This window comes from Ruegeria sp. S263 (assembly GCF_056780525.1).
Genome location: NZ_CM165558.1, coordinates 2,385,417 through 2,835,044, shown reverse-complemented (window position 1 = coordinate 2,835,044; position 449,628 = coordinate 2,385,417). Strand labels below are relative to the sequence as shown.

Below are 449,628 nucleotides of genomic sequence, written 5' to 3'. Positions count from 1 at the left end.
CGGTGCGGGCGGTTCAAAAAATCTCGGCACTCAACCTTGCTGCGCGCGAGGCTGAGTTGCTGGAAGTTCCCGAAGGTGCTGCCGGTTTGAATATCGAGCGCATCTCATTTCTCAAGAACGGGCGGGTCGCAGAACTGACCCGGTCGTTGTATCGCGGTGACGCCTACGACTTTGTGGCCGAGCTACGGTTGTAACCGGAAGGACCGGAAATTCATGTCAGAAACTACTTCGAAAATGCGCCAGGAGATTCTGGAAATCCCTGCGGCGGTTGACAGATTGCTGTCCCAAGGCGCGCAGGACATCCAGAATGCCGCTCAGGTTTTCAGCGAGGCTGATCCGCGCTTTCTGATCACGGTGGCGCGCGGATCGTCTGATCACGCGTGCAGCTACATCAAATATGCCAGCGAGCTGTTGCTGAACCTTCCCGTCGCTTCGGTCGGGCCATCGGTCAGTTCGATCTACGGGGTTGAGTTGCAGGCAAAAGGCGCGGTCTGCCTGTCCGTTTCGCAGTCCGGGCAAAGCCCGGATATTGTGGACCTTGCGCGCTCGTTGGGTCGGTCAGGTGCTGCTACGGTCGCGATCACCAACGACACCAGCTCTCGGTTGGCCGAGGTCGCCGGTGCCGTCCTGCCGTTGCACGCAGGCCCCGAGTTAAGTGTAGCTGCCACCAAAACCTTCGTGACATCGCTGGTTGCCGGGCTTTGGCTGCTGGCAGAGGTCAAGCGCGATGCAGACCTTCTGAAGGCCATACATGCCTTGCCGCCGCTGCTTGAAAAGGCCGCTCGTTGCGATTGGTCTGCCGCGGCTGACACGATCACCGGAAGGTCATTGTTTACCCTTGGGCGGGGCCCTTCCTTTGCAATCTCCAGCGAGGCAGCGTTGAAGATCAAGGAAACTTGCCAGATTCACGCCGAAAGCTATTCGGTGGCCGAAGTTCTGCATGGGCCGGTCTCGATCGTAGAGGAAGGCTTCCCGGCTATCGTGTTCGCCGCAAGTGACGCGGCCGAGCAAGCAACGGCTGAAGCCGCCGATGCATTGGCAGGGAAGGGCGCGGCTGTCTTTGCAACTACGGAAAAAGTCACGCAGGCCGGCCCGCTTCCGGTCGTCAAGACCGGCCATTGGATCACCGACCCGATCACCGCGATCACCGCTTTCTATGGTATGGTTGAATCCGTGGCCAGCGCCCGCGGGATTGACCCCGATGCGCCGCGGCATCTGAAGAAAGTGACTGAGACGGTATGACAAATAACACGGTAACCTTCCGTAACGGTCCCATCTTCGACGGTAACCGTTTGCTGTATGACCACGCGATCACCTTCCGGGATGGGGAGGAAGGTGAAATCCGGCCCGAGTCTGATGCCGTTGGTGGTGAAGTTGTCGACCTGAAGGGCGATATTCTAAGCCCCGGCTATTGCGACCTGCAAGTCAATGGCGGCGATGGGATCATGTTCAATGACAACCCCTCGGTCCAGACTGTTCAACGCATTGCGGCGGCTCACCGGCGTTTGGGCGTTGTGTCGCTGTTGCCCACATTGATTACGGATACGGCAGAGAAAACGCAGGCAGCAATTGAAGCGACCGTGCAGGCGGTTCGCGAAGGTGTATCGGGTGTGGCCGGGCTGCATCTGGAGGGGCCTCACTTGTCGGTAGCGCGCAAAGGCGCCCATGACGCGGATCTGATCCGGCCAATGGACGACACGGATTTGGCCGCGCTGATCGCCGCGGCAGACGCGCTGCCCTGTCTGATGGTCACGGTTGCGCCCGAGGCCGTGACCGAGCAGCAAGTCGCCGTGCTCCATGACGCTGGGGTGCTGGTATCTCTGGGTCATAGTGATGCGGATTTCGCGACGTGTCAGCGTTATGCGGCGGCTGGTGCGCGGTGCGTGACGCATTTGTTCAACGCCATGAGCCAGCTTGGAAACCGCGAACCCGGTCTGGTGGGGGCTGCGCTGGCAAATGGCGGGCTTTCCGCCGGTTTGATCGCTGATGGAATTCACGTGCATCCCGAAGTCATGCGGGCTGCATGGGCGGCCAAGACGTCTCCGGGGCAGATATTCCTTGTCAGTGACGCGATGGCTGTTGCGGGCACCGACCTGACCGCGTTCGAGTTGGAGAGCCGCAGGATCACGCGGACAAACGGGAAACTCACGCTTGAGGATGGCACATTGGCCGGTGCAGACTTGGATTTGACGACGGCCATTCGCGTTTTGGTCACGCAGGTTGGTGTACCCTTGCCGCAAGCTTTGGCTGCGGCGACGTCCTATCCATCGCAATTGATCGCGCATTCTGGTGCGCAGCAGCTTCGGTATGCGTCGATGATCCGTATCTCGGCCACGCTGGATTCGTGTGATTGGCTGCCGCAGCGGGATTGATCAACATCGCCCGGCACAGTCCGATTTCCGGGCCCACCCCGGCATGGATGACCCGATTGAACCTATATCGGATGAAATCGAAATCAGCCCAAGAACTGCGCTTGACGGCACCTTGCGCATCGCTTAAACCGACCTCCGCTGAGCGGGCGTCGTATACTGGCTATTACCTCAGCCTTCCAAGCTGATGAAGCGGGTTCGATTCCCGCCGCCCGCTCCAAATCAGCCCAAATCTCTGCGTCAAAAGGCCCTGTGAAGGCCCAAAATCTGGTGCTTTGCTTGACCCCAACTGTTCCTGCGGTCAAGAAGCGTTCACCCAAGTGCGAACACGATATAAGGCCCAGACATGGCAAGATCCGACGCCGCCAAGCCCGCAGGAAATTCCGCCCCCAGCGCGACCGAAGAGCGTGCGCGCTCACGGAAGATAGGCGTTCTTGGGTCTTTGTGGCCCTTTATGAAACCCTACCGATTGCTCATGGCGGGGGCAGGGCTTGCCTTGGTTTTGACGGCTAGCATGACCCTGACCTTGCCCCTGGCGGTGCGGCGCGTGGTTGACAATTTTCGGATCGAAGATGGCGAGTTGCTCGACTGGTATTTTCTTGCCGCGCTTGCAATTGCCGCTGTTCTGGCTGTCGGGACGGGCATCCGCTATGCGCTGGTTACCAAGTTGGGCGAACGCGTGGTGGCGGATATTCGCAAGGCGGTTTTCGACCGGGTAATCGGGATGAGCCCCGAGTTCTATGAACGTATCATGACGGGGGAAGTCCTAAGCCGAATTACGACGGACACGACGCTGATTCAGTCCGTAATCGGTTCATCGGTTTCCATCGCTCTGCGGAACATGCTGATGTTTTTCGGTGGGCTGGTCCTGATGCTTTTGACCTCGGCCAAGCTGACGGGAATGGTGTTGCTGTTGATCCCGCTGGTCGTGGTTCCGATTCTGGTGCTGGGCCGTCGTCTGCGGGTGATCAGCCGCGAAAATCAGGATTGGATCGCCGCCTCATCCGGTAATGCAGGCGAGGCGTTGACGGCCGTTCAGACTGTGCAGGCCTTCACCCATGAACAGGCCAGTCGCCAGCAGTTTGGTGAGATGACCGAGACCTCGTATATCGTGTCGCTGCGCCGTATTCGCACACGCGCCGTGCTGACCGTGATTGTGATCTTTCTGGTGTTCTCCGGCATTGTCGGGGTGTTGTGGATGGGGGCGAATGACGTTCGCAACGGTGTGATGACGGAAGGTGTTCTGATCCAGTTCGTTATCTACTCAATCATAATGGCGGGTTCGGTCGCCGCCCTATCCGAGATCTGGAGCGAATTGCAGCGCGCGGCTGGTGCGACCGAGCGTTTGGTTGAATTGCTGAACGCGCAGGACACCGTGACCGATCCCATATCCGCCTCTCACTTGCCGACGCCTGTGCGGGGCGAGATTAACTTTGATCAGGTTACATTCCACTATCCTGCGCGACCCGATGTCGTGGCGCTGGATCACCTGTCCCTTTCGGTCAAACCAGGTGAAACTGTTGCGTTCGTGGGGCCGTCGGGTGCTGGGAAGACGACGGTCATTCAGATGATCCAGCGTTTCTATGACCCGGATTCAGGCCGTGTCAGCCTTGATGGTGTTGACTTGCGCGATCTGGACAGGAGTGATTTTCGCAGCCACATGGCCCTTGTGCCGCAAGACCCGATCATCTTTGCGGCGTCGGCCCGCGAAAATATTCGCTTTGGGCGTCTGGACGCTTTTGACGCCGAAGTGGAATCTGCTGCCCGTGCTGCCGCTGCGCATGACTTCATCTCGGCCCTCCCGGAAGGGTATGACAGTTTCGTTGGCGAACGGGGTGTGATGCTGTCAGGGGGGCAGAAACAGCGTATTGCCATCGCGCGGGCAATCCTGCGAGATGCGCCAGTTCTGTTGCTGGACGAGGCAACCTCGGCGCTGGATGCCGAAAGTGAGCGTGCGGTTCAGGGGGCGGTCGATCAGATGCGCGCGGGTCGGACGACGTTGATCGTGGCCCACCGCTTGGCAACGGTCAAAAAGGCAGATCGGATCATTGTGATGGAAGCTGGGCAGATCGTGGCGCAGGGTACCCATGATGATCTGGTCGCCCAGGACGGGCTTTACGCGCGTTTGGCGCGGCTGCAGTTTACCGATGGAGTCGCCGCAGAATAAAATGACGTCGGGGCAGTATTGAACACTCCGCTGCGTCACGCTGCTTAATTGCACATTTTTTGGCTATGCGCCTGCTTGCGCGTACACGGTTTTGCTTCCATCCTACGGTGGACTTAAAACTCGTGCGTGACGCGGGAAGCAATCAGGGAGGTGCCGCATGGCCTTTGTCGGAGTGGAAGACAAGCTAAAACTGGAGCAGGAAATGCCGTGGGAGGATCGGGACGTTCCGGTCACATTCCACCAACTGCTGTCCCGGACTGCGGGTAAGTTTCCCAATAACAACGCGATCAGTTTTCAACTGATGTCCGGTCCGACGGACAAGGCCGAAACGCTGACGTGGTCTGAATTGCTTGGAAAGGTCAACCAGGCGGCGAACCTGTTCCGTTCGTTGGGTGTGGGTGAAAAGGATGTGGTGGCCTATATCCTGCCCAATTGTAATGAGACGCTGATCACTATGATGGGTGGTGCAGTGGCAGGGATCGTGAACCCGATCAACCCGCTGTTGGAACCCGAACAGATCGCGGCCATTTTGCGCGAAACCGGTGCCAAGGTTGTTGTCACGCTGAAGTCTTTTCCCAAGACGGATGTGGCGCAAAAGGTCGAAGAGGCCGTGCGCCATGCGCCCAAGGTCAACACCATTCTTGAAATTGACCTGAACCGTTATCTGACGCCTCCCAAATCATGGCTGGTTCCGTTCCTGCGCCCCAAGATGGGCGACAAGGAACATCTGGCCCACGCGAACTATAAAAATTTCAACAAAGAGCTGGCAAAGCAGCCCACGACCCTGACCTTCGAGGACAGCAAGGAAGACCGCGTCGCCTGCTATTTCCACACCGGCGGAACCACGGGTATGCCGAAGGTGGCGCAGCACAAGTATTCTGGCCTGATTTACAATGGCTGGCTGGGCGGCACGCTGCTGTTTACGGACAAGGACGTGGTGATGTGTCCATTGCCGATGTTCCACGTGTTTGCGGTTCACGTGATCATGATGTCCGCTGTGTCTTCGGGAGCGCATGTGGTGTTCCCGACACCTGCCGGATATCGCGGCGACGGCGTGTTCGACAATTTCTGGAAACTGATCGAGCGTTGGAAAGTCACGTTCATCATTACCGTGCCCACCGCGATTGCCGCAAAGATGCAGCGCCCGGTGGATGCCGATATCTCGACCGTGAAAACTGCGTTCTCGGGCTCGGCCCCGCTGCCGGTAGAGCTGTTCCGCCGCTTCGAGGAAGCGACCGGTGTGACCATCATCGAAGGTTATGGCCTGACCGAGGCGACTTGTCTGGTGTCCTGTAACCCGACAGATGGAGAGAAGAAGATCGGTTCGATCGGGATTCCGTTCCCCTATACGGATGTCAAAATCCTGAACGATGGACAGGATGGGCCAGCGGAAGCCGCCCCTAACGAGATCGGTGAGATCTGTATCTCGAACCCAGGTGTCTATGCCGGCAACACCTATACCGAAGCCGACAAGAACGTGGATCTTTACCACTTTGACACATATCTGCGCACCGGCGATCTGGGTCGTTTCGACGAGGACGGTTATCTGTGGATCACAGGCCGCGCCAAGGACCTGATCATCCGTGGCGGTCACAATATCGACCCCGCCGAAATCGAAGAGGCGCTGCTGGGACATGATGCCGTTGCCTTTGCCGGTGCCATTGGACAGCCCGATGCCTATGCGGGAGAGGTACCCTGTGCCTTTGTCGAACTAGTCGAGGGCGCCTCGGTTACCGAAAAGGAGCTGTTGGAATATTGCGACGTCCATGTTCACGAACGTGCGGCGCAGCCCAAGCACATGACCATTCTGGACGAGCTTCCCAAGACCGCAGTTGGCAAGGTGTTCAAACCCGAACTGCGCAAACAGGCAATCACACGTATCTATAACGGCGCGCTGGAAAAAGCAGGCGTCGATGCCCGCGTTGTATCGGTGATTGACGACAAAAAGCGCGGGCTGGTTGCACAGCTTGACGCGAACGGTTCCTCGGACGACGATGTCAGCAAAGTGCTGGGCTCTTTCACCCAGCCATGGGAATGGGCTGTCTGATCGCGGAGGGGACATGGATTATGAACGCCTGATTGACGAAGAAACCTGGGCGTTCATAAGACGTACCGCCGAAAGCTATCCCGATGACGCGGTCGAGCTGTCGATTGACGACCAGCGCCGCGTCTATGACGCGATGTGTCAGGACTTTCGCCAACCGCGTCCCGCGGGGGTAGAAACAGAAGACAGGCATGCCGACGGCGTGCCTGTTCGCGTCTATGCTGCAGGCGATCCCACACGAACGGTAGTTTACCTGCATGGGGGCGGCTTTGTCGTAGGCGGCTTGGACAGCCACGATGATGTTTGCGCCGAGATTTGCGCGCAAACTGGTTATCGGGTTGTCTCAGTGGATTACCGGCTGTGCCCGGAACATGTTCATCCCGCCCAATTTCAGGACGCCTGGACTGCAGTGAATTGGGCTGCAACGGAATTCGGGGATGCGCTGGTACTGGCCGGAGACAGCGCCGGAGGGAATCTGGCAGCGGCTGTCGCTCATCACGCGCGCGGACGTTTGGATATGATTCTGGGGCAGGTGCTGATCTATCCCGGTCTGGGCGGGGACCGGTCGAAGGGGTCGTATCTTGAACATGCCCATGCGCCGCTTTTGACGCTGGAGGATATCGTCTTCTATGAAAAGGTGCGGTGCGGCGGACCAGCGCCGCAGGATGATCCGACCTATGCTCCGTTGCACGATAGCGATTTCTCAAACCTGCCGCCGACTGTGGTCGTAACGGCAGACTGCGATCCGTTGCGCGATGACGGGCCAGACTATTGCGCCCGGATCACCGAGGCCGGCGGCAAAGCACACTGCATCAACGAAGCGGGGCTGGTGCACGGCTATCTACGGGCGCGAACCTCGGTCAAGCGTGCCGCGGACAGTTTTGAGCGGATATCCGTGGCGATCGAAGCGCTGGGTCAGCAGATATGGCCTTATGACTGATTACTTGAGGAATGGCTGTGCCTTCATGGTCTCGGCCACGGGCGTGCCCATCCGGGTCAGGATCGTAGGGGCAAGTTGAAGCTGGTCGATGACCACATCCGCCTCGGGGCCTTCTGCATCGCCGAAATAATACAGCGCCGTTTCCTGCTGCAATGGGCTGCGGCCTCCGTGGTGGCCACGTTCATCTTGGCCATGGTCGGCCGTGACGATCACCTCGTATCCTAGTTGCCGCCAACGGGGGATGAAAGGGGCCAGCATCTCGTCCATGACAAAACAGGCGTGGTCCATTTCCTCGCTTTCATGGAAAAAGCGATGTCCCATGCTGTCCAGCGTGCAGGTGTGCAGGATGCCGTAATCCAGCCCGAAGCGCAGGCACATGTTGGTGAGCTGGGCAAATAGGTCTACGTCGCAGGGCGTCATCTGGTTGGCCTTGCCATAGCCGGTCATGGTGTGAAACCGACCATGATTGATCGTCTTGCTGTCCGGTTCATCATATTCAACGTCGCGCACGTAATCGAACGGGTGGCGGTTGAAGAATTGCGACCAATAGCTGTGGGTGACGGCCCCGGTGATGCCCCCGGCCTCGCGCACCTGACTGAACACGTCCTTGTGACTCAGGCGGAAGACATTGCCGTTGCCGGTGCACCCATGTTCCTGTGGAGTGACGCCCGTGTGGATCGAGGCATAGCAACTGGCCGAGGTCGATGGCAGCACCGAACGCAGCTTCCAGACCCGCGCCTCACCACTCTCGACCCAGCCCTCAAGATTGCCGAACAAGCGGCGGAAATTGCGCCACGGCACACCGTCAAGAATGATGAGGAGGAGTTTGCGGTCCATGGTCCGGCCTTTTCGTTAGTTCTTTGGGTGAGCCTAGGGGATTCGCCCCGGATAAGCCGCCCATTCCCGTCCCAAATAGCAAAATCCCGACACCTGTTTGTGACACGTGCCGGGATTTCATGAGTGTTTTTTGCGGGATCAGTTCCCCGCGCTTTCCATTTTGCGGTGGGCGACAACCTCTTCCAACCAGCCCAGATGCATCTCGGGGACCGAGCTGAGCAGAAGGTCGGTATAGTCGTCGAACGGTGGGCTCAACACTTGTGACTTAGGGCCGTAACGGACCACACGGCCCTGATACATCACCGCGATACTGTCGCTGATCGCGCGGACCGTCGCCAGATCGTGCGTGATGAACAGATAGGCCACATCCTCGATCTTTTGCAGGTCCAGCAGCAGTTTCAGGATGCCATCTGCCACCAGCGGGTCCAGTGCCGAGGTCACCTCATCACAGATGATCATCTTGGGCTTGGCCGCCAGAGACCGGGCGATACAGACACGCTGTTTCTGCCCGCCCGACAGTTCCGCCGGATAACGGTCGATGAACTTTTCGCCCAGCTCGATCTCATCCAGCAGTTCGATGATCCGCTTGCGCTTTTCCGCGCCGCGCATGTTGAAATAGAACTCTAGCGGGCGACCGATGATGGTCCCGACAGTCTGACGCGGATTCATCGCAACGTCGGCCATCTGGTAGATCATCTGCAACTCGCGCAGGTCCTCGCGGGTGCGACCCTTAAGGTCTGCCGACAGCTTGCGCCCGGCAAAGGTGATCTCACCATCGCGCGGCGGCAGAAGGCCGGTGATCACCCGCGCCAGCGTCGACTTGCCCGAGCCGGATTCACCCACAACCGCCAGCGTCTGCCCCGGGTGAAGCTCGACATTGACGTTGTGCAGCACGTCGAAATTCAGCCCCTTATAGCGCGCGGTGATGCCGTCAACGCTCAGCACCGGTTCAGGTGTGGGTTTTTTCTCTTCGTGTTCGATCGAGCGGACCGAGACCAGAGCCTTGGTATACTCTTCCTGCGGGTTGTTGATGATCTGGTCGGTATTGCCGTACTCGACCGTATTGCCCATGCGCAGAACCATGATGTCGTCGCTGACCTGCGCGACCACGGCAAGGTCGTGCGTGATATAAAGCGCGGCAACACCGGTATCCGCGATGGCTTCTTTGATGGCCATCAGAACGTCGATCTGGGTGGTCACGTCCAACGCCGTGGTGGGTTCATCAAACACCACCAGATCGGGTTCGGGACATAGCGCCAAAGCAGTCATACAGCGCTGTAGCTGACCGCCTGACACCTGGTGCGGATAACGCTCACCGATATTGTCGGGGTCGGGCAGACCCAGCTTGGCAAACAATTCCCGCGCGCGTTTTTCGGCTTCTTTGCGGCTGAACTTCTTCTGTTCCACCGCAGCCTCGACCACCTGATCCATGATCTTCTTGGCGGGGTTGAAGGACGCCGCTGCAGATTGAGACACGTAAGTAACCTCACCCCCGCGCAGCTTTCGGATATCGCCGTATGAGGTCTTCAGGATGTCACGCCCGTTGACCCAAACCTCACCGCCTGTGATCTGCACACCGCCCCGGCCATAGGCCATCGAGGCCAGACCGATGGTTGACTTACCAGCGCCGGATTCTCCGATCAGCCCCAGCACCTTGCCGCGTTCGAGGTCAAAGCTGACCCCGTGCACGATCTCGATGTCATGGGGTTTTTCACCCGGCGGATAAACGGTCGCGCCGATCTTGAGGTCGCGGACCTTGAGAAGGGTATCACTCATCCCCGGCCTCCTTTCAGCGATGTGGTGCGGTTCAAGACCCAGTCAGCCACCAGGTTGACCGAGATCGCCAGCGTTGCGATGGCCACAGCCGGGTATAGCGCCGCGCCGATGCCATAGACGATACCGTCCTTGTTTTCCTTCACGATCCCGCCCCAATCGGCCAAGGGTGGTTGAACACCCAAGCCAAGGAACGACAGTGTCGACACAAAGAGAACCGCAAAGATAAAGCGCAGACCTAGTTCCGCAACCAGCGGTGACAAAGCGTTGGGTAGGATTTCGCGGAAGATGATCCACGATTGGCCTTCACCGCGCAGTTTTGCGGCCTCGACATAGTCCATCACAGCGATATCTACCGCGACCGCACGGGCCAGACGATAGACGCGGGTGGAATCCAGCAGCCCCATAACCAGGATCAGAACTGGGATGGTCACGGGGACCATCGCCAGAACGACCAGCGCGCTGATCAGCGTCGGGATCGACATGATCAGATCGATGGTCCGCGACATGACCTGATCGGCCCAGCCACCCAGTACGGCAGCCAGAAACCCAAGGATTGAGCCGGTTACAAAGCTGAGGATCGTCGCAGCCGTAGCGATAAAGATCGTCGTCCGCCCGCCATAGATCATGCGGCTGAGAAGGTCGCGCCCGATATTGTCGGTGCCAAGCCAGAACTGAGAACTCGAAGGCTCCCACACGTCGCCCACGACCTCGGCCATGCCATAAGGGGCCAGCAGGGGCGCAAGTAGAGCGATGATGAAGTAGAGGGCTGTGAAGGCCAGCCCGATCATTGCAGAGATTGGGATGTTCTTCATTTCGGATGCCTCAGCCTTGGGTTGGCAAGAATGGCAACGATGTCGGCAACCATGTTCAACCCGATATAGATCGCGGCAAAGATCACGCCGCAGGCCAGAACCACCGGAACGTCACGCTTGGTCACGTGATCCACCAGATACTGTCCCATGCCGGGGTAGACGAACACCACCTCGACCACGACGACGCCGACCACCAGATAGGCCAGGTTCAGCATCACCACGTTGACAATCGGCGCGACCGCATTGGGCAGCGCGTGGCGGTAGATGATCTTGAAATTCGTCAGCCCCTTCAGTTCAGCAGTCTCGACATAGGCCGACTGCATCACGTTCAGGATCGCCGCGCGTGTCATCCGCATCATATGCGCAAGGACCACCAGCGTCAGAACGATAACAGGCAATGCGATCGAGTTCAGCTTTTGGCCCAGCGTCATGCTGTCATTGATCATCGCAAGCGGTGAGAACATGCCCAGCTTCACAGCCACGAAATAGACCAGAACGTAGCCGATCAGGAATTCGGGGATCGAGATCGTGGTTAAGGTGACCGCCGAGATCAGCTTGTCGGGCCAGCGGTTGCGGTAGCGCACGGCCAGCAGGCCCAGAAAGATAGCAAGCGGGACGGATATAACCGCCGCCCAGAATGCAAGAAACAGGGTATTGCTCAGACGGCCGCCGACGGATTCGGCAATGTCGAGCTTGTTGGTCAGGGATTGTCCCAGATCACCTTGAACAAGGCCCCCCAGCCATTCGAAATAGCGGGTCAGCGCAGGCCGGTTCAGGCCCATCTCTTCGCGTAGGTTTTCAAGGGCTTCTGGGGTTGCGGACTGCCCCAGGACGGCTTGCGCGGCGTCTCCGGGAAGGGCTTCGGTCATGCCAAAAATCAGGGCCGAAGCGCCGAGCAGCAAAAGGAGTCCCAGCGCCAGGCGCTGGGAAACCAGTTTCAATATAGGATGCATAAATCCGTGACCCGTATCAGGCGAACCACATCTTACGAGAAACGTTGCCGTTCATCATCTCTTGGGTCGGATCGGAATCCCACCCGGCAAGCTGGTTGCTGATGCCTTCGACAAAGTCGTTGAACATCGGGCAGATCAGGCCGCCTTCGTCGCGGACCATCTGACCCATCTGGCTGTAGATGTCCTTACGCTTGTCGTTATCCAGCTCTGCACGGGCCTGGAACAGCATCTCGTCAAAGGCCGGGACCTTGAAGCGCGTGTCGTTCCAATCCGCTGTCGACAGATACGCGGTTGCGTACATCTGATCCTGCACCGGACGGCCACCCCAGTACGAGGCGCAGAAAGGCTGTACGTTCCAGACTTCGGACCAATAGCCGTCATTGGGCTCGCGCTTGATTTCCAGCGGGATACCAGCTTGCGCTGCGGTCTGCTGGAACAGCGCCGCCGCGTCGACAGCACCGGGGAAGGCGCCGTCTGCAACACGCAGAATGATCGGCGAGCCGTCATGGCCGGACTTCTTATAGTGCTCGGCCGCTTTTTCGAGGCTGAATTCACGCTGCGGGATCGAACCATCGAACAGCGGATAGGCCGCGTTGATTGGCATGTCGTTCCCGATGGTGCCATAGCCACGCAGAACTTTGTCCACCAGTTCCTGACGATTGATTGCGTGCTTAAGTGCCAGACGCAGCTCATTCTGGTCGAACGGTGCAGTGTCGCAATGCATGATGAACACATAGTGCCCACGACCGGCCGTCGAGTGTACGGTCAGGTTGGGCGCACGACCCAGCAGGTCTGCGACTTTGGGCTCGACTCGGTTGATCGCGTGAACCTGACCGGATTGCAGCGCAGCGGTACGCGCAGTGGCATCGTTGATGACGACCACTTCGACGCTGTCGAAATTGCCGAAATCCGGGTTCCAGTGGTTGGCGAACTTCTTGAACACGTGGCGCACGCCGGGCTCATCGACTTCCAACTGGTATGGGCCGGTGCCGATACCCGCGCCTGGGTTGTCCATGCCGCCATCGGGCTGAACGATCAGGTGATAATCGGCCATCAGGTAAGGAAGGTCGGCGTTCGGTTCGGTCAGCGTGACCTGGAAGTTGTCGCCATCGGCCTTCATCGACTCGATGCCCTTCATGATGCCCAAAGCACCAGACTTGGAGTCTTCGTTCGAATGGCGCTCCATCGTCTTCAGCACGTCTTCGCTAGTCATGGTTTTGCCGTTATGGAATTCCACGCCCTGACGCAGCTTGAAGGTCCAGACCTTAGCGTCGGCGCTGCCTTCAACGCTTTCAGCAAGGCGCGGTTCGATCGAGCCGTCAGGCGCAACTTCGACCAGTTGGTCGCCGAATTGCTTGCCGTTTTGGAACGGAACCGAGCTTGCATAGGTTGCCGGATCAAGCGAGTTGGTCAATTCGCCGCCTTGCAGACCAAATTTCAGATCACCGCCTTTTTTCGGGCCTGCCGCGCGTGCAGCATCTGCGAACAGTGTGCTGGCCATCGCTGTCGATACACCCAAGGCCGCAGCTTTCCCCATGAATTCGCGGCGGGTCAGCTTGCCCGCTGTGACCTCTTTGGTCATGTGAGTGAGTTGTTCGTTCATCCAATGATCTCCCAATTGGTTGGATATTTTTGGCCCTTTGCGGGCTTTTATTGACGCATGAGTCAAGTTAGGCGCAATTCGCGCTTCTGAGCAAGGATAAATGTCTTACCTTTTCAGCCCGAAAAATTACATCTGGTTGCGCGGTATGGTATCCTCCAGTTCCTTCGAAAACACCTCAACCTCCCCCTCATAGGCTGTCAATTTCGCCCTGAGGAAGAAACTAGTGTGATCTGACCACATTAGACAGGATGTTTCGGTTCGCAATTCAATACCGTCCCGCTGCAATTCCTGCGTCCAGAGGCAATGCCCTTTGGCTGAAAGAGGGTCATCCGGGTGGATCGACCAGCATTCGTAAGCGGTTCCGCCATTTGTCAGGCCGTGGTGATTGTCCTTTGTCAGGCCAAAGTCATCTTCGATGATCAGGCGGGTCTCAACTGTGTTCATATCCGTTTCGACACGTCTGTTGTTTTGGGCCTTGCGTAGGATGGTGGCGTCACGCGGCGCCTCGGATTCGGGGGGCGGGAAAACATATTCATCTGTTTCTGTCGGACGAACAGGGATCGAGACTTCGCCCTTAGTCAGATGTAGTTCAACCGGCTCCGGCGACGGCCAGATCAAGGGCCAATAGGCACTTGAAACAGCCATGCGTAGGCGGTGACCTTTCGGAACCCGATAGGCGATGTGGTCCAGATCCAGCGTGACATCATACGCGACGCCGGGGGACAAGGGGGCAGGTTGGGCATGGCTGTCGCGATGGGACAGATTTAACACGCCATATGTGATGCGCGTAGAGGCCCCGTCCGGGTGCAGGTGATTCAGACGTATGGCAACCTGCGCCTGAGGTCGGTCTGCGCTGATCCGCAACCGAATGCGGGGTGCACCGACGATATCAAGATCCGCCCCCAATGGTTCGCCGTCAAAACAGGCGGACATGGCATCGTCTGTACGCTGGTCACCTGGCATGTCCGGACCAAGCCAGATGGCGCAATACTCACCGCTTTCCATGCCGCATGTCTGAGGCGAACGGACCCTGACATCCATAGGACCCGACGCGCCCATTCCGGAATCGGTCAGGTGCCAATCTTGCGTCGGCAAATGGGATGTGGCGCCTTCATTCTCAGCGATCCAGCGCCCGGGGCGGTCGTTGTACCAGCGTTGCGGGCGAACCCCGTCCATCAGATACGCGCGGTAATCCGGGTCGCTCTCAACCCCGGTATCTGCATCTTTCAGCCAGTGGTCCCACCAGCGCAACGCTTCTTGTAGAAACCCGATCCGGGGTTCGGGCACGGCGAAATGCGGGTACTTGTGGACCCAAGGCCCAACGATGCCTTTGGCCGGGGACTTCAACTGCTCAACCAGCAAGGGAACCGTGTTTTTGTACGCGTCGCCCCAGCCCCCGACGGCCAAAGTCGCAGCTTGGATCGCGCTGAAGTCCTCGCAAACCGAGCCATGCTGCCAATACGCATCCCGCGTTTGATGGCGGAGCCAAACCGAGGGCAGGAACGGTTCATTCTCAAGCCGGTCCAGCCAAAGTTGACGCCAATTCGGGCGTAAGGCCGGATCGGGCGCGCGCGAAGAATAGGACCACATTGTCGCGCCCCATCCGAGGTTTTCATTCAGCAGGCAACCGCCCTTGTAATGGATGTCATCCGCATAGCGATCAGCCGTCGAACAGAGCGTGATGATCGCCTTCAGCGCCTCGGGCTGCATGGCCGCGACCTGCAATGCATTGAAGCCGCCCCAACTGATACCCATCATGCCGACGCTGCCCGTGCACCAAGGCTGTTTCGTCAACCATTCGATCGTCGCGACTGCATCGTCCAGTTCCTGCTGGGTATATTCATCTTCCATCAGCCCTTCGCTGTCGCCATTGCCGCGCATGTCGACACGAATACAGGCGTAACCGCGTTTGGCAAACCAGGGATGGGTCAGCGCGTCGCGTGTCGCGGTCCCGTCGCGTTTGCGATACGGTAAAAATTCCAGAATGGCGGGAACGGGGGTCTCGGTAGCTTTTTCGGGCATCCAGATTCGCGCCGAAAGGCGGCAACCGTCCGGCATGTGAATGCCGACATCCGGCAGATCCTGAATATCGTACAGCGTATTGGGATTGGGCGTCATTGTCTCAGTCTCAGCGTCTTTGATTTTCTCGGTCCATTGAAAATCGTCAAACTATGTGCGGATTGCGACAAGCAAGTCCATTACGTTTGTCCCGGTCGGACCCGTAACCAGCAAGGCCCCAACCTGATCCAGATAGCTGCCGCTATCGGCGTTTTTCAGAAATTCTTCCGCTGTTGGATTCCAGGTGGCCCCATCAATCACGGCCCCCGCTGCGTTTGTCGGGCCGTCCGTTCCATCAGTGCCACCAACCACTATCGTTATGCCAGGAATGCCCGAAACCTCTTTGGCCAAGGCCAGCGCCAGCGCCTGATTGCGCCCACCGCGTCCGGGTTTTTTGGGCAGAACAACCGTTGGTTCTCCGCCAAAGACCATGACGCCTTTCGGCATGTCGCGCAGACGTTGTCCCAACTGACTTGCGACGCTCAGATAGTCATCGTGCAAGCATTCTTCATTCGCAATCACATCGCAGCCTTCTGACTTTGCGGCAGCAACCGCAGCAGCCCGGGCAATGGCGTTAGAGGCCACGATCTGAGTCGAGGCTTGAAACTTTGGCGCGTCGGGCAATGCACCAATTCCCGACCCGATGACATTCAGGTCATCGCCGGGCACGTCAGAAATCGCAAGTACAGTCGCCCTGTCGCCGCGAAAATGCGAGAGAAGCCCACCGCCCTTGATGCGCGACAGCTTGCGACGCTCGGCGTTCATGGCCGTTATGTCCAGCCCTTCAGACAGCAGCTTTTGGTTCAACTGCTCCAAATCAGCAAGCGTTTTGCCGGGGACAAGATCGTCGGCAAGCGAGGATGCACCGCCTGACACCAACAGCAGCAAATGCGAGGCAGGGCCCATCGCTTCTACCGCCTCACGTAGGGCGCGGCCCCCGTCAAGGCTGCGAGAATTCGGCACGGGGTGTGCGGCTTCTATAATCGTCACATGGTCAGGCAGATCGCGTCCGTGATCATCTTTGGTGACAACCAATGTCGGTTTAGGCCCAAAATGTTCCAGCGCGGCTCGCGCCATCGCTGCGGCGGGTTTCCCAACGGCCAGAATTTGATCGGGTGCCGCAATGCTGTCCAAGACTGCTGTGGTCGCCGCGTGCCCGCCGACTGCATCCACACCGGCTTGCCAGATGCGAATTGCACGTTGTTTTTGATCCATCAGCTTTCTACCCAAATCGTGACGGGGCCATCATTGACCAGCTCCACTGCCATATCCGCCCCGAACTGCCCTGTTTCCGTAGGAATCCCGAGACTACTCAACTTTGCAGCGAACACCTCGTACAGATGCTTACCAAGCTCAGGCGAGGCAGCTTCTGAGAACCCGGGACGATTTCCGCGCGATGTGTCAGCGGCCAGCGTGAACTGACTGATCACAAGAGCGGATCCGCTAATATCCAGAACGGACCGGTTCATCTTGCCTGCATCATCCTTGAATATGCGTAGCTTGGAGATTTTGGTCGCAAGCCGCTGTGCAGACGCCTCGTCATCTTCCTGCATTGCACAAACAAGCACCATGAGGCCGGGGCCAGTTCGACCAATCACGTCGCCATCCACCGAAACCTTGGCGTGAGAGACCCGTTGTAATACTGCGCGCAATCTGTTTCTCCAAAATGCTCTTAGCCGAGCCAGTCGACAAAAGCGTCCGGGCTGGCGCGATCCGTACGAAAACCGTTAGCCGGGTGGTCTTTGTCGGCATAGCCAAAGGATATCGCGCACAGGATCAGACGGTCTTCCGGGATGTCAAAATAGCGGTGCAGGAACGGGCCATAACTTGCAACTGCCGCTTGCGGAATGGTGGCCACGCCAAGGGCTTGGGCCGCAAGCGTAAAAGCGGTGACGAACCCGCCGCAATCCATCGCCCCATAAGGCCCAAGCTCAGCCGGGCTAGACAAGATCACACAGTGCGGCGCATCAAACAGAGTAAAGTTCTCCATCATTTGTCGTGCCGAAGCCGCGCGGTCGCCACGTTCCACGCCGACGGCTTCATAAAGGGCCCACCCGCATTCTCGGCGGCGATCCCGATAGACGCCCGAATAGGATGTGGGGAAGGGCAGGTCAGGGGCTGGCGCGCCGGACATTGCCTCCTCTCGCAGGGCATTGCGAAAACGCTCGGTTTCAGTGCCGCTGGTGACCACGACATTCCAAGGTTGTGCATTGCACCAACTGGGCACACGGCCTGCGCTGATCAGGATTTGCTCGATGTGTTCCCGTGGAACCGGATCGGGGCGGAATGCCCGACAGGAGTGGCGCGCAGCCAATAGCGTGTTCAGGTCCGATAACGTCACACTGGCCTCCCCATCGGCGTCGACGGGGCGAGGATGGCGTGTGGTTTGAGGATGTTCAAGCGCTTAAACGGCGAAACCGGTCCTGATGCCGTTCGCCCGATCACTGTTGCCCAGTCGCCAGCAGATACCCAACCCCTGCCGCGACCAGCAGGCCGACAACAACCGCGATCGTGATCTTGATCGCCGACCATGGACGCTCACCTTGAACCCGACCGGTACGTCCGTTGACAACAAACCGATAGGTCTGGCCACGGTACTTGTAGGCGGCCATCCAGACCGGCAGCAGAATATGCTTGAAGGTCACATCCCGAACGTCCGTATCGACCGAATGAATGCGTTGGCGATCACCACCAATATCGAACCGAACGTCACGTTCAATCACACGAGCCATATACCCCCGAGCCTCTGTATAACCTTCGTTCAGTTCGACGGTGTAAGCCTCAGCACGAAAGCCCGCCAGATACTCGGGTTGATAAGGTTCCAGCGCAGGTAGGTCCCAGGGTTCCAACGCATCGGTATAGCTTTTGGGCAGGGATCGAGAAGCCAGGACCAGAACGTCATCGAAAAAGCGCGCGACCTGTCCCGATTTTGGTGACCAGCGGATCTTGGCGACCTGCTGCTGCACCCGCTTTCCGTCGCGCATCACCGTGTGGGTTTCGTAATAAACCGTCCCGCGCTCGCCCCGGTAAGAGGATTGCGTATCCGCGTCGAATGTCCAGTAGGGTACGTAGATACCCTGCATCTTGCGCCCTTTGCGGGCATAGTCCTTGAGACCATTGGGCGCGAACCACAAACGACCAAGCCAATCCCCCATCGCTTTGTGCGCGGAACGCTCGTCCAGTGCAAAGGGCAGAACACCGCGTGGCTTGATATGTCGGCTGACGCCGGTACCTGTGACCACTGGGGTGGCGCAAAACGGACATTCCGCTGCATGGGTGTCGGGGTCAAACTCGACTTGGGCTGCGCAATTGGGGCAGGTCAGAACGCGGGTTTCTTCGATTTCACCTTCCGGCAGGTTTTCTGACAGGGCGGCGTTGAAATCCAGCTCCTTCAGGGTTGCGCCGCCCCAAGGACCGGCGGCGATGCTCTGGGAATGGCCGCAATGATCGCACGTCAGCGTTCCGTCGCCCGGATTGAACCGATAGTCCGCACCGCATTGATCGCAGGGAAATCTGTGCTCTTTGGTCATGTTGCCCCCTCGTTCATCAAAAACAAACGCGGACCGGATCAGGTCCCCGGCGGAGGTGGTGGCAGGATGGTGAACAACTGAGCAAGCTCCTGGACATCGCCGGCCTTTTTCCACCCATCCTGACCTGCTGTCCAAACGTGGGTGTCGCGTGTGACTTCACCCTCGGCGGCCATGCGTCCCATCTTAGCTTTCGAGAATGGTCCGCTGGTCTGCCCATCCACGGCGATATGCCAGACATGTTCGACGGGTGGCGGGGGCGGTGGTGCCGCGTGCGCCGACGGTTGCGGGGCAGCGGGGGCGGGGCTTCCCCACGGGCCGCTCTGTTGACCCGCTGCCATGTTCGACATCTGCTGGGCCATCGCCATTCCCATGCCCATTCCAAGACCTGCGCCCATACCGCCGCCCTGACCGGGATTGTTGGCAGCCGCTGTCATTGCCTCGGCCGCTGAATATTGCGTGAACTTACCCAGATCGCCCGCCAGCCCCATTGACGTGCGCTTGTCCAGCGCCACCTCGACCGCAGGCGGAAGCGAGATATTCTCAATGTAAAACTCGGGCATCTCCAGCCCGTAGCTGTCCAATACCGGTGAGACTTCGGCCGCGATCAGCTTGCCCAAATCCGCGGTGTTGGCGGCCATGTCCAAAACCGGAATGCCCGATCCGGCGATCACGCGGCTGAATTCCTGCACGATGATGTTGCGGATCTGAAAGCTGATCTCATCCATCGTGAATTCGCCATCAGTGCCGACAATCTCGACCATGAATTTCGCCGGATCTTTGACGCGGATTGTATAGGTTCCGAACGCGCGAATTCGGGTCGGTCCGAATTCGGGGTCGCGCAGCATGATAGGGTTCTTGGTGCCCCATTTCAGGTCGTTGAACCGGGTGGTGTTGACGAAATAGATCTCGGACTTGAACGGTGACTGGAACCCGTGATCCCAATGCTGCAGGGTTGTCAGGATCGGCATGTTGTTGGTCTCAAGCATATAAAGGCCCGGCGTGAACACATCCGCCAATTGTCCTTCATGCACGAACACGGCGGCCTGACCTTCGCGCACGGTCAGTTTGGCCCCGTATTTGATCTCATGACCTTCACGCTCGAACCGCCAAACCATTGTGTCGCGGGTGTCATCGACCCAGTGAATGACGTCAATAAATTCGCCGGTCAGAAAATCGAAAATACCCATTTGGGGTCTCCTTTCAGGGGGCTCAGAGCGGCTGGCCCATTAATTCGCGTGCAATAATCCGGACCACCGGGCGCGCGCTATCCACCGTCACGCCGGGTTCGAGGCGCGGATCATACAGCATGGTCAGAAGCTTTTCGTCATGGCTGGTCAACAGCGCAAATTCATCATCATCGTTGAAAATCGAAGGCCGCGCTGCAGGGCTGTCGTTCGACAATCCCAACCCTTGTGCAATTTCTTCGTGGATGCAGCTACGACGCAGCAATTCCGGCAACTCGGTTCGGATCAAGGTGACGGCACGCACGTATTTATATGGTGAAGAACTTGTGGCTGAGGCAAAGACGAAACAGTCGATATTCGCGCGCGGATTGGCAACCAGTTCCAGCGAGGCCTGACTGATATTCGGGATCAGTTCTTTCAGACGGGTCACGACGTAGGCGCTGTCATCCTTGCCTGCGAAAAAGACGTGAAAGTTTGCGCGGCGATTCACGACCGAGATCGGGTGCCCGGTCAGTTTTGCCAGCCGTGCGGTAAAGGATTCAACCTCGGTTGCATCTTGCGTGCGTGTGGCAGGCAAGACCGAGGGACCGAACTCTGTCTGTACCCTCACAGGCCCCGACCAGCGACTGAGTTGCCCGTCTGTCTGCCGGGACGATGCTGCGACCGCGTGATCGGGATATTCGCTGTAGAAAGCGATAGCTTCAAAGTTCCGCGCCAAGTCGTCTGCATCGAACGGGGTGTCCGGCCCGCCGCCATCGGTGCGTAGCAAACCGCGTGTCAGCAGATCACGCTCAACCCGTTCATAAAATCGCGCAAGGTCCTGGCTTGCGGCAGACGGAGCGACATAGGCATTCGCCGCAGGTGCTGGGGGCGCAGGCCGCGTTTCAGGGACGACGGAAGACGTCAGTGTCTCATCACAATTGGCCAGCGCCAACAGCGAAACAATGCCCAGAACAGCTTTTGGAAATCCCGGTCTCCGCATTCGGTTATCCCGGCACAGCGTTGCCGGCGTTGTCGCCAGTGCCGTCCTTGCGTGCTTTGGCCGAGGCCAAAGTATCGCGCAACTCGGCCTCCATCTTTTGCAATTCTTGTTCCGCGGCTGCGCGTCGCGCTTTGCCTTCGTCTGCAATTGCCAGGCTTTCGTTAATCGTCCCGATCAGGTCGGCATTGGCCTGTTTGACCGCTTCGATATCAAATACGCCACGTTCCATTTCCTCGCGGATCATCTTGTTCGATTGCCGCAGGTTGGCCGCGTTGGATGTCAGCAACTCGTTGGTCAGATCATTCGCATCCCGCACAGCCGAGGCTGCTTCCGCGCTGCGCTGGATGGTGACGGCCTGCGCAAGTTGAGTCTCCCACAGCGGGACGGTGTTTACCAATGTCGAGTTGATCTTGGTTACAAGCGACTTGTCGTTTTCCTGCACCAACCGGATCGAGGGCAGAGATTGCATCGTCACCTGCCGCGTCAGCTTCAGGTCGTGGACCCGGCGCTCCAGATCGTCACGGGCAGCGCGCATGTCGCGCAATTCCTGCGCCTTCATCACCTGTTCTTCTTCGGGCGCGGCGTTAACTTCCGCTTCCTTTTCAGGAATGTCATGGCTGTCCAGCTCGGTCAGCTTTTCTTCGCCAGCGGCGATGTAAAGCGCAAGTTCGTCATAGAAACTAAGCGTCTTTTCATACAGTAAATCCAGCGACTTGATGTCCTTGAGCAACGTGTGTTCATGCCCCAGCAAGTCGTCGGTGATCTTGTCGATTTGGCCCTGGACCTCTTCGTATTGCGCGGTGAACTTTGCAAATGGGGCCGCTTTTCCGATCAGCTTTTCCCACCAGCTTCTTTCACGGCGCACATCCAGTTCACTAACCGAGAATCCCCGGATCGTGGTGACGATATTGCGCAAGCTGTCTCCGGCTGGGCCGACGTCCTTGTTTCGTACGTCTGCCAGCATCGCCTGGCTGATTTCCTGCAACTCGGCCTGGGCGGATGAACCGAACGCGACAATCGAATTCGTGTTGTCCATGTCAATCTCGTCCATGCGTTTGCGAATTTCCGCGCTGACGGGTTCATCTGCTTCTTCCAGCGAAACCACTTCGGCTGCAGGTTCGGGCAGCGCGACGGCCGTTACTTCCTGCACAAGCGTTTCTGCTTCTACCGCCTTGTTCTTGATCTCATTGGACATTTGAAATCCTTTCTCAAAAAATGGCCGGTCAATCCAACCGAACCCCTTCGCGCTGCAACCTTTCGCGCAGCACGTCAATTTCAACAGTCAGGTCGCTGCGGTCATCCAAAAGCAATTTACGGGTTCGCGCCGCGAAATTCTGTTCAAGATCATCCAAAAGGGCCGAATAGTCAGCCAATGCCTGCGCGTCGCGGGTACGTGCATACACATCAGCAAACTTAATCGTCGCATCCCGCGCGCCCTGTAAATATACAGTCATGTATTTGCGCGCCCCGGCCAGATCGCGGGGGTCTTCTTCGACGGTTCGAAACAAATCTCGGGCGGTGTCCTGAAACTGTTCCACGCGGGCCTCGATCCTTCGGTCGCCAGCGCGCTTAATGGCGTCTGTCATCTCAGTCAGGTGCTGTTCGGCATCTTCTACAACCCGCGCAACGCGGTCTTGCTGGAATGTGTCGACGCCTTCCATCCCTTTGTCTGAAAGCGGATCAAACCCGAAGGAAACCGAATGCAATACCGTCGCCACACAGCCAAACAGGATTGGCGCGATCAAGCTGACCTCAGACGCAGAGGCCGCGTCCAAAAATTCGGAACGATAGGAGGCCAGCGCTGCGCCGAGGCCGGTGAGAATACTTGCGAAAATTTTTCGTGGAAATGCGGGCTTTCGCGCAACGCGGCGCGCGTTATACGCGGCTTCGGCGCGCAAGCCTTCACGCAAAAGGAACGCTGCCGCAGTCAGAACGCCCGCCGCGATCAATCCGATCGTCATTCCAACCGCGCCATCGTTGAGCGATAGGAACACCAGCGGCACGGCAGGCAGGAAAAGCAGGTTTGCGCGCGCGCCCGCAGGTTCTACGCGCGCGCCGTCGAATTGACCGCGCGCGGGTTGGTCTGGCTGAGAAGCGTCGCCCTGAGGACTAAATTTTCCGCCATAGCGTTTGGCCATCTGCTCACAAGCCCCCAAGTACGCCGGTGCAAACACCGAAGAGCAGTACAAGTAGGACCACATAGGCCAGTTTTTGTACTCCGGTACCGGACATGACGCCCCCCAAAGACTTTCCTACTGGAAAATCTAGGGCAAGAGACCCTGCGAAGCTAGGGGGAAGGTTGTTTAACTGGCGTCACTTGCGAGGTTTCTTGCCGATGGGCGCACGTTGTCTTTGCGGCCGCGCGGGGCGTTTGGCCGGAGTTGCGGGATCAGCGTCTAAACCAAGTTGATCGCGCATCACGCGGCGTCGGATTTCTTCGACTTCGCCGGGCTTTAGATTGCCCAGTTGGAATGGGCCATATGATACACGCAACAGCCGGTTCACGGCATAGCCGATATCCTCCATCGCGCGGCGAATTTCGCGGTTCTTGCCTTCACGAAGACCGATTGTCAGCCATGCGTTTGCGCCCTGTTGACGGTCCAGCGAGACATCCATCGGCAGAAACCGTTCGCCGTCGATCACCAGACCCTTGCGCAGGGGGGCGAAGTCTTCGTCCTTGGGGCGGCCATTCACCCGCACGCGGTATTTGCGCAGCCAGCCGGTCGAGGGCAGCTCCAGCTTACGCTTGATGCCGCCGTCATTCGTCAGCAGCAGCAACCCTTCTGAATTCAGGTCCAGCCGTCCGACACTCATGACGCGGGGCATGTCCTCAGGCAGGTTGTCGAAGATCGTCGCGCGGCCCTTTTCGTCCCGTGTCGTCGTCACCAGACCCGGTGGTTTATGATAAAGCCACAGGCGCGACGGCTCGGGTTCGGACACCGGCTTGCCGTCCACGGTGATCTTGTCTTTGCCGGTGACGTTCAGGGCGGGGCTGGTGATGGTCTTGCCATTCACGCTCACACGACCGGCTTCGATCATGCGTTCGGCTTCACGGCGCGAGGCAACGCCCGCGCGGGCAATCACTTTGGCGATCCGGTCGCCGGGAGGAGGGGTTTTGCTCATCCGCAGCCCATAGCGCATCCCGTTGCCTTGCGAAAGACGCGTTTCTGATGCAGTCAAAGGCATGGAGTTCAGATCATTCATGAATATCGCACTGCAAGAGGCACGCGCCGCGGCAGACCGGGGTGAGGTTCCAGTGGGGGCCGTGATTGTCGCAGGCGATCGCGTCGTGGCCGCAGCAGGCAACCGCACGCGCGAGATGAACGACCCGACTGCACACGCCGAAATCCTTGCCTTGCGCGCAGCCTGTGCCGCTGTTGGGTCCGAGCGTTTGCCGGATCATGACCTGTACGTCACGCTGGAGCCTTGTGCGATGTGTGCGGCGGCTTTAGCTGCGGCGCGTATCCGGCGGATCTACTACGGCGCGGCTGACCCGAAATCGGGTGGCGTGGCCCATGGTGCGCGGGTTTTCACCCATTCGCAGGCGCACCATGTGCCCGAAGTCTATGATGGTATCGCAGCGCAGGAAGCTGCCGAACTGCTAAAGGCATTCTTCGCGGCGCGTCGGGGGGATGTGCCGGGCTGAAGCCCAGCCTATAGGTTTTTTTATAACTTGATGGGCTGCATCACTTCGGGCTCGATTACATCGACGCCGGGCAAGCCCTCGACCAAAGGCCGCGCCGATTGTTCCAGAATCGGGAAAGTCTTGTAGTGGCAGGGGATCACGGTCTTGAAGTTGAAATAGCGCTTGGCGGCGTAAGCTGCGCCCTTCATGTCCATGGTAAAGTGTCCGCCTGCCGACAGAATGCCGATGTCGGGTTTGTAATAATCCCCCATCCAGTCCATGTCGGCCATGATACCTGTGTCACCTGACACATATAGCATGTGACCATCCCCCGCGATCATGAACCCGACCTCGCTGCCGCCGGTACGCAGTCCGTCGGGTGTGGAAAAGGTCGAGCTATGCGAGGCCGGAACCATCGACACCATCACCCCGTTCAAGTTCACAGTGCCGCCTTTGTTGAAGCCTACGGTCTCAATCCCCTCGTACTCGCTCCAGTACCCCATCAGGTCGTACTGACCCACAACCGGAACCTTGAGGTGTTTGGCCAGCGAGACTACATCGGCCACGTGGTCGAAATGCGTATGTGTCAGAAGGATATGCGTCGCGCCGTCAAGGGCCGCGTCGTGCTGATCCTCGGGCAGAACGGGGTTACCGGTCAGCCAAGGGTCGATCAGCAGCACTTGCCCTCCGGTCTCGATGCGGAAACTGCCGTGGCCCAGCCAAATGATATTCATGAAAAAATCCTCCGAAACAGACTGTTGGCATTAACCTAGCATCGGCTATGTAAAATTTCATGGATTGGTTTCGGGAAATTGACGGATATTGCGAGAGATTGTCGCCCGACTATTGCGCAGAGCCGATCAATGCGGTGACAAACGCCGCATTTATCGTCGCCGCTTTCATCATGTGGAGGCGGGTGCGCGGGCAGGGGATGCCGCTGGCAGTGGCATTGGTGGTGATTCTGGCCGCGATCGGATTGGGCAGCTACCTGTTTCACACCCATGCGCAGGTTTGGGCAGCACTGGCGGACGTGGCGCCAATCCTGCTGTATATTCTGGTCTATATATACGCGATCAATCGCGACGTCTGGCAAATGCGTCCGCTTTATGCCGGTGTCGCCACCGCGCTGTTTGTACCCTATTCCACTGCGACAATCCCGGTCTTTCAACTGGTGCCCGGTCTGGGCGGGTCGGCGGCTTACGCGCCGGTTCCGCTGCTGATCCTGATCTACGCAGTCTTCCTGCGCCGTAGATTTCCCGAGACGGCAGCAGGGCTGGCGTTTGGTGCTGTGATCCTGATTGCCTCAATTACGTTCCGCGCACTGGATGAACCGATCTGCGTTCAATTCGAAACTGGAACGCATTTCATGTGGCACATCTTGAACGCGACCATGTTGGGCTGGATGATCGAAGTATATCGCAGGCACCTGAAACGAACGTCTCAGGCCTGAAAACCAGTGGCAAGGTTTGCGGGCAGGTCAAATTCTTCCAGCACACGTGAGCGGCCTTCGGCTGACATCTTGCGGGCTGTCTTTTCGACAATGCTTTGAATTTTTTCAGCCGAGTGTTTGGCAGCGAAAGGGGCAAAATACCATTTTAGGAAAACGAAGCAGATCACGTCCTCAAGTGCCTGAACCTCGTCATCGCGCTTGAGTCCCTGTTTGCGCAGCATCCGACCGGCCGCTTCGGTATCTTCGGCGCCATATTCGCTCAGCTCCATCAGGCCCATGACAATCTCGGCATGATGCACGCCCTGCGCTTTTCGCCAGGCCAAATATCCTGCACGCCCTTCCGGGAATTCGGTACGCGCCAGTTTCCAGCGTTCAACGTGCTGACCGCGCGCGGCAATTGTCAGCGCATCCGAGGCGTCCGGAAATAACCTGTCCAGCTCGGCACTCATGCGCTGACCATAGAGCAGGGCGGCGGGCTGGCCGTCTTCCAGATTGGGGTCCTTGGCGTTGGCCGCATCTATTGCGTCCAGTACTGCTTGCTTGCGGGGGCTCATTGGGTGCTCCGTTGTTGTGCCGGTTCAGCGGTCATGTCTGGCCGTATATCCAAAGCTACCCTATCGAGTTGCCGCGTTGCGTGCAGCAGCCAAATGAATTTTCGGGCCGGGGAGAGGAGTACCCGGCCCGGACGAAGCGGGCAAACTAGCTGGCAGGCTTCGCCTTATCTTGTGATACCGGTTCCGAGACCTGATCGGGGAAGCTCAGATCTGGAAACATGCTGTCCATTGTTGGCCCAAACGCATGGGCTTGCGCGGCAAGAACCGTGTTTGCCAATACAAAGGCAGTCATGAGGGTTTTCATCGTCTTACTCCGGTGATGGCTGTGTTGTGCTATTGAAATGAACAGTTCAGTTTACTTTTTCAAGATCAAAAGTGAACTAATCGGTTCACTTCTTCACATACCCGAAATGCAAAAATGAATGATCACCCTGGAAAACTCTGCGCCGTAGTCTCAGATCAGCTAAGCGGTGCCCTTGCGACCGAAGCATCAGACAGGTAAACGCCCCCTAACGCATATGAGGTTTTCCGATGTCGATTGACCAAAGCACTGCCGCAAAGGTGGCTAAACTGGCCCGGATCAAGGTTGAGGATGATGCGCTGCCTGCGCTGGCATCCGAATTCAACACCATCCTTGGGTTTATCGAACAGCTTAACGAAGTGGATGTCGAAGGCGTCGAACCGATGGTCTCGGTCGAGCCGATGCGCCTGAAACGTCGTGAGGATGTGGTCACCGACGGAAATCAGCAGGACAAAGTTCTGGCCAACGCCCCCGACGCGCGCGAGGGCTTTTTCGCAGTCCCCAAAGTGGTGGAGTAAGACATGAGCGATCTGAATAAACTGGGTCTGTCCGAGGCCCGCGACGCGCTGCGCAAGGGTGATGTGACCTCGGTCGAGCTGACCGAATCCTGCCTGAAGGCCATTGATGACGCAGACGCGCTGAACGCCTTCGTCCACAAAACACCTGAGATTGCTCTGGAGCGCGCCAAGGCTGCGGATGCCCGAATCAAAGAAGGCGACGCGCCTGCCATGTGCGGTCTGCCGATCGGCATCAAGGATCTGTTCTGCACCAAGGGTGTTCCTTCGCAGGCGGCGTCGAAGATTCTGGAAGGCTTTAAGCCCGAGTATGAATCAACTGTTTCACAGCAATTGGCCGATGCGGGCGCTGTGATGCTGGGCAAGCTGAATATGGATGAATTCGCCATGGGTTCGTCCAATGAAACCTCGGTCTACGGCAATGCCGTCAGCCCGTGGCGACGCGGCAATGACGATGCGCAATTGACACCGGGCGGCTCGTCCGGTGGGTCGGCCTCGGCTGTGGCCGCTGATCTGTGTCTGGCCGCGACCGGTACAGATACCGGCGGTTCGATCCGTCAGCCTGCGGCCTTCACCGGGATCACCGGCATCAAGCCTACCTACGGGCGCTGCTCACGCTGGGGCATCGTGGCCTTTGCGTCCTCGCTGGATCAGGCTGGTCCGATGACAAAGAACGTGCGCGACGCGGCAATCATGCTGGAAACCATGTGCGGCCACGACCCAAAGGATTCCACCAGCGCCGAGCTGGCCGTGCCCAACTTTGAGGCGATGCTGACCGGCGATATCAAGGGCAAGAAAATCGGTATCCCGAAAGAATACCGCATGGACGGTATGCCTGCCGAGATCGAAAAGCTCTGGTCCGACGGCGCGGCAATGCTCAAGGACGCGGGGGCCGAGATCGTCGATATCTCGCTGCCGCACACCAAATACGCGCTGCCAGCCTACTACGTGATTGCCCCGGCAGAGGCGTCCTCGAACCTCGCGCGCTATGACGGTGTCCGCTATGGCCGCCGCGCGACGCTGGCGCAGGGCGACGGCATCACCGAGATGTACGAGAAAACCCGCGCTGAAGGTTTCGGTCACGAGGTCCAGCGCCGCGTGATGGTTGGCACCTACGTACTGTCGGCAGGTTTCTACGACGCATATTACAACCGCGCCCGCCGTGTTCGCACCCTGATCAAGAAAGACTTCGAAGACGTCTTTGCCGCAGGTGTCGACGCGATACTGACCCCGGCCACCCCGTCGGCCTCGTTTGGTCTTGGTGAGATGATCGAGGCCGATCCGGTGCAGATGTATCTTAACGACGTCTTTACCGTGACCGTAAACTTGGCTGGTCTTCCGGGCATTTCGGTACCTGCGGGTCTGGATGCGCAGGGCTTGCCGCTTGGCCTTCAACTGATCGGTCGTCCATGGGACGAAGGCGATCTGCTGAACACGGCTTACGCGCTGGAAAACGCGGCGGGTTTTGTAGCCAAGCCGGGCAAATGGTGGTAAATCTCGGTTCAGGCAAGACGACTTAAAACGGAGCAGCCGAATGCGCCTTACGCTTCTGATTCCCGCCATTGGCTTGGTGGCCGCCTGCAATACGGTGGCCCCGATACAGAGCACAAGCTTCAATACGCCGCAATATCAGGCGCAGCGCGAGGCTGAATTGGCTGGGCAAGGGCTGACTGGTAACCCCTTGCTGGGACCAGTTGATGTGACCGAACAACAGCTTGGCGCCCCCGGCGATCCGCTTCCACCAACCGGAGAGAACGCGGATATCGCGTCGGCAACTGCTGTGGCCCTGGCCAACACCTCGGTTCCTGCGACGACGCCATTCGCAAGCAATAACGCGATTTCGGACGAGCAGGATTTTGAGGCCGTGTCCGGGCGCCGTACCATTGAATCCGACGCGGCCCGGATCGAGCAAAATCGCCAAACCTACGAAGTTGTGGCACCGACCGCCGTGCCGCAACGGGGCACGGATGGTCAGCCCAATATCGTGCAATACGCTCTGAATACATCGAACCCGGTTGGCACACAGCTTTACAGCCGCGCGGGGTTTAACCTGCAGGCCAAGGCGCAACGTAATTGCGCCCGGTATCCGTCGTCAGATCAGGCACAGATTGAATTCCTCGCAAGTGGCGGCCCCCAGCGCGATCGCAAAGGGCTGGACCCGGACGGGGACGGCTACGCATGTGGTTGGGACCCAAGCGCGTTCCGCAGTGCCGTCAACAACTGACCTTAACCCAATCTGGCACCCGTCACCCAATTTCGGGGAACGCCGGGGCGGTTTGAAGCCGTCGATGGTGGTTATCCACTACACCGCAATGGACAGCGCGCAGGGCGCCTTAAAGCGCCTATGCGATCCGCAACACGAAGTTTCCGCCCATTTCCTGATCGGTTCAGACGGTAAACTTTGGCAGATGGTGCGCGAAAAGGATCGCGCCTGGCACGCCGGAGCAGGAGAATGGCATGGTCAGGCCGACATCAACTCCCGGTCAATCGGCATCGAACTCGATAATCGCGGCGACCACCCGTTCGCTGAGCCGCAGATGATGGTTCTTGAGCGTCTTCTGACCGCTCTTTTACACAGATGGAAGATCCCCCCCAAGGGCGTCATCGGCCATTCTGATATGGCGCCCGGCCGCAAGCTGGACCCGGGTTCCCGATTTGACTGGCAACGGCTCGAGCATCAGGGGCTAGCAAAGCCGCGCGGTAAAGGTCAGCCCCCACAGATCGCTGAAATGCAAGAGTTCATAAGCTCGGCGCGCGCGGCTGGTTTCACCGCAAACGTCGACGATGAGACACTTCTAAATACAGTTCGCCTTCGATATCGACCTTGGGCTAGGGGACCTCTGACACCCGACGACCTCACTCCGCTAATAGAGAAGACCGGATCAAGCTGATCCGCTCTTAATCTGGCCAAAAATATCCCGGGGTTGAATTGGCCGCAGGCCAAGAAGGGGCTGGCCCCTTCACGTCCTAACCCCTTGACGCCACCCAACCCAAAGCATACCCACCGCACTGCGCGGAGGGCCGGATGGCCGCTGGGGCCTAGGCCCGAGAGGAAAGTCCGGACTCCACAAGACAACGGTGCCGGGTAACGCCCGGGCGGGGCAACCCGACGGAAAGCGCCACAGAAATCAGACCGCCTGCGGCTTCGGTCAAAGGTAAGGGTGAAACGGTGGGGTAAGAGCCCACCGCGCCCCTGGTAACAGGGGCGGCACGGCAAGCCCCACCGGGAGCAATGCCAAATAGGGTCCCCGCGCGGGCCGGTCGGCGCAAGCCGATACCGCCGCTAAGCGCGTCTTGGCCGAGAGGGACCGGGTTGGCAGCTTGAGCCGCGCAGCAATGCACGGCCTAGAGGAATGGTCATCGAAGGGGGCAACCCTGGAACAAGATCCGGCTTACAGGCCCTCCGCGCGTATTTTTACTTTAAGTCCCCACAGCAATTGCGCTTCCAATCAGCCACAGACCCGCAACGATCAGGGCAATCCCGGTTGCGGGGCCTAGCCATCGCGCACGCGGCAGGAGCTTTTCCAGCCCCACATAAATAGCAATACCGACAATCCAGTAGAGGTTCATCACGCCTCCGACGAACAGCAGCAGCATCAACGCCCAGCAGCAGCCCAGACAATATGCCCCGTGCACTGCGCCCACGCGAAAGGCACCCGTTGCGCCGGGTCGGTTGTGCTCGGCCAGAAACTGGGCCGGGCTGCGGCAGTGTCGAAGACATGCGGACTTCAGACTGGACAATTGATACAGACCCGCTGCCAGCAAAACACACCCGGCAAACACCTTGGACCGGATCGTCATCATAGGACCGTCCGACAAACCAATCTGCTCCAGCCCCCATTGCCCACCAGTCGCAAGCGCGCTGAACACAGCCCAAGCGACGAGGTAGCCGCTTAGAAAAACCAGGCTGAGCCATGTCGTGCGCTTCTTATCCGGCCCCATACGCTTGATGGCGGCGTACAATAGCACGGTTGGGGCGGCGCTGGGCGTCATCATCGCGATCATCATGACCCACCACATGAGGAATATCAGGATGGTGTAGGGCAGGGACCAGACGACTGGTCCGCCCATCTGCATAGGTTCGCCAATTGGCCCGGCCATGCGGGTCATCTCGACGGCGGTCATGTTCATCCCGATGCCGACAATGGTGTACCACGCGGCCGCCAACACGATCAGGGTGACGCAAAGCAATACGACGCCGCTGTCCCGCCGCAGAACGTAATCTACTGCTCCTGCGTGCGATTGATTTGTCTCAGAGGTCATATCGGCTGGGTATCACGCGCCGATTACGCCGTGGCCAGAGATATTGAGGTGGGCCAGATGCGCGTGCGTCGCATCAAAGGTCAGGCTGATTTCCCCACCCGTGGTTTTTGTTGTCCCGGATGCGGACTCAGCGTGCCGATACTCAAAACCGTTGGGCAGTTGGATGGACGCTCGATGCGGCAGCCCGGAAACGATATGAGGGATCGGGTTCACCTCAAGATCGAAGATACCTTTTACCTTTGCATAACCCTTGCGGTCTTCGCGGGACCAATCCAACTCAATCGGAAGGTAAAGTGTTTCGTGTTTTTTCGGTGCCATCGCGCTGTAGACGTACCAGAAGGTCGCCATCTCGTCGGTGTCTTCGCCTTTCATGATGGCTTCCAAAGCAGCCCTTTGATCCGCCGAGGCGCTTTCGTCGATGATCAATTGCATCTGGCCATTGCCTTCGTGGATGGGGCCCGGCCAGTAGTAGACGCCTGCCGCGCGCAGCCCAGCCAGATCGGTGTCCCCGTAATGCCCGGATTGAATGTCATACGCGACGACCGCCTCGCAATTGCCGTGCGTCGGCAACACACTGAACTGGCACGGGCACCCGAAGTTGCAGTTGCAATTGGCCAGTTCTTCGCCCTGAATCGCCCATTCCGTCATGATGTCCCCCCAATAAAATATAGCTACAAACACCGCTGTCATTGGTGCTTGCCTGTTTTTGGTGCCTCGAAACCGAGCCGTTCGGGGGCTTCTTCGATTTTGGAACTGAGGGGAAGTTATCACGGTTAAGTGATTGCCACAAACTTTGGGGGTTTTCGCCATAAATCGTTTTATTGAGATGCCGCTTTTTCCGCGACCTCTAAGACTAAACGGATCGCCAAATCTGACATCCTGAGGGCAGGGCGCGATTCGGGCGGATACCGATCATGGATCATCGGATTTGATGCAGAAAGTGCTGCGGAGTGCGCTCCGTGCAGTTAATTCGGGTCAGATTCAGTCTTGTTTCAGCTCGCCAACCCGTCCGTCTGATGCCAATCCCGCTTAGGCTGGTTATCAGGTGCGATTGCGCTTGACATGGGCGGTGCAGGGCGTAAAAGCGCACGCTCATAGGAATTCAACCGAAAGGCCCTGCCTTTTCGGACGCAGGAGATAACCATGGCGAAGCCGACGACAATCAAGATCCGCCTGAACTCGACCGCGGGCACGGGCCACTTCTACGTGACCAAGAAGAACGCGCGCACCATGACCGAGAAGATGACCGTTCGTAAATACGATCCGGTCGCTCGGAAGCATGTCGAGTACAAGGAAGGCAAGATTAAGTAATCTGCCGTCCAGCTTGGACAAAGTTCAGGGGTCTGCTGCTGCAGGCCCCTTTTTCTTTGCAATATGATGGGGTGGTAGACAAAAAACGGACCCTCGATCGAAAAGCACGCGTTGCAACGAAGCATCAGCGGTCAGATCAATCGAATGGGGCATGGGTTGCTTTTTTGAATGGCTTGCCACTACGCTTCAACAACTCGTTCCAAAATGTTGGCCGTCATGAAAAAAATCTTGTTATCCACAATCACTGTGTTGGCCCTTGCGGCTTGTGAAGACCCTTACAACCGTCAGGGGGTCGGGTTCACGGGTATCGATGGTGAACCACGAACCTTGTCTGATGTCCCCGGAGCCGTGGCTTTCCTGCCTCGGGCAACCAACGTACCCGCAGAATTGGCCGTGTTGCCGCCGATCCGGGTGACTTCCGGTGAGACCGATCCGCAGAAACTTGCGCGGGTTGCCATTGATAATGGCGGACGCAGCGACACCAACTCGGTTGTTCTGACCGGATTGTCCACGAACATGTTCCTGAGCACTGTAAGCGTAAACGGCACGCTCTATGGCGTCCTGCGCACGGAAAACAACAGTACCCGGGTCGACAATCAAATTGGCGCAGCGTTCGGCCAGAATGCCGAACAGTTTACCGGATGCCTTGCAGCAGGTGACGTGTTCCGCAAAGGTTCGTCGCAGCGCAGCTCGGGCTTTGCGGTTCCTTTGAACTGTAGCTAAGAGCAAATCACATATAGCTGACAGAGCCTCCACCAATCGGTGGGGGCTTTTTCTTGCCCTGCTTGACGTAATGGGGGCAGTGCGCCACAGGAAAATCTTGCATCACTGGCCAAAAGAAAAGGGCGGACCCAACGGCCCGCCCCAAAAAGCCGAAGCTTGTTCGTCTGTTATTCCCGGTTGCCGAAGAGTTGCAGCAGGAACATGAACATGTTGATAAAGTCCAGATACAGGCTCAGCGCGCCCATGATCGCGGCTTTGCCCAACCATTCCTGATCGCCCGAGTGCGCCATCTGCAGGTAGGTGGTTTTGATGTTCTGCGTGTCATAGGCCGTCAGACCAGCAAAGATCAGAACGCCAATCACCGAAATTGCGAAGGCCACCGCGGAAGAGGCGATGAAGATGTTCACGATGGACGCGACGATCAGGCCGATAACGCCCATGATCAGGAACGTGCCCATTGCGGACAGGTCTTTCTTGGTGGTGTATCCGTACAGCGACAGACCGGCAAAGGCGATCGACGTGATCAGAAAGACCTGAATGATCGACTGACCGGTAAAGACCAAGAAAATCCAGCTGATAGACACACCCATGACGGCGGCGAACAAGTAAAAGACCGACTGAGCGCCCGATGCGGACAGGCGATTGATTCCGGCGCTGAAGCCAAAAACAAAGGCCAGCGGTGCAAACATGATGACCCACTTCAGGGGCGACGCGAAAAGCGTTGCGCCGAACGAGGTCAGGTATTTGTTGGCGCTTAGCTGAGCGGCGGCGGCCGACGGATCGGTTGTTGTTGCAAGACCAGCAATCGCCCAAGCCGCAGCAAAGGTGATCAGCATGCCAACGGACATTGTGCCGTAGACTTTGTTCATATGGGCGCGCAGGCCCTCATCAATCTCGGCAGCGCGAGCACCGGCCGCTGTCCGGATCGTGTCAAATTGTGCCATTAAAGGGTCTCCCTTTACTTATTCTTGTTGCGCCCTGAAATCAGTGCGCGTTCCACGCAAATATCGGCAAGTGCGAGCTACGTTTCAAGGGTTTAACACCGGAAACTGGCTAAAACACGCTACAAAAATGGCGGCCTGCTGACACGGGCCGCCATTCAGCGAAAAAAGATGCATTCTATGGTCACTTTTGCCAGAACTCCGGTGCGTCCCAAATATGACGGGTTGCCTCTGATTGGGCTTGTTCTCTTGTGATTCCAATATCCTCTAACGCCCGGTCGTCCAGTTGGCCAAGGGCGCGGCGTTGACGCATGAGCGACAGCGCGTCCCAAAGAGAAGTTACTGAAAAACGGCTGCGTGGATTGCAATTCGAAGCGAGTGTTAATTGGGTCATAGCTTATGTCCTTTCCGTGAATTTCGATGGTTTGCGTCGGTCTTATCAACTTCCTTGATTTATATGGCTCGATATGACACATTTTAAAAATGAATATTTATGAACTGATGCATAAGGAATCGTGAACATGCGAAATCTGGACATCACCACGTTGCGCTCTTTCGTGGCGGTTGCCGATCAGGGCGGTGTGACGCGGGCGGCAGGGTTTTTGCACCTGACGCAATCCGCCGTTTCCATGCAATTGAAACGTCTGGAGGAACTGCTGGGGCTTGAATTGCTGGACCGCAGCGGCAGAACGATTGCGTTGACCGCGTCTGGCGAACAGTTGCTGGCCTATGCCCGTCGCATGATCTCCCTGAATGATGAGGTGATTTCGAAGCTCACGGATCAGGCATTTGAAGGAGAAGTTGTTTTGGGTGTGCCCCATGACATCGTCTACCCGGCCATCCCTCGGGTACTGCAACGCTTCAATGCCGATTTCCCGCGCGTGCGTGTTCAGTTGGTGTCGTCCTATTCGCTGCAACTGAAGGATATGTACAAAAAGGGAGAGTGCGACCTGATCCTGACAACAGAAGCGTCTGTCGGCGATGGGGCCGAAACAATTGCCGAGCTTCCGCTGCGTTGGATAGGGGCCCCCGGCGGCTCTGCCTGGCGCAAACGCCCTTTACCCTTGGCGCTTGGTCGTCGGTGTTTGTTCCGCCCGCAAGTGATCGCGGCCTTGGACGAAGCAGAAATCCCGTGGGAGCTGTCGGTCGAAACCGAAAACGACCGCACGATCGAAGCGACGGTCAGCGCGGATCTGGCCGTTCATGCGATGCTGGACGGAACCGAAGCGGCGCATCTTGCGCAAATTGACGACGGGGGCGTTTTGCCGGAACTGCCGGCGCACATGATCAACCTCTATGGCGGTGAAGCCGGTCGCGGCGCGGTTGTTGAGGCATTGGCCTCTTTGGTTCGGCAGAATTTCCGTCTGGTTGGTGGGACGCAGTTGAAGGCAGTAGTGGGCTAGGGGGTTATCACGACTTTGCCTGTCGCGGTGCGGTCCCGCAAAAGCTGCAACCCTTTTTCGACCTCGGCCAAAGGCAGGGTGTGGCTGATGTGGGGCTTGATCCGGCCTTCAGTATGCCACCGAAACAAGGTGTCAAAGCTGTTCTGAACGATCTGGGGGCGGAATTTTAAGTATCCGCCAATGTAGAAGCCGATCACGGTCAGGTTTTTGACCAACATGTGATTTGCGGGGATTTGGGGAACATCCCCACCGGCGAAACCGATCGGAAGCAGGCGGCCCTCGGGGTTTGTCGCGCGAAACGCCGCTTTGAAAACCTCTCCGCCAATCGCGTCGTAAACAACATCTGCCCCGCCCAATTCCCGAACCCGCTCACGCAGGTCTTCCGATGCGTCGATCAGATGGTCAGCGCCAGCGGCCCGGGCCACTTCAAGCTTGTCGGCGCCGCGCGCCTGCGCGATGACCGTCGCCCCCATCAGTTTACCGATCTCGACAGCCGTCAGGCCCACGCCCCCAGCCGCACCGGTGACCAACAGCGTTTCACCGGGCTGAAGGCGCGCGCGATGGTCCAGCGCGATATGGCTTGTGCCGTAGGCAATCTGGATCGCTGCTGCGTCTTCAAAGCTCATCGAGTCGGGCAAAGAAATCGCGCGAGCGGCGTCGAAAACACCGAACTCAGCCAGTCCGCCTTGGCCAGAATACACCGCCACGCGATCTCCGGGGCACAGATGCGTGACGTCTGCGCCCAGTGAATCTACGACACCTGCGATTTCCATGCCCTGAGTGAACGGCGCATCAGGTGTGTCCTGATACGTGCCTTTCTGCATCAGAAGGTCGGCAAAATTCAAACCACAGGCCTTGATCCGGATGCGTATTTCGCCGGGGCCGGGTTCGGGCTGGGGCAAGTTGCAAAGTTGGGCCTCAGCCCCTTTGGATTGAATTCTATAGGCCAGCATGATCACGCTCCGTATTTTATGTGCATAGATTCGTTTTGGCCTGCGAATGTCAATCGTTTACCCCACGAGACAATTGGGGCGGAAATCTCAATATTGAACATTATATGTAATAAGTGCACGTGCAGGCTTTGGTGGACCCGTACAACCATAAACCTTTGTTACCGGACGAAGATTTAACCTTCTTGAAAAAATAACCAAAAGAAGCAATATTGCGCTATGGTGCTGATTTGGGGGCATGATCCAAATTAGGGAGTGGTTAAGCACAGCTCACTAGTGATGCGGCAGTGAAAGCGGTCGCGCGCCCCCTGTGGTTGTGTGTAGGAGAGGAGAATACCAATGACTCATCACGTCGATGTCCATGTGGGCAAACGCGTCCGGCATCGCCGCTGGCTGATAGGCATGACCCAGCAGCAGCTGGCGCAGCAGGTTGGTATTAAGTTTCAACAGATCCAAAAATACGAGACCGGCGCCAATCGGATCAGCGCCTCTCGTCTGTGGGATATTGCCGAAGCATTGGATGTTCCCGTCAGTTTTTTCTTTGAAGGTCTGGAAGAGACCGAGAAAGACACAGCCGGCAAGAAGTCTGTTCCTGCCGATCTGATGGGCGACAAAGAAGCGCTGGATCTGGTCCGGTCCTATTACGCGATCCCCGAAAATCAGCGCCGCCGTTTGTTCGAACTGGCGCGTGTCCTAAGCGATGTCGCGTAATTTGCCGGGTTGACTTCGGTGCGTGCGGGCCGCACGGGTAGCGCATGCAAAAAACTTCGCTGAATGACTTGGAAGTCGCTGAAGAAATGGCCGATGCAGCACGCGAGGCCATTCTTCCTTATTTCAGGCAATCCAACCTGGAAACATCCAATAAACTGTCTGGTGGGTTCGATCCCGTCACCATTGCCGACCGAGAGGCTGAAAAAGCCATGCGCGAAGTTCTTGCCCGTCACCGGCCCGATGACGGCATTTTCGGCGAGGAATTCGGACAGGTCCAAGGCAGCACAGGTCGCACGTGGGTTCTTGACCCGATCGACGGTACGCGGGGGTTCATCAGTGGCACGCCGACCTGGGGTGTTCTGATCGCGTTGAGCGGTCAGGACGGCCCGATAATGGGCGTCATTGACCAGCCCTATATCGGTGAAAGGTTTTTGGGTTCCGCAGATATCGCTCAGGCGGTCGGGCCGACTGGGACGATGCAGCTCAGCACGCGGTCGACGCGCACTTTAGATGAAGCGATTCTGTTCACGACGTTCCCCGAAGTCGGATCTTTGCAGGATCGTGCAGGGTTCGAGGCCGTCGCACAACACGTGCGCCTGACCCGGTACGGCATGGATTGCTACGCTTATGCCTTGCTGGCCGCTGGTCAGGTTGACCTGGTGATCGAGTCGGGTCTGAACGCCTATGACATCCAAGCCCCAATTGCGGTGATCCAGGCCGCAGGCGGTATTGTCACCGACTGGCAAGGCGGCGCTGCCCATAATGGTGGGCGCGCACTGGCTGCGGCAAATGCGGATGTCCATGCCGCAGCTTTGGAAATCCTGCGCAATTATTGAAACCTGTTGCCGTGGCGGAGCCGGTCGGGTAGGTTCTGCCCGGCTGGTTCTTATGCCCGTTTTCCGCCAGCCTTCGCACTCCATGCATGAAACGGGCTTGTGCAAGGAGGGCGAAATGACCGAAATCCTTATCAAAAATGCCGACACAATCCTGACAATGGATGACACGCGCCAAGAGCTTTCGGGCGCGGATATCCTGATCCGTGACGGCCAGATTGCCCAGGTCGGGCATGCGTTGCAGACGGGCGGCGATATCCACGATGCTTCGGGTTGCGTTGTGACCCCCGGACTGGTGAACACGCATCACCACCTGTATCAAACCCTGACGCGCGCTGTTCAGGGGGGGCAGGATGCGCTGTTGTTCGGCTGGTTGAAAACGCTCTATCCAATCTGGTCCCAGTTCGGACCGGAAGAGATGTTTGTCTCAGCACAGATTGGACTGGCAGAGCTTGCCCTGTCGGGATGCACCCTGAGCTCAGATCACCTGTACCTGTATCCGAACGGCGCCAAGCTGGACGACACCATTGCTGCGGCGGCTGAGGTCGGTATGCGGTTTCATCCCACACGCGGCGCGATGAGCATAGGTGAAAGCGAAGGTGGCCTTCCGCCGGATTCTCTGGTCGAGGCCGAACCCGCCATTCTCGAGGACATGATCCGCGTGGTTGATACATTCCACGACCCTTCTGACGGAGCCATGTGCCGGGTGGGGCTAGCACCCTGTTCACCTTTCTCGGTCAGCCGCGACCTTATGCGGGACTCCGCGGTTCTGGCCCGCGACAAGGGTGTAATGCTTCATACACATTTGGCTGAGAACGACGAGGATATCGCTTATTCGCAGGCGCAGTTTGGCTGCCGACCGGGGCAATATGCCGAAGAACTGGGCTGGACCGGATCAGATGTCTGGCACGCCCACTGCGTTAAGCTGGACGGGGCTGAGATCGACCTATTCGCACGTACACAAACCGGGGTGGCTCATTGCCCCTGTTCGAATTGCCGCCTTGGGTCCGGCATCGCACCAGTGCGCGCCATGCGAGATCGCGGTGTACCCGTCGGGCTCGGCGCGGATGGGTCCGCCAGCAATGATAATGGAAGTTTGGTCCTTGAGGCACGGCAGGCCATGCTGCTGCAGCGGGTCGCAAACGGGGCCGATGCTATGTCTTCGCGCGAGGCGCTGGAAATCGCCACCCGAGGCGGCGCAGATGTGCTGAACCGCCCCGATTGCGGACGGTTAGCGCCCGGCAAACGCGCCGATATTGCCATCTGGGATACGCGCGGCATCGAAAGCGCCGGCAGTTGGGACCCGGCAGCCTTGCTGCTGGCGGGGCCGATGAAGGTCAAGCACCTGTTTGTAGAAGGCCGCCAGATCGTGCGTGACGGGCAGATCACAACGCTCGACCTGCCCAGAACTATCGAAACCCAAAACCGCCTCGCCCGCGCTTTGGCAGGCTAGGTCAGGGTCCGCTCTTCATCTGGCTCAAAATATCCCCGCCGGAGGCATGGGCCGTAGGCCTATTCCCTTCAGCGCGATACGGCCCGCCCGCCGATCCAAACCTCGGCAATGGCACGGTCGTCGCCCATCATGATGGTTGGGAAAATGGCTTCCCATAGATCCTCGGCGCAGGCTTCACGCTGGGCAATCGCGGGGGTTGAGGCAAGGTCAAGTACGACCAAGTCCGCCTCCATCCCCGGTGCGACGTTGCCGATGCTGTCATCCAGCCGCAGCGAGCGGGCGGAACCGACGGTGCCCAGCCACAGCAGTTGCGCCGCGTGCAAAGGCGCGCCGCGCAGTTGGCCAATCTCGTAGGCCGAAGCCATGGTGTGCAGCATCGAAAAGCTTGACCCGCCGCCTGTATCCGTTGCCAAGCCGACGCGGTGGCCGTCCTGCATCAGGCCGGTCATGTCGAACAAGCCTGAGCCGATGAACGTGTTGGACGTCGGGCAGTGGATCAGGGCCGCATCCACTTCGCGCAGGCGATCGCGTTCGCGCGCCTCCAGATGGATGACGTGGCCGTAGACGCCGTACGATCCCAGCAGGCCGAATTTCTCATATGTATCCAGATAATCCCGCGCCTCGGGGAACAGCTCGCGAACCCATGCGATTTCGTCAGTCTGCTCGCTAAGATGGGTTTGCATCAGGCAATGCGGGTGCTCGGCCCACAGCGCACCCATCGCCTCAAGTTGTTCGGGCGTGGATGTAGGAGAGAAGCGGGGCGTGATCGCATAAGACAGGCGGTCGACTCCATGCCAGTTCTCCAGCAACGCTTGGGACTGATCATAGGCCGTCTGGGCCGTGTCCCGCAGCCCCTCGGGTGCATTGCGATCCATGCAGGTTTTGCCCGCGACCACGCGCTGATTGCGCTGCTGTGCGGCTGTGAAAAAGGCGTCGACGCTTTCGGGGTGGATGGTGCAAAAGCTGCACATCGTCGTCGTTCCATGGGCCGCCGTCAGATCGAGATAGCGGTTCGCAATCTCCGAGGCATAAGCCGGATCGCCGAACTTCATCTCCTCGGGGAAAGTATAGGTGTTCAGCCAGTCGATCAGGCGTTTGCCCCAACTGGCGATCATCGCGGTCTGGGGATAGTGCACATGCGCATCCACGAACCCAGCCATGATGACATGATTGCCGTGGTCAACCACGGCGGCCTCGGGATGTGCGGAACGCAGGCTGTCAGCATCCGCCACCGCCGAAATCCGGCCGTCTTCGATCAGAACGGCCTCGCTGATCTTGACGGCCTCGGTCGGCTCTCCTTCGAAGGGGGAACCTGTAAAGCTCAGAACACGCCCTTTCAGCAGCGTTTTTTGCGCCATTTTCATTCATCTCCGCCTGTATGGGACTGCGAAACAGCATAAGGGCGGGAAACTTGCCGGTAAATCGGCGCATTGTCATTGTTTTCCGGTAGCTGCTTCTTCTAATTAGGGGGCAATGACCGAACGGAACGGGGGCAGATATGACCACAGGCTTTGATGAACCCGTAATAGATACGCACAGCGACGAAGACGTCTATGCGCTGGATCGCAAAACCGTGGCTTCGATCCTTTACGCGGTGGATGTGGATGACCGCGACAAGTTGATCGAGTTGATGGAGCCGTTGCACCCGGCTGATATTGCGGACCTTCTTGAGCAGATCAACCCATATGATCGCGCCCGGCTGATCCGGCTTTATGACAAGGAATTCGACGGCGATATCTTGTCGGAACTCGATGAGGCCGTTCGTGAGGAGATCATCGGCATCCTCAAGCCGGACGTTCTGGCCGATGCCGTCCGCGACATGGAAAGCGACGATGTCGTTGACCTGCTCGAGGACCTTGAAGAACCGCAGCAAGAAGCCATTCTGGACGCGCTGGAGGATTCCGAGCGGATCGCGGCGGAACAGGCCCTGTCCTACCCCGAAAATTCAGCCGGTCGTCTTATGCAGCGCGAAGTCGTCATGGCGCCTGAGCATTGGACAGTGGGACAAGCCATCGATTTCATGCGAGCCAATGATGGTCTGCCCGAGCAGTTCTATCACGTCGTGCTGGTTGATCCCCGCCTGAAGCCCTCGGCTCAGGTCATGTTGGGTAAGCTTATGGCGGCGCGGCGCGACGTGCCGTTGCAGGACATCACCGAAGAGGAATTTCACACAATTCCCGTCGACCAGGATGAGGAAGACGTGGCCTATGCCTTCAACCAGTACCACCTGATCTCGGCCCCGGTTGTCGATGCTGACGGTCGGCTGGTCGGGGTCATCACAATCGACGACGCCATGGTGGTTCTGGACGAAGAGCATGAGGAAGACATCCTGCGTCTGGCGGGGGTGAGCGACGAAAGCTCGCTGTCCGACTCGGTGGCGGCAACCAGTAAGCGGCGTCTGCCGTGGCTGGCCGTGAACCTGTGCACAGCGATCTGTGCTTCGCTGGTTATCTCGCAATTCGAGGCGGCGATTGATCAATTGGTGGCGCTGGCGATCCTGATGCCGATTGTGGCGTCGATGGGCGGCAATGCCGGGACACAGTCGTTGACGGTTGCCGTGCGCGCACTGGCAACGCGCGACCTGACGCCGTCGAACGTGCTGCGGGTGATCCGTCGTGAGTTGCTGGTGGGTATGTTGAACGGCCTGTGCTTCGCCATCGTGCTGGGAACGGTCGGGATGCTGTGGTTCGATTCGCCGCTATTGGGTGTCGTGATCGGGGCCGCCTTGGTCGTGAACATGATCATCGCTGGTTTCGTTGGTACGGTAGTACCGGTGGTGCTGGACCGTCTGGGCGCTGACCCGGCGCTTGCGTCCGGCACCTTTGTGACAACCACGACGGATGTCATGGGGTTCTTCCTGTTCCTTGGACTTGCCAGCGTGGTGCTATTGTGACCGATCTGACCGAAATTAAGGCCGCAGCACGGAAAGAGGCGTTCGCCCGTCGAAAGGCCGCGTTTGATGCGCGCTTACCCGGTGCGGCCGGGCGCCTGTCCGAAGTTCTGGCGGGGCACCGGGGTGTGCCTCTGTCTGGCTATATGCCGATCCGAACCGAAATTGACCCACTTCCGGCAATGGCCGAGGCATCGGCTTATGGCCCGGTTGGTGTGCCTGTCATACAGGCCGCAGGACAGCCCTTGAAGTTCTCTCGCTGGATACCTGAGGGCACGTTGAAGGACGGGCCATTCGGGGCCAAAGTTCCCGAGGTCGATGACTATTTCGAGCCGGAAATCCTGATCGTCCCACTGGTCGCGTTTGACGCCCAAGGGGGACGACTGGGGTATGGCGGCGGCTTTTATGACCGCACGCTGGAAGGGCTGCGGGCAAAGCGGCCAACACTTGCCATTGGTTTTGCGTTCGATGCGCAACAGGCCGATCGGCTGCCTCTTGAGTCAACCGATCAACCGTTGGACATGGTCGTTACAGAAAGTCGTGTACTGACCTTTCCGTCGTGAATGGAATATTATCCCGAGTGGTTCTCGCGGAAATAATCCCAGGCATCGACTTCCTGACCGTCTGCCAGTTTGCAGATTCCGGTCTGCCCGTCGGCACCGTCACGGATTTCGTATGTTCCACCGCTTTCAACGCAGAATGTCGCTGCGGGATTTGCCAGTTCTGCTGATTGCTCAGGCACTGGGTCACAGGCGGCAAGCGGCGTCAGAATTGCAGCCAACAAAAGGAATCGGTTCATCAAGAGCTCCTTTGGAATAGGAATTTGCGGTTTATGGTGTCAGTTTAACCACTTGTGCTTGATGGATGCCACACTTAGGACGGTTTAAATGAGGATTCTGTTTTTGGGTGACGTCATGGGCCGGGCGGGACGCTCGGCCGTTCAGCAGCACTTGCCGCGTTTGCGCGACGAATGGCGGCTCGATTTTGTTGTGGTCAATGGTGAGAACGCCTCGAACGGGATGGGGCTGAGCGGGGATCACGCCAAACTGCTGCTGGATGCGGGCGCGGATTGCCTGACGTTGGGCGATCACGCGTTCGACCAGAAAGACATGCTGCAGTTCATCGAAAATGAGCCGTGCATTGTGCGCCCCGTGAACTTTGCCAAAGGCGCGCCGGGGCGGGGGCATCGTCTGTATACCGCGCCGGGGGGACGCAAGGTGCTTGTGGTGCAGGTGCTGGGGCAGGTGTTCATGAAGCGGCCCTTTGATGACCCGTTTTCGGCTGTTGAACCAATCCTGAAGTCACATCCACGTGGTGGGCAAGCTCAGGCGATCATCGTCGACATGCATTGTGAGGCGACCTCGGAAAAAATGGCGATGGGCCATTATTGCGACAAACGTGCCAGCCTTGTGGTGGGCACGCATACGCATGTGCCAACGGCGGACGCGCAGATCCTTCCGGGCGGCACAGCCTATTTGACCGATGCGGGTATGTGCGGGGATTATGACTCGGTGATCGGCATGGACAAGGTAGAACCCATGCGCCGTTTTATCACCGGAATGCCTAAGGCCAGATTTACTCCGGCCAATGGTGAGGCAACCCTCAGCGGGGTGTTCGTCGAGACCGACGATCAGAACGGGCAGGCAAAATCTGTTCAAATGGTACGCGTTGGCGGGCGGTTACAGCAGGCGGGGCCGCAGTAAGGCTTGCTCTGGCCCGCGCAATGCGGGAAACTGCGTGCCGGGCGCGTATGCCAAGCCAGGGTTCGGACAGAATACCAAGAATGCAATTCCTCCAACTGACAGAAACAGGAAGCGCGATACTGGCGCTGTTGGTCGTCGCAGGCATGTTCGTCATGTTCCTGCGAGAGGTCTATCCGACCGAGGTCGTCGCCATTGGCGGCGTGGCCGTGATGCTGGTGACAGGCATTCTTCCATACCAAAGTGCCTTGGCTGTCCTGTCAAACCCCGCGCCTTGGACCATTGCCGCGATGTTCATCATCATGGGCGCGCTGGTACGGACCGGAGCGTTGGATGCGTTCACCTCGACTGCCCAGAAACAGGCGCAGGTGAACCCGCGTATCGCTATCGGATTACTGATGGCCTTCGTGGTTCTGGCGTCGGCGGTTGTGTCGAACACACCGGTCGTTGTCGTGATGATCCCGGTATTTGTGCAGATTGCGCGGACGCTTAACGTCCCGGCCTCAAAACTGCTGATCCCACTCAGCTATGCGGCCATTCTGGGCGGAACGCTGACCCTTATCGGCACGTCGACCAACCTTTTGGTGGACGGTGTCGCCCGGTCGCAGGGCATGACTCCGTTCACGATTTTCGAGGTTACGCCGCTGGGGATCGCGCTGGTGATCTATGGTATGGTGTATCTCCGATTCATCGCGCCACGTTTACTGCCTGAGCGCGACAGCATGGCGTCGCTGTTAAGCGACAGGTCCAAGATGAAGTTCTTTACCGAGGCGGTTATCCCCCCGGAAAGCAACCTGATCGGCCGCGAAGTCACCGGTGTTCAGCTTTTCAAACGCCCCGGCGTGCGCCTGATCGACGTCATCCGGGGTGACGAATCGCTACGTCGGAACCTTAAAGGCGTTCAGCTACAGCTTGGTGATCGCGTGGTTTTGCGTACCCAGATGACCGAGTTGTTAAGCCTGCAGCGCAACAAGGAACTGAAGCGTGTGGATCAGGTTTCAGCGGTTGAGACCAAAACGGTCGAGGTACTGATCACTCCGGGTTGCCGCATGGTTGGGCGTACGCTGGGCGCAATGCGCTTGCGGCGGCGCTATGGCGTCTATGTGCTGGCGGTACACCGCCGGAACCAGAATATCGGGCGGCAACTGGATGAACTTGTGGTGCGTGTAGGTGATACTCTGCTGCTGGAAGGTTCGCCCGAGGATATTCAGCGTCTTGCGGCAGATATGGAGATGGTTGATGTCACGCAGCCCTCGGCCCGCGCGTTCCGCCGTAGCCATGCGCCCATTGCGATCGGCGCACTTGCAGGCATCGTCGTGCTGGCCGCACTGGGCATTGCGCCAATTCTGCTGTTGTCGGTTCTGGCCGTTGCCGTGGTTCTGCTGACACGGTGTATCGACGCGGACGAGGCTTTTTCCTTTGTCGAAGGCCGCCTGTTGGCGCTGATCTTTTCCATGCTCGCCATTGGTGCCGCGCTGGACAAATCGGGCGCAGTCTCGCTGATCGTCGAAGCTGTCGCGCCGGGACTTAGCGCGCTGCCGCCTTTCCTGATCATTTGGGCCGTGTACCTGCTGACCTCAGTGCTGACCGAACTGGTGTCCAACAATGCGGTCGCTGTCGTTGTGACGCCCATCGCCATTGGGTTGGCGCAGGCCGTTGGTATTGACCCGCGCCCACTTGTCGTTGCGGTAATGGTTGCGGCCTCGGCGTCATTCGCTACTCCGATTGGGTATCAAACCAACATGATGGTTTATGGTCCGGGCGGGTACAGGTTCGTCGACTTCATGAAGGTGGGTATCCCACTGAACCTGACCGTGGGCTTGCTGGCGTCGCTTCTAATCCCTCTGATCTGGCCTTTGTAAGATCGGCGTATTACCGCTGGTTTTCCGGCGAAGTCCTTGTAAAATCGACCTCTATTACAATGTTTCTGGAAATAATTTTGCAGGAAGGAGCAAACATATGCTCAAATCCGGATCTTCTGCCCTGGCTGCTGTCGCGCTGACCGCCGTTCTGGGGGGCGCTGCGAGTGCCGGAACGATTGAAGGCACGGCCACCTATCGCGAACGTATCGCAGTGCCGCCTGATGCAACCCTGTTGGTGCAGTTGCAGGATGTTTCGCGCGCCGATGCGCCGTCGGTGACGCTGTCTTCCAAGCGCTATGCATTGACCGGAGTGCCCGCCCAATTCGAGCTTAGCTACGACGATGCGCTGATCCGAGACAGGATGCGGTATGTGGTGCGTGGGTCGATCTTTCAAGGTGACAAGCTGCTGTTCACGACGGACACGGCGTATCCGGTTCTGACGAACGGGGAAGGAAACACTGTCGATCTGGTTCTGGTCCAAACCCAACCACAGGGGGTCGCCACGTTGGAAAACACAAAGTGGATGGCGACCGGGCTGAACGGAAAACCGCTTGAGACAGAAAAGCGCCCAGAACTTGCCTTTGCCGAAGGTGGGGCGTTTTCAGGCAGCGGCGGCTGCAACCGGTTCGCAGGCGAGGCCGAGATTACCGGAAGTCAGATTGACTTTCCGGACAACATGGCCGCGACCCTGATGGCTTGCCCGCCGCCGCTGGATGAGATCGAGCGCGAGTTCTTCAAAGCCCTGTCCGGCGTGGCGGCTTATGCGTTCAAAGGCGACACGCTTGTGCTGCTAGACAGCGCAGGGCAGGCCGTCATCCAGTTCGCACGGGCGAGTTGATAGCTGGGGCCGTCACGCGACGGCCCGAGACCGCCCGGCATTGCGGCCAGAGAAAATGCAGCCCCCAAGGAACGTGCCCTCGAGCGCGTTGTACCCGTGGTAGCCGCCACCACCGAACCCGGCGACCTCTCCGGCGGCAAACAGGCCGGGGACGACCTGACCGTCGGCTCCGACCATCTGACTGTCGAGATTTGTTTGCAGACCGCCCAGAGTTTTACGGGTCAGAACGTGCAGCTTAACCGCGATCAGTGGCCCATTGGCCGGATCAAGAAACTTGTGCGGTTTGGCGGTTCGGATCAAACGATCCCCGCGATAATTGCGCGCCGCCAGAATCGCCGCCATCTGCGCATCTTTGGTGAACGGATTGTCGATCTGTGAGTCCCGCGCTTCGATCTGGGCGCGAAGGTGGGCTTCGTCGATCAGACCACTGCCCATCTGATTCATGCCGCTCACCAGCTCGGTCAACGTATTGGCGACTATGAAATCCTCACCGTGTTCCTTGAACGCCTCAACCGGGGCTGTTGCCTTCGAGCCGGTTAAAATGCGCTGCAACAGAACTTCGCGCCAACCACCATCGGTCATGTCTGGGTTCTGCTCGGACCCCGAAAGCGCGAATTCTTTTTTGATCACCTTCTGGGTCAGGACGAACCAGCTGTATTCATACCCGGTTTTTAAGATTTCCTTCAGTGTGCCCAGCGTGTCAAACCCCGGCAGGCAGGGTGGTTTCATCCGATTTCCACGCGCATCAAACCACATCGAACTTGGGCCGGGCAAGATACGAATTCCGTGCGAGGGCCAGATCGGATTCCAGTTTCGCACACCTTCCGTATAATGCCACATCCGGTCGCCATTGATCACGTGCCCACCAGCCTTTTCACTGATCGCGATCATTCGGCCATCAACGTGAAAGGGCACGCCCGCAACCATATCCTTTGGGGGTTCCCCAAGCCGGTCGCGGGGCCAGTTCTTGCGGACCATCTCGAAATTACTACCGATCCCGCCGGAACTAACGATGACAGATGGTGCGTAAATCTCGAATTCTCCGACTTCGTCGCGGTTGGTTTTGGCCCCATGCTGGGCGGGGTCATCGGCCAACACCTCGCCAGAGACTCCTTTGGCGCAGCCGTTTTGCATGATGATGTGGCTGACCTGATGGCGGAACTTGATTTCGACCAGTCCGGTGGCGACATGCTCTTGCACACGGCGGATGAAGTGTTCCAGAACCCCCGGACCGGTACCCCATGTGATGTGAAACCGGGGAACCGAGTTTCCGTGACCGTCCGCATAGGACCCGCCGCGTTCTGCCCAGCCGACGATTGGGAACCACCGCAGACCCATATCATGCAGCCAGGGGCGCATTTCCCCGGCGGCGAACTCGACATAGGCTTCCGCCCATTTACGCGGCCAGGCGTCGTCGTCCCGGTCGAATTGGGCGCTGCCCAGCCAATCTCTCATGGCCAGTTCGTGACTGTCGCGAATTCCCATCCGGCGCTGTTCGGGCGTGTCGACCATGAACAGTCCGCCAAGGCTCCAGAACGCTTGCCCGCCAAGAAAGTGCTGCGGTTCCTGATCCAGTATGATCACTTTCTTGCCGCGATCCCCTAGTTCGGCTGCGGCGACCAGACCAGCCAGACCAGCCCCGACGACAATGGCGTCAGCAGTATTGTTGGACATGAAAACTCCTCTCAGCGGCGGCGGAACCAAAGGATCAGGGGAAGTGCGACCGCGTACATCGTGATCCCGTAAACGGCGGACGGAAGTGCAAGCGGACTGAACCCGCTTTCCGTGCCTGTAATCAAGGCGGCCAGTGTTATTCCCAAGGTCGAGTTCTGAATGCCGGTTTCGATTGAGACCGTCTTACTCTCATCCCACGACAGATTTGCGGCGCGCGCTAAACCAAGGCCAATCAGCAGCAAGGCGATATTAAGCGTGATCAAGCCTGCGCCCATAATGCTGAGATTGTCCACGAACAACTGCCAGTTACCTGCAAGCGCAGCAATAACGATCAGGACAAACAGGATCGTGGCAAGCTTTGATAACGGCGCGTCGACCCGATTGGCGAACCCGGTTGCGAAATGTCGGATGCTGACGCCGATGGCGACAGGCAATGTGGTGATCAGGAATAGGGCGATGGCCAACCCTGTGATCGAGACTTCGGGCGCGTCCTCTCCCATGAAATGAGCAATGGACCAAGCGGCCAGAATGGGAACGGTCAGCATGGACAGCAGGCTGATGACCGCCGTCAGGCTGACGGAAAGCGCGACATCACCCTTGGCCAGTTTGGACAGGATATTGCTTGTGACCCCGCCGGGGCAAAAGCTGAGAAGCATGAAGCCGACCGCGATTTCCGGCGGCAAGGCAAACAGCTTTACGGTCGCAAAGGCTGCAACGGGCAGCAGGATAATCTGCGATATGGCGCCGATCGCGAACGGGTAGCCCCTGCTTAGGACACGGCGAAAATCGGCGACTTCCAGCCCGATGCCCAATGACAGCATGATGATGGCCAGCGACAAGGGCAGGCCGACATTTATTATGAGATCCAAGAACAACTCCTCCCAAAGCCGTTCCGGGCAGCCTATGCGAGGGGCGCGCGATCAGGCAACAGCGCCGTAGGGTCATCCATACCGTTGTGCAAACCGCCGAAGGATTTTGCGCGGCTGGGTGACGTCCGCCGCATGGCAGATGTCGATCAGGCGCTGGGCATCTTCGGGCGGGAAATAGCCGTGATGCTTGTAGATGTTGATCCGTTCTTCAAAATCGCGCGCGTCGGCTTCGGGATGGAACTGAGTGGCATATACGTTCTGGCCCCAACGGATCATCTGAAACGGGCAGGGGTCCGAGGCCAACAGGTGCACGCAACCCTCGGGCAAGGCCTGAACCGCTTCCTTGTGGCCAACAAAGGCGTCAAAGCGTGGCTCTAGCCCCGAGGTCAGCGGGTCCTGCATTCCGTCTTCCGTCAGGCGGCAAGTAGATGGGCCGACGGGTTCGCCGAAGCGATCTTTACTAACTTCTCCGCCCAGATGGGCCGCCAGAATCCCCAAACCGTAACAGCACCCCATGAAGGGATGGTCCTGCGCGGTGATCTGCGGCATCAGCCCCATGATCGCCGCCTCAACCCGCGCATCGACCGCAGATTTTGTCGCCGGGTCGTCGCTGACACAACCGGGACCTCCGCCGACAATCACGCCTGCATAATCCGTCACGTTCAAACCTTCGGGCAGGTCTTCGCGGTCCAGCCGGAAACGATGCGTCTGGTCGGGTGTCAGCCCGGTCTTGTCCAGGATCGAGGCATACTCAGCGTCCGATGCATCGGTTTCAGGGCGCAGTTGCAGGATCAGAAATCGTTTCATACGCAGCCTTTACCCGTCACAGCGGCCAGAACACAAGGATTGCGGGGATCGAAACCGCAATGATCAGAATTTCCAGCGGCAGCCCCATGCGCCAGTAGTCGCCAAAGCGATACCCGCCGGGGCCCAGCACCAGCGTGTTGTTCTTATGTCCGATCGGCGTGAGGAACGCGGCCGAGGCTGCGACGGCGACGGTCATTAGAAACGGGTCAGGCGAAACCTCAAGCGTGCGGGCCATCTGGATGCCCACCGGGGCGGCAACGATCGCCGTTGCCGTGTTGTTCAGCACATCGGACAGCGTCATCGTGACGACCATCAGCACCGTCAAAATAGCCCAGGCGGGCATTCCATTGGTGAGTTGGATCAGCCCGTTTGCAATCAGTTCCGTACCGCCAGAGGTTTCAAGCGCGCTGCCCAACGGGATCATCGACCCCAGCAGAACGACCACGGGCCATTCGATATGGTTGTAGAGATCTGCAATGGGCATGATCTTGGTCAGCACGTAGGCAACGACCACCAGCCCCAGCGCAATCGGCAGGTAGATCAGCCCAACGCTGGCCGCAATAACGGCAGCAGCAAACAGGCCAATCGCCAGCCAAGCCTTGTCATTGGCGGTGACATTCAACCCGCGTTCAGCCAAAGGCAGGCATCCAAGCCATTCGGTGACATCCGCACTCCGGTCGCGTGGGCAGAGCAGCAAAAGGATATCACCGGCCTCGACTTCAGTTTTCCGAACTTGCTGGGTGATCCTGCGACCCTGGCGCGAGATACCCATAAGAACCGTGCTTTGGCGCCAAGCCAAGCCCAAACCTTGCGCGGTACGTCCAGTAATGCGCGCGCTCTCGGTGGCGACGACTTCGATCACTTCCAGCCCATCACCTTCGGCCGTCAGCAATTCCTGTCGACGCGTGTCCGAGAAATTCAGATTCAGCGCCGCGCGGAATTCGTCCAGTGCTTCGGGGCGGGCCTCCAGTACAAGCGCGTCGCCCTCGTGCAGGGTTGCATGTGCCGAACGGCCGTACCGCCGTTTGCCATCCCGGATCAGGCCGATGATGGCGACGTCCGATTTTTCGGCGACCTCGTACAGTTCGCTGACCCGTTTGCCGATATGGGCCGAATCCGGTGGGATCGTCAGTTCGGCAATATACTCGGCCAGTGCCTCGGAGCTTTCTTCTTGCGGTCCACGATTGGGGATCAGCCGCCAGCCAATCAACGAGACAAAAGCCAGGCCCGCAATAGCTGCCAGACCGCCAACCGGGGCAAAATCGAACATATGGAACGGCTCACCCAGTGTTTCCGCGCGGATCGAGGCAATGATGATATTGGGGGGTGTGCCGATCAGCGTGGCCATACCGCCCAGAATGGTCGCAAAGCTAAGCGGCATCAGAGTCAGCCCGACGGACCGGCTCGCTTTTCGCGCGGTCTGAATGTCGACAGGCATCAAAAGCGCCAGCGCTGCCACGTTATTCATGAACGCTGACAGAACAGCCCCGATTCCGCCCATCAGAGCGATATGAGCACCCAGGCCGCGCGACGCATCGACCAATGTGCGTGTGATCACGAAAACGGCACCCGACCGTACCAGCCCGGCGGAAACGACAAGAACCAGCGCCACGATAATCGTGGCCGGATGACCGAACCCGGCAAAGGCATCGTCCACTGGTACGACCCCAAGCACGACCCCGATCAACAGGGCGGAAAACGCCACGAGATCATACCGGTAACGCCCCCACAGCAGCATTCCAAATACAGTTGCAAAAAGGGTAAAAAGAATAATCTGATCTGTCGTCATGCCGACACCATACCCGCAAGTGGCCACCGGACAAGCCGCTCTCTTGATCCCGAGGCCCGCAAACGTCTATATGAGCGCCGAATACGCAATCACTATCACGAGGACGCACCATGGCAGGCCACTCCAAATGGGCCAATATCCAGCACCGCAAGGGACGTCAGGACGCCGCGCGGTCCAAACTGTTTTCCAAGCTGTCGAAAGAGATCACCGTCGCCGCCAAGATGGGCGATCCCGATCCCGACAAGAACCCGCGCCTGCGTCTGGCGGTGAAAGAGGCCAAGTCAAACTCGGTTCCCAAGGACGTGATCGACCGCGCAATCAAGAAGTCGGTCGCAGGTGAAGGCGACGATTACGAGGAAATCCGGTATGAGGGCTATGGCCCGAACGGTGTGGCTGTAATTGTCGAAACAATGACCGACAACCGTAACCGGACTGCGTCGACCGTGCGCTCGACCTTTTCGAAAAATGGCGGAAATCTTGGCGAGACCGGCTCGGTCGGGTTCATGTTCGAACGCAAGGGCGAAGTTGTTTACCCCGCGACCGTGGGCGATGCAGATACCGTGTTTGAAGCGGCGATTGAGGCAGGTGCCGAAGACGTCGAAAGCTCGGACGAGGGCCACATCATCTGGTGCGCCGATACCGATCTGAATGATGTGTCGAACGCATTGGAAGCGGCACTGGGCGAGACCGAGTTGACTAAGCTGGTTTGGAGACCGACTACGACCACCGAGTTGGGTTTGGACGACATGCAGAAGCTGATGAAGCTGGTCGATGCGTTGGAAGACGACGATGACGTCCAGCGCGTCACAACCAATTTCGAGGCATCGGACGAGGTTATGGCTCAACTTTGATCCGAACCTGAATTACTCTGCAAGAACCCGGCCATTGGCCGGGTTTTTTGTTTGCGTTTTCTGGATGCTTGGCCGGTGCTGTTAAACTCGGTAAGCTGCCATGAAACGCAATCGACCCCTAGCCTTAATTCAGGCCGAAAAAGGGGTGTCACATGATCGAGTGAATGACGAACAGCCCTTCTAATACTGCAAAACGGAACATCCCCGTTCTGACCGGGCAGAGCATTCTGTCTCAGGTCGCCTGGACACTTGGCAGCCCGTCCATCGTTTTGCCTTTTCTTGCCGTTTCGCTGGAACTGCCGATGTTCGTCGCGGGTGCGCTGGTATCGGTGCGCATGGTCGGCAGCATGATTTCCGATGTGTTCCTTGCCCAGCCGATTTCAGCCCGCGAGCGCAAGAAGCGCGGTATCGCAATTACGGAAATCGCAATAGGCGCATGCCTCGTTGTGGCACTTGTCATCGCCGCGACCGGAAAGGTTCCCCTTATCGCGATTGCCTTTGTGTCCGCGTTCTTTCTGATCGGTCTGATCGAAGAAATCCAATCGCTGATGTACACGGACCTTCTGGGCGATCACGTTCAATCAAAGTCGCGGATGATCATGCATTATCTGCAGCTTGGCGTTGGTGGGTTGGGTGCCATCGGGCTGGCGCTATTGGTTCACGAAATTACAAAGGAAAACCCACCATTTTCGCGCCATTCCGCGATTATTGCGGTGTCGGTGACTTTCTTTGTGTTGTCTGGTCTGTCCATTTTGGCGATGTCCGAAGGAACTTCGCGGCCACCGATCAGCGACCAAGCCTCTGCCGCGAAAAAACGGAAGTTCACCGAGAATTTCACGGATATCGCAGCCATGTTTAACGAGGCGTGGTTCCGTCGCTATATGATCATGCGCCTGCCGATTGTCGTGGTGTCCCTATCTGTGCCGTTCTTCGCCCTGATCGCAGCCGAAGCACACCACACCTCGGCCAAGGGTCTGACCGCGATGATAATTTCATCGGCGTCAGGCTATCTGGTCTCGGCTCCGTTGTGGCAATTGGTGAACATGAAATCGCATCGTGCGGTCATGGTTACGGGAAACCTGATGGTCGCCGTGACCGGAGCTGCCCTTTTGTCCGTTCACTACTTGGGTGTCGATCATGACGTCCACCTGCACGCGGTTGCGTTGTTTATTGTGACAGTCGCAGTTACGGGGATCAGCAGTGCGCGGAAGCTTTACTTTCTTGACGTCGCGCCCAAAGATCAGCGGGTAAAAGGTGCCGCCGCTATCAAGAGTATCTGCCGAATTTCCGGGGTTATTCTGTCTGCCGCACTTGCAGGGATTGCCCATATGCACGAAGTGGCCTGGGCGATCCTGTTCATCGTTATTATAAGCCTTTTTGCTGCCATCGCATGTTATCGCGTGGTTGTTCCGCGTTCCAAAGTTCCAGTTTAGTCTTGATCAGCGAGTTATGCGTCAGGCCGAAGGGCGCGCTGGGCGCATTTCAGGACAGCGGCGGTTAACGGCCTGAGCGCGGGGGCCAGAATACGCCCGACCTGCCACGTCATCGGGATATCCAGCGGCGCATCTTCAACCAGCAATCCCAGCCGTCCGTCCGATAGGGCTGTTTCCACCAGACCCACCGGGTTCATCCCCCATCCCAATCCTGCAATTGCCGCATCCACGAACCCCTGCGAAGAGGGCAGGAAGTGCGAAGGCGGAGAAAGACGGCGGCCCGTCTGCAGGGCGATCCATTCCTTTTGCAAGCTGTCCTTTCGATTGAAAGTCAGGCAGGGCGCGCGGGTTAAACTGGCTTCGTTTACACCGTTTGGGAACCATGTCCGCAGGTATTCCGGACTGGCCGTGGGAAGATACCTCAGCGCGCCCAAGGCAATCGCGTCACATCCGGCAATTGTTTGTCCGCCGACGGTTACCGCGGCGCTGACTTCGCCGCGCCGCAACCACTCGGCTGAGTAATCCTGATCGTCAATGACCAAATCGAACAGCAGGTCGTCGACCTGGGCCATCGCATCAATAAACCAGGTTGCCAGACAATCTGCCGGAACTGCGATACGCACCCGCGCCGGACCTGATTTGCGATCGAGGGTAAGCTCTCGTGCCAGTTTCGCCTCGAGCAATCCGATATCCTCGGCGTGTTGCGCGATCCGCAACCCCATTGGGGTGGCCGTACAAGGTGTGCCGCGATGTATCAAAGCCGCCCCGACACGATCTTCCAAGGCCTTGATCCGTTGAGAAATCGCCGACGGCGTTACAGACAGATCAGCGGCCGCGGCTTCGAAACTGCCGTGTCGCAAAATGGCCGACAATGCAGACAAGTGATGGGGGTCGATTATCATTAGTATAACTTAACCAGCATCAACATCTTTAATTTGATAGATCGCGAGGATGGGCATAGTCAACGTCCAAACACAGGAGGTTACATGTCCACATCTCTGATTGCAGGCTTTGTGCTTGGCTTTAGTCTGATCCTTGCCATTGGTGCGCAGAACGCATTCGTCCTGCGTCAGGGGCTGCGGCGCGAACATGTGTTTTCCTTGTGTCTGACATGTGCCGTTTCAGACGCAATTCTGATCGCAGCGGGCGTCGCGGGTTTCGGCACACTGGCGCAGATTTTTCCCTGGTTTGAAACGGCCATGCGCTATGGCGGTGCGATATTCCTGACGTGGTACGGGTTGCGCAGCCTCAGCTCGGCCTGGCGCGGCGGGGCCGTTATGGAGGTCGGGCAGGGGCAGACGGCCAGCCTGAAATCCGTTTTGCTGACAGTGCTCGCGTTTACGTGGCTCAACCCCCATGTCTATCTGGATACGGTTGTGTTGATCGGCTCGATTTCCGCCCAATACGAAGATCAATTGGCCTTTGCGTTGGGAGCTATGTCCGCCAGTTTCGTTTTCTTCTTTTCCCTCGGATACGGGGCGAGTCTTTTGTCGCCTGTCTTTGCTCGACCCAGAGCATGGCAAGTGCTGGACGTGGTAATCGGGGTCGTGATGCTGACGCTTGCGGCAAAGCTTGTTGCGATGTGAAGGGTTGTTCCCGGCGGCAATTCGGTATTGAATTGTTAACATGACAACTCAAGCCGCTTTGTATCGCCCTGTCGCGGGCATGTTCTGGATGTTTTCCGCCGGTTTGGCGTTTGTCGTTATGACAGCGCTGGTCAAATCGCTGGGGACGTCCATGAACCCTATTCAAGCGGCCTTTTTGCGGTTTGCCTTTGGGTTGGTCTTTTTGCTGCCCGCGCTGCGCCTGATCGTTACCACACATCTGACACGCAAGCATGTTGCGATGTTCGGAATGCGTGGTCTGGTCCATGCAGTCGCGGTCATGCTGTGGTTTTTTTCCATGACGCAAATCCCGTTGGCCGAGGTCACGGCCATGAATTACATGACGCCAGTCTATGTGACTCTGGGTGCGGCGCTGTTTCTGGGCGAGAAGCTGGCCATTCGCCGGATTGCAGCGATCCTTGTTGCCATGATCGGGGTTGCCATCATTCTGCGCCCGGGTTTTCGTGAAATCTCGGCCGGTCATCTGGCGATGTTGGGGACGTCCCTGATGCTGGGGGCGTCATACTTGTTGGCCAAAACGCTGGTGCGGGACCTGCCGCCCTCGGTCGTTGTCGCGCATATGTCGATTTGGGTAACGGTTGCACTGGTTCCCTTTGCCGCTGCGGTCTGGATCCCGCCCAGCCTGTATGATCTGGGCGTTCTCTTTCTAGTCGCCAGTTTTGCGACTCTTGGCCATTATTTCATGACGCTTGCGCTTCAGGCGGCACCTGTGGCCGTCACTCAGCCGGTGACGTTCTTGCAACTGATCTGGGCCACACTTCTTGGCGCATTGGTGTTCCACGAGAGCGTCGACATCTGGGTCGTTGCAGGGGGAACTTTGATTCTTGCAGCCGTAAGTTTCATTGCGTGGCGCGAAGCTGTTCTGAACCGCAGCAGCTTGACCACGCCCAGTATCGCGCCCAAACTTTAAGCGTGTAGCGGCCGAAAAATCGTTATTGATTGACGAGTCAATAAAAACCGCATAGCGTTTCCTTACCAGTAGCAGGTGAGGGGGCCGTGATGCCGAAACTCGGAATGGAGCCAATTCGTCGTGATGCTATCGTCAAGGCGACGATTGCCGAGCTTGGGTCCAAGAAATCCCTTGATGTGACCGTAAGCCAAATTGCGAAACGTGCAGGGATGTCCAGCGCGCTGGCCCATCACTATTTCGGTGGGAAGGATCAGATATTCCTTGCTGCGATGCGCCAAATCCTATCCGACTTCGGGGCCGAAGCGCGCGAGGAGCTCAAGTCCGCAGCACCCGATGAACGTGCGCAAGCCATCATCCGATCCTGCTTTGCGCCGTCCTGTTTCACGCCTGACGTGATCGCCGCGTGGATGACATTCTATGTCCTTGCGCAGACAAACGAAGACGCGCTTCGTTTGTGGCAGATTTATCAGGCCCGCATCCGGTCAAATCTGATATTTGCGCTGCGGCCGCTGCTGTCTGATCCGGTTGAAGCGGCGGAAAACATGATCGCGCTGATTGACGGGCTTTATATCCGCGCCGCGCTTAGTGCCCCGGAAGAACCGCAACTGGCGGTTAATCACGCCATTCGGGTGCTCAACACCTTTCTCGAGGCTGAAAAATGACACAACCGAACATTCTGATCCTGATGGTGGATCAGTTGAACGGGACCCTCTTTCCAGACGGTCCCGCGGAATGGCTTCATGCTCCGAACCTGAAAAAGCTGGCTGATCGTTCGACCCGGTTTGCCAATGCCTATACGGCATCGCCACTATGCGCGCCGGGGCGCGCAAGCTTCATGTCCGGGCAGTTGCCCTCTCGGACTGGTGTTTATGATAACGCGGCTGAATTTCGCAGCGACATCCCGACTTATGCGCATCATCTGCGCCGGGCGGGGTACTACACCTGTCTGTCCGGCAAGATGCATTTTGTCGGCCCCGATCAGCTACACGGGTTCGAGGATCGCCTGACCACCGATATATACCCCGCCGATTTCGGCTGGACGCCGGATTATCGCAAACCGGGTGAGCGGATCGACTGGTGGTATCACAATATGGGCTCGGTGACGGGCGCGGGCGTGGCCGAAATCTCGAACCAGATGGAGTACGACGACGAGGTTGCCTACAACGCGAAAGCCAAACTGTATGATCTGGCGCGAGGCAAGGATGAGCGGCCTTGGTGCGTGACCGTCAGCTTTACCCATCCGCACGATCCCTATGTGGCCCGCCGAAAATACTGGGACCTGTACGAAGATTGCGAGCACCTGATGCCCGAGGTTCCGGACCTTGGTTATGACAATCAGGACGCACATTCGAAACGGATTTTCGACGCAAACGACTGGCGCAGCTTCGATATCACTGAGGATGATATCCGCAAGTCACGGCAGGCTTACTTCGCAAACATCTCCTATCTGGACGACAAGATCGGCGAGATTCTTGAGGTGCTGGAAACCACGCGCCAAGAAGCGATCATCCTGTTCGTCTCGGACCATGGTGATATGCTGGGCGAACGGGGTTTGTGGTTCAAGATGACCTTCTTTGAAGGCTCGTCCCGTGTGCCGTTGATGATTTCAGCGCCTGACCTTGCAGTGGGCCGAATTGATACGCCTGTTTCAACCATCGACGTGACCCCAACACTGGGTGCGCTGGCTGGTGTGGATATGGCCGAGATCGCGCCGTGGACCGATGGTGAGAACCTTGTTCCGCTGGCGCAGGGATCTGAGCGCAAGGCCCCAGTTGCAATGGAATACGCAGCGGAGGCGTCCTATGCCCCGCTGGTTTCGCTGCGCTATGGCAAGTGGAAATACAACCGCTGTGCATTGGACCCCGATCAGCTTTTCGACCTTGAGGCCGACCCACACGAGTTGGAAAACCTTGCGGGCAAGCCCGAACACGCCGGCACCCTGCAAACCTTGCGCGCCAAGTCCGAGGCTCGCTGGGATCTGGACCGCTTTGACGCAGATGTTCGTGCAAGCCAGGCCCGCCGTTGGATCGTCTACGAGGCGTTGCGTCAGGGCGGCTATTACCCGTGGGATTATCAGCCGCTGCAGAAGGCGTCCGAACGTTACATGCGCAATCACATGGACCTGAATATCGTCGAGGAAAGCCAACGCTTTCCCCGAGGAGAATAACTGACTGAATTAGAAATACCCCCTTCAGTCTTGCTGAGAGTATTCGACAGAGATCTTGGCGCTGAAGCGGCAATGGAGACCCGAAAATGGAAGCAGATTTCGTCATCGTTGGCGCAGGCTCCGCTGGCTGCGCGATGGCATATCGACTGAGCGAGGCCGGGGCCTCGGTTCTGGTGATCGAACATGGCGGCACCGATGCCGGACCGTTCATCCAGATGCCTGCCGCTCTCAGCTATCCGATGAACATGGCGCGGTACGACTGGGGCTACCAGTCCGAGCCCGAGCCGCATCTGAACAACCGCCGGCTGGCCTGTCCGCGCGGGAAGGTGATTGGCGGATCGTCCTCAATCAACGGCATGGTCTATGTACGTGGCCATGCGCGGGATTTTGACACCTGGGCTGAGATGGGCGCGGATGGCTGGTCCTACGCGGATGTGCTGCCCTACTACAAGCGCATGGAAACGTGGCACGACGGAGGTCATGGTGGCGATACCGCGTGGCGCGGCACCGATGGTCCGTTGCACGTGTCACGCGGCCCGCGCGAGAACCCACTGTTCAATGCGTTCGTCGATGCGGGTCAGCAAGCCGGGTACGAGGTCACGGGCGACTATAACGGCGAAAAGCAGGAAGGCTTTGGCCCGATGGAGCAGACCGTCTGGAAGGGGCGGCGCTGGTCGGCGGCAAATGCTTATCTGAAGCCCGCCCTCAAGCGCGAGAATTGCGATATTGTCCGCGGTCTTGCCTCACGGGTCGTGATTGAGAATGGTCGCGCCACGGGCGTCGAACTGATCCGAGGCGGCAAGAAAGAGATCATCCGTGCGCGGCGCGAGGTAGTTCTGGCGGCGTCGTCGATCAACTCACCCAAGCTGTTGATGCTGTCGGGAATTGGCCCTGCGGCACAATTGGCTGAACATGGAATCGAGGTTGTCGCTGATCGCCCCGGTGTGGGGGCAAACCTGCAAGACCATTTGGAACTGTATATCCAGCAAGCGTCGTTGCAGCCGATCACGTTGTATAAGCATTGGAACCTGATCAGCAAGGGTTTGATCGGGGCGCAGTGGTTGTTCACCAAAACCGGGCTTGGGGCGTCGAACCAGTTCGAAAGTGCGGCCTTTATTCGGTCAAAGCCAGGGGTCGAGTACCCCGATATCCAATACCACTTCCTGCCAATCGCGGTGCGCTATGACGGGCAGGCGGCGGCCGAAGGGCACGGGTTTCAGGCACATGTGGGGCCGATGCGGTCTCCGTCGCGCGGGTCTGTAACCTTGCGTTCAGCGCGGGCCGAGGATGCACCTGTGATCCGCTTTAACTACATGAGCCACGAACAGGACTGGGAGGATTTCCGGACCTGTATACGACTGACGCGTGAAATATTCGGGCAGGAGGCTTTCAAGCCATTTGCCGGGAAGGAAATTCAGCCGGGTGAAGGCGTTCAAAGCGATGAAGAGCTAAACGGCTTTATCGCCGAGCATGCCGAGAGCGCGTATCATCCCTGCGGCACCTGCCGAATGGGGCGGGCGGACGACAGGAATGCTGTTGTAGATCCGCAGGGCCGAGTGATTGGGGTGGACGGGTTGCGTGTGGCTGACAGTTCACTCTTTCCGCAGATCACCAACGGCAACTTGAATGCCCCGTCGATTATGGTGGGTGAGAAAGTCTCGGATCATCTTCTGGGCCGAGATCCCTTGCCAAAGGCCAATGACCGGCCCTGGATTCATCCGCAATGGGCTACTGCACAACGGTAACTTGATCCGCGTCAAAGCGGGGTATGGGAATCATCTATAGTCTGAATCGCAACGACATATTCAAGGAGCGAACAGGAATGTCCCACACCCCGCATGAACTGGCCGAAGAGTTTCCGGACAAAGTTGACCTGATGAGCCAGCTCAAGCAGTCGGACGCGCATTTCGCGCGGCTGGCAGATGAGTATCACGAGATTAATCGCAGCGTTCACCGCGCGGAAACCAATGTTGAACCGATGGAAGAACTGGCCGAAGGCGAGCTGCGCAAGAAACGCGCAGCCCTGAAGGATGAGATCTGGTCGATCTTGTCGAAAGCCTGATCCAAAAGGGCGGGGGCTCTGCCCCCGTCGCGGCAGGCCGCGACTCCCCCGGGATATTTTCTTGCCGGGTGAAGATCAGGTGACTTCGTAGGGCAGCGTGCCACGTGAATGCGCGTCGATTGACAGACGGCGCTCCAGCGGTGGAACAGAGCGTTGATGGCAATTTTGACGTTCGCAGATGCGGCAGGATATGCCGATGGGTTCGTATGCGCTGGCGTTGTTGATATCCAGATTGTCTGCGTAAACCAGTGCCTCGGCATGGCGCACTTCACATCCAAGCGCTATGGCATAGCGGCGCACTGGCGCGCCAAACGATCCCCCCGATTTGGACACGTCCCGCGCAAGGGAGATATACTGGACGCCGTCTGGCGTTTCGGCAAGTTGTCTTAGGAAGTGGCCGGGCGTTTCAAAGGCACGGTGCACGTTCCACAGCGGACATGCGCCTCCGAACCGGGCAAATTGCAGTCGGGTGGCTGAGTGGCGTTTGGTAATCGTTCCGGCCTGATCCACACGTACGAAAAAGAACGGAATCCCCTTGGCTCCGGGGCGTTGTAGGGTGGAAAGTCGGTGGGCCACCTGTTCAATCGACGCGCCAAAACTGTTGCTGAGCAATTCCAGATCGTGCCTGTATTCCTGTGCCGCCGCTAGAAATTTGCTATATGGCATCAGGGAGGCGCCCGCGAAGTAGTTGGCAAGACCGATTTTCGCGATTGCGCGGGCCTCGTCACTTTGAAATTTTGCAAAATCCAGTGTCGCTTCGAGCAGCTTGTCCTGGTCGATCAGGGCGACCTGCAGCAACAGTTGGAACACCTGTGTCTGGGGCGCAATGCGTGACGACAGGAAAAGCGTTTTACTGTCTGCGTCGTATTTCCGCGTTTCTGCGATATCCGGAAACTGAACTCTGATACCGCGCTCGCTCAGGCTTTCTATGGCTGCCGTGCGAATATTGCCGGCGTCTGGAGCCCGGCTGGAAAATCTCTCGGCGGCGCGGTCGACGGCGTCGATGTAGTTGTCGCAATAATGAAAGAAGTCACGAACTTCTTCCCAGGGACTTGCTTGTATCTGGGCGTCCTCACGCCCCAGCGCTTCGTCAAGCGACGCCAGTCTTTCGTGGGTCTGCCGGTACGTGCGGTGTAGCGCAATAAACGCACGAGCAAGTGCGGGCGCATTTGATGCCGTCAGGCGCAGGTCTGCCAGCGGAGGGGTCGCGTCATCGAACACAGGGTCTGCCAAAGCCTCCCGCATGTCCGAGACAAGCCGTTCGCTGTCACCTGTGCTGAGTTCGGTCACGTCCATTCCAAACTCTTGCGCCAGAGCCAGAACAACCGTCGTCGATATCGGGCGGTTGTTGTTCTCCATTTGGTTTAGGTATGGCAGCGAAACACCCAGTTTGGTTGCGAATTCCTTTTGAGTCAGCGCCAGACGTGTGCGCATTTCGCGCAGTTTCGCACCAGCATATAGCTTTTGGGTCGCCATGGTCTGCCTTTGCAACTTTTCTGTCGCGCTAGGCTAACTTTGCAAACTATTGGGTGCAAGCCGTCTTATAGGCCCAATTGCCGCTCGCGTCGGATCACCGTTGCGATTGCGCAAACCGCGAGTGCAGCGGTGGCGAGCATTAGCCACAACAAGGGCATCGCGCCGGTCTCATGCGTCAACAAGGTGCCAGCCAGTGCGCTAAGGCCAGCGCCGCCGCCGAGCATGATGGCACCGCTGAGGCCAGAGGCTGTGGCGGCCAAATGGGGGCGAACGGACAGGGCGCCCGAGGTGGCGTTCGGTATCGTCATGCCATTGCCAACACCGACGAAGGTCATGAAGCCAAAAAAGCTGAGTGCAGTACCGAAACCGGCAAGGAACAGTATAGCGGACAGTAAGACTCCCGCGGCGTTCAATGCGCTCCCCCAAAGAACCATGCGGTTTACGCCAAATCGAACCGAATACCGCCCGCTGATAAAGTTCCCGAAGAAATACCCGATTGCGGGTGCGCCAAAGTAAATTCCAACCTCGGATGCGGTCAGGCCAAAAAGCTCGGTGCCGATAAAGGGCGCGCCGCCGAGATAGGCAAAAAAGGCACCTGATGACAGGGCCGATGACAGCGAATATCCCCAGAACCGTGGCGACGTCAGCAACTCGGGGTATTCCTTGAATTGCTGTCCCAACGTTTTGCCGCTTTTGGCGCTGGTTTCGCCAAAGTCGAGATATACAAGCAGCAGAGTCAACGCGCCAAGGACGAATGGCAGCCAAAAGTTTGCCTTCCAGCCGAAGCTTTCTTCCAGAAGGCCACCGACTGCAGGACCGATCATGGGAACGACGGCCATCCCCATAGTGACATATCCGATCATCGAGGCGGCTTGATCCTGATCATAAAGGTCGCGCACGGCTGCACGGCTAAGCACCATTCCGACGACAATGACCGCCTGACACATGCGGAAGGCCAAGAAAACTTCGACATTGGGTGCGTAGATGCTGCCGAGTGTGGCAAGCAAGAACAAAGATAATCCCCAAAGCAGGACTGGCCTGCGACCGGCCTTGTCCGCGATCGGTCCAATCAGAATTTGCAGAACGGCGTTGACCAGCAAGTACAGGGCGATTGACAACTGCATGACCTTGTAGTCCGCGTTGAAATACAGCGCCATATTCGGAAGGCTGGGCAGGAACAGGTTCAGGCTTAGCGCAGACAGCCCCGACAAAAGGACGAGCGTTGTAATCGTGGGCGGCGAACGTCGCGTCGAGGGTGAACTGAACTGCATGGTTCACATGTATAGTGAGCGGCGTCGCAATTACCATCCGTCTTGCCGAACTCGATACAATATTAGCAAATTTACAATTTTCCGAAAGGATATTTCCAAAGATTTGCAAATTTGCCGAATGGTGCTTTGGTCCTTGGTGCGATGCGTATAGTGTCCCGACAAATTTTAGAGGGGATCATCGTCATGAAAGACATCCTGACCGAACTAGAAAGCCGCCGCAACGATGCCCGTCTAGGGGGCGGACAAAAACGTATCGACGCACAGCACGCAAGAGGCAAACTTACCGCGCGTGAGCGGATTGAGTTGCTGATGGACGAAGGCAGCTTTGAAGAATTCGACATGTTTGTCAGCCACCGTTGCACTGATTTCGGGATGGAGAACCAAAAGCCCGCTGGCGATGGTGTCGTGACCGGATGGGGCACGATTAATGGCCGCATGGTTTATGTGTTCAGTCAGGACTTTACCGTTTTTGGCGGATCCCTTTCGGAAACCCACGCGCAGAAAATCTGCAAGATCATGGACATGGCGATCCAGAACGGAGCACCTGTGATTGGTATCAATGACTCGGGTGGTGCGCGGATTCAGGAAGGCGTTGCGTCGCTGGCCGGTTATGCAGAAGTTTTCCAGCGCAACATCATGGCCTCGGGCGTGGTGCCGCAGATCAGCGTGATCATGGGGCCATGTGCAGGTGGTGCGGTCTACAGCCCGGCGATGACCGACTTTATCTTCATGGTCAAAGACACCTCCTACATGTTCGTGACAGGCCCCGACGTTGTGAAAACTGTCACCAACGAGGTCGTCACTGCCGAGGAATTGGGCGGTGCTTCGACCCACACCAAGAAATCCTCGGTCGCGGACGGAGCGTTCGAGAACGATGTTGAAGCGCTGGCCGAAGTTCGCCGCTTGGTTGACTTCCTGCCGCTGAACAACCGTGAAAAACCACCGGTCCGCCCCTTCTTTGACGAACCTGACCGGATTGAGGCTTCTCTGGACACGTTGATCCCAGATAATCCGAATACCCCCTATGACATGAAAGAACTCATCACCAAAGTGGCGGATGAGGGGGATTTCTACGAAATTCAGGAAGACTACGCCAAGAACATCATCACCGGCTTTATCCGCTTGGAAGGCCAGACCGTTGGTGTTGTCGCAAACCAGCCAATGGTTTTGGCAGGCTGTCTGGACATCGACAGTTCCCGCAAGGCGGCTCGGTTCGTGCGTTTCTGCGATTGCTTCGAAATTCCGATCCTGACGCTGGTTGATGTGCCGGGCTTCCTGCCGGGGACCAGTCAGGAATATGGCGGCGTCATCAAACACGGTGCAAAGCTGCTGTTTGCTTATGGTGAGGCGACCGTTCCGAAGGTTACCGTGATCACCCGCAAAGCCTATGGCGGGGCCTATGACGTTATGGCGTCCAAGCACCTGCGCGGGGACTTTAACTATGCGTGGCCGACTGCTGAGATCGCTGTGATGGGTGCCAAGGGCGCGACCGAGATCATTCACCGTGCCGATCTGGGGGATGCTGAGAAAATTGCACAGCATACGCAGGACTATGAAGACCGTTTTGCCAATCCCTTTGTCGCTGCTGAGCGTGGCTTCATTGACGAGGTGATCATGCCGCAGTCAACGCGCCGCCGCGTGTCCCGTGCCTTTGCCAGCCTGCGGAACAAGCAGCTCAAGAATCCGTGGAAAAAGCACGACAATATCCCGCTGTAAGGTATTGGTGCAGAACAGGTTGCTTGGTTCGAGGGCCGAACTTGAACCGGGCAACTAGGCTTAATGAAAGTCAAGTTTGACTTTGAGGTCAAAGCTGTTAAATGAATGTGGTTATCAGAAATAGGAAAGCGCGGGCCAAAAGCCATGCGCGCACGATCCCGGAGAGAGGAGCTTGCCATTGGCAGGTCTGGGGTCGTGCCTTTATTCTGACCCTTCTTGCGCAGCCCGCTACGACTTTTGCCGAGACTTCGGCGCTGTTGCCGGTCCCGTCAGGTCAGCCCGTACACCTGCGCGATGTTCTTCTGGACAACAACCCCGGAGAGCTGTGGGTGCGGTTTCGGTTTATCGCGCCAAAGATCGGGTCTGATGTCGGGCGAATTGGCTATGACGTCGCTTCGGTTGATATGGAGCATCTATGTCAGACACTGGCTGTTGCCTACGTCGCGCAGTACGAGCTTGAGCCGGCTCGCGTCGTTATCTCCCTATCTGATCGTCCTACGGAATTTGGCCGCTCTGCTCCTGATGCCACGCAGTTTTTCGAGGCCTACCGGCTGGAACAGTCCCGGTGTATCTGGGAGGGGCTTTGACCATGATGACCGTGTGTAAACCAGTCAAAGCATTTCTGACCAGTAAAGACGCAATGGGGGTGTTTGAAATGGCTTCGTCCTGCAACGGATGTGCGTTTTGTTCTTATTTTCGCGAGGTGACAGCATGTTGAAACATCGCGGTTTCCCAGGCCGTCTGGCCGGAACGGATTTTCAGTTCACCATCCGTCGGGCCAATCCAAAGGGGGTGACCCCAATAACCTCCCGTGAACGGTTTCGTGACCGCAAACCGGCGGACAGGCGCGCAGATACAGCTTTCATGCAGGCGCTGTGGGAGCATTTCGGGGATCAACCATTTGAGCGTGGAAATCTGGATGCAGGGCGGCTGAGCTGGCTGTTCCAGCGCGAGGTGATCCCGGCCGAAGATCCGTTTGACCCCGCCAGCTATGATGCGCTTTTGGTGATTGACGTCAACGCTGCGCGGCAGTCATTTCCCGATATTTTCGATGGGGTGCGCTGAACGTGCCTTTGGCCGCCACATATCAGCGGACGTCAGGTCCTGACTGGTTGACCCCGCCTCGTGTGGGGCAGGGTCAGGTTCGTGCGTCAGAAGTTAAGCTGCGCGGCCACCTGAACACGGTTGGCGTCGAACGTCCGTCCGGTGGGGGCGTCGTTGCGTTCGCCAAAGATGTATTCGGCGCTCAGCGTCAGGTTGTCGGTCGCCTGATAGAAGGCGTTGACGTGGATCGTCTCAAGCTCGGTAAAGGCCAGCGTACCGGTCGAGGTCGCCAAGTCATAGTCTTCATAGCCGTAGGCGATACCCACATTCCATTTGGGGTTCAGCTGCTGACGCAGTTCGACGGTGAATCCGTCGACGTCGTTCGCCTCGCCTCCGACGACCGCATCGCCAAGGCCGATCAGCCACGGGCCAAGCGCCTCACCGGTGACGTAATTGACCTGGAACAGGCCGCCTTCCCACAGGCGCGCCGAACCCGACAGGGTCAGACCGGTCTGATCGACTTCGACACCGCCGCCCTCGGCCTTACCGTAAAGCAGGGCACCGCGCGCGATGAACCTGCCATCATTATACTCGGCCGAGGCCGTCAGTACCGGATCATCCGAATTCGACCCGCCGACATTTTCCTCGATGGACAGTGCGAATTCAGCGTTGCTGGAGAACGAATTGGTATAACGCACCTGTGGAACACGGGCGAAGGCAATACCAACCGGGCCGTTGAATTCGACCGAGGTCGGGTAGGTGTCCAGTGGCTGGAAGTTGGTCCAGAACTGACCGATCAACCATTGTTCGCCAATGCGGATGTTGGCGTGACGCAGGCGCAATTCGGCGGCACCTCCACCTGCGAACAGGTCAAGTTCCAGTTGCCCGCCGATATCGCCAATCGCGCTGGGCGTACTTGTCAGAAGCCCGAGTCGGGATTGCCGAACGGTTGCACCGAACGTCCCGCTGGTCGCGGCAGAGGGCTCACCCACGACGTTCACGAAGGCCGTGTCGCCCTGATCAAAGTCAAAGTCGTAGAAGAAATCAGCTTTGACATAGCCGTACAGGTCCAGGGTCGTGTTCCCAATCCGGAACTCGCCGGGGGTCGAGTTCGGATCCTGCGACTCCAGCGCCTCGACCCGGAGTCGCAGGTTCTCCAGTTCGGCCTGGGTTTCAGCATCTTGCGCCAAGGCCGGCATGCAAACCGCGCAGAGCGCGCTGGCAGCAAGCAGGCCAGCGTATTTACCCTTTGTTTTCATAGGGATAATTCCTTGTATGCGAGTGTGCATGGCCAAGGTTTCACGCAAGCTTTGCGGAGGGAAATCACCAAGTCGGGAGGATTTGGGCCGGATTTCTCATGCGACTGTGTTATTTCGCTCGCCGGTTTTCACGGCGGGGTGAACGCAAATATCAATGCGTTGCAAAACATGGGTTTTGTTGTATTCGCACCCGCAGCACGCCGTGAGGTCGATTTGGCGCGAAGTGTCGAATTGATAGCTTTGTGTAACGGCTATGTGACGGCTAGCAGAGCGTCTGTGAACACATGTCTACAAATTCCCGTCGGCGCATATTTGCGCGAGGTTTCGATGTATGGGCAGGATTCAGCCGGAAAATCAAAAGGAAACGATGAGTGGTTGGCGGCCGAATTGGTGGCGTGCATGGTTGATAGGCCGTGCGGCTCTACTTTGCCTGCGCCGCACATGCACCTACTATTCCGTACCCCTTCCTTCCGCGGGCAGGCTTGTGAAATTCACAATTCCCTGCCCGCGTTTTTCTTTGCGCATGAATTGCGCAAAAAGCGGCATAATTCTGCGCAAACGCCAAATTTGATCCGCCTGATATTGAATAACAAGGCGCAAATCCGACATGTGCCCCCGAATGCATCAAATAACCTGAAGGGGCAGATAACATGCGAATTTCAAAAGTCGTCCTCGTATTGGCGACCTGTGCGGGCCTTACGGCCTGCGGTGAAAACACGGGCGAACAGGCGCTGCTTGGTGGCGGCGCGGGCGCGTTGGGCGCGGCCGTCCTCAGCGCCGACCCGTTTGTCGGGGCTGCGGTCGGTGCCGCAGGCAACGTGCTTTTCTGCAAAACACAAAGAAACTGCTACTAACGTAGTCTTCGGGGCGCGCGTCGCCTCGACCGTCATCGCGCATCTCGCCGTCGTGGGGATTAGACCCTGCGGCGGCGTTTTGCGTTCCCAGAACACCAAGACAAAGGACGTCCCATGTTCAACAAGATCCTGATCGCCAACCGGGGCGAGATCGCCTGCCGGGTCATCAAGACCGCGCGTAAAATGGGTATTGGCACTGTCGCCATCTACTCGGACGCGGACAAGAACGCATTGCATGTGTCGATGGCGGATGAAGTTGTCCATATCGGCCCGCCCCCCGCGAACCAGTCCTATATCGTGATCGACAAGGTTATGGACGCGATCCGTCAAAGCGGCGCACAGGCGGTTCATCCCGGCTACGGCTTCCTGTCGGAAAACGCCAAATTCGCCGAGGCGTTGGAGGCCGAGGGCGTGGCCTTTGTTGGCCCCCCGGTCGGTGCGATTGAAAGCATGGGTGACAAGATCACCTCGAAGAAGATCGCTCAGGATGCAGGCGTTTCGACAGTGCCCGGCTATATGGGGCTGATCGAAGACGCCGATGAGGCGGTGAAGATTTCCAACGACATCGGCTATCCGGTAATGATCAAGGCCAGCGCCGGTGGCGGTGGTAAAGGCATGCGGATCGCGTGGAACGACGACGAAGCGCGCGAAGGCTTCCAATCCTCCAAGAATGAGGCTGCAAATTCCTTTGGCGACGACCGGATTTTCATCGAGAAATTCGTGACCCAGCCGCGCCATATCGAGATTCAGGTTCTGTGTGACAGCCACGGCAACGGCATTTACCTGGGCGAGCGCGAATGCTCGATCCAGCGCCGGAACCAGAAGGTTGTGGAAGAGGCCCCGTCGCCGTTCCTTGACCCCGAAACCCGCAAAGCGATGGGCGAACAGGCGGTCGCTTTGGCCAAGGCCGTGAACTATGCCAGCGCCGGGACAGTTGAATTCATCGTGGATGGGGAAAAGAACTTTTACTTTCTTGAGATGAACACCCGCCTGCAGGTGGAACACCCGGTGACCGAGCTGATTACCGGTGTCGATCTGGTGGAACAGATGATCCGTGTGGCGGCTGGTGAGAAACTGACCATTACCCAAGATGACGTGACCCTGACCGGCTGGGCGATTGAAAACCGCCTGTATGCCGAAGACCCGTATCGCGGGTTTTTGCCCTCGATTGGCCGTCTGACCCGGTATCGTCCGCCGATGGAAACGGCTGCTGGTCCCATGTTGGTGAACGGCAAGTGGCAAGGCGACGCGCCCGAAGGCGAGGCCGCGGTGCGTAACGATACCGGCGTTTATGAAGGCGGCGAGATCAGCATGTACTACGACCCGATGATCGCCAAGCTGTGTACCTGGGCCCCGACCCGCGATCAGGCGATCGAGGCGATGCGCGTGGCGCTGGACAGTTTTGAAGTCGAAGGCATCGGCCACAACCTGCCGTTCCTGTCTGCCGTGATGGATCACCCGAAATTCATTAGCGGCGACATGACCACCGCATTCATTGCCGAGGAATACCCCGAGGGGTTCGAAGGCGTGACCCTGCCCGAAGCGGACTTGCGTCGTATCGCAGCGTCTTGCGCGGCCATGTACCGTGTTGCTGAAATCCGCAGGACCCGAGTGTCGGGCCGTATGGATAACCACGAACGTAAGGTCGGCGCACATTGGAATGTCGCGCTGCAAGGGCACGAGTTTGACGTCAAGATCGAGGCCGACAAAGAGGGCGCGACTGTCGCCTTTACAGACGGAACGACGCTTCGCGTCGCTTCGGACTGGACGCCGGGTGATCAATTGGCCGTGCTGGATGTCGATGGTGATCCGCTGGTCATGAAGGTCGGAAAAATCTCGGGCGGGTTCCGCATCCGCAACCGGGGTGCGGACCTGAAAGTGCATGTGCGCCGCCCGCACCAGGCGGAATTGGCCAAGCTGATGCCTGAAAAGCTGCCGCCAGACACCTCGAAAATGCTGCTTTGCCCGATGCCCGGCCTGATCGTGAAGATCGACGTCGAAGTAGGTCAGGAAGTGCAGGAAGGTCAGGCCCTTTGCACCGTCGAGGCGATGAAGATGGAAAACATCCTGCGCGCCGAGAAGAAAGGCGTGGTCGCCAAGATCAACGCTGGTCCCGGCGACAGCCTTGCCGTGGACGATGTGATCATCGAGTTCGAGTGATCATGGTGGCGTTTTTGCCATATCCCTTTGTTGTCCCGGCGTTCTGTGCCGGGCGGCTTGGGTGTGGCGAAGACGCTCAACCGCCCTCGCGCCGTTCGCGAATTTCGCGTTCGCGTAAGGGGGTCTTGTCGATGGAGCGGCCAATCTCGCGCACGCTCCACGGGGACGGTTTGCGCAGTTTGACCACGCCGTCCTTGTCGACAAATACCATCTGGAACCCGCGCGGGCGCAACTGCGACCGGATCGGGGATCGGGCCGATGGGTCGGTGTCGGTCAATACCACGACGTCGCGGTCCCGCATGGCGGCTTCGCCCTCGACCAGCATGTCGATCTGCTGCTGGAAACGTGGATCCGCAGGGGTGTCGGCAAAGACGACGATGGGTCGGCTGACCCACAAAAACTCGCTGAGGTCGCTGTCACCAGCGGGGCGGACGAATTCGTCTTCGGCAGGTGCAGACCCGTCAGCGGCAAAGGCCGCCAGCGGGATTAGTGCCGAGAAAACAAGGGCAAGCGTTCGTGTCATTGGGCCTCCTGTCCCATCGAATATAGCCCCTGTGTCGATGAATGCGACCAGTGAAATGCACTGTGCGCTCAATTTGTTGCGCGCAGCCCGAATGGACCGGGCAATCCGAAACATAACTGCGGGCAGGTTCCTCTCTGCGCGCGATCCTAAATAGGAAAAGGAATTCGCCATGACCGATACCAAAGACTGGCAGGCGCTGGCCGAGAAAGAGCTGCGCGGTCGTCCGCTGGAAGACCTTACCAAGGAGACGCTTGAAGGCATCGACGTCAAACCTCTTTATACAGCCGAGGACACCGCCGATCTGCCGCATATGGGCACGCTGCCGGGATTCGGCCCGTTTACCCGGGGCGTGAAGGCCACGATGTACGCAGGTCGTCCGTGGACGATCCGCCAGTATGCGGGCTTTTCGACGGCTGAGGAATCGAATGCCTTTTACCGCCGCAATCTGGCCGCCGGTCAGCAGGGTGTGTCCGTAGCCTTCGATCTGGCTACGCACCGCGGCTATGACAGCGACCACCCGCGTGTGGTTGGCGACGTGGGTAAGGCTGGTGTTGCCATCGACAGCGTTGAAGATATGAAGATCCTGTTTGACGGTATCCCGTTGGACAAGGTCTCGGTCTCGATGACCATGAACGGTGCGGTGATCCCTATTTTGGCGAATTTCATTGTCGCCGGTGAGGAGCAGGGCCATGACAAATCCGTCCTGTCCGGCACCATTCAGAATGACATTCTGAAAGAGTTCATGGTGCGGAATACGTATATTTACCCGCCCGAGCCGTCGATGAAGATCATTTCGGACATTATCGACTATACCTCGAACGAGATGCCCAAGTTCAACTCGATCTCGATCTCGGGCTATCACATGCAAGAGGCTGGCGCGAACTTGGTGCAGGAACTGGCCTATACGCTTGCCGACGGCCGCGAATATGTCCGCGCCGCGACGCAAGCCGGGATGGACGTCGACAAGTTTGCGGGCCGTTTGTCGTTCTTCTTTGCCATCGGCATGAACTTCTTCATGGAAATCGCCAAACTGCGCGCCGCACGCACCCTCTGGCACCGTGTGATGACCGATTTTGGCGCGAAGTCTGAACGCTCCAAGATGCTGCGCACCCATTGCCAGACCTCGGGTGTGTCGTTGCAGGAACAAGACCCCTATAACAACGTGATCCGGACAGCGTATGAGGCGATGAGCGCGGTTCTGGGCGGTACCCAGTCGTTGCACACCAACGCGCTGGATGAGGCGATTGCCCTGCCCACCGATTTCTCAGCCCGCATTGCCCGGAACACGCAGCTTGTGCTGCAGGAAGAAACCGGCGTGACCGATGTGGTCGATCCGCTGGCGGGGTCCTATTACATCGAAAGCCTGACTAATGAACTGGTCGAAAAAGCCTGGGCCCTGATGGAAGAGGTCGAAGAGATGGGCGGCATGACCAAGGCCGTCGCTTCAGGCATGCCCAAGCTGCGGATCGAAGAAAGCGCCGCGCGCCGTCAGGCCATGATCGACCGGGGCGAAGAGGTGATCGTCGGTGTCAACAAGTACCGCAAGGAACAGGAAGACCCGATCGACATTCTGGACGTCGACAACGTCGCTGTGCGCGAAGCGCAGGTCGCACGTTTGGAGCGTATCCGCGCCACGCGCGACGAGGCCGCGTGCCAACAGGCGTTGGGCGCCCTGACCAAGGCCGCCCAAGAGGGCGGAAACCTGCTGGCTGCTGCGGTCGAAGCCGCGCGCGCCCGCGCATCCGTAGGAGAGATCAGCATGGCAATGGAAAAGGAATTCGGTCGCCACCGCGCCGAAGTGAAAACGCTGGCCGGTGTGTACGGAGCGGCCTATGAGGGTGACGAAGGCTTTGCCGCGATCCAGAAGTCCATCGAGGAATTCGCCGAGGCTGAAGGCCGCCGTCCGCGTTTGCTGGTGGTCAAGATGGGGCAGGACGGTCACGACCGGGGTGCCAAAGTGATCGCGACCGCCTTTGCCGATATCGGGTTTGACGTGGATGTTGGTCCACTATTCCAGACACCCGCCGAGGCGGCGCAGGACGCGGTAGACAATGACGTGCATGTGGTCGGTATTTCCTCGCAGGCAGCGGGGCATAAGACCCTCGCGCCGCAACTGGTGGAAGAGCTGAAAAAGGCTGGAGCCGAGGATATCATCGTGATTTGTGGCGGCGTGATTCCGCAGCAGGATTATCAGTTCCTCTATGATCACGGCGTCAAGGCGATCTTTGGTCCGGGGACAAACATCCCCGAGGCAGCGCAGGACATTCTGGGCCTGATCGGCAAGACCAAGGGATAATGCGGGTTTCCCGCCGAAACCTCTTGTGATCCCGCGTCTTTGACGGAAACATGCGACCAGATCCGCTTGGGTCTGGTCGTTTTTTGCAGGAGGGCGCGCATGTTGCTCGATCATCTGGCTGTTGCGGGAGAAACGCTTGAAGAAGCCACTGCTCATGTCGAGCAGGCACTGGGTGTTTCCCTACAGGACGGCGGAAAGCATGAGAAATTCGGAACCTATAATCGGCTTCTGGGTCTGGCGGATGGTCTGTACCTTGAGGCGATCGCGATTGACCCGTCTGCACCTCGCCCCGAACGGACGCGCTGGTTTGACCTTGACCGGTTTCAGGGAAGCCCGCGACTGACAAACTGGATTTGTCGTGTCCCGAACATTGAAGCATCGCTGGATGTGTTCCCTGACGGCGTTGGGCACCCCATTGACCTGACCAGAGGCGCGCTGCGCTGGCGTATGGCTGTTCCCCCAAGCGGGCGGCTACCGTTTGACAATCTGTTTCCCGCGCTAATCCAATGGCACGGTGACCTGCACCCGGCGCAGATGCTGCAAGATAGGGGATGCCGTCTGCGGCAGTTGATTGTGTTCCATCCCGAAGCACTGGAACTGGCAAAACTGCTGGGTGCTTTGGACCGCGTGGTATTTGATTCCGGCCCTGCCGCGATGCGTGCGGAATTTGAAACGCCCCATGGTCTACGCGTGCTGGAATGATCATCCGTCAGGCAAAAGTCGCGGACGCTGATGCCATTGCTGAGATCACCAATCAGATCATTCGGGATACGCTTGTGACCTTTACCACAGCCGAGCGGGATGTGGGCAGCATAGCAAGCGACATCCAAGCCCGTGGACCCGCTTTTCTAGTGTCCGAGTTGGAAGGGCAGGTTGTGGGTTTTGCCACTTACGGCCTGTTTCGCTCAGGTCCCGGATACGCCCAATGCCGGGAACACTCCATCCAACTGTTGCCCATGGCGCGTGGGCATGGCACTGGTCGCGCGTTAATGGCCGCGCTAGAGGCCGTGGCCAAGGACGAGGGCGTCCACGTTCTGGTTGCGGGAATATCGTCGGCAAACCCGGCGGCAATTTCGTTTCACGCGGCCGTCGGATTCGAAAAAGTTGGGTGCATGCCGGAAGTTGGGTCCAAGTGGGGCAAAAGGCTGGATCTTGTGCTGATGCAGAAAATTCTTGCCGCAGACCCATTGGTTGCACCTGACACCGGCGAATTGGGGCGCTAGGGTGCCCTCATGTCGATCTGGACCCGCATATCCGACGCGCTAAGCGCGCTTGCACAGGGCGAAAGCCTGACTGCTGTTTTTGAAATTCTTCGCACACCGCCTGAACGGTCGGTCGCGTTTACTATTGCTGTTATTGCGCTTGGTGCAAAAATGGCCAAGGCCGATGGGCAGGTGACGCGGGACGAGGTCACAGCCTTTCGTGATGTGTTCCAAATCGCGCGCGAGGATGAAGCCGATGCCGCCCGCGTTTTCGACATGGCCCGAACCGACGTCGCTGGGTATCAGGAATACGCCCGCAAGATCGCCGGAATGTTTGCCGATGACAGCACCACGCTCTGCGATTTGATGGAAGGACTGTTCCATATCGCGATGGCTGACGGGTTCTATCACCCGAACGAAAATGAGTTTCTGGAAGAGGTTAGCCGTATATTCGGGCAGACCGAAGCCCAGTTCCTTGCGCTGCGGGAAAGGTTTGTACCGGATGCGCCCAAGGATCCCTATACGGTGCTGGGCGTCCCGCGCGACATGCCTTTGCCCGATATCCGCAAGGTCTGGCGGCAATTGGTGCGCGAAACTCACCCCGATGCAATGATTTCCCGCGGGGTCCCCGAAGAAGCCATTCGCCTGGCCGAAAAGAAGATGATCGACATCAATCGCGCCTGGGATCAGATCAACGGCGCCCGAGCCTGATACCCATGCGGTTGGCGACCTACAATATCGAGTGGTTTGCCAATCTTTTCGATCGTAAAGACCGGTTGATCTGCGATGATACATGGTCAGGCAGACATGATGTCACGACCGCCCAGCAGGTCGAAGCGATTGCCAAGGTCCTGACCGCAGTAGACGCCGACGCCATTTTGATTGTCGAAGCGCCGAATACCGGCAAAACTCAGAATACAGTCCGTGCCTTGCAGCGGTTTGCCGAGGTTTTTAACCTTCGAACAAGTCATGCGGTCATGGGGTTTCCGAACGACACGCATCAGGAGCTGGCCTTGCTGTATGATCCGGCCTGTCTTTCGGTACGCCACGATCCGATCGGTGATGATGGCACGCGATCGGATGCACCCCGTTTCGATTCGGTGTTTGAAATTGATCTCGATATCGACGCGACCGAGGATCAGGTTCAATTTTCAAAGCCTCCTATGGAGTTGGCCGTCAAAACTCGGGCCGGTGCTTTGTTTCGATTGATCGGAGCCCATTTGAAATCCAAGGCCCCGCACGGGGCCGGCAGTCGGGATGAAGCGGTCCGAATTTCAATCGCCAATCGCCGCAAGCAACTTGCGCAGGCGGTTTGGTTAGCGCGGCGGATCAAGACCCATATCGCCGATGACGAAGACGTCATTCTTTTGGGTGACCTGAACGACGGGCCGGGGCTTGATGAGTTTGAGAACCTGTTTGGGCGGTCTTCGGTCGAGATTCTGCTTGGGGCGGGGATGTTCGACCCGAATGCAGCCACGGCATATGGGCCAGAGCCGGGTGTCGCGCCCTCGACCGCGCGTTTTCCAAGACCCAATACTGGTGGGCATCTTGAGGCGCTGCTGGACTACATCATGATCAGCGACAGATTGCGCGCGCACCGTCCCGAGTGGCGTATCTGGCACCCATTTCATGATCCGATCTGTAAAGCCCAAACAGACCTGCACGACGCGCTTTTGACAGCGTCGGATCATTTCCCGGTCACTTTGGATATAGACCTTTGATCTTTAATCAACTGCCTCAAACGCATATATCTTTTAGTATGAAAAACCTTGTTTCGATTTGTGCAGTCACACTGGCTCTGGCGACGCCTGCGTACGCAGAGGATGAAACCGGGCCGTCTTTGATGGAGCAGGGCGCAGAACTGTTCTTTGAAGGGCTGCGTCAGGAAATGGAACCGGCGCTGGAGGATTTGCTGGGATTGGCGGATCAGTTCGGTCCGGCCATGCAGTCGTTCTTTGAAGAAATGGGGCCGGCGTTGGCAGAGCTGGCGAGCGAGATTCAGGATTGGAGCGCATATGAAGCTCCGGAAATTCTGCCTAATGGTGATATCATCATCCGGAAAAAGCCGCCCGTGTCCGAAGATACTCCGGAACCAGAAATTGCCCCCGATCAATCCGAGGACCTGCCCGAAGGCGCGACCGATATCTGAGTTTTAGCCTTTTGTGATGACGCGCGTGTCAGATTTCAGCGCCGACGCTAGCGAATTCAGCCGGGCTTCGGCAACTTCGTTGAACAGCAGACAGGCCGATTTCGGCAGGTAAAGATCTAGCTGCCGCTTTTTGGGATAGAACCGCAATGTTCCCATCTTTGCGTTGCTTTGCATCCAGAGCATTGCGCCAAACCGCATGGCCTTGCCCAAAATTTCGGCCTGTTTCTGGTCCTTCTCGTTCAGCAATTCATAGAGGGGCGCGAACCTGTTGCCTTCGCGCTTGTTGCGGTACCTATGCTGCAGCGCAAGGCCGATGAAAACGCGTTCGGAATGTTTCAGCCCGCCTAGATTGGCACGTGTAACATTGTCAAAACAGACTTCCGCCCGATAGTCGGGATGGGCGCGCCAGCTTACGTCATGCAGAAGGCACGCAGCCTTGATCAGCCTGACTTGTGCAGGGGGGGCCGATTTGAAAAGCGGCATCACAAAGTCAAAGAGGTGTTTGCCAAACCCCGGAAGACGCGCGTCCTTGGCCTCGGAAAACCGGCTGGCTTCAATGAGCGGGTCGCGGTCTCGCAAGACTTGCGGCATTTGTTCGTAAAGCAGGCCCTCGCGGATACCATAGCTGGAAATGGCGATGTCTTTGGGTTTGAACGTCCGAACCAGCCGCGCAAGCACGTCCATCGCATAGGGGATCAGAGACATCCGAGATCCCGAAACCCCGGCCAGGCTGCGCAGTTTCTCAGGGTCGCCCTTTTCGATGAACTTAATGGTTTCGCGAACTTGCGACGTCGTCATGCGGTATTCGTGCAAGACGTTCAGCGGATACCCCCGGCGCAGCATGTCCAGACGTGCGAACGCCCGCCAACTGCCCCCGACCAGAAACAGACGGTCACGTTGCGGGCCCATCTGGGCGCGCAGGTCTTCCATTGTCTCTTTGATGTGGGCCTTGCGCGCGCGTCGACCGCCCTTGATATCCCTCAGTTTAAGCGGGCCAAGGGCCGAGGTGACACGTCGTCCGACCTCTCCTCCGCCGATTTCGGCCAGCTCCATGGAAGATCCGCCAATGTCACAGATCAAACCATAGGCACCTGGCCACCCCAACAGGACACCCTGCGCAGACAGGCGCGCCTCTTCTTCGCCGTCGATTACCGATACCGTCAGGCCAGTTTGGTCGTAAACCTCTGCGCAAAACTCGGGTCCGTCCTCGGCCTCGCGCACGGCGGCAGTGGCTACGACATGTAACCCCGGAAGGCCCAGATCATCGGCCAGTTGGTTGAACCTCTGCAAGGCAGACAGCGCACGCACGCGCCCACGCGGGTTCAGGCGACCGGTTTCAGAAAGGCCAGCGCCAAGTTCGCACATGACTTTTTCATTGTAGAAATACGCCGGAGATCGCGCGGCCCCGTCAAAGATCACCATCCTGACCGAGTTTGAGCCGACATCAACAACACCCACACGCGACAGGGCGCGGGCCTCGGGGTCATCGAACAGAGGTTTTCCGAAAGGCCCCCAGTCGGGGATGTCGGTTTCGACGGTCTGATCCATGTCTCTTCCAGATACTCCGGGCTTAGAATGCGAAATCGCCGTGTGCGGGTCAATTACCAGATTGGAATTCATCGCGCTCTGAACTTAGGACACGCACGGCCAAAGCCCGCGTAATTTCACGTTTTTCCGACAACGCCAATTGGTCCAGTTGCGCCACGACACTGGCGGCTGTCTCGAAGCGTCTGTCCATGTGCTTGACCAGATAGGCAATGACCTCGGGGCCGGGGTTCAGTTGCCTGTCGACAAATAGCTTGGCCAGAACCGCCCCCAACAGCGCGTCATCCGGCGGGTCTAGGGCGACATGATGTGCGCCTTCAATTCGGCTTTGCAGATCGGGCAGGGGCAATTCCCAGAACTTCGGAGCCATACGCCCTGTCATCAGCAGGGCATTTCCTTCGGCCAGAACCAGATTGTGCAGGTGAAACAGCGTTTTCTGCTGCTCGATATCACCAGCGATCATGGGCACATCTTCGACGGCTATCGCTGATTGGGCAAGGGTGGGCACGTCGTCGTGCGTGATGTCCTTCGCCTGTACAATGCGCCCGCCCGTTTCGGCAGCCCAGACATGGGCCAGATGCGTCTTGCCTGCCCCGGCGGGACCGCTGAGGACCAGCTTATTTCCCGGCCATGACGTTGCCGAAATCATGGCAACGGCCAGCGCGTTTGCCGGGGAAACGAAAAAATCCTCTCGCCCCAGCGCGGTCTTGGCCGGAAGATCAAAGCTCAGTTGTTGGGCCATTTATTCGTCTTTCTGGTCAGCCTGTTCGGCGCTTTCTAAACCGGTGTATAGCCGGCTTTCCAGATAGATCGACGTGGCAAACCGTGCCAGTACGCCCAACGCCGCCGCGACCGGGACGGCAATCAGCATGCCGACAAATCCGAACAAGGCCCCGAAGACTGACAAGGCCAGCAGCAACCACACCGGGTGCAGCCCGACTGAATTGCCGACCAATTTCGGGGTCAGAAAGTTGCCCTCGGTCACCTGACCCAACGCAAATATCCCGGCGACCAGGCCAATTTGCACCCAATCCCCCCAGAACTGAAACAGGGCCAATCCAATGGCCAGCATGCCGCCGATGAGCGCACCGAGATAGGGAATAAAGGTCACCAGCCCGGCGATGAATCCTACGACAAGGCCGAATTGCAATCCCACGGCCATCAGCGCAACGGCATAATATGTACCAAGGATCAGGCAGACCGTGCCCATGCCGCGCACGAACGAGGCAAGGACGTCGTCAATTTCCCCGGCAAGCCGTTTGATGGTGGGGGCATGATCGCGTGGCAGCAGTTCTCCGATACGGGCGACCATGCGATCCCAGTCCAGCAGCAAGTAAACAGCAACAACCGGCACGATCACCAGCAGAACAACCACATTGATGGCCGAGCTGAACGATGCGGCGACAGACTGCAGCACGTCGCCGGACTTGGATTTCAGCGTTTCCCCCAACGACACAAGAAATTGGTGCGAGCTGGATTCGCGGTCCAGAAGCGAGGGGAACTGTTGTTCGATGAAACCGCGAAGCTGCTTGATCAGGCTGGGCAGGACCTCGATCAATTCGATCAACTGCGTGACGAGCGCTGGCACGACCATCAGCACCATCAGGACAAAACCCAATACGCCAACGACCGTTATCAGTCCGGTTGCCGCGATCCGCGACAGGCCCCACCCCTCAAGCCGGTCGGCGACGGGATCCAGAAAATAAGCAATTGCACCACCGATTACAAAAGGCAGCAAAACGTCGCCAAGTGCCCATAACAGAAGCACAAAAATCGCCGCAGCAATGCCCCAGTATCTGAGTTGATCCTTCACGGGCAAAGCCATGCTCATCCCCTTTTTATCGGTTCTTGGACAAGTTATTGGCTTATGAACGCCTGCGATGCAAGCGTTTCATTTCTTTGGACTATTGGCGCGGTTAATCGCCTAGCGTGCCCAGTTCGGGCGTCTGATCGTGGGCTAATTCGTCGGGCCAGTTGGTGCGCCAAATTTCAGCAGACCAATGGCCGCAATGGACCGAGGGACGATCAAAGCCGTCGAGGGGGTCCAATAATGGCGAAACAACCACATCATGGCGTGGTACTGCGAAATAGGGGAACGAGTATCGCTCTTTTCCCGAGCGATTAACGACCCGGTGAGGCGTCGACTTAAGCCTGCCGCCTGACCACAGCTCCAGCATGTCGCCGATATTCACGATAAACCCATCCGGTGGGCAGTCCGGGGTGATCCATCCTCCGTCGCGGGTCTGCACCTCCAACCCGCCGACCGGATCTGGCGCGATGATCGTCAAGGCGTCAGTATCCTTGTGCGGATGAATGCCGTAACCGCCTTCGTCAGCGGCCTGGGGCGGATAGTGCAGTAGGGTCATATTGGTCATCGGAGTGTGAAATGCCTTGCGTAACACCTTGTCTTCCAATCCAAACCCCGCTTCTAGCGCGGCCAGCAATACGTCAGTGACATCATCCAGTTGGGCCCAATAGTCCAGAATGATCCCACGGGCTTCTGGCACTTCCCTAGGCCAGATGTTGGGGCCATACAGACTGCAATCCGTCCGGACAGTTGCGTCAGGGGCAACGTCATAGTGCAGCTTATAGCCTTCGTATTTGTCTGCTTTGCCCGTCCCGTCATTTGGGGTGAAAAACCCCATGGGGATATATCCCCTGTAATTCTCGCGCGTGATCGCCTGATCCCATTTCGAGGTTTCTTCGACAGCAAAGATTTCCCGGACACAGGCACGTACTGTCTTTACGGTCTCGGGCTCAATTCCAGTGCCGGTGATGGACAGAAAACCGATGCCGGTGCAGGCGTCGATGACTCGATCCACTGTTTGCCCATAGAGCGGGTGGTCCGGTTCAAACAGCGGTGCGATGTCTATCGTCGGGATGTGATCCATCAGTGTATCCTGACGCCCTGGCGGTCCAGTTCCTTGTGAACGGGGGTCAGGTTCATGTCGTGAACGTCCTGATTGCTTTTCAGTGATAGCGCGGCGGCAATTCCCGCGCCTTGCCCCATAACGGCGCAGCACGCCATGTTGCGTGTAGCCGCATGTGCCACCTTGTCTGATCCGTGCGAACGCCCCGCGACCAGCAGGCCCTTGATCCCCTTGGGCAGCATGGACCGGTACGGTATCTGCATATACCGCCCCGTCGTTGGCAGGATCAGGATGCCGTACCCGTCGATGAATTCGGGGTAGATGCCGATGGTATCTTCGAACCGACCCTGATGGCGGGCGTCATCCTCGGTCATGTTATAAAACGCGTCGATCTTGCGGGTGTCGCGGATGCCGATGGTCATACCGAAATTCCGCAGCCGTGCGTTTTCACAGCCCGGCATAAAGCGACGCAGCGCCTCGATGGCCAGCATGGATTGGCGGCGGCCCGCGATCTCACCCTTAGTCAGGCTGTCGGGATCGGTGCCGTCAATCTCGGCCAGATGGATGAGGTTCATATAGGTCAGCTCACCCGTATCGTGCATCGCGCCCCACGTGCCCGCGATGGTGTTCAGATGCGGTGGGATCATCCCCGCATCAATCGCTTGCTGGAACGGTTTGTGAACGAAGGGCGAGAACATGTCGTCTTCTTTGCCCGAGGTCTCGATGTTCCACTCACCGCCGCCGCCCCAGTCCTTGTAGGTCTGCGGATCGGCCTTCACGCCTTCCATAAAGGCGCGTTTGTCGACACCGGCCAGATGGAACATGACCGAGGCGGCCATCATATCCTCGCGCGCCGTTTTGTGGGTGGGGGCACCGGCGCGGTGGGCGACATCGGCGTCGCCGGTGGCGTCAATTACCACGCGGGCCAGAATCGCCTCGCGCCCGGCTTTGGATTCGGTGATGATGCCGGTGATCCGGTCGCCGTCCATGATGGGGGCGACGAACTGACGGTGCAGCATGGGGTGCACGCCCGCCTCTTCGACCAGTTTGTCAGCCACCAGCTTGAAGCCTTCGCTGTCCAGCTCATAGCTAAGTGACTGGCTTTCCGGCACTGCCGCGCCCATGTCCTTGGCTCGGGTCTCGAACTCCATACCGATACCGCCTGCCTCGACTGTTTGTTTATGGCGATACCACGCGAACCCCTCAACCCCCACGGCGGTGATATTGCCGCCCATGCAGCCGAACCGATCGACCAAAGACACCTCGGCTCCGGCACGCGCGGCGGCCAGCGCAGCGGCAAGCCCGGCAGGGCCGGAACCCACAACCAGAACATCCGTCTGGTGGACAACAGGAATTTGGCGGGCGGGTTCCGAGATTGTCTGCATCGCGGCCTCTTGCTTTTACATTCCCGTCACATTTGAGTTTCCTGACTGGCGGGTCAATAAAAAATGCGACTGACCCGAGGTCGCAAAAACACCAATGCGTGATTGCCCCCGGCGAGGCTTTGGCATAATCACCTTGCAGCGAAATTCTCACCTTTGAAGGTCACCCAATGCGCCTCAGCCGTTACTTTCTGCCCGTTCTCAAGGAAAACCCCTCCGAGGCTCAGATCGTCAGCCACCGGCTGATGCTGCGCGCGGGGATGATCAAGCAGGCATCCGCTGGGATTTATTCCTGGTTGCCGTTGGGCTTCAAAGTGCTGCGCAAGCTGGAAAACATCATCCACGAAGAGCAGGCGCGCGCGGGCCACATCGCGATCCAGATGCCGATCATCCAATCGGCAGACCTGTGGCGCGAATCCGGGCGCTATGATGACTACGGTCAGGAAATGCTGCGGATGAAGGACCGGCACGACCGGGATATGCTGTTCACACCCACCGCCGAGGAACTGGTGACCGATATCTTTCGTGGGCACGTCAACAGCTACAAAGACCTGCCGCTGACGCTCTATCAGATCCAGTGGAAATTCCGCGACGAAATCCGTCCGCGTTTCGGCGTGATGCGGGGGCGCGAGTTCTACATGAAGGACGGCTACAATTTCGACCTGACCAAAGAAGACGCGCTGCACGCTTATAACCGCCATCTGGTCAGCTATCTGCGCACATATGAACGTATGGGCCTGCAAGCCATCCCGATGCGCGCGGATTCTGGCCCTATCGGCGGCGATGATACCCACGAATTCCTTGTGCTGGCCGACACCGGTGAATCCGAGGTCTTCTATGACAGCGCCGTAACCGACCTGAGTTTTGGTGATCGTCAGATTGACTATGACGACCGTGATCAATGTCAGGCGATTTTGGAGGAGTTCACCTCGAAATACGCGCGCACCGATGAAACCCACGACGAGGCGCTGTTTAATCACGTGCCCGAGGACCGCCGCCGCGTGGCGCGCGGGATCGAAGTGGGGCAGATCTTCTACTTTGGCACCAAGTATTCGGAAGCCATGGGCGCAACCGTTCAAGGCCCCGATGGTAAACCGACCCCTGTTCACATGGGCAGCCACGGCATCGGCGTCAGTCGCCTGATTGGCGCGATCATCGAGGCCAGCCATGACGACAAGGGCATCATCTGGCCCGAGGGCGTGACGCCGTTCCATTGCGGGATCGTGAATCTCAAGCAAGGTGACGAAGAAGCCGACGCCGCTTGTGACAAACTCTACGCTGCGCTGACCGCTCTGGGGCTTGAGCCGCTTTATGATGACCGCAACGAACGGGCAGGGGGCAAGTTCGCGACTATGGACCTGATCGGTCTGCCGTGGCGCATCACCGTTGGTCCGCGCGGTCTGAAAAACGGTGTGGTTGAACTGACCTGCCGCCGCACCGGGGAAAGCGAAGAGCTTAGCCCAGAGGCCGCCGTTACGAAAGTTGCCGAAATCTATGAGCAAATCGCTTGAACAGCACCCCGGGCCGCTGATCTCGGTCGTTACTGTAACCAGAAACCTGATCGAAGCGGGGCGGGGTGACCAAGTCCTTGCCGCGCTTGACAGTGTGCAGGCGCAGACGTTCCGCAACGTTGAGCATGTGGTCTGGGACGGTCAGTCCACCGATGGCACGCAAGAGCTGCTTGAGGGCGCGATTCAAAAGATCGAAAAATCAGGCGATCTGATCCCGGTGCGGTATTTCTGTGAGGCGGACAAAAGCCTTTATGATGCGATGAACCAAGCGGTTGCGCGTTGTGCCGGGGAATATGTGCTGTTTCTGAATTCTGATGACTTGATCGCGGATGCAGACAGCCTAGCGAATGTCCAGAAAGCCATCGTGCCCGGGAAGCCTGATTTTGTTTATGGGGAAACGGTTTTCTTTGACGATGAAGGCAACCGGCGCCACGCGCGCCGACTGACGCCAAAGTCCATTCTTCAACGTCTGCCATTCGGTCACAATGCGATGGTCCTGAAAAGATCTCTGTTCTTGGAAATGGGTGGACATGACCTGCAGTTTCAGATTGCTGCGGATTACGACATGGTTTTGCGGATGATTTTGTCCGGCCATTCCGGTCATCGGTTACAGATGCCGGTGTCTCTGTTTCGGATTGGTGGGGTGTCTGCGGACACCGATGCCGCGGGTGCTGAAATGGCCGCGAGTTGGTTCAAGAACTATAGCCAGTTCTGCGATATGTCCCGATATACGGATGAAGATCGACTGGGGTGGTACAGACAAGGCCATCTGCCGGTTCGGGTGTCCGGTGCTATTTTGATGAAATCCCTGTCGAAGCCTGCGATCGCACGCGCTGCGCTATACAGCCTGTCAAAGACACTAAGACGCAAAGCTCAATTCTGGCGCAGCTACTAGCCGCGCTGTGCGTCCGGCCGTTCAGAAAGAATTTCGCCATCGGCGCTGTTGTTGCCACGTGCAACGACGATCGGACGTCCCAGACGTTTGACCAGTTCTTTGAACTCGAACCCTAGAAAACGAATCCCGCAAACACGTTCGTTCGTCGTGCGATCTGTGATGCACATCCGCCCTTCGCGAAAGGCGAGGCGGTAACCTTTATCTCTTAGGATATCGGACAAATTTGCCCAGCTTGCCGCAGTATCGAATATCGGGCGGATGGTTGCGCGCAATAGCGCAGCGGTTTCGCAATCCAACTCTGAAGATGCATTTCGGACCAATATCGGGTCCATCAATTCCGTACTACTCTTTACTAACATGAGCGTCTCCCGCTCTGAAAATGGTATCCCCCTTAAACCTAGGGTGACAAAGTTTCTGAAAATAAGCAAAAGGCGAAACAAAGTTGCTTGATGAATGTTGCATTTCGAGTTCAGTCGTTCACGCAACTGCCACATTAGCTTCATAGCTGAAACAATTGGTGTTTGTCTGTGAAGGGCGTCACAACCAAAGGTGTAGGAAGTAGCGTGACTCTCTCCTTTTGGCGGAGAGAGTGTTCTGGCTTCACGGGTGATTCGCGCCGGGTCAGAAGGCTCTGTTGCCCATCCGGGCCCAGGTGGCGCATAACGAACTTGACCATCGGGTGAAATGCCGAAAGGGTCGCGCCAAGTAATAAGAACCGGAGCAGACATGGCCACGACGCCCCCGCCCTTTGCCCCCTTTGAATGGAAGATCGCCTGGCGGTACCTGCGCGCGCGCCGTGCGGAAGGTGGCGTAAGTGTCATGACGTGGATCTCGCTGATCGGGATCACACTGGCGGTCTTCGCTCTGATCGCGACATTGGCGGTGCGGTCTGGTTTCCGATCAGAATTCGTGGGGACCATTCTGGGGGCCAATGCGCATGTCACGGTTTACTCGGCCGGAGAGATGGATGCGCAAGGCCGCTTGGACCGCACCATCGCGGATTATACAGACATGGCTGGGCGTATTGCAGAGGTCCCCGGAGTGAACCGAGCCGCGCCTTTGGTCAAAGGGCAGGTGTTGATCACCAACCGCGACCGCAGCAGCGGGGTCGAAGTGTTTGGTATTCAGCCCGATGACCTGCTTGATCTGCCGGGGGTGGCCGAAAGTGAGCAGGCCGCCGGCGATCTTTCGCAATTTCAGAACGGCGAGGATGTGATCGCCATCGGATCGGGGGTGGCCCGCAGCATCGGCGCGACCGTTGGGGACACGGTCAAACTGACGTCGCCCAACGGCGTGAAGACCGCGTTTGGTACGTCGCCGCGGGTTAATGCCTATCGCGTGGTATATGTGTTTTCGGCCGGGCGCTATGACATCGATCGCACACGTGTATACATGCCGTTCGAGCAGGCGCAGGGCTTTTTTAACCGCGAAGGTGTCGCTGACGAGATCGAAGTCATGGTGGATCAGCCCGAAGAGCTGGACCCGACCATATATCTGATCTTGCAGGCCGCTGGAGAAAACAGCCGCATCTGGACATGGCAGGACGCATCAGGCGGGTTTCTGCGCGCGCTTGAAGTCGAGGACAACGTCATGTTCATCATCCTGTCGATCCTTGTGCTGATTGCCGCGATGAACATTGTGTCCGGGTTGATCATGCTGGTCAAAAACAAGGGTCGGGACATCGGAATTCTGCGAACAATCGGCCTGAGTGAAGGGTCGGTGCTTAGGGTGTTTTTTATCTGCGGGGCCTTTACGGGGATCATCGGCACCGGGATGGGTGTGGCGTTGGGGTGTTTGTTTGCGATCTATATTGATCCGATTTTCAGTTTTGTGAACTTTGTTATGGGCGGCGGGGTCTGGGATCCATCCATACGCGGGATTTACGCTTTGCCCGCCGAGTTGCACTTGGTCGACGTGTTGAAGGCGGTTGGATTGTCTCTGGGTCTGTCCTTTTTTGTCACCTATTTCCCGGCCCGTCGCGCGGCGCGGCTGAACCCGGTAGAGGCGCTGCGCTATGAGTGATATCACGTTGCGGTTGGACGGTCTGACCAAGACCTACCTGAAAGGAACGCCGGGCGAGGTGCAGGTTCTGCGTGGTGTTGATCTGGACCTGCGCGCGGGTGAGGCGGTTGCGCTTGTCGCGCCGTCGGGTGCCGGTAAATCGACCCTCTTGCATATCGCCGGTTTGCTGGACACGCCCGATGCGGGGACGGTGGAAATAGCCGGGCAAAGTGTCACCGGAAAAGGCGACCGCACCCGTACCGCGCTCAGGCGGCAGGATGTCGGGTTCGTCTATCAGTTTCATCATCTGTTGCCCGAGTTCACGGCGCTTGAGAATATTATCCTGCCGCAACTGGCCAACGGCGTTTCGGAAAAAGTTGCTCAGAACAGAGCGATGACCCTTTTGGACCGCGTAGGTGTTGCCGCCCGCGCGGATCACCGCCCCGCAGCCCTGTCGGGGGGCGAGCAGCAGCGGGTGGCGTTTTGCCGTGCTTTGGCCAACAAACCCCGCGTTTTGCTGGCCGATGAACCCACAGGCAATCTGGACCCTGAGACATCGGATCAGGTGTTCGACGCGCTGATGGCGTTGGTGCGGGACGAGGGGCTTTCAGCCCTGATCGCGACGCACAATATGGATCTTGCGGCGCGGATGGACCGCAAGCTGCGGCTGGATGGTGGTGTGCTTAAGCCAGTTGAGTAATTGCGACCCCGGCCGCCATAACTGCGATGCCGCCCGCGCGAATCCAGGTCAAAGGTGTGACCTGCGCGCCAAACAGCCCAAAGTGGTCGATGGCGGCCGCGCTGATTAACTGCCCCACAAGCACGAAAAACACCGCGTTGCCAACGCCGAAATGTGGCGCGACATGGGTGATCGACAGGACGTAAAAGGCGATCAGGACACCGCCCAGCAAAAGGTGTTTGGGGGCGTCAGTGACTTTGGACAATGCGCTGACACCGGGAAACAACAGCATCACCAAAGCGGATGACAGAAAGGCGATGGCAAACAGGATCACTGCGGCGGTGGTGGGTGAGCCGATCAGCTTTCCCAACGCCGCGTTCAGGGCCGCAAGGATAGGCACACCAATCCCGGCTGCCAGCATAATAGCTGCGTATTGTGTCATCGCCCGAACCCTCCTGCTTCGTTGATCTGGATCATTGCGCCAAGCGGGCCTTCGGGCAAGCCTGCAAATGTCAATCGCGACAGGAGGATAGGATGACCAGACGGATACTCGGGGCTGTTTCTTTAGGGCTGATGGCGGTGGCCTCTCAGGCAGTCGCCCAGGACGTTGAGACCGGGGCCGAACTTTATCAGCACTATTGCGCGACCTGTCACGGGATCGACGCAACAGGTCATGGGCCTATGGCCGGCGTTTTGGTTATTCAACCGACCGACCTGACCCAGCTTTCCGGTGACGGCGGAGTGTTCCCGACGGCCCGGGTTGTTGCCCGCATTGACGGGCGCGACCCTCTGGTCAGCCACGGCAGCCCGATGCCGGTATACGGGCCTTACTTTGACGGGCAGGACACCTCAATGAAAACACCTGAAGGTCAGCCTATCTTAACCAGCCAGCCGATTGTTGATCTGGTCGCGTATCTTGAGACGATTCAGGGTGGCTGATTTTTAGCGGCAGATGCCTTCAACCTTTGCCTCGGACCAAGGGATAACCACGGCTCGTTCCCGTTCTTGCTTTGGCAATGGCGACAGGTCGAAATGCTGGCCCAGCATTTCGTGCAACCGCATTGTACGCGGAGCGGTCGGGTCCAGCGCCCGGCAGCACACATATTCCTCGACAATCGCGCCCTGTTGTTCAAACCCGTAGGAAAGGAAATCAGGCGAGGTATCCAGATCAAACAGGTAGGGGTCCTTGTTGCCGCCATGCTCGGCCGCCGCCCGCAAGGGGTGATATCCCGTTGTCTTGCGGTTCTGCCACTGCCAGACATGGGTCAGTTCGTGGGCCAGAAGCATCGCGGCGATCAGGTCCATTTGTTCCGGAAAGTCAGACATATAGTCTTCCAGATACCATTCGCGTGTGAAGTAGACGCGATTGAACAGGGCAACGGCTGCGGGTTTCGCTGTTACAACACCTTCCTCAGCCGGGGGTAGAATACGTTCCCGGCAGGCAAGGCGTGGTCGCTTTTCACGATAAAACGTAATTGGCGCGACCGGGGCGCCCTCGACCAGTCGCACGCTTTCAAGATTCAGCGTGTCGCCCTGAACAGCGCTGGCAAAGGCTACCTCCTGATCCGTCAGCGGCCGTCCACAGGAGGCAAACAGCAATAGAAACGTCATCAAAATAAGGCGCATCATGTTCAAAGCCTAGTGCGTTGCAATCACTCTGTAACCCGTTTTCATACACTCATTGCCAAAACACGGCTGATTTCGGTTAGCGACCGGCCCGATTGGTCCATCCAGACATTGAACGCATCCTGAACGGCAATCATCGCTTTCTTGGACGTCGGGGCCTTGTCCACAACCCCTTCTGCAATCAGCCGGGCGGTCACGTCCTGCGAAAGGATGAAACTGTCGCGCCCGGCAAACCGCATGGCGTATTGGGCCGAGGCCCCACCCAGACGCGACCCTCGCTTGCCCAGCATCGTTAGCAATCCGATGAAATCTGTCGAAGGCCATCCGCCCAGCACCTTGCCTGCACCCCCTTCTTGCCGCAGTTCAAGAAGAAAGGCCGCATTGTCTCTGACGGTCGCGATTTTTGTACCGTTTCGCACGATTCGGGTGTCTTGCAGCAGCGAGTCGAACTTTTCGTCATCCATGAAAGCACAGCGCCCGACATCGAACCCATCAAAGGCCGCTTCAAAGCCATCCCATTTGGCCTCAATGACTTTCCAGTTGAACCCAGCCTGAAAGATGCACTTGGTTATGATCGCAAGCCAGCGGTCATCCGAAACCGCAGCAAGTTCATCTATGGTTTTGGGTTTGCTGAGTTTTTGATCCAACGCGCCGTGACCGCCATGCCGTTTAGCTGCTATGGAAAAGATCTCGTCGAAATGATGCATAAAAAACGCCCTCCGACCTCAGGGTCGTGTTTATGTGCCGGTGATGCAAGGCATGTACGGAAGATCAATTCTTGGGCGAGGGTCAGAAAATCACTCAATACTTAAAAGAAATGCTCGACAAACTGTACGATTTTGGTTTGTGATTGACTCGTCAATCAACTTCCCGCCTCGATGAATATGGCGTAAACACAAGGGGTGGGGCGCGGCGCATAGTGAAAGGCGGGGAATCAGGTGGGATTTCGATCATGGCGACCCAGCCATGCATCAAACTGTTCACTTTCCTTTCCTAGCCAAATTTGTGCATGTTGCGACATGGTATTGTCATGCGACAAGCTTTCCGGCGTGCGATCGCGCCGGTCTGGGCAAAGAATAGAAGACAGGGAGAATGTCGATGAAAAAACTGAGTGTAAGCCTTTTGGCGATGACGGTAGCCGGATCTGCATACGCAGCCGATATGGGCGCTGTGGACGAACCGATCAAACTGGCGATCAATGAATGGACCGGCCAGCATGTCACGACACATGTTGCCGGTGAGATGCTCAAGGCCGCGGGCTATAACGTGGAATATGTCACTGCAGGCATGATGAACCAGTTCCAGGCGTTGGCCGATGGCGATATCGATGCAACGCTGGAGATCTGGTCGTCGAATGTCTCGGATGAGTATGCCAAAAAGGTTGAGGAAGGCACCGTCGTTGAAATCGGTGATCTGGGCCTCGATGCCAAGGAAGGCATTGCGTATCCCGCGCACGTGGCCGAACTGTGTCCGGGCCTGCCTGCCTGGGAAGCCCTGAAAGACTGCGCGCAGGTCTTTGCAACTGCGGAAACGCTGCCCGGCGGTCGTTTGGTGGATTACCCGGCCGATTGGGGCACCCCCGGCGCGGACCGGATGACTGGCCTGGAACTGCCGTTCAAAGCCGTTCCTGCCGGGTCTGAAGGCGCGCTGATTGCCGAACTGCGTGCCTCGACCGAGCGTAAATCGCCGTTGCTGATCACTTTCTGGCAGCCGCATTGGGCGATGTCGGCCTATGACGTGCAATTCGTCGAGCTGCCAGCAGGTGAAGAAGCGTGCTTTAACGACCCATCCTGGGGGCCGAACCCGAACGCGGTAAACGACTGCGATTTCTCGCCCTCCCGCATCTTCAAGGCAAGCTGGAGCGGCATGGAAGACAAATGGCCTGCTGCTTATGAGATCCTTACCAACTATCAACTGGCGGTCGAAGACCAGCAGCCGATGATGGGCGCGATTGACGTCGACGGCGGTAAAGTTGAAGAAGTTGTCGCGGCATGGATGGCCGAGAACGAAGGCAAGTGGCGTCCGGTCGTTGACGCAGCAACGCAGTGAGCCAGCCTAAGTGACTGACGCTAAAATGCCAGCCATCGCCTGCCAGAACCTCTGGCAGGTTTTTGGCCAAGGTGCTGACAAGGCCCTGACCGACGCGCTGTCTCGGTCAGGGAATGACGCCGACAAGGCCGCCTCGGATCTGAGGGAACATGGCTTCATCCCTGCCGTGCAAGACGCCAATTTCGAGGTCAAAGAGGGCGAGCTGTTCGTCATCATGGGCCTGTCGGGCTCAGGCAAGTCGACGCTGATCCGCTGTATCTCGCAATTGCTTCCCGGCACGGGTGGCGAAATCTGCGTGGATGGTGAGAATGTCATGGGCGCGTCGAAAAAGGTGCTGACGGACTTGCGCCGCAAAAAGCTGGGCATGGTGTTCCAGCATTTCGGCCTGTTCCCGCATATGACCGTTGCCGAAAACGTCGCTTACCCGCTGCGCGTGCAGGGCGTGGGTAAAAAAGAACGTCTGACCCGCGCGCAGGAAGTGATCTCGTTGGTCGGTCTTGAGGGGCGCGAGGACAGCTTCCCCCGGCAGCTGTCCGGTGGTCAGAGGCAACGTGTGGGCATTGCGCGGTCTTTGGCCGTGAACCCCGATATCTGGTTTTTGGATGAGCCGTTCTCGGCACTCGATCCCCTGATCCGTCGCCAGTTGCAGGATGAGTTCCTGCGCATTCAGGCGACGTTGAAGAAATCCATCGTCTTTATCACTCACGACATTCAAGAGGCGCTGAAGCTGGCCGACCGCATCGCCATCATGCGCGATGGCAAGATCGTTCAGATCGGGACACCGACGGACATCGTTCTGCGCCCGGTCGATGACTATGTGCGCGAATTCTCGAAAGACGTCGCCAAGGGCCAACACGCCAAGGTCGCCTCGGTCATGCGTGATGAATCCGAGCGTGGCCCGGATGATCCCGGTTTGACCACCAGTATGACGCTGGACGCCGCGCTGGCGCATTGCATGGAGCTGTATGAGCCCGTACCTGTGCGGGATGAGGCAGGCAATATCGTTGGCACGGTCCACCCGTCCGACCTGGCTGCGGCACTTCAGGTGGACGAGACATGACCGCGATGACCGACGTTCCCGCGCAGGCGCGTCTAACGATTGGGGCCAAGGCCGCGCTTATTACCGCTGTGGTCGGCGCGCTGTGCCTTGCGCTTGAGGGCATTGCCCCGTGGTTGGTCAAATGGCCCACCGCGTGGGAGCTGCCCGCAACCCAGTGGGTCGGAGCCTTTCTGGACTGGTTCCTGAACGGCATCAAACCGGCGATGCGATTGTTCTCGGACCTGATGACCTATCCAATGGATGCGGCCAATTTCGTGCTGGGGAATACCCCGTGGCCGATCCTGATCGGGCTTGTCACCGCGCTGGGCTGGTATCTTGGCGGGTTGCCCATGGCGGCGCTTGGATTTTTTGGCCTGACATTCGTACTTGCCTCGGGCTATTGGGCCGAAAGCATGAACACACTGGCGCTGGTTGCTGTCTCAGTTCCCGTGGCGCTGGTTGTGGGGGGCGGGATCGGTATTCTTGCCAATGAAATCCCCCGCGTGAAGAGTTTTGTTCAGGCCGTGCTGGATGTGATGCAGACGGTGCCGACCTTTGCCTATCTAACGCCGCTTTTGCTGCTGTTCGGCTTTGGCCCGGTGGTGGGTCTGATCGCCTCGGCCATCTACGCCGCACCGCCCATGGCGCGGAACGTGATGCTGGGGCTGGAACGGGTAGAGCCCGAAATCAAAGAGGCTGCCATCATGTCTGGCGGCACGCGGTTCCAGCAACTGTTTCAGGTGGAAATCCCGGCGGCGGCAACGCAGATCATGGTCGGTGTGAACCAGTGCCTGATGGCGGCGCTTTCGATGGTGATCATCGCGGCCGTAATCGGTGGCTTCAATGATATCGGTTGGGAGGTTCTGCTGACCATGCGCAAGGCGCAGTTCGGCGAATCCCTGATGGCCGGTCTTGTGATCGTGGTCTTCGCCGTCGTCATCGACCGGATGAGCGGGACGTTGGCGACCGAGCGCAAACGCTATGACCAGCGTGTCGTCTGGGCGGTTCTGGGCTTTACCGTGCTGTTCACGGCCGCCTTCTGGCTGTGGCTGCCGAACCCGTCCGAGCTGACCCTGCTGGACCCGATGGCCGAGGCGATCGACAGTGGCCTGACCGCCTTTACGCAGGCCAACGGCCCGTGGCTGGATGCGCTCAAGAACAATTCTCTGTTCTACGTGCTGCTGCCGCTGCGGATTGGCTTGGATCAAGCGGTGCTGCCCTTCACATGGGGATTCCAGTGGACGCCGGGCATGAGCTATGGCCTGTTCATCGTTGCCGCCGTCATCGCCGCGCTGATGGCATGGCGCGGGCATCTGACCGGAGGGTTGGTCGTGCTGATCCTGATCGGCATGTTGGAAACCGGCATCGCAAACCTTCCGTGGCCCTTCGTTCTGACCGGGGCTGCCGCGCTCAGCTATGTCGCGGGCGGCTGGCGACTTGCGGCGCTCTCGGTGGGGCTGCTTTGCACCATCCTTGTGTCAGGCCTGTGGGAGCGCGCTTTGCTGTCGCTCTACCTCAGCGGTGCGGCGGTGTTTTCCTGCGCCGTGGTCGGCGGGCTGATCGGTCTGGCCAGCGCCGTATGGGAACCCGTCTGGAAAATCGTCCGACCCGTTTGTGACATGCTGCAGACGATCCCTTTGTTCGTGTTCCTGATCCCAGTGCTGATGGTGTTCCAGATCGGAGAGTTCTCGGCCTTTCTTGCGATCTGCGCCTACGCGATCGTGCCAATGATCCGCTACACCCGGCATGGGCTGGTCAACACGCCCGAGGAAATGATGGAGGCCGCGATCTCTAGCGGCGCCACCGAGTGGCAGATCATGCGCGATGTTCGTGCGCCTTATGCTGCGCCGACCATTCTGCTGGGGCTGAACCAGACGATCCTTTATGCCTTTGCGATGCTGGTGATTGCGGCGCTGATCGGGACCACCGGTCTGGGCCAGTCGATTTATCTGGCGCTGGGGCAGGCGGATGTCGGGCTTGGCATCTCGGCTGGTGCTGCGATGGCGATTCTGGCGCTGATCGCCGACCGCATGGTGCAGGGCTTTGCCGAAGAACGCCGCAAGGCGCTGGGATTATAAAAGGGCAGGGGCAGCGCGACTGCCCCGCCCCCGACTTGATTTCGGACAAGTTTCGCCCAGCCGCGCTGCCGTAAATCAGGTGCAGAATATACGGAGTCTATGATGATGGGCTGGGGACCTTTCTTTGCCGCGCTGATTGTATTTCTTCTGAGCCATATGATTCCAGCCCGGCCCGCTGTGCGCGGGTATCTGATCTCATTGCTTGGTCGGCGGGGGTATTACAGCGCATATTCTGTCCTGTCTCTGGTGGTTCTCGTCTGGCTGATCGTCGCAGCCGCCCACGCGCCTTATGTTGAGGTCATTCCGCCACTCGCGATCCTGAGGTGGATTCCGCTATTGTGTATGCCCGTTGTGTGCTGGTTGGCTGTCAGTGGTGTGTCTGTGCAAAACCCGTTCTCTTTCGGTGGCTTGGGTCATCGTCCGTTTGATCCCGAGAACCCCGGCATATTGCGCACCACCCGCCACCCTGTTCTGGCCGCCCTGATGCTGTGGGCTGTGGCACATCTGTTGGCCAATGGCAGCTTGTCACATGTGATCTTGTTTGGTTTGTTCGCTGGATTCGCAGGCATGGGTATGGCTGTGATTGATCGCCGCAAATCTCGCGAGATGGGGCCGGAATGGGTCCGTTTGTCCCGCAACACCGCGCGGCTGTCTCTGCGGGTCCCGCAGCCATGGCCACGTGCTTGGGTTTGGGTCGCGTCGCTGGCGGCGTACCTGGTTCTGCTTGGTGCGCACGAGTCTGTGATCGGACTTTCACCGCTGCCATAATGCAAAGAGTGGTCCGAGGGCGACTTGCGTGCTATCTGGAATGTCACAGTTTTATCAAGGGGTCTTTGAATGTACCTGGCCTACGTAACCACGACAGAGCGTGGCGCAACCGATCGACTGCTTAGCGCGGCTGCTGAGCAGTTGCTGAAAACCGGTGCACAGCTAGCGGGTGTCGTGCAAACCAACACCGAATGCGCGGACAGCAGCAAATGCGACATGGATGTTCGTGTTTTGCCCGCAGGCGAAACGATCCGCATTTCGCAGTCGCTGGGCGAACAGTCGCGTGGATGTCGTCTGGACCCCGCCGCACTAGAGCAGGCCGTGGGGTATGTCACTTCTTCACTGGCCGATGCACCTCAACTCTTGGTCGTGAACAAGTTCGGCAAACACGAAGCCGACGGGCGCGGTTTTCGCCCTGTTATCGCCGAGGCGCTTGCGCTGGACATTCCGGTTCTGGTTGGAGTGAATGGGTTGAACAGGGAAAAATTCGAAGCCTTCACCGATGGGGCCGCCGAACAGATCGCACCCGAGGTCGACGCGATCATCGAGTGGTTCGCCCGCGTAACAGCAGAGCGCGCGGCGGCCGCCTGATCTTAGTTGCCGTTGGGTAACCTGCTGGAAACCTGACTTGTTTTGGGGTCGATGTGCTGCAATCCTTCAATTGGGAGGAGATTGCAGATGTGGACCAACTGGGCAGGTGGCCAAAGCTCAAGCGCACCCATATTGCGCCCTTCTACCCTTGCCGAACTGCAACACGCTGTCGCACAACCTGACGGTATGCGCGTTGTTGGTGCGGGGCATTCCTTTACGCCGATCGTGGCTGGTGCGGATCGCATTCTGGATTTGTCCAACTTGAATTTACCGACATTGGGACAGGTCAGCGAAGACCGTGTCTGGGTAAACGCCAACGCGCGTTTGCGCGATCTTTCTCCGGCGTTGGCCGATCACGGGTTGGCCTTTCGCAACCTTGGGGACATCAACGCGCAATCGCTGGCGGGTGCGGCCGCGACCGCAACACACGGAACCGGCCGGGAATTACCCTGCATTTCCGCCGAAATCACCGCGGCCAGTTTTGTCGGGGCATGTGGAGACATCCTGTCGACCGAGGATATCCCCCTTGAGATGGCTCAGGTCTCGCTTGGGTTACTTGGCGTACTGACCGACGCGCAAATCGCCGTAATTCCGAAGTATAGCCTGCGTCGTCGTGTAACCTTGGTACCGCTTGAAGAAACGATTGCCAGCATGCACCAAAAATGGGCGGAGTTTCGGAATTTTGAGTTTTTCTACATCCCCTTCACCGGAAAGGCCGTTGAGATTTGCCATGAAATGACAGACGCGCCCGAGACCAAGGCCCCGCGCGATCTGGACATGATTGCGGTCAAGGTGCTGAAGCTGGCTAGAAACGCAGGACGCTACAGCAGCGGTCTGCGCAGTGCGCTACTTAAGCTGCTGACTCTGGCCCAGTCGGATGAGGATTACGTCGGCGAAAGCTGGCGCGTGCTGTGCAGTGATCGCCACATTCGGTTCAATGAGATGGAGTATCACCTGCCGCCCGATGTCGCCGGGGATGTGCTTAGGGATGTGTTCACGCGTCTGCACCGTGACCATCCGGACATATATTTTCCGATTGAGGTCAGGCACACCGCGGGCGATACGGCCTGCATTTCTCCGTTTCAGGGTGGCCCGCGTGTTTCGGTTGCGATTCATACCGACGCCGCCGAAGATCACACGCGTTACTTTGCCGACATCGAGCCAATACTCCTTGAGGCCGGAGGGCGCCCGCACTGGGGTAAGATCCATAGTTTGACGTATAAAGAACTTTCGCGCCTGTATCCCGACTTCGACCGTTTCTGCGCGGTGAGAGAGCAATTGGACCCAAACGGAAAGTTTCTTACGTCCGCTTTGAACAAACTGTTCCGACCATGACGGCGGAATACCTACAAAACTTGTCCGCAGCGCTGCGTGACTATGGGGTGGATAAACCAGTGGCCGTGGTCGATCTTGATCGGCTCGACGCTAATTGTTCTCTGGCGGTTAGTTTGGCTGCTCAGGGCTTGGCAAGCCGTCTTGTGGCCAAATCCCTCCCATGTCTGCCGTTGCTGGATCACATTCGGGCGAAAGTTCCGGCATCAGGGCTCATGACCTTCTCCGAGCCTATGTTGTCGACGCTGCTGGACGCAGAGCCTGATACTGACCATTTGATCGGTAAGCCTTTGCCAATCAGTTCGGCGGCACGTGTACTGAAAAAGAACCCGACCGCGGCGGAACGTGTCCAATGGCTCATCGACACGGCTGAAAATCTGGATGCCTATCTGGGGTTGGCCCAAGCTCTCAATCTTCGGCTTCGTCTGTCGCTTGAGGTTGATATCGGCCTACACCGGGGCGGGTTGCGTCCTGAAGACATTCCTCAGATCGCGCAACGTATTGGCAGCCATCCCTATGCGACGTTGGCCGGGGTCATGGGGTATGAGGCGCATCTGGCCAAGCTGCCGCATGTTCTGAAATCCCGCGCCATGCGGTCCAGCGCAAGCGCATTCCAACGTGCAATAGTAGGGCTGCCAAATGCGGGTGAGGGGCTTTGCCTGAATACAGGGGGCAGCCTGACGTTCCAGTCCTATGCTGCTGGCAGCGCCGCAAATGAGGTCGCCTTTGGGTCCGTTCTGGTCAAGCCCACGGACTTTGACCACCCGACGACGGCAGCATTTCAACCAGCGGCCTTTATCGCCTCGCCAATCCTGAAGGTGATACAGGGCAACGCATTGCCGGGTTTGGACTTTCTGCCCAGATGGAAGACGGACTTGGCGATATTTGGCGGGCATTTTCTGGGACAGCCCGTGTTCCCAGACGGTTTTTCCTATTCGTCGATTTTCGGCCGATCAAGCAATCAGGAAGTATGGACCGGTCCCTTGGATTCCAGCGCGATACCTGGGGACATCGCCCTATTGCGACCAACGCAAAGCGAGGCGGTACTGAATCAGTTCGGGCCGCTTTTGGTTTTGAAAGGGGGGCAGGTGGTGGATGAATGGCAATGCCTGCCGAATTAACGGCCTGTTGAACTTTTTCACCATCTGAAGAAGATGGTGGGCGACCCTGGAATCGAACCAGGCGTGCGTCTCCGCGAGGGAGTTACAGTCCTGAGGATATCCCAATAAAATATGTGTCTTTACGCATCTGTTTCGGTAAGTATTCCGTATTTTCGCGTGCGGCACTTCGGTATCATGTTAAAAGTAGCGGGAGTACCGGCGGCGTTTACGGGAAAATAGCGGCACCTATGGCGAAAAACTCGACATCCTTCAAAAAGGGCGATCCTCGGACGATAGCAGCGGCCAAGAAGGGCAAACGTGGGCCTGCGTTGGGCCTCGATCCCGGCGTATGGGAGGGCATACAACGGTTAGCCCCGAAAGCATTGGTGGCCATCGAAGAACGTCTAGATGTCGATCAGGATATGACTGCGGCGCGTATGGTTTTGGATCGTGTTGCATCCACCGACCTGATCAAAGATGCGGAAATGAAAGAGGTCGTGTCTGCGCTTCAGGCGACGATTGCGGATCTGACTTCGGAGGTCGAAAGGCTTCGGACTGAAAACGCGCGTGTCACATCGGAAAGGGACTTACTGCATGAAGCGGTCAGCCAAACAACGAAACCTTCTGGAAAGCGCACGCCAAACACTCGCGCGAACTAAAGCGTTTCTAGAATCTGGCCAGGTAGCCGATCCTGTTCACTGGGCGGAAACGGCGCTGGGCTTCGATTTGGAGCCGTGGCAACAGCAAATCATGCGATCAGAAAGTCAGCGTTTGGTTGTCGTTGCAGCTCGGCAATGCGGAAAGTCCGTAATCTCGGGCGCATTGGCGGCACACCGGGCATTGACGCGACCGGGATACAGAATTGTTCTGGTGGCCCCCAGTTTTAGACAGTCGAGCCTTCTGGCCGACAAAATACATGACGCCCTCATCGGCTCCGATGCGGAAGTCAAAAGGGTGAAGGAAAAGTTGACCTTGCCCAATCAATCGACAGTGACAGTCCTTCACGGGGATAGATCCTCAACCCTGCGCGGGCATACGGCGGACCTCCTGATCGGGGACGAACTGTGCTTTTGTAAGCCTGAAATCTATCCGGCGATCTTGCCGATGGTTGGGTCGACACGCGGGCGGTTTATTGCAATCTCCTCACCAAACGGACCGTCAGGCATTGTTTATGACATGGCCAGTCAGGATGGCGTCGAGTTTATGCGCATTGCGGCGGACGACGTGGCGCACTTCAACCCCGATGTGATTAGGGAAATACGCGGTCGTCTCGGGCCTGCGTTGGCCCGTCAGGAATTGGATGCTGAATTTGTAGCGTCTGCGTCCTCGGTATTCGATGCGTCGGCGCTGGACGCAATGTTTGCCCCCGATGTGGATCTGAAGGTCGAGGGTGAGGATATCCCTGCGCAGGAGACGGCACTGGAACAGCGGTTTCGAAAACTTCAGCAGGACGAAGACAACGACAAACGTCGATCAATGGGGGGGCCACGGATATGAGACGACGCAGACAGATCAAACGGGATCGTATGCATGGCCGTATTTATGCGGTTTCAGGCGGTCAGCCTAACCAACCGTTGGTATGCATGGTTGCTGATGTTTTCTGGGGCGAGACACATGACGATTGGCAAACCTGGTTAGATCCACAGGTGGTGGCGGTGCAGAAATGCTGGTTTGCGGCAAAAGATCATGCGGCCCTGCGCAGTTGGATCAAAGCGGACAGGCAGGCATGGCGGGATGAAGTTCTGACGCGGGAACATCTGCCCGTGATCATTCTGTTAGATGTCAGCCAGGCACCGGCATCGGCGGAACTACTAGAACCCCTGCGTGACGGTCAGACCAATATCACCGCGATCATGTTGAATGCGGGCACTGACAATGCGCTGGTAAACACGAGACAGGCGCAATCGGCGACGACATCGGTGGGTGCAAAGTGGTTGATCTCGCACTTTGACGGGCGTGTCGCAAAAGATCCTGCGCAAGCACTTCGATACAGCCGCCCCTATGTACCGGATCGGATTGTCATGTCCTTCGACGATTTCATCGACGGAGATCCTCCGCTCATGGATCGTAAAGACATTAGATCATCCATGTCTGCGGCGGAAAGTTTGCTGAAAAAGGCTGCTAATGCGGATGGCGAGGCGCTGTTGTCCTTATCAGCCGATGAGGTCACCGCTTCGGCTGTTATGTTCACGCTTTTGGCCGCTGATATGTGTCGGCCTTCGGCGGACTATCAACCGCCAGGGTCCAATATCTATGACGGTATGCATCCGGAGGAACGGCGGCGTGCGGCGGCTAAGTTTACGTTGATCTGATGCGCATTGCCGCCACCGATGTTGGCCAGAAAATGGACCCAACGGCCCATGTGCAGCTTAGGTTTGAGGATGATATCTGGGTGGTCGAGTTGGTGCGGCAGTTGCCCCTTCAGGCATCGTTCCGGGAAATGGCGAACATGCTTCAACCCGATGTGGACCGCGTTTCGCACTGGGCATTCGATTCTGGCGGAACAGGACAAAGTTTTTCGGAGTTTGTCGACACGTCCGGCCTACGTGCTGCTGTTCCTATCGTGATATCCGGCGGAAAGGCAAAGCCCCATGTCGTGAAAGGTCGTGTAATTGCTTCAAAAGCTGGACTTATCTCCGGGCTTCAACAAATGATGTATCACCGCGAACTGGTCGTTCCTCAAGATTGTCCTGGTCGGTCCGTCCTTATGGCCGAAATGCGGAACTTTGTGCGCAAACCTCATGGTCGGCACACGAAAATAGAAGCCGCTGGCAATGCCCATGACGATACCGTCTTGGCATTGGCAATGGCGGCACTTTTGGCGCGAAGGGTGTAGTAATGCGGAAAAAGTATAGCATTGAGATTCCGTCGCGTCTCAGTCCGGAACAATATTTGTATCAGCGGGTGCCGTTCCTCCAGGTCACGGATGCATTGGGGCACACGTATGCGAGTTCACCGGGACAGCGTAGCGATTTGATCCGTATGGCGCGCAGGTGGTTGTGCTTTGGGCAGGACATGGTGTTGGTCGCAACCTATGCTGGTTTTGACGCTGACATCGTCAGGCTTTGGGCAGTCAAACAGCGTGATCGGGGATGGCCGGACGCAGTCGCACATCCACAACTAGACGTTGCTTAGGCGTTTTTACGGAACAGTTAGGGTTTGTGAGCGACCTCCACCCGATGTGGTGGGGAATGTCAGGGGATAGACCCTCCCACGGTAGGTTGCGAACAGTTACGAACTAGGGTCAAGTAAATGTTTACATAAGGTCGTTCACGTCGTTCACGTCGCTCACACGGTTGATTCTAAAGGCGAAATTTGTGAGTGACGTCTAGAAAGGTCACTTACACTGACTTGTTCGAAATTTGGCCAGAAGCCTCCCCTTAACCGCACCGCCGGTTCCAACATGTAGGTGTCTGCATCTAGCATTGAGGGAAAGCGGCTTAATTGGTCGTTCCAAAGACGTACATAGCCTATGAAACTACTTGGTAACATCAAGAGTCTTAGGGTTTGGTACCAAGAATGGGTCACGAGAAAATCGCCAAAATAGGTCATAGAGCTCATATTGGCGCAAAATGGGACGAAATGGCTGCCTTGCAATTTCAGTTTTAAAGTCGAAAAGGCCTTCAGCCTCATCACATTTGTTGAGGACCATAGTCTGATCGGCATCGCTAAAGTCAAACCCCTTTGTAAGGGATTCTACTACTAGTCTATTAGCTTTCCAATCCGAGCGGATTGCTGCATTGACCTAAGCTTTGCCTCAAATTTCGCCTCCGGCAAAGACTCGCGAAACAGTTTCGATAGCAAGATGTCCCCAGTATACAAATCTTCAATAGACCAATCATGGAGCCATCCAAGTGGAGCCTTCTTTATTCCAAGTTCTGGAATAGCCCTCGATGGACCACTAAAGGGTCTATGAAACAACATCACAGTCAATGCCCGATTGGTTAACACATCGCTAGGTTCTAGTGTTCTGGACATGAATAAGTGCTGTCTCTCTGCCACGATTGCATGTGCGTATTCTTCCGGAAGGATCAAACAACTGTCGGGATTTCGCTCTACAATTGGTGTCAGGCACCAGGCTCCAATTTCACCCCAACTAAAAAGAGTCCTTTCAGCCAAAGTCTCTTCGAGTTTCTTGGCATACTCAGTTATTATTGGGTTTCCTGGCATCGCTCCTAGCAGGCCAATTGAGATATGCCGTTTCGGCGCCGAGGTCCGCCTTACTGCCAAAAAACCATATCTCTCGATGGCCTCGAGGAATGGAGCCAGCGTTCCCATTGGTAAAGAATCTATATCCGAATACAGTCCACCGTAACGAGCTAACAGCATTGTACGTATGAAAGCTGTTTTGACAGCAAGCGTTGGTTTGTGGGTCTCGGTGTCCGTAGTGACCTTGGATATATTGGTGTGAAGATCGGGCAAAAGCTTGGGCAAGTCTTGTGGCGTGACGACCTGAACATCCAAGTCTTGACAATTGTGCCTGATGGCCATGTGACAAAGCACAATGTAGGGTGGAATGGTCTTGCCTTCCGGCGTTTCCCAATACAGCCAGAGTTTTTTTAAGGTAGAGTTTTCTCCAGTTGCACCCGGGTAAAGATCACCTTCCATTCCAGTTCCTCGTATCGACTTAAGTTTACATTGTGTTTCCAACTTCGTCATTTCGACTTGTTTTATATGAGTGAGTGCTTTGGGCGCTATCTATCTCTCGATAGCGCCCAAGCAATGCATCGCGAAAAAGCTGGTGTTGGCAAGACGCCGATTTAGTTGGCATAGCGGCCCTTATGCTTTGCTGCCCCCTTCTCCGTGCGACGTTCCCGATGATCGCCCGACCGTATTCATTCACGGTAACATCCTCAACCGCCAACTTGGAATGCTCGCTAGTTCGGTGCTTGCGCAGAGGTTCGGTTAAAGTCGCTCTGTCACCATTCAAAGGCAACGAATACTAAAAAAAATACCCCGCACTGGGGCGGGGACTGGGGCGGGGTTAGTCAACTCACGTAGGGTTTCAGAGGGGAAGCAGAAACCGTAAGTAATACGCGTTATATCGAAAGCTGGATTTCAAAAAAGAAGCTGCACCCCGCACGGAGGCGAGGTGCGGACACTCACGAGACGATCCCGGCTGGGTATCGGGATCATACCTACTACGGCAAATGTTTGAGATTGGATCAGATTGCCCGTGCCGCAGTTCAGGGCTACCAACCAAAGTACAGGCATTGTCCTGTCCATAATAAACCAGACGATACGACATACGGTTTTAAATCCTTGGCGGATGAACAACAGCATGCTGCGACCAAGAGGCTTGATCGGCGAGCGATACGACTGCTAAATCCAGCGGAGGATGTTCTACTGGAGAGTTTTAAGAAGCCAGTTCCCACGGAAATAGCAAGTGACGATGAAAAACTATTGTTAAGAGAGTTGTTTTTTGAGTTTTTGCTGGATAGTAGGCCGGTTAAGATTTTCTAAGATCGAAAAGAGGGAATGTCTTCGAGTTCGGCGACGGTCCAGCAGTGGTTGCCGCAGACGGGATGCGTGCAGTTGTCGTCTAGATGCGGGCCGTCGGGACAGCGATCACAGGGCGGGCGCGTGGACATGTGGACGGTTGCACGGCAGTCCTCGCATTCACCCCCGATGTAGTCGTCAGGGTTGCGCTTGAGGTAATGCTGGTCGGCGGCGTCCAGTTCGATCACGACGAGACTGCCGCAGGCGTGACAATCGGCAAAGCGTTTCATGCTTCCTCCTGTTCTGGGGTTATTTGCGCCAACCAGTCGTCGACGCTGTACTGAGTGCCCCAGGTCGGGCCGACTGTGGCCTCAACCAGTCCGGTTGAAGGGGCATCCGGAAATGTTTTGCGCCATGCGTCGTGCATGGCCTGTTCGACAACGGCGATTGTGCGCCTCACAAGGCCGACATCGGTGGGCGCCTGTAGGACCAGTTCGTCGTGAATGACGGCACACAGGAGGACATCAGATCCGCTCAGAGCGGCATCGGTTTTGATGGTCGCCCTGTGCATCAGTTCGGCGGCTGTGCCCTGGATCGGCGTGTTCAAGGCTTTGGTGAACGAGAATCCGCTCAGAGCGTCCCGGCGCTGATATGCGGACATAGCCTCGACCTCGCGGTCGGTGTGCGCTGAAACACCCCATTGCCAGTACCAACGACGCCCGAGACGAGTTTCGACATATCCTAGCTGACGGCATTCAGCGGCGTGCGTGCGTTGCCAATCTCGCACCCCGATGTAGTTATCAAAAAATGCGTCTCGGGCCTGACCAGCTTCATCAAGCGATAGGTGGACGCCATATCCGTTGGCGGCATAATCGCGAAACCCGGCTGGCCCCATTCCGAAACTCAGGCCGAAGTTCAACGCCTTTGCCAAGCTGCGGTCGTGCTTATCTACATCGGTTTTGCCGGTCACCGCGCGGGCGGTCTGCGTATGAATATCTGCACCTTCAGCAAAGGCTTTACGCAGATCCTCGTCACCGGAAATCTCGGCCAGAATACGCAGTTCGATCTGACTAAAATCTGCGGTAATCAGAACATGGCCTTCGGGTGCGCAGAATATATCGCGATACCCACTCAACAGCGGATTGCGCTTTGGCTGGTTCTGGATGTTTGGGCCTGATGATGAGGATCGGCCTGTGTTCGCTCCGGCAATCCAATAGCTGGCCCGAACACGATCATCTGCACCGGCTATGTCTGCCAGCGGTTGGCCATAATTTGACAGGGCTTTCTGCCATGTCCGCAAAAGGCGCAATGTGGACGCACCAGGCAAGACGCGCTCATACTTTTGCAGCACGTCTTTGCCGGTTATGAGTTTGCCGGTCTTTGTCCGTGGCCATTTGTGCAGAACATCATCGGGCACAGTCACCTCGATGTATGCCGCTATCTGTGCGGGTGTTGGTCGGTCACTGGTCAAATAGCCGCTGGTTTCTTGTACAAGTCGAGTGGCACAGGCATCGCGTTCCGTTTCCCAATCATGGGTTTTCTGGGCGTGCAGATCGCGGTCGAGCAGAAGGCCGTTGCTTTCCATCAGAGAAACAGCGGGCAGAACTTCATCAAACAGGTTTTGAACCGTCTCGGCCTGCGCATCGAATTCCCTGCGCTGAACGGCCCATATTTCATAGGCTAGAACAGCGTCGAGGGCGGCATATCTAATCTGATCCTCGGAAAGTTCGTCAGTGGACCAATCGCTGGCCCCTAGTCCCTTCGGAATTGCAACCCCGAGATGGTTTTTACATGCTTGTGCGAGGCCGACTTTCGTTTGCCCGTTCAAAAGCGTGCATGCGCTCATCGTGTCATAGACGCGGCAATCCGGCTCGATCCCTTCGCGGGCCAGCATGCGCAGGTCAAACTTTGCGTTGTGTGCGGCCAGGGCAGGGGCTTTCCGGAACAGTTCGGACAGCACATCCCATCCACCGTTCAGCGCGTCGAACACATAGATTGTGTCGCTTCCTCCGGTGAACACTGAAAGCAGTCTCGGGCGGGCGCGCAAAGGATCGAGGGCTGCGCCTGCGTCACCGGTCTTCGGTTGGTACACGGCGGGTGTACCCTTCAATGTCAGCTTTACTTCGATGAACGAGACATACTCGGGCAACGGCATGGTTTCGGTGTCAAAGCAGATCACACCCGTATTTTGCGCCTCGGACAGAATACCCCCGATGTGGTCCTGTGCTTTGTCTGCGGGCACGTAAACGATATCGAAAGGCTCCAGGAGGGCGTCCACACGTTTGCGGCCCTCGGGGTTTACCTGCGGGCGCACAATGTCATGCACCTGGACAGGGTGGGCCATAATCCAATCGGCGGCGTCAGGGTCGTTCTCACAGGTCGCGCGAATATCCCCGTTCGGGTGGCGTTCGAGCATGCCTTCGGCTTTGCGCAGGCGTTTGAGGGCCGTCGTGGGATCTGTTATCCGCAGGGGAGGCTTTGTTTTATTGGGCTTTCTGCGTTTAAGCACAGGAGTTTTCGGTAAAGTCATGCTGGACCCCCTGATTTGGATGGGTCGAGCGTCAAAATGATGTCGTCGACGTTGGACCGGTCGGGCCTGCGGCTATGGAACACGACACGAATGCCGGCGCGGTCGAGCAGACCTTCGCAACGGGACAGCTTTTCACGAATTGTGCGGTCGGTCGGCCAGTCCTTATCTGCCCGCACCGATGTGGTCACATAGGGGGCAACAGCGGACACCAAGTTATCTGCACCGCCCTGCCATACGATATTTCCGTCTGCATCGGTGGAAAGGCGAGGTCGACGGACAGCACCGGCGTGCTTTTGTTCCGGATCGTCCGTCCGACGTTCAGCGGCAGACCTGCGGGTTTTGGGGTCCGAGAACAGCGCAATGATAGCCCCGGCCACTGGGTTTGCATCCATAGCGGCACGACGTGAACTTTCCGTGTTCTGCTTCAAATCTTCTGCGACCGTACCGGCGGGCCATAGCCCTTGCATGGCAGGTTCACAGGCGAGGGCGAATTGTCCGAAGTCCGCCATGCGCGGCAGGGACGACAGGTCGACGGTGTCCATGTTGGCCAGCCCGATGGACATCATTTCCAATAGGCCACCCAATATGTGCGGGCGGTCCTCCTCCCAATCGGCCCAAACCGTAGCTTCGGGCAGGCGGTCGCCCTCCGAGACAAACGGAGGGCGGACAGTCAAAGTCCGGCTGGCCAGATCTGGGCGGGTGATAAAGGCCGAGATTCCGTTGGCAATCTGTGGACGCGCGGCGTGGAAAACAGCTTCATCCGCATCGGTGTAAAGCCGTCTCGACCCCAGGGAAGCCCCGGTTGCAACAGCGGCCATGTCGTCGGACAGTTCACCGCTCAGACGGGACACGTTTTCATAGTTGAGGAGATACCGGTTTTTCGCGGCGGCAACGAAGTCTCGGGCGGTCTTTGGTGGGCGCTTCAGCGGTGTCGCACTCGGATCAATGAGCGACGCCAACATCACGGTCATGGTCGATTTAAAACTTCCTTCGCCGCCAAGAAGCGCGAGGATCGGAAAGGGCTTTTTGCCGGACAACACAAATGCGGCAAACAGGAACATAAGCCGCGCCTCATAGGGCGTGCTGGTATTCATGTGTTTTTCAAACAGGCGGAACGCGGTTGTCGGCTTTTCCCAGACAGGCTCGGGAAGTTCCTGCATGTGGGCGGCGCGCACAAAGATCACAGGGCATTCGGAATATTGCAGGATCTTCCAACCGGTCGGCGCAACCTGGATAACGCGCCACGGATCACCCCCGATGTCGATATAAACATGGCCCTTGTGGCGGGCGGCACGGATATGAAAGTCCTGCGGGTCTGAACCGTCGGTGCTTATTAATGCGGACAGCGTGTCGGACAGTTCGGATAATTGATCCTTCTTGAGGACACTACGGAACCTGCGCAGGCATGCGGCCCTCGCAAACTTTGCGAATGCGGCACTATCCAGTTGATATGTGCGCATGTGCCCGAGGCGGTTTGTATGTATCAGGACGACGTCGTCGGATTTGTTGCGCGTAAACCCGAAACCGTTTTCCGGATTGAGGAGGAGGGCGACCATTTTGTTGACTTTGCCGCCGTCACCTTCTGCGTCTTCGGTCGAGTCGATCAGCATGTCTTCGAGCGGGGTTGTGGTCGTCTCGTCGTCTGGGGCGAATGGGTCGTTGGGCATTGGGATGTTCTCCGACGGACCCTGTGTCCTACGGGTCGGCCTTATTTATTGGGGTTAGACGGACCAGTTTCGCTAACCGGTCCGTATTCGTTATCTGGAACCCTGATTCAGGACGTATTCGGTGGTCCGTTCGATGTAATCGGGGTCGTCTGCGGGGCTGAGATAGTCGAGCAGGTCCGGCGCGAAGACGGACAGAACGTGCATCAACTCGTCGGGTTCTCGATCACATCGGGCGGCAATGTTCATCAGCGTCCAGAACGCGTCATGGCGGCCTTGCGCGTCGGCACAATTGGCTTCCTTGGCGATTGTCTTTGTGGCGATAAACCAACCCAAATGCTTCAGGTCATGCCAGCGGTCGAACCATGTGGATGCGGTAAGCCGCACATTCGCCGTCCGTGCCGCCCGATGCGCCTGGATAATCGGCATCATGTCGACCAGAGCACGGTCCAGAGCGTCTGCATTCACCAACGGCAAATCCGCAGAATCCGCAGGAATGTCCAACGGCGTCGGCCCCTCATAGTGGTATGGGCGTTGGGTCTTCGGGTGGATACCGAAACCAACGATCAAACCTGTGCCCGAAAATATCTCGACCGGGTTTTTCCTTTGCGACCGGATATCCCCGGCACTTCGGTACAGCGCCACAAACTTTGGAGCGGACCCATAGCGGACGATTGGCGTCACCCCGATGTGGGTTTCCAGTATTTGGCGCACCTGGTTGGCGGCGTGCCTGTCTGTGATATCAACATCTACGGCCAGATTGGTCGGTTGCAGGGCAATCCCGACATTGTGGTCGGGAAAGTCACGTTCCATGCGCAGGAGTTCAATTTCAGACCAGAAGCGCTTGTTTGCGGTGTTCCAGCCCCGCATTGCACCGCCCTTCCCGACGGTGGGTACAGGTGGCCAGCCCATGTCCTGCAACGGGCTGGCAATCTCGGCAATTGTATTCATGCCGAATACGCGTCGTTAGCTGGGTGTGCGTCGACCAGCACTTTTGTCGGCGTGCCCCTGATCAAACGGGTGCCCACCTCAATCGTGACGGTTTTGCCGACACAATCAGCGAGTTGATCGTCGGCATATTCGCCCTGTGCGCCGCAGGCCATGATCAAAGAGTTGACGATTGCGCCGTTCTGCATGTAGTAGCGTGCGCCCGAATCTGGCCCGTCGGTCACCAGGGGTGCGGGCAGGAAAACGCTGTTCTCGTCGATGGTGAACGAGACGTTCACCAGTTCGTTGCCATTCGGGTTTGTGTCGATGGTGGCGGATTTCACATCCAGCGTGTGCAGACCGTCTTCGAGGTCGACGGCTTTGACACGGCTTCCGAAGGCTTTGCGCTTTGCGGGTTTGGATTGGGTGGGATTTACAGTGTGGAGACGACTTTGGGGTTTAGGCATTTTATGCGGCCTCATCAGGTGTGATTGATTGGGATTTGAGGAATTCGTCGATAGCCGCTCCGTCGATAAGCAGGCGGTTACCAACACGGCGGACGCTATTGCCGAACGCACCGCTGTGGATCAGTTCCATCAGCTTTGTGCGGCTGCAGATGTAGCCGTCGCTATCGGGGTTTGTGAGTTCCGGAACGCGCCAATTGCGGTGGCCATATTGACCGTCGCGCAGGTGTGGACCGGTTTGGTCGGTTTTGGACACTGGTGTGTACCTCCTACTAGTTACGAACAGTGTCCTTCCTGCGTAACTGAGGTACGGATATGAAAAGGGCACACCGCTAGCGGTGTGCCCTAAATAGTGACGTTGTGAGTGACCCGACCGGACGTCACTCACAGATTATGCGTGTAAAAACAACGCTGTGAGCGACGTGAACGACGTGAACGACCTTTTGTAAACATTTACCCGAGGCGAGTTCGTAACTACCCGTAACCTACCGCATCGGGTGGTCAGTCCAGTTCGCCTGCATCCCTGCGACGGATGATTTCCTTCATCGCCCTAGCAATGGTCTTCAATTGCGGAATATCGCCCGTTTTGAAGTGCACGTCTCCGTTGCGGACAATGGCGTTCTGCACGCGCTGGGCGGCCCCTCGGCCACCGTCACCCCAGTCGTCGACGTACTTAATCCAGTAGGCATTGAATCGTGCGTCTTGGGTAGCGTTTGCCTTGGTTGCGCCCGTCTTTCTCGGGGCGACATACTTTGTGTCCATGTCGTCCAGCTTTTTCGTAAAGCCGAGGCCGTCTTCGACGTGCTTTTCGCGAAGATCACCATATTTGCTGTTAATCTCGGACAACGTGTTGCGGGTGTGTACATAGTCGGACGTTGTGCTTCCCAGGGCGTATTCCAGGCGCTCGATATGCTGACGATACACCCCGATGTGGTCGAGTGCTTCCTCAAACGTCTGCGGCGCGTGTGTGATCCCTGCGACCATTTTCCGGTAGCGGTTGGGATCGTGGTTATCTTCATCTTCGCCGACCAATACAAAGATTTTCGGTTTGTCCGTCATGCCACCGCTCCGTCGAATTTGACGACATTGTCGTCGGCCACGCCTGCCAGTGCATTTGCCCACCGTTGCCACGCAATGCGCGCCGGTTCCTTCAGTGTCGCATGATTGTAAACGGAGTCGATATTCGACTTTGCCGGTTTGTGGTTGGTACAGCGGTTGCGTACCTCCAACGGAATAGTCTGTTCCCCGGCCCATGTGGTGAAAGCGTGACGTCCGTCATGACTACGGTACTTTGCGTCAACACCCAGGGCGGCACGATTACCCCCGATGTTTTTGGACAAAGTGTCGGACGAAATATGCTCGTCAGGGTATTTCACGCTTGGGAATACCCACACGCCATCTGGATCGTCCGCACGGCGCTGTTCCAAAATCTCGACGGCCTGATCGCTCAAATAGATAATATGCTCCATACCGTTTTTCGTGCGCTCGGGCGGCAATTTGATCTGCCGCTGGTCGAGATTGACTTCGGCCCACGGCAAATCGGTGATTTCCGAAATCCGACAGGCGCACAAAAGCTGAAGGCGTGCGGCGTCACCGTAAAGCGGCCCCAATACATCGGGGGCACGATCATACAGATTGCGCGCTTCAAACACGTCCACCGCACGGTTGTTGGCTTCACGGCTTTCCAGTGTGCCGATGGTCAGCAAAGGATCGGGGTATTTGTCCAGATCCAACCACGGCTCGGGCAGGGCAATACGCTTATTCCGGCCAAACGCTGTGTTGTACATGGTTGTCACAACGGTCAGCAGCTTTTCGGCCTCGCGCGGTGCCCGTTGGCTCAGTTCGAGGATAATGACGCGCAGATCCGGTCCGGTAACCTCCATGACGGGCTTATTGCCGATTGCTGCGTCGATATACTTCATCAGCAGGCGGCGGTCGCCCTTTGCGGAACTAGGCCGCTTTTTGACGTCAACGTATTCCTCCAGGAACTTAGTCACGAGTTCGGACATGGTCATGACGGATTCAGCGTCGAGGTTAAGCAGGCGCTCGGCAGGTATCGCCCGATGTCTGCCGTCCTTCTTGATGCTGAAGCGGACAGTTCCCCTCCGGCGCAATTTCCGCAATTCGTTAGCAGTCTTCCTGGCGTCGTCGATAGATGTCTTCGGATAATCCCCGATGTAGCACTCAACCTGGCGTGTCGATCCTGGTCCGTCTGTTGTGCGGAAATACCAGCGGAATGCGTCCTGACTTCCCCGGCGCATGATCAGGCCGCGTGCGGTTGGGTCGGTGATACACTCACCTGGTTTCATGTTTAGATAATCTTTGTCTTCGAGTTCGGCGAGTTTGCCGTTCTCCCCGATCTCGATAGCGCGTCGGACTGCGGCGTATAGTGCGCCACTGGTTAAGGGCAGAATCTCGTCGCTCAGACGCGCGGTTGCTTCTGCGTTGTTGCGAATCTTGTCCGCTTTGTTACTTCCCTTCCTGGGCATGCTGGTTTTCTCCTAATGATCAGCGTGTCGGCCTCGGTGCGAGTACCAGTCGCATCGGGGCCACCGAATCGGCACATTCAAAGTAGGTGCTATTCCGTAAGTTTTCCAGACTCACACGTATAGTTGCGTGATTTTACGGTATTTTGCGAACAGTTGGCCAAATCCAACTCGATGTGATTGGACACAGGGCGGGTGTGCGTAAAGTGCTGATTTTGTTGGGAGTTGTAGTGGTGGGCGACCCTGGAATCGAACCAGGCGTGCGTCTCCGCGAGGGAGTTACAGTCCCCTGCCACACCTTGCGGCCTGTCGCCCACTGTCAGGCGTTGCACCTGACGTGGAGGCGTGATTACTAGCGCCTTAAAGGAGCGTCAACAGGAAAATATCGCTTTGGCGCAGGAAACCGATTTCCCGGCCCGGAGGCCCAAGAAATGAAGAAACCCAAGTGGGTCGTTGAAAAGGAACAGGCGCGCAAAGCTGCGGCGTCGGAAACCGTGTGGCTGTTTGGTTTGCACGCTGTGCGCGACGCCCTAATGAACCCGGATCGGCAGAAGCTGCGCTTGATTGTGACCCGAAATGCGCGGGACAAGCTGACCGAAGCCATTGAGTTTGCAGGGATTGAGCCCGAGATGGTCGATCCACGCAAATTCACCGCCCCGATTGATCCGGGGTCTGTGCATCAGGGCGCGGCATTGGAAGTGAAGCCCCTGGACTGGGGTGGGCTGGCCGAGAACTGTATCGGGCGAGAACATCCGCGCGTGATCCTACTGGACCGCGTGACAGACCCGCACAACGTCGGGGCGATTCTACGCTCGGCCGAAGTGCTGGGGGCCAGCGCAGTTATCGGAACGCGCCATCATTCGGCACCGGAAACGGGGGCATTGGCAAAAACTGCAAGTGGGGCGCTGGAAAGGCAGCCGTACCTTCGTGTTCGCAATCTGGCCGACGCAATAGTCGAGTTGCAGGGTATGGGCTTTATGGTGCTGGGGCTGGACGGCGAAGCGGACCTTACGATAGAGGCCACTTTGGACGGCAAACTGGATCGCCCGGTGGCGTTGGTGCTTGGCGCCGAAGGGCCGGGTTTGCGCCAGAAGACCAAGGAAACCGTTGATCATCTGGTGAAAATCGACGCAGCGGGTGGGTTCGGGTCCTTGAACGTCTCAAACGCGGCTGCGATTGCCCTATATGCCTCAAGGCACAGATAAACAGGAGAGCACCATTTCCACGCCCTCAAAAATCGCCACCTGCTGCTACTGTGGAACCCGCGCGGCGCTGGTTCTAAGGGGAAAGCAGCGTCATGAGCTAAGTTGTTCAAGCTGCGGCGCGCCTCTGCACGACCTGAAAATGGTGCCCAAGCGCAAACTTTCGGACAGCAAGCCGGTTCGTAATGCCGCGAAAACCCAGCACCCGTACAAGAACAAGAAGAAAAAGAGGAAGAAGGGTTTGTTTTCGCGCGTTCTGGATGAAGCCTGGGACGTGGTTGAAGATATCTTTGATTGAGGGGACGTATTCGCATCTCAGGCGATCACAAACTCGTTAATGGGGGTTTCGGATGTGTCAAAAAATTGCAAATTGATACACTGAACCCCAAACCATGACTTGGTGATTATGAACCGACGTTTCCTACTTGGCGCGATGGCCGCCACCCTGTTTGCTCCGGCGGCGTTTGCCCAGGACATGCCCGTCTTTTATCAGACGGACGGGGCAGTTATGGCCGGATATGATGCGGTTTCGTATTTCACCGAAGACACCCCGCGCCTTGGGCTTCCTGAATTTTCGGTAAAGTGGAAGGGTGCCGAATGGCACTTTGCCTCGGCCGAGAATCGCGATGCTTTCGAGATGAACCCAAGGGCCTATGCGCCCCAGTTCGGCGGATACTGCGCGTATGCCATGGCGATGGGAGAGTTGGTGAGTACAGACCCGAAGCTTTGGACAGTGATTGACGGACGGCTGTACCTGACGCACTCACCTGGGATCGAGCAAGTATGGAACACCGACACTGCAGAATACATCCGCATGGCCGAAGCACATTGGCCCACCGCGCTGTACGAGCAATAGGCGGGTTTCCGCTTTTTGTGATCTGTCATCACAAAATTGCGCACCCCCTCTTTTTTTCTCTCAACTTATGCCTAAATGTCACAGTGACCGCGGAACGGAACTGCCGCGGGTCATTTCACTGTCCCTCGTTCCAACAACTTGCGCTCAGGTTTTTACCTGGGCGCTTTTTTATTCTGTGTCGTCCGAATAGGGTGGGCGCATGACCGAATACTCTGATGCGTTTCTGAAAGACATCCTCCAGCGAACCAAGTCGATTGCCGTTGTCGGTGTTTCGATGAATCCGGTGCGGCCAAGTTACTATGTGGCGCGTTACCTGTCACTCAAGGGGTATACCGTTATTCCCGTGAATCCGGGCCATGCAGGTAAGGAGCTGTTTGGTCAAACAGTGCGGGCTTCGCTGTCTGATATTCCAGAGCAGGTGGATATGGTGGATATTTTCCGGCGCTCAGAAGCAGTTCCGCCAATCGTTGATGAGGCGCTTGGGGCATTTCCTGGTCTACGCACAATCTGGATGCAGATTGGCGTGGAAAATGACAAAGCCGCCGCCGTAGCCGAAGCACGCGGTGTTGATGTTGTGATGAATCGTTGCCCGAAAATCGAATATCAACGCCTTTTCGGAGAACTGCGCATGGGCGGCTTCGCGACCGGGGTCATATCGTCCAAGCTTTGAATGTTCAGGTGCCAGGCAGGGGCTTCAGTCGCGCGACCTGCTCTAGCCGTCGCTTTTCCAGAACGATTTCGCGCGGCACCCACTCGTATTTTGTATCTTCCGGCAGCGGAGACCAGAATAAGGTGCCACCGTACCGCCAGGGGTCCAGTACGACACCATCATACATAGTTTCCCCTTTGCGGCTGATGATGGCGGTACTGTGGTCGATGCGGAACGGGTTATCTGCATTGGCGATGGCGCGATGCATCTCCAGCGTTTGAAAGCCTTCCTGATCCAGCCGCCGTTCGATGTCTTCCGCCCAATGCCAGCACAACCCCCGGGGGCGCAAACCCTTGTTGACCTTGGCGTTGTGAATCAGTGGGGGATCGGTGATTTCGTATTCCTGTGCTAACTGCGCGGTATAGGAATAAGCGATGCGCGCCGCACGCTCTGCTTCTTCGGGGTCGATATCCGGGCCAAGGCTGCGAATTTCGGCCGCAAGCCGCTGAACCTCGTCTCCGGTTGACGGCGGTGCGACTGAACAGGCCCCCAGTATTCCAAGCGCAAATACAAACGCCAAAGCTTTGATCATATCCGCGCCTTCAATCCGTGAACCTTGCCGAACCACATTACGAGATTGCGAGGGCAGGCGTCACCCCTTTGGTCGCGCTGCCTTTTCTTCCAGGCCGCTGACGCCCTGACGCCGCGCCAGCTCATCCAACACATCGTCCAAAGCGACGTCACGCGCGGCCAGCATTACGAGAAGATGATACAACACATCCGCAGCCTCAGACGTCAGTTTTGCCTGATCGCCTTTGACAGCCTCGATAATCGCCTCGACGGCCTCTTCCCCGAACTTCTCGGCGCATTTTTCCGGGCCTTTGGCCAGCAGCTTGGCGGTCCAACTGCTGTCTGGATCAGTCTTTTTGCGGGCCTCAATGGTTGCGGCCAGATCTTGCAGGATGCTCATGTCAGCCTCATCGGAATACCTGCGGCTGCCATATGCTCTTTGGCCTCGCGGATTGTGTACTCGCCGAAATGAAAGATCGAAGCGGCAAGAACAGCGCTTGCGCCGCCTTCGGTCACGCCTTCTACCAGATGGTCGAGATTGCCAACACCACCAGAAGCGATAACCGGAACGTCTACGGCGTCGGAAATGGCGCGGGTCAGAGGCAGGTTGAACCCAGCTTTCGTGCCGTCGCGATCCATCGAAGTTAGCAGGATTTCCCCGGCACCCTTGGCGACCACGGTTTTCGCGAATTCAACTGCGTCGATACCTGTGGGCTTGCGCCCGCCATGGGTGAATATCTCCCACTTTCCGGGGCGGACAGTTTTGGCGTCGATCGCGCAGACGATGCACTGGCTGCCAAACTGATCCGCCGATTCCGCGATCACATCCGGGTTCGCCACAGCCGCCGAGTTGAAGCTGACCTTGTCAGCACCGGCCAGCAGCAGGGCGCGCACGTCTTCTTTGGTGCGCACACCGCCGCCCACGGTCAGAGGCACAAAGCACTGTTCGGCAGTCCGTTGGACCACATCGAACATGGTGCCTCGGTTTTCATGGGTGGCGTGGATATCGAGAAAACAGATCTCATCGGCTCCGGCCGCGTCATAAGCTTTTGCCGACTCTACCGGATCGCCCGCATCACGCAGGCCAACAAAATTGACGCCCTTGACCACACGGCCATCGGCGACATCCAGACAGGGAATGATGCGGGTTTTTAGCATGTGGTATCCTCTATAGCGGGCACCTCTAACGGCAAAGCCCCGCCGATGCCAGACTTGTGATTGCCGCACGGCGCAAAGCTGTGAAAACTGGTGTGAAATTCAATAAAGGAATTCCGATATGCACAAACTGATACTGGCAACGTTTCTGATTTTCGGAGGTACTCTGTCCGCTATGGCTGACGATATTATCAAAATCCCTACAGACAAATCTGTCGCTGAAGCACTGGATGCGCTCGAGGCAGCCGTTGGCAATGCGGGCGCAACCGTATTCGCCCGGGTCGACCATGCAGCCGGTGCCGAAAAAGTTGGTACCCCGATCCCCGCCAATCAGGTCCTAATCTTTGGCAATCCTGAGTTGGGCACACCCGCGATGCAGATCGACCCGAGGGCCGGCCTGTTCCTGCCGTTGAAGGTTCAGGCTTATCAAGACGCTGATGGTCAGGTTTGGCTGGCCTATGAAGACCCCAAAGAGACAATGGACGAGTTGGACGAGGTCGAGAATTCGCCGGTGATCGAAAAAATGCGCGGCGCATTGGCCAAGTTGACTGCTGCGGCCACGCAGTAACCTAGTTCAGGGCGCGGATGGCTTCGGCCAGATCAATCGCGCCGTCGTAAAGTGCGCGCCCTGAAATCGCGCCGTCCAGCTCCACGCCGCAATCACGCAGAGCGATCAGATCGTCCAAAGAGCTGACGCCGCCTGACGCGATCACTGGAATTGACACGGCCCGGGCAAGGTCGGCAGTTGCCTCGATATTGGGGCCCTGCATGGCTCCGTCGCGGTTGATGTCAGTATAGATGATGGCCGCAACGCCCGCGTCCTCGAAGCTGCGGGCAAGATCGGTTACTTGCACGTCCGTTTCTTCGGCCCAGCCTTTGGTGGCAACCATGCCGTTGCGGGCATCGATGCCCACGGCGACCTTGCCGGGGAATTCACGCGCCGCCTCGCGCACCAGGTCAGGGTTCTCTACTGCCACAGTGCCCAGAATAACCCGCGCCAGTCCTTTGCTGATCCATGTTTCGATGGTGGCCATGTCGCGGATGCCGCCGCCCAGTTGTGCGGGTACGTTGCAGGCCGCCAGAATCGCCTCGACCGGTGCAGCATTGACAGGCTCGCCCGCGAAGGCACCGTTCAGATCAACCAGATGCAGCCAGTCACAACCGGCATCAACGAAGGCCTTGGCCTGCGCCGCAGGGTCTTCGTTGAATACGGTTGCCTTGTCCATTTCACCGCGCAGCAGGCGCACGGCCTGGCCGTCTTTGAGGTCGATAGCGGGGTAGAGGATCATTTTGGGCGGCCCTATATCGGAGTTGTACGCGCGGGATATCGCACAAGCCGGATAGGGGATGCAACGCGACGTGGGGTTAATCTTGCCGGTTCGGTTGCTGCGCGACACAGTACCGCCATCTAAGGGAGAACATCATGAAACACTCAATCATTGCAGCGGCAGCCCTGTGCGTTTTTTCCACGGTAGCATCGGCTGACCCAGTTGACGGTCTGTGGAAGACCGAACCCGGCGACGAAGGCGGCTATCTGCACGTGACGATTGCACCGTGCGGCAGTGCGATCTGCGGTACCATCGACACCGCGTTTGATGGCAACGGCAATCAGCAACTTTCCTATGAGAACCTGGGCAAAAAGATCATCTGGGACATGGAGCCCGAGGGCAACGGCGCTTATGACAACGGCAAGATCTGGGCGCCGGACCGGGACAAGACCTATAACTCGAAGATGACGCTGGACAGCCAGAATGCGCTGACCGTCAAGGGTTGTGTCGCGGGTGGTCTGGTCTGCCGTGGTCAGACCTGGACCCGCGTTCAATAAGGGCTCAGGGGGCCCAGGTAAGGAAATTCCCGATCATACGCAGGCCCACATCCTGGCTTTTTTCGGGATGAAATTGCATACCAATCATCGTGTCGCGGCCGATCACGGCCGTGACTTCCTGACCATAATCCACATAGGCCAGCCGTTGCGCCGGATCGGTGACGCGAAAATGGTAGGAGTGGACGAAATAGGTATGGTCGCCCGACTTCACCCCGTCAAAGACCGGGTGATCACATTCGAGAACCAGATTATTCCAGCCCATATGCGGCACCTTTAGCGCGCTGTCAGAAGGGGCGATGCGCACCACGTCCCCGGCAACCCAGTTCAGACCGTCAGTCTCGGTGTATTCATGGCCTTTTGACGCCATCAGCTGCATCCCGACGCAGATACCCAGAAACGGTCGCCCCTTTTGCTCAACCGCCTCGACCATGGCGTCATAAATACCTTTGTGGCCCCGCAACTCGGCAGCGCAGGCGGGAAACGCGCCGTCGCCCGGCAGAACCAGACGATCCGCGCGCGCAACGACGTCTGCGTCCGAGGTCACAACCACCTCGCCCGCATTCAACTCGCTCGCCATGCGTTGAAACGCCTTCTCTGCCGAGTGCAGATTGCCGCTCTCATAGTCGATAATGGCTGTCAGCATTTACAGCGCGCCCTTGGTGGACGGAATCGCATCGGCCTTGCGCGGGTCGGTTTCAACCGCCAGACGCAACGCGCGCGCGACCGCCTTGAACGCTGCCTCGGCAATGTGGTGGCTGTTGAACCCGTGCAATTGGTCGATATGCAGTGTGATGCCGCCATGGGTGGCCAGCGCCTGAAAGAACTCACGCACTAATTCGGTGTCGAACGTGCCGATCTTGGGCGTGGGCAGGTCGACATTCCAGATCAGGAACGGACGGCCAGACAGGTCCAGCGCGCAGCGTACCTGCGCATCATCCATAGGCAGGTGGCATTCGCCATACCGGCGGATGCCCTTCTTGTCACCCAACGCCTGCGTCAGCGCCTGACCCAGCGCAATCCCCGTATCCTCGACGGTGTGGTGGTCGTCGATGTGGTAATCACCCTTGGCGCGGATCGTCATGTCGATCAGCGAATGGCGCGCAAGCTGGTCCAGCATGTGATCGAAGAACCCGACGCCTGTCTGGTTGTCATACTGGCCGGTGCCGTCCAGATTGACCTCGACCGAGATTTCGGTCTCGGCGGTCTGACGGCTGATCTTTGCGCTGCGCATGGGCGAATTCCTTTTGCTACAGCCGCGCTTATAGACGCGGAGGGGCAGCACTTTCCAGACCGCATCTGTCTTTCCCGCCAAACTGTTGCAGGGGATTGCACCCCGGCGCGGCCCGTGCCAGCCTGCAAGCAACCTGAACAACCAAGGCTCGGCCCATGTCCACCTGCGTCTTCATCCAAATCCGCTGCAAACCCGGCACAACATACAAGGTGGCCGAGGAAATCGCCCTGCGCGAAATCCATTCCGAGCTGTATTCGACCAGCGGCGAATACGATCTGCTGCTAAAGCTCTATATCCCCGAGACCGAAGATGTCGGGCATTTCATCAACGAACATCTGCTGGTGATACCGAATATAGAAAGGTCGCTGACCACGATGACATTCAAGGCGTTCTAGATCAGGCGACAGTCTCGGCGGGCGGGTCCATCGGTATGGTCCCGCTTAGAAAAACGCCTCCGCGCGATTGACGGTCTGTCGCGCCCGCACGCAGAAAGCGCTGACATCCAAAAAGCACCATGAGCGGAACCGCCAGCGTTATCAGGTAGTTCTGTCCCATGGCTGCGGACCAGACAATCCCGGCGACGCACAGCGCCAACATTGCCGTGGAATGGATGCGCGTTTGCTTGGCGCTTTTTGCGTCATAGGTCAGAAAGCCTTTGGCTGTGAACAGGGTCAACACAACGCCCGTTAAGAAAACACTGCCCAGCACAAGTGAGTTGATATTGCCGATCAATAGATCAGCTGCGTTCCGGCTGCCGGACAGCACCAGAATTTCGATCAAAGGTGTTATGACCACCATGAAAATATTGATCCCCAACAAGATGGGATGTGCGCGCAGAACCCGTTTGACATACGCCAGGCACACAAGGGTCGCGAGCACGGTTCCGACCCACCCGGCCAGACGCAAATCGTCAGTGGCACGGGACAGGATCAAAAAGCTGATCCCCGGCAGGTTCTCGAACATGTCCTGCAACAGCCGTTTTTGGTGTTCTCCCAGCATGCATAAAGTCCCTGCGCATAAGGTTGGACGTCGAAGCGGGGTCTCGAAACCTGGCGTTAGCCAAGTTCGAACGTGGTCACTCCGAAGATTCGGTTGAGGTCAATTTCCGGTTCGTGATCGGAATACATCCGGGCGGTTTCGAAGACTTTGGTCAACCCTAACTGTCTGGCCATTGCAAACGCGGCATCGTTGGGTTGTGGCATGTCGACAAAGACGTCGTGATCGTGATGATCTTGGGGTACAGCGGCCAGTAAGCTGGCCAAAAGTGCCTGCGCGATGCCAACCTCATCCGCAAAAAGTGGACCAACCTTGTAACCCGATCGGCAGGGGCGCAGGGTGGCATAGCCCTTTATCTGACCGTTCTCGGAATAAACGCGTGAAATATGATCCGATGCGCCCAGCCAGCTTTGCAGGAACGCGTCGCGCGGGGCAGGGAACAATTTACGATCATAGGCGCGCAGCGCGTTTGTGGCAGATTCCAGTGGTGCAACGCCGTTACCCAGCACCTGACCAAGTTCCGGTAGGACTTCACCGATGGTCCCGCCGAACCGATAATTGTTATAGGCAAAGGAAAAGCCTGACTTTCGGTAGTTGTCCTGCTGCTCGACCACGCCATCCAGCCCCATATTGCGCCCCTCGCAATGCGCTAGAGCATGCTGCGCGATCTCTAGCCCGTGACCGTGGTGACGAAACTCGGGGCGCACGATGTAAAAACCCAGGAAGGCAAACGCGTCATCGTAGTTCACCGCTGAGACCGAGGCGATCATGTCCCCATCAAGGAACCCGCCCAAGAACCCTTCCGGGTCAGTGGAGCGGAAACATTCCGCATCGCGCAAGCCCGGATTCCATCCTTCGCTGCCTGCCCAATCGACGGCATACTGCATCTCTACGGCCGAAAGGGGCCGGATAGAATAATCTGACATCGTTAAAATCCTGCAATCGTTAATGCCAATACAATGGCGCAACATTCGGCAGGAAACCAGAAAAGTTTAGGAAACAATCGTATCTGGAGCGGGCGAGGCGATTCGAACGCCCGACCCTAACCTTGGCAAGGTTATGCTCTACCCCTGAGCTACGCCCGCATCAGATACATATGTATCGGTCCTAAAGACCTCTCAATGGAGCGGGCGAGGCGATTCGAACGCCCGACCCTAACCTTGGCAAGGTTATGCTCTACCCCTGAGCTACGCCCGCGCCGTTGAGTGAGGAGGGATGTATAAATTCCCAAGCGGGGCTGCAAGCGGAAAAACGCATCTCTTGGAAAATTTCTTTTTTGGCGACGGAACTCTTCTGTGAATGCGTTGAAGGTTCAGAGAGTTGCAAAAAACGACGGAGGTGACAGGTGAAACCCAAAGAAAGATACAAAATCACGGCATTGGCCATTTTAATGACAATTGCCGCGATCTTATCGCATATTCCAGCAGAGCAGAGCGTCGAGCCAACTCAGGTCTGGACGTCGGCCCATACGATAGTGTCCAAACCTCTGACAGGTTGAACGCCTTTCGGCGTTTCAGCCCGAGAACAACTCAAAGCGCTAGAACAAGGTTGGCGACAGCAGCAATCAGCAAAACAGCGAATGTCAGAATCATGCCCATCTGACGCAGAATGACGATCTGCGGTGTTTTGCCGAACCCATAGGCGTGGAACACCCTGCCCGTCAGTAGGCCAAGGCCCAGAATGTTCACCAATACGCCCCCGGCACCCTGAAGCTCGACCATCGCGATCAGCAACAAGGCAAACGGCGCGTATTCCGCAAAGTTGGAATGCGTGCGAATGGACTTGAGCATACTGTCGTCACCAGAGTCGCCGTAGGAAATCTTCTGTGTCCGGCGCGTATTGATGACCCATCCGCTGAGAAAGACATAAACGATTGCCAGCAAAGCGGCGTAGATCGGTGAAATGGACAACATGGTTTCCTTCCTTAACTTACGAAAAAGGCCGCCCGGTTGTCCGAGCGGCCCGTCACTTGATCATGAAACTAGAGCGTTCACTCCAGTTCGACCAGCAGGTCCTTTGCGTCAATCTGGCCTCCGGGCTGGACATGAGTGGCCTTGACCACCGCGTCACGTTCGGCATGGATGCCGGTTTCCATCTTCATGGCTTCGATGGTTAGCAACAGATCACCTTCTTTGACCTCTTGACCGGCGGATACGGCTACGGTCGCAACAACCCCCGGCATTGGCGCGCCGATATGGTTGGGATTGCCCGCCTCGGCCTTGGGTTGGGCCTGTGTGGATGACGTCACCAGTCTGTTGGGAACCCGGATCACGCGGGGTTGGCCGTTGAGTTCAAAGAACACTTTGACCTCACCATTCTCGTCAGTCTCACCGATCGCCTGACAGCGGATTTCCAGCGTCTTTCCGGGGTCGATTTCGGCCGTGATCTCTTCGCCGGGGTCCATGCCATAGAAGAAGGTGCGCGTGGGAAGGGTCCGGACCGGACCATAGACCCGGTGGCGGCCCATATAGTCGAGGAACACCTTGGGATACATCAGGTACCCGTTCAGGTCCTCATCATCAACCTCTTTACCTTCCAACTGTTTGGACAACTCGGCGCGGGTGGCCTCAAGATCGACGGCGGGCACGTCCTTGCCGGGGCGTTCGGTGTTGGGTGCCTCATCCTTCAGCACCTTCTTGATGATCGTATCGGGGAACCCGCCCGGAGGCTGACCCAGATTGCCGCGCATCATATCGACGACCGAGTCGGGGAATGCCACATCCGTATCCGCGCTTTCCACGTCATCGCGAGTCAGGCCCTGGCTGACCATCATCAGCGCCATGTCACCCACCACCTTGGACGAGGGCGTCACTTTCACGATATCACCGAACATCTGGTTCACGTCCGCGTACGTCTGCGCGACCTCGTGCCAGCGTTCCTCCAGCCCCAAAGACCGTGCTTGCGCCTTGAGGTTGGTAAACTGACCGCCGGGCATTTCGTGCAAATACACTTCAGACGCCGGGGCCTGAAGGCCGGATTCGAAGGCCGCGTACTGACCGCGCACGGCCTCGAAATAATCGCTGATCTCACGGATCGCCTTGATGTCCAGCCCGGTGTCGCGATCGGTGTGGCGCAGGGCCTCGACCACGGTGCCCAACGTCGCCTGAGAGGTGTTGCCGCTGAAACTGTCCATGGCGCAATCCACCGCGTCCACGCCCGCCTCGGACGCCGCCAGAATGGTGGCGCTGGCGATGCCTGCGGTGTCGTGGGTGTGGAAATGGATCGGCAGCCCAACCTCTTCTTTCAGCGCGCGGATCAGAATCTTGGCCGAGGCTGGCTTCATCAGCCCCGCCATATCCTTCAGTCCCAGCACATGCGCGCCCGCGTCGCGCAGCTCTTTCGCCATGCCGACATAATATTTCAGGTCATACTTGGCACGATCGAGGTCCAGAATATCGCCGGTATAGCAAACGGTGCCTTCACAGATTTTGCCGTTCTCGACGACTGCATCCATAGCTACTCGCATATTCTCGACCCAGTTGAGCGAGTCGAACACACGGAACACGTCGATGTTCTGCGATGCTTGCCGGACGAACTCCTGCACCACATTGTCGGGATAGTTGGTATACCCAACCCCGTTCGCGCCACGCAGCAGCATCTGGGTCATCAGGTTCGGCATCGCCTCGCGCAGGTCGCGCAGTCGTTGCCACGGGCATTCCTGAAGGAACCGATAAGCCACGTCGAACGTCGCACCGCCCCAGCATTCGACGCTGAACAGTTGCGGCAGGTTCGCCGCGAAAGTCGGAGCGACCTTGATCATGTCGATCGACCGCATCCGGGTGGCCAGCAGCGACTGATGCCCGTCGCGCATGGTCGTGTCGGTGATCAGCAACTGCCGCTGGGCCTTCATCCAGTCAGCCACGGCGTGCGGACCTTTTTGTTCAAGCAGGTTGCGCGTGCCCATCTGCGGCTCGGCCTTCAGTGCGGGGGGCTTAGCCTCTTTAAGATCGGCGCGGGGTTCGGGGCGGTCCTTGGTTTCGGGATGCCCGTTCACGGTGATGTCCGCGATATAGGTCAGAACCTTGGTGCCCCGGTCGCGGCGGCGCTGAAAGCTGAACAAGTCGGGCGTCGTGTCGATGAATTTGGTGGTGTATTCGTTCGACAGGAAGGTCGGGTGTTTCAGCAGGTTGATAACAAAGTCGATATTGGTGCTGACGCCGCGAATACGGAATTCGCGCAGGGCGCGGTCCATCCGCGCTATTGCGGCCTGCGGCGTGGGGGCCTTGGCCGTCACCTTGGTCAGCAACGAGTTGTAATACCGCGTGATCACCCCACCTGCGTAGGCCGTGCCTCCATCCAGACGGATGCCCATCCCGGTGGCTGAGCGATAAGCAGTGATGCGGCCATAATCGGGGATGAAGTTGTTCTGCGGGTCCTCGGTGGTGACGCGGGTCTGCAGCGCGTGGCCGTTCAGATGCACATCCGACTGGCTGGCCGCTCCGGTGGCCTCGGCCAGAGTCTTCCCCTCGGCGATCAGAATCTGCGCCTGCACGATGTCAATGCCCGTGACCTCTTCGGTGACGGTGTGTTCAACCTGAACGCGGGGGTTTACTTCGATGAAGTAGAACTTGCCGGTTTCCATATCCATCAGGAATTCGACCGTGCCCGCGCATTCGTAGTTCACATGGGCGCAGATCTTGCGGCCCAACTCACAGATCTCTGCACGCTGTTCGTCGGAAAGATACGGGGCAGGGGCGCGTTCCACGACCTTCTGGTTGCGGCGCTGCACCGAGCAGTCGCGTTCATAGAGGTGGTAAATCTCACCATGCTTGTCGCCCAGAATCTGCACTTCGACATGGCGGGCGCGGGTGATCATCTTTTCCAGATAGCCTTCGCCATTGCCAAAGGCGGCTTCGGCCTCGCGGCGGCCTTCCAGAACTTTTTCTTCCAGCTCATCCTCGGATTCGATGGGGCGCATCCCGCGTCCGCCGCCGCCCCAAGATGCTTTCAGCATCAAGGGATAGCCGATCTCGGCGGCCTCAGCACGGATCGCATCCATGTCGTCACCTAGGACCTCGGTCGCCGGGATGACCGGCACGCCTGCCTCAATCGCAACGCGCCTGGCACTGGCCTTGTCACCAAGGGCGCGCATTGTTTCGGCCTTGGGGCCGATGAAGGTGATGCCGTTTTGCACACAGGCATCCACGAAATCGGGATTTTCCGACAACAGGCCGTAACCGGGATGGATCGCATCAGCACCGCATTCCTTGGCGACGCGAATGATCTCATCAATGCTGAGATATGCTACAACCGGGCCCATCCCTTCACCGATGCGATATGCCTCATCCGCCTTGAAGCGATGCAGGCCCAGCTTGTCTTCTTCGGCGAAGACAGCGACGGTGCGTTTGCCCATCTCGTTGGCCGCGCGCATCACGCGAATGGCAATCTCGCCGCGATTGGCGATCAGGATCTTGTTAAAGTCGGTCATGTCAGGTCCCGGTCCTACTTCTTTGGCCGTGTTGATAGGCGGACAATACGCGCACGTAAATCAGTCGTTCTGGGTAGAACCGGCATGTTAACGCTCGCAAACGCCTTCTGTTAGCGCTATCTTATTACACGCGCTGCGCTGCGGCATCAATCCAGTGTTAGGCTAGGTGGGATCTGCCCCAGATTTTCGGCGCCCAGTTGGCCCATATTCGCCTGTAGATCCTGCCGCAAAATGTCGATCACATGCGCTGGTCCATTCTGACCTAATGCGGCCAAACCGTACATGAAGCCACGGCCCAGCATGACAAAATCAGCCCCAAGTGCCAGCGCACGCAGTATGTCCAGCCCGCTTTCAACCCCGCTGTCGAAGATAAGGGGAAGGTCGGTCGCCGCCCGGATCGCTGGCAGGGCCTCAATACTGGATGGTGCTGCATCAAACTGCCGCCCCCCGTGATTCGAAATCCAGATCGCGTCAACACCGGCCTTCTTAAGGGGCTCTGCGTCCTCGGCCCGCATCACGCCTTTGACGATTAGGTTGCCATCCCATGCATCCCGCAGCCAGTGCACATACTCCATATCCGGCGATGTTCTAAGCAGATACCCGACATGCGCCGTCGGGGGCAGGTTGCTGGAGTTGTCGGTGTATTTGTCCAGTGTCCGCATCCTTGGCGGGCCACTACGTGCCATTGCCATGGCCCATGCCGGACGCTGCGCAATCTGCATTAGCAAGCGCGGGGTCAGTTTAGGCGGGTTGGTCAGGCCAGACCGCGTCTGGCGTTCGCGTCGTGACGCAACGGGAACATCAGCAGTCATCACCAGTGTCGAAAATCCCGCCTGTTTTACTCGATCCAGCAAGTCCCGGCGAATGTCGGGGTCTTTTGGCGGGTAAAGCTGAAACCACGCATTCTGTCCCAGATGAGGGGCCACATCCTCGGGGCTTTGCGTGGCGACGTTTGACAGGGTAAAGGGCAGGCCAGCCGTCGCTGCCGCCCGGGCTAACAACTCCTCGGCGTCGGGCCAGATCAACCCCGCCATGCCGATCGGTGCGACTCCAAACGGCAATGGATAGGTTTGACCCAAAAATTGACGCTGTGTGTCAAACTCCAACGGGCCATGCAGGATCGACGGCAGAAACCCCATGCGATCCAGTGAGACCCTGTTGCGTTGCAAAGTTGCCTCGGACCCGGTTCCGCTATCCAGATACTCCCACACGAAATGCGGAATCCTGCGTTTGGCGCGGCGTTTTAGGTCGGCAATTCCGGGATAGCTGCTGTGTAGGTCCATACGGATTGATCAGACCTAAGGCGCGATTCGGCAAGCACATTACCCTTTTGGCGCGTTTGGTTTCACTTTCTGGCACCCGTAAATCCGACGGTAAACAGCGCACACAAGCGTTGAAAGAAGGCCAACGGTCTGTCGGGCCACCATACCAATCCGAGTAGAATTGGTGTGAAATCAATGCGGAATGTCTTGTGAACAAGGCGTGAACAAACTCTTTCCCTCGCGGCGTAACCAGCGTAGTTTGACGATATGAGCAGTTTCGACGAAATGGACGCCTTCGAAGGCGCATCGCTGTCTGCGCGGGCCATGGCCGCGCGGCCTATGCCTTATCTGGACGAATTGAATCCAGCGCAGCGTGAAGCTGTCGAGCGGTTGGATGGTCCTGTGCTGATGTTGGCTGGTGCCGGGACAGGTAAAACCAAGGCGCTGACGGCGCGGATAGCCCATCTGCTCAGTACTGGACGCGCGCGACCCAACGAAATTTTGTCGGTCACTTTCACCAATAAGGCAGCGCGCGAGATGAAAGAACGTGTGGGCCGCCTGCTAGGACAACCCGCCGAGGGGATGCCGTGGCTGGGGACGTTTCACTCGATCTGCGTCAAGCTGCTGCGCCGTCACGCGGAACTGGTCGATCTGAAATCGAATTTCACCATTCTGGATACGGATGATCAGCTACGGCTGCTCAAGCAACTAATCCAAGCGGCCAATATTGATGACAAACGCTGGCCCGCGCGAATGCTGGCGGGGATTATCGACGATTGGAAGAACCGTGCTCTGACACCCGATAAGGTGCCCGCTGCAGATGCGGGGGCGTATAACAACAAAGGTATTGCGCTGTATGCCCAATACCAAACCCGCCTACGCGAGCTGAACGCGGTCGATTTCGGTGACCTCCTGTTGCACATGGTCACGATTTTTCAGACCCACGCGGATGTTCTTGAGCAATATCAACGCTGGTTCCGGTACATTCTGGTGGACGAGTATCAGGATACCAACGTCGCCCAATACCTGTGGCTGCGGCTGTTGGCCGGGGCGCACAAGAATATCTGTTGCGTGGGCGATGATGACCAGTCGATCTATGGCTGGCGCGGGGCCGAGGTGGGCAACATCCTTCGGTTCGAAAAGGATTTCCCAGGCGCGTTCGTGGTGCGGCTGGAACAGAATTACCGCTCGACCCCGCATATTCTGGCCGCAGCTTCGAACGTCATTCGCGGCAATGAAAACCGTCTGGGCAAAGAGCTGTGGACGGATGCCGAAGACGGCCACAAGGTCAATCTGATCGGCCACTGGGATGGCGAGGAAGAGGCCCGTTGGATCGGTGAGGAAATCGACGCCTTGCAGGGTGGAACGCGCGGAATTCGTCCTATGAATCTGGATGAGATCGCCATTCTTGTCCGCGCCTCGCACCAGATGCGCGCGTTCGAGGATCGGTTTCTGACCATTGGCCTGCCCTATAAGGTGATCGGTGGCCCTCGGTTCTATGAGCGGATGGAGATTCGCGATGCCATGGCCTATTTCCGGCTGGTGGTCAGCCCCGGCGACGATCTGGCGTTTGAGCGAATTGTGAACACGCCGAAACGAGGTTTGGGCGACAAGGCGCAGCAGACGATCCAAATGACCGCGCGTGAACACGGTGTTTCGCTGGTCGATGGCGCGCGGATTGCGGTCGACAATGGGCTAATTAAGGGTAAAGGTGGCAAGGCGCTGCGCGAGTTAATCGAGGGGCTGGCGCGCTGGAACGCGATGACGCGCGGCCCGAGGATTGAGGTCGAGGATGATACGGTCATCGACAACGGCGCACCCCTTCGTTTTGGTGAGCCTGAAGTATCGCATATCGAACTGGCGCAGATCATTCTGGATGAATCCGGCTATACGGCCCATTGGCAGAATGAAAAGACGCCCGAGGCACCGGGGCGGTTGGAAAACCTCAAGGAACTGGTCAATCAGTTGGACAATTTCGAGAATCTGCAAGGATTCTTGGAACATGTCAGTCTGGTTATGGATAACGAGCAGGACAGCGACGGCGCCAAGGTCTCGATCATGACGCTGCATGCGGCCAAGGGGTTGGAGTTTCCAGCCGTGTTCCTGCCGGGCTGGGAGGATGGCTTGTTCCCGTCACAGCGGTCAATGGACGAATCCGGTATCAAGGGGCTCGAGGAAGAGCGGCGCTTGGCCTATGTGGGAATTACCCGCGCCGAAGAAGTTTGCACGATTTCCTTTGCTGCAAATCGGCGGGTGTTCGGGCAGTGGCAGAACTCCATGCCTTCGCGATTCATTGATGAATTGCCGGAAGATCACGTGGAAGTTCTGACGCCTCCGGGTCTTTACGGTGGGGGGCAGGTTACGGCCAGCATCGAAAGCCGAGCAGCCGAAGCGAATGTCTATAATTCCCCGGGCTGGAAAAGGATGCAGGCGCGTCAGGGGCAATATGGGACGTCTCAGCCCCGCGAAAGCCGGAACACTGTGATTGATGCGACAGCGGTGGCCAGTTTCACCTTGGGTGAACGGGTTTTTCACCAGAAGTTCGGCTATGGCGCGGTGATTGGCATTGAGGGTGACAAGGTCGAAGTCGATTTCGACAAGGCCGGGGTGAAGAAGGTCGTCTCGCGGTTCTTATCTGCCAAGGATGACGTGCCGTTCTGAGTTATTGCGAGGCTCTGCCTCGCGCTCCGAAGTATTTTAACAGAAGAAGCAGGGGGCGTTTGCGTCCCCTTTTTTGTTTTTGGGCAAAGAAAAACGGCGGTTTCCAGGGAGGAGGAGAGGAAACCGCCGTTCTTTGCAACATCGAGACAGGGAGGAGGAGAGTCCCGATGTATCCGAACCCGGGTTTGATCCCGGTATGTGTAAGTCGCGACGACACCAGGGAGGAGGAGAGGTGTCGTCGCGCTCTTTCAACATCAGGGCAGGGAGGAGGAGAGCCCCGATGTATCCGTCTCCGGGTCTGATCCCGGTATCTGTAAGACGCGGCGACGTCAGGGAGGAGGAGAGACGTCGCCGCGCGCTTTCAACACCGGGAAAGGGAGGAGGAGTACCCGGTGTGTCGGTTTCCGGCAGGTTGGGCCGGTATTTGGTGCAGCGGCATCAGGGAGGAGGAGAGATGCCGCTGCTGTAATACAGGTCCTAAAGGGAGGAGGAAGGACCTGATCTCGGTTATGTCGTGCCGCGATTAACGCGCGGCGAATTCTTCTGCGGCCTGAAGTGCCAGCCGGCGGATCATCGAGCGGTGCAGGCCCAGATCGGCCAGTTCGCGGTTCGAAAGTTCAGACAGTTCATTTACGGTCTGACGATAGACGCGGTGACGCGCGTACCGGGCCTTTGCGGCCTCGATCAACGAAGCCAAGCCGGTTGCGGGCGCGTTCTTCAGCGCAGTATGATGTGTTGCTACAGCCATGTGCGTAACCCGGTTTGTATGTTGTCGCCGGAGTGTTCCAGCGCTTGCTTGGTTACAAAAATAGGCAAATGCTGCGCCTGCACAATAGCCTACGTAGTCATTGCTGCTATGCAGCAAACGCATGGATATCAACAAGTTGTAAACCTTGCGGTGAAAGTGCCTTTAAAATATGACTTTTGGCCGCTTGCGCATGAGGGGCATCGCCTCGGCGCGATTTCAGGGTGCATGGGTTTGCCCCTTGATTGGGCGGCATATTCCGAAATTTGTGCATATTGTAAATCCCGTCTTGAGAGTTGAGGCGCGGGCTGGGCGAAATTTAGAGCTATGGGAATTCGTGGGCGCGCCGTGGGCTGCAGTTGAATTTAGGTGGTGCAGCCATGTCTGAGGCTGGGTGATTCGACTAATTTTGTGCGGTGTTGCCGTGTGGTTGGGCTGGGAATCACAAAAATTGAAAAATTTTTGGGAAATCATGGGATAGATTGGGTCAACGTGACTTCAACTATATGTGGTGCCTAAATTCTGCAGGCAGACAATTTATGGTGCAATTAGTGGTCTTTCCTTTTGGTTGCGGCCTTATTAGGATGGGTCTTCAGTCATGAGCGGGCGAATTTTCCTATTGATTTCCATGAATTCCCATGTCATCCCTTATGCATCCGATGAGGACGAGGCACATGGGGCACCAAACGACCCCGAACCAATAAAATTCAGGTTTCATACAGGCATCTCGCTTTCATCACTCAAGAGATCCGGCGCGCGGGCGAGCAGACATCCCCCCAGGTGGCGCGCGCAGCTGGACTTCCCGCTCAGCGGGTCAATGCGGCGGGTTGATCAGTGGCAGCAGATCAACCCGCCGTTTTTCATCCGGGGGGAACGTGAATTTTAGGTGGGGCGCAAGCGAAAGGGACAGTCGTCTTGGCGCGCAGGTTTAGAGGTGAAAGCCACCATAAGGTGGACACGAAGGGCAGGGTCTCGATCCCGGCCTCTTTTCGCCGTGTGCTTGAATCCTGTGACCCCAATTGGCAGCCCGGCGATAATCCAGAGCTTGTTATTGTCTACGGCGATCACCGCCGGAAGTTTCTTGAATGCTATACGATGCGGGCGATCGACGAGGTTGATGACAAGATCGACGCGCTGCCGCGTGGTTCGATGCAGCGGAAACTGCTGCAACGCATGTTCCACGGTCAGTCTTTCCCGACCACGGTGGATGAGACCGGTCGTCTGGTGTTGCCTGCTAAGTTGCGCAACAAGATCGGACTTGAGGGCGAGGCGTTCTTTATTGCCGCCGGGGACACGTTCCAGATTTGGAAGCCCGAAACATATGAATCGGAAGAACTGGCTTCGGCCGAAGAATGGTTGGACGAACAGCCAGGGGACTTTGACCCTCTGGAGTTCCTAGACGGCACCGGGGATGCGTAACGGCATGGCCGGCGCTGAAACCCCCACCGAAAAACCCCACATCCCTGTCCTTCTGCGTCCGTTGCTTGCGACCGTGGCGCCTGTCTCGGGCACCTGGCTCGACGGCACCTTTGGAGCGGGAGGGTACACGCGCGGCTTGCTGGAAGCCGGGGCCGAGAAGGTTATCGGTGTGGACCGTGATCCGCTGGCATTTGAGATGGCCGCTGATTGGGTGGGTGGATACGGTGACCGACTGGTGATGCAGCAGGGTGTGTTCTCTCGCATGGATGAATACGCACAGAATCTGGATGGGGTGGTGTTGGACCTTGGGGTCTCGTCCATGCAGTTGGATCAGGCGGAGCGTGGTTTTTCCTTCATGAAAGACGGTCCGCTGGATATGCGGATGAGTCAGGAAGGCGAGAGTGCTGCCGATTTGGTCAACACAGCGACCGAGGCGCAACTGGCCGACATCCTTTTCCATTTTGGCGAGGAACGCGCTAGCCGCCGGATTGCCAAGGCGATTGTGAAGGCGCGGGCCGAGGCGCCGATTACCACAACACTGCGACTGGCTGAGATTATCGAATCCTGCCTCCCGCGTCCGAAACCGGGTCAATCGCATCCGGCGACACGCAGCTTTCAGGGCCTGCGGATCGCGGTGAACGCGGAATATGAAGAGCTTTTCCAAGGGCTTATGGCTGCGGAACGTGCTTTAAAGCCGGGCGGGCAACTGGCTGTTGTGACGTTCCATTCTATCGAGGACCGCATGGTCAAACGGTTCTTTCAGTCACGTGCTGGCAAGACTGGGCGTGCAAATCGCTATGCGCCTGAGGTGGAGCAGGACCAGCCGCAGTTTACGCTTAAGACGCGCAAGGCTGTTGGACCGGATGAACAGGAATTACAGGAAAATCCACGCGCGCGCTCGGCCAAGCTGCGTGTCGCTGTGCGGACCGAGGCACCGGCGGGGGAAATTGATGCCCGCGCCATTGGGATGCCGCAACTTGGGGGAAGGGCAAAATGAAAAGTGTTTTGTATGCGTTGACTGCCTTGGCCGTGTTCGGATTGGCGCTTTGGGCGTATCAAGAGAACTATCGCACCCAGCAGGTCGTTAAGGAAACGCAGAAGTTGCAGCGCGAGATTGGCGTGGCTCAGGTCCGGCTTGCGGTTTTGAACGCGGAATGGGCGTATCTTAATCGCCCTGATCGACTGCGCGAACTGGCCGATCTGAATTTTGAACGTCTGGGTTTGCTACCCCTTCGTGCCGAGCAGTTCGGGCGCGCTGACCAGATTGCATATGCAGAAGACCCTGACTTGCCGATCGTAGACCCGTTTGAGCTGCAGTCGCTGACTAACATTCAGGCTTTGGGCGAGGTGCAGATCCCATGACGCGCACGCCCCTCCGACCTCTGGCCCGTATCCTTGATGCACGCGCGCGGGGGGAAAACCCCAAGGCCATCGAACGTGAAAATATCAGGAAGCGCCACGAAGACATGAAGGATCACGCCCGCGCCCGTGCAGAAGGGCGGCTTCTGGTGCTTGGCCTGTTCTTTTTCTGTGCCTTTGCAGTGGTTGGGTTTCGCATGGGGATGCTGGCAACATCCGAGGCGCAAGAGCCGCTGGCCAGCGCCCCCGGTGCCGCGATTGCCATGCAGCGGGCCAATATCGTCGACCGCGAGGGGCGTATTCTGGCAACCAATCTGGACACCTATTCGGTCTATGCCCAGCCGCCCCTGATGATCGACCCGGTGGCCGCCGCTGATCAGTTGGTCGCGATTTTCCCTGATCTGGAAAAAGAACGTCTGGTCAAGGATTTCACCGGCGACCGCAAGTTCCTGTGGATCAAAAAGCGTATCTCGCCGGAACAGAAACAAGCCGTTCACGACATCGGTGATCCCGGCATTCTGTTCGGCCCGCGTGAGATGCGGCTGTACCCCAACGGCAAGCTGGCCGCGCATATTCTTGGCGGATCGGGATTCGGGCGTGAAGGCGTCAGCGCAGCCGAGGTGATCGGTGTTGCCGGGGTCGAGAAACAGTTTGATGACTATCTGCGCAACCCGGCCAATGGGAACAAGCCGCTGCAACTGTCATTGGACCTGACCATTCAGGCTGCGGTCGAGCAGGTTCTGTATGGCGGCATGAATATCATGAACGCCAAGGGTGCCTCGGCCGTTTTGATGAACGCGCATACGGGTGAAGTGATCTCGGCGGCGTCGTTGCCGTCATTTGACCCAAACGACCGTCCGCGCCCGCCGACCTCGGGGTTTGATCCGTCTGACAGCCCCTTGTTCAACCGCTATGTGCAGGGCGTGTACGAGCTGGGATCAGTTTTCAAGATCTTCACGGCCGCGCAGGCGGTGCAACTGGGGCTGGTGAATTCTGAGACAATCATCGACACGTCTGGGCCTATGCGGATCGGACGCTTTCCAATTGGTGAGTTCAACGGCAAGAACTACGGTAAAATCAGCGTCGCGGATGTGATTGTTCACAGCTCGAACCGGGGTACCGGACGGCTGGCGCTGCAAATCGGCGCGCAGCGTCAACAGGAGTTCTTGCGCGCGCTCGGCATGTTCGAACCCACACCGTTTGAGATTGTCGAAGCCGCAGGTGGCGAGCCCCTCAAGCCCAAGAAATGGGGCGAGTTGAGCACTGTGACCATTTCCTATGGCCATGGGCTGTCGACCAGCCCAATGCATCTGGCAGCCGGTTACGCGGCGATCGCCAATGGAGGGCACTATGTTAGCCCAACGGTGTTGCGTAAGAACGGCCCTCAGTATGGTCCCCGTGTGCTGTCACATGGTGCCGCGCTTCAGGCGCAAAAGATGTTGCGCAAGGTGGTCACGGACGGAACGGCGAGTTTCGGGGACGTGGCGGGGTATGATGTCGCTGGTAAAACCGGCACAGCCGACAAGCCTAAGCCACGCGGTGGTTACTATGATGACAAGGTTATCGCGACCTTCGCGACGATTTTTCCGGCCTATGATCCTAAATACGTTCTGATCGTCACGCTGGACGAGCCGTCCATTGTTGCCTATGGCGAAAAGCGCCGCACGGCGGGCTGGACAGCGGTGCCCGTGGCTGCCGAATTGATCGGTCGTGTCGCGCCTTTGCTGGGCTTGCGTCCCCGGCTTGAGCCTGAGGCGCGCGCTGCTATAACGCTGACCTCAAATTAGACTGTCCGGCAAGAGGTGGGCGATGGGCACAAGGACAAAGAAACTCAGCCAACTGGCCCTGACCGCCCGAGGTGGCGCAAACCCGGAAATTACCGGGCTAGCCGTCGATAGCCGAGAGGTTAAGGAAGGCTACTTGTTCGCAGCCCTTCCCGGAACGCGGGTTCACGGGGGCGAGTTTATCCAGTTCGCCCTGCGGATGGGCGCTGCGGCCATCCTGACGGATGCCGAGGGTGCTGTGATCGCGGCGGATGAGTTGTCGGGCTCGGATGCGGCGCTGGTCGTCGTTGAAGACCCTCGTCAGGCGCTGGCGGGATGTGCGGCGCTTTGGTTTGGCTCTCAACCGCAGACTATCGTTGCCGTGACCGGGACAAACGGCAAGACGTCGGTCGCGACCTTTGTACGTCAGATCTGGATGGAGCTGGGCCACGCCGCGGTCAATCTTGGCACAACCGGTGTCGAAGGTGCCTGGACCGCGCCTCTGGCCCATACCACGCCAGAGCCTATAACCCTGCACCGTTGTCTCGCAGAAGCGGCAGAAAACGGTGTGACCCATGCCGCGATGGAGGCGTCGTCGCACGGTTTGGAACAACGGCGCCTGGACGGGGTGAATCTGACTGCGGCGGGCTTTTCAAACTTCACGCAGGACCATCTGGACTACCACGAAACGTTTGAGGCCTATTTTGCGGCCAAGGCCGGTCTGTTCGATCGCGTTCTGCCGCAGGACGGAACCGTCGTTATCAACATGAGCGACCCCAAAGGGCTGCATGTCCGTAAGATCGCCGAAGACCGGGGGCAGGATGTGCTGACCGTTGGTTTGGGTGATGCAGACCTGTGTCTGATGAACCAGCGTTTCGATGCCACGGGTCAGGACCTGCGCTTTTCGTGGAAAGGAAAGGTCTTTCAAACGCGCCTGAACCTGATTGGGGGATTTCAGGCCGAGAATGTCCTTTTGGCCTGCGGGCTTGTGATCGCGGGCGGAGATGATCCCGAGCGCGTTTTTGAAACCTTGCCGCACCTGACAACCGTGCGTGGACGAATGCAACTGGCTGCAACGCGAGAGAATGGGGCGGCGGTGTTCGTGGACTACGCCCACACGCCGGATGCGGTTGCGACTGCGCTCAAGGCGATGCGCCCGCATGTCATGGGTCGGCTGATTGCAATCGTTGGCGCGGGTGGCGATCGGGATGCGGGAAAGCGCCCTTTGATGGGCAAGGCCGCGGCGAACAACGCCGATGTGGTATTTGTAACGGATGACAACCCGCGCAGCGAAGACCCCGCAGTGATCCGCGAGGCCGTGATGCAAGGGGCACCGGGTGCAACCGAAGTCGGAGACAGGGCCGAGGCCATTCTCCGCGGTGTCGATGCCTTGCAACCCGGCGACGCGCTGCTGATTGCAGGCAAAGGGCATGAAACAGGCCAGATTGTTGGCGATCAGGTTCTGCCATTTGACGATGTGGAACAGGCCAGCATAAGCGTCGCTGCACTTGACGGGAGGGTCGCATGACTTTGTGGACCGCATCCGAAGCCGCCGAAGCAACCGGTGGGCGTGCTACAGCGGATTGGACAGCAAACGGCGTGTCCATTGACACGCGAACCCTGCAGCCCGACGATCTTTTCGTAGCGTTGACAGCGGCGCGTGACGGGCACGAATTCGTTGCGCAGGCATTGGAAAAAGGGGCAGGTGCGGCGCTTGTGTCCCGTGTGCCCGAAGGTGTGCCCGAAGATGCGCCGCTGCTGATCGTGGACGACGTTCAAGCAGGGTTGGAGGCGCTGGGGCAGGCCGCGCGTGCGCGCACGGATGCGCGGGTGATGGGCGTTACGGGCAGTGTCGGGAAAACCTCGACCAAGGAAATGCTGTCTACTATCTTGGAAACGCAGGGAAAAACACATGCCAGCGTTGCCAGCTACAACAATCATTGGGGTGTTCCTCTGACATTGGCCCGGATGCCGCGCGACACCGACTACGCGGTAATCGAGATTGGCATGAACCACCCCGGAGAGATCGCGCCCTTGGCAAGGCAGGCCCATCCCCACGTGGCATTGGTAACGACCGTGGCGGCTGTCCACCTAGAGGCGTTCGAGTCCGTTGCCGGAATCGCCCATGAAAAGGCTGCGATTTTCGAAGGTCTGACCAAAGGTGGCGCGGCGATCGTCAACGCGGATGTGGAACACGCAGAAATTCTACGCGAGTGTGCAATGGAAAACGGGGCTGGGGTCGTAGAGTTCGGGCGATCCGCTGTGGATTATGTGCTGAAAGATGTCACGCAGGCCTCGGATTCGGTACATGCGTCGGCGACCGTGGGCGATGTCCCATTCAAGTTTGACGTACAATCTGCCGGCACGCATTTTGCGATGAACGCGCTGGGGGCATTGGCCGCCTGTGTAGAGATGGGCGTTGAACTGGACGACGCGATTACTGGGTTGGCCCGGTGGTCTCCGGTCAAGGGGCGCGGGGTGCGAGAGCAGATTGCGCTGATTGCGGGCGGTCAGGTCGAATTGCTGGACGACAGTTATAACGCCAACCCAACCTCGATGGAGGCCGCGCTGGATGTGCTGGCCGCGTCGCAGGGTGACCGTAGGATCGCGTTCTTGGGCGATATGAAAGAGTTGGGCGCACAAGAAGCCGAAATGCACGCCAATATGGCCCACGTGGATGCCATGCAACGTGTTGATCGTGTTCACTGTATCGGCCCACTGATGAAGACGCTTCACGACGCTTTGCCGGACGAAAAACGCGGCCTCTGGTTTGAAACCAGCACTGAAATGGTCGCGCGTTTGCCAGAGCTGATCCGAGCCGGTGATACCGTATTGGCCAAAGGCTCACTGAGCATGGCTTTGGCACAGATTGTTGACGGTTTGCGGAAAATGGGGCAAGGGAGCGCGCCTGACCCATGATCGCCGCACGAGAAAGGTTTTAAGATGCTTTATTGGTTGACCGGCCTGTCGGACGGGGGGGATTTCTTTAACCTCTTTCGGTACATTACGTTCCGTGCAGGTGGGGCCTTTATGACTGCGTTGATCTTTGGGTTCCTGTTTGGAAAACCGCTGATCAATGTGTTGCGCCGCAAGCAGGGCAAGGGTCAGCCGATCCGGGATGACGGTCCCGAGGGGCATTTCTCAAAGGCCGGAACGCCAACCATGGGCGGCCTGCTGATAGTCGGGGCGCTTGTGACGTCTACTCTGGTCTGGGCGCGGTGGGACAACCCCTATGTCTGGATGGTGCTGTTCGTAACTTTGGCTTACGCAGCCATTGGTTTTGCCGACGATTACGCCAAGGTGTCCAAGCAGAACACTAAGGGCGTTTCGGGTAAAATGAGGCTTGCTCTGGGGATCATTATTGCGGTTCTGGCTTCGCTATGGGCGACTTTGCACCATCCCGAGGCTTTGCAGAACCAGCTTGCCGTGCCGGTTTTCAAGGACACGCTGGTCAATCTGGGGATATTCTACATTCCGTTCTCGATTATCGTGATTGTGGGTGCGGCGAATGCCGTGAACCTGACCGACGGGTTGGACGGGCTTGCGATCATGCCTGCAATGATCGCGGCATCGACGCTGGGGATCATCGCGTATGCGGTGGGCCGGGTCGACTTTACCGAATATCTGGACGTGCACTATGTGCCGGGAACGGGTGAAATCTTTATCTTTACCTCGGCGCTTTTCGGCGCGGGGCTTGGGTTTCTTTGGTATAATGCGCCGCCTGCCGCCGTGTTCATGGGTGATACCGGGTCACTGGCCTTAGGGGGCGCGCTGGGTGCAATCGCAGTTGCCACCAAGCACGAATTGGTACTGGCCGTTGTCGGCGGTCTGTTCGTCGTCGAGGCACTGAGCGTGATCATTCAGGTCCTGTACTTCAAACGCACCGGGCGTCGGGTGTTCCTGATGGCGCCGATCCACCATCACTATGAGAAAAAGGGGTGGGCGGAACCGACGATCGTGATCCGGTTCTGGATCATTTCCCTGATCCTCGCGATGATTGGTCTGGCGACGCTGAAGGTCCGGTAGCCCTCCCGCCAGGTTCGGCGGACCTTCGGTCCACCTGCCACCTGTTGGGCCCGGCTCGCGCTGGCGCGCGAGCCTGTCTATCCCCTTGCCAATGAGGGGGTCTTCTGCGCAGGGTGACGCCCAAGCCAAAGTCAAAAAAGGGTGGGCAGCATGATCCCGGTCAAAGGGTTTTCAGGACATAAAGTTGCGGTTCTGGGGCTTGGTCGGTCAGGGCTGGCCGCCGCACGCGCATTAAGGGCTGGCGGCGCAGAGCCGGTCTGTTGGGATGACAACCCAGCGGCCCGCGAGAAGGCGGAAGGCGAAGGTTTTGCCTGCGCCGACCTTTTGCGCCATGGCGCGTTTGACGACATCGCCACGCTGATCGTCTCGCCGGGTATTCCGCATCTTTATCCTGACCCGAACCCTGTGGTGGCCGCTGCATTGGATGCGGGCGTGCCGGTAGACAACGACATCGGGCTGTTCTTCCGCTCTTTCGCGGGTGCGGAATGGAACAACTACGATATGCCTCCGCGCGTGATTGCGGTTACGGGGTCGAACGGTAAATCGACCACGGCCGCTTTGATCCATCATATCCTTACCGAAGCGGGGCGAGAGGCTCAGTTGGCGGGGAACATCGGGCGGGGTGTTCTGGATATTGAGCCGGGCGGGGATGGCTCTGTCGTGGTGCTGGAACTGAGCAGCTATCAGACAGAACTGGCCCGCGCTTTGACGCCGGATGTAGCGGTGTTCACCAATCTTTCACCGGATCATCTGGACCGACACGGCGGGATGGGCGGGTATTTTGCAGCCAAGCGCCGGTTGTTTGCCGAAGGCGGACCAGACCGCGCCGTGATCGGCATCGACGAAAAAGAAGGAGCGTTTTTGGCCGGTCAGCTTGCCGAGGGGCCCTCTGATGACCGGGTGATCCGCGTATCGGTCGCACGCAAATTGACGGGCCCCGGATGGCAGGTCTTCGCACGCAAGGGGTTTTTGTCGGAATATCGCAAAGGTCGGCAGGCCGGGTCGATTGACATGCGTGGGATCAAGGGACTGCCCGGTTCCCATAACCACCAGAACGCATGCGCGGCATACGCAGCCTGTCGTGCGTTGGGCTTAGCCCCCCGCGTGATCGAGGACGCACTGCACAGCTATCCCGGCTTGCCGCACCGCAGCCAGATCATCGCCGAAGCAGATGGCGTCACTTTTGTGAACGACTCCAAGGCCACCAACGTGGACAGTGCTCTGAAAGCGCTGAACGCGTTTGGAAAAATCCGCTGGATTTGCGGTGGGCTAGAGAAAGAGGGCGGATTGTCGGCATTGAACGCAGCATCGGACAGAGTCATCAAAGCCTATGTGATCGGGCGCGAGGCGGCCGGATTTGCCATGCAGCTTGACGCGGAAACGCTGGTTTGCACGACGATGGCCGAGGCCGTGGCGCAGGCCATGTCGGATGCGCAGCCGGGTGAAACTGTGCTATTGGCCCCAGCGGCGGCTAGTTTTGACCAATACGACAGTTTCGAGCGACGCGGAGAAGACTTTGAGGCGCAGGTTCGGCAGAGGCTGTCAGAATAGAGGTTTGCAATTGATCGCCGGTTGAGCGAAGCTGAGTTGCTATCAGCTTGACGCGCCAAGATTATTGGTTTTGCCTGCCTTCAAATTCAACGTGAGGTTATGATTATGCCATACCGTAAATTCTCTTTGATCCTGCCCGCTATTTTGGTGGTTGGAGCCTGCTCCAATGTCGGTGCCAATTACCAGCCGGTCGTCGATGGACCGGTTGGGCCAAACTACAACGCGGATCTGGCCCAGTGTCAGGCGCTTGCACGGTCTCAGCCGACAGTGGATAGCCGGACGGCTGGCGCTGCTGCCATCGGCGCGGCGGGTGCTGCCGGCACCAAGGCGATCATTGACGACAGCGCCAGCGATCTGGGGCGTGCCGCCGTTGCAGGTGCGCTTGTAGGTGCGGGTGCGAGCGCGATTAATAATACTCAAAATCAGGAAGTGATCGTGCGCAACTGTATGCGCGGACGTGGGTATAACGTCGTAGGTTAACGGCCCGCGATCGCAGTTCCGGCGGCGTGGCCCGATGACCACGCCCACTGGAAGTTGTATCCGCCCAGCCAGCCTGTGACATCCACTGCTTCGCCAATCGCATAGAGGCCGGGGACATCCCTGGCCTCCATCGTTCTGGACGAAAGGTCGTCGGTGTCGATCCCACCCAACGTGACCTCGGCGGTGCGGTAGCCCTCGGTGCCAGATGGGGTCAGTTGCCAGTTTGATAGGGCTTTGACCAGTTCAATCAGAGCGGCATCGGATTGGTCGGCCAGATTGCCTTGCATGGGGATGATGCGGCTGAGGAATTCCACCAGACGACTGGGCAGGTGTCGGGCCAGTTCGGTGGTCAGAGCTTTGCGCCCTCCGGCCTGCCGCTGATCGCGCAGCACGTCAAACAGAGCGAGATCAGGGATCAGATTGACGCTGATGTCTTCGCCCTCGCGCCAGTAAGAGGACAGTTGCAGGACAGACGGTCCGCTGAGGCCGCGATGGGTGAACAGCAGCGCTTCGTCAAAGCTGGTGCGCGTGTTCGACAGTCGGGCAGGCAGGGAAACGCCTGAAAGCTCTTTGAATTTTGCGTCCGAAAACGTGAATGGCACCAGCGCCGCCCTTGTATCAGTAATGCCCAACCCGAATTGTCGCGCGATGTCATAGGCCAGCCCGGTCGCACCCATTTTGGGGATCGACTTGCCGCCCGTGGCCAGCACCAGATTGGCGCAGGTCAGGGAAACGCGCTGTCCTTCGCGATCGACGTCAAGGGCGAACCCGCTTTCCGTCTTGCGAAGGTCCCTCAACTCGGCCCGGACCCACAATTCGGCCCCTGCATTCGCCATCTCATCCATCAGCATCTGAATGATCTGTTTTGAGGAACCGTCGCAGAACAACTGCCCTAGCGTTTTCTCGTGCCACGCAATCTTGTGCCGCCAGACCAGATCGATGAAATCCCACTGGGTGTACCGGGCCAATGCGGATTTGCAAAAATGCGGGTTCTGCGACAGGAAGTTGCCAGGCCCTGCGTACATGTTCGTAAAGTTGCAGCGCCCGCCGCCCGAGATACGGATTTTCTCACCCGCGGCCTTCGCATGGTCGATCGCTAATACGCGCCCACCGCAATGGGCGGCGCACATCATACCGGCTGCCCCGGCACCAAGGATGATCGTGTCAAAGTCCATGTGTTGCGCATGGCGCGGATTACCTGGGATGGCAAGGGGGACTTGGTGCATGCCATGTTTGTCGCGGCCCTTTCTTTGATGCTATGAGCTGTCGGGTATTCTCTGCACCGATGCGTGACGTATTCAGGAAAGGTCCAATATGCCCCAGACAATAACAAAGGGAATCAAGGCACTGCTGGCCGAAGCGAATGCCGTTGTTTCGTCGGTTTCGGTTGAGCAGGCCCAAGCCATGCTAGACAGTGACGACCACGTTCTGATCGACTTGCGCGACTTTCGCGAATTAAAACGGTCTGGCAAGATCCCCGGAGCATTCTCATGCCCCAGAGGGATGCTTGAGTTTTGGATCGACCCCGAAAGCCCATATCACAAGGACGTCTTTGATCAGGACAAGACCTACGTGTTCTATTGCGCCAGCGCGTGGCGGTCGGCGCTTAGTGCCAAAATCGCGATGGAGATGGGGCTAAAGCCGGTTGTTCATATCGAAGGTGGGTTTACCGCTTGGGCCAAGTCCGGTGCACCGGTTGAAGAAGTTGAGTAGTCAGATTTAGGCGAACATCATTCCGCAAACCCCCGTCCCGGCGGGACTTTGCTGACGGCGGTTTGTTTTTGCTCAAACCCCTCATTTTACTGGCCCAAAGGCAAAAACCGGGATAGACTCTCAATCAGATCCCGAAAACGGGACGTGAACGAGGCAGAGAGTGGCGGTATCTCATGACTGAGATGGTGTATGGCGCGGTCCAGGACCAGCGCGGCGAACCGATTCTACCAAAGTGGTGGCGCACGATTGACCGCTGGACGATGTCCTGCGTTCTGATCCTGTTTGTCATCGGCTTGTTGCTGGGGTTGGCGTCCTCGCCGCCGCTGGCAAGCCGCAATGGGTTTGATCCTTTTCACTACGTTGAGCGGCAGGCGTTGTTCGGCGGCTTAGCTCTGATTGCGATGCTGCTGACCTCGATGATGTCGCCGACTTTGGTGCGGCGACTGGCTGTGCTGGGTTTTCTCGGCGCGTTTGTGGCGCTGGCCTTTCTGCCTGTCTTCGGGACCGATTTCGGTAAAGGGGCGGTGCGCTGGTATTCGCTGGGCTTTGCCTCGCTGCAACCGTCCGAATTTCTGAAACCCGGTTTCATCGTCGTGGCTGCGTGGTTGCTGGCCGCGTCGCAGGAAATCAACGGCCCTCCGGGGCGGTTGTGGTCTTTTGCGCTGTGTATGGCGATCGTGGCGATGTTGGTGCTGCAACCCGACTTTGGTCAGGCCTGCCTGATCCTGTTTGGTTGGGGCGTGATGTATTTCGTGGCCGGTGCGCCGATGCTGCTGCTGGTCGGCATGGCGGGCGCGGTCGTTCTGGGCGGGATGTTCGCTTATTCGAACTCGGAACATTTTGCGCGCCGCATTGACGGCTTCCTGAACCAAGAGGTCGATCCGACCACCCAGCTTGGCTATGCCACCAACGCGATCCGCGAGGGCGGGTTGTTCGGTGTGGGCGTGGGCGAGGGGCAGGTGAAATGGTCGTTGCCAGATGCGCATACGGATTTCATCATAGCTGTTGCGGCCGAGGAATACGGCCTGATCCTGGTGTTGATCATCATCGCGCTTTATTCGCTGATCGTCGTGCGTTCGCTCCTGCGGCTGATGCGTGAACGCGACATGTTCATCCGTCTGGCAGGGACAGGTCTGGCCTGCATGTTCGGCGTTCAGGCGATGATCAACATGGGGGTGGCCGTGCGTCTGCTGCCCGCCAAGGGCATGACATTGCCGTTCGTCAGCTATGGTGGTTCCTCGCTGATTGCGGGTGGAATTGCGGTTGGCATGTTGCTGGCCTTTACCCGCACCCGGCCACAGGGCGAACTGGGCGACATACTGCGCGGACGAGGTTGATGACAGCACCTTATCTTCTGATTGCGGCGGGCGGCACCGGGGGTCACATGTTCCCGGCACAGGCGCTGGCCGAGGCAATGCTGCACAAAGGCTGGCGCGTCCGTTTGTCAACTGATGCGCGCGGTGCGCGTTATACGGGTGGCTTTCCTCATTCGACCGAGATTGTCGAGGCCAGTTCCGCCACTTTCGCGCGGGGCGGTTTGGCCGCCAAAGCGATGGTGGGCCCAAAGATCGCGGGCGGCGTGACCCGCATGGCAATGCAGATGATGCGCGACCGACCTGACGTGGTTGTCGGCTTTGGTGGATACCCCTCAATCCCTGCGTTGGGGGCGGCAACGTTGCTGAAAATCCCGCGCATGATCCACGAACAGAACGGTGTGCTGGGCCGCGTGAACCAGTTGTTTGCCAAGCGCGTGGCGCAGGTGGCTTGCGGTGTGTGGCCCACGGACCTGCCAGACGGCGCGCAGGGGGTCCACACCGGCAACCCGGTCCGCGCCGCCGTGTTAGAGCGTGCAGCGTCGGGGTACATCCCCCCCGGCGACTACCCGATGTCTGTGCTTGTTATGGGCGGCTCGCAGGGGGCACGTATTCTCAGCGACGTTGTGCCCGGTGCGATCGCGGCATTGCCCGAAGCCCTGCGCGCCCATATCCGCGTGGCGCATCAGGCGCGGAATGAGGATGGCGAACGTGTCACCGCGTTTTATGCCGATAACGGAATTCGCGCCGAAGTCTTGCCATTCTTCGATGACGTCCCACGACGCATGTCCGATGCGCAACTTGTCATAAGCCGCTCGGGTGCCTCCAGCGTTGCCGATATCTCGGTAATCGGGCGGCCTTCGATCCTGATCCCTTTTGCCGCTGCTGCCGGAGATCACCAAACCGCCAATGCTCGCGGGTTGGTGCAGGCCGGGGGCGCGATCATGATCCCGGAAAACCTGCTTGACGTTCCAGCGCTGACCGAGCAAATCACCGCAGTTCTGACAAACCCCGAAGCCGCGCAAAAGATGGCCCACGCCGCCCTCTCGACCGGCGCGCCCGATGCGACCGAGCGTCTGGTGCACCTCGTCGAACAGTTGGCGCAGAAGGAGACCACATGAATCCAGCAACTAAACTGCCGCAAGACGTAGGGTCGATCCACTTTGTCGGGATCGGCGGGATTGGGATGTCCGGGATTGCCGAGGTTCTGCTGAACCTGGGCTACAGGGTGCAGGGCTCGGACCTGAAAGCGTCCAAGATCACTGACCGATTGGCCGGTTTGGGGGCCGAGATTTTCGTGGGCCAGCGCGCCGAAAACCTTGAAAATGCAGCCGTTGTGGTGGTGTCTACTGCGATCAAGGCGGGGAATCCCGAATTGGACGGTGCCCGTGCGCAGGGCCTGCCGGTGGTGCGCCGTGCCGACATGCTGGCGGAGCTGATGCGCCTGAAGTCCAACATTGCCATCGCCGGAACCCATGGCAAAACAACCACCACCACCATGATGGCTGAACTCATGGTCGCCGGAGATTTCGACCCCACCGTGATCAATGGCGGCATCATTCACGCCTATGGCAGCAACGCGCGGATGGGGCAGGGCGAATGGATGGTGGTCGAGGCCGACGAATCGGATGGCTCGTTCAACCGTTTGCCCGCAACCATTGCTATTGTCACCAATATCGACCCCGAGCATATGGAGCATTGGGGCGATTTCGATAAACTTCGCGATGGGTTCTATGAGTTCGTCTCGAACCTGCCTTTCTATGGGCTGGCGGTCTGTTGCACGGATCATGCCGAGGTGCAGACGCTGGTGGGTCGTATCACCGACCGCCGCGTGCGCACTTATGGGTTTAACGCGCAGGCCGATGTGCGGGCGGTGAACCTGACCTATAAGGGCGGCGTCGCGCATTTTGATGTTCATCTGCAATATGAAGACACGGTGATCGAAGGCTGCACGCTGCCGATGCCGGGCGACCACAATGTCTCGAACGCATTAAGCGCCGTGGCCGTTGCCCGTCATCTGGGTATGAAAACCGCGGAAATCCGCGAGGCTTTGGCCAATTTCGGCGGCGTCAATCGCCGTTTCACCAAGGTTGGAGAGGTCGACGGTGTCACCATTATCGACGATTACGGCCACCACCCGGTTGAAATCGCCGCCGTACTAAAAGCTGCACGTCAGGCTTCCGAAGGCCGCGTAATCGCAGTGCATCAACCGCATCGGTATTCACGCCTGTCAAACCTGTTTGATGATTTCTGCACCTGTTTCAATGACGCCGACGTGGTCGCCATTGCCGAAATCTTTGCCGCCGGAGAAGATCCGATCGAGGGGGCATCCCGCGATGATCTGGTGCAGGGCCTGATCCGCCACGGCCACCGCCATGCCCGCGCGCTGCTGGATGAAAACGATCTGGAACGGCTGGTCCGCGAACAGGCCCGTCCGGGCGACATGGTCGTCTGTCTGGGGGCCGGTACGATCAGCGCATGGGCCAATGGTTTGCCGGAACGGTTGCTGCGCAAGCAGGCTGGATAAGGTAATGGACTCTGCCGACGCGCAACCTTAAAGAGCGTGGTCGGACTCGCCAGAAAGCGTCCTTGGAGGGGCGAATGGTTTATTCAGTGGTATTTGCAGGATTGTGGGTGGTGGCCTCGACCGTCGTGGCCATGCTGCCGATGCGTCTGCAATTTCCACCCGGCGTTGTTCTGTTCGTGGCGGCACCTGCACTTATCGTCTGGTTAGGCCATGATTTCGGCTGGTTCTTTTCAGTGCTGGCCTTTGCTGCCTTTGCGTCAATGTTCCGCAACCCCATCCGTCATTACTGGCACCGTTGGACCGGGCAGGAGGTAGAAGAGTGAACTTGTCTCTTGCCCTTGCTTTCATGTGGGGGATCGCTGCGAATGTGCTGGCGATGATCCCAAGCAAAGACAACCACTGGACCAGGGCTTATGTTCTGATTGCTGTTGGCATTCCGATCCTTGGCTATGTGACTTTGCAAAATGGTCCCTGGATTGGCTTGGTCGTTCTGGCGGCGGGAATGTCCGTGTTGCGCTGGCCGGTGATCTATCTGGGGCGGTGGGTGCGCAAAGTACTTGGCGCGACGCTCTGACCAATACAGCTTGCGTTGCAGGTTCAAATCCGCGAATTAGCAGGCATGACAGCTCTTCCCACGCCACGCGGCAAACTCTCTGAAAACCGACCTTTGAATGATCTGACATGGCTGCGCGTCGGCGGGCCGGCGGACTATCTGTTCCAACCAGCCGATTTGGAGGACCTGCGGGATTTCCTGCGGCGGCTTCCCGGAGACATGGCGGTTTTTCCGATGGGTGTCGGCTCTAACCTCATTGTGCGCGACGGGGGGCTGAGGGCGGTTGTGATCCGTTTGGGGCGGGGCTTCAATGGCATTGGCGTCGAAGGCAACCGAGTAACGGCAGGGGCTGCTGCGCTGGATGCGCATGTTGCGCGCAAAGCGGCGGATGCGGGGGTTGATCTAACGTTCCTGCGCACCATTCCCGGGTCTATCGGTGGTGCTGTGCGGATGAACGCGGGGTGTTATGGCAGCTACACGGCGGATGTCCTGCGCAATGCGACTATCGTGACCCGTCAGGGCGACGTTGTGGACCTGACCCCTGATGAGCTGAACTTTAGCTATCGCCAGTCGGACCTGCCCGAAGGTGCGGTGCTGATCTCGGCGACGTTTGAGGGGCCTTCCGCTGATCCGCAGGTCTTGCATGATCGCATGACCGCGCAACTTAAGAAACGCGACGAAACCCAGCCCACCAAGGACCGCAGCGCGGGGTCCACTTTTCGCAATCCGGCGGGGTATTCCTCGACCGGCCAAGCCGATGATGTGCATGATCTGAAGGCGTGGAAGGTGATTGACGATGCGGGAATGCGCGGCGCGGCCAGAGGCGGCGCGCAGATGAGTCCCAAGCATTCGAATTTCATGATCAATACTGGCACCGCAACCGCCGCCGACCTTGAAGGTCTGGGTGAAGAGGTGCGAAAAAAGGTTTACGAAACAAGCGGCATCACGCTAGAGTGGGAAATCATGCGGGTCGGTGATCCGCAGACAGATTAAGACCCCAACCGTCAGACCAAAACAGGCAAATTCAGGCGACGGATCAAGGGTATAAACGATTACGGACCACCAGATAAGGTCCGGGGACATTGAGGCGCTAAGTGGGTAAGTCGAGCAGGACACACCCCAAAGTGGCGGTATTGATGGGCGGCCCCTCGGCAGAACGCGAGGTGTCACTCAGCAGCGGGCGCGAATGCGCAGCCGCCCTCAGGGGAGAAGGCTTTGAAGTGGTCGAGCTGGACGCGGGTCCCGACCTTTACGCGCGCCTTTTGGACATCAAGCCAGATGTTGTTTTCAACGCCCTGCATGGCCGCTGGGGTGAGGATGGCTGCGTGCAGGGTCTGCTGGAATGGATGCGGATACCCTATACGCATTCCGGCGTGCTGGCCTCGGCTTTGGCGATGGACAAACAGCGCAGCAAGGAAATTTACCAGACCGAGGGTCTGCCTGTCGTACCCAGCGTGATCGTGCCCAAGGTCGAGGTTGTCGAAGTTCACGTGATGGAGCCGCCCTACGTGGCCAAGCCCAATAACGAAGGGTCCAGCGTAGGGATCTACATCGTTCACGAAGGGTCCAACGGACCGCCGAAACTGTCGGATGATATGCCCGAACATGTCATGGTCGAGAAATACGTGGCCGGGCGTGAATTGACGGTGACGGTGGTGGGGGATCGCGCCCTTACAGTGACCGAAATCATGACGGATGGCGGCTGGTACGACTATGACGCCAAGTATAAGCCGGGCGGTTCGTGGCACGTACTGCCTGCTGATATTCCGCAGAACATTTTCCAACTTTGCATGGAATACGCAATTAAGGCCCACAACGCTTTGGGTTGCCGGGGCGTAAGCCGTACCGACTATCGCTGGGATGACAGCATGGGCGCGGATGGGTTGTTTCTGCTCGAAACCAACACGCAACCGGGTATGACGCCAACGTCTTTGGTGCCCGAGCAGGCAGAACATTGCGGTATGACGTTCGGACAGCTTTGCGCCTGGGTGGTGGAGGATGCTTCATGCGACCGTTAAGAGCCACCCTCGCACCTGTCATACACCGGTCAAAACCGTTGTCAGGGCCGGATGCGGATTTCGCGTCGGGCGAACATCACGATGTTGAGCCGAAACTGCGTTTGCAGGGCGCAAAGCTGTTTGGCCGCAAGTCCCGTCGCTTTGACCCCGCGCCCTCGCGCCTCAGCTACCGGATGCAGCGTTGGATGCTGACACCGGGTGTGCGGCGCGGCCTGAAGGTTGGGCTGCCGATTATTGCGATCTGCGCGGCTGTTGGCCTCTATTTCAGCGCGGCAGAGCGGCGCGACGCGTTGGTGGCTTATGCCAACGATATCAAGACTTCTATCCAGCAACGCCCCGAATTCATGGTCAACCTGATGGCGATCGACGGGGCAGGCCCCGGTCTGGCGGATGATATCCGTGCAGTGGTGCCGTTGGATTTCCCGATCAGTTCTTGGGATCTGGATGCCGATCAGATCCGCGATACGATCACGGGGCTGGACCCTGTCAAATCGGCGACCGTGCGCGTTCGTCCGGGTGGAATCCTTCAGGTGGATGTTGTCGAGCGCCAGCCTGTTGTCGTCTGGCGTACGCGGGGCGGTATCGAGCTGCTGGATGACACCGGCGCGCATGTCGAACGAATTGTTTCGCGCAAGGACCACTCCGGCCTGCCTTTGATCGCGGGCAAGGGTGCCGATGCCCATGTGCCGCAAGCGTTGGAACTGTTGGCGACGGCGCGCAGCCTTGGCAACCGGGTGCGCGGGCTAGTGCGTATAGGCGAACGCCGCTGGGATCTGGTGCTGGATCGGGGACAGCGCATCATGCTGCCGACAGAACGCCCCGTCCGGGCGTTGGAGCGCGTGCTGGCCGTAAACGAAGTTCAGGATCTGCTGGAACGCGACGTGGCCGTTGTTGATATGCGTCTGGGTCAGCGACCAACCATCCGAATGACCAAAGCTGCCAGCGAAGACTGGTGGAATACAAAAGTAGATGTAAGTAGCGGGCAGTAACGATTATGATGACCGACCTTTATCAGTCTCAACGGGCCATGCGGCAAATGCGCAGACAGGCAATGCAGCGCGGTGTGGTTGCCATTCTGGATGTCGGCAGCTCAAAGATTGCCTGCCTTGTGCTTCGGTTTGACGGCGCCGGTCGCCTGAACGAAGACAGCGGGATCGGATCGCTCGCCGGTCAGTCCGGCTTTCGCGTGATTGGTGCTGCAACGACCCGGTCCCGTGGCGTGCAGTTCGGCGAAGTCACGGCCATGCAGGAAACTGAGCGCGCAATTCGAACCGCGCTGCAAACAGCGCAGAAGATGGCCGATATCCGCGTGGATCACGTGATCGCATGTTTTTCGGGGGCCAATCCCCGATCTTACGGTTTGGACGCTCAGGTCGATCTGGAAGGGCAGGTCGTGACTGAGGCCGAGGTTGGTCGCGTTCTGAATGCCTGCGACGTTCCCGATTACGGTGCGGGGCGCGAAGTGCTGCATGCGCAGCCGGTGAACTTTGCTTTGGACAACCGCTCTGGCCTGATCGACCCACGCGGTCAGATGGGGCAATCGCTGGCCGTTGACATGCACATGCTCACCGTTGACGCCGTTGCAATCCAGAACATCGTGCGCTGTATCAAGCGTTGTGATCTAGAGCTCGCCGGGATCGCGAACTCGGCCTATGTGTCGGGTGTTTCGGCCTTGGTCGAGGACGAGCAGGAACTGGGCGCGGCCTGTATTGACATGGGCGGTGGCACGACCAGCGTGTCGATCTTCATGAAGAAACACATGATCTACGCCGATTGCGTGCGTATGGGCGGTGATCACGTGACCTCGGATATCTCGATGGGGTTGGGTGTTCCCGCGCATGTGGCTGAACGTATCAAAACATTCAATGGGGGGGTTCATGCGACAGGCGCAGATGATCGTGACCTGATCGACATCGGTGGCGATACCGGCGACTGGGAGCACGATCGCCGGACCGTTAGCCGGGCCGAATTGATCGGGATCATGCGTCCTCGTGTGGAAGAGATCCTGGAAGAGGTCCGCATTCGTCTGGATGCTGCGGGGTTCGAACACATGCCCAGTCAGCAGATTGTTCTAACGGGCGGTGGTAGCCAGATCATGGGCCTCGATGGGCTTGCGACCCGTATTCTGGGTCAGCGCGTCCGCCTTGGCCGCCCCCTTCGTGTTCACGGGTTGCCGCAATCGGCAACCGGGCCGGGATTTTCCTCGGCGGTGGGCCTTAGCCTGTTCGCGGCGCATCCGCAGGATGAGTGGTGGGACTTTGAAATCCCGGTCGATACCTATGCGGCGCGCCCTTTCAAGCGCGCAGTGCGCTGGTTCCGTGACAATTGGTAAGGTCCTGATCGCGGCGCTTGTCGCTGCGATTCCCACTACCCCATCGGCCCAGACTCGCATCACGCCTGAGGCGTTTCTAAGCGCGGTCGAGGGCAAAACCGTCAAGTTCCACGACTACCCGAGCGGCGATCTGGTGGGGGCCGAAGAATTCCTCAGCCCGACTCTCTCGGTTTGGCGAATGGAGGGCAGGGGTTGTGTCTATGGTCAGATTACAACTCCTGACGGGCAGATCTGCTTTCTCTATGACGATGATGTCGACGGCATTCCGGTTTGCTGGTGGCCCTTTGCGCACGAGGATCGGCTGATGGTTCGTCTGGCCACATTCGCCTATACTGAAATCCAAGAAGTTCGTGATATTTCCGAAGACGGTCTGAACTGTCCAAGTGCCCCAATTGGCTAAAGAAATGTGTTGCGGACGCCGTTGAAATCCCGCAAAATATCCACAGGGCCCGTCAGAGGCCCCGCGGCAGGACCTGAGCAGTTTTCCGCACACAGAAGATGATGGATTTTTAGGTGACGCGCCCGCCAACTGCGGTGTGCCGGTCGCATTTTTCGTGGTGCTTTGAGTTCAATCCGCAACATCTGGCAATCAATGCAAAATACGGCGGTGATCCGCCTTATTTCCTCCATATTTTGTGGATTCTGGCGATTTTTGGCGTGACCTTTGGCGTTTCGGTCGGTAGGATTGTTGAAGGATAGGTAAGAAAAACACCGCTTTGGCGGATCATATAAACAGGCGGACAGAGCATGACATTGAATCTTTCGATGCCCGGGCACGACGAACTGAAGCCTCGGATTACTGTATTTGGCGTTGGTGGCGCAGGCGGTAACGCTGTCAATAACATGATTGAAAAACAGTTGGATGGCGTGGATTTCGTGGTCGCCAATACCGACGCACAAGCACTTCAGCAAAGCCATTCCTCGGCGCGGGTGCAATTGGGCGTCAAAGTGACCGAGGGTCTGGGCGCTGGCGCGCGGCCTACCGTTGGGGCTGCGGCTGCAGAGGAAAGCATCGAACAGATCGTCGATCATCTGGCGGGCGCACATATGTGTTTCATCACCGCCGGCATGGGCGGTGGAACCGGTACAGGCGCTGCTCCGATCATCGCTCAGGCTGCGCGTGAGTTGGGCGTTCTGACTGTTGGTGTTGTCACCAAGCCCTTCCAGTTCGAAGGGGCCAAGCGGATGCGTCAGGCCGAAGACGGTGTCGAGGCGCTGCAAAAGGTCGTTGACACGCTGATCATCATTCCGAACCAGAACCTGTTCCGTCTGGCCAATGAAAAGACCACGTTTACCGAGGCGTTCTCGATGGCCGATGACGTTCTGTATCAGGGCGTGAAGGGCGTGACCGACCTGATGGTGCGTCCGGGTCTGATCAACCTCGACTTTGCCGACGTCCGCGCCGTGATGGACGAGATGGGCAAGGCGATGATGGGTACGGGCGAGGCGACCGGCGAAGATCGCGCGGTTCAGGCGGCCGAGAAGGCAATCGCCAACCCGCTGCTGGACGAAATCAGCCTCAAGGGTGCCAAGGGCGTGCTGATCAATATCACCGGTTCGCACGACCTGACCCTGTTCGAATTGGACGAAGCCGCCAACCGCATCCGCGAGGAAGTGGACCCCGAGGCCAACATCATCGTTGGTTCGACCCTGGATACCGCGATGGAAGGCGGCATGCGCGTTTCGGTTGTCGCAACCGGTATTGACGCCAGTGAAAAGCACGATGACGTCCCCGTTGCCCGTCGTTCGATGTCAGCCCCACTGACACGCACAGTTTCGGCAGAAGAACCGCTGCAAGAAGAGACCCCCGTCGCAGCGGAAGAGGTCGTTACTGAGCCTCAGCCCGAAGTGAACCGCGAACCTTCGTTGTTTGAAACGACCGAGGAACCGACGGAACCACAGTACCAGCCGCGTGCTGAACAAGACGATGATGGCCTGCCCCCTCCGGCCTATCAGCCGCAGGTCGCTGAGTTCGAACCGACCCCCGAGCCGGTTGAACCTGCTCCGGAAAACTATGTCGCGCCTCAGCCTCAACCAGCGGCGGGCACCCCGTCGCCCGAGGCCCTGCAGCGCCTGCAAGCCGCAGTTCAGAACGTTCCGGCGTCCGAGCGTGGCCACCCAGCGCCGCGCCCGACGGCACCGCAGCCCGCACCTCAGCCGACGGCCCATACTGAGGCTGATCGTCCCCGGTTTGGCTTCAACCGTTTGATCGACCGGATGACGGGGCACGCGGCCGATACTCCGGCGCAACCACCGCGCCAACAGCCGGTTATGCGCCAATCTGACGCTACGGCACCAGCACAGGATGAGGCCGATCCCGAACAGGATCGCATCGAAATTCCGGCATTTCTGCGGCGTCAAGCGAACTGATCACGGTAACAATATACGTTTTAGGGGTCGCCACTTGGCGGCCCTTTTTAATTTAAATACAGTACCTTAGGTGGATATAAGCAGTCTTTTGCCGATCTGTTACATACATGTTTCATTCAGTTACAAAGAGTGAGTTGAGCCTTTTGCCCGTGTTCCTTAACTGAATGTCCAACACGGTCGGGATGGGCCGGACACCACTCACTGAGGTTCATTTTGCAACATACGCTCAAAACTCCGATCACGTTTACAGGCGTCGGGCTGCACAGCGGCAAACCAGCGACGATGGTCCTGAAGCCAGCGGCCGCGGGTCACGGCATCTGGTTCAAGCGGTCGGATATCGAACTGGGCAACGCGCTGATCCCGGCGATCTACGACGTGGTGGAACGCACTCCGCTATGTACCCGTCTAGTGAACGACGCGGGTGTGTCGGTGTCGACCATCGAACATATCATGGCAGCTTTGGCCGGGTGCGGTGTTCATAACGCTCTGATCGAGATTGACGGCCCCGAAGTTCCGATCATGGACGGATCGTCGATCGACTTCGTGCGCGGCATCATGACCAAAGGCGTGCGTCGGCAGGCGAGCCCGGTTCTGGCCTACGAAGTGCTCAAGCCCGTAACAGCGACCCGCGAAGGGGCAAGCGCCTCAATCGCGCCCGCCGATGGCCTGATCATCGACTTCCACATAGATTTCGAAGACGCAGCGATTGGCAGTCAGACCAAGACATTGGATATGCGTAACGGATCCTTTGCGCGCGAGCTGAGCGATTGCCGTACGTTCTGCCGCCGCACAGACGTAGAAGAAATGCGCGAGAACGGTCTTGCGCTTGGCGGAACATTGGAAAACGCCGTGGTTGTTCAGGGGGACGAAGTGTTGACCCCCGGCGGACTTCGCCACGCTGATGAAGCCGTGCGTCACAAGATGCTGGACGCTCTGGGTGACCTTTACCTAGCCGGAGGGCCGATCCTGGGTCATTTCACAGGCGACAAGTCGGGCCATGCGATGACAAACACCTTGCTGCGCAAGCTGTTTGAAACGCCGGGTGCCGTTCGTCCGATCCTTTGCACGCCCGAACAGGCCGCGCGCCTGCCGGGGCAAGGCCTTGTGTGGGACGAAATCCCCGAAGTCGCCTGATTGGATCAACTCTGTCGACAATTGCGCCAGAGGGCTTACTAAGGCGTTTTGCCCCGCAATTATATGTGCTAAACCAAGGCCAAATCCGGGGTTTGCCCCAATAATCAAGACGACAAGGATAGGCGGAATGGTTGGCACCAAAGCGGCAGTCAGATTCGCAGCGGCGATTCTTCTGGCAGCAGTTTTGACGGCTTGCGGCAGACAAGGCGCGGACCGCGATCAGAACCTGGAAGGGTTCACTCCGGAACAGATTTTCACGCGCGGCGAATACGAGCTGTCGCAGAATCGTTCGGATGATGCGGCGTGGTACTTCTCGGAAGTTGAACGTCTGTATCCTTATTCCGATTGGGCCAAACGCGCGCTGATCATGCAGGCGTTCTCATACCATTCGGACAAGAACTATGAAGAAAGCCGGGCGGCGGCGCAGCGGTATATCGACTTTTACCCCACGGATGAAGATGCGGCCTATGCCCAGTACCTGCTTGCGCTGAGCTATTATGATCAGATTGACGAGGTCGGGCGTGATCAGGGCCTGACATTTCAGGCGCTTCAGTCCTTGCGCACGGTCATCGAAGTTTATCCCGACAGTGAATACGCAACGTCGGCGGTGTTGAAATTCGATCTGGCTTTTGACCATCTGGCCGGAAAGGAAATGGAGATTGGCCGGTATTACCTGCGCCAAGATCATTATTCCGCAGCCATCAACCGGTTCCGTGTCGTGGTTGAGGATTTCCAGACCACGTCGCACACAGCCGAGGCGCTGTATCGTTTGATCGAAGCCTATCTGTCGCTGGGTCTGGTGGACGAAGCGCAGTCGGCCGGTGCGATTCTGGGATACAACTATCAGTCGTCCGAGTGGTACGACGCGGGTTACAAGCTGTTGACCTCGCGTGGGCTGGACCTGAAGAGCCGAGGAAATAATTGGCTCAGCCAGATCTATCGCCAGACGATCAAGGGTGAGTGGTTGTAATCGCCATGACCAAAGGCGTGGGACGCTAAGACCCGATGCTGCGCGCCCTCGATATCCGCGACATGCTGATCATCGACCGGTTGGAACTGACGTTTCAACCGGGTTTGAACGCGTTGACCGGCGAGACAGGGGCAGGCAAGTCAATCCTGCTGGATTCGCTCGGCTTCGTTCTGGGGTGGCGGGGTCGGGCCGAACTGGTGCGTCAGGGCGCTGTTCAGGGCGAGGTTGTGGCCGAATTTGAACTGTCCCCGGACCATCCGGCCCATGCAATCTTGGCGGAGGCCGGATTGCCAGCCGGAGAGGAATTGATCCTGCGCCGCGTAAACACAGCCGAAGGGCGCAAGACAGCCTGGGTCAATGACCGGCGCTGCTCGGGCGAGGTGCTGCGGGCGCTATCTGAGACTCTGGTGGAGCTGCATGGTCAGCATGATGATCGCGGATTGTTGAATCCGCGCGGTCACAGGGCCATGCTGGACAGCTATTCGGGCGCTGGTGAGCAGCTTGCCGACGTTCGCACCGCGTGGTCTGAAGTGTCGCGCGCCCGCAAAGCTCTTGCCCAGACCGAGGCTGCTTTGACAGCGATGCGCGCCGAAGAAGAGTTTCTGCGCCATTCGGTAGCCGAACTTGATCAGTTGAACCCGCAACCGGGCGAAGATGCTGATCTGGATGCACGTCGTCGATTGATGCAGGGTGCCGAGCGCATCCGTGACGACGTTGCCCGCGCTTTCGATTTGCTGGGCGGCGACGGCGCAGAGGGCGCGATGTCTGACGCCGTGCGTTGGCTGGAAGGTGTATCCGATAATGCTGGTGGGCAGTTGGAGGAACCGATTGCCGCGTTGGGCCGCGCCTCGATCGAATTGGGTGAGGCGCAAGACGGTGTCAGCGCCTGTCTTGACGCGCTTGAGTTCAACCCATCCGAGTTGGAGCTGACCGAAGAGCGTCTTTTTGCTATTCGCGCGCTGGCCCGAAAACACGACGTTGCCCCCGATGATCTGGGTGGCTTTGCTGAGACCTTGCGGGACCGTTTGAACCGCTTGGAAGCAGGGGACGCGAATCTGGCCGATCAGCGCGCTGCGGTTGCGGCCGCGCAGGAACGCTATGACGCTGCTGCTTCGGCTCTGAGCGCCGCTCGGCAAAAGGCTGCCGTCGAGTTGGACACAGCCGTAATGGCAGAACTGGCACCGTTGAAAATGGAGCGTGCGGTGTTTCGGACCGAAGTGACCCCAGGCGACCCCGGCCCCGAAGGTATTGACGTGGTTGCCTTCACGGTTGCCACCAACCCGGGTGCCCCGTCCGGTCCGCTGAACAAGATCGCGTCCGGCGGGGAACTCAGCCGATTTCTGCTGGCACTCAAGGTGTGCCTGACCGGGGAAGACAGTGCGCACACCATGATCTTTGATGAGATTGATCGGGGTGTAGGCGGTGCCACGGCGGATGCTGTTGGCCGTCGACTGGCGTCTTTGGCGGATGGTGGGCAGGTTCTTGTGGTGACGCATTCACCGCAGGTCGCCGCCCGAGCCGCGCATCACTGGCGGGTTCAGAAACATGTCACGGACGGTCAGACGCTTTCGACGGTGATCCCGCTGGCTGATCCTGACAGGGTGGACGAAATCGCCCGAATGGTTGCCGGCGATACCATAACTGACGAAGCGCGCGCCGCCGCCCGTGCCTTGTTGGACGCATAGCTGCTCACACCCGCGCGATCCGCCTTTTATATGTGCCCACCGTGGCTTAGTAAGGCATATGAATTGATCCCCGAGGGCACATGACTCAGTCGACCCGTACCGTTTTGCGCAACCAGCTCAATCAGGCTCTGGCCGCGATGAAGGATGCGTGGCGGGTGATGCGGCGTCGGGGCCCCAGCCAAATTCAGTTCTGGTTCATTGCTTTGGCCATCGGGATCGCGGCTGGCTTCATGGCGCTGGGATTTCGCAAGGCAATCCGGGCTCTTCAGGCCTATGTCTATGACACCGAAGACATCCTGCTGCTGCATAGCCATGCGGAAAAGCTGCCGTGGTTCGTGATCCTGATCACGCCCATCATTGGCGGTCTGGTTGTTGGCATCATCCTGCACAGATTCACCGATGACGGGCGCGTTCGTTCCGTCGCCGACGTGATTGAGGGCGCGGCGCTGACCGATGGCCGGGTTGAACGCAAGGCCGGGATCGCGTCCTTGTTCGCGTCCCTGATTACACTAAGTACGGGCGGATCGACGGGCCGCGAAGGTCCGGTGGTGCACATGGCCGGTGTCATCTCGACATGGGTTAGCGACCGTATTAACGCCGACGGCATTACCGGGCGCGACCTGTTGGGATGTGCGGTTGCGGCCGCAGTATCGGCCAGCTTCAATTCTCCGATCGCGGGTGCGCTTTTCGCGCTCGAGGTCGTCTTGCGGCATTTTGCGGTGCATGCATTTGCGCCGATCGTCATCGCGTCGGTCGCGGGCACGGTGATCAACAGGTTGGAATATGGCGACGTCACCGAGTTCGTTTTGGAAACGCCCGGCTCGCTGCAATTCTATGTCGAGTTACCCGCATTTCTGATCCTTGGCCTGATCTGCGGGCTAGTTTCCCTGCTGCTGATGCGATCAATCTTTTTCGCCGAGGACTTCGGCAACCACATTCAGGCCCGATTGTCCCTGCCGCGTTGGTTGCGGCCAGCCGTGTCGGGCGCGATGCTGGGGCTTCTGGCGATCTGGTTCCCGCACATCATCGGGGTTGGATACGAAACCACGGTCCGTGCCTTGACCGGAGATTTGGTGCTTTCCGCTGCTATTGTCTTTGCCGTGGTCAAAACCGTTGCGTTGGCCATTACGATGGGCGGACGGATGGGGGGCGGGGTGTTCTCGCCTTCGCTGATGATCGGCGCGCTGACCGGGTTGGCCTTCGGCCTTGTCGCGACGGGTCTGCTGCCGGATGTATCTGGCACGCATACTCTCTATGCGTTTGCGGGGATGGGGGCCGTTGCCGCCGCGGTGCTGGGTGCGCCGATATCGACCACGATGATTGTTTTTGAGCTGACCGGAGACTGGCAAATCGGTCTGGCCGTAATGGTTTCGGTGTCCATGTCGACCGCGCTGGCCTCGCGCTTAGTCGACAGATCGTTCTTCCTGACACAGCTTGAGCGCCGCGATGTCCACCTGGCCGCTGGCCCGCAGGCTTATCTGTTGGCGATGCTTCGCGCCGGATCAGTGATGCGCCCGATCGGTGATCCACGGTCAATCACCAAGGACGAAGCACAGGATCTGATAGAACAAGGCCTGTGCGTTCAGGCCAGCGCCACGTTAGAGGCCGCGATGCCTTACTTCGACCGGGTGGACATCCCGTGCATTCCGGTCGTCGTGGTGGATGAGGACGGCTGCGAAAACCCCGTTGGTGCCCTGTACCACATAGACGCGCTCAAAGCCTATAACCGGGCTTTGGCGGCGACGGCGGCCGAGGAACATTCTTAACCGGGATACACAGTCGCGGCGTCCCCCAGATAGTTATCCCACGCAAACCAGTACGAGATATGTCCCGCGACGCGTGGCAACCGGGTGCCATCAGGCCCGATCAAGGCCTCTTCGGTCATTGTCCATTTCCGGCCCGCCTGATCAACCAAACCGCTGTCAGACGCCGTGAATTGGTTTGACTTCCTCTCGTAGGCCCGGACCGCGCGCTTGTCTGGGTTTCCGACCAAAACCAGCGCCTTGTTGTCGATTGCGTCATTGATTACGCGGGTCTTGCTGAACGCGTTCAAAGGCCAAGCCCGCGCCGCGCCAAATTGACGAATGGCGAACACATAGTCCTTCTGCTGATGTCTGGATTGATCGACCAGCGCCGGGAACATCAACTCGGGCGATGCGAAGTAATCGCGATAGACTACGCCCGATCCATAGTTTCTGCGGTGCCCGGTTTTGAGGGACAGAACCTTGGTGTCCGGGTGCGAGGTTTTCCAGCTTTGCCATGTGGTGATCACAACTGGTCGCTGCTTCAGTTCAATCCCGCTGCTGACCAAGGGGCCAACAACCGGTTTGCCGGTGTACTGGTTCCATAACGAGTGTGTCTCGCGGTCGAACATCAGCTTGTTCGAGCGGTATAGAAAACCTGATGAGCCAAAGACCAGAGGCTTGCTCCGCCCGGCCACTTGCGTTTCAAATAGAATTCCAGAACCACACAACGTACAATAGGCCAGCGCGACAGGTACGCCGCCGATGACTTCATTGAACATTTCGTGCCAGCCCATAATCCGTAACGGATAGGCGCGTGTGTCTCCGTTGATCGAGACCCCGAAAACCAGATCGCTGTCTTTCAGGTATTCCGCCCGAGACACCGGCACCAGTGTCGGATTATCCAGAGATGGGATACCATCCTTGTGAACCCCACCCCATGTGATCTCTTCCAGCCGGATTTTCATCTTCTCGGGCTGAAGGTATTCAGGGCGCAGAAAATCGTCGAAATTCGGATCGATTCCCAATAGCACCTCGCGCTTGAATGGGATCAGCGACGGATGTGGGGTCAGTTGCGGGTTGTTCTCTTGCCACAGCATCCAATCGAACCAATCGGTTCCGATAGTCTCGCCCGTAAGATCGCGCATCACGCCGGTGATCTCGTTGCTTCGCTGCCGCCCGTACCGCATCGCGGTCAGCAGGGCAGGGACGACATCCGGATTTCCACGCGCGACCAGATAAGACATTCCTTCGGCAAACTCGGAATTGCTGCCATACAGGGTGGAACGCACCGCCTGCAAAACAGGATCGGATTGTGACCACAACGCTGTGGGCAGGGCAAGCCCGGCCCCAAATGCTCCGACGAAACTGCGGCGGGTGATCGACATGGCGTCCTCCGATGGTGTGTTGTGCCATTTTGCCCGCAAATCGGTTCACTTGCATTGAACAGGCGCGTGAGGAACGCGTGAAGTTTGTTCGATTTGGGGCGTGGTTGAAGTCTATTGACCGCAATCGTTCGCGGGAATTGGCAAGCCGGGTTGATACTGTTGAAGTTTCCGGTTTCTATGAGCCCGAGCAGCACCCGCAGTAATGGCGGATAACAAAAAAACTTGGTTGAGGTCAGGCAATGAGCATTGTGAAACGACTGTTGAGTAGCCCCGTTATCACGGTGACGTTGGCAGGTTCGCTGGGCCTGATGATGTGGGAAGTCCACCAACTGCGCACAAGTCATGTTGGGATAACTCATTCCGCTCCGATCTGGTCTGGGGATCGCGTTGCGCAAGTCGAAACCATTTTCACCGCCCTCAACATGAAAGAACTGGACGTCCCCGTGGACCGTGCGGGCAGCGGTGGTGCGTTGACCAGTTTGGGAAAAGACTTGATCGTCATGACCCATGAAGGCGGGTTTTTCGAAGTCAGCGGCGATGAAGCCGTGACGCTTGATATTGCGCCGCCGCCCAACGGGTGGGAGACCATGCTTGATTTCGAAGAGGCCAACCCGGATTACAACTTTGCGCATTTTTACTTTCGCTATAACGACGTAGACGTCGTCGACGGTAAGCTGATTGTCTCATTCACCGAGTGGGTAGAAGCCGACAATTGCTATCGCACGACCTTGTCCACTGCTCCGCTGAACGGCACCTCTGCCGATGCGGTTTCAATCAGTTCGGATGACTGGACCATTCTATACGCAACGGATCCCTGTCTTGCGCCCAACCCGGACGGGCGCGCGATTCAGGGCCATATGGCAGGCGGTCGGTTCCGTGTCGACGATGATGGGACATTGTATCTGGCCGCTGGCGACTATGCGATGGACGGAACCTATTCGCCGGTGGCGCTGTCGCAGGATCCTGACCAGATGTACGGCAAGGTACTTGCCGTCGATACGGCAACAGGTGAGCACCGCGTTCTCAGTCAGGGTCACTCGAACATGCAGGGGATCGCGTTTGATGCCGATGGCCGCTTGTGGACGGTCGAGCATGGCCGTCGCGGAGGGGATGAACTGAACCTTATTCGTGAGGGCTCAGATTACGGGTGGCCGCAGGTTTCGCTGGGTACGCGGTACAATAAGTTGCCTTTGCCGGATACGCTTGATTACGGACGCCACCCGGAATTCCAGCTTCCAGCCTATTCGTGGTTGCCCTCGGTCGCCGTAAGTTCACTAGCGCCGGTGGATGACTTCCATCCAGCGTGGGATGGTGACATGCTGGCGGGGTCCTTGGCCGGAAACAGCCTGTTCCGCATTCGCACGAACGGCGAAGGCATCCTGTTCGCCGAGCGCATTCCGCTCGGCTTTCGCATCCGCTATGTCCATCAGCATGGAGACACGATCGCACTTTGGACCGACCAGAAAAAGGTGCTGCATCTGACGGTTGGAGAGTTTGATCCAAGCTACCAGTTCGCTGTTGCCAAAATTGGCGATCTTGGATTGTCGAACAGAACCGTCGGCGCGGTCGAAACCGCGTTGGACGGTTGCGCCGAATGTCACGGTTTTGGCGTACTTCCTAGCGCAAGCGCCCCGTCATTGGGCGAGGTCTACGGCAGAAAGATCGCGGGTCTCACAGATTTTGACTATTCGCAGTCGCTTTCGTCGGTCGGAGGAGAGTGGACGCGCGAGCAGTTGGTAGCATTTCTGGACAATCCGCAATCTGTGGCCCAGGACACCTCGATGCCTGACCCAGCGCTGGACGACCCAGAAGTAATTAACGCCTTGGTGGATATCCTGATTTCTCTGCGCGAGCAGGCTGAATAACCTCTGATTTTTGTGTGAAGGAAGGCCTCGGGCGCGTCTGAAGCAGCACGGATTTTTGCTTGGAAACAGCAATCGCCGCAAAGTTGGGCTTTGGGCATTCTTGCGTGCTTAAGAACGCACCGAGCCAGCAGTGGAACTTGTTCGACGCCCATTGGAATGGCTTGTTTTCTTGATTCAAACAGCAAATTTCAGCTATTATCGGCAAAGTTGGCCCGGATAATTTATTGAGTTCAATTGGTATTCGTTCTTCTTAACCGGGTATCTGGCACTACGAATACACGTAATTTCAAACAACTAGACGACAAATATACGAACTTGCACCAAGGCTCATGAGATTTGGGGGCAACTTATTATGTTTTTACTGCGTCTCGCTTTGTGTACATCAAATTACACTACTGCCTCTGCGCGTGCATGGTGTCCGGCGCTTTTGGGGCCGCTTGGCAGAACTTGGGCCATCTATTGCTTGTGGAAGTTCCGAATACTCCGCTCTGAACCTTTCAGATGCGCAGAGTACCCTTTGGTTCACGCCCGTGTTCCGATGAATTGCCGGGGCGGAAAGCGAATTCTAAATCCGGTTTCGTGTAGAAAAGGGTCTTTGCATGCGCGTTTTTGATGCCGCATTGATCGGCGCTGGCCCTGCTGGTTATGCCGCCCTGACCGCGATGAAGGGTTATTCCGGATCGTTGGTTGTTGTTACGGGTGCGACGTCCCAACCCTTTGAGGGGGGGCCGGCCAAAATAGTTTCGGTTGCTTATGAACGGCGCGAGCCCGCCTATTTGGCCGAACGAACGGCAGTGTCCGGAGATGCCCCTCCAATGTTTGTTGCCGCAGAAATTGGTGGTTTGGCCAATTATTGGGGAAAACAGCTTCAGGTCTATGACAGGGATGACCCTTGGGGACAGGGACGATTCCTTGAAAACTGGCGGGCTTACCGCGAAGCGTGCGACGCAGTACAATCCGATTTTGAAGTGGTTGGCGGCGTTCGTCGGCAGAAACTGGAAAACGGATTTGAAAAAAGCGCACCGCGCCTTCTGACGGGAACCAAGGACGAGCCCGGGTCTGGATTGCGCGCTATGGCAAATGCGGTGGAAAAGCGCCTGCGTGAAATGCCGGATGTCGAAATCCGCAACGGTCGGGTACAGCGTATCGAAACCGAACAGGAACTTGTTCGGTTAGAGCTTGACGACGGTACCCGGATTAAGGCTCGTCGCGTGTTTCTGGCTGCCGGTGTTCTTGGCACGGCAACTTTGCTGGCACGTAGCCTAAGGGCAGCGACCGAGATCAGATTTCGTGATCATGCACCTTACACGATCAATTGCCTCAGGCTCGCCCGTATACTTGGGTCGCCCCGCAGCTATACGAACCGAGGGAATTTCAACGCGCTGACGCTCAAGTGGAAACAAGACGGGCTTTGTAAGCTGTTTGCCTCAGTCTACACGGTGTCCCAAGCCCCGCTGAGTATGCTAACGACCAGGTTTGGTCTGGGGCCTCACTTCCGTGGTCGACGCATTGGACGCATTATTGATTTTGTCCAGCCAGTGCGGATTTGGACACCGAAAACGCTGGTTCAGTTCCACCATTTACCGGGCCAGGACCGGATAGAGGCGATACAGACGCCGAAACCGGATATGGACGAATACTTGCAGCATCTTCTCGACTGGCTCGCCTCTCATGGCGTGCGCAGCGCATTGGGCATCACTGACCCCGGTCAAGGGTTTCACTATCACAGGCTGACCCTTGGGCAGCGTCATGAGCCCGTGGATCGGGTCGTGCGATCTGCTTTCGACGGGAAGGTCCGTGTGATCGACGCATCCTGCCTGCCTGAGATTGGCTGCCCTCCGCATACGTTGACCTCAATGGCGCAGGCGTTCGGACGTGTCCGTCATGACATGGCAACTGTCGAGGCGGTGAAAGAGGCGATCTAGATTTGTTCGACCTTGACCGACTCGATCTTATAAAAGGCAACGTAGCCCTTGATTTCCAGGGCTGATGGGATTGGGTCTTCGTAGCTCCATGCTGCGTTTTCAGTGACAGAGGATTTGTTCACAATCGAAAAATGCGTGGCATCGCCCTTGTGCGGGCAATGCGTGCGTTTTTCGGTGCGATCCAGAAACGCCATGGCAATGTCTGAGCGAGGGAAGTAGATTACAGGGTCAAGATCGCCTTCCAAAAGCTCCAGCGCATTTGTGCTTTCACCAAGGATAGCGCCTCCGGACCGGACGCTCCATTTGCCCGGTGCTTTACGGATTGTGATCTTGGTCATACGTATTCCATCCCTTTGTTCTGGGCTTCTCCTCTGCCCGGTGTTTGTAACAGTCCGGTGTCAGACCGGCCCGGTTGCGGCATCCAACCACAGCTGCGCCTCTGCGCCCAGCCTAGGCCTGATTTTTTCCGCAACGTCGCGGTGATAGGCGTTCAGCCAATCGCGTTCGTCAGTGGTAAGCATCTCGACCACAATCAACCGTTGGTCAATCGGGACAAAAGTCAGAGTACACCAGTTCAGCATCGCGCGTTCGGCATCACCACCGGGCAGGGCGGGCGCCTCTTGCACAGCCACCAGATTTTCGATCCGGATTCCGAAAGCGCCCTCGCGGTAGTAGCCAGGTTCGTTTGACAGGATCATACCGGGTTGCAGCGGGACAGAGCTGACACGCGACAGACGCTGGGGGCCTTCGTGAACGCTTAGATAAGCGCCGACCCCGTGGCCGACCCCGTGATTGAAATCCTGCCCTGCCGCCCAGAGCGGTGCGCGCGCGATACATTCAACGTCGCGTCCTGCCAAACCAACGGGCCAGCGCAACATGGACATGTTAATCATGCCCTTCAACACGCGGGTGAAGCAGGTTTTTTCCTCTTCGCCGACCTCTCCGACGGCGATGGTCCGGGTGATATCTGTCGTACCATCCAAATACTGGCCGCCGCTGTCCAGAACCAGTATGTGTCCGTCTTTTAGCAAGCTGTCGGTTTCTTCGGTCACGCGATAGTGCATGATCGCACCGTTGGGGCCGGTTCCGGCGATCGTGTCGAACGAGATGTCCTGCAGGGCGTTGTCCCTGCGTCGGTTTTCTTCCAGCCGGGTAACGACTTGGGTCTCGGTCACTGTGCCGGGGGTCTGTGCATCCAGCCAGCACAGGGTTTCGACAACCGCTACGGCGTCGCGCAAGTGCGCTTCGGCGCTGCCAGCGATTTCGGCCAGGTTCTTGCAGGCCTTGGGCAGGGCGCACGGGTCGCCGCCGTCAATCATCCGATCTGACAAGATATCCGCTACGGCTTGTGGCAACGTGCCCAGATCGACCTGTACCTTGCCATCAAGCGCAGCGAGGCTGTCCAAGAACGCGTTCGGTTCGTGGATATTCACCCTGTCACCCAGAGGAATGACCAGTTTTTCCTTGGCCATGAACAGATCCACCAGCCCATCGGCATGTAGAATCGCGAATCCGTGTGCCACAGGATTGTAGCCGATATCTGAGCCGCGAATGTTCAACAGCCACATGATCGAGTCCGGCAGGGTAATCACAGCGGCCGAACATCCTGCATCGCGCAGGCCCGTGGCCAAGCGTGTGATTTTGCTTTCTGCGGTTTCTCCAGCGAATTCCAGAGGGTGAGCCTTGACGGGATTTAATGGCGGCTCCGGTTGGTCGTTCCAAACACGGTCGACGAGGTTATCGCTGCGCATCAGTTCGATACCACTGCCGGACAGCTCTTTCTGGGCGGCTGAGATCTGCTCGGCGGCGTGCAACCAAGGGTCAAAGCCAACTTTTCCCCCGTTCGGCAGTTGTTCCTTCAACCACGCACTCAGGCCGACTTCGGGCCAAGGCACCGGGGTGAAGTCGGACGCGACCTGTGCCTTGACCTGAGTACGGTAGCGTCCGTCAACAAACACGCCTGCGATGTCTGACAGGGCAACACAAAATCCGGCTGATCCGGTAAATCCGGTCAACCACGCCAGACGCTCGTCCCGTGGGGCGACATATTCTCCCTGATGCGCGTCCGCGCGCGGGGTCAAGAAACCATCCAACCCCGCTTGCGCTAGCTCCGTCCGCAGCGCAGCCAAGCGCGGTGGGCCTTGTTCCGGACGTGCGGTCACGGCAAAGGATTGAAACATGTCTCACCTCATTCAGATCGGAGTGCACTCCGTTTAGTTTTAGGATTAGGCGCGTTAGCCCACTTTCCTCATCCCCATGACCCTGGCGCGCGCCCTTGGGTCGCTGTCAAACAGTGCTGCCAATTGTTCGGTCATCGCACCGGCCAGTTGTTCGACGTCCGTAATTGTAACCGCGCGGTCGTAATAACGCGTCACGTCATGGCCGATCCCGATAGCAAGCAGTTCGACCATCTTGCGCTTCTCAACCATTGCGATCACGTCGCGCAGGTGTTTTTCCAGATAATTTGCAGGGTTAACGCTGAGAGTTGAATCATCGACCGGCGCACCATCGGAAATCACCATCAAGATCTTGCGCTGTTCGCGCCGGGCCATCATCCGACGATGCGCCCATTCCAGCGCCTCGCCGTCGATGTTTTCCTTCAGCAGACCTTCTTTCATCATCAGGCCAAGGTTGGGGCGTGCGCGACGCCACGGAGCATCCGCGCCCTTGTAAATAATATGGCGAAGGTCGTTCAGCCGCCCGGGTTGCTGGGGGCGACCGTCGTTCAGCCACGCCTCGCGTGCCTGACCACCCTTCCAGGCGCGGGTGGTGAAGCCCAGAATTTCGACCTTAACATTGCAGCGTTCCAGCGTCCGCGCCAGAACATCAGCGCATATCGCTGCGATCGAGATCGGACGCCCGCGCATCGACCCGGAATTATCCAACAAAAGCGTCACGACGGTGTCGCGGAACTCGGTATCCTTCTCGATTTTGAAACTGAGCGGAGTTGTCGGGTTCGCGATGACACGTGCCAGACGTCCAGCATCCAAAATGCCTTCCTCACGGTCGAATTCCCACGATCGGTTCTGCTGCGCCTGCAGGCGGCGTTGCAGTTTGTTGGCCAGACGGCTGACCGCGCCCTTCAGCGGTTCAAGCTGTTGATCGAGATAGGCGCGCAGCCGTTCCAACTCGGCGGGTTCGGCCAAATCCTCGGCCTCGATCTCTTCGTCAAAAGTATTCAGGTAGACTTTGTAATCAGGGTCCGCCTCAGAGGCCGAAGGCGGGGCGGGCGGCTCTAGCGGGGCCTCGCCTTCGGGCATCTCTGCCTCTTCGCCCATCTCGTCGTCGGCCATTTCGTCCATCGAGACCTGAGCCTGAGATTGGTCCTGCTGCTCTTCCTGAGATTGCTCAGGGGTGGCATCGGCTTCTTGTTCATCCTGATCGTCCTGGCCGGTGCTATCAGGATCGGGCTGTTCTTCTGCGTCGTCCTCGGCCTGATCTTCCTGTTCTTCGTCCAGCTCGTCAGGGTCATCCCCCAATTGGTCGCCGTATCCCAGATCCTTGATCATCTTACGGGCAAACTTTGCAAACTCTGCCTGATCCGAGAGAATATCATCGAGGCTTTCAAGCGTTCCCCCAGCTTGTTCTTCGATGAATCCGCGCCAAAGGTTCATGATGTTATCTGCTGCCTGGGGCAGGTCACGACCAGTCGCCAGATGTCGGATCAGATAACCTGCCGCAACGGCCAAAGGCGCATCAGCAGGTTGTTTGCACTGGTCATACCCACGGCGGATAGCTTCGTGTTCAATTTTGACGTCGATATTGGACGCGGTGCCGGGCATGTCCCGTGCGCCCATCGCCTCGCACCGGGCGGTCTCCATCGCTTCGTACAGATCGCGCGCCATATCTCCCGGAGGGGCATAGCGTGCGTGCGTTGCATCGTCGTGGTATTTGCGTTGCAGCGCCAGTGCATCGGCGGTTCCGCGCGCCAGCAGAACCTCTTCGCGAGTCATGCGGCGGCTGACTTGCGGCAGGCGCATAGATTCACCCGACATGCCCGACGGATCGACCGTGTATGAGACGTTCAGCTCGGGATCATCGGCCATCACTTTCGTGGCTTCGGCCAAAGCTTTCTTGAACGGATCAGCGGGGTTATCGATTGGTTTGCTCATCGGCGGCAGGTCCGGTTGTGTTCTGTCCCGGCAACCTAGAACCATTCCGGGGTCTTGACCATAGGGCCAGCCCTGTTTTCATGCAAACAGGGTTACAACAGGACGGCGCGGCACTCGGATATCCGGTGCTCCAATTGGAGTTCAGCCCCAGCGGCGATCCGGGCATCAAAGCTGTAGTCCATATCGGCCAATAGATACGCGACCTCAACCCAGCCACGCACACGCCAGCGTTTGGGCTGATGCTCCTCAACGCCTTCGGACAGCGCCCAAGGCAACACCGCTTCGAGCATCTGGTCAAATTGAACGCGAAGGATCTCTGCCGAATTCGCTTTGCTACCCAAGCGGGCCTTTTGCCGCGCAGCCAATGCTTCGAGCCGTCCTGAACATACGGCAAACAACTCTGCCCGGTCAGTGGGCTTGGAAGGAAGGGCTGCAACCGGCGAGGAAAACGTAACGGCAATCGTGACCACGATTAAAAGAAATCTGAAACATGACATGTGGTGAATGTAGCATGGATATTAATTGTATATACTTTAATTATACAAAATACATCGCGCTACGTGATCAAAACACAACATTGATATATGGTTTTAACCAATGTGGTCGCTAAATCGGGGCCCGATAAGGCGGAAAATTTGACTAGGTTGCTCCCACAGAGGAGTTGTAGCCGTATTCCTCACAGTATTCATTCAGAAGCGCCCGGGCTTGTGGTCCGATCACTTCCCACTGTTCTGCGTCGATCTGAGGTTTTTCGTGATGCTTGCCCTTATACAGCTTCTCGGCGTTTACAGGGCCGATATCCAGATTGTCCTTGTGAACCTTGAAACCTTTGTCCTGAAGAAAGTCGATCAGGGCCTCAGAGTCGGTTTCAATTCGGAATACAAAGTCCGGGTTCTGCCCACGAATGATGGACGCCCACAAGCAAAGCGACGCGATAGCCCATTCGATATCAGTCTCAAAACCGTTCAGATCAATCCCTGTTTCCGCAAGAATGTGGGTCCGGCGAAACTCGTATGATGCAGGGGCATGTGCGTTTTCGCGAATAATCGAGGGAATGGCTGTGGCCGGATCCCGAACCGTCTGGATCATGAATTGCCACTTTAGGGCTTTGCGCGTTTGGGCGACCGGGTCAGCGGCCCAAGGGTTTTGCGCCGCGTCCACCGCAAACATCCACGAACTAATGCCGTCCTTACCGTCAGCTTCGTGACCGACATCCAAGCCGGACTTGGTACACAGTTCGGCCACGAAACCAGTTCCGGTTCGAGGATGACCTACGCATAAAATTGGTCGTTGATATACATGCTGAACATGGTGCTTCAACCGACGCTCAAACTCGGTAAGTTCAGTGCCCCGATTGTGTTTCTTCAGGTATTCCAAGCGGTTTTTCTTGGGGTGAATGTAGGAATCCGTTGCGCCTTCGGACCAGGACAAATCCGAAGCAACAGGCGGGAAAATCGTGAGAGAATCCTCGGGCGTCGCAACCTCGCCATGCAAAAACACATCCGACGTTGTGTCCACACGGTCGAAGCGATCAATGAGCTTTGCGGCAAACCCCGAAGTGAGCGCATAGCACGGGTTCGACATTCTGACCTTGTGATTTGTGCGGAACCGCTTGAAACGACCATGATCCTTGGACAATGCCCACCCAAGTCGCAACATCATTGTTGATCTTGGGGTGAAGTCGATGTTTCCACGCTCGATCCCGTGCCAGAGCTTTCGCAATACACGCGACGTCCAAGGGTGGAGCACAATATCATCTTCCATCACGAGGACCCGACCGTCCTGCTGACTGGTAAGCCGCCATATGTCCAAGTGACTGGCAAAGTTTGCGACCTGCTGAGGAAACAGCACGTTGTTAGGGCAATCGCAATCGTTCATCCCGCACCGAAAACACGGCGGGAACGTCGCTATGCGTTGTTCTTCATAGAGCGACTGAACGGTTGGATGATCCGGCGTAAAAGCGTCATGCCATTCAAATGCAGTGATCCCGTACTCTGCCAGATGAGAAGGGATACGATCGCGACGTTCCTGAGCCTCGGGAAGGCTCAAGACAATAATCCGGTCGATAATGCCCTCAAAGACACCGAGTCCGGTGGACGGACGCGGGTCAGATCCGAACAGCATTTACGACTTATCCCAATGAGGCGTTTGCCGCGCTTTCAGGCAGTTCTTCGTCAAAGCAGCGCTGGTAGAACTCGGCAACCGTCTGACGTTCAAGTTCATCACATTTGTTCAGGAAAGACAGGCGGAACGCGTAGCCGACATTGCGGAAAATTTCGGCGTTTTGCGCCCAGTTGATGACCGTTCGGGGGCTCATGACTGTGGACAGATCGCCATTCATGAAGGCGGTTCGTGTCAGGTCTGCAACAGTGACCATCTGGCTAACGATCTTGCGTCCTTCCGCCGTGTTATAATGAGGGGCCTTGGACAGAACGATCATCGTTTCAGCGTCATGGCTGAGGTAGTTCAGCGTTGCGACCAAAGACCAGCGGTCCATTTGCGCCTGGTTGATCTGCTGGGTGCCGTGGTACAGACCCGTCGTGTCGCCCAGACCAACGGTGTTGGCGGTTGCGAACATGCGGAAATACCGGTGCGGCGTCAGGATTTCGTTCTGATCCAGCAGGGTCAGGCTGCCGTTGGCTTCCAGCACGCGCTGCAGCACGAACATCACGTCCGCGCGCCCGGCGTCGTATTCGTCGAACACGATCGCAACCGGATTGCGCAGGGCCCAAGGCAGAATACCTTCGCTGAATTCGGTGATTTGAACGCCGTCGCGCAGTTTGATCGCGTCTTTGCCGATCAGGTCGATCCGGCTGATGTGGCTGTCGAGATTAACGCGCACGGCGGGCCAGTTCAGACGCGCGGCAACCTGTTCAATATGCGTCGACTTACCCGTGCCGTGATAGCCTTGGATCATCACCCGGCGGTTGTGGGTAAATCCTGCCAAAATCGCCAGCGTGGTATCAGGGTCGAACTTATAGGTCGGATCAATCTCGGGCACCCGCTCGGTCACTTCGTAGAAGCGTTTGACCTGCATGTCGGTGTCGATGCCGAAGACTTCGCGAACCGAAATCTCTTCTGATGGTTTTGCGTTTGCGTCAATCGGCCAATCCATGCCTGTCGTCCTTATCCTGATACCGCAGCCTCACGAGGGGCCTTCGACACTGTGTGTGGTGCAACATATTGAGAGCAAGGGCAAGGGAAAGCCGCCTGAGCAGTGGCGCAGGCGGGTGTTTCTTCGGTGCTGGCCTGAAAGTCGTGTATTTTTCGTCACTGAGAAATGTCGCTGAGGGCCTTTGGGGCTGTGTCGCTTCACCAGCCCAGGGCGAGTTTGACATGTTTCCCAACCATTCATTCTGAGCCGGTCATCGGTCGTCTGTCGGGACGTTTTAGCAGTTCTCGGATGGCTCTGCGGCAATCACCCGAATAGTCGCCTGCGCGCCTTTGATTTGCGTTAATTGACAATTAAGGTAATAATACATGGTGTTTTTTGTATGAGTGCAGAGTGTTGGTCATGGGTTCCAAGATCAAAGCTTCTTTTGATTGCTGCGTCATGTCGGGCGGTGGTCGGACTGTTTTGATACCTTGCAGGGCTAGGGGCGCGGTCCATGCCATTTGACGTGCTCCTTCATAATGTCGGGACCACCGGTGGTGGCGACTATATCGTTCGCAACTCGACCCAAACCGCGATCATTGATGGCCAGACAATTTCGTTTGATGGGGGAACGACCTTTCAGCCCTATACCTATCTTGGTCAAGGGAACTATCGGGGCACAGGGGAATCCGGTGAATTTATCCAAGTTGGCGGCAATATCTATGCCTGGGATACCGATGATCCGACTGGCCCAATGCAAACCGGAAATTGGAAGATTGATGAGGGCGATCTCGACCCAACGGACCCGCCATGCTTTGTGGCGGGAACATTAATCGAGACAGATCGGGGTCCACGCCCGGTAGAAGACCTGAAAATTGGGGAATGGGTTCGCGGGGCAGGGGGACAATCTCTACCCATTGTCTGGATCGGTCAGCGAACCCTTACTGCGCAGACCTTGCGTATACAGCCAAAGTACCGGCCAGTGTGGATCCAACGGGACGCGTTGGGTGCGGGATTGCCCAACCGGGATCTAATTGCCCAACCGGGATCTATATGTGTCACCCCAGCACCGGATCGTTCTCGAGGGGTGGCGGGCCGAATTGCTGTTTGGTGAAGAGAGCGTATTTTGCGCCGCTATTCATCTGGTCAACGGAGATACGGTTCATCAAGTGCAAGCAGATAAGCCGGTGACGTACTATCACATCGCCTGCGAGGAACACGCTATACTGACTTCCCACGGTTTGCACAGCGAAAGCCTGTATCTGGGGGATCGCGCGCTAAAGTCCTTTCAGCGCGAGGACGTCGCCGAATTGCTTGCGTTATTTCCCGAACTGGAAGGTACCAGATCAATGCTAAAAACGCGGCTGCGTTGCCTCAAGCGGGCCGAAGCCAACGCATTGCAAGGTTTGTTTTAGCGATGTGCCGAATTACTTAAAATTCCGGCTGTCCTTGATCTGATCCCAGGCCCAGACGACTTCTTGCAGTTGTTCTTCCTGGGACCGGTCGCCGCCGTTCATATCCGGGTGCAGTACTTTGATCAGTTTTTTGTAAGCCTTACGCACCTCGGCTTTGGTCCAACTGTCATTGGCTTCCAGAATCTCAATCGCGCGGCGTTCAGTGGGGGGTAGACGGCGGCCACCGCCGCCGGAAGTACGGCCAGGGTTCTTGGTGGCGTTTGCGCCCAGAACCTGATGCGGGTCTTCTATGCCCAAACGCGCCCATGCACGGGCTTCGGGGTCACCCATGGGCTTGGTTTCACGTTCCCACACTTTGTCCTTCGACCGCTGCGCGTTCAGTTCGGCCTCGGTCGTGCCGTCGAAGAAGTTCCATTTCTGGTTGTATTCGCGCACGTGTTGCTGGCAGAACCAGAAGAAATCATCCAGCACATCCGGCGCTTTGGGCGCGCGGAACTTGCCCGCCTCTTCACAGCCTTCATGGTCGCAGATTCGCACCGATGTCTCAGACGCGCCCGACATCCCTCGGCGCCCGCGCGGGTTCTTTTTCTTGGCGCTGGAGACGGACATATCGAATCCGAAAGGGTCTGATTTCGTCATGCTGTGATCCTTAAGAACGCATCTTCTCGACTCGGAGGCAGCAGTTTAGTCTAAGCAGCCGAAAGTAGAAGAGGGGGGCGGTAAAATTTTTACCGCTAGGCGTAAAAATGACTGTGACCGACGAAATCCGAACCTGCCTGCAAGCTGCCTTTGATCCGCATGAGCTTGAGGTAGTTGACGACAGCGAAAGCCATCGTGGGCATTCGGGGTATCAAGAGGGCGGTGAGAGCCATTTCAACGTCCGTATCCGCGCGGCCGCTTTCAAGGGGCAATCCCGAGTCGCGCGTCACAGGGCTGTGCATAAAGCGCTCGGCGATATCGTGCCACGTATTCACGCGCTGGCGCTGGATATTGGGGAGTAAATGCGCCAACTCGTTTATTGAGGAGGGGGAGATGGAAGACACAGAGACAACCATAATTCTCGAGTCGACTTTGACTTGTCCCGCTTGCGGACATGTCGAAACGGAAACTATGCCAACAGACGCGTGCCAGTGGTTTTACGAATGCAAATCGTGTCGTGAAATCTTGAAGCCGCTGGAAGGTGATTGCTGTGTCTATTGCTCCTACGCGACAGTGCCATGCCCGCCGATTCAGGCGGGGCAGGCGTGCTGCGGATAAGTTCGAACTTGGCTAGGGTTTCTCTTGTTGCTCGGGTGCTTCTGCCCCTTTTAGCGACAGTGGGGGTTCTTTCACCTCTTCGGCAATAGGGGCTGGGGCCACAACGGCCTCGGGTCCGGGCAAGGGCTGCGCCAGCGGTACACCCTCGGGCGTTTCGCTTGGGCCACGGGTTGAGACAAAGTTCACTTCAATTTCGCGCCGAAAGACCAAAACATTGCGCCAGTTCACGGTAGAACTGGTCAGGCCCGAACGCTCTTCGCTGGGCAGTAATTCCGCGCGCTGGTATTCCCAGCCGTCCTGACCCATCTGGTTCAGCACCTGTTCAATCGAGACGGCAAACCGGTCTTCGGCGGTCTTGGCCCCTTTCGCCTTGCCGCCTTTTTGCGGGGCGGGGACAACTTTGTATTCGTAGCGCGGCATCGGTTCTTCCTACCTGTTCGTTCCCGGCAATCTAGCATGTTGAGGCTATTGGGAAAGTCATCTTCGCGCAGTCCGCAGCGTGTGTTGCCACGCCACAGCGCAAAAGAAAGGCGGCAGAGGGGATGCCCCTTGCCGCCCTTGCACTAATTTTCGATGACTTAGTCGCCTAGTTTCTTGCTCACCAGCTCGTTCACAGCTTTGGGGTTGGCCTTGCCGCCGGTGGCCTTCATCACCTGACCGACGAACCAGCCCGCTAGTTTCGGGTTCACCTTGGCCTTTTCAACCTGAGCGGGGTTGGCGGCGATGATCTCGTCCAACGCAGCCTCAATCGCGCCGGTGTCGGTGACCTGCTTCATGCCGCGCTCTTCCACGATCTGCGCGGGGTCGCCGCCTTCGGTATAGACGATCTCGAACAGGTCCTTGGCGATCTTGCCTGAGATGTCTCCCTTTGCCATGAGTAGTTGGATAACCGCGAATTGGGCCGGCGACATTGGACATTCGCGTATGGTCTTGCCGTCTTTGTTCAACCGCCCGAACAGTTCGTTAATCAAGAAGTTCGCGATCTTCTTAGCGTCAAAGCCGATACCTTTAGTTGACTTCGAGTGTGGTTTAAGGAGAGGGAATCCTCCTTCTTCAAACGCTGCAACACACCCTTCGAAATAGTCGGCTGCTTCAACTTCGGCGGTCAGGACCGAGGCGTCATAGTCGGTCAGGCCAAACGCCTCGATGAACCGCGCTTTCTTGGCGTCGGGCAGCTCGGGCAGTTTGGCGGCGATGTCGTCCACCCACGCCTGCTCGATCTCAAGCGGCAGCAGGTCGGGGTCGGGGAAATAGCGGTAATCATGCGCTTCTTCCTTGGATCGCATCGAGCGTGTCTCGCCCTTGTCCGGGTCGTACAGGCGGGTTTCCTGCTCGACCTCACCACCACCTTCGACAATGGCGATCTGACGGCGGGCTTCAACCTCAATGGCCTGTTGAATAAAGCGCATCGAGTTCATGTTCTTGATTTCGCACCGTGTGCCCAGATGCGAGAAATCCTGTGTTTCCTGATATTTCTCATACGCACCCGGCAAACAGATCGACACGTTGACGTCCGCCCGCAGGTTGCCGTTCTGCATGTTGCCATCACAGGTGCCCAGATACCGCATGATCTGGCGCAGCTTGGCGATATAGGCGGCGGCTTCTTCGGGGCCACGGATGTCGGGGCGGCTGACAATCTCCATCAGGCAGACGCCGGTCCGGTTCAGGTCGACAAAGGACATATGCGGGTCCATGTCGTGGATGGATTTACCCGCGTCCTGTTCCATATGGATGCGCTCGATCCGAACCATGCGCGCGGTGCCGTCGCCCATTTCCACCAGTACTTCACCTTCGCCCACGATGGGGTGGTAAAGCTGGGAGATCTGATAGCCCTGCGGCAGGTCGGGGTAGAAATAGTTCTTGCGGTCAAAGGCCGATTTCAGGTTGATATCCGCCTTAAGGCCCAGCCCGGTGCGCACCGCCTGTTCAACGCAGTATTCGTTGATGACCGGCAGCATCCCCGGCATCGCGGCGTCCACAAAGGCCACGTTCGAATTCGGCTCCGCCCCGAATTGGGTCGATGCACCAGAAAACAGCTTGGCGTTGGATGAGACCTGAGCGTGCACCTCCATCCCGATGACCAGTTCCCAATCGTGCTTGGCCCCGGCAATGGTTTTGATTTTGGGCATTTCGTATGTCAGGTCGAGCATGGAGCGCCTCTATTTCCGCAGAAGTCTAAGCCTGCGTATTAGGCGCGCTGCGCCAAAGGAGCAAGGGGGAATCAGTGACCTGACAGGTGCAGACCCGAAGGCGTAAAGGTGACGTCCATGCCGCTGCGCAATTCTTCACGGAACAAATCGCCAATCGCACGCAGGGCATCGCGGTGACCACGCGCCGCAAACCTCTCGGGCGAGTTGATGCGGACCGAGTTGTTGAACCCATTCGCAGCATGCGCCCAGATCAGCGGATGCAGCTCGGTCATGTGGTCACGGATCAGCCAGTTCGCAGCCTCATGAATTTGCGCGCGTACTTCATTGGCTTTTTCGTTCAGGCCAAGCCCGTTCTGAATGGTGATGGCGCAATAAGCGGCCAACATGTTGACGGTTTCCTGATCGGGGCGTTGACGCAGGATGTCACGCAGCCCTTCCAGGAAATATTCCACGTCCAGCCGGGCACATGCCTCTGGATCAAGGGCAATCGCGTCGAACTGCGCCCAGGTATACCCGCCAGCACCCCAGATTTCGTGTGTCCGTGCGGCGTTGCGAAGGGCCTGAACCTCAAGCTCTTCATAGCTGCCGAACCAACGCGGCAGCAGGTGGGTGCCCATAGCACGCATGTGACGCTGATTGTGCGGGTCCAGAGTAATCAGACGCTCGTATTTGTCGGCCACCCGGATGTTCGACTTACGTTGCCCGGCCAGCAGAGCGCAGTCGGCCGCAGCAACAAGCGGGCTTTCGGGTGCGGCCTCGCGGCATTTCGGAAGGATTGCTGCCGCCCGGTCGAAATGTGCAGCGCAGCGCGATTGGTGCAAGGGCGGCAATTTCGCGTCTACGGAGGTCCCGCGCCATGCCCAGGCCAAATCAATATGTGCAAGTGCAACAACCAGTGCGATCATCGGATCGCCTTCGTGCTCTCGCATTTCGTCTTCCAGTTCGGAAATGCCACACAGCACGTCATAATCAGACAGCGCTTTCCAATCAGAAAGCGCGTGCTCAACCGCCAGAACAACGTCGGCGCGGGCACCAAACGCCAGAAGGTCTGCAATCGGCATACCGTCAGGCGCAGACTCCCGAGCCTCGTCCGCGGCCCGCATTTGCCGCGACAGCTCGGACCAGCGGCCCTGACGCGCCAGATGACGCCCGGCTTCGATCGTCTTGCGACCCACCAGATCCTCGGCCTGAAGCTCTGCTACAGGGATATTCAACTGCCCCTGATCAGGCATTGCCGCAGCGACCTCAGGCGAAAGCGCCAAGTCGGACGGCATCGGCAGAGAAGAAGCCTGTGCGTTGGATGAAGAGGTGCGGAACAACCGGAACATGGTGAAACTCGGAACTGTAAAAACTGGAAACTTAGGAACCAAGTTTCTCTGGAATTTGCATCAAATTCAAGATTTGGGGGGGTATTTGTGTCGTTTTGGTGAACAGTGAGACTTTTTTCCCGGCATTGCCGTCAGAATACACTGAAGTGATGCCGCTCCACTCGGATCCCGGCCCGCTCAAAGATGGACTCAAACTCTGCGTGTGGGGGGATCAACTCATCCGGCAGCCGAATTCGTTTTCCCGAGATCGTAATCAACGAAACGCGCACGGAAAAATCCCAGCGGGTGTCAAAGCGGACATAGTCAATTTCCGACAATTTCACCTCGGCTGTTCGATTGCCGGTGAACCAATTCAGCTTGTTCTGATCAAGCGACAGGCCCGCGCTGGTCTCCCGTACAACGTCCCAAAGGGCCGGCAGCGTAGGAAGCGCCAGCAACCCAATCAGCCACCAGACGGCGTCAAACAGGATCACCAGCGAAATCAACGCCGCATACACAAGGATCAGAATCACGACCGTTCGGGGTGTTCGGTTATGACGTGTATAAGTGAACGGTGTCATGCGCCCAGAATACGCGAGACCATTTCGGTCGTATCACGCGACAAGTCCGCTGTATCGGCAATGCGCCTCAGGTGCGTGCGGATCAGGTCCTGACGGCCCGCGTCATAGCGTTTCCAAGTCTGAAAGGCCGAGCACATCCTTGCGGTGGTTTGCGGGTTGACCGGATCCAGCTTGATCAACCAGTCGGCCAGCAACGCATACCCAGCGCCGTCTTCGCGGTGGAAGCCAGCGTGATTCATCGCCAAAGACCCCATGACCGCGCGGAATCGGTTTGGGTTTTTCCAGTTGAAATCTGGATGCTCAGTCAGTTTGCGTGCTGAATCCGCAGCGGATTCAGGTGCGGCCATCGCGACCTGTAGGCCGAACCATTTGTCCACCACAAGCCGATCGTGCTTCCACTGATCGTAGAAGGTGGTCAATTCAGCCTCACCTTTGCCAGCGCGCAGTAGGCAGGATAGGGCGGAAAGTTGCAGGGTCATGTTGTCAGCGGTCTCATAGCTGACAGCGGCCTTGGCTCCGCCATCCAATCGCGTGGTCAGCGCCAGTGCCGCCCCACCCAGCGCACGCTTGCCTGATTGATCGGCGTCAGGACTAAAGGGCGCATCAATCATGGTTTCGCTGTGCAGGCGCGGTAGCAAGTCCTGCACGTGTTGCGCCGTGACCTGCCGCAGGGTTTCCACTGCGGTCCAGATCGCCATTGGATCAGGTGTTAAACCGCGTTCGTGCAGAGCTGCCGCCAGTTCCGATTGTGTCGGCAGGCCCAGCATCAGTGCACGATATGCCGGGTCAAGATCACGATCGCGCAGCACGGCCAGCAGCCCGTCAAGATAGTCGGCATCAGGCGACGCGCCGGCTTGGATCATCGCCAACAGAGTGTCTTCGGCCAACGAACGCCCGGCCTGCCAGCGGTTGAACGGGTCCGTGTCATGGGCCAGCAGGAAGGCGCGTTCGGTGTTGCTCTGATCTTGTTCAAGAATGACCGGGGCCGAGAAATCCCGCAGGATCGAAGCCGTCGGTTTGGCGGCCAGCCCTGTGAAGGTAAAGCTCTGGCTGGCCTCTGTCAGTTCCAGCACCTCGGTCGCGCGGACCTCATCCCCGTTGGGGCTCAGCAGGCCCACGGCCACCGGGATCACCTGCGGCAGTTTCTCATCCTGCCCCGGGGTCGGTTCGGTGCGTTGCGACAGGGTCAAAGTATAGGTGCCGTCTGCCCAATCCTCGGCCACGGTCACGCGGGGGGTGCCGGATTGGCTGTACCAGCGTTTGAACTGTGACAGATCACGGCCCGTCGTATCCTCGAACACTTTGATCCAGTCTTCGATGGTGCAGGCCTGACCGTCGTGACGATCAAAATACAGGTCCAGCGCCTTCGTGTACGCCTTATCCCCGACCAGCCGTTTTAGCATCCCGATGACTTCGGCGCCTTTTTCGTAGACGGTGGCGGTGTAGAAGTTGTTGATTTCCTGAAAGCTTTCGGGTCGCACCGGATGGGACAAAGGCCCGTTATCCTCGGGGAATTGCCGCGCGCGCAGGTCGATGGCATCGTGGATACGTTTCACCGGGGCCGAGCGCATGTCGGACGTGAACTGCGCATCGCGGAACACGGTCAGCCCCTCTTTCAAACACAGCTGAAACCAGTCGCGGCAGGTGATGCGGTTGCCGGTCCAATTGTGGAAATACTCATGGGCAATGATCGCCTCGATCCGTTCGAAATTCATGTCGGTTGAGGTCTCGGGGCTGGCCAGAACGGCGGAAGAGTTGAAGATGTTCAGCCCCTTGTTCTCCATCGCGCCCATGTTGAAATCGTCGACGGCCACGATGTTGAACACGTCCAGATCGTATTCCCGGTCATAGACGTCTTCATCCCATTTCATAGATTTTTTCAGCGCTTCCATACCAAAAGCGCATTTACCTTCGTCGCCGGGACGCACCCAGAGGTTCAGTTCGACGTCCCGGCCCGACATGGTGGTGAATCGGCCGGGATGCGCGATCAGATCGCCCGCGACGAGCGCGAACAAATAGGCGGGTTTAGGCCATGGGTCGGTCCATTCGGCCCAGCCTTCGCCTTTGCCGCTTGGGTTGCCGTTGGACAGTAACACCGGAAGATCGCCGTTGATGCGCACGGTAAAGGTGGACATCACATCGGGACGGTCGGGGTAGTAGGTGATCTTGCGGAACCCTTCGGCCTCGCACTGGGTGCAGTACATGCCGTTCGACATATACAGCCCCTCAAGCGCGGTGTTGTTGCCGGGGTCGATCTCAACCTCAGCCTCCCAAACAAAGGGTGCATCGGGGGCAGGGGCGGTCAGACCCTTGTCGGTCACCTCGGGCGTGACATCGATGCCGTCAATGGACGCGCGGATCAGGGTCAGGTCTTCGCCGTGCAAAAAGAATGTGCGGTCCGTCGCCTCAGGGTTGGGGCGGAACGCAATGCGCGAGGTGACGCGGGTGGCGTGTGCGGCCAGATCAAAGGTCAGATGCACGCTATCCACGATGTAGCCGAACGGCGTGTAGTCTTTCAGGTAGATCGTTTGGGGGGCAGCGTCGCGCATCGGGACCTCGCATCATTTGATAACTGGCGCGACGTTATGGTCTGAGGCGATGGGCTGCAACAGCGGCTTCATTGCCTTGTCGTATTTGAAGCAGCTTCGTGCAACGCCGAAGGGTTTAAATGTGACGTCGAAAGTTGCCTATCGGAAACAATCGGCCTAAATGCAGGCTGCATACAATGGCGCACAATGGCGGAGAGACACCAAATGAGCAGCAGACAGGCACGCAGCGGACTTCAGGTCGATACGGTTCTGGCCGAATTCATCGAGGGCAAGGCCCTGCCGGGAACCGGTGTATCCGCCGATACGTTCTGGGATGGTCTGTCGCGGATGGTAGCCGAGTTGGGACCGAAAAACCGTGCCTTTCTTGCCAAACGAGAAGAGCTTCAGGGCCGGATCGACGCATGGCACGTGGACCGCAAAGGTCAGGATCATGACGCCGACGCCTATCAAGCCTTCTTGCGTGAGATCGGTTATCTGGTCGAAGAAGGCGAAGATTTTCAGATCAAAACCGCCAATGTCGACCCTGAGATTGCCACCATTCCCGGCCCGCAACTGGTTGTGCCAATCACCAATGCCCGCTTTGCGCTGAACGCCGCCAATGCACGTTGGGGCAGCCTGTACGATGCGCTGTATGGAACCGACGCGATGGGTGATCTGCCCGCCGCTGGAGGGTATGACGAAGCGCGCGGCGCCGGTGTGATTGCCTGGGCCAAAAGCTTTTTGGATGATGCTGTGCCGCTGACCGCAGGGTCGTGGGCCGATGTGTCCGATCTGCGCGTCGAAGGCGGTGCGCTGGTACCCGCGCTGGCCGACGCTTCGGCATTTGTTGGCTTTGGCGGTGAGGCTGAGAAGCCCGATTTCGTACTGCTGAAGAATAACGGGCTGCATGTGAAAATCGTCGTCGATGCCTCTAGTAATATTGGCGCGGCTGATCCGGCTGGAATTGCTGACGTTCATCTGGAATCGGCGCTGTCCACGATTATGGACTGCGAGGACTCGGTCGCCTGTGTGGATGCCGAGGACAAGGTCGTGGCCTATGGCAACTGGCTGGGTCTGATGAAGGGTGATCTGGCCGAAGAGGTAACCAAGGGCGGCACCACCTTCACTCGGAAGCTGGCTGATGACCTGACCTATACCACCGCAGGCGGCGAACAGGCCGTGTTGAAAGGCCGCTCGCTGATGCTGATCCGCAATGTGGGCCACCTGATGACCAATCCGGCCGTTCTGGACGGTGATGGCAATGAGATTGGCGAGGGCCTGATGGACGCGCTCTGCACCACGCTGATTGCGATGCATGACCTGCAGCGTGAGGGCGGAAACTCGGTCAAGGGGTCGGTCTATGTGGTCAAGCCAAAGATGCACGGCCCCGCCGAAGTGGCCTTTGCGGTTGAGATTTTCGATATGGTTGAAGACATCCTTGGCCTGCCGCGCAACACCGTGAAATTGGGCATCATGGATGAAGAGCGCCGCACCTCGGCCAACCTGCGGGAATGCATCCGCGCCGCGAAATCGCGTGTGGCCTTTATCAACACCGGCTTTCTGGACCGCACGGGGGATGAGATTCATACCTCGATCGAGGCAGGCCCGATGTTGCCCAAAGGCGATATGAAAGCGACACCGTGGATTGCGTCTTATGAGGATCGCAATGTCAATATCGGTCTGGCCTGTGGTCTGAAGGGCAAGGCGCAGATCGGCAAAGGCATGTGGGCGATGCCCGACCGGATGGGGGACATGTTGGATCAGAAGATCGGCCACCCGAAGTCCGGCGCGACCTGCGCTTGGGTGCCGTCACCGACCGCCGCAACCCTGCACGCCACGCATTACCATAAGGTCGACGTTCTGGCCCGTCAGGATGCGCTTGCCGCCGGTGGAGCGCGCGGCACGCTGGATGATCTGCTGACGGTTCCGCTGTTGGGCGGGCGTAACCTAAGCGATGATGAAATTACGCGTGAGGTCGAGAACAACGCGCAAGGCATTCTTGGTTATGTGGTGCGCTGGGTCGATCAGGGTGTGGGCTGTTCGAAAGTGCCGGACATCAACGATAACGGCCTGATGGAAGACCGCGCGACTTGCCGGATTTCATCGCAGGCGCTGGCCAACTGGCTGCATCATGATGCGGTCAGCGAGGAACAGGTGATGGCCGCGATGCAGAAGATGGCCGCCGTGGTGGATCGTCAGAATGAGGGCGACCCAAGCTACCGCCCGATGGCTCCTGATTTTGACGGTATTGCGTTTCAAGCGGCCTGTGATCTGGTTTTCAAAGGTCGGGTGCAGCCCTCGGGCTATACCGAGCCGGTCCTGCACGCCCGCCGTTTGGAGCTGAAAGCCAGCTTGGGTTGAGTGGATAGGATGGGAACGAGGGGGCTGTCTGCCCCCTCGCGCTCCCCCGAGGATATTTTAGGCCAGATGAAAGGGATCAGGGTTGGTTGTTACATTGCGTAAGGCGCGCACCATTGTGCGCAAAGCTTTGGAAAAGGGCCGTGAGTTGGAATTAAAACCGCTTTCGGTTGTAGTTCTGGATGCCGGCGGGCATGTGATTGCGTTTGAACGCGAAGATGGTGCCGCGCCAGGCCGCTTTGCGATTGCGCAGGGCAAGGCCTATGGCTCGGTCATGCTGGGCATGGCGGGCACGGCGCAGATGGCGCGGGCCGAGGCGCAGGCTTATTTCATGGCCGCCGTGAACGGAGTGTATGGCGGGCAGGTCGTCCCGGTTCCGGGCGGCGTGTTGCTGCGCGATAAGAAGGGCGCTGTGATTGGGGCTGTCGGCGTGACCGGCGATACCTCGGACAATGATGCGGTTGCGGCGATGGCTGGGATTGAGGCTGCTGGTCTGGTCGGCGAAGTCTAATTGGTTGAAATATTCCGCGAGCAGCAGATGCTCTTTGATCTGCGGAATTCGCGGAACGACGCCAAAATGGGCAAGTGCCGTCACAGGTGCCCTAATGTGCAGGGGTGAACATGTACTTGCGCTGATACACAGGGGGTGTGCTATTGCACGCTTTTGACCCTGCGGATAGCTTTCGTGAAACGCGCAACAGATTAGGAAAGCGGAATGTCTCGGCCCGTCGTCGGTATCATCGGCAACTCTTACCTTATGAACGATGAATACCCGACCCATGCGGGCGGGACGATGAATTCTGAAGCCGTGGCGAACGTGTCGGGCTGTCTGCCGCTGCTGATCCCGGCTGATCCGCGTTATGTCTCGGTCGAAGAATTGCTTGAGGTGTGCGACGGCTTTCTATTGACGGGTGGTCGGCCAAACGTTCACCCGGAAGAATACGGTGAGCCCGAGACCGAAGCGCATGGTGAATTTGACCGTGCGCGTGACGCGATCACCCTGCCGCTGGTGCGGGCCTGCGTCGAGCGAGGGCAGCCGTTCTTTGGTATCTGCAGAGGGTTCCAAGAGGTCAACGTCGCAATGGGCGGGACGCTGTATCCGGAAATCCGCGAGCTGCCGGGTCGGATGAACCACCGTATGCCGCCCGATGGAACGCTGGAAGAGAAATTCGCGCTGCGCCATATCGTGACCCTGTCCGAAGGTGGTGTGTTCCATCGGCTTATGGGGGCTTGTGAGGTGATGACAAACACGCTGCATGGGCAGGGTATCAAAACCGTGGGACATAGGATCGTGATTGAAGGCCATGCGCCGGATGGGACGCCAGAGGCGATCTATGTCAAGGATGCGCCGGGCTTCACCCTGTCGGTTCAATGGCACCCGGAATGGGATGCTGAAAACGATCCCGTGTCGCGGCCGTTGTTCAAAGCGTTCGGAGCAGCCGTTCATGCTTGGTCTGAAGGGTCCGGCGCGAGGCTCATCCAGCAGAGTGCGTAATTCGTGCGCCGGTCCGGGAGAGAAGAACCAGACCGGCGCAACGCGATCAAACCAGCAGATTGAACTGATTGATCAGGGGTAGCGTCCGCGCGCGTTCACCTGTCAGGTCAAAAAGCGCATTTCCCAAAGCTGGCATGGACGGAGGTGTTCCAGGTTCACCAACACCACCCAGACGCGGGTTGGTTTCAAGAACCCGAATTTCGGTGAGCGGAGCGTTGTGCATCCGCAGGGCGTCATAGTCGGGGAAGTTGTACTGTTCGACTTCACCGTCCGAGAAAGTAATCTCGCCCGTTACCGCCGCCGACAGACCATAGATCATGCCGCCGACCATCTGTGCCTTGACCGTGCCGGGGTCCAGCGCGAGGCCGACGTCACAGGCGATCCACGCCTTAGCGATGCGGATGGTGCCATCTTCGTCAACAACTTCGATCACTTGTGCGACTGGCGTACCAAAGCTGTAGGTCATCCCAACGCCGCGCCCGACGCCATCGGGGGTTTCACCGGTCCAGCCGGACATGTCCTTGACGGCCTGCAAAACACCCGCAGCCGGGGCGAATTCGACCTTGGCCAGTTCCAGACGAAACTCCAGCGGGTCACGTCCTGCGGCATGGGCCATCTCATCCATGAACGTCTCGTGGAAGAATCCGTTATGGCTGTTGCCGACCGAGCGCCAGAACCCCACGGGCACGTCCAGATCTGCAATGTGACCGCTGATGCGATAATTCGGCACCGCATAGGGTTGGTTGAACAGACCTTCGACCAGCACCTTGTCAGGGCCGCCGCCCGGCATACCGGTATACCGCTCGACAGCTTGCTGGGTGCAGGATTGGGCCGCAACCTTGCCGTCGATCAGGACCGCTGTACCATCCTTGACCGCACCCCGCATCCGCGCTAGCGCGCCGGGGCGATAGAAATCGTGGCGCATATCTTCTTCGCGGCTCCAGGTGGTCTGGACCGGAACGTTGGGCATGGCCATCGCGACCTTGGTGGCAATCTCGGCAAAGTCCAACTCTCCGCGCCGCCCAAAGCCGCCGCCCAGATAGGTGGTGTGAATTTCGACGGCATCCTTGTCCAGATTGGCGGTGTTTGCGGCGCGGATCAGCAACAGGGTCGGGGCCTGATTACCGCACCACAGGTCCAGCTTGGTGCCGGTGAACAGCGCGGTGGCGTTCATCGGCTCCATCGTGGAATGCGCCAGATAGGGCACGCGGTATTCGGCGGTGATCTCGGTCGCGCCGTCGGGCAACACGTCCACATCGCCATCGTCCCGCATGGTTGAGTTTGGCGCGTCGTCAAACGCCTGGGCGATGGTGGTGAACAGGTCTTCGGTCTCGGACGGGTAGGGGGCGTCGGCCCAATCGACGTCGATCGCCTCGACCGCCTGAATAGCCAGCCATGTGTTGGTGGCGACAACCGCCACTCCATTGCCCAGATCCACGACTTTTTCAACGCCGGGCATGGACTGGGCCGCGCTGGCATCAAAGCCGTTCATCTCGCCGCCCAGCTTGGGATTCATCCGAACCGAAGCGAATTTCAGACCTTCGGGGCGCACGTCTATGCCGAACTCGGCGGTGCCGGTGGATTTACCTACGATATCCACGCGCGGCAGATTCTGCCCCAGCAGACGCCAGTCCGACGGATCGCGCAGTTCCGCATGAGGCGGGTCGATCCGGCCTGCGGCTTCGGCCAGTTCCGTATAGGGGATGCGTGTGCCATCCGGTGCGATCACCACGCCCGCTTCGGTTTTCAACTGCGCGCGGTCAACGCCCAACCGGTCCGCCGCCGCTTGTTTCAATGTTTCCCGCGCGGTTGCTCCCGCCTCGCGCATACGCTCAAATCCGTCTTTCATCGAGGTCGAGCCGCCGGTGACTTGCAAGCTGAGGGTTTTGCCGAGGACACCAAGGGCTTCACCCAGATTGTGCTGGAAGTCGGAGATGTCATATCCCTTGTTCGGCAGACCTTCGCCAACCAGAGCAGAGTTATAGTAGGCTGCCGCAGCAGGACCATGCAGAACGCGGATATCGTCCATCTCGACGTCCAGTTCTTCTGCGATCAGGGCAGCCCAGGTGGTCATCACGCCCTGTCCCATCTCGGCGCGTGGGGCGAACAGGGTCACGCCCTGCTGGTCAATTAGAATAAACGGGCTGAGTGCGGTTTCACCTTTTGCCGGTTTCAGCGGGTTCGCTGCCGGACGGGTAACGTAATACGCACCAAAAGCAACGCCGCCGACGATAGCTGCTGAACCGATCAGGAATGTGCGGCGAAGGATTTTACCAACAGATGCCATTGTTTACGCCTCCTTCAACTTGGAAGCCGCATCGTGGATTGCGGCCCGGATGCGTGGATAGGTTCCACAACGACACAGGTTGCCCTGCATCGCGTCGTCGATGTCAGCATCTGTCGGAGAGGGGTTCTCGGCCAGCAAGGCCGCCGCTTGCATGATCTGACCTGATTGGCAGTAACCGCATTGCGCAACCTGATGGTCGACCCAAGCTTGCTGGATCTTGGCCATCGCGTCCGGAGTGCCGAGACCCTCGATGGTTGTTACGTCGCCCCAGACATCAGACAACGCAACCTGACAGGACCGCACGGCCTCGCCGTCGATATGGACAGTACAGGCACCACAGGCGGCAACACCGCAGCCAAATTTGGTACCGGTCAGGCCAACCTCATCCCTCAGAACCCAAAGCAGGGGAACATCGTCAGGCAAATCCACCTGGTACGACGTACCGTTAACGTTCAAATTGGTCGCCATGGTGTTCCCCTCTTGGCTTTGCTGACGTGCTGACATATTTAATACGAGATGTCAGTCAGTCAACTGACAAATGAAACAAAAAATGTCAAAGGTTCAGATGAGAGACTTTGCGCTCGACGAAAAAACCCGGGCTATCCTTGAATCCGCTCTGCGGGTCTTTTCGACCTATGGATTCAAGAAGACCTCGATGGATGACATAGCAAAAGGTGCGGGGATGTCGCGCCCAGCTTTGTACCTGTACTTCGAGAACAAAGAAGCCATTCTGCGAAAACTGACAGAGCTGCACTACGAGGAAAAGAAAGCAGCCGTTGCCAAGGCGCTGAATGCGGACGGTCCGGTGTCACAGGTTTTCGGAAACGCGATCCGCGTTCAGACGGACGGGATGGCAGAGATCATGTCTTCAGCACATGGGCTCGAACTGCTGGACGCGGGTATTTCCATGGCATCTGACATTGTCACGCAAGGCGAGGCGCAGTTGCTGGAGCTTTACGCGAACTGGCTTGAACGCGAGGTAGAAAACGGGCGGATACGCCTGTTCGACAGCCCGCGAGAAACGGCCAGAATGATTGGCGCTGCTCTGCGCGGTAACAAGATCGCCGCCACGGATTACCAGCAGTTCGACCGCATGAACTCGAACTTTGCCACGATTGTCGGAGCTGGGCTTGCGCTCAGGTAACCCGCTGGCGTTGCTTGTATTCCGGGGTGTCCCACAACCGGTTCGCCATAATATCGGCCAGAATGTCCACCGCGCGTTCAACATCCTGCTCGTCGATAAATAACGGCGTAAATCCGAACCGCATGATGTCGGGCGCGCGAAAATCTCCGATAACTCCGCGGGCAATGAGCGCCTGCATAGCCGCATAGCCTTCTTCAAAGCGGAATGAGACCTGGCTGCCGCGCTGCTTTGCGTCGCGCGGACTGGCAAGGCGCAGCTCGGGGCAGGTGGCTTCGACCCGGTTGATAAACAATTCAGTCAGCGCGATGGACTTGGCGCGCACGTCTGCCATGTCAGCCATGTCCCAGATATCCATTGCAGCGGACAGGGCGGTCATCTGGATGATCGGAGGGGTGCCTACCCGCATTCTCTCGATCCCGCTGCCGGGGCGATAATCGAGATCGAAGGAAAAGGGGGCCTCATGCCCAAGCCAACCTGACAGCGCTGGGCGAACACGGTCAGTCAGGCGTGGTGCGACGTAGATGAACGCAGGCGCTCCGGGGCCGCCATTGAGGTATTTGTAGGTGCATCCCACCGCAAAGTCGGCATTGCAGCCAGACAAGTCCACAGGAATTGCCCCGGCAGAGTGGGCCAGATCCCAGACCGTGATGGTTCCGTTGGCGTGTGCAAGTTCCGTCAGCGCCTTCATGTCGTGCATCCGGCCCGACCGGTAATCGACTTCGGTCAGCATCAAAACGGCCACGTCCTCGGTGATGTTCGCAGCCACATCCTCGGGTGCGACAACGCGCAATTCATAGTCCGGCCCCAAAGAGCGCAGCAGCCCATCCACCATATAAAGGTCAGAGGGGAAGTTGCCGTTGTCCGACAGCACGACCTTGCGATCCGGGCACAGTTCCAGCGCCGAGGCCACCGCTTGATAAACCTTGATTGACAATGTGTCGCCGGTTACCACGCTGCCGGGCTCTGCTCCGATCAGTCGGCCGATGCGATCGCCCAATCCGATCGGAAACCCCATCCATCCGGCCTTGTTCCAGCCGGTGATCAGCATCTTACCCCATTCTTCGGTCATCATCTCAGCAACTCGCGACGTCGCTGCCTTGGGTACGGGGCCCAGCGAATTGCCGTCCAGATAAACCACGCCATCCGGCAGGTCGAACATAGCCTTGGTTGCTTTGAAGTCAGTCATTGGCGGGCCTTCGTCTTTGTGTGTCGACCAAGGGCTAGCCCATCCGACCTTGTCTGTCTATCGGCGTCGGTGAGGGTGAAAGGTGAGATAAATTTCCTGCGACTTTCTGCGATTTTGCGATTCCTGTCGGAAAGCGATAGATCATCATGCAAAAGCGACATTTAGCCTCGCTACCGAGCAGAAAGTTACTTAACCATGCGCAAAATTGACATACCTCCGGTCTGGTTGTTGGGCTGCGCGGTTCTGGCGTGGCTACAGGCCCGATACCTGTCGATGGGATTGCCGCTGGACGGTGGCTTCACGGATTTGCTGAGCGGCATTCTGATCGGAGGCGGGCTTATCCTTATCCTGCTTGCCATTACCGAGTTCCGCAAACACCGGACAACAGTTATCCCGCATGAAACGCCCAGTTCGTTGATTCAAAGCGGTATTTTCAAACGCAGCCGCAATCCGATCTACTTGGGTGACGTTCTGATTCTGACGGGGCTGCTTCTGCGCTTTGATGCAGTTTTATCGCTGGCACTGATACCTGTTTTTGTCTGGCTGCTGGAACGGCGTTTTATTCTGCCCGAAGAAGATAGAATGCGCAGAACGTTCCGCGCAGACTTCGCGCGATACGAGCGTAGCACGCGCCGATGGATCTGAGGACTCACGTAAAATGACACCACGTTAATATTGCTGCGCTTGCGAAATAATATTGCGCAGGATACATGGATGCTTGATGAACAATACCGACCACCCGCTCAATGTGAGTGAAAATTAGGGGGATAATGCCGGTGAAGATAGGAACACCAAAAGAGATTATGGACGGTGAAAACCGGGTCGCGATGACTCCGGACTCAGCCGTTCAGCTTCAAAAACTGGGCTATGACTGTGCCATTGAAACCGGTGCGGGTGCTGCGGCTGGATTCTCGGATGCAGCCTATGAAGCCGCAGGCGTTGAGATTGTCAAAACCGCTGCGGCCCTATGGAAGGCGGCGGATATTGTTGCCAAGGTACGTCAGCCGAATGAAACCGAGCTGAAGCGCCTGACCAAGGGCAAGACCTTGATTTCGTTCTTCAACCCGGCGGGCAATGAAGAAGGGATGGAACTGGCCAAGTCCAAGGGCGCGAACGTGATCGCCATGGAAATGGTTCCGCGTATTTCCCGTGCTCAGAAGATGGATGCACTGTCCTCGATGGCGAACATCGCGGGTTACCGTGCCGTGATCGAGGCCGGCAACAACTTTGGCCGTTTCTTCACCGGTCAGGTCACGGCTGCAGGTAAAGTCCCGCCTGCGAAGGTGCTGATCGTTGGTGCCGGTGTGGCCGGTCTGGCCGCGATCGGGACGTCGACCTCGCTGGGTGCGATCACTTATGCGTTCGACGTGCGCCCCGAAGTGGCCGAGCAGGTCGAATCCATGGGTGCCGAGTTCGTCTATCTGGACTTTGAAGAGCAGCAGCAGGATGGCGCAGCCACCGGCGGCTATGCGTCGGTCCAGTCCGAAGAATTCCGCAACGCGCAGCTTGCCAAGTTCCGTGAACTGGCCCCTGAAATGGACATCGTGATCACCACCGCGCTGATCCCGAACCGCGAAGCGCCCGAGCTTTGGACCAAAGATATGGTCGAAAGCATGAAGCCGGGTTCGGTTATCGTTGACCTTGCCGCGGAAAAGGGCGGCAACTGTAAGCTGACCGTCGCGGATGAGAAGATCGTGACCGACAATGGCGTGACCATCATCGGCTATACCGACTTCCCCAGCCGGATGGCGTCGCAGTCCTCGTCGCTCTACGCGACCAACATCCGTCACATGATGGCAGACCTGACGCCCGAGAAGGATGGTCAGATCAATCACGACATGGAAGATGACGTGATCCGCGGGTCGACCGTGACCTTTGAAGGTGAGATCACCTTCCCGCCACCACCGCCCAAAGTGCAGGCCATCGCGGCGCAGAAAAAGCCCGAGGTCAAAGAACTGACCCCGGAAGAGAAAAAGGCGCAGGAGATTGCGGCGTTCAAGGCGCAGACCAAGCAGCAGTTCACCCTGCTGGGTGTCGGCGGCGCGCTGATGCTGCTGGTTGGTCTGGTCGCTCCGGCCAGCTTCATGCAGCACTTCATCGTGTTCGTGCTGGCCGTATTCGTGGGCTTCCAGGTGATCTGGGGAGTGGCGCACAGCCTGCACACCCCGCTGATGGCGATCACCAACGCGATCTCGTCGATCATTATCGTTGGGGCGCTTATGCAGATCGGGTCGGGTTCGTTCCTGGTCATTCTGCTGGCGGCGTTGTCTGTCTTTATGGCCGGGATCAACATCTTCGGCGGCTTTCTTGTCACCCGGCGCATGCTCGCCATGTTCCAGAAATCTTAAGGAGGCCGGGTAGATGATTGGCTTCACCACTGCCGCTTATGTTGTCGCGGCTGTCCTTTTCATCCTGTCTCTGGGCGGGTTGTCGAACCAGGAAAGCGCCAAACGCGCTGTCTGGTACGGCATTGTCGGTATGGTGCTGGCGGTTTTCGCCACGCTGGTTGGTCCGGGTTCCGGCCTGTGGCTGCTGTCGCTGTTGCTGATCGCTGGTGGCGGTCTGATTGGTTCCTACGTGGCCAAACGCGTGCAGATGACCGAGATGCCGCAGCTTGTGGCCGCGATGCACTCGCTGGTGGGTCTGGCGGCTGTGTTCGTTGGTTTCAACGCGCATTTTGAGATCGGCAACGTTGCGCAGGTCATGGCGATTGCTGACAGCGCGAAAGAGGCGGACCTGTCCGATCTGGGCGCATTTGCCAAGCTGATCGCCAAGAAAACGGCGGCGGAACTAACCATCCTGCATGTGGAACTGTTCCTGGGTATCTTCATCGGTGCGATCACCTTTACCGGTTCTGTCGTGGCTTATGGCAAGCTGGCGGGCAAAGTGACATCTGCGGCGACCAAGCTGCCTGGCGGTCATGCGCTGAACGCGGCGGCGGCGGGTCTCTCGCTGATCTGTCTGATCTGGTACACCGCGTCGGGTGGTCTGTTCCCGCTGATCCTGATGACGCTGGCGGCGCTGTTCATCGGCTATCACCTGATCATGGGTATTGGTGGTGCGGATATGCCGGTGGTTGTGTCGATGCTAAACTCGTATTCGGGTTGGGCTGCGGCAGCGATTGGTTTCAGCCTTGGCAACGACCTGCTGATCGTGGTCGGTGCGCTGGTCGGTTCGTCCGGTGCGATCCTGTCCTACATCATGTGTAAGGCGATGAACCGGCACTTTGTCAGCGTGATCCTGGGCGGCTTTGGCGGCACCTCGGGCCCGCAGATGGAAGTTGAGGGCGAGCAGGTGGCGATTGACGCCGATGGCGTGGCCGCTGCTTTGAATGACGCTGACAGTGTGATCATCATTCCAGGTTATGGTATGGCGGTTGCGCAGGCACAGCAGTCGGTTTCCGAACTGGTCCGCAAGCTGCGTGCCAAGGGCAAAGAGGTGCGTTTTGCGATCCACCCCGTTGCGGGTCGTTTGCCGGGTCACATGAACGTGCTGCTGGCCGAGGCGAAGGTGCCTTATGACATCGTTCTGGAAATGGATGAGATCAACGAGGACTTCCCGGAAACGGATGTGGCCATCGTAATCGGCTCGAACGACATCGTGAACCCTGCGGCGCAGGAAGACCCCAACAGCCCGATTGCCGGGATGCCGGTTCTGGAATGCTGGAAGGCCAAGCAGGTGTTTGTGTCCAAACGTGGTCAGGGAACTGGCTATTCGGGCATCGAAAATCCGCTGTTCTTCAAAGAGAACACGCGCATGTTTTATGGCGACGCGAAGGCTTCGTTGGACAAGCTGCTGCCGATGATCGACTGATCTATCCTTATAGGTAGATTGGAAAGGGCGCCGATGGGCGCCCTTTTCTTTTTGGTGAATGATGGGGGGCTTTGCCCCCAAACCCCCCAGGATATTTCTGGCCAGATGAAGCGGGCGAGATGTGGTATCTTTGGGGAGAAGGTATTCGCGAATGGGTAGGTTTTGCAGAAAGTAAATGGCATAGGCGGCGTGTTCTTTCGCGCTCGTGATCCGGAGGCGCTTGGACGGTGGTATGAAGAGCATCTTGGTGTGAACCAGCTCAACCCGCTGCCTTGGAAACAGAGTGCCGGGTATACGGTCTTTGCGCCATTCGCGCAGGATACGGATTATTTCGGGCGCACCGAACAGCAATGGATGATAAATTTTCGAGTGGACGACTTGGGCGCGATGATCGCGCAGCTTGAGGTCGCTGGAATCCCTGTGGAGACTCGGGCCGAATGGGACAGCGAGGTCGGAAAATTCGCCAGACTTCACGACCCAGAGGGCAACCCGATCGAGCTGTGGCAACCAAATCAATGAGATAGCGGATTTGTATACCGTTGTATCCTTGTAAGCATATGAAATAAAAAGAGAATTGATGTATTTTTGAGGTGTCGTATAGTGCGCTGGTCAGACCCGGAGCCCAGAATGACGCCTATCGATGATCATCCGCTGCGCTATGCGCTGGCCAACGAACTGCATGCGCGCCCATTTCCGGTGGCATCGACGCCCTGCACGGTGGTGTTTCTGGCCATAAAGAAAACTACTGAAGCTGTCGGGCGGGATCGGCACGAAGATATGGTGCATTTGATCAATCTGCTGGATCGCCATGGCGCGCCGCATCCGCAGCCTGAGGCCACCCATTATGCGGGTCAGATTGGCCGTCATTGGCTCAAATGGGAGCAGCATACCGAGTTTGTGACTTATACTGCGATCACGCAGAATGTCAGCGACCGTGCCTTCAATCCTGCCGATTTTGAGGTGTTTCCACAGGACTGGTTGATGGCAAGTCCGGGTCAGCGTGTTACCTCGGCCATGATGCGGGTGGTGGACCTGGAAAGCGATGCGGCTGCCAAGGACGCTCTGGCCGATTGGTTTGAGCCGGAAAGTCTTGCTGTGGCTAGAGTATTGGATGATGCGGCCATATGCGCGAGCGACTTCCGGATTGATCCGGCTGGACATATGCGCTTTGCGCTGTTTGTGAACAAAGGCACCGGGCGGCGTAGGACGGGGCGGATCATTCAGCGCCTGTGCGAGATCGAAACATACAAGGCGATGTCGATGCTGGGTTTTGCCCGCGTCAAGCAATTGACGCCCCGGATTGGTGAGTTGGACGCGCAACTTACCAATTTGATGGGGCAGATGACCGACAATTCGGCCCATCCTGACGAGCTTTTGCCGGACCTGCTTGCCACGTCGATTGAGCTGGAGACATTGTCTGCCCGGTGTTCGTTTCGGTTCGGTGCAACGGGCGCATATGAAGCCATCGTCAATCAACGCATCGAGGTGTTGCGCGAGCAGAGGTTTGAGGGTCGTCAGAGCTTTGCCGATTTCATGATGCGGCGCTATGACCCCGCGATCCGCACCGTGAAGTCGACTGAGCGGCGCTTGCAGGCCCTGTCGGATCGGGCCATCCGCGCAGGAGAGCTGTTGCGGACCCGGGTGGATGTGGAACGCAGTGCGCAGAATCAAGCGCTGTTGGAAAGTATGGACCGTCGCGCTGATCTGGCCCTGCGTTTGCAGCACACGGTCGAGGGGTTGTCGGTGGTTGCCATCAGCTATTATGCGGTCTCGTTGGTCAGCTACCTTTTGTATCCTTTGACCAAGGCCGGGATAAGCAAAGGTATGCTGACGGCGATTGTCACGATCCCAGTTGTGCTGACCGTTTGGTTTGCGATCCGGCAAATTCGCAGGCGGTTGGAGTAAACCTCGTTCGCCATTCCGTGCCGTGTCTGTAGTACTGACCGGGGCAGGCGGAGAGCTGAGGGTAGACCGGTGATTGGAATCGTAGCCGCATGGCGGGCTGTAGCCGCCATGTTCATCCTGAATGGTGCGTTGTTCGGTATATGGGCATCCCGTATCCCCGCGGTACGGGACAGGCTGGACCTGACGCACGAGGCTTTGGGCCTTGGCTTGCTGTTCATGGCGGCTGGGGCCGTTTGTTCCTTTCCTATAACCGGTCGTTTGACGGATAAGTTTGGGGCGGTGTCCATCACGCGAGTCATCGCGGTTCTCTACACGCTTTCGCTGGTTCTGTTGGCTGTTGCCGGTAGTTTTTGGGCGCTGGCGGCCTTTTTATTCATATTCGGGGCGTTTCACGGGTCGATGGACGTCGCGATGAACGCATGGGCTGCTGAAGTTGAACAAGCCTATGACAAGCCCGTCATGTCTTCGTTTCACGCGATGTGGAGCCTTGGGGCCGGGCTGGGTGCGCTGAGTGGGTACGGTGCCGTGCAGCTTGGTATGACTGTAATGCAGCACTTTCTTTTGGCGGGCGGTGCTGTGGTTGGTTTGGCGCTGGTTTTGTCTTGGGTGCGCTGGACGTCGCGCAGGGCGGCTTCGCCCGGCGGGGCGGTTTTTGCCCTGCCATCCGGGGCACTGATCCTTGTCGGATTCACAGCCCTGTGCGGTGCATTGGGCGAGGGCGCGGTTGCAGACTGGAGCGCGATTTTCCTGCGGGACGTGACGGGCGCAGCCGAGAGTATCGCGGCCTTGGGGTACGCTGTATTCTCAGTCACCATGGTCGCCTTTCGGTTGGCCGGAGGCGTCGTCATCGCCCGGTTTGGGCCTGTCGCGACGGCCAGATTTGGTGGCGTGTGCGCGGCATTGGGTGTTCTGGGCGTCGTTTCGGCGGTGCAGCCCCAATTGGCGCTGGCAGGCTTTGCGCTGATGGGCATCGGTTATGCTGTCATTATGCCCTTAGCGTTCAGCCGAGCGGCCAACGATCCAAATGTCCCGCCCGGCCAAGCCATCGCAAGCGTGGCCACATTGGGATATGGCGGGTTGTTGATCGGGCCTCCGCTTATTGGGTTTTTGGCAGAGATGCTTACATTGCGGTTGGCGTTTATGGCCCTGCTGCCGCTTGCAATCATGATAGTTATCTTGTCCGGTGCGTTGCGACCTGCTGCACTGGATTGACTGCCAAGAGCAGGGAACAAGAACAATATGGGAGGTAGACATGCCGATAAAGAACCGGTTCGCGGAACTGCAAAACGAAATCACCGAGTGGCGGCGTGATATCCACCAGAATCCCGAAATTTTGTTCGAAACCCATCGCACCAGTGCTTTGGTGGCGGAAAAGCTGAGGGAATTTGGCTGTGACGAGGTCGTGACCGGGATCGGGCGCACGGGTGTCGTGGGCATCATCAAAGGCAAGGTCGATACAAAAGGCAACGTTATCGGATTGCGGGCTGATATGGACGCGCTGCCGATTCATGAGGCGACGGGGCTGAACTATGCGTCCAAGACTGAGGGCGCCATGCATGCCTGCGGGCACGACGGTCATACGGCGATGCTGTTGGGGGCGGCGAAATACCTCTCGGAGACGCGAAACTTTGACGGCACTGTCGTTGTCATCTTTCAGCCCGCCGAAGAGGGCGGCGGTGGTGGTCGTGAGATGTGCGAAGACGGGATGATGGACCGCTGGGGCATTCAGGAAGTTTATGGGATGCATAACTGGCCCGGACGTCCGGTCGGAAGCTTTGCCATACGCCCCGGTGCCTTTTTTGCCGCGACCGACCAGTTTGATATCATATTCGAAGGTAAAGGGGGCCACGCGGCCAAGCCACATGAAACAGTCGATACGACTGTCCTTGCCGCGCAAGCGGTCATGGCCTTGCAGACCATTGCGTCGCGCAATGCTGATCCCATTGATCAGATTGTCGTGTCGGTCACGTCTTTTGAAACGTCTTCGACAGCTTTCAACGTGATCCCGCAGACGGTCAGGTTAAAAGGTACGGTGCGCACGATGAGCGAAGCGATGCGGGGGCTGGCTGAAAAGCGGATCGGTGAAATTTGCAACGGGGTTGCCGCCACATTCGGCGGAGCGGCAGAAGTAACGTATTACCGCGGCTATCCCGTGATGGTGAACAGCGATGAGCAAACTGATTTTGCAGCGAATGTCGCGCGATCCGTGGCCGGTGAGTGCGCTGAGGCACCGTTGGTCATGGGGGGCGAGGACTTTGCCTTTATGCTGGAGGAGCGACCGGGGGCTTATATTCTGGTTGGAAACGGCGATTCAGCGGCTGTGCATCACCCGGAATACAATTTCAACGATGAGGCGATTCCTGCCGGTTGCAGTTGGTGGGCAGAAATTGTTGAACAGCGAATGCCCGCTGCGTGAATGGCAGCGTGGGTGGGGGCGCTGCCCCCACACCCCCGGGATATTTTTAGCCAGATGGAGAGGGATCCTGAGGCCGTAGATCAAGCCTGGTACATAGGGTTTCGACGACATCATTCAGGGCCGATTTCTGCGTATTGACGCAGGATTTTGAGGCTGTCCGTGCTGAATTCAGTGCGCTTGGGTCAGATAGCCATTTGTCAACGATAGCTGCCAGTTGCGGGGCAGGGTTTATTTCCACGGCACCTCCGGTTTCGATCAGGGGCGCGAATGTTTCAGCGAAATTGTAATAGCCGGGCCCGGTGATGACTGCAGCGCCGGCTTGTGCGGGTTCGAAGGGATTGTGTCCTCCGATTTCCTTCAATGAGCCGCCAAGGAACACGATGGGGCAGATTGCGTACCACGTGCCGGTTTCCCCTAAAGTGTCTGCCACGTAGATTTGTGTTGTGTCCGTGATTGCTTGGTCAGAGGACCGAAACGCGGCCGTTAGTCCGGTTTGTTTGATAAGGGCGTGAACTTCATCCCGGCGTTCCGGGTGGCGGGGGATCAGAAGCAATAGCAAGTCGGGGCGCTGTTTGAGCAACTGTGCATGTGCGGCAAGAACGGCGTCTTCCTCGCCCTGATGGGTGGAACTGGCGATCCACACGGGGCGGCCTGAAATCTGGTTTTGGATTTGCGATACTGTGTTCTGGTCAACAGGCAGGGGGTCGGACATAGCCTTGAGGTTGGTGCCTGATTGAACCCGTTCCGGTGCAGCCCCCATTTGGCGCAAGTTTTCGGCCGCCTTGTCATTTTGGGTCAGGAAAAGACTGAACTTATCCAGAATGAAACGTGCGGTTACTGGTCGCTTTTTCCATCCCTCGACAGATTTGTCTGAGAGGCGGGCGTTCAGTAAGGCCAGCGGGATCTTGCGATCTGCACTTTCAACGATGAGCCGGGGCCAGATTTCGCTTTCGACGAAAATACCAGCGTCCGGTCGCCAATGGGTCAGGAAGCGCTGAACGGGTCCGGACGTGTCAAGCGGTGGGAATTGGTGGCGCGTGCGCGGGGGCATCCGCTTTGCGATCAACGCGGCTGAGGTCGGTGTGCCGGACGTTATTAGGAACTCGGCCTGGGGCAAGCGCTGACCCAGGCGTTTGATCAGGGTGATGACGGACAGGGTTTCGCCGACGCTTGCCGCATGAAACCAGATCAGTTGGCCATTTGGTCGCGGCAGGCTTGCATGGCCCAGCCGTTCGTGTTGACGCTCAACCGGGACATCAGCGGCCTGTAGTTTCTTTCGAACCGTCTGCCAAACGATTGGCGCGGCAACGCCGGTCAGGCCGCAATACAGGGTGTATAGCAGCGTCGGCCGTTCTGAATGATCGGGCATGTCAGCCGCCTGTGTGACTCATGTGACGGCTCATCTTTCCGTCGACGGACTGGCGGGAATAGTCGAAATCGTGGCCCTTGGGTTTCAGATTGATGGCCGCGCGGATCGCGTGTTCCAGCGGCTCTTCGGTGTTGGGATGATCCCGAAGTGAGCTGCGCAAGTCGGCCATGTCTTCCTGACCAAGGCACATATACAATTCACCGGTGCAGGTCAGGCGTACACGGTTGCAGCTTTCGCAGAAATTGTGGGACAGCGGTGTAATGAACCCGATTTTCTGTCCGGTTTCCTCAAGCCGCACATAGCGCGCCGGTCCGCCCGTGCGCTCGGCCAGATCAGAGACTGTGTAGTGGTTTTCATACTCTTTGCGCACGTCCTTCAGCGACCAGTACTGATCAAGGCGGTCTTCATTGCCGATATCACCCATGGGCATGACTTCGATCCAGGTTAGATCCATGTCGCGCTCGGCGCACCACCGCGTGATTTGGGGAAGCTCCTCTTCGTTGAAACCCTTAAGGGCAACGGCGTTGATCTTGATGCGCAGCCCGGCTTTCTGAGCTGCGTCAATGCCTTTCAAGACCTGTTTCAGGCGTCCCCAGCGTGTGATCTGGGCGAATTTGTCCTCGTCCAGCGTATCCAGCGAGATATTCACGCGGCGCACGCCGGCTGCGTAGAGGTCGTCTGCGAAACGATGAAGTTGCGATCCGTTGGTGGTAAGGGTCAACTCCTTAAGTGCCCCGCTTTCCAGATGGCGTGTCATCGCGTTGAAGAACGCCATGATGTTCCGGCGCACCAAAGGTTCACCCCCTGTGATGCGCAGCTTTTCGACGCCCATGTTGATGAAGGTCGAACACATCCGGTCCAGTTCTTCCAAAGTCAGAAGGTCCTTTTTGGGCAGGAACTTCATGTCTTCGGACATACAATAAACACAGCGAAAGTCGCAGCGGTCCGTGACGGAAACACGCAAGTAGGTGATTGCACGGGCAAACGGGTCGATTAGTGGAGCAGCAGTCATGCACCATAGGTAAAGCGGTGACCCCGCTGCGACAAGGGCGAACTGTGCTTTGGTCTAGATCAGAGGCCGTTGGAACGGTAGATTACCAGTATGAGGATTGCATTTATTGTTTTGTTTGCAGTTGTTGCGGGATGCGACACCGTCCGGTCCACGACAGATCGCGTCTTTGGCGGCGACGGTGAGAAGGCTCAAGCCGAGCCCGAAGCAGTAGAAGTCGCTGACGTAGCTGACCCCGAACCTGTTGCTGTGGCTGCCCCAAGTTGGGTTGGTCCGAAAACCACTGTGGCCAGTCTGGGTGACCCCACAACACCGGGGCGCTGGTTGGAAACACCGCTGGTCGACACCGAATTCACCGGGCGGGTGGTCGTTCCAAGAACTGGCGCTCAGGCCTACATTACGCTGGTGCCTGCTTCTGGGCCGGAAGGCGGGGGCAGCCGTTTGTCGTTGGACGCGATGCGGGCATTGCTGCTGCCTTTCGATGAATTGGTCGAGCTTGAGGTCTACTCAAACTGATCCTTCAGGTACTTTCCGGCCTCTTTGCGCGCAAAGGGTTTCATTGCATCACCATATGTTTGTAGGAACGCGACAACACGGGATGGGTCGTGCTTGGAAAGCTCGCGCAACCACCATGCGATGGCCTTCTGGATAAACCAATCACGGTCGGGGACATATCCTGCGGCCCAGGTCAAAATACGATCCCGGCGGTCCAGATCATCCGGCTTGGGGTGGTTTTGCTTGGTCCATGGCAGGGTTGCCACCAATGCCGCGCGACGTGTCCACATGTGGTCTGAGGATGTCCAGCCTCCGACCTGATCCAGCCTTTCTGGGTCGGCTGACAGCCGCTTTTGCATGGCCATGCACGCGTGGTCCGCAACGGCCCAGGCATCGAAATCCGGCAACCAGCTTTGCAGTACTTCCCAAGCCGCATCATCCGGCCGAATGCGCGCCTGTGTCAGCAATTTGGCGGCGGCTAAGCGTGCCTCATGAATGTTTGTCTGCCACAGGTCATCGGCCAATTGGACCCGAGAGGCCACGTCAAGGTCTCGCCGCCACGCTTTTGTCAGGTCGTTCAAGATAGGGTTTGCGACCCCTAAATAAGGACGGGCCGCCTTGTGATAGGCCGCCATCTGCGTGGCGCGCTCGGGATCGGCATGTTCCTTGATCTGATCCAGATAGGCGTCCACGGATCGCTACTCCACCGTAACAGATTTCGCCAGATTGCGTGGCTGGTCCACGTCTGTGCCCTTGGCGACGGCCGTGTGATACGCCAGCAACTGCGCAGGAACCGAATAGAGGATCGGGGCGAGGCTTTCATGAACAAGTGGCATGCGGATCGTGCTCCAGACGCCGTCCTCAGCCTCGGCGATCCCGTCGCCATCTGATATCAGAATGACCTTGCCTTTGCGTGCCATCACTTCTTGCATGTTCGATATGGTTTTGTCGAAAACCGCGTCACGCGGTGCCATCACAACCACCGGCATATGTTTGTCGATCAGGGCGATTGGGCCGTGTTTCAGCTCGCCAGACGCGTAACCTTCGGCGTGTATATAGCTGATTTCCTTTAGCTTTAGTGCGCCTTCCATGGCCAGAGGATACATCAGGCCGCGCCCCAAAAACAGAACGTCCTGTGCCTCGGACAGTCGTTGGGCGGATGCGCGGATCGCGTCGTTCTGCTCTAACGCGACGTTGAGCACCGCAGGCAAGCCGCGCAATGCGGCGGCGTGGTCGGCCAGTTCTTCTGCCGTCAACGTCCCGCGATCCGAGGCGGCTTTTAGTGCAAGCATCAGCAACACGCTCAATTGGCATGTGAAAGCCTTGGTCGAGGCCACTCCGATCTCGACCCCGGCATGAATGGGCAGCGTCACATCGCCTTCGCGCGCGATTGAGCTTTCGGGGACATTGACCACCGAAATGATCTTGTCCGCCTTGCCTTCACAGTACCTTAGGGCCGCCAACGTATCGGCCGTTTCACCGGACTGACTAACGAACAGCGCCGCGGTCCGGTCACTGATCGGAGGTTCCCGGTACCGGAATTCACTGGCGATATCGACCTCAACCGGCATTTTGGCCAGTTTCTCGAACCAGTACTTGGCGGTCAAACAGGCATAAAAGGCGGTGCCGCACGCAACCATCGTCAAACGGTCGAGCTTGGTAAAGTCCAGTTCTGCGGGCAGGGCAACCTCATCACCGCCGGTGGGCAAATATGAACGGATTGCTTCGGCCACGACCACGGGCTGTTCCGCAATTTCCTTGGCCATAAAGTGCTTGTGCCCGCCTTTGTCAGTACGCGCAGTGTCCAGCTTGATCTGGCGAACGTCACGGTTGACGAGATCGCCCGCTTCGTTACGAATTTCCAACGTGGTACGGGTCAGCACCGCCCGGTCGCCTTCTTCAAGATAGGTGATGCGATCCGTCAGCGGCGCCAGCGCAATGGCGTCCGAACCGACGAACATCTCATCATCCCCATGCCCGATCGCCAGCGGCGATCCCTTGCGCGCGGCGATGATCAGGTCCTCTTGCCCTTCAAACAGAAATGCCAGAGCAAATGCGCCTTCCAACCGGTCGATTGTTTTAAAGGCCGCCTCAACCGGGGAAAGCCCCGTTGACAGGTAGTGCTCGGCCATCAGCGCGACAGTTTCGGTGTCGGTTTCGGTCATGAAGCCTACGCCATGTTCGGCCAGCTCTGTACGCAGATCGCGATAGTTTTCGACGATGCCATTATGTACCACGGCCACTGGACCCGCCTGATGCGGATGCGCGTTCGTCACAGAAGGTGCGCCATGGGTGGCCCAGCGTGTATGGCCGATGCCGGACTTGCCGGGCAGGGGATCATGCACCAGCAGATCGCTGAGGTTCACCAGCTTTCCCACGGCCCGGCGACGCCCCAGGTCACCGCCGTTCACCGTTGCAATCCCGGCGCTGTCATAGCCGCGATATTCCAGACGTTTCAACGCTTCGACCAGAATGGGGGCGACTTCGTGCTGCCCCAGAACGCCTACAATTCCACACATAGGTCAGGCTCCTTTGTCGCGGCGAACCTTCTTCGCCTTGAGCATCTCAAACAATTTGCGCGCATAGCCGGGTTTGTTGTCCTGCTTGGCGCGCGCCACAGCCAGAGCGTCGGGCTCGACGTCGCGCGTGACCACGGTGCCGGTCGCTGTCATGGCTCCGTCGCCCACGGTCACGGGTGCAACAAGCATGGTGTTCGATCCGATGAAGACATTTTCACCTATCGTGGTCTTGTGCTTCATCACCCCGTCATAATTACAGGTGATCGTACCCGCCCCGATATTCGAATCCGCGCCAACGGAGGCATCCCCGATATAGCTAAGGTGATTGATCTTCGCGCCTTCGGCGATCTCGGCATTTTTGATTTCGACGAAATTCCCGATGCGTGTGTTCTCGGCCAGTTCCGCGCCGGGGCGCAGGCGGGCATAGGGGCCGATGACAGCGCCTCGGCTAACGTGACAGCCCTCAAGATGCGAAAACGCCCGGATCGTCGCACCGCTTTCGACCGTGACACCGGGGCCGAATACCACATTCGGTTCGATAACCGTGTCGCGTCCGATGATCGTGTCAGCGGCAAGATAAACGGTCTCAGGGGCCATCAAAGTCACGCCAAGGCCCAGCAGTTCTGACCGCGCGCGGGTTTGGAATACAGCGTCGGCAGCGGCAAGATCAGCGCGCGAGTTGACCCCCAGCGTCTCGGCCTCGTCGCAGGCAATTGCGGTGACTTTCAGGTCACGGCTGCGGGCGATTTCCACGACGTCGGTCAGATAATATTCCTCGGCTGCATTGCCGTTACCCACCGCGTCGATCAGGGAAAACAACACCTCTGCGTCGCACGCCAAAAGACCGGAATTGCAGAAGGTTATCGCGCGTTCTTCATCTGAAGCATCCTTGAATTCGACAATCCGCTCAAGATGATCTTCGTTCATGACCAAGCGACCATAGCGCGCGGGATCGGCGGCTTCGAACCCGAGGATAACCAGATCGTTTTGCGCGCGCGCCTCGATCATCCGCTCCAGTGTCTCGGGTTGAAGGAACGGAGTGTCGCCATACAAAACCACCACGTCGCCCTTGAACCCCTCCAGCGCAGCGCGCGCCTGAGCGACGGCATGAGCGGTGCCCAACTGTTCGGTCTGCTCCGCGATCCGGGCTGTTTCGTCTTCGGCGGTCGCCACTTTCGCCACAGCCTCGGACCCGTGCCCGGTGACGATCACGGTGCGCTCGGGCGATAGAACCGATCCGGCGCGCATGGTGTGAACCAGCATCGGTGTCTGGGCAATTGGATGAAGGACCTTGGGGATGTCCGAATTCATCCTGGTGCCTTTACCTGCGGCAAGGATGACAAGGGCGGTGCTCATGAAATCGTTTTCTCTTTGTGTTTTGTTGCGGTCCGTTTTATCCGCTGAGGGCAAAGGCGCAAGCGGTTCAGCCATCAAACAAGATTGCCGTTTGCAACAGGATACGGCGAAAAACCGCCGAAGCAGGAGGCGCGATGCGAACGGTTATCTTCGATCTGGACGGGACATTGGCCGATACCTCGGGTGATTTGCTTGAAGCCGCGAACCACTGTTTCCGCCATATGGGGCACGGAGATGTTCTGGTTCACGGGCAGGATGCTGCGGTCGCGCTGCGGGGTGGCCGGATGATGCTGACGCACGGATTGAAGCGTGTCGGGGCTTATGATGAACAGGCGATTCAGGTATATTATCCAATGCTGCTGGACGCATATGCGCAGGCCATTGATACCCATACGCATTTCTACCCAGGTGCACTTGATGCGGTTGAGGCATTGAAGGTCGCGGGGTACGGCGTGGGGATTTGCACGAACAAGCCCGAAGCTCTTGCCGATCAGTTGCTGACCCAGATGGGCGTGCGGGAGCAGTTCGCATCATTGGTGGGGGCCGACACCCTGCCGGTTCGTAAGCCCGATCCCGAACCTCTGCGCGAGGCCGCGCGGCGGGCAGGGGGGCATCCCGATCTTTGTGTGCTGATCGGAGATTCCGATACTGACCGCAATACTGCGCGCGCCGCTGGGGTTCCTTCGGTGTTGGTGACGTTTGGTCCGTCGGGCGCGGATATGGCCGCGCTTGAGCCCGAAGCATTGCTGCATCACTTCGATGATCTGCCCGAGGTTGTGACCAGCCTTATTGGAGCGGTGGCGTAAGCCCTTGACGCTGCGCACGCGCGGCCTCAGAACGGGCGTATGACCGAGACATTCACTGGCAGTTTCACACAGCAGGAACCCATCCCTGACGAAGCGATCGAGGCCGCATTGGCGGTTCTGCGTCACGGGCGGTTGCATCGCTATAACGTGACGCCCGGAGAGCTGGGCGAAACTGCTTTGCTGGAGCAGGAATTTGCCGCGCAGATGGGGGCGAAATACTGTCTGGCCGTGTCGTCGGGCGGCTATGCGCTGGCGACCGCATTGCGTGCGGTGGGTGTGCAGCCCGGTGATCCGGTTCTGACCAATGCCTTCACGCTGGCCCCTGTGCCGGGGTCGATTGCCTCGGTCGGGGCAAAGCCCGTGTTCGTGGGCGTGACCGAAGGGCTGGTAATTGATCTGGATGATCTTGAGAGCAAGCTTGATCAGGCGCGGGTGCTGATGCTCAGCCACATGCGCGGGCATCTGTGTGACATGGATCGGCTGATGCAGATGTGCGACGCCGCGGGTGTGACCGTGATCGAGGATTGCGCGCATACGATGGGTGCCGCGTGGCGCGGGCAACTGTCGGGGCGGCAGGGGGCCATCGGGTGTTATTCTTGCCAGACCTACAAGCACGTGAACTCGGGCGAGGGCGGCTTGCTGATCACAGATGATGAGGAGTTGGCGGCCAAGGCCACGATGCTGTCGGGATCCTATATGCTGTACGAACGCCATCTGGCCGCGCCGGGACCTGAGGCTTTTGAGAGGATCAAGTACACCACGCCCAATGTTTCGGGTCGGATGGATAATCTGCGGGCGGCGATCCTGCGGCCTCAACTGCGGGATCTGGATAGACAGGTCGCGCGTTGGAATGAGCGTTATGCCGAGATTGAAAAGGGGCTGCGCGGAACGCCCGGCTTGACGATTGTCGAGCGGCCCGAGGGTGAGACCTATGTGGGCTCGTCCATTCAGTTCCTGCTGTTGGACTGGTCATCCGAGCGTATTGCCGAAGTGATCCGCCGCTGTGCTACGCGTGGGGTCGAGTTGAAGTGGTTCGGCGGGGCCGAGCCCACCGGGTTTACCTCGCGCTATGATAGCTGGCGCTACGCCGACAGCGCGCCTTTGCCCGCCAGTGACCGGGTGCTGGCCGGGATCATGGACATGCGCGTGCCGCTGACATTCTCTCTGGATGATTGCCGACTGATCGCGCGGATCATCTGGGCCGAGGTCGGGACGGTCTACCAATCGTAATCCAAAGGAGTGCGCTGAAAGCGCACACTTGATGCTTTGACACCACCACCCCTGACGGGTCGGTGGTGTGTTTCTGCATGGCCGTCGTTGACCCGGAAAAGATTCGCTGATACTTATTGAACAACTGTTCATTAATGCGAGGGAGGAGATCGCATATGTTCGCGGCTACCATGCAGTTTGATCTGGGCGAGGATGTGAATGCCCTGCGTGAAATGGTTCACCGCTGGGCGCAGGAGCGGGTCAAGCCGATGGCCGCCGAGATTGATGCCTCGAACGCGTTTCCCAATGAGCTTTGGAAGGAAATGGGCGATTTGGGGATGTTGGGCATAACGGTGCCCGAAGAATTTGGCGGGGTGGGCATGTCGTATCTGGCCCATACCGTCGCCGTCGAAGAGGTTGCCCGGGCTTCGGCTTCGGTATCACTGTCTTATGGCGCCCACTCGAACCTGTGCGTCAATCAGATCAAGTTGAACGGAACGGATGAACAAAAGACGAAATACCTGCCGCGCTTGATTTCGGGTGAACATGTGGGAGCACTGGCGATGTCCGAGGCGTCGGCAGGGTCCGACGTGGTGTCGATGAAGTTGCGGGCCGAGAAGCGCAATGATCACTACCGTCTGAACGGCAGCAAATACTGGATCACCAACGGACCGGACGCGGATACTCTGGTCGTTTACGCCAAGACTAACCCAGAGGCCGGGTCGCGTGGGATAACCGCCTTTCTGATCGAGAAAGAGATGACCGGCTTTTCCACCTCACCCCATTTCGACAAGTTGGGGATGCGCGGGTCGAATACGGCCGAGCTGGTCTTTGAAGACGTGGAAGTGCCGTTTGAAAATGTGCTTGGCGAAGAAGGGAAGGGTGTCGCGGTTCTAATGTCTGGCCTGGACTATGAGCGTGTGGTGCTTGCCGGAATCGGTATCGGCATCATGGCCGCCTGTCTGGATGAGATCATGCCCTATCTGGCCGAGCGTAAGCAATTCGGGAAACCCATCGGTAGCTTCCAGCTTATGCAGGGAAAGATCGCAGATATGTATACGGCGATGAATTCAGCCCGCGCCTATGTGTACGAAGTGGCCAAGGCGTGTGATCGCGGGGATGTGACGCGTCAGGATGCGGCGGCGTGCTGCCTTTACGCGTCCGAGGCGGCGATGACGCAGGCGCATCAGGCGGTGCAGGCAATGGGCGGGGCCGGGTTTCTGTCGGATTCTCCTGTCAGCCGGATTTTCCGCGATGCCAAGCTGATGGAGATTGGCGCGGGCACCAGTGAAATCCGCCGGATGCTGATCGGCCGGGAACTGATGAGCGGGATGGAGTGATGGAAAAACGCCCCGCAGACGAGGGAACTGCGGGGCGTTTCTTCGAAGGGTCAGAAGCGATGGACGTAGGAAACGCCGACCAGCCACGGATCAATCTCGGCAGTACCGAGGTCGTTTCCGTCGAGGCTGACATCAGAGTCGATGTCGAACCAGCGCACGTTCAGACGCACGGCGCCTTTTTCGGTGACCATGTAATCCAGACCAGCCTGCAGAGAGACACCAACCGAGTCATCCAGTTCCAGATCGCCCAGAGCCGAGCTTTCGTCAAAGAAGACGGTATAGTTGATACCAGCGCCAACGTAAGGCTTCCACGCGCTGTTGGTCGGGAAGTGATAGTTCAGCGACAGTGTGGGCGGCAAGTGCTTGACGGTCCCGCCGTCGATGCTGCCAGCCAAGGTAATGTCATGGCTGAAGGGCGTTGCAGCCAGCAATTCGATGCCAAGGTTGTCACGAATGAAGTATTCTACTGTAAAGATCGGGCGCGTGTCCGAGTCAACCTCGACGCTGGCGCCATTGCTCAGCGTGCCGTTGTCGGATTTCGGGTCGAGATAGCCCACACCAAGTCCGACGGTCCAATCACCCTGAGATTGGGCGAAAGCCGGGACAGCCAGTGCGACAAGCGCGGTGGAGAGGGTCAGAGCGGCGAGTTTGTTGGTCATTTTACTGCCTTTAGGTTTGTTGATGCTGGCGTTTTGCACGAACGGTCCGCTGCCAACTCTGATCTGTATCAAGTTCGTGTGATTGGCGAACGCGCCCATCGCCAAAGAAATGTCATGAAAACAAAGGGTTTCGGCAATGTGTCCCGCTAGGCGCATACCTGGATTGCAGCCCGGTGGTGGCTGGTTGATTCCCGACCGATTGAACATGGCGCGGCAATGTCTGTCGCAACCGGGTGATCGCGTGGCTATTCGCGACCTGACCGGGGGTACGCAGGACGACGTCACCTTTGACCGCTTGCAGCGAATGGTGGACGGTATCGCGCGCCAACTGATGATATCCGTGCAACGCGGCGACCGGGTGGGCGTACTTCTTAGCCAATCGCCGTGGTGCGCCGCAGCGCATTTGGCGATCTGGAAAATCGGCGCGATCTCGGTTCCGCTATTTAAGCTATTCAAACATGATGCGCTGGCCTCAAGGGTTCGGGATGCAGGTGCGCAGATAGTTTTGACGGATGCAGAAGGCGAGGAACTGTTGGGCGCTTTGGCACACTCGGTGCGGGTTGACCGGATTGCACCGTCTGATGGCGCGGTTTCCTTTGCTGATACGGGCCCCGAGGATCCCGCCGTGCTGATCTATACCTCGGGCACAACCGGAAGCCCCAAGGGGGCGCTGCACGGGCACCGGGTTCTGACGGGGCATCTGCCGGGCGTATCCATAAGCCACAATCACCTACGCGACGGCGATTGCCTTTGGACCCCTGCCGACTGGGCATGGATTGGTGGGTTGTTCGATGCGCTGATGCCCGGTCTGGCGCTGGGCATCCCGGTGGTCGCCGCGCGGCTTGAGAAATTTACCCCAGAAGTCTGCGCTGACGTGATCGCGCGCGGCGGAGTGCGCAACGTGTTCTTTCCCCCCACCGCGTTGCGGATGCTGAAAGCGGCAAGTCAGGCCGTCCCCGGCCTACGCTCGGTCGCGTCGGGCGGCGAGCCACTGGGGGCCGAGATGCTGGCCTGGGGGCAGCAGGCATTCGGCCTGACGATCAACGAATTCTACGGCCAGACCGAATGTAACATGGTCGTGTCGTCCTGCGCCGAAGACTTCCCGGTGCGGCCCGGCTGTATCGGGAAACCGGTGCCGGGGCATGAGGTGGCGGTGATTGATGACATGGGCCAGCCAACGGACAAAGAAGGCAACGTTGCCATCCGGCGCGGCTCGGCCTCGATGTTGCTGGAGTACTGGAACCGGCCCGAGGAGACTGCGCAGAAATTCCGGGGTGACTGGCTGATCACCGGTGATCGTGGCGTGTGGGAGGGCGACTATCTACGGTTCGTGGGGCGAGATGACGACGTGATCACCTCTGCCGGATACCGCATCGGCCCCGCCGAAATCGAGGATTGCCTGCTGACTCACCCTGCGGTGGCGACCGTGGGCGTGGTCGGCAAACCCGACCCGCTGCGGACCGAGATTGTCAAGGCGTATGTCGTGTTGAAACCGGGGGCTGAGACGACGGGCACGGAGTTGCAGGAGTGGGTAAAGGCCCGTCTGGCGCAATATTCCTACCCGCGCGAGGTGGCGTTTCTGGAGGAATTGCCGATGACGGTGACAGGGAAGGTCATTCGGAAGGAATTGAAGCGTCGTGCGAAGTTGGAATTGGAGACAACGTAAATGAAACTCACATCCAAAGCCATGCCCGCCTCTGAGGGCTTCAAGGCAAACCGCACCGCCCATCTGGACGCGCTGGCACAGATCTCCGAAGCCGCCGAAGCGGCCCGCATGGGCGGCGGTGAAAAATCCCGCGCGCGGCATGTGTCTCGGGGCAAGATGCTGCCTCGGCGCAGGGTGGCGAATTTGCTGGACGCAGGGTCTCCGTTTCTGGAGATCGGCGCGACGGCGGCGCATGGGATGTATGGTGACGCCGCGCCTTGTGCCGGGGTGATCGCGGGGATTGGCCGGGTGCAGGGGCGCGAGGTCATGGTGGTGTGCAACGATGCCACTGTGAAGGGCGGTACATACTATCCGATGTCGGTCAAAAAACACCTGAGGGCGCAGGAGATTGCCGAGGAAAACCATCTGCCCTGCATCTATTTGGTCGATAGCGGAGGTGCGAACCTGCCCAATCAGGATGAGGTCTTTCCCGACCGAGACCACTTTGGCCGTATTTTCTATAATCAGGCGCGGATGAGCGCCAAGGGGATTGCTCAGATCGCGGTGGTGATGGGGTCTTGTACGGCGGGTGGGGCCTATGTGCCCGCGATGTCGGATGTGACGATTATCGTCAAGGAACAGGGGACGATCTTTCTGGCCGGACCGCCTCTGGTCAAGGCTGCCACGGGCGAGGTGGTCAGCGCCGAAGACTTGGGCGGCGGCGATGTGCATACGCGCCTGTCCGGTGTAGCGGATTATCTGGCCGAGGATGATGCGCACGCACTGGCTTTGGCGCGCCGGGCCGTGGGGTCGCTGAACCTGCGCAAGCCGCAGACAGTGGATTGGGCCAACCCTGAGGACCCGGCCTATGACCCCGAGGAAATCCTCGGCGTTGTGCCTGCCGATCTGCGCACGCCCTATGACATCCGCGAGGTGGTTGCGCGGCTGGTCGATGGGTCTCGGTTCGATGAGTTCAAGCCTCGGTTCGGTGAGACGCTTGTGACGGGGTTTGCCCATGTCAAAGGCTGCCCGGTGGGGATCATCGCCAACAACGGCGTGCTGTTTTCCGAAGCCGCACAGAAGGGGGCGCATTTTGTCGAACTGTGTTCGCAGCGCAAAACGCCGCTTGTGTTCTTGCAGAACATCACCGGGTTCATGGTCGGTCGGAAATACGAGAATGAGGGCATCGCGCGGCACGGCGCCAAGATGGTGACGGCTGTGGCGACGACCTCGGTGCCCAAGATCACGATGCTGGTGGGCGGCTCGTTCGGCGCGGGAAACTACGGCATGGCGGGTCGCGCCTATCAGCCTCGGTTCCTGTGGACCTGGCCGAACTCGCGCATCTCGGTGATGGGGGGTGAGCAGGCGGCAGGTGTTTTGGCTACTGTCAAACGCGACGGGATCGAGCGGCAGGGCGGCACGTGGTCGGCCGAGGAAGAAGCCGAATTCAAGCGCCCGACGCTGAATATGTTCGAGGAGCAGTCACACCCGCTCTATGCTTCGGCGCGGCTTTGGGATGACGGCATCATCGACCCGCGCAAATCGCGCGATGTGCTGGCCCTGTCGCTAAGCGCCGCCTTGAACGCCCCGATCGAAGAGACACGTTTTGGCGTGTTCAGGATGTGATCATCATGACTTTAAAGGACGTTTTGACTCGTTATCCCGGCGCGCAAACCTTCAAGTTCGGTGACAGCGCGTCGATGAGCGCTGAACTGTTGGGGTTGGTTCGTGCAGGGCGGAAAACAGCAACCTGTGGCGCGTTGCGTGACTATCCCGAAGGCAGCTCAGAGACCCCAGTGGTCGGGCGGCGCGATATTGCTCTGGAGTGGGATGGTCGTCCGGCTTTGGTGATCGAGACGCTTGAGGTTACGGTCAGCCGGTTCTGTGACATGACCGAAGCGTTTGCCTTGGCCGAGGGCGAGAACGAAACGCTTGAAGGATGGCGGGAGGATCACAGTCGATACTTTGAGCGCAACGGTGGATTTGACCCAGAGATGGAATTGCTCTGCGAACGGTTTCGGCTGATCGAAGATTTGGCGTCAGAGGAGTAAGAAATATGTTCAGCAAAATCCTGATTGCCAACCGGGGTGAGATTGCTTGCCGCGTGATGGAAACCGCTCAGAAGTTGGGTGTGGCCTGCGTTGCGGTATATTCCGATGTGGATGCCTCGGCCAAACATGTACAAATGGCGGATGAGGCGGTGCATATCGGCGGTGCGGCACCGGCTGAGAGCTATTTGAAGGGCGACGTGATCGTTCAGGCAGCGCTGGACACCGGCGCGCAGGCGATCCATCCCGGATATGGGTTTTTGTCCGAGAATCCGGATTTCGTGGATTCGGTCGAAGCCGCTGGGTTGACGTTTATCGGGCCTTCTGCGGATGCGATCCGCAAGATGGGTCTCAAGGATGCGGCCAAGGTTTTGATGGAGCAGGCGGGCGTGCCGGTTGTGCCCGGCTATCACGGTGACAATCAGGACCCCGACCATTTGGCCGGTGCGGCGGAAACCATCGGCTATCCCGTGCTGATCAAGGCTGTTGCCGGAGGTGGCGGCAAGGGGATGCGGCTGGTTGAGCAGCCCGAGGATTTTGCGTCGGCCTTGGACAGCGCACGTGGCGAGGCGCGTACAGCCTTTGGTAACGATGCCGTGCTGGTCGAGAAGTTCGTCGCCAAACCGCGCCATATCGAAGTGCAGGTTTTCGGAGATGGCACACACGCCGTGCATCTGTTCGAACGCGATTGCTCCCTGCAACGGCGCCATCAAAAGGTGATCGAGGAAGCGCCTGCGCCCGGTATGACGCCCGAAATGCGCGAGGCGATGGGGCAGGCGGGTGTCAGGGCGGCCGAGGCGATTGGCTATAAGGGTGCAGGCACGGTTGAATTTATCGTCGATGCCTCGGAAGGGCTGCGACCGGATCGGTTCTGGTTCATGGAAATGAACACACGCTTGCAGGTCGAACACCCTGTGACCGAGGCCATTACGGGCGTAGATCTGGTCGAATGGCAATTGCGGGTTGCCTCGGGCGAGACGCTGCCAAAGAAACAAAATGAACTGTCGATCACCGGCCACGCGTTTGAGGCGCGGCTTTACGCCGAAGATGTGCCCAAAGGGTTTTTGCCTGCGACGGGCAAGCTGACTCATCTGAAGTTCCCGACGGCTTGCCGGGCAGATAGCGGCGTTCGGGCGGGCGATACGATCAGCCCTTGGTACGATCCGATGATCGCCAAGGTCATCGTGCACGGGCCAACACGCCAGATTGCGTTGGAGCAACTGCATCGGGCGTTGTCGCGTACCGAAGTTGCCGGGACAGTTACAAACCTCGGGTTTCTGGGGGCGTTGACACGGCATACCGGTTTTGCGGCGGGGGATGTGGATACAGGACTGATCGGGCGGGACTTGGACGCGCTCATCAGGCCCGTCCCAGTTACGGCGTCTACCTGTGTTTCGGCGGCGATGACGGGGTTGGGGCTGGTGGATACGAACGAAGAGTGTGGGTTCTCTCTTTGGGCACCCCTGCATCGGGCGGCCCAACTGAAGGCCGAAGACGTGATTGATCTGGATGTTCAGGTCGAAGGGCCGGACCGACAGCTTTGGCGGGTGGGGGACGACTCGGTTCTGGCCGAACGAAAGGCCGGGAAATGGATCGTGGGTGGCAAGCCCATGCCGCGCGTAGCTGTGGCAGGGTCGAGGGTCACTGTTTTCGAAAACTATGGGCAATCGTTCGATATCGTCGATCCTCTGGACCGCGACGCTAGTGCCGTTGGCGACACCAACGTGATCGAGGCACCGATGCCGGGATTGGTAAAAGCCATGTTCGCGACAGTGGGGCAAACGGTGCAGGAAGGCGATCGACTGGCCGTTCTGGAAGCCATGAAGATGGAGCATTCCTTGCTGGCAGCACGCGATGGCGTCGTTGCCGAAGTGCTCGCCGAAGCCGGGGGGCAGGTCGAAGCCGGTGCCGCTCTGGTCCGGTTGGAGGAGGAATGATCTGTCCCGTGCGGGCGCAACGTGGCAAGGTCGGGTTCATAGCGGCAATAAGGGAGGGGCGCAGCCATGGGTGATCGGGTTGAAATCTTCGAAGTGGGGCCGCGCGACGGTCTGCAGAATGAAAAGCGGGAAATCCCGGTGGCCGAAAAGGTCGCGTTGATCGATTGTCTGAGCCGGGCCGGGTTCAACCGGATCGAGGTGGCCAGCTTTGTTTCAACCAAGTGGGTGCCACAGATGGCGGGCAGTGCCGAAGTGCTGGCTGGGATTTCCCGTGCCGATGGTGTGCGCTATGCCGCGCTGACACCGAACATGCGCGGGTATGACGACGCGCTTGCGGCCAAGGCGGATGAGATTGCTGTTTTCGCCTCAGCCTCCGAGGGGTTTTCTAAGGCCAACATCAACGCCTCGATTGCGGAATCCATCGAGCGGTTTACCCCAATTCTAGAGGCTGCTCGGCATATTGACCTTCCCGTGCGGGGGTATGTCTCTTGCGTGACGGACTGTCCCTATGATGGCCCGACAGACCCTGAAAAAGTTGCTGAAGTCGCGGATACGCTGTTTGCGCTGGGCTGTTACGAAGTGTCTCTGGGGGATACGGTCGGGCAGGGCACGCCTGATACTGTCGCGCATATGCTTTTGGCGGTGCAAAAGCGGGTGCCCGTCACCAGACTGGCGGGTCATTTTCACGACACCAACGGACGGGCGATCGACAATATAGACGCGGCCCTCGCTTTGGGGGTGCGCACGTTCGATTCCGCGGTTGGCGGTTTGGGGGGGTGTCCATACGCCCTTGGCGCGGCCGGGAATGTGGCGACCGAAACGGTTGTGTCGCACTTACATCGGCTGGGATATGAGACCGGCATCGCCCCCGAGATCGTGGACCAGGCCGCGCAGATGGCGCGCGCCATGCGAGGGGAATAAGTAAGGCCATGTTCGACACCATTTCAATCGCAGTGGACCCGCGCGGCGTCGCGACGCTGACGCTGAACCGTCCGGAAAAACACAATGCGATGTCAGCGCAGATGATATCGGAGCTGACACAGGCCGCAGGGCAGTTAGGGCAGGACGACGCAGTGCGGGTGGTCGTCCTGACAGGCGCGGGCAAAAGCTTCTGCGCCGGAGGCGATTTAAGCTGGATGCAGGATCAAATGGCCGCCGACCCCGAAACGCGCTTTGTTGAAGCGCGTAAGCTGGCCGAAATGTTGCAGGCTTTGAACACGATGCCGAAACCGTTGATCGGCGCCGTTCAGGGCAACGCTTTTGGAGGGGGCGTTGGAATGGCCGCAGTGTGTGACGTGGCAATTGGTGTTCAGTCAGTGAAAATGGGCCTGACAGAAACGAGATTGGGCCTGATCCCGGCGACCATTGGTCCCTATGTTGTTGCACGCATGGGCGAGGCACGGGCGCGGCGCGTATTCATGTCGGCACGTCTTTTTGAAGCGTCCGAGGCTGTGGAACTGGGATTGCTTGCCCGCGCGGTCAATGCCGATGATCTGGCCGGGGCGGTCGAGGCCGAGGTCGAGCCATACCTGTCCTGCGCGCCGGGGGCCGTGGCCTCGGCCAAAGCTTTGGTGCGAATGCTGGGACCGACGATTAACAATACTGTGATCGACGGGACGATCCGGGCGCTGGTGGATCGTTGGGAAACTGAAGAAGCTCAAGAAGGAATCGGCGCGTTTTTTGCCAAAAGAAAACCTGTTTGGAACAGCAAGGTCTGAATTCCAACAGTCACTTATCGCGCAAACAGAACCAACATACTCAATATCCCACGAGGGAAACGGAATATTAGGTGCCTGCGCGCTTCTGTTCGGTTGACCCTCTGATCACGCAGGGATAGAGAATGTCCAGTCAACACGCCAATTGACGGTGCGTCGCTGCGAGCGCTGCACAGGAAAGGAGCTTTACGTGGAAGACCTGTTGCGGGAGTACCTCCCGATTCTGGTGTTTCTGGCCGTTGCCGTTGGCCTTGGAATCGTTCTGATTCTGGCTGCTGTGGTTCTGGCCGTCCGCAATCCAGACCCTGAAAAGGTTAGCGCATATGAATGTGGCTTCAACGCCTTTGATGATGCGCGGATGAAGTTCGACGTTCGGTTCTATCTGGTTTCGATTCTCTTCATCATCTTCGATCTGGAAATTGCTTTCCTGTTCCCCTGGGCCGTCGGTTTCAAAGACATCAGCGATGTTGGGTTCTGGTCCATGATGGTGTTTCTGGGCGTTCTGACCATTGGCTTTGCCTATGAATGGAAGAAAGGGGCCCTGGAATGGGAGTGATGACGGGTGCAAATACCGCAGGCGTCGACAAGGAAGTTGCAACCCAGGCCCTGAATTCTGAATTGCAGGACAAAGGATTTCTGCTGACCTCGACCGAGGACATCATCAACTGGGCTCGCACCGGGTCTTTGCACTGGATGACCTTTGGTCTGGCCTGCTGCGCGGTTGAGATGATGCACACCTCGATGCCGCGCTATGATGCGGAACGGTTTGGCATCGCGCCGCGCGCCTCTCCGCGTCAGTCCGACGTGATGATTGTTGCCGGAACCCTGACCAACAAGATGGCCCCGGCGTTGCGCAAGGTTTATGACCAGATGCCCGAGCCACGCTATGTGATCTCGATGGGGTCCTGCGCGAATGGGGGTGGGTATTATCACTATTCCTACTCTGTTGTGCGGGGCTGTGATCGTATCGTTCCGGTGGATATCTACGTCCCCGGCTGCCCTCCTACCGCCGAGGCTCTGCTTTATGGTCTGATGCAGTTGCAACGGAAGATCCGCCGCACCGGAACCATCGTGCGCTGAGGGAGAGGGAAGATGAGCGAAGCACTCAAAGAACTCGGCGCGCAGTTAGAGCTTAAACGGGCTGATTGTGTTTTGTCCTGGGATGTGACCCATGACGAATTGAACGTCGATGTCGCACCGTCGAGCCTTGTGGAGTTCGTAGAATTCCTGCGGTCTGATCAGAATTGCAAGTTCTCGACCCTTGTAGATATTACGGGCGTCGATTACCCCGAACGCGCCAAGCGGTTCGACGTGGTCTATCACTTCTTGTCGATGTATCAGAACCAGCGCATTCGCTTGCGGGTTTCCATTCGTGAGGAAGACATGGTGCCCTCGATCGCAGATGTTCACCCCTCGGCCAACTGGTTCGAGCGAGAGGTGTTCGACATGTTCGGCATTCTGTTCTCGGGACACCCGGACTTGCGGCGCATTCTGACGGATTATGGTTTCCGCGGCTATCCGCTGCGCAAGGATTTTCCCACCACGGGCTATACCGAAGTGCGGTACGACGAGGCGCAGAAGCGTGTCGTTTACGAACCGGTCAGCCTGGTGCAGGAGTACCGGCAGTTTGACTTCATGAGCCCTTGGGAAGGTGCGAATTATATTCTGCCAGGGGATGAGAAGCAGGAGTAGCCGCCATGTTTGAGTTCCTGATCTGGATTGTTCTGGTGGTGGCGACGGTTGTGCCAATGATCAAGCTGCTGCCGCATTTCGGGATCAACAAGAACTGGGCGTTTGCGTGCATCATCTCTCCGGTCGTGATTGTCCTGCTGTGGATGATGGCGCTGAAGCTGCAAGAGATGGAGCGACGCTGATATGACAGGCGAACTGATTGTTCTGGGCGTGCTGGGTGTGCTGCTTGCAGGGGCCGCAGCGAAGGCGGCCGAGGCCGAAAAGGTCCGGGTTCGGGCCGAAGCGAAGAAGAAACGAGGGCGTTGATGGACGGCTCAAGATACGATGACGGCAGCACGGACGCGCTGAGCGGAGAACAGAAGATCCGCAATTTCAACATTAACTTCGGCCCGCAACACCCTGCGGCGCATGGGGTTCTTCGCCTTGTTCTTGAGCTGGACGGTGAGATTGTTGAACGTTGCGACCCGCATATCGGTCTGCTGCACCGTGGCACCGAAAAGCTGATGGAAAGCCGGACGTATCTGCAAAACCTGCCGTATTTCGACCGTCTGGATTACGTGGCACCGATGAACCAGGAACATGCCTGGTGCTTGGCCATCGAAAAGCTGACCGGGGTCGAGGTACCGCGCCGAGGTTCGCTGATCCGAGTTCTGTATTCTGAGATCGGGCGCATCCTGAACCACTTGCTGAACGTGACGACGCAGGCGATGGATGTTGGCGCCCTGACTCCACCGCTGTGGGGGTTTGAGGAACGCGAAAAGCTGATGGTGTTCTATGAGCGTGCCTGTGGTGCGCGCCTCCACGCCGCCTATTTCCGCCCCGGTGGTGTGCATCAGGACCTGCCGCCAGAACTGCTGGACGATATCGAGGCGTGGAGCCACGAATTCCCCGCCGTTCTGGACGATATTGACGGTCTGCTGACCGAAAACCGCATCTTCAAACAGCGTAACGCCGATATTGGCATCGTGACCGAAGATGACATCCAGAAATACGGCTTCTCCGGCGTAATGGTGCGCGGATCGGGTCTGGCTTGGGATTTGCGCCGCGCGCAGCCCTATGAATGCTATGACGAGTTCGAGTTCCAAATCCCCGTCGGCAAGAATGGTGATTGCTATGACCGCTATTTGGTTCGGATGGAAGAGATGCGCCAGTCGCTGCACATCATCCGTCAGGCCATCGCCAAGATCCGCGAATGCCCGGGCGACGTTCTGGCCCGCGGCAAAATCACCCCGCCGAAACGCTCGGACATGAAGACCTCGATGGAAAGCCTGATCCATCACTTCAAGCTGTACACCGAAGGCTTCCACGTCCCCGCGGGCGAGGTCTATGCCGCCGTCGAAGCCCCTAAGGGCGAGTTCGGCGTCTATCTCGTCGCCGATGGCACCAACAAACCCTATCGCGCCAAACTGCGCGCGCCGGGTTTCCTGCACCTGCAAGCCATGGATCACGTCGCCAAGGGTCACCAACTGGCCGACGTCGCCGCGATTATCGGAACCATGGACGTCGTATTTGGAGAGATTGACCGCTAATGCTCCGCCGTCTTCATCCCGAACAACCCGAAAGCTTTGCCTTCACCGCTGCTAACCAGCAGTGGGCCGAAGCGCAGATCACCAAGTACCCCGAGGGTCGTCAGGCCAGTGCGGTTATTCCGCTGTTGTGGCGCGCGCAAGAGCAAGAGGGTTGGCTGTCCCGTCCGGCGATCGAATCCGTCGCCGACATGTTGGGTATGGCCTATATCCGCGTGCTTGAGGTCGCCTCATTCTACTTCATGTTTCAGTTGCAACCCGTTGGAACAGTTGCGCATATCCAAGTGTGCGGCACGACCTCATGTTTAATCTGCGGGGCCGAAGATCTGATTGCGGTGTGCAAAGAAAAGATTGCTGCCAAGCCGCATGAGTTGTCCGCTGATGGTAAGTTGAGTTGGGAAGAGGTTGAATGCCTCGGATCCTGTGCGAACGCGCCCATGGCGCAGATCGGCAAGGACTATTATGAAGATTTGACGGCCGAAAGCTTTGGCAAGATCATTGACGATTTGGCCGCGGGCAAGGTGCCGGTGCCAGGTCCACAGAACGGTCGTTATGCCGCGGAACCGCTGAAAGGTTTGAGCAGCCTGACCGAGTATGCAACGGACAAGCCCGAGAATAATGCGAGTGTCGAACTGGCTGTTGATCTGGGCGACACGGTCAAACGCATCGACGGGACCGAGGTTCCGATCCTGACCCCGTGGTTGGGTAAGGATGGTAAGGCGGCGGCGACCAAGGCAGCTCCTAAACCTCCGAAAGAGCGTGAGGTTGGCAAACCGGCGGCGAAGCAGGCCCAGGAAGCTACGGAAGACAAGCCCGAAACGCTGACGAAGGCGCGCGACGGTAAGGCGGATGATCTGAAAGTGCTGAAGGGCGTTGGGCCGAAGCTGGAAGAAAAGCTGAACGATCTGGGGATCTATCACTACGACCAGATCTCAACCTGGACGGCCGGGAATATTGCCTGGGTGGATACGCAGCTGAAGTTCAAGGGCCGGATCGAACGCGACGGCTGGGTCGAGCAGGCAACCAGCCTTGCCGCGGGGAACGAGGACTAAGATAGGTGCCCACTCGGGGCATCGGGATGAGATGGACAAGGACAAGGAACAGGCCATAGCCCGAAAGGGCCGTCATATCGGCGTCGTCATCGCCGCGACGATGGTGCTGTGGCTTGTCATGTCATTTGTTGGTCCGCAGTTGGGACTGCCGGGCCGCTATGCGTTGCTTTTTGATTTTGCCGCTCTGGCAGGATTCATTTATGCGGGCGTCAACATTTTTCAACTCTGGCGCATGCGTCAGGACAGCTGAAGGTAATACACGATGCTGAAGGATCAGGACCGGATCTTTACCAACATCTACGGGATGCACGAGCGCACATTGCGCGGCGCACAGGCGCGCGGGCATTGGGACGGCACGGCTAGCCTGATCGAGAAGGGCCGCGACTGGATCATCCAGACGATGAAGGATTCCGGCCTGCGTGGTCGTGGCGGTGCGGGCTTTCCCACCGGTCTGAAATGGTCGTTCATGCCCAAGGAAAGCGACGGTCGCCCGGCCTATCTTGTTGTGAACGCGGACGAATCCGAGCCGGGCACCTGCAAGGACCGCGAGATCATGCGTCATGATCCGCATACATTGATCGAAGGCTGCCTAATCGCGTCCTTCGCGATGAATGCGCATACCTGCTATATCTACCTGCGCGGCGAATATATCCGTGAGCGTGAGGCGCTACAGGCTGCGATTGACGAAGCCTATGACGCTGGCTTGTTGGGCAAGAACGCCGCCGGTTCGGGCTGGGATTTTGATCTGTTCCTGCATCACGGCGCAGGCGCGTATATCTGCGGCGAAGAAACCGCCTTGATCGAAAGCCTTGAGGGCAAGAAGGGCATGCCGCGGATGAAGCCTCCGTTCCCGGCGGGTGCGGGGCTGTATGGTTGTCCGACCACGGTGAACAACGTGGAATCCATTGCCGTTGTGCCCACCATCCTGCGCCGGGGCGCGGATTGGTTCGCAGGCTTTGGTCGTCAGAACAATGCGGGCACCAAGCTGTTTGCGATCTCGGGCCATGTGAATAACCCATGTGTGGTCGAAGAGGCGATGTCGATCTCGTTTGAGGAACTGATCGAGACCCATTGTGGCGGTATTCGCGGCGGCTGGGACAATCTGCTGGCGGTGATCCCCGGTGGCTCGTCCGTTCCTTGCGTGCGCGGTGAAAACATGCGCGATGCGATCATGGATTTCGACTATCTGCGCAACGATTTGGGCTCGGGCCTGGGAACGGCGGCAGTGATCGTGATGGACAATTCCACCGATATCATCAAGGCAATCTGGCGGCTGTCGAAATTCTACAAGCACGAAAGCTGCGGCCAGTGTACGCCATGCCGTGAAGGCACCGGTTGGATGATGCGCGTGATGGATCGACTGGTGCGCGGTGAGGCCGAACTGGAAGAGATCGACATGCTGTTTGACGTGACCAAACAGGTCGAAGGGCACACGATCTGCGCGCTTGGCGATGCTGCGGCTTGGCCCATCCAGGGCCTGATCCGCAATTTCCGGGACGAAATCGAAGACCGTATCAAGGCCCAGAAGTCTGGTCGCCTTGGTGCAATGGCTGCGGAGTAGAACCTATGGAAGTATTTGCAGAATATGGCCATGCGATCGTTTCGCTGATGATCTTCACCCTGGTTGTGTTGTTACTTGCCCCATTCACGGCTTTGGCAAAGCAAGGAAAAGGCTTGGCTCCGGGTTCCACGCCCGAGCAGGACTATGCCGACAAAACCTATCGACTGAACCGAGCGTATCTGAACGGAACTGAGACCCTTCCGGCATATGCGGCTGTGACAATTGCGGCCATACTGATGGCGGTAAGCCCGTTCTGGGTAAATCTGCTGGCCTCGGTCGCGCTTTTGGCGCGATTGGTGATGCTGGTCATTCACATTCAGGGAATTGGCAAACCTAACACAGGCTTGCGGAGCGTTCTTTATGTTCTGGGATGGGCGTGCATGTTCATCATGGGGATTATGGCAATGGTGGCCGCGTTCTGATGTTAAGCGCTGTTCATCATGTCACCGGAAAAACGCGCCGGATGAAAACCTGTGGTCGGGCATTGGTGGTCTGTGCCGCGGCTGCGCTTGTCGCGTCTTGTGGTTTGGTGACCCCATCCTCGGACCGCGTGGTTTTTGACGGTCAATACTTCCGCGCTAAAGCGAAAGTCGTGGACAAAAAAACAGCGCCAACAGATTTCACGGTCGTGGTGAACGGTGTTTCAGCTTCATTGGACGGAGCGCGCGAGGCGGGACGGTACGAAGGCACCAAGTTTTGTATCGCAAAATACGGGTCTTCGCGAATTGACTGGAAGGTCGGACCGGATACCGAACCGCAAAACCTGCGGATCACCGACGACAAACTGACTTTCGCAGGAAAATGCCTTCGTCCATGACACGCAGTTTCGCATATCACGCAGCTATGCGCGCTGAATGCCAGGGGCCGGCAAATCTGCGAGGGTCCGTATTGGGCGCGGCGACGTTGATTGCCGCGATATGCGTGTTTGCGTCGCCGGTGCCGGCTGACGCCAAGCCGCCTTTGCGAGATGTCAAAGAGATCGACAACGAGTTGTACTATATCGCGGTAGCGAACGAGATTTCAGAGGTTTGCCCTTCGATCAGTGGGCGTCGTCTGAAGGCGATTGGCGTGATGTGGGATTTGCGGTCGAAAGCAAACAAGCTGGGGTACTCGGACAAGGAAATCCGGGCCTATGTGGAATCCGATTCTGAGAAAGACAGGATGCGCTCAAAAGGCGAAGCATACCTGGCGCAGAACGGTGTCTCGTATGACAACCCCAAAACTTTCTGCGCATTGGGGCAGAAGGAAATCGAAAGAAACAGCGCCATCGGCGTGTATTTGAGGGCGAACTAGACCATGTCTGACCTCCGCAAGATCAATATCGACGGGCAGGAAATTGAAGTCGATGGTGCGATTACCCTGATCCAGGCTTGTGAGCAGGCCGGGGTCGAGGTGCCGCGTTTCTGCTATCACGAACGTCTTTCGATCGCCGGGAACTGCCGGATGTGTCTGGTTGAAGTCGTGGGCGGGCCGCCGAAACCCGCCGCCTCCTGCGCGATGCAGGTGCGTGATCTACGTCCGGGTCCGGAAGGCCAGCCGCCCGTGGTCAAAACAAACTCGCCCATGGTCAAGAAGGCCCGCGAAGGGGTGATGGAGTTTCTGCTGATCAATCACCCGCTAGACTGCCCAATCTGCGATCAGGGGGGCGAATGTGACCTTCAGGATCAGGCGATGGCCTATGGAGTGTCGGGGTCGCGCTTTAAAGAAGCCAAGCGCGCTGTGGATGATCTGGATCTGGGGCCGCTGGTCGGCACCGCGATGACCCGGTGCATCAGTTGCACCCGTTGTGTGCGCTTCACGACCGAGGTCGCCGGGATCACTCAGATGGGGCAGACCGGGCGTGGCGAAGATGCCGAGATCACCTCGTATCTGAATGAAACGCTGCAATCGAACTTACAGGGCAACATCATCGATCTGTGCCCGGTTGGGGCGCTGACGTCTAAACCCTATGCCTTTACTGCCCGTCCGTGGGAGCTGACCAAGACAGAGAGCATTGATGTTATGGACGCGCTGGGATCCAACATTCGCGTGGATACCAAGGGGCGTGAAGTGATGCGCTTCTTGCCGCGCAACCACGACGGTGTGAACGAGGAATGGATCAGCGACAAGACGCGCTTTGTTTGGGACGGCCTGCGCCGCCAGCGGCTGGACAAGCCTTATGTACGCGAGAACGGCAAGCTCCGCCCGGCCTCGTGGCCCGAGGCGTTGGCCAAAGCGGTGCAAGCGCTGAAAGGGGCCGAAAAACCGGCTGGGATCGTTGGTGATCTGGCCCCAGTTGAGGCTGCGTTTGCGCTGAAACAGATGATCGAGGGGCAGGGCGGTGTTGTCGAATGCCGCACCGACGGGGCCAAGCTGCCAGCGGGCAACCGTGGGGCCTATGCCGGGACTGCCGCCATCGAAGATATCGACACGGCCGAGCGTATCCTGCTGATCGGCACCAACCCGCGGGACGAAGCTCCGGTTCTGAACGCACGTATTCGCAAGGCATGGGCGCAGGGGGCTGATATTGCTTTGGTTGGGCCTGCTGCAGATTTGACCTATCCCTATCACCACTTGGGCGATGACCGGGCGGCGCTGCAAAAGGTCGTCGATATGGGCGGTGATGATGAGATCAAGGGCAAGCCGTCGCTGGTTATCGTCGGGCAAGGTGCCCTGCAGGAGGCTGACGGGGCCGCCGTTCTGGCCGCCGCGCAAGCCATTGCCGCCAATACCGAAAGCGGGCTGATCATCCTGCATACCGCCGCCGCGCGTGTGGGCGCCTTGGATGTAGACGCGACGAACGATGCAGGGATGGACGCCGTAAATGCGGCGGACGTTATCTATAACCTTGGTGCGGATGAAGTCGAGATCGGCGAAGGCGCTTTTGTCATCTATCAGGGCAGCCATGGTGACCGGGGCGCGCACCGCGCCGATGTGATCCTGCCGGGCGCGGCCCATACCGAGGAAAACGGGTTGTTCGTGAACACCGAAGGCCGTCCGCAACTGGCGATGCGGGCCGGGTTCGCACCCGGAGAGGCGAAAGAGAACTGGGCCGTTCTACGCGCGCTTTCAGCCGAATTGGGTGCTGCGCTGCCATTTGACTCGCTGGCGCAATTGCGGACGGCCTTGATCGAAGCGGTGCCACATCTGGCGCGCATTGACGAAGTGATTGAAAACGAAATTCAACCGCTTGAGGCCGGATCTCTGGGCAAGGCCAGCTTCCGCCCTGCAATCAAGGATTTCTACCTGACAAACCCGATAGCGCGGGCCTCGCAGTTGATGGCCGAGCTGTCGGCGCAGGCGCAAGCCCTCAAGACTGACAGGATGGCCGCAGAATGATCCGACCCGCTGACATTTCCCTGACGACCCACGGTGTGAGGACCAATGGCTGATTTCTTTAACACCCCCGGCGGCATCGCCCTCATCATTCTGGCGCAGGTGCTGGCCGTCGTCGCCTTTGTGATGATTTCGCTGTTGTTCCTTGTTTATGGCGACCGCAAGATCTGGGCCGCCGTCCAGATGCGTAGGGGCCCCAACGTCGTTGGCGTCTACGGCCTGCTGCAATCCGTGGCGGACGCACTGAAATACGTGGTGAAAGAGGTCGTGATCCCAGCGGGTGCGGACCGCACGGTCTTTATGCTGGCGCCGCTGACATCCTTTGTTCTGGCGATGATTGCCTGGGCGGTGATCCCGTTCAACGATGGCTGGGTGCTGTCAGATCTTAACGTCGCGATCCTCTATGTCTTTGCCGTATCCTCTTTGGAAGTTTATGGCGTGATTATGGGCGGTTGGGCATCGAACTCAAAGTATCCGTTCCTTGGGTCGCTGCGGTCTGCGGCGCAGATGATCTCGTATGAGGTTTCGCTGGGCTTGATCATCATCGGTGTGATCATCTCGACCGGGTCGATGAATTTTGGACACATCGTAGAGGCACAGGACGGTCGGTTTGGCTTCTTCAGCTGGTACTGGCTGCCGCATTTCCCGATGGTCTTCCTGTTCTTCATCTCGGCGCTGGCTGAAACCAACCGACCGCCGTTTGACCTGCCCGAGGCAGAATTGGAACTGGTGGCAGGCTATCAGGTCGAATACTCGGCCACGCCCTTCCTGCTGTTCATGGCAGGGGAATACATCGCCATCTTCCTGATGTGCGCGCTGATCTCGCTGCTGTTCTTCGGTGGTTGGCTGTCACCCATTCCGGGTCTGCCCGATGGCGTGCTGTGGATGGTCGCCAAAATGGCGTTCTTCTTCTTCCTGTTTGCAATGGTCAAGGCAATCACGCCCCGCTACCGCTATGACCAGTTGATGCGGTTGGGTTGGAAAGTGTTTCTGCCCTTCTCGCTGGTCTGGGTGGTGTTCGTGGCCTTCGCAGCAAAGTTCGACTGGTTCTGGGGTGCGTTCGCCCGTTGGAGCGTAGGAGGCTGATATGACACAAATCGACTATACCCGCGCTGCCAAGTATTTCCTGCTGCAAGACTTCTGGGTCGGCATGAAGCTGGGGCTGAAGTACTTTTTCGCCCCAAAGGCTACCGTGAACTACCCGCACGAAAAAGGTCCTCTGTCGCCTCGGTTCCGCGGCGAGCACGCCCTGCGTCGGTATCCCAATGGCGAGGAACGCTGCATCGCCTGCAAACTGTGTGAGGCGGTCTGCCCCGCGCAAGCGATCACTATCGACGCCGAACCGCGCGAGGACGGCAGCCGCCGCACCACGCGGTATGACATCGACATGACCAAGTGCATCTATTGCGGCTTCTGCCAAGAGGCCTGTCCGGTCGATGCCATTGTCGAAGGTCCGAACTTCGAATTCGCGACGGAAACCCGCGAAGAGCTGTTTTATAACAAGGAAAAACTGCTCGACAACGGTGAACGTTGGGAAGCCGAGATCGCTCGCAACCTCGAAATGGACGCGCCGTACCGATGACAGACAGTCCGACAAATCCCTTTGAGCTAATGATGAAGCAGGCTCAGGACATGGCCAAGGCGATGAACCCGGCGATGGAGAATTTCTCGCCGAAAGGGTTCGAGGCGCTGTGGCCGACCATGCCCAAAGAGGTCATGGAGATGATGTTCGGCAACACGGTCAACACCGACGGGCTGGACGCTAAGACCCGCCTTTTGCTGACGCTGGCCGGGTTGACCTGTCAGGGCGCTCAGGCGGATTCAGCCGTGCGCCAGACTGTGCGCCATGCGCTCGAGGCGGGTGCGAAGAAACAAGAGATCGTGGAAACGATCGGTCAGATGTCGGTCTTTGCCGGCATCCCGGCCATGACCCGTGCGCTGGATCTGGCGCAAGAGGCCATGGGCGACAACAAGGATGAGGATCAATGACCGTCTTTGCCTTTTACCTGTTTGCCATCAGCGCTGTCACCGGCGGGCTGTTCACGGTGATCAGCCGCCAGCCGGTGCACTCGGTGCTGTGGCTGATCCTGTCCTTCCTGTCTGCGGCTGGGCTGTTCGTTCTGCTGGGGGCCGAGTTCGTGGCGATGCTGTTGATCATCGTCTATGTCGGTGCGGTCGCGGTGCTGTTCCTGTTCGTGGTGATGATGCTGGACGTGGACTTTGCCGAGCTTAAGGCCGAAATGGCGCGCTATATGCCGCTGGCGCTGCTGATCGGTCTGGTCATCTTGATGCAGTTCGTCATGGCCTTCGGCGCATGGGACAGCGCGCAAGGGGCGGCGGCCAATCTGGCGCAGCCAGTCCCAACCGACCGCCACAATACCGAGGCGCTGGGTGTCATTCTTTACGATCAATACTTCCTTCTGTTCCAACTTGCGGGCCTGATCCTGCTGGTCGCCATGATCGGCGCCATCGTGCTGACCCTGCGCCACCGCCAGGACATCAAGCGTCAGGACATCATAAGCCAGATGATGCGCGACCCGGCCAAGGCGATGGAGTTGAAGGACGTGAAACCGGGGCAGGGGCTTTAAGACGATGATCGGACTCGAACACTATCTTACGGTCGCGGCGACGCTGTTCGTCATCGGCATCTTCGGTCTCTTCCTGAACCGCAAGAACGTCATCATCCTGCTGATGAGCATCGAACTGATGCTGCTGGCGGTGAATATCAACCTCGTGGCGTTTTCCAGCTTCCTCGGCGATCTGGTCGGGCAGGTGTTTACGCTGTTTGTCCTGACCGTTGCGGCGGCTGAGGCGGCGATTGGACTGGCCATTCTGGTCTGTTTCTTCCGCAACCGTGGCTCGATCGCGGTTGAAGACGTCAATATGATGAAGGGGTAAGGGAACATGGAAACCACCATCCTTTTTGCCCCGCTGGTGGGCGCGCTGATCTGCGGGTTCGGCTGGAAGTTCATCGGTGAGAAAGCCGCGATGTGGACCGCGACGGGCCTTCTATTTCTGGCCTGTCTACTGTCGTGGATAGTGTTCTTCTCGTTCGACGGCGTCACTCAACAGATCGAGATCATGCGCTGGATCGAGAGCGGATCGCTGTCGACAAGCTGGGCCATTCGTTTGGACCGGCTGACCGCGATCATGCTGATCGTGGTGACGACTGTTTCGGCGCTGGTGCACCTCTATTCCTTTGGCTACATGGATCACGACCCGCAATGGCGCGAGGGCGAGAGCTATAAGCCGCGTTTCTTCGCCTATCTGTCCTTCTTTACCTTTGCCATGCTGATGCTGGTGACGGCGGATAATTTGGTGCAGATGTTCTTCGGTTGGGAAGGCGTGGGCGTCGCGTCCTACCTGCTGATCGGGTTCTATTACCGCAAACCGAGTGCCAATGCGGCGGCGATGAAAGCGTTCATTGTGAACCGTGTGGGGGACTTTGGTTTTGCGCTGGGGATTTTCGCGCTGTTCTTTCTTACCGACAGCATCAACTTTTCGGACATTTTCGCCTCGGCCCCGGCTTTGGCCGAAGAAAAACTACACTTCTTGTGGGGCGAATGGACTGCGGTTGAAGTGATCTGCGTCCTGCTGTTCATCGGTGCGATGGGTAAATCGGCGCAGCTGATCCTGCACACATGGTTGCCGGACGCGATGGAAGGCCCGACGCCTGTTTCGGCCCTGATCCACGCAGCGACAATGGTGACGGCGGGCGTGTTCCTGGTTTGCCGCATGTCGCCGCTGATGGAGTTCGCGCCGGGTGCGACCGGGTTCATCACAGTGCTGGGCGCGACGACCGCGTTCTTTGCCGCGACCGTGGGTCTGGTGCAGACCGACATCAAGCGCGTCATCGCTTATTCGACCTGCTCTCAGCTTGGGTACATGTTCGTGGCCGCAGGCGTGGGCATGTACTCGGCGGCGATGTTCCACCTGTTCACGCACGCGTTCTTCAAGGCACTGTTGTTCCTTGGTGCGGGCTCGGTGATCCACGCCATGCATCATGAACAAGAGATGACCGAGTATGGCGGGCTGCGCAAAAAGATCCCCTATACGTTCTGGGCGATGATGATCGGGACGCTTGCCATTACGGGGGTCGGCATTCCGCTGACGACCTTCGGATTTGCAGGTTTTCTGTCCAAGGATGCCATCATCGAGAGCGCTTATGCAGGCGGTTCGGCCTATGGGTTCTGGCTGCTGGTGGTCGCCGCTGCGTTCACATCCTTCTATAGCTGGCGTCTGATTTTCCTGACCTTCTACGGCAAACCACGCGGCGATCAGCATACACATGATCACGCGCATGAAAGCCCGATGGTCATGCTGGTGCCTTTGGGCGTGTTGTCTCTGGGTGCGGTCTTTGCGGGCATGATCTGGTACGGCAACTTCTTCGGTCACGCGGACAAGGTCGGCAAGTTCTATGGCATCCCGGTGGCTGAGGCGTCGGAACATGCCGAGGCTGACGATCACGGCAAAGCCGATACGCATGACGATGACAGCCACGCCGACGATGGTCACGGCGATGCGCATGCAGATAACGGTCATGGTGAAAAGGACGCCCACGGCGATCACCACTACGTCTTTGCGGGAGAGCCGGGCGAGGGCGCGCTGTATATGGCACCGGACAATCATGTGCTGGACGACGCGCATGCTGCTCCGAAATGGGTCAAGGTATCGCCTTTTGTGGCCATGCTGCTGGGCTTTGTTGTGGCCTATTGGTTCTACATCGTGAACCCGTCCCTGCCGGGACGTCTGGCGCAGAACCAGCGCCCGCTGTACCTGTTCTTGCTGAACAAATGGTACTTTGATGAGATTTACGATGCGATCTTCGTCAAACCCACCGTGGCGATCGGCCGGTTCCTGTGGAAACGCGGCGATGGCAACACCATTGACGGTTTCCTGAACGGGATTGCCATGGGCGTTGTTCCCTTCTTCACCCGCCTCGCAGGCAAGGCGCAGACGGGCTACATCTTTACTTACGCCTTCTGGATGGTCTTGGGTACCGCAGCCCTTGTCACCTGGATGTCGATCGGCGGAGGCGCACACTAATGGATAATATCCTCTCGATCGTTACCTTCATCCCCGCTGTGGCGGCAGGCATTCTGGCCCTGTTTCTGCACGGCGATGACGATGCCGCGCAGCGCAACGCGAAATGGGTTGCGTTGGTGGCGACCACGGTGACGTTCCTTGTCTCCATCGGCATCTACACAGGCTTTGACCCATCCAACACCGGCTTTCAGATGGTGGAAGAGGGTGAGTGGCTGCTGGGCCTGAAGTACAAGATGGGCGTGGATGGGATCAGCGTTCTGTTCGTGCTACTGACCACCTTCATCATGCCGCTGACCATTCTGGCCAGCTGGAACGTGACAGACCGGGTCAAGGAATACATGATCGCCTTCCTGCTTCTGGAAACGCTGATGCTGGGCGTGTTCATGGCGCTGGATCTGGTGCTGTTCTACCTGTTCTTCGAGGCAGGCCTGATCCCAATGTTCCTGATCATCGGTATCTGGGGCGGTGCGAACCGGATTTATGCAAGCTTCAAGTTCTTCCTCTATACCTTCCTCGGTTCGGTGCTGATGCTGGTTGCGATGGTTGCGATGTATGCGGATGCGGGCACCACGGATATCGAGGCGCTGATGAGCCATCAGTTCTCGTCCGAGGGGTTCAGCGTGCTGGGCGTCTACATCGTTGGCGGAATGCAGACGCTGATGTTCCTGGCATTCTTCGCATCCTTTGCGGTGAAGATGCCGATGTGGCCGGTTCATACGTGGTTGCCAGACGCACACGTTCAGGCCCCGACGGCGGGCTCGGTGGTGCTGGCGGCGATCTTGCTGAAGATGGGCGGCTATGGCTTCTTGCGGTTCAGCTTGCCGATGTTCCCAGTGGGTTCGGCGGTGATGACCGATCTGGTGCTGTGGATGTCAGCGATTGCGGTTGTCTACACCTCGCTGGTGGCGCTGGTTCAGGAGGATATGAAAAAGCTGATCGCCTATTCCTCGGTCGCGCATATGGGTTTTGTGACCATGGGCATCTTTGCGGCGAACCAGCAGGGCATTGATGGCGCGATCTTCCAGATGATCAGCCACGGGTTTATCTCGGCCGCGCTGTTCCTCTGCGTCGGCGTGATCTACGACCGGATGCACACCCGTGATATCGACGCGTACGGAGGTCTGGTGATCCGGATGCCCGCCTATGCGCTGGTCTTCATGCTGTTCACCATGGCTAATGTCGGCTTGCCGGGCACCTCGGGCTTTATCGGCGAATTCCTGACCCTGATGGGCGCGTTCCAAGTGAACACATGGGTGACGGCTGTGGCTGCGACCGGCGTGATTTTCTCGGCCGGGTATGCGCTGTGGCTTTACCGTCGGGTGGTCTTTGGCGATCTGATCAAGGAAAGCCTGAAGGCGATGACAGACATGAGCTCGCGCGAGCGGCTGATCTTTGCGCCGCTGATCGTGATGACGATCCTGTTGGGCGTTTACCCGTCGCTCGTGACCGATGTGATCGGCAACTCGACCGCGGCATTGATTTCGAACTATGACACGGCTCTGGCCGCGGCAGAGGCCGTGACCCAGACAGCCGCTTCGCATTAAGGGGGCTTTGGAGACATGATCCAGGCTGATCTGACGATAATCCTGCCGGAAATAATTCTGGCCGTTTATGCGATGCTGGCGCTGATAGGGGCGGTCTATACATCAAAGGATGGGCTGGCACCCGTTTTGGTGTGGTCTACCGCTGGTTTGATGGCCTTGCTCGCGATTTGGATCGCGACGAACGGTGATGGCACCAATGTCGCCTTCAACGGCATGTTCGTGGATGACGGTTTCGCGCGCTTTGCCAAGGTTGCGATCCTTCTCTCTGCCGCTGCCGTTCTTTTGATGAGCCAGGATTATATGGCGCGGCGCGGCTTGCTCAGGTTCGAATACCCGTTGCTGGTCGCTCTGGCCGCAGTGGGCATGATGATGATGGTCAGCGCAGGCGACCTGATGTCCCTTTACATGGGGCTAGAGCTGCAATCCCTGTCACTTTATGTCGTGGCCGCCCTGCGCCGTGACAGTGCGAAATCCACCGAGGCCGGCCTGAAGTATTTCGTTCTTGGTGCGCTCAGCTCGGGCCTGCTGCTGTACGGTGCGTCGCTGGTGTATGGCTTCACCGGGACCACGCTGTTCTCGGGCATTATCCAGACGGTACACCACGGAGATGTTTCGGTCGGGCTGCTGTTCGGCCTGATCTTCCTGATCTCGGGTCTGGCGTTCAAGGTCTCGGCGGTTCCGTTCCACATGTGGACTCCGGACGTCTACGAAGGCTCACCCACGCCGATCACCGCATTCTTTGCTACGGCACCAAAAGTGGCAGCGATGGCGCTGTTTGCGCGTCTGCTGCATGATGCCTTTGGCGGAGTGGTCAAGGATTGGCAGCAGGTGATCGTCCTGCTCTCGGTCCTGTCGATGTTGTTGGGCGCAGTTGCGGCCATTGGTCAGCGCGACATCAAGCGACTGATGGCGTTTTCGTCGATTGCCCATATGGGCTATGCTCTGATTGGTCTTGCTGCGGGTACGGAATTGGGCATCAAGGCGATGCTGATGTATCTGGCGATCTATGTGACCATGAATATCGGCACCTTTGCCTTCATCCTTATGATGGAGCGTGACGGCAAACCTGTCACCGATATCGACGCTTTACGTCAGTTTGCAAAGCGTGATCCGGGTAAGGCGCTTGCTGTTTTGATCCTGATGTTCAGCCTTGCAGGCGTGCCCCCGATGCTGGGATTCTTCGCCAAGTTCGGCGTCTGGCAGGCTGGCGTCAGCGCCGGGCTGACCGGTTTGGTGATCGTTTCTGCCATCGCTTCGGTTATTGGGGCGTTCTACTACCTGCGGATCGTTTTCTACATGTATTTCGGGGCCGAGAATGATGAACCGGTCGAAACCCACTCTTCGCCCGTGTTGTGGACTGCTCTGATGGGGTCGGCGGCGCTGATGCTGGTCGGGGTCGTATATCAGTTTGGCATCGAAGGCGCGGCTGCGGCTGCGGCGGCAACTCTTGTCAACTAAGATGCGCATCACACGTTTTTGGAGGGCTCGGTCAGCAGACCGGGCCTTTTTACAATGACCCAATGGCCGCAAGGATATGGCCTGCATATTCTGCAGGAGGTCGACAGCACGCTGAATGAGGCGGCCCGTATCGCTCCAACCGCGCAGGGACCAGTCTGGATTCTGGCGCACCACCAAACAGCGGCCCGAGGGCGACGGGGCAGGGCCTGGGCCAACCCCAAGGGAAACCTAGCGGTGACCCTACTTTTGCGCCCCGAAGGAAACCCGGAACAGGCGGCGTTACGCAGCTTCGTGGCGGCGCTTGCACTATTTGATGCCTGTGTCGCCGTCACCGGGCGCGCGAGTGGTTTTTCCCTGAAGTGGCCGAATGACGTGTTACTGAACGGCGGGAAATTGGCGGGGATCCTGCTGGAAAGCACTGGCCACGGGCACGGTGTCTCGCATCTGGCTATTGGGATCGGCGTGAACCTGTCCGAAGCGCCCCTCCCGCATGCGGTTGAACCAGGTGCGGTGCGTCCGGTTTCCTTACTGTCAGAAATGGGTGTCGACGTCACGCCAGAAGACTTTTTGACGGAACTGGCTGCGGCGTATTCGAAATACGAGACGCAGTTTGTGACCTATGGGTTTGAGCCAATCAGGACGGCCTGGTTGGACCGTGCGGCCCGGTTGGGTGAGGTGATCACCGCCCGTACCGCAACGTCCGAGTCGGTTGGGACCTTTGAAACAGTGGACGCGGGTGGCAACCTTGTCCTAAACACCGCCAAAGGCCGCGTCAGCATTCCGGCGGCGGATGTGTTTTTCTGAAGGAGGCTCAAATGCTTCTGGCAATTGACTGCGGCAATACGAATACGGTGTTTTCGATCTGGGACGGGGAAACCTTTCTGTGCACCTTGCGCACGTCAACGCACCACTCTCGGACGGCGGATGCCTATTTCACATGGTATTCCACGCTAGTGAAACACTATGGTATTGAGGCGGACATTACAGACGTGGTTATCGCCTCAACCGTGCCGCGCGTGGTGTTCAACCTGCGCATATTCGCAGACAGGTTCTTTGGCTGCAGGCCGCTGGTGGTTGGTAAACCCGAATGCCTGCTGCCCGTTGCTCCACGAATTGACGAAGGCACCATTCCCGGACCTGACCGGCTGGCCAATGCGGTCGGCGCGTTTGACCGTCACGGCGGCGATGTCGTCGTCGTTGATTTCGGAACAGCCACGAATTTTGATGTGGTCGCCTCGGATGGGGCATATGTCGGTGGGATCATTGCGCCGGGCGTCAACCTGAGCCTTGAGGCGTTGCATCAGGGTGCGGCTGCGTTGCCGCACATCGACATTACCCGTCCTGACAAGGTGATTGGTACGAATACGGTTGGCTGTATTCAATCCGGCGTGTATTGGGGCTATTCGGGATTGATCGAAGGGTTGATTGCCCGCATCAAAGCGGAATACGGAATGCCGATGAAGGTCGTTGGGACCGGTGGACTTGCTCCGTTGTTCGATCAGGCCGACGTTGGGTTTGACGCGATCGAGGATGACCTGACGATGCACGGCCTGACTGTAATCCATCGCTATAACAAGGAAAATGGCTCAACATGAGCAGTGAACGACTGATCTATCTGCCGCTGGGCGGTGCAGGCGAAATTGGCATGAATGCCTATGTCTACGGCTATGGGAAGCCGGGGCAGGAGCGTCTGATTCTCGTCGACCTTGGGGTGACGTTCCCCGATATGGACACAACGCCGGGCGTCGATCTGATCCACGCCGATATCTCGTGGCTGCAGGAACGAGCGGATCGTTTGGATGCAGTGTTTGTGACCCATGCCCACGAAGACCATGTCGGCGCGGTTGCGCATTGTTATGAGGCTTTGGGCGCACCGATCTACGCCCGCGCCTTTACCGCGAATATTGCGCGCCGCAAGATGGACGAGCATGGCCGTCCAGAAGACGCCGTGCGAACGGTTTCCGCCTGGCCCGAGCAGGTATCGGTGGGCCCTTTCAAGGTCGCGTTCTTGCCGGTCTCACACTCGATCCCCGAAAGCGCGGCGCTGGTCATTGATACACCCGAGGGGCGGATCGTACATTCCGGCGACTTCAAGCTGGACGCCAATCCGGTTGTAGGTGAACCTTTCGACCCCGACCTTTGGGCCGAAGTCGCCAAGCCCGGCGTTAAGGCATTGGTGTGCGACAGCACCAACGTGTTTTCCCCTCATGACGGTCGATCGGAATCCGAGGTCGGACCTGAAATTACTAGACTGGTAGAAAGTGCCAGCAGCATGGTTGTGGCAACGACCTTCGCGTCGAATGTCGCCCGGGTGAAGACGCTGGCAGAGGCGGGGCAAAAGGCTGGGCGCTCGGTCGTTTTGCTTGGCCGGGCGATGCGTCGCATGATCGAAGCGGCAACCGAAACCGGAATTCTGTCGGACTTTCCGAAAGTGATCAGCGCGGAAGAGGCGGTGGATGTGCCGCGCCAAAACCTGATGCTGATTGTTACGGGCAGTCAGGGTGAACGCCGCGCCGCAAGCGCGCAACTGGCGCGTGGAAAATACCGCGGACTGGAGTTGAAAGAGGGCGATCTGTTCCTGTTTTCGTCCAAGACAATTCCGGGGAACGAGCGGGGTGTGATCTTCATCATCAATCAGCTCAGCGAAAAAGGCGTGGATGTCGTGGACGACAGTTCGGGCCTGTATCACGTTTCGGGCCACGCGAACCGGCCAGACCTTGAGAAAGTGCATGCGCTGATTGACCCGCAATTCGTCATTCCGATGCATGGTGAGCATCGTCACCTGCGAGAGCACGTGAAACTTGCCGAAGCGGGCGGTCGGACAGGTGTTTTGGCCGTGAACGGCACTATGCTGGACCTGACCGGCAATGCGCCAAATGTGGTGGATTATGTCGAAACGGGCCGGACTTATCTGGACGGCACCGTCAAAGTCGGCGCTTTGGATGGCGTTGTGCGCGACCGAATTCGAATGGCGCTGAACGGTCATGTGACTGTTACGGTCATTCTGGACGAAGAAGATGAACCGCTGGGCGAGCCATGGTGCGATACGATGGGATTGCCTGAGTTGGGAACCTCTCGTGCTGCCTTGGTTGAGGTTCTTGAAGAAGATCTGAACCAGCTCCTCATGCGCGCCGATGCCAAGACTCTGCGCGACGACGACAAGCTGGAAGAGGCAATGCGTCGAATTGTACGTCAGACGGCCAAGGCAGAGATCGGCAAAAAGCCCGAAGTCACCACTGTTATCAGCAGGATGAATTAAGCGACGGTCAGTCGCTTTCGGGCATCGGATAACCTTTGAGCTTTAGAAATAGGCTTTCCTCTTCCCGATTCAGCAGGAAGGGGACCGATGTCGGCGGCGCGGTGTCTGTCACCCGCGCCGTGATTTCGGCCAGGACAACTTCGGTGATGAAGGGAAGATCGAACTCGCGCGCGCGTTCCAAGGGAACCCATTGCAGATGGGACAGCTCGTCAGACGCGCGGCTGAAGTCATCCAAATTTCCTTGAATTGCAGAAGCATCGACAAGGAAAAACCGCGCATCAAACCGGCGGGGACGCCCAGGAGGGGTCACAGCGCGGAACACGAACTGCAACGCCTCGGCGGCCGGGCGATAGCCCAGTTCAGCGAAACCGGTCCAATCCACTGGGGCAGGCGTAGGCCAAGCTTCGGGGTGGCCCAGAACCAGCCCGGTTTCCTCCCACAATTCACGAATTGCAGCAGCGGCGAGCGCGTTTTGCAGGTTCGGCTCGGACCTTTCTGCCAGACGGTCCTGACACAGGGTTGGCATGTCAGAGGCCAGAGGGATCTCGGCATCTTCTTTGTCGACCGCGCCACCGGGGAACACGAATTTGTTGGGCATGAACGCAGCTTTGGCTCCGCGTTGTCCCATCAGGATTGACGGATTTGTCATACGGTCGCGCAGAACGATGACCGTCGCCGCGTCGCGGATCGCAGTTTTGTCAACCGTCATACTTTGAACACCTGTATCGTCGGGGTCATTGCGATTTTTCAAACCCATGCATACGGCGCGCCCATTGATAGGCGACAACAGCACCTTTTAAACGCGGCAACAGGAACAGGGACAATGCCGTGCATCCAATCGCGAATATCAGGAACATCGTCAAAGGCTCGGGCCGCCAATGCACGTATGAGACATGCAGCGCCGGTGCCAGTAGATGCCCGACCAGCAGAATCGTCAGGTAAGCCGGGCCGTCATCCGCCCTGTGGTGAAACAGTTCTTGCCCGCAGGACGAGCAAGTGTGGTTCACCTTCAGATAGTTGTGCAACAGCTTTCCTTCACCGCATTTTGGGCAACGGCAACGAAAACCCTTGGCCAAAGCCGGCCAAGTGGGCCGGTCTTCCTGAGCCGTTGTGTCGATCGTTTGATCTGTCATCATGATACTCGCGCGTTCCGATTTGTGGGATATTGCGCATGTTTTGACGTGTAGAAAAGGGGGGTGCGTCGCTTTGTGTCCTTAAAGGGAGTGATGTTTTTTTTGAAATTCTGCGACGGAACCCACGCGCAGCGGCGTTTGAACCTATGTGAGCAGCGGCAACGACGCCGCACAAACAAAGGAAAACCGATATGAAAAGCGCGAAGTTTATCCCGGCGATTGTTCTCTCGGCTGTCGCGATTACAGGCACCTCGGTTCTGGCGGCAGGTCAGCGCGGTCACGAACCTGTGACGTTTGAGGAATTGGATGCGAACAATGACGGGCAGGTCACGCCCGAGGAAATGCAGGCCCATCGAAGCCAGCGGTTCCTGGACGCGGATACCAACGGAGATGGTCAACTCAGCGTCGAAGAGATGCAGGCGGCCAGCCAGAAGAAGGTGAACGAACGTGTCTCGAAGATGTTTGAGCGGCACGATGCCAATCAGGATGGCTTTCTGAGCGAGGATGAGTTGCCCAAACCGCGCCGCGCTGACAAGATGTTTGACCGTATAGACGCGGACAATAGCGGTGCGATTTCGGAACAGGAATTTGCGGATGCAAAAAACAAGATGGGTCGGCACCACAAGAAACGCGACAAGGGTGGTTCTGACGATAGCTGATGCGGAATGCAGGATCTGACCTCTTCACTGCAGGATGTTCGTGGTGCGGCTTGCACCGCGAACACGCTCAGCGATGATGCCCTGTTGGGGCAGTTCGCCCGTGGCGATGCAGCGGCCGCGCGCGTTCTGACCGATCGGCTTGGGCCGCGAAGTTTTTCGGTTGCCCTTCGAATGCTGGGATCGCGGGCAGAGGCGGAAGATATCACGCAAGAGGCAATGATGCGCCTTTGGAAGATGGCCCCGGATTGGGTTTCGGGGCAGGCAAAGGTTTCAACATGGCTGTATCGCGTAACGATGAACCTGTGCGTGGATCACCTGCGCAAGCAAAAACCTGACCATCTGGCCGATGTTCCAGAGCCAGAAGATGGTCGGGCCAGTGTTGCCGAGCGTATGCAGGACAAAGCCCGTAAGGATGCGCTTCAGGTGGCCTTGTCACAACTGCCCGAGCGACAGCGACAAGCCGTTGTTTTGCGGCACATAGAGGAATTGCCCAACCCCGAGATTGCCGGGATCATGGGTATTTCTGTAGAAGCGGTCGAGAGCCTGACCGCGCGCGGAAAACGGAGCTTGGTGGCCATTCTGTCCGATAGGCGTGGTGAATTGGGGTATGACGATGACTGAAGACGAAAAGCAACTGGATCAGTTATTTACGCAAGCCCGTCAGAACCGACCGGAGTTGCCGGATACACTTGCAGTACGCATCCTGACAGACGCCGAAGAAGTGCGTTTGGGTCAGAAGACGCCCGCAGGCAAACCCGCTCGTTCGCTTTGGACGCGGATTGTTGATGGCGTCGGAGGCTGGCAGGGCATGGGGGGGCTGGTCGCGGCCAGTGCAGCGGGTGTGTGGATCGGCTTTGCCGCTCCGGGCTTTTTGCCGGACCCCGCCACCTACATTTATGGGCAGAAAACGAGCTTTGTTCTCGCCGACCTCGATACATCATTTCTGGAGGACACCGAATGAACGATAGTCCACAACCCAAGCGTCGGTGGATGCCGATCCTGTTGGCCGTGTCCCTTGCGCTCAATCTTTTGATTGTTGGGATGGCTGTTGGAACCGTTCTACGGGTCAAAGGAAATGATCACGCCAAGGCCCCGCCCGGGTTTGGCTCTGCTCTTTATCGCGCGTTGCCGAAGGATGATCGGAAGGCTTTGCGGGGTGATCTGTCGGATCGGCACAGAAAAGGGTCAAGCAGCCGCTCCAGGGATTTCGCAACGCTGAATGAGGCATTGCGCGCCGATCCCTTTGATCCTGTGGCCGTTCAGACGCTGTTGTCCCGACAGGCGCAGTCCATGGCCGATCTGCAAGTGGCCCTACAAGAGCAGTGGCTTGACCGCGTCACGTCGATGACCAGCGACGAGCGTCTGATTTATGCCGATCGTCTGGAAGAGGTCGTTCGTCGCGGACCGCATGGCCGCAAGAAAAAGGACTAATGGTTTCAGGCAGCACATTGTCTGACCCGCACCTGATTTCTGCCTGCTTTCTTTGCAGCGTACAGAGCGGAATCCGCTGACCGGATCAAGCCATCCAACGGCGCAACAGAGGACTTTTGAGGTTTTGTCGCGATAAGCCCGATACTGATTGTGACCTGTACCAATTTCCGATTGTCCGGGGGTGAAAACGGGGACTGACGGATGCAGTCACACAAGGTTCGGGCGATGGAAAGGGCGCCAGATTGCGTTGTTTCCGGCAGGCCAATCAGAAATTCCTCTCCGCCGATGCGCGCGACGAAACCGGCTGATCCAATCGCGCGTTCCAAACGTTTGCCCGCTTCGGTCAGCACAAAGTCACCAGCGACGTGACCGTAACGGTCATTGATTGATTTGAAATGATCCAAATCCGCCAGCATAACCGCAAAACCCTTGTTGGCTTGGGATGACCTGCGCGCAATTTGATCCATGGCGTGCATGGCATACCGGCGATTGTGAAGTCCGGTCAGGGGGTCGATCCAGGATTCGGCGACCCCGCGATACAGCGATGCACGCATCTGATCCAATCGGGATTTCCGGGCGATTTGATTTTCAAGCCGCAACGCAACTTCGTCGGCGCAAAATCCGCTCTGGCAAATCGCATCCACCCCGCGATCAAGCGCATCGGCGGCAAGCTGCGCGCCGTCCTTAGGCAGAACGCCAATCAGCACCGTTCGCCTTGTACCGACCCTTGATCGCAAGTCGGCTAGGGTGCTTAGGGCCTTTGGGTTGATTTCAATGACAATTGCATCGGGCAGAGGGCCTGACAAAAGCCCCTGCAAATTCGAACAGGTATGCGCGGCCAGCGCGTGCCGCGTTTTCCCGGACAGTGCCTTGTGCCACAGCGCGCTTGTCTTGGTGGATTGTGTCAGAACCGCAACCCGGGCAGGCTTTTGTGCTGGCGTGAAACCCGTTGCGGGTTCGGCAAACCCTATCGGTTGCGACCCACTTCCTATTCTGAGTTCCTGAGTCTCGGCGCGTGCACGCAAAAGGCTACGGACCCGGGCAAGCAAGAGAGAGTCCTTGAAAGGTGGGGTAATGACATCATCCAGCCCATCCGTAAGCGCTTTCAGTCTGGCCGCCTTGTCGTTCTGGGCAGCAATTGCCGCCACTGGCACATCGGCAAGGTCTGGATCGGCTGCCACCAGTTTCTTGACCTCTGCCGCCGTGCCATCCGGCAGGGATTGCGCGGTCAGCACAAGGTCCGGGCGTGTGCGCCGCAACAGCCCGGCCAGACCGTCCAGCTTTTCGGCCTGCACAACGTGATACCAGGCCGCCGTCAGCTGAACCTTCAGCATGATGCGATTGGTCGAGGTCCCGTCTAGGACAAGGATGGTTCCCTGAACCGACATTTGTGTCACCGTTGATTGCATGCGTTGCCAAAGTGTTTATGAGTTTGGTTAACAAACCCTTTCCAATATCTGATCCGGGGCAATTTAATGGTAATATCTGCCCAATCCGCTGAAACTTTGGCCTTGAACGTGCTAGTTTGGCTCGTTGGGAACGAGGAATTGCTGCCGGTTTTTCTTGGGTCAACCGGGGCGTCCGTTCAGGATCTAAAAGACCGGGCAGAGGATCCGGATTTCCTTGGGTCGGTACTTGATTTTCTTGTGCTTGACGATTCGTGGGTGATGTCCTTTTGTGACGCCAATTCCGTGCCTTACGAACTGCCCGGTCAAGCCCGCGCAGTTCTGTCTGGCGGCGCGGACATGCACTGGACCTGAAGCTTTTTCCCTGCGGGAGCACGTAATGCCCATTGATGCGATTTTGTTCGACAAGGACGGCACTCTGTTTGATTTTGCGAATACGTGGGGCGCTTTTGGGCGCAACGTGTTGCTGCGTTTGGCGGATGGAGACAATCAGCGCGCGGCGGAATTGGGCCGCATCATCGGGTTTGATCTGGAATCCGTGACCTATTCCGAAGACAGCATTGTGATCGCCGGAACCGTGGAAGAGGTGGCAGACGTCCTGGTTCCGCATCTACCCGACATGGAACACGAAGAGCTGATTGACTTGCTGAACGTAGAATCCGCCTCAGCGCCACAGGCCCCTGCTGTTCCCTTGGCGCCTTTTCTGAACGGGTTGCGCGATGCGGGGTTAAAACTGGGTGTGGCAACGAACGACGGTGAGATGCCCGCGCTCGAGCATTTGGCTTCGGCCGGGATAAGAGAACATTTCGATTTTGTCGCAGGATACGACAGTGGACACGGATACAAGCCCGGGCCGGGACAGCTTTTGGCCTTTGCTGCACATGTCGATGTCGCCCCCGAGCGGGTCGCGATGGTTGGCGACAGTCTGCACGATCTACAGGCCGGGCGCGCTGCGGGTATGACCACCATCGGAGTTCTGACCGGATTGGCCCCGGCCGAGACACTGGCACCATTTGCGGATGTTGTATTGCCCAATATCGGGCATATCCCGGGCTGGCTGGCCAAGGACTGAACGAGGTCGGGTCAAAATCGCCGATCTGAGTGTTGAAACCGACATAGCTTGTCGCAGACAGAGCGGCCAGCCTTCCGACTTCGGGGCTTGCTTAAAGCAACGCCAGTTTCGGGAGGGTCCAATGGCCGACACAAAAACGCGCAGACGCCGCAGCGGTGGACGTGCAGGTGCAGCCGAGCGCAGAGGCACCGCCGTGATTGATCAGATGCCGTGGAATCCTCCTGTCAATATCGACAACCCCACCGAACCGTTGGATGCTGCCAGGATCGAAGCGATCCACGAAGGCGCAATGCGTATTCTCGAAGAGATCGGGGTCGAATTCTACAACGAAGAAGCTATCGGCATTCTGCGTGAAGCCGGGTGTACAATTGACGGCGATAACGTCCGAATGGGGCGGGATTTTGTGATGGAGATGGTGGGAAAAGCGCCGTCATCCTTCTCGATCACGCCGCGCAACCCCGATCGTAAGATCGAAATCGGGGGCAGGAATATGCTGTTCGGGAACGTATCCTCTCCGCCAAATTACTGGGACATGGAGATTGGAACCAAGGTTCCGGGAAACCGAGAAATGTGCCGGAATTTGCTGAAGCTGACTCAGTATTTCAACTGCATTCACTTTGCCGGGGGATACCCGGTGGAACCGGTCGATATCCACGCCAGTGTTCGGCATCTGGACGTGTTGTATGACAAGCTGACCCTGACGGACAAAGCCATGCACGCCTATTCGCTGGGCAAGGAACGGGTTGAGGATGTCATGGAGATGGTCCGCATCGCAGGTGGCCTAACCCATGAGGAATTCGAGGCCGAGCCTCGGATGTACACCAACATCAACTCGACCTCACCACTGAAGCATGATCATCCGATGATTGACGGATGCCTGCGGCTGGCCCGGCGCGGTCAGGCGATTGTTGTCACTCCGTTTACATTGGCTGGCGCCATGGCGCCCGTAACGATGGCCGGGGCCGTAGCACAGTCTTTGGCCGAGGCGCTGTGCGCTATTGCCCTGTTTCAATACGTGCGGCCGGGCATTCCCTGCGTCATCGGCACGTTTACCTCGAATGTCGACATGAAGTCCGGTGCGCCTGCGTTTGGAACACCAGAATACATGCGGTCCACCCAGATGACAGGACAGATGGCACGGTACTATGGTCTTCCCATGCGGTCCTCGGGTGTGTGCGCCGCAAACGTGCCTGACGGTCAGTCTGTTTGGGAGACGTCGAACTCTTTGTGGGCTGCCGTGCAATCGGGGACGAACATGGTTTACCACGCCGCTGGCTGGCTGGAGGGCGGGCTGATTGCCAGCCCCGAGAAGTTTATTATGGATTGCGAGATCTTGCAGCAAATTCAAAGGTATATGCAGCCCGAGATCACGGCGACGGGACCTGATGAAATCGCATTGGAGGCAATAAAAGCAGTCGGAAATGACGGCCATTTCTTTGGCATTCAGCATACACAGGACCGCTACACCACAGCATTTTATCAACCCTTCCTGAGTGACTGGAAGAATTATGAAGGATGGAACGTCGCTGGTGGTGTCTGGACGGCCGAGCGCGCCCATCACATGTTCAAAGAGATTATCACCAGTTTTGAGCCGCCGGCGATTGACGACGGGATTCGGGAAGAACTTGCCGAGTTCGTTACGCGCCGTAAGGCTGAAGGCGGCGCGCCAACAGATTTCTAGGCAGAGGCGGGCCTTTTCACATTGAGACTAGGCTGAATTCTACCTATCGGGCTGGCCATCTTGGCTTTTTGTTAAGGTTTCTCGGAGCAGACTACGCATGTAACCACTTTGGGGCATCTCATGCATGGTCTGATTAATCGGGCGGTAGAGTCATTTGTTTGCGAGACCTACGGACAATCGTGCTGGATAAACGTGACCGAGGCGGCTGAACTGGGATTTTCCGAGTTTGAGGCCATGCTGGTCTACGATGACGAAATGACCCTGCGTGTTCTGGACATTTTATGCGCGAAGCTAAAGCGGCCGCGCGGGGAACTGCTTGAAGACCTTGGCACCTATCTGGTCTCGCATCCCAAAATGGAAGGGTTGCGCCGTCTTCTGCGGTTTGGGGGCGAAACTTATGTCGAATTCCTGCACTCGCTCGATGATTTATCTGACCGCGTTCGTTTGGCGGTCAGCGATCTGACCTTGCCTGTGCTCGAGTTGAGAGAGGTGTCGCCTGCGGAGTTCCAACTCTACTGCTATCCCGGCTTGAAAGGGTATTCGAGCGTTATGGTCGGGGTCTTGCGTGCCATCGCCGATGACTATGGTGCCTTGGCGATGCTGTCCCATGCGGGCACCGAGGGAGAGGTTGAGATTATTTCAATTGTTCTGATCGAAAGCGCGTTTGCCGAGGGGCGACAATTCGATCTGGGGGCGCGCGGTTGATGATGGAAACATCGGATCTTTCTTCATTGCTTGGACTATTGTGCCCCATGTTTGTGCTTGTTGACGAACAGGGACAAATCACAAGCGTTGGGCCCACTTTGCAAAAGCTCCGCCCCGAGCAGCCCATGCAAGGCCAAGGCTTTTTGGACCTGTTCGAATTGGTTCGCCCACGCTCAATCACCACGACTGCTGCATTGTTGTCGCTGGCAGGTGCCAAACTGCACCTAAAACTACGGGACGAACCACGCACCGCGTTAAAGGGGTTGGTTGCACCGCTGCCGGGGAACAAGGGCGCGATCATCAATCTGTCCTTTGGAATTTCGATTCTGGATGCCGTGCGTGACTATGCCCTGACAAGTGCCGATTTCTCGGGAACCGATCTTGCAATTGAACTGCTGTACTTGGTCGAAGCCAAGTCAGCCGCGATGGAAGCATCACGTTCCCTGAACCTGCGCTTGCAAGGTGCCATGCTTGCGGCTGAGGAACAGGCCTTTACGGATATGCTCACTGGTTTGAAGAACCGAAGGGCCATGGACGTTCTTCTGGGTCACATGGCGTCGGGCAATGCACCATTTGCGTTGATGCATCTGGATCTGGATTTCTTCAAGTCCGTGAACGACCGACTTGGGCACGCGGCAGGTGATTTTGTTCTGCAGCAGGCAGCGCGCATCATGGAGGAAGAAACCCGCAGCGACGATATGGTCGCGCGCGTGGGCGGGGATGAGTTTGTTATAATTATCAAGGGCTTGATTGATGAGGGGGTGTTGTCCTCAATTGCGGGCCGTTTGATAGACAGGCTGAGGCAACCGACGGTATTCGAAAGCGAAACCTGCAGGGTTTCCGCGAGCGTTGGCATAGCCTTGTCGACCCAATTCAGTACCTTGAAGGCTGCAGAAATCCTTAAGGCTGCTGATCAAGCTCTGTATGACGCTAAACGATCTGGCAGATCCCGCTATAGCTTTTTCTCACCACCAGCAGGTTCGATAACCGATCCCCCAAAATTGCAGGGTTCCCCACAGCCGCGGTCCGGTATCTCTGGGCAACAGTGCTAGGTGCCCCCGAAGGCTTGCGAAAGTACGTTGGCAATCTGACGCTTCACGCGGGGAAGTTCGCCGACAACGGGCAAAACCCGGCCCTTGAACGCAGCGCGATCCAACTCTTGCGGGACGTCTTCCAGAACGTGGCCCCCGGTACAGGCAAAAAATGGCAGGCAGAGGGCCTTTGCCCCTGTGCCCTGCGCGGCCTCGGAGATGGAGGGTGGTTCTTCCACAAACCCGACCCGGATTGAGCGAAAATCTGTCAATTCCTCGAGCTTCTTGGCGAAATCTCGGGCAATTTTGGACGGGTTGCGGCTGCGCCCAGAGCCATGCGCGGCCAATACGATATCGGTGGTTGAGGACACCCATTTTAAATCCGTAACCGCGTCGCCTAGTGTGTCTGCAATCAGCGAAGGCAGGATGGCGTCGGTACCTAAAGGGTCAAGAACGCGCAGCGGCTGTGCCCCAAGACGTTTGGGCAGGGCGCTTGTGACAAACCACCCTTTCGCCATGAACAGCGGAAAAACCACTGTGTCATCGGGCAAGTCCTGTAGTTTCACCTCAAGCGCGCCGGGTGCCGCCAAAGTCGCTGACGTCACCGTAACGCCGTCGCACATCCCGTTTACCTCGGTCGCGTATCGGGCAAGCGCGGCTTCAGCGGGATCTGGATCAGAGGGCTGACCATGAGCGACGATAAGGGCGTAGGGCATGAGGGCCTTCCCGTTTTGAGTTATCGAAAGGTGTGTTGTACCGGGGCAAAGTCAACATGCATTTGGATAGAGTTAGCCCAACAACATGAGCCAGAACCAGACCGTAAGTATAGACGCCCCGGTTCCAACCAAAACCGACGACGCGGCGACTCTTTTGGCCCGCCCATACATGTTGGCAAAGATGTAGGCATTGAACCCGGGCGCCATTGCCGCGTTCAGAACGCCCGATCGAAACAAGTCCTGTGGTAAACCGACGGTAGAGCCGAATAGCCAGACAAGACTGGGGTGCAGCATCAGCGACACGCCGCACACAAAGGCAATCGTGCGGAGGTCGCCTTCGGGCTTGTACTTGACCAGAACCCCGCCCAACGCGAACAGCGCCCCTGGAAGGGCGGCGCGGGTCACAAGGCCAAGGGCTTCATCCACAACGGCAGGAACCTGGATCCCGGACAGGTTGACGGCAAAGCCCAACGCGATCCCTAAGATCAGAGCGTTTCGGAACATCGCCGACAGAACCGAGCGCACCATACGCGTGCCACCGTGCCCGCGATTGCGGACGAACTCCATCACCGTGATGCCCACGCAATAGCAAAAAGGCGAGTGAAACGCGATAATCGCGTAGTTTCCGGTCAGGTTTTCGGGGCCATAAGCGCGCTCGGTAATTGGCAGGCCCAGTAGAACTGAATTCGAAAATAGACAGCAAAACCCGATGGCGACACAGTCTTCCCAATCCCTGTTGAATATCAGCCGCGCGCCGAACAACCCAGCGCAGAAACACAGCGCGGCCGCCGTATAGAAACTGGCCAGCAGACGCGGATCGAAACTGGCGCTAAGGTCAAGATTGGAAATGGCCAGAAACAGCAGGCAAGGGATTGCAAACCCTTGGGTGAACTTCATCAGCCCGTCGACATGGACCTCTTTGAAATACCCAAGCCGGGTCGACGCATAGCCAGCCCCGATAACCAGAAATACCGGAAGGATGACGTTGATCAGGGATTGCAGCATCTAAGGCTCCACCGGGGTCGCCAACCGGGGCGAGGATATGGCAGAGCAAGTCGTCAGGGCCTTACAGCGCCTGATGTATCACCATGCCGTCATAGGCTGGTGCGATGTGATCCGCAGTTTCCGCATCGACTGTGGCATAATCCAGGTCGATATGCATGTTGGTTAGGACGGCCTTCTTGGGTTGCAACTTTTCAATCCAGCCCAGCGTTTTTTCCAGATGTGCGTGGGTAGGATGCGGAGACCGGCGCAACGCGTCGATAATGAGACAGTCCAGCCCTTCCAACATTGTCCACGCATCGTCGTAAATCTCGGCTACGTCGGGCAGGTAGACAAGATTGCCCATTCGAAAGCCTAAAGCGTCAATCGACCCATGGTTCACTTTGAACGGATGAAAGGGGATCGGACCGCCGGGGCCTGTAACCTCGAACGGGCCATCAATGGTTTTCAGGTCGAGAATGGGCGGGTACGGCGAATTTTCGGGCTGAATAAAGGCATATCCGAAGCGACCCAGCAGATCGTTCTGAGTATCGCCGTCAGCCCAAACAGGGACACGCTCGCGCATGTTGAAAACGATCATGCGCAGGTCGTCGATGCCGTGCACGTGGTCAGCGTGGGAATGGGTGTAGACCACTCCGTCCAGACGGCCCGTGCCTGTATCCAGCAACTGACTGCGCATATCGGGGGTCGTGTCGATCAGAACCGAAGTCGTCCCTTTGGGTCCGTCGCGTTCAACCAGCATCGAGCAGCGGCGACGGATGTTGCGCGGATTGTCGGGGTCACATGCGCCCCAGTGACCGCCCAGTCGCGGGACGCCGCCAGAAGACCCGCAGCCAAGGATCGTACAGCGCAGTTCCGTCATGCAGCCGCCTTGTAAGTTGCGGCCTTTGTGAACAGCCGGTCAAAATTTGCTTGCGTCTGTGCCGCGAATTCCGAGTACCCCATCCCGAAAACTTCAGCCCCTTTTCGGGCGGTATGGGCCGTATAAGCGGGTTCGTTACGCTTGCCGCGGAATGGAGGTGGCGCCAGATAAGGCGCATCGGTCTCGACAAGGATGCGATCGACCGGGGCGCTGGCGAATATGTCCCGAAGGTCCTGGCTTTTGGGGAATGCAGCGATGCCGGACATGGAAAGGTAAAATCCCAGACCCAATGCGGCCTTGGCCAGTTCCGCCGATGATGAAAAGCAGTGCATCACGCAGGAATAGGGCGCGTTGCGATATTCTTCGCTTAGAATCCTCGCCATATCATCGTCAGCCGCGCGGGCGTGGATGATCAGCGGCAAGCCTGTTCGCTGCGCGGCTTCGATGTGGATACGCAGAGATTGCTTTTGTACTTCGGCACTGTCAGCGGTGTAGTGATAGTCCAGCCCGGTCTCCCCAATGCCCACGAATTTGGGGTGCCGGGACAGTTGCAGCAGTTCATCAACGGTAGCTATCGGTTCATCCGCGGCGCTCATGGGGTGCGTACCAGCGGCGAAAAAGACCGGAGCATGTGCTTCTGCGATCGCGCGGATGGTGGGTTCATTGCGCAAACGGGTACAGATTGTGACTATCCGCGTCACGCCTGCTTCGGCTGCGCGGGCCACGATTTCGTCCAACTGGCCATCGAAATCAGGGAAGTCCAGATGACAATGGCTATCTGTGATTTGGGGCGTATCGCTCATCTGCTCTGACCGGCGGTTTCCTGTATCTTGAACACCGTATCTAGGACCAGCGCGGCAGGGTCAAGGTTCACCGCTTGACCATGTCGCGTGCGGGCCGTGATCAGGGCTGCGGTATCCGCCCATTGACGCGCCATATGTGGGGACGCGGACAGGCGTGACAGGACTTCCGCCTCGCCCGGCGCGGCCTCTGGCATAGGGGGGGCACCAGTTGCACCCGTCAGGGCAAGCCGAGACAAAGCAATGTCTATCAAAGTCAGCAACAGCTCAAAACGCTCGGCCGCGCCGCGTTGGGCTGCGGCCTCGGCCAAGGCCAAGGCACGCTGACGGTCCATTCTTGGAATCGTGCCCAAAATGGCGATGAGTTCTGCGTAAATGTCCAGGCCACTCAGGTTGATCAGGCGAACGGCACTGCCCACAGAACCAGCGGCGAGAGCGGCCAGATGATCCGGGTTGCTTGGCGGCTCGGCCCCGGTTTGTGCCAAAGCCGTCATCATATCTTCGGTGCCTAGCGGTGACAGCCTGAGCGTTCGGCACCGCGACCGGATTGTAGGCAACAGCCGCGATGGTTGGTGCGAGACCAACAAAAGTGTGGTGCGGGCAGGGGGCTCTTCGAGCATTTTCAGAAGGGCATTGGCTGCGCTGACATTCATCTCATCCGCAGAGTCCACTATGACAACGCGCCGCCCACCGTCGGCTGAAGAAAGTCCGAAGAACTTGCCCAGCTTACGGATATCTTCGACCACGATTTCGTTTCGCATCCTGCCGCGGTCGTTCTCGGACCGGGTGACCGAGGCAAGTCCAGGCTCAGCCCCGGCCAGAATGCGATGAGAGACCGGGTGATCCTCGTCAATATCCAGCGTTTCAGGTTGTGGGGGCGCTCCGAAAAGGCCATCCTCTTCGGCTGGAGGTGTCGCCAGCAAGAACCGTGCGATGCGCCACGCCAACGTCGATTTTCCCACTCCGCGAGGGCCGGTCAGCAACCAACCATGGTGCAGTCGTTCCGAATTGTAGGCCGTCAGAAAGGCGCTTTCGGCCTCGGCCTGCCCGAAAAGCTGCCGGGTTTCGCGCGGGTGTGGGGCACCGGGTGCCTGATCCGGGGGCGGGGTTTCGTCGCTCATCAATAGTTTACCGCAAAGCCTGCTTAACGATACCTGTCACATCGCTGGCGACTCTGTCCATGTCCCGATTGCCGTCGATCACGCGAAATCGTTCAGAAAACTCATCGGCAAGGGCAAGAAATCCGGCTCTCATCTTGAGTTGCAGGTCAAGGCCGAAATCTTCGAACCTTTCTTCTGTTCCCTGACGCCCCTTTGCCCGGTTCAGACCGGTCTGGGGGTCCATGTCGATCAGAAGGGTCAGATCAGGTTCACGACCAATCATCAGATTGTGCAACTGATCCACCAATCCGCGCAGGTCACCGCGAGAAAGGCCCTGATACATGCGGGTGCTGTCGGCAAAGCGATCACATATCACCACTTTGCCAGCGGCCAAAGCGGGTTCGATCGTACGTTCCAAGTGGTCGCGGCGCGCAGCGGTGAACAGCAAAATTTCCGTTTCAGCGGACCACCGATCGGGGTCGCCCTCAAGCACAAGGCGGCGAATTTCTTCAGCCCCGGCAGACCCGCCGGGTTCGCGGGTCAGGACAACGTCGTGACCCATGCCGCGCAGGTGATCGGTCAGCAAGCGTGCTTGCGATGACTTACCCGATCCGTCAATACCTTCGAAGGTTAGGAACAACCCGGTGCTTGTCACAGGGCGTCCAACGGATTGCCGATAACGTCAGTTAACACGATGCTGCCTACGGTCATCATCCGAACAACAAACCCGCCGGTCGCAACATCATTCGCGGCCACCAGAGGGCGGCGAATTTCCGGAAGACCCTCGGGCTTGATGACCAGTTCGGCCAGCTTCTGACCCTTTTTGATCGGCTCACTCGATGCATCGACGGGCCCGTCATAGACCACTTCGGCCTTTACATCCTTGTCGCCCAAAACCGGAAGGAGAATAGTCAGATCACCTTCGGGAACCAATCCAACCGTCTTTTCCGCACCCATCCAAACTTTGGCTTCGGCTATCGGCGCTTCGGAGTTGGCAATTGTCCTCTCGACAAAATTGCGAAACGACCAGTTAACCACGGCCTCAGCCTCCTCTGCGCGGCGGGCAGTGCTGTCGAGACCGGATAGGACAAAGATCACCCTGCGGTCGCCCTGTTTGGCTGAACCGACAAGGCCGTATCCCGCTTCTTGCGTGTGGCCGGTCTTTAACCCGTCTGCCCCAATTCCCAGTTTGAGCAGGGGATTGCGGTTGCGCGAGTTCGACGGCGCGCGACCGTCAAATTCAAACTCTTCCTCGGCGAACAGGGGATAGTATTCGGGGAAATCGGTGATCAGTCGGTCCGCAAGAACCGCCAGATCATGCACGGACATCATGTGCCCAGCCGCAGGCCAGCCGTTTGAGTTGGCGAAGTTCGAGCTGTTCATCCCCATCTGCTCGGCGCGCTGCGTCATATAGCGTGCGAACCCGGCTTCGGTTCCATCCGGGCTGAGTGCCTCGGCAATCACCACGCAGGCGTCATTGCCGGACAACACGATTATGCCCCGCAACAAATCCTCGACCCGGACCCGGTCCTGCGTATTTAGGAACATGGTCGAGCCGCCATAACTCATCGCGTGTTCCGAAACGGGCAGTTCTTCGTCCAGCGTCAGGCGGCCATCCCGCAGTGCTTCGAACGCGACATACAAGGTCATCAGTTTCGACATCGACGCCGGTGGCAGCGGCTGATCTGCGTCTTTGGACAGCAGTACCGTGCCTGTTGTCTGGTCGATCACATATGCTGCGCGGGCCGTTGTATCGAAGGCCTGGGCAGGCAGGGCAAACAGCGCCAGCCCCAGGGACAAAACAGAAGATCGCAATGAGGTCAGCATCAGGGCCTCCCTTGTTTCAGTTCTTGACCAGGAAGGCATCCGAGAAGCCTAGGTCCTTTACGTCGCTTTGAAGGGCGGTGCGCTCTCCACGGGTTGAGGCGGGGCCTACAAGAACCCTCCAGACAGAATCATCGTCGGTTGCTAGCTCGCGCACTTCGGCAGGCAGCCCGTTGCGGCGTATCTTGTCAGCGGCGCTTTTGGCGTTGGCTTCAACGCCGAATGTCCCGACCTGAACATAAGGTTTGGACAATGGGCCAGAAGACTGTTCCGGCTGGCTTGCCGCACTTGCAGGTGTAGGTTCCGAGGCGTCGATCGCGGCCGCGGCGCCTGCGATCGGATCAAGCGGCGTTTCCGTGATTTCGTCTGCAGGTTTCTTCTGCCACCATTTTCGCTTTGCAGGTTGATCGCTGGGCGGGGTCACCTCTGGATCGCTCAGTGTCGCGGTTGGCGCGGCTTCGGCGGCAGCTTCAATTGTTTCCTCTGCGGCTTCCGTAGCTGTGTCTGTGGCCGCGTCTGCCGCGACCGCAGCTGCGCCTGCTGCACCAGCCGCGACTGCGGCGGTTTCTTTCTTTTGCCACCATTTCCGCTTGGCGGGCTTTTCTGCGCCGTCCTCTGCCGTGTCTACGGATACGGACTGAGTATCGTCATCCTGTGGTGCAGGGGCGTCTTCGCCCGCGTCCGTCGGAGTATCTTCAGGCTCGGGTTTCGGGGGTTCCGCAGGTTTACGGCGCAGCGCAACGACCTGAACCTTGGTCGGGGACCCTGCCAGAATGCCCAATTCCGCAGCAGCGGCCGAAGAAAGCTGCAAGGCCGGCCCCGGCAGGTTTCTTTCCCGACGGAACAGCGCGCCGGTTACGGTCTTGTTGTTGCTGGCGTTCTTGATCCGCACCCGTTCGGGCTGTGTGACGTCCGGGTGAGCCACCCAAACTCCACCCAACGATGGGCGCCCATCCCACAATCCAGCCTCGGTAACTTCGAAGACCTCGGGCGCTTCGACATCGTCGCGGGGATTTCCGGTGGCGTCCGGGAACAGTTCGACCTTGTTGTCATCCTGAAGGCTTTCTGTGGCCGCTTCGGATGACGCGTTGTCAGGGGAAAGTGTCTCATCACAACCTGCGAGGGTTGCGGAAAACACGGCCAGAACCGCCAACGCTCGCGGTTTTGCGCGTGTCTGGGTCGCTCGATTCATTTTGTCATCCCTTGCCTGAAGGGGCCTCGTTTCCCGAGCCCCGCCGATTGCCGGTTCTGAATTGCCGGCCTGTTACGGTCTTTCGATTAGATCATAACCTGCACAAAGTGTCATGGAAAGGCCGCTGCAACCGCTTCGGCAAGATTTCCCTATTTGGTCTTGCCACCGGTTTCGGTTCGCCTTAGACCCAGCGTCACGCGGGGAGGTGGCAGAGTGGTCGAATGCGGCGGTCTTGAAAAGCGTTGAAAGTCGCTTGTAAGCATTTGATTTATTTACCACTAATAAACCGCATGGAACAGGACATGGAACACGTTGACTGCGTAATCTGTGTCCGATTCGTTCCGTCGCGCGCTGAAAGGAAGAGTGGCAGAGTGGTCGAATGCACTGGTCTTGAAAACCAGCGAGGGTGAAAGTCCTCCGTGGGTTCGAATCCCACCTCTTCCGCGCAGCAAAAAACCGCCCCCGAGAGGGCGGTCTTTTTTTGGCGCTGGGCTGAAAATTCAAGGCGTTACGTCAGCGGTTTCACTTCCTTTCAGAGAGTTTGTCGATCCGCCGCCCACTCCTGCCCAGCTACGCGATCTGGTCGAACTGGTGTTTGGGATGGTGCACGCCGCTGAGCGTGGAGAGTCCGTGTCCGACTTTGTTGAACGAGTCAGGAATGGCTGAGACCGCATTTCATTCTGGACCGCCCCCCACCGGGGAGGTGCTGGCTGGGGGGGGATGGTCAAAACAAATGCTCGGGGGCGTTAACCGTTTGGCTCCAAACCAATCGCCGACACCCAATTGCGGACCAAACGCGCGTACTGTCGCGTCGATATATGCGGCCTTTCGTGGAAGCGGCTTGGGAAAAGGAAATTGCGTCCAAGCATCTCCGGGCGACATACCCAGGTCCAGATGGACTGGCGGGTATTTTCCGAAACCTCGAATTTGACTGGCCGCTTTGTTTTGCTCTGGACAACTGTCACGCGTTCGCGGACACGATCACCAGCAACAAGATCGGCTACGTTCAAACGAACGAGATCGCAGCCTCGCAGCTTGCTATCGATCGCAAGATTGAAGAGTGCCAAGTCCCTGAGATTGTCCGAGAGTTCAAGCCGGGCGCGGATGGCCCAGACCTGCTTCGCGAGAAGCGGGCGTTTCTGGCCTATATGGCGACCTTTGTTCCACGGCGGGCGCTTCGGTGAGATGGCAGGAAGTTGATTAATGGACATCGTTTGTCCTCCATCCTTCCCTCCCTCTCCAGGCACCGACACCGTGTCGACCAACTGAATCTATCAGGGAGCTAAAGACAGGTTTTATCAGAGTACTCGACGTTCGTTGGCAGTGCAGCGTATGACCGCCTTGAGCCCAAAGTGGACGTCAAGAACGGGCAAGTCCGCCACTTCATTGGCTAGCGGCCATCTCTGCGCTGGAAACAAAAGCGCAGTATTTTACTTCGAGGACGGTTCTTTACTTCTGTCACAAAACTGTCATACGCACCTGCAAACCACTAAGCTATGAGGTGCAGCATGCTGACGTTGAGCAATAAGCCTGTGATTGCCAAGGGCAAGCGTCAGCATATCTATGAACACCCGAACGAACCGTCTCTTCTCGTGAAGTTACCGCAGCCGGGCACGTACGACGCACATGGACAACTTCCGGACGTCAGTTGGATCGAACGCCGCCTTCGCCGTGCGACCATGTACAATGGTTTTCTGCGCGAGTTTCGAGAGTATTTGGAACTAAAAGCTCGTAAACAAGAACCCGGCGCGCTACTGCCAATTTGTGAAGTGCATGGAACGATGCCAACTGATTTAGGTCTAGGACTGGTGTACGAGCGCATTTCAGATCCTGATGGTAATTTGTCACCGACCCTCTGGGACATGATCCGAGCAGGTCGCCTGAATTCCCTGCACTTGAAATTGCTTAACGATTTTTTTGATGCATTGATGGAAAACCACGTCGTGATCAGCAACAAGAACCTAAAGAACATCGTATTCCAAACGCAAGGAGATGGCTTGGGCAGGTTTGTCTGGATAGACAGTTTTGGCTGCAAACAGCTTGTTCCACTGCGAAAGTGGTTGAAATGGTTAAACACGCGCGGTTTGAACAAGGTGCGTGATCGTGTTGTCGGTCAAGCAGAAGCAGCTCTGGCGCATAGCAACGAAGCAATTGGAGTTTCACACTTTGTGTGACCGTAGCTTGCATATGACCCCGACGCGCGAAGTAGCTTCAGTGTGAGAACTCAGACAACTCCGCGTGTCGCCTTCCAGCACTAAAACTGGCCGCAATCTTCTTAGGGAGAGGATTTTGTTGGGGATTAGGCCGACATCGAAGCCATACTCGAAATTCTGAATGTCGAGGATGAATATCTCGCCAACTGCTTTGCTTCTTTGGGCGGATTATTATTCACGGTAACTCGGTACTAATGTCTGTTAAGTCTGAGTTGCGGACAACCTGCGCGACTGTTTGCAGTGGATGCCACAGTACAGGAGTAAACTCGGTTTAGGGCCTGCCCCCGCCATCCCAATACTCTTGATCAGGCCTTTGGTATCCAGCCCCTTGATAGCTGTCATAGCTGCACACCCTCACAACAATAATTACAAAGAGTGCTATGAGGATTGCCCTGGCAGTTGGGGTTTGGAGCAAGTACTTCATTATTCTTCTTTAATTTTGCGAGAGTGAAATGGCAAAGAAGTCCTGCGCCTCTTCATTCAGACCGCCAGTAGAACTGAACTAGGCGAACGCGAACTTACACTGCTGGACAACGTGCTGAAGGTTTGCGAGGTGGCTTGGATATCGCCTGTTAGGCAACACATGCTGATGACGGTGTTAACGGCGGCTTCGTCCGCAGAGCGGTCGTTAGTGAAAATTCTGCGAACGTCTGCACCGAGCCCAAAGCAGAAACGCCATGCGATTAAGCAGAAGAACCTGCTAGCATCAAAAATCAGTGGTCAACAATCTTACTCAATTTCCGAGGATCGCGCCCAGAGATTGATTTCCTCTTCCGAGCTAACCTCGTCAATCTTAGCGAGTTCCGCTTCGGTAAATTCCAAATTCTGGACCGCACCTACGCAATCCACGATCTGCTCAGGACGCGAAGCGCCGATAAGGGCTGTCGTAATCCGGTCACCTCTCAGCACCCAAGCAAGCGCCATCTGAGCTAATGATTGACCGCGTGACGCCGCTATATCGTTTAGAGCCCTGACACTCGTCAATGAACGTTCGTTGATCATGCCGTCCAATAGAGACTTGCCTTGGGTCGCACGACTGTCTTCGGGAATGCCGTTCAGATACTTCGATGTCAAAATACCCTGGGCAAGTGGCGTGAACGCAATCGATCCCACGTTCAATTCGTCAAGCGTATCCAACAGCCCGTCCCGCTCAACCCAACGGTTGAGTAGGTTATACGACGGCTGATGAATCAGGCACGGCGTGCCAAGGTCTTTCAAGATGGCCAGCGCTTCGCGCGTTCGTTGCGAGTTGTAGCTTGAAATTCCGACGTAAAGTGCGCGCCCAGAGCGCACTATATAGTCTAAGGCCCCCATAGTTTCTTCCAGAGGGGTATCTGGATCGAAACGGTGGGAATAAAAGATATCTGCGTATTCTAACCCCATCCGCTTGAGCGACTGATCACAAGAGGCCACAAGATACTTTCATGATCCCCACTCCCCATAGGGGCCCGGCCACATATCATACCCTGCCTTGGTAGATATGATGAGTTCGTCCCGATAGCCTGCGAAATTAGTTTTTAAAATTTCACCGAATGCTTCTTCCGCCGATCCCGGCGGCGGGCCATAGTTATTTGCTAAATCAAAGTGCGTTATACCCAAGTCAAAAGCAGTGCGGCAGAGATCGCGCTTTGTCTGGTGCGGGGTATCCCCACCAAAGTTGTGCCATAGCCCAAGGCTTATCGCGGGTAGCTTTATGCCAGACTGCCCACAACGGCGATAGACCATTTGCTCGTAGCGGTCCGGATTAGGAAGAAATGGGCGTGGCCGAGGCTTCGGGGGGCGTTGTAATTTGCTCATCTGTCCATAATCCGAGATCATCACCCCGTGTCAATTCAACGAGATAGTAATCGGCAATCAGCGAAGCCTGCCGTATAGACGGAACATGCCTCAGGCATTGCCAGCGCAAATTGTCAAACTGCAAACTAGTCCTCGAATAACGCGCGAACCTTCGACATGTCATAGGCATGTTCCGTCAGGTTTTCAGGATCCCATTCGCTTCGCTCAGCTTCAAAAAAATCCCCGCCGTATACGTGGATTGCTCCGGTCAACTTGGGGATAGGGTTTATAACCGAGTGAATGAGGTCCTTACCAAGCGGAGCATATTCACCCGTCGACAATGCTCGAGCCCCCGCCGCTTCAATGCGTCCGTTAGGGTCATCTGCGACGCGCCGCCAAAAAATGTTATCTTCTCGACCACCATAAATACCGATCACGGCCCACATTTCGTGATTGTGGGGCATTATGGTCATTCCTGGCTTCCATACGACGTTGACGATTGTCAGATCACCTGACTTGTAAATGGGAAAGATACCGCTTTCGGTCGGCTCTCCCAAGGCTTGCGTCACGCCCGCGGGATCGCGCATCGCCCGGTCCACCACCTCAGCCACCGATTTGTGAGACGCGTCCTGATCTACTGCGGTCCGGCAGTCCGCTACAAACTGTTCCATGTTCCACATATCTTCAGCCCCCAATTGCATACGATAAATGCAACAGGGTAGCACATGCTGTAAAATAGACGAAATTGGGACCCAGATTGCAGCTGCATGTATCGGGCATCTAAGACTTCCAATGACTGCTTGGCTTGCTTAGCGTTCTTTCGCCAGATCGGGGCGGATGTCTAATTTGCGGAACCATCCGTCGATTGCATCGCATAAATTAGGCTGTCTGTTTGCTTAATCGAAAATGCGTTCGCCCTGCTCGTCGATCACCTGTTTCGCCTTTGCGATGCTGAAGCTTTCGCCCTGATCTCGGGTCTCAAAAACATCCGCCCGGATCACTGTATGGGTCTTGCGATTTCCGCCGATGGTCTTTTCGATACGGGCTAGAAGGCGGTACTTGCCACCTTCGGGCATCAGGTCCGGAAAGATTTCGAACCCTCTGTAAGAGACTGGCTCCGGCTCCGACTTTTCACCACCACCGAAGAGTTTACAGAAGAGGGACATTGGGCGGCTCCTTTCAGCGTTGCTATGACGGGAGACTAGCGCCGCTTAGGACAGGCGTGAAGCATGTCGGCTATCACAGCATTTGCCTTCGATCCGTTGGCACGCTCCTTGCGTTGCCTAGTACGTCCAGATCCGCGGTAGAAGTCCATTCCCCACACCACGCTCCCTTGTAAGACTGTCCAGACCGCCATTCTGACACGCCGCCGACGACGACCGCTTTGAGCCCAAAACCGACACCGAAGAAAATGCCAGACGACGCCAAAAAGTAGCGTCGCCCGATAGTCGCGGCTGTCGCTTTATTCTACCAGTTCCAGATCACCAGGACGCCAGGTCTTGTCGAACCAAGGCTCGAGCGGTCCGTAGAGGCGCATCATCACGTTGAAGCTTTGCCCGGGCATGGTTTGCGCCCAGTTGTTCTCCCAACCTTCTGGGGCTTCCGGGCCAAAATAGATGCTGGTACTCCCATCCTCATTCGGCTTTATCCCCGGTCGATTAGAGTCGATACCACCGGATTGCTGGTCAGTTTCAAGGATCGACCGTGTCTGTCCGCTATACAACATAAACGACGCAAAGTTTTTCGCGGGAACGGGTGCCGGGAGCGTTACCTTGTAGGTTTTTGAGCCATCCAGGTACTGTCCGTTGTTGTCTCGCGCCGTCATCGCATAGACAGACCCCGTACCGACCGGTGGCGAGGTCATCGCAGGCGTTATGCCCGTCGCCATATAGAAAAAGTATGAACGGTCATCGAGTATGCGTGCACCGTCCTCAAGAAACAGATAGCTCTGACGTTGAAACGGTGAGTTCCATTGCCGGTCTTCATAAAAGAAAACTCCCGGATCGCGCGAGGCATACGTAATCGCTCGCGCCGTGGCATTTGCTATCGCTGCTGCCTCCTTGAAAATGGCCTGCATACGGGCATCGGGTTCGAAGGGCTCGCCCTTCCTGATCCCTATGGAAGCAAACGTTCCTACAATTTCCGGACTGAACGCACCAATTGGATTGTTTTCGAGCGCGACGTGGATCTCTTCAAAAAAGTCTTCGTTGTTCGCGTGAACAGTGTTGTGTTGAACACCGGAGATATTCAGGAAAGTTTCCGCTGGAGGATTGTCCGCTTCACTAAGCGGATAGATATTCAGACCCGCCTTGATCTCGGCAACAGGGCCAGCCGTATCTCCGTCTGCGTCTGGCGAGCGTCTCAGCAACAACCAGTGCTCATATGTCTTTGTGCGTAGTTCGAAGTAGCCCTCGGGCACCGGCGTTTCATCGTCGTTGTGCAAAAGTAGATACTTGCCACCTTCTCCCTTATCCGCGCCGAGCGCCCCGATATCCGTCACATAGTCAAACGCGGCGTCATCAAGCAACCCAAGCAGGCCTGCCGGAACCTCAATCACCATCGGGCCATCCGAGATATCGACATTCGAACCAATGTAGATTGTGGTTGTATTGGGCGTCAGCCAGATGGACCGCGCATCCAGCAGGTCTTCTGCAATCACGACGTCATTAGGATTGACGCCCAAGTCTTCGTATCCCTGAAACATAGCCCGAAGCGAAGCGATCTTCATGCCGTCCAGGAAAGCCGTCGTTGCTCTGATCAGATCAAGGTTGTCGAAGACTTTCGCCACCGTCTCAGGTGATGGCATGCCATCGAAGAATTCCAGATCACCAAGCGTCTGGGTCTCGACCTTGTCTGGTGTAAGAACATTCTCAGGCACGTCGGCTTTGAATTCTTGGGCTGAAGAATGCGATGCGAGTACCAGGGCAGTCAGCACAGCTAACGACTTTGTTTTCATTGTTCGCTCCATTGGGAATTTCTGTTTTTTTTGATCAGTTTACTTTTTCTAGATCGCCCAGCATCCAGCCACTCTTCAGCCATCCGTCTTGCGGCCCATATAGACGGAACAAAAGGAAGTACGGCTCTGTGGTTGGTATCCAGTTGCTTTCCATCCCTTCCGGTGCCTCTGGTCCAAAAAAGATGTCGTAAGAACCGTCTTCATTGGCTTGCATCGCATCAGTGTCGCGCTCGGACAGGCCCACTGGATCAACGTTCCGGATGAAGCTCTTGGTCTCCATCGAATAAACAATCACGGACCAGAAATCGTCAGCAGGTGTGTCTGCTGGCACGTTAAGTCTGTAAGTCTGATTGTGGTCGTACATTTCGCCGTCGCTGTCGCGAAGGCCCGTCAGATAAAAGGTACCGCCACCGAGTTGTTTCGGCAGGTACGTGATCCAAAAGTAGCTGCCGCCCGCACGCACATCCACAAGGACTTCGGTCTCAGTCTCATACGGGAAACCTGCCTCGGGTTGACCTTCGGCAAAGTCCCATATCAGCCACTGGCTTTTCATCTCGCCGCTATCGTCGACCCAGAGCGGAATCATGGCTTTGCCGGGCGTTACAAAGTAGTTCTGCATTGAGGCATACGCCAACAACAAACCCTCATTCATTGCTTGCATCTGAATTTCCGATGGCTCGAAAGGTTTTCCCTTTTCGACCCCGAGATCCTTCAGGAAATTTACCATGACCTTGTCTTGTGGTCTGACGGGGTTGTTTTGAACGTAATCGTTCAAATCCTGAAAGAAGGTCTCGTTGTAGTAAGGAAGCGAGTCGTACGGCACTTCTGACGCTTCCAGATAGTTGTTGGGTGGTGGATTGTCAGCCTCAGACAGGTAGTACACTTTGATCGTCTGAGCGTAGTCGGCCGCATCGGTGTCCGTTCCGCCATTCTTCAGTTTTGGCCGGAACGAAAACCCATATTCGTAGGTATCTGTTTCAAAGGGAAGGTATCCTGCTTCAGTTAATTCCTCCAGGGACATATCCCATTCGTAGCCTGGAGGTAGCATGAGGTACTTGCCGCCGGCACCTTCATCGAAACCATCGGGACCAACGTCCACGATAGGAACATCCCAAGCATTCACGATTGTACCGAAGTAGTTCACCTTGTCGGTAGCTGCGGGCACTTCAATGACAAGGGGACCGGGTTCGGAGGTCATTGAAGCCCAAGCATAGGCCGTAACATCGTTAGCCGTAAGAAACCCATGTTTGGAATCGAACGGCTTGTTGAGATAAATGATGTCGTTGTAGTCGCCACCGAGGTCGCGGCGAATGCCCTTCAGAAAATCGATCATACCAGCGGCGGGCATTCCCCAGATGGCCGTCTGAGTGGCACGCTGCACCATGATCTTGTACTCGATGTCCTCGACCTCGGCTGATCGTGCAAGGATGTCGCCCGTGTCGTTGAAGGACTGGGAGAAAACTGGTGAAGCAGAAATACCTGCGCCGAGCACCATTCCCCAAAAATGCATCGAAAAACCGCCGTGTAATGGCCGAAGTATTTTCATATTGCAATGCTCCCTGCTGTTTAGGGAAAGCTTGCACATCCGTTCAGCCGATGCGTATCATTTCACGACACGCGGGCGAACAAGCGGGTTGACGGATTGAACCTACCACCGATGATTTCGGCCAAGGCCTTGGGCGCGATGCCCCAGTTTGTGCTTGAGGCCGCAGGGGAAAGGCGCCTGTTGCGTGCTTTTGACTCGGCCGATCTTCCTGTTCACTTCATTGAGGAAAGAGGCGGTTACATCTCGGAGCATGCCTTGGCGACCTTTGTGCACGAAGCCGCACGATCCGCGGGACAACAAAACATCGGATTGTTGTGGTCACCGTATCTCACTGTCGCTGATTACGGCGCCTGGGGGAGCTACGTTCTTTCTGCTCCAACGCTGGGGGCAGCGCTAATACGAGCTTCTGCCGTCATGCCATTTCATTCGTCCGCGGATCGCGCGTGGCTTGAAACTTCGGGTACTAGCGCGCGTTACTGTTATCGTTTTGGACTTCGCTCGCATTTCGCGTATCCGGACATCGGTTTCTCGGCCGTTGGGGTTTTTCTGAGCATATTCCGCGCGTATTTAGGAAACGACTGGAAGCCATCGGCCGTGCTCTTGGACTTCCCGAAGGTTCCTGGATTTGTCGAGGCAGAAGACACCTACGCTTGTCCTGTAATCTGGAACGCCACCCGGCTTGGGGTTGAGTTTGATGCATCGACTTTGCGAGCCGAAGCCACGCCCAAAAAACTTAGCGGCGGCTCGACAACTGTCGGAGATATTTCTCGTGAACGATTGGGCGGCCCCCCCCGAACACTTCGAGGACAAGTCGAAGAGGTGGTTTGGCAACAACTTCATCGGGAGGAAATGTCGATTGATGCCACCGCGCGTTCGCTCGATCTTGGCGTTCGCACACTACAACGGAAGTTAGCAAGCGAAGGGGTTCGTTTTCGCGAAATCGTCAACGATGTTAGGGTAGCAAGGGCCGAGGAACTCCTAACGGATACGCGCGAGACAGTCTCCAGTATCTCCTCCATGCTAGGATATGAAACCGCAAACAATTTCAGCCGCGCATTTAGGAAGTTGACGGGACTGGCGCCCTCTGACTATCGCAAGATGAACTCCGACCATAGTTGACTTGTGGGTCGCGAGACCAGTCTTCGAATGCCTGCTAAGTCCGCGAAGCAGACAAGGGAGAGAGTTGCGCGGAATGACAGCTCTGCGGACAAAGCTGTCGTTCGTTGCGGCTGAGCGAATGTCTGCATTGGTTGATTCGTGTAATCCGATTTAGTCTTTCAAACATCAACTTGTATTTATCCGACGGGTTCTACGTGGAAAAGTTTAACTAACTGTCAAATTCCAGACCCTTCATTAATTCAAAGACTTGGCTACGCATCCAAGCCGCCATCGGGGCGTTGTCAGAACGCTTGTGCCAGATGCCGATGATCAACGCTGGTTCAATATGCATCGGAGGTTCGAACACCTTCAGTTCGAATGTCTTGGCCACTTTCATTGCGAGCTGAGCGGGCACAAGCGCAATGAGGTCGCTTTCACTTACCGCTCGGCACACGCCACTAAAGACGGGCACGGTCATCGCAACCTGTCGCTGTTTTCCGACGCGGTTTAGGGCAGCATCGCCCATCGCGGCCAAGTTCCCTTCGGGGGAGAACAAGACATGGTGGAGCGCACAGAACATATCCATGTGCATTTGTGTCCCTTCCTGAAGCCCCTCAAGCTTTGGATTTCCCTTGCGAGCTATCACGTGGAACGGCGAATGGAAAAGCGGCTCCCGATTGACCCAGTCCGGCAGGAGCAAATCCGGGATCAGCGCAATGTCAGCGTTGCGTCGCTCAAGACTGGCCACATAGTCATTCGGAACCAGATCAACCAGCTGCGCTCGTAGATTGGGCGCCGACTTTTGCAGGAAATCACCCAAAGGTGGCATCAGGAGTTCCGCGAAAAAATCGCTGGCGGCGATCCGGAAAGTGCCTTCAGCGGTTCTTGGATCAAAGGTAGCTGGCGGAGCTAGCAGAGCCTCAAGACGTTCGAGTTCTTCGCGCAAACCGGATTCAATCCTGGATGCATAATCGGTAGCGACTAAACGGTTTCCCTGTCGGACAAAAAGGGGGTCGTCCAAGGCATGACGAAGACGCGACAATGCACCGGAGACTGCGGATTGCGACATGGCGAGCTTGTCGGCCGCCTTGACGGTTGAGCCTTCGCTAAAAAGGGCGTCCAGCACGCGCAAAAGGTTGAGGTCCAGTGTAGCGAAATTCACCTGGCCGATATCCTATATTAGATATTGCGGTTTGCCTGATAGGTTGGCCTTCGGATAAGTTTCTGTCAACGGAAGCGCTTTCGTTTCAATCCAATGCCAATGGAGAGAAACGATGAAGGACTTGGCCCAAATCGACGGAGCCATCGAATGGCTCGGCGTAAAATACAAAACCATCCTCGGCTCAGAACAGACTGGTGGCACTATGTCTATTGTGGACAGTTGTTCGCCTGCGGGTAGCGGCCCTCCACGCCACGTGCATCAAAACGAAGACGAAACCTTCGTAATCCTCACCGGCACATGCAGGTTCTGGTTGGAAGGCGAGGAGTTTTCCGCAGGGGCTGGCGAAAGCGTATTCATCCCACGAGGCAAGGAACATACCTTCAAGGTGACAGACGACGAACCTTGCCGCCATCTCGTGATACTATCGCCCGGCGGATTCGAAGGTTTCTTTTCCGACATGGCAGCCGGTCAGTGCCGTATCCCAGAAGACATGCCCGCCATTGAAGAGAGCGCCAAGCGGCACAACATGGCCTTCACCGGCCCGCCGTTGGATTGAAGCCATGGCTAAGAAACACATCGTCTATCATATCCCCGTCTGTCCCTTTTCGCAGCGACTGGAAATCCTACTGGCGCTGCGCGGACTGACGGATGCCGTGGAATTTCGTGTAGTAGACATCACCAAGCCGCGCGACCCTGAATTGCTGGCCAAGACCCTAGGGACGACAGCCTTGCCCGTGCTGGAAACCGGCGACGGCCGTATTTTGAAAGAAAGCCTTGTGATCCTGCGTTATCTTGACGAGGCTCTACCGGGGGCACCACTGCGCCGCAGTGATCCTGCCGAGCACGCCATTGAGTCGATGCTGATCGCGCGTGAAGGACCCTTCACAATGGCGGGCTATCTCTTTGTCATGAATCAAGACCAGGCGCGCCGAGATGAGCATTTGAATAAAATCCTGGCGCTCTATCGAGACCTTGATGATTTCCTAGCTCATCATAATCCGACTGGCCCATTCTTGTTCGAGGACTTCGGTTTGGCAGAGGCTGTTTTTACCCCAATGTTCAAGCGGTTTTGGTTCCTTGACTACTACGAAGGGTTCACACTACCCGTTGGCAAAGACTATGACCGGGTACGAGCGTGGCGTGATGCATGCATGGCGCATCCAGAAACAGCGCAGGTGACCGAAGAAGAGATCGTCAAGCTTTACTACGACTACGCGCTCGGGGCCGGAAACGGTGCCTTGCCTAACGGCCGCAGCGTTTCAAGTTTCACCTTCGAACCGCCCTGGCAGTCAAGGCCCATGCCCCCGAGGGAAAAGTATGCAGTTACTGCCTCCGACAAAGAGCTTGGCCTTGTCGCATGACCATGGAGTAGATACTCGGTAACGGAAATTCATGCGCCGCGCGGCATCGGACAATTTGGGCTCTATGCAGATACCTAAAAAGGGATTCTCATTTGCGGGAAGTTAACCTCCCAAAGACTAGCTTTGCAGTCTTTCTGAGATATCCGTCGCTGCCTTGACGACCGATACCGCCAGAGTTTCGAGCTTACTGTCTGGAAATCTTGTAATTGGTCCCGAGATCGAAACGCCAGCCACAACCTTTCCCAAAGAGTCGAATACAGGCGCTGCAATACAACGCATGCCTGGGAAGCGTTCTTCATCGTCCAACGTCCAGCCCCGATGCCTGGATTTACGGAGTTCTTCCTGTAACTCCTTTATGTCAGTAATTGAATTTGGCGTCTGACTTACCAGTGTTAGCGGCGTCAAAAGACTCTCTAACTCAGCCTTGTCCATAAAGGCCATGATGGCTTTACCCACACCGGATGTGTGAAAAAAAGCCGCTGTCCCGTTCTTGAAAGAGGCCCTTATCGGATTGTCGGATTCGACTTGGGTAAGGTAGAGCAATTGGCCACCTTCCTCGATTGCTAGATTTGCAGTCTCTCCAGTTTCTTCTGACAGCACCCTCATCACTGGCGGGGCAACTTCCAGCAAGTTTGACCCTTCTTCAAAGGTGCTGCCAATGCGATACGCTTGCGGGCCTATACGCCATTTGCCTTGCCCAACATCATGAATCACCATGCCACGCTGCTGCAGCGTTGTCAGAAGCCTGTGTGCCGTTGCAGGCGGTATCTTTGTAACCTTTGAAATCTCAGCCAGCGTAGCAGAGCGTGTGTCGGCTATGTAGATCAAGACACGAATACCGCGATCAAGTGCCCCAACAGGTGGTGCGACGATCTTTTCTTCTTTCGACTTAAGACGCGGACGTCCTCGACGATTGGCGGTTTTGTGTGAGTTCATAATCAGTGAAACCAATGCTTTGTTTCTTGTCTAAAGACTCTAGCCCGGCAGGACTTGTAAAAAAATGAAAAATATTAAATAATTTATTTCAATTTCTTATAGGCATTTGAAGCTTAAAACAGAAGGTTATTCCAAAATATTTTGAAAAATTTAGAATCTGGCTTATCGTTGTCCACATCCGCTTAAAGGCGGATCGGCGCCAGTACCGAAGCAGAAAACGGAGATGGCGCAGTCAAGGGAGGAAACATGACAAAATCTTTGAACCGCAGAAATTTTCTGCGTGGCTCTGCTGTTGTGGGCGCTGGTGCGCTCGCGGCCCCGGCGGTCCATGCGCAGGAAGCAACAAACCTCAAGATGCAAGCAGCCTGGGGCGGAGGCATTTTTCTTGAAAATGCACAGTCTTACGTAAATCGCGTCAACGAAATGTCCGGTGGCAAGCTGACGATCGAGCTACTGCCTGTGAACTCGGTCGTGAAAACTAGTCAAATGCAGGACGCGGTTCATCGCGGCGTACTGGATGCAGCGCACTACGTACCGGCGTATTGGTACTCCAAATCCAAAACAGCGTCGCTGTTTGGGACCGGTCCGTGCTTTGGGTGGTCCAGCCAAGAAGTACTGGGTTGGGTAAACTACGGAGGTGGGCAGGAACTGTTCGACGAGTTGATGGGAATCCTCGGACTGAACGTCGTGTCCTTCTTTAACTCGCCCATGCCGGCACAACCGTTGGGCTGGTTCAAAGAAGAGATCACAAGTTCTGACCAAATGAACGGCTTGAAGTATCGTACCGTTGGCCTTGCGGCAGATGTTCTGCTCGAGATGGGTATGTCGGTAGTGCAGCTTCCTGGCGGCGAAATCCAGCCCGCGATGAAATCTGGCCTTATCGACGCGGCCGAGTTCAACAACCCGACATCAGACCGCGACTTTGGCATGCAGGATGTGTCCAAGCACTATCACTTGGCATCCTTCCACCAGAGTCAGGAGTTCTTCGAGGTTACCTTCAACAAAGACAAGTTCAACGCTCTGGCGCCCGAGCTTCAAGCAATCCTGAAATATGCTTCAGAGGCCGAAAACTCCAACTTCTATTGGAACAACACAAAGCGTTACGCAGATGATTTGGTAACGCTGGCCGAAGAGCAAGGGGTGAACGTGTATCGCACACCTGACAGTGTGATGCAGGCCCAGCTTGAGGCGTGGGACGTTGTGGTCGATAGGATCTCAAATGAAGATCCATTCTTTGCCAAAGTTGTCGATAGCCAGAAGGCCTACGCAAAAACAGTGATGAACTACCTCAACTTGAACCAGCCGGACTACAAACTGGCTTACAAGCACTATTTCGGTTGAGGTCTGACGATCTCTGAAGATTGGAAGCCGCGCTGCTGTGCGGCTTCCTAAACTCCGGGCAGAACAGGCGAGGAACTGACCTTGATCAAGACAATCCACGCCATCGAAGGGCTAAGCCAATGGGTCGGCAAAGCCTTTGGATGGTGCATCCTAGTATTGACACTTTCCGTGTCCTACGAAGTGTTCGTCCGTTATGTGCTTAACAAGCCAACCGTCTGGGCGTTCGATATGATGGTCCAAATGTACGGCGCTTTGTTCCTGATGGCCGGGGCATATGCATTGGCTCAAGATGCTCATGTCAGAGGCGACGTTCTGTATCGATTGTTCTCTGTCCGCTGGCAGGCCCGTGTCGATTTCGTTCTGTACATCCTCTTCTTCTTCCCCGGCATGTTCGCGTTGTTTTGGTACGGATGGGAGATAGCGAAAGACAGTTGGCGCTATGAAGAGGTCAGCTGGAACAGCCCCGCCCGAATCCAAATCTACTTCTTCAAAACTCTGATCCCAGTTGCTGGTTTCTTGTTGATGTTGCAAGGACTTGCTGAAATGGCGCGATGCTGGCTGGCAATGCGAAATGGTGTCTGGCTTGAGCGGCTAGATGACGTGCGCGAGACCGAGGACATGTTGATGGAAGAGACTATCGACAAAATTCGGACTACGGGCACCGAAGAAGGAGGCCGCAACGATGACTGATCCTCAGGTCGCCATCTTGATGCTCAGCCTCTTCATTGTTTTGGTGCTGCTGGGCTTTCCAATCGCATTCACACTGCTCGCTATGGGTGTTGGATTTGGGTACTACGCCTATTACCAGTCCGCGCCAGAGAGCATCGCGGATGTTTTCAACAACAACATCTTCTATCTTCTCAACCAAAACACCTACTCGGTGATGGAGAACGACACGCTTGTTGCAATCCCATTATTCTTATTTATGGGATACGTGGTTGAGCGAGCGAACATCGTCGATCGTCTGTTCTTCTCACTGTATATGGCTGCCCGAAACCTACCCGGGTCACTGGCAATCGCCGCACTTCTGACCTGTGCTGTATTCTCAACGGCGTCCGGGATTGTTGGCGCGGTTGTTACCCTGATGGGCCTGCTGGCCTATCCAGCGATGGCAAATGCAGGGTATCAACGTAGCTTCGCTTCTGGCGTTATCTGCGCGGGCGGTACTTTGGGCATTCTGATCCCGCCTTCAATTATGTTGATCGTCTATGCCGCAATTGCTGAGCTTTCGCCATTGCGTTTGTATGCTGCGGCAGTTTTTCCGGGATTGCTGCTGGCGGGTTTGTACATCGTCTACGTGATGGTACGCGTTTGGTTGAATCCATCGCTGGCACCGAAGCCGCAAGAGGACGACATTCCTCCAAAACGCCAAATCTATATGGACCTGTTGGTATCATTTGTACCTTTGACCGTTTTGATCATGCTGGTACTTGGCTCAATTCTAGGAGGCTTGGCGACCCCGGCTGAAGCAGCTGCAATGGGCGCATTGGGCGGACTGGTGCTAGCGATGCTTTACAGGTCGCTCACATGGGACAAGGTTAAACAAAGCGTTTTCCTAACTGCCAAGGCCACCGCAATGGTGTGCTGGTTGTTCGTGGGTTCATGGACCTTTGCGTCGATCTTTTCGTATCTCGGTGGACATGACGTTATCGAGCATTGGGTCGTTGGCATGAATTTGCAACCTTGGCAGTTCTTGGTACTAGCTCAGTTGATCATCTTCCTGCTTGGCTGGCCGCTTGAATGGTCCGAGATCCTAATCATCTTCGTGCCGATCTTTCTGCCTATGCTGGAGACCTTTGGGGTCAACCCGTATTTCTTCGCGATGCTGGTTGCTCTCAACTTGCAGACCTCGTTTCTGACGCCGCCGATGGCCATGTCAGCGTACTACCTAAAAGGGGTTCTCAAGAACCAGATCCAACTGATGGAGATCTTCAAGGGTTTGATGCCCTATCTGGCCATCGTGATCCTTTGCATGGTGCTCATGTACCAGTTCCCGGGCATCGCGCTTTGGTTGCCTGACTACCTATTTGGGGTTTGGGTGCCATGACCAAGCATGAACTGTCATTGTTCTCGGCGGTCCAATCCGCCGAGGGCATTCGGGACGGACGTTTTTCTTCCGAAGCACTAGTTGAAGACTGCCTGAAGCGTATCGAGGAAACCGACAGTGTTTTGCGCGCGTGGGCTTACCTTGACGCAGGCTTAGCGCTGGATCAGGCCCGCGAGTTGGATCGCATCAGAAAGGCAGGCCGGGCAACTGGTCCGCTGCATGGTGTGCCCGTAGCGCTGAAGGACATTGTCGACACAAAAGATTTGCCCACCCAGCGGGGGACACCGATCTTTGAGGGCCGACAACCTGAAACAGATGCAAGGCTAGTTGAACTACTTCGAGAATCTGGCGCTGTCATCATGGGCAAGACAAAGACAACCGAGTTTGCCTTTATGCATCCGACCGACACCACCAACCCCTTCGACCAGAATAGAACACCTGGGGGGTCTTCAAGCGGATCGGCTGCAGCCGTAGCAGCCAGACACGTACCTTTGGCTATCGGGACACAGACCGGCGGGTCGGTCATCCGTCCGGCCTCGTTCTGCGGCGTTTATGGCTTCAAGCCGACCCGTGGAATGATCTCGCGCAGCGGGGTTTTCAGGACGTCGGTTTCTTTGGATCACGTTGGGGGGTTTGCCAACTCGCTTGAGGATGTCGCTTTGCTGGCAGATGTGGTGGCCGGATATGACCAAAGCGATCCTGCCAGCTTTGCTCGGCCACGCGCGGAAATGTTGACCGGCGCTCAGGCGGACGTTCCGGTCGAGCCGAACATTGCCTGGCTGGATTTTCCGTTCAACGACCGCCTCGATGCAGATGCCCTTGATGGTCTGAATGCAGTGATTGACAGCCTAGGCGGCCGGGTCGAGCGCTTTTCGGTATCCCCTCAACTGGCTGATCTCATCAACGTACACAAAACGATCTATGACTACGAAATTCGACAGAATATGATGGAAGTTGCGAATACCAATTGGTCAGAAATCAGCGCCGAGATGCAATCCGCAATAAACCGCGGCGCAAATATCAGCGAGACCCAATACGAAGATGCCTTATCCGTCATGGCATCTGCTCAAGGCTTTTTTGCAGAATATTTCAACGAATTCGATGCAATCTTGGCCCCGGCAGCAACAGGAGAAGCTGTTCCACTGACTGTGGGGCACACCGGCGATTCCGTTTTCTGTCTGACCTGGACACTTGCGGGTTTGCCATGTCTCACGCTGCCATTGCTGGTCGGACATAACGACCTGCCCATCGGCGTCCAGCTAATTGGGGCTATCGAAGAGGATGACCGACTTTTACGCACGGCATCCTGGGTTCAACGCAGCTTAAGAGCACAGGAACAAAACGGAGAGTAAACGTATGTCACGTCTGACAAACATTCTCATGGGCATAATCGGCACAGGACTGATGATGATTTTCGTCCTTGGTCTCGCGCACAGTATCTCGACAGGATTTGCCGGGTTCTGGGGCGGTCTGCCATTCCTTTGTATTGCAGTCTTCGTAATAGCGCTTGCGCTATACAATTTGTGGGAAGACGCAATCAAAAAGGACTGACCCGATGAGCAATAAACCAGTCCTCTGGCTTCCACGTCGATTATCCGATGCTACCGTCGATCGCGCGCGCCGGGACTATGACGTAATCCTCAACGAAACCGATACACCGGGCACCGCGGAAGAAATCATCGCAATGAGTGCAAAGGTCGACGCGATGATGCCCTGCCATTCGGAACACTTCTCGAGCGAGGTTGTGTCGCAACTAGACCCGCGCTTGAAGATTGTTGCTAACCATTCCGTTGGTGTTGATCACTGCGATCTTTCAGCTTTGGCGGCAAAAGGAATTGCGGTGACAAACACTCCCGATGTTCTTTCTGATGCAACGGCAGAATTGGCAATGCTGCTCTTGCTCGGTGCAGCGCGACACGCGGCTCGAGGCGACCGCCTAATGCGGTCGGGCACCTGGGACAGTTGGAGCCCGTCTTTCATGGTTGGCAAGCAAGTCACAGGTGCGCGGCTCGGCATCATCGGGATGGGGCGCGTGGGTCGGGCCTTTGCAAAAAAAGCCCGCGGGTTTGAAATGGAAATTCACTATTTCAATCGCACCCGCCTGTCGGCCGATCAGGAAAACGGAGCAATTTACCACGAAAATATCGACACTTTGCTTCCAGTCGCCGACTTCCTATCACTTCATTGCCCTGCTACCCCCGAAACTCTTGACCTGATGAACGCCAAACGTTTGTCCGAGTTACCGAACGGAGCAATTCTCGTGAATTCCGCCCGAGGTGCCCTTGTAGATGAAGACGCGCTGTTGGACGCGATCGAAAACGGAAAGCTTTCCGCCGCGGGCTTAGATTGTTTCAAGACGGAACCGGGGGGCAACCCAAAGTTCGCCGCGTACGAGAACATCTTTATGTTGCCGCATATCGGAAGCGCAACGACGAAAACCCGCGACGCAATGGGCTTTCGCGCCTTGGATAACTTGGACGCATTCTTTGCTGGCAAAACACCCCGAGACCTTTTGTAGAAGAGGACACTTTAATGGCAAAACTAGCTTTCCTCGGATTAGGCGTAATGGGTTACCCAATGGCCGGTCACCTAAAGGCAGCGGGGCACGACGTTACGGTTTATAATCGAACAATCGCCAAAGCCGATGCGTGGGTGGCGGAGCATGGTGGCTCTGCGCGCGTTACACCCCGCGAAGCTGCCGAAGGTGCAGAGTTCGTAATGACATGCGTCGGGAATGACGATGATCTTCGGAACGTTTGCATTGGGCCAGACGGCGCATTCGGTGGCATGTCACAGAGCGCAACGCTAGTCGACCACACAACTGTCTCTGCCAAGGTCACGCGCGAACTTTACGCTGCGGCGAAAGAACAAAGCCTGGGTTTTTTGGATGCGCCAATCTCCGGCGGTCAGGCCGGGGCAGAAAACGGCGTTCTTTCGATTATGTGTGGAGGCGATCAGCCTGTATACAACGCTGCCGAACCTATCATGCAAGTTTACTCAAAAATCTGTCGACGTATCGGCGAGAGCGGTGCTGGGCAATTAACAAAAATGAGCAACCAAATCGCAATCGCAGGATTGGTTCAGGGATTGAGCGAAGCGCTGCACTTCGCCGAGAAAGCGGGCCTTGATGGACGTTCTGTTGTAGAAGTTATCAGCCAAGGCGCGGCCGGTAGTTGGCAGATGGACAACAGACACGAAACAATGCTCGAAGATCATTTCGACTACGGGTTTGCAGTTGACTGGATGCGCAAGGATCTGGGCATCTGTCTTGATACAGCCAACGAAACCGGCGCAAGTCTGCCTGTGACCGCGCTGGTTGATCAATTCTACAAGGATGTCCAAAAACTTGGGGGCGGTCGCTGGGACACCTCTTCGCTTCTCAAACGCCTTAGGGCGCTTGACTAAACCACTAAATTTTGAAGCGCCCTGCGGGGCGAGGTAATCGGGTTCCCAAACTTCGATGTTTGTTTCACAATTCGGCATTGTTCAGGGAGGGAATGTTTCTGGCAACGGTTCATGCAGAAGTAGCACCAACAAAGCAGCACAGGTTGATGTATCCGCGGGATGGCACTGTGCTTACAATGCTGGCCTTGACAACCTGGCGGCTACGCGCCTTTGCGGGCCTTCACATCAGCGTTTCTACTTCACAATTGCCTCCACAGCGCACTACTCAGCTCAGTGTGTCGAAAAGCTAACGAATGAGCTTGAGGCACGGGAGTGTGATGAAATCTCTCATGTGGACATCTAATACAAACCCAAGGCAGTGAAGGTATCGATGGATGTCATGACGAAGATATTCAGCAGGTGATCAGTCGAGGCAGAGCTTATGCAATGGCTTCTGCCTCTGCCGACAAGCGGACGTTGGCCTGAGGCTCAGCAATGGCCGCTTCGCGGACAAAACCGACATTAGCGTTATATACTTGAATGACTCCTTAAAGCCCCGCTGCAGACATTCATATTTTGATAGAATGTGCGAAAAGTGAATCCTCAGGCCGTTTTGGCTGTTTTAACGCTAGCCGCGCGCATCCAAGCAGTTATCAAGTATCTTGACCGCGTAATTCTCGTAGTCAGCATCGCGTTTATCTGCATCTTCCTCTGAAAACGCGCGAGACAGTTTGCTGCCTTCTGCAATGCGCGCTACCGTTAAAACCTTGTATTGGTCATCGATGACGACTTCGAATGCAGCTCGCATCGACAAGCCCATTTTGTCTAAAAAAATGTCTACATCTGCGTCCTCAAGTTTAACGTCTAAGATGCATTCATAAGTGGCTTGGTCGAATTCAATGGTGTCGGCCTTTGCACCGCTTCCAAAAGCCAAAGCAGCGGCGGTTAAGATGGCTGGTCGTTTCAATGGTCTGCTCACTAAATTGCTGATTGGCAAATTAGCACTTATGCCGGTTTTGACCCTCCAGCTTGCGATTTTTTGTCAAGGTATTGCCCGCAGGCGCCAATTGACAAGCCGCAGAACAAAATTGGAACATTCGCCATGCGTAAAGGGCCCCGAACCATCCCTTATGACTTTCGATGCAAACTGGAATCTCTGAGGGAGTAGTGTAGCGCAGCCTTCGCTGCAGGACGACTAGGGCGCGGTGTTTGAATAGCTTCACAAGCACGGGGTCGAGCCGCCAGACCATCCCTTGCCGGCTGAGTCTGAGTAGACCGGTCCCGCCGACCATCGATGAGTGGTTCATGCCAGCTCCATGGAACAGACGGTGGAACATGTTGGGGGCGTCAATCGCGTAAACTAGGGCATGTGTGTACGTTAAATGCGTAAATAACGTAAAGGACGTAAAGAAAACCGTCGTTTTGCCGCTCTTGAAAACCGTTGAACGTGAGAGCGTTCCCAGGGTTCGAATCCCTGTCTCCCCGCCACTCATCCACCCATGCCCCAGCTTTTTCCTATAGTCCCGATGCGGCCAACATTTTGTTTGGGTTTTCAGGGACTCAGCCCTTTGCCGCATATCGCCGTTCTGCGGGTTGGCGGACCGTGGACTTGTTTACTTGAAGTAAACGTCGGGTTAAAACGATGTATTATTTCATTTTTGTGACAGCGCCGAGGCGTGGTCAGCTATTGTGTTAACGAGTGCAGGAGGCCCAAAATGCCGGGAGAAGAATTTGTCGTTCCTCTTGGCCAGAGCGCGTCGGTTCGTTCTAAGTACTTTCGTATCAATTCGTTGATTATTGTTTGTTTATTTGCCCTCTCGATGATCTCGATTCTGATCCTTGAGAGCACGGACAACCGGGTTCTTAAGTTCTTCGCCTGGCGTTTTAATCACGATGTCGAGCAAAGCGTTCCAACGATTTACAACTACTTTCTGCTCGTCTCGAACTTTGGCCTGTTAACGTATGTTTTTTTGATTAAACGAACGCAAAAGGATAGCGACTCGGTCTATTGGTTGATCCTTGCTGTGGTCATGTTTCTGATGGGATATGACGAAGCGGCCCAAGTGCATGAGAAGTTTACGCAGCCCATGCGCTCTATCCTGCCCGAAAGCCCGCTTTGGCATTTTTCCTGGACGCCGATCGGGGCTTTTTTCGCACTTGTTGTGGGGGGGTTCTATTTGCCCTTTCTCATGCGCCTGCCAAAAGCAGTCGCCAGTCTGATGGCACTTGCTGGCGCCACTTACCTGTTTGGTGCGTTGATGGTCGAAACTTTGGGCGGTTGGGTGGATTTCTACAATGACGACCGCGGCTGGAGGTTTTTCTTACTGGCGACGATTGAAGAATCCTTTGAGATGCTTGGAATGGTAATCTTCGGATATGCCCTTTTGCGGCAGATTTCCTTTTTACAAAACGACGACAACCCGGCCTCGGCATAGGATGCCTCCCGCCCGCTGGGTAGAATGGCTCAAATGTGTTCGAACAAGCGGCCCGGTAATGCGGCGTGGCGGTCAAGTTTCAACCTTTGGATCATGCAAAAGACCATTGCTTGATTGGAGGTGATCACTGGCTTTCCCAGATGCGCCTCAACTCTGTCGATGACCTCGACCGCGCGCATGTCAGTGCAACTCAGAACGATTGCCTGCGCATCCGGATGGTCTGCTTGGCAGGCTAGGTCAAACACCTCATCTGGGGTCAGTTCGCCTTGTCCGAAATTTCCCAATTCGCGCCCTATATCTGCGCAACACACGGTCTCAATCCCGTTCTGAGACAAAAAATCCATGGCCCGTGTGTTGATCTCACCAAGATAAGGCGAGGAAAACCCAACCTTTGTTGCGCCCAGAGCTTTGGTCCCAGCGATCAATGACCCCGCGGCTGTCAGAGAGTCTGCACCTGATTGTGTCTTTATCTGACCTGCGAGTTCTGTATCGAATACAGGACCATGCGTCAGGGTGGCTGACGTGCAGCCGTACAGCACAATATCTGGCCGAACGCCCGCGATCATCCGTAGATCATGGCTGATATCCGAGGCACCCAAACCTGCCATCTGTTCAGCCCCCGGAATCTCATCCACGTCATAGCCACCCATGCGTTGGAAATGAACCGTGGTATTCGGCGGACGCAACATCTCCATGTCAGGTTCAAGATTGGTGTTTGTGTAGGGGACGAGCACACCAATCTTGGCTGCGGTTCGTGTCTCTGTCATGCCAACACTCCTTTCAACACGTTCAGGGCATTGTCCATAATCGCAGGAGCGCAAATCGTTGCGCGCAGACAGTCCGGCAAGCCATAGCCTGCCATTCCGCGCATCAGTAGGTTTTCGGTCCGCAATGCGGCGTCGGCTTTTTGAGCGTCGTGTGTGGAACCAAAGCGGAGCAAGACAAAATTCGTGTGGCTGTTCGGCACGATCAGCCCAAGGGCACGGCAATCTTGCGCAAATTGGTCGCGAAGGCTTGCCGTTTGGCTGACCACATCGCGCATGTGGGATTGGTCGCGCATAGCAGCGGCGGCTGCAGCTTGTGATGCTGATGATATGTTGTTTGGGTTGAGAAGTTTCCGCAACTCAGCGGCGATGGGCAGAGGGAAATATCCCCATCCGACGCGGGCGCTGGCTAAGCCATAGGCTTTGGAAAAAGTTCGGGTGATGACGGTGTCACCTCGGTCCACCAGCGCGAAGATGTCCGCAGGGTTGTTGGCCATGTCCGAAAACTCGGCATAGGCTTGATCAACTACTAGCAGCACATCGTTCGGCAGGGCGGTGCGCAGTCTAAGTATGTCGGAGTTCGGGATAAGCGTTCCAGTCGGGTTGCCTGGATTGCTAATGAAAACAATGCGTGTCGCAGGCGTTACCCCGGCAAGAACTTCGTCAACTGATACGGTCAGGCCAACCTCGGGTGCCGTCCGATAGTCCGCCTGCGCTTGTGCGGTTGCCGACGCCACGAAAGCATATCCGTACTGCGTGCCCAGAACCCGAACACCGGGTCCGGCGAATGCGCGGATCAGGCAACCTATCAGCTCCATTGATCCGGCTCCGCATAGGATGCGCGCTGGGTCCAGGTGGTGCACGGTCGAGATCGCTGTGCGTAATTCTGTCCACTCGGGGTCAGGGTAAAGCGTCAGGTCAGACGCCGCAGCTTGGCCTGCACGCATCGCGGCGGGGCTGGCGGGAAACGCGCTTTCATTCTGCGCCATCGAGATTGTCTGCGCCCCGCCCAGATCGGCAAGGGCATAGGCCGCCATGTTAGCGACATAAGCGTTCGGGCGGATCATGTGTCATCTCCATAGGCTCTTGCCCCTTCCGCGGTCACCAAACCACGTTTTAAATCGAGGTCGAGGGAAAGGGGATCGCGCAGCTTTGGATCTCCGAACCCGCCGCCGCCGGGCGTTTCAAAGATCAGGTAATCGCTCGGTTCAACGCGCAGCTCACCTTTGCCCGAAATGTCCTCGGCAGAGTTGCGAAGGTGAATGCGGCCAGGTTTGCCCGCACCGCCGCCCATCCTGCCAAGGGCGGGGAATTTCAACCGTTCAACCGATAAAAACACGACAAAAGGCGCGCCATTGGACGAGGTCATTTCTATGCGCTGACCCAGCCCGCCGCGAAATTGCCCCGCGCCGCCGGAATCCGGTCTAAGCTCGCGCCGCCAAATCGTCACGGGCGCGACGCTTTCGGTGATTTCGACCTGACTGCCAAAAACGCCGGACGGGTAGGCCGTCGCGGATAAGCCATCCGAATGAGGCCGCGCGCCTGTTCCACCATTATGTACTGGTTCGATCGCAAACTCCCGTCCACCGTCGCGGGCCACTTCGGGCGCGTGACGCATGGGCAGGTCAAACATGCAGCTTGCGCCCTCTGCCGGGACTTGATCAGGCAAAGCTTGATGCAAGCATCCCAGTACCAAGTCAGGTGTCACCTGACCAAGAGTATGCCGCATTGCGACGGGAACGGGCCTTTGGGCGTTCAGGATGCACCCTTTCGGCCCATCAACGGTGAAGGGCTCTAGTGATCCTGCGTTGTTCGGTATGTCCGACCCAACGATGCAGCGCAGCGCAAATACGGTATAGGCCGTGGCATAATTCAGCGGCACGTTGATCCCTTTGCGCGAACATCCAGAGGTGCCAGCGAAATCCACATGCATCCTGTCCTGATGGACGGTCAGCGTGGCGTGAAGTTCCAGTTCATTCTCATACCCATCCATTTTCAGGACGTTTTTATAGACACCATCAGGCACTTCGGAGATTGCAGCTTGGGTGCCACGGCGCGACGTGTCGATGATATAGGCGCCCAGCGTTTCCAGATCGTCGAGGTTGAATTCCTCCATCATGGATAGCAGACGGTCGACCCCAAACTCGCAACAGGCAATTAGTGCGTAAATGTCGCCCTCATTCGCGACGGGTTCGCGGGAATTTGCGCGGATGATGTCAAGAAGCAGGGCATTTGGCACGCCTTGATCGACCAGTTTGCAGGGCGGGATCAACAAACCCTCGTCATAGATATCGGACCCCTCAGGCCCCATTCCAAGCCCGCCCAAATCGACCAGATGAGAGGTGCATGAGGTAAAGCCAACGACCTGTCCGTTCCGGAAGGCCGGCATCATCAGAAGAAAGTCGTTCAAATGCCCCGAGGCCAGCCACGGGTCGTTGGTCATATAGATGTCACCCGGTTTCATGTCTTGAACGGGGAAGGCCGCGCGCAGGTGCTGAACCGCTTCGGCCATTGTGTTGATATGTCCGGGCGTGCCGGTGACGGCCTGCGCCAGCATGCGCCCATTCGCATCAAAGATACCGGCGGAAATATCCCCGCACTCGCGCACGATCGGGCTAAACGCCGCCCTGATCAGGGTTTGCCCCTGTTCTTCGACAACTGCCAGAAGACGGTTCCACATAACTTGAAGTCGGGCCGGAGAGAGAGTCATCATTCTGTTCCTTTCCGGGTAAGGACAAGGTTCCCGATCGCGTCCACACGGGCTGCGAAGTCGGAGGAGACCAACGTTGTTGTCTGTGGCTCGGTAATCAGCGCGGGTCCGGGGACATAGTCGCCCGCGCGCAGGTCGGGGCGGGCGATCAATGTGGCCTGTACGGTTTGTCCGGTCAGGTCGCAGGTGATGGGGCGTGTCTGCGATGACTTGGTTGCGCGAGGTACCGGCGCATCTGTCAATGCAGCCGGTTCCTTTCCGACGGTCGCCACGCGCACCGACCAGTTCAGGATTTCTATCTGCATTCCCGGCACTGGGCGCGAGAATTGCTTGCGGTATTCCTCTTCAAACGCATGGGTAAGGGGGGCTATGTCTGCGCCAGAAAGAGGACGGTCGGGCATTGGGATTTCGATCTCGTGGCCCTGACCGCTGTAGCGCATGAACGCGGTACGCTGCGTTTGAGTTGGCGCATCGCTTGCGCCTTGGGATACCACCTGTTTTGCTTCGGAAATCATTGCGTCGAAGAGCGTGTTGATTGCGTTAACTTCGATGCTTTCCAACAAAGAGTAACGAGACCGCACAATCTCAAAACTGACAGGCGCGTAAAGAAAACCAACAGCCGAGCCGACACCAGGGTTTGGTGGGATCACGATCTGGTTGACCCCGGCGGACCGGGCAACCCGTGTTGCGTGCAGGGGACCATTGCCGCCAAACGCGATCATAGTTCGGGTGCCCAGTTCCTTGCCGCTTTCGACGGCGTGCATGCGTCCGGCGCTGGCCATGCTTTCGTCGACGATGCGACTGACACCATCTGCGGCACCGGTTGCGTTAAGACCGAGCTTGGTCCCGATCACGCGATCCAAAGCATGTTTCGCAGCCTTAAGGTCAATCGCGATGTGCCCTTCGGCAAAGGTTTCGGGGGTGATGTAGCCCAGTGCGATATCGCTATCTGTGACCGTTGGCTCTGTGCCGCCGCGTAGGAACGCGACGGGGCCGGGTTCCGAGCCAGCCGATTTCGGCCCAACCGTCAATCGCCCCAACCGATCCACCCCAGCGATTGAGCCGCCGCCCGCTCCGATTTCGATCATTTCGATCACGGGAATTCGCACAGGCATGCCTGAGCCCTTGATGAACCGGGCCGCACGCGCGATTTCGAACTGACGCGAGGTCTGCGGGCGCGCGTTGTCGATCAGGCAGAGCTTGGCCGTTGTTCCGCCCATGTCAAAGGACAGAACCTGATCCAGACCCGCGCGTGCGGCGATCCGGGCGGCCAAAATGGCGCCCCCGGCCGGGCCGGATTCGACAAGACGGATGGGGAATTGCGCCGCGGTGTTTAGGGTGCACATTCCGCCACCGGCCGTCATCATCAGGATCGGGCAGGCAAGACCTTCGTCACGGAACCGATCCGCGAAACGCGTCAGGTATGCCTGCATCAAAGGCTGGATATAGGCGTTTGCAACCGTGGTGCAGAGGCGATCAAACTCACGCGCCTCGGGGCTGACCTCGGACGAGATTGAGATGGCCAGTTCGGGGCGTTCTTGGGCCAGAGCTGATTGCAACTGCCGTTCGTGCGCAGGGTTGGCGTAAGCGTGCATAAGGCAGATGGCGACGGCGCCCACACCGCTTGCGTCGATCTCTTCCAGCACTGCGTCGATTGCGGACTGCTCCAGCGCGATCAAAACTTCACCGTCTACCGACATACGTTCACGCACCGTAAACGCCCGTTCCCGGGGCACCAGCAGGTCGGGCTTTTCCAGGTTGATATCGTATTGCGCATATCTCCGCTCGTAAGCGATTTCGAGGATATCGCGGAAGCCTTCTGTCGTGATCGTTGCAACCTTGGCCCCGCGCCGTTCGATCAGGGCATTGGTGGCCAAAGTTGTTCCATGAATGAAGCCGGAGATGTCGGATAATGAGCGTTCAGATAGCTCGATAACCCGCCTCGCGCCCTCCATCGCGCCGTCAGCGGGGTTTTGATGAGTGGTCAGCGTCTTGGTGGATGCAAGGATTGTGTCCTCACCCGAGAATAGAACCGTGTCGGTAAAAGTGCCGCCAATATCAATGGCGAGGCGCAGCGCATCAGGGGTCATTCTGTAGTCCGAAGTCAGAGTAATCGCAGTCCGTCGCAAAGGGCACAAAGCCCTTGGCTCAGGCGGCAACCACCAGATCACAACCCGTCGCGCGACGGTTCATCGGATGAGAAATACAGGCCATACGCATACCGGAAGTTTGCAGGCGCAGGCGGTGCCTTACTAGTGGAAATGCGACGTTATTGCATGTAAGCGACATCAAAACGCGCAGTTTTCGGGAGGCATCAATAATGCGGCGGGTTGAGCCCGGCCTGAAACCAATTGACGAAGGTGACCATCGAAAACACCGGAAGGTTCGTAGCCTTTTGAATGTCAGCCGCATAGGGACACATGTTGGTGCATTCCAGAACGATCGCTCCCAAGTCAGGGTTCTTTGCCTGCAGGGATAACGCAGCGGCGATGTTATCCGCACGGGCCTTGTCCACATCCATCGTCAGCTCATTGCCAAGAATTGCGCGTGTGAATTCGTCACCCCCCTCAGTAGTTCCGATTGGAGTACCCAGTGGAACATGAGCGCCAGACAAATGTTCATCCGTCAGGGTGGACGCTGAAATCGTCAGGATGCCCGCGCGTTTGCCCGCTGGAAGGGTGCGGTTTACCATTTCCACTTGCATCAAAGATGATGTCGCGACGGGGACGGGAATGGCTTCGGACAGTTCCTTTTGAAAGACCGAAAGAAAGCCGCAATTTGTGGTAATGCCGTCAGCCCCGTCCTTGACCAGATCCAGAGCCGCATCGACGAACGCGCCCAACATGCCTTCGGCCTTTTGGCGAACAACTCGGTCCGGTGACGCATCACGCACTATTCGGTAGAGCACGGGAAAGGGCCATGTCAGCGCGTTTCCCATATCTCCGGGAATTCGTGGAAACTGCGCATCCAGCATAAGAATGCCCACCGAGGCACCGTAAATGGATTTTCCACCTTGCACGATCATGCCTCAAGCCTCCTCAATGATGCGGGTCGCGATTTCGTCGGGCCCCTCCATATAGATGCTGGAAATTCCCTGACGTACTGCGTCCTGTACCTGATCCATCCGCCTGGAGATATGGGCCCCCATTATCCGCGCGGCCTCGTCCGTGTTTCGCTCAAGCATGGCGTTCATTACACCCTTGTGCTGATCTTTCGAGCGATGAATGCGGTCCGCAGTCATCGAAACCCACCGGATATACCGGATACGGTCATTGATCCGGCTGAGGGTTTGCAGCAATTCGCGATTGCCCGACAACCGCGCGATTCCGATATGGAATACCTCGTCGCGCGCTACGGCTTCTTCGACCGTCAGGCCAGTTATGTCGATGCCTGTGTCGTACAGTTCCTGTTCAAGCGCCTTCAGCTCTTGATCCGTTGCCTTGGCGCAAGCCGCACGTACTGCGGCCACTTCTATGATCTGGCGCAGTTCGAACAGGTCGTACACGCTCTGGGCATCCAAGGGTCTGCAAAAAAACCCCTGACCGGGGCGAAAGTCGAATAGGCGTTCGGCGACCAGACGGTTCAGCGCCTCGCGCAGGGGGGTCCGGCTTACGCCGAGTTCTTTGGAGAGTGCGACTTCGTTCAGGCGGTCACCCGGACGCAGGCGAAATGACACCGCCATCGCCTTTACCTGATCGTAAATGTCATCGACTCGTGGACCCGCCATCAAATATTGCCTTCCTCTGCTTCTTTTCAGGGGTGCCACAGGTCGATCTTGAATTCAATATGCAATACTGTATACAGTTGTGTATTCAATCCTTGATGAGGGCAAATATGACGGGCGTGAACTACCTGACAGGGGCTGAGGCGATGGTAAGAATGCTTGAAGCCCATGGCGTGACTCACATGTTTGGTTTGTGTGGGGACACGACCCTGCCGTTTTATGATGCGTTGGCGCGGATGGATCACGGCATTCAGCACATCTTAACCCGCGACGAACGACACGCGGCATATATGGCTGACGGTTATGCCCGCGTTACGGGCAAACCCGGTATTTGCGAGGGGCCATCGGGCGGTGGGGCGACCTATATACTGCCGGGTGTGGTCGAGGCCAACGAAAGCTCGGTGCCGATTCTGGCGATCACCTCTGATGTCGCGACAACCAGCCGGGGAAAATACCCGCTGACAGAATTGGACCAGACAGCTTTGTTCAAGCCGCTGGCGAAGTGGAACGCCTCGATCGACGATGCCTCGCGGTTGCCTGCAATGATGCGGGCGGCGTTCCGGGCTATGACGACCGGAACGCCCGGTGCGGCACATCTTGCTTTGCCCTTTGATGTTCAAAAGGCCTCGGTGGACGAAACTGAAATCTGGGCGGACGCGCGGCATCGCAGTTATCCGGCTGAACGGGCGGGGCCTGATCCTGACGCGATAGACGCGGCCGCGGAAGTCTTGGCTAAGGCAAAATCGGCAGTGGCCGTTTGCGGGGGCGGGCCTGTTCTGTCGGGGGCCAGCGATGCGCTGCGCCGGGTGGCAAAGGCTTTGGATATGCCTGTGGCCACAACGGTTTCAGGTCAGGGCGCGCTGGCCGAGACCGAGCCTTTGGCGCTGGGCGTCGTGGGATCAAACGGAGGCGTGCCAGCGACTCGGGCGGTTGTAGATCAGGCGGACGTGGTTCTGTTTATCGGTTGCCGCGCAGGGTCGGTTACGACCGAACGCTGGAGAATCCCGGCCCGAAACGCAACGATCATCCACATCGACAGCGACCCGATGGTGATCGGCGCGAACTATCAGACTGAGGTGGCGATCTGCGCCGACGCGCGGCTGGCGCTGGAAGCGCTGGCGGACGCGCTGGAGGGAAATGATGATCTGCCCGGCCAAGGCGGTGCAGCCAAGGCCAAGGCCGCCTGGGCTGCCAAAACCGCCGCCTTTGCCCCGCTAGCGGCAAGCCGTGAAGCCCCGATCCGCCCGGAGGCCGTCATGGCAGCGCTCATGGATGTTCTTGATGACGATGCCACGATTGTCGCAGATCCGGGGACCCCTTGCCCCTATTTCAGTGCACATTACCGGTGGCAAAGCGCCGGGCGCCACTTCATCACGAACCGAGCGCATGGTGCCTTGGGATATTCGTTAGGGGCCGCGATGGGGGCGCATATCGGCAGGCCGTCCGTCAAAACGCTGGCCGTCATGGGAGATGGCTCTTTCGGGTTCACATGTGGTGAGTTTGAAACGATGGTACGGCACAAAATGCCGATCACTTCGATCGTGTTCTCAAACTCGGTCTTTGGGTGGATCAAGGCGGGTCAGGATGCTGGGTTCGGGCAGCGGTATTACAATGTCGACTTTGATCGCACCGACCATGCTGCGGTTGCTTCGGCCTTTGGGGTCAAGTCGTGGACTGTGAAAGACCCGGCCGACCTGCGCAGGGTGTTGGCGATGGCCGTGGAACATGACGGGCCAACCTTGGTGGATATACATTCCCAACCGCTTCACGAGGCCGCCGCGCCGGTGTCCGAATGGGTGGCGTAAGTCGCAATTGAAGCTGTGAGTTGGGCCAGAAAGTCCTGCGCAACAGTTGAGAGAGGGCGACCCTTGGCCGTTATGATCGCTAGGTCCAGCATCACGGCCGGCCGGAAGGGGCGGGTCTGATAGCCGGTCTCTTCATCGAAATTAACTGTAAAGGGATCAATCAGGGCAACGCCCATGCCTTGTTTGACGAAGCTCAGTAAGTTTTCAGACAGATGCGTGTGGATTTGTGTTCGCCACGTGCGCCCCTGCGTTTGAAACGCATCCCTAGTGCGCCGGTGCGTTTGATGTTCCGGCCCCATGACAATGAAAGGCTCGTTCTCCAGCAACGCAGGCGTCAGGACATCGTGGGCGGCTAGCGGACTGCCTTCGGGGAACGTGGCCAGAGTTTCGAAGTGGAACACCTGATAATTCAGCGTGTCGTGAAGGATTGGCATCTCGACGACCCCGATCTCGAACAGGCCCGAGGTTACCCATTCTTGTATTTTTGACGAATACTGCGATTGAAAACTGACGGACAGGTTTGGTCGAGTTTTGGCAAAGCGGGCGACCTCGCGCGGGATAAAGCCGAAGGACAACAGATGAGGGGCCGCGATCTGAAGCTGACCGGGATGCTTGTTTTGCAGGTCAGAGACCGCTTGGGCAACGTGATCCAGGCCGCGCACGACGGTGTCAACCTCACGGTACAGCAGCTCGGCCTCGGGCGTGGGTAATAATCGGCCTTTGCTGCGTTCAAACAGGGGCAGTCGGGCCTCGCGCTCAAGCTGTGCCAGAAGATTACTGATGCCCGGCTGCGAAATGCCCAGTACAGACGCCGCGCCGGTGACGGTTCCGGTTTCCATGATGGCGTGAAAAGCCTGCAATTGGCGAAAGCGCAGAGACATGGTTCATCCTATCATTTTTTCTGATGGAGTTGCGAAAACATAGTATTTGAAATGATATACAGGTCAAGGCAGGCTTCCGCTCATCAAGGGGATGCGGCATGGGCGACCTGTTTCAGAAAATTGTTGGGTTTGACCTGTGGCATCTGAAGCTGCCGGTCACGTCACGCCGTGATCATGGAATTGGCACTGTTGAAGGAAGTTGCGAAGTTGTCGTCTTGCGCCTGACGTCCGAGGACGGCTGTCATGGGTTTGGCGAGGCCTCGCCCTGGTCGGTGTTCACGGGAACGCCCGAGGCCACCTATGCGGCTTTGGACCGGTATATCCGGCCGCTGGTGATTGGCTCGTGCATTGCCGACCGGGCCGCCATCACGGAACAGGCGTCCCGCGTCGTCGCACATTGCACCGAAGCGAAGGCCGCGTTGGACAGTGCGCTGCTTGACTTGGCTGGTCGGACCAGTGGCGTGCCGGTGTGGGCATTGTTGGGTGGAAAGTGCCGCGATACCATTCCGCTGAGCTGTTCAATCGCCAACCCTGAATTCGCGCAGGACAAGGAACTGCTGGATCGGCTGCAGGACGACGGCGTTCGGATCGTTAAGCTGAAGACGGGGTTCAAGGATCATGCCTTTGACATCATGCGGCTGGAATATCTGGCGCAGAACTACCCGGATATGTCTGTCAGAGTGGACTATAATCAGGGGCTTGAAATTACGGATGCCGCTGCACGGGTGCGGGACGTCGCGCAATTTGCACCGGATTTCATCGAGCAACCCGTGCGGGCGCATCACTTTGGCATGATGGCCCGTTTAAGGCAGATGATTGATGTGCCCCTGCTTGCAGATGAAAGCGTTTTTGGTCCTGAAGATATGGAGCGCGCCGCGCGCGAAAACATATGCGACGGCGTTTCGGTGAAAATCATGAAATCCGGTGGGCTACACCGCGCCCAGACAACTGCGCGTATCGCAGCAGCCCATGGGTTGAGCGCGTATGGCGGCGACATGTTCGAAGCAGGGTTGGCCCACCTTGCGGGCACCCACATGATTGCGGCAACGCCCGAGATAACTCTGGGCTGCGAGTTTTATCAGTCTTCATACTTCCTTGCGGAAGACATTCTGCAAGATCCTTTCCGCGTGGCCGACGGCAACGTGATCGTTCCCGTTGGTCCGGGGCTGGGCGGGTGTCCTGACATCGGAAAACTGAACCACTATGCAATAACCAAGGCGGTGGCAGCATGAACGACGCAAAAACCATCGCGATCATCGGGGCCGGTATTGTCGGCGTGTCCTCTGCAATCTGGCTTCAGCGTGATGGGCATCGGGTGATCCTGATCGACAAAGCAGGCCCGGGCGAAGGCACCTCATACGGCAATGGCGGAGTGTTGGCTTCTTGCTCAATCGTGCCGGTGACCGTTCCAGGGTTGCTTCGAAAAGCTCCGAAAATGCTGTTTAGCCCCTCTCAGCCGTTGTTCATGAAATGGGGGTACTTGCCCAAGCTTCTGCCGTGGCTGTCCCAATATCTCAAACATGCGAATGCAAATGATGTGGAACGTATTGCGGCTGCACTGACCCCGATCGTGGGGGACAGTTTGAATGACCACGAAGCCCTTGCCAAAGGGACAGGGGCCGAAAAGTGGATCGTGCCGTCCGACTATCTGTTTCTTTATGAAAACCGGGCGCAGTTCGAAGGTGACGCGTTTGGGTGGGCGATACGTCGAAAGTACGGGTTCCAATGGCAGGAACTGGAGGGCGAGGCATTTCGTGCCTATGACCCTGTCTTTGGTCAGGAGATCGGATTTGCTGCAAAGCTTTCAGATCACGGCCACATCACTGATCCGGGGCGTTATGTGAAAGACCTTGCGGCACATGTCGAAGCGCAGGGCGGTCAAATTGTTCGCGCCACTGTCGAAGACATCGCCTATGAAAACGGTCGGGTGGTTGGTGTGCGGGCAGGTGGTGAGACCATCGCCTGTGATACAGCCCTGATCACTGCGGGTGTTTGGTCGGGCCCTCTGGCCGCGCGTCTTGGGGTTTCTGTTCCTTTGGAAAGCGAACGCGGCTATCATCTTGAATTGATAGCGCCTTCTGCGATGCCGCGTAGCCCGGTGATGGTGGCTTCGGGCAAGTTTGTGGCCACTCCGATGGATGGGCGAATTCGTTTGGCCGGTATCGTCGAATTCGGAGGGCTGGATGCGGCGCCGTCACGCGCGCCGTTCGAATTGCTGAAGAAAAACGCCCGAGCTGCCTTTCCGGGTGTAACATGGAAGGAGGAAGTTGAATGGATGGGGCACAGACCCGCCCCGGCGGATTCGATCCCGATCATCGGCGAAGTACCTAATATCAAAGGTGCGTATCTTGGCTTTGGGCACCATCACATCGGTTTGACGGGTGGGCCGAAAACCGGGCGCCTGTTGGCCCAGATGATCGCGGACAGAACTCCGAACACAGACGTGAGCGTCTATGCGCCCTCACGCTATGCAACACAATAATGTCGGTGAGAAACACCGGCGGTTCGATATTCAATAGGGAGAATACGATGAAGAAACTAACAAGTCTTTTGGCGGCAACCGCTTTGACAGCCGCTTCGGTCGTTCCGGCTGTGGCGGAAAAATGGGATATGCCCATGGCATATTCTGCATCCAACTTCCATTCCGCTACGGGGGCCGAGTTTGCTAAGTGCGTTACCACCGGAACCGGCGGTGAGATTGAAATCGTAACCCATCCGTCGGGGTCCTTGTTCAAGGGCGCGGATATCAAACGTGCAATTCAGACCGGACAGGCGCCAATCGGGGAACGCCTGTTGTCGGGGCACCAGAACGAAAATGCGCTGTTTGGTTTTGACTCGATCCCCTTCCTTGCGACGTCATTCGATGACAGCGCAAAACTTTGGGAAGCGGCCAAGCCGTCCATTGAGAACCTGCTGGCAGAACAGAACCTGACGTTGCTTTACGCAGTTCCATGGCCGCCGCAGGGTCTCTATTTCAAGAACGAGGTGAACTCGGTCGCGGATATGGAAGGCATCAAGTTCCGATCCTACAACAACGCGACCTCACGCCTTGCAGAGCTGACCGGGATGCTGCCAGTCACGATCGAAGCGGCAGAAATCAGCCAGGCATTTGCAACCGGCGTGGCCGACTCGATGGTGTCGTCGGGGTCCACCGGGTATGACCGTAAGGTATGGGAAAGCCTGAATTATTTCTACGAGGTGGATGCCTGGTTGCCGCGCAACTATGTGATGGTCAACTCAGATGTCTGGGGTGGTGTGTCTGACGCCAACAAGAATGTCATCAAGGCCTGCGCGGAGCTGGCGGAATATGCCGGTAACTGGCGTGCCAAGGAATATACTGGTTTCACCCTTCAAGGCTTGCGTGATGGTGGTATGACCGTTGGTCCGGCTTCTGAGCAGATGGTCAACGAGTTGAAAGAGATCGGTGTGACCATGACAAACGAGTGGCTCGAGGCGGCAGGGGACGAAGGCAAGGCCATCGTCGACGCATTCCAGTCGCAATAAATCCCTCAAACGGGCGGCGGGGTATCCTGCCGCCCTTTGTCTGACCAATCATAACATCGCGGGGACGGTATGGCAGCATTGCGAGGGCTTCGGTCCGTATTGGATTTCATTTATCAGGCCGCAGGCGTTCTGGCCGCGCTGAGCCTGATCGCCATCTTGTTGCTGATTGTGGTGCAGATGCTGGCCCGCTGGACAGGCGAGGTTTTTCCCGGTGCCCCTGACTATGCCGGATATGCCATGGCTGCGGCGTCCTTTCTGGCCTTTGCGAACGCATTGAACCGGGGTAGCCATATTCGCGTGTCGATCCTGTTGAACGCCGTTCCCAATGGTGTCCGCAGGGTGCTGGAGATCTGGTGCTTTGCCGTCGGTGCTGCCGTGATGTGGTACTTTTGCTGGTATGCCTATCGGTTTGTCTACTGGAGTTGGAAATTCAACGACGTGAGTCAGGGGCAGGACAAGACCGCCCTTTGGATCCCTCAGTCATCTATGCTGATCGGCGCGGTGATCCTTGCAATCGCCCTGACGGATCACCTGATCCATGTCGTCGTGAAAGGTGATCACCGCATCACTCGTGATCTCGCAGATCAGAGCCACGGGGAGTGACGGCATGGAAAATATCTCAGTCATCATTCTTTTTCTTTTCGTTCTGTTCACCTTGCTCGGCACGGGCGTATGGGTCGGCCTTGCCCTGATGGGCGTGGCTTGGGTGGGGATGGAACTGTTCACCACACGGCCGGTCGGCGATGTGATGATCACTACGGTCTGGTCAGCTTCGTCCTCGTGGACTTTGACCGCGTTGCCCATGTTTATTTGGATGGGGGAAATCCTCTATCGAACGCGATTATCTGAAGACATGTTCAAGGGGCTTTCGCCTTGGATGGCCCCGCTGCCCGGCGGGTTGGTACACACGAACATCGTAGGCTGTACCGTGTTTGCTGCGGTGTCTGGATCGTCTGCTGCGACCCTGACGACCGTGGGCAAGATGTCCATTCCCGAGCTACGCAAACGCAACTACCCCGAGCGCATGATCATCGGCACCCTGACGGGGGCGGCGACGCTTGGCTTGATGATCCCGCCATCCCTGACCCTGATCGTCTACGGCGTGACGATAAATGAATCCATTACCAAGCTGTTCTTCGCTGGCATCCTTCCGGGTCTGGTTCTGGCCGCCATGTTCATGGGCTATGTCGCGATCTATTCAAAGTTGGGCAAGGATTGGAATCCGAACGACGAGGGCAAGCTCAGCTTTTCCGAGAAAATCAGGAACTCTCGGTTTTTGTTGCCCGTGATCCTGCTGATCATGGTTGTGATTGGCTCAATGTATTTGGGCTATGCAACTGCCACCGAAGCTGCAGCGTTTGGGGTGATCGGGGGGCTTCTGCTTGCGGCGGGGCAGGGGTCACTGAACTGGAAGACCTTTACGGAAAGCCTGATGGGAGCAACCCGCACAAGTGCCATGATTGCGTTAATCCTTGCGGGGGCGGCCTTTCTGTCACTGTCGATGGGCTTTACGGGATTGCCACGTGGTTTGGCCGACCTGATCGCAGGGTGGGAGCTGACACGGTTTGAGCTGCTCATGGTGCTTTTGGTCTTTTACATCATTCTGGGTTGTTTCCTTGATGGCATCTCGTCGGTCGTTCTGACCATGGCCGTTGTGGAGCCGATGATCAGGGAGGCCGGTATCGATCTGATCTGGTTCGGAATATTCATCGTTGTTGTGGTTGAGATGGCGCAGATCACCCCTCCGATCGGTTTCAACCTGTTCGTCATGCAGGGCATGACCAATCATGAGATGGGCTATATTGCCCGCGCCGCGATCCCGATGTTCCTGATCATGGTCTTGATGGTCTTCGTGTTGATCTGGTTCCCGGAACTGGCCACATGGCTTCCGGACAACCTACGTCAGAGCCCCGGTGGGTAGCCCGTCTTGAACCCCTTGCATTGGGCCGCGCGCAACGGCCCGCTTGTTCTAGTGGCTGGACTGGTTGGTGGGTTGCTGCTGCCGGGACTGGCCGAACCGATGCGCCCGATGCTGCCCCCGCTGGTGGTTCTACTGTTGTTTGTGACCGTCCTGAGGATGGAGCCGTCGTCCATTCTGGGCTCGATGGGCGACTGGCGGCTTGTATTCGGGACTGTATTGGGTTTTCAATTCGCCATTCCGTTGGCTGTGCTTGCTGTTGGCTTTCTGTTTGGTTGGAACGCGGAGCCCGTGCTTTTGGCTTTGCTAATCATGACCGCAGCGCCATCCATCGCAGGCAGCCCCAATCTGTGCCTGATGATGGGGTACCCGGCGGAACACGCGATGCGTTTGCTTGTGGCCGGGACTGCCGTTTTACCGCTGACCGTGTTTCCCATCTTTTGGCTGATGCCCGAGATTGGTGATTTTCATACGGTGTTGCAGGCCGTGCTAAAGTTGTTCGTGACGATTTTCGCTGCAACATTTGCAGCGATAGCTCTGCGTCGAACAGTGCTAAAATCCCCGTCGCAAGGAATACTGATGAACCTTGAAGGGTTGGGCACGATCACATTGGCCGTTTTCGTCGTGGGGTTAATGCCTTCGGTCAGCAGCACAATGTTGGACCAGCCCGGTACTGCTTTGTTTTGGATCGCTTTCGCGTGTTGCGCAAATTTTGGCGCTCAGGCGGTGACATATGTCCTGACACGCAACAGGCTGTCCCCGGCCAAAAGAACGGCCATGGCCTTGATTGCGGGCAACCGGAATATTGCCATCTTCTTTGTGGCGCTGCCTCCGGAGGTTACCGCGCCGTTGATGGTGTTCATCGGCGCGTATCAAATTCCGATGTATCTGACGCCGACCGTCATGCGACGGCTATACCGCGCAGGATAGTCTTGCTGGGGTTAAGGAACCTCAGTCCACCAAATTACTGCAACTGCAAGATATCGGGCACGCAAAGTTTGCGCTTGGCGGGCATCTGATCGGCCCCGTCTGACCGTTTCAGGCGCTTCGGCCCGTCCTTGACCTTAATGTTTGGCTTTGCCAGCGGACCGGTCGCCGTCACTGGCCACGGACTGCGGGACAGGGGATCACCGATTTTGCGAGGTTGCAGGTTAAGGTCCAGTGCCTTGTTGTTCACATCCACCGCGCCAAATACGACGACCTGAACCTGATCGGTCTCCAAGGTGGTTTGTTTGGTCGAGATATTGCCGTTTGCAATAGCCAGCGGTGCGCGTAAACAAACGATTGGCGCAACCTTCTGCTTTTCCTTTGAAAAGACCCAAGGTAGCAACCCAAGGCCCGCAAGATCCAATAGCTGGGTTTCAATCGACCCGTCGCGCATGGAAACGGTGGCGTTACCGCTCATGGATTTGACGAAATGTTTGGCCGAGTCGATCCCGCCGGTGACGTCGAAATCCGCGTAAATAGTTCCGCTGGCGCCTTTCTTGAAATTCAGGTTGTGCAGAATGTCGTTCAGCCGCCACCCCCCAGCCTGACCTTTAAGGTTCAGCCGGTGATCTTCGCCCGACAAGTCCATACGGCCACTGACGTCGAAATGGGCGCCACCATATTCAAACTTCAACGGCCCCGCTTTCAGTTCGCTTTCGTTCAGGGTCAGTTCGCTTTGCAAAGTGCTGATACCGTCCGAGCCTTCGATGTGGCGCAAGTCGATATCAACATCCATATTCATTCCAGACAGAAGGATAGAGCGCCCAATCGGTTTCAGCGTTACGTCCCTTAGGGCGCCGGGTTCCGCATGTGCGTCTGTTTCTGCTGTGGTATCCTCGTCGGCCACACCCAGTTTGCGTAACTGAGCGGTCGCCAGAACGATGCTGCGGATCTGGTCAATACGGATCAGGTCGCTTTCGATTAACCCCTTGAGGACAGGGTCCGAGGTCGCGTCGTCCAGAGTGGCTGAAAAGGTCAGGCCGGAATCGGCGACGGTCACATCCGCCTGTGCGCTCCAATCCGTACCATCGCTATGAAGGTCGATCGAAAATCCTGTATGTCCGGTATCTACGGGCTCTAGCGACAATGCCTGCAAAAGGTCGGCACCGGATGGGACGTCGATTTCGATGCCAAGGTCCAGGTTTTCGAACTTAAGAACGTTCTCGACAGAACCATGAACGTCCAGAGACCAGACATCCGTGTCACTTGAGCTTCCGTTCAAGTCCGAGAGCGAGAGCTGTTTGATATTGCCAGTCAGGGAAAACGCGCCGGAGAACTTTCCAAGTTGATCATCTTCGCCCAACAGTTCGGGGGAAATCAAACTGCTTGCCGGAATTTCAAGTATTCCTTCGCCTAAGACCTCCTGCAACTGCAACGCGTCCCCTACCGATCCGTTGAGAATGACAAACGGGTTCGCGGGGTCACCGATCCGCAGGTTCACATTGCCAACTCGCAGTTTTCCATCCGGCGTTCTGGACACTTCCGAGAATTTAACTGGGGGCGGGCCTTCGCCCGATGTGTCCAGTGTGAAACCATTGGTTTCAATGACCATCTGCCGCTGCGGTATTTCACCGGGGACGCTGTCCATGACCATGTCCACCGAAATCAGTTTCAGGTCATAGCGCGATGCAGCCGGCGCGGGCTCGGCCCCTTCTGGGTACAACCGAATCCGGGTCGTCAGGGACACATCTTCCGGATTGCCAAGCTCACCGATCTGACCGGTGAGCTCCAGGCTCTGCCGGCCTTCCAATTGTGCCTGTATGTTAAGGTCGTCCAGACGTGACACGCCCTCAGAGACCTTCAATACCGCTTCCGCACTTCCAGAACCTTCAAGAACACGGTTCAGCTTTAGAATATCGAGAAGTTGTCCAAGTTCATCAATCGTCGCAGTGGTAGCAATCGCCAAGCCCGCTTCGGCTTGAACCTCGGTCGCGGCAAGTGAAACCTGATCGAACTTGGCCGTTACCTGAAAAGGGTCTTGGTCAGGGAATTGGGCGCTTAGGTCAAATGCCTGCCCATTCAATGTGCCGTGCCCGTTGGCCGAGGCGACCGCGACCCCGTCGCCAGACGCCAATGTCAGTTCCGGCAGGCGTAGATCGAAATCGAGACCATTTTGCGCACTTTGATACAGGACCGTGATGTTGGTTAGGCTAAGTTCACGGTCTGCAAAAATCTCTGAAACAGCATTCGTCGTTAGCATTGGGCCGCTTGCGTCGTCTGTCTTTTGACCGGTTGGCCAGCTTGTCTTACCGTTTTCTGTTGCAATCAGGTTTAGGTGAATTCCGTCCACCATCAAATTGCTGATCGACAGTTTTCCCTTCACAAGATCCGCAGCAGAAACCGAAAAGCTGAGCGTATCTATCTTGGCAAGGTCGGTACCCTCCAGCGACGCAGAAGGCATCACAATGCCGTTGGCTGTGACCGACAATTGTGAGCCAAGCCCAACACTTATGTTTTCGTTGATAACCAATTGCTGACCCAGCTTGTTGGTCAGAACCTGTTGGGCCATGGCGGTGCGCGGGGTCGACAGAAACGGGGATGATAGAAACAGCCATGCGGCGGCAACGACGAAAAGGATAATTACGCCAATTATCAGCGCGCCTTTTAGCAAAACTCGCACTATATGCCCCTCTCAATTCATTCTTGCGTCCACTGTTGCTTGGTTCGCGGTGCGTCTTTCAGATCAAGTATTATCGGTTCTTCGTTAACCGATTCATTGTATCCACCTTAGCATCAAAACCCGCTAACACGTTCAACCAACCAATATATCGACACGCACCCGATCGCGTAGCCTGCGATCGGCATGGAATAAGTCGCAAGCCGCCCCGATCCAGAGGGTGTCATGAAATGCCATGCCATCAGAACCGCTGACAGGGTCGCAATAAACAAAAGCTGACCAGCTTCAACACCCAGATTGAAAGAAAGCAAGGCGGCGAAAACGTCCTGAGGGGGGATGCCGATTTCGGCCAATGCCCCGGCAAAGCCCAAGCCGTGCAGCAGCCCGAAGCAAAAGCATACGATCCACGGGTACTGTTCCGACAACCGCAATTGCCCGTCCTTTCGGCGCAGGATTTCCAGCGCGAGGAAAACGATCGACAGGGCGATTACTGCTTCCACAGGCGGGCCGGGGACGTTCAGCACGCCCAGAGTTGCCAAAGCCAAAGTGATCGAATGGGCAACTGTAAACGCTGTCACCGCGCCGACCAGACGCCACTTGTCACGCACCAGAAGGAACAGGGCAAAAACGAATAGCAGGTGATCCCAACCTTCCAGAATGTGTTCGAAACCAAGGCGAAAATAGCTTGTGAAGACGGCCAACGTCGTAGGTTGTCGGGGAATTTCCAGTTCTACAGTGTCAGGCGTGAACCTGAGAGTTGTTGTCGGTGCATCAATGGGTTGAAGCCGCAAAAGCACGTCATTTCTTTGTGTTTCCAGCCCATCAATTTTAACTGAATTTCCCCCAAGGCCGGTTTCGCATTCAGCGACCCAAATCGATATCCATGCAACGCCGTCTGATGTGGGTTCAGGGCCTCGCGCGGGCGAGCAGGACTCTGGCAAAACCGCATCAATCGTCATGGGGCGGCCTGTCACATCAGGTTTTCGCCACAACACTTGCCAAGTGTTCTGAGCCAATTGCCTCAGCTCCAGATAGCCCGGGTCCAGCGCATGTGCCTGCGCCGGCGCCCCCGAAAGTGCGACCCAAACGGTCAACAACACAAACAGCGCAGCCTTCATTCTTGCGCCTTTTCGGTTTCCGGAGTGACGACCTGATAGGTTGCGGCCAAATCCTCGAACTGGGCCTGCGCCAATTCTTCACCCGTGTCCCGCCGCCATTCAAGCAAAACCGCATCATGGATATCCTCCAGTTCGGGCAATTTGGAGGGTTGCGTGTCGGTGATCCGAACCAGATGAAGACCATAACCCGACTGAATGGGGCCTTCCCACTCACCGAGCTTCAATTGGTTTACGGCGCCAGAGAACCCGTATCCGAACGCCGCATCGACTGAGCGTGCGGCAGATAAAGGCAGGGACAACGGCAGCAGTGTGCGCGCCCCGACGCCGGTCCAGTCTTCGCCGGCTCTTAGCCTTGCTAGCGCGGAGTCCATGTCAGCAGGCGTCGGCGCTTCACCCAGAAACACCTGATCAAATGCAATTAACCGAGGTGTGGTGAAGCGTTCCGCGTTCTGCTCCAGGTACGCTTGCAGAACGTCGGTTTCCGGCTCTACCGAGGACGCGATTGCATCTGTCAGAAAATCCATCTTCTGCGCCAGCCGCGCCCGGATTACCTGATCGCCACGGTCTAACCCAAGTTTGCGCGCTTCGCGAACAAGGACTTCTTCACGGATCAGAGCTTCAATCAACGCCTGTCGTTCGGTGTCCGTCGGTGGCCGTTTCCAACTGTCGGTAAAACGTGCAACCAGCAAATCCACATCATCCTGGTCGACAATTATCGTTTCTGCTGGAGGGGCAACTTCACCGTCCGGGGCAACAAGGAAGAACCATCCAAATATTCCGCACCCGATCAAGAGGAAGTGGAGCAAGGGGTCCTTCAATACACGCATGGGCTCTTTCTCGGAAGCGGAGGGCCGTGGTCATTACTGACCAGCGGCTCTTTTTCCGGTGACTTAATAGTGTTGATTAGTTGACGACTTAAGCCCGCGCATCACTCGCTGGGGGTGTACCATATTGGCGAGGAATAAGCGCGTTCCTGATGAACCAACTGGGCTTCTTCTGGCAAATCAATGCCAAAGCGCAATTTGTCATACAGAACCCAGCGCGGTGTCGGGATTTCCAACACTCGAACATAGTAGAATGCTCTTTGGCTCGGATCGAACTCGGGGTCGGTCCACACGGTCAGAAGTTCAGATGTCCCGATCGTATTGCTCCAGCTTGCGGTATCGAGATCGACTGTATTGCCAACCTCAGGCAACTGGCCATTCGAATCCAATGCGCGATCGCCGGACCAGGCGACATTGAACACTTTCTCCTGAAGCTCACCTTCAGCATCCAGCCAGCCCTTTACGACCTGTACCCGGTCCAGATTTGCGCCAATGGGGTCGCGCAGAGCGCCAATCAGGAAAGATGGCGCGCCATCGCCCTCACGCGGGCGCAAGTCGCTGCCCATGGGCACTCCTTTGGTATAACCGACATCCGCGACCAGCCGCGTCAGTAGGTCGTCGTCCTGAAAATCCCAGCCACCGAAAAAGCGCAGGCCGATGCGCGGCCCGGTCGTGGCATAGGTCTCCCGGCGTTTGAAGGCGTCAAAGATCGCCGCACGAGTGTTATCGGACGCCCAAACCGCAGTGTACCCGGACGCGACAAGCGTGTGTCCTTCGAATGCGCCCAGTTCACTTTCCACAAAGGGATGCAGAACGCGCGTTGCCGAAGGTTCAGCACTTACCGACTTGCCAAAGTAGTTTTCCTCTTCCGCGGTCGCCAGTGAGGTGTGGCTGTCCGTGGCGCCGCCCATGCCGAATTTGTAGGGGTTCACTCCGAACTTTTCCTCAAGCGCCAAGCCGCGTTTCAACGCCTCGCGCGCGTATTCACCGGCCAGCATGTCCTCGGTCTTGAGTTCGGTGATATCCAGATTGCCAACATCCCAGTTTTCGTAATCGGCAAACGGATCATCGGGGCTGAGATAGGGGTGAGCCTCGCCGTCGCCCTTGATTTGCGTGACTTCGTAATGCGGCTCCCACTTTGCGCGGTTTTGAACATACTCTTCGTCCACTTTTCCGCCGTGGTAGGTGTCTTCGGTCGGGAACATCCAGCCATTGGACAGGTTTCCGTTATGGGCAAAGGCAACGGCCCGCCCACCGGTTTTTTCCTGATACTCTTCCAGCCAGGCGTACAAGGCCTTGGGATCGGTATCCCCATAGGGCGGCTGCGTGACCGGTGGAACCATTTGCAGCGCACGAATTGGACCATCGCGCAGCATGACGTTCCGGTGCAGGTTGAACCCTTTCGGAACCGAGGTCCATTCAAAGCCGATGAACGCAGTGAACTTGCCCGGATCATTATGACGTTCGGCCGCCAAAACGATCTGTTCCCAGGTGAACGCAAAGGCATCCGCGCCGGGGCTGTAGGATTCAAGCAGGATTTCCGGCAGGGTCATCTGCGAAAAATTCGTAATGATGTCAAAAGCAGCCTTGGCCGCGTTCTCGCCACCTGCCTTGTACCCCTCGTACCACTCCAGTCCTTTCGGATCGGACAGAACACCGGGTTTCCCGGCTTGCAGGTCAGGTGCAAACCCCATCAGATCGGTATGATCCGTCAGAACCATCCAATCCAGGGGCCGCGCCAACCGAACGGGCTGGCCTGTGGATGAAATGACTTGTTCACCTTTTGCAAACCGCCAGGCTTCGTCGGGCAGCAAGGTATTCCCGAATGCGCCAGCATCCAGTGACAGCCCGGTGTGAAGGTGCGTATCCCCCCACAAGGGGCGCTCGGGGAACGTGCGATTGGCGTAAGGTGAAAAGGGGCGTTCCGCAAACGTGCCTTCGGCGGCTTGCTTGCTTGGAACAGCGTCAGCAAAAGTAATGGTGGGCAGCGAAATTAAAGCCACCAAACACGAACGCAGTCTGACCATCGAAATCTCCCCAGTAAAAAAGTCGAAAAAAGACAGGCGATTCAGCCGTCTCCTAAGGATATTCTATTTTTCTAATATATCCGAATGAATTTTTGTTTGGGCGCGCCGGTAGGAGGGGTGAAACCAGAACCGCGCAACTGCGGCGTATCCCGCGAACAAAAAAGGTGCGCTCAGTTGTCCCGAACGCACCTAATTTCAGATCGTGTATTAGGCTTAGCCGAACCGTGCAATCGGGCCTTGCGGAATATCGGCCAATTCCACGGCTTTGTCGATCAGGAACAGCGCCTCCATCTTGGAGTGGGCCAGCAAAGAAACGTCGTCTCCAACATGGAACGAGAAGTTGGTCGGTGAATGCACACCTGCAAGTTCACCTGCCGGAATCTGGGACAGTCGGTGCGTCAATTGTTGAGCGCCCATACCCTTTTTCTTGTCATGGATAAGCAGGAATACCCCGTTGCCCCAATAGGTCGCAAAGTTGCGCCCTTCCTGTGTGACGGACAAAAGCGACGATCCTGCCGAAGCCAGGAATTCCCGGAATTCGCTGGACGGGCTTGACGCAAAAATCTCTTCTACATCTGCGACTTTTACGGCCACGATCTTGGAGGTTCTGGAGTGCATTGTCGCCAGTTGAACAACGTAGTTTTCGAACTCGGCCAATCCAATGCAACCTGTCAGATCTCCAAAATAGAGCGGGTCGGTCAGGCTGAAATTTGGATTAACTTCCGAGTCGTTATTCGCGTAAACATCGGCTTCCATCACTTCGATCGCTGCGCGTCGTTCCGCCGCCAGCCTGTATGCATCAGAAAGCCGTTGCTTCAGATCGGCAAACTCGAAGGGTTTGGTCACATAATCTGTTGCGCCAACCTCGAAAGCCTCGTCGATATACTGCTTTTGCACCATGGCAGTTACCATGATGATCGGCGTAAACTTGTAATCGGGCAACTTGCGCGCTTCTTCGCACAACGTAATGCCATTCATCTCGGGCATTTGCACGTCAAGCAGCAGGCAGTCGAACGGCTGATCGGTTTCTGACAAAATTCGAATTGCTTCGTGACCGCTGTTTGCCGTCACAACATCTTCGTAGCCGAACGCTCCCAGAACGCAGATTAGCAGCTCCAGAATGCTTGGGTCGTCGTCTACAGCAAGTATCCGCATAACTATTCACCAGGTTTTGCCACCGAACCGACCTTTGGGCATTGCAGACGTCAGGCAAAGATCGGTTGGCGAGTGGATTATTTAGGTTTGGTCAGCCTGTCGGACAAAAGCGGCAAAACATTGACACTTGAAGGGCGCGCATGTGTCCCACCTTACATTTTTTCGCGTTGCATCTTGGCACGGGTGAAATAGGCCGTAGGGCGCTATTGGTAGACTTGACCGTACCAAAACCAGGCATTCCAAGTTGTGTACGATGCTCAGTTGTAGCCCGCGACTATTACGCGTTCCTTAATGTTTCCTGAAATTCTGGCTGAGTTTGGCGACCGCAAAGAAAAGCGGAGGTAAGTCAACCTCTTGCGAGAATGATCATGCCCTTAAAGCTCATGCCTAGAGCGTAAAATGGTCAAGCAAATATACATATAGGTATCTTGCGTTTGCTCAACCCAAGGTATGGGAGGAGATTTGGTCACACATGCCATACAATCATAAGGAGAGCGCCACTAATATATAGACTTGCCGTTCAGCTTCTTGGCATAAGTGTGGCAAAATTAAGAGTAAAATATGGACCGACTACTCAGGTACGAGCAGGCATACCCGGCGTCGCAACTTCTGCCGGACCTTGAACCTGCCAATGATATTCCGGCTGGGCCGAAAGTCTCGGCGCGGCAGAAGATGTTCGCGATCAAGCGTGGATTGTCCGAGCGTCAAAGCAAGCTCGGCAGCATTCGTGCAACCACGTTGAACTTCCGCAATATGCACGAGCACGGCACTCTGCTTGCAAAGTACCTTGAGACCCGAAAGGCAATCTTCATAGACCGGCTGAAGTGGCAGATCGGCGAAGTCGATGGGATGGAGTTCGATCAATACGATACCCCAGCCTGCCGCTGGGTGATCCTGCACGAATTTGGCGAGGTGATTGGCGGGGTGCGGTTGCTGCCGACTTCGGCGCGCTGTGGCATGTACACTTATATGCTGCGGGACGCGCAGAAAGGCATCCTTCCGGGAATGCCTACAGACGTTCTGTTTTTTGAGGCTCCGGTAAATCCGAAAGTTTGGGAGGCGTCGCGCTTCTTCATCGCTGACAGTGTTCCGTCAGCACGCAGGATGGCCGTACAGCACGAACTGTTTTATCAGATGACGGTGAACGCCGAAAAAGGCGGTGCATCACGGATACTGGGAATTGTGCCGTCCATCTGGGCGCGTTGGTCGCGGCGTTTGGGCGTAGGGGCCGCACCCGTTGGTGCCAAGTTTGCGATCGAGGGAAGCTACAGCCAATCCGTGCTGTTTAATATTAAGAACGATTCAGACTGATCCGCCGCGATTTCTCGATAACAAGAGTGAATTCTGGCGCTTTTCGACGGCGCCCGGATCTGATAGAATACGCAGTAAGGTCAAGCCGTTTGGCATGCGCGCGCAGAAGCGCGTTTTGGACTTGAATTAACTATTTGATTTGACTTGTAAAAAATACGATCGGGGCACGGCATTGTCGAAATCCGCCCGTTGCCCGACAAAATAACGTCAAGAAATGAACAACATTTAGGGGCTTTTCCGGGCTTTTTGCCGCTGTTTCGTCCCACTCACTGCCTAGGCTAAGGGCGTTAATGAGGTCCAATGCGGTTCACCAGTCATGAAACATACGAACCCGGGAAAAGAACAATTCCAGCGTAAGCTGGAAACCCGCGCGCTGCAGAAAAGAACACTAAGAGTGCTTGCCGTCGACGACGAGCCGAGCATTTTGGAGTTGCTGCAGGCGGCACTGGCTGAATTCGAAAACTATGAAATCTCGGTCGCGGGTTCAGCCAGCGAAGCGTTGCAGGCCATAGAGTCGTCTGAGACACCGTTTGATTGTTTCCTGCTTGATATTCAGATGCCCGAAACAAACGGCATCGAATTGTTGCGCCGCATTCGACAAATCCCGGAACACGCGGAAACCCCGGCCATCATGCTGACCGCAATGAGTGGCCGCAAATACGTGGAAGACGCGTTTTTGCAGGGTGCGTTTGACTATGTCAGCAAGCCTTTTGATTTCTTTGAGCTGCGCAGTCGAATGCACGCGGCCCACTTGTTGATGCAGGAGAGGATCAAGGCGCGCAGGACATCTGCGTCGGTGAAAAATCTCCGCGAAGAACTGGACCATAATCAGCAATTCAGCTTCGAGGACCCGCTTACCATAGATGGGCTTGAACGCTGCTTGAAATATGTCGAGTTCGACAACTATATCGAACAACTTTCAAGAGGCCGTCTTTTTGAATCCTGGGTGACCGCTATCAAACTTCAGGATGCAGAGTTCCGCTTTGATCTGAACGATTTCGGAGGCTTCCGGCGCGCGATGGCCGATCTGGGCCGTAGTATCGAACTGACAACCGGGAACTCTGAGGCCGTGTTTTCCTACAGGGGAGGCGGCGCCTTCCTTGTGGTTGTTCATGGGCGGGATCGGGCGGCCGGGCTGCCCAAGGAAGACCAACTCAATCATGTTTTCAGTGACACACTCGGTCGACGGGGTGCCTCTGGCTATATGAGGGCTGTGATGAGCCCGCCGGTTTCAATGCGTTCAATTTCCAAGACAGGTGCGTTTGCTGCAATGAATAATGCTATCGAAAATGTTGACGGTCGCGAAAAGGCTCTTCGAAAGGGGACCGAAGTCGAGCCCCAACAAAGATGCGAAGTCCGAGTAGGGCGCAAAGAAAAATCTCAGAAAAGACTTTTCGACACGGTTTTGCGCGAGATGTACGGAAACGAATCCTATCTGGCGGGTAAATAGTCTCGCCACCCTTGTTTCCATCAGGACCCTGCGGGGACTTCTTCCGCGTTCAAGATCAATGGACCGCTGGTCCGCATTGTAAATGTGAGAACAGGTTCCGGCATTTCGACATCTGACAGCGAAAAATGTATCCGCCTCAGGACTGAAGCCATCAAAATCATGATCTCGGTTTCAGCGTACTGCGCGCCAATGCAAATTCTGGGTCCGGCTCCGAATGGAATATACTGGCCGCGGGGTGGTGGAGTTCCCATAAATCGCTCGGGGCGGTATTGCGCGGGATCTTCCCACAACACTTCATTCCGATGCAGCGAATAAACTGGGAAGAAAAGCGCATCCCCTTCTTCAATTTTGACATCTTTGACCTGAATGGCCTCGGAGGCGTCACGGGCGAAGAAGGCCGCAGATGGGTAAAGGCGCAGGGTTTCCTTGATGTGGGCCCGAAGCAGCGGCAAATGCTCCAGATGAGAAAACTCAAGCTTGCCTTCGGGACATACTGTCCGAATTTCGTGCCGGATACGGGTTTGCATCTCTGGGTTCAGTGCCAGCAGGTAGTATCCCCACGCCAAGGCATTGGCCGAGGTTTCGTGGCCAGCGACAACAAAGGTCAGCAGGTTGTCGACGGTTGTCTCGGCATCCTCAAAGTCTTCCTTCAACGCATCAATCATCAGGTCGAGAAAGTCTTCTGGTTCTTCGCGGTTTTCCGACCGGCGCAGTTCAATAACATGCCGGGCCAGATCGCGCATGTCCGTGACCGGAGCCTTACTGCTAAGCCATTTCTTGCGAGGAAGCCATTTCGGAAGCCCCATCAAATCGAACAAGGACAGGTCTGAAATATAGTTGAAATAGGCGATAAGCCCGACGCGAATTTGCTCGGAGCTGACTTCTTCGTTCCCCGAGAAGATGACCCGTGAAATGTTTGTCAGCGTAGAAGCGGGCGCGATCTGCGAAACGTCGACCGGACCCTCGTTTTCGGCAAGAGACTCGGCAACTTCATACCCGGTCTCGGCAAAGTGGCGGGACAAAACAGGCAGGTTTCTGGCTGCAAAAAGCGGAGAATAACGGTGTCTTTGTTTGCGCCACTTTTCGCCTTCCGACAGGATCAGGCCGTTGCCGACCGCGGATCCGATAATGTCCTTTGTGAACTTTGCCTTTGGGAAATAACGGCCGCCTCCGACAAGCAGTTCGGTGACCATTTCCGGGTCGCAAATGTAGTGGATGTTCAGAGGCCCACGCACATAGGTCTGACGAAGCGTTTCGGCCGGAATGACTTCTAACATGTTCCGACCAGCGGATCGCGCGAACTGAAGCAACGTTACCGGCTTTTCAGCGAGCTTCGCTGAAACCGGCGTCACGTCGAACTGTTCCATCTGACGTTTCCCAATTGTGGTCAAAACGCGGTCCCTTTTCGCTTTTCGCCGGTTATTGGGAATATTTACGTGGAGAAAGTTCAAAAAAGCAATGAGTTAGTGATCTTAGACGAGATTGATTGGCCTATTTGGGGGAAACAATTCAAGACGTATGCAATTGTGCAACGTTCATCTAGGCGGGACAATTCTTAATAAGGCTCGGGAGTATTGCCAAACTGTGAACTAAATTCCGACCAACTACGTCCTCATTGTGCCGGTACAGACATCCTGAGAGGCAAAGTAATGAAGACACCGGGATGACGGCAATCGACGCATCGCAACAGGTTCGGGACTCGGGTGAGCCCGACGACAAGCTGCTGCAAAATATCAAAGACTATACCGCCATGAGCTTTGCGCTGCTGTGGCAGCGGCAAGCGATTTTTCTGGCGACCACGATACTTACGGGCTTTTTCTTCGACCCTCTCAACGCCCTGCTGTTTTATGGAACAATCCTGATCTGCGAAGCGCAGGACCTGTACCTGGCAAAACGGGTTGCGCGCCTAAACCCGGATGAACGCGGCGCAATCGCGGTGATGGTCGCCTGGATTTTGTTGAATACAATCCTCAGTTCCACCGCGATATGCTTGTACGCTGTTTCGGTGGCGCTTGAGCAGCCTACCGGCGGCCACTTCACCCCTTTGTTTTTCCTTTTTGCCGCTGCCCTGTTTGCCGCGATGAACAACCACCAGTTTGTGTGGGCGATGATCGTGCGACTGGCCATGTACGGTGTTTCGTTCATGGTCATCGTGGTTCGGGATATCTGGGTTGAACAACCTGACTTGTCTTCGGATTTGTGGCTGCACTTCTTCACAGTCGTTTTCGTGATGTACTTTTTGATCGACTGCTCGTTGGTCTTTCTCAAGCTCTACCGCAAAAACCTCGAACAGCTTGAAAAACTGAAAGAGGAACATGAGCGCACCAAGGCAGCTTACATCGCAAAAACTCAGTTCATCTCGACTGTGAGCCATGAATTGAGAACTCCTCTGACCTCGATAAAAGGCTCGCTGGACCTGATAAACTCCGGGGTCATGGGCGAGGTGCCGGAAAACATGCAAAACCTGATCGCCTTGGCGAGCAAAAACAGCGAGCGTTTGGCGTCCCTTATTAACGACGTTCTGGACATTCAAAAGATGGAAGCCGGCGAAATGGTCATGCGCCAGACGATGATTGAGGTCGCCCCGCTGGTTCAAGAGGCGATTGCCTGCAACCTTGGCTTTGCCAGCGCGCATGACGTGGAACTTGTCGAGGACGCACCTGAACAGCAGGACCTGTTGATCAAGGGCGATGCATCCCGCCTTATTCAGGTTCTGACCAACATGATCTCTAACGCGGCCAAGTTTTCGTTCGAGGGCGGAACTGTGACAGTCGGGTTCAAGAAGATCGGACCACGGGTGCGGTTGTTCGTGAAAGACCAAGGTGTGGGCATTCCCGAAGGTAGCCGGGACAAGGTCTTTGATCGCTTCTCTCAAATTGACTCGTCCGATGAGCGCCACGCCGGAGGCACCGGGCTTGGGATGAACATTTCCAAGGAAATCGTGGAACAGTTCGGCGGAACGATCGACTATTACAGTACCGTAGGTGTGGGGACTGAGTTTTTCGTAGAATTCCCGATTGTTGACGGGAAAAGGGGCGCAAGTCGCGCGTTTTCAAGAAAGCCCGACGCCGCTTGATGAGGCTTCTCCGCGACCCACGCGGCACTTTGTCGACGGTTTAGTTAGCGGCTTGCCGAGCCTACCCAAACCGTTGCCACGGACGAAGCCGACCTGTGCGCCTCGTAGCGAACAAGGCCAAAGCCGCTGACCTTGCTGCATTGGCGTGTCTCTTGCGCGAGCCAGCCAAAACCTTTCTTCTGGTGGTCTGAGCCCTGCTTGCAAGAGGTGGTCATATGGCAAAGTCTCAAGGGACGGAAACTCGGTTGCTGGTTGTTGTAACGCCAAGTTTCAATTTGGCTGCAACAATGGGTTTCATTGATCCTTTTCGGGCCGCCAACTACTTGGATGGAAAGCCGTATTTCAAGTGGGAATTTGCCTCGGAAACAGGTGGTTACTGTGTTTCCAGTAACGGCGGCGGGATCGACACGGTGGCGTTGGATCAAGTCGCAACCAAGGGCTATGACATTGTCATCATCTCGTCCAGTTGGACGCCGGAAAAACACGTGACAGCACATATCGCAAAAGCTCTGCGACAGTGGGCGCGCAATGGCGCGACATTGGGGGCGCTGGATACGGGTGCCTTCATTCTGGCGCAGGCGGGGTTGTTAAGCGGAAAGAAGGCAACAGTGCATTATGAGCATATCGACGCTTTTCAGGAGTTGTTTCCGGACGTTGAGGTGGTCGAAAACCTGTTTGTGCTGGATGGCAACCGTATTACCTGTTGCGGGGGAACTGCCGCGGTTGATTTGGGGCTGCAAGTTCTGCAGGGCATCCATGGCAGCGCCTTGGCGAACGCTGCGGCGCGGTACGTTTTCCATGACAGATTGCGCGGTCCGTCGGACATGCAGCAACCGAAGACAAACGAGCCATTGGGGACGACTGTCCCGGCCAAGCTGAGAACGGCGATTCAGGTGATGGAAGCCAACCTTGAAGAGCCCCTACCGGTTCCAGAAATCAGCAGGGCGGCGGGCCTTTCGCAGCGTCAGCTTGACCGGTTATTCTCAACCTACATAAAGAAAACACCTGCCTTGTATTATAGGGACATTCGTCTGGACCGCGCGCGTGGGCTGGTCACCCAAACGGACATGCCGATCGCCGAAGTTGCGATGGCTTCGGGATTTGCCAGCCAAGTGCATTTCAGCCGGTCGTACAAGCAAAGGTTTGGGCTGCCCCCCAGTCAGGATCGGATCGAAGGCCGCGTTCCCTTTGAGTTTCGCGCCTGGCCTATGCATCGCAAGCCTCAGGCGGGGTGATCGGGCATCGGTTGATGTCTTGAAATATCAATTTTGTGGCCAGAAAAGTTTAGAATATTAGAGTTTTTCGGCAGAAAATAACTTCTACTATCCAACACCCAGTCAAGACATGGCCAAAATAAGCGGAGTGACCGATGAGCGAGCTTCCCTCGAAAACCCAGTTTGCGCGAATTTCAGATGGCTTCAGCCCTGATCCTTTGAACACCAGTTCCTTGAAGGCAGAAGCCTATGTTGATCCGGCATGGCACCAAGTGGACCTGAACGAAATCCTTGCTAAGACATGGCAATGGGTGTGCCATGTCGAAAAACTACGGGCGCCGGGGTCTTTTGTGACAGTTGAGATTGCGAACCGCCCGATTGCCGTTGTCCGCGACCGCGAGGGGACGCTTCGCGCATTCTACAACGTGTGCAAGCATCGCGCGCATCACCTGTTGTCTGGCGAGGGCGAGACCACTCGGATCATGTGCCCGTACCATGCGTGGGTTTACAAGCTGGACGGACAGCTTGTCCGTGCGCCGGAAACCGAAAACCTGACGGGGTTTAACACGTCGGACATCTGTCTGGATCAGGTTCAGGTCGAGGAATTCGCAGGCTTCGTGTTTGTGAACCTCGACAACGACGCGCGTCCGCTGACCGAAGTTTCGGGCGACTTGCAGACCGAGATACGCCACTGGGCACCGGATATCGAAGACCTAACCTTTGGGCACCGGCTGACCTATGACATCAAGTCGAACTGGAAGAATGTCGTCGACAATTTTCTGGAATGTTACCACTGCCCAACGGCCCACAAGGATTTCTGCGATCTGGTCGATATGGACACCTACAAGGTGACAACCTACGGCATTTACTCCAGCCACATGGCCGAAGCCGGTAAAAACAGCAACACCGCGTATGACGTGTCCAACGCAACCGTGCGAACGCATGCGGTTTGGTGGCTGTGGCCCACGACCTGCCTGATGCGGTATCCGGGGCGGTCGTCCATGATCGTGCTGAATATCATTCCGGTGGGCCCGGACCGGACGCTGGAGACTTATGATTTCTATTTGGAAACACCCGAGCCTGACGAGGCCGAGCTAGAGGCGATCCGCTATCTGGATGAGGTTCTGCAACGCGAAGACATCGATATCGTTGAAAGCGTCCAGCGTGGGATGAGCACTCCGGCCTTCACGCAGGGTCGTATCGTTCACGACCCCAGCGGATCGGGCAAGTCGGAACATGCCGTTCACCACTTTCACGGTTTGGTGCTGGATGCTTACGCGAAGGCCGCGCCGTGAACAAGCCCAACATTGTTGTGATCATGGCTGATCAGTTGGCACCCCATTTTTGCGGAGCCTACGGGCATCCAACGGTGAAAACCCCGCATATTGATGCGCTGGCGCAGCGCGGGATGCGGTTTGATGCGGCCTATTGCAACTCACCGCTGTGTGCTCCGTCGCGTTTTGCCTTCATGTCCGGGCAACTGATCAGCCGGATCGCGGCCTATGATAACGCCAGCGAGTTTCGCGCCTCGGTCCCGACGTTTGCGCATTACCTTATGTCGCTGGGATACAGGACGTGTCTGTCTGGAAAAATGCATTTTGTCGGACCGGACCAGAAGCACGGCTTTCAGGATCGGGTCACGACCGACATCTACCCGGCCGATTTTGCCTGGACGCCGGACTGGGAAGCACCGGACGAGCGGATCGACAAGTGGTATCACAACATGCAGACCGTAAAGGAAAGTGGCGAGGCAATAGCCACCTTCCAGACGGATTACGACGACGAGGTTGAGTTCGCAGCCCGCCGCTGGCTGATTGACCGCGGGCGAGAGCGAGCAGGCGGGGATGACGCGCCCTTTTGTCTGTTGGCCAGTTTCATACATCCGCATGACCCCTATGTCGCAAAGCCAGAGTGGTGGAATTTGTATTCCGCTTCAGATGTGCCGATGCCGGATTTTACGCTTGCTCCGGACGAGCAGGACCCGTTCTCGCGCCGCGTAATGGATGGGATCGAGGCAAGCTATATCCCTCTGACCCAAGAAGAAATTCAAAGGGCGCGCCGAGCGTATCTGGCGAATGTCAGCTATTTCGACAGCAAGGTCGGGGCAATGGTGCGTGCGCTGAAGGATATTGGTGAACTGGACAATACGCTGGTTGTCGTCACAGCGGATCACGGCGACATGTTGGGGGAACGTGGCCTGTGGTATAAGATGAACTTCTTTGAACACTCGGCCCGCGTGCCGTTGATCATGGCCGGGCCGGGTGTGGTTCAAGGTGTGGCTGGCAACGCCTGTTCTCTGGTCGATCTGCTACCAACCTTTGTCGATTTCGCGGGTGGTACGGCAGATATCTTCGGAGAGCCCATAGACGGCCGTTCGTTATTGCCCCTTGCGCGTGGAGAGTATGACCCGGTGGACGAAGCCATTGGCGAGTACTGCGCCGAGATGACACCATACCCGGTTTTCATGATCCGCAGAGGGGCGTTGAAATACATTCATTGCGACCCGGATCCACCGCAGCTTTATGATCTGGCGTTGGAACCGCACGAAAAGACCAATCTGGCCGCTGATCCTGCTTATGCGTCTGTTGCCAAGCAATTTGCTGCAGAGGTCGTAGAGCGTTGGGACAGCGAGAGCCTGCGCGCCGATGTGATCGCCACGCAGAAATCTCGCCGTGCCCTTCATGCGGCGATGGAGGCAGGAGCAGGCGAGACGTGGGATTACAATCCGCCACGCGATGCCTCGCAGGAATACGTGCGCAATCACATGGACTGGACAGTGGCCGCAAAACGGTACCGGTATCCGCCGTTGAAGGAGAACTCTGAATGATGCTGAAGGGGAAAACTGCACTGGTCACAGGCGGGCGCGGTGGAATCGGGCGGGCGATCGTGGCCCGGTTCCTGCGGGAGGGTGCGCGGGTCTATGCCGCAGACTTAACGCCAGAGGGGTCGCTTGCTGCCCACGATGACGATGGCAGCATCTTCGTTAAACTGGACGTCACGCAAGAGGCCGACGCGGTTGCAGCAATGGCGCAAGTCGGGCGCGAAGCGGGGCAGCTTGATGTGCTTGTAAATGCGGCTGGAATCGAGATCGAAAAGACCATCGAGCAAACGACGCTGGAGGAGTGGAACCTTTCGTTCGCTGTGAATGTGACAGGAACTTTCCTAACTGCCAAACACGCGCTGCCGCTGTTGCGAGAGGCGGCACAAGGGACAACCGCTTCGATCATCAATTTCGGCAGTTATGACGGATTTATTGCCGATCCCGGTCTTGCCGCATATTGCGCAACCAAGGGGGCCGTACATGCGCTGACAAAGGCGATGGCCTGCGATCACGGACCCGAGGGAATTCGTGTCAACGCCATTTGCCCGGGTTATGTTGATACGCCGATGCTGCAAAGTTTCTTTGCAGGCGAAGGCTCTGGCGGGGGCGGTCAGTCCATCGACCAGTTGCAACAGGCCGTTCGGGACGTGCACCCCATGCGCACTTACGGAACGCCCGAAGATATCGCCAATCTGGTCAACTGGCTGGCCTCGGACGAGGCACGCTACGCCAGTGGACAACTTTGGGTTCTGGACGGAGGGCTGAGCGCGCAGGTTCAGCAGATGAAGCTATGAGCACGCTACTCACTCATGCCGTGGAAGCATCGGTGAAGCGGGATCGGGCCGCGATAGGTCCGTCGATGCGCAGCAAACCTGCACATTGGTTAAACGTATGAGGGTCGTGCAGTGATGCGGTTAGCAGGAAAAACAGCATTCGTGACTGGTGGGCGGCAGGGAATTGGCCGCGGAATTGTTGACGCTTTCGCACGCGAAGGCGCGTCAGTGACGACATGCGGCCGTGGGCCAAGACCGGACGGGTTGAAGGGCGACATCGTCTGGATATCGCTTGATGTCACAGACGCTTCAGCCGTGGACGAATTGGCAACCTCGATCAAAGACCTGAGCATCCTTGTGAACAACGCAGGCGTGCAGGTTGAAAAGAATGTGGTCGACAGCTCGGAAGCAGATTGGGACGCGGTGGTTGGAACGAATTGTAAAGGCGTATTCAACCTCTGCCGCGCGATTATCCCCCGAATGGCAGAGGGCGGCTCGATCATCAACATCGGTTCGATATCAGGAATGGTCGCGGATCCCTCGATGGCCTTGTACAACGCATCCAAGGCCTTTGTGCATGGGCTCACCCGATCAATCGCGGTCGATCACGGACCGAGGCTGCGCTGCAATGCGATTTGCCCCGGCTGGATTGAAACAGGGATGTTGGACGCCGGGTTTGATCTGGCGAATGACCCCGACGCTGCGCGTCGCGACGCGCTGGCGCGGCACGCTGTTCGAAGGTTCGGCAAGCCACAGGATATTGCAAACATGGCGGTCTGGCTGGCTTCGGACGAGGCAGGTTTCGCGACCGGTCAGTTGTTCACTGTGGACGGTGGCATGACAGCGGCTTCGCCTCTAAATCCGGGATTGTTTTGATGGATATCCAGCATACGGCCTGTCTTGGCGGCGGTGTTATTGGCGCAAGTTGGGCCGCATTGTTCCTGGCATCGGGACGGTCCGTTTCGATGTTCGACCCTGATCCGCAAGCTGAAGGAAAGGTGCGCAGCTATATCGCTGACGTCTGGCCGTCTATGGAGGAACTTGGTCTTGTTCGAAACGGAAACCCGGACACGATCACCTTTTGTCACCGTGCGACGCAGGCCGTGGAAGGTGCTGGTTTTGTGCAGGAAAATGTACCTGAGCGGCTCGACATCAAGCACGCAACCTTCCACTTGATCGAACCTGCGTTAGAGCAGGATGCAATCGTCGCAAGCTCTGCCTCCGGCTTGACGCTGGGACAGATGCAAACCGGATGGGCGGACCCCTCACGCTTTGTCTTGGGGCACCCATTCAACCCGCCGCATTTGATTCCGCTGGTTGAAGTGCAGGGAAACGACAAGACAGCTTCGGGCGTTGTCCAAGCTGCACAGGGTTTTTACGAAAGCCTCGGCAAAACGACGATCCGAGTGAACAAAGAGGTGCCGGGGCATGTGGCCAACCGGCTGCAGGCTGCACTCTGGCGCGAGGCCATTCACCTTGTTGTCTCTGGCGTTGCGTCGGTTGAGGATGTCGATAAGGCGGTCTGGGCTGGACCGGGCCTGAGATGGGCGGCAATGGGACCGACCATGTTGTTCAACCTCGGGGCAGGAGAGGGTGGTCTGGAAGCGTTCTGCGACCACTTCTCAGACACGTTCAACGGATGGTGGGATGATCTGGGTCAGGTCCATTTGACGGATGATGTGAAATGGCAAATGACCGAGGGTGTTCAGGCGGCGTCACAGGGGCAGACGCCTGCTGAACTTTCCAGAAAACGCGATGCGCTTATCGTTTCAGTGCAAAAGTCTGTATCTGGGTTGCGATAAAGCAAAAACCTTACCCCCGGACCTAGTCAGGCGTCGTCTGCCCACCGGTCTTGCGACGGCCAGCCGCGCGGAGTTTGTCGGCCGCGCTGTCGCTCCACTCTAAACGATCCTCGCGGCTTTCCAGTATTTCAACGCGATCAGCATCCAGCATGAACGTCGCTCGCATTGGCATAAGACCGTCCACGACAACCATCTGGTGGTCGGTCGGATCAATGTTCAACTGACCCGTCAAACGGACAGGTTCGTGAAAATAGGCAGGTGTCCAATCACTGTTCAGCCTGACCCGGATCATCTGGTTCGGCGGAGGAGGGGGCATGTGGCTGCACATTCCCCGTTGGGGGACCAGATACGCAATCTGGCGACCTTCTGCGTCGGGCGGTGCCGGGATTGCAAATCCCGCAACGGTTATGTTTTTGCCATCAAATACCGGATTTCCCGCGTTCGCCGCTTTTTCCCGACGCTCCATGACGACGTGACGCTGGTCAAGCAACCAGTCGATGTCGATGCCGCCTGCGGCCAAGGCAGCTTCGGTTTCGTCCAGCATCTCTTGCCAGTTCTGACGTTCTTCTCTGGTTCCGCTATCCTGCTGTAGCCTGCCGCGCAGTCGGACGACAAACAGCACATCATCGAATTCTTCGGGGCTCAGGTCGCTGTAGGGGTCTTCAAAGACTTGGGCGATCGGGTCGGGCAGGTCCGCCCAGTCAACCGAAACACCAGCCGACGCACCACTCGCATGAAGTGATAGCGCGACACTCGCGACAGCCAAACCTTGAGCCCATTTCTTCAACAACAACGACTTTTCCCGCATTTCTTGCTTTCGCCACTCATAATATAGGTCACTTTGAGCCTGGAGAAGGCGGATAATTTCACCACCCAAGGTCAAAACAATCTTTTGATCCCGCGAGCGCCCATCCAAAGGGTCGTTCACTCACCCGCATATTGGTCGGCCTGAGTATAAATCGCCGCCTTAACTGCGACTTCGCTTTAGTTTCGCGCGTGCCGTTTCCCGCCTGATTTTCGCAAAGGCCGTCCTAAATCGAGGTAAATTTTTAGGTTTTGCCAAAACCCACTCAAAAAAAGTATAATTACCGAGCTTACTGTTGCTCTGGCTGGTTTTGGCCGTTCGCGTATTTGTTGTTTGTAAGAGTATTGTGGTTACCGATGGCTTCACAGAAACGAACTGTTAAGCGGCGGCACGTTTTTGGTGTGCTGGCCGCTATTGTTTTGATACCGCCGATCACACGGGTTGGTTTCCTGCGGATTAAGGACAACCCTCTTCCACCTGTTGCAGACCCCAAACCTGTCCTAGTCGATGGCTGGTTGCTGGACGAAAGCGATCTCGACGGTGGAGAGGTGTCATGATCCTCGACGCACGAGGCGACATTCCCGCATTGGATGACCGCTACGATTGCTGCATCGTGGGTGCCGGGCCTGCAGGAATGACGCTTGCCTTCAAACTGGCAGAATCCGGGAAACGTGTTCTTTTGCTTGAAGCTGGCGATTGGGAAGTGACCTGGGAATCTCAGGACCTGTACGAGGGGGAAAATCTGGGGTTGGAATACTACCCCCTGTCCGCCCCGCGCCTTCGGGCCTTGGGTGGAAGCACGGGTCATTGGGGCGGGGTGTGCCTATTGTTGGACCGTTCTGATTTCCTGCCGCGCGATGATGTTCCGCTAAGTGGCTGGCCAATCCGCTTTGAAGATCTGGTGCCCTATCAGGTAGAGGCGGCAAACCTTCTGCAAACCGGTCGCTTCAGCGCGGATATTCGAAAGCCCGTTGATGACCTTGGAAATCTGGAGGTCGTTGAACAGCGTTTCAGTTCCGACCGCCAGTTTCATGATGTTCGAAATGAAGACCCCGTTCGTTTTGGTGTCTCTTTTCAAGACAGATTGAAGAACACTCCGAATATTGATCTGGTCCTGAACGCCAATGTCGTGGGGTTTGCGGTCGATGGTGATACAGGCCGTATAACCCAGGCGCAGGTTCGCAATTATGAAGATGGGCAGGGCGTGGCCACGGCCGACCGGTTTGTGTTGGCATTGGGCGGCATCGAAACCAGCCGCATGTTGCTGCATCTGAATGCGGGTCACGAAAATCGCTTTGGCAACCAGAACGATATGGTCGGGCGGTGTTTCATGGAACACCCGATTATCGACAACGACACCTACTTTATTACCAAGCGGCTCTATTCGCACTCACCCACGTGGGAGCTTGAACGCCTGTTGCGCCGGTCCCGGCCTGAACTTTTGCTGAGCCCCAGTCACGATTACATGCTCAAGAATGGATGGCTGAATTCTGCTGTGCGGCTGCAACGTCTCAACCCTCTGCCGATCAGAGAAAAAGCAATCGGCGACGCCGAGTTTATCAAGAGCCTGCAATTCGAAGAGGACTACTTCTTTACCGGGACGTCCTTTGTGATGGGGGAACAGCAACCCAATCCCGCAAGCCGAATTGTGCTGACCGAAAATCGGGACAGGTTTGGCTTGGGCATCGTCGGGCTGGACCTGCGGTTGACCGAGAGAGATATCGAAACCCTGCGCGGTTCTACAGCCGAAGCTGCCAAGTTCCTGATCCGCAGCGGGCTTGGTCGAATGCGCGTCGATCCGTCCCTTTGGAATCGTGAGCCGCTGGAACAGTTGCCGCTTGACTATTCCAGTCACCATATGGGCGGCGCGCGTATGTCTTTGACATCTGAAACCGGCGTGGTCGACGCCAATTGCAAGGTGCATGGTGCGCCCAACCTTTATGTTGCGGGGTCAGGGGTTTTCCCAACCAGTGGGCATGCAAACCCGACCTTCACGATTGTTCAGCTTTCACTACGTCTGGCCGAGCATTTGGCTGATCCAACCGCCTAGGGTACCGCAGACCGCAAAAGACCGGATGGCCCCAATAAACGGTTGCGCAGTCGCGGTGTCCGCTGGCAAATTGCTGTCGCAAGCTGGGGGGACATCGAGCACATGAAATCGGGATCGTCGGGCAAGGCTGTTTTTCTGACAGGCAGCCTGATGCGGCACGTCACACGGATGTCGCTGACCACTAGTATCGGGTTGATGGCAATATTTGCCGTCGACTTCGTGGATATGGTTTTCATTTCGATGCTGGGTAATGACGCGCTGGCCGCGGCCGTGGGATACGCGGGCACTCTGCTGTTTTTTACGAATTCCGTTAATGTCGGTCTTTCGATCGCCGCAGGTGCGTTGGTGGCGCGAGAACTGGGTGCTGGGCGGCCCGAACGTGCAAGGCAGTTCGCGACCAGTGTTGCTATTTTGGGCATATTGTTTGGTTTAATCGTGTCCGCCATCGTGATGATTAACATACGCTTTCTTCTGTCTGCCTTGGGGGCAGAAGGTGAGGTGCTGCGTCTGGCGGCGCGCTACGTGTCGATCATTTTGCCGACCATGTGGGTCATGGCCATGGCGATGGCTGGCATGGCCGTTCTGCGCGCGAACGGGGACGCCCGGCGTTCGATGATGGCGACGATTTATGGTGGGATCACAAACGCTGTCCTGGACCCGATCCTGATTTTCGCTGTGGGGCTCGGTCTGGACGGTGCGGCCATTGCGTCAGTGATCGCACGCCTTTGCATGTTGATCGCTGCGATCAGGCCCGCCGTGCGTGTGCACCGCGCGTTTGCGCGCCCGTCGATTCAACAGGTTCTTGGCGATTTCCGCTCGGTACGGGCAATTGCTGTGCCTGCTGTTTTGACGAATGTGGCAACCCCGGTGGGAAATGCAATCGTCATCCGTGAAATCGCCCAATTCGGCACAGATGCCGTTGCTGGTATGGCCGTGATCGGACGGCTGATACCTGTTGCATTCTCGGTCATCTTTGCCCTGTCAGGGGCAATCGGGCCGATCGTAGGGCAGAATTTCGGAGCCGGACAACACGACCGCGTAAAAGAAACCTTTTGGTCCGGGGTCAAGTTTACGGCCGTCTATGTCTGCCTCATGGCTGCAACGCTGTATTTCCTACGCGCACCTATCGCGGACTTGTTCCGCGCGCAGGGGGAAACGCGGGTCTTGATCTATCTTTTCTGCGGGCCTCTGGCGCTTGCGTCATTCTTCAATGGGGTGATTTTCGTCTCCAATGCCAGCTTTAACAATTTGGGTCACCCCGTGTATTCGACCTGGGTCAACTGGGGGCGACACACTTTGGGAACCTGGCCATTCGCCGTGGCTGGTGCCTATATCGCAGGCGCGCCCGGCGTTTTGATCGGGCAGGCACTGGGGGGCGTCATATTCGCGGCGATCTGTATCGTTTTAGTCCGCCGCGTCGTGTCGCGATTGAAGGAACCTCAGCCAGTTGATCCGTTTTCGGGACAAAAACGGCTTCAGGCCCTATTTGGACGGCGCGGTTGGTAGGCAAGGTCAGTCGGACTGACTGCTGCGCGCTTCCAACCTTTCAAGGTTCACCACAGTGGACAGCATGATGCGGTCGTGGCTCCAATCATCTGCCTGACGCACCGAGGCTGCGGCCAATCCAAGCACCATCGCAAACGCGATTGTCAGGCCGAGAAACAGAAGCGGCATGGAAGATTGAACCGAGGGTGCTTCGGCCAAGGCGATTACCCGTTGACGCAGCACTCGTTTTGCCTTGCCTCCCGTTACCAAGGCTACGTTCAAGACGCGTGGGCTTCCTTGAACAACGGTTCTGGCGCAATAGTCCAATAGACAGGTTGTATAGTCACGCGCATTGATACCCCTGCGGGCAACAACGGATTGGTCGCAAGCAAGTTCGCGGAGCCGGTCAAACTGGTATTTCAAAACAACATAGGCCGGGTTCCAGAACAGGAGCGGGCGCATCAATTCAAAACCCAGTTCCCACTCAACATCTCCGGCGCGCACGTGCTGCAACTCATGTGCCAGCGCAAAGCGCAATTCGCGCGGGGTATCAAGAAGATGGCTGGGCAAGACTACATGGCGTCGGCGCAGACCGCGCACCGCAAAAGGTACGGCGATGCGATCAGATAGCCGGATATCTACCTTGGCAGAACGCCGCCATAGATAGCTGCTGTTGATCGTGTTGCGTATCGCCAAAGCGTCATACGCAATCCGAACCGCGTACCCCACCGATATGATTGCAAGAAGGACAAGCACAGCAGAAACAACCGGATACTCGCCCGAGAAGACCAGATCGCCCCAGCGCTGACGTGTGTTGAGCAACGCCTCAAACTGAGTGGCTGGCATGGCAATATCGCCTCGCAGATAAGCGGCGACAGCGATATCCCCGATCGCGACAACACCGCGGGCCGATGTCTGAGCGGCCAGTGCGAAAACGCCAAGGGCAAGCACAGGACTGAGAACAACGCACAGGCACAGCGCCTTTAGCGCACGAAGCTGGATTACAAACCCATGTTGCAAAGGCGTCTTTGCAAGGGCAGCTCTGACCGCCAACCAAACAAATGCTGCCAGAACAAGTACAAGGTTCAGTTCGAGATAGGCATCGAGAACCGGTTTAACCGCCGTCATTTTGCAGTCTCCTTTCTACCAATGCCCGAATTTCCTCTAGATCGGCTTCGCTAAGGCCGGCGTCGTCCACCAGACGCGCGACAAGTGTGGCAGGTGTGTCGTCGAACAAAGTTCGTGACAGGTTCTGCAACGACCGGGCCTGATACCTGTCTTTCTCCAGAAGCGGCGTATAGATCAGCGTCTTTCCGTCCTTGCGGCTTTCGACAAAGCCTTTTTCGTCGAGAATACGCAGGATGGTAGCGCCGGATGTATAAGCGAGATTGCGTTCAGCAGGCAGACGATCAAGCACGTCACGGACCGAGCCCTGACCAAGTGCCCAAAGCTCATTCATGAACTCGAGCTCTACTTCGGTCAGCAGGTTTGTTGTTTTTTTCTTTCGCATCGGTCTTTCGTGTCGCATTTTTTAGTATGCCTGACAGACAAGCATCCTTTCGCTGTTTCGCAAAGCTCAAACTTTCCAGAAGACGAAAATACCCCAGCCGATTGACAGGAACAGCGGTGTCCAGACGGGCTGTCCCACGAACCCCAGCCAGGCAAGAAAGATGTAGGCCGATCCCAATAGGGTGATGAACAGACGATCGCCCAGTGTGGTCGTCAGGCCCAGAACGCCGCGCCGTTCGATCCCGTCGCGGTACTTGGTGGCTTCGAGGACGCCGATCAAAGCAATAGCTGAGAAGATGCCAACAAACACGGCCAGTGTGGCCGGCGTCCATGCCATCCAAAAATCGGGCCAAAGGGGATCCGTCCAGGAAAAACCTTTCTCTTCTTCCTGTCCGACATTGCCCCAACCGGCTTTGGCTTGGGCGAAGGCCGTTGAAGGCAGGAAGGGGAGGGTAAGTAGTAGTTTACGCATATCGAACCTCACACACGGCCCATCGCGAACCCGCGCGCGATGTAGTTGCGGACAAACCAGATGACGATGGCGCCGGGGATAATGGTGAGCGTCCCGGCGGCTGCCAGCAGGCCAAGTTCATACCCAGCGCTGGAGGCGGTGCGGGTCATCACAGCGGCGATGGGTTTGGCCTCAACCGCCGTAAGCGTCTTGGCCAACAGCATCTCGACCCACGAGAACATGAAGCAGAAGAACGCCGCCACACCCACGCCCGCTTTGATGTTGGGCAGAAAGATCGTCACGAAGAAACGCGGGAAGGAATAGCCATCGACATAGGCGGTTTCGTCCAGTTCCTTGGGGATGCCGCGCATGAAACCTTCCAGAATCCACACCGCCAGTGGCACGTTAAACAGCGTATGCGCCAGCGCCACAGCCAGATAGGTGTCGAACAGGTGGATCGACGAATAAAGCTGAAAGAAGGGCAGCGCGAACACGGCTGCCGGAGCCATGCGGTTGGTCAACAGCCAGAAGAACAATTGCTTGTCACCCAGGAACCGATAGCGCGAGAACGCATAGGCCGCGGGCAGGGCAACGCAGACCGAAAGTACTGTGTTAAGGGTCACATAGGTGATTGAGTTGATGTATCCCCAGTACCACGTCGGATCCGTAAAGATCGTGATGTAATTGTCCAGCGTAAAGGTCTGTGGAAACAGGGAAAAGCCCGACAGGATCTCGTTCGTGGTCTTGAAGGACATCGCCACTAGCCAATAGATCGGCAGCATCAGGAACGCGATATACAGGATCGGGATAAGGGACCGCTTCTTCATTGCGCGTCATCCTTTGTCATCAGAGTGTAGAAGAGCCATGAGACCAGCAGCGTGATGGCGAAATAGATCAGGCTCATCGCAGCTGCAGGGCCAAGGTCGAACTGTCCCAACGCGATCTTCACAAGGTCGATCGACAGCAAGGTGGTCGAATTGCCGGGGCCGCCTCCAGTCAGAACGAAGGGCTCGGTATAGATGTTGAAACTGTCCATAAAGCGCAGCAGGACGGCGATGGTCAGAACGGTTTTCATCTTGGGAAGCTGGATATAGCGGAACACCGACCACGGGCTGGCTCCGTCGATCTTGGCGGCTTGGTAATAGGCATCCGGGATCGACACGAGACCCGCATAACACAGCAGCACCACCAGCGAAGTCCAGTGCCAGACATCCATGACGATGACCGTGATCCAGGCCGACAGGGGCTGTTGCGTCATGTCATAGTTGATGCCTAGAACGTCATTCAGGAAATATCCCATCAGGCCGATTTTCGGCAGGGTGAAGATGTTCCACATCGAGCCAACCACGTTCCACGGGATCAGCATCGGCAGGGCCATCAGCACCAGACAGACCGGCACCCAGAACCCTTTGCGGGGCATAGACAGGGCCACGATGATGCCCAAGGGCACCTCGATCAGCAGGATCAGGAAGGTAAAGAGGAACTGCCGACCGAGGGCCGCTTGGAACCGGTCCGAACGCAGGATTTGTTCGAACCAGCCCAGCCCTTCCCAGAAGAACTGGTTGTTACCAAAGGTTTCCTGCACCGAATAGTTGACTACCGTCATCATCGGCACCAGCGCGTTGAATGCGACCAGTGCCAGCACGGGCAGGACAAAGAACCACGCTTTTTGGTTTTCCGTTCTCATTGCGACCGCTCCTCGGTTGCGATCCAGCCGTCGCGGTAGACGCGGGATTGTTCTGGTTTGAATTGCAGAAAGACCTCTGATCCCGGCTCGGGCACACTGTGTTCCGTCACCGCTTTCAGAGCCGTATTGCCGACCATGGCGCTGATCACATAGTGGCGGCCGATATCAGCCACTTTGGTCACATGGGCCGGGATTCCGGTGTCGCCAAAACCCACATACTCGGGGCGAATGCCCAGATCGGTGCGACCTCCGTCGCCGTGAGTGGGGCCTTCCAGCATCACCTCATGACCCTCGAAAACGGCACGGTCGCCTTTGGCCTCACACGGCAGAACGTTCATGCCGGGCGATCCGATGAAATGGCCGACAAACGTGTGCTGGGGCCGCTCGAACAGTTCAACCGGCGTGCCAATCTGCACAACTTCGCCTTCCTGCATCACCACCACTTCGTCGGCAAAGGTCAGCGCCTCGGTCTGGTCGTGGGTCACGTAGATCATCGTTGCTTTGACGCGCTGGTGCAGCTCTTTCAGCTTGGACCGAAGTTTCCACTTCAGGTGCGGGTCAATAACGGTCAGCGGCTCGTCGAACATCACCGCGTTCACGTCATCGCGCACCAACCCGCGCCCCATCGAGATTTTCTGCTTGTTGTCCGGGCTGAGGCCACTGGCGCGGGTGTTCAGCATATCGGTGACGTCCAACATCTCGGCAATCTCATCGACGCGGCGCTTGATGGTTGCAGGATCGACTCCCCGGTTCTTCAGCGGAAAGGCCAGGTTTTCGCCTACGGTCATCGTGTCGTAGATCACCGGAAACTGGAACACCTGCGCAATGTTGCGCTGATCAGGGGGCAGGGCGGTCACGTCCTGACCATCGAACAGGATCTGCCCCTCGGATGGGGTCAGCAGGCCCGAGATGATGTTCAGCAGAGTTGACTTGCCGCAACCCGACGGACCCAACAGCGCATAGGCCCCGCCATCGCGCCACGTCACGTCGATTTCCTTCAGTGCATAGTCCTCGGGACCTTTCGGGGCCGGCATATAGCTGTGCCTAAGGTTTGAAAGCTTGATCTGAGCCATTAGACAACCCTTTTTCCGTCTTGGCTGAAGTACCGGCAATGCGCTGGATTCATGTAGAAACTATGGTCTTCGCCAACCTGATAAGGGTGCACACCTGCCGCCAATGACACCCAGGCGTCGTCCCCATGTTGGAAATGCGCACTGGAATCCGAGCCCGAAAGCTCGGTCACGATCACGCGGCCCGTCAGTTCTACATCGATGTCAGATGTGCGGAATGGGGTCACCCGGTGCGGGCGGACGGCGACCATGTATTCGCCATCGGCCATGTCCGAGACTGCCCAGCCTCCACCACCTGCAAGCTGCGCCTGCGTGCCTGATACGGTGATGCGCGCCACGTTGATCGGCGGGTCTGAAAAGACGCGTGCAGCCGCGATGTTTTCGGGGTTGCGATAAATATCTGCGGTCGGGCCGAACTGCGTCACACGTCCATCTTCCATCAGGGCGGTGTAGCCGCCCAGCAGCAACGCCTCTTCGGGTTCTGAAGTCGCATAGACCACCACGGCCCCGCGCCCGGCGAACAGATCGGGCAACTGCTCGCGCAGTTCTTCGCGCAATTTGTAGTCGAGGTTGGCCAGCGGTTCGTCCAGAAACACCGCGCGGCTTTCCTTGGCAATTGCGCGGGCCAGCGCAGTACGTTGCTGCTGCCCGCCCGACAGCTCATGCGGGCGGCGGTGCAACATAGGGCGCAGTTGCAGCAGATCGGCTGCCTCTTCCACGCGGCCCTCGATCTCGGATTTCGCCATGCCCGCCACGCGCAGCGGCGAGGCGATGTTGTCGAATACAGTCATATGCGGGTAGTTCACGAAGAACTGGTGGACGAGGCTGATCTGCCGTTTTTGCGTGTTCAGCCGGGTCACGTTCTGCCCGTCCATCAGCACTTTGCCAGAGGCGATCGGGTCCAGCCCGGCCATCATCTTGATCAGAGAGGTCTTGCCTGATCCCGTCGCGCCCAACAGCACATTGAAATGGCCGGTCTGAAGCGTCAGGTTTGTGGGCTTGATGTGGATGACGTTGCCAACCCGTTTGGTGGCGTCTTGAAGTTCGATCATGTCCGTGGGTTCCGGTCCTTCAGTGCGGTGCACTGGTCTTGGTGTGGGGATGCCGCGCACGGCATCCCCGGTTTCATTGGCTTAGTTGGCCTGCCAGCGCGCCACCAGCTCGTCATAGTTGACAGTCTGGCCTTGCGGCTTTTCGTTTTCCAACTTGGCCTTTGGCGAACCGGCTTTCTCCAACCAGAAGGCAGGATCTTGCGGTTCGTTCAGACGCGGACCACAGCCGCCGTAGACACCGGCGCTTTCATCCGCAGCCTGCATCCGGGCCATGGTGATGTCCATTTCCTCGGCCAGACGGTCCATCGCCTCTTGCGGAGTGAACGCGCCCGAGTTCACATCACCGATCTGCTGCCACCAGATTTGGGCCAGCTTCGGATAGTCCGGCACGTTGATGCCGGTCGGCGACCATGCCACACGGTCAGGCGAGCGGTAGAACTCGACCAGACCACCCAGCTTGGGTGCACGTTCGGTGAACGACTCGTGGTTGACCGAGCTGTCGCGGATGAAGGTCAGACCCACATGGGACTTCTTCACATCAACAGTCTTCGACGTCACGAACTGAGCGTAAAGCCAAGCCGCCTGAGCACGATCTTCGGGGGTCGATTTCAGGAAGGTCCACGACCCCACGTCCTGATAGCCAACCTTCTGGCCGTCTTCCCAATAGGGGCCATGCGGGCTGGGGGCCATCCGCCACAACGGCGTGCCCTCGTCATCCACGGTGTTGTTGCCTTCGGATTTCGGCTTCACCATGTCGGCGGTAAAGGCGGTGTACCAGAAGATCTGCTGTGCCACGTTGCCTTGGCTGAGCGCGGGCAACGACTGGTAGAAGTCATAAGACGCCGCACCCGGAGGCGCATAGTTCCGCAGCCATTCGTCCCACTTGCGGATCGCATAGACCGCAGCCGGGCCGTTTGCAGCACCACCGCGCGAAACGGACGCACCAACAGGATTACAAGTGCCCGCTTCCATGCGGATGCCCCATTCGTCGACCGGAACACCGTTAGGCTCGCCCACGTCACCGGCACCGGCCATTGACAGCCATGCGTCGGTCATACGCCAGCCAAGGTCAGGCGCACGCTTGCCGTAATCCATGTGGCCATAGATCGCGACGCCGTCGACTTCTTTCACGTCGTTGGTGAAGAATTCGGCGATGTCTTCGTATGCCGACCAGTTGACCGGAACGCCCAGGTCGTAGCCGTACTTTTCTTTGAAGGCCGCCTTGTTTGCTTCGTCGTCGAACCAGTCCTTGCGGAACCAGTAAAGGTTGGCGAACTGCTGGTCAGGCAATTGGTACAACTTACCATCGGGACCGGTGGTGAACTGAATGCCCATGAAGTCATCCAGATCCAGTGTCGGCGAAGTTGTCGCCGACCAGTCGCCTTCCATCATGTCTGTCAGCGGATAGGCCAGTTGCAGACGCGAGTGGGTGCCGATCAGATCACTATCGTTGACATAGCCGTCATACAGGTTACGTCCGGTTTGCATCTGAGTTTGAACAGCCTGAACCACCTCACCCTCACCGAGGATCTGGTGGTTGACCTTGATGCCGGTGATTTCCTCGAACGCCTTGGTCAGAACCTCGGATTCATAGGAATGGGTTGGGATACCCTCTGACAGGACGTTGATTTCCATGCCGGCATAGGGCTGTGCAGCTTCGATGAACCACTTCATCTCACCCATCTGCTCGTCTTTCGACAGCGTTGATGGCTGGAATTCGTCATCAATCCAACGTTGTGCTGCGGCTTCGTCAGCCCAAGCAGGGCCGTGCCCCGCAATGACGGCAGCCGCCGCCACTGCGGAAAGTAGATGTCTCCGCATCTGTCTCCTCCCAAAGATTATGAGTTCCGGTATTGACCGGATGACGAACAGCATCAGCGATTTCGCGCTTAGCTGTCAAACTAATTTTTTAGTAAATGGCATAGTTTCTCGGTAAGTAATTGTTTTACATTGGAAACGCATCGTTCTTGCGCAGTCTGAGGAGGCCGCGGATTAAAGCGCGCCTCATTCGGTCCTCAGGTTTATCTTTCCTTGCCAAGTCCTTGATTCTTTGTAAGCTGATCGTGATTTTACTGGTTTCGAGCGGATATCTTGTCCAGTGAATTCTCTATTTCTTTTAGACGACTGAGGTTCGACGATGTCCCAAAGTCTTTTGAAGTACACTCGTGTTCTGGAAATTGTCGGGGACACTATCAAGGTCAGGGTCCCGCTGGACGGCGAAGCCGATGCGGCGGTTCGGTTCAACGACCTGGCCGTGATCGAAACGGTGGACGGGCACAAGACGCTGGCGCAGGCGATTTTCATCGACCGCGATGTTGTGACCCTACAGGTGTTTTCCGGCACCAAGGGTATCTCGACCGAGGCAACCGCGACCTTTCTGGGCCACCCGATGCAGACGCCCTATTCGGCCAACATTCTGGGCCGCGTCTTTGACGGGGCAGGGGTGGCGATCGACGGTGGGCCGGACCTGTCCTCCGAGCCGCGGATCGACATTGGTGGGCCAACGGTGAACCCCTCGGAGCGGGCTGTGCCCAACAAGATGATCTGCACCGACGTGCCGATGATCGACGTGTTCAACACACTAGTCGAAAGCCAGAAAATCCCTATCTTTTCGGTTTCGGGCGAGCCGTTCAATGCGTTCCTCAGTCGGATCGGTATTCAGGCTGATGCCGATATCGTGGTCTTTGGGGGGCTGGGTCTGATCTTTGACGATTACCACACGTTCCGGACCTCGTTTGAGGATGCGGGCGTGTTCTCCCGCACGGTGATGTTCGTCAATCAGGCGATGGACCCGCTGGTGGAACGGCTCTTGGTGCCAGATATGGCACTGGCCGTGGCCGAGAAATTCGCGGTGGAAGAGGGCAAGCGCGTGCTGGTGCTGTTGACCGATATGACCGCCTATGCGGATGCAATGAAAGAGGTGGGGATCAGTCAGGAACGCGTGCCGTCGCAGCGCGGTTATATGGGAGATCTCTATTCCCAACTCGCGCGGCGGTATGAGAAAGCGTGTGATTACGCCAAGGGTGGCTCGGTCACGGTGTTGACCGTGACGACGATGCCCGGCAATGACGTGACCCACCCGGTGCCAGATAACACGGGTTATATCACTGAGGGGCAGTTCTACCTGCATTCGGGGGTTATTGATCCGTTCGGCAGCTTGTCGCGCCTCAAGCAGAACGTGATCGGTAAGACCACGCGCGAAGATCACGGGCAGATCATGAATACGATGATCCGGTTCTATTCGGAAAGCCGCGATGCGGCGCAGAAACAGGCGATGGCGTTTGATCTGTCGGATTACGATCACCAGTTGCTGAAATTCGGCGCGCTGTTCCGGGCGCGGTTCATGGATATCAACGTCTCGATCCCGCTTGAGGACGCGCTGGATCTGGGGTGGAAGACGCTGGCCGAGTGTTTCCAGCCTGATCAGTTGCTGATGAAGCAGGCCTTGGTCGACAAGTATTACCCAAAGGATGTCGATGGCGCGGTTGCAGCTGAATAAATCGTCGCTGGCCCGCCAGCAGACCCAGCTGAAAAGCTATGAGCGGTTCCTGCCGTCGCTGGACCTCAAACGCCAGCAGTTGATGGCGGAACGTGCCAAAGCCCGCGAAGACGTCCAACGCTTGCAGCAAGAGGTGCACGATCTGGCGCAGCAGGTCGGGGAAAAACTGCCGATGTTGGCGCAGCAAGGGGTCGATCTGGATGGGTTGGTTCAGCTGAAGGACTACAAGCTGAAAGAGGTCAACGTGGTCGGCGTCAAGATGCCCGACCTAGACCGGATCGAAGTTGCTGTGCGGCCCTATTCGGTGTTGGCGAAACCGCATTGGGTCGATGCCGCTGCCGGCCTGTTGCATGACATGATTGAGGCGCGGTTGCGCGTCAAAGTCGCCGAAGAACGGGTGCGCATCTTTGACAAGGCTGTGGCCACGATTACGCAGCGGGTTAACCTGTTCGAAAAGGTTCTGATCCCGCGCGCCAAGGCCAATATCAAGAAAATCCGCATCTTTCTAAGTGATGAACAGATGCAGGCGGTTGTGCGCTCGAAAATCTCTAAGCGTAAACATGCGCAGGAGGCGCTGACATGAGCGTTGCGCGGCTGAAGAAACTGTCCCTCGTCGGACCTGCCGCGCGGAAGGGCGATACGCTGGAGGCGTTGCAGGAGCTAGGCTGTATGCATGTGCTGCCACTTGCGCCTCCGCCCGCCGAGCCGGAAAAGATCAGCGAGCGCGGCGCGCGCAATGCGTATAAGGCGCTGCGCTTTTTGACGGATGTGCCAGAGCCGGGCCGACAGATACAGCGTGATCCGGTGTTCGATATGGATCAGTTCGTGCGTGACGTGTTGGACCTGATGCAGCGCACCCGCGATATGACGGATCGCCGGGATTTTCTGACCTACCGGATCGCGCAGGTTCGCCCTTGGGGGGACCTGGATTTTCCGCCGACCGATGTGCTGGCGGGTAATCGGCTATGGTTCTATCAGCTTCCCCTGAAACATCGCGATGCATTGTCAAACATCAATCTGCCCTGGGCGATTTTGCAGGAGGACCATCGGTACATTTACGCCGTTCTGATCGCGCCCGATGATCCGGGCGATGATATCCTGCCGGTGCCGCGTACGCATACCGGTTCTTTGCCGATTCACGAATTGGAAGCGCAACTGGAAGAAGCCGAGATCGCGATTGAGGCGTTGGAGGCTGAACGGGTTGCCCAAACACGTTATCTGACCCTGATGCGCCGTAACTTGTCGGCAGCAGAAAGCGCCGCGGAACTGGCTCATGCGACCCAGAAGGTCCGCGACGCAGAGGCGATGTTCGCCTTGCAGGGCTGGGTGCCCGAGGACCGTATCGAAGCGGTTCTGGACATGGCCAAATCCAAAGATGCCGCTGTTCTGATTGAAGAACCGGGGCCGGATGACAATCCACCGACTCTGCTGGAGCAACCGGAGGACCGAAGCGCGGCCGTTGATCTTGCGTTGTTCTATCAGGTGCCGGGGTACAAGGACTGGGACCCGAGTATCATCGTCGCGGCCTCATTCGCGTTTTTCTTTGCCATGATCGTGGCGGATGCAGGTTACGGAGCAGTCATACTGCTGGGTCTTTTGGCATTCTGGAAACGCATGGGAAAAACGCCGAGCGAAAGGTCTTGGCGCCGATATGGAGTGATGATTTCCAGCGCTACGATCATCTACGGTGTGCTGGTCGGCAGCTATTTTGGTGCATCACCAGCCGACGGCACGGTTTGGGCCAAGCTCAAGATACTGGACCTCAACAACTTTGGTGCGATGATGATGATCTCGATCGTGGTTGGCGTATTGCATCTGGTGTTGGCCAATGCTTTGGCCGCGCGCGCGGCGTGGGGGCAGCGGAGGGCCGTTGCAAACCTTGGCTGGATCGGAGCCTTGATTGGTGGGTTTATTCTGTGGCTCAGCTATATGAAGGGTGGGACGATGCTGCCGGGCTCGATTGTATTGGCTGCGGGTGTTCTGGCCATTGTCCTGTTTTCAAGTGAGCGGGCTGTGCGTAAACCAATCGACTGGCTGTGGCGGCTGATAGATGGGCTGCAAAGCCTTGCTGGTGCGATGGGGGCATTTGGCGATGTGCTGAGCTATATGCGTCTGTTTGCGCTGGGTCTGGCCTCGGCGTCGCTTGCGATCACGTTCAATGATCTGGCGGTTTCGGTGATGCAGGCGATGAAGGGGCCGGGCATTCTGTTCGGGCTGTTGATCCTGATCGTCGGTCATATTCTGAACTTCGCCCTCGCGATGATGAGCGGTGTCGTTCACGGATTGCGTCTCAATTATATCGAATTCTTTAAATGGGGTCTGCCGGATGAAGGCATCGTCTTTCGCCCGTTCGCCCGCAAGGAGGTACAGGAATGAATGAGCTTGTATTGACATTGGGTTGGCTGGGTATTTACGCGCCAATGGCGTTGGGCGCGGCGGCAAGTGCCATTGGGTGCGCAATCGCTGGGCAGGCCAGCATCGGCGCGATGACTGAAACCGAAGGCGGCTATGGTCGGTTCGTCGGTGTCTCGGCATTTCCGTCAACGATGGTGATCTACGGGATTGTCATCATGTTTACCCTGAACCGCGATGTGACGCCCGAAAATGCGGGCGGGTTGTTCGGGATCGGCATCCTATCGGGCATTGCGCTGATGTATTGCGGCATCTGGCAAGGACGGGCCTGCGCCGCGGCGATCAATGCAACAAAAGAGAAACCAGAAATCTTCGGCTTGGCGCTTGCTCCGGCGGCGATCATCGAAGGGTTTGGCGTTTTCGCCTTCGTATTTGCCTTGGTCATCAGCGCGGGGATTAGCTGATGGCACAGGATGGAATGATTTCTCATGGTGTTGATGCCCTGATCGACAAGCTGCGAAATGACGGCGTTGCCGCAGGTCAGGCCGAGGCCGAGAAGCTACGCGCCGAGGCCAAGGCCGAGGCCGCCAAGATCCTTGCAGATGCCAAGCACGAGGCTGAGGCGCATCAGAAGAAAGCCCGCGCCGACTCGGACAATTACCGCGCGGCTGGAGAAGAGGCGCTGAATACCGCGATGCGCGATGCCGTTTTGACGATGAAAGCTGGCCTGACCGACCGTTTCCGCAAGGATGTCGAGCGCCTTGTCACCAAGGAAATGGCTGATCCCGAGATGCTGAAACAGATGATCCTTGAGGTTGTTGGGCGGGCCGCAGCAGGTGCCAAGCTGGATGGTAAAGTGCAGGTGATCCTGCCCGCGAAAGTGGCCACTCAGGAAGATATCAAGCAGAACGCCGACGATATCCAGTCTGGTAAATTGACCAAGTATGTGCTGGGTTTGACCGCCGAAATGCTGCGGGAACAAGTCGAGCTGCACGCGTCAGACGATACGCAGGATGGCATTCGCATTCAGGCCGAGGAGCAGGGCGTTGTTCTGGACCTCACCGACAAAGCCGTGGCCTCGCTATTGATGGAGCATCTGCAACCCAGATTCCGCGCCGTGCTGGAAGGCGTGATCCGCTGACATGTCGGACCCGGACGCCTATATCGCGCTGATCAGCAGTTTGCCGGGCTCGGAGCGGTTGTTTGTGGCCAAGCAGCCGCCTCTGTCGCGACTGCGGCTGGATCGACGGTTGAAGGCGCTGGCACCCGAAGATGCCCGGGTTCTGCGCGTGTTGGAGCACGCTCTGAACTGGAACGATTACGACATGGATGTCACGGACGATCAAGCGATTGCGCGCTGCAGGAAGGCACTGGATAACATCCCGCAACCGACATTGAAAAAGTTGCTTATCGAACGGATGGACTTGCGCACCGTAGTTGCCGCGTTGCGACTTCGGCATCGAGGGGAACCACCGCCTGCGACGCCTTTGGGGTTTGGACGATGGAGCCGCCATATCCCTGCCCATTGGAATGACCCCGGTTTCGGGTTGGATGCGGCAATGCCTTGGATCAAAGACGCGCGTCAATTGCTGGAAGTCAACGATCCACTGGGGCTAGAAAGGCTGCTTTTGTCGATTAGTCACAAGCAGTTAAAGCGCCACGCCGCACGACATCTTTTCGATTTTGAGGCCGTGGCGATCTATGTGCTGATCTGGAATATTTTCGACCGTTGGGCGCAAAGCAGCGCGCAGGAGGCGGCAACACGATTTGAAAAACTGGCGCAACAGGCCATGGCCGACGTCGCTGATATCGACTTTGAGGGAGCTTACGCATGACCGCCCCAACCCCCGCTATCCAAACAGCCACCGCCCGTGTTGTCTCGGTCCAGGAGGGGCTGGTTCAGATCGAAGCAAAACCGGACGCAGAAGGTCGCCCCGGGCAGTTGATCAAAAACGAGGTGGTGTTTATTTTGCCGACTCGCCTCGGCCCCGGAGGTCGACAGGAACGCCTGAAGGCCGAAGTTCTGCGTGTGCGTGGGAAAACAGCGGACGTACAGGTCTATGAAAGCACGGATGGCGTTGCGGTGGGCGATCCGGTGGAGCAATCGGGGCAGTTGCTGTCGGTCGAACTTGGGCCGGGATTGTTGGGTCAGGTGTTTGACGGTCTGCAGTCCCCTTTGCCGAAAGTCGCGGCTGAGTTTGGCACTTTCCTGCCGCGCGGTGCGGATGTGGCCCCGTTGGACGATCAGGCAAAGTGGTCGTTTTCACCGTCCGTCAAAGTTGGTGATAGTGTTCGAGCAGGGGACAGTATCGGAACGGTGCCCGAGGGCAGGTTCGAACACAAAATCATGCTGCCGTTCAACTGGGTCGGCGACTATAAGGTTGTCTGGGTCCAGAAGGGCGCGGCTACGATCCACGATATCATGGCGCGGCTTGAGGACGAACAGGGCGGAGAGCATACTCTGACCCTTTCACAGAAATGGCCGGTGCGACGTCCATTGCCCGAAGGGGTTCTGAAACGCGCGCTGTCCGAAAGGCTTTATCCAACCGAACCGGTCCTGACATCTCAGCGCCTGATCGACACGTTCTTTCCCATTGCCCGGGGTGGAACAGCCTGTATTCCGGGGCCGTTTGGTGCCGGTAAGACAGTGTTGCAGAACCTGATCGCGCGAAACGCCAAGGTAGACATCGTCATCGTCGTCGCCTGTGGAGAGCGCGCGGGCGAGGTGGTTGAAACCATTAGCGAATTTCCAAAGATGACTGACCCGACCTCGGGTGGTAGCCTCATGGACCGGACGATCATAATCTGCAACACGTCCTCGATGCCCGTTGCGGCGCGTGAGGCGTCGATTTTCACCGGCATCACGCTGGGCGAGTACTATCGCCAGATGGGGTATGATGTTCTGTTGATTGCCGACAGCACAAGCCGCTGGGCACAGGCCATGCGAGAGACCTCGGGCAAGTTGGAAGAAATCCCCGGAGAAGAAGGGTTTCCGGCCTATCTGGAAAGCTCGATCAAGGGGTTGTACGAACGCGCGGGCGCATTGAAAACTAATGACGGCGCGCTGGGCAGCCTGACCCTGATCGGAACGGTCTCACCTGCCGGGGGCAACTTTGACGAACCGGTCACGCAATCGACCTTGTCGACGGTTAAATGTTTCCTCGGTCTGTCTTCCGAACGTGCCTATAAGCGGTTTTACCCTGCGGTCGATCCGATGCTCAGTTGGTCGCGCTATCTGGACCAGTTGTCCGACTGGTATGACAAGAACGCTGAGGCGGGTTGGACCAGCAAGGTTCGTGATCTTCTGGCGTTGATCGAAAAGGGCGAACAGGTCGACCAGATGATGCAGGTGACAGGCGAAGAGGGCGTCACGATCGAGGATTTCGTCACCCAGCAAAAGGCCTTGTTCGTGGACATGGTCTATCTGCAACAAGATGCGTTCGATAAAGTGGATGCGACCGTACCGCTTGATAGGCAGAAGATGACTTTCAAGCTGGTCTACGGCGTGACACAATCCACCGCCGAATTCGCCGATAAAGCCGAGGTTCGACAGGTCTTTACGCAGCTGACGGGATTGATGAAGAACTTCCACTATGCGACTGAAAACACGCCGGAATTCAAATCGACTTGGGGTCAGATAGAAGATCTGTGTCGCGAAAAATTCGGAGTGTAAGGGAAATGGTAGCCCGTAGGGGAATCGAACCCCTCTTTCCAGGTTGAAAACCTGGCGTCCTAACCGATAGACGAACGGGCCATTTAGGCGATACAAGCACAAGTGGTAGCCCGTAGGGGAATCGAACCCCTCTTTCCAGGTTGAAAACCTGGCGTCCTAACCGATAGACGAACGGGCCACGTTAGCTTGTGGAGCGCCTTTTACGGTTTACCTATCACCCCCGCAAGCCGAAAAATGCAGGGATGTGAAAGTTTTTTGGCGGGGCCGGGTGCTGGCCTAATTGGCCTCGGCTGCATCCTCCAGCCGAAGCTGCACAGATTGCCGTCCGCCCCATGTGTTGACCTCAAGCCTGCCGGCGAAATGGAACCGCGCGCCGCCATGGTTGGACAGCTTTTCGCCCATCGGCCCGTCGAACGCTCCGAACGCGATGGCGTCCAACCCGGCGCCTACGCCATCGGACAGCCAAAGTTTGAGATGAGATTCGCCCACTCGTTTGGTAAAGCGCACTTGTAGATCAGGCAGGGCATACCGTGGGGCAGGGGCACTTGCCCCAAATGGACCTGCCTTTTCGATCTGTTCGATAAGGTCCACTGTGGCTGCGCCCGGCATCAATGTGCCGTCCAGTTTCAGGTCCGCCGGGCCGCTGTCGCCCGCGCCTTGTTTGGCCAGAAGTTCAGACAGCCGCGCCATGGCCGGTTCCAACTGATCGCGCATCACGGTCAGACCGGCGGCCATTTTGTGCCCGCCGCCTTTGACCAGCAGCCCCTCGGCAGCCAGTCGCTGAATCGACGCACCCAGATCAACGCCCGAGACAGAACGGCCCGAGCCTTTGCCCTCATCCCCGTCAAAGCCGATCACGATGGCAGGGCGGTTCGCGGCCTCTTTCAGGCGAGAGGCGACGATGCCGACGACGCCCGGATGCCAGCCCTCACCTGCTGCCCAGACCAAGGGTGCGTCCAGCCCGCGTACTTCGGCCTGTTCCATGGCGGCCGCGCGCACGGCGTTTTCGATATCGCGGCGCTCGGTGTTCAGTTCATCAAGCCTCTGCGACAGCGCTTCAGCCTCGTGCGGCGACTCGGTGCTAAGTAGACGCGCGCCCAGATCGGCCTGACCAATCCGCCCGCCCGCGTTTACGCGCGGGCCAAGCAGGAACCCCAAGTGATAGCTGTTGGGGGCCGAATCCATCCGTGCCACATCCGACAGGGCCACCAGACCGGGCCGCTGCCGCTGGGCCATCACCTTCAACCCCTGCCGTACCAGCGCCCGGTTCGCCCCGATCAGAGGAGCCACATCGGCAACCGTCGCCAGCGCCACCAGATCCAACAGTGAGATCAGGTCAGGCCCCTTAACTCCGGCCTCGCGCAGTTGCCTCCCCGCCTCGACCAGCATCAGGAACACCACGCCCGCCGCACAGAGATAGCCAAGATCGCCGCTTTCATCCTGCCGGTTCGGGTTCACGACTGCCGCGCAATCAGGCAGGGTCTCGCCCCCCAAATGGTGATCCAGAACGATCACATCCGCACCCTTGGCAGCCGCTATCGGTTCATGGCTGAGGGTGCCGCAATCGACGCAGATGATCAGGTCGTGACGGGCGGCCAGGTCCTGCATGGCGGGTACGTTGGGGCCATAGCCTTCATCAATCCGGTCGGGGACATAGAGCGTTGCCTGAAGCCCCATCTGACGCAGCCAGACCAGAAGCAAAGCGGCTGAGCTGCCCCCATCCACGTCGTAATCGGCAAAGACGGCAATTCGCTGTTTGGCGCGTACCGCCGCCAGAAACCGGGTCGCGGCGGTTTCCATGTCTTTCATCGCGCGGGGATCGGGCAGTAATTCTTTCAGCTTGGGGTCCAGAAACCCGGGAGCCTCCATCGCGGGAACGCCGCGCCGGGCCAAAACCTGACAGACCGCACGCGGCAGGCCCGCTTGTTGCACCAGCATCTCGGTCGCGCGTTCCACATCTGCCGAAGGGCCGACCCAGCGCCGCCCGGACAAAGACTGTTCAACCCCTAGAAAGCTCATGACCTGCCCCTGATATGCCAAGGCCGGACCCTCGCGGACCCGGCCTTTGTTATTGTATGGATCGACTTGCGCACGCGGTTACGCGTTGTCGTGCGACCACATTGGCGTGCGGTAGGACATGCGCCGAACCGACCCGGTTTTCGACCGCATCAGCAGGGTGGTGGTCTCAACCCAGCCTGGCTCGCGTTTGATGCGCGGCAACAGCGATCCTCCGGTCACGCCAGTCGCGGCAAAGATGACGTCCGCTGTCACCATCTCATCGCGCGCATAGACACGGTCCAGATCGGTGATACCCGCCTTGGCCGCTCGTCCGCGTTCGTCATCGTTGCGGAACAGCAGGCGGCCAAAAATCTGACCGCCCATGCATTTCAAGGCAGCCGCAGCCAGCACACCCTCGGGCGCGCCGCCTTGACCCATATACATGTCGATGCCGGTCACTTCGCTTTCGGCACAGTGCATCACGCCCGCAACGTCACCATCGGTGATCAGACGGATGGACGCGCCGGTCTCGCGCACCTCGGCGATCATGGCCTCGTGCCGGGGGCGCTCAAGAATGCAGACGGTGATGTCGGCGGGTTCACACCCCTTAGCCTTGGCCAACGCTTCAACCCGTTCACGCGGGCTCATGTCCAGGCTGACGACACCTTCGGGGAAGCCGGGCCCAACGGCAAGCTTGTCCATGTAGACGTCAGGTGCGTGCAGCATCGAACCGCGCGGACCCATTGCGATTACAGTCAGCGCGTTGGGCATGTCCTTGGCGGTTAGCGTGGTGCCTTCCAGCGGGTCCAGCGCGATATCAACGCCGGGGCCGTTGCCGGTGCCAACCTCTTCACCGATATACAGCATTGGTGCTTCGTCACGCTCGCCCTCACCAATGACAACGACACCTGCGATGTCCAGCAGGTTCAACTGTTCACGCATGGCGTTCACAGCAGCCTGATCCGCAGCCTTTTCGTCCCCGCGACCCACCAGAGATGCCGACGCGAGTGCGGCCTGTTCTGCCACCCGCGCTAGGCCCAGTGACAGCAGGCGGTCGTTGAAATCAATCTTGGCAGCACTCATTTTTCAGTATCCTTAACTCAGTATCGGCGTTGTTTTGGGCATAGCCTGCGTTTTGGGCAGGCCGCAAGGGTCAAACCTCTTCGATCCGCAGGGCGACAGGCTCTCCGGCAACAACGTCTGTCTCGCGGAAGCCATCCAGCGCAACGTCGAGCGTGGCACGCGTTGTTTTATGCGTAACGATCAAAACCGGCGCGGTGCTTTCGGAATGCCCGTATTGGCGCATCCGATCGATCGACACACCTGCATCGCCCAGAATAGCGGCAACTTTAGCCAGCGCGCCGGGTTTGTCGAACAACGCAAGACGCAGATAATAGGGGGCAGGCAGGCCCGTGATCGCCGGGGCTGCATCCTGAAGCGATGTAGCTGGGCGCCCAAACGTCGGAATTTGCAGTCCGCGTGCCAGATCGCAGACATCACCCATCACAGCGCTGGCCGTGGGCCCTTCGCCTGCGCCAGGGCCGCGCAGAACAACCTGTTCCACTGCGTCGCCTTCGATCACGACCATGTTCGTTCCGCCTTCGAGCTGTCCCAAAGGTGAACCGCTGGGTACCAGACAGGGCTGCATCCGCTGTTCCAGCCCGCGCGCGGTTCGTTGTGCGATGCCCAGCAGCTTGATCCGGTATCCCATATCATCCGCCTGATGAATGTCATCGAGGCTGATTTGCTGGATGCCTTCGATCTCGATCCCGTCGAAATTCGGCTTGGTGCCAAAAGCGATTGAGGACAGCAGGGCCAGCTTGTGTGCGGCGTCGATTCCGCCGACGTCTAGATTTGGGTCGGCCTCAAGATATCCCAACTGCGCGCATTCTTCGAACAGAGCGTTATAGCCAAGTTCCTGCGACTGCATTCGCGTCAGGATATAGTTACAGGTGCCGTTCATCACCCCCATCACGCGGGTAATCTCGTTGCCTGCAAGCCCTTCGGTCAGGGACTTGATGACGGGAATACCGCCTGCGACGGCGGCTTCGAAACGAATGACGCGGCCAGCGGCCTCGGCCTTTTCCGCCAATTCCTGACCGTGGATTGCCAGCAGCGCCTTGTTTGCGGTGACGACGTCCTTGCCACTTGTCAGCGCCGCCTCGACCGAGGCTTTGGCGGGACCATTCTCACCGCCCATCAATTCGACAAATACGTCGATATCATCGCGTTTGGCCAAAGCGACCGGGTCGGTTTCCCAAGCGTAGTCAGACAGGTAGACGCCACGGTCCTTGCTCGCATCCCGCGCGGATACTGCCACGATTTCCACAGGGCGGCCTGTCCGCGCCTGTAACAGGTCCGCATGACGGCGCACGATCTTGACGACGCCCACGCCGACAGTTCCCAAGCCCGCAATTCCAAGCCGCAGCGCCTGTGTCATCCCGTGGGTTCCTTTCCGCTCGTAATTCTTTAATGCCGGGTTGCCCCGTTCAACGCTGCCTTAGCGGGTTCGGCGAAGGGGTGCAATGCGTGGTGAGCCGCAGCAATCACTTGGTCAGTTGATTTGTTCGCTTTGTAGCTGATCCGCCTTTTTCTGCAGCTCTTTGCGCCGTGTCTCAAGCTCTTCCTCTACCTCGGATGCCTCGCTGATCGGGTCGATCGTAGGGCCAAGGTTTTCTTGTAGGGGGATTAGTTTTGGATAGCGCGCTGATTTCAGGCTGGCTGGTTCGCTGCCTTCCAACTCAGGAAAGTCGGCACAGGCCGCACAGCAAAGGGTCAGGATCAGCAGGGGCAGGGGTTTCATACTGCTCTTTCGAATACCATTGCCCCCGTGATGCACTTTTTACCGTGGGCATTCAAGCGGGGTTCTATCTGAACATCCGTTCATATACGGTTGGGGCATGGCACGCACACAAGGTTCCCATTCCGATATTACCGGCCCCCGCATCCGAAAGGCGGCTTTGCGCCTGTTCGCGCAGCAGGGCTATGCCGCAGTTTCCATGCGCCAGATCGCGGCAGACGTCGGCGTGCAGGCTGGCGCGCTCTATAATTACACGCCGGACAAGCAGAGCCTTCTGTATCGCCTGATGAACGATCACATGCAGCATCTTCTGTCGACCTACGCAAAGCTTGAAAGGCCAGCGACCGCCCTTGAGGCGCTGCGCCAGTTTGTCGGTTTCCATATCCGGTTCCATCTTGAGCGTCCGGATGAGGTGTTCATTGCCTATATGGAGCTGCGCAACCTGACCCCCGAAAATTTCGGTGAAATCGAGGCGTTACGCCGGGCTTACGAAGACTCGCTCGAACAAATCCTAAAGGATGGGCAAGAGGTAGGGGCCTTCTTGGTCGCCGACACCAAGATGGCGACCTTGGCCGTCATTGCCATGTTGAACGGCGTGATGACGTGGTATCGCGCAGGCGGACGCCTTTCGCTGGATGAAGTCGAACAGGTCTATTGGGATATGGTCCGGCGATCCGTGACCGCCTGATCAATGCGCGGGCCGGATGAAGGTGCCGTTGCGCAATTCCCGGAATGCCTGCTCAAGCTCGGACCGTGTGTTCATGACAATCGGGCCGTGCCATGCAACCGGTTCGTCTATCGGTGTGCCGGAAATCAGCAGAAATCGCACACCCTCAGCACCTGCCTGAACCGTGATCTCGTCGCCGGTTCCGAAACGAACCAAAGTTCGGTCGCCTGACATATCGCGGATATTGACCTCTTGCCCGACGATTTCCTTTTCAAGCAGAACGCCGGTGGGTTGAGATGCATCCGCAAATGCCGCTTGCCCCTGAAAAACATAGGCAAACGCCCTGCGGTAGGTGTCGATACGAAACGTCTTTTTCACACCGGCCGGGATATGAATGTCAAGATATTGCGGATCGGCGGCGATGCCGTCTACGGGACCTGTCTTTCCCCAGAATTCGCCGACGATGACGCGGACCGTCGTGCCATCGTCATCCGTGATCTCTGGGATGTCCTTGCTTTCGACATCCTGATACCGCGGAGCCGTCATTTTCTGGCCGGACGGCAAGTTTCCCCAAAGTTGAAACCCGTGCATCTGACCCGCAGCGTTCCCTTTTGGCATCTCTTGGTGAAGGATCCCCGAGCCTGCGGTCATCCATTGCACGTCGCCTGCGCCCAGCGTTCCGGTATTTCCAAGAGAGTCCGAATGCTCGACTGTTCCCGACAAGACATATGTGATCGTTTCTATCCCGCGATGTGGGTGCCACGGGAAGCCAGCCTGATAATCCCGCGGGTGTTCGTTGCGAAAATCGTCAAACAGAAGAAACGGGTCAAGTTCGGACGGGTCTTGAAATCCAAAGGCACGATGCAACTTGACGCCGGCGCCCTCCATCGTCGGGACGGATTTCCTGATTTCCAAAGTGGGTCGTAGCGACATCGCGGCCTCCTGTTACTTGGTCGATCATGTAGTCTGTGCGCAATGTGCGTCAATTTGCGATTGGGCACGTGCTATGTGCAAAAATTAGCAATCAAACCGCCTCTGTCTTTCACCGCGGAAAGCCGCTAAACCCGGTCGAAATCATGCAGGGGATGGACATGCAGCAGGAAGTTCTGGCCACAGTAAAAGCGTCGACGCCCAGGCGGTGGCTTGGGGTTGGTATGTTGGCCGTGGTCGGTGCCATGGTTCTGTACGTGGCCTTGGCCGCGCCGCCCGAACCCCATTGGCAGGTGTTCCTGATCGCTGTTGGCGCTGCTGCGTTTTGGCTGGCGTATCGCATGTGGAATGCGACCGAAGATTGGATTGAGCTGACACAGACCGAGCTGCGCACCGGAACAGGGCGCATCATTGCGCGCGTTCAGGATGTCGAGGCCGTTGACCGAGGGGTCTTTGCGTTCAAACCATCAAACGGTTTTCTTGTGCGGACAAATTCCAAGGAAAAGAACGTTTGGGCACCGGGTCTGTGGTGGCGACTTGGGCGTCGGGTCGGTATCGGAGGAATGACCGCCGCTGCTGAAACCAAGTTCATGTCCGAGATGCTGTCTGCGATAATCGCAGACAGAGCATAAATCAGACGTCAGCCGCGATCTCGTTGGTGAAACGGGGGCGGGTGAACACAAAGTTGCGGAACGTATAGTCGTCAGAAACCCAACCGGACCCAAAAACAGGTACATAGTTGTTGGCTGTTTCGACGATAATCAACGTGTCCTGATCGGGCATCGGGGGCAGGCTATCCCGCATGTCCTTGATGTTCCCGTCGGTCCAGACTTGATTGTACCCACGTTCGGTTGACCACCGGACGTAGTGGCGATCATCCACTTCATCAAAAACAATGAGCGTGACCCGCAGCTTCATTTCCGAGCCATTGTTGACCATGCGCAGCATCAACTCATACAGAGAATCCACATAGGTGTCCGTAACTGTTTGAGTTTCCCGCGAGATGAGGTCGCCGATTGTATAGGCCGCCTTCAGGTTGGCCGCGCTTTGACGGAACCCGTCGAAAAAAGTGAAGGCCCCCGTCACAGTCCAGACCAGCATGGGGAATATCAAAACAGCTTCGACGGTCAGCAGACCGCTTTCGTCACGCGCGGTGCGGCTGAAGAGTTTTTTGAACTTGGACAGAAAGGACATGGGTCTATCAAGGCTCCTGAACAAATGCTGTGGTCGCGGTCAACGCGATCTGGCCAGTTTCGTCCGAAAGCGCACGACCCATCGCAGAGGTCGGGAACACCGGATCAACTTTTGCGCATGCGCGCAGGATCATCAGTTCGTTGGACTGGCCTTGTTTGAATTGACGCACGGGCTTCACTTCTTCGGAATTGTCAGTGCAATCCGGGGCAGGGGGCAGGTCGACGCCAACAAACGCGTTTTGGATGATCATCTCGAGCCGCAGGTTCTTCCCGCACTCTCTGACCATAATTGCCTTGTTGCAGATCGAGTCCTTGATCTGATCGTGGGTCAAGTTTGAGCCTGTGCCCAGGCGAATGTCCCGAACGGACTGATCGACCGCGCGCTCCAGCATCGCCTGCTGCAGGGTGACAAGCGAATACTCCACCGCGCTCAGGATGAAAAACAGGAACGCGGGGAAAATCAGCACGAACTCTACCGTCACAGAGCCGGCCTCTGATTTTCGGAATTTCAGGAGTTTTGCCAGGGCTTTCATGCTCATTGTGTCAGCCTCAGTTTTTTGATCGACGAAGCGATGGAGACAAAGGCGTCTCCCAGCGAAATACCTTCTGGATCATCGAATTCGTCGACTTTGTAGACATGACTGTCCGAACTCGCACAGTTCTTGATGGTCGTCAGACCTTCGTCCGGTGCTTCGAACGCGATACCGTAAACGATCACGCCCATGTCTTTGGCAGCGCCGCAGATGTTGCTGGTGCGCGTGTTCTTGGTTGTCGCACCCACCGATGAGCGAATGTTATAGTGCCAGTTACTCTCGTGGTTGTTCTGCCAGTAATAGTTGTTCTTGGCATTCCACCAGGTCGAAGCAAGGTTGAAGAGTTCAGGATAGGTCAGGCGCACAGATGTGCCGACTTCTTCGTTCGAAGCGTTTTCGTCGGGCGGATTGCCAAACGGATGCGTCGCCGTGACATAATAGCCCGCCGCATCTGTGTGCTGCATCCAGACCCAGCGATCCGGATTGGTCGAATAGCGAACACTGTATTCACCCAACTTACCATCGCCCCGGTCGTATTCGGGGTTGAACCAGACATTCGAATTGCCGCTGCGGTAATTTGAATTCAGCATATACTGCGTCGTGTTCTTACCGTCGGTCATGACGATGATAACTTTCAGAACATCATCCTCATAGCGCAACGGACGGTCGTCGAATTTCACAGGAACCGCGCCTTCGGTCGACAAGCTTTTGATAATGCCCTTGAATTTTGGGTCCAACATTGCGGATCCCCACTTCATTCCAACGTCGATTGATGTGTTGCCTTTCGCGGTCAGGGCATCAATGCGGTTGTGAAGTACGTCGATATCGTCTGTGACGGCCGTAATTTCACTGCCGACGCGGGTTGGGCACACAGGATATCTTGGAAATTGCTCTGCACCATTGGTGTAGCGGAACGGGTCAAAATGCGCGGTGCGCTGGAATGCCGAAGTCGGATCCATTGACGGGTCGTCAAATTGGGTCGACGAAAAGTTCACGCAGTGCGAATAGCTGTGTTCAGAGGTGACATTGCTGAACTTGCTCAGAATATCCTCGCCCGCATTTACCTGCGTCGCGTAAGGAACAATCGACATGGAAACTTCTGTCGCGTCTTGCTTCGACAGCATCAGCGTAACGAATTCTTTCGCGGCATCCCGCAGAACTTCGATCTTGGTTTTGCCGGCTTCGGCCGACGGGTTGTCCATCGAACCCGACATGTCGAGGACCAGCGAGATTTCGACAGCACCCACTGATTCTTCCGCAGTGCTCGCGGCGCGTGCGGTCAGTGAGTTGACCCCCGAAAAGCTCATGAAATGCGTTTTGACGACGGTTTCGGCGGTGGCCGAAACGGTTCTTGATCCCAATCCTTCAATCACGACGGGTTCGCCGACAAGTTTGCCTTCCAATCCGGCTTTTTCCAAATAGGAAGCAACAACCTCTTTCGGGGGCAGTTTCTGATCAAGGTCGGCCGCAGCCAGCACGGCGCGATCCAGCGTCGACTGCAAATTCGCGCGGTCACGCTCATAGTTCATCAAATCGACGCCCATCCCCGTTGTGGCGAAGATAACCAAGAAACCCAATAGTACGAAAATCGTGAACGTCCCGTCTTCGCGTTCAGCGAAATCGCGGACCGGTGCACTCTTTTTTCCAAATTTTCCAAATCCGCTGACAATAGCGTTCTTAATCATAGTGCTGACCTCGCTGAGCAGTGGCTTGGCCCTGCTAAGGAAAAGTTAACGCCAGAAAATTAGCTGGGAAACGTGGCGGGAATTGGGCGAAAAAACCTTAGATTAGGCCCTTTTCCTGTCGAATGGCGGATAATTCACAGAGTTCGCGCCGCTCTGTATTCTGATTGGGGACAATTCCGGGCGATGATCGAAAAGACTGCGACTCACCGCGGTTCGGTAAAAAAGTGTGAGGATTTTGAATTTTATTTTTGCCTAAATATTGATCGTTTACGCAAGGGGTGCGACAAAAAGTCAGAGCGTAGATCGCTCTTTGGCACGGAGGATTAAATGACGGCCACAAACGAACCCAGCTTTCGAGAGAGTGTTGATTTGATGTTCAACAGGGCGGCGTCCCTGATGGACCTCCCTCCGGGGCTAGAGGAAAAGATCCGGGTCTGTAACGCCACCTATACCGTGCGATTTGGTGTGCGGCTACGGGGCGATATTCACACGTTCACAGGGTACCGTTCTGTTCATTCAGAACATATGGAGCCGGTGAAGGGCGGTATCCGCTTTGCGTTGGCCGTGAACCAGGATGAGGTTGAAGCACTGGCGGCCCTGATGACCTATAAGTGCGCTTTGGTCGAAACACCCTTTGGCGGGTCCAAGGGGGGATTGTGCATTGATCCTCGGCAGTATGAGGAACACGAGTTGGAGCAGATCACGCGCCGGTTCGCGTATGAGCTGGCCAAGCGTGATCTCATCAACCCTTCGCAGAACGTCCCGGCGCCGGATATGGGCACGGGTGAGCGTGAGATGGCGTGGATGGCGGATCAATACGCCCGTATGAACACCACCGATATCAATGCGCGCGCCTGTGTGACTGGCAAACCCCTGAACGCTGGGGGGATCGCGGGGCGGGTCGAGGCCACGGGCCGGGGTATCCAGTATGCGCTCCGCGAATTTTTCCGGCATCCCGAGGACGTCCAAAAGGCAAACCTGTCCGGAAAGCTGGATGGGAAGCGCATTGTCGTACAAGGGCTGGGCAATGTGGGTTACCACGCCGCCAAGTTCCTGAGCGAGGAGGATGGCAGCCGTATTGTCGGTATCATCGAGTGGGACGGAGCACTTTATAACCCGGACGGAATTGATGTTGAATCGGTTCGACAGTGGATCGTCAAACACGGTGGCGTAAGCGACTATCCCGATGCGACCCATTCGGCAGACGGTGCGGCGGTTCTTGAGGCCGAGTGCGACATCCTGATTCCCGCCGCCTTGGAAGGTGTCATCAACCTGACCAATGCCGATCGCATCAAAGCCCCCCTGATCATCGAGGCTGCAAATGGTCCGGTGACTGCGGGCGCCGACGAGGTTCTACGCAAGAAAGGCACGGTTATCATCCCCGACATGTACGCCAACGCGGGCGGTGTGACCGTTTCTTATTTTGAGTGGGTAAAGAACCTCAGCCACATCCGGTTTGGCCGAATGCAGCGCCGGCAGGAAGAAGCCCGCCACGAGCTGATTGTAAGTGAGCTTGAGCGGTTGGATCGCTATCTGGGGGATGCCTGGTCAATGTCACCGGACTTTAAGTCCAAGTATTTGAAGGGCGCCGACGAATTGGAGCTTGTACGCTCGGGCCTGGATGACACGATGCGTATCGCCTACCAGTCCATGCGTGAAGTCTGGCACAACCGCGACGATGTCGAGGATCTGCGGACAGCAGCCTATATCGTGGCCGTGGACCGTGTGGCGAAAAGTTATCGCGCCAAAGGTCTCTGACGCATATGAAATCGGGGCGGTCGATTAAATGTTCGGCCGCCCTTATGTTTTCGGAAAGTACTCCGGGCAGGTGCAAATGGGCGATGGCGGGGATGCCCAGTGGCGGGTAAGCTGCCCGGAAGGAATCAAATCCGGGAGACAACCGTGTTGCGAATAGCAATGATTGCCTTTCTTGCGGCCACGCCTTTGGCTGCGCAGGAAGCCAAGAAACAAGACTGCCAATATCAGGCCGACGTCGTCGCAGCGATTCAGAAAGCGCGGCTTGATAAGGTGAAAGAGCGGGACGTGCCGGAGGCCGTTGCTGCATCAGCCCCGACTTGGCCGGATAATTACAATGCCGCAATTCCGCTGATCACACCGTGGGTCTATGAGCAAAAGATGCGCGATATCCGCAAAAAGGACCTTGCTGCCGCATGGCTGGAGCTGTGTTTGCAGCAATAATCCACAAGTTCAGTAATTCGCTGTGGACAAACGCGCGTCATCCCCTTGGCGCGCGTTTTCATTTCTGTCAGGTTTGACCCATGTCGTTGCCCCCCGGATTTCTTGATGAACTGCGTACACGCCTTAGCCTGTCTCAGGTCGTTGGGCGCAAGGTCATGTGGGATCAACGCAAGTCCAATCAGGGCAAGGGTGACATGTGGGCGCCGTGCCCGTTTCACCATGAAAAGACGGCCTCGTTCCATGTGGATGATCAAAAGGGGTTCTATTACTGCTTTGGTTGTCACGCCAAAGGCGACGCGATCAGCTTTGTGAAAGACACCGAGAATGTCTCGTTCATCGAAGCGGTTGAGATTCTGGCACGCGAGGCCGGGATGCCGATGCCACAGCGTGACCCCAAGGCGCAGGAAAAGCAGGACCGCCGTGCGCAACTGGCTGAGGTGATGGAGCAGGCTGTGCAGTTCTTCCGCCTGCAGCTTAAGACCGGTGCAGGGAGTGCTGCGCGCGACTATCTGACCGGCAGGGGGCTAGATGCGCAGGCGTTGGACCGGTGGGAGATCGGATTTGCCCCCGATGGATGGCAGGCGTTGTGGGACCATTTGACGGGTAAGAACGTCACCGAGGACTTGATCCTTGGGGCAGGTCTGGCGAAGCCGTCGAACAAGGGCAAAAAACCTTACGACACGTTCCGAAATCGGATTATGTACCCGATCCGCGACCCGCGCGGGCGCTGCATCGCTTTTGGCGGCCGGGCGATGGACCCAAATGACAACGCCAAGTACCTGAACTCGCCCGAGACTGAGCTGTTCGACAAGGGGCGCAATCTCTATAACCACGGTCCCGCGCGGCAGGCTGCGGGTAAGGGGCAACCTCTGATCGTTGCCGAAGGGTATATGGACGTGATTGCGCTGGCCGAGGCTGGGTTCGGCGCGTCCGTTGCGCCTTTGGGCACGGCGATTACCGAACATCAGTTGCAATTGCTGTGGCGGATATCGGACGAGCCGATCATTGCACTGGATGGCGATACAGCCGGTCTGCGCGCCGCGATGCGCGCGGTTGATCTGGCGCTGCCGTTGCTTGAGGCTGGCAAATCCCTGCGCTTTGCCCTGATGCCCGAGGGCAAAGATCCTGATGACTTGCTGCGTGCCGAAGGGCCGGGGGCTGTGCAATCGGTGTTGGAGGGCGCAATCCCCATGGTCAAACTGCTGTGGCAGCGCGAAACCGAGGGTAAAGTGTTCGACAGCCCCGAGCGCAAGGCTGCGCTGGACAAGGTGCTGCGCGACAAGATCAAGCTGATCCGCGACCCGTCGATCCGGTCGCATTACGGGCAGGAAATCAAGGATTTGCGCTGGCAGCTATTCCGCCCACAGCGCCAGTCGCAGAATCGCCCTTGGCAACCGCGTGGCAAGTGGCAGCCCAAACCGGCGGCGACACCGGGTGCGCGCGCTTCGTTCCTTGCTTCGTCAGAGGGCGCGGAAATCCAACTGCGCGAAGGTGCGATCTTGGCGATCGCGGCGCTGAACCCGCAGGTCGTGGTGCAGTTTGAACATCAATTGGAAGAGATGGAGTGTCGTGACCCTGATCATGCCGCCCTGCGCGGCGCGATCTTGCGCCATGCTATTGATGATCCCGACAACCTGAAAGACCACATTGCCGAAACTTTGGGGCCGGACGCCCTTGAAAACCTCCTGCGCCTTCGCCATGTCGCAGTGATCCCCTGTGTGTTCAAACCGGGCGACGTTGAGAAGGCCGAGATGACACTGGCCGAGGAACTCGCAAAAATCAAAGCTCTCAGGGGGTTGGACGCAGAGATTGCCGAAGCCGAGGAGGAACTGTCTGAACTGCCGGATGAGGCGCTGACATATCGGCTGGCTCAGGCCGCCGAAGAGCGAAACCGCACAAGCCGCAGTCAGAACGAAGACAGGGCGATTTTCGACGTGGCCGACAATGGCGCGCGAATCAACCGCGACGAGAAAGACGCGTTCGAGGCAATCATGTCCGGAATCAATTTTGAGCGAAAACGCCGGTAAAGTGGTGTTTTCGTAAGGCACTGGAAAAGAAAAACGGGTAAACGGGTGGCCGAATCACTTCTACGCGCTAATGATTCGGCTCAGACGAATTACCCATCCCTGCAGGAGCATTGAATGGCCGCCAAGGATACCAACGAAGACCGCAAATCCGACGAGCAGGAACAGGAAATCTCGCTGGACATGAGCCAGGCCCAGGTCAAGAAGATGATCGCCGAGGCCCGCGAGAAAGGTTACATCACCTACGACCAGCTTAATCAGGTGCTGCCGCCGGATCAGGTCAGTTCGGAACAGATCGAAGATGTAATGTCGATGCTGTCCGAGATGGGCATCAACATCATCGAGGATGAAGAGGCCGAAGAAGAAGAAAACAAAGGTTCGACCGAACTCACCACGACCGAAAGCAACCGCGAAGTTGCCCTGTCAGGGGCAGCAACCGAAAAGCTAGACCGCACCGACGATCCGGTGCGCATGTACCTTCGCGAGATGGGCTCGGTTGAACTGCTGAGCCGCGAGGGTGAGATCGCCATCGCCAAGCGGATCGAGGCCGGCCGCAACACGATGATCGCCGGTCTGTGCGAAAGTCCTCTGACCTTCCAGGCGATCACCATCTGGCATGACGAATTGCTGTCCGAAGACATTCTGCTGCGCGACGTCATTGATCTGGAGGCCACCTTCGGCAACCAGATGGACGAAGACGGCGATGTCGAAGAACCGGTGGTCGATACCTCGAACGTGCAGGCTGCCAAGCCCGCGAAAGAGAATACCGGCCCCGAATTGGATGCCGACGGCAACCCGCTGAACAATGACGATGATGATGACGACGACGATCAGGCCAACATGTCGCTGGCCGCGATGGAAGCCGCGTTGAAAGATCAGGTTCTGACGACACTGGAGCGGATCTCGACCGACTTCTCGATGCTGTCTGAAATGCAGGACAGCCGGATTTCGGCCACACTGAACGAAGACGGTTCATTCAGCGAAAAGGACGAAGAAACCTATCAGAAACTGCGGGCCGAGATTGTTGAGCTGGTGAATGGTCTTCACCTGCATAACAACCGGATCGAAGCTCTGATCGACCAGCTTTATGGTATCAACCGTCGCGTCATGTCGCTGGACAGTGCGATGGTGAAACTGGCGGATCAGGCGCGGATCAACCGTCGGGAATTCATCGACGCCTATCGTGGCCGCGAGCTGGACCCGAACTGGCTGTCGGCTATGGCCGAAAAACCGGGTCGGGGCTGGCAGATGTTCATCGAACGCTCGACCGCCAAGGTTGAAGAATTGCGCAACGATATGGCCCAAGTCGGGCAATACGTTGGTCTGGATATCCCGGAATTCCGCCGCATCGTGCAGCAGGTTCAGAAGGGCGAGAAAGAGGCGCGGCAGGCCAAGAAGGAAATGGTCGAAGCCAACCTGCGTCTGGTGATCTCGATTGCCAAAAAGTACACGAACCGTGGCCTGCAATTCCTTGATCTTATTCAGGAAGGTAACATCGGCCTGATGAAGGCGGTGGACAAGTTCGAATACCGTCGTGGCTATAAATTCTCGACCTATGCGACCTGGTGGATTCGTCAGGCGATCACGCGGAGCATCGCGGATCAGGCGCGCACCATCCGTATTCCGGTGCACATGATCGAAACGATCAACAAGCTGGTTCGGACCGGCCGCCAGATGCTGCACGAAATCGGTCGCGAGCCGACGCCGGAAGAATTGGCGGAAAAGCTTCAAATGCCGCTTGAGAAGGTTCGCAAGGTGATGAAAATCGCTAAAGAGCCGATCTCTCTGGAAACGCCGATTGGCGACGAGGAAGACAGCCAACTGGGCGATTTCATCGAGGACAAGAATGCCGTGCTGCCGCTGGACAGCGCCATTCAGGAAAACCTCAAGGAAACCACAACGCGCGTTCTGGCCTCGCTCACGCCGCGTGAGGAACGGGTTCTACGGATGCGTTTTGGCATCGGCATGAATACCGATCACACGCTGGAAGAGGTGGGCCAGCAGTTCAGCGTGACCCGCGAACGTATCCGTCAGATCGAAGCGAAAGCCCTGCGGAAACTGAAACATCCCAGCCGATCGCGCAAACTGCGGTCCTTCCTGGATCAGTGATCAAAAAAGGCGCCTGACATCAGGCGCCTTTTTCTTTGGGCATTCGTCATAAACACGAAGTCTTGTTCAAACCTCAAATTGGCGAGAACTCACAAGTTATAAGGTCTCGGGGTTTCTATATCGCGCTTGTCCACTCATGGGACGGGCCGGGGCGAGGCGTTTGCGCCAATGACCCCCGGTCTCAGGCTTTGGTCGACACATCCAGCCTGCTTCGAAACGCACTGGGGGCTTGCCCTGTCCATCTTTTGAATGCGGTCGAAAACGCAGGTTGATCGGCATACCCCAACGAGAACGCAATCTCGGACAGAGGCATTCCGTTGGTGATAAAGGTCTGGGCCAAATCACATCTCAAGTCCTCGACGATTTCGCGATAGCTTGTGCCTTCTTCCTTGAGCCTGCGGGCAAAGGTCCGGGTACTTAGCCCCAAATTTGCGGCGGCGTCTTCGGATTGAATGATCGCGCCGGGCAATGAGCGGGTGATCAGCCCTTCGACCTGAGCGCGCAGCTTTTGTTTCGGTTGCCGCTTTTCGGCGATGACACGGTCACCATATTCCAGCAGATGTTCGCGCAGTTTTGGGTCGTAGGTTGGAACCGGAAGATCCAGCGAAGACAGAGCCAGAACGATTTCCACCCTCTCAGCCCCAAACAACACGGGAAAACCCGCCAACCTTTGGTATTTGTTTCTGCTGCTCCCAACTTCGTGCTGAAAGCGAATTTCAATAGGAAAGAAGTTTGATTGCGTCAGGTCCCGCAGGCGGGCAAGACCCGCGAACAAAAGAAACTCGGTTCGCCGATGATAACGGGCATAACTTGCATCTTTCCATTCCGCCTCAATCGCGGCGAAATTTCCCGCAACCCTCAGGCTGAACATTAGGGCAGGGTCTATGAGACCGTGAAACCGGGACGCGTTTTCCAGTACCTGCTTCAGATCGCGGGAGTATTTACTGATATATGCCGTCAGGCTTGATGACGATTTGAACTGTAGGCCGGCCCTGGCCGCAAATGTAGCGTCAGCCAGCACATCGCAGGCGAACCGCACAAAAAGCGCCTCTTTTTGGGCGCTATAGGTCGCTGATGTCTGGTCGTCGCGAGTTAGGCCACTTTTTTCCAGAACCTGATCCACAATAGCCGGATCGTTCGCTTGATCTTCAAGCATTCTGGTCAACAATTGAAGGCGAGCAATATCAACGTCCATAATGTGATTTTAGCGCATACATTGTGATTTCCACCAGTTTACCTGCTGGGGTTCCCGTGTGAACTGTCCTTCAACTGACTGTAAATCGTAAAAGGTTGGCAGGATTCAGCAAGACCTGTGTTGGCGATCCATCTAATATCCGCGCGTTGTCGGGTCGGTACCTTTATGGGGATGAAGGTCAGAGCCCAGCCAAATTGTCGCGCAGACGACCAGAGGCTCCCCGACACGTGACCTGCCAATTATCCAGTGTACTTTGGCGCTTTCGGGGCGAAGCCCTGTAAAGAACGCGTGCAACTTGATACCATTCTAACGCGCGCTCACGTGAATTTTGGGCGCGCCTGAATTGATTGTGAACCGGTCTTGCTCGCTATGAATGTACACTATTTCAAAATTCACCTCGCAACAGGAAAGAGTATGATTATGAAAAAGTTTATCACCACGGCAGTGACCGCTGCGGTCTTGCTGAGTACACCAGCTTCTGCCTCAGCGGCGCGGAACGGATTTCAGACAGTTGCGCTGAACAACTCGGTTTTCGAAGTGATCCCGCGCTCACGCAGGGATGTTGATGGATATTGGTGCGCGGCTGCGGATTTTGCGCGTCGAACTCTGGACGCTGGCTGGCAGGATCGCATCTATGTCGTGCGTGGCTATGGCCCCAGCGAGGCAACGGGCCGCCGTACAGCCGTCCAGTTCTCGACCCAACCGCCTGCGGGTGGGGTGCCCCAGCAAGGCAGTTTCATAACTTCGGGTTTCAACCCCGGCGAAAGCATGTCAGTTCAGGGTGCCAATGGGCGTTGTAATGTCCGTCCTTTCTTGAACTGAGGTTAAGTGAACCACTAAATGCAGACCGAGTTTTTTATTTCGACGAAAGGGCCGGGGTTGTATGAATTCACCTTGGACCTGCGCAACTGGCTTAGCTCGGTCTCAGGTGACGGTTTGCTGACATTGTTTGTGCGGCACACGTCTTGTTCGCTTGTGATACAGGAAAACGCAGACCCCGAGGTTCAGACGGACCTAAAAGCCTTCTTTGAAAGGCTTGTACCGCCATCAGATCATCCGTCGATGTCCTACCTGCGTCATACCTACGAAGGGCCCGACGATATGCCCGCGCACATCAAGGCTGCTCTTTTACCGGTTTCCCTCAGCATTCCGGTAACGAACGGGCAGCCGATGCTGGGAACGTGGCAGGGCGTTTACCTGTTTGAGCATCGTGCGATGGCACACAATAGAAGGGTCGCTGCGCATTTTGCCTGAACCCTTTATCTTGCGGTGATAAATTCCGACTACCCAAACCCTAGCGGCTGCCCTATAGTTGTGGATAAGTAAGCCGTAGCGCTTACAAAAAGAGGTGGACAAAGGGACGAGGAGACGGCGGATGCGCTGCCCGTTTTGCGGAAATATCGACACTCAGGTCAAAGATTCACGTCCGGCTGAGGATCACGTTGCGATCCGCAGACGTCGCTTCTGCCCGGCGTGTGGCGGACGGTTCACGACGTATGAGCGTGTACAGTTGCGCGACTTGGTTGTAATCAAGACCAACGGCAAGCGCGAAGATTTCGATCGTGACAAGCTGGAACGTTCTATCCGCATTTCGATGCAGAAACGCCCGATTGAGCCGGATCGCATTGACCAGATGATCTCTGGCATTGTGCGCCGTCTGGAAAGCATGGGTGAAACCGATATCCCCTCAAGCAAGATCGGCGAGATCGTGATGGAGGCTCTGGCGCGGATTGACACGGTGGCTTATGTTCGCTTTGCCAGCGTGTACAAGAATTTCCAGGCGGCCGATGACTTTGAGGAGTTCGTCCACGAGTTGCGACCGCCGCAGCCTTCGTCAGACGAGTGATCGAAACAGATAAGCGATATATGGCGTTGGCCCTGTCCTTGGGTCAGCGCGGTCAAGGAACGTGTTGGCCAAATCCGGCTGTTGGTTGCGTTGTCGTGCGCGACGGTCGGATCGTTGGGCGTGGCTGGACGCAACCGGGCGGACGGCCCCACGCCGAAACCGAAGCTCTGAGGCAAGCCGGAGATGCAGCGCGCGGAGCGACAGCATATGTTTCGCTGGAGCCGTGCTCACATCATGGCAAGACGCCGCCCTGCGCCGAAGCCCTGATCGCGGCGGGTGTCTCACGCGTTGTTTCTGCGATTGAAGACAGCGATCCGCGCGTGGCCGGGCAGGGCTTTGCGATGCTTCGTGATGCGGGAATTGAGGTGACGACCGGGGTTCTTGCCGATCAAGCGGCGCGGGATCATGCGGGGTTCTTTTTGAAAACCGAACAGGGGCGGCCTTTTGTGACGCTCAAACTGGCCAGCAGTTTTGATGGCCGGATCGCGACCTCAAGCGGTCACAGCCAGTGGATAACCGGCCCCAAGGCAAGACGTGTGGTTCATGCGATGCGCGCCCGGCATGATGCGGTGATGGTCGGGGCAGGAACCGCGCGGGCAGATGACCCGTCGCTGAATGTCCGCGATCTTGGAATAGACAACCAGCCTGTCAGGGTCGTTGTCTCGCGCCACCTGGACATTCCGCTGATCGGTCAACTTGCCAGAACCGCCGCTCAAATTCCGCTGTGGCTGTGCCACGACCCGTCGCCGGACCCCGAACGTGCACGTGCGTGGGAAGGGCTTGGCGCAACGCTGATCCCTTGCGCGTTGAATGATCACCAGATTGATGCCACGGACCTTTTGCAGCAGTTGGGGCAGGCCGGTCTGACCCGTGTCTTCTGCGAAGGAGGGTCTGCGCTTGCGGCGTCACTACTTGCCGAAGACCTTGTCGATGAGTTGGTCGGATTCAGTGCTGGCCTGACAATCGGTGCAGAAGGCTTGTCGGCAATTGGTTCACTGGGGCTAGAGACTTTGGACACCGCACCTCGGTTCGAATTGTTGGAGGTGCGGGCCGTTGGGCCGGATGTGCTGCACCGATGGACGCGATCTTTCCGCTAACCTCTGCGCCAGAAATGCGCGTGCGTGGCAAAAACGCCCTGTAGTTTGGACAGCAGTCGAACAGACGCGCCACCTGTCGCCCCATAACCGTCCACCAAACGTTGTAGGGCGACTTCAACGGGGCAGGGTTGGCCAGTTACGGGGTCCAGATAGCGTGGATAGTCAATCAAAGACGCGTGCACCAAACCCAACAATGATGGGCGCGCTCCGCGCCTTGCAGGAACGGACCCCAGATCTTGGGTCAGTCCCCAGCCCGCATAGAAAGGTCCGCCAAGCGTCGTAACGCTGACACTGCGCAAAAGTGCCTCAAATCCCAGCAGCGACGTCATGGTCCAGACTTCTTGCACTTGGGTAAGCAACAGTGCGGGGTCGGAGTTCACTGCAACGACGTCAGCAAGACCTGCCGTGTCAATCTCGCCTTCGCGCAGCTTAGCTTCGACATCCGGGTGAGGCTTGTAGATGATGACGGCGTCTGGGTTCGCCTCGCGCGTCGTTCGCAATAGTTCAAGATTTGTCCGCACGTTGTTGGTGCCCAAAAGGATTGACGCATCATCCTCTACCTGACCGGGGACGAGTATCCGGTGACCCTCGGGCAGTTTCGGGCATGACCCACCCGTATTGTACTTGCTGAGGTTCGCAGACACGATGCGCGAGATAAGCTTTTCAGCTCGGATTTGCTGATCGGGACGCAGGGTTTCCCGCCGGGCGATCATCTCCTCAAGCTGGCTCGGACGGGTAGGGTCGTAGTAGATTCCGATGTCGTCGGTTGCCAGAGACAGGGGTGGCACAAGACGCGCGCCAAGCCCTCGGGACCGGAGAAATCCATCTTCGACCCGCGTGACATGCCCGGCATCGCGTGCGTGATTGCCCCACACCATGTGCGGCCGGTCCGTATTTTCAGGAATCTCGGTCGTGAACCGCATTTTCTTTTCGCGCCCGAACATCTGTTGCAGGTGTTTGCGCTTCCACAGCCGCATACCCGAGGCTGTCCAACCTTGGTGATCCTGCCGCCAAGCGCGCGTTTGCGCCTCAAGAATGTCGAGAACCGTTTCCAACTCGCACAATTGATCCTGAAACGGATCATACCACTTTGGGTTCAGAACCATCGCAGCCGCAAACAACTGCGCGCGGGTCAAGGTGCGCTGCCTGCGGGGAAAAAAATGTTCGTCCTGCGTCAATCCCCAACCGGCATAGAACGGCTCGCCAAAAATGCGGGGTTTGTGCCCGGCGAGGATGGCTTCGAACCCCAACTGGGACGACAGGGTATAAACGCCGACGGCACCTTCCAGCAGCGTCCAGGGGCTGAGTGGTGCGTCAAAGAGTGTGACCCGGTCGGACAAGTCCTGTTCAGAATAATACCCGGCGCGATGCCCTTCGATCGTTTCAGGGTGGGCCTTAATCAAAACGCGTGCGCCCGGATTCTCTTCCTGCGCCATGACAAGCATCTCACGGAACCGGGCAGCGTCGCCTTTGCTGGCGGTGACGGATGCGTCGTCGCGCGCCTGATCCACGACCAAAACATATCCGGGGTCGGGTGGCGAAAGGGCCGTATCAAACGCGGAATACTTGCTGATGTTGAGCTCTTTCATACGGGCGATCCCGCCGCGCGCCCTGTTCAGCAGGGCGGTATCGTCCAGCGGGTGCGTGCTCAGAAGCGTTTCAATATCCGACGGTTGGGCCGGATCGAAGTGCAGCCCGGTTCGATCCAGCAACAGGCCCAGCGGCGCCTCGCCACTTCGGCCGGGATGCAGCGATCGTATAAAGGCATCCTCGACTCTGAGAAGGGGCGCGTTATGCTTCTCGGCTATGTTTAGGCCGCGATGGGCCGTTGGGCTGTTGCCCCAAATGCCGACAACATCGCCGTCCTTGGGAAGGCCTAGTCGGATGTCATACCTGGCAAGCGTCAGAATTCGGCGTATGCGCCGCCCGGTCAGAAAACCGACATTGTACACAAACAATCGGGTGCGATCCGCCCCGGCCGATTTCTCGGGATACATCAGCCGCCCGTAAGCGTGGCGACGTTCGCGAAGGGTGTCAGCCCGCCCGCGATAAGGGAAATTGACTTACTCCACTGGGAGTAGGGCGCCTCGGTCACATAGATCGTGTCGTCGTCGCGAATGACAAAGTCTCTGGCCACGAAAAGCCCGTTCGGGGCAGTCAGGTTCAGCAGGTAGATCATACGTTGATCCCCTTGCAAATCCGCTCGCCCCATAACTGTGCGTGCGATGTCCTGCCGCTCTCGCCGCAGAACGAAAATGCCTGTTGGGTCCGAAGACAAGGACTGCAAGCCGCCAACCTGAGCAAGCGCTTCAAGCGCGGACAGGTCCTGACTGTCAAAGGCAACACGCGACTGTCCACCAGTGGCGCCCAATGCGATATATGACCGCGCGTCAGCCTCAACCAGAATTCGGTCGCCGCCGCGTAAGGCCACATCCATCCGAGGGTTGCTAAACAGGTCCTCGTACCACACCGTGCCCCGTTCGTTGCCGCGAATAAGCGTCACCAGTGCAATATCCGACCCGACAGCAACACCACCAGCTTGGGACAGCATGCCCGTCAGAGTGCGCGTCGGACGTTCAATTGGGTAGATGCCCGGCGCCCCGATAGTGCCTGTCAGTGAAACGGTTGATCCATCACCCGCGATACGGCGCACTTCGACCTGCGGGTCGGGCGTTTGATCCTTGAGCTCTTGGGTGATCTGCATGCGCAACTGTTCCGGGGTGTTCCCGGCTGCACGGACGCGCCCCGCGTAGGGCACAAAGATAAACCCGTCGCTGTCTACCTGAACCTCGTTCAGCGCAGTTGCGGCCCCGGCTGGCCCCGTCAACAGGCCGTCATCGACGTTTTCCCATACGGTCAGTCCCAACACGTCACCCGGTCGCACTGTGTCGGCGGCCAAGCTCTGCGCGCTTTGAAACGAGGCGGGAAAGCCAAATTGTGGAATCGCGGACGTGGCCTGCGCGACACGATCATCGACTTCTACAACGAAGGCGTTGCCACCGTTTTCGACGGACCCGGCCAGAATCTGGTTCTTGCTGGGGCCGGACTTTGGAAGTTGACACGCCGCCAGAAGGCCAAGCGCGGCCACAAGGGAAACCCCCCGTATCCATTGGATTGGAAAGCTCTGCACTGCCGAATATCCTCAGTCTTTTTTGTTTGCGTTACGCTATCTGTTTCTTCTCGCAACTTCCAGCATCAACCTGTTCGTTTCCTTCCACTATTCTTAACTGTGGCGTCTGAGTCTCTGTCACATCAAGGACCGAATGGTAAGGATCGTGCGGGCTGAGCATCATGTCCGCGACGCGGCGCAGCAACTGGCGTCGACCGTGTCTGGAATAGAATCCGCCCGGCACCTGGCAGGTTTTCAAAAGAAAGTCCCGATATACCTGATAGGCGTCGTGGTCGGGCGGATCAGGGCGCGCAAAGAACTCTGCAATAGGCTGTTCTGACACGAAATCCGGTTTGTCATAGACCGATGTGCCGAAGGTGCGAATAGGGATGCCACGCCACAAAACTTGCTGACCTGCTGTCGAGTTGATCGTAACTGCGGAATTCGCATCATCCAGCAGTTTCGCCAATTTTCCGCCCGGAACATAATGGACCCGATCCGCGATCCCGTATTTCTTGGCAAAAAAGCGGGTTTTGCGTCGCAAGGGTTCGCGATGGTTTTCCAGCGGATGCTCTTTTACGACAAGCTGGTGATGCCGGGGTGCGCCTTCAGCAAAACCTTGGATTGCATGTTCGAGAAAGTCGGACATGCATGTGTAATCCGAATGAGTCTGAACCGAACTGTCATGCCCCAACTGAAGCAGGACCAGATGATACGGCAATCCACTTCTGCGTGCTCGCGCCGTGGCCCATCGCCGCTGAACCCTGTGAAACGGCATTAGCATCAACCGTTTAAAGTACAAGCGGAATTCTTTTGAGACCGGCAGCTCTCGGTGCCGTCGGAAGTTGCTGTAACGATGGTTCAGAAACAAAAGGAACCAATGGTAGAGCGCGCCATAGAAAATGTGCTGCCGCATATCACCCCAATGCGACGGAGGGGGCGGCTTCGGCGCGTCAGAGCGATCCAGCGCCCGCTCCATCTGCCTGACATTCAGTGTCATCAGACGCGAATTGCCGTTGGAACCCGAGCGCTCATAAGTGGTCCACCATGGGCGAAGATACCCTTCTTCGAACACATGCACGGTGATGCCGCGGGTGCGCGCGATTTCGACCGCTTGGGCGTGGACGGGCCGGGTGTCTCCGTACAACACGATATCGGTGACGCTCAGGGTTTCGACGAAATTGCAAAACCACTCAGGCCATGTGTCGGCAGGGTCGGGGAAGGGAACGAAGCTGCTCCGGTCGAACCAGAACACCTCATCCCCGGCATTGAAACCCACGCGCCAGACCTTGGCCCCGGTTCCGCGCAGCGCGCGACCCAGAGCGCTGAAGAACGGCCCATGTGGCCCCTGTAGGAACAGGAACACGCGGCCATCGGCGCCGGAATTGAGTGGTGGCATTGGTACTGCTCGTTTCATTTTGGTGCGGAAATTATGCCTATTTGTGTCTATCACGGCAAGGCGGGGCTTGCCCCTACAGTCGGTTACGCTTACCTCGGCTTGGAAAACTGGTCACAGGTTAGAAGCTGAGGGTTAAAGCAATGTTTACCGGGATCGTTACAGATGTTGGCACTGTTACCGAGTTGGACCAGCAGGGCGATCTGCGGGCGCGGATTAAAACGGCCTATGATACAGCCGGCATTGATATCGGCGCCTCGATTGCCAGCGACGGTGTTTGTCTGACTGTAATCGCGTTGGGTGATGATTGGTACGATGTCCAGATCAGCGCTGAAACCGTGTCGAAAACCAACTTGGATAGTTGGCAGGTTGGCAAGCGTGTAAACTTGGAGCGTGCTCTGAAAGTCGGGGATGAACTGGGCGGGCACATTGTATCCGGTCATGTCGACGGTGTGGCCGAAGTTGTCGCGGTGGAAGACGAGGGCGACAGTACCCGTGTAACTCTGCGTGCGCCCAAGGACTTGGCGCGTTTCATTGCGCCCAAGGGCTCGGTCGCTCTGAATGGAACGTCCCTGACAGTCAATGACGTGGCAGGTTGCGATTTCGGCATCAACTTCATCCCGCACACCAAGGAGGTGACAACTTGGGGCGGCGTCTCTGTCGGTGACAAAGTGAACCTCGAGATTGACACGCTGGCCCGCTATGTCGCGCGTCTGGCCGAAATGTCCTGACCAGACGCCGCGTTCTGGCCGGTTCGGGGCGTTTGCAGACTGGCCTTTGCGCGCGTGGTGGTCTATCCACCCGTGCAAACTTGCTCAGCGAAAGGCTGCCCAATGAGCTTTGAAACCCCCGGACCCGTCGAGGCGCAATTGCGCGACGCGATCAGCCCGATCGAAGAGATCATCGAAGAGGCGCGCAAAGGCCGGATGTATATTCTGGTCGACCACGAAGACCGCGAGAACGAGGGCGATCTGGTTATCGCCGCCGAGTTCGCGGATGCCGAGGCGATCAACTTCATGGCCACCCATGGGCGCGGATTGATCTGCCTGCCGATGACCGCCGAACGTGTGGACGCATTGGGTCTGCCGATGATGGCGGTCAACAACTCGTCGCGTCATGAAACAGCGTTCACCGTATCGATCGAGGCGCGCGAAGGTGTGTCGACCGGGATTTCCGCCGCTGACCGCGCGCTGACCGTGGCGACCGCGATCAACGAACAGAACACTATGGCGGCCATCGCCACCCCCGGCCATGTCTTCCCGCTGCGCGCCAAGCGGGGTGGGGTGCTGGTGCGCGCAGGCCATACCGAGGCCGCAGTGGATATCTCGCGCCTGGCCGGGCTGAATCCCTCGGGCGTGATCTGCGAGATCATGAAACCCGATGGCACCATGGCGCGGCTGCCCGATCTGGTGGAGTTCGCCAAAACCCACGACATGAAAATCGGCACGATCAGCGATCTGATCACTTACCGCTCGCGCAATGACAATTTGGTGGTCGAGACCTCGCGGGAAACCGTCACCTCGGAATATGGTGGCGAATGGGAGATGCGGATTTTCACTGATCAAACCCACGGCATCGAACACGTCGTCATGGTCAAAGGTGACGTGACTACACCCGAGCCGGTTCTGACCCGTACTCACGCTTTGCATGAAGCGCCCGACATTCTGGGCCTTGGACCCAAATCCTCGCGCGAATTGCCGCGCGCGATGGAGAAGATAGCCGAAGAAGGCCGCGGCGTGGTCTGCCTGTTCCGCCAGCCGCGCAATTCGCTTTATGCCGCCGAGGACGAAGGCCCGCGCACCATCAAGCAAACCGGTCTGGGCGCGCAAATCCTGTCCAAGATGGGCATTCAGGAACTGGTGCTGCTGACTGACTCGCCCGAAACCGTATATCTGGGGCTCGACGCGTTTGGCCTGTCCATCGTCGGCACCCGCTCCATCCTCAAGGAAGACTGATCGTGGCTGAACAAGATAAACACGGCGTCCTGCCGACCCCGACCTTCGACAAACCGGTGAAGCTGCTGCTGGTGGTGGCCCCGTTTTATCGCGCTATCGCTGACAATATGGTCGCCGGTGCCAAGGCCGAGATTGAGGCAGCAGGTGGTACCTGTGACGTGGTCGAGGTTCCCGGCGCGCTGGAAATCCCGACCACCATCGCCATGGCAGACCGTCAGTGTAACTATGACGGCTATGTCGCGCTTGGTTGCGTCATTCGCGGCGAGACCACGCATTACGAAACGGTATGCAATGACTCCAGTCGTGCCATTCAGTTGATGGGCCTTCAGGGTCTGCTGATCGGCAACGGCATCCTGACCGTCGAGAATGACGAACAGGCCGAGGTCCGTGCGAACCCAGAAAAGATGAATAAAGGCGGCGGAGCAGCCGCTGCGGCCTTGCATCTGATCGCGCTCAGCCGTAAGTGGGGCTCTTCCAAAAAGGGCGTGGGCTTCAAGCCGCCGTCCGAGTCCATCCTTGTGGCGGGCGACAGCAACGGACCCACGACAGCATGACCCAGACAGACGCGCCGAAACCGGCCAACCAGAAACGCCTGATGAAATCCGCCGCCCGGTTGTATGCCGTGCAGGCGCTGTTCCAGATGGAGCAGTCGGGTCAGACCACCGAACAGGTTGTCAACGAGTTTCTGGATCACCGGTTTGGTGCCGTCTATGAGGGTGAGGAAATGCTGGACGGCGATATCCGCCTGTTCCGCAAATTGGTCGAAGACGCCGTGAACTATCAGGCACCGATCGACCAGATGACAGACCGCGCGCTGGTTGCCAAATGGCCTATCGCGCGCATCGACCCGACCCTGCGCGCTGCGTTCCGCGCCGCAGGCGCCGAGCTGACCCAAAGCGACACGCCGCCCAAGGTGGTCATCACTGAATTCGTCGACGTGGCACGGGCGTTTTTCCCCGAAGGGAAAGAGCCGAAGTTCGTCAACGCAGTTCTGGACCACATGGCGCGCGAGGCCCAGCCCGAGGCGTTCTGACGCCTTTACGCAGGGCCCATATGCGCTAGGCTGAACGTCGGAGCGCAAGGAGGCCCGCAATGCCCAAACTGATCCGTCTGTATATTACTCAGGTTGCCTGGGGTTTCGCGATCTCGGCAGTGTTTGTCGGTGTCTTGCTGGCGTTTAACGTGGCCAACCTGCGCAGCCTCATCACCGGATCAGATATCGGTCTGGTCGCGCTGTTGATGATCTGGTTCATGAACGGCATCGTTTTTGCCGGTGTGCAATTCGCTTACAAGATCATGAGCATGGCTGAAAAGCCCGGTGGCCCGCGCCGTGGCTCGCCGGTTGTGCACAGTTTTGAGCCTGCTGTCGTTCGTCGGGACGCCCCTGCGGGGAAATAAGCTAAGCTTGAAAAAAATGTGGCGGGACCGCCAGTCAACCGTGCGGTGTGATTCCCGAGGACCTGTATGTACAGGTGGGCGCCAGGTAATCAGGCCAGGACCTGAACAGAGCCAGCCCCCTCGGAATTGCTTAAGGCCACCAGAATGCTACCAATCACAAGAAGGGCAGAACCCGCCAAGGGTCTAACTAGGTGTTGCTGACTGGATAAGCAAGGGTAGGCGGGTTGATTTTTGTTCTCTAATTGTTCACATTCCCCGGATGGTATTGGACTTGCAGCCTGGACAGAAGCTTGCACGCGGTGTCGCGCGCCATCTCAGCGCGCATGGATTTGTTTCTGTTGAAGAGTTTGTGCCCGTGCGCGGGTTGCGTGTGGATGTCATGGGGCTGGGCCCCAAGGGTGAGCTTTGGGTGGTTGAGTGCAAGTCCAGCCGCGCGGATTATCAGTCGGATGCCAAATGGCAGGGCTATCTTGAATGGTGTGATCGGTTTTTCTGGGCCGTGGATACTAATTTTCCAACAGACCTGCTGCCACAGGAAACCGGCCTTATTATCGCTGACGCCTATGATGCCGAGATTGTGCGCATGGCGCCCGAAGACAAGCTGGCGCCGGCAAGGCGCAAGAAAATGATACAAAAGTTTGCAACGGACGCGGCACGTAGACTGCACGCGCTTCGCGATCCAAGGCTTTGAAAAATCAGCCTTTTACCTCGCGTGCGGCTTGCGCGGCGGCTCGGATTTCATCCGCAATCTCCTCGGCTTCTTCGGGGTCAAAATCCATCGGGACTTCCAGACCGTCGGCTTCGATGAACAGGCGCACCATGCCCTGATCGGTCGGGCCGATTTGCAGGTTGGCCTGAATGTCACGTTCGGTGTTGATGCCCATATTCGCCTCCGGAGATGAGCATTCGTGCTATCGCGCAAAGGCTTGAGAATCAAGACGCTGATGCGGTCAGATGCATTATGAACAATGCAAAGATAAGACCCTTTTGCGCTTCGGATGTGCCGTGGCTGGTTGAACAGCACGGGACCCTCTACGAGCGTGATGAAGGATTCGACGAAACCTTCGCACCGCTGGTTCAGCGGATTCTTGAGGATTTCGTAGCGACCCATGACCCCGAGTTTGAGCGAGGCTGGATTGCCGAACAAGAAGGTCAGCGTTTAGGCAGTATTTTCTGCGTCAGACTGGACGATAGCACCGCAAAGCTGCGCCTGTTTTTTCTTGTACCAGAGGCGCGGGGAATGGGGCTGGGCAAACGCCTGTTGTACACATGTATGGACCACGCGCGCGCTGTCGGGTTCGCTCAGATGTCATTGTGGACGCACGAAAGTCACCGCGCCGCCTGCGCGCTTTACAAGGCGACAGGCTGGCATTTGACTGGCAGCAAACCGGTCCATTCCTTCGGTGTCGATCTTGTCGAACAAAGCTGGAAAATTCGGCTTTAATCCTCTTGCATTCCCCGGGCGCGTTCGGTAAATCGCCCCTCACGAGTGCCGCCTTAGCTCAGTTGGTTAGAGCGCTGGATTGTGGATCCAGAGGTCCCCTGTTCAAGCCAGGGAGGCGGTACCACTTCTCCCTGATCAGAGATTGGTGACACGGCAGGCTAGGCCGTTCATTCATGCATTGAAAATGAAGTAGCGCGCCGAAAATCAGCGCGCCAGGTTCAGCCTCAGCTTCATTTTGCTGCGCTTGGCGGCAGGCAGGTGCCGGTTCAGGCGCTTGTTGACCAGCCCGAACGCCCAGATGACCACGAGTGTCAGCAGGATGAAGTAGAAGGCCAGAATTGGGTAGGGAATGAAGGGGTTGAAGGTCTTGTCTGCAAAATACCCTGCGTAATACAGCGCATCGCCTCGTTGCTGCCAGACCGGAAACGCCGAGAAGAAGACCAGTGTGGTGGCGTGAAACAGAAAGATTGCTTCGTTCGTATAGGCGGGCCACGCCAGTCGCAGCATCGTGGGCCAGATGATGCGACGGAAGCGGGACCAACCTGTCATGCCATAGGCGTCTGCAGCCTCGATATCGCCCTTGGGAATTGAACGCAGCGCGCCGTAAAAGATCTCGCCCGAATAGGCGGCCGTGTTGAAGAACAGCACGATTAGCGCGCCCAGCCAGGCCGAGGTCAGCGCATCAAGGAGCGGAAAGCTCTGCTTGAGAGACAAGAAGAAGAAATAGGCAAAGAAGAACTGGATGAACAGCGGCGAGCCCCGGAACAGAAAGATGAACCATTCCGACGGTTTACGCAGCCATACATTTGTTGACGCTTTGCCCAGTGCCAGTGCCGTGGCCAGAAAGAACCCCGTGACCAGCGCCATGATTCCGAAATAGATGTTCCAGATCATGCCTGAACCGATCAGGGTGAATTGTTCGCACAGGGTGAAATCAGCCTTGGGAATGGCCCGCTCGCCAATACCGATTGAGCGCAGGCCATAGTCCTGAATGGTCTGGATACAGCTCATGCGGTGGTCTCCTTGCGCAACAGCTCTCCGCCTGATGTGGCCTGACCGTGGGACAGGCGGCGCATCAGCCGTTCGAGACCAATTTCAGAAACTCGGGTCATGCCCAGGTAGAACACCAGCAGGGCAAGGAAATACCACATGCGCCAGTCGCCATGCGGGTATTGCGTGAATTTCGGGTTCTTGAACGCGCCCAGTTCGCGCGCCCAATAAACGATGTCTTCGATACCCAGCAGGAACAACAACGGCGTAGCTTTGATCAGCACCATCCATAGGTTCGACAGGCCGGGCAGGGCATACACCCACATCTGGGGCACAAGGATACGCCAGAAGGTCTGGCTGTGTGTCATCCCATAAGCCGCCGCCGTTTCCAATTGCGCATGGGGAACCGCGCGCATCCCGCCAAACAGGACGTTGGCGGCGAAAGCTCCGAACACGATGGAAAAGGTGATCACGGCCAGAAAGAAGCCATAGGTTTCGTGCACCCATTCGGGGGCTGTGCCCAGCGGCAATTTCGCCGACTGACAGACGATAAAATCATTGCCCTGCCGGATTGGGTCCGTCCATTCAGGACACAGTATCTTGTGCCGCGTCCATTCAAACGCCTGATCCAGCGCGATTACGAAAAACATGAAAAATGCGATGTCCGGCACGCCGCGCACGATCGCGATATATCCCTTTCCCAACCACGTTAGCGGCAGGATATGCGACCGGGCAGCCATAGCCCCCAGAAAGCCGAATCCCAAGGCTACGGGCGCGGTAATGGCCAGCAGCAGCAAAACCTTGAAGAAGGACAGGTAAAACAGCCAATGAACGCCGTTGGTCAAATAGCAAGAGAACCAACGGACAGTGCCGAGCGTTTCGGGATCAGTGCAGAACGAGAAAATGGCGGGCCTCTTTGACTGGCAAAGGCTCAGAATGCGGCGCGCCCGGTTGTCAGGCGCGCCGCAATTAGCAATTTAGAAGGTCGAGGACACTTCCCACTTGGTGATCAGCTCGTTCAGGCTGCCATCGTCCTTCATGGACTGGATGGCGGCGTTGAACTTCTCTTTCAGCTCACCGTCGGACTCGCGGATGCCCATGCCGACGCCACCGCCCAGCGGGACTTCGTCACCGACAAAGACCATGCCCGAGCCGTCTTCGGTGAAGGGCACCAGGAAGGATTTGTCAGCTAAAACCGCATCAGCTTCGCCATTGCGGACGGCTGCGATGGTTTCTTCGGGGCTTGCAAACTCCACCAGAGTTGCGCCGGAATCTGCAATGTAGCCAGCCTGAATGGTGCCTGTTTGGGCCGCCACGACGCCGCCTGCCAGATCAACACCATCGGACATGGCAACATAAGCCGACGGATCTGGCGGGGTGTAGTTCTGGGTGAAGTCGATGACTTCGTCCCGCTCATCGGTGATCGACATGCCGGCGATGATGGCATCATAGTTGCCCGAGACCAGGTTCGGGATGATCGAATCCCAGTCGTTCTTGACCCATTCGCAATCCAGGCTGGCGCGCTTGCACAGCTCGTCGCCCAGTTCGCGCTCGAACCCGTCGATCTCGCCCGCGTCGTTTACGAAGTTCCACGGTGCATAAGCACCTTCAGTGCCCAGACGGATCGTGTCCGCCATGGCCATGCCCGCGCCAAGCGCCAGCGCTGCTGTGGTCAGAATCAGGTTTTTCATTGGTAACTCCCCAGTTTAGTTCTGTCCTGAGTTTATGCCGCCTTGGTGGCGGATAGAAAGCCCTGAAGCCGTGCGGATTCAGGGGTGGTGAAGATGTCTTCCGGAAGGCCCTCTTCCTCGATCAGCCCTTGATGCAGGAACACCACGTGGCTTGAGATATCGGCCGCCATTTTCATGTCATGGGTCACGATGATCATGGTGCGGCCTTCAGCGGCCAGATCCTTGATAACCTTGATGACTTCCTGCTCCAACTCAGGGTCCAGCGCCGAGGTCGGTTCGTCAAACAGCAGCGCCTCGGGCTCCATGCACAGTCCGCGCGCAATCGCGGCACGTTGTTGCTGACCGCCTGAAAGTTGCGCCGGATATACGTCGCACTTGTCGCCGATACCGACTTTTTCCAGATATTTCCGCGCGCTGTCCTCAACTTCGGTCTTGTCACGGCCCAACACGGTGACCGGGGCTTCCATGACGTTTTGCAGGATTGTCATGTGGGCCCACAGGTTGAATTGCTGAAACACCATCGACAGGTTGGTGCGGATACGCAGAACCTGTTTTGCGTCGGCGGGACGACGGTGTTGACCTTGGCCTGCCCAACGGACGGGTTCGCCCTTGAACAGAATTTCCCCCTGCTGACTGTCTTCCAGCAGGTTGCAACAGCGTAGAAGCGTGGATTTACCAGACCCGGACGACCCAATCAAAGACACCACATCACCGCGTCTGGCCGTAATATCCACCCCTTTCAGCACTTCTAGATTGCCGAAACTCTTGTGTAGGTTTTTGATCTCGATGACCGGAGTGGAATCTGTCACGGGAGCCCTGAGTGTTATTGGTGTTGGTGCGGTACTAGGGCTTAAATTTTTGAGCAATGCAATGCGCAAATGATGCGTTACCGCTCAGAAACTGTCAAAATGACCAGACGTTCTGGCCAAATCGGTCAGGGATTGAGCAAGTCGGCAGCCGCTTGCGGTGGATTGGGAACAGCCAGATAGTCATCCGCCGGGATGTAGATAAGGTCCCGCAGAAGCAGCAGTTCTGCGTCCTGATCAGACAATTCGGTTATCGCCTTTTGAGTTGCCCGTGCGATGGCGGCTGCGTCTTGCCCGATGGCCGTGATGAAGGGAAGGGCGGGTGTCGGGGATGTTTCTTCAACAGGGCGCAACGCTGTTCCCAAGTCTGAGTGTTTCTTCAACAACGCCCAAGTGACGGCATCCAGACAGGCATAGTCGGCGCGACCATCCGCAACCGCTTGGGCTGAATACGCGTGACCGCCAGTCATAAGCAATTCAGACGGAAACTGGGCGTCTTTGGCAAGGTGAACCATAGAAGCGGCCCAGCCGGACTGCGAAAGCGCCTCGTTATAGGCAAATGTCCCGCCTGCAAGCTCTTTCAACCCACGGGGGTCATCCTGCCGGGCAACAAAGACCGAACGATAATGCCCCGGTGGACATCCCGGCAGCCCGTAATCCGGTGTTCCAACCAGTTGCACATTGCCGTGCAATCGGGTTCGGTAGGGCATCCCGCACGTCTGGGCAAACAGAAGGTCGGGACTCTGCCATATGCTCCATGCATCTTCGTCCCGTGTCAGGCTGGCGGGGCCGAAGCCAAGGTTTTCACGAATCAAAAGCCAGAAACGATCATTCGCGGATCGAACAGCGGGCATGTCATACATGCCCAACGCAGCGATCACGCTTTGGCTGCCTTTTGCCGCGCCAGGGCCGAGTCGACATCGCTGACCCCCAACAAGCTGACCACCAGTCGCAAAAGGGAATCTTCCTCTCCCGTGCGGTGCCCATCGGCCAGCGCAACCGACCACATTGCCTGAACCACGGCAAGCCGATCTTCATATTGGACGGCTTCCTTGATCGCGCGGGTAAAGCGGACGGTGTCCGGGGCTTCGGCCTCAAGATCTTCGGCGCGAGCGCGCAGGGCGGCCGCTTCGAACGGGGACAGGCCATAGCGTTCGGCGGAAATACGGTCGATCCGCGCCATCTCGCTGTCGGCATAGTCGTTGTCTGACCGAGCAATGCGGACCAATAGGGCGGTCAACGCCAATCGCGCATCGTCATCGGCAAGCGGGTCGGGCTGAGGCTGAGTAAGCCGGGACAGGAATTCACTGAACATGCGAAAGATATAGAGGCCGACTAGGTTTCTTCCAAGCGCCTTTGCACGCGGCCGCGTGCAGCTTGGCTGTCGTTGAAGCTGAGGCCCATCGCAATACGGGCTTCCTCGACGATCTTCATCTCGCCTTCGTCGGAATTGCCGTCGGCCAGAACGACCTCCCACAGGGCGTCTAGGGCGGCCAGTCTCTCGTGCAGGTCTGTGGTTTCGCGGATCAGTTTGCCGAACGTGTCAGTCTCGGGGGCCGCCGCGTGCAGTTTTTCGCAAGTGGCGCGGACCTTGGCGGCCTCAATCGCGTTGTGCTGGTACAGACGGGCAAGTATCCGATCAATCAGGCTGATTTCTTCCAGCTTATAGTCGCGATCCGCCTGCGCCACGCGCACCATCAACGCACCCAACGCCAATTCGGCGTCCGGGTCGGGCAGATTCGTATGCTGTGGCGGGCGAAACGCCTGAAAGAACTTCTTCAACATAAATTTAGAATATTCCATATTTTGTAGCCCGCCAAGCACGGACTACATGTCATGGACTGGAATCGTCAAAATCCCGCTTTGTGGGTTTCAGCGGGCCATAAGGCCCTGAAGTTTAGTTCAGAGCCTTTGTCGCCTGTTCTTGCAGCCATCCCAACATCTGTTTGTAGGGCACGGGGCCATAGCTGATGCGCGCCACGCCCAGTGATGCCAATGTTGCAGTGTCCGGTGTTCCGGGCAGGGCGATGATGTTTACAGGCAATTCGGTCGATTCGCATAACCGCGCGATAAGCACCTCATCCTTCAGTCCCGGCGCAAAAAAGCCGCTGGCCCCTGCTTCGGCATAGGCTTTGGCGCGTGCGATTGCATCGTCCAACATGTCATCGCTATGTGTATCGGGCCTGGCCTTGAGGAAAATATCTGTGCGCGCGTTGATAAAGGCGGGAATCCCGGCGGCATCACAGCCCTCGCGCATTGCCCGTACCCGCGCTTCCTGAGTCTCGATGTCATACAACTCTTTCGTGCCGACGATCTGATCCTCGAAGTTGAAACCGATCACCCCGGTTTCCAAGGCACGTTCGACATTTGCGGCCACGCCAAGCACGTCCGATGCGTAAGCCCCTTCGAAATCCAGTGTCACAGGAAGATTGACGGCCGACACAATGCGACGGGCATTGTCCAGCGCGGCCTCCATGGGAATGTTCTCACCATCCCCGTACCCCTGCGCCATCGCGACCGGGGCGCTACCCGTGGCAATCGCTTTGGCCCCGGCATCACGCAGGGCACCGGCGCTGCCAGCGTCCCAGATATTGTACAGAATAACCGGGTCGCCCTTCTTGTGCAGGGCGGCAAAGGTTTCTGCGCGTGTGATCTGATCTGTCATGGCCGGTCTCCTGTCGTTGTTGTGACGACAGTTAAAGGCGCAAACAGCCGATGCGTACAGAATTTTTCGCATCGGCTGTCACAAGGCAGTGATCCTGTGAAGGTCAGACCAGACGAGAGGTATCCTTGGCCGCGCGCACAAACTCGCGGAACAACGGATGCGGGTCGAACGGCTTCGACTTTAGTTCAGGGTGATACTGAACACCGATGAACCACGGATGGTCCGACCATTCGACGATTTCCGGCAGACGTCCGTCAGGAGACATGCCCGAGAATTTGAGCCCGGCCTTTTCCAATTGCTCGCGGTATTTGATATCGACCTCATAGCGGTGGCGGTGGCGTTCTTCGATGTTGGTGCCGCCGTAGACCTCGGCCACTTTCGAGCCATCGGCCAGAACCGCATCATATGCGCCCAGACGCATGGTGCCGCCTTTGTCGTCGCCGACTTTGCGTTCGACCTTGTGGTTGCCCTGAACCCATTCCTTCAGGTGATAGACCACAGGTTCAAAACGCTTTTTGCCGGCTTCGTGGTCGAACTCTTCGGAACCCGCCTCTTTGATGCCAGCCGCGTTCCGGGCTGCTTCGATAACCGCCATCTGCATGCCAAGACAGATACCCAGATAGGGAACCTTGTGCTCGCGCGCGTATTGCGCGGCTTTGATCTTGCCTTCCGTGCCGCGCTCGCCAAAGCCGCCGGGGACAAGGATGGCGTGGAATCCTTCCAGATGGGGCGCGGCGTCTTCTGTATCGAACACCTCGGCGTCAACCCACTCGACCTTGACCTTGACGCGGTTGGCCATGCCACCATGAGTCAGCGCCTCGGCAATCGACTTATAGGCGTCTTCCAGTTGGGTGTATTTACCGACGATGGCAACCTTTACCTCGCCTTCGGCGTTGTGGATGCGGTCGCTGACATCTTCCCATTTGGCCAGATCGGGTTTCGGGGCAGGGCTGATCTGGAACGCGTCCAGAACTGCCTGATCCAGACCTTCCTTGTGATAGGCCAGCGGCGCGTCGTAGATCGTGCTAAGGTCCTGCGCCGCGATCACGCTGTCAGGGCGCACGTTGCAGAACAGGGCCAGCTTTTCACGTTCTTTCTTTGGGATAGGACCTTCCGACCGGCAAACCAGAATGTCAGGGGCCAGACCGATCGAGCGCAGCTCTTTGACCGAATGCTGGGTTGGCTTGGTTTTCAACTCGCCCGAGGCCTTGATGTAGGGCAGCAGCGTCAGGTGCATGAACAGGCACTGGCCGCGCGGCTTGTCCTGGCTAAACTGACGGATGGCTTCGAAAAAGGGCAGGCCCTCGATATCGCCGACGGTGCCGCCGATCTCACACAGCATGAAATCAACCTCATCCTCGCCAATGGCAATGAAATCTTTGATTTCGTTGGTGACGTGCGGGATCACCTGAATGGTCTTACCCAGATAGTCGCCGCGGCGCTCTTTCTCGAGCACATTCGAATAGATCCGCCCCGAGCTGACCGAGTCGGTCTTGCGCGCGGCGACTCCGGTGAAACGCTCATAGTGGCCAAGGTCCAGATCGGTTTCGGCCCCGTCATCGGTGACGAACACCTCACCATGTTCAAACGGAGACATAGTGCCGGGGTCGACGTTCAGATAGGGGTCCAGCTTGCGCAGCCGGACCGAGTATCCGCGTGCCTGCAACAAGGCACCCAAAGCTGCCGAGGCCAACCCTTTGCCCAAGGACGAAACCACACCACCGGTGATGAAAATAAAACGCGCCATGTTGTTCGGCTAGCTCCCGTGAGACGTCAAAATCAGCTGCCCGACGGTTCCGAAAAACCGTTGCATCACGGGACTCCATACATAAAGGATTCGCGCCCAAAGCGCAAGAGAACCGCAAGATGCTGTTGCAGTTCTCTGTCAGGTTTCTAGGTTTTGTGGATCAGTCGGCCTGCGGGATCAGCGGCGCGTTGTCGCCCTGTACCGGAGGCAGAAGATCGTCCGCCGACGGAACCGCCGGTGCGCTTTCTTCAGTCGCAGCCGGGGCGGGAACGCCCAACCGGTCGATAACCGAGCTGCCCGAGGATTTCTGAGCCGCCAGAATCGTCAGCGTGATCGACGTGACGATAAAGCACGCCGCCAGAATCCATGTGACCTTGCCCAACGCAGTTGCAGCCGCGCGGCCGCTAACGGCGCCGCCACCGCCGCCACCCATGCCAAGACCACCGCCTTCGGACCGCTGCATCAGGACGACGGCGATCAGGCCCAGAGCCAGAAGAAGATGGATGATGAGAACGACGTTTTCCATGGTGGTCCTGTACAGCGTGGCGTGTATCGCGTGGTACTTATGCAAGTTTGGTTCCGGGGGCAAGTCACGAGTTTCCATCAGGATCAATGATGTGTCTTATCACGGCAAAGGGACTGGACAGATCGGCGGATCGTGGCGCAACCTGCGGCCATGCCCCATGATGATCACGACCACCCGCACGCCCTTTTGCCACCCGAACCTGCCTTGCGCGTCAAGGCGCTCGAGACGATTCTGACTCGCAAGGGGCTGGTTGACCCCGCGGCTTTGGATGAGATTATCGACACCTACCAAAACAAGATAGGCCCTCAGAATGGTGCACGTGTCGTCGCAAAGGCGTGGACGGACCCGGAATTCAAACGCGCTTTGCTTGAGGATGCGACCCCGGTTGTTGCTGATCTTGGATTTTATGGGCGGCAGGGCGAACACATTGTAGTGGTCGAGAATACGCCTGCCCAACATAATATGGTAGTTTGCACCTTGTGCAGTTGTTACCCGTGGCCGCTGTTCGGTATCCCCCCGGGGTGGTACAAGTCCGACGCATATCGCGCGCGTGCCGTTCGGGAACCGCGTAAAGTACTGACCGAGTTCGGCGTGACGCTGCCATTCGAAACTGCCGTTCGGGTTTGGGACTCGACCGCCGAGATCCGCTATCTGGTTTTACCAATGCGGCCCAAGCGCTCTGTATCGCTTGACGAAGACGCTCTGGCCGCCCTGGTGACACGCGACAGCATGATTGGAACCGGTTTGCCCAAGGTGCCCTCATGACACGGGTTCACGACATGGGTGGGCGGTTTGGCGATGGCCCGGTAGTCCCCGATGCCGTAGACGCGCCGGTTTTTCCCCAGGAGTGGCATGGTCGCGCATTGGCTGTAACTCTGGCAGCAGGCTTTCTAGGCCAGTGGAACATCGACATTTCGCGCCATGCGCGTGAGCGCTTATCGCCGAAGGATTACACGCGGTTTTCCTATTACGAAAAATGGATATCTGCCTTGGCTGACTTGTTGGTCGAGCAAGGTGTTCTGACATTGGCCGACTTGAGAGGGGCGGAACAAGAGGGGCCGCATCCTCTGGCATCAAGGACGCTCAAAGCTGAAGCCGTTAGTGCCGCGCTATCCAAAGGTGGTCCCGCGGATCGACCGTCCAACGTGCCCGTGCAATATGAAATCGGCCAGAACGTTCGGACAGTTCACCCTGCTTCCAATCGGTTGGTGGATGGCGGTCACACACGATTGCCAGCCTACGCCGCTGGAGCCGAGGGGCGGGTTCTGCGTGTTCACGGCAGCCATGTCTTACCGGACTCAAACGCGCACGGCCTCGGAGAATCGCCCGAGCCGCTTTATGCAGTGGTTTTCGCCGCATCGGAACTTTGGGCAGCGCCCGAAAATCCCAAGGACGAGGTCGTACTAGACCTCTGGCAAAGTTATCTGGAGCCATCATGACCGATTGCATCGCGCATACAGCTCCCGAGCCGGTATTTGCCGAACCATGGCACGCTCAAGTCTTTGCCGTGACAGTTGCGCTGAACGAAGCGGGGCGATTCGATTGGCCGGAATGGGCGACACGATTTTCTGCTACGTTGAAGCGTCACGGGTTGAAGAAGGAACTCGATGGCGGCGAGGATTATTTTCGCGCTTGGCTTGAGACACTGGAAACGCTTCTGGCGGATAGTGGTGAAACCAGTGCCGGCGATATCGACGATGTATCAGCGGCATGGGAAAAAGCGTATTTGACCACACCCCATGGCAGCCCTGTTGAATTGAGTGCCGACTAGGGGGCTCTGCCCCCGCCGGAGGCATCGCGCGCAGCGCGGTTATGGTCTGCGGCGAATTACCGGTTTCCCTGCCGCTTTCTCCTCGTTATATGAGCCGAGTTTGATATCTCAGCGCAAAAGGACCGGATATGGCCAATGTGGTTGTTGTCGGCGCCCAGTGGGGTGACGAAGGAAAAGGCAAGATCGTCGACTGGCTCAGTGAGCGGGCAGATGTCATCGCGCGTTTTCAGGGTGGGCATAATGCCGGGCACACGCTGGTCATCGATGGTGAAGTTTACAAGCTGAACGCGCTGCCTTCAGGTGTGGTACGTGGTGGCAAGCTGAGCGTGATCGGCAACGGTGTTGTTCTGGATCCTTGGCACTTGGTGAACGAAATCGCCTCGATCCGCAAACAGGGGGTCGAGATCACCCCGGAAACGCTGATGATTGCCGAAAACACGCCTTTGATCTTGCCCATCCATGGTGAGCTGGACCGAGCGCGAGAAGAAGCGGCAAGCAAGGGTACCAAGATCGGTACCACAGGGCGCGGCATTGGCCCGGCTTATGAGGATAAGGTGGGGCGCCGCTCGGTGCGCGTTGCTGATCTGGCTGATGAGGCAACGCTTGAGGCACGGGTTGATCGGGCGCTGCAACACCATGATCCGTTGCGCAAAGGTCTGGGGATCGAAGCAGTGGATCGTGACGCGCTGATCGCTCAGTTGAAAAAGATCGCCTCGGAAATCCTACCTTTTGCTGCTCCGGTCTGGAAAGTGCTGAATGAAAAGCGCAAGGCAGGGAAACGCATTCTGTTTGAAGGGGCGCAGGGGGCGCTGCTGGATATTGATTTTGGCACCTATCCTTTCGTGACGTCTTCGAACGTGATCGCAGGGCAGGCCGCAACGGGCGTAGGCATTGGGCCGGGGTCTGTGGATTTTGTTCTGGGTATCGTCAAAGCCTATACCACCCGCGTCGGTGAGGGACCTTTCCCGACCGAGTTGGATGACGAGGACGGCCACCGTCTGGGCACTCGGGGTCATGAATTTGGAACGGTGACGGGACGCAAACGCCGCTGCGGGTGGTTCGATGCCTGCCTTGTTCGGCAGACCTGTGCCACCAGCGGTGTGAACGGCATCTCGCTGACCAAGCTGGATGTGCTTGACGGGTTTGAGACGCTGAAAATCTGCGTGGGTTATGATCTGGACGGCGAGCGACTGGATTACTTGCCGACCGCCGCAGATCAGCAGGCCCGCTGTAAACCGATCTATGAAGAAATGCCGGGTTGGAGCGAATCCACCGAGGGCGCCCGCAGTTGGGCAGACCTGCCTGCCAACGCCATCAAATATGTGCGCCGGGTCGAAGAACTGATCGAATGCCCGGTTGCCCTGTTGTCGACAAGCCCGGAGCGGGACGACACCATTCTGGTGACTGACCCGTTTGCAGATTGATGGGCACAGATCAGAAACCAGGACTTAGCTATAAGGCACGCCGTCGTTGGTCGATGGTGTTGCTCCTGGTTGGTCTGCCGGCCTATATCGTGGCGGTGGTGACAATTGTGAATTGGCTCGACCGACCGCCGATCTGGTTGGAACTGCTGGTCTATGTCGTGCTTGGCGTCTTGTGGGCTTTGCCATTTAAGTTCGTGTTTAAGGGCGTCGGCAAAGAAGATCCGGATCAGCCATCGGAATAGGCGGTCTTTACTGCCTGTTTCCGTGCTCGGGTAATGGCCAAGTCAGGATTGCGCGCGCTAAGGCGTGATACTCGCCCGAAATTTCTTCGGCGAGGCTGAACGGGCTTGGCCATGGTGTGGTCAGTGTGGCCTCGACCTGTCCGGTGACAAGCTTCAATTCAGCTTTGTGTTTTGCCGCCAGACGGCGCATTTTCTGGTTCGTCGCCAGGCACAGCATATGAACCTCCCGAATGCCTCGGTTTCGCGCGGCTGCAATGATCCGAGAGAGTAGGGCGTCGCCGATACCGCGGTCTTGCCAGGATGCTTCGACTGTCATCGCAACTTCTGCCACGAAATTCTGGCTATCGGGTACAGTCCGAAGCTCTCCAACACCTCGCAGGCAGGAATCTGGAAAGGCCCCGAAAACAAGCGCGGCATTGTCAAATATTCCATCCAGATAGTTTTGCACGAATTCCGGTCTGACAGGGACGCCAAACCGAGAGGTCAGCGTGTCTTCGTTTAAGTTTCTGTAATGGCTTACTATTTTCGGTTTGTCGTATATTCGAAGGCGCCGTATTGGGAGTTCATACATGGCACGACTCCTGTTTTAATGAATTGTGGGCATCAAATTAGATGGCGACAGGTTACCATTATTCTGCAGTGCAGCAAAAAGGACGTTTCGTCACAATCGGGCGCGGAGGTATCAGTTTGAATAGGCAAAAGAAAAGGCCGGTGCATAGCACCGGCCCCTTGATTTCAAGCTTGTATATGGTCAGCCAGCGGCGCGTTCGTCATTCGGGCGAAAGCCAATCTGGTTTGACGCTGCAAATCGTCCACCACCTGCTTTCTCGATCTTGCCGTCGCGCAGCAACTGACCGAAGGACCGCAGGCTTTCTTCGCGGTTGAACTCATCTTGCTTGAGTGAGCGAATCTTATTCATCAACTGCGGGCGCGAGAATTGCTCCTGACCTTCGATGAACGACAGGTAGGCCGCTGCGGCCTCAAGCAGATCGGGCAGGGACTGCGCGCCTTGCTCTTGCGCGAAGGATGCAAATCCACCTTCCTCGCTCGCCTGATCTTCATCCTCGGACTTTACACGGCGGGGCGTAACGGGGCCGGCATCTTCGTCGTGAGTGTCAATGCGTTGTTCTGCCACCAGCTTCAACGGAGCCAGCGTATTCGATTGCGGGCGCATGCTGGTCACCTGAACCTCGGGGCGGCGAGGGTTGACTACGGACGATGTCAGGTTGCGATATTCTTCTTCCTCATCGTCTGCCTCGGGCTGTTCTTTGCGCTCTGCTTCGGTTGCAGCTACAGCCGCGCGGAGGTGAGAATAGGTCTCGCGCTGTGTGTTCGCCGGATCGTCCATCTGAACACCGGCTTTGTCCATCAGGCGCGTCAAGTCCTGATCTGATGCCGCTGAATCGGCTGCGGGTTCGTTCGCACGATTGGCAAGAAACGCTTCAACCTCAGAGATTTCGCTAAGGAGGTTTTCTTCGTCCTGCGCGCTCAGAACACCTTCTTCGGCAGCGGTCTCTTCAATTTCGACATCGTCGTTGTCCGAGGCATCCTGGCTGAGGATATTGAGGATCTCTTCGTCTTTGTCCTGTTCGTCATCCGAAAGCTTGATTTCAGTCTCGGCAATCTCTTCCTCGATCACGTCCTCGGTGGGCAGCACCGAGGTTTCGTCCAGATCTTCGACGGCTTCAATCACCGCCTCAATGGACGGATCGTATTCTTCGGCAAGCTCGTCCAGTTCAGCAACAGGTTCCACGGCTTCGGGAGCCGCCTCGGCCGTGGGCATCTGGTCGTCTTCGGCAATTGGTGCGGTGTCCTCTGCTTCGAACGGCGCTGCGTCGGCTTGGGCAACATCTTCTGCCGGGACGTCTTCCTGCAGGTCTGCCGCGCTCAACGAACCGGCTTCAAAGGCGGCAGCGACGGCATCCGAGGGGCCAGCGGCCTCTCTCATCAGCGTCGTTTCTTCGTCCTCAGCGTAAATGACCGAATTCTCGTCGGTATGGGATACGACGGCACGGATGCGCTGCAGCTTGGCGGCTATGCTGTCAGCGGCCGGGGCAGGGGCGTTTTCAACCGCTTCCGCGTCATCAAAGAAAACAGCGGGGGCTTGTTCCGGCTCTGCCGCGCTCGGCGCTTGCTCTACTGGCGTTGCAGGTTCGGAAGGCGCTGCCGCAACTTCGGTTGCACGCAGCAACAGGCCGCTTTCGTTCTGGCGGGCTTCCACGCGTGTGGATGCGTCGCGCTGCGCGATGCGGGCCAACATCTCGGCGTCGGGCTGGGGAGGTTCTGACCCAAAGTACCGGTCTTCCGCAGCAAGGTCGCGAAAGTACTCGGCGATGGCCTTCATCGTTTCGAAGGAATCGTCAAAGCCTTCCAAAGTGCATGAGAAGGTTCCGTAGGAAACGGTTAAAACCTTGTTATTCTGTACCATCAGACGCACGTCCTTTACAAACTACCTGAACCAACCTGCCCAGGTCCGGGCACCCCTATTGGTTCGAAACTTTGCTTATAAACCTATCATTTTGTGGTCTGAATGTGTCCAAAACCGGGAAAAATGATCAATCTTAGAAAAAATATGCCAATTGTGCGCTCTGACGAGCCAATTGTGCTGGTCGGAGGCGGGCAAATTGGGCCCCGCGATCTGGAAATCGCGCTGATTCGCGCAGGTAGGGTCGTAGCTGCCGATGGCGGAGCGATACCGGTGCTTGAGGCCGGACATATCCCCGAGGCCGTGATCGGTGATTTCGATTCGTTGGAGGCATCCCACAAAGCGCAGATTCCATCCGACCGTTTGTTTCCAATTCGTGAACAAGACAGCACGGACTTTGACAAGGCATTGCGCAGCGTAGACGCGCCGTTGATCCTGGGGGTCGGGTTTCTTGGCGGGCGGTTGGATCACCAATTGGCCGTGCTTAACGGGTTGGTCAGGCGGCAGGATCGGCCCTGCGTCCTGTTGGGGGAGCATGAGGTCGTGTTTCACGCACCGCCAAAAATCAGGCTTGCGCTTGCGCCGGGTGACGTCGTCTCATTGTTTCCATTTCAGCAGGTAACGGGGCGGAGTACGGGATTGGAATGGCCGATCGACACGCTGGTTCTGGAACCTGACGGAGTGGTCGGGACATCGAACCGGGCAGTATCTGAGGTTACGCTAATCATGGACGCGCCGGGGTTGTTGGTGATGGTCCCGAGGACGGCCTTGGATACGGTTATGCAGGCGTTTCTGTCGGGGCAGACCGGGCGCTGGCCCGCTCGCGCAGAATGACATACAGGCCGGCCAGAACGGTGATCGTAATACCGATCGCGGCCATGCCGTTGGGCAGGTCCGAAAAGACCAGCCAGCCGAACAGGGTGGCGACTGGTATCTCAAGGTACTGCATCGGGGCCAGCGTCGCCGAGGGCGCATAGCGCAGTGACCACGTCATAAACAGATGCGCGACGGTCCCAAGCAGGCCTATCGCCAAGAACAGGAAATGGGTGCCTTCAGTTGGGACGACCAGCGAAAGGTGCCAGACCTCCGTCGCGGTTCCAGCGATCAGGACGGGCAACATGATGATGGTGGCCATCGCACCCGAAACAGCTTGAAGGGTAATCGGGTCGGCCTCTTTCGCTATTTGTCGCGTGACCAGCATGAACAATGCAAAGACGATGGCGACGACCAGGGGCAGAAGGGCAGCCGCTCCGACCTGAATGAAGCTTGGCTGGATAACCATCAGCGTCCCCGCGAAACCTACGGCGCAGGCCACAAGGCGCCTCAGGCCGACTTCTTCGCCGAGCACGTAACGGCCCAGCAACAGCATGATGAAGGGCATGACAAAGGCGATGGCCACCGCGTCGGCCAATGGCAGATATTGCAAGGCGCTGAACATCGCGCTGATACCGAGAATGTGCAAAATCGTTCGAATGGCCGTCAGGCGCAGTACGCGCCCCCGCATCCGCCAATGTCGTCCCGTCAAAGCAACCAGCGGGATCAGGACCATCGCCTGCACCGCGAAACGGACGAAGACCAGCATCGCAACGGGCGTTGTCTCACCCAAAAGCTTGGCCATCGCGTCGCCCATGGGGGCGAGCACGCAAAACCCAAGCATCAAGACGATGCCGAAGACGGGGCGATCCTGTGTCATGCCCGGGACGCTAAGTTGAATGGGGGTCTTCGGGCAAGGGCTGTACTTGGGTGTAGTCCGGCCCAATGCAGACCGGCAGATCGTCATTCAGCCTAAGCCATTCCAGCTTTTCTTCGTGGGCTACATGCAGCGTCGGCTGCAAAGCGTCGGGATTGTCCAGCGTCGCGACGTATAGATGCAGGATGCCCGACATCGCCTGAGACCGAAACGAGATCGGCGTGCCGCATTCCGGGCAGAAACTGCGTTCAACGCCGGGCGAAGACGTAAAGGTCTTTGGTTCCGTGCCCGTCCAGCGCCACTGGCCGTCGCGCACCCCGAAATATGTTGTCATTGGTGCGGCGCATTGCCGTCGGCAACTGTCGCAGTGGCAGGTCACGCAGGACAGGGCAGGGGGATCGACCTCAAAGGTTATAGAACCACATAGGCAGTGTCCGTGCATAAGGCTCCTCCGACTCGGGGCTCAACAATTGGGCACGTTCACGGCCAGACCACCCAACGATGTTTCTTTGTACTTTTCATGCATGTCATGCCCGGTTTGGCGCATGGTTTCGATGACTGCGTCCAAGGGGACAAAGTGACGACCATCACCGCGCAACGCTAAAGACGCTGCGGAAACTGCTTTGATTGCGCCCAACCCGTTGCGCTCGATGCAGGGAACCTGAACCAGCCCTGCGACCGGGTCGCAGGTCATGCCCAAGTGGTGCTCCAACGCGATTTCAGCCGCGTTTTCCACTTGCTCAGGCGTGCCACCCATCACAGCGCACAGCCCCGCCGCAGCCATTGCCGAGGCGCTGCCAACCTCGGCCTGACACCCAGCTTCGGCACCCGAGATCGACGCGTTGAACTTGACCAGCCCGCCAATGGCAGCCGCAGTCAGCAAGAAATCCTCAATATGCGTTTCCGAAGCACCGGGCACGTGATCGAGGTAATAGCGCAGGACCGCAGGCAGAACCCCGGCAGCGCCGTTTGTTGGCGCTGTTACGACCTGACCACCGGCGGCGTTTTCCTCGTTTACGGCCATGGCGTAAACGCTCATCCAATCGTTGATGGTGTGCGGGGCATTCAGGTTCATCCCTCGTTCAGCCTGAAGCGCGTCGTGGATACCCTTAGCGCGGCGGCGCACGCTCAGGCCACCGGGCAGAATGCCATCGGTGTGCAGGCCGCGCTCGATACAGTCGTTCATGACTTGCCACAGACGGGCCGAGCCTTTGGCAAAACTGTCGGCACAACCGCGCGCGATTTCGTTGGCGCGCTTCATCTCGGCGATGTTTTTGCCGCTGGCCTTGGCCATGTCCAGCATTTCGACCGCCGATTTGAACGGAAAGGGGACGGGGGCGCCTTCGTCGGTGGCTTTGCCTGCGGCCAGTTCTTCTTCGGTCAGGACAAACCCGCCCCCGATCGAATAGTAGACCTGCCGCAGGATTACGTCGCCTTGTGCGTCCGTGGCCATCAGGATCATGCCGTTGGCGTGGCCCGGTAGGGTGTGATCGTAATCAAAGACCAAATCCGCCTTGGGGTCGAAATGCAGCGTCGGCAAACCATCGGGGGTAACGCTGTGGCTCTCTTTGATGGCCAGCAGCGCGGCTTCGGCTTTTTCATTGTCGTAAGTATCGGGAACAAATCCAGCCAGCCCCAGTATCGTCGCGCGGTCCGTGGCGTGCCCAACACCTGTAAAAGCAAGAGAGCCGTGCAGCGAGCCGCGCAGGCCCGCAAATTCGAACGGAGAATCGCGCATAAGGTCCAGAAAACGTGCCGCGGCCACCATCGGACCCATTGTGTGCGACGAGGATGGGCCAATGCCCACTTTGAACATATCGAAGACAGACAGGAACATATCAGGTAGCGGAGCCTTCTGGAGGGTTAGCATAAGTCGGAGAAGTAAACGGTGTAACCCCCAACCCTTCGGCTTTGATAACCGCGCGGGTCGCAGGGCGGGTTTCCAGGTGCATAAGCACGTCCCGCAGGCGCGGTGTATCGTGCACCTGATACCAACTGCGGTCGGACTGCATCGGGTAGAGGGCCATCCACCGCATCTGGCAAGCGAGGTAATACGTTAGAACCGAGGGTTTCTCGGGGTGCAGCCAGTTCGGGGTTTGCTCTGCTGTGGCTTCCAGAACCTGAAGGTGCTGGCGCAATCTCTGGCGTATTCCTGCGCGCAAAGGATCGGTCTGCGTCGCCTCAATGTATTTTTCTGCATAAAGAAGGATGCGCAGGTCAGCGTGTAGAGTGTTCGATGCAAAGAACAGCCACTTCAAGAACGCGGCCCGGTCGGGGCTGTGCGGTGCAGGTGCAAGTTGTGAATGGGTGTCGGCCAGCCAAAGCAAAATCGCGGCCGTTTCAAAAATCGGGCCCTGAGGGGTTTCGAGCACCGGAATCAGACCGTTGGGGTTCAGCGCGCGATAGGCCGCACCGTCTTGTGCATTCTGACTGCGATCGACCAGAGCCGTATCGTAGGGCAGGCCCATCTCTTCCATCGCCAGCCGGATCACCAGCGAGGCGTTGTCGGGGGCATAGTGCAGACGGTAGCGCGCGTTCATAACGCTTGTGTACACCGCTGCGCAGAAGGCGAAACCTTCGATTGCGACGTTTCCAATCGGAAACGCGTAGTTTTCAGCCGCGCAAGCATTGCGAAATGTTTTATTCGCTCTCGCAGTCGCCGCAGGCATTCCGTATAAGTCCGGCAGCAAAATAAGGATTTACGGCGATGATCGGAGAGTTGTCACCCATCGACAAAGCCAAATATGTCGCCGCGCGCCGCGCGGCTGACATGGTGCAGGACGGAATGCGCGTCGGGCTTGGCACCGGGTCAACTGCCGACTGGATGGTGCGCCGTTTGGGGGAACGGGCGCAGCAAGAAGACCTGAAGATCAAGGGTGTGCCAACTTCGACCCGCACGGCGCAACTGGCCCGTGAGGTCGGGATTAACGTTGTCTCTCTGGATCAGGCTGGATGGCTGGATATCACCATTGATGGCGCGGATGAGTTTGACGGCGAACTGAACCTCATCAAAGGCGGTGGCGGAGCGCTGCTGCAGGAAAAGATCGTCGCCACAGCCAGTGATCAGATGGTCGTGATCGCAGATGCCGGCAAAGAGGTTGAAACGCTGGGCGCGTTTCCACTACCGATCGAAGTCATTCCATTCGGCTGGCAGACAACACGCACTTTGATCGAAGAAGTGCTGGATACGATGGATGTGTTGGGCACCTCGACCGCGTTGCGCATGATCGGGCAAGCACCGTATGTGACTGACGAAGGCAACCGCATTCTGGATCTGCACCTTCAGCGTATTGGGAATGTGCGGCAGTTGGCATTGGTCTTGAACCAGGTCCCCGGTGTGGTTGAGAACGGATTGTTCGTGGATATCTGTGACCAGATCGTGATCGGTTATGGGGATGGCCGTGTCGAAGTGCGCGATATCAACGAAGGGACAACCGAAGTGGATCAGCCCACTGAAGGCGGAGAAAACCTGTTCGCGGATCTTGCGGATTAACAAGGTGGTGAAGCTGAACTTTGCGCGAACGCGAATAGCTCAGCGAACTTTCTGAAACATCAAGGGTTGGCAGTTTGGTAATCGACCCCAGATACTCAACGAATTTTGGCTTGAAAGAACAAGGGAACTCAGGATGAGCTTTGACTATGATCTGTTTGTCATCGGCGGAGGCTCGGGCGGGGTCCGCGCGGCGCGCGTTGCAGCCGGGGAAACCGGGGCAAAAGTCGCACTTGCAGAAGAAGACCGTTATGGCGGTACATGTGTCATCCGGGGATGCGTGCCCAAGAAACTGATGGTGTTTGCCAGCGAATTCTCGGGCACGGTCGAAGACGCGCAGGCGTATTGCTGGGACATTCAGCCCGGTGCATTCAACTGGAACACCTTTCACGGCAAGCTGGTTGCCGAACTTGACCGGCTCGAAGGTATTTATCGTAATATCCTGAAGAACAACGGCGTCGAAAGCTTTGACCAGCGCGCTCATGTAGTTGATCCGCATACTGTCGAGTTGGCGGACGGAACGCGCAAGACCGCCAAGCATATCCTGATCGCCACTGGTGGCCGCCCGGTTGTGCCGGATTTTCCGGGGTCGGACCTGGCGATCACATCGAACGAGATTTTCCATCTGGAGAAGCTGCCCGAAAGCATCCTGATTGTCGGAGGCGGCTATATCGCCAGTGAATTTGCCGGGATCATGAACGGGTTGGGCGTGAAAACCACTCAGTTTTATCGGGGTGCGCAAATCCTGCGGGGCTTTGACGAAGAAGCCCGTGGCCTGATCTGCGAAGAAATGCGCCAGAACGGCATCGACGTCCGTTTGGGGACCAACGTGCTTGAGATGACCAAAGAGGGCGAGCAGATCCGTGTGAAAGCCACTGACGGTACCGAGGACCGGTTCGATGTGGTCATGTACGCAACGGGCCGTGCCCCAAATGCCGACGATCTTGGACTTGAAGCGCTGGGCGTTGCGCGCGGACGCAAGGGTGAAATCGTCGTTGATGAATACAGCCAGACCGCTGTGCCCTCGATCTATGCCATTGGGGATGTGACTGACCGGGTGAACCTGACGCCGGTAGCGATTCGCGAAGGCATGGCGTTTGTTGAAACGGTCTTCCGGGGCAATCCGACCCCGGTAGATCATGAGCTGATCCCAACGGCGATCTTCACACAACCTGAAATGGGAACCGTCGGCCTAAGTGAAGAAGAGGCTGCCGCACAGGAGCCAATCGAGGTTTATGCCACGTCGTTCAAACCCATGCAGAAGGCTTTTGCAGGTGGAACGCAGCGGGTTTTGATGAAGCTGATCGTCAGTCAGGAAACCCGTAAGGTGCTGGGCTGTCATATCGTGGCACCGGGCGCGGGCGAGATGATCCAGCTTGCAGGTATCGCCGTTAAAATGGGCGCCACCAAAGAAGATTTCGACCGCACCGTCGCCGTTCACCCGGTCATGGCAGAAGAGCTGGTGACAATGCGGCAACCTGTACGCACTGCTTGATTTGCAACTGCGCGCACACAAGTTACAAGGGAACCCGTGATCACACGGTCCAACACAAGGGAATATATACATATGGCGGGCAACAGCGGCGGCCCCTGGGGGGGCGGAGGCTCTTCGGGTGGCGGAGGAAATCGGGGTAACAACGGGAACGGGCAACGCCCGCCAGAAGGCGACGGCCCGCAGATCCCCGAGATCGACGAATTGATGAAAAAAGGTCAGGAACAACTGCGCGTCCTTATGGGCGGTCGCGGTGGTTCAGGCCGGGGCGGAAACGGGCAGGGCTCTGGCGGGGGCGGTCCCATTTTCACCAAGGGAACCGTTTTGATCGGCGTGGTCGTTGCGGCGGTTCTTTGGGGTGCGGCCAGTTTTTATACCGTCAAACCCGAAGAACAGTCGGTTGAACTGTTTTTGGGTGAGTTTTCAGCCGTCGGTAATCCGGGTCTGAACTTTGCGCCTTGGCCCTTTGTTACGGCTGAGGTTATCCCGGTAACGCGCGAACAAACCGAAGATATGGGCGGTACGCGCGGAAGCGATGATGGCCTGATGCTGACCGGCGACGAAAACGTGGTCGACATCGACTATCAGGTCGTCTGGAACATCAGCGACCCGGCCAGGTTCCTCTTTAACCTGCGTGACCCGCGCCAGACGATCCGCGCCGTGTCGGAATCGGCCATGCGCGAGATTATTGCGCAAAGCGAGCTGGCACCGATCCTGAACCGTGACCGTGGTGTCATTGCCGAACGCCTGCAGGAACTGATTCAGACAACGATGGACAGCTACGATTCGGGCGTGAACATCATCCGCGTCAACTTTGACAAGGCCGACCCGCCGCAGGACGTGATCGCCGCCTTCCGTGACGTTCAGGCCGCCGCGCAGGAACGTGACCGTTTGCAGAACGTGGCCGACGCCTATGCCAACCGCGTTCTTGCCGAAGCACGTGGTGAAGCCGCGCAGGTTCTGGAAGAGGCCGAAGCCTATCGCGCGCAGCAGATCAACAGCGCACAAGGTGAAGCCAGCCGCTTTAGCGCGGTTCTGGAGGAATATTCCAAAGCTCCGGACGTGACGCGCAAGCGTCTGTATCTGGAACGGATGGAACAGGTGCTTGGCGACGTGGACAAGATCATTCTGGACGAAAACTCGACCGGTCAGGGGCAGGGCGTCGTGCCTTACCTGCCGCTCAATGAGTTGCGCCGCAATCAGGCTGAGGAGAGCAACTGATGCGTAAATCACCCCTTATCCTCATTGCCTTGGTGATCATTGGCGTTGTTGGTCTGTCTTCGATTTTCATCGTGGATGAACGTGAACGCGCGCTGGTCCTTCAGTTCGGTCGCGTGGTCGCCGTCAAAGAAGAACCCGGACTGGCGTTCAAAATCCCGTTGATTCAGGACGTTGTCCGCTATGACGACCGCATCCTTTCGATCGACGTGCAACCGCTGGAGGTCACGCCTCTGGATGATCGTCGTCTGGTCGTTGATGCCTTTGCCCGCTACCGGATTTCCGATCTGGAACAGTTCCGTCAAGCCGTTGGTGTCGGCGGCATTCCGGTCGCCGAAGATCGTCTGGACCGTATCCTGCGCGCCGAAACGCGTGAGGTTCTGGGTTCGGTGTCGTCCCGCGACATCCTGAGCTCGGACCGTGCGGCGCTGATGCTGCGTATCCGCAACAGTGCGATTGCTGAAGCCCGTGCGCTGGGCGTGAACGTGATCGACGTGCGCCTGAAGGCGACCGATCTGCCGCAGGCCAACCTTGAGGCGACATTCGACCGGATGAAGGCCGAGCGTGAGCGTGAAGCGACGGACGAACGCGCCCGTGGTAACGAGGCGGCGCAGCGTGTGCGCGCGCAAGCTGATCGTACCGTGGTCGAACTGGTCTCGGACGCCAACCGCGAGGCAGAGATCATCCGCGGTGAAGCTGACGCTGAACGTAACGCGATCTTCGCCGAAGCATTTGGCAAAGACCCAGAGTTCTTTGAATTCTATCGGTCTCTGTCCGCTTATGAGCGCGCGTTGGGCGGCAGCAACAGTTCGATGGTTCTGAGCCCGGATTCAGAGTTCTTTAACTATCTGAAGTCACCAACAGGGCGGGCATCCCAGTAATGGGTATGATCCTTCTGGCCCTCGGGCTGGTACTGATTGTCGAGGGGCTGGCCTATGCGCTGGCCCCTTCGCTTATTGAACGGATGCTGGAAGCATTACGATCGCTGCCTGAACAGGCGCGACGACTGGCGGGGCTGCTTTGCGTGGTCAGCGGCTTTATCCTGCTTTGGGGCGCGTATCAGGTCGGGTTTTAGTGCCGTGGTTTCAATTGCAGGTGATTTCCCCGCGATCCTCAGTTGCGGGCCTGATTAAACCGACTACATTGGTTGCCAAGAGGGAGGCGTTCATGCGCGATCCCGCAGAATTGACGACAAGGAGTACCCAAGTGCAGGCACAAGCGCGCAGTATTTCCGTCCGAGCGGACGACAGGGTTGGTTTTTTGCGGCTGATGTGGCTGGCATTTGCGGGGATGTTGATAATCCTGGCGCAGACATCGGCAGCATTTGCGCGCGGGGAAAGCCTTGCGCCGTTGGCCGAAAAGATCAGCCCGGCGGTGGTGAACATCACAACCTCGACCCTGATCGAAAATCAGACCGGGCCGCAGGGCATCGTTCCCGAAGGGTCGCCCTTCGAAGATTTTTTCCGCGAGTTTCAGGACCGGGGCAATAATGGCGAGAACGCCCCGCGACGCAGTAATGCGCTTGGGTCGGGGTTCGTGATTTCAGAGGATGGTTACATCGTCACCAACAACCACGTGATCGCCGAAGCGGATGAGATTCTGATCGAATTCTTTCCGGGTGACGGGCAGCCCAAGAAGGAATTGCCTGCAAAGGTAATTGGCACGGACGAAAAAACCGATATTGCGCTGCTCAAGGTCGAGGCGACGGGGCCGCTGCAATATGTCAAATTTGGCGATAGCGACGTGGCCCGCGTAGGCGATTGGGTGATCGCGATGGGCAATCCGTTGGGGCAGGGATTTTCGGTTTCGGCCGGGATCGTGTCGGCCCGCAACCGTGCGCTGAGCGGATCTTATGACGACTACATTCAGACCGATGCGGCGATTAACCGAGGTAACTCGGGCGGGCCGTTGTTCAACATGGACGGCGAAGTGATCGGTGTGAATACGGCCATCCTGTCGCCCAATGGTGGTTCGATCGGGATTGGGTTTTCGATGGCATCGAATGTTGTCGTTAAGGTTGTGGACCAACTGCGTGAGTTCGGTGAGACCCGCCGCGGCTGGCTGGGTGTGCGCATTCAAGACGTGACCGAGGATATGGCCGAAGCCATGGGACTGGACAAACCGGGTGGCGCTTTGATCAGCGATGTGCCGGACGGGCCGGCAAAAGACGCCGGTTTGTTGGCTGGTGACGTGATCCTCAGCTTCGATGGGGTCGAGGTCGAGGATACGCGCGGCCTTGTCCGTCAGGTTGGCGAAACCACAGTTGGCAAGTCGGTTCGCGTGGTCGTACACCGGGATGGTGGAACGCAGACTGTTCTGGTGACACTCGGACGGCGTGAGGACGCTGAGCGGTCTGAGGACGGCGAGGAAGAAACGTCAGAAGCGCCAGTTGAGGAAAATGCCGACATACTGGGTCTTACGATCTCGCCTTTGACGGATGAGATGCGTACCGACATGGGCTTGGATGAAAACGCCGAAGGTTTGGTTGTAACTCAGGTTGACGAAGCCTCGGAGGCCTACGCAAAGGGATTGCGCTCGGGTGACCTCATTACCGAGGCTGGCCAGCAAAAGGTCACTTCGGTCGAAGATCTGGAAGCACGGATGGACGAAGCGCGAGAGGCTGGGCGGAAATCCCTGCTGCTTTTGGTGCGCCGTGGCGGTGACCCGCGATTTGTGGCTCTAAGCTTGGAAGAGTGAAATTCGGGTCTACCTGAATGAATGGGCCGGGGCGTTTGCTCCGGCCTTTTTTCTGTTCTGCAAAGAAGTGAGCCACACGCCGGGGAAGGCGCGTGGCTCTGATACAGGGAGAGGTCAGTGGACAGATATCGGGGATGATTCTCTGACCTCCTACGGTAACAATTACGAAGATAGTCTTAACGCAGCCGGTCGTATGTGAAGCAGGTCACAACGGATCAGATCAGATCGGATTCCGCCAATTCGCGCAGGGCTTCGAAGTCATGGATCATCAGACCGCCGCGTGATGCCTCGACCACGTTATCGCGCTTCCAGGTCGAGATTGTTTTGGATACGGCTTCCCGTGTCGCGCCAACGAACTCGGCCAGTTCGCTCTGCGACAGGGTGATCCGTTTGGCAGGGTCGTCCTGAAGGCCGGACAGGTGCAGCAGCTTACGCGCCAAACGGATGGGCATTGGCAGAAAGACCTGCTCATTCATTTGCGATCCCATCCAACGCATACGCAATCCCGCAAGGCGGATCAAATCGACCGCAAGATCGGGATGCTGACGGATTTGGTTCATTACGTCGCTGCGCCGGACGCGTAGAACACGGGACGGTTCAGCAGCCGCAATCGTGGCGGTGCGCGGTCCGTTGTCGAACAGGGCGATTTCACCGAAGATTTCGCCCGGCTTCATCAGGCTCAATGACAGTTTTCGACCACTCATGGCCAGAAAGGACACTTCCAATGTGCCCTCAGTGAGGGCGTAAAGTGAGTCACCTTCGTCACCTTGTTCAAACAGGGTCTCACCCTGTTCAAGCGAAATTTCTGTCGCCTGGGCAGAAAGCATGGCCCTGAGCCTGTCAGACGCCTCGGCCAAAAAGCCGCTGTTTGGGATGGCCGTCATGTGGATGTGGTGCTCCGGCTGCCAATGGTGAGTGGTCCCACAACTTTCCACAGCTATGACGTTTAGCCAAGGATTTTATGCGAATTCCGAAAGTTGGCTGTGCGTTGGCGCTCCACAGGACCGGTTCGACCACCCGGTTTACTGATGATCGGGGTCGTCCATATAGCTTTGTAGCATGCTGAACTGAAGCATGAGAAAGACCATCAACGCGATCGGAAACCCGAACGTTTCGATCTTGACCCAAAGGTCGGTGGACATCGTGCGCCAGACCAATTCGTTGGCCACGGCTAGAACTGCAAAACACCCGCACAGTCGGCGCGTGAGGATCATCCAGCCCTCGTTGCGCATGGGAAGCATTTCATCGAGAACATAGGCGAGATAGGATTTACCCTGCAGCAATCCGATGCCAAGGATGATCGAAAATAACCCGTAGACCAGCGTGGTTTTCATCTTGAAAAACCGTTCGTCATTGAACCAGGCTGTCAGGCCGCCGAAGAAAATGACCATGAACGCGGTGAATATCTGCATCCGGCTGAGTTTCCCGGTCAGGTACCATAGCACGGCCATTGCAGACAGCATCAGGGGCACGAAGATGATGGTCGCGACGATGAACCCGGAATATTCAGTTCCGGCAAGCTCGAAACTGTCATCCCGCAAGCGTAGGTAGATGAAGAAAAAGGCCAGCGGAGGGCCAAGTTCCAGCACCTGTTTTAGAAATGGATTGATTTCTTTCTTGCCAGTCATGTCAGTTTCCTGCTGTTTACCCGCCCATTTCAACTATTACGGCGCCCAACGCAATCAATGCCATCAAAGCGATCCGCCTTGGCCCAACGGTTTCTTTCAGAATCAGCCAGCCGATCAGGGCAGCAAAGACGGTCGAGGTTTCGCGCAGAACGGCAGCCTCGCCAACTTTGTCCAATCGCGTTGCCAGCATGATAGAGCCAAAGGACAGCGGGGCAATGATGCCGCCAGCCAAACCGCGCAGCATCAAGGGGCCGATCGCGGGCCGGTTGACCATCGCACGCCATCTCAGGAAGGCGTAAATGGGCATGGTGGCGCCGTCGATCATGAAGAACCAGGCCAAAAAGGTGAAAGGGTCGGCGGTCGCGCGTATGCCATAAGCGTCATAGGTTGTGTAAAGCGCTACGAACAATCCGGTGGCGATTGCCAGCGCCAGGGCGATCCCAAGCGTTTCGCGGTTGGTTTCGAGAAAGCGGAAGTTGTAGGCCGCCAGTCCGAATATGCCGGCCAGCAAAACCGCGACACCCAGCCATTGGATGCCGGTAAAAGTCTCCCCGAACAGCAGGTAGGCGCCGATAACGGTGAACAAGGGGCCGGTTCCACGGACGACCGGGTAAACGACGGTGTAGGAGCCTTTGGTATAAGCCATAGCCTGTAGCGTTTTGTAGACGATGTAAATCAGCCACACGACGGCGAAGATGGGCCACATGTAGGGCTCTGGCCACGGCACGACGAAAAAGGCAAAGGGCGCTGCCATCAGGCAGTAACACGCGTCGATGGCTCCACGGGACAGCCAGGGATCGTGACGACCCTTCTGCAATGCTCCGAAAGCCGCGTGAAGGAACGCCGCCATCAATGCCAATCCCAGCGCGAGCTGATGGCCTGCTTCGGTGCCTTCGAGTGAGATCAGCCAGTCGCTCAAGTGTCAGATCTTTGCGTTGGGAGGAGAGGGTGGGGGGCTGTCTGCCCCCCACACCCCCCGAGGATATTTTTAGCCAGATGAAGCGGCGGATCAGCTTTGGTCAAGGCCGGTGAGGGCGGCGGCGAATTCTTCAGGGTCGAAGGGGGCAAGGTCGTCGATCTGTTCCCCGACGCCGATCGCGTGGATCGGCAGACCAAATTTGTCCGCGAGCGCCACCAGAACGCCGCCTTTGGCCGTGCCGTCCAATTTGGTCATCACAAGACCCGAGACATCGGCCAGCTTGCGAAATGTCTCGACCTGACTGAGGGCATTTTGTCCGGTGGTCGCGTCCAGCACCAAAAGGGTGTTATGCGGAGCGGTTTCGTCGACCTTGCGGATGACGCGGACGATTTTGGCGAGCTCTTCCATCAAATCGGCGCGGTTTTGCAGGCGGCCAGCGGTGTCGATCATCAGCAGGTCTGCTCCGTCCTCTTGCGCGCGCGTGAGGGCATCGAATGCGAGAGAGGCGGGGTCGGATCCTTCGGGCGCTGTAAGGACGGGCACGCCGGCACGTTCGCCCCAGACTTGAAGCTGTTCGACCGCCGCAGCCCGGAATGTGTCGCCCGCTGCAATTACGACCTTTTTGCCTGCAGCTTTGAACTGGCTTGCGAGTTTGCCGATTGTTGTGGTCTTTCCGGATCCGTTCACGCCGACCACAAGCACCACCTGAGGGCGCTTGGGGTAGATCGGCAGCGGTTTGGCGACAGGCTCCATCACGCGGGAAACTTCCTGTGCCAGTAGCTGTTTGATTTCCTGTGTTGAAAGTTTGCGGCCCAAACGCCCTTCGGCCATGTTGGAGGTGACGCGCAATGCGGTGTCTACACCCATGTCCGAGGCGATCAACAGCTCTTCGAGTTGTTCCAGCATGTCGTCGTCAAGCGTGCGGCGAATAACGGTTTTTGCCTCGTTTCGGCTGAACATCCGCGCCAGAACACCTTTGGACGGTGCGGCCTCAGGTGGCGGGGGGGCTGGCATTGGGTCTGCCGGAACTGGTTCAGGGGTTTCAACAGGCTGTGGTTGAGGCTGTGGCTGCGGAACTTCAGGTACGGGTTCTGGCTGCGGCTCTGGCTCGGGGATGACAGGGTCAGGGGCTGTTGTTTCTTCGCCGCCATCTTCGATGATGGCGTCCAACCCCTGTTCGAGTCGGGACGAGGATTTGAACAGCTTGTCCTTGAGCTTTGAGAAAAACGCCATTTTTGGTCTCCGCAGATGTTCCTCTCACCTAATGCGGATTTGAACCAGTTGCAAAGGGTCACAGAAAGGCAATCAGCAACCCGGCCTGAGCGCCCCAGTACAATATCCACACCATGTAAGGCGTGAGGCGGAGGCTTGGATGATTTTGGGGCAGCAGGAACTTTTCCGTCGCTAGGATCAGGTCGGACGCGATAAAGGCCAACGCTGCGGGCAACGCCCAACGCAAAGGGCCGATGTCGGGCACTGCCAAAACGGTAAGACCCATACCGAGGATAATCGGGATATATCCAAGAACGGGCACCTTTAACTCTCCGGCGCGGGGGGCGAGCAAGGTTACGGCAACGATGCCTAATATAATCAACGACCAGAAGAAGCCGGGCCTGTCGAAGATAAGCGCTGTTTCGCTGGACGGATGGGACAGAAACAAAGCGATATAGGCCAAGTGTCCGGCAGCAAAAGCACCGATGCCGGCCATGAATGTGGCGTCGGAGTCCCGAGACAGTAATGCGTCGCCGACCGCGCAGAGAGCCAGAGCTGTGGTCAGCAACAGTGGCGCGCCCTGTCGGGCTGCGATAAGCGCAAGTATGGCAACCGACAGCGTCTTTAGGACTGACCTTAGCCCACTTGCGGGTTTCGGTGACATCGGCAGATACACAAGCGCGCAGGCTGCGGCGATCAGAAACAGGGCGGTCATTTGGCGGCTCTCCCGTAATATGGTTTTTTGAACAGCGTCGCCGGGAACTCGGCATTACCTCAACCTGTTACGTTGGGTAAGTCGTGCGTTGCGCGCAGAGTTGGCGTTGCCGCACCACATCTGCGAAGATGATCATATGCTGAGGTCTATCGCGATTCTGATGGTAATGTCCGGTCCGGCTGTGGGCGCGGAGCCTGGTCTTTCGGGATCGGAATTTGATGCATACACACGCGGGAAAACTCTGTTCTACGGGTTTCAGGGGCAGGTTTACGGGGTTGAACGTTACCTGCCAAACCGCAGAGTTATATGGTCTTTTTTGGATGGGGACTGCAAGGAAGGTGTTTGGTACGAGCAAAGCGGCCAGATATGTTTCCTGTACGAGGATCGTCTGGATCCGCAATGCTGGTTGTTCACGGATTCGGGGAGCGGCTTGATCGCTCAGTTTGAAGGGAACCCGGACAGAACCGAGCTGTATGAAGCCGATGAGATCGACGAGGAAATGGTCTGCCACGGCCCCGACGTCGGCGTTTAGCGCGCCCCTTAAAATAGCGATCCCTGGTCCGGAGTATCCTTTGATGGCGTTTTCTTCTGCGATGGACGTGACGGGTTTGCCTGACCTGTACTTAGCACACCGTCCGCGAACTCGATCTCGAAGGAAGCGTGCTTTCCAGCCTGTTCTTTGGTCGTCAGGACCTGACCTTCTGCGCGCACCACTGCGTAGCCCCTTTCTAACGTCGCTTTGTAGCTGAGTGTTTCGCGCAGACGGTCCGTCGCCTCAAGATTCTGGCGCATCCGGTCGAGACGTGCGGTCTGCGCGCCGCTCAGGCGTTCCGCCAGTCGGGTGACGTTATTTCGCTGCGCTTCGATCTCGCGCTGGATTGGCCGCAGGGACAGCCGGGAAGACAGGTTGCGAACGGCCTCTTGCCGCGCCGCCACCAGATTGCGCAGCGTGGCCGGACGCAGATGTGCAGAGATCTCAACGACACGCAAACGCCGGTTCTGAACACTTCGGTCAAGCGCGGGTGCCAGCCTATCTGCAACAAGATCAAGACGTTGGCGTGGAATGTTCAACAAGGTATCCGGTCGTGGCAAGGCCCGGGACAGATCGCGCAAACGCTGGGCGCGGCGTTGAACCGCGTCTGTGGCCGAACGGGAAAGACGCGCGCCTTGTTCTCCGGTCCAGGCCAACAGTTCCATACGAACGGGAACCGCCAGTTCCGCTGCGGCCGTCGGCGTGGGTGCGCGTCGGTCAGAAACGAAGTCGATCAGTGTTGTATCTGTTTCGTGCCCCACGGCCGAAATCAGTGGAATATCCGAGGCGGCGGCGGCGCGCGCGACGATTTCTTCGTTAAAGCCCCACAGGTCTTCGATCGACCCACCGCCACGGGCGACAATGATCAGATCGGGGCGCGGCAGGGCGCCTCCGGGGGTCATTCGGTTGAATCCCTGAATGGCGTTCGCCACTTCGGGTGCGCAGTTTGATCCCTGTACGGCCACCGGCCAGATCAGCACCTTGCGCGGAAACCGGTCGCGCAGACGGTGTAGGATATCGCGGATCACAGCGCCTGATGGGGATGTCGCAACGCCGATGATCTGCGGCAGGTAGGGCAGAACCTTCTTGCGCTCTGGCGCGAATAGCCCTTCGGCCTCAAGCTGTTTCTTGCGTTTTTCCAGCAGCGCCATCAGGGCACCTTGTCCGGCGACCGCGACCTCATCGACATTCAGGTTGTACTTGGATTGTGCACCGAAAGCTGTGAGGCGACCGGTTACAACAACCTCAAGCCCTTCTTCCGGCACCACGGACAAGCCCGAGATTTGGCCCTTCCACGTGGTGCACGCCAGCACGTTTCGGTCATCCTTGATGTCGTAATACAGATGGCCCGAGCGCGCTTTGAACACGCGTCCGACCTCGCCGCGCACACGGATTCGGCCAAACGCGCCTTCAAGCGTGCGCTTAACCTCTCCTGAAATGTCCGAAACGCTGTATTCGGGGGTGTTTTGGCCGGGAATGGGGTCGTCAAGCAGGTCGGACATTTCAGCGCCTTGTGTCAAATGCCTGCCCAGCTTAGAACGCGCGGAAGGCGAGGCCAAGCAGATCGGAGAGCAGTCATGAATATCCTCATTCTCGGCAGTGGTGGGCGGGAGCACAGCTTGACCTGGGCAGTGATGCAGAACCCCAAATGTGATCGGCTGATCGTCGCGCCGGGAAATGCCGGAATCGCGCAGATCGCCGAGTGCGCGGCGCTTGATATCGAGAATGGCGGCGCAGTGGTCAGCTTTGCCGAGGAAAACGCGATTGATTTCGTGATTGTCGGCCCCGAGGCGCCTTTGGCAGCCGGGGTTGCAGATCGGTTGCGAGAGGCAGGCGTTCTGGTCTTTGGTCCGTCGGCAGAAGCAGCCCGGTTGGAAGCCTCCAAGAGCTTTACCAAGGAAATCTGTGATGCCGCCGGTGCTCCGACTGCGGCTTATGCACGGTTTACCGAAGCTGACCCCGCCAAAGCCTATATTCGCGAACAGGGTGCGCCGATTGTAGTCAAGGCCGATGGTTTGGCCGCCGGTAAGGGGGTGATCGTTGCAATGGACGAAGAAACCGCGCTGGAGGCGATCGACGATATGTTCGGCGGCGCGTTTGGCGGGGCCGGCGCCGAGGTGGTGATCGAGGAGTTTATGGAGGGCGAGGAGGCCTCTTTGTTTGTGCTATGTGACGGTGAAAACATCCTGTCAGTCGGCACAGCGCAGGACCACAAACGCGTCGGCGAAGGCGATACCGGCCTGAATACCGGCGGAATGGGGGCGTATTCTCCGGCACCGGTTCTAAGCGCCGAGATTGAGGCACGCGCAATGGATGAAATCGTGCGCCCGACCATGGATGAGATGAAGCGTCGTGGCGCGCCGTTTCAGGGCGTGCTTTATGCCGGTCTCATGATCAAGGACGGACAGCCGAGGCTGGTGGAATACAACGTGCGCTTTGGCGACCCGGAGTGCCAGGTGCTGATGATGCGTCTGGGCGGGCAGGTGATGGACCTTATGCATGCCGCGGCCGAGGGACGCTTGGCAGAGGCGCGCGTGAACTGGGCGGATGACCATGCGATCACCGTTGTGATGGCGGCGAACGGGTATCCGGGAGCTTATGAAAAGGGAAGTGTGATCAACGGTTTGGGCGCACTTCCTGAAGACAGTAAGAACATGGTCTTCCACGCGGGAACCAAAGCTGAGGATGGTCAAATTCTGGCGGCGGGCGGTCGTGTGCTGAACGTGACTGCACGGGGGGAGACTTTGCAGGACGCGCGTGACCGGGCCTATGCGATGGTGGACGGGATAGACTGGCCCGGCGGATTTTTCCGCCGCGATATCGGCTGGCGCGCGTTGTAATCCAATTGCCGGGCTGCGCCCGTCTTGAATTCTTGGGGCGAGGGGCGCTGCCCCGCCGCCATTGGCGCTTGCGCCAATGGCGGCTCCCCGGGATATTTATAGCCAGATGAAGGGCGGATCAGCAGTTCGGGGTTTGGGTAAGGGTCTTGCGGTCTTTGAGCGGACCGAGATCGCTTTTTATCCAGCCGTTTCTAAAGGTGACACTGATGATGCGGGACCAGTCGGCGCTTGCCAAGATCAGTTCGGGACCTGTCGTGCAATAGACTAGACCGCCAGCGATAAATGCATCTCCGATACGGTGATTGGTCAGGCCGGGAAGAGCAGCGATTTCAGTAAGTTTGCCGTCCGAGTAGCGCCAGATGCGCAGGGTTTTGACCAAGTGCGGGCGATCTACATAGGCGATTTCGATTTTGCCGTCATTGTCCAGATCCCAAATCCCTGCAGGGGCAAGCCAGCGGTTGCGAGTGCCAATATGAGGCGTGGCAGCTATCTTTTCGCCGCGTGCATTATAGATGGCGAGTTGTGCGCCGGTGTTTTCCTGCGATTCCACGACGATGACCTCGTTTGTTCCATCAAGGTCAACGTCTGACAATCGGGGGGCGAGGTCCTCGAACACCCGGTCCTGCGGCAGTCGGATCGTTAGTACCGACTGTTCGTTCGCCTGTTCCTTGGAGTCGGTGCTTTCAACGGTGATTTCCAGTGCACCATATTCGATATCGTCCCCCAAAACGCCATGGGCATAGCGTGTGGTGGGTTCGGTGTACCGTGCGGCAGTTACAGTGTCGGCGGCGGTGGCGAAGCCAACTCCGGAAAACCATAACCCAAACGCCAGCAGCGCGCCGCGGGTCCCGCGTTGCCACAGGCGAGCGGGCAGGCGCGGCGCTTTGGACTGCATTAGATCTGTTTTTCCGGCATCTGAACGACCAGACCGTCCAGCTCATCCGTGACCTTGATCTGGCAGGTCAGGCGCGAGCGGGCAGGGTCGGGTTCAAAGGCAAAGTCCAGCATGTCCTCTTCCATGTCATCCTTGGCGGGAACTTTCTCGACCCAGTCGGGATGGACATAGACGTGGCAGGTCGAGCAGGCGCAGGCGCCGCCGCAATCGGCCTCGATGCCGGGGATGTTGTTGTCGCGGGCCCCTTCCATGACGGTCAGTCCGTTGGCGACCTCGACAGTATGCTCGGTACCGCCATGCTCGACATAGGTGATCTTTGCCATTGCGTGCGTCTTCCTTTTTCGATTGTCGAATTCTTCCTTAGTGAAGGCATTTAGGTCTGACCAGCCTCATTTGCGACTTGGCGCGCTATGTCTGGACTTTCTGGCTGCATGTTCTATTTTTGTTCTCATGCTTGTTGCCCCTGTTCGCCCTACGGTTTCAAACCGAGACTGGCCGCGCCCACCTGCCTGTCTGCCAGCCAAGCGGCTGGACGACCCACCCGAAGGCGCGCGGGTGGCCGTTGCCGGGTTGGTGATCCTGCGGCAGAGGCCGGGGACGGCCAAGGGGGTGATCTTTCTGACGCTTGAGGATGAGACCGGTATCGTGAACGTGGTGGTCTGGCGTGCGATCTATGAACGCTTTCGCCGCGCCGTGATCTCGGGTCGGTTGTTACGGGTCACGGGACGTATGCAGCGCGCGCATTCGGTGACCCATGTGATCGCCGAAGAGATTGAGGATATCTCAGGGATGCTGGATGTACTGGTGCGGGGGAAGGGGTAGTCACGTAAGCTGACTTTGCTGCCGTTCAGTTCGTACAGCCCAACATCCGAATAAACTTCTGAGGCGCATTCTCTTACGGCGTGATTATGGACAGCGTTGTCTCAAGTGCTTGGTGAGCCATTTCACGGGCCTGTTCGACAGACATATCAACAAATGTCGGGTCCAAGTTACTGGTGCTAACGGTTAGACGTGATCCATTGCCAAATGGTTGCCAAACCCAACACTGAGTTTTACTCCCTTCTTATGACAACAGACAAATGGAACCTTCGGTCAGATCGCCTTGCTTCTCTTTCTTGAGCGACCCTCCCTCTCTCCAGTAGGGCATGGGAAAGCTTGGCTCGGTATCTGTAGCGATCAGAACTTTCCCGATGTGACGGTATGGATAAGGTGAGTACATACCGCACCAGTCAGGCGCCTCATCGGCTTCACATACAGAAGTCAAACGTGGATGGTTCGATCTCGGGGTTATCCAAACCAAGTCCATATCGATTTCTTGTGCGCCGTTTCGACTAATTCTACACAAGCGCGAATAGCCAGATTTTCTATCCAATCTACCGAAGAAGCTAATATTCCGCCCCCTCTCAAGACGAGGGCGCAGCTCTGGTGGAAGACTCAAGGTTTCACCGGCTAGGCGAACTTGAAGAGTCTTTCCAAGACAAGCGTTTGGGACGTATTGGTTCCAAAGCGCGCGACCCGCATAGGCACTGGTAACAATGACCGGAATCAATATTGAAATCGCCAATGAGACCCGCGCCAATCTCATGACACTTCCCCATCCCGCGCCTACTAAAATTAATGCAATAGATGGAACAATTGTGAGCACATACCCTAGCCCAGCGTGATCACCAGTTGGCGAAATAGACCATAAAAAACAGCCGGGAGCGCCAATGCCATAAGAAGAAGTGGAGCACGGACCTTCCATCCAAAACGAAACGCCACTGCTGAAAGTAGGGCAACACCCGCCAAGACAAGGGAGAAAATTGTAGGGTCGTTGAGCGGGAACATAACAGGGCACCTTTTCCCGCAAGTTGCCCGAGGAACATACGCTTTGCAACCAGTGGCCGAGAGACTCTCAGATAACTCGCCCCTGAAGCCCTGGAAATTTCTGGAATAGCCGACATTGGTTGCATTGCACGAGACGGCACCAATGGGCTCAAAGAAGACATTCGTATGAGGTGGATTATCGCTTGAACAAAATCACCTGTGCCTGCCTGTCCCTATGATCTCCGCGCAGTTCGGCATGTAACGCCCGCCCTGCCAGAACCCCCGGACGAGCGCTGACCGTTTCAAGCCAGCGAGCGAAATGCGGTTTGTCATCTAAAACCTGTTGCTGACCTTCCCACAGGCTCGCCCAGCCCCAGATCGACATATCTGCGATGGAATAGAAATCGCCTGCCACGTACTCATTCTCGGCCAGTCGACGGTCCAAAACGCCATACAACCGCCCGACCTCGGTCCGGTAGCGATCCTTGGCGTAGGGTAGATCCTGCGGTGGTTCGAGGTTGGGGGCGTATTTAAGGAAGTGATGCGCCTGACCCGCCATCGGTCCGACGCCGCCCATTTGCCACATCAACCATTCTTCAACCGCCACACGATCTCTCTCCGTCGTGCCATAGAACCGGCCGGTCTTGCGGGCCAGATACATCAGGATCGCGCCGCTTTCAAAAACCGAGATCGGCTGTCCGTCCGGTCCGTCCGGGTCGACAATCGCAGGCATCCGATTGTTCGGAGCGATTTTCAGAAACTCGGGGTCGAATTGGTCGCCCTTACCGATGTTGATCAGATGAGTTGTATAGGGCAACTCCATCTCTTCCAGCGCGATGGAGGCTTTCCAACCATTTGGCGTGGGCCAGAAATACAAGTCGATCATGATGTCTCCTCAGGTTGAGAGGATCATGGGGCTTTCTGACCGAAGGGCAATAGCTGTTGTGACTGAGATAAGGCAAAAAGCCGTGACCAGCGGCGGTATGCCCAGCACAAGATATTGTGGCACCGTTTTGCCTGGGCGCTATGGCGCTTGGGTGAGCGGGGCGAAGCGGACCCGCGACGTTGCACCGGTCAGGGTTGACGCGCTGACAACTGAGGCGTAAGCGCAAGGTAATACGTGGCGATTTGTTACCGGATTGCGGGCCACGCTAAACAACACCGCTAAAAGGTCAGGATGAAAGGCCCCTTTCGCTTGACCGCGACTGGGGTTTTTTTGATGCCCTTGCCAGACAAGGGCCGAGAGGAATGAGATGAGCGAGAGCTGGAACAAACGCACCCAAGCCGTCCACGGCGGCATTCGTCGCAGCCAATATAACGAAGTGTCCGAGGCGATCTTTCTGACGCAGGGCTTTGTTTACGAAAACGCTGAACAGGCCGAGGCACGGTTCATCGAAGCCGGCCCGGATGAGTTCATTTATGCCCGCTACGGAAACCCGACCGTGTCTATGTTCGAACAGCGCATCGCGGCGTTGGAAGGGGGCGAGGACGCCTTTGCCACCGCGTCTGGTATGGCGGCGGTGAATGCTGCTTTGACCTCGATGCTGAAAGCGGGCGACCATGTAGTTTCGGCCAAGGCTTTGTTTGGTTCTTGCCTGTATATCCTTGAAAACATCCTGACCCGCTATGGGGTCGAGGTGACGTTTGTAGACGGCACCGATCTGGACGCGTGGCAAGCGGCGATCCGCCCGGATACTAAAGCCGTGTTTTTCGAGTCCATGTCGAACCCGACGCTCGAAGTGATCGACATTTCGGCTGTTGCCAAACTCGCCCATGCTGTCGGCGCGACCGTGATTGTCGACAACGTTTTTTCGACTCCGGTCTTCTCGCGTGCGATCCAGCAAGGTGCGGATGTGGTGGTTTATTCTGCAACAAAGCACATTGACGGGCAGGGGCGGGCGCTTGGCGGCGTCGTCATAAGCACCAAGGATTTCATTCGCGGAACTATCGAGCCGTATCTCAAACACACCGGGGGGGCGCTTAGCCCGTTCAACGCGTGGGTGATGTTGAAAGGTCTGGAAACGATGACCTTGCGGGTCAACGCGCAGGCCGAGTCTGCCCAGATCATTGCCGAGGCGTTAGAGGGGGATGCCGCGCTGGAACGCATATTGTATCCCGGCCTGAAGACACACGCGCAGAACGCTTTGGTTCAGTCTCAACTAGGCGGCAAGGGCGGCACGGTTCTGTCATTGGACATCAAGGGTGGAAAAGAGGCTGCATTTGCCTTCCTCAACGCGATGACGATTCCGGTGATCTCAAACAATCTTGGGGATGCAAAGTCGATTGCAACCCATCCGGCTACGACGACCCATCAGCGCCTGAGTGACACGCAGAAGGATGAATTGGGGATCACACCGGGCCTGATCCGTTTTTCGGTTGGGCTTGAGGACGCAGGCGACCTGCTTGCCGATATCAGGCAGGCATTGGCCGCTTCTCAGCGATAAGGAAGCGTCCAGACCTGATAGGGTCCTGTCAAAGGTTAGTGTGCGGGGTGGTAAATTGCTTTTCCCGCACCGAAATTCGATCCGGACTGTGTTTTCCACCGTATAGAGAATAATTGGTAAACACGCCAAAGCTGTATATAGTCCGGCGACCAACCCCGAGGAAACCCGATCGATGAACGTGCATCCCCGTGACATTGACGAAGCCCCAAACAATGACGAAGCCGCAGCCGCGCTGAAGACGCTGCGCAAATGGGCCCAGACCGCGACCGAGGCCGAGATCAGCCAGCTTGATCCCGCAATCGCGCGCCTTGTTCCGGGGCTGGTGCCGGTTAACTATCCCTCGCTGTCGCGCGAGTATCCCGAAGGGTTCGAGGTTGACGCAGCCTATCGCTCCACGCTGCCCGATCTTCAAAACGGACCGTCCAGCCTGATCCGTGGGGCAAAGCAGCAGATTCAGCACGTTGGCATCTCGAACTTCCGCCTGCCGATCCGGTTCCACCGTAAACAGGGCGATGATCTGACGCTTGAGACCTCGGTCACCGGCACGGTCAGTCTGGATGCCGAGAAAAAGGGCATCAACATGTCCCGGATCATGCGGTCCTTTTACAGACATGCCGAGCGGACATTCAGTTTTGAGGTCATGGAGGCTGCGTTGAGCGATTACATGACCGATCTGGACAGCTTTGACGCGCGGATACAGATGCGGTTTTCCTATCCCGACAAGGTGAAAAGCCTGCGTTCGGGACTTGAGGGCTATCAGTACTACGATATCGCGCTGGAACTGGTCGAACAGAACGGCGTGCGCCAGAAGATCATGCATCTGGACTATGTATATTCCTCGACCTGTCCTTGTTCGCTGGAACTAAGCGAACACGCGCGGTCCACGCGCGGCCAATTGGCAACACCACATTCGCAGCGCTCGGTTGCGCGTATTTCCGTTGTGGTGGACTGTGATGCCGATTGCCTGTGGTTCGAAGATCTGATTGCGTTGTGCCGCCGCGCGGTGCCCACGGAGACGCAGGTCATGGTCAAGCGCGAGGACGAACAGGCCTTTGCCGAGCTTAATGCGGCCAACCCGATTTTTGTCGAAGATGCTGCGCGGCTATTCTGCGCCGAGTTGCTGGCGGACCATCACGTGGGTGATTTCCGCGTTATCGCCAGCCATCAAGAAAGCCTGCACAGCCATGACGCAGTGTCTGTCCTGACGGAAGGGCCGACATTTGTGTCAGCCAGCCTGGACCCAAAGCTGTTTTCAACTCTGTTTCACGTTGGGTGAGGTTTTAAGGTCTCAGTATTGACCTTACGGCATGTTTTTGCCGCATCGCAGCGAAAAATGCTGCAACAGCATAATCTTTGAAGTAGGCTCATGTGGAATGCAGCCGTGGCAGGGCCGTTTCTTGGCGGTACGGGCCACTCCTGAAGGAAGCTGAGACGTGCGACGCCTGAAACTGCGCGACATCGCTTTCCGCCCGAAACTTCGCGGCGGGCAGGGCTTATTACTCTTCGGCTGGCTGCGTTGTTTTCAGAGGAGAGACTACGTATGAACCCGATTATCCAGCCATTGGAATTTCAGGCTGCCGCCATCAAGATGGCGGGCTATGCGGTTAGCAACCAAATGAAAATAATGCATATTTTGACGCAATCGGCATTGGAGTTGCCGTTTGTCTCGGTGCATGCGTTGCACACGTCTTCGTCTGCACCTGAGCCGGTTACACCCAAGCCAAAAGCCAAGCCAAAGGCAAAGCCAACCGTACGGAAAACGGCGCGCAAGGCCGCGCCGACTGTGAAAGAAAAGCCCGCTGTGGCTGCGAAGACAGTTGCAAAACCCAAGGCCGAATCATCTCAACCCAAAGCGGCGGCTATAGCTAAACCAGCAAGTGTTGCGGCCAAACCTGATGCGAAACCTGCGGCGCGCGCTGGTCGGACAACAGTCGCAAAGCCTGCTGCGCCGAAAGCGCCTGCAGCGCGTAAACCCGTCGCTAAGACTGCCCAGGCCATACCCGCTGTTGCAAAGCCCGCGCCTAAGGTGGCGGCTGCACCGGTTGCCCCGAAACCTAAGGTCAGCAAACCTGCACCCGCAAAACCTGTGACTGTTAAGCCTGTGGCGGCAAAACCGGCGGCCAGCAAACCTGCGGCTACCAAAACAGCCACCGCAAAACCGGCTGCCGCGAAACCTGCGGCTGCAAAACCGGCAGCGCCAAGCAAAGTGGTTGTAAAAACTGTTGCGCAGAAGGCCGAAGCGGAAAAGCCCGCGGCCCCTGTGCGGCGAACGCGTGCCCCGTCCAAACCTCCGGCAATGCCAGTGCCGACCGGCAAAACGACCAAGTAAAACCGGACTATTGCTTGACACCGTCGTGCAGGCGCGCCAACGCTGCGCCTCATGACGGATATGCGCCCGGTTGGATATGTGATTGGCCTCTTGGTCGCCATTCTTGGGGCGACCATGATTTTGCCGTTGATTGCGGACCTGATCGAGGGGCGCGGCGAATGGCACGTTTTCCTTGAAAGCGGCGTCATCACTGTCCTGACCGGGGTGGTTCTGGCAATGAGCTGTTCCAACGGGGTCGGGGAAGGTCTGACAATTCGACAGACCTTTTTGCTGACCACCGGAGTTTGGGTGGCTCTGCCCTTCTTTGGTGCCATTCCGTTTCTGTTCGGTGAGACTGAGCTGCGCTTTGTTGACGCCTATTTCGAGGCGATGTCGGGCCTGACAACGACCGGTTCTACCGTTATTTCGGGGTTGGATGACCTTCCTCAGGGGTTGCTGCTGTGGCGTGGTGTGCTACAGTGGCTTGGGGGTATCGGGATCATCGTTGTGGCGATGGTGTTCCTACCCGAACTCCGTGTCGGAGGGATGCAGATTTTCCGCTCTGAAGGGTTTGAAACCATGGGGAAAATCCTGCCGCGCGCGCAGGAGATTGCCGGGCAGATTTCTCTGATCTACGTGTTTCTGACCTTCGTCTGCGTTCTGGTCTACGCGGGCTTTGGCATGAGCTTTTTCGACGCTTTGGTGCATGCGATGACGACGATCGCGACGGGCGGGTTCTCGAACTATGACGACTCGTTCGCAGTGTTTTCCGGGCCGACCGAGTACGCTGCGGCAATTTTCATGATCCTCGCCGCGCTTCCTTTTGTGCGGTACGTGCAGCTTGCAAATGGCAATACGCGGTCCCTTTGGCAGGATAGCCAAATACGGACGTTCCTGATCACCATCATTGTGCTGGTGCTGGTCATGACGGTGTTTTTGCTGTGGGTCTTTCCGCATCACTGGGAGCAGGCGTTTCGGCAATCCCTGTTTAATATCACCTCGATCATCTCGGGCACCGGGTACGCCAGTGTGAACTACATGACCTGGGGAAGCTTCCCAGTGATGGTCTTCTTCCTGATTGGCTTGATCGGCGGGTGCGCGGGATCAACCGCATGCTCCATCAAGGTTTTCCGCTATCAATTGTTGTTCGCCTCGATCAAAACCCAGATCAGGCGCATTCGATCGCCGCATGGGGTTTTCATGCCGCTTTACGATGGGCGCCCCATCGGAACGGACGTGCTGACTTCTGTCATGAGCTTTTTCATGTTTTTCGTCCTTTCGATGGGCATTCTGGCCTGGGCGCTGGCCTTGACCGGGCTGGATTTTATCACGGCGGTGTCCGGGGCGGCGACTGCGTTGGCCAATGTGGGGCCGGGGCTGGGGGAGCAGATCGGTCCGGCTGGTAACTTTGCAGGGCTAAGCGATACGGCAAAGTGGCTGCTTTCGATTGGTATGCTGGTGGGGCGTCTTGAATTGTTGGCCGTGTATGCCCTGTTCACCGTTCAATTCTGGAGAAGCTGATGAAAAGACCGCTTGGTGCGCAGATATCGCATATGCTGAAAGAGCGTGGTGTGGATGTGATCTTTGGTATTCCGGGCGTCCATAACCAAGAGATGTATCGCGGTATCGAAGAGGCGGGCATAACGCACGTATTGGCGCGGCACGAACAGGGTGCGGGCTTTATGGCGGACGGTTACGCCCGCGCGACAGGCAAACCCGGCGTGGCCTATGTGATAACCGGGCCGGGCCTGTGCAACATCATGACTCCGATGGGGCAGGGCTATTCGGATTCAGTCCCGATGCTGGTCATCTCGTCCTGTCTGGATGAAACGCAGGCTGCGAGCGGTCAGTTGCACCAGATGAAGGATCAGCGCGCCGCAGCTGAGGCCGTGGCTGACTGGTCGTGTCAGGCCAACACCGCGCAGGCCGCTTATGGTTTGGTGGAGCGCGCGTTTGAAGAGTTTGCACTGGCCCGTCCGCGTCCCAAACATATTCAGGTGCCGATTGCCCAGCTTGAGGCTGAGGCTGATGCCGCGCCATTTCCAAACCAATTCGGGCTCAGGACCAGCGTCAAGCCGCCGGATGTTGCCCCGGTTCTGTCAATGCTCAACATCGCGCGGCGGCCATTGTTCATTTTGGGTGGAGGCACGCGGTCGAACCTTTGGCGTCAGATACTGACGCAATTGGGGGCCGCTTGTTTTACGACTTTTGCAGGTCGGGGCATGGCCGGTCTGAATTATTCGTTGGATTTTGGGGCCCACTTGTCGCGGCCGGGCAGTGCCGAGGTGATCGCGTCGGCCGATCTGGTCGTCGCGGTGGGCGCAGAACTGGGCGAAGTTGACCTGTGGCGTAACGAATTGGGCAACACGGCAAGCCTTGTCCGCGTGGATTTGGATCCCAAAGTGCTGTCGGATCACCATCGCGCTGCGGTCAAACTTCAAATGGATGGTGAGAGTTTCGCCCATGCTTTGTGGGCCTCCATTGACCATGTGAAACCCGCGACCGGTTGGGCGAAGGAAGAGGTGGCCGAGGCCCGGGCCCGTTGGAAGGCCGAAGTCGACGCCGTGCGTCCGGGTGTTGTGCCCGTGATCGACGCACTGCGCGACGCGTTGCCGGCTGATACGATGATTTATTCAGACATGACCCAGTTCGCCTATGTCGCGAAAGAGGTTTGGGATATGGCCTATCCCTATCTCTGGCATCACCCCACGGGGTTCGGCACCCTTGGGTATGCGCTGCCTGCGGGAATCGGTGGAGCCGTGGCCCGCCGCGGAAAGCCGACAGCCGTCATCGCGGGCGACTATGGTTTTCACTACACGATGATGGAGCTGGGCGTTGCGGTTGAATTGGGGCTCTCATTGCCCATAATCCTGTGGGATAACGGTAAGCTAAAAGAGATTGAGGACAGCATGGTCCGTGGCCAGATTGCACCCAATGCTGTCGTCGCGCACAATCCCGACTTTTGCAGACTGGCCGAGGCATTTGGTGCGTTGTCGGCAGAACCATCCAGTTTGGATGAAATGCAAAAGACTGTGCGGGCAGCGCTCGACGCTCCGGTCCCGACGCTGATCCGGGTCACTCCGGATATTGTCTGAAAAAAACGCCGCTCGAATGAGCGGCGCTTTGGTTTACTGGGCTCTTGGTTAGTCCCAACAGTGAACCAATACCGTCATTCCCGTGGCCCGGCGATTCAGTTCATTCGGGGTAACCTGTGCCGTGGCCTGCCCGGACTGCCCCGATACGCCAGCCTTATCCAAAATCTCGTTCAGACGTGCCGCTGAAGCTGCCAAACTGACCGAGGCGGGCAGGGTGCGCCCGTCTGACGGTGTTGGCAGCAACATGCCAACCACTTGGCCACTATCGTCAAAAACCGGGCCGCCCGCGTCGCCGGGTAGGGCGGCCAATGCCAGGCGTTTCACACCTTCTTCACCGTTCAGGCCGCGAATGTCTGCCACTTGGCCGTATGTCAGTGTCGGAGCACCCAATGCCCCCTCGTAAGAGAACCCCGAAACCGCCACTTCGGATTGAATTCTGGGTGTGTCAGAGTTGAGTTCCGCAATGCTGATCGGCGCAAGATTGTTTTTGGGCCGCAGGACAGAGACACCTAAATCCGCGTCGGTCCAGGCAACCTGCAACTCTTGCTCATCGTCCAGTGTCACGCGTGCGCAAGTGTCGGCTGCCTCGGAAACGGTAAGAACCGTACCGCTGGAATCCGCGAAGAACCCCGAGCGTGAAAGACGCGGTTTGCGCACCTGCAAACCAGATACAAGGTCGACGCGCTGATCTGCGTTCGCCCCTGCACCCGCGTCCAGAACAGCGTCAGTTGTCGTGAAGCTGGCTTTCATCGCGGCCAGAACGCGCGCGCGGCGCGCCTCGTCCCCGTCGGGCCAGACAAGGGTAAAGCCTTTGATTGCGCCGTCTTTCAATTGTGCTTGTGTATAGGACACGATGTCGTTTCCGCGCCCTTCGATCATAAAGCTGTCTGCGCGCAACTGTCTTGGGCCCTCCAAGGGGATGATCTCAAGCGATTGCATAACTTCGTAGAGCGCGCGCAGCGTGTCCTTGCCGCCGTCCTGACTGATCAGCAGGGCTTTGGCGTCCAGACTTGAGGTGCCGTTGAAATGAGCGAACGGTGCCTCGTACCGCTCGAATTCAACCACGCTCAGTGGCATGTCCATATTTATCCCGGCCTGCGGGTCGGTATGGCGTGCCATGCCTACACTGATCAGCGGCGCATTGTAGGCATCCATCAGTGCCTGCCTTTGGGCGGTGGTCAGAACGCCTGTAGCCTCAAATCCATTGAATCGTTGCCAATCGCCCATCGACCGGCGTGTGCCCGGACCAAACGCGCCGTCGATTGTCGAGCTATAGAACCCGGCGGCCTGAAGCGCCGTCTGCAGGTCTTTACGTTCCTGTGCGGTCAAAAGACGCTCGCTCTGAAGGGCTTGCGCGCGGCTTTCATCTGAAACTTGGGGCGTAAGTCCTGTCACGGGCTGCTCGGCCGCAGGCTCGACAGGTGGCGTTACGACCCCTCGGTCCAGAATGTTGACTCCGACGGGCCAGAACTGCTGCTCCAATGAGTTTGAGAACGCGATGTAGCTGTCAGCGGGGATTTGGCCCTCAGCGCGGTAAACCCTCAGGACCTGCTCGGCGTCGTTTTGCATATATGGTCCGATTACAATGGCATACCAGCCAGAGTTGAGGCGAAATCCGTTGACGTCTGGCAATACGTTGGCGTAAGCCTGCGCCCGTTCCTGCGCCTCACGAAGTGAGGGCTGTGCCTCGACCTGAACCCAGACGCCAGCGTCTTGCTGCGCAAATACGGCGCGCACGCCAAAGAAGAATAGAAACAGAATTGCAGTGAATATGCGTGTCATTGTCTGCCCGTGTCCGCAGTGTTTTATCTTTGGGTCAGACTAAGCGATTTGCACCATTGAACGCTATGCCCCGATTACGGGGAATTTCCAGTGTGGCGGTCCAGTAACAGCCAAGGTGCACTGGGACGTTGACGCCCATTGGCCCCTTGCATAGGAAGGGCAAAACCCATCGGAACCGGGCGCAAATCCGCCCAAAGGGAAAGTCATGACCGAACAGTCCAGCGCACCTCGTTCTTTTCAGGAGATAATCCTGCGGCTACAAACCTATTGGGCCTCGAAAGGGTGTGCCATTCTACAGCCCTACGACATGGAAGTTGGCGCAGGTACGTTCCACCCGGCGACCACGTTGCGCGCATTGGGGTCAAAGGCTTGGGCAGCCGCCTATGTGCAGCCCTCGCGTCGCCCCACAGACGGGCGATACGGTGAAAACCCGAACCGGCTGCAGCACTATTATCAGTATCAGGTGTTGATCAAACCCAGCCCGCCGGACCTGCAAGAGCTGTATCTGGGGTCGCTTGCGGCGATCGGGATCGACATGGATCTGCATGACATCCGTTTTGTCGAGGATGACTGGGAAAGCCCCACCCTTGGCGCGTGGGGGCTGGGCTGGGAAGTCTGGTGTGACGGTATGGAAGTCAGCCAGTTCACCTATTTCCAGCAGGTCGGCGGCCATGACTGCGCGCCTGTTTCAGGCGAGCTGACCTATGGCCTTGAGCGTCTGGCCATGTATGTGCTGGGCATCGATCATGTTATGGACATGCCGTTCAACGATCCCCAATCCCCCAGCCCATTGAAATACGGTGATATCTTCAAGCAGACCGAAGAGGAATACGCCCGCTGGAATTTTGACGTGGCCAATACTGAGGTTCTGCTGCGGCATTTCGAAGAGGCCGAGGCCGAGTGCGCCACTATTTTGGCGCAGGAACATGACGACCCGAAAACCGGCAAGCGGATCGTGATGGCGCATCCGGCTTATGATCAATGCATCAAGGCCAGCCACATTTTCAATCTGCTGGACGCGCGGGGGGTGATCTCGGTCACTGAGCGGCAGGCTTATATCGGTCGTGTTCGGGCGTTGGCCAAGCAATGCGCCGACGCCTTTGTGATGACTGAGGCCGCCGGGTTCGAGGCCTGATGCCTCGATCACGCCAAACCGGGCAACAGAACCTTCAGGCCGTCTGCAATCATCCCGATTGCGATGGCCGACAGGATCATGCCCATGAAACGGCTCATGATGACGCGGGCGTTTGCAGACAGCCGCTTGGCCAATGCCGATGCGTTCCAGAAGGTGATGAACAGCAAGAACAGCACCGCCAGAAAAACGCCCGAGTAGATCATGGCGTCAACTGGTTTGGAAACGTGGTGCGCATACAGGATCAGCGTCGTGATCGTGCCGGGCCCAACAAGAATGGGGAAGGCCAACGGATAGAAAGCTACGGTTTCGGGCTTGGGGTAGGATTGTTTTTCTCCTTCCGTCCCGTGATGAGAGGTGCTTTCGTTCCCGTTCAGCATGTTCAGTCCAATCATGAGAACAACCAACCCGCCCGCGACACGCAGGTCGTCCACGCTGATGCCGAAAAGACCAAGGGTTTTGTTGCCAACAGCGGCAAACGCTCCACCCAGCATCAGGCAATAAAGTGCGGTCTTGGTCGCGACCTTTCTCTGATCAGTGGGCGACAGGCCATCTGTCACGCTCAGGAAGACGGGCAGGTTGGTGATGGGGTTCATGATTGCGAACAACGCGCCGAAAAAACCGGCGGCAAGGGTGGGGTCCATTCCGTGTGCCTCAACTCAACCTGTACTGGATTGAAACCTGTCGCATTTTTCGCAAGTTTGAAAGAGGCCGCGTGATCGGGATGTGGAAACTATGACCGGAAAACTGCTTGCTATTTTGTTGCTTGTGTCGGCTGGCATCGCTGGTGCGGCCATGTACTACTTACAGGTCTATGGGTTCTATTATTCGGTCGAACCCGGTTCGGATCAGGATGTCGTTCTTTTGTCCGCGGATGGTGAAACGTCCATTCCCCTTGAACACACCGCTTTTCAAGCGATTGACGCCGACAGCTCGCCGATCCGGTATCGGGCCTGTTTTGAGACAGAAGAAAACGCTTCGACTTTGTCTGCCTTCTTGCCCGCCGAAAGCCCCGAGCCGTTGACGGCCCCAAGCTGGTTCGAATGCTATGATGCGGTAGCCATCGCAGATGCTTTGAAATCGGGGCAGGCCCGCGCATTTGTAGGGGTCAAAAACATCCACTACGGCGTTGATCGCATTGTCGCCATTACAGAAGATGGCAAAGGTTTTGTCTGGCACGCGCTAAATAATTGCGGTGAGAAAGCCTATGACGGAACGGTAGTGGGTGAGGAATGCCCACCCCGACCGGAGAGTTGAGGGCCCCATGAACGACGCCGCGCTGCACGTTCCTAATTTTCTTACCGCGACGCTTGGCATCGCGGTTTACCTGATCGGGGCCGAGATCAACGCGCGCTTCGCGTTGCTGCGTCAGTTCAACATACCCGAGCCGGTCACGGGCGGTTTGCTTGCCTCGTTCACTTTGCTGTTTTTGTATCTCATCACCGGCCTTGAGCTGAGTTTCGATCTGTCTGCCCGCGATTTCCTGTTGATCGTGTTCTTCGCAGGGATCGGGCTGAACGCTCGGCTGTCCGATTTGATTTCTGGCGGCAAACCTCTGTTTCTGCTTCTTATTTTGACGTTAGTTACGATTGTCGCTCAGAATGTGGTTGGAGCGGCAGGCGCGGTGGCGTTCGGCTATCCGGCACAGGCAGGGGTTCTGTTCGGCTCGGCTGCCCTGATCGGCGGTCATGGAACTGCGATCGCCTGGGCGCCTGAGGTCGGCGCGGTCACCGGTCTAAGCGGCGCCACCGAATTGGGGGTCGCCGTGGCGACTCTGGGTCTTGTACTGGCGGCGGTAGTTGGCGGGCCGATTGCCCGCTTTTTGGTTGAAGGCAAGAACCTGACGCCTGACCGCCCAAACGAAGAGCATACGGTCGGCCTGCCTGAGGACGCCACCGAGGCCGAGGCTAAGATCGACCACCTGACCATCATGCGCGTTCTGCTGTATTTGAATTTGGCGATCATCTTTGGATATATGCTGAATGGGGTCATTGAGGCGGCGGGGCTGAGGCTGCCTCTGTTCGTGCCCTGCCTGATCATGGGGATCGTCATCGCAAATATCCGCACGGCCCTGGCCCCCAACGCGCCTCCCGTGTCGCGGACACCGTCACTGGCTTTGATCTCGGAATTCTCGCTGGGCGCGTTTTTGGCCATGTCGTTGATGAGCTTGCAACTGTGGACTATCGCTGAACTTGGAATGGCCATTGTCGTGATCATGGCCGCGCAGACGTTGTTTGCGGTGATGTTCGTAATCTGGGTGCTGTTCCCGGTGATGGGCAGCAACTACCGCGCCGCAGTTCTGGCCGCCGGGTTCGGAGGGTTCGCCTTGGGTGCGACACCTACCGCTATTGCCAATATGACCGCAGTGACCAAGAGATATGGTCCATCGCCTATTGCCTTTATCGTGCTGCCCCTTGTATCCGCCTTCTTTGTGGATATCGCCAATGCAATCGTCATCCAGACGATCGTTAATTTCTAAGGACTGACAATGCCCGACCTGCTGATCGAACTGTTCTCTGAAGAGATCCCCGCGCGTATGCAGACCCGCGCCGGTGAGGACCTGAAAAAGCGGATCACCGACGGTCTTGTCGAGGCCGGTCTGACCTATGCCGGGGCCGCCGCCCTGACCACGCCGCGCCGTTTGACGCTGGCAATCGAGGGCTTGCTAGCGGAATGCCCCACCATTCATGAAGAACGCAAGGGGCCTAAAGTGGGCGCCCCGGACAAGGCGATTGAGGGCTTTTTGCGTGGTGCAGGTTTGACCCGCGATCAGTTGGAAGAGCGCGAAACCCCCAAAGGCGCAGTCTATTTCGCCACCATCGAAAAAACTGGACGTCCGGCTGCCGAGATCGTGGCCGAAGTGCTTGAAACCACCATTCGCAATTTCCCGTGGCCCAAGTCGATGCGCTGGGGCAGTGGACCATTACGCTGGGTGCGCCCGCTGCACTCGATCCTTTGCATTCTCAGCGATGAAGCGGGCACAACAGTTGTCCCGTTAGAGGTCGAGGGGATTAAATCCGGTGACACAACGGCCGGTCATCGTTTCATGGCGCCGGATCGTTTCGCGGTTTCGTCGTTTGACGATTATGCCGCCAAGCTGAAACGCGCGTTCGTCGTCCTGAACCCTGCGGACCGGGCCGAGCATATCTGGAACGACGCGCAAAACATGGCGTTTGCTGCTGGTTTGGAAGTGGTCGAGGATAAGGGCCTGCTGGCCGAGGTCTCGGGGCTGGTCGAATGGCCCGTGGTGCTGATGGGCAAGATCGACGACGAATTCCTCGACCTGCCGCCCGAGGTATTGCAGACCTCGATGAAAGAGCATCAGAAATTCTTTTCCGTGAAGAACCCCAAGACTGGCCGGATCGAACAGTTCATCACCGTAGCCAACCGCGAAACTGCCGACAATGGCGTGACCATTCTGGCGGGGAACCAAAAGGTGCTGTCGGCTCGTTTGGCTGACGCGAAATTCTTCTGGGAGAATGACCTGCGCATCGTCAAATCCGACGGATTTGAACCGTGGGTCGAAAAGCTGAATGCCGTTACCTTCCATGCACAGTTGGGCTCGCAGGGCGAACGGGTTCAGCGTATTGCTGCGCTGGCGCATGAGTTGGCCGGGGCTACGGGCGCGACGCCCGCGCCGGCGATGATGGCTGCACAGGCGTGCAAAGCCGACCTGTCATCCGAGATGGTGTTCGAATTTCCTGAGCTACAGGGCCTGATGGGCCGCTATTATGCTGACGCCGCTGATCTGCCGATCGAGGTGGGGCAGGCGAGCGAGGAGCATTATTCACCCCTTGGTCCGTCGGATGATGTGCCAACCGAACCGGTTTCGGTGGCGGTTGCGCTGGCTGACAAGTTGGACACGCTGACGGGGTTCTGGGCGATTGACGAAAAGCCCACCGGGTCGAAGGATCCCTTCGCTCTGCGCCGAGCAGCGCTTGGGGTGATCCGGTTGATCCTGACCAACGATCTGCGCCTGTCGTTGAATGATACTTTTGCAGGGGCGCTTGGCAAATTGCTGAAGCTGCCCGAATGGCAGGCTGCCTTGCTTGAGGCCAAGGCGAAGCAAGCCAAGGCCGAGGATGCCGAGGCCGCCGCGCAAGAGGTTCACGGGCTGGCCCATCAGGTCGAAGCAGCGACCGCAATCGTTACCAATGCCCCGGCAGACCTGTTGTCTTTCTTCCACGACCGCCTCAAAGTGTTCCTGCGCGATGAGGGCATCCGACACGACATCATCGACGCCTGTATCGCGATGGACGGCAATGATGACCTCAACCTGTTGGTCAAACGCGCCCGCGCGCTGAATGCGGTGATCGCGACCGAGGATGGTGAGAACCTTGTGCAGGGGTTCAAACGCGCCAACAACATCCTGACGCAGGCCGAGGAAAAGGACGGTGTCGAATACTCGTACGGTGCGGACGTGAAATTCGCGGAAACCGACAGCGAAAAGGCGCTGTTTGCGGCACTGGATCACGCACAGGGGCAGATCGAGGCGGCGCAAAAGGCCGAGGATTTCCCCACCGCCATGACCGCTATGGCCGCCCTGCGTGGTCCGGTGGATGCGTTTTTCGAGGATGTTCAGGTTAACACCGACAACGATATCCTGCGCCGCAACCGCCTGAACCTGCTCAGCCAGATCCGGCAGGTTTGTGCGCGCGTGGCTGACCTCAGCAAGATCGAAGGTTAAGCCAGATCGCCCTTGCGCCACTGGTGCAGGGGCTTATGCTGCGGTGAAACCAAAAGGTGCCGCAGTGCAGAATAACCCGCATACCACGCTTATTACTCCGACAGCGCCCGTTGCGACCACATCTCATGGTGGCCGGGCGAAATGTCTGCAACGCCTTGTTCGTTTGGACTTGCCTGTGCCACGCACGGTGGCTTTGTCCTTTGATGCCGTGCAAAAGATCGCAAGTGGTCAGGTTCCTGACATTGACGCAATTCTTGAACAGTTTGATCAGGCTGCGTTGCTATGTGTCCGCCCAAGCTCTGAGGATCCTGACTGGGGCGGGCCTGGCGCTATCCTGAATATCGGGATGAATGACGCGCGCTATGTGGACCTGTCCGATTCAATGGGTGTCGAAGCTGCGGCGGCGCTTTACCTGCGTTTTGTCCAAAGCTTTGCCGTCCATGTCGCACGTTTGGATGCCGACGTATTTGACGATATCGACTCTGACGGCCGCGAAGGTCTGAAGCTATCGCTTCGCGCCTACGAAGATGAAACGGACGAAGCCTTTCCCCAGGATAGAGGAGAGCAACTGGTTGCCGTTCTCCGCTCGATGGCGCGGGCTTGGGACGGGACGTCCGCGCGCCTGTTGCGGCAGGCCAAGGGAGCCCCTGCGGATGCCGGGCTGGGTCTGGTCATTCAGGAAATGATCCCCGGTGTCGGGCAAGGCGAGTGTGGGTCGGGTGTGCTGCAACTGGTTGATCCCACGACCGGAATGCCGCAATTGACTGGCCGTTACCTTAGTCAGAGCCAGGGCCGCGATGCATTGGGCGAAGGCGTTTCCGCACTGTATTTGGAAAAGGACCCGCGCGGGACGTCTTTGGAAGACGTCGCGCCCGAGGCTTTTGCCGAACTTAAGGCGCACGCTGCCCTGATGCGCATTAAATTGCGCGAAGAGATGCAGGTCGAGTTTGTCATTGAAAACGGCCACGTCCATATTCTGGATGGCGTTCGCGTTCAGCGCAGCGCAAGGGCTTCTATGCGGATTGCCGTGCGGCTGGCCGAGGATGGTATCATCCCACCGCAAGAGGCTGTCATGCGGGTTGATCCGCATTCTTTGAACGAACTGTTGCACCGTCAGGTTCATCCCGAAGCGCGCCGGGATGTGCTGGCCACTGGCATCGCAGCCAGCCCCGGCGCAGCCACAGGAAAAATAGTATTCACCGCCGCCGAAGCGCAGGCCAGCGCAGCCCGGGGCGAGCCGTGTATTCTGGTCCGCCGCGAAACCGCGCCTGAAGACGTACGCGGGATGCATGCGGCCGTCGCGGTCTTGACCGAGAAGGGCGGGATGACCAGCCACGCAGCCGTTATCGGGCGCGGTCTGGGCCTGCCCTGTATCGTCGGCGCTTCCGAGATGCGGTTTCAGACGAAAAAGAAACTGCTGACGGCATCTGACGGGCGTGTGTTCCAGACTGGCGATACGCTGACCATTGATGGGACCTCCGGTCAGGTTCTTGCCGGGCAGCCCGCGATGCTGGAAGCCGCGCTGGATGACTGTTTCCAAACGCTAATGGGCTGGGCCGATGCCGAACGCGACATCGCCATCCGTGCCAACGCCGATACACCCGCCGACGCGCAAACTGCGCGAAACTTTCTGGCGCAGGGGATCGGCCTGTGCCGGACCGAGCATATGTTCTTTGATCCCGGCCGCCTGATCGTGATGCGCGAGATGATCTTTGCGCAAACCTCGTCGGGACGAGAGGCGGTGCTGGAACGGCTATTGCCGATGCAGCGCGACGATTTCGTGCAGCTTTTCCGGATCATGGAAGGTCAGCCCGTTTGTATCCGACTGTTCGATCCGCCTCTGCACGAGTTTCTGCCCACCACGCGCAGCGGTCAACGCGAGCTGGCCGAGGCGCTGGACCTTCCGGTGTCGGATGTCGAGCGCCGCGTCGCCGCCATGACCGAGTATAACCCGATGCTGGGGCTGCGCGGGGTTCGGCTGGGTGTCACTGTTCCCGAAATCTATGACATGCAGGCGCGAGCGATTTTCGAGGCAACGCTTGAGGCCAGCAAGAACGGTGCACCCGTTGTGCCCGAGGTGATGATCCCGCTGGTTTCGGCCAAGCGTGAGGTCGAGCTTGTGAAATCCCGTATCGATTCCGTCGCAGCCTCGGTTGCATCCGAACAGGGGCAGGAGTTCGAGTACCGTCTAGGGGTCATGGTCGAAACACCGCGTGCATGTCTGCGAGCGGATGAGATCGCGCCACAGACTTCGTTTCTCAGCTTTGGGACGAACGACCTGACCCAGATGACCTATGGGCTTTCCCGAGATGACGCGGGGCGCTTTATGTCGGCTTACGTTCGGCAGGGTGTTTTCGCCGAAGACCCGTTCCACGTGCTTGATCCGGACGGTGTGGGCGAGTTGCTAAGATTGGGGGCCGAGCGCGGCAGACAGGCCCAGCCGGACGTGACTTTGTCCGTCTGCGGCGAGCACGGGGGCAATCCCGAATCAATTGCCATCTGCCGAGAGCTCGGATTCGATTATGTGTCCTGTTCACCGTTCCGTGTGCCGGTCGCTCGGCTGGCTGCCGCGCAATTAGCGATTTCGTCCAGACTTGGGGGTTGACACTTACCCTTTCCGCTAGGATTAGTAGGAAACAAAACACGCCGTCGTCGATCATTTTTGACGTTACGGCGATTTTCCACTTGCTTTTCCACGAAAACTGGACGTTTCCGTTTCAATTCGGTATGAGCCTCGTCGCGCCCGCCGGGGGAGGGTTTGGCGCGGAATGTGCCTGTGCGAGGTTATCTGATGCTACGATACATACTGGCTGTTGCCACATTGGCAGCAACCGTGCTGCCGAGTGTTTCCGTCGCTGAGAGGGAAACCACGGATACTGCCAAGCGTGAACTTGTGACGCGGAGCGAATTGCCCGGTCAGAATTTCCGTGAATATCTGAGTTTGTTCAAACCGCGAAAAACGGTTGAACCACAAAAAATGTCTTACTCGAAGTCATGGCTGGACGAACAGCCTGCGGCTGCGGGGGATGAACACTTCAAGTGTTTGGCCGAGGCGCTGTACTTTGAGGCCCGTGGCGAAAGCGTTCGCGGCCAGTTTGCCGTGGCCGAAGTTATTCTGAACCGTGTCAAAAGCAGCCGGTTTCCAGATTCGCTGTGCGGTGTGATCAAGCAGGGGACAGGCAAAAAGTACCAATGCCAGTTCACTTATACCTGTGATGGACGCAAGGAAGTGATCCACGAGAAGAAGGCCTACGAGCGTGTGTCGAAAGTCGCGCGGGCGGCCATTGATGGTGTAGTCGGTGAAATGACCGAAGGTGCCACGCATTACCACACCACTGCGGTTCGCCCGTCCTGGTCGCGTGTGTACAAGGAAACGGCGCGCATTGGCGTGCACATTTTCTACCGTCACAACTATCGGACGGCGAGCAACTAACTGACGCACCCGCGCTGGAAGCTTGCTGGCGCGGGATGTTTTTTGACTTATGTTGCGGGCCGGGAGGCCCGTAATGACATTGAACCGCAGACAATTCATGCAAACGACTGCTGCGGCGGTCGTTTTGCCCAGCTTTGGGTGGGCTTCATACCCTGCGCTTGTGGCTCAGGAAGCTGTGCAACAGATTGCCCCGGAAGGGTTTTCTAAGACGCGCGTCTGGACCTATGGCGGTCGGGTGCCCGGTTCGGAAATCCGGGTATCTCAGGGTGCGCGCGTCCAACGAAGATTGTCGAACACTCTGCCGCAGCCGACAACCGTGCATTGGCACGGGATTCGCATCGACAACGCAATGGACGGTGTACCGGGGCTGACTCAGGATGTCGTTCAACCGGGATCTTCCTTTGACTATGATTTCAAGGTCCCAGATGCCGGAACATATTGGTATCACGCGCATAATCGCTCGATGGAGCAGGTTGCGCGGGGGCTTTACGGGCCGCTGATCGTTGAAGAGGCGGTCGCGCCGGATGTCGATCGCGATCTGACATTGATGTTGGATGATTGGCGACTGGACCCTGAAACCGCGCAAATCATGGACGATTTTGGGAATGGTCATGACCTGAGCCATGCGGGACGGCTGGGAAACCTTGTTTCCGTCAATGGGCGGTTTGATCCTGCCTATTCGGTGGGCGGCGGCGAGAGGTTGCGTTTACGACTGATTAACGCGTCCAATGCCAGGATATTTGATCTTGGGCTGGATGGCCTGACCGGTTGGATCGTTGCACTTGACGGTATGCCCTTAGAGGGTCCGCTAGAGGTCAGCGACAGATTTTCCCTGGCACCGGCGCAAAGGGTAGACCTGATCGTGGATGTCCGGGCAGAACCTTTTGGTACTGCGAACCTCGTGAGTTTTGAAAGGGACGGTAGCTATGGGCTGGTTCGGTTCGGCGTTTCCGGCCCGTCGAAACCTGCTCGAGCCGGAATTACGCCATTGGTCCCGAACCAAATGCCTGAGGTCTTGGTTGAGGATACTCCTTTGCATCGAATGGAGATGCAGGGAGGCGCGATGCGTTGGCTGGACACGGCAAGGATCGGAGAGACAGAGCTTTCGGGGCAGGAACTGGCTCAGCTCGGGCGGTTTTGGGCATTGAACGGCAATGCCGAGCGACCGGCAGAGCCGTTTTTGGATGTCCAAAAGGGGACGACCCATAGGATCGAGTTCGTCAACGAGACTGCGTTTCCACACGCGATGCACTTACACGGTCACCATTTTCGCCTGATCCTTCAGGACGGGACCTTGGGCCCGTGGCGTGATACTGTTTTGGTTGAGCGTGGGCAAACCCGTCAAATCGCACTTGTGGCGGATAATCCGGGCGACTGGCTGTTGCATTGTCATATGCTGGGACATGCTGCTTCGGGTATGATGAGCTGGTTCCGCGTCACCTGACGCCGCATTCGACGACTAGAAAGGCGTTTGTTGCGGTGTTACACGCGCCCGCATCGTTTAATTTGGGTAAGCCCGTCCCAAAAGCCCGAAAAGGTTCGCTGCATGAGTTCCGAAATCCGTCTTGCCTTTGCGCACCCCTCTGAGCGCTCCGAGGCAACTGCCACTCTGGGGCCGTTGGATCGCATTTCTCTGCGCGACCATATTGTCGAAGTTGAGATCGGCGCATTTCAGGCGGAGCGCGGTACGACGCAGCGCATCTGCTTTAACATAGTTGTTGAAGTGCGCCCGCTGACCGATCCTATCGACGATGATGTTGACCGGATTTTGTCCTATGACCGGGTGACAGAAGCAATCGCATATGAACTGGCCGCCGAGCGTCTAAACCTGCTGGAAACACTGGCCGACCGGATTGCGGAACGGATTTTGCTTGAGCCTCAGGCTGTAAGGGCTTTTGTAAGAATAGAAAAATTGGATCGCGGCCCAGGTGCCTTGGGCGTTGAGATCGTGCGTGGCCGGGATATGGCCCATCATGATCTGGTCGAGGAAGAGCGCCCGCACCCGCGACTGGTATTCTTGTCGAACGAGGCCATTGCGTCCGACAATCTGACCGGTTGGATTGATCAGTTGGAGAACCGTAAACGCCCGCTGATCCTTTGTGTCGGGGCCGCAGATATGGCGGTTCCGCAAACAGGGCACGCGATGACACAGCGTCGGATTGACCTGCTGGCCATCGAACAAAATGCTTGGGTGCTGGCCGCGCGGGATCATCGCTGCGTCGTTGTGTCGACCCGAACGGAACTGGATTGGGCGATGAAGAACGGCCAGATTTGCGTATGGGCACCGTCCAAGATTGTTCTAGACGCGGTGGATGGACCGTCTGCCGCTCCTTCTGATGCAGTTGCATTGGCCGCATGGTTCGCCGCGACTTTTGAGGCCAGCGAGATGATGGTGATCGGTGGGGGCTTGCCCGAAGCGCCGAAAACCCCGTTGCATGCAGTACCCGTGGATCAGGCGCGACTGTGACAGAATACTACCGCCCTTTGGTTCAGCATGGCCCGGCTCGTCCCGATGGGGCAGTAGCCTTGGCTGGGCAGCAGCTTTGGTTTTCTCACGTAGAGCGGCTTAGCCGCGTGGATGCCCCTGTGGTTCTTCCGGTAGGCGAAGTACCGGATCAGGACTTGGATCGCTTGACGAGACCACGCCAGCCGGTTGCTGGTCTGGCGATGGACCGCCCTCAGATCATGGGTATCTTGAACGCCACGCCCGACAGTTTTTCGGACGGTGGGCTTCACAACTCGGTCCATGCGGCACAGGCGGCTGCGCGGGCTATGGTTGACCATGATGCAAGCATTCTGGACATCGGCGGTGAATCCACACGGCCCGGTGCCTCTTTTGTGCCTGAAGCCGAAGAAATCGCGCGGACCGAACCGCTGATCAGGGCAATTCGGGCTGAAACGAATGCGCTCATTTCCATAGATACGCGCAAATCTTCGGTTGCAAAGGCCGCGTGGAAGGCGGGCGCAGGGCTGATCAATGATGTCTCGGGCTTCACTTTTGATCCGCAACTGGCGCCGTTTTGTGCCGAGGTTGGTGCGCCGGTCTGCATTATGCATATGCAGGGTGATCCGGCCACGATGCAGGATAATCCCACTTATGATGACGTTCTGCTGGATGTGTATGATTTTCTAGACGGCCAAGTGAATTATCTGGAGCGGCTGGGGCTGGACCGCAGCAAGGTCCTGGTCGATCCGGGGATTGGCTTTGGCAAATCCGAGGCCCATAACCTGACTCTGCTCCAGAACCTCAGCCTGTTTCACGGGTTGGGCTGTCCGATTCTATTGGGTGTATCGCGCAAGGGCTTTATCGGCCAGATCGGCAAAGAGACGCGCAAGGATGCCCGTGCGCCGGGGTCGATTGCAGTCGGGTTGGCAGGTCTGGCACAAGGGGTGCAGATCCTGCGGGTACATGACGTAGCTGAGACGGCTCAAGCCTTGCGTCTTTGGGCTGCCGTCCGGTAAGCCATCTACAGGCAAGAATTTACGGAGTGACATCTATGCGCAAGCTGTTCGGAACCGACGGGGTGCGGGGCACCGCGAACACGCATCCGATAACGGCTGAGATGGCCCTTCGCATCGGTGCGGCGGTTGGGCGGTATTTCCGCCGTAGTCAATCCGGAGCACACCGGGTGGTAATCGGTAAGGATACGCGTCTGTCAGGCTATATGCTGGAAAGTGCTTTGACGGCCGGTTTGACGTCGACAGGTATGAACGTGCTTTTGCTTGGGCCGGTGCCGACTCCGGCGGTGGGTCTGATGACCCGGTCAATGCGTGCTGATTTGGGGGTCATGATCTCAGCCAGTCACAATCCGGCGGAAGATAACGGAATTAAGTTCTTTGGTCCTGACGGGTACAAGCTGTCCGATCAGGCCGAGATCGAGATTGAGAAACTAATCGAAGAAGGTGTGCGCCCAGCCCAAGCGCAGAATATCGGGCGTGCGCGGAGGGTTGACGATGCGCGTTTCCGCTATGGTGAGCGTATCAAGTCGTCATTGTCCCGCGATTTACGACTGGACGGGTTGAAGGTCGTGGTGGACTGTGCAAACGGTGCCGCGCACCGGACCGCGCCCGAGGTTCTTTGGGAACTGGGGGCCGAGGTTGTTCCCGTTGGCGTTGCGCCCAACGGCAAGAACATCAATTTGAACTGTGGTTCAACCAAGCCGCAACTGGCCGCAGAAACGGTTGTGGCGCATGGTGCAGACGTTGGGATTTGCCTTGACGGTGATGCGGATCGCGTCGTCATGATCGACGAACACGGACAAGTGGCCGACGGTGATCAGTTGATGGCATTGCTGGCAACCTCGTGGGCCAAGGCCGACAGGCTTAATGGCGGCGCTTTGGTTGCCACGGTCATGTCAAACCTTGGGTTGGAGCGGTATCTCATCGCTCAGGGGCTGCGGCTGGAGCGAACGGCGGTCGGCGACCGTTATGTGGTTGAGCGGATGCGTGAAGGCGGGTTCAATCTGGGTGGCGAGCAATCCGGCCATATCGTCATGAGCGATTTTGCGACGACCGGCGATGGTCTTATGGCGGGGCTGCATTTCCTGGCCGAGATGGTCCATTCTGGCCGCAAGGCATCCGAGCTTTCGGCGCAGTTCGAAACCGTGCCTCAGTTGTTGAAGAACGTGCGTTATGCAGACGGGCAGACGCCGTTGGAATCCGCAAGCGTTCAGGCCGCAATCGCGGATGCCGAGGCGCGTTTGAACGGGCAGGGGCGTCTTCTTATTCGCAAGTCTGGGACCGAGCCGCTGATCCGTGTCATGGCAGAATGCGAGGACGATGCCTTGTTGGGTCAGGTCGTCGAAGGTATCGTGGCCGAAGTCGAGGCTGTTACCGGTTAGTAACCAAACAGCATCTTGCGCAGGCTGAACCATTGGCTGATCGCCAAGCCGGTCAGGATCATGGCTAGGGCGACGAAGAACCGAAGTGGCAACGCTTCGGACAAAATCCATGCGCCAAAAACCATTGACCAGATTGGGACCTGGTAATTCACCAGCGTCAGAAAAACCGATCCTGCGCTGCGGATGATCGAAACGCGCAGCAATGTGGCAAGCGCCGTTGGCACGAGGCCAAGTGCAATGATGGCTAGGCTTGGTCGAGTACCTTCCCATGCCGGCAACCCTTCGGTCATCAACATGATGGGAAGCAAGATGATCGCGCCAACCAACAGGGTCAGGGCGGCCAGAACCACGGGGTCAATCGGTGGGCACCGTCGTGTGAAGATGGATGCGCAGGCGTAGCACAGAGCGGCGCTGACGCAGGCCAGTTGGGCCAGAGGTTCCGTGCCTTGCCCGATCTGCGCCAATCCCGGTCCGATCAGCACCAGCGCGCCGGAAAATCCAAGACATACACCCACAAGGCGGCGCGCATTCAGAGGCTCATCCGAGAAGAAATGCGCCAGCGGCAGAACCATCAGTGGAATTGCGGCCATCGACAGACCTGCAAAAGCCGATGGTACAAATTGCTGCCCCCAGCTCAACAACAGGAAGGGTAGGGCCGAGGACAGGATGCCGATGATCACAATCGACCACCACAGTGCCGCAGAAAATCCCGGCATCCGACGTTTTGTGACGGCCACAAGCCCCAGCAACGTCACCGCACCCAAAGTGGTGCGCGCGGTCGCGACTGTGATCGGTCCGTACCCTTCAAGCGCCATGGCGACGACCATGAATGTGCCGCCCCAGATCAGGCCCAGAGAGAATACACCGCTCCAGTCGCGGGATGTGGGTTGATTGACCATTAACGCCCTCCGGCCCGGACAAAAAGGGCGACCCGTGGGCCGCCCTTTCGCACTATCCCAAAAGGATCAGTTCTTTTCTTTGTCGACCATTTTACCAGCCGAGATCCAGGGCATCATGGCGCGCAGCTTGGCACCGGTTTCCTCGATCATGTGCTCGTCATTGGCACGGCGCGACGCTTTGATGGTCGGCTGGCCAACGGCGTTTTCCAGCATGAAGTCACGAACGAATTTACCCTGCTGAATGTCGTTCAGAACCTCTTTCATGCGCGCTTTGGTCTCGTCGTATTTCAGGATACGCGGGCCGGTGACGTACTGGCCGTACTCAGCCGTGTTCGAGATCGAGTAGTCCATGTTGGCGATGCCGCCTTCATAGATCAGGTCCACGATCAGCTTCACTTCGTGCAGACACTCGAAATAGGCCATTTCAGGCGCGTAACCTGCCTCGACCAGCGTTTCAAAGCCGCAGCGGATCAGTTCGACCAGACCGCCGCACAGAACGGCCTGCTCACCGAACAGGTCGGTTTCGCATTCTTCACGGAAGTTGGTTTCGATGATGCCCGAGCGGCCGCCACCGATGGCCGAGCAATACGACAGGCCAATTTCCAGCGCCTTGCCGGTTTCGTCCTTATCGACGGCAACTAGACAGGGTACGCCGCCGCCTTTGACATATTCGCCACGAACGGTGTGGCCGGGACCTTTGGGGGCCATCATGATGACGTCGACGCCTTCTTTCGGCTCAATCAGGCCGAAGTGGACGTTCAGGCCGTGGGCAAAGGCAATGGCCGAGCCGGGCTTGATGTTGTCATGCACATATTTCTTGTAGGTTTCGGCCTGCAGTTCATCGGGCATGGTGAACATGATCAGGTCACACCATGCGGCTGCTTCGGCGATGCCCATCACGGTCAGACCTTCGGCTTCGGCTTTCTTGGCCGAGGCCGAGCCTTCGCGCAGCGCAACGACAAGGTTCTTAGCGCCCGAGTCACGCAGGTTCAGTGCGTGGGCATGGCCTTGGCTACCATAGCCCAGGATGGCCACTTTCTTGTCTTTGATCAGGTTGATGTCGCAATCGCGATCGTAATAGACGCGCATGTCGCTGGTCCTTTCTGTTTAACTTGGCGACGGTTCTACTTGCGATCTTTTGGGATGGCGATAGCGTTTTCCTTGTTATTGAGTGTGGATTGTGAGAAATTATTCTCTCAATTGCCACAATTGGAAAAAATCATGCTCGATGACGTCGATCGGCGAATCCTGCGCCATTTTCAATCTGATCCCACATTGTCGACTGCGGAACTGGCCGAGCGCAGTCGTATCAGCGCAAGCCTGTGTTGGCGTCGCATTGAAAAGATGCAGGAAGCCGGCGTGGTCGAAGGGCAGGAGGCCATCATCGACTGGGCCGCGCTGGGGTATGCCGTAGAAGTATCGCTTCGGGTCACGCTGGATAAAACGCAACCCCGCGCGTTTGACGAGTTTACAGCGGCCGCCCGTCAGGTGCCCGAGGTGATAGAGATTCAAACCTTTCTGGGCCGTGTGGATGTTCGGTTGTCGATATTGGCGCGGGATATGCCCCACTATCAGAAACTCTATCGGGATCAGATTCTTACTCTGCCGCATATCGCGGATATCGAGGCCCTGATGCACATCGCGCGCGTCAAAAGCGAAGTGGCTCTTCCAGTATGATCGAGTTGGATGAGATCGACCGCAATATCCTGCGCGCTTTGGTGCAGGAGGCATCGCAAAGCGCAGGGGCATTGGGGCGCAAGTTGGGACTGTCGCAACCCGCTACCTGGCGCCGTATTCGGCGACTGGAAGATGCAGGGGTGATAAAGGGTCGCCGCTTGCGTTTGAACGCCGAAGCTTTGGGTTTTGGCGTGACGGTCTTTCTTGGCGTCAAACTGGCCCGCAAAGGGCAGGTGAGCCTTGAGGACTTTGAACGCGCCGTCAGCGCAATCCCCGAAGTGCAAACCGTCGAGCACGTACTAGGGCTGTATGACTATCGGTTGCGGGTCGTTGCACGCGACCTTGCTGACTTTGAGCGTGTCCTGCGACGGCGAATCATGACCTTGCCCGGAGCCGGAGATGTCGAGGCCAATGTTCTTCTCAGCGAAGAGCGATTGCCCGGACCAATCGGCTAAATCAGTATTTTGTGCGGATGCGGTACTCCGGATGATGGGTCATCCGCGCAAAGGTCATGGGCTGACCGTTCTTCCATGTGGTGCGTTCAAGTTGAATCATGGATGCCCCTGCTGTGGTCCCCATGAATTCAGCCAGGCGACCATCCGCAGACACCGCGCAGAATGCGACCTCGGCTTCGGTGAAAGGAGCTGCATTCAACAACCACTCGTGCGGGCCATGTGCGTTCAGATCGGCGTGCTCAACTTCTGGGACGGCATCTATGTTGATCCAGCGTTCTTCCAGTTGGAAGGGGCGATTGTCGGCGTAATGCATGCAAATCACGTGCAGCACCCGCACGTCCGGCGAAACGCTAAGCTGTGATGCAAGCCAACCCGGACTTGCAACCACGTTCCGTTCGACCAGGGAATACCGGTAGGTAGAGTTTTGGTTTTCAACCGACTGACGTGCCAGCGAAAATTCCAACTTTGCATGTTTGCTGGGCTCTTTTTTGACGCGCGTACCACTTTTACGCTTTCGCTCGACAAAGCCTTGTTCGGCCAATTCTCGCAAGGCCCGGTTCACGGTTGCGCGCGCGCAATTGAACTCTTCAGCGAGTTGCGTTTCCGTCGGCAGCAAGGATCCCTGTGGCCAAATACGAGTTTCGATTCGCCTTTTAACCTCGTCCCGAACAACCTGAAAACTGATCCGTTTTGGCGCCGTCACGACCCGAATTACCTTTCTTCCATAAAGTGAGTGTATCTGGTCAGAAACACGCATCGGTGTAAAGGGGCGTTGACACTGTTTGGCGTCACATTTTGGGGTGTTTTTCGCCAAAAAAATCAAGTTTTCTATTGAACTTATGGGCTTCCCTGACGTCAATTGCGTTCGGCAGGTATCACTTGCCACCAAGTGCCCGTATTTGGGGCCGGCAATGCAAAGTGAAAGGACGTGTCATGCCAGCACTATTTGATACCGTTGACCCAAATGGGCTTGAAGAATTTTCGGTCGTCTTTACGGACCGTTCTCTGAATCACATGTCGGTACAGTTTCAGCAGGTCATGCGGGACATTTCGGCGATGCTAAAAGACGTCTACAACGCGGACGGCGTCGCGGTTATCCCCGGAGGCGGCACCTATGGCATGGAAGCCGTCGCGCGTCAGTTTGCCCGGAATCGAAATGTTCTGGTCGTTCGCAACGGATGGTTCTCTTATCGTTGGAGCCAGATCATAGAAACCGGCGGTCTGACGGCCTCGACAACGGTGCTCAAGGCGCGGCAGGTCGGGAACTCCAGCCCTTCGCCTTTCGAACCAGCTCCAATCGAAGATGTCGTTGCGACCATACAAGATCAGCGCCCGGATGTGGTGTTCGCCCCGCACGTGGAAACGTCGGCGGGTGTCATTCTGCCCGACGACTACGTGACAAAAATGGCTAGAGCCGCTCATGAGGTTGGTGCGCTGATGGTGCTGGATTGCATCGCGTCGGGATGCGCGTGGGTCGACATGAAGGCTACAGGTGTCGATGTTCTGATCTCTGCCCCTCAGAAAGGGTGGAGCGCGTCGCCCTGCGCCGGTTTGGTTATGTTGTCCGAGCGCGCAGAGGCGCGGTTGGAAGAAACCACCTCAGACAGCTTTGCGATAGACTTGAAAAAATGGCGTCAGATCATGGCGGCATACGAAAACGGTGGCCACGCGTATCACGCGACGATGCCGACGGATGCTTTACGCGCCTTTCGTGACACGATGGTTGAAACCCGCGACTATGGATTTGACAAGCTACGCCGCGCGCAATGGGCGCTGGGTGACGGTGTCCGCGCGATGTTGAAGGAAAAGGGCGTGATCTCTGTCGCGGCCGATGGCTTTGGCGCACCCGGGGTGGTGGTAAGCTATACGTCAGACCCGGACGTGCAAAACGGCAAGAAATTCGCCGCTCTGGGCATGCAGATCGCGGCTGGTGTGCCCCTTCAATGCGATGAACCGGAAGGGTTCAGCACATTCCGGCTGGGTCTGTTCGGACTGGATAAGTTGTATGACGTAGACAGGACCATCGCACGGTTGAAACGCGTCTTGGATCAGGTTCTTTGAGCGTCGGCATTCACCGAACGCCAAGGCCCATCTGCATCAGTGTCTTTCGCACCGTCGGCAGCGAATAGAGGGCGTTCAGCCCCATCGCCCGAGCATCACGCAACGCCCGCGTTTCGATCATCGAGGCGCGGTTAAGAAGGTCGATGCCTTTGACCCTCATCGCGATCTCGGTGTGTCGGGCTTTGTGATAGGCATCCAGCATTTGCACGTCACCAAGGCCCTCGGGCCGTTCAGCGGCAAGGTCCAGCAGGTTGCGAAGATCACCCAGTGACATATTCAGACCCTGCGCGCCAATGGGCGGAACGACATGCGCAGCCTCGGCCATCAATGCGATCCGTTCCCCGGACAGACGTTCAGCCGACTGGCTGACGATCGGCCAGATGGTTCGCTGCGAGGCAAGTTTCAGCGGGCCGAACAACCCGCAAGAGCGTTCGGTCATGGCGGCCTCAAACGCTTGCGGCTCGGTGTTCAGCAACTCGACCGCGCGCGGTCCACGTTCCATCCACACAACCGCGGAAGAAGGCTGACCCTGCCAGTCCGGTAGAGGGACCAGAGTGAATGGGCCACCGGATCGGTGAATCTCGGTCGAGACATTGTCGTGAGGGATTGGGTGCGTTACTGCAAAGGCCAGCGCCTTTTGCCCGTAGCGCGTTGTTTGCACAGAAATTCCAGCAGCTTCGCGCATCGGGGAATCGCGCCCATCGGCAGCCACAACAAGTTTGCAAGAAACACGGCTGCCATCACTCAGTCCGACGCGGGCGTGGGCGGTGCGGGTGAACAGGCTGGCGGTTCCGGTCCCCGGGCGGAAATCGACATTCGGAAGTTCAGCCAGACGGTTCACCATTTCGCGCCGAAGCAACCAGTTCGGCAGGTTCCAGCCAAAGGGCTGATCCGAAATGTCGGAGGCGTCAAAGTCCCGCACCACACGTGGTTCAGGCACATCACCGCCTGCATCCACGATACGCATGATCTGAAGAGGGGCGGCATGCGGGGCCAGCTTTTCCCACAGCCCACATTGTTCTAGCAAGCCGCGCGCAGGTTGCAAAAACGCCGTGGTCCGCATGTCTGAGCCGTCGACATCGCGTTCGGTAACTGGTGGGGCAGGGTCGACGCACACGACGTCAAACCCGGCTGTCCCAAAGGCTGCCGCAGCAGTCAAACCGGCAATCCCGCCACCAGAAATCAGGATGTCACAGCTTTCAGTCATGGCCTTGGTCTCCGTATCTTAGGCAGACCCTAGTGCGGTTCCAAGGCGCGTGCCAAGTGACATCCTGTCCCGTGTCTTAACCTCGGGTAATCAGCAAAAGGATCAAGAACATCACCGGCACCATCATCACGGCGGGGATGTAAAGGCCCGGCAGGCCGAACAACAGGGTCGAACAACCCCACATGCTGAAGATCGCAAGTGCGGCATAGCCCCAATCCTCGGCCTCACCATGGGCAACGTCTTTGGCCATCCAGCCAAACAGGGGAATTGCAAACAACAGACGCTGCCAGATTGGCAGACGCCGAGGGGCCTCGATCGCGGTCATGGGTGTCTCCGTTTCTATTCGTCGCTGAGGCGCATATAGGGGCGACGCTGCGTCTGCGAAATACGCGGAAAGTCGTAGTGTGACAGCCTACCGCAGGCGGGACAGAAATGACGTCAGGTCGTCGGTATGATGGTGGATATGATCGGCCTCGTGCGGCTCGGGTGCGACGTGGACCGTCCGCATCCCCATCTCGTGCGGGGCAGCCAGATTGCGCGGGTCATCTTCGAACATCGCGGCTTTTTCTGCGTCAATTCCGTCGCGCTCAAAGATTGCTTCGAACGCGGCTTTCTGTGGCTTTGGGCGATACTCTGCGTGCTCGATGCCGTAAATCGCATCGAACAATCCGCTCAGGCCACGCGCCTGCAATACGCGCTCGGCATAAGGCGCGCTGCCGTTCGTATAGACGATCCGGCGGCCCGGCAGGGCACGGATGTGATCGGCCAGATCGGCGTCCGGGTCCATATGGCTCATGTCGACCTGATGAACTGCATGAAGATATGGGTCCGGGTCAAGGTCGTGCTCGGCCATCAGCCCGGCCAGAGTGGTGCCGTATTCGCGCCAGTAATGCGACCTAAGCCGATCCGCCTCGGCCCGGTCGACGCCGATCGCCTGAACCACGTAGTCCGTCATCAGCACCTCGATCTGATCGAACAGGCGCATATGCGGCGGATAAAGCGTGTTGTCGAGGTCGAACACCCATTGGGTGACGTGAGCAAATGCAGGTTTGACCATGACTTGGGTTTAGGCCGCCATGTCCCGGTTTTCAATGCCGGACTTGATTGCGGGGGTCTGAGGCGGATACACAGGTCCGAACGAGGAGACGAACCATCCCATGCCCCAGTCCAAACAGTCCAACAAGGACGCCTACAGCCTGATACTCGAAGCGATTGACGTGGGCGTCTACAAACCCGGAGACCGACTGGTCGAGAGCGAACTGGCCGAGCGGTTCGGCGTATCGCGCACCCCCATTCGCGAAGCGTTGCAGAGACTTGAGACCCAGTCTCTGCTAGAGCGGGACGGGCGGTCGCTGATCGTGGCCTCGCTGGATCATAACCAGATGGCCGAGCTGTATGTGGTGCGTCGTGAGCTAGAGGGATTGGCCGCAAGTCTGGCGGCGAAACACGCGACCGAAGAAGAGATCAAGGTGCTTCAGGATATGGTTGCCGCCGACGATGCATTGGTCGATGACCCGACCGCTTTGTCCCGTGCCAACCGCCGTTTCCACGAACAGATCCACCTGGCTTCGCACAACCGCTATTTGGTTCAGCAATTGGATTTGGTGCATCGAACGATGGCTTTGATGGCAACCACTTCTTTGGCGGTGCAGGGCCGAGGCGAGATCGCCCAGAGCGAACATAAAGGCATTGTCGAGGCCATCGCTGCCCGTGACGAAGCCGCTGCCGCCCGCGCGCTCAAAGAGCATATTTCCGTCGCCTTCATGACGCGTCTGAAACAGGATGCAGTGCGCCGCGAAAACTGACGTTTATTCTGGCTGAATCTCTTCGCAGGCTTGCCCGTGTTGGGTTTTGTCCCAGAAGAATGGGTTTCTGATCAATTCCCACAACGCTTTGTAAGCTGCGACAACCCCAAGCGGAAAGTACAAGGGCATAGTTGGCACCCAAGGTACAAGAAACCTTCTTTCCCGCGCCCAGACCGACAGGACTCCGGCGAAAAGGTTTGTGAGTTCTGCGGCAAGGAAGAGGGCAAATAACGAAAACAGCGCCCAACGCGGCAGCAGTGCCTCCATCGGGTTAAGCATCCCCAGCGCAGTCAGCCAGAACACCCAAAGAGCGGGTGCCAACAGAAATTGCCCTACCGTTCCAAGAAAGAACGCTTGAAAGCCTAGAAACTTCAAGGCTCCGAGGTCGTTCCAAAGCTGGACGGGGTCACGCATGTGAACGAGATAGGTGACCATGAAACCCTTTAGCCAGCGCGAACGCTGTTTCACCCAAGGCCAAGCGCGGAAATTAGCCTCTTCAAAGGTGGTGGTGTCGACCATCTCGGTTCTGTAACCCGCGCGGCTTAACCGTACACCCAGATCTGCGTCTTCAGTGACATTGTGGGCGTCCCATCCGCCCAATTCCAAAAGCTTTTTCCGGCGGAAAAAGAAGGTTGTCCCGCCCAGCGGAACCACAAGACCCAAGCGCGCGATACCCTGCAACAGAATGCGGAACCAGCTATTGTATTCGATTGTAAAACAGCGCGACCTCCAGTTGGTGCGCGGGTTGTAATAGTCCAGTCCCCCTTGCAGACAGACGACGCTATCGTCTGCATTCGCGAAATGCGTGACCACACGTTCGATCTGATCGGGCTGTGGAGCATCCTCGGCGTCCCAGACACCCAGAATGTCGCCCCTGCAAAAATCGAGTGCATAGTTCATTGCCCGGGGTTTCGTTGTCAGCCCGCTTGATGCCGGAACTTCGACGGACCTGATCCAAGACGGCAGGTCGACATGCGCAAGCGCCGCGCGTGTGACATCGTCGGATGCCTCAAGAACCAAAATGACGTCCAATAAGGCCTTGGGATATGTCAGGCGTTGCAACCGTCGTATCAGGGCGTCTGCTATTTCTTCTTCCTTGTACAGAGGCACCATGATCGACACACGGGGAAGGGGCTGCGGCAAGGGTTTCGGGGCGCTTTTGGGGGTCTGAAACCTCTGGTGCAGAAAACTCAGCAAGCCGCTTAACCGTAGTGCAAAAAACAAGATCAGTGAGCAGACCGCGAGTGTCACGAAGAACATCAGTCCAATTTTTGGTAACGCTGCGAAAATCGCCACCACAGCGATCAGGGCTGCAAGTGGTTTAATCCGTGCGCGACGTGCCCAGGATCGACAGCTATGCTTTGCATCCACTCGGGTCTCGGCATCCGCTGCCAGTTGGGGCGAAAACGTAGCGGCAATCGTGCCGTCGATATCATCTGTCGCCGCAAGGACGGGCAGGACAGTAAGGCCGACTTTGTCCAAGTGCGCTCGAACTGTTTCAAAGTAATCCGGCTTGGCAGTCGCCACCAAAAGGAATGGGCCCACCTGTTTCCAAGGGATCGCGTTATGTTCAAGCCAGAAGCGAACGGGTTTTATCTGGCAAAGCTCAAGAGAAGGCGGGGATGCGATCAGATCAGCAAATTGAAGATGGTTTTGGTCAGCAAGCGCGTTCATCACGTCGCGGCGGTTGACCCAGCCTTCAGCCACAAGAATCTCGCCCAGTGGCACGTCCTGCCGGGATCTGAGATCCAGCGCTTTTTCCAACTGCGCCTGGGTAATCAGGCCACTCTCAAGCAGGTAGATGCCCAAAGGTTTTCTGACCTGCACAGGAATAGGCGCCGCCTGCGCAAAGTGTTGCAGGTTCAGTTCAACCATAAAAAAAACCCTGACACGTAAAACCGGTGTCAGGGTTGTTATATTAAGGTTAACAGCGGGTTAATTCTAACTAAAGCAGCCGTTATACCTTTGCTTTTTGGTTCGCCATCGCCTCGGCGAACCGCTCGAACAGGTAGAAACTGTCCTGTGGACCAGGTGATGCCTCGGGGTGGTATTGCACCGAGTAAACAGGGCGATCTTTCATACGAATACCGCAGTTCGACCCGTCAAACAGCGAGCGATGGGTTTCCACGACACCTTCGGGCAGTGATTGCGCGTCGACAGCAAATCCGTGGTTCATCGAGGTAATCTCGACCTTGCCAGTATCCAGGTCCTTGACCGGGTGGTTTGCTCCGTGGTGGCCGTGGTTCATCTTGACGGTCTGACCACCCAGCGCCAAGGCCAGCATCTGATGACCGAGGCAGATCCCAAAGACGGGCAGGTCGGTGGTCTCTAGCACCTCTTTGATCATCGGCACGGCGTATTCGCCGGTCGCCGCAGGATCGCCCGGACCGTTCGACAGGAACACCCCGTCGGGTTCGTGCGCAAGGACTTCGGCTGCTGTTGCCGTGGCCGGCAAAACTGTGACGTCGCATCCTGCGGTGGCCAGGCAGCGCAGGATGTTGCGCTTGGCACCGAAGTCCAGGGCCACAACCTTGTGCACAGGGGCGTCCTGACGGGCGTAGCCATCGGGCCAGGCCCAACGCATCTCGTCCCACCGATAGCTCTGGGCGCAGGTCACTTCCTTTGCCAGATCCATGCCTTCCAGTCCGGCAAACCCGCGTGCGGCCGCCACCAGAGCCTCGATATCGAAATTCCCCTCAGGGTCATGAGCCAGCGCGACATGCGGCGCTCCCTGCTGACGGATCGCGCGGGTCAGGCGGCGGGTGTCCACGCCGCCAATAGCAATACGTCCGCGACGGGCCAGCCAGGTTTTCAGTTCTTCCGCCGCGCGCCAGTTTGATGGCTCGGTCGGGTTCCATTTGACCACCATCCCGGCTGCAACAGGGTCAGCGGTTTCGTCATCTTCGGGGTTCACCCCGACATTGCCGATATGGGGGAAGGTGAAGGTGACAATCTGACCGGCATAGGACGGGTCCGTCATGATTTCCTGATAGCCGGTCATGGCGGTGTTAAAGCACAGTTCGGCCACGGTCTGCCCGGTGGCGCCAAAGCCCATCCCGTAGAACAATGTTCCGTCGGCCAATGCCAGACATGCGGTGGGCTTGGTCGGGGCGTTCTGCGACATGGGGCGACTCTCTTGCAGGGTAAATCGGCGCATACCTAAGGGGCTTGGGCGCTTGGGTCAAGTCTGTTCAAATTTTGTGCTATTGTTAAAAATCAATAGGTTAGCCATATTTCTTCCCTGTTGTATCACGCTTTTTGTTTAGATATGGTCGTGGTTCCTTTTCCATGGGGATGGACAGATCATATGGATATGCGATCAAGGGTGAACTCAGCCCTGAAGCAGGCAATGAAAGATAAGGAGGCCGAGCGTCTGTCGACGCTGCGGCTGATTAATGCCGCGATCAAGGATCGTGACATCGCGTCACGTGCCTCTGACAACGAAGAGGTGAAGGGCTGCGGCGATGCCGAGGTTCTTGAAATCCTTGGCAAAATGACCAAACAGCGCAAGGAAAGCGCGCGCGCCTATGAAGAGGGCGGGCGGTTGGACCTTGCCGAGCGTGAGCTTCGCGAAGTCGAAGTTATCGAGGAATTTTTGCCCAAACAACTGGATGAAGATGAGGTCTCTCAGGCCATCCAGACGGCAATCTCGTCAACAGGCGCTGGTTCGATTCGGGATATGGGCAAAGTGATGGGCGAGCTGAAGTCGCGCTACACTGGCCAAATGGATTTCGGCAAAGTGGGACCGATGGTCAAAGATCAGCTCTGCGCGGCTGCAAGCGGCGGCTGCTGACCGCTTTCGCCTCAAACACGACGTTACTGCGCGACCGGGTCGCGCAGTTTCTCTGTCAGATCGTCATACAGGGCGATCCGTTCTTCTTCGGTCAGGAAAGACCCGATTTCCACTTCGCGCCCGTCGCCCTTCAGCGTGACATAGTTGGGTACGGGGCCGCCATGCTTGTGCATCTCAGGGCGCGCCCAGTATCGGTTGCAGGTCCATTCCTGTGACCCTCGGCCAGGATGGTGATGGACAAGCCGGGCCTGCGTACCTGTCAGAGTGAATACCTCAAAAACGCTGCGGGAACGATAGTTCGACTGTATCGCCAACCACAATCCGACCACTGTCAGCAGCAGGAATGGCAGCAAACCCCATAACAGCACGGAACCCAGAACTGCCATCATGGGGATGAGGCCGAACAAAAAGACCGCCAGAACAACACGCATAGCCCATTTTGGCGGCAGTGAGTTATGCGGCCACAGGCGCAGTTCCAGATTCGATCCAGAGGTTTGATTCCACCGGTAGGGCATGGTCAAAAAATAACGTCTTGCAATGCAAAGTCGACGCCAAATGATCACACAACGTGACCTACGCGCGACCATGACAAGGCGTCGTCCAGCCGGTCGTCGCCCCAGAAAACCTCGCCCCGCACGACAAGGCTGGGCGCGCCGAATACGCCAAGACGGGAGGCGCGGTCAGTTTCGAATTCCAGTGCTGAAACCGCATCAGGGCTGCGGGCACGTGCCAGAGTCAGACGAGGGTCTTGCTGGCACCGTAAAAGAGCCTCGGAAATTGCCGCCTCGCTGCCAGCTTCGATGCCGTCTTCGAACCAGATCCGGTAGAGGTTTTGTGTAAAGCTCTTGCCCCATCCATCCTGTATTCCCATCAAGGCGACCTGATTGGCAAGTTCGAGGTCAGAAATTGGATAGGGCGCAGGCAGACGGGCGTGGATATGATACTTGGCAGCTCGCCGCTCGATATCGCGCCACATATACGCCGACTTAACAGGCTTACCAGCAAATGGGATGTTCTTCTGTTCGGACATGACGCTTCGGACATTGAAAGGGCGCCACGCAACTGCGACATCATTCTCAGCGCACCAGTCATCCAGGCGCATGATCGTCAAGAAGCTGTACGTACTGCCAATGGAATACCAAAAATCAATTTCGGGCATTAGATCACCCCGATCTCAGAGTTTCAGTTTCCATGATAGCCTAATTTTTGGATTTTTTCGATCTCTGCCGTTTGGCGACTTTCCACAAGGGCCAGTACAGGGTGCTATTCATGCGTCCCATGGGCATGACCTCGCTCACCGATTGCCTGACGCATGTCGATAGCAACGTTCTGCACATGGTGGACTGATGTGAAGGTCCGCCAATCTTCTGAAACATCATGAACTTCAAATTGCGATCTTTTTGGGAGTCTCGGAGCAACTGTCCAACGCGCGTTACCGACGGGTAATGAAAAAGCCCCGCACGAGGCGGGGCTTTCTTTGTTCCTTAATGGAAGGGATCAGTGCGCGTGGCCTTTGTCCCAGTCTTCCTGCTTTGGAAGCTGCTCGAACGTGTGTTCGGGCGGCGGGGTGGGCAGGGTCCATTCCAGCGTGTCTGCGTATTCGTTCCACGGGTTAGGGCGTGTTTCTTTAGCGCCGCGCAGCAGGGCGTAGATCACGATGCCGAAGAACAGCAGGAACGAAGCGAACGAGATGAACGCACCAATCGACGAGACAAAGTTCCACTGAGCGAATGCCTCGGGGTAGTCGATATACCGACGCGGCATCCCCTGACGGCCCAGGAAGTGCTGCGGGAAGAAGGTCAGGTTGGCGCCGATGAAGAACAGCCAGAAGTGAACCTTGCCCCAGAATTCCGAGTACTGGCGACCCGTCATCTTCGAGAAGTAGAAGTATACGCCCGCGAAGATCGCAAAGACGGCGCCCAGGCTCATCACGTAGTGGAAGTGTGCCACGACGTAGTAGGTGTCGTGATAAGCACGGTCGATACCGGCCTGAGAAAGAACAACACCGGTCACACCGCCAACGGTGAACAGGAATAGGAAGCCGAAGGCGAACAGCATCGGCGTCTTGAACTCAATCGAGCCGCCCCACATGGTTGCAATCCATGAGAAGACCTTAACGCCGGTTGGAACCGCGATGACCATCGTTGCCAGCATAAAGTAGGCCTGCTGACGCAGCGACATGCCAACGGTGTACATGTGGTGCGCCCAGACGACGAAGCCCAGAACACCGATCGCAATGATCGCCCAGACCATCGGCAGGTAACCGAAGATCGGCTTACGCGAGAAGGTGGCGATCACGTGGCTGATGATGCCGAATCCGGGCAGGATAACGATGTACACTTCCGGGTGGCCGAAGAACCACAGGATGTGCTGATACAGGATCGGGTCACCGCCACCGGCTGGATCAAAGAAGGTGAAGCCAAAGTTGCGGTCCATCAGCAGCATGGTGATCGCGCCTGCCAGAACCGGCAGCGACAGAAGAATCAGCCACGAGGTGATGAAGATCGACCAACTGAACAGCGGCACCTTGAACAGGGTCATGCCCGGGGCACGCATGTTCAGGAACGTGGTGATCATGTTGATCGCGCCGAGGATCGAGGAGGCGCCCGATACGTGTACGGCAAAGATTGCAAGGTCCATGGACATGCCGCCCTCTGTCGTGGACAGCGGCGGGTAAAGCACCCAGCCAACTCCTGAACCGAGCTGGTCATTGCCACCGGGGCTCAGCAACGAGGCCACACCCAGCGAGGTACCAGCGACATACAGCCAGAAGGACAGGTTGTTCATCCGCGGGAACGCCATATCCGGCGCGCCGATCTGCAACGGCATGAAATAGTTGCCAAATCCGCCAAACAGGGCGGGGATGACAACGAAGAACATCATCAGAACGCCGTGATATGTGATCATCACATTCCACAGGTGTCCATTGGGGGTACATGGGTCGGCCATGAACCCTTCGAGGCACATGTACTGCACACCGGGGTGCATCAGTTCGAGCCGCATATAGACGGTCATCGCCACCGAGATAAACCCGGCCAGCGCCGAGAAGATCAGGTACAGAATCCCGATGTCCTTGTGGTTGGTCGACATGAACCAGCGGGTAAAGAACCCACGCTGGTCTTCATGATCGTGACCATGAATGGCTGCGTCTGCCATTAGGTGCCTCCTGTTACAATTCTACCGCGCAGCCGGACCTCTCCGGCGCGCGGGATTCCTGCTGGTTTTAGAATGCGAAGAGGGCGCCTTCAATGGTCGAGTTTGATCTGGATCAAGATTAATTGTCGCGGGCAGGGGCCCGAAACGTGCATTGTCGGCTAAATTCACCTTTCAGTTGGGTATTGGTTGCCAAAATTCAAGCGCTGCGCGTGACAGAGGTTTCTTCACTTGACCCTGGTGCGGACGAAACGCAGAACTGGGCGTAACGCCGAAATCGGAGATTTGACATGACCGCCTACGATCCAGAAAACATCTTTGCCAAGATCCTGAAGGGGGAGATCCCCGCGAACCGCGTTTACGAGGATGACGATACACTTGCGTTCATGGACATTATGCCCCGATCGGACGGTCACCTGTTGGTGATACCCAAAACACCGTGCCGTAATATGCTGGACGCATCTCCGCAGCAACTGGCATCAGTGATGGCCACTGTTCAGAAACTGGCCAAGGCGGTGGTGAAGGCCTTTGATGCTGACGGAGTAACGATCCAGCAATTCAACGAAACGGCCGGAGGGCAGGAGGTGTTCCATCTGCATTTCCACGTTCTTCCTCGCCACGAAGATGTTGCTTTGCGTGCGCCCGGAACAATGGGGGATTTCGACCTGATCGCGGAGCACGCCGAAAAAATCAGAACTGCTGTTGGCTGAGCGTCACGCACTTGATCACCGGGTAGTCGGAACTTCTTGCGGGCCTTGGGCAGTTGATGCGGCTTCGGCCAAAGTGAGAAAGTTTGGGAAAGCCGGATGCGCGAAGTCCGGAAGGTGGATGCCCCAGAAATGAATTGCCGTTCCGATTTGGGGTCGGAACGGCAGACTCGTAAAAAAAACTTTTCCGTTTTCGCAGAAATCCCACGATTACCGGTTTAACACACCACTCACTCTAGAACGGTGAAATCAGTCTAACCGTAAATCTCGGGCCTGTATTCATTTGAGTGGGGTTGGACAGACAATTGTCATGATTCACTCGGCTTTTGCGCGAGTTTTGGGCGCGCTTTGGAAACAGAGCGCAAGGTGGGGTATGGATTGTTAACCAATTGGAGTCGCGAAACGATTCGGTTTATGACGTCAGGCCCTTATCGTTTCGAATATTTGGGAAAAGGTTTTCTGTAGTGCGGCATCCATGTCTGCCATCGTGACAGGCAGTCCCAAGTCGACCAAAGACGTTACACCATGTTCGGAAATCCCGCATGGCACGATCCCTGAGAAATGATCAAGATCAGGTTCCACGTTGATCGAGATTCCGTGAAAGCTGATCCATTTGCGTAGTCGCAAGCCAATCGCTGCCACCTTGTCCTCGGCAGGGGCGCCCGAAGCCGTCAAAGGCTTGTCATCCCGGCGCACCCAAACACCGACGCGACCATCCCGGATTTCACCTTTGACATTGAATTCCGCAAGCGACGCGATCACCCAGGCTTCTAGCTGTTTTACAAAGCGCCGGACGTCTTTCCCGCGTTTGTTCAGGTCAAGCATGACATAGGCAACCCGCTGGCCGGGGCCGTGATACGTGTACTCACCGCCGCGCTTGCTTTCGTAAACGGGAAACCGATCAGGATCGGTCAGGTCTTCGATCCGGGCGGATGTTCCTGCGGTATAGAGCGGGGGGTGCTCGAGCAGCCAGACGCATTCATCTGCTTCACCGGCCGCAATTGCCGCTACCCGCGCCTCCATAAAGGCCACGGCATCGTCATAGTCGGTCAAGCCGTCAGTGATTTTCCATTCCATGAGGTCTCTTACCGCGCGGTATCAGGCAGGAAAAGGGGTTACGCCGCCTCTGCCAAACAGCGCCTAAGGATTTGCGCATAGGTATCTCGGCCCTGCGCCCCTGTCACAAGGTACTTGCCGCCAAACACCATCGAAGGCACGCCCGAGATGCCGCGACTTGTCCAGAATTCCTGCTTCTGTCGCACTGGTTGCACGTGGGCACCAGAGGAAAGGACCTGCTGTCCGGCGACCCTGTCCAATCCAACGGCTTCAACAGCGTCGAGAAGGACTTTGGGATCGGAAACATCCTTTTGGTCGGTGAAATATGCCTGAAACAGAGCCATCTTTAGCGGGTGTTGACGCCCTTGGGCTTCAGCCCAGTCCAAAAGCTGGTGTGCGGCAAAGGTATTGTAGATTCGGGACTCTTCGTTGAAATTAAATAAGAAACCCAACTCTGCGCCGAGCTGCGTCAACCGATCACGCGCCTGCTGACTTTGCTCGGCCGTAGACCCGTATTTCTCAGCCATGTGCTCGCGCAGGTTTTGCCCTTCGGCCCCCATAGCAGGGTTCAATTCAAACGGGTGCCATCGGAGTTGGGCAAGCACCCCCTCTTGCTGCAGTGCCAGATCAAGCTGCCGGAAGCCGACAATACACCAAGGGCATACCACATCCGAGACAATGTCGATCTGGATGATCGGGCGCGTGTCTGTTGAAGTCATGATGCATCTCCGGATCAGGTGGCAAAGTGAAATCTGTGATACAGATATGAAGGTCGAAAAGGAATTCAATCCGGCTTGTCTTTTGCCTCTTCACATCCCGTTCCGCACCGTCTATACGCGCCTCTACCAAGTCACATACAGTGCGGTCGTGGCGGAATTGGTAGACGCGCAGCGTTGAGGTCGCTGTGGGGTAACACCCGTGGAAGTTCGAGTCTTCTCGACCGCACCATTCTCATCAATCAATTGATACATCTAACAACCTTTTACAACGTCTAGAGCGTTGTTTTTAAGGGTTTTCTTGCCGCTTTCTTGTTGCTGGATATATTGTGTCGCTGATTTCCGTAGTGTTTTTTCGGCATTACGAGAGCACCACAGTAATGAGTAGCGAGGAAGTACCGAAATGCCCGTGACTATCAGTAATGCCCTGTTAAAGCGCCACGCCGCGACCCCTCCAGACAAGATCAAAGACCTCCGAGATTCCGATGTGACCGGGTATTTGGTCCGGGTCCAACCCTCTGGCAGCATCGCTCATTACTGTCAGTTCAAACGCGGGAAGCGGGTCAAGCTTGGTAACTGGCCGGTAGTATCGGTACCCGAGGCTCGGGCAGCGGCCAAAGCAGCGCTCAGCCGTTACCAGTTAGAGGGTGTCGTGCCGGTCAAGACACGCATCCCTACCTTCAAGGAGTTTGTGCTTGGTTCGTACACGGACTGGTGCCATGCCAACCTCAAAAATCCCGCCTCACAGCTAAACCGCCTTAAGCACAACTTTCGGTATCTGGGGCTAAAGCCCCTCAATGAAATCAGCCGCCGGGTGGTAGAGGATTTCCGGAACAAGATGCTTGCCCGGGGCGCGAAGCCCGTTTCGGTCAACCGAACTGTCACTGTCCTTTCCTCTGTTTTGTCTCGCGCGGTGGAAATGGAGGTAATCGCCGAGCATCCGTTTCGCAATCTGCGGCCCTTGCCTGCTGTGAAGGGAGGCGTGGCCCGGGTTTTGAAGGACGCGGAGCGTTCGCGGTTCCTGAGTGCCGTGGACCGGTTTGATGGCCCTATCTACATCAGGCCGTTGGTTTTGATGCTTTACTACGCCGGAATGCGGTGGGGTGAGGTCACGTCACTGGTTTGGGAAGATGTTTGTTTTGAAACCAACTTCATCACCGTCCGGGGCGAAAAAGCCAAAACCATGACGGAGCGGCAGGTCCCGATAGCGGAAGAACTGCGGCCAGTTTTGATGGAGTGGAAGGTTCGCAGTGGCCGACATTCGGGCCTCGTATTCCCCGGACCATCCGGGAAGCCGTTAATTGATATCCGGATTGCTTGGAAGAGGCTGGTGTCCGAGGCCGATCTGAATGGGTTGCTATTAAAGAACTTGCGCTCGGACTCCGTGAGCCGGTTGGTAAGGGCAGGGGTGCAGCCCTTTGTTGCGGCGCGAATTTGTGGTCACAGCCCGAGCACCGCCGCTCAACACTACGCCGCTTTTGATCTGGTCACGCTACAAGATGCTGTGAATCTTGCGCAGATTTAGTGTTGACCGCGTGACCGACCACCAAGTATCCTAGATTCGCCTACTGGTGGGAGCGGACGCCCCGGTGAAGTAGAACTTCACTATCCGTGGCATAATCCAAATCAATGGAGAGTGTTATGCCTTTATCGGGTATCTCTAAACGTTCGGTTGAGCGAACTTTCAAAAGAAAGCATCGCGAAGGTGTTGATGGAAATTGGTTGGTCACTCGCCGCCAGTATCTAGAAGAATACGGCAATCCAGAAATCCGAGAAAAACTTGATCGGCTCATAAACGCCGGAGCGATCCCGTCACGGTACCTTGACGGTTCTACTAAATACCGGGTTGCGGACATTGATAACGCCCTTGGCATCTGGGAGGGCGACCAATGAGCAATCTTCTTGAAGAGTATGAACATAAGAAAAGGGTCTCCAAGTTTGACTTCAAGTTCGCGCAAAGGAAACTTGAACACCTAATGTCGGCACTCTCAAAGCCTGACTACCCGATCAGTGTTCGGGAATATTTGGCCCTCGTTCCGTGGGGGAGCGAAGTCACCGAAGAACACGCTTACATGGTCCTAAAATATTCAGACGAATGCCAGTGGGGGTGGAGGGGCGTGGAGAAACTGTTCACGCTTGATCAGCTGCAAAATGTGTTTGGTGGAGAAAGCCTCCTTATCAAGGAGGTGTCCAATGACTGACATTGATCGCCTCGCCGAGGCCGTGGTGGAGCGCATGCGCCCGTTGTTCGCCCCACAGCACGATACGCTGATGACTGAATCCGAGGCAGCTTACTACCTGTGCTTAAGCCCTAACACGCTGCGCACTTGGCGGTGTCATGGCAACGGCCCGGAGTTCATAAAGCTGGCTTCGGGCAGCATCCGGTACCGAAGGTCCGACCTGGACTTGTACGCCGCGCAACCATCAAACAAGCCGGACAAGCAATCAGGCCAAGACTGGTAGAGCCACGGGGCGGCCACGGGACGGGTGTCCGGTGCGTCTACGGGGGTCGGCCCCCGGATCGCCTCTGACCCACGGAGACCCCCTCCCGTCGCCTCTCTCGGGCATGCGGGACCGCCGCGCGCGATGAGTAGATGTCTCTGCTTTGGGAAAAGGAGCTGGAGGAGCCGCAAATCGCTGGCCACCTCCAGCGCAGTAGTGACCACGGACAGTCTAGCACACTCAGTCCTCGGACATAAGTATACAATACAACTCTTGAGAGAATAAAAACCCGGGTTTCGCACGCGACATATGGTGTCCGAGCCTCGGGCGTGGTATGATGGTCCGACATACAAGTATTTGAAAAGGTGTGGAAAATGGGAAGGTATAACGACATGATTTACATTAGATGTACAACCGCAGAACGGGAAGCGATGGAGGTGGCTGGGCAAAAAGGGGCCAGTCTATCGCCGCATTCGCCCGGAACGCGATTAATGAAAAGGTCGCCAGCGATCAGATGTTTTTGGACGATCTGGCGGCTGAGTCTGAGCGGTCCAAGGTGGACAGTGATTATGCTGCGGACCGGTTCACGGCGATGCTTGCGGTTGGCTTGAAAACATACTCGCCGAACGATCAGGCAGCGTTTTTGAACCTTAAGACAATGGCGCATGTAATGATCATGGTAGCGCGAGAGCACGGGGCCGATCCGGATGACGTGATGTACCTGATGCGCCACGCCATCGCTCGAGAAAAACAAGAACAACCAGAACAGCCAAAAATTCCAGCCTAAGAAGGAACGTGGTAGTGACCAAACCAGAAAAGATTCAGCAGCCAACTTTGGCTGATATGTTGCGAAGAGCGGCCAAAGGTGAAGACCCGTTTCTTGAAGTGGAAACTGGCGCACTCGGCTTGGCGGCTACTACGGACAAAATTAATCGGCCTCCTCTGGACCAGCGGGTTGATGTTATTCGCCGCCTGGCGTTCATAATTGAGGCCGGATTAATTGACCTCAAACTTGCGCTGAAAGAATTCCTTGAAGCCGCTGATATTGAGGAATTCAGTGACGCTCATCATGACATTTGGGAGGCTATAGACAGCCTTCACGACATGGAAGGCACGCATAAGGTGCTGATTGATCGGTTACTGCCTGCCTTTCTTGAATTTCACTCGGAATACAAAAAATGACCCGGGCCACTGCAGTTTCTCGACCGCAAAAGGAACAAAACATGGGGGTGCGGACTTCTGTAAGTGCCTAACTTCCCCGGTGTTCTCGGGCCGCATTCTGGGGGTGAACCAGAATGCACACGCTCCAACCAACCTTCTTTGGCTGCTCAACGGCAACAACGTCGCTGTCCTTGCCGACGCTGCCACTAGGGTCTTTGAGAGTTACCTCGACGCTCAAATGGAAAGACCAGATGCGCGAAACTTCCATCGAACCAATCTAAAACAATGGTGTCTCGAGAACCGAAGTACTGCTATTCTACACGGGCTGACCGTGATGCGTGCGTGGTACGCCAATGGTTGCCCCAACCAAACCACAGACACCGTTAGGTTCTCCGACTGGGACAAAATGGTGCGCCAACCACTCATCTACGCCGGTGGCGAAGACATCTTTGCCAAAATAGATGAGTCCGTCGCGAAGGACCCGGTGCGCGAAACCCGAAACGAACTGCTCCGAAACCTTTGGCTAATGTTTGGTGACGAGGAATTCAAAACCAAGGACCTGTACCAAGTCTTTGATGGTTTCCAAGACGAAAAGACGTCGTTGGAAAAGGAACTTGGCCAATGCCTACGTGACATCACCAAATCAACAGGGCGAGCCGTGAGCCGGGTGAAAGTTGCCAAATCACTGGAAGCACTAGTCGGGGTCCGGGTGGACGGACTCACGGTAGCTAAAGGCTACGACGATCATAACAAGGTCGCCACTTGGGTGGTTCAGCCAGTGTCTGACGAAGACCGTAAAAAACTCGAGACTTGGCGTGAGGAGGCCACCAATGAAGCGTTTTGAAACGGGCTGCGAGAACCGTGAGCCGGGCCACGCGAGCGTACAACGGGGGTGCGTAGGGTCGCGGGGGGTGTCTAATCTCCAGAGACGAGAGAGAGATGATAAGGGGGGTACAATAGAGAGGGGGATAGGTACGAGAGCCGAGACGGTACGGAGACCCCCCGCGACCCTACGCACCCCCGCTGTAGAGAGGTATCTCGAGACCCATCTCTGGTATCTCGACGGGTGTATTCACCCCTCGCACCCCTCGCTGAGCGCCAGGAGGTCGTATGACGGACAAACGAGACACAATAAAATTGGCTCCTAGTCACCGCACGGTGCGCGACGCTGGGTTTTTGCGACCTGTTGCCCCCGACGAGGCTGCTGATTTGGATTTCACTGGTCCCGGGTCTCGGCGGGAGGCTTTTCTTCAAGTTTTGCAGGAGACTGGCATCGTTAAAGAGGCGTGCAAGGCCGTGGGGATCGATCACCCGCAGGTCTCTATTTGGAGAAAGCGAAGCCTGGAATTCGCGTCCCGGTTCGATCAGGCCATGGAAGTTGGGCGCTATGCGATACTGGATTTGGCGGTGCACCGGGCGCTGCACGGTTCCTATGAACCTGTTTTCGGGCAGGACGGGGCGTTGGTCGCTTGGACCAGAGTTCCGAGCGATGCCGTTCTGGTTCAACTCCTCAAACTGCACTTTCCAGAAAGGATAAAGGATGACTGAGACGTTCAACATGGTCGCGCTTCGGCAAGAGGCGGAAGCACTGGAAACGATGCCTGTGCCTGCCGAAGTAGAGAACACGGGCACGATCCTTCACCCGGCGCACAATGCCGACCGGGTGGCCTTGGAAGCTGAGCGCCAGTTGGCGCGGATTGAGGAAATGGTCCCGGTATTCATGGAACGAGCAAGGGCAGGGGACGAGAAGGCGGCGGCAATCGTGATCCGATTGCAGGAACGCGCGGCTGCCATTCTTGGATCAGACGTGCCCAGTAGGGTGGATGTCAACGCAACCTTCAATTTGGCGGACTCATTGCGTCAACTCGAAACCCGGAACGCGATTGACGTGGAGCTGGAGGAAATAAGAGATGAATGAACTCGTGGCGCGGAACGCGGTAACCGTAGTTAAAAACGGTGAAGAAATTCGCCCGATTGAGGCACCTATCGAAGTGCTGCCTCAGGCCATTGGAGCGGATGAAGAGACCCTGCAGGGGCTGTTCCTAACTTGTTTGGCCCACACGGGATCAGCGGGAAAGGCTGCGGCGATGGTTGGCGTGAACCGGATCACGGTGGCCAACTGGCAAGGCGACCCGGCCTTTGCGAGAGGGTGGGGGAAAGCGATGCGAATGGTCAGGCAAATGCTCGCGGACACCGCCGTTGAAAGAGCCGTGGAAGGCACACTGGTACCAATCCTGGACAAGCAGGGCGAAGTGGTAAACTGGGTTCGGAAGCCGAGCGACATGCTTCTCAAAACGCTGATCGAGAACCAAGCACTGTTAAGGTGAAGAGCCTGAGATGACCGATCTAACAAGAAATCGGCCATACACTGGTTCATCGCATCACTGTTTCTACCAACGTTGCCGCATTCGAGTTTGCAGTTGTTAGCCGTTAGTGGTCGACCAACAATCGGCCAGAGCCTCAAGCCCCTCTTTCGCTCGATGCAACGTCAAGGCTGCCATTTCTTCTCCGGTTTCATTCTCAACAGAAACAGCGGCAGACTCGTATCAATCTCGACCAAAGCCCCATAGGTCATCTACTCGAGAAAGCAGTATGTGGGATACGGTCTTCGTTGATGGAGTAACTTCTTCAACTTTGTAGTTCCAGTAACATAGAATAGTGTTATCAGTTCTTCTTCCATTTTCGTCTTGGAACTCAAAAATGAGGCTCTCTGCCGCTGTTGGATTTCCAAACCCTAGGAACCCGCTTGGGACGCTAAAAACAATCATTCCTGGCTCGCTCTGAGATCCAGGCACAATGAGGGAAAGCAGGGTCTCGGACTGTCGGTCCAAAAAGATTAGAGTGCAATGCTCTCGCCCATCAGCTTGTTTTGAATACTCAACATCAATTGCAAAATAATCTTTGTCGGAGTCTTCATAGAAGATTTGCTTATCGGCTTCTTGCGCGACTACAGAGTGAGCCATGACGATGGCTGTCGCGGCCGAGAGCATTGGAGATTTCATACTTGGATATTCCTGATTTTGTTCGTTTTCCTATACCGACTTCTGACGACTAAGTCTGCGAGTTGGAAAACTGTCTGTTGGAGTTGAGTTGATCGCACTACTTGCCGGTAAAACGACTACCTCTGAACAAGAGTGTTCGTAACCAAATTCGTTAAATCTGCGTCCTATTTTGGCTTTTTTGAGGACATCGGTCACCGCACCCACAGACGTGGTCGCACGGACCGGTATCGTCGAGGCCACGGGACGGGGTACGGAGGCCACAGAGCGATCGGCTCGTAGGTGAGGGCGGCCAGACGCCTAGGTCATCGGAGATACCTCCCCGTGGCTCGGAGGGCATACTCAATAGGAGAGGCTAGCGAGACCAACTTGGGAAGGTCTTATTCTACTGCACAAAACTCGATAGTGGTGTCATCGGGTCCCACAACGCCGACCATGGAACTGATACTTTCTCGGTCACTTTGGAGGTGTTTTCTGCGTAGCCAGCAAAGGATGGATCAATAGGCACCTGTGCGTCGGTCCAAAGAGTTACTGAGAACCACTGTAAAGTAGGGTCTCGGCCTTCGAGAGGTAAGCTCATTTCCCTGTCCAACGCGAACCGGCTCAAGGATATCTTGCAAAACTTTTCGTTCACGTGGGGCGCGTAGTAGCCCCGAATTACAAAATTGGAAAAGTTGCCTGAGTTCCAACTCCAGACGCGATCTTCCAACGCCATTGGCCTACCAGAACCGTCCATCCCCGTGTTGGAGAAAGTCGCGAACGCCTTTTCGGAACTGTTGATCCCGGCATAACGATCATCAGTCATAACTATCGCTGTGTCGCAAACATTGCGGAGCCTTTCCCATGTAAGCTCTGGGAAAGGAACTTGCGCCACGGTCACTTGGGCGAGGCTTGCCTTGGCGATGGTGTCGATCCCGTACATTTCTTGGGGTGGTGTGGCGATAGTGCGAGAAAACAAGAAGTCAGTCATGCCCCTGGCCCCGTGCTCGACTTTTCTTGTTAAGTCAAAGAGATAAGAGGCGTCGAGGAGAGACAGCGCGTACGCATTCTGGACTTCGGTCGGAGTGTGCGAGCCGTCCTCGGGAAGAACAAGCCGAGGCGCGTGAAAACCCAGATAGGCACCGGGTTCTATGACGGCGTTTCTGGACCTGATTGCGCCTGTTCCAACGACTACAGAGCCTCCAAGGAAAGCAACTGCACAGGCAGACAGGCAAACGTCACTCCGCCGGACGTAAGTTGCCACGGAGCCCTTGTGCCAAATGGTATGAAACATACGGAGACCTTCGATAAAGTCACCGCCGGGACTGTTAAGGCATAGACGTGAACCAGATGCAGTAGGAGGGATAAGCTCCTCGATCTTCAACGCATCTCCCTTTTCCACGCCACCGGAGAAGAAGTAGTCGCACTGAGGTATGTCGGGGCTAGCTCGCAGGTCTCCAGCGACGGCTGCATTTGAAAAGGTAAAGGAGGCCAGCAAGGATATGAGCGCAGCAACCTTGGTATGCAATTTTCTTGGCAAAATAACTCTCCGGAGAACTCTAATAATTTGTTTTCAATGAAATATCAGTCACCGATCTCGGGTTAACGTGCAATGCAGTTGTATTAAATTCCTCGCGGGTCCGCGCAACTATCAATTGAAGTGTGGCTAGATGGTCGCGTATTTTTCATTCAGCTAGATTTTATCATTCCAATTATTGGTCACTTAACTACACAGCTGTACTGGTGGCCTGCGACCAACTCATCGAAACGATCTAGTTCAAAGCACATCTCTGAGACATCGGGGGCATGAGGTGAGCGCGCGCTGCTTACTCTGAATCTTCGGGCTTGTGCTACCTCCGCTTTCCATTCCGTTTATTTGAGTAGAAACTGGTGGCGAAGTGGCTGAACTATTGAAAAAAATTTTGCAGAGGGGAAAATTGATTGAAATTCTTTTTCACGACACTTCTCTCAATGTCACTTGCCGCATCGTCCGTCGTTGCGAATGGTCTTCACGTTCGGGATGCAGATACCATCGTCGTCGATGGGATGCCCGTTCGGCTCCAGGGTGTAGATGCTCCGGAATTGGGGTCATCGTCCGGCAAAAACGCCAAGCGTTGGATGGTCAACTACCTACGTGGAAAATCTATTGAGTGTAAGCTCACGGGCGAACGTACCCACGACCGTTATGTAGGCGTCTGTTATGCGGATGGCCAGGATATTGGTGGCGCTGTTATTGCTGCGGGACATGCTCTCGACTGCGCCCGTTACAGTGGTGGGCGATATCGACACCTAGAAACGCCTGCAGCGAAATCTCGGCTTAGGCGAGCTCGTTACTGCTGAATGGGTACGATAATTACAGAGTAAACGTACTATTGTTGGACTGCTTCAAGGTCGTGGCCAATCAAATCTACAGCACTAAGAAAGTCTTAATAGCCGGCACCTTATTTCACCTAAATCGCGAAGGTGGCTAAATCTCAGGTTTAGTCGGTAGCGGATGATCCAGTGTTTGGACGTAGTGCCTTATGCTCTGCGTACAAAGAGACTGTATGCTTCAGGTCGGCTCTCTCAACTCTTCGGAAAGCCCATGGCGTCCAGATATAGATTTGCTGAGGCGCCCGGATAGTGCCAGATTCTTGGGTGTGATCTTCTTCCAATGGCCCCGGACTAGCCGGGGCCATACATTTCGCCCAATGGAGGTTAATTACTAGGGAAGTAGCACCGTGTCGATTGCGTGGATTACGCCGTTGGAAGCTGAGATATCAGCGGCAATGACGTTTGCTCCATTGATTTTTACGCCGTCAGTTCCATCCGCAGTGAGGGTGCCACCTTGAGCAGTTGTAAGTGAACCTTTCTGCCCAGCCAGAGTACTTGCGGGAAAGTTACCGGGAACAACGTGATACGTCAGGATGTTAACAAGCTGATCCTTGTTTTCCGGCTTCAAAAGATCATCGACAGTACCGGCTGGAAGGGCAGCAAAGGCCTCATTGGTCGGAGCAAATACGGTAAATGGACCGTCACCCTGCAGTGTTTCCACCAATCCTGCAGCCGAAACAGCCGCCACAAGGGTCGAGAACTGGTCGCTAGACGAAGCGACTTCGACGATGTCGTCACCTCCGGTTGAACATCCGGCAACAAGAGCCAACAGGCCTGCAGCAACAGTGGATTTCAGAACAAATCTACGTTTCATGGGTGTTCCTCCTTTTGATCTTGTGTCGGCCCTAAGAACCGATTGGACCAATAGATATCATTTCCGTGGATAAGCCAAATCATGCGTCGCAGCACATCCTTTGCGCTCAAAGTCTGTTCTTCTTGAATTCGTAAGGTCGGAGGAGCGCGCATCGCAGCCTCCTGACGGCACAAAGCAGCTATTTAAACAAGTTACCCTGACCACCAAGAAACAGGCACTACAAATCCTGCTTCTACTGCTTTTCGTTCGTCTTCACTCCTCAATCCGAACGACCACTTTGAGCTCGATGCAGCCGTTCACTAAAGACTGCCCAAACGACTGCCTTGCAGACAAGGTGGCCGTTGGTTCTATAGACAAAACGGCCATTCTTGGGTTCAGAGTACGCGTATTTCGTAAAGCGGGCAGGATTACGCGTCTTCTCTTCCGTAAGCACAATATCTCAATTGGCACCTTTTTTGGATGCTGAGGAGGCCGCTACCAATCGAATTTCCATCATATCTTTAGGTCCAGGCGCGGCTTCCAAAACGGGCGGAAGAGTTCAATCTTGGGGCATCGGTTCATCACTACTTTAAGGCCCGCCGCTTCGGCGAGTTGCGCTGCTTTGTCGTCGTACACACCGATTTGACCCCAAAGAACTTTTGCCCCGATTGCGATAGCCTTCTCGGCAAAGGCATATAACTCTTCCTTCGGGCGAAAAACGTCTACCATATCAACATGCTTGTCGATCTCTTCCAGCGAGTGGTAGACCTTGAGCCCCCTAATTTCCAAAACATTCGGGTTAGGATTCACCGGTAGAATATCATAGCCGATTTCACTCAGCTGTCGCAGAACGCCATAGCTGAATTTCGTTTTGTCCGCGCTAGCCCCCACCATTGCAATGGTTTTAACCGACTGCAGGATGTCGGCGAGATATTTGGGGTCGTAATCGTAGATGCGGTCGATATCTGCTTCGGGCATCGGTTAACCTTCCTTCGGCGTCGCAATGTCAGCCTTGAGTTCGTGGGGTTTGAGAGGGTCGAGAAACGGATTGCGGTACAGCTTGTCATGGCTCTCGACCCCGATCTCAAGCGTGATGTCGGATGTCGGACGTGCAACGCAAAGGATCACATAGCCGTTCGCGATTTGCCGATTATTCAGCGCAACCTGTCGGCGTTGATCGATCGCACCACTCTGTAGTTTTGCCGCGCAGGTAATGCAGCCGCCATACTTGCACCCAAAAGGCAAGTCGACGCCCTGTTCTCTCAGCGTTTCCAGAAGTGGACGCCGTGCATCCACACAGTATTGCGCGCCATCTCTGTTCGCGATCGTCACGGTATACACAGTCATAGCCAGATGTCGCTTGTGCAATCACCGCCCGGATACCGGCTCTCGTGACAGCGCGATGGACCATTCGGTTCTTTGCCAAAGTCCACAATGAAATCCTCGTTGATCTTCATGCCACCGTTTTCAGGGTCGCAATCGATCATCACCATAACCCCGCCCTTTTCGCGGATCTCGGGATAGAACTGGTTATCCCAAGTCGAGAACAGCGAGGTCGTGACATAAAGCCTTCGTCCGTCGAGAGAGAGCTGGAACATTTGCGGACCGCCCGCGACCTCAACCCCATTAACTATCG

The 449,628-nt window shown here is 57.3% G+C and carries 439 protein-coding genes, 9 tRNA genes, 1 other RNA gene, 2 pseudogenes and 1 riboswitch (2 of these 452 running past the window's edge); of the genes and pseudogenes, 257 read left to right on the top strand and 194 right to left on the bottom strand.

All coding sequences use genetic code 11. From position 1 onward, the window contains the following. The 7 genes from ACT2B1_RS14115 to ACT2B1_RS14085 all read left to right on the top strand — a co-directional run. On the top strand, positions 1–194 hold the end of the coding sequence (locus tag ACT2B1_RS14115; RefSeq protein ID WP_171120395.1) for a GntR family transcriptional regulator. It extends 556 nt beyond the left edge of the window; the window shows 194 of its 750 coding nt (coding positions 557–750); its start codon lies off the left edge, out of view; the stop codon is at positions 192–194. Between the two features lie 19 nt (positions 195–213). Further along, on the top strand, positions 214–1,242 hold the full coding sequence (locus ACT2B1_RS14110) for an SIS domain-containing protein (RefSeq protein WP_481667977.1): 1,029 nt from the start codon (positions 214–216) through the stop codon (positions 1,240–1,242). Then, entirely contained in the window at positions 1,239–2,372 is a 1,134-nt protein-coding gene (gene nagA, locus ACT2B1_RS14105; protein WP_171120399.1) for an N-acetylglucosamine-6-phosphate deacetylase, read from the top strand. Before ACT2B1_RS14110 ends, nagA begins: the two co-directional genes overlap by 4 nt. A 142-nt stretch (positions 2,373–2,514) precedes the next feature. Beyond that, positions 2,515–2,589: transfer RNA gene (locus ACT2B1_RS14100), tRNA-Gly, on the top strand. A 126-nt stretch (positions 2,590–2,715) separates the two neighbouring features. Beyond that, positions 2,716–4,536 (top strand): ABC transporter transmembrane domain-containing protein, encoded by a 1,821-nt coding sequence (locus ACT2B1_RS14095; RefSeq protein WP_171239646.1) that lies wholly within the window; start codon positions 2,716–2,718, stop codon positions 4,534–4,536. Positions 4,537–4,693: 157 nt separating this feature from the next. After that, the gene (locus ACT2B1_RS14090) at positions 4,694–6,583 is read left to right on the top strand and encodes an acyl-CoA synthetase (protein WP_171120403.1); all 1,890 of its coding nucleotides are present in this window, start codon (positions 4,694–4,696) and stop codon (positions 6,581–6,583) included. Between the two features lie 13 nt (positions 6,584–6,596). Further along, entirely contained in the window at positions 6,597–7,520 is a 924-nt protein-coding gene (locus ACT2B1_RS14085) for an alpha/beta hydrolase (protein WP_171120405.1), read from the top strand. Here the strand turns inward: ACT2B1_RS14085 and ACT2B1_RS14080 are convergent, their stop codons facing one another. From ACT2B1_RS14080 to ACT2B1_RS14010, 15 genes are all read right to left on the bottom strand, one after another. After that, the gene (locus tag ACT2B1_RS14080; protein ID WP_171120407.1) at positions 7,521–8,357 is read right to left on the bottom strand and encodes an alkaline phosphatase family protein; all 837 of its coding nucleotides are present in this window, start codon (positions 8,355–8,357) and stop codon (positions 7,521–7,523) included. It abuts the gene before it with no gap. Between the two features lie 138 nt (positions 8,358–8,495). Beyond that, positions 8,496–10,133 (bottom strand): ABC transporter ATP-binding protein, encoded by a 1,638-nt coding sequence (locus ACT2B1_RS14075; protein WP_171120409.1) that lies wholly within the window; start codon positions 10,131–10,133, stop codon positions 8,496–8,498. After that, a complete protein-coding gene (locus ACT2B1_RS14070) occupies positions 10,130–10,945 on the bottom strand; it encodes an ABC transporter permease (RefSeq protein WP_481667976.1) in 816 nt (271 codons plus the stop codon). Before ACT2B1_RS14070 ends, ACT2B1_RS14075 begins: the two co-directional genes overlap by 4 nt. After that, entirely contained in the window at positions 10,942–11,898 is a 957-nt protein-coding gene (locus tag ACT2B1_RS14065) for an ABC transporter permease (protein WP_171120413.1), read from the bottom strand. The genes ACT2B1_RS14070 and ACT2B1_RS14065 overlap by 4 nt, the downstream gene beginning before the upstream one ends. A gap of 16 nt (positions 11,899–11,914) precedes the next feature. Next, on the bottom strand, positions 11,915–13,501 hold the full coding sequence (locus ACT2B1_RS14060) for an ABC transporter substrate-binding protein (protein WP_481667975.1): 1,587 nt from the start codon (positions 13,499–13,501) through the stop codon (positions 11,915–11,917). A 126-nt stretch (positions 13,502–13,627) separates the two neighbouring features. Then, positions 13,628–15,619: a CocE/NonD family hydrolase gene (locus ACT2B1_RS14055; RefSeq protein ID WP_481667974.1), complete on the bottom strand. Its 1,992-nt coding sequence runs from the start codon at positions 15,617–15,619 to the stop codon at positions 13,628–13,630. Between the two features lie 51 nt (positions 15,620–15,670). Then, positions 15,671–16,774: a glycerate kinase type-2 family protein gene (locus tag ACT2B1_RS14050; RefSeq protein WP_481667973.1), complete on the bottom strand. Its 1,104-nt coding sequence runs from the start codon at positions 16,772–16,774 to the stop codon at positions 15,671–15,673. Then, positions 16,774–17,211 carry a D-aminoacyl-tRNA deacylase gene (gene dtd / locus ACT2B1_RS14045; RefSeq protein ID WP_171239650.1) on the bottom strand — a complete coding sequence of 146 codons (438 nt, stop codon included), beginning with the start codon at positions 17,209–17,211 and terminating at the stop codon, positions 16,774–16,776. Before dtd ends, ACT2B1_RS14050 begins: the two co-directional genes overlap by 1 nt. A 20-nt stretch (positions 17,212–17,231) precedes the next feature. Then, positions 17,232–17,900: a nitroreductase gene (locus tag ACT2B1_RS14040; protein WP_171120422.1), complete on the bottom strand. Its 669-nt coding sequence runs from the start codon at positions 17,898–17,900 to the stop codon at positions 17,232–17,234. Between the two features lie 100 nt (positions 17,901–18,000). Further along, the gene (locus ACT2B1_RS14035) at positions 18,001–19,089 is read right to left on the bottom strand and encodes a TFIIB-type zinc finger domain-containing protein (RefSeq protein WP_171239651.1); all 1,089 of its coding nucleotides are present in this window, start codon (positions 19,087–19,089) and stop codon (positions 18,001–18,003) included. Between the two features lie 38 nt (positions 19,090–19,127). Next, the gene (locus tag ACT2B1_RS14030) at positions 19,128–20,276 is read right to left on the bottom strand and encodes an SPFH domain-containing protein (protein ID WP_481667972.1); all 1,149 of its coding nucleotides are present in this window, start codon (positions 20,274–20,276) and stop codon (positions 19,128–19,130) included. A 22-nt stretch (positions 20,277–20,298) separates the two neighbouring features. Further along, entirely contained in the window at positions 20,299–21,255 is a 957-nt protein-coding gene (locus ACT2B1_RS14025; RefSeq protein ID WP_171120428.1) for a DUF2927 domain-containing protein, read from the bottom strand. 4 nt (positions 21,256–21,259) lie between these two features. Further along, positions 21,260–22,450: a toxic anion resistance protein gene (locus ACT2B1_RS14020; RefSeq protein WP_171120429.1), complete on the bottom strand. Its 1,191-nt coding sequence runs from the start codon at positions 22,448–22,450 to the stop codon at positions 21,260–21,262. Positions 22,451–22,478: 28 nt separating this feature from the next. Beyond that, complete coding sequence (locus tag ACT2B1_RS14015) at positions 22,479–23,393, bottom strand: 5-bromo-4-chloroindolyl phosphate hydrolysis family protein (protein WP_171120431.1); 915 nt, start codon at positions 23,391–23,393, stop codon at positions 22,479–22,481. 175 nt (positions 23,394–23,568) lie between these two features. Then, positions 23,569–24,459, bottom strand: coding sequence for a pseudouridine synthase (locus ACT2B1_RS14010; RefSeq protein WP_481667971.1), 891 nt, complete (start codon positions 24,457–24,459; stop codon positions 23,569–23,571). On the opposite strand from ACT2B1_RS14010, the gene ACT2B1_RS14005 reads away from it, so the two are divergent. Then, the gene (locus tag ACT2B1_RS14005; RefSeq protein ID WP_171120433.1) at positions 24,440–24,901 is read left to right on the top strand and encodes a nucleoside deaminase; all 462 of its coding nucleotides are present in this window, start codon (positions 24,440–24,442) and stop codon (positions 24,899–24,901) included. The two genes, ACT2B1_RS14010 and ACT2B1_RS14005, sit on opposite strands and share 20 nt — an antisense overlap. 20 nt (positions 24,902–24,921) lie before the next feature. Here ACT2B1_RS14005 and ACT2B1_RS14000 read toward each other — a convergent pair whose 3' ends face one another. Then, positions 24,922–25,614 carry a metal-dependent hydrolase gene (locus ACT2B1_RS14000; RefSeq protein ID WP_481667970.1) on the bottom strand — a complete coding sequence of 231 codons (693 nt, stop codon included), beginning with the start codon at positions 25,612–25,614 and terminating at the stop codon, positions 24,922–24,924. Between the two features lie 59 nt (positions 25,615–25,673). Here ACT2B1_RS14000 and ACT2B1_RS13995 point away from each other — a divergent pair, with 59 nt between their 5' ends. Continuing rightward, a complete protein-coding gene (locus ACT2B1_RS13995) occupies positions 25,674–26,330 on the top strand; it encodes a ceramidase domain-containing protein (RefSeq protein WP_481667969.1) in 657 nt (218 codons plus the stop codon). On the opposite strand, the gene ACT2B1_RS13990 is transcribed toward ACT2B1_RS13995, so the two are convergent. Continuing rightward, a complete protein-coding gene (locus ACT2B1_RS13990; RefSeq protein ID WP_481667968.1) occupies positions 26,321–26,884 on the bottom strand; it encodes a DUF4202 domain-containing protein in 564 nt (187 codons plus the stop codon). The two genes, ACT2B1_RS13995 and ACT2B1_RS13990, sit on opposite strands and share 10 nt — an antisense overlap. A gap of 145 nt (positions 26,885–27,029) precedes the next feature. Continuing rightward, entirely contained in the window at positions 27,030–27,188 is a 159-nt protein-coding gene (locus tag ACT2B1_RS13985) for a hypothetical protein (RefSeq protein ID WP_481667967.1), read from the bottom strand. Between the two features lie 227 nt (positions 27,189–27,415). On the opposite strand from ACT2B1_RS13985, the gene gatC reads away from it, so the two are divergent. The 5 genes from gatC to rnpB all read left to right on the top strand — a co-directional run bounded on the left by gatC (position 27,416) and on the right by rnpB (position 31,111). After that, positions 27,416–27,703, top strand: coding sequence for an Asp-tRNA(Asn)/Glu-tRNA(Gln) amidotransferase subunit GatC (gene gatC, locus ACT2B1_RS13980; protein WP_170325838.1), 288 nt, complete (start codon positions 27,416–27,418; stop codon positions 27,701–27,703). Between the two features lie 3 nt (positions 27,704–27,706). Beyond that, the gene (gatA, locus tag ACT2B1_RS13975) at positions 27,707–29,194 is read left to right on the top strand and encodes an Asp-tRNA(Asn)/Glu-tRNA(Gln) amidotransferase subunit GatA (protein WP_481667966.1); all 1,488 of its coding nucleotides are present in this window, start codon (positions 27,707–27,709) and stop codon (positions 29,192–29,194) included. Between the two features lie 40 nt (positions 29,195–29,234). Further along, the gene (locus ACT2B1_RS13970) at positions 29,235–29,924 is read left to right on the top strand and encodes a hypothetical protein (RefSeq protein ID WP_171239654.1); all 690 of its coding nucleotides are present in this window, start codon (positions 29,235–29,237) and stop codon (positions 29,922–29,924) included. A gap of 64 nt (positions 29,925–29,988) precedes the next feature. Further along, positions 29,989–30,591: an N-acetylmuramoyl-L-alanine amidase gene (locus ACT2B1_RS13965; protein ID WP_171239788.1), complete on the top strand. Its 603-nt coding sequence runs from the start codon at positions 29,989–29,991 to the stop codon at positions 30,589–30,591. 122 nt (positions 30,592–30,713) lie between these two features. Next, positions 30,714–31,111: RNase P RNA component class A (rnpB, locus tag ACT2B1_RS13960), an RNA gene on the top strand. Between the two features lie 9 nt (positions 31,112–31,120). Here rnpB and ACT2B1_RS13955 read toward each other — a convergent pair. Further along, positions 31,121–31,963, bottom strand: a complete 843-nt coding sequence (locus ACT2B1_RS13955) for a DUF2182 domain-containing protein (protein WP_171212272.1) — start codon at positions 31,961–31,963, stop codon at positions 31,121–31,123. A gap of 12 nt (positions 31,964–31,975) precedes the next feature. After that, positions 31,976–32,611 (bottom strand): DUF1326 domain-containing protein, encoded by a 636-nt coding sequence (locus tag ACT2B1_RS13950; protein ID WP_171212273.1) that lies wholly within the window; start codon positions 32,609–32,611, stop codon positions 31,976–31,978. Positions 32,612–33,106: 495 nt separating this feature from the next. Between ACT2B1_RS13950 and rpmG the strand changes: the two genes are divergently transcribed. Further along, positions 33,107–33,274 (top strand): 50S ribosomal protein L33, encoded by a 168-nt coding sequence (rpmG, locus tag ACT2B1_RS13945; RefSeq protein ID WP_005630270.1) that lies wholly within the window; start codon positions 33,107–33,109, stop codon positions 33,272–33,274. Positions 33,275–33,490: 216 nt separating this feature from the next. Next, positions 33,491–33,997 carry a hypothetical protein gene (locus ACT2B1_RS13940; RefSeq protein ID WP_171120450.1) on the top strand — a complete coding sequence of 169 codons (507 nt, stop codon included), beginning with the start codon at positions 33,491–33,493 and terminating at the stop codon, positions 33,995–33,997. Positions 33,998–34,164: 167 nt separating this feature from the next. Here ACT2B1_RS13940 and ACT2B1_RS13935 read toward each other — a convergent pair whose 3' ends face one another. Together ACT2B1_RS13935 and ACT2B1_RS13930 are read right to left on the bottom strand one after the other, a co-directional pair. Further along, a complete protein-coding gene (locus ACT2B1_RS13935) occupies positions 34,165–34,941 on the bottom strand; it encodes a Bax inhibitor-1/YccA family protein (protein ID WP_171120451.1) in 777 nt (258 codons plus the stop codon). A 181-nt stretch (positions 34,942–35,122) separates the two neighbouring features. Continuing rightward, positions 35,123–35,251: a DUF1127 domain-containing protein gene (locus tag ACT2B1_RS13930; protein ID WP_481669026.1), complete on the bottom strand. Its 129-nt coding sequence runs from the start codon at positions 35,249–35,251 to the stop codon at positions 35,123–35,125. Between the two features lie 208 nt (positions 35,252–35,459). Here ACT2B1_RS13930 and ACT2B1_RS13925 point away from each other — a divergent pair, with 208 nt between their 5' ends. Further along, complete coding sequence (locus ACT2B1_RS13925; protein WP_171239657.1) at positions 35,460–36,341, top strand: LysR family transcriptional regulator; 882 nt, start codon at positions 35,460–35,462, stop codon at positions 36,339–36,341. Here ACT2B1_RS13925 and ACT2B1_RS13920 read toward each other — a convergent pair. Continuing rightward, a complete protein-coding gene (locus ACT2B1_RS13920) occupies positions 36,338–37,294 on the bottom strand; it encodes an NADPH:quinone oxidoreductase family protein (protein ID WP_171239658.1) in 957 nt (318 codons plus the stop codon). The genes ACT2B1_RS13925 and ACT2B1_RS13920 overlap by 4 nt on opposite strands. Before the next feature lie 336 nt (positions 37,295–37,630). Here ACT2B1_RS13920 and ACT2B1_RS13915 point away from each other — a divergent pair, with 336 nt between their 5' ends. The 3 genes from ACT2B1_RS13915 (at position 37,631) to ACT2B1_RS13905 (ending at position 40,288) form a co-directional block, all read left to right on the top strand. Continuing rightward, on the top strand, positions 37,631–38,002 hold the full coding sequence (locus ACT2B1_RS13915) for a helix-turn-helix domain-containing protein (RefSeq protein ID WP_171120458.1): 372 nt from the start codon (positions 37,631–37,633) through the stop codon (positions 38,000–38,002). Between the two features lie 44 nt (positions 38,003–38,046). Continuing rightward, entirely contained in the window at positions 38,047–38,838 is a 792-nt protein-coding gene (hisN, locus tag ACT2B1_RS13910) for a histidinol-phosphatase (protein WP_171212275.1), read from the top strand. A gap of 115 nt (positions 38,839–38,953) precedes the next feature. Further along, a complete protein-coding gene (locus tag ACT2B1_RS13905) occupies positions 38,954–40,288 on the top strand; it encodes an 8-oxoguanine deaminase (RefSeq protein WP_481667965.1) in 1,335 nt (444 codons plus the stop codon). Between the two features lie 68 nt (positions 40,289–40,356). Here the strand turns inward: ACT2B1_RS13905 and guaD are convergent, their stop codons facing one another. Then, positions 40,357–41,646: a guanine deaminase gene (guaD, locus tag ACT2B1_RS13900; RefSeq protein ID WP_481669025.1), complete on the bottom strand. Its 1,290-nt coding sequence runs from the start codon at positions 41,644–41,646 to the stop codon at positions 40,357–40,359. 140 nt (positions 41,647–41,786) lie between these two features. On the opposite strand from guaD, the gene mgtE reads away from it, so the two are divergent. Next, positions 41,787–43,181: a magnesium transporter gene (gene mgtE / locus ACT2B1_RS13895; RefSeq protein ID WP_171120463.1), complete on the top strand. Its 1,395-nt coding sequence runs from the start codon at positions 41,787–41,789 to the stop codon at positions 43,179–43,181. Then, positions 43,178–43,741, top strand: coding sequence for a 5-formyltetrahydrofolate cyclo-ligase (locus ACT2B1_RS13890; RefSeq protein ID WP_171239661.1), 564 nt, complete (start codon positions 43,178–43,180; stop codon positions 43,739–43,741). The genes mgtE and ACT2B1_RS13890 overlap by 4 nt, the downstream gene beginning before the upstream one ends. A gap of 8 nt (positions 43,742–43,749) precedes the next feature. Here the strand turns inward: ACT2B1_RS13890 and ACT2B1_RS13885 are convergent, their stop codons facing one another. After that, positions 43,750–43,977, bottom strand: coding sequence for a putative hemolysin (locus tag ACT2B1_RS13885; protein ID WP_171120467.1), 228 nt, complete (start codon positions 43,975–43,977; stop codon positions 43,750–43,752). Between the two features lie 88 nt (positions 43,978–44,065). Here ACT2B1_RS13885 and ACT2B1_RS13880 point away from each other — a divergent pair, with 88 nt between their 5' ends. The 3 genes from ACT2B1_RS13880 to ACT2B1_RS13870 all read left to right on the top strand — a co-directional run bounded on the left by ACT2B1_RS13880 (position 44,066) and on the right by ACT2B1_RS13870 (position 47,578). Beyond that, entirely contained in the window at positions 44,066–44,881 is an 816-nt protein-coding gene (locus tag ACT2B1_RS13880) for a TIGR00282 family metallophosphoesterase (protein ID WP_481667964.1), read from the top strand. 80 nt (positions 44,882–44,961) lie between these two features. Then, positions 44,962–46,740 carry an SLC13 family permease gene (locus ACT2B1_RS13875; RefSeq protein ID WP_481667963.1) on the top strand — a complete coding sequence of 593 codons (1,779 nt, stop codon included), beginning with the start codon at positions 44,962–44,964 and terminating at the stop codon, positions 46,738–46,740. A gap of 97 nt (positions 46,741–46,837) precedes the next feature. Further along, on the top strand, positions 46,838–47,578 hold the full coding sequence (locus ACT2B1_RS13870) for a YbaY family lipoprotein (RefSeq protein ID WP_171239664.1): 741 nt from the start codon (positions 46,838–46,840) through the stop codon (positions 47,576–47,578). 12 nt (positions 47,579–47,590) lie between these two features. On the opposite strand, the gene ACT2B1_RS13865 is transcribed toward ACT2B1_RS13870, so the two are convergent. The 4 genes from ACT2B1_RS13865 to ACT2B1_RS13850 form a co-directional block, all read right to left on the bottom strand. Further along, positions 47,591–49,252: an FAD-binding dehydrogenase gene (locus tag ACT2B1_RS13865; protein ID WP_481667962.1), complete on the bottom strand. Its 1,662-nt coding sequence runs from the start codon at positions 49,250–49,252 to the stop codon at positions 47,591–47,593. Between the two features lie 11 nt (positions 49,253–49,263). Beyond that, positions 49,264–50,121 carry a bile acid:sodium symporter family protein gene (locus ACT2B1_RS13860; protein ID WP_171239666.1) on the bottom strand — a complete coding sequence of 286 codons (858 nt, stop codon included), beginning with the start codon at positions 50,119–50,121 and terminating at the stop codon, positions 49,264–49,266. A 72-nt stretch (positions 50,122–50,193) separates the two neighbouring features. Then, on the bottom strand, positions 50,194–50,928 hold the full coding sequence (locus ACT2B1_RS13855) for a glutamine amidotransferase (protein ID WP_171120481.1): 735 nt from the start codon (positions 50,926–50,928) through the stop codon (positions 50,194–50,196). Positions 50,929–50,944: 16 nt separating this feature from the next. Continuing rightward, on the bottom strand, positions 50,945–52,717 hold the full coding sequence (locus tag ACT2B1_RS13850; protein WP_481667961.1) for an SLC13 family permease: 1,773 nt from the start codon (positions 52,715–52,717) through the stop codon (positions 50,945–50,947). A gap of 110 nt (positions 52,718–52,827) precedes the next feature. Between ACT2B1_RS13850 and ACT2B1_RS13845 the strand changes: the two genes are divergently transcribed. Further along, positions 52,828–53,568, top strand: a complete 741-nt coding sequence (locus tag ACT2B1_RS13845) for a YebC/PmpR family DNA-binding transcriptional regulator (RefSeq protein WP_481667960.1) — start codon at positions 52,828–52,830, stop codon at positions 53,566–53,568. Positions 53,569–53,732: 164 nt separating this feature from the next. Then, positions 53,733–55,001 carry an MFS transporter gene (locus ACT2B1_RS13840; RefSeq protein WP_171239669.1) on the top strand — a complete coding sequence of 423 codons (1,269 nt, stop codon included), beginning with the start codon at positions 53,733–53,735 and terminating at the stop codon, positions 54,999–55,001. A gap of 14 nt (positions 55,002–55,015) precedes the next feature. Here the strand turns inward: ACT2B1_RS13840 and ACT2B1_RS13835 are convergent, their stop codons facing one another. Further along, on the bottom strand, positions 55,016–55,903 hold the full coding sequence (locus ACT2B1_RS13835; RefSeq protein ID WP_171239670.1) for a LysR family transcriptional regulator ArgP: 888 nt from the start codon (positions 55,901–55,903) through the stop codon (positions 55,016–55,018). A gap of 84 nt (positions 55,904–55,987) precedes the next feature. Between ACT2B1_RS13835 and ACT2B1_RS13830 the strand changes: the two genes are divergently transcribed. From ACT2B1_RS13830 to ACT2B1_RS13805, 6 genes are all read left to right on the top strand, one after another. Beyond that, the gene (locus ACT2B1_RS13830; protein ID WP_171122402.1) at positions 55,988–56,587 is read left to right on the top strand and encodes a LysE/ArgO family amino acid transporter; all 600 of its coding nucleotides are present in this window, start codon (positions 55,988–55,990) and stop codon (positions 56,585–56,587) included. 40 nt (positions 56,588–56,627) lie between these two features. Beyond that, positions 56,628–57,536, top strand: a complete 909-nt coding sequence (locus ACT2B1_RS13825) for a DMT family transporter (RefSeq protein ID WP_481667959.1) — start codon at positions 56,628–56,630, stop codon at positions 57,534–57,536. An 89-nt stretch (positions 57,537–57,625) separates the two neighbouring features. Then, complete coding sequence (gene betI / locus ACT2B1_RS13820; protein WP_171120494.1) at positions 57,626–58,198, top strand: choline-binding transcriptional repressor BetI; 573 nt, start codon at positions 57,626–57,628, stop codon at positions 58,196–58,198. Next, the gene (gene betC, locus ACT2B1_RS13815) at positions 58,195–59,703 is read left to right on the top strand and encodes a choline-sulfatase (RefSeq protein WP_481667958.1); all 1,509 of its coding nucleotides are present in this window, start codon (positions 58,195–58,197) and stop codon (positions 59,701–59,703) included. The genes betI and betC (ACT2B1_RS13815) overlap by 4 nt, the downstream gene beginning before the upstream one ends. Before the next feature lie 86 nt (positions 59,704–59,789). Then, positions 59,790–61,448 (top strand): choline dehydrogenase, encoded by a 1,659-nt coding sequence (gene betA, locus ACT2B1_RS13810; RefSeq protein WP_481667957.1) that lies wholly within the window; start codon positions 59,790–59,792, stop codon positions 61,446–61,448. A gap of 77 nt (positions 61,449–61,525) precedes the next feature. Continuing rightward, a complete protein-coding gene (locus tag ACT2B1_RS13805) occupies positions 61,526–61,765 on the top strand; it encodes an HP1242/YdcH family protein (protein ID WP_171120501.1) in 240 nt (79 codons plus the stop codon). Between the two features lie 75 nt (positions 61,766–61,840). On the opposite strand, the gene ACT2B1_RS13800 is transcribed toward ACT2B1_RS13805, so the two are convergent. Both ACT2B1_RS13800 and ACT2B1_RS13795 read right to left on the bottom strand, forming a co-directional pair. Then, complete coding sequence (locus ACT2B1_RS13800; RefSeq protein ID WP_171239675.1) at positions 61,841–63,241, bottom strand: helix-turn-helix domain-containing protein; 1,401 nt, start codon at positions 63,239–63,241, stop codon at positions 61,841–61,843. A 65-nt stretch (positions 63,242–63,306) separates the two neighbouring features. Then, a complete protein-coding gene (locus ACT2B1_RS13795) occupies positions 63,307–64,512 on the bottom strand; it encodes a multidrug effflux MFS transporter (RefSeq protein WP_171122412.1) in 1,206 nt (401 codons plus the stop codon). 183 nt (positions 64,513–64,695) lie between these two features. Between ACT2B1_RS13795 and ACT2B1_RS13790 the strand changes: the two genes are divergently transcribed. The 3 genes from ACT2B1_RS13790 to ACT2B1_RS13780 all read left to right on the top strand — a co-directional run bounded on the left by ACT2B1_RS13790 (position 64,696) and on the right by ACT2B1_RS13780 (position 67,293). Next, positions 64,696–66,228, top strand: a complete 1,533-nt coding sequence (locus ACT2B1_RS13790) for an acyl-CoA carboxylase subunit beta (protein ID WP_171120510.1) — start codon at positions 64,696–64,698, stop codon at positions 66,226–66,228. Between the two features lie 101 nt (positions 66,229–66,329). Further along, complete coding sequence (locus ACT2B1_RS13785) at positions 66,330–66,815, top strand: DUF6497 family protein (protein WP_254447382.1); 486 nt, start codon at positions 66,330–66,332, stop codon at positions 66,813–66,815. A gap of 124 nt (positions 66,816–66,939) precedes the next feature. Continuing rightward, the gene (locus ACT2B1_RS13780; protein WP_481667956.1) at positions 66,940–67,293 is read left to right on the top strand and encodes a hypothetical protein; all 354 of its coding nucleotides are present in this window, start codon (positions 66,940–66,942) and stop codon (positions 67,291–67,293) included. An 86-nt stretch (positions 67,294–67,379) separates the two neighbouring features. Here the strand turns inward: ACT2B1_RS13780 and ACT2B1_RS13775 are convergent, their stop codons facing one another. Beyond that, on the bottom strand, positions 67,380–68,531 hold the full coding sequence (locus tag ACT2B1_RS13775; RefSeq protein ID WP_481667955.1) for a DcaP family trimeric outer membrane transporter: 1,152 nt from the start codon (positions 68,529–68,531) through the stop codon (positions 67,380–67,382). A gap of 650 nt (positions 68,532–69,181) precedes the next feature. On the opposite strand from ACT2B1_RS13775, the gene ACT2B1_RS13770 reads away from it, so the two are divergent. Next, positions 69,182–69,385 carry a hypothetical protein gene (locus ACT2B1_RS13770; protein WP_171120517.1) on the top strand — a complete coding sequence of 68 codons (204 nt, stop codon included), beginning with the start codon at positions 69,182–69,184 and terminating at the stop codon, positions 69,383–69,385. 114 nt (positions 69,386–69,499) lie between these two features. Beyond that, positions 69,500–71,545: an acetyl-CoA carboxylase biotin carboxylase subunit gene (locus ACT2B1_RS13765; RefSeq protein ID WP_481667954.1), complete on the top strand. Its 2,046-nt coding sequence runs from the start codon at positions 69,500–69,502 to the stop codon at positions 71,543–71,545. A gap of 76 nt (positions 71,546–71,621) precedes the next feature. Here the strand turns inward: ACT2B1_RS13765 and ACT2B1_RS13760 are convergent, their stop codons facing one another. Then, complete coding sequence (locus tag ACT2B1_RS13760; protein WP_171120521.1) at positions 71,622–72,068, bottom strand: DUF4174 domain-containing protein; 447 nt, start codon at positions 72,066–72,068, stop codon at positions 71,622–71,624. 169 nt (positions 72,069–72,237) lie between these two features. Between ACT2B1_RS13760 and scpA the strand changes: the two genes are divergently transcribed. The 6 genes from scpA to ACT2B1_RS13730 all read left to right on the top strand — a co-directional run bounded on the left by scpA (position 72,238) and on the right by ACT2B1_RS13730 (position 77,715). Then, on the top strand, positions 72,238–74,364 hold the full coding sequence (gene scpA, locus ACT2B1_RS13755) for a methylmalonyl-CoA mutase (RefSeq protein WP_171120524.1): 2,127 nt from the start codon (positions 72,238–72,240) through the stop codon (positions 74,362–74,364). Between the two features lie 99 nt (positions 74,365–74,463). Next, positions 74,464–75,066, top strand: coding sequence for a VOC family protein (locus tag ACT2B1_RS13750; RefSeq protein WP_481667953.1), 603 nt, complete (start codon positions 74,464–74,466; stop codon positions 75,064–75,066). Next, positions 75,063–75,587, top strand: coding sequence for a GNAT family N-acetyltransferase (locus ACT2B1_RS13745; protein ID WP_171122418.1), 525 nt, complete (start codon positions 75,063–75,065; stop codon positions 75,585–75,587). Before ACT2B1_RS13750 ends, ACT2B1_RS13745 begins: the two co-directional genes overlap by 4 nt. Before the next feature lie 9 nt (positions 75,588–75,596). Further along, complete coding sequence (locus ACT2B1_RS13740; RefSeq protein WP_171120531.1) at positions 75,597–76,277, top strand: molecular chaperone DjiA; 681 nt, start codon at positions 75,597–75,599, stop codon at positions 76,275–76,277. A gap of 5 nt (positions 76,278–76,282) precedes the next feature. Beyond that, on the top strand, positions 76,283–77,287 hold the full coding sequence (locus ACT2B1_RS13735; protein WP_481667952.1) for an endonuclease/exonuclease/phosphatase family protein: 1,005 nt from the start codon (positions 76,283–76,285) through the stop codon (positions 77,285–77,287). A 38-nt stretch (positions 77,288–77,325) separates the two neighbouring features. Next, complete coding sequence (locus ACT2B1_RS13730; RefSeq protein ID WP_171120536.1) at positions 77,326–77,715, top strand: hypothetical protein; 390 nt, start codon at positions 77,326–77,328, stop codon at positions 77,713–77,715. A 3-nt stretch (positions 77,716–77,718) separates the two neighbouring features. On the opposite strand, the gene ACT2B1_RS13725 is transcribed toward ACT2B1_RS13730, so the two are convergent. The 5 genes from ACT2B1_RS13725 to ACT2B1_RS13705 all read right to left on the bottom strand — a co-directional run bounded on the left by ACT2B1_RS13725 (position 77,719) and on the right by ACT2B1_RS13705 (position 83,515). Next, a complete protein-coding gene (locus ACT2B1_RS13725; protein WP_171120539.1) occupies positions 77,719–79,263 on the bottom strand; it encodes a Ppx/GppA family phosphatase in 1,545 nt (514 codons plus the stop codon). 49 nt (positions 79,264–79,312) lie between these two features. Next, positions 79,313–80,002, bottom strand: a complete 690-nt coding sequence (locus ACT2B1_RS13720) for an HdaA/DnaA family protein (RefSeq protein WP_171120540.1) — start codon at positions 80,000–80,002, stop codon at positions 79,313–79,315. Then, a complete protein-coding gene (locus ACT2B1_RS13715) occupies positions 80,003–81,085 on the bottom strand; it encodes an AI-2E family transporter (protein WP_481667951.1) in 1,083 nt (360 codons plus the stop codon). A 91-nt stretch (positions 81,086–81,176) separates the two neighbouring features. Next, positions 81,177–82,151 (bottom strand): isopenicillin N synthase family dioxygenase, encoded by a 975-nt coding sequence (locus ACT2B1_RS13710; RefSeq protein WP_481667950.1) that lies wholly within the window; start codon positions 82,149–82,151, stop codon positions 81,177–81,179. Next, on the bottom strand, positions 82,151–83,515 hold the full coding sequence (locus ACT2B1_RS13705; RefSeq protein WP_481667949.1) for an FAD-dependent oxidoreductase: 1,365 nt from the start codon (positions 83,513–83,515) through the stop codon (positions 82,151–82,153). Before ACT2B1_RS13705 ends, ACT2B1_RS13710 begins: the two co-directional genes overlap by 1 nt. Positions 83,516–83,682: 167 nt before the next feature. On the opposite strand from ACT2B1_RS13705, the gene proS reads away from it, so the two are divergent. Together proS and ACT2B1_RS13695 are read left to right on the top strand one after the other, a co-directional pair. After that, positions 83,683–85,023 carry a proline--tRNA ligase gene (proS, locus tag ACT2B1_RS13700; protein ID WP_481667948.1) on the top strand — a complete coding sequence of 447 codons (1,341 nt, stop codon included), beginning with the start codon at positions 83,683–83,685 and terminating at the stop codon, positions 85,021–85,023. Further along, complete coding sequence (locus ACT2B1_RS13695) at positions 85,007–85,918, top strand: glycosyltransferase family 2 protein (RefSeq protein ID WP_171239686.1); 912 nt, start codon at positions 85,007–85,009, stop codon at positions 85,916–85,918. Before proS ends, ACT2B1_RS13695 begins: the two co-directional genes overlap by 17 nt. Here the strand turns inward: ACT2B1_RS13695 and ACT2B1_RS13690 are convergent. Further along, on the bottom strand, positions 85,915–86,646 hold the full coding sequence (locus ACT2B1_RS13690; RefSeq protein WP_481667947.1) for a hypothetical protein: 732 nt from the start codon (positions 86,644–86,646) through the stop codon (positions 85,915–85,917). The genes ACT2B1_RS13695 and ACT2B1_RS13690 overlap by 4 nt on opposite strands. On the opposite strand from ACT2B1_RS13690, the gene ACT2B1_RS13685 reads away from it, so the two are divergent. Together ACT2B1_RS13685 and ACT2B1_RS13680 are read left to right on the top strand one after the other, a co-directional pair. After that, positions 86,645–87,940, top strand: coding sequence for a lipoprotein-releasing ABC transporter permease subunit (locus ACT2B1_RS13685; RefSeq protein WP_171120549.1), 1,296 nt, complete (start codon positions 86,645–86,647; stop codon positions 87,938–87,940). The genes ACT2B1_RS13690 and ACT2B1_RS13685 overlap by 2 nt on opposite strands. Then, positions 87,933–88,619: an ABC transporter ATP-binding protein gene (locus ACT2B1_RS13680; RefSeq protein WP_171120551.1), complete on the top strand. Its 687-nt coding sequence runs from the start codon at positions 87,933–87,935 to the stop codon at positions 88,617–88,619. Before ACT2B1_RS13685 ends, ACT2B1_RS13680 begins: the two co-directional genes overlap by 8 nt. Here ACT2B1_RS13680 and ACT2B1_RS13675 read toward each other — a convergent pair. Further along, positions 88,603–89,040, bottom strand: coding sequence for a DMT family transporter (locus ACT2B1_RS13675; RefSeq protein ID WP_171120553.1), 438 nt, complete (start codon positions 89,038–89,040; stop codon positions 88,603–88,605). The genes ACT2B1_RS13680 and ACT2B1_RS13675 overlap by 17 nt on opposite strands. Positions 89,041–89,132: 92 nt before the next feature. On the opposite strand from ACT2B1_RS13675, the gene ACT2B1_RS13670 reads away from it, so the two are divergent. After that, positions 89,133–89,537, top strand: a complete 405-nt coding sequence (locus ACT2B1_RS13670) for a c-type cytochrome (protein WP_171120555.1) — start codon at positions 89,133–89,135, stop codon at positions 89,535–89,537. 3 nt (positions 89,538–89,540) lie between these two features. Here the strand turns inward: ACT2B1_RS13670 and ACT2B1_RS13665 are convergent, their stop codons facing one another. Continuing rightward, complete coding sequence (locus ACT2B1_RS13665) at positions 89,541–90,227, bottom strand: hypothetical protein (protein ID WP_171120557.1); 687 nt, start codon at positions 90,225–90,227, stop codon at positions 89,541–89,543. A 41-nt stretch (positions 90,228–90,268) separates the two neighbouring features. Beyond that, the gene (locus ACT2B1_RS13660; RefSeq protein ID WP_481667946.1) at positions 90,269–90,931 is read right to left on the bottom strand and encodes a DNA-3-methyladenine glycosylase I; all 663 of its coding nucleotides are present in this window, start codon (positions 90,929–90,931) and stop codon (positions 90,269–90,271) included. 391 nt (positions 90,932–91,322) lie between these two features. Here ACT2B1_RS13660 and ACT2B1_RS13655 point away from each other — a divergent pair, with 391 nt between their 5' ends. The 11 genes from ACT2B1_RS13655 (at position 91,323) to ACT2B1_RS13605 (ending at position 102,017) form a co-directional block, all read left to right on the top strand. Further along, positions 91,323–92,273: an ABC transporter substrate-binding protein gene (locus ACT2B1_RS13655; protein WP_171120561.1), complete on the top strand. Its 951-nt coding sequence runs from the start codon at positions 91,323–91,325 to the stop codon at positions 92,271–92,273. Positions 92,274–92,283: 10 nt separating this feature from the next. Continuing rightward, positions 92,284–93,333 (top strand): quaternary amine ABC transporter ATP-binding protein, encoded by a 1,050-nt coding sequence (locus tag ACT2B1_RS13650; RefSeq protein WP_481667945.1) that lies wholly within the window; start codon positions 92,284–92,286, stop codon positions 93,331–93,333. Continuing rightward, a complete protein-coding gene (locus ACT2B1_RS13645; protein ID WP_171239689.1) occupies positions 93,330–95,390 on the top strand; it encodes an ABC transporter permease in 2,061 nt (686 codons plus the stop codon). The genes ACT2B1_RS13650 and ACT2B1_RS13645 overlap by 4 nt, the downstream gene beginning before the upstream one ends. A gap of 102 nt (positions 95,391–95,492) precedes the next feature. After that, a complete protein-coding gene (locus tag ACT2B1_RS13640) occupies positions 95,493–96,158 on the top strand; it encodes an NnrU family protein (protein WP_481667944.1) in 666 nt (221 codons plus the stop codon). A gap of 69 nt (positions 96,159–96,227) precedes the next feature. Further along, a complete protein-coding gene (locus tag ACT2B1_RS13635) occupies positions 96,228–96,749 on the top strand; it encodes a DUF2478 domain-containing protein (protein ID WP_171120569.1) in 522 nt (173 codons plus the stop codon). An 87-nt stretch (positions 96,750–96,836) separates the two neighbouring features. Then, the gene (locus ACT2B1_RS13630; protein ID WP_171239691.1) at positions 96,837–98,084 is read left to right on the top strand and encodes a D-arabinono-1,4-lactone oxidase; all 1,248 of its coding nucleotides are present in this window, start codon (positions 96,837–96,839) and stop codon (positions 98,082–98,084) included. After that, positions 98,081–99,202, top strand: coding sequence for an alanine racemase (locus ACT2B1_RS13625; RefSeq protein ID WP_171239692.1), 1,122 nt, complete (start codon positions 98,081–98,083; stop codon positions 99,200–99,202). The genes ACT2B1_RS13630 and ACT2B1_RS13625 overlap by 4 nt, the downstream gene beginning before the upstream one ends. Before the next feature lie 227 nt (positions 99,203–99,429). Beyond that, on the top strand, positions 99,430–99,840 hold the full coding sequence (locus ACT2B1_RS13620) for a hypothetical protein (protein WP_481667943.1): 411 nt from the start codon (positions 99,430–99,432) through the stop codon (positions 99,838–99,840). Beyond that, positions 99,776–100,678, top strand: coding sequence for a terminase large subunit domain-containing protein (locus ACT2B1_RS13615; protein WP_481667942.1), 903 nt, complete (start codon positions 99,776–99,778; stop codon positions 100,676–100,678). Before ACT2B1_RS13620 ends, ACT2B1_RS13615 begins: the two co-directional genes overlap by 65 nt. Continuing rightward, positions 100,675–101,493, top strand: coding sequence for a hypothetical protein (locus ACT2B1_RS13610; protein ID WP_481667941.1), 819 nt, complete (start codon positions 100,675–100,677; stop codon positions 101,491–101,493). Before ACT2B1_RS13615 ends, ACT2B1_RS13610 begins: the two co-directional genes overlap by 4 nt. Continuing rightward, entirely contained in the window at positions 101,493–102,017 is a 525-nt protein-coding gene (locus ACT2B1_RS13605; protein ID WP_481667940.1) for a hypothetical protein, read from the top strand. Before ACT2B1_RS13610 ends, ACT2B1_RS13605 begins: the two co-directional genes overlap by 1 nt. Positions 102,018–102,883: 866 nt before the next feature. On the opposite strand, the gene ACT2B1_RS13600 is transcribed toward ACT2B1_RS13605, so the two are convergent. The 10 genes from ACT2B1_RS13600 to ACT2B1_RS13555 all read right to left on the bottom strand — a co-directional run bounded on the left by ACT2B1_RS13600 (position 102,884) and on the right by ACT2B1_RS13555 (position 113,006). Then, entirely contained in the window at positions 102,884–103,789 is a 906-nt protein-coding gene (locus ACT2B1_RS13600; RefSeq protein ID WP_481667939.1) for a glycosyltransferase, read from the bottom strand. 851 nt (positions 103,790–104,640) lie between these two features. Then, positions 104,641–104,910 (bottom strand): hypothetical protein, encoded by a 270-nt coding sequence (locus ACT2B1_RS13595; RefSeq protein WP_481667938.1) that lies wholly within the window; start codon positions 104,908–104,910, stop codon positions 104,641–104,643. Next, entirely contained in the window at positions 104,907–107,150 is a 2,244-nt protein-coding gene (locus tag ACT2B1_RS13590; RefSeq protein WP_481667937.1) for a DNA polymerase, read from the bottom strand. Before ACT2B1_RS13590 ends, ACT2B1_RS13595 begins: the two co-directional genes overlap by 4 nt. Beyond that, entirely contained in the window at positions 107,147–108,817 is a 1,671-nt protein-coding gene (locus ACT2B1_RS13585) for a hypothetical protein (protein WP_481667936.1), read from the bottom strand. Before ACT2B1_RS13585 ends, ACT2B1_RS13590 begins: the two co-directional genes overlap by 4 nt. A 90-nt stretch (positions 108,818–108,907) precedes the next feature. Then, entirely contained in the window at positions 108,908–109,765 is an 858-nt protein-coding gene (locus ACT2B1_RS13580) for a bifunctional DNA primase/polymerase (RefSeq protein WP_481667935.1), read from the bottom strand. Beyond that, positions 109,762–110,208 carry a hypothetical protein gene (locus tag ACT2B1_RS13575; protein WP_481667934.1) on the bottom strand — a complete coding sequence of 149 codons (447 nt, stop codon included), beginning with the start codon at positions 110,206–110,208 and terminating at the stop codon, positions 109,762–109,764. The genes ACT2B1_RS13580 and ACT2B1_RS13575 overlap by 4 nt, the downstream gene beginning before the upstream one ends. Before the next feature lies 1 nt (position 110,209). After that, positions 110,210–110,461 (bottom strand): hypothetical protein, encoded by a 252-nt coding sequence (locus ACT2B1_RS13570; RefSeq protein ID WP_481667933.1) that lies wholly within the window; start codon positions 110,459–110,461, stop codon positions 110,210–110,212. Between the two features lie 245 nt (positions 110,462–110,706). Continuing rightward, positions 110,707–111,264: a hypothetical protein gene (locus tag ACT2B1_RS13565; RefSeq protein ID WP_481667932.1), complete on the bottom strand. Its 558-nt coding sequence runs from the start codon at positions 111,262–111,264 to the stop codon at positions 110,707–110,709. Then, positions 111,261–112,694 carry a tyrosine-type recombinase/integrase gene (locus ACT2B1_RS13560; RefSeq protein ID WP_481667931.1) on the bottom strand — a complete coding sequence of 478 codons (1,434 nt, stop codon included), beginning with the start codon at positions 112,692–112,694 and terminating at the stop codon, positions 111,261–111,263. Before ACT2B1_RS13560 ends, ACT2B1_RS13565 begins: the two co-directional genes overlap by 4 nt. A gap of 228 nt (positions 112,695–112,922) precedes the next feature. Then, positions 112,923–113,006: transfer RNA gene (locus ACT2B1_RS13555), tRNA-Tyr, on the bottom strand. Positions 113,007–113,122: 116 nt separating this feature from the next. On the opposite strand from ACT2B1_RS13555, the gene rlmB reads away from it, so the two are divergent. From rlmB to ACT2B1_RS13535, 4 genes are all read left to right on the top strand, one after another. Then, the gene (gene rlmB / locus ACT2B1_RS13550) at positions 113,123–113,896 is read left to right on the top strand and encodes a 23S rRNA (guanosine(2251)-2'-O)-methyltransferase RlmB (protein ID WP_481667930.1); all 774 of its coding nucleotides are present in this window, start codon (positions 113,123–113,125) and stop codon (positions 113,894–113,896) included. Further along, the gene (locus ACT2B1_RS13545) at positions 113,877–114,191 is read left to right on the top strand and encodes a hypothetical protein (protein WP_171239712.1); all 315 of its coding nucleotides are present in this window, start codon (positions 113,877–113,879) and stop codon (positions 114,189–114,191) included. Before rlmB ends, ACT2B1_RS13545 begins: the two co-directional genes overlap by 20 nt. A gap of 108 nt (positions 114,192–114,299) precedes the next feature. Then, the gene (locus tag ACT2B1_RS13540) at positions 114,300–114,749 is read left to right on the top strand and encodes a YHS domain-containing (seleno)protein (RefSeq protein WP_254428665.1); all 450 of its coding nucleotides are present in this window, start codon (positions 114,300–114,302) and stop codon (positions 114,747–114,749) included. 199 nt (positions 114,750–114,948) lie between these two features. Next, positions 114,949–115,419, top strand: coding sequence for a CoA-binding protein (locus tag ACT2B1_RS13535; RefSeq protein WP_171122469.1), 471 nt, complete (start codon positions 114,949–114,951; stop codon positions 115,417–115,419). Between the two features lie 4 nt (positions 115,420–115,423). Here the strand turns inward: ACT2B1_RS13535 and ACT2B1_RS13530 are convergent, their stop codons facing one another. The 3 genes from ACT2B1_RS13530 to hisF are packed head-to-tail and all read right to left on the bottom strand — an operon-like array spanning position 115,424 to position 117,126. Next, complete coding sequence (locus ACT2B1_RS13530; protein WP_171122471.1) at positions 115,424–115,990, bottom strand: hypothetical protein; 567 nt, start codon at positions 115,988–115,990, stop codon at positions 115,424–115,426. Positions 115,991–116,050: 60 nt separating this feature from the next. Then, positions 116,051–116,368, bottom strand: a complete 318-nt coding sequence (locus ACT2B1_RS13525; RefSeq protein ID WP_171120606.1) for a phosphoribosyl-ATP diphosphatase — start codon at positions 116,366–116,368, stop codon at positions 116,051–116,053. Then, positions 116,365–117,126 (bottom strand): imidazole glycerol phosphate synthase subunit HisF, encoded by a 762-nt coding sequence (hisF, locus tag ACT2B1_RS13520; protein WP_481667929.1) that lies wholly within the window; start codon positions 117,124–117,126, stop codon positions 116,365–116,367. Before hisF ends, ACT2B1_RS13525 begins: the two co-directional genes overlap by 4 nt. 118 nt (positions 117,127–117,244) lie before the next feature. On the opposite strand from hisF, the gene ACT2B1_RS13515 reads away from it, so the two are divergent. Then, complete coding sequence (locus ACT2B1_RS13515) at positions 117,245–117,691, top strand: DUF302 domain-containing protein (protein WP_481667928.1); 447 nt, start codon at positions 117,245–117,247, stop codon at positions 117,689–117,691. A 1-nt stretch (position 117,692) separates the two neighbouring features. On the opposite strand, the gene hisA is transcribed toward ACT2B1_RS13515, so the two are convergent. Continuing rightward, positions 117,693–118,412: a 1-(5-phosphoribosyl)-5-[(5-phosphoribosylamino)methylideneamino]imidazole-4-carboxamide isomerase gene (gene hisA, locus ACT2B1_RS13510; RefSeq protein ID WP_171122473.1), complete on the bottom strand. Its 720-nt coding sequence runs from the start codon at positions 118,410–118,412 to the stop codon at positions 117,693–117,695. Positions 118,413–118,546: 134 nt separating this feature from the next. On the opposite strand from hisA, the gene ACT2B1_RS13505 reads away from it, so the two are divergent. Continuing rightward, a complete protein-coding gene (locus ACT2B1_RS13505; protein ID WP_171120614.1) occupies positions 118,547–118,948 on the top strand; it encodes a DUF2147 domain-containing protein in 402 nt (133 codons plus the stop codon). A gap of 4 nt (positions 118,949–118,952) precedes the next feature. Here ACT2B1_RS13505 and hisH read toward each other — a convergent pair whose 3' ends face one another. Together hisH and hisB are read right to left on the bottom strand one after the other, a co-directional pair. Beyond that, complete coding sequence (hisH, locus tag ACT2B1_RS13500) at positions 118,953–119,591, bottom strand: imidazole glycerol phosphate synthase subunit HisH (protein WP_171120617.1); 639 nt, start codon at positions 119,589–119,591, stop codon at positions 118,953–118,955. Beyond that, a complete protein-coding gene (hisB, locus tag ACT2B1_RS13495; RefSeq protein WP_171120619.1) occupies positions 119,592–120,179 on the bottom strand; it encodes an imidazoleglycerol-phosphate dehydratase HisB in 588 nt (195 codons plus the stop codon). A gap of 155 nt (positions 120,180–120,334) precedes the next feature. Here hisB and ACT2B1_RS13490 point away from each other — a divergent pair, with 155 nt between their 5' ends. Next, entirely contained in the window at positions 120,335–120,574 is a 240-nt protein-coding gene (locus tag ACT2B1_RS13490; protein WP_050602861.1) for an Lrp/AsnC family transcriptional regulator, read from the top strand. Between the two features lies 1 nt (position 120,575). On the opposite strand, the gene ACT2B1_RS13485 is transcribed toward ACT2B1_RS13490, so the two are convergent. From ACT2B1_RS13485 to ACT2B1_RS13455, 7 genes are all read right to left on the bottom strand, one after another. Next, positions 120,576–121,178, bottom strand: coding sequence for a hypothetical protein (locus ACT2B1_RS13485; protein WP_481667927.1), 603 nt, complete (start codon positions 121,176–121,178; stop codon positions 120,576–120,578). A 56-nt stretch (positions 121,179–121,234) separates the two neighbouring features. After that, positions 121,235–122,101, bottom strand: coding sequence for a GNAT family N-acetyltransferase (locus tag ACT2B1_RS13480; protein WP_481667926.1), 867 nt, complete (start codon positions 122,099–122,101; stop codon positions 121,235–121,237). Between the two features lie 84 nt (positions 122,102–122,185). Continuing rightward, positions 122,186–122,260 (bottom strand) — tRNA-Gly (locus tag ACT2B1_RS13475). Between the two features lie 37 nt (positions 122,261–122,297). Then, positions 122,298–122,372 (bottom strand) — tRNA-Gly (locus tag ACT2B1_RS13470). Positions 122,373–122,704: 332 nt separating this feature from the next. Beyond that, positions 122,705–123,088: an MAPEG family protein gene (locus ACT2B1_RS13465; protein WP_481667925.1), complete on the bottom strand. Its 384-nt coding sequence runs from the start codon at positions 123,086–123,088 to the stop codon at positions 122,705–122,707. 77 nt (positions 123,089–123,165) lie between these two features. Continuing rightward, positions 123,166–126,603: a pyruvate carboxylase gene (locus tag ACT2B1_RS13460; RefSeq protein ID WP_481667924.1), complete on the bottom strand. Its 3,438-nt coding sequence runs from the start codon at positions 126,601–126,603 to the stop codon at positions 123,166–123,168. Between the two features lie 146 nt (positions 126,604–126,749). After that, positions 126,750–127,886: an alpha-hydroxy acid oxidase gene (locus tag ACT2B1_RS13455; RefSeq protein WP_481667923.1), complete on the bottom strand. Its 1,137-nt coding sequence runs from the start codon at positions 127,884–127,886 to the stop codon at positions 126,750–126,752. A 246-nt stretch (positions 127,887–128,132) separates the two neighbouring features. On the opposite strand from ACT2B1_RS13455, the gene ACT2B1_RS13450 reads away from it, so the two are divergent. Continuing rightward, positions 128,133–130,526, top strand: a complete 2,394-nt coding sequence (locus tag ACT2B1_RS13450) for an ATP-dependent helicase (protein WP_171210409.1) — start codon at positions 128,133–128,135, stop codon at positions 130,524–130,526. A gap of 523 nt (positions 130,527–131,049) precedes the next feature. Here ACT2B1_RS13450 and ACT2B1_RS13445 read toward each other — a convergent pair. Continuing rightward, on the bottom strand, positions 131,050–131,274 hold the full coding sequence (locus ACT2B1_RS13445) for a DUF1127 domain-containing protein (protein WP_171122487.1): 225 nt from the start codon (positions 131,272–131,274) through the stop codon (positions 131,050–131,052). A 912-nt stretch (positions 131,275–132,186) separates the two neighbouring features. Here ACT2B1_RS13445 and mraZ point away from each other — a divergent pair. The 9 genes from mraZ to ACT2B1_RS13400 all read left to right on the top strand — a co-directional run bounded on the left by mraZ (position 132,187) and on the right by ACT2B1_RS13400 (position 141,869). Beyond that, a complete protein-coding gene (mraZ, locus tag ACT2B1_RS13440) occupies positions 132,187–132,690 on the top strand; it encodes a division/cell wall cluster transcriptional repressor MraZ (protein WP_170384396.1) in 504 nt (167 codons plus the stop codon). 4 nt (positions 132,691–132,694) lie between these two features. After that, on the top strand, positions 132,695–133,687 hold the full coding sequence (rsmH, locus tag ACT2B1_RS13435; protein ID WP_171239718.1) for a 16S rRNA (cytosine(1402)-N(4))-methyltransferase RsmH: 993 nt from the start codon (positions 132,695–132,697) through the stop codon (positions 133,685–133,687). Then, complete coding sequence (ftsL, locus tag ACT2B1_RS13430) at positions 133,684–134,052, top strand: cell division protein FtsL (RefSeq protein ID WP_171120635.1); 369 nt, start codon at positions 133,684–133,686, stop codon at positions 134,050–134,052. Before rsmH ends, ftsL begins: the two co-directional genes overlap by 4 nt. Further along, positions 134,049–135,836 (top strand): peptidoglycan D,D-transpeptidase FtsI family protein, encoded by a 1,788-nt coding sequence (locus ACT2B1_RS13425; protein WP_171120637.1) that lies wholly within the window; start codon positions 134,049–134,051, stop codon positions 135,834–135,836. Before ftsL ends, ACT2B1_RS13425 begins: the two co-directional genes overlap by 4 nt. Before the next feature lie 22 nt (positions 135,837–135,858). Beyond that, the gene (locus ACT2B1_RS13420) at positions 135,859–137,340 is read left to right on the top strand and encodes a UDP-N-acetylmuramoyl-L-alanyl-D-glutamate--2,6-diaminopimelate ligase (RefSeq protein WP_171239720.1); all 1,482 of its coding nucleotides are present in this window, start codon (positions 135,859–135,861) and stop codon (positions 137,338–137,340) included. Beyond that, the gene (locus ACT2B1_RS13415; protein WP_171120641.1) at positions 137,337–138,731 is read left to right on the top strand and encodes a UDP-N-acetylmuramoyl-tripeptide--D-alanyl-D-alanine ligase; all 1,395 of its coding nucleotides are present in this window, start codon (positions 137,337–137,339) and stop codon (positions 138,729–138,731) included. Before ACT2B1_RS13420 ends, ACT2B1_RS13415 begins: the two co-directional genes overlap by 4 nt. A gap of 24 nt (positions 138,732–138,755) precedes the next feature. Next, on the top strand, positions 138,756–139,838 hold the full coding sequence (mraY, locus tag ACT2B1_RS13410; RefSeq protein WP_171120644.1) for a phospho-N-acetylmuramoyl-pentapeptide-transferase: 1,083 nt from the start codon (positions 138,756–138,758) through the stop codon (positions 139,836–139,838). Positions 139,839–139,988: 150 nt separating this feature from the next. Further along, a complete protein-coding gene (murD, locus tag ACT2B1_RS13405) occupies positions 139,989–141,389 on the top strand; it encodes a UDP-N-acetylmuramoyl-L-alanine--D-glutamate ligase (RefSeq protein ID WP_171120646.1) in 1,401 nt (466 codons plus the stop codon). Positions 141,390–141,494: 105 nt separating this feature from the next. Beyond that, positions 141,495–141,869 carry a glycine zipper family protein gene (locus ACT2B1_RS13400; RefSeq protein ID WP_254428667.1) on the top strand — a complete coding sequence of 125 codons (375 nt, stop codon included), beginning with the start codon at positions 141,495–141,497 and terminating at the stop codon, positions 141,867–141,869. Here the strand turns inward: ACT2B1_RS13400 and ACT2B1_RS13395 are convergent. Beyond that, complete coding sequence (locus tag ACT2B1_RS13395; protein ID WP_171239723.1) at positions 141,866–143,044, bottom strand: BaiN/RdsA family NAD(P)/FAD-dependent oxidoreductase; 1,179 nt, start codon at positions 143,042–143,044, stop codon at positions 141,866–141,868. The genes ACT2B1_RS13400 and ACT2B1_RS13395 overlap by 4 nt on opposite strands. Positions 143,045–143,183: 139 nt before the next feature. On the opposite strand from ACT2B1_RS13395, the gene ACT2B1_RS13390 reads away from it, so the two are divergent. From ACT2B1_RS13390 to ACT2B1_RS13315, 16 genes are all read left to right on the top strand, one after another. After that, complete coding sequence (locus ACT2B1_RS13390; protein ID WP_171122500.1) at positions 143,184–143,582, top strand: rhodanese-like domain-containing protein; 399 nt, start codon at positions 143,184–143,186, stop codon at positions 143,580–143,582. Positions 143,583–143,755: 173 nt separating this feature from the next. After that, positions 143,756–144,919: a putative lipid II flippase FtsW gene (gene ftsW, locus ACT2B1_RS13385; protein ID WP_171120656.1), complete on the top strand. Its 1,164-nt coding sequence runs from the start codon at positions 143,756–143,758 to the stop codon at positions 144,917–144,919. After that, a complete protein-coding gene (locus ACT2B1_RS13380) occupies positions 144,919–146,016 on the top strand; it encodes a UDP-N-acetylglucosamine--N-acetylmuramyl-(pentapeptide) pyrophosphoryl-undecaprenol N-acetylglucosamine transferase (RefSeq protein ID WP_481667922.1) in 1,098 nt (365 codons plus the stop codon). Before ftsW ends, ACT2B1_RS13380 begins: the two co-directional genes overlap by 1 nt. Continuing rightward, entirely contained in the window at positions 146,013–147,422 is a 1,410-nt protein-coding gene (murC, locus tag ACT2B1_RS13375) for a UDP-N-acetylmuramate--L-alanine ligase (RefSeq protein WP_171122504.1), read from the top strand. The genes ACT2B1_RS13380 and murC overlap by 4 nt, the downstream gene beginning before the upstream one ends. Before the next feature lie 74 nt (positions 147,423–147,496). Further along, positions 147,497–147,745, top strand: coding sequence for a DUF2484 family protein (locus tag ACT2B1_RS13370; protein ID WP_171210420.1), 249 nt, complete (start codon positions 147,497–147,499; stop codon positions 147,743–147,745). Beyond that, positions 147,742–147,996 carry a DUF2484 family protein gene (locus ACT2B1_RS13365; RefSeq protein WP_171120664.1) on the top strand — a complete coding sequence of 85 codons (255 nt, stop codon included), beginning with the start codon at positions 147,742–147,744 and terminating at the stop codon, positions 147,994–147,996. Before ACT2B1_RS13370 ends, ACT2B1_RS13365 begins: the two co-directional genes overlap by 4 nt. Positions 147,997–148,041: 45 nt before the next feature. Continuing rightward, positions 148,042–148,968 carry a UDP-N-acetylmuramate dehydrogenase gene (gene murB, locus ACT2B1_RS13360; RefSeq protein WP_171122509.1) on the top strand — a complete coding sequence of 309 codons (927 nt, stop codon included), beginning with the start codon at positions 148,042–148,044 and terminating at the stop codon, positions 148,966–148,968. A gap of 101 nt (positions 148,969–149,069) precedes the next feature. Beyond that, positions 149,070–149,993: a D-alanine--D-alanine ligase gene (locus tag ACT2B1_RS13355; protein ID WP_171239725.1), complete on the top strand. Its 924-nt coding sequence runs from the start codon at positions 149,070–149,072 to the stop codon at positions 149,991–149,993. Then, positions 149,981–150,982 (top strand): cell division protein FtsQ/DivIB, encoded by a 1,002-nt coding sequence (locus ACT2B1_RS13350; protein WP_481667921.1) that lies wholly within the window; start codon positions 149,981–149,983, stop codon positions 150,980–150,982. The genes ACT2B1_RS13355 and ACT2B1_RS13350 overlap by 13 nt, the downstream gene beginning before the upstream one ends. Before the next feature lie 8 nt (positions 150,983–150,990). Beyond that, positions 150,991–152,325, top strand: coding sequence for a cell division protein FtsA (gene ftsA, locus ACT2B1_RS13345; RefSeq protein WP_171121679.1), 1,335 nt, complete (start codon positions 150,991–150,993; stop codon positions 152,323–152,325). After that, on the top strand, positions 152,312–152,725 hold the full coding sequence (locus tag ACT2B1_RS13340) for a hypothetical protein (RefSeq protein ID WP_171120672.1): 414 nt from the start codon (positions 152,312–152,314) through the stop codon (positions 152,723–152,725). Before ftsA ends, ACT2B1_RS13340 begins: the two co-directional genes overlap by 14 nt. Positions 152,726–153,072: 347 nt before the next feature. Beyond that, entirely contained in the window at positions 153,073–154,695 is a 1,623-nt protein-coding gene (gene ftsZ / locus ACT2B1_RS13335; RefSeq protein WP_171239728.1) for a cell division protein FtsZ, read from the top strand. A gap of 213 nt (positions 154,696–154,908) precedes the next feature. Further along, positions 154,909–155,829 (top strand): UDP-3-O-acyl-N-acetylglucosamine deacetylase, encoded by a 921-nt coding sequence (lpxC, locus tag ACT2B1_RS13330; protein WP_171210426.1) that lies wholly within the window; start codon positions 154,909–154,911, stop codon positions 155,827–155,829. 127 nt (positions 155,830–155,956) lie between these two features. Continuing rightward, positions 155,957–156,799, top strand: a complete 843-nt coding sequence (locus ACT2B1_RS13325; protein WP_171210427.1) for an outer membrane protein assembly factor BamD — start codon at positions 155,957–155,959, stop codon at positions 156,797–156,799. Positions 156,800–156,834: 35 nt separating this feature from the next. Next, positions 156,835–158,484 carry a DNA repair protein RecN gene (gene recN, locus ACT2B1_RS13320; protein ID WP_481667920.1) on the top strand — a complete coding sequence of 550 codons (1,650 nt, stop codon included), beginning with the start codon at positions 156,835–156,837 and terminating at the stop codon, positions 158,482–158,484. Positions 158,485–158,564: 80 nt separating this feature from the next. Further along, positions 158,565–160,250 (top strand): chloride channel protein, encoded by a 1,686-nt coding sequence (locus ACT2B1_RS13315; RefSeq protein WP_171239730.1) that lies wholly within the window; start codon positions 158,565–158,567, stop codon positions 160,248–160,250. On the opposite strand, the gene ACT2B1_RS13310 is transcribed toward ACT2B1_RS13315, so the two are convergent. Beyond that, positions 160,247–161,614 carry a DUF3179 domain-containing protein gene (locus ACT2B1_RS13310; RefSeq protein ID WP_481667919.1) on the bottom strand — a complete coding sequence of 456 codons (1,368 nt, stop codon included), beginning with the start codon at positions 161,612–161,614 and terminating at the stop codon, positions 160,247–160,249. The two genes, ACT2B1_RS13315 and ACT2B1_RS13310, sit on opposite strands and share 4 nt — an antisense overlap. A gap of 239 nt (positions 161,615–161,853) precedes the next feature. Between ACT2B1_RS13310 and ACT2B1_RS13305 the strand changes: the two genes are divergently transcribed. Further along, positions 161,854–163,479, top strand: coding sequence for a PQQ-dependent sugar dehydrogenase (locus tag ACT2B1_RS13305; protein ID WP_171122535.1), 1,626 nt, complete (start codon positions 161,854–161,856; stop codon positions 163,477–163,479). 599 nt (positions 163,480–164,078) lie between these two features. Further along, the gene (locus tag ACT2B1_RS13300; RefSeq protein ID WP_171122537.1) at positions 164,079–165,404 is read left to right on the top strand and encodes an NAD(P)/FAD-dependent oxidoreductase; all 1,326 of its coding nucleotides are present in this window, start codon (positions 164,079–164,081) and stop codon (positions 165,402–165,404) included. Here the strand turns inward: ACT2B1_RS13300 and ACT2B1_RS13295 are convergent. From ACT2B1_RS13295 to cobS, 6 genes are all read right to left on the bottom strand, one after another. Further along, entirely contained in the window at positions 165,401–165,742 is a 342-nt protein-coding gene (locus ACT2B1_RS13295) for a DUF427 domain-containing protein (RefSeq protein ID WP_171120690.1), read from the bottom strand. The genes ACT2B1_RS13300 and ACT2B1_RS13295 overlap by 4 nt on opposite strands. A 60-nt stretch (positions 165,743–165,802) precedes the next feature. Next, positions 165,803–167,584: an aminopeptidase P family protein gene (locus ACT2B1_RS13290; RefSeq protein ID WP_481667918.1), complete on the bottom strand. Its 1,782-nt coding sequence runs from the start codon at positions 167,582–167,584 to the stop codon at positions 165,803–165,805. 54 nt (positions 167,585–167,638) lie between these two features. Continuing rightward, on the bottom strand, positions 167,639–169,516 hold the full coding sequence (gene cobT / locus ACT2B1_RS13285; RefSeq protein WP_171239734.1) for a cobaltochelatase subunit CobT: 1,878 nt from the start codon (positions 169,514–169,516) through the stop codon (positions 167,639–167,641). A gap of 92 nt (positions 169,517–169,608) precedes the next feature. Next, positions 169,609–170,013 carry a hypothetical protein gene (locus ACT2B1_RS13280; RefSeq protein ID WP_481667917.1) on the bottom strand — a complete coding sequence of 135 codons (405 nt, stop codon included), beginning with the start codon at positions 170,011–170,013 and terminating at the stop codon, positions 169,609–169,611. 142 nt (positions 170,014–170,155) lie between these two features. Then, entirely contained in the window at positions 170,156–171,640 is a 1,485-nt protein-coding gene (locus ACT2B1_RS13275) for a glycosyltransferase family 25 protein (RefSeq protein WP_481667916.1), read from the bottom strand. A gap of 7 nt (positions 171,641–171,647) precedes the next feature. Beyond that, positions 171,648–172,631, bottom strand: coding sequence for a cobaltochelatase subunit CobS (gene cobS, locus ACT2B1_RS13270; RefSeq protein ID WP_171122549.1), 984 nt, complete (start codon positions 172,629–172,631; stop codon positions 171,648–171,650). Positions 172,632–173,124: 493 nt separating this feature from the next. Here cobS and ACT2B1_RS13265 point away from each other — a divergent pair, with 493 nt between their 5' ends. Both ACT2B1_RS13265 and ACT2B1_RS13260 read left to right on the top strand, forming a co-directional pair. Continuing rightward, complete coding sequence (locus tag ACT2B1_RS13265) at positions 173,125–173,724, top strand: Hint domain-containing protein (RefSeq protein WP_481667915.1); 600 nt, start codon at positions 173,125–173,127, stop codon at positions 173,722–173,724. Next, positions 173,711–174,025: a Hint domain-containing protein gene (locus ACT2B1_RS13260; RefSeq protein ID WP_481667914.1), complete on the top strand. Its 315-nt coding sequence runs from the start codon at positions 173,711–173,713 to the stop codon at positions 174,023–174,025. The genes ACT2B1_RS13265 and ACT2B1_RS13260 overlap by 14 nt, the downstream gene beginning before the upstream one ends. A 12-nt stretch (positions 174,026–174,037) precedes the next feature. Here the strand turns inward: ACT2B1_RS13260 and ACT2B1_RS13255 are convergent, their stop codons facing one another. After that, the gene (locus tag ACT2B1_RS13255; RefSeq protein ID WP_171120706.1) at positions 174,038–174,664 is read right to left on the bottom strand and encodes a J domain-containing protein; all 627 of its coding nucleotides are present in this window, start codon (positions 174,662–174,664) and stop codon (positions 174,038–174,040) included. Positions 174,665–174,771: 107 nt separating this feature from the next. Between ACT2B1_RS13255 and ACT2B1_RS13250 the strand changes: the two genes are divergently transcribed. Further along, the gene (locus ACT2B1_RS13250) at positions 174,772–175,026 is read left to right on the top strand and encodes a BolA family protein (protein ID WP_171120708.1); all 255 of its coding nucleotides are present in this window, start codon (positions 174,772–174,774) and stop codon (positions 175,024–175,026) included. Between the two features lie 31 nt (positions 175,027–175,057). Continuing rightward, positions 175,058–175,282, top strand: a complete 225-nt coding sequence (locus ACT2B1_RS13245; RefSeq protein ID WP_254449169.1) for a GDCCVxC domain-containing (seleno)protein — start codon at positions 175,058–175,060, stop codon at positions 175,280–175,282. 12 nt (positions 175,283–175,294) lie between these two features. Here ACT2B1_RS13245 and ACT2B1_RS13240 read toward each other — a convergent pair whose 3' ends face one another. The 5 genes from ACT2B1_RS13240 to pepN form a co-directional block, all read right to left on the bottom strand. Next, the gene (locus tag ACT2B1_RS13240) at positions 175,295–175,702 is read right to left on the bottom strand and encodes a DUF4177 domain-containing protein (RefSeq protein ID WP_481667913.1); all 408 of its coding nucleotides are present in this window, start codon (positions 175,700–175,702) and stop codon (positions 175,295–175,297) included. Between the two features lie 158 nt (positions 175,703–175,860). After that, positions 175,861–177,432: an Asp-tRNA(Asn)/Glu-tRNA(Gln) amidotransferase subunit GatB gene (gene gatB / locus ACT2B1_RS13235; protein ID WP_171239738.1), complete on the bottom strand. Its 1,572-nt coding sequence runs from the start codon at positions 177,430–177,432 to the stop codon at positions 175,861–175,863. A 71-nt stretch (positions 177,433–177,503) separates the two neighbouring features. Next, the gene (locus tag ACT2B1_RS13230; RefSeq protein WP_171239739.1) at positions 177,504–178,760 is read right to left on the bottom strand and encodes a hypothetical protein; all 1,257 of its coding nucleotides are present in this window, start codon (positions 178,758–178,760) and stop codon (positions 177,504–177,506) included. A gap of 131 nt (positions 178,761–178,891) precedes the next feature. After that, positions 178,892–179,320 (bottom strand): hypothetical protein, encoded by a 429-nt coding sequence (locus ACT2B1_RS13225; RefSeq protein ID WP_481667912.1) that lies wholly within the window; start codon positions 179,318–179,320, stop codon positions 178,892–178,894. Further along, complete coding sequence (gene pepN, locus ACT2B1_RS13220; protein WP_481667911.1) at positions 179,317–181,869, bottom strand: aminopeptidase N; 2,553 nt, start codon at positions 181,867–181,869, stop codon at positions 179,317–179,319. The genes ACT2B1_RS13225 and pepN overlap by 4 nt, the downstream gene beginning before the upstream one ends. A gap of 204 nt (positions 181,870–182,073) precedes the next feature. Here pepN and ACT2B1_RS13215 point away from each other — a divergent pair, with 204 nt between their 5' ends. The 3 genes from ACT2B1_RS13215 to ACT2B1_RS13205 all read left to right on the top strand — a co-directional run bounded on the left by ACT2B1_RS13215 (position 182,074) and on the right by ACT2B1_RS13205 (position 185,701). After that, the gene (locus tag ACT2B1_RS13215) at positions 182,074–184,209 is read left to right on the top strand and encodes a malate synthase G (RefSeq protein ID WP_481667910.1); all 2,136 of its coding nucleotides are present in this window, start codon (positions 182,074–182,076) and stop codon (positions 184,207–184,209) included. 82 nt (positions 184,210–184,291) lie between these two features. Next, complete coding sequence (locus ACT2B1_RS13210) at positions 184,292–184,717, top strand: GlcG/HbpS family heme-binding protein (protein ID WP_171120723.1); 426 nt, start codon at positions 184,292–184,294, stop codon at positions 184,715–184,717. A 204-nt stretch (positions 184,718–184,921) separates the two neighbouring features. Continuing rightward, positions 184,922–185,701, top strand: a complete 780-nt coding sequence (locus ACT2B1_RS13205) for a gamma-glutamyl-gamma-aminobutyrate hydrolase family protein (protein ID WP_171120725.1) — start codon at positions 184,922–184,924, stop codon at positions 185,699–185,701. A gap of 46 nt (positions 185,702–185,747) precedes the next feature. Here ACT2B1_RS13205 and ACT2B1_RS13200 read toward each other — a convergent pair whose 3' ends face one another. Further along, positions 185,748–187,988, bottom strand: a complete 2,241-nt coding sequence (locus tag ACT2B1_RS13200; protein WP_481667909.1) for a xanthine dehydrogenase family protein molybdopterin-binding subunit — start codon at positions 187,986–187,988, stop codon at positions 185,748–185,750. Positions 187,989–187,991: 3 nt separating this feature from the next. After that, positions 187,992–188,456: a (2Fe-2S)-binding protein gene (locus ACT2B1_RS13195; protein WP_171120729.1), complete on the bottom strand. Its 465-nt coding sequence runs from the start codon at positions 188,454–188,456 to the stop codon at positions 187,992–187,994. An 82-nt stretch (positions 188,457–188,538) separates the two neighbouring features. Between ACT2B1_RS13195 and ACT2B1_RS13190 the strand changes: the two genes are divergently transcribed. Further along, the gene (locus ACT2B1_RS13190) at positions 188,539–189,132 is read left to right on the top strand and encodes a TetR/AcrR family transcriptional regulator (protein ID WP_171122568.1); all 594 of its coding nucleotides are present in this window, start codon (positions 188,539–188,541) and stop codon (positions 189,130–189,132) included. Here the strand turns inward: ACT2B1_RS13190 and kynU are convergent. Beyond that, on the bottom strand, positions 189,125–190,318 hold the full coding sequence (gene kynU, locus ACT2B1_RS13185; RefSeq protein WP_171239744.1) for a kynureninase: 1,194 nt from the start codon (positions 190,316–190,318) through the stop codon (positions 189,125–189,127). The genes ACT2B1_RS13190 and kynU overlap by 8 nt on opposite strands. 195 nt (positions 190,319–190,513) lie before the next feature. Here kynU and ACT2B1_RS13180 point away from each other — a divergent pair, with 195 nt between their 5' ends. From ACT2B1_RS13180 to ACT2B1_RS13150, 7 genes are all read left to right on the top strand, one after another. Beyond that, positions 190,514–190,963 carry a methyltransferase family protein gene (locus ACT2B1_RS13180; protein ID WP_481667908.1) on the top strand — a complete coding sequence of 150 codons (450 nt, stop codon included), beginning with the start codon at positions 190,514–190,516 and terminating at the stop codon, positions 190,961–190,963. A gap of 131 nt (positions 190,964–191,094) precedes the next feature. After that, positions 191,095–192,666, top strand: coding sequence for a Re/Si-specific NAD(P)(+) transhydrogenase subunit alpha (locus ACT2B1_RS13175; protein WP_171120734.1), 1,572 nt, complete (start codon positions 191,095–191,097; stop codon positions 192,664–192,666). 13 nt (positions 192,667–192,679) lie between these two features. After that, the gene (locus ACT2B1_RS13170) at positions 192,680–194,131 is read left to right on the top strand and encodes an NAD(P)(+) transhydrogenase (Re/Si-specific) subunit beta (RefSeq protein WP_171239746.1); all 1,452 of its coding nucleotides are present in this window, start codon (positions 192,680–192,682) and stop codon (positions 194,129–194,131) included. Positions 194,132–194,293: 162 nt separating this feature from the next. Beyond that, complete coding sequence (locus ACT2B1_RS13165; RefSeq protein ID WP_171120739.1) at positions 194,294–194,650, top strand: VOC family protein; 357 nt, start codon at positions 194,294–194,296, stop codon at positions 194,648–194,650. A gap of 108 nt (positions 194,651–194,758) precedes the next feature. Next, on the top strand, positions 194,759–196,036 hold the full coding sequence (locus ACT2B1_RS13160) for a DUF3422 family protein (RefSeq protein ID WP_171120741.1): 1,278 nt from the start codon (positions 194,759–194,761) through the stop codon (positions 196,034–196,036). Positions 196,037–196,105: 69 nt separating this feature from the next. Further along, complete coding sequence (locus ACT2B1_RS13155) at positions 196,106–197,248, top strand: MFS transporter (protein WP_371808216.1); 1,143 nt, start codon at positions 196,106–196,108, stop codon at positions 197,246–197,248. A 40-nt stretch (positions 197,249–197,288) separates the two neighbouring features. Continuing rightward, on the top strand, positions 197,289–198,452 hold the full coding sequence (locus tag ACT2B1_RS13150; RefSeq protein WP_481667907.1) for a M20 aminoacylase family protein: 1,164 nt from the start codon (positions 197,289–197,291) through the stop codon (positions 198,450–198,452). Between the two features lie 46 nt (positions 198,453–198,498). On the opposite strand, the gene ACT2B1_RS13145 is transcribed toward ACT2B1_RS13150, so the two are convergent. Together ACT2B1_RS13145 and moaA are read right to left on the bottom strand one after the other, a co-directional pair. After that, on the bottom strand, positions 198,499–199,821 hold the full coding sequence (locus tag ACT2B1_RS13145) for a 3-deoxy-D-manno-octulosonic acid transferase (protein WP_481667906.1): 1,323 nt from the start codon (positions 199,819–199,821) through the stop codon (positions 198,499–198,501). Position 199,822: 1 nt separating this feature from the next. Then, the gene (gene moaA, locus ACT2B1_RS13140; RefSeq protein WP_171122585.1) at positions 199,823–200,833 is read right to left on the bottom strand and encodes a GTP 3',8-cyclase MoaA; all 1,011 of its coding nucleotides are present in this window, start codon (positions 200,831–200,833) and stop codon (positions 199,823–199,825) included. A gap of 90 nt (positions 200,834–200,923) precedes the next feature. On the opposite strand from moaA, the gene ACT2B1_RS13135 reads away from it, so the two are divergent. Then, positions 200,924–201,346, top strand: a complete 423-nt coding sequence (locus ACT2B1_RS13135; RefSeq protein ID WP_171120749.1) for a hypothetical protein — start codon at positions 200,924–200,926, stop codon at positions 201,344–201,346. Here the strand turns inward: ACT2B1_RS13135 and ACT2B1_RS13130 are convergent. The 3 genes from ACT2B1_RS13130 to glmU all read right to left on the bottom strand — a co-directional run bounded on the left by ACT2B1_RS13130 (position 201,334) and on the right by glmU (position 205,200). Continuing rightward, positions 201,334–201,960 (bottom strand): DNA alkylation repair protein, encoded by a 627-nt coding sequence (locus ACT2B1_RS13130; RefSeq protein ID WP_174825574.1) that lies wholly within the window; start codon positions 201,958–201,960, stop codon positions 201,334–201,336. The genes ACT2B1_RS13135 and ACT2B1_RS13130 overlap by 13 nt on opposite strands. A gap of 63 nt (positions 201,961–202,023) precedes the next feature. Continuing rightward, positions 202,024–203,844, bottom strand: coding sequence for a glutamine--fructose-6-phosphate transaminase (isomerizing) (gene glmS / locus ACT2B1_RS13125; protein ID WP_481667905.1), 1,821 nt, complete (start codon positions 203,842–203,844; stop codon positions 202,024–202,026). A gap of 3 nt (positions 203,845–203,847) precedes the next feature. After that, a complete protein-coding gene (glmU, locus tag ACT2B1_RS13120) occupies positions 203,848–205,200 on the bottom strand; it encodes a bifunctional UDP-N-acetylglucosamine diphosphorylase/glucosamine-1-phosphate N-acetyltransferase GlmU (protein WP_481667904.1) in 1,353 nt (450 codons plus the stop codon). Between the two features lie 134 nt (positions 205,201–205,334). Here glmU and ACT2B1_RS13115 point away from each other — a divergent pair, with 134 nt between their 5' ends. The 3 genes from ACT2B1_RS13115 to ACT2B1_RS13105 all read left to right on the top strand — a co-directional run bounded on the left by ACT2B1_RS13115 (position 205,335) and on the right by ACT2B1_RS13105 (position 208,555). After that, a complete protein-coding gene (locus ACT2B1_RS13115; RefSeq protein WP_171120756.1) occupies positions 205,335–206,006 on the top strand; it encodes an HAD-IA family hydrolase in 672 nt (223 codons plus the stop codon). A 39-nt stretch (positions 206,007–206,045) separates the two neighbouring features. Continuing rightward, positions 206,046–207,236 carry a DegT/DnrJ/EryC1/StrS family aminotransferase gene (locus ACT2B1_RS13110; protein WP_481667903.1) on the top strand — a complete coding sequence of 397 codons (1,191 nt, stop codon included), beginning with the start codon at positions 206,046–206,048 and terminating at the stop codon, positions 207,234–207,236. Positions 207,237–207,391: 155 nt separating this feature from the next. Next, positions 207,392–208,555, top strand: coding sequence for an isovaleryl-CoA dehydrogenase (locus tag ACT2B1_RS13105; RefSeq protein ID WP_481667902.1), 1,164 nt, complete (start codon positions 207,392–207,394; stop codon positions 208,553–208,555). A 50-nt stretch (positions 208,556–208,605) separates the two neighbouring features. Here the strand turns inward: ACT2B1_RS13105 and ACT2B1_RS13100 are convergent, their stop codons facing one another. Continuing rightward, complete coding sequence (locus tag ACT2B1_RS13100; RefSeq protein WP_171239753.1) at positions 208,606–209,214, bottom strand: OmpW/AlkL family protein; 609 nt, start codon at positions 209,212–209,214, stop codon at positions 208,606–208,608. A gap of 136 nt (positions 209,215–209,350) precedes the next feature. On the opposite strand from ACT2B1_RS13100, the gene ACT2B1_RS13095 reads away from it, so the two are divergent. The 30 genes from ACT2B1_RS13095 to ACT2B1_RS12950 all read left to right on the top strand — a co-directional run bounded on the left by ACT2B1_RS13095 (position 209,351) and on the right by ACT2B1_RS12950 (position 237,012). Continuing rightward, positions 209,351–210,880 carry an AMP-binding protein gene (locus ACT2B1_RS13095; protein ID WP_171239754.1) on the top strand — a complete coding sequence of 510 codons (1,530 nt, stop codon included), beginning with the start codon at positions 209,351–209,353 and terminating at the stop codon, positions 210,878–210,880. Then, positions 210,881–212,485, top strand: coding sequence for a carboxyl transferase domain-containing protein (locus ACT2B1_RS13090; protein WP_171239755.1), 1,605 nt, complete (start codon positions 210,881–210,883; stop codon positions 212,483–212,485). It abuts the gene before it with no gap. Between the two features lie 5 nt (positions 212,486–212,490). Next, the gene (locus ACT2B1_RS13085; RefSeq protein ID WP_481667901.1) at positions 212,491–212,910 is read left to right on the top strand and encodes an ASCH domain-containing protein; all 420 of its coding nucleotides are present in this window, start codon (positions 212,491–212,493) and stop codon (positions 212,908–212,910) included. Positions 212,911–212,915: 5 nt separating this feature from the next. Beyond that, on the top strand, positions 212,916–214,844 hold the full coding sequence (locus tag ACT2B1_RS13080; RefSeq protein WP_481667900.1) for an acetyl/propionyl/methylcrotonyl-CoA carboxylase subunit alpha: 1,929 nt from the start codon (positions 212,916–212,918) through the stop codon (positions 214,842–214,844). 66 nt (positions 214,845–214,910) lie between these two features. After that, on the top strand, positions 214,911–215,765 hold the full coding sequence (locus tag ACT2B1_RS13075) for a hydroxymethylglutaryl-CoA lyase (RefSeq protein ID WP_171239758.1): 855 nt from the start codon (positions 214,911–214,913) through the stop codon (positions 215,763–215,765). A gap of 8 nt (positions 215,766–215,773) precedes the next feature. After that, a complete protein-coding gene (locus tag ACT2B1_RS13070; protein ID WP_171239759.1) occupies positions 215,774–216,562 on the top strand; it encodes a crotonase/enoyl-CoA hydratase family protein in 789 nt (262 codons plus the stop codon). A gap of 187 nt (positions 216,563–216,749) precedes the next feature. Next, positions 216,750–217,115, top strand: a complete 366-nt coding sequence (locus ACT2B1_RS13065; RefSeq protein ID WP_050602775.1) for an NADH-quinone oxidoreductase subunit A — start codon at positions 216,750–216,752, stop codon at positions 217,113–217,115. Next, positions 217,106–217,639, top strand: a complete 534-nt coding sequence (locus tag ACT2B1_RS13060; protein WP_171239760.1) for a NuoB/complex I 20 kDa subunit family protein — start codon at positions 217,106–217,108, stop codon at positions 217,637–217,639. Before ACT2B1_RS13065 ends, ACT2B1_RS13060 begins: the two co-directional genes overlap by 10 nt. Before the next feature lie 12 nt (positions 217,640–217,651). Further along, positions 217,652–218,251 carry an NADH-quinone oxidoreductase subunit C gene (locus ACT2B1_RS13055; RefSeq protein WP_171120776.1) on the top strand — a complete coding sequence of 200 codons (600 nt, stop codon included), beginning with the start codon at positions 217,652–217,654 and terminating at the stop codon, positions 218,249–218,251. Between the two features lie 5 nt (positions 218,252–218,256). After that, complete coding sequence (locus ACT2B1_RS13050; protein ID WP_171120778.1) at positions 218,257–218,433, top strand: hypothetical protein; 177 nt, start codon at positions 218,257–218,259, stop codon at positions 218,431–218,433. Between the two features lies 1 nt (position 218,434). Continuing rightward, entirely contained in the window at positions 218,435–218,557 is a 123-nt protein-coding gene (locus ACT2B1_RS13045) for a hypothetical protein (RefSeq protein ID WP_255431592.1), read from the top strand. Further along, the gene (locus ACT2B1_RS13040) at positions 218,557–219,780 is read left to right on the top strand and encodes an NADH-quinone oxidoreductase subunit D (RefSeq protein ID WP_171120779.1); all 1,224 of its coding nucleotides are present in this window, start codon (positions 218,557–218,559) and stop codon (positions 219,778–219,780) included. The genes ACT2B1_RS13045 and ACT2B1_RS13040 overlap by 1 nt, the downstream gene beginning before the upstream one ends. Then, positions 219,780–220,829 (top strand): NADH-quinone oxidoreductase subunit NuoE, encoded by a 1,050-nt coding sequence (gene nuoE / locus ACT2B1_RS13035; protein ID WP_481667899.1) that lies wholly within the window; start codon positions 219,780–219,782, stop codon positions 220,827–220,829. The genes ACT2B1_RS13040 and nuoE overlap by 1 nt, the downstream gene beginning before the upstream one ends. A gap of 31 nt (positions 220,830–220,860) precedes the next feature. After that, complete coding sequence (locus ACT2B1_RS13030) at positions 220,861–221,079, top strand: DUF5337 domain-containing protein (RefSeq protein WP_171239762.1); 219 nt, start codon at positions 220,861–220,863, stop codon at positions 221,077–221,079. 12 nt (positions 221,080–221,091) lie between these two features. Then, complete coding sequence (gene nuoF / locus ACT2B1_RS13025) at positions 221,092–222,390, top strand: NADH-quinone oxidoreductase subunit NuoF (protein ID WP_481667898.1); 1,299 nt, start codon at positions 221,092–221,094, stop codon at positions 222,388–222,390. Between the two features lie 5 nt (positions 222,391–222,395). After that, positions 222,396–222,812 carry an MAPEG family protein gene (locus ACT2B1_RS13020; RefSeq protein WP_171120786.1) on the top strand — a complete coding sequence of 139 codons (417 nt, stop codon included), beginning with the start codon at positions 222,396–222,398 and terminating at the stop codon, positions 222,810–222,812. Beyond that, on the top strand, positions 222,812–223,207 hold the full coding sequence (locus ACT2B1_RS13015) for a hypothetical protein (protein ID WP_481667897.1): 396 nt from the start codon (positions 222,812–222,814) through the stop codon (positions 223,205–223,207). Before ACT2B1_RS13020 ends, ACT2B1_RS13015 begins: the two co-directional genes overlap by 1 nt. A 26-nt stretch (positions 223,208–223,233) precedes the next feature. Then, positions 223,234–223,683 carry a DUF5333 domain-containing protein gene (locus ACT2B1_RS13010; protein ID WP_171239794.1) on the top strand — a complete coding sequence of 150 codons (450 nt, stop codon included), beginning with the start codon at positions 223,234–223,236 and terminating at the stop codon, positions 223,681–223,683. Positions 223,684–223,686: 3 nt separating this feature from the next. Continuing rightward, positions 223,687–225,708 (top strand): NADH-quinone oxidoreductase subunit NuoG, encoded by a 2,022-nt coding sequence (nuoG, locus tag ACT2B1_RS13005; RefSeq protein ID WP_481667896.1) that lies wholly within the window; start codon positions 223,687–223,689, stop codon positions 225,706–225,708. A 45-nt stretch (positions 225,709–225,753) separates the two neighbouring features. Further along, on the top strand, positions 225,754–226,791 hold the full coding sequence (gene nuoH, locus ACT2B1_RS13000) for an NADH-quinone oxidoreductase subunit NuoH (RefSeq protein ID WP_481667895.1): 1,038 nt from the start codon (positions 225,754–225,756) through the stop codon (positions 226,789–226,791). A 1-nt stretch (position 226,792) separates the two neighbouring features. Further along, positions 226,793–227,287 (top strand): NADH-quinone oxidoreductase subunit NuoI, encoded by a 495-nt coding sequence (gene nuoI, locus ACT2B1_RS12995; RefSeq protein ID WP_481667894.1) that lies wholly within the window; start codon positions 226,793–226,795, stop codon positions 227,285–227,287. Then, complete coding sequence (locus ACT2B1_RS12990; RefSeq protein ID WP_171120793.1) at positions 227,284–227,694, top strand: carboxymuconolactone decarboxylase family protein; 411 nt, start codon at positions 227,284–227,286, stop codon at positions 227,692–227,694. Before nuoI ends, ACT2B1_RS12990 begins: the two co-directional genes overlap by 4 nt. Further along, positions 227,691–228,293 (top strand): NADH-quinone oxidoreductase subunit J, encoded by a 603-nt coding sequence (locus ACT2B1_RS12985; protein ID WP_171120795.1) that lies wholly within the window; start codon positions 227,691–227,693, stop codon positions 228,291–228,293. The genes ACT2B1_RS12990 and ACT2B1_RS12985 overlap by 4 nt, the downstream gene beginning before the upstream one ends. A 4-nt stretch (positions 228,294–228,297) precedes the next feature. Further along, complete coding sequence (gene nuoK / locus ACT2B1_RS12980) at positions 228,298–228,603, top strand: NADH-quinone oxidoreductase subunit NuoK (RefSeq protein ID WP_050602759.1); 306 nt, start codon at positions 228,298–228,300, stop codon at positions 228,601–228,603. 6 nt (positions 228,604–228,609) lie between these two features. Then, positions 228,610–230,751, top strand: a complete 2,142-nt coding sequence (gene nuoL / locus ACT2B1_RS12975) for an NADH-quinone oxidoreductase subunit L (RefSeq protein ID WP_481667893.1) — start codon at positions 228,610–228,612, stop codon at positions 230,749–230,751. Beyond that, a complete protein-coding gene (locus tag ACT2B1_RS12970; protein ID WP_171122623.1) occupies positions 230,751–232,295 on the top strand; it encodes an NADH-quinone oxidoreductase subunit M in 1,545 nt (514 codons plus the stop codon). Before nuoL ends, ACT2B1_RS12970 begins: the two co-directional genes overlap by 1 nt. Positions 232,296–232,310: 15 nt before the next feature. Further along, positions 232,311–233,753 (top strand): NADH-quinone oxidoreductase subunit NuoN, encoded by a 1,443-nt coding sequence (gene nuoN / locus ACT2B1_RS12965; RefSeq protein ID WP_171120801.1) that lies wholly within the window; start codon positions 232,311–232,313, stop codon positions 233,751–233,753. 54 nt (positions 233,754–233,807) lie between these two features. Then, positions 233,808–234,557, top strand: a complete 750-nt coding sequence (locus tag ACT2B1_RS12960; RefSeq protein ID WP_481667892.1) for a biotin--[acetyl-CoA-carboxylase] ligase — start codon at positions 233,808–233,810, stop codon at positions 234,555–234,557. Between the two features lie 11 nt (positions 234,558–234,568). Further along, positions 234,569–235,348: a type III pantothenate kinase gene (locus ACT2B1_RS12955; RefSeq protein ID WP_171120805.1), complete on the top strand. Its 780-nt coding sequence runs from the start codon at positions 234,569–234,571 to the stop codon at positions 235,346–235,348. Next, positions 235,345–237,012, top strand: coding sequence for a ribonuclease J (locus ACT2B1_RS12950; RefSeq protein WP_481667891.1), 1,668 nt, complete (start codon positions 235,345–235,347; stop codon positions 237,010–237,012). The genes ACT2B1_RS12955 and ACT2B1_RS12950 overlap by 4 nt, the downstream gene beginning before the upstream one ends. A gap of 7 nt (positions 237,013–237,019) precedes the next feature. On the opposite strand, the gene ACT2B1_RS12945 is transcribed toward ACT2B1_RS12950, so the two are convergent. Together ACT2B1_RS12945 and ACT2B1_RS12940 are read right to left on the bottom strand one after the other, a co-directional pair. Next, positions 237,020–237,721: an NUDIX hydrolase gene (locus ACT2B1_RS12945; protein ID WP_171210469.1), complete on the bottom strand. Its 702-nt coding sequence runs from the start codon at positions 237,719–237,721 to the stop codon at positions 237,020–237,022. Between the two features lie 25 nt (positions 237,722–237,746). Further along, complete coding sequence (locus ACT2B1_RS12940) at positions 237,747–238,145, bottom strand: DUF983 domain-containing protein (RefSeq protein ID WP_171239769.1); 399 nt, start codon at positions 238,143–238,145, stop codon at positions 237,747–237,749. Positions 238,146–238,336: 191 nt separating this feature from the next. Here ACT2B1_RS12940 and ACT2B1_RS12935 point away from each other — a divergent pair, with 191 nt between their 5' ends. From ACT2B1_RS12935 to ACT2B1_RS12920, 4 genes are read left to right on the top strand one after another with little or no spacing between them, the layout of a single operon-like run. Then, positions 238,337–238,804 carry an EF-hand domain-containing protein gene (locus ACT2B1_RS12935; RefSeq protein WP_481667890.1) on the top strand — a complete coding sequence of 156 codons (468 nt, stop codon included), beginning with the start codon at positions 238,337–238,339 and terminating at the stop codon, positions 238,802–238,804. Positions 238,805–238,810: 6 nt separating this feature from the next. Then, positions 238,811–239,425: an RNA polymerase sigma factor gene (locus ACT2B1_RS12930; protein ID WP_481667889.1), complete on the top strand. Its 615-nt coding sequence runs from the start codon at positions 238,811–238,813 to the stop codon at positions 239,423–239,425. Beyond that, positions 239,418–239,765 carry a hypothetical protein gene (locus tag ACT2B1_RS12925; RefSeq protein WP_254449172.1) on the top strand — a complete coding sequence of 116 codons (348 nt, stop codon included), beginning with the start codon at positions 239,418–239,420 and terminating at the stop codon, positions 239,763–239,765. The genes ACT2B1_RS12930 and ACT2B1_RS12925 overlap by 8 nt, the downstream gene beginning before the upstream one ends. Continuing rightward, a complete protein-coding gene (locus ACT2B1_RS12920; RefSeq protein ID WP_171239773.1) occupies positions 239,762–240,235 on the top strand; it encodes a periplasmic heavy metal sensor in 474 nt (157 codons plus the stop codon). Before ACT2B1_RS12925 ends, ACT2B1_RS12920 begins: the two co-directional genes overlap by 4 nt. A 5-nt stretch (positions 240,236–240,240) precedes the next feature. Here the strand turns inward: ACT2B1_RS12920 and ACT2B1_RS12915 are convergent, their stop codons facing one another. Next, positions 240,241–241,623, bottom strand: a complete 1,383-nt coding sequence (locus tag ACT2B1_RS12915; protein WP_481667888.1) for a diguanylate cyclase — start codon at positions 241,621–241,623, stop codon at positions 240,241–240,243. A gap of 87 nt (positions 241,624–241,710) precedes the next feature. On the opposite strand from ACT2B1_RS12915, the gene ACT2B1_RS12910 reads away from it, so the two are divergent. The 5 genes from ACT2B1_RS12910 (at position 241,711) to ACT2B1_RS12890 (ending at position 246,151) form a co-directional block, all read left to right on the top strand. Further along, entirely contained in the window at positions 241,711–241,995 is a 285-nt protein-coding gene (locus ACT2B1_RS12910) for a DUF3572 domain-containing protein (RefSeq protein WP_481667887.1), read from the top strand. A 25-nt stretch (positions 241,996–242,020) separates the two neighbouring features. Beyond that, a complete protein-coding gene (locus tag ACT2B1_RS12905; RefSeq protein WP_171120826.1) occupies positions 242,021–242,713 on the top strand; it encodes an HAD family hydrolase in 693 nt (230 codons plus the stop codon). Positions 242,714–242,834: 121 nt separating this feature from the next. After that, a complete protein-coding gene (locus ACT2B1_RS12900; RefSeq protein WP_481667886.1) occupies positions 242,835–244,394 on the top strand; it encodes a trimethylamine methyltransferase family protein in 1,560 nt (519 codons plus the stop codon). Between the two features lie 120 nt (positions 244,395–244,514). Next, positions 244,515–245,099, top strand: coding sequence for a heme NO-binding domain-containing protein (locus ACT2B1_RS12895; RefSeq protein ID WP_481667885.1), 585 nt, complete (start codon positions 244,515–244,517; stop codon positions 245,097–245,099). Then, on the top strand, positions 245,099–246,151 hold the full coding sequence (locus tag ACT2B1_RS12890; protein ID WP_481667884.1) for a diguanylate cyclase: 1,053 nt from the start codon (positions 245,099–245,101) through the stop codon (positions 246,149–246,151). The genes ACT2B1_RS12895 and ACT2B1_RS12890 overlap by 1 nt, the downstream gene beginning before the upstream one ends. On the opposite strand, the gene ACT2B1_RS12885 is transcribed toward ACT2B1_RS12890, so the two are convergent. From ACT2B1_RS12885 to ACT2B1_RS12850, 8 genes are all read right to left on the bottom strand, one after another. After that, positions 246,148–246,846: a CbiX/SirB N-terminal domain-containing protein gene (locus tag ACT2B1_RS12885; RefSeq protein WP_481667883.1), complete on the bottom strand. Its 699-nt coding sequence runs from the start codon at positions 246,844–246,846 to the stop codon at positions 246,148–246,150. The two genes, ACT2B1_RS12890 and ACT2B1_RS12885, sit on opposite strands and share 4 nt — an antisense overlap. A gap of 72 nt (positions 246,847–246,918) precedes the next feature. After that, the gene (locus ACT2B1_RS12880; RefSeq protein WP_171120836.1) at positions 246,919–247,851 is read right to left on the bottom strand and encodes an AEC family transporter; all 933 of its coding nucleotides are present in this window, start codon (positions 247,849–247,851) and stop codon (positions 246,919–246,921) included. 61 nt (positions 247,852–247,912) lie between these two features. Then, entirely contained in the window at positions 247,913–248,710 is a 798-nt protein-coding gene (locus ACT2B1_RS12875) for an MBL fold metallo-hydrolase (protein WP_171120838.1), read from the bottom strand. Beyond that, positions 248,707–249,513 carry a TatD family hydrolase gene (locus ACT2B1_RS12870; RefSeq protein WP_481667882.1) on the bottom strand — a complete coding sequence of 269 codons (807 nt, stop codon included), beginning with the start codon at positions 249,511–249,513 and terminating at the stop codon, positions 248,707–248,709. The genes ACT2B1_RS12875 and ACT2B1_RS12870 overlap by 4 nt, the downstream gene beginning before the upstream one ends. After that, entirely contained in the window at positions 249,510–250,631 is a 1,122-nt protein-coding gene (locus ACT2B1_RS12865) for a DNA polymerase III subunit delta' (RefSeq protein WP_481667881.1), read from the bottom strand. The genes ACT2B1_RS12870 and ACT2B1_RS12865 overlap by 4 nt, the downstream gene beginning before the upstream one ends. Before the next feature lie 7 nt (positions 250,632–250,638). Continuing rightward, complete coding sequence (gene tmk, locus ACT2B1_RS12860) at positions 250,639–251,265, bottom strand: dTMP kinase (protein ID WP_171239781.1); 627 nt, start codon at positions 251,263–251,265, stop codon at positions 250,639–250,641. Then, complete coding sequence (locus ACT2B1_RS12855; RefSeq protein ID WP_171239782.1) at positions 251,262–252,437, bottom strand: D-alanyl-D-alanine carboxypeptidase family protein; 1,176 nt, start codon at positions 252,435–252,437, stop codon at positions 251,262–251,264. The genes tmk and ACT2B1_RS12855 overlap by 4 nt, the downstream gene beginning before the upstream one ends. Positions 252,438–252,453: 16 nt before the next feature. After that, entirely contained in the window at positions 252,454–253,626 is a 1,173-nt protein-coding gene (locus tag ACT2B1_RS12850) for an SPOR domain-containing protein (protein WP_481667880.1), read from the bottom strand. Positions 253,627–253,983: 357 nt separating this feature from the next. Between ACT2B1_RS12850 and ACT2B1_RS12845 the strand changes: the two genes are divergently transcribed. Then, positions 253,984–254,070, top strand: a tRNA-Ser gene (locus ACT2B1_RS12845). A 305-nt stretch (positions 254,071–254,375) separates the two neighbouring features. On the opposite strand, the pseudogene ACT2B1_RS12840 reads toward ACT2B1_RS12845, so the two are convergent. Next, positions 254,376–254,837 (bottom strand): annotated as a pseudogene (locus ACT2B1_RS12840) (tyrosine-type recombinase/integrase); the annotation flags it as partial. Between the two features lie 297 nt (positions 254,838–255,134). Here ACT2B1_RS12840 and ACT2B1_RS12835 point away from each other — a divergent pair. Beyond that, the gene (locus tag ACT2B1_RS12835) at positions 255,135–255,800 is read left to right on the top strand and encodes a YrbL family protein (protein WP_481667879.1); all 666 of its coding nucleotides are present in this window, start codon (positions 255,135–255,137) and stop codon (positions 255,798–255,800) included. Between the two features lie 768 nt (positions 255,801–256,568). Here the strand turns inward: ACT2B1_RS12835 and mgrA are convergent. The 5 genes and pseudogenes from mgrA to ACT2B1_RS12810 form a co-directional block, all read right to left on the bottom strand. Beyond that, positions 256,569–257,636: pseudogene (gene mgrA, locus ACT2B1_RS12830) on the bottom strand (L-glyceraldehyde 3-phosphate reductase). Between the two features lie 125 nt (positions 257,637–257,761). Then, entirely contained in the window at positions 257,762–258,286 is a 525-nt protein-coding gene (locus ACT2B1_RS12825; RefSeq protein ID WP_481667878.1) for a cysteine dioxygenase family protein, read from the bottom strand. Between the two features lie 225 nt (positions 258,287–258,511). Continuing rightward, positions 258,512–258,781 carry an HlyU family transcriptional regulator gene (locus tag ACT2B1_RS12820; RefSeq protein ID WP_481667877.1) on the bottom strand — a complete coding sequence of 90 codons (270 nt, stop codon included), beginning with the start codon at positions 258,779–258,781 and terminating at the stop codon, positions 258,512–258,514. 296 nt (positions 258,782–259,077) lie between these two features. After that, complete coding sequence (locus ACT2B1_RS12815; protein WP_299902273.1) at positions 259,078–260,571, bottom strand: DUF1254 domain-containing protein; 1,494 nt, start codon at positions 260,569–260,571, stop codon at positions 259,078–259,080. Between the two features lie 34 nt (positions 260,572–260,605). After that, the gene (locus ACT2B1_RS12810) at positions 260,606–262,117 is read right to left on the bottom strand and encodes a DUF1214 domain-containing protein (protein ID WP_481667876.1); all 1,512 of its coding nucleotides are present in this window, start codon (positions 262,115–262,117) and stop codon (positions 260,606–260,608) included. 96 nt (positions 262,118–262,213) lie between these two features. Here ACT2B1_RS12810 and ACT2B1_RS12805 point away from each other — a divergent pair, with 96 nt between their 5' ends. After that, positions 262,214–263,236 carry a helix-turn-helix domain-containing protein gene (locus tag ACT2B1_RS12805; RefSeq protein ID WP_481667875.1) on the top strand — a complete coding sequence of 341 codons (1,023 nt, stop codon included), beginning with the start codon at positions 262,214–262,216 and terminating at the stop codon, positions 263,234–263,236. A 208-nt stretch (positions 263,237–263,444) separates the two neighbouring features. On the opposite strand, the gene ACT2B1_RS12800 is transcribed toward ACT2B1_RS12805, so the two are convergent. After that, the gene (locus ACT2B1_RS12800) at positions 263,445–264,341 is read right to left on the bottom strand and encodes a LysR family transcriptional regulator (protein WP_481669024.1); all 897 of its coding nucleotides are present in this window, start codon (positions 264,339–264,341) and stop codon (positions 263,445–263,447) included. Between the two features lie 148 nt (positions 264,342–264,489). On the opposite strand from ACT2B1_RS12800, the gene ACT2B1_RS12795 reads away from it, so the two are divergent. Further along, the gene (locus tag ACT2B1_RS12795; protein WP_171239550.1) at positions 264,490–264,933 is read left to right on the top strand and encodes a cupin domain-containing protein; all 444 of its coding nucleotides are present in this window, start codon (positions 264,490–264,492) and stop codon (positions 264,931–264,933) included. Between the two features lie 4 nt (positions 264,934–264,937). Continuing rightward, positions 264,938–265,738, top strand: coding sequence for a glutathione S-transferase family protein (locus ACT2B1_RS12790; RefSeq protein ID WP_171239549.1), 801 nt, complete (start codon positions 264,938–264,940; stop codon positions 265,736–265,738). Positions 265,739–265,855: 117 nt separating this feature from the next. On the opposite strand, the gene ACT2B1_RS12785 is transcribed toward ACT2B1_RS12790, so the two are convergent. Next, on the bottom strand, positions 265,856–266,689 hold the full coding sequence (locus tag ACT2B1_RS12785; protein ID WP_481667874.1) for an IclR family transcriptional regulator: 834 nt from the start codon (positions 266,687–266,689) through the stop codon (positions 265,856–265,858). A 231-nt stretch (positions 266,690–266,920) separates the two neighbouring features. Here ACT2B1_RS12785 and ACT2B1_RS12780 point away from each other — a divergent pair, with 231 nt between their 5' ends. The 7 genes from ACT2B1_RS12780 (at position 266,921) to ACT2B1_RS12750 (ending at position 273,467) form a co-directional block, all read left to right on the top strand. Next, complete coding sequence (locus tag ACT2B1_RS12780; RefSeq protein WP_171239547.1) at positions 266,921–268,015, top strand: TRAP transporter substrate-binding protein; 1,095 nt, start codon at positions 266,921–266,923, stop codon at positions 268,013–268,015. A gap of 81 nt (positions 268,016–268,096) precedes the next feature. Then, positions 268,097–268,705 (top strand): TRAP transporter small permease subunit, encoded by a 609-nt coding sequence (locus tag ACT2B1_RS12775; RefSeq protein ID WP_171239546.1) that lies wholly within the window; start codon positions 268,097–268,099, stop codon positions 268,703–268,705. Next, positions 268,698–270,062, top strand: a complete 1,365-nt coding sequence (locus ACT2B1_RS12770) for a TRAP transporter large permease (RefSeq protein ID WP_481667873.1) — start codon at positions 268,698–268,700, stop codon at positions 270,060–270,062. The genes ACT2B1_RS12775 and ACT2B1_RS12770 overlap by 8 nt, the downstream gene beginning before the upstream one ends. Beyond that, positions 270,059–271,414 (top strand): amidase, encoded by a 1,356-nt coding sequence (locus tag ACT2B1_RS12765; protein ID WP_481667872.1) that lies wholly within the window; start codon positions 270,059–270,061, stop codon positions 271,412–271,414. Before ACT2B1_RS12770 ends, ACT2B1_RS12765 begins: the two co-directional genes overlap by 4 nt. A 4-nt stretch (positions 271,415–271,418) precedes the next feature. Further along, entirely contained in the window at positions 271,419–271,613 is a 195-nt protein-coding gene (locus tag ACT2B1_RS12760) for a hypothetical protein (RefSeq protein WP_171185274.1), read from the top strand. Between the two features lie 4 nt (positions 271,614–271,617). Next, positions 271,618–272,580, top strand: coding sequence for a 2-hydroxyacid dehydrogenase (locus ACT2B1_RS12755; RefSeq protein WP_171239544.1), 963 nt, complete (start codon positions 271,618–271,620; stop codon positions 272,578–272,580). A 14-nt stretch (positions 272,581–272,594) separates the two neighbouring features. Beyond that, the gene (locus ACT2B1_RS12750) at positions 272,595–273,467 is read left to right on the top strand and encodes an NAD(P)-dependent oxidoreductase (protein WP_481667871.1); all 873 of its coding nucleotides are present in this window, start codon (positions 272,595–272,597) and stop codon (positions 273,465–273,467) included. Between the two features lie 607 nt (positions 273,468–274,074). On the opposite strand, the gene ACT2B1_RS12745 is transcribed toward ACT2B1_RS12750, so the two are convergent. Beyond that, the gene (locus ACT2B1_RS12745) at positions 274,075–274,413 is read right to left on the bottom strand and encodes a hypothetical protein (protein WP_171239542.1); all 339 of its coding nucleotides are present in this window, start codon (positions 274,411–274,413) and stop codon (positions 274,075–274,077) included. Positions 274,414–275,161: 748 nt separating this feature from the next. Here ACT2B1_RS12745 and ACT2B1_RS12740 point away from each other — a divergent pair. Then, positions 275,162–275,881 carry a hypothetical protein gene (locus tag ACT2B1_RS12740; RefSeq protein WP_171239536.1) on the top strand — a complete coding sequence of 240 codons (720 nt, stop codon included), beginning with the start codon at positions 275,162–275,164 and terminating at the stop codon, positions 275,879–275,881. 29 nt (positions 275,882–275,910) lie between these two features. On the opposite strand, the gene ACT2B1_RS12735 is transcribed toward ACT2B1_RS12740, so the two are convergent. The 6 genes from ACT2B1_RS12735 to ACT2B1_RS12710 form a co-directional block, all read right to left on the bottom strand. Continuing rightward, the gene (locus ACT2B1_RS12735; RefSeq protein ID WP_481667870.1) at positions 275,911–276,648 is read right to left on the bottom strand and encodes a maleate cis-trans isomerase family protein; all 738 of its coding nucleotides are present in this window, start codon (positions 276,646–276,648) and stop codon (positions 275,911–275,913) included. Next, positions 276,645–277,712, bottom strand: a complete 1,068-nt coding sequence (locus ACT2B1_RS12730) for a pyridoxal phosphate-dependent aminotransferase (RefSeq protein ID WP_481667869.1) — start codon at positions 277,710–277,712, stop codon at positions 276,645–276,647. The genes ACT2B1_RS12735 and ACT2B1_RS12730 overlap by 4 nt, the downstream gene beginning before the upstream one ends. Continuing rightward, complete coding sequence (locus tag ACT2B1_RS12725) at positions 277,709–279,358, bottom strand: hydantoinase B/oxoprolinase family protein (RefSeq protein WP_481667868.1); 1,650 nt, start codon at positions 279,356–279,358, stop codon at positions 277,709–277,711. The genes ACT2B1_RS12730 and ACT2B1_RS12725 overlap by 4 nt, the downstream gene beginning before the upstream one ends. Then, positions 279,355–281,445, bottom strand: a complete 2,091-nt coding sequence (locus tag ACT2B1_RS12720) for a hydantoinase/oxoprolinase family protein (protein ID WP_481667867.1) — start codon at positions 281,443–281,445, stop codon at positions 279,355–279,357. Before ACT2B1_RS12720 ends, ACT2B1_RS12725 begins: the two co-directional genes overlap by 4 nt. Positions 281,446–281,669: 224 nt before the next feature. After that, complete coding sequence (locus ACT2B1_RS12715; protein ID WP_171120884.1) at positions 281,670–282,380, bottom strand: aspartate/glutamate racemase family protein; 711 nt, start codon at positions 282,378–282,380, stop codon at positions 281,670–281,672. A 3-nt stretch (positions 282,381–282,383) separates the two neighbouring features. Then, entirely contained in the window at positions 282,384–283,082 is a 699-nt protein-coding gene (locus tag ACT2B1_RS12710) for a GntR family transcriptional regulator (protein ID WP_171239532.1), read from the bottom strand. Between the two features lie 107 nt (positions 283,083–283,189). On the opposite strand from ACT2B1_RS12710, the gene ACT2B1_RS12705 reads away from it, so the two are divergent. Further along, the gene (locus ACT2B1_RS12705; protein WP_481667866.1) at positions 283,190–284,884 is read left to right on the top strand and encodes a thiamine pyrophosphate-binding protein; all 1,695 of its coding nucleotides are present in this window, start codon (positions 283,190–283,192) and stop codon (positions 284,882–284,884) included. Here the strand turns inward: ACT2B1_RS12705 and ACT2B1_RS12700 are convergent. Further along, positions 284,845–285,765, bottom strand: a complete 921-nt coding sequence (locus ACT2B1_RS12700; RefSeq protein ID WP_171122678.1) for a LysR family transcriptional regulator — start codon at positions 285,763–285,765, stop codon at positions 284,845–284,847. The two genes, ACT2B1_RS12705 and ACT2B1_RS12700, sit on opposite strands and share 40 nt — an antisense overlap. 98 nt (positions 285,766–285,863) lie before the next feature. On the opposite strand from ACT2B1_RS12700, the gene ACT2B1_RS12695 reads away from it, so the two are divergent. The 6 genes from ACT2B1_RS12695 (at position 285,864) to ACT2B1_RS12670 (ending at position 292,117) form a co-directional block, all read left to right on the top strand. Continuing rightward, positions 285,864–286,997, top strand: coding sequence for an enolase C-terminal domain-like protein (locus tag ACT2B1_RS12695; RefSeq protein ID WP_481667865.1), 1,134 nt, complete (start codon positions 285,864–285,866; stop codon positions 286,995–286,997). Further along, positions 286,994–288,247, top strand: coding sequence for an NAD(P)/FAD-dependent oxidoreductase (locus ACT2B1_RS12690; protein ID WP_481667864.1), 1,254 nt, complete (start codon positions 286,994–286,996; stop codon positions 288,245–288,247). Before ACT2B1_RS12695 ends, ACT2B1_RS12690 begins: the two co-directional genes overlap by 4 nt. 47 nt (positions 288,248–288,294) lie before the next feature. Further along, positions 288,295–289,269, top strand: coding sequence for a TRAP transporter substrate-binding protein (locus ACT2B1_RS12685; RefSeq protein WP_171239528.1), 975 nt, complete (start codon positions 288,295–288,297; stop codon positions 289,267–289,269). Between the two features lie 69 nt (positions 289,270–289,338). Then, on the top strand, positions 289,339–289,872 hold the full coding sequence (locus ACT2B1_RS12680; RefSeq protein WP_171120898.1) for a TRAP transporter small permease: 534 nt from the start codon (positions 289,339–289,341) through the stop codon (positions 289,870–289,872). Between the two features lie 4 nt (positions 289,873–289,876). Beyond that, positions 289,877–291,190 (top strand): TRAP transporter large permease, encoded by a 1,314-nt coding sequence (locus ACT2B1_RS12675; RefSeq protein ID WP_171210499.1) that lies wholly within the window; start codon positions 289,877–289,879, stop codon positions 291,188–291,190. 6 nt (positions 291,191–291,196) lie between these two features. Continuing rightward, positions 291,197–292,117: a hypothetical protein gene (locus ACT2B1_RS12670; protein WP_481667863.1), complete on the top strand. Its 921-nt coding sequence runs from the start codon at positions 291,197–291,199 to the stop codon at positions 292,115–292,117. A 34-nt stretch (positions 292,118–292,151) separates the two neighbouring features. Here ACT2B1_RS12670 and ACT2B1_RS12665 read toward each other — a convergent pair whose 3' ends face one another. The 5 genes from ACT2B1_RS12665 to ACT2B1_RS12645 all read right to left on the bottom strand — a co-directional run bounded on the left by ACT2B1_RS12665 (position 292,152) and on the right by ACT2B1_RS12645 (position 299,915). Then, on the bottom strand, positions 292,152–294,794 hold the full coding sequence (locus tag ACT2B1_RS12665; protein ID WP_481667862.1) for an AsmA family protein: 2,643 nt from the start codon (positions 294,792–294,794) through the stop codon (positions 292,152–292,154). A 113-nt stretch (positions 294,795–294,907) separates the two neighbouring features. Continuing rightward, positions 294,908–295,909, bottom strand: coding sequence for a HupE/UreJ family protein (locus tag ACT2B1_RS12660; protein ID WP_171239525.1), 1,002 nt, complete (start codon positions 295,907–295,909; stop codon positions 294,908–294,910). Further along, complete coding sequence (locus ACT2B1_RS12655) at positions 295,906–296,736, bottom strand: peptidylprolyl isomerase (protein ID WP_171239524.1); 831 nt, start codon at positions 296,734–296,736, stop codon at positions 295,906–295,908. Before ACT2B1_RS12655 ends, ACT2B1_RS12660 begins: the two co-directional genes overlap by 4 nt. Positions 296,737–296,837: 101 nt before the next feature. Next, complete coding sequence (locus tag ACT2B1_RS12650) at positions 296,838–298,760, bottom strand: DUF3604 domain-containing protein (RefSeq protein ID WP_481667861.1); 1,923 nt, start codon at positions 298,758–298,760, stop codon at positions 296,838–296,840. Between the two features lie 213 nt (positions 298,761–298,973). Further along, positions 298,974–299,915 (bottom strand): response regulator, encoded by a 942-nt coding sequence (locus tag ACT2B1_RS12645; RefSeq protein WP_171120912.1) that lies wholly within the window; start codon positions 299,913–299,915, stop codon positions 298,974–298,976. Positions 299,916–300,476: 561 nt separating this feature from the next. Here ACT2B1_RS12645 and ACT2B1_RS12640 point away from each other — a divergent pair. Both ACT2B1_RS12640 and ACT2B1_RS12635 read left to right on the top strand, forming a co-directional pair. Continuing rightward, positions 300,477–301,226: an acyl-homoserine-lactone synthase gene (locus ACT2B1_RS12640; protein WP_481667860.1), complete on the top strand. Its 750-nt coding sequence runs from the start codon at positions 300,477–300,479 to the stop codon at positions 301,224–301,226. 316 nt (positions 301,227–301,542) lie between these two features. Then, complete coding sequence (locus ACT2B1_RS12635) at positions 301,543–302,676, top strand: response regulator (protein ID WP_481667859.1); 1,134 nt, start codon at positions 301,543–301,545, stop codon at positions 302,674–302,676. Between the two features lie 20 nt (positions 302,677–302,696). Here the strand turns inward: ACT2B1_RS12635 and ACT2B1_RS12630 are convergent, their stop codons facing one another. Further along, the gene (locus ACT2B1_RS12630; protein ID WP_481667858.1) at positions 302,697–304,043 is read right to left on the bottom strand and encodes a cytochrome P450; all 1,347 of its coding nucleotides are present in this window, start codon (positions 304,041–304,043) and stop codon (positions 302,697–302,699) included. Between the two features lie 296 nt (positions 304,044–304,339). On the opposite strand from ACT2B1_RS12630, the gene ACT2B1_RS12625 reads away from it, so the two are divergent. From ACT2B1_RS12625 to ACT2B1_RS12595, 7 genes are all read left to right on the top strand, one after another. After that, entirely contained in the window at positions 304,340–305,752 is a 1,413-nt protein-coding gene (locus ACT2B1_RS12625; protein ID WP_171120918.1) for a sensor histidine kinase, read from the top strand. A gap of 215 nt (positions 305,753–305,967) precedes the next feature. Next, positions 305,968–306,987, top strand: coding sequence for a GlxA family transcriptional regulator (locus tag ACT2B1_RS12620; protein ID WP_481667857.1), 1,020 nt, complete (start codon positions 305,968–305,970; stop codon positions 306,985–306,987). Between the two features lie 134 nt (positions 306,988–307,121). Continuing rightward, the gene (locus ACT2B1_RS12615; protein ID WP_171120922.1) at positions 307,122–308,261 is read left to right on the top strand and encodes an aromatic ring-hydroxylating oxygenase subunit alpha; all 1,140 of its coding nucleotides are present in this window, start codon (positions 307,122–307,124) and stop codon (positions 308,259–308,261) included. After that, positions 308,258–309,793 (top strand): choline-sulfatase, encoded by a 1,536-nt coding sequence (betC, locus tag ACT2B1_RS12610; RefSeq protein WP_481667856.1) that lies wholly within the window; start codon positions 308,258–308,260, stop codon positions 309,791–309,793. Before ACT2B1_RS12615 ends, betC (ACT2B1_RS12610) begins: the two co-directional genes overlap by 4 nt. Next, positions 309,790–310,581 (top strand): SDR family NAD(P)-dependent oxidoreductase, encoded by a 792-nt coding sequence (locus tag ACT2B1_RS12605; RefSeq protein ID WP_171120926.1) that lies wholly within the window; start codon positions 309,790–309,792, stop codon positions 310,579–310,581. Before betC (ACT2B1_RS12610) ends, ACT2B1_RS12605 begins: the two co-directional genes overlap by 4 nt. A 114-nt stretch (positions 310,582–310,695) precedes the next feature. Continuing rightward, a complete protein-coding gene (locus tag ACT2B1_RS12600) occupies positions 310,696–311,436 on the top strand; it encodes an SDR family NAD(P)-dependent oxidoreductase (protein ID WP_171239519.1) in 741 nt (246 codons plus the stop codon). Further along, positions 311,436–312,362, top strand: coding sequence for a 3-hydroxyacyl-CoA dehydrogenase NAD-binding domain-containing protein (locus ACT2B1_RS12595; protein ID WP_171239518.1), 927 nt, complete (start codon positions 311,436–311,438; stop codon positions 312,360–312,362). The genes ACT2B1_RS12600 and ACT2B1_RS12595 overlap by 1 nt, the downstream gene beginning before the upstream one ends. 22 nt (positions 312,363–312,384) lie before the next feature. Here ACT2B1_RS12595 and ACT2B1_RS12590 read toward each other — a convergent pair whose 3' ends face one another. Continuing rightward, positions 312,385–313,155: a DUF3299 domain-containing protein gene (locus tag ACT2B1_RS12590; RefSeq protein WP_481667855.1), complete on the bottom strand. Its 771-nt coding sequence runs from the start codon at positions 313,153–313,155 to the stop codon at positions 312,385–312,387. Positions 313,156–313,523: 368 nt separating this feature from the next. Between ACT2B1_RS12590 and ACT2B1_RS12585 the strand changes: the two genes are divergently transcribed. The 3 genes from ACT2B1_RS12585 to ACT2B1_RS12575 all read left to right on the top strand — a co-directional run bounded on the left by ACT2B1_RS12585 (position 313,524) and on the right by ACT2B1_RS12575 (position 316,723). Beyond that, a complete protein-coding gene (locus ACT2B1_RS12585) occupies positions 313,524–313,724 on the top strand; it encodes a hypothetical protein (protein ID WP_171120929.1) in 201 nt (66 codons plus the stop codon). Next, on the top strand, positions 313,721–315,217 hold the full coding sequence (locus ACT2B1_RS12580; protein WP_481667854.1) for a GMC oxidoreductase: 1,497 nt from the start codon (positions 313,721–313,723) through the stop codon (positions 315,215–315,217). The genes ACT2B1_RS12585 and ACT2B1_RS12580 overlap by 4 nt, the downstream gene beginning before the upstream one ends. A gap of 102 nt (positions 315,218–315,319) precedes the next feature. Continuing rightward, the gene (locus tag ACT2B1_RS12575; protein ID WP_254449143.1) at positions 315,320–316,723 is read left to right on the top strand and encodes an MATE family efflux transporter; all 1,404 of its coding nucleotides are present in this window, start codon (positions 315,320–315,322) and stop codon (positions 316,721–316,723) included. A gap of 6 nt (positions 316,724–316,729) precedes the next feature. Here the strand turns inward: ACT2B1_RS12575 and ACT2B1_RS12570 are convergent, their stop codons facing one another. The 8 genes from ACT2B1_RS12570 to ACT2B1_RS12535 form a co-directional block, all read right to left on the bottom strand. Further along, a complete protein-coding gene (locus ACT2B1_RS12570) occupies positions 316,730–317,830 on the bottom strand; it encodes a M56 family metallopeptidase (protein ID WP_481667853.1) in 1,101 nt (366 codons plus the stop codon). After that, positions 317,817–318,212, bottom strand: coding sequence for a BlaI/MecI/CopY family transcriptional regulator (locus tag ACT2B1_RS12565; RefSeq protein ID WP_171120934.1), 396 nt, complete (start codon positions 318,210–318,212; stop codon positions 317,817–317,819). Before ACT2B1_RS12565 ends, ACT2B1_RS12570 begins: the two co-directional genes overlap by 14 nt. Before the next feature lie 66 nt (positions 318,213–318,278). Continuing rightward, positions 318,279–318,683 carry a DUF2160 domain-containing protein gene (locus ACT2B1_RS12560; RefSeq protein ID WP_171210516.1) on the bottom strand — a complete coding sequence of 135 codons (405 nt, stop codon included), beginning with the start codon at positions 318,681–318,683 and terminating at the stop codon, positions 318,279–318,281. 8 nt (positions 318,684–318,691) lie between these two features. After that, on the bottom strand, positions 318,692–319,489 hold the full coding sequence (locus ACT2B1_RS12555) for a carbohydrate ABC transporter permease (protein ID WP_170410573.1): 798 nt from the start codon (positions 319,487–319,489) through the stop codon (positions 318,692–318,694). Beyond that, positions 319,486–320,349 (bottom strand): carbohydrate ABC transporter permease, encoded by an 864-nt coding sequence (locus ACT2B1_RS12550; RefSeq protein ID WP_170383538.1) that lies wholly within the window; start codon positions 320,347–320,349, stop codon positions 319,486–319,488. Before ACT2B1_RS12550 ends, ACT2B1_RS12555 begins: the two co-directional genes overlap by 4 nt. Further along, positions 320,346–321,422, bottom strand: coding sequence for an ABC transporter ATP-binding protein (locus ACT2B1_RS12545; protein WP_171120938.1), 1,077 nt, complete (start codon positions 321,420–321,422; stop codon positions 320,346–320,348). Before ACT2B1_RS12545 ends, ACT2B1_RS12550 begins: the two co-directional genes overlap by 4 nt. Next, a complete protein-coding gene (locus ACT2B1_RS12540) occupies positions 321,422–322,471 on the bottom strand; it encodes an ABC transporter ATP-binding protein (protein WP_171120941.1) in 1,050 nt (349 codons plus the stop codon). Before ACT2B1_RS12540 ends, ACT2B1_RS12545 begins: the two co-directional genes overlap by 1 nt. 81 nt (positions 322,472–322,552) lie before the next feature. After that, entirely contained in the window at positions 322,553–324,292 is a 1,740-nt protein-coding gene (locus ACT2B1_RS12535) for an ABC transporter substrate-binding protein (protein WP_171239514.1), read from the bottom strand. Positions 324,293–324,608: 316 nt separating this feature from the next. Here ACT2B1_RS12535 and ACT2B1_RS12530 point away from each other — a divergent pair, with 316 nt between their 5' ends. The 7 genes from ACT2B1_RS12530 to ACT2B1_RS12500 are packed head-to-tail and all read left to right on the top strand — an operon-like array spanning position 324,609 to position 331,995. Further along, positions 324,609–325,970, top strand: a complete 1,362-nt coding sequence (locus tag ACT2B1_RS12530; RefSeq protein WP_171239513.1) for a V-type ATP synthase subunit B — start codon at positions 324,609–324,611, stop codon at positions 325,968–325,970. Then, positions 325,948–326,553: a V-type ATP synthase subunit D gene (locus ACT2B1_RS12525; protein ID WP_481667852.1), complete on the top strand. Its 606-nt coding sequence runs from the start codon at positions 325,948–325,950 to the stop codon at positions 326,551–326,553. Before ACT2B1_RS12530 ends, ACT2B1_RS12525 begins: the two co-directional genes overlap by 23 nt. After that, positions 326,550–328,346, top strand: coding sequence for a V-type ATP synthase subunit I (locus ACT2B1_RS12520; RefSeq protein WP_481667851.1), 1,797 nt, complete (start codon positions 326,550–326,552; stop codon positions 328,344–328,346). The genes ACT2B1_RS12525 and ACT2B1_RS12520 overlap by 4 nt, the downstream gene beginning before the upstream one ends. After that, entirely contained in the window at positions 328,343–328,786 is a 444-nt protein-coding gene (locus ACT2B1_RS12515; RefSeq protein ID WP_170422131.1) for an ATP synthase subunit C, read from the top strand. Before ACT2B1_RS12520 ends, ACT2B1_RS12515 begins: the two co-directional genes overlap by 4 nt. Then, positions 328,786–329,463: a hypothetical protein gene (locus ACT2B1_RS12510; protein ID WP_171120950.1), complete on the top strand. Its 678-nt coding sequence runs from the start codon at positions 328,786–328,788 to the stop codon at positions 329,461–329,463. Before ACT2B1_RS12515 ends, ACT2B1_RS12510 begins: the two co-directional genes overlap by 1 nt. A 1-nt stretch (position 329,464) precedes the next feature. Continuing rightward, positions 329,465–330,157, top strand: a complete 693-nt coding sequence (locus ACT2B1_RS12505) for a hypothetical protein (RefSeq protein WP_171239509.1) — start codon at positions 329,465–329,467, stop codon at positions 330,155–330,157. After that, complete coding sequence (locus tag ACT2B1_RS12500; protein WP_171239508.1) at positions 330,154–331,995, top strand: V-type ATP synthase subunit A; 1,842 nt, start codon at positions 330,154–330,156, stop codon at positions 331,993–331,995. The genes ACT2B1_RS12505 and ACT2B1_RS12500 overlap by 4 nt, the downstream gene beginning before the upstream one ends. Before the next feature lie 6 nt (positions 331,996–332,001). Here ACT2B1_RS12500 and ACT2B1_RS12495 read toward each other — a convergent pair. The 6 genes from ACT2B1_RS12495 to ACT2B1_RS12470 form a co-directional block, all read right to left on the bottom strand. Then, a tRNA-Glu gene (locus ACT2B1_RS12495) sits at positions 332,002–332,076 on the bottom strand. Positions 332,077–332,098: 22 nt separating this feature from the next. Further along, positions 332,099–332,173: transfer RNA gene (locus ACT2B1_RS12490), tRNA-Glu, on the bottom strand. A 98-nt stretch (positions 332,174–332,271) separates the two neighbouring features. Then, complete coding sequence (gene recJ / locus ACT2B1_RS12485; protein WP_481667850.1) at positions 332,272–334,014, bottom strand: single-stranded-DNA-specific exonuclease RecJ; 1,743 nt, start codon at positions 334,012–334,014, stop codon at positions 332,272–332,274. Positions 334,015–334,092: 78 nt separating this feature from the next. Further along, on the bottom strand, positions 334,093–335,076 hold the full coding sequence (gene glpX / locus ACT2B1_RS12480; RefSeq protein ID WP_171120956.1) for a class II fructose-bisphosphatase: 984 nt from the start codon (positions 335,074–335,076) through the stop codon (positions 334,093–334,095). A 70-nt stretch (positions 335,077–335,146) separates the two neighbouring features. Then, positions 335,147–336,433, bottom strand: coding sequence for a homoserine dehydrogenase (locus tag ACT2B1_RS12475; RefSeq protein WP_481667849.1), 1,287 nt, complete (start codon positions 336,431–336,433; stop codon positions 335,147–335,149). A gap of 114 nt (positions 336,434–336,547) precedes the next feature. Beyond that, on the bottom strand, positions 336,548–336,796 hold the full coding sequence (locus ACT2B1_RS12470) for a hypothetical protein (protein ID WP_171122734.1): 249 nt from the start codon (positions 336,794–336,796) through the stop codon (positions 336,548–336,550). A gap of 97 nt (positions 336,797–336,893) precedes the next feature. Here ACT2B1_RS12470 and ACT2B1_RS12465 point away from each other — a divergent pair, with 97 nt between their 5' ends. Continuing rightward, positions 336,894–337,481: a TetR/AcrR family transcriptional regulator gene (locus ACT2B1_RS12465; protein WP_171239505.1), complete on the top strand. Its 588-nt coding sequence runs from the start codon at positions 336,894–336,896 to the stop codon at positions 337,479–337,481. Here ACT2B1_RS12465 and ACT2B1_RS12460 read toward each other — a convergent pair whose 3' ends face one another. Next, on the bottom strand, positions 337,482–338,393 hold the full coding sequence (locus ACT2B1_RS12460; protein ID WP_171239504.1) for a pirin family protein: 912 nt from the start codon (positions 338,391–338,393) through the stop codon (positions 337,482–337,484). A 158-nt stretch (positions 338,394–338,551) separates the two neighbouring features. Between ACT2B1_RS12460 and ACT2B1_RS12455 the strand changes: the two genes are divergently transcribed. Then, positions 338,552–339,022, top strand: a complete 471-nt coding sequence (locus ACT2B1_RS12455; protein ID WP_171239503.1) for a hypothetical protein — start codon at positions 338,552–338,554, stop codon at positions 339,020–339,022. 1 nt (position 339,023) lies between these two features. On the opposite strand, the gene ACT2B1_RS12450 is transcribed toward ACT2B1_RS12455, so the two are convergent. Genes ACT2B1_RS12450 through ACT2B1_RS12440 form a run of 3 tightly spaced genes read right to left on the bottom strand, consistent with a single transcriptional unit; the run spans position 339,024 to position 341,801 of the window. Next, entirely contained in the window at positions 339,024–339,584 is a 561-nt protein-coding gene (locus tag ACT2B1_RS12450) for a TadE/TadG family type IV pilus assembly protein (protein WP_171120967.1), read from the bottom strand. Between the two features lie 7 nt (positions 339,585–339,591). Then, positions 339,592–340,122, bottom strand: coding sequence for a TadE/TadG family type IV pilus assembly protein (locus ACT2B1_RS12445; RefSeq protein WP_171120969.1), 531 nt, complete (start codon positions 340,120–340,122; stop codon positions 339,592–339,594). After that, positions 340,119–341,801, bottom strand: a complete 1,683-nt coding sequence (locus ACT2B1_RS12440) for a TadE/TadG family type IV pilus assembly protein (protein ID WP_171239502.1) — start codon at positions 341,799–341,801, stop codon at positions 340,119–340,121. The genes ACT2B1_RS12445 and ACT2B1_RS12440 overlap by 4 nt, the downstream gene beginning before the upstream one ends. 327 nt (positions 341,802–342,128) lie before the next feature. On the opposite strand from ACT2B1_RS12440, the gene ACT2B1_RS12435 reads away from it, so the two are divergent. The 4 genes from ACT2B1_RS12435 to rpoD all read left to right on the top strand — a co-directional run bounded on the left by ACT2B1_RS12435 (position 342,129) and on the right by rpoD (position 348,133). After that, a complete protein-coding gene (locus ACT2B1_RS12435) occupies positions 342,129–343,559 on the top strand; it encodes a Glu/Leu/Phe/Val family dehydrogenase (protein ID WP_171120973.1) in 1,431 nt (476 codons plus the stop codon). Positions 343,560–343,703: 144 nt separating this feature from the next. Beyond that, entirely contained in the window at positions 343,704–344,000 is a 297-nt protein-coding gene (locus ACT2B1_RS12430) for a hypothetical protein (RefSeq protein WP_171120975.1), read from the top strand. 80 nt (positions 344,001–344,080) lie between these two features. Beyond that, complete coding sequence (dnaG, locus tag ACT2B1_RS12425; protein WP_481667848.1) at positions 344,081–346,027, top strand: DNA primase; 1,947 nt, start codon at positions 344,081–344,083, stop codon at positions 346,025–346,027. A gap of 114 nt (positions 346,028–346,141) precedes the next feature. Further along, the gene (gene rpoD / locus ACT2B1_RS12420; RefSeq protein WP_171239499.1) at positions 346,142–348,133 is read left to right on the top strand and encodes an RNA polymerase sigma factor RpoD; all 1,992 of its coding nucleotides are present in this window, start codon (positions 346,142–346,144) and stop codon (positions 348,131–348,133) included. A gap of 181 nt (positions 348,134–348,314) precedes the next feature. Here the strand turns inward: rpoD and ACT2B1_RS12415 are convergent, their stop codons facing one another. Then, positions 348,315–349,289 carry a helix-turn-helix domain-containing protein gene (locus ACT2B1_RS12415; RefSeq protein WP_254428676.1) on the bottom strand — a complete coding sequence of 325 codons (975 nt, stop codon included), beginning with the start codon at positions 349,287–349,289 and terminating at the stop codon, positions 348,315–348,317. A gap of 459 nt (positions 349,290–349,748) precedes the next feature. Between ACT2B1_RS12415 and ACT2B1_RS12410 the strand changes: the two genes are divergently transcribed. The 4 genes from ACT2B1_RS12410 to ribD all read left to right on the top strand — a co-directional run bounded on the left by ACT2B1_RS12410 (position 349,749) and on the right by ribD (position 352,271). After that, positions 349,749–350,150, top strand: coding sequence for a hypothetical protein (locus ACT2B1_RS12410; RefSeq protein WP_481667847.1), 402 nt, complete (start codon positions 349,749–349,751; stop codon positions 350,148–350,150). A gap of 18 nt (positions 350,151–350,168) precedes the next feature. Beyond that, positions 350,169–350,582, top strand: a complete 414-nt coding sequence (locus ACT2B1_RS12405) for a secondary thiamine-phosphate synthase enzyme YjbQ (protein ID WP_171239497.1) — start codon at positions 350,169–350,171, stop codon at positions 350,580–350,582. 121 nt (positions 350,583–350,703) lie between these two features. Then, on the top strand, positions 350,704–351,174 hold the full coding sequence (gene nrdR / locus ACT2B1_RS12400) for a transcriptional regulator NrdR (RefSeq protein ID WP_171120987.1): 471 nt from the start codon (positions 350,704–350,706) through the stop codon (positions 351,172–351,174). A 20-nt stretch (positions 351,175–351,194) separates the two neighbouring features. Then, a complete protein-coding gene (gene ribD, locus ACT2B1_RS12395; protein ID WP_481669023.1) occupies positions 351,195–352,271 on the top strand; it encodes a bifunctional diaminohydroxyphosphoribosylaminopyrimidine deaminase/5-amino-6-(5-phosphoribosylamino)uracil reductase RibD in 1,077 nt (358 codons plus the stop codon). Here ribD and ACT2B1_RS12390 read toward each other — a convergent pair. From ACT2B1_RS12390 to ACT2B1_RS12380, 3 genes are read right to left on the bottom strand one after another with little or no spacing between them, the layout of a single operon-like run. After that, positions 352,268–354,268, bottom strand: coding sequence for a capsular polysaccharide biosynthesis protein (locus tag ACT2B1_RS12390; RefSeq protein ID WP_481667846.1), 2,001 nt, complete (start codon positions 354,266–354,268; stop codon positions 352,268–352,270). The genes ribD and ACT2B1_RS12390 overlap by 4 nt on opposite strands. After that, positions 354,268–355,401 carry a polysaccharide biosynthesis/export family protein gene (locus ACT2B1_RS12385; protein ID WP_171239494.1) on the bottom strand — a complete coding sequence of 378 codons (1,134 nt, stop codon included), beginning with the start codon at positions 355,399–355,401 and terminating at the stop codon, positions 354,268–354,270. Before ACT2B1_RS12385 ends, ACT2B1_RS12390 begins: the two co-directional genes overlap by 1 nt. Before the next feature lie 31 nt (positions 355,402–355,432). Then, complete coding sequence (locus tag ACT2B1_RS12380) at positions 355,433–356,779, bottom strand: capsule biosynthesis protein (protein ID WP_171239493.1); 1,347 nt, start codon at positions 356,777–356,779, stop codon at positions 355,433–355,435. 140 nt (positions 356,780–356,919) lie between these two features. Here ACT2B1_RS12380 and ACT2B1_RS12375 point away from each other — a divergent pair, with 140 nt between their 5' ends. The 6 genes from ACT2B1_RS12375 (at position 356,920) to ACT2B1_RS12350 (ending at position 360,820) form a co-directional block, all read left to right on the top strand. After that, complete coding sequence (locus ACT2B1_RS12375; protein ID WP_171210535.1) at positions 356,920–357,507, top strand: riboflavin synthase; 588 nt, start codon at positions 356,920–356,922, stop codon at positions 357,505–357,507. Positions 357,508–357,609: 102 nt separating this feature from the next. Then, the gene (gene ribB / locus ACT2B1_RS12370; RefSeq protein WP_171122764.1) at positions 357,610–358,731 is read left to right on the top strand and encodes a 3,4-dihydroxy-2-butanone-4-phosphate synthase; all 1,122 of its coding nucleotides are present in this window, start codon (positions 357,610–357,612) and stop codon (positions 358,729–358,731) included. Between the two features lie 2 nt (positions 358,732–358,733). Beyond that, a complete protein-coding gene (locus ACT2B1_RS12365; RefSeq protein WP_171121000.1) occupies positions 358,734–359,285 on the top strand; it encodes a 6,7-dimethyl-8-ribityllumazine synthase in 552 nt (183 codons plus the stop codon). Continuing rightward, complete coding sequence (gene nusB, locus ACT2B1_RS12360) at positions 359,282–359,764, top strand: transcription antitermination factor NusB (protein WP_171121002.1); 483 nt, start codon at positions 359,282–359,284, stop codon at positions 359,762–359,764. Before ACT2B1_RS12365 ends, nusB begins: the two co-directional genes overlap by 4 nt. A gap of 59 nt (positions 359,765–359,823) precedes the next feature. After that, the gene (locus ACT2B1_RS12355) at positions 359,824–360,129 is read left to right on the top strand and encodes a hypothetical protein (RefSeq protein ID WP_171239491.1); all 306 of its coding nucleotides are present in this window, start codon (positions 359,824–359,826) and stop codon (positions 360,127–360,129) included. Positions 360,130–360,388: 259 nt separating this feature from the next. Continuing rightward, the gene (locus ACT2B1_RS12350; RefSeq protein WP_481667845.1) at positions 360,389–360,820 is read left to right on the top strand and encodes an MmcB family DNA repair protein; all 432 of its coding nucleotides are present in this window, start codon (positions 360,389–360,391) and stop codon (positions 360,818–360,820) included. 4 nt (positions 360,821–360,824) lie between these two features. On the opposite strand, the gene ACT2B1_RS12345 is transcribed toward ACT2B1_RS12350, so the two are convergent. Continuing rightward, entirely contained in the window at positions 360,825–361,013 is a 189-nt protein-coding gene (locus tag ACT2B1_RS12345) for a DUF6324 family protein (RefSeq protein ID WP_171121008.1), read from the bottom strand. A gap of 77 nt (positions 361,014–361,090) precedes the next feature. On the opposite strand from ACT2B1_RS12345, the gene ACT2B1_RS12340 reads away from it, so the two are divergent. Together ACT2B1_RS12340 and ACT2B1_RS12335 are read left to right on the top strand one after the other, a co-directional pair. Beyond that, complete coding sequence (locus ACT2B1_RS12340; RefSeq protein ID WP_171239489.1) at positions 361,091–361,573, top strand: GNAT family N-acetyltransferase; 483 nt, start codon at positions 361,091–361,093, stop codon at positions 361,571–361,573. A 47-nt stretch (positions 361,574–361,620) separates the two neighbouring features. After that, positions 361,621–361,697 (top strand) — tRNA-His (locus ACT2B1_RS12335). Positions 361,698–361,777: 80 nt separating this feature from the next. On the opposite strand, the gene ACT2B1_RS12330 is transcribed toward ACT2B1_RS12335, so the two are convergent. The 10 genes from ACT2B1_RS12330 to secG form a co-directional block, all read right to left on the bottom strand. After that, positions 361,778–362,584, bottom strand: coding sequence for an ABC transporter permease (locus ACT2B1_RS12330; protein WP_171122775.1), 807 nt, complete (start codon positions 362,582–362,584; stop codon positions 361,778–361,780). Continuing rightward, on the bottom strand, positions 362,581–363,468 hold the full coding sequence (locus ACT2B1_RS12325) for an ABC transporter permease (RefSeq protein ID WP_171121691.1): 888 nt from the start codon (positions 363,466–363,468) through the stop codon (positions 362,581–362,583). Before ACT2B1_RS12325 ends, ACT2B1_RS12330 begins: the two co-directional genes overlap by 4 nt. A gap of 72 nt (positions 363,469–363,540) precedes the next feature. Further along, positions 363,541–364,254, bottom strand: a complete 714-nt coding sequence (locus tag ACT2B1_RS12320) for a transporter substrate-binding domain-containing protein (protein WP_481667844.1) — start codon at positions 364,252–364,254, stop codon at positions 363,541–363,543. Between the two features lie 32 nt (positions 364,255–364,286). After that, positions 364,287–365,063, bottom strand: a complete 777-nt coding sequence (locus ACT2B1_RS12315) for an ABC transporter ATP-binding protein (RefSeq protein WP_171239488.1) — start codon at positions 365,061–365,063, stop codon at positions 364,287–364,289. A 125-nt stretch (positions 365,064–365,188) separates the two neighbouring features. After that, positions 365,189–365,941: a phosphate/phosphite/phosphonate ABC transporter substrate-binding protein gene (locus ACT2B1_RS12310; RefSeq protein ID WP_481667843.1), complete on the bottom strand. Its 753-nt coding sequence runs from the start codon at positions 365,939–365,941 to the stop codon at positions 365,189–365,191. Continuing rightward, positions 365,938–366,375: a tellurite resistance TerB family protein gene (locus ACT2B1_RS12305; protein WP_171121021.1), complete on the bottom strand. Its 438-nt coding sequence runs from the start codon at positions 366,373–366,375 to the stop codon at positions 365,938–365,940. The genes ACT2B1_RS12310 and ACT2B1_RS12305 overlap by 4 nt, the downstream gene beginning before the upstream one ends. A gap of 20 nt (positions 366,376–366,395) precedes the next feature. Then, entirely contained in the window at positions 366,396–366,845 is a 450-nt protein-coding gene (locus ACT2B1_RS12300) for a tellurite resistance TerB family protein (RefSeq protein ID WP_171121692.1), read from the bottom strand. A 112-nt stretch (positions 366,846–366,957) separates the two neighbouring features. After that, positions 366,958–367,725, bottom strand: a complete 768-nt coding sequence (locus ACT2B1_RS12295) for an isocitrate lyase/PEP mutase family protein (RefSeq protein ID WP_171239486.1) — start codon at positions 367,723–367,725, stop codon at positions 366,958–366,960. A 103-nt stretch (positions 367,726–367,828) separates the two neighbouring features. Beyond that, positions 367,829–369,472: a CTP synthase gene (locus tag ACT2B1_RS12290; RefSeq protein ID WP_171122785.1), complete on the bottom strand. Its 1,644-nt coding sequence runs from the start codon at positions 369,470–369,472 to the stop codon at positions 367,829–367,831. Positions 369,473–369,632: 160 nt separating this feature from the next. Beyond that, the gene (gene secG, locus ACT2B1_RS12285) at positions 369,633–369,998 is read right to left on the bottom strand and encodes a preprotein translocase subunit SecG (protein ID WP_171121693.1); all 366 of its coding nucleotides are present in this window, start codon (positions 369,996–369,998) and stop codon (positions 369,633–369,635) included. Between the two features lie 150 nt (positions 369,999–370,148). On the opposite strand from secG, the gene nthA reads away from it, so the two are divergent. The 5 genes from nthA (at position 370,149) to ACT2B1_RS12260 (ending at position 373,435) form a co-directional block, all read left to right on the top strand. Further along, positions 370,149–370,763, top strand: coding sequence for a nitrile hydratase subunit alpha (gene nthA / locus ACT2B1_RS12280; RefSeq protein ID WP_481669022.1), 615 nt, complete (start codon positions 370,149–370,151; stop codon positions 370,761–370,763). After that, positions 370,760–371,437, top strand: a complete 678-nt coding sequence (nthB, locus tag ACT2B1_RS12275; protein ID WP_171239485.1) for a nitrile hydratase subunit beta — start codon at positions 370,760–370,762, stop codon at positions 371,435–371,437. Before nthA ends, nthB begins: the two co-directional genes overlap by 4 nt. Beyond that, positions 371,434–371,769 carry a nitrile hydratase accessory protein gene (locus ACT2B1_RS12270; protein WP_171239484.1) on the top strand — a complete coding sequence of 112 codons (336 nt, stop codon included), beginning with the start codon at positions 371,434–371,436 and terminating at the stop codon, positions 371,767–371,769. The genes nthB and ACT2B1_RS12270 overlap by 4 nt, the downstream gene beginning before the upstream one ends. A 128-nt stretch (positions 371,770–371,897) precedes the next feature. After that, positions 371,898–373,193: an adenylosuccinate synthase gene (locus ACT2B1_RS12265; RefSeq protein ID WP_171122790.1), complete on the top strand. Its 1,296-nt coding sequence runs from the start codon at positions 371,898–371,900 to the stop codon at positions 373,191–373,193. After that, on the top strand, positions 373,193–373,435 hold the full coding sequence (locus ACT2B1_RS12260; RefSeq protein ID WP_171121034.1) for a DUF2842 domain-containing protein: 243 nt from the start codon (positions 373,193–373,195) through the stop codon (positions 373,433–373,435). The genes ACT2B1_RS12265 and ACT2B1_RS12260 overlap by 1 nt, the downstream gene beginning before the upstream one ends. A 7-nt stretch (positions 373,436–373,442) precedes the next feature. Here ACT2B1_RS12260 and ACT2B1_RS12255 read toward each other — a convergent pair whose 3' ends face one another. After that, the gene (locus ACT2B1_RS12255; RefSeq protein WP_171239483.1) at positions 373,443–374,006 is read right to left on the bottom strand and encodes a GNAT family N-acetyltransferase; all 564 of its coding nucleotides are present in this window, start codon (positions 374,004–374,006) and stop codon (positions 373,443–373,445) included. 180 nt (positions 374,007–374,186) lie between these two features. Next, positions 374,187–375,863, bottom strand: a complete 1,677-nt coding sequence (locus ACT2B1_RS12250; protein WP_171121038.1) for a hypothetical protein — start codon at positions 375,861–375,863, stop codon at positions 374,187–374,189. 144 nt (positions 375,864–376,007) lie between these two features. On the opposite strand from ACT2B1_RS12250, the gene ACT2B1_RS12245 reads away from it, so the two are divergent. Next, the gene (locus tag ACT2B1_RS12245) at positions 376,008–376,694 is read left to right on the top strand and encodes a thiamine diphosphokinase (RefSeq protein ID WP_481667842.1); all 687 of its coding nucleotides are present in this window, start codon (positions 376,008–376,010) and stop codon (positions 376,692–376,694) included. Here the strand turns inward: ACT2B1_RS12245 and ACT2B1_RS12240 are convergent. The 4 genes from ACT2B1_RS12240 to ACT2B1_RS12225 are packed head-to-tail and all read right to left on the bottom strand — an operon-like array spanning position 376,639 to position 380,090. Continuing rightward, positions 376,639–377,553: a DMT family transporter gene (locus tag ACT2B1_RS12240; protein ID WP_481667841.1), complete on the bottom strand. Its 915-nt coding sequence runs from the start codon at positions 377,551–377,553 to the stop codon at positions 376,639–376,641. The genes ACT2B1_RS12245 and ACT2B1_RS12240 overlap by 56 nt on opposite strands. Before the next feature lie 10 nt (positions 377,554–377,563). Then, a complete protein-coding gene (locus tag ACT2B1_RS12235; protein ID WP_171239480.1) occupies positions 377,564–377,992 on the bottom strand; it encodes a GFA family protein in 429 nt (142 codons plus the stop codon). Between the two features lie 21 nt (positions 377,993–378,013). Next, positions 378,014–379,387, bottom strand: a complete 1,374-nt coding sequence (locus tag ACT2B1_RS12230; protein ID WP_171121044.1) for an L-serine ammonia-lyase — start codon at positions 379,385–379,387, stop codon at positions 378,014–378,016. Between the two features lies 1 nt (position 379,388). Next, positions 379,389–380,090, bottom strand: coding sequence for a glutathione S-transferase family protein (locus ACT2B1_RS12225; RefSeq protein ID WP_481667840.1), 702 nt, complete (start codon positions 380,088–380,090; stop codon positions 379,389–379,391). 167 nt (positions 380,091–380,257) lie between these two features. Here ACT2B1_RS12225 and rpiA point away from each other — a divergent pair, with 167 nt between their 5' ends. The 6 genes from rpiA (at position 380,258) to ACT2B1_RS12195 (ending at position 386,447) form a co-directional block, all read left to right on the top strand. Continuing rightward, entirely contained in the window at positions 380,258–381,043 is a 786-nt protein-coding gene (gene rpiA / locus ACT2B1_RS12220) for a ribose-5-phosphate isomerase RpiA (RefSeq protein WP_481667839.1), read from the top strand. A gap of 133 nt (positions 381,044–381,176) precedes the next feature. Further along, positions 381,177–382,535: a glutathione-disulfide reductase gene (gene gor / locus ACT2B1_RS12215; RefSeq protein WP_171239477.1), complete on the top strand. Its 1,359-nt coding sequence runs from the start codon at positions 381,177–381,179 to the stop codon at positions 382,533–382,535. A 72-nt stretch (positions 382,536–382,607) separates the two neighbouring features. Further along, a complete protein-coding gene (hflK, locus tag ACT2B1_RS12210) occupies positions 382,608–383,753 on the top strand; it encodes an FtsH protease activity modulator HflK (RefSeq protein WP_171122806.1) in 1,146 nt (381 codons plus the stop codon). Beyond that, positions 383,753–384,631, top strand: coding sequence for a protease modulator HflC (gene hflC, locus ACT2B1_RS12205; protein WP_481667838.1), 879 nt, complete (start codon positions 383,753–383,755; stop codon positions 384,629–384,631). The genes hflK and hflC overlap by 1 nt, the downstream gene beginning before the upstream one ends. After that, entirely contained in the window at positions 384,631–384,825 is a 195-nt protein-coding gene (locus tag ACT2B1_RS12200) for a DUF2065 domain-containing protein (RefSeq protein ID WP_170482677.1), read from the top strand. Before hflC ends, ACT2B1_RS12200 begins: the two co-directional genes overlap by 1 nt. Positions 384,826–384,917: 92 nt before the next feature. After that, complete coding sequence (locus ACT2B1_RS12195) at positions 384,918–386,447, top strand: Do family serine endopeptidase (RefSeq protein WP_171121054.1); 1,530 nt, start codon at positions 384,918–384,920, stop codon at positions 386,445–386,447. A gap of 215 nt (positions 386,448–386,662) precedes the next feature. Here ACT2B1_RS12195 and ACT2B1_RS12190 read toward each other — a convergent pair whose 3' ends face one another. From ACT2B1_RS12190 to ACT2B1_RS12170, 5 genes are all read right to left on the bottom strand, one after another. Beyond that, positions 386,663–387,331, bottom strand: coding sequence for a Crp/Fnr family transcriptional regulator (locus tag ACT2B1_RS12190; RefSeq protein ID WP_171121056.1), 669 nt, complete (start codon positions 387,329–387,331; stop codon positions 386,663–386,665). Positions 387,332–387,469: 138 nt separating this feature from the next. Next, complete coding sequence (locus ACT2B1_RS12185) at positions 387,470–388,075, bottom strand: inner membrane-spanning protein YciB (RefSeq protein ID WP_481667837.1); 606 nt, start codon at positions 388,073–388,075, stop codon at positions 387,470–387,472. A gap of 16 nt (positions 388,076–388,091) precedes the next feature. Then, positions 388,092–388,994 carry an EamA family transporter gene (locus ACT2B1_RS12180; RefSeq protein WP_481667836.1) on the bottom strand — a complete coding sequence of 301 codons (903 nt, stop codon included), beginning with the start codon at positions 388,992–388,994 and terminating at the stop codon, positions 388,092–388,094. Between the two features lie 90 nt (positions 388,995–389,084). Continuing rightward, positions 389,085–390,227 (bottom strand): signal recognition particle-docking protein FtsY, encoded by a 1,143-nt coding sequence (gene ftsY / locus ACT2B1_RS12175; RefSeq protein WP_171122814.1) that lies wholly within the window; start codon positions 390,225–390,227, stop codon positions 389,085–389,087. A 58-nt stretch (positions 390,228–390,285) separates the two neighbouring features. Continuing rightward, entirely contained in the window at positions 390,286–390,921 is a 636-nt protein-coding gene (locus tag ACT2B1_RS12170) for a lysoplasmalogenase family protein (protein WP_481667835.1), read from the bottom strand. Between the two features lie 136 nt (positions 390,922–391,057). On the opposite strand from ACT2B1_RS12170, the gene ACT2B1_RS12165 reads away from it, so the two are divergent. Next, positions 391,058–391,453: a hypothetical protein gene (locus ACT2B1_RS12165; RefSeq protein ID WP_254449141.1), complete on the top strand. Its 396-nt coding sequence runs from the start codon at positions 391,058–391,060 to the stop codon at positions 391,451–391,453. An 8-nt stretch (positions 391,454–391,461) separates the two neighbouring features. On the opposite strand, the gene xseA is transcribed toward ACT2B1_RS12165, so the two are convergent. Continuing rightward, positions 391,462–392,955 carry an exodeoxyribonuclease VII large subunit gene (xseA, locus tag ACT2B1_RS12160; protein ID WP_171239473.1) on the bottom strand — a complete coding sequence of 498 codons (1,494 nt, stop codon included), beginning with the start codon at positions 392,953–392,955 and terminating at the stop codon, positions 391,462–391,464. 75 nt (positions 392,956–393,030) lie between these two features. On the opposite strand from xseA, the gene purD reads away from it, so the two are divergent. Continuing rightward, positions 393,031–394,293, top strand: a complete 1,263-nt coding sequence (gene purD, locus ACT2B1_RS12155; RefSeq protein ID WP_481667834.1) for a phosphoribosylamine--glycine ligase — start codon at positions 393,031–393,033, stop codon at positions 394,291–394,293. A gap of 118 nt (positions 394,294–394,411) precedes the next feature. Here purD and ACT2B1_RS12150 read toward each other — a convergent pair whose 3' ends face one another. Beyond that, the gene (locus tag ACT2B1_RS12150) at positions 394,412–395,188 is read right to left on the bottom strand and encodes an FG-GAP repeat domain-containing protein (protein ID WP_254449140.1); all 777 of its coding nucleotides are present in this window, start codon (positions 395,186–395,188) and stop codon (positions 394,412–394,414) included. Continuing rightward, positions 395,188–395,511, bottom strand: a complete 324-nt coding sequence (locus tag ACT2B1_RS12145) for a 2Fe-2S iron-sulfur cluster-binding protein (RefSeq protein WP_171121070.1) — start codon at positions 395,509–395,511, stop codon at positions 395,188–395,190. The genes ACT2B1_RS12150 and ACT2B1_RS12145 overlap by 1 nt, the downstream gene beginning before the upstream one ends. A 127-nt stretch (positions 395,512–395,638) precedes the next feature. Between ACT2B1_RS12145 and ACT2B1_RS12140 the strand changes: the two genes are divergently transcribed. After that, on the top strand, positions 395,639–396,010 hold the full coding sequence (locus ACT2B1_RS12140; RefSeq protein WP_171121071.1) for an OB-fold nucleic acid binding domain-containing protein: 372 nt from the start codon (positions 395,639–395,641) through the stop codon (positions 396,008–396,010). 1,180 nt (positions 396,011–397,190) lie between these two features. On the opposite strand, the gene ACT2B1_RS12135 is transcribed toward ACT2B1_RS12140, so the two are convergent. Continuing rightward, positions 397,191–397,880 (bottom strand): glutathione S-transferase N-terminal domain-containing protein, encoded by a 690-nt coding sequence (locus tag ACT2B1_RS12135; protein ID WP_481667833.1) that lies wholly within the window; start codon positions 397,878–397,880, stop codon positions 397,191–397,193. Between the two features lie 224 nt (positions 397,881–398,104). After that, positions 398,105–398,182: riboswitch (SAM riboswitch) on the top strand. Positions 398,183–398,247: 65 nt separating this feature from the next. Between ACT2B1_RS12135 and metZ the strand changes: the two genes are divergently transcribed. After that, on the top strand, positions 398,248–399,438 hold the full coding sequence (gene metZ / locus ACT2B1_RS12130; protein WP_481667832.1) for an O-succinylhomoserine sulfhydrylase: 1,191 nt from the start codon (positions 398,248–398,250) through the stop codon (positions 399,436–399,438). A 172-nt stretch (positions 399,439–399,610) separates the two neighbouring features. Continuing rightward, entirely contained in the window at positions 399,611–400,714 is a 1,104-nt protein-coding gene (folE2, locus tag ACT2B1_RS12125; protein WP_171122830.1) for a GTP cyclohydrolase FolE2, read from the top strand. A gap of 566 nt (positions 400,715–401,280) precedes the next feature. On the opposite strand, the gene ACT2B1_RS12120 is transcribed toward folE2, so the two are convergent. Further along, a complete protein-coding gene (locus ACT2B1_RS12120) occupies positions 401,281–401,820 on the bottom strand; it encodes a hypothetical protein (protein ID WP_481667831.1) in 540 nt (179 codons plus the stop codon). Here ACT2B1_RS12120 and ACT2B1_RS12115 point away from each other — a divergent pair. Together ACT2B1_RS12115 and ACT2B1_RS12110 are read left to right on the top strand one after the other, a co-directional pair. After that, on the top strand, positions 401,819–403,267 hold the full coding sequence (locus ACT2B1_RS12115) for a TrkH family potassium uptake protein (protein ID WP_481667830.1): 1,449 nt from the start codon (positions 401,819–401,821) through the stop codon (positions 403,265–403,267). The genes ACT2B1_RS12120 and ACT2B1_RS12115 overlap by 2 nt on opposite strands. Beyond that, positions 403,267–404,841, top strand: a complete 1,575-nt coding sequence (locus ACT2B1_RS12110; RefSeq protein ID WP_171239469.1) for a thiamine pyrophosphate-binding protein — start codon at positions 403,267–403,269, stop codon at positions 404,839–404,841. Before ACT2B1_RS12115 ends, ACT2B1_RS12110 begins: the two co-directional genes overlap by 1 nt. Positions 404,842–404,889: 48 nt before the next feature. Here the strand turns inward: ACT2B1_RS12110 and ACT2B1_RS12105 are convergent, their stop codons facing one another. Continuing rightward, positions 404,890–406,623 (bottom strand): serine protease, encoded by a 1,734-nt coding sequence (locus ACT2B1_RS12105; RefSeq protein ID WP_481667829.1) that lies wholly within the window; start codon positions 406,621–406,623, stop codon positions 404,890–404,892. Positions 406,624–406,828: 205 nt separating this feature from the next. Between ACT2B1_RS12105 and ACT2B1_RS12100 the strand changes: the two genes are divergently transcribed. After that, the gene (locus tag ACT2B1_RS12100) at positions 406,829–407,758 is read left to right on the top strand and encodes a glycine--tRNA ligase subunit alpha (protein ID WP_171122838.1); all 930 of its coding nucleotides are present in this window, start codon (positions 406,829–406,831) and stop codon (positions 407,756–407,758) included. An 8-nt stretch (positions 407,759–407,766) separates the two neighbouring features. Here ACT2B1_RS12100 and ACT2B1_RS12095 read toward each other — a convergent pair whose 3' ends face one another. Beyond that, positions 407,767–408,399, bottom strand: coding sequence for a MarC family protein (locus ACT2B1_RS12095; protein ID WP_171239467.1), 633 nt, complete (start codon positions 408,397–408,399; stop codon positions 407,767–407,769). 91 nt (positions 408,400–408,490) lie between these two features. Here ACT2B1_RS12095 and ACT2B1_RS12090 point away from each other — a divergent pair, with 91 nt between their 5' ends. The 9 genes from ACT2B1_RS12090 to glmM all read left to right on the top strand — a co-directional run bounded on the left by ACT2B1_RS12090 (position 408,491) and on the right by glmM (position 420,716). Next, on the top strand, positions 408,491–409,012 hold the full coding sequence (locus tag ACT2B1_RS12090; RefSeq protein ID WP_171121082.1) for a DUF6446 family protein: 522 nt from the start codon (positions 408,491–408,493) through the stop codon (positions 409,010–409,012). A 7-nt stretch (positions 409,013–409,019) separates the two neighbouring features. Next, positions 409,020–410,234 (top strand): sodium/glutamate symporter, encoded by a 1,215-nt coding sequence (gene gltS / locus ACT2B1_RS12085; RefSeq protein ID WP_171122845.1) that lies wholly within the window; start codon positions 409,020–409,022, stop codon positions 410,232–410,234. Positions 410,235–410,243: 9 nt separating this feature from the next. After that, positions 410,244–412,442, top strand: a complete 2,199-nt coding sequence (glyS, locus tag ACT2B1_RS12080) for a glycine--tRNA ligase subunit beta (RefSeq protein WP_481667828.1) — start codon at positions 410,244–410,246, stop codon at positions 412,440–412,442. 43 nt (positions 412,443–412,485) lie between these two features. Continuing rightward, a complete protein-coding gene (locus tag ACT2B1_RS12075; protein ID WP_171122849.1) occupies positions 412,486–415,047 on the top strand; it encodes a putative PEP-binding protein in 2,562 nt (853 codons plus the stop codon). A 186-nt stretch (positions 415,048–415,233) separates the two neighbouring features. Further along, positions 415,234–415,875 carry a cell wall hydrolase gene (locus ACT2B1_RS12070; protein ID WP_171210581.1) on the top strand — a complete coding sequence of 214 codons (642 nt, stop codon included), beginning with the start codon at positions 415,234–415,236 and terminating at the stop codon, positions 415,873–415,875. A gap of 73 nt (positions 415,876–415,948) precedes the next feature. Further along, positions 415,949–417,319, top strand: a complete 1,371-nt coding sequence (locus ACT2B1_RS12065) for a multicopper oxidase family protein (protein ID WP_481667827.1) — start codon at positions 415,949–415,951, stop codon at positions 417,317–417,319. Positions 417,320–417,421: 102 nt separating this feature from the next. After that, entirely contained in the window at positions 417,422–418,342 is a 921-nt protein-coding gene (locus ACT2B1_RS12060; protein ID WP_481667826.1) for a dihydroneopterin aldolase, read from the top strand. Then, positions 418,339–419,337, top strand: a complete 999-nt coding sequence (folP, locus tag ACT2B1_RS12055; protein ID WP_171210584.1) for a dihydropteroate synthase — start codon at positions 418,339–418,341, stop codon at positions 419,335–419,337. Before ACT2B1_RS12060 ends, folP begins: the two co-directional genes overlap by 4 nt. Before the next feature lie 35 nt (positions 419,338–419,372). Further along, positions 419,373–420,716, top strand: coding sequence for a phosphoglucosamine mutase (gene glmM / locus ACT2B1_RS12050; protein ID WP_481667825.1), 1,344 nt, complete (start codon positions 419,373–419,375; stop codon positions 420,714–420,716). Here the strand turns inward: glmM and ACT2B1_RS12045 are convergent. Together ACT2B1_RS12045 and ilvC are read right to left on the bottom strand one after the other, a co-directional pair. Further along, positions 420,713–421,615 (bottom strand): DMT family transporter, encoded by a 903-nt coding sequence (locus ACT2B1_RS12045; RefSeq protein WP_481667824.1) that lies wholly within the window; start codon positions 421,613–421,615, stop codon positions 420,713–420,715. The two genes, glmM and ACT2B1_RS12045, sit on opposite strands and share 4 nt — an antisense overlap. A 66-nt stretch (positions 421,616–421,681) precedes the next feature. Next, complete coding sequence (gene ilvC / locus ACT2B1_RS12040; RefSeq protein WP_171121092.1) at positions 421,682–422,704, bottom strand: ketol-acid reductoisomerase; 1,023 nt, start codon at positions 422,702–422,704, stop codon at positions 421,682–421,684. A gap of 132 nt (positions 422,705–422,836) precedes the next feature. Here ilvC and ACT2B1_RS12035 point away from each other — a divergent pair, with 132 nt between their 5' ends. Beyond that, positions 422,837–423,292, top strand: coding sequence for an Lrp/AsnC family transcriptional regulator (locus ACT2B1_RS12035; RefSeq protein WP_481667823.1), 456 nt, complete (start codon positions 422,837–422,839; stop codon positions 423,290–423,292). After that, entirely contained in the window at positions 423,289–423,747 is a 459-nt protein-coding gene (locus ACT2B1_RS12030) for an Lrp/AsnC family transcriptional regulator (protein WP_171122861.1), read from the top strand. The genes ACT2B1_RS12035 and ACT2B1_RS12030 overlap by 4 nt, the downstream gene beginning before the upstream one ends. Before the next feature lies 1 nt (position 423,748). Here ACT2B1_RS12030 and ACT2B1_RS12025 read toward each other — a convergent pair whose 3' ends face one another. Further along, the gene (locus ACT2B1_RS12025; RefSeq protein WP_481667822.1) at positions 423,749–424,450 is read right to left on the bottom strand and encodes a GntR family transcriptional regulator; all 702 of its coding nucleotides are present in this window, start codon (positions 424,448–424,450) and stop codon (positions 423,749–423,751) included. A 230-nt stretch (positions 424,451–424,680) separates the two neighbouring features. Between ACT2B1_RS12025 and ACT2B1_RS12020 the strand changes: the two genes are divergently transcribed. Beyond that, the gene (locus ACT2B1_RS12020) at positions 424,681–425,808 is read left to right on the top strand and encodes an aminotransferase class V-fold PLP-dependent enzyme (RefSeq protein ID WP_481667821.1); all 1,128 of its coding nucleotides are present in this window, start codon (positions 424,681–424,683) and stop codon (positions 425,806–425,808) included. A 10-nt stretch (positions 425,809–425,818) separates the two neighbouring features. On the opposite strand, the gene ACT2B1_RS12015 is transcribed toward ACT2B1_RS12020, so the two are convergent. The 3 genes from ACT2B1_RS12015 to ACT2B1_RS12005 form a co-directional block, all read right to left on the bottom strand. Beyond that, positions 425,819–427,015 (bottom strand): UbiH/UbiF family hydroxylase, encoded by a 1,197-nt coding sequence (locus ACT2B1_RS12015; RefSeq protein WP_481667820.1) that lies wholly within the window; start codon positions 427,013–427,015, stop codon positions 425,819–425,821. A gap of 76 nt (positions 427,016–427,091) precedes the next feature. Next, on the bottom strand, positions 427,092–427,340 hold the full coding sequence (locus ACT2B1_RS12010) for a hypothetical protein (RefSeq protein ID WP_171121098.1): 249 nt from the start codon (positions 427,338–427,340) through the stop codon (positions 427,092–427,094). A gap of 87 nt (positions 427,341–427,427) precedes the next feature. Continuing rightward, a complete protein-coding gene (locus ACT2B1_RS12005; RefSeq protein WP_171122868.1) occupies positions 427,428–428,072 on the bottom strand; it encodes a pyrimidine 5'-nucleotidase in 645 nt (214 codons plus the stop codon). A gap of 100 nt (positions 428,073–428,172) precedes the next feature. On the opposite strand from ACT2B1_RS12005, the gene ACT2B1_RS12000 reads away from it, so the two are divergent. After that, positions 428,173–428,820 (top strand): GntR family transcriptional regulator, encoded by a 648-nt coding sequence (locus ACT2B1_RS12000; protein ID WP_171121100.1) that lies wholly within the window; start codon positions 428,173–428,175, stop codon positions 428,818–428,820. Between the two features lie 3 nt (positions 428,821–428,823). On the opposite strand, the gene ACT2B1_RS11995 is transcribed toward ACT2B1_RS12000, so the two are convergent. Continuing rightward, on the bottom strand, positions 428,824–430,695 hold the full coding sequence (locus ACT2B1_RS11995) for a glycosyltransferase (protein ID WP_481667819.1): 1,872 nt from the start codon (positions 430,693–430,695) through the stop codon (positions 428,824–428,826). Positions 430,696–430,777: 82 nt separating this feature from the next. Next, a complete protein-coding gene (carA, locus tag ACT2B1_RS11990) occupies positions 430,778–431,944 on the bottom strand; it encodes a glutamine-hydrolyzing carbamoyl-phosphate synthase small subunit (RefSeq protein WP_171239455.1) in 1,167 nt (388 codons plus the stop codon). Between the two features lie 183 nt (positions 431,945–432,127). On the opposite strand from carA, the gene ACT2B1_RS11985 reads away from it, so the two are divergent. Continuing rightward, positions 432,128–432,613: a GatB/YqeY domain-containing protein gene (locus ACT2B1_RS11985; protein WP_481667818.1), complete on the top strand. Its 486-nt coding sequence runs from the start codon at positions 432,128–432,130 to the stop codon at positions 432,611–432,613. A 23-nt stretch (positions 432,614–432,636) separates the two neighbouring features. Here the strand turns inward: ACT2B1_RS11985 and ACT2B1_RS11980 are convergent, their stop codons facing one another. The 3 genes from ACT2B1_RS11980 to ctaD form a co-directional block, all read right to left on the bottom strand. After that, positions 432,637–433,128 (bottom strand): DUF2244 domain-containing protein, encoded by a 492-nt coding sequence (locus tag ACT2B1_RS11980; RefSeq protein ID WP_171210591.1) that lies wholly within the window; start codon positions 433,126–433,128, stop codon positions 432,637–432,639. 44 nt (positions 433,129–433,172) lie between these two features. Further along, positions 433,173–433,772 carry a 2-hydroxychromene-2-carboxylate isomerase gene (locus ACT2B1_RS11975; RefSeq protein WP_171121105.1) on the bottom strand — a complete coding sequence of 200 codons (600 nt, stop codon included), beginning with the start codon at positions 433,770–433,772 and terminating at the stop codon, positions 433,173–433,175. A 338-nt stretch (positions 433,773–434,110) separates the two neighbouring features. Further along, complete coding sequence (gene ctaD, locus ACT2B1_RS11970) at positions 434,111–435,769, bottom strand: cytochrome c oxidase subunit I (RefSeq protein WP_171121106.1); 1,659 nt, start codon at positions 435,767–435,769, stop codon at positions 434,111–434,113. A 287-nt stretch (positions 435,770–436,056) separates the two neighbouring features. Here ctaD and ACT2B1_RS11965 point away from each other — a divergent pair, with 287 nt between their 5' ends. Next, entirely contained in the window at positions 436,057–436,476 is a 420-nt protein-coding gene (locus ACT2B1_RS11965) for an HIT family protein (RefSeq protein WP_171122878.1), read from the top strand. A gap of 417 nt (positions 436,477–436,893) precedes the next feature. Here the strand turns inward: ACT2B1_RS11965 and lipB are convergent, their stop codons facing one another. Both lipB and ACT2B1_RS11955 read right to left on the bottom strand, forming a co-directional pair. Further along, positions 436,894–437,550, bottom strand: a complete 657-nt coding sequence (gene lipB, locus ACT2B1_RS11960; protein ID WP_171239449.1) for a lipoyl(octanoyl) transferase LipB — start codon at positions 437,548–437,550, stop codon at positions 436,894–436,896. Positions 437,551–437,588: 38 nt separating this feature from the next. After that, a complete protein-coding gene (locus ACT2B1_RS11955) occupies positions 437,589–438,248 on the bottom strand; it encodes a DsbA family oxidoreductase (RefSeq protein WP_171239448.1) in 660 nt (219 codons plus the stop codon). A gap of 142 nt (positions 438,249–438,390) precedes the next feature. Between ACT2B1_RS11955 and ACT2B1_RS11950 the strand changes: the two genes are divergently transcribed. From ACT2B1_RS11950 to ACT2B1_RS11900, 11 genes are all read left to right on the top strand, one after another. Then, positions 438,391–438,477, top strand: a tRNA-Leu gene (locus ACT2B1_RS11950). A 420-nt stretch (positions 438,478–438,897) separates the two neighbouring features. After that, on the top strand, positions 438,898–439,770 hold the full coding sequence (locus ACT2B1_RS11945; RefSeq protein ID WP_481667817.1) for a tyrosine-type recombinase/integrase: 873 nt from the start codon (positions 438,898–438,900) through the stop codon (positions 439,768–439,770). Between the two features lie 116 nt (positions 439,771–439,886). Further along, complete coding sequence (locus ACT2B1_RS11940; RefSeq protein WP_481667816.1) at positions 439,887–440,138, top strand: hypothetical protein; 252 nt, start codon at positions 439,887–439,889, stop codon at positions 440,136–440,138. Continuing rightward, positions 440,135–440,446, top strand: coding sequence for a hypothetical protein (locus ACT2B1_RS11935; RefSeq protein WP_481667815.1), 312 nt, complete (start codon positions 440,135–440,137; stop codon positions 440,444–440,446). Before ACT2B1_RS11940 ends, ACT2B1_RS11935 begins: the two co-directional genes overlap by 4 nt. Beyond that, positions 440,439–440,708: a helix-turn-helix transcriptional regulator gene (locus tag ACT2B1_RS11930; protein ID WP_481667814.1), complete on the top strand. Its 270-nt coding sequence runs from the start codon at positions 440,439–440,441 to the stop codon at positions 440,706–440,708. Before ACT2B1_RS11935 ends, ACT2B1_RS11930 begins: the two co-directional genes overlap by 8 nt. Positions 440,709–441,093: 385 nt before the next feature. Continuing rightward, a complete protein-coding gene (locus tag ACT2B1_RS11925; RefSeq protein ID WP_481667813.1) occupies positions 441,094–441,474 on the top strand; it encodes a hypothetical protein in 381 nt (126 codons plus the stop codon). A 14-nt stretch (positions 441,475–441,488) separates the two neighbouring features. Next, positions 441,489–441,869: a hypothetical protein gene (locus tag ACT2B1_RS11920; RefSeq protein WP_481667812.1), complete on the top strand. Its 381-nt coding sequence runs from the start codon at positions 441,489–441,491 to the stop codon at positions 441,867–441,869. A gap of 103 nt (positions 441,870–441,972) precedes the next feature. Beyond that, the gene (locus ACT2B1_RS11915) at positions 441,973–442,692 is read left to right on the top strand and encodes a hypothetical protein (protein WP_481667811.1); all 720 of its coding nucleotides are present in this window, start codon (positions 441,973–441,975) and stop codon (positions 442,690–442,692) included. Positions 442,693–442,958: 266 nt separating this feature from the next. Beyond that, positions 442,959–443,396 carry a hypothetical protein gene (locus tag ACT2B1_RS11910; protein ID WP_481667810.1) on the top strand — a complete coding sequence of 146 codons (438 nt, stop codon included), beginning with the start codon at positions 442,959–442,961 and terminating at the stop codon, positions 443,394–443,396. Further along, positions 443,389–443,766 carry a hypothetical protein gene (locus ACT2B1_RS11905; protein ID WP_481667809.1) on the top strand — a complete coding sequence of 126 codons (378 nt, stop codon included), beginning with the start codon at positions 443,389–443,391 and terminating at the stop codon, positions 443,764–443,766. The genes ACT2B1_RS11910 and ACT2B1_RS11905 overlap by 8 nt, the downstream gene beginning before the upstream one ends. Next, positions 443,759–444,175 (top strand): hypothetical protein, encoded by a 417-nt coding sequence (locus ACT2B1_RS11900; RefSeq protein ID WP_481667808.1) that lies wholly within the window; start codon positions 443,759–443,761, stop codon positions 444,173–444,175. The genes ACT2B1_RS11905 and ACT2B1_RS11900 overlap by 8 nt, the downstream gene beginning before the upstream one ends. A 219-nt stretch (positions 444,176–444,394) precedes the next feature. On the opposite strand, the gene ACT2B1_RS11895 is transcribed toward ACT2B1_RS11900, so the two are convergent. Together ACT2B1_RS11895 and ACT2B1_RS11890 are read right to left on the bottom strand one after the other, a co-directional pair. Beyond that, positions 444,395–444,850: a hypothetical protein gene (locus ACT2B1_RS11895; protein WP_481667807.1), complete on the bottom strand. Its 456-nt coding sequence runs from the start codon at positions 444,848–444,850 to the stop codon at positions 444,395–444,397. 382 nt (positions 444,851–445,232) lie between these two features. Continuing rightward, on the bottom strand, positions 445,233–446,366 hold the full coding sequence (locus ACT2B1_RS11890) for a hypothetical protein (protein WP_481667806.1): 1,134 nt from the start codon (positions 446,364–446,366) through the stop codon (positions 445,233–445,235). Positions 446,367–446,797: 431 nt separating this feature from the next. Between ACT2B1_RS11890 and ACT2B1_RS11885 the strand changes: the two genes are divergently transcribed. Then, a complete protein-coding gene (locus tag ACT2B1_RS11885; protein ID WP_481669021.1) occupies positions 446,798–447,166 on the top strand; it encodes a thermonuclease family protein in 369 nt (122 codons plus the stop codon). Positions 447,167–447,530: 364 nt separating this feature from the next. Here the strand turns inward: ACT2B1_RS11885 and ACT2B1_RS11880 are convergent, their stop codons facing one another. The 4 genes from ACT2B1_RS11880 to ACT2B1_RS11865 form a co-directional block, all read right to left on the bottom strand. Next, complete coding sequence (locus tag ACT2B1_RS11880; protein WP_481667805.1) at positions 447,531–448,013, bottom strand: fasciclin domain-containing protein; 483 nt, start codon at positions 448,011–448,013, stop codon at positions 447,531–447,533. Between the two features lie 492 nt (positions 448,014–448,505). Next, positions 448,506–448,970 (bottom strand): CoA-binding protein, encoded by a 465-nt coding sequence (locus ACT2B1_RS11875; protein ID WP_481667804.1) that lies wholly within the window; start codon positions 448,968–448,970, stop codon positions 448,506–448,508. A gap of 3 nt (positions 448,971–448,973) precedes the next feature. Further along, positions 448,974–449,339 (bottom strand): 2Fe-2S iron-sulfur cluster-binding protein, encoded by a 366-nt coding sequence (locus ACT2B1_RS11870; RefSeq protein ID WP_170389884.1) that lies wholly within the window; start codon positions 449,337–449,339, stop codon positions 448,974–448,976. Then, positions 449,336–449,628: the 3' end of a selenium-binding family protein gene (locus tag ACT2B1_RS11865; protein WP_481667803.1), read on the bottom strand. The gene runs 1,063 nt beyond the window's last position; only the last 293 of its 1,356 coding nucleotides appear in the window; the start codon falls outside the window, past its right edge; it ends in the stop codon at positions 449,336–449,338. The genes ACT2B1_RS11870 and ACT2B1_RS11865 overlap by 4 nt, the downstream gene beginning before the upstream one ends.

What these genes read in the sequence shown, in the direction of transcription:
- ACT2B1_RS14110 (WP_481667977.1), top strand. Translation starts at nt 214, where the DNA reads ATGTCAGAAACTACTTCGAAAATGCGCCAGGAGATTCTGGAAATCCCT.
- nagA (WP_171120399.1), top strand. Translation starts at nt 1,239, where the DNA reads ATGACAAATAACACGGTAACCTTCCGTAACGGTCCCATCTTCGACGGT.
- ACT2B1_RS14095 (WP_171239646.1), top strand. Translation starts at nt 2,716, where the DNA reads ATGGCAAGATCCGACGCCGCCAAGCCCGCAGGAAATTCCGCCCCCAGC.
- ACT2B1_RS14090 (WP_171120403.1), top strand. Translation starts at nt 4,694, where the DNA reads ATGGCCTTTGTCGGAGTGGAAGACAAGCTAAAACTGGAGCAGGAAATG.
- ACT2B1_RS14085 (WP_171120405.1), top strand. Translation starts at nt 6,597, where the DNA reads ATGGATTATGAACGCCTGATTGACGAAGAAACCTGGGCGTTCATAAGA.
- ACT2B1_RS14080 (WP_171120407.1), bottom strand. Translation starts at nt 8,357, where the DNA reads ATGGACCGCAAACTCCTCCTCATCATTCTTGACGGTGTGCCGTGGCGC.
- ACT2B1_RS14075 (WP_171120409.1), bottom strand. Translation starts at nt 10,133, where the DNA reads ATGAGTGATACCCTTCTCAAGGTCCGCGACCTCAAGATCGGCGCGACC.
- ACT2B1_RS14070 (WP_481667976.1), bottom strand. Translation starts at nt 10,945, where the DNA reads ATGAAGAACATCCCAATCTCTGCAATGATCGGGCTGGCCTTCACAGCC.
- ACT2B1_RS14065 (WP_171120413.1), bottom strand. Translation starts at nt 11,898, where the DNA reads ATGCATCCTATATTGAAACTGGTTTCCCAGCGCCTGGCGCTGGGACTC.
- ACT2B1_RS14060 (WP_481667975.1), bottom strand. Translation starts at nt 13,501, where the DNA reads ATGAACGAACAACTCACTCACATGACCAAAGAGGTCACAGCGGGCAAG.
- ACT2B1_RS14055 (WP_481667974.1), bottom strand. Translation starts at nt 15,619, where the DNA reads ATGACGCCCAATCCCAATACGCTGTACGATATTCAGGATCTGCCGGAT.
- ACT2B1_RS14050 (WP_481667973.1), bottom strand. Translation starts at nt 16,774, where the DNA reads ATGGATCAAAAACAACGTGCAATTCGCATCTGGCAAGCCGGTGTGGAT.
- ACT2B1_RS14035 (WP_171239651.1), bottom strand. Translation starts at nt 19,089, where the DNA reads ATGACCAAAGAGCACAGATTTCCCTGCGATCAATGCGGTGCGGACTAT.
- ACT2B1_RS14030 (WP_481667972.1), bottom strand. Translation starts at nt 20,276, where the DNA reads ATGGGTATTTTCGATTTTCTGACCGGCGAATTTATTGACGTCATTCAC.
- ACT2B1_RS14025 (WP_171120428.1), bottom strand. Translation starts at nt 21,255, where the DNA reads ATGCGGAGACCGGGATTTCCAAAAGCTGTTCTGGGCATTGTTTCGCTG.
- ACT2B1_RS14020 (WP_171120429.1), bottom strand. Translation starts at nt 22,450, where the DNA reads ATGTCCAATGAGATCAAGAACAAGGCGGTAGAAGCAGAAACGCTTGTG.
- ACT2B1_RS14015 (WP_171120431.1), bottom strand. Translation starts at nt 23,393, where the DNA reads ATGGCCAAACGCTATGGCGGAAAATTTAGTCCTCAGGGCGACGCTTCT.
- ACT2B1_RS14005 (WP_171120433.1), top strand. Translation starts at nt 24,440, where the DNA reads ATGGAGTTCAGATCATTCATGAATATCGCACTGCAAGAGGCACGCGCC.
- ACT2B1_RS14010 (WP_481667971.1), bottom strand. Translation starts at nt 24,459, where the DNA reads ATGAATGATCTGAACTCCATGCCTTTGACTGCATCAGAAACGCGTCTT.
- ACT2B1_RS14000 (WP_481667970.1), bottom strand. Translation starts at nt 25,614, where the DNA reads ATGAATATCATTTGGCTGGGCCACGGCAGTTTCCGCATCGAGACCGGA.
- ACT2B1_RS13995 (WP_481667969.1), top strand. Translation starts at nt 25,674, where the DNA reads ATGGATTGGTTTCGGGAAATTGACGGATATTGCGAGAGATTGTCGCCC.
- ACT2B1_RS13990 (WP_481667968.1), bottom strand. Translation starts at nt 26,884, where the DNA reads ATGAGCCCCCGCAAGCAAGCAGTACTGGACGCAATAGATGCGGCCAAC.
- ACT2B1_RS13985 (WP_481667967.1), bottom strand. Translation starts at nt 27,188, where the DNA reads ATGAAAACCCTCATGACTGCCTTTGTATTGGCAAACACGGTTCTTGCC.
- gatC (WP_170325838.1), top strand. Translation starts at nt 27,416, where the DNA reads ATGTCGATTGACCAAAGCACTGCCGCAAAGGTGGCTAAACTGGCCCGG.
- gatA (WP_481667966.1), top strand. Translation starts at nt 27,707, where the DNA reads ATGAGCGATCTGAATAAACTGGGTCTGTCCGAGGCCCGCGACGCGCTG.
- ACT2B1_RS13970 (WP_171239654.1), top strand. Translation starts at nt 29,235, where the DNA reads ATGCGCCTTACGCTTCTGATTCCCGCCATTGGCTTGGTGGCCGCCTGC.
- ACT2B1_RS13965 (WP_171239788.1), top strand. Translation starts at nt 29,989, where the DNA reads ATGGTGGTTATCCACTACACCGCAATGGACAGCGCGCAGGGCGCCTTA.
- ACT2B1_RS13955 (WP_171212272.1), bottom strand. Translation starts at nt 31,963, where the DNA reads ATGACCTCTGAGACAAATCAATCGCACGCAGGAGCAGTAGATTACGTT.
- ACT2B1_RS13950 (WP_171212273.1), bottom strand. Translation starts at nt 32,611, where the DNA reads ATGACGGAATGGGCGATTCAGGGCGAAGAACTGGCCAATTGCAACTGC.
- rpmG (WP_005630270.1), top strand. Translation starts at nt 33,107, where the DNA reads ATGGCGAAGCCGACGACAATCAAGATCCGCCTGAACTCGACCGCGGGC.
- ACT2B1_RS13940 (WP_171120450.1), top strand. Translation starts at nt 33,491, where the DNA reads ATGAAAAAAATCTTGTTATCCACAATCACTGTGTTGGCCCTTGCGGCT.
- ACT2B1_RS13935 (WP_171120451.1), bottom strand. Translation starts at nt 34,941, where the DNA reads ATGGCACAATTTGACACGATCCGGACAGCGGCCGGTGCTCGCGCTGCC.
- ACT2B1_RS13930 (WP_481669026.1), bottom strand. Translation starts at nt 35,251, where the DNA reads ATGCGTCAACGCCGCGCCCTTGGCCAACTGGACGACCGGGCGTTAGAG.
- ACT2B1_RS13925 (WP_171239657.1), top strand. Translation starts at nt 35,460, where the DNA reads ATGCGAAATCTGGACATCACCACGTTGCGCTCTTTCGTGGCGGTTGCC.
- ACT2B1_RS13920 (WP_171239658.1), bottom strand. Translation starts at nt 37,294, where the DNA reads ATGCTGGCCTATAGAATTCAATCCAAAGGGGCTGAGGCCCAACTTTGC.
- ACT2B1_RS13915 (WP_171120458.1), top strand. Translation starts at nt 37,631, where the DNA reads ATGACTCATCACGTCGATGTCCATGTGGGCAAACGCGTCCGGCATCGC.
- hisN (WP_171212275.1), top strand. Translation starts at nt 38,047, where the DNA reads ATGCAAAAAACTTCGCTGAATGACTTGGAAGTCGCTGAAGAAATGGCC.
- ACT2B1_RS13905 (WP_481667965.1), top strand. Translation starts at nt 38,954, where the DNA reads ATGACCGAAATCCTTATCAAAAATGCCGACACAATCCTGACAATGGAT.
- guaD (WP_481669025.1), bottom strand. Translation starts at nt 41,646, where the DNA reads ATGGCGCAAAAAACGCTGCTGAAAGGGCGTGTTCTGAGCTTTACAGGT.
- mgtE (WP_171120463.1), top strand. Translation starts at nt 41,787, where the DNA reads ATGACCACAGGCTTTGATGAACCCGTAATAGATACGCACAGCGACGAA.
- ACT2B1_RS13885 (WP_171120467.1), bottom strand. Translation starts at nt 43,977, where the DNA reads ATGAACCGATTCCTTTTGTTGGCTGCAATTCTGACGCCGCTTGCCGCC.
- ACT2B1_RS13880 (WP_481667964.1), top strand. Translation starts at nt 44,066, where the DNA reads ATGAGGATTCTGTTTTTGGGTGACGTCATGGGCCGGGCGGGACGCTCG.
- ACT2B1_RS13875 (WP_481667963.1), top strand. Translation starts at nt 44,962, where the DNA reads ATGCAATTCCTCCAACTGACAGAAACAGGAAGCGCGATACTGGCGCTG.
- ACT2B1_RS13870 (WP_171239664.1), top strand. Translation starts at nt 46,838, where the DNA reads ATGCTCAAATCCGGATCTTCTGCCCTGGCTGCTGTCGCGCTGACCGCC.
- ACT2B1_RS13865 (WP_481667962.1), bottom strand. Translation starts at nt 49,252, where the DNA reads ATGTCCAACAATACTGCTGACGCCATTGTCGTCGGGGCTGGTCTGGCT.
- ACT2B1_RS13855 (WP_171120481.1), bottom strand. Translation starts at nt 50,928, where the DNA reads ATGAAACGATTTCTGATCCTGCAACTGCGCCCTGAAACCGATGCATCG.
- ACT2B1_RS13850 (WP_481667961.1), bottom strand. Translation starts at nt 52,717, where the DNA reads ATGACGACAGATCAGATTATTCTTTTTACCCTTTTTGCAACTGTATTT.
- ACT2B1_RS13845 (WP_481667960.1), top strand. Translation starts at nt 52,828, where the DNA reads ATGGCAGGCCACTCCAAATGGGCCAATATCCAGCACCGCAAGGGACGT.
- ACT2B1_RS13840 (WP_171239669.1), top strand. Translation starts at nt 53,733, where the DNA reads ATGACGAACAGCCCTTCTAATACTGCAAAACGGAACATCCCCGTTCTG.
- ACT2B1_RS13835 (WP_171239670.1), bottom strand. Translation starts at nt 55,903, where the DNA reads ATGATAATCGACCCCCATCACTTGTCTGCATTGTCGGCCATTTTGCGA.
- ACT2B1_RS13830 (WP_171122402.1), top strand. Translation starts at nt 55,988, where the DNA reads ATGTCCACATCTCTGATTGCAGGCTTTGTGCTTGGCTTTAGTCTGATC.
- ACT2B1_RS13825 (WP_481667959.1), top strand. Translation starts at nt 56,628, where the DNA reads ATGACAACTCAAGCCGCTTTGTATCGCCCTGTCGCGGGCATGTTCTGG.
- betI (WP_171120494.1), top strand. Translation starts at nt 57,626, where the DNA reads ATGCCGAAACTCGGAATGGAGCCAATTCGTCGTGATGCTATCGTCAAG.
- betC (WP_481667958.1), top strand. Translation starts at nt 58,195, where the DNA reads ATGACACAACCGAACATTCTGATCCTGATGGTGGATCAGTTGAACGGG.
- betA (WP_481667957.1), top strand. Translation starts at nt 59,790, where the DNA reads ATGGAAGCAGATTTCGTCATCGTTGGCGCAGGCTCCGCTGGCTGCGCG.
- ACT2B1_RS13805 (WP_171120501.1), top strand. Translation starts at nt 61,526, where the DNA reads ATGTCCCACACCCCGCATGAACTGGCCGAAGAGTTTCCGGACAAAGTT.
- ACT2B1_RS13800 (WP_171239675.1), bottom strand. Translation starts at nt 63,241, where the DNA reads ATGGCGACCCAAAAGCTATATGCTGGTGCGAAACTGCGCGAAATGCGC.
- ACT2B1_RS13795 (WP_171122412.1), bottom strand. Translation starts at nt 64,512, where the DNA reads ATGCAGTTCAGTTCACCCTCGACGCGACGTTCGCCGCCCACGATTACA.
- ACT2B1_RS13790 (WP_171120510.1), top strand. Translation starts at nt 64,696, where the DNA reads ATGAAAGACATCCTGACCGAACTAGAAAGCCGCCGCAACGATGCCCGT.
- ACT2B1_RS13785 (WP_254447382.1), top strand. Translation starts at nt 66,330, where the DNA reads ATGAATGTGGTTATCAGAAATAGGAAAGCGCGGGCCAAAAGCCATGCG.
- ACT2B1_RS13780 (WP_481667956.1), top strand. Translation starts at nt 66,940, where the DNA reads ATGTTGAAACATCGCGGTTTCCCAGGCCGTCTGGCCGGAACGGATTTT.
- ACT2B1_RS13775 (WP_481667955.1), bottom strand. Translation starts at nt 68,531, where the DNA reads ATGAAAACAAAGGGTAAATACGCTGGCCTGCTTGCTGCCAGCGCGCTC.
- ACT2B1_RS13770 (WP_171120517.1), top strand. Translation starts at nt 69,182, where the DNA reads ATGCGAATTTCAAAAGTCGTCCTCGTATTGGCGACCTGTGCGGGCCTT.
- ACT2B1_RS13765 (WP_481667954.1), top strand. Translation starts at nt 69,500, where the DNA reads ATGTTCAACAAGATCCTGATCGCCAACCGGGGCGAGATCGCCTGCCGG.
- ACT2B1_RS13760 (WP_171120521.1), bottom strand. Translation starts at nt 72,068, where the DNA reads ATGACACGAACGCTTGCCCTTGTTTTCTCGGCACTAATCCCGCTGGCG.
- scpA (WP_171120524.1), top strand. Translation starts at nt 72,238, where the DNA reads ATGACCGATACCAAAGACTGGCAGGCGCTGGCCGAGAAAGAGCTGCGC.
- ACT2B1_RS13750 (WP_481667953.1), top strand. Translation starts at nt 74,464, where the DNA reads ATGTTGCTCGATCATCTGGCTGTTGCGGGAGAAACGCTTGAAGAAGCC.
- ACT2B1_RS13745 (WP_171122418.1), top strand. Translation starts at nt 75,063, where the DNA reads ATGATCATCCGTCAGGCAAAAGTCGCGGACGCTGATGCCATTGCTGAG.
- ACT2B1_RS13740 (WP_171120531.1), top strand. Translation starts at nt 75,597, where the DNA reads ATGTCGATCTGGACCCGCATATCCGACGCGCTAAGCGCGCTTGCACAG.
- ACT2B1_RS13735 (WP_481667952.1), top strand. Translation starts at nt 76,283, where the DNA reads ATGCGGTTGGCGACCTACAATATCGAGTGGTTTGCCAATCTTTTCGAT.
- ACT2B1_RS13730 (WP_171120536.1), top strand. Translation starts at nt 77,326, where the DNA reads ATGAAAAACCTTGTTTCGATTTGTGCAGTCACACTGGCTCTGGCGACG.
- ACT2B1_RS13725 (WP_171120539.1), bottom strand. Translation starts at nt 79,263, where the DNA reads ATGGATCAGACCGTCGAAACCGACATCCCCGACTGGGGGCCTTTCGGA.
- ACT2B1_RS13720 (WP_171120540.1), bottom strand. Translation starts at nt 80,002, where the DNA reads ATGGCCCAACAACTGAGCTTTGATCTTCCGGCCAAGACCGCGCTGGGG.
- ACT2B1_RS13715 (WP_481667951.1), bottom strand. Translation starts at nt 81,085, where the DNA reads ATGGCTTTGCCCGTGAAGGATCAACTCAGATACTGGGGCATTGCTGCG.
- ACT2B1_RS13710 (WP_481667950.1), bottom strand. Translation starts at nt 82,151, where the DNA reads ATGGATCACATCCCGACGATAGACATCGCACCGCTGTTTGAACCGGAC.
- ACT2B1_RS13705 (WP_481667949.1), bottom strand. Translation starts at nt 83,515, where the DNA reads ATGCAGACAATCTCGGAACCCGCCCGCCAAATTCCTGTTGTCCACCAG.
- proS (WP_481667948.1), top strand. Translation starts at nt 83,683, where the DNA reads ATGCGCCTCAGCCGTTACTTTCTGCCCGTTCTCAAGGAAAACCCCTCC.
- ACT2B1_RS13695 (WP_171239686.1), top strand. Translation starts at nt 85,007, where the DNA reads ATGAGCAAATCGCTTGAACAGCACCCCGGGCCGCTGATCTCGGTCGTT.
- ACT2B1_RS13685 (WP_171120549.1), top strand. Translation starts at nt 86,645, where the DNA reads ATGGCCACGACGCCCCCGCCCTTTGCCCCCTTTGAATGGAAGATCGCC.
- ACT2B1_RS13690 (WP_481667947.1), bottom strand. Translation starts at nt 86,646, where the DNA reads ATGTCTGCTCCGGTTCTTATTACTTGGCGCGACCCTTTCGGCATTTCA.
- ACT2B1_RS13680 (WP_171120551.1), top strand. Translation starts at nt 87,933, where the DNA reads ATGAGTGATATCACGTTGCGGTTGGACGGTCTGACCAAGACCTACCTG.
- ACT2B1_RS13675 (WP_171120553.1), bottom strand. Translation starts at nt 89,040, where the DNA reads ATGACACAATACGCAGCTATTATGCTGGCAGCCGGGATTGGTGTGCCT.
- ACT2B1_RS13670 (WP_171120555.1), top strand. Translation starts at nt 89,133, where the DNA reads ATGACCAGACGGATACTCGGGGCTGTTTCTTTAGGGCTGATGGCGGTG.
- ACT2B1_RS13665 (WP_171120557.1), bottom strand. Translation starts at nt 90,227, where the DNA reads ATGATGCGCCTTATTTTGATGACGTTTCTATTGCTGTTTGCCTCCTGT.
- ACT2B1_RS13660 (WP_481667946.1), bottom strand. Translation starts at nt 90,931, where the DNA reads ATGCATCATTTCGACGAGATCTTTTCCATAGCAGCTAAACGGCATGGC.
- ACT2B1_RS13655 (WP_171120561.1), top strand. Translation starts at nt 91,323, where the DNA reads ATGAAAAAACTGAGTGTAAGCCTTTTGGCGATGACGGTAGCCGGATCT.
- ACT2B1_RS13645 (WP_171239689.1), top strand. Translation starts at nt 93,330, where the DNA reads ATGACCGCGATGACCGACGTTCCCGCGCAGGCGCGTCTAACGATTGGG.
- ACT2B1_RS13640 (WP_481667944.1), top strand. Translation starts at nt 95,493, where the DNA reads ATGATGGGCTGGGGACCTTTCTTTGCCGCGCTGATTGTATTTCTTCTG.
- ACT2B1_RS13635 (WP_171120569.1), top strand. Translation starts at nt 96,228, where the DNA reads ATGTACCTGGCCTACGTAACCACGACAGAGCGTGGCGCAACCGATCGA.
- ACT2B1_RS13630 (WP_171239691.1), top strand. Translation starts at nt 96,837, where the DNA reads ATGTGGACCAACTGGGCAGGTGGCCAAAGCTCAAGCGCACCCATATTG.
- ACT2B1_RS13625 (WP_171239692.1), top strand. Translation starts at nt 98,081, where the DNA reads ATGACGGCGGAATACCTACAAAACTTGTCCGCAGCGCTGCGTGACTAT.
- ACT2B1_RS13620 (WP_481667943.1), top strand. Translation starts at nt 99,430, where the DNA reads ATGGCGAAAAACTCGACATCCTTCAAAAAGGGCGATCCTCGGACGATA.
- ACT2B1_RS13615 (WP_481667942.1), top strand. Translation starts at nt 99,776, where the DNA reads ATGAAGCGGTCAGCCAAACAACGAAACCTTCTGGAAAGCGCACGCCAA.
- ACT2B1_RS13610 (WP_481667941.1), top strand. Translation starts at nt 100,675, where the DNA reads ATGAGACGACGCAGACAGATCAAACGGGATCGTATGCATGGCCGTATT.
- ACT2B1_RS13605 (WP_481667940.1), top strand. Translation starts at nt 101,493, where the DNA reads ATGCGCATTGCCGCCACCGATGTTGGCCAGAAAATGGACCCAACGGCC.
- ACT2B1_RS13600 (WP_481667939.1), bottom strand. Translation starts at nt 103,789, where the DNA reads ATGGAAGGTGATCTTTACCCGGGTGCAACTGGAGAAAACTCTACCTTA.
- ACT2B1_RS13595 (WP_481667938.1), bottom strand. Translation starts at nt 104,910, where the DNA reads ATGAAACGCTTTGCCGATTGTCACGCCTGCGGCAGTCTCGTCGTGATC.
- ACT2B1_RS13590 (WP_481667937.1), bottom strand. Translation starts at nt 107,150, where the DNA reads ATGACTTTACCGAAAACTCCTGTGCTTAAACGCAGAAAGCCCAATAAA.
- ACT2B1_RS13585 (WP_481667936.1), bottom strand. Translation starts at nt 108,817, where the DNA reads ATGCCCAACGACCCATTCGCCCCAGACGACGAGACGACCACAACCCCG.
- ACT2B1_RS13580 (WP_481667935.1), bottom strand. Translation starts at nt 109,765, where the DNA reads ATGAATACAATTGCCGAGATTGCCAGCCCGTTGCAGGACATGGGCTGG.
- ACT2B1_RS13575 (WP_481667934.1), bottom strand. Translation starts at nt 110,208, where the DNA reads ATGCCTAAACCCCAAAGTCGTCTCCACACTGTAAATCCCACCCAATCC.
- ACT2B1_RS13565 (WP_481667932.1), bottom strand. Translation starts at nt 111,264, where the DNA reads ATGACGGACAAACCGAAAATCTTTGTATTGGTCGGCGAAGATGAAGAT.
- ACT2B1_RS13560 (WP_481667931.1), bottom strand. Translation starts at nt 112,694, where the DNA reads ATGCCCAGGAAGGGAAGTAACAAAGCGGACAAGATTCGCAACAACGCA.
- rlmB (WP_481667930.1), top strand. Translation starts at nt 113,123, where the DNA reads ATGAAGAAACCCAAGTGGGTCGTTGAAAAGGAACAGGCGCGCAAAGCT.
- ACT2B1_RS13545 (WP_171239712.1), top strand. Translation starts at nt 113,877, where the DNA reads ATGCCTCAAGGCACAGATAAACAGGAGAGCACCATTTCCACGCCCTCA.
- ACT2B1_RS13540 (WP_254428665.1), top strand. Translation starts at nt 114,300, where the DNA reads ATGAACCGACGTTTCCTACTTGGCGCGATGGCCGCCACCCTGTTTGCT.
- ACT2B1_RS13535 (WP_171122469.1), top strand. Translation starts at nt 114,949, where the DNA reads ATGACCGAATACTCTGATGCGTTTCTGAAAGACATCCTCCAGCGAACC.
- ACT2B1_RS13530 (WP_171122471.1), bottom strand. Translation starts at nt 115,990, where the DNA reads ATGATCAAAGCTTTGGCGTTTGTATTTGCGCTTGGAATACTGGGGGCC.
- ACT2B1_RS13525 (WP_171120606.1), bottom strand. Translation starts at nt 116,368, where the DNA reads ATGAGCATCCTGCAAGATCTGGCCGCAACCATTGAGGCCCGCAAAAAG.
- hisF (WP_481667929.1), bottom strand. Translation starts at nt 117,126, where the DNA reads ATGCTAAAAACCCGCATCATTCCCTGTCTGGATGTCGCCGATGGCCGT.
- ACT2B1_RS13515 (WP_481667928.1), top strand. Translation starts at nt 117,245, where the DNA reads ATGCACAAACTGATACTGGCAACGTTTCTGATTTTCGGAGGTACTCTG.
- hisA (WP_171122473.1), bottom strand. Translation starts at nt 118,412, where the DNA reads ATGATCCTCTACCCCGCTATCGACCTCAAAGACGGCCAGGCCGTGCGC.
- ACT2B1_RS13505 (WP_171120614.1), top strand. Translation starts at nt 118,547, where the DNA reads ATGAAACACTCAATCATTGCAGCGGCAGCCCTGTGCGTTTTTTCCACG.
- hisH (WP_171120617.1), bottom strand. Translation starts at nt 119,591, where the DNA reads ATGCTGACAGCCATTATCGACTATGAGAGCGGCAATCTGCACTCGGCA.
- hisB (WP_171120619.1), bottom strand. Translation starts at nt 120,179, where the DNA reads ATGCGCAGCGCAAAGATCAGCCGTCAGACCGCCGAGACCGAAATCTCG.
- ACT2B1_RS13490 (WP_050602861.1), top strand. Translation starts at nt 120,335, where the DNA reads ATGTCCACCTGCGTCTTCATCCAAATCCGCTGCAAACCCGGCACAACA.
- ACT2B1_RS13485 (WP_481667927.1), bottom strand. Translation starts at nt 121,178, where the DNA reads ATGCTGGGAGAACACCAAAAACGGCTGTTGCAGGACATGTTCGAGAAC.
- ACT2B1_RS13480 (WP_481667926.1), bottom strand. Translation starts at nt 122,101, where the DNA reads ATGTCAGATTATTCTATCCGGCCCCTTTCGGCCGTAGAGATGCAGTAT.
- ACT2B1_RS13465 (WP_481667925.1), bottom strand. Translation starts at nt 123,088, where the DNA reads ATGTTGTCCATTTCACCGATCTACGCCGCTTTGCTGGCAATCGTTTAT.
- ACT2B1_RS13460 (WP_481667924.1), bottom strand. Translation starts at nt 126,603, where the DNA reads ATGACCGACTTTAACAAGATCCTGATCGCCAATCGCGGCGAGATTGCC.
- ACT2B1_RS13455 (WP_481667923.1), bottom strand. Translation starts at nt 127,886, where the DNA reads ATGGACCTACACAGCAGCTATCCCGGAATTGCCGACCTAAAACGCCGC.
- ACT2B1_RS13450 (WP_171210409.1), top strand. Translation starts at nt 128,133, where the DNA reads ATGAGCAGTTTCGACGAAATGGACGCCTTCGAAGGCGCATCGCTGTCT.
- ACT2B1_RS13445 (WP_171122487.1), bottom strand. Translation starts at nt 131,274, where the DNA reads ATGGCTGTAGCAACACATCATACTGCGCTGAAGAACGCGCCCGCAACC.
- rsmH (WP_171239718.1), top strand. Translation starts at nt 132,695, where the DNA reads ATGGCCGGCGCTGAAACCCCCACCGAAAAACCCCACATCCCTGTCCTT.
- ftsL (WP_171120635.1), top strand. Translation starts at nt 133,684, where the DNA reads ATGAAAAGTGTTTTGTATGCGTTGACTGCCTTGGCCGTGTTCGGATTG.
- ACT2B1_RS13425 (WP_171120637.1), top strand. Translation starts at nt 134,049, where the DNA reads ATGACGCGCACGCCCCTCCGACCTCTGGCCCGTATCCTTGATGCACGC.
- ACT2B1_RS13420 (WP_171239720.1), top strand. Translation starts at nt 135,859, where the DNA reads ATGGGCACAAGGACAAAGAAACTCAGCCAACTGGCCCTGACCGCCCGA.
- ACT2B1_RS13415 (WP_171120641.1), top strand. Translation starts at nt 137,337, where the DNA reads ATGACTTTGTGGACCGCATCCGAAGCCGCCGAAGCAACCGGTGGGCGT.
- mraY (WP_171120644.1), top strand. Translation starts at nt 138,756, where the DNA reads ATGCTTTATTGGTTGACCGGCCTGTCGGACGGGGGGGATTTCTTTAAC.
- murD (WP_171120646.1), top strand. Translation starts at nt 139,989, where the DNA reads ATGATCCCGGTCAAAGGGTTTTCAGGACATAAAGTTGCGGTTCTGGGG.
- ACT2B1_RS13400 (WP_254428667.1), top strand. Translation starts at nt 141,495, where the DNA reads ATGCCATACCGTAAATTCTCTTTGATCCTGCCCGCTATTTTGGTGGTT.
- ACT2B1_RS13395 (WP_171239723.1), bottom strand. Translation starts at nt 143,044, where the DNA reads ATGGACTTTGACACGATCATCCTTGGTGCCGGGGCAGCCGGTATGATG.
- ACT2B1_RS13390 (WP_171122500.1), top strand. Translation starts at nt 143,184, where the DNA reads ATGCCCCAGACAATAACAAAGGGAATCAAGGCACTGCTGGCCGAAGCG.
- ftsW (WP_171120656.1), top strand. Translation starts at nt 143,756, where the DNA reads ATGACTGAGATGGTGTATGGCGCGGTCCAGGACCAGCGCGGCGAACCG.
- ACT2B1_RS13380 (WP_481667922.1), top strand. Translation starts at nt 144,919, where the DNA reads ATGACAGCACCTTATCTTCTGATTGCGGCGGGCGGCACCGGGGGTCAC.
- murC (WP_171122504.1), top strand. Translation starts at nt 146,013, where the DNA reads ATGAATCCAGCAACTAAACTGCCGCAAGACGTAGGGTCGATCCACTTT.
- ACT2B1_RS13370 (WP_171210420.1), top strand. Translation starts at nt 147,497, where the DNA reads ATGGTTTATTCAGTGGTATTTGCAGGATTGTGGGTGGTGGCCTCGACC.
- murB (WP_171122509.1), top strand. Translation starts at nt 148,042, where the DNA reads ATGACAGCTCTTCCCACGCCACGCGGCAAACTCTCTGAAAACCGACCT.
- ACT2B1_RS13350 (WP_481667921.1), top strand. Translation starts at nt 149,981, where the DNA reads ATGCGACCGTTAAGAGCCACCCTCGCACCTGTCATACACCGGTCAAAA.
- ftsA (WP_171121679.1), top strand. Translation starts at nt 150,991, where the DNA reads ATGACCGACCTTTATCAGTCTCAACGGGCCATGCGGCAAATGCGCAGA.
- ftsZ (WP_171239728.1), top strand. Translation starts at nt 153,073, where the DNA reads ATGACATTGAATCTTTCGATGCCCGGGCACGACGAACTGAAGCCTCGG.
- ACT2B1_RS13325 (WP_171210427.1), top strand. Translation starts at nt 155,957, where the DNA reads ATGGTTGGCACCAAAGCGGCAGTCAGATTCGCAGCGGCGATTCTTCTG.
- recN (WP_481667920.1), top strand. Translation starts at nt 156,835, where the DNA reads ATGCTGCGCGCCCTCGATATCCGCGACATGCTGATCATCGACCGGTTG.
- ACT2B1_RS13315 (WP_171239730.1), top strand. Translation starts at nt 158,565, where the DNA reads ATGACTCAGTCGACCCGTACCGTTTTGCGCAACCAGCTCAATCAGGCT.
- ACT2B1_RS13310 (WP_481667919.1), bottom strand. Translation starts at nt 161,614, where the DNA reads ATGTCGATCACCCGCCGCAGTTTCGTCGGAGCATTTGGGGCCGGGCTT.
- ACT2B1_RS13305 (WP_171122535.1), top strand. Translation starts at nt 161,854, where the DNA reads ATGAGCATTGTGAAACGACTGTTGAGTAGCCCCGTTATCACGGTGACG.
- ACT2B1_RS13300 (WP_171122537.1), top strand. Translation starts at nt 164,079, where the DNA reads ATGCGCGTTTTTGATGCCGCATTGATCGGCGCTGGCCCTGCTGGTTAT.
- ACT2B1_RS13295 (WP_171120690.1), bottom strand. Translation starts at nt 165,742, where the DNA reads ATGACCAAGATCACAATCCGTAAAGCACCGGGCAAATGGAGCGTCCGG.
- ACT2B1_RS13290 (WP_481667918.1), bottom strand. Translation starts at nt 167,584, where the DNA reads ATGTTTCAATCCTTTGCCGTGACCGCACGTCCGGAACAAGGCCCACCG.
- cobT (WP_171239734.1), bottom strand. Translation starts at nt 169,516, where the DNA reads ATGAGCAAACCAATCGATAACCCCGCTGATCCGTTCAAGAAAGCTTTG.
- ACT2B1_RS13280 (WP_481667917.1), bottom strand. Translation starts at nt 170,013, where the DNA reads ATGTCATGTTTCAGATTTCTTTTAATCGTGGTCACGATTGCCGTTACG.
- ACT2B1_RS13275 (WP_481667916.1), bottom strand. Translation starts at nt 171,640, where the DNA reads ATGCTGTTCGGATCTGACCCGCGTCCGTCCACCGGACTCGGTGTCTTT.
- cobS (WP_171122549.1), bottom strand. Translation starts at nt 172,631, where the DNA reads ATGGATTGGCCGATTGACGCAAACGCAAAACCATCAGAAGAGATTTCG.
- ACT2B1_RS13265 (WP_481667915.1), top strand. Translation starts at nt 173,125, where the DNA reads ATGCCATTTGACGTGCTCCTTCATAATGTCGGGACCACCGGTGGTGGC.
- ACT2B1_RS13255 (WP_171120706.1), bottom strand. Translation starts at nt 174,664, where the DNA reads ATGACGAAATCAGACCCTTTCGGATTCGATATGTCCGTCTCCAGCGCC.
- ACT2B1_RS13250 (WP_171120708.1), top strand. Translation starts at nt 174,772, where the DNA reads ATGACTGTGACCGACGAAATCCGAACCTGCCTGCAAGCTGCCTTTGAT.
- ACT2B1_RS13245 (WP_254449169.1), top strand. Translation starts at nt 175,058, where the DNA reads ATGGAAGACACAGAGACAACCATAATTCTCGAGTCGACTTTGACTTGT.
- ACT2B1_RS13240 (WP_481667913.1), bottom strand. Translation starts at nt 175,702, where the DNA reads ATGCCGCGCTACGAATACAAAGTTGTCCCCGCCCCGCAAAAAGGCGGC.
- gatB (WP_171239738.1), bottom strand. Translation starts at nt 177,432, where the DNA reads ATGCTCGACCTGACATACGAAATGCCCAAAATCAAAACCATTGCCGGG.
- ACT2B1_RS13230 (WP_171239739.1), bottom strand. Translation starts at nt 178,760, where the DNA reads ATGTTCCGGTTGTTCCGCACCTCTTCATCCAACGCACAGGCTTCTTCT.
- ACT2B1_RS13225 (WP_481667912.1), bottom strand. Translation starts at nt 179,320, where the DNA reads ATGACACCGTTCACTTATACACGTCATAACCGAACACCCCGAACGGTC.
- pepN (WP_481667911.1), bottom strand. Translation starts at nt 181,869, where the DNA reads ATGCGCGACGCTGCCCCCCAAACGATCTACCTGAAAGACTACACGCCG.
- ACT2B1_RS13215 (WP_481667910.1), top strand. Translation starts at nt 182,074, where the DNA reads ATGAGCAGCAGACAGGCACGCAGCGGACTTCAGGTCGATACGGTTCTG.
- ACT2B1_RS13205 (WP_171120725.1), top strand. Translation starts at nt 184,922, where the DNA reads ATGTCTCGGCCCGTCGTCGGTATCATCGGCAACTCTTACCTTATGAAC.
- ACT2B1_RS13200 (WP_481667909.1), bottom strand. Translation starts at nt 187,988, where the DNA reads ATGGCATCTGTTGGTAAAATCCTTCGCCGCACATTCCTGATCGGTTCA.
- ACT2B1_RS13195 (WP_171120729.1), bottom strand. Translation starts at nt 188,456, where the DNA reads ATGGCGACCAATTTGAACGTTAACGGTACGTCGTACCAGGTGGATTTG.
- ACT2B1_RS13190 (WP_171122568.1), top strand. Translation starts at nt 188,539, where the DNA reads ATGTCAAAGGTTCAGATGAGAGACTTTGCGCTCGACGAAAAAACCCGG.
- kynU (WP_171239744.1), bottom strand. Translation starts at nt 190,318, where the DNA reads ATGACTGACTTCAAAGCAACCAAGGCTATGTTCGACCTGCCGGATGGC.
- ACT2B1_RS13180 (WP_481667908.1), top strand. Translation starts at nt 190,514, where the DNA reads ATGCGCAAAATTGACATACCTCCGGTCTGGTTGTTGGGCTGCGCGGTT.
- ACT2B1_RS13170 (WP_171239746.1), top strand. Translation starts at nt 192,680, where the DNA reads ATGATTGGCTTCACCACTGCCGCTTATGTTGTCGCGGCTGTCCTTTTC.
- ACT2B1_RS13160 (WP_171120741.1), top strand. Translation starts at nt 194,759, where the DNA reads ATGACGCCTATCGATGATCATCCGCTGCGCTATGCGCTGGCCAACGAA.
- ACT2B1_RS13150 (WP_481667907.1), top strand. Translation starts at nt 197,289, where the DNA reads ATGCCGATAAAGAACCGGTTCGCGGAACTGCAAAACGAAATCACCGAG.
- ACT2B1_RS13145 (WP_481667906.1), bottom strand. Translation starts at nt 199,821, where the DNA reads ATGCCCGATCATTCAGAACGGCCGACGCTGCTATACACCCTGTATTGC.
- moaA (WP_171122585.1), bottom strand. Translation starts at nt 200,833, where the DNA reads ATGACTGCTGCTCCACTAATCGACCCGTTTGCCCGTGCAATCACCTAC.
- ACT2B1_RS13135 (WP_171120749.1), top strand. Translation starts at nt 200,924, where the DNA reads ATGAGGATTGCATTTATTGTTTTGTTTGCAGTTGTTGCGGGATGCGAC.
- ACT2B1_RS13130 (WP_174825574.1), bottom strand. Translation starts at nt 201,960, where the DNA reads ATGGCGGCCTATCACAAGGCGGCCCGTCCTTATTTAGGGGTCGCAAAC.
- glmS (WP_481667905.1), bottom strand. Translation starts at nt 203,844, where the DNA reads ATGTGTGGAATTGTAGGCGTTCTGGGGCAGCACGAAGTCGCCCCCATT.
- glmU (WP_481667904.1), bottom strand. Translation starts at nt 205,200, where the DNA reads ATGAGCACCGCCCTTGTCATCCTTGCCGCAGGTAAAGGCACCAGGATG.
- ACT2B1_RS13115 (WP_171120756.1), top strand. Translation starts at nt 205,335, where the DNA reads ATGCGAACGGTTATCTTCGATCTGGACGGGACATTGGCCGATACCTCG.
- ACT2B1_RS13110 (WP_481667903.1), top strand. Translation starts at nt 206,046, where the DNA reads ATGACCGAGACATTCACTGGCAGTTTCACACAGCAGGAACCCATCCCT.
- ACT2B1_RS13105 (WP_481667902.1), top strand. Translation starts at nt 207,392, where the DNA reads ATGTTCGCGGCTACCATGCAGTTTGATCTGGGCGAGGATGTGAATGCC.
- ACT2B1_RS13100 (WP_171239753.1), bottom strand. Translation starts at nt 209,214, where the DNA reads ATGACCAACAAACTCGCCGCTCTGACCCTCTCCACCGCGCTTGTCGCA.
- ACT2B1_RS13095 (WP_171239754.1), top strand. Translation starts at nt 209,351, where the DNA reads ATGTGTCCCGCTAGGCGCATACCTGGATTGCAGCCCGGTGGTGGCTGG.
- ACT2B1_RS13090 (WP_171239755.1), top strand. Translation starts at nt 210,881, where the DNA reads ATGAAACTCACATCCAAAGCCATGCCCGCCTCTGAGGGCTTCAAGGCA.
- ACT2B1_RS13085 (WP_481667901.1), top strand. Translation starts at nt 212,491, where the DNA reads ATGACTTTAAAGGACGTTTTGACTCGTTATCCCGGCGCGCAAACCTTC.
- ACT2B1_RS13080 (WP_481667900.1), top strand. Translation starts at nt 212,916, where the DNA reads ATGTTCAGCAAAATCCTGATTGCCAACCGGGGTGAGATTGCTTGCCGC.
- ACT2B1_RS13075 (WP_171239758.1), top strand. Translation starts at nt 214,911, where the DNA reads ATGGGTGATCGGGTTGAAATCTTCGAAGTGGGGCCGCGCGACGGTCTG.
- ACT2B1_RS13070 (WP_171239759.1), top strand. Translation starts at nt 215,774, where the DNA reads ATGTTCGACACCATTTCAATCGCAGTGGACCCGCGCGGCGTCGCGACG.
- ACT2B1_RS13060 (WP_171239760.1), top strand. Translation starts at nt 217,106, where the DNA reads ATGGGAGTGATGACGGGTGCAAATACCGCAGGCGTCGACAAGGAAGTT.
- ACT2B1_RS13055 (WP_171120776.1), top strand. Translation starts at nt 217,652, where the DNA reads ATGAGCGAAGCACTCAAAGAACTCGGCGCGCAGTTAGAGCTTAAACGG.
- ACT2B1_RS13050 (WP_171120778.1), top strand. Translation starts at nt 218,257, where the DNA reads ATGTTTGAGTTCCTGATCTGGATTGTTCTGGTGGTGGCGACGGTTGTG.
- ACT2B1_RS13045 (WP_255431592.1), top strand. Translation starts at nt 218,435, where the DNA reads ATGACAGGCGAACTGATTGTTCTGGGCGTGCTGGGTGTGCTGCTTGCA.
- ACT2B1_RS13040 (WP_171120779.1), top strand. Translation starts at nt 218,557, where the DNA reads ATGGACGGCTCAAGATACGATGACGGCAGCACGGACGCGCTGAGCGGA.
- nuoE (WP_481667899.1), top strand. Translation starts at nt 219,780, where the DNA reads ATGCTCCGCCGTCTTCATCCCGAACAACCCGAAAGCTTTGCCTTCACC.
- ACT2B1_RS13030 (WP_171239762.1), top strand. Translation starts at nt 220,861, where the DNA reads ATGGACAAGGACAAGGAACAGGCCATAGCCCGAAAGGGCCGTCATATC.
- nuoF (WP_481667898.1), top strand. Translation starts at nt 221,092, where the DNA reads ATGCTGAAGGATCAGGACCGGATCTTTACCAACATCTACGGGATGCAC.
- ACT2B1_RS13020 (WP_171120786.1), top strand. Translation starts at nt 222,396, where the DNA reads ATGGAAGTATTTGCAGAATATGGCCATGCGATCGTTTCGCTGATGATC.
- ACT2B1_RS13015 (WP_481667897.1), top strand. Translation starts at nt 222,812, where the DNA reads ATGTTAAGCGCTGTTCATCATGTCACCGGAAAAACGCGCCGGATGAAA.
- ACT2B1_RS13010 (WP_171239794.1), top strand. Translation starts at nt 223,234, where the DNA reads ATGCGCGCTGAATGCCAGGGGCCGGCAAATCTGCGAGGGTCCGTATTG.
- nuoG (WP_481667896.1), top strand. Translation starts at nt 223,687, where the DNA reads ATGTCTGACCTCCGCAAGATCAATATCGACGGGCAGGAAATTGAAGTC.
- nuoH (WP_481667895.1), top strand. Translation starts at nt 225,754, where the DNA reads ATGGCTGATTTCTTTAACACCCCCGGCGGCATCGCCCTCATCATTCTG.
- nuoI (WP_481667894.1), top strand. Translation starts at nt 226,793, where the DNA reads ATGACACAAATCGACTATACCCGCGCTGCCAAGTATTTCCTGCTGCAA.
- ACT2B1_RS12990 (WP_171120793.1), top strand. Translation starts at nt 227,284, where the DNA reads ATGACAGACAGTCCGACAAATCCCTTTGAGCTAATGATGAAGCAGGCT.
- ACT2B1_RS12985 (WP_171120795.1), top strand. Translation starts at nt 227,691, where the DNA reads ATGACCGTCTTTGCCTTTTACCTGTTTGCCATCAGCGCTGTCACCGGC.
- nuoK (WP_050602759.1), top strand. Translation starts at nt 228,298, where the DNA reads ATGATCGGACTCGAACACTATCTTACGGTCGCGGCGACGCTGTTCGTC.
- nuoL (WP_481667893.1), top strand. Translation starts at nt 228,610, where the DNA reads ATGGAAACCACCATCCTTTTTGCCCCGCTGGTGGGCGCGCTGATCTGC.
- ACT2B1_RS12970 (WP_171122623.1), top strand. Translation starts at nt 230,751, where the DNA reads ATGGATAATATCCTCTCGATCGTTACCTTCATCCCCGCTGTGGCGGCA.
- nuoN (WP_171120801.1), top strand. Translation starts at nt 232,311, where the DNA reads ATGATCCAGGCTGATCTGACGATAATCCTGCCGGAAATAATTCTGGCC.
- ACT2B1_RS12960 (WP_481667892.1), top strand. Translation starts at nt 233,808, where the DNA reads ATGACCCAATGGCCGCAAGGATATGGCCTGCATATTCTGCAGGAGGTC.
- ACT2B1_RS12955 (WP_171120805.1), top strand. Translation starts at nt 234,569, where the DNA reads ATGCTTCTGGCAATTGACTGCGGCAATACGAATACGGTGTTTTCGATC.
- ACT2B1_RS12950 (WP_481667891.1), top strand. Translation starts at nt 235,345, where the DNA reads ATGAGCAGTGAACGACTGATCTATCTGCCGCTGGGCGGTGCAGGCGAA.
- ACT2B1_RS12945 (WP_171210469.1), bottom strand. Translation starts at nt 237,721, where the DNA reads ATGACGGTTGACAAAACTGCGATCCGCGACGCGGCGACGGTCATCGTT.
- ACT2B1_RS12940 (WP_171239769.1), bottom strand. Translation starts at nt 238,145, where the DNA reads ATGACAGATCAAACGATCGACACAACGGCTCAGGAAGACCGGCCCACT.
- ACT2B1_RS12935 (WP_481667890.1), top strand. Translation starts at nt 238,337, where the DNA reads ATGAAAAGCGCGAAGTTTATCCCGGCGATTGTTCTCTCGGCTGTCGCG.
- ACT2B1_RS12930 (WP_481667889.1), top strand. Translation starts at nt 238,811, where the DNA reads ATGCAGGATCTGACCTCTTCACTGCAGGATGTTCGTGGTGCGGCTTGC.
- ACT2B1_RS12925 (WP_254449172.1), top strand. Translation starts at nt 239,418, where the DNA reads ATGACTGAAGACGAAAAGCAACTGGATCAGTTATTTACGCAAGCCCGT.
- ACT2B1_RS12920 (WP_171239773.1), top strand. Translation starts at nt 239,762, where the DNA reads ATGAACGATAGTCCACAACCCAAGCGTCGGTGGATGCCGATCCTGTTG.
- ACT2B1_RS12915 (WP_481667888.1), bottom strand. Translation starts at nt 241,623, where the DNA reads ATGTCGGTTCAGGGAACCATCCTTGTCCTAGACGGGACCTCGACCAAT.
- ACT2B1_RS12910 (WP_481667887.1), top strand. Translation starts at nt 241,711, where the DNA reads ATGGTAATATCTGCCCAATCCGCTGAAACTTTGGCCTTGAACGTGCTA.
- ACT2B1_RS12905 (WP_171120826.1), top strand. Translation starts at nt 242,021, where the DNA reads ATGCCCATTGATGCGATTTTGTTCGACAAGGACGGCACTCTGTTTGAT.
- ACT2B1_RS12900 (WP_481667886.1), top strand. Translation starts at nt 242,835, where the DNA reads ATGGCCGACACAAAAACGCGCAGACGCCGCAGCGGTGGACGTGCAGGT.
- ACT2B1_RS12895 (WP_481667885.1), top strand. Translation starts at nt 244,515, where the DNA reads ATGCATGGTCTGATTAATCGGGCGGTAGAGTCATTTGTTTGCGAGACC.
- ACT2B1_RS12890 (WP_481667884.1), top strand. Translation starts at nt 245,099, where the DNA reads ATGATGGAAACATCGGATCTTTCTTCATTGCTTGGACTATTGTGCCCC.
- ACT2B1_RS12885 (WP_481667883.1), bottom strand. Translation starts at nt 246,846, where the DNA reads ATGCCCTACGCCCTTATCGTCGCTCATGGTCAGCCCTCTGATCCAGAT.
- ACT2B1_RS12880 (WP_171120836.1), bottom strand. Translation starts at nt 247,851, where the DNA reads ATGCTGCAATCCCTGATCAACGTCATCCTTCCGGTATTTCTGGTTATC.
- ACT2B1_RS12875 (WP_171120838.1), bottom strand. Translation starts at nt 248,710, where the DNA reads ATGACGGAACTGCGCTGTACGATCCTTGGCTGCGGGTCTTCTGGCGGC.
- ACT2B1_RS12870 (WP_481667882.1), bottom strand. Translation starts at nt 249,513, where the DNA reads ATGAGCGATACGCCCCAAATCACAGATAGCCATTGTCATCTGGACTTC.
- ACT2B1_RS12865 (WP_481667881.1), bottom strand. Translation starts at nt 250,631, where the DNA reads ATGAGCGACGAAACCCCGCCCCCGGATCAGGCACCCGGTGCCCCACAC.
- ACT2B1_RS12855 (WP_171239782.1), bottom strand. Translation starts at nt 252,437, where the DNA reads ATGCTGACCTCATTGCGATCTTCTGTTTTGTCCCTGGGGCTGGCGCTG.
- ACT2B1_RS12850 (WP_481667880.1), bottom strand. Translation starts at nt 253,626, where the DNA reads ATGAATCGAGCGACCCAGACACGCGCAAAACCGCGAGCGTTGGCGGTT.
- ACT2B1_RS12835 (WP_481667879.1), top strand. Translation starts at nt 255,135, where the DNA reads ATGCTGACGTTGAGCAATAAGCCTGTGATTGCCAAGGGCAAGCGTCAG.
- ACT2B1_RS12825 (WP_481667878.1), bottom strand. Translation starts at nt 258,286, where the DNA reads ATGGAACAGTTTGTAGCGGACTGCCGGACCGCAGTAGATCAGGACGCG.
- ACT2B1_RS12820 (WP_481667877.1), bottom strand. Translation starts at nt 258,781, where the DNA reads ATGTCCCTCTTCTGTAAACTCTTCGGTGGTGGTGAAAAGTCGGAGCCG.
- ACT2B1_RS12815 (WP_299902273.1), bottom strand. Translation starts at nt 260,571, where the DNA reads ATGAAAACAAAGTCGTTAGCTGTGCTGACTGCCCTGGTACTCGCATCG.
- ACT2B1_RS12810 (WP_481667876.1), bottom strand. Translation starts at nt 262,117, where the DNA reads ATGAAAATACTTCGGCCATTACACGGCGGTTTTTCGATGCATTTTTGG.
- ACT2B1_RS12795 (WP_171239550.1), top strand. Translation starts at nt 264,490, where the DNA reads ATGAAGGACTTGGCCCAAATCGACGGAGCCATCGAATGGCTCGGCGTA.
- ACT2B1_RS12790 (WP_171239549.1), top strand. Translation starts at nt 264,938, where the DNA reads ATGGCTAAGAAACACATCGTCTATCATATCCCCGTCTGTCCCTTTTCG.
- ACT2B1_RS12780 (WP_171239547.1), top strand. Translation starts at nt 266,921, where the DNA reads ATGACAAAATCTTTGAACCGCAGAAATTTTCTGCGTGGCTCTGCTGTT.
- ACT2B1_RS12770 (WP_481667873.1), top strand. Translation starts at nt 268,698, where the DNA reads ATGACTGATCCTCAGGTCGCCATCTTGATGCTCAGCCTCTTCATTGTT.
- ACT2B1_RS12765 (WP_481667872.1), top strand. Translation starts at nt 270,059, where the DNA reads ATGACCAAGCATGAACTGTCATTGTTCTCGGCGGTCCAATCCGCCGAG.
- ACT2B1_RS12760 (WP_171185274.1), top strand. Translation starts at nt 271,419, where the DNA reads ATGTCACGTCTGACAAACATTCTCATGGGCATAATCGGCACAGGACTG.
- ACT2B1_RS12755 (WP_171239544.1), top strand. Translation starts at nt 271,618, where the DNA reads ATGAGCAATAAACCAGTCCTCTGGCTTCCACGTCGATTATCCGATGCT.
- ACT2B1_RS12750 (WP_481667871.1), top strand. Translation starts at nt 272,595, where the DNA reads ATGGCAAAACTAGCTTTCCTCGGATTAGGCGTAATGGGTTACCCAATG.
- ACT2B1_RS12740 (WP_171239536.1), top strand. Translation starts at nt 275,162, where the DNA reads ATGCCGGGAGAAGAATTTGTCGTTCCTCTTGGCCAGAGCGCGTCGGTT.
- ACT2B1_RS12735 (WP_481667870.1), bottom strand. Translation starts at nt 276,648, where the DNA reads ATGACAGAGACACGAACCGCAGCCAAGATTGGTGTGCTCGTCCCCTAC.
- ACT2B1_RS12730 (WP_481667869.1), bottom strand. Translation starts at nt 277,712, where the DNA reads ATGATCCGCCCGAACGCTTATGTCGCTAACATGGCGGCCTATGCCCTT.
- ACT2B1_RS12725 (WP_481667868.1), bottom strand. Translation starts at nt 279,358, where the DNA reads ATGATGACTCTCTCTCCGGCCCGACTTCAAGTTATGTGGAACCGTCTT.
- ACT2B1_RS12720 (WP_481667867.1), bottom strand. Translation starts at nt 281,445, where the DNA reads ATGACCCCTGATGCGCTGCGCCTCGCCATTGATATTGGCGGCACTTTT.
- ACT2B1_RS12715 (WP_171120884.1), bottom strand. Translation starts at nt 282,380, where the DNA reads ATGATCGTGCAAGGTGGAAAATCCATTTACGGTGCCTCGGTGGGCATT.
- ACT2B1_RS12710 (WP_171239532.1), bottom strand. Translation starts at nt 283,082, where the DNA reads ATGGCGGGTCCACGAGTCGATGACATTTACGATCAGGTAAAGGCGATG.
- ACT2B1_RS12705 (WP_481667866.1), top strand. Translation starts at nt 283,190, where the DNA reads ATGACGGGCGTGAACTACCTGACAGGGGCTGAGGCGATGGTAAGAATG.
- ACT2B1_RS12700 (WP_171122678.1), bottom strand. Translation starts at nt 285,765, where the DNA reads ATGTCTCTGCGCTTTCGCCAATTGCAGGCTTTTCACGCCATCATGGAA.
- ACT2B1_RS12695 (WP_481667865.1), top strand. Translation starts at nt 285,864, where the DNA reads ATGGGCGACCTGTTTCAGAAAATTGTTGGGTTTGACCTGTGGCATCTG.
- ACT2B1_RS12690 (WP_481667864.1), top strand. Translation starts at nt 286,994, where the DNA reads ATGAACGACGCAAAAACCATCGCGATCATCGGGGCCGGTATTGTCGGC.
- ACT2B1_RS12685 (WP_171239528.1), top strand. Translation starts at nt 288,295, where the DNA reads ATGAAGAAACTAACAAGTCTTTTGGCGGCAACCGCTTTGACAGCCGCT.
- ACT2B1_RS12680 (WP_171120898.1), top strand. Translation starts at nt 289,339, where the DNA reads ATGGCAGCATTGCGAGGGCTTCGGTCCGTATTGGATTTCATTTATCAG.
- ACT2B1_RS12675 (WP_171210499.1), top strand. Translation starts at nt 289,877, where the DNA reads ATGGAAAATATCTCAGTCATCATTCTTTTTCTTTTCGTTCTGTTCACC.
- ACT2B1_RS12660 (WP_171239525.1), bottom strand. Translation starts at nt 295,909, where the DNA reads ATGAAGGCTGCGCTGTTTGTGTTGTTGACCGTTTGGGTCGCACTTTCG.
- ACT2B1_RS12655 (WP_171239524.1), bottom strand. Translation starts at nt 296,736, where the DNA reads ATGCGTGTATTGAAGGACCCCTTGCTCCACTTCCTCTTGATCGGGTGC.
- ACT2B1_RS12650 (WP_481667861.1), bottom strand. Translation starts at nt 298,760, where the DNA reads ATGGTCAGACTGCGTTCGTGTTTGGTGGCTTTAATTTCGCTGCCCACC.
- ACT2B1_RS12645 (WP_171120912.1), bottom strand. Translation starts at nt 299,915, where the DNA reads ATGCGGATACTTGCTGTAGACGACGACCCAAGCATTCTGGAGCTGCTA.
- ACT2B1_RS12640 (WP_481667860.1), top strand. Translation starts at nt 300,477, where the DNA reads ATGGACCGACTACTCAGGTACGAGCAGGCATACCCGGCGTCGCAACTT.
- ACT2B1_RS12635 (WP_481667859.1), top strand. Translation starts at nt 301,543, where the DNA reads ATGAAACATACGAACCCGGGAAAAGAACAATTCCAGCGTAAGCTGGAA.
- ACT2B1_RS12630 (WP_481667858.1), bottom strand. Translation starts at nt 304,043, where the DNA reads ATGGAACAGTTCGACGTGACGCCGGTTTCAGCGAAGCTCGCTGAAAAG.
- ACT2B1_RS12625 (WP_171120918.1), top strand. Translation starts at nt 304,340, where the DNA reads ATGACGGCAATCGACGCATCGCAACAGGTTCGGGACTCGGGTGAGCCC.
- ACT2B1_RS12620 (WP_481667857.1), top strand. Translation starts at nt 305,968, where the DNA reads ATGGCAAAGTCTCAAGGGACGGAAACTCGGTTGCTGGTTGTTGTAACG.
- ACT2B1_RS12615 (WP_171120922.1), top strand. Translation starts at nt 307,122, where the DNA reads ATGAGCGAGCTTCCCTCGAAAACCCAGTTTGCGCGAATTTCAGATGGC.
- ACT2B1_RS12605 (WP_171120926.1), top strand. Translation starts at nt 309,790, where the DNA reads ATGATGCTGAAGGGGAAAACTGCACTGGTCACAGGCGGGCGCGGTGGA.
- ACT2B1_RS12600 (WP_171239519.1), top strand. Translation starts at nt 310,696, where the DNA reads ATGCGGTTAGCAGGAAAAACAGCATTCGTGACTGGTGGGCGGCAGGGA.
- ACT2B1_RS12595 (WP_171239518.1), top strand. Translation starts at nt 311,436, where the DNA reads ATGGATATCCAGCATACGGCCTGTCTTGGCGGCGGTGTTATTGGCGCA.
- ACT2B1_RS12585 (WP_171120929.1), top strand. Translation starts at nt 313,524, where the DNA reads ATGGCTTCACAGAAACGAACTGTTAAGCGGCGGCACGTTTTTGGTGTG.
- ACT2B1_RS12580 (WP_481667854.1), top strand. Translation starts at nt 313,721, where the DNA reads ATGATCCTCGACGCACGAGGCGACATTCCCGCATTGGATGACCGCTAC.
- ACT2B1_RS12575 (WP_254449143.1), top strand. Translation starts at nt 315,320, where the DNA reads ATGAAATCGGGATCGTCGGGCAAGGCTGTTTTTCTGACAGGCAGCCTG.
- ACT2B1_RS12570 (WP_481667853.1), bottom strand. Translation starts at nt 317,830, where the DNA reads ATGACGGCGGTTAAACCGGTTCTCGATGCCTATCTCGAACTGAACCTT.
- ACT2B1_RS12565 (WP_171120934.1), bottom strand. Translation starts at nt 318,212, where the DNA reads ATGCGAAAGAAAAAAACAACAAACCTGCTGACCGAAGTAGAGCTCGAG.
- ACT2B1_RS12560 (WP_171210516.1), bottom strand. Translation starts at nt 318,683, where the DNA reads ATGCGTAAACTACTACTTACCCTCCCCTTCCTGCCTTCAACGGCCTTC.
- ACT2B1_RS12555 (WP_170410573.1), bottom strand. Translation starts at nt 319,489, where the DNA reads ATGAAGAAGCGGTCCCTTATCCCGATCCTGTATATCGCGTTCCTGATG.
- ACT2B1_RS12550 (WP_170383538.1), bottom strand. Translation starts at nt 320,349, where the DNA reads ATGAGAACGGAAAACCAAAAAGCGTGGTTCTTTGTCCTGCCCGTGCTG.
- ACT2B1_RS12545 (WP_171120938.1), bottom strand. Translation starts at nt 321,422, where the DNA reads ATGGCTCAGATCAAGCTTTCAAACCTTAGGCACAGCTATATGCCGGCC.
- ACT2B1_RS12540 (WP_171120941.1), bottom strand. Translation starts at nt 322,471, where the DNA reads ATGATCGAACTTCAAGACGCCACCAAACGGGTTGGCAACGTCATCCAC.
- ACT2B1_RS12535 (WP_171239514.1), bottom strand. Translation starts at nt 324,292, where the DNA reads ATGCGGAGACATCTACTTTCCGCAGTGGCGGCGGCTGCCGTCATTGCG.
- ACT2B1_RS12530 (WP_171239513.1), top strand. Translation starts at nt 324,609, where the DNA reads ATGTCCCAAAGTCTTTTGAAGTACACTCGTGTTCTGGAAATTGTCGGG.
- ACT2B1_RS12525 (WP_481667852.1), top strand. Translation starts at nt 325,948, where the DNA reads ATGGCGCGGTTGCAGCTGAATAAATCGTCGCTGGCCCGCCAGCAGACC.
- ACT2B1_RS12520 (WP_481667851.1), top strand. Translation starts at nt 326,550, where the DNA reads ATGAGCGTTGCGCGGCTGAAGAAACTGTCCCTCGTCGGACCTGCCGCG.
- ACT2B1_RS12515 (WP_170422131.1), top strand. Translation starts at nt 328,343, where the DNA reads ATGAATGAGCTTGTATTGACATTGGGTTGGCTGGGTATTTACGCGCCA.
- ACT2B1_RS12510 (WP_171120950.1), top strand. Translation starts at nt 328,786, where the DNA reads ATGGCACAGGATGGAATGATTTCTCATGGTGTTGATGCCCTGATCGAC.
- ACT2B1_RS12505 (WP_171239509.1), top strand. Translation starts at nt 329,465, where the DNA reads ATGTCGGACCCGGACGCCTATATCGCGCTGATCAGCAGTTTGCCGGGC.
- ACT2B1_RS12500 (WP_171239508.1), top strand. Translation starts at nt 330,154, where the DNA reads ATGACCGCCCCAACCCCCGCTATCCAAACAGCCACCGCCCGTGTTGTC.
- recJ (WP_481667850.1), bottom strand. Translation starts at nt 334,014, where the DNA reads ATGAGCTTTCTAGGGGTTGAACAGTCTTTGTCCGGGCGGCGCTGGGTC.
- glpX (WP_171120956.1), bottom strand. Translation starts at nt 335,076, where the DNA reads ATGAGTGCTGCCAAGATTGATTTCAACGACCGCCTGCTGTCACTGGGC.
- ACT2B1_RS12475 (WP_481667849.1), bottom strand. Translation starts at nt 336,433, where the DNA reads ATGACACAGGCGCTGCGGCTTGGAATTGCGGGCTTGGGAACTGTCGGC.
- ACT2B1_RS12470 (WP_171122734.1), bottom strand. Translation starts at nt 336,796, where the DNA reads ATGAAACCCCTGCCCCTGCTGATCCTGACCCTTTGCTGTGCGGCCTGT.
- ACT2B1_RS12465 (WP_171239505.1), top strand. Translation starts at nt 336,894, where the DNA reads ATGGCACGCACACAAGGTTCCCATTCCGATATTACCGGCCCCCGCATC.
- ACT2B1_RS12460 (WP_171239504.1), bottom strand. Translation starts at nt 338,393, where the DNA reads ATGTCGCTACGACCCACTTTGGAAATCAGGAAATCCGTCCCGACGATG.
- ACT2B1_RS12455 (WP_171239503.1), top strand. Translation starts at nt 338,552, where the DNA reads ATGCAGCAGGAAGTTCTGGCCACAGTAAAAGCGTCGACGCCCAGGCGG.
- ACT2B1_RS12450 (WP_171120967.1), bottom strand. Translation starts at nt 339,584, where the DNA reads ATGTCCTTTCTGTCCAAGTTCAAAAAACTCTTCAGCCGCACCGCGCGT.
- ACT2B1_RS12445 (WP_171120969.1), bottom strand. Translation starts at nt 340,122, where the DNA reads ATGAGCATGAAAGCCCTGGCAAAACTCCTGAAATTCCGAAAATCAGAG.
- ACT2B1_RS12440 (WP_171239502.1), bottom strand. Translation starts at nt 341,801, where the DNA reads ATGATTAAGAACGCTATTGTCAGCGGATTTGGAAAATTTGGAAAAAAG.
- ACT2B1_RS12435 (WP_171120973.1), top strand. Translation starts at nt 342,129, where the DNA reads ATGACGGCCACAAACGAACCCAGCTTTCGAGAGAGTGTTGATTTGATG.
- dnaG (WP_481667848.1), top strand. Translation starts at nt 344,081, where the DNA reads ATGTCGTTGCCCCCCGGATTTCTTGATGAACTGCGTACACGCCTTAGC.
- rpoD (WP_171239499.1), top strand. Translation starts at nt 346,142, where the DNA reads ATGGCCGCCAAGGATACCAACGAAGACCGCAAATCCGACGAGCAGGAA.
- ACT2B1_RS12415 (WP_254428676.1), bottom strand. Translation starts at nt 349,289, where the DNA reads ATGCTTGAAGATCAAGCGAACGATCCGGCTATTGTGGATCAGGTTCTG.
- ACT2B1_RS12410 (WP_481667847.1), top strand. Translation starts at nt 349,749, where the DNA reads ATGAAAAAGTTTATCACCACGGCAGTGACCGCTGCGGTCTTGCTGAGT.
- ACT2B1_RS12405 (WP_171239497.1), top strand. Translation starts at nt 350,169, where the DNA reads ATGCAGACCGAGTTTTTTATTTCGACGAAAGGGCCGGGGTTGTATGAA.
- nrdR (WP_171120987.1), top strand. Translation starts at nt 350,704, where the DNA reads ATGCGCTGCCCGTTTTGCGGAAATATCGACACTCAGGTCAAAGATTCA.
- ribD (WP_481669023.1), top strand. Translation starts at nt 351,195, where the DNA reads ATGGCGTTGGCCCTGTCCTTGGGTCAGCGCGGTCAAGGAACGTGTTGG.
- ACT2B1_RS12390 (WP_481667846.1), bottom strand. Translation starts at nt 354,268, where the DNA reads ATGTATCCCGAGAAATCGGCCGGGGCGGATCGCACCCGATTGTTTGTG.
- ACT2B1_RS12380 (WP_171239493.1), bottom strand. Translation starts at nt 356,779, where the DNA reads ATGCCACCACTCAATTCCGGCGCCGATGGCCGCGTGTTCCTGTTCCTA.
- ACT2B1_RS12375 (WP_171210535.1), top strand. Translation starts at nt 356,920, where the DNA reads ATGTTTACCGGGATCGTTACAGATGTTGGCACTGTTACCGAGTTGGAC.
- ribB (WP_171122764.1), top strand. Translation starts at nt 357,610, where the DNA reads ATGAGCTTTGAAACCCCCGGACCCGTCGAGGCGCAATTGCGCGACGCG.
- nusB (WP_171121002.1), top strand. Translation starts at nt 359,282, where the DNA reads ATGACCCAGACAGACGCGCCGAAACCGGCCAACCAGAAACGCCTGATG.
- ACT2B1_RS12355 (WP_171239491.1), top strand. Translation starts at nt 359,824, where the DNA reads ATGCCCAAACTGATCCGTCTGTATATTACTCAGGTTGCCTGGGGTTTC.
- ACT2B1_RS12350 (WP_481667845.1), top strand. Translation starts at nt 360,389, where the DNA reads ATGGTATTGGACTTGCAGCCTGGACAGAAGCTTGCACGCGGTGTCGCG.
- ACT2B1_RS12345 (WP_171121008.1), bottom strand. Translation starts at nt 361,013, where the DNA reads ATGGGCATCAACACCGAACGTGACATTCAGGCCAACCTGCAAATCGGC.
- ACT2B1_RS12340 (WP_171239489.1), top strand. Translation starts at nt 361,091, where the DNA reads ATGAACAATGCAAAGATAAGACCCTTTTGCGCTTCGGATGTGCCGTGG.
- ACT2B1_RS12330 (WP_171122775.1), bottom strand. Translation starts at nt 362,584, where the DNA reads ATGAGCTGTATCCAGACCATTCAGGACTATGGCCTGCGCTCAATCGGT.
- ACT2B1_RS12320 (WP_481667844.1), bottom strand. Translation starts at nt 364,254, where the DNA reads ATGAAAAACCTGATTCTGACCACAGCAGCGCTGGCGCTTGGCGCGGGC.
- ACT2B1_RS12305 (WP_171121021.1), bottom strand. Translation starts at nt 366,375, where the DNA reads ATGTTCAGTGAATTCCTGTCCCGGCTTACTCAGCCTCAGCCCGACCCG.
- ACT2B1_RS12300 (WP_171121692.1), bottom strand. Translation starts at nt 366,845, where the DNA reads ATGTTGAAGAAGTTCTTTCAGGCGTTTCGCCCGCCACAGCATACGAAT.
- ACT2B1_RS12295 (WP_171239486.1), bottom strand. Translation starts at nt 367,725, where the DNA reads ATGACAGATCAGATCACACGCGCAGAAACCTTTGCCGCCCTGCACAAG.
- ACT2B1_RS12290 (WP_171122785.1), bottom strand. Translation starts at nt 369,472, where the DNA reads ATGGCGCGTTTTATTTTCATCACCGGTGGTGTGGTTTCGTCCTTGGGC.
- secG (WP_171121693.1), bottom strand. Translation starts at nt 369,998, where the DNA reads ATGGAAAACGTCGTTCTCATCATCCATCTTCTTCTGGCTCTGGGCCTG.
- nthA (WP_481669022.1), top strand. Translation starts at nt 370,149, where the DNA reads ATGCCCCATGATGATCACGACCACCCGCACGCCCTTTTGCCACCCGAA.
- nthB (WP_171239485.1), top strand. Translation starts at nt 370,760, where the DNA reads ATGACACGGGTTCACGACATGGGTGGGCGGTTTGGCGATGGCCCGGTA.
- ACT2B1_RS12270 (WP_171239484.1), top strand. Translation starts at nt 371,434, where the DNA reads ATGACCGATTGCATCGCGCATACAGCTCCCGAGCCGGTATTTGCCGAA.
- ACT2B1_RS12265 (WP_171122790.1), top strand. Translation starts at nt 371,898, where the DNA reads ATGGCCAATGTGGTTGTTGTCGGCGCCCAGTGGGGTGACGAAGGAAAA.
- ACT2B1_RS12260 (WP_171121034.1), top strand. Translation starts at nt 373,193, where the DNA reads ATGGGCACAGATCAGAAACCAGGACTTAGCTATAAGGCACGCCGTCGT.
- ACT2B1_RS12255 (WP_171239483.1), bottom strand. Translation starts at nt 374,006, where the DNA reads ATGTATGAACTCCCAATACGGCGCCTTCGAATATACGACAAACCGAAA.
- ACT2B1_RS12250 (WP_171121038.1), bottom strand. Translation starts at nt 375,863, where the DNA reads ATGGTACAGAATAACAAGGTTTTAACCGTTTCCTACGGAACCTTCTCA.
- ACT2B1_RS12245 (WP_481667842.1), top strand. Translation starts at nt 376,008, where the DNA reads ATGCCAATTGTGCGCTCTGACGAGCCAATTGTGCTGGTCGGAGGCGGG.
- ACT2B1_RS12240 (WP_481667841.1), bottom strand. Translation starts at nt 377,553, where the DNA reads ATGACACAGGATCGCCCCGTCTTCGGCATCGTCTTGATGCTTGGGTTT.
- ACT2B1_RS12235 (WP_171239480.1), bottom strand. Translation starts at nt 377,992, where the DNA reads ATGCACGGACACTGCCTATGTGGTTCTATAACCTTTGAGGTCGATCCC.
- ACT2B1_RS12230 (WP_171121044.1), bottom strand. Translation starts at nt 379,387, where the DNA reads ATGTTCCTGTCTGTCTTCGATATGTTCAAAGTGGGCATTGGCCCATCC.
- ACT2B1_RS12225 (WP_481667840.1), bottom strand. Translation starts at nt 380,090, where the DNA reads ATGAACGCGCGCTACCGTCTGCACTATGCCCCCGACAACGCCTCGCTG.
- rpiA (WP_481667839.1), top strand. Translation starts at nt 380,258, where the DNA reads ATGATCGGAGAGTTGTCACCCATCGACAAAGCCAAATATGTCGCCGCG.
- gor (WP_171239477.1), top strand. Translation starts at nt 381,177, where the DNA reads ATGAGCTTTGACTATGATCTGTTTGTCATCGGCGGAGGCTCGGGCGGG.
- hflK (WP_171122806.1), top strand. Translation starts at nt 382,608, where the DNA reads ATGGCGGGCAACAGCGGCGGCCCCTGGGGGGGCGGAGGCTCTTCGGGT.
- hflC (WP_481667838.1), top strand. Translation starts at nt 383,753, where the DNA reads ATGCGTAAATCACCCCTTATCCTCATTGCCTTGGTGATCATTGGCGTT.
- ACT2B1_RS12200 (WP_170482677.1), top strand. Translation starts at nt 384,631, where the DNA reads ATGGGTATGATCCTTCTGGCCCTCGGGCTGGTACTGATTGTCGAGGGG.
- ACT2B1_RS12195 (WP_171121054.1), top strand. Translation starts at nt 384,918, where the DNA reads ATGCGCGATCCCGCAGAATTGACGACAAGGAGTACCCAAGTGCAGGCA.
- ACT2B1_RS12190 (WP_171121056.1), bottom strand. Translation starts at nt 387,331, where the DNA reads ATGACGGCCATCCCAAACAGCGGCTTTTTGGCCGAGGCGTCTGACAGG.
- ACT2B1_RS12185 (WP_481667837.1), bottom strand. Translation starts at nt 388,075, where the DNA reads ATGACTGGCAAGAAAGAAATCAATCCATTTCTAAAACAGGTGCTGGAA.
- ftsY (WP_171122814.1), bottom strand. Translation starts at nt 390,227, where the DNA reads ATGGCGTTTTTCTCAAAGCTCAAGGACAAGCTGTTCAAATCCTCGTCC.
- ACT2B1_RS12170 (WP_481667835.1), bottom strand. Translation starts at nt 390,921, where the DNA reads ATGACCGCCCTGTTTCTGATCGCCGCAGCCTGCGCGCTTGTGTATCTG.
- ACT2B1_RS12165 (WP_254449141.1), top strand. Translation starts at nt 391,058, where the DNA reads ATGCTGAGGTCTATCGCGATTCTGATGGTAATGTCCGGTCCGGCTGTG.
- xseA (WP_171239473.1), bottom strand. Translation starts at nt 392,955, where the DNA reads ATGTCCGACCTGCTTGACGACCCCATTCCCGGCCAAAACACCCCCGAA.
- purD (WP_481667834.1), top strand. Translation starts at nt 393,031, where the DNA reads ATGAATATCCTCATTCTCGGCAGTGGTGGGCGGGAGCACAGCTTGACC.
- ACT2B1_RS12150 (WP_254449140.1), bottom strand. Translation starts at nt 395,188, where the DNA reads ATGCAGTCCAAAGCGCCGCGCCTGCCCGCTCGCCTGTGGCAACGCGGG.
- ACT2B1_RS12145 (WP_171121070.1), bottom strand. Translation starts at nt 395,511, where the DNA reads ATGGCAAAGATCACCTATGTCGAGCATGGCGGTACCGAGCATACTGTC.
- ACT2B1_RS12140 (WP_171121071.1), top strand. Translation starts at nt 395,639, where the DNA reads ATGCTTGTTGCCCCTGTTCGCCCTACGGTTTCAAACCGAGACTGGCCG.
- ACT2B1_RS12135 (WP_481667833.1), bottom strand. Translation starts at nt 397,880, where the DNA reads ATGATCGACTTGTATTTCTGGCCCACGCCAAATGGTTGGAAAGCCTCC.
- metZ (WP_481667832.1), top strand. Translation starts at nt 398,248, where the DNA reads ATGAGCGAGAGCTGGAACAAACGCACCCAAGCCGTCCACGGCGGCATT.
- folE2 (WP_171122830.1), top strand. Translation starts at nt 399,611, where the DNA reads ATGAACGTGCATCCCCGTGACATTGACGAAGCCCCAAACAATGACGAA.
- ACT2B1_RS12115 (WP_481667830.1), top strand. Translation starts at nt 401,819, where the DNA reads ATGACGGATATGCGCCCGGTTGGATATGTGATTGGCCTCTTGGTCGCC.
- ACT2B1_RS12120 (WP_481667831.1), bottom strand. Translation starts at nt 401,820, where the DNA reads ATGAGGCGCAGCGTTGGCGCGCCTGCACGACGGTGTCAAGCAATAGTC.
- ACT2B1_RS12110 (WP_171239469.1), top strand. Translation starts at nt 403,267, where the DNA reads ATGAAAAGACCGCTTGGTGCGCAGATATCGCATATGCTGAAAGAGCGT.
- ACT2B1_RS12105 (WP_481667829.1), bottom strand. Translation starts at nt 406,623, where the DNA reads ATGACACGCATATTCACTGCAATTCTGTTTCTATTCTTCTTTGGCGTG.
- ACT2B1_RS12100 (WP_171122838.1), top strand. Translation starts at nt 406,829, where the DNA reads ATGACCGAACAGTCCAGCGCACCTCGTTCTTTTCAGGAGATAATCCTG.
- ACT2B1_RS12095 (WP_171239467.1), bottom strand. Translation starts at nt 408,399, where the DNA reads ATGGACCCCACCCTTGCCGCCGGTTTTTTCGGCGCGTTGTTCGCAATC.
- ACT2B1_RS12090 (WP_171121082.1), top strand. Translation starts at nt 408,491, where the DNA reads ATGACCGGAAAACTGCTTGCTATTTTGTTGCTTGTGTCGGCTGGCATC.
- gltS (WP_171122845.1), top strand. Translation starts at nt 409,020, where the DNA reads ATGAACGACGCCGCGCTGCACGTTCCTAATTTTCTTACCGCGACGCTT.
- glyS (WP_481667828.1), top strand. Translation starts at nt 410,244, where the DNA reads ATGCCCGACCTGCTGATCGAACTGTTCTCTGAAGAGATCCCCGCGCGT.
- ACT2B1_RS12070 (WP_171210581.1), top strand. Translation starts at nt 415,234, where the DNA reads ATGCTACGATACATACTGGCTGTTGCCACATTGGCAGCAACCGTGCTG.
- ACT2B1_RS12065 (WP_481667827.1), top strand. Translation starts at nt 415,949, where the DNA reads ATGACATTGAACCGCAGACAATTCATGCAAACGACTGCTGCGGCGGTC.
- ACT2B1_RS12060 (WP_481667826.1), top strand. Translation starts at nt 417,422, where the DNA reads ATGAGTTCCGAAATCCGTCTTGCCTTTGCGCACCCCTCTGAGCGCTCC.
- glmM (WP_481667825.1), top strand. Translation starts at nt 419,373, where the DNA reads ATGCGCAAGCTGTTCGGAACCGACGGGGTGCGGGGCACCGCGAACACG.
- ACT2B1_RS12045 (WP_481667824.1), bottom strand. Translation starts at nt 421,615, where the DNA reads ATGGTCAATCAACCCACATCCCGCGACTGGAGCGGTGTATTCTCTCTG.
- ilvC (WP_171121092.1), bottom strand. Translation starts at nt 422,704, where the DNA reads ATGCGCGTCTATTACGATCGCGATTGCGACATCAACCTGATCAAAGAC.
- ACT2B1_RS12035 (WP_481667823.1), top strand. Translation starts at nt 422,837, where the DNA reads ATGCTCGATGACGTCGATCGGCGAATCCTGCGCCATTTTCAATCTGAT.
- ACT2B1_RS12030 (WP_171122861.1), top strand. Translation starts at nt 423,289, where the DNA reads ATGATCGAGTTGGATGAGATCGACCGCAATATCCTGCGCGCTTTGGTG.
- ACT2B1_RS12020 (WP_481667821.1), top strand. Translation starts at nt 424,681, where the DNA reads ATGCCAGCACTATTTGATACCGTTGACCCAAATGGGCTTGAAGAATTT.
- ACT2B1_RS12015 (WP_481667820.1), bottom strand. Translation starts at nt 427,015, where the DNA reads ATGACTGAAAGCTGTGACATCCTGATTTCTGGTGGCGGGATTGCCGGT.
- ACT2B1_RS12010 (WP_171121098.1), bottom strand. Translation starts at nt 427,340, where the DNA reads ATGACCGCGATCGAGGCCCCTCGGCGTCTGCCAATCTGGCAGCGTCTG.
- ACT2B1_RS12005 (WP_171122868.1), bottom strand. Translation starts at nt 428,072, where the DNA reads ATGGTCAAACCTGCATTTGCTCACGTCACCCAATGGGTGTTCGACCTC.
- ACT2B1_RS12000 (WP_171121100.1), top strand. Translation starts at nt 428,173, where the DNA reads ATGCCCCAGTCCAAACAGTCCAACAAGGACGCCTACAGCCTGATACTC.
- ACT2B1_RS11995 (WP_481667819.1), bottom strand. Translation starts at nt 430,695, where the DNA reads ATGGTTGAACTGAACCTGCAACACTTTGCGCAGGCGGCGCCTATTCCT.
- carA (WP_171239455.1), bottom strand. Translation starts at nt 431,944, where the DNA reads ATGTCGCAGAACGCCCCGACCAAGCCCACCGCATGTCTGGCATTGGCC.
- ACT2B1_RS11985 (WP_481667818.1), top strand. Translation starts at nt 432,128, where the DNA reads ATGGATATGCGATCAAGGGTGAACTCAGCCCTGAAGCAGGCAATGAAA.
- ACT2B1_RS11980 (WP_171210591.1), bottom strand. Translation starts at nt 433,128, where the DNA reads ATGCCCTACCGGTGGAATCAAACCTCTGGATCGAATCTGGAACTGCGC.
- ACT2B1_RS11975 (WP_171121105.1), bottom strand. Translation starts at nt 433,772, where the DNA reads ATGCCCGAAATTGATTTTTGGTATTCCATTGGCAGTACGTACAGCTTC.
- ctaD (WP_171121106.1), bottom strand. Translation starts at nt 435,769, where the DNA reads ATGGCAGACGCAGCCATTCATGGTCACGATCATGAAGACCAGCGTGGG.
- ACT2B1_RS11965 (WP_171122878.1), top strand. Translation starts at nt 436,057, where the DNA reads ATGACCGCCTACGATCCAGAAAACATCTTTGCCAAGATCCTGAAGGGG.
- lipB (WP_171239449.1), bottom strand. Translation starts at nt 437,550, where the DNA reads ATGGAATGGAAAATCACTGACGGCTTGACCGACTATGACGATGCCGTG.
- ACT2B1_RS11955 (WP_171239448.1), bottom strand. Translation starts at nt 438,248, where the DNA reads ATGACTTCAACAGACACGCGCCCGATCATCCAGATCGACATTGTCTCG.
- ACT2B1_RS11940 (WP_481667816.1), top strand. Translation starts at nt 439,887, where the DNA reads ATGCCTTTATCGGGTATCTCTAAACGTTCGGTTGAGCGAACTTTCAAA.
- ACT2B1_RS11935 (WP_481667815.1), top strand. Translation starts at nt 440,135, where the DNA reads ATGAGCAATCTTCTTGAAGAGTATGAACATAAGAAAAGGGTCTCCAAG.
- ACT2B1_RS11930 (WP_481667814.1), top strand. Translation starts at nt 440,439, where the DNA reads ATGACTGACATTGATCGCCTCGCCGAGGCCGTGGTGGAGCGCATGCGC.
- ACT2B1_RS11925 (WP_481667813.1), top strand. Translation starts at nt 441,094, where the DNA reads ATGTACAACCGCAGAACGGGAAGCGATGGAGGTGGCTGGGCAAAAAGG.
- ACT2B1_RS11910 (WP_481667810.1), top strand. Translation starts at nt 442,959, where the DNA reads ATGACGGACAAACGAGACACAATAAAATTGGCTCCTAGTCACCGCACG.
- ACT2B1_RS11905 (WP_481667809.1), top strand. Translation starts at nt 443,389, where the DNA reads ATGACTGAGACGTTCAACATGGTCGCGCTTCGGCAAGAGGCGGAAGCA.
- ACT2B1_RS11900 (WP_481667808.1), top strand. Translation starts at nt 443,759, where the DNA reads ATGAATGAACTCGTGGCGCGGAACGCGGTAACCGTAGTTAAAAACGGT.
- ACT2B1_RS11895 (WP_481667807.1), bottom strand. Translation starts at nt 444,850, where the DNA reads ATGAAATCTCCAATGCTCTCGGCCGCGACAGCCATCGTCATGGCTCAC.
- ACT2B1_RS11885 (WP_481669021.1), top strand. Translation starts at nt 446,798, where the DNA reads ATGTCACTTGCCGCATCGTCCGTCGTTGCGAATGGTCTTCACGTTCGG.
- ACT2B1_RS11880 (WP_481667805.1), bottom strand. Translation starts at nt 448,013, where the DNA reads ATGAAACGTAGATTTGTTCTGAAATCCACTGTTGCTGCAGGCCTGTTG.
- ACT2B1_RS11875 (WP_481667804.1), bottom strand. Translation starts at nt 448,970, where the DNA reads ATGCCCGAAGCAGATATCGACCGCATCTACGATTACGACCCCAAATAT.
- ACT2B1_RS11870 (WP_170389884.1), bottom strand. Translation starts at nt 449,339, where the DNA reads ATGACTGTGTATACCGTGACGATCGCGAACAGAGATGGCGCGCAATAC.